General features: G+C 55.1%; 402 protein-coding genes, 9 tRNA genes, 3 rRNA genes, 1 other RNA gene, 11 pseudogenes and 1 other annotated feature (2 of these 427 cut by a window edge). Of the genes and pseudogenes, 149 read left to right on the forward strand and 277 right to left on the reverse strand.

All coding sequences use genetic code 11. The annotated features are described in order from the left end of the window. Positions 1-151, forward strand: partial view of a DeoR/GlpR family DNA-binding transcription regulator gene (locus IYV58_RS19015; protein WP_004122952.1) — the 3' end only. The gene continues 608 nt to the left of window position 1, outside the view; 151 of the gene's 759 nt are visible here — the last part of the coding sequence; its start codon lies beyond the left edge, outside the window; it ends in the stop codon at positions 149-151. Positions 152-201: 50 nt separating this feature from the next. Here the strand turns inward: IYV58_RS19015 and yejK are convergent, their stop codons facing one another. Next, positions 202-1,209 (reverse strand): nucleoid-associated protein YejK, encoded by a 1,008-nt coding sequence (gene yejK / locus IYV58_RS19020; protein ID WP_004122954.1) that lies wholly within the window; start codon positions 1,207-1,209, stop codon positions 202-204. A gap of 178 nt (positions 1,210-1,387) precedes the next feature. Between yejK and IYV58_RS19025 the strand changes: the two genes are divergently transcribed. The 4 genes from IYV58_RS19025 to IYV58_RS19040 all read left to right on the forward strand — a co-directional run bounded on the left by IYV58_RS19025 (position 1,388) and on the right by IYV58_RS19040 (position 4,834). Next, positions 1,388-1,615, forward strand: a complete 228-nt coding sequence (locus IYV58_RS19025) for a YejL family protein (RefSeq protein ID WP_195729196.1) — start codon at positions 1,388-1,390, stop codon at positions 1,613-1,615. Between the two features lie 19 nt (positions 1,616-1,634). Next, entirely contained in the window at positions 1,635-3,395 is a 1,761-nt protein-coding gene (gene yejM, locus IYV58_RS19030; protein WP_004122956.1) for an LPS biosynthesis-modulating metalloenzyme YejM, read from the forward strand. A 77-nt stretch (positions 3,396-3,472) separates the two neighbouring features. Continuing rightward, positions 3,473-3,549 (forward strand) — tRNA-Pro (locus tag IYV58_RS19035). A gap of 178 nt (positions 3,550-3,727) precedes the next feature. Beyond that, a complete protein-coding gene (locus IYV58_RS19040) occupies positions 3,728-4,834 on the forward strand; it encodes an AI-2E family transporter (RefSeq protein WP_004123009.1) in 1,107 nt (368 codons plus the stop codon). Positions 4,835-4,899: 65 nt separating this feature from the next. Here the strand turns inward: IYV58_RS19040 and IYV58_RS19045 are convergent, their stop codons facing one another. Continuing rightward, positions 4,900-5,322 (reverse strand): hypothetical protein, encoded by a 423-nt coding sequence (locus IYV58_RS19045; RefSeq protein WP_004123010.1) that lies wholly within the window; start codon positions 5,320-5,322, stop codon positions 4,900-4,902. 336 nt (positions 5,323-5,658) lie between these two features. Here IYV58_RS19045 and eco point away from each other — a divergent pair, with 336 nt between their 5' ends. Continuing rightward, positions 5,659-6,150: a serine protease inhibitor ecotin gene (gene eco / locus IYV58_RS19050; RefSeq protein WP_004123012.1), complete on the forward strand. Its 492-nt coding sequence runs from the start codon at positions 5,659-5,661 to the stop codon at positions 6,148-6,150. A 42-nt stretch (positions 6,151-6,192) separates the two neighbouring features. On the opposite strand, the gene mqo is transcribed toward eco, so the two are convergent. Further along, positions 6,193-7,827, reverse strand: a complete 1,635-nt coding sequence (mqo, locus tag IYV58_RS19055) for a malate dehydrogenase (quinone) (protein WP_004123013.1) — start codon at positions 7,825-7,827, stop codon at positions 6,193-6,195. 279 nt (positions 7,828-8,106) lie between these two features. Here mqo and IYV58_RS19060 point away from each other — a divergent pair, with 279 nt between their 5' ends. Continuing rightward, positions 8,107-9,354 (forward strand): SulP family inorganic anion transporter, encoded by a 1,248-nt coding sequence (locus IYV58_RS19060; protein WP_112165608.1) that lies wholly within the window; start codon positions 8,107-8,109, stop codon positions 9,352-9,354. On the opposite strand, the gene mgtE is transcribed toward IYV58_RS19060, so the two are convergent. The 6 genes and pseudogenes from mgtE to IYV58_RS19090 all read right to left on the reverse strand — a co-directional run bounded on the left by mgtE (position 9,317) and on the right by IYV58_RS19090 (position 16,679). After that, positions 9,317-10,753, reverse strand: coding sequence for a magnesium transporter (mgtE, locus tag IYV58_RS19065; protein ID WP_004123017.1), 1,437 nt, complete (start codon positions 10,751-10,753; stop codon positions 9,317-9,319). The two genes, IYV58_RS19060 and mgtE, sit on opposite strands and share 38 nt — an antisense overlap. Positions 10,754-10,921: 168 nt before the next feature. After that, positions 10,922-12,565, reverse strand: a complete 1,644-nt coding sequence (locus IYV58_RS19070) for a multidrug ABC transporter permease/ATP-binding protein (RefSeq protein ID WP_142469352.1) — start codon at positions 12,563-12,565, stop codon at positions 10,922-10,924. A gap of 76 nt (positions 12,566-12,641) precedes the next feature. Continuing rightward, positions 12,642-13,293, reverse strand: a pseudogene (alkB, locus tag IYV58_RS19075) (DNA oxidative demethylase AlkB). After that, positions 13,293-14,357 carry a bifunctional DNA-binding transcriptional regulator/O6-methylguanine-DNA methyltransferase Ada gene (gene ada / locus IYV58_RS19080; protein WP_004123023.1) on the reverse strand — a complete coding sequence of 355 codons (1,065 nt, stop codon included), beginning with the start codon at positions 14,355-14,357 and terminating at the stop codon, positions 13,293-13,295. Before ada ends, alkB begins: the two are co-directional and overlap by 1 nt. Positions 14,358-14,429: 72 nt before the next feature. Further along, positions 14,430-15,482: an FAD:protein FMN transferase ApbE gene (gene apbE, locus IYV58_RS19085; RefSeq protein WP_195729197.1), complete on the reverse strand. Its 1,053-nt coding sequence runs from the start codon at positions 15,480-15,482 to the stop codon at positions 14,430-14,432. Between the two features lie 102 nt (positions 15,483-15,584). Next, positions 15,585-16,679: a porin OmpC gene (locus IYV58_RS19090; RefSeq protein ID WP_004123039.1), complete on the reverse strand. Its 1,095-nt coding sequence runs from the start codon at positions 16,677-16,679 to the stop codon at positions 15,585-15,587. A 770-nt stretch (positions 16,680-17,449) separates the two neighbouring features. Here IYV58_RS19090 and rcsD point away from each other — a divergent pair. Continuing rightward, positions 17,450-20,110 (forward strand): phosphotransferase RcsD, encoded by a 2,661-nt coding sequence (rcsD, locus tag IYV58_RS19095; protein WP_004123044.1) that lies wholly within the window; start codon positions 17,450-17,452, stop codon positions 20,108-20,110. Positions 20,111-20,126: 16 nt separating this feature from the next. Continuing rightward, a complete protein-coding gene (rcsB, locus tag IYV58_RS19100; RefSeq protein ID WP_004103995.1) occupies positions 20,127-20,777 on the forward strand; it encodes a response regulator transcription factor RcsB in 651 nt (216 codons plus the stop codon). 43 nt (positions 20,778-20,820) lie between these two features. Here rcsB and rcsC read toward each other — a convergent pair whose 3' ends face one another. Together rcsC and gyrA are read right to left on the reverse strand one after the other, a co-directional pair. Next, on the reverse strand, positions 20,821-23,667 hold the full coding sequence (gene rcsC / locus IYV58_RS19105; protein WP_004123047.1) for a two-component system sensor histidine kinase RcsC: 2,847 nt from the start codon (positions 23,665-23,667) through the stop codon (positions 20,821-20,823). Between the two features lie 131 nt (positions 23,668-23,798). Continuing rightward, entirely contained in the window at positions 23,799-26,432 is a 2,634-nt protein-coding gene (gene gyrA, locus IYV58_RS19110; protein WP_004123050.1) for a DNA topoisomerase (ATP-hydrolyzing) subunit A, read from the reverse strand. Positions 26,433-26,617: 185 nt separating this feature from the next. Between gyrA and ubiG the strand changes: the two genes are divergently transcribed. The 4 genes from ubiG (at position 26,618) to yfaE (ending at position 31,464) form a co-directional block, all read left to right on the forward strand. Beyond that, complete coding sequence (gene ubiG, locus IYV58_RS19115; protein ID WP_004123052.1) at positions 26,618-27,346, forward strand: bifunctional 2-polyprenyl-6-hydroxyphenol methylase/3-demethylubiquinol 3-O-methyltransferase UbiG; 729 nt, start codon at positions 26,618-26,620, stop codon at positions 27,344-27,346. 344 nt (positions 27,347-27,690) lie between these two features. Beyond that, entirely contained in the window at positions 27,691-29,976 is a 2,286-nt protein-coding gene (gene nrdA, locus IYV58_RS19120; RefSeq protein WP_195729198.1) for a class 1a ribonucleoside-diphosphate reductase subunit alpha, read from the forward strand. Positions 29,977-30,079: 103 nt separating this feature from the next. Continuing rightward, entirely contained in the window at positions 30,080-31,210 is a 1,131-nt protein-coding gene (nrdB, locus tag IYV58_RS19125; protein ID WP_004123058.1) for a class Ia ribonucleoside-diphosphate reductase subunit beta, read from the forward strand. Continuing rightward, on the forward strand, positions 31,210-31,464 hold the full coding sequence (yfaE, locus tag IYV58_RS19130; protein ID WP_004123060.1) for a class I ribonucleotide reductase maintenance protein YfaE: 255 nt from the start codon (positions 31,210-31,212) through the stop codon (positions 31,462-31,464). Before nrdB ends, yfaE begins: the two co-directional genes overlap by 1 nt. A gap of 71 nt (positions 31,465-31,535) precedes the next feature. Here yfaE and glpQ read toward each other — a convergent pair whose 3' ends face one another. Both glpQ and glpT read right to left on the reverse strand, forming a co-directional pair. After that, complete coding sequence (gene glpQ, locus IYV58_RS19135) at positions 31,536-32,606, reverse strand: glycerophosphodiester phosphodiesterase (RefSeq protein ID WP_112165599.1); 1,071 nt, start codon at positions 32,604-32,606, stop codon at positions 31,536-31,538. 9 nt (positions 32,607-32,615) lie between these two features. Further along, positions 32,616-33,962: a glycerol-3-phosphate transporter gene (glpT, locus tag IYV58_RS19140; RefSeq protein WP_004123062.1), complete on the reverse strand. Its 1,347-nt coding sequence runs from the start codon at positions 33,960-33,962 to the stop codon at positions 32,616-32,618. A gap of 271 nt (positions 33,963-34,233) precedes the next feature. Between glpT and glpA the strand changes: the two genes are divergently transcribed. The 3 genes from glpA to glpC are packed head-to-tail and all read left to right on the forward strand — an operon-like array spanning position 34,234 to position 38,280. Then, positions 34,234-35,856 (forward strand): anaerobic glycerol-3-phosphate dehydrogenase subunit A, encoded by a 1,623-nt coding sequence (glpA, locus tag IYV58_RS19145; RefSeq protein WP_195729199.1) that lies wholly within the window; start codon positions 34,234-34,236, stop codon positions 35,854-35,856. Further along, entirely contained in the window at positions 35,846-37,105 is a 1,260-nt protein-coding gene (glpB, locus tag IYV58_RS19150) for a glycerol-3-phosphate dehydrogenase subunit GlpB (protein ID WP_049115587.1), read from the forward strand. Before glpA ends, glpB begins: the two co-directional genes overlap by 11 nt. Then, positions 37,102-38,280, forward strand: a complete 1,179-nt coding sequence (gene glpC / locus IYV58_RS19155) for an anaerobic glycerol-3-phosphate dehydrogenase subunit GlpC (RefSeq protein ID WP_087829149.1) — start codon at positions 37,102-37,104, stop codon at positions 38,278-38,280. Before glpB ends, glpC begins: the two co-directional genes overlap by 4 nt. Before the next feature lie 23 nt (positions 38,281-38,303). On the opposite strand, the gene yfaU is transcribed toward glpC, so the two are convergent. The 6 genes from yfaU to IYV58_RS19185 form a co-directional block, all read right to left on the reverse strand. After that, the gene (gene yfaU / locus IYV58_RS19160) at positions 38,304-39,107 is read right to left on the reverse strand and encodes a 2-keto-3-deoxy-L-rhamnonate aldolase (protein WP_049115591.1); all 804 of its coding nucleotides are present in this window, start codon (positions 39,105-39,107) and stop codon (positions 38,304-38,306) included. Positions 39,108-39,121: 14 nt separating this feature from the next. Beyond that, the gene (locus IYV58_RS19165) at positions 39,122-40,411 is read right to left on the reverse strand and encodes an MFS transporter (protein ID WP_004123068.1); all 1,290 of its coding nucleotides are present in this window, start codon (positions 40,409-40,411) and stop codon (positions 39,122-39,124) included. Between the two features lie 52 nt (positions 40,412-40,463). Then, on the reverse strand, positions 40,464-41,669 hold the full coding sequence (gene rhmD / locus IYV58_RS19170) for an L-rhamnonate dehydratase (protein WP_004123070.1): 1,206 nt from the start codon (positions 41,667-41,669) through the stop codon (positions 40,464-40,466). Positions 41,670-41,682: 13 nt separating this feature from the next. After that, positions 41,683-42,465, reverse strand: a complete 783-nt coding sequence (locus IYV58_RS19175) for an IclR family transcriptional regulator (RefSeq protein ID WP_004123072.1) — start codon at positions 42,463-42,465, stop codon at positions 41,683-41,685. Positions 42,466-42,669: 204 nt separating this feature from the next. Continuing rightward, on the reverse strand, positions 42,670-43,866 hold the full coding sequence (locus IYV58_RS19180) for a nicotinamide mononucleotide deamidase-related protein YfaY (RefSeq protein WP_049115592.1): 1,197 nt from the start codon (positions 43,864-43,866) through the stop codon (positions 42,670-42,672). 96 nt (positions 43,867-43,962) lie between these two features. Further along, entirely contained in the window at positions 43,963-44,505 is a 543-nt protein-coding gene (locus tag IYV58_RS19185; protein ID WP_049115594.1) for a YfaZ family outer membrane protein, read from the reverse strand. A gap of 270 nt (positions 44,506-44,775) precedes the next feature. On the opposite strand from IYV58_RS19185, the gene IYV58_RS19190 reads away from it, so the two are divergent. Beyond that, the gene (locus tag IYV58_RS19190; RefSeq protein ID WP_049115595.1) at positions 44,776-46,224 is read left to right on the forward strand and encodes a catalase; all 1,449 of its coding nucleotides are present in this window, start codon (positions 44,776-44,778) and stop codon (positions 46,222-46,224) included. A gap of 184 nt (positions 46,225-46,408) precedes the next feature. Beyond that, entirely contained in the window at positions 46,409-46,834 is a 426-nt protein-coding gene (nudI, locus tag IYV58_RS19195; protein ID WP_049115596.1) for a nucleoside triphosphatase NudI, read from the forward strand. On the opposite strand, the gene IYV58_RS19200 is transcribed toward nudI, so the two are convergent. After that, positions 46,826-48,241 (reverse strand): sensor histidine kinase, encoded by a 1,416-nt coding sequence (locus IYV58_RS19200; protein WP_004123087.1) that lies wholly within the window; start codon positions 48,239-48,241, stop codon positions 46,826-46,828. The genes nudI and IYV58_RS19200 overlap by 9 nt on opposite strands. After that, positions 48,228-48,902, reverse strand: coding sequence for a transcriptional regulator TctD (gene tctD / locus IYV58_RS19205; RefSeq protein ID WP_004123089.1), 675 nt, complete (start codon positions 48,900-48,902; stop codon positions 48,228-48,230). The genes IYV58_RS19200 and tctD overlap by 14 nt, the downstream gene beginning before the upstream one ends. Before the next feature lie 140 nt (positions 48,903-49,042). Between tctD and IYV58_RS19210 the strand changes: the two genes are divergently transcribed. The 4 genes from IYV58_RS19210 (at position 49,043) to IYV58_RS19225 (ending at position 52,725) form a co-directional block, all read left to right on the forward strand. Beyond that, the gene (locus IYV58_RS19210; protein WP_369894088.1) at positions 49,043-50,017 is read left to right on the forward strand and encodes a Bug family tripartite tricarboxylate transporter substrate binding protein; all 975 of its coding nucleotides are present in this window, start codon (positions 49,043-49,045) and stop codon (positions 50,015-50,017) included. Between the two features lie 15 nt (positions 50,018-50,032). Then, on the forward strand, positions 50,033-50,464 hold the full coding sequence (locus IYV58_RS19215; RefSeq protein ID WP_004123092.1) for a tripartite tricarboxylate transporter TctB family protein: 432 nt from the start codon (positions 50,033-50,035) through the stop codon (positions 50,462-50,464). 11 nt (positions 50,465-50,475) lie between these two features. After that, positions 50,476-51,996, forward strand: coding sequence for a tripartite tricarboxylate transporter permease (locus IYV58_RS19220; protein ID WP_004123094.1), 1,521 nt, complete (start codon positions 50,476-50,478; stop codon positions 51,994-51,996). A gap of 105 nt (positions 51,997-52,101) precedes the next feature. Then, the gene (locus tag IYV58_RS19225) at positions 52,102-52,725 is read left to right on the forward strand and encodes a DUF2238 domain-containing protein (RefSeq protein WP_004123096.1); all 624 of its coding nucleotides are present in this window, start codon (positions 52,102-52,104) and stop codon (positions 52,723-52,725) included. On the opposite strand, the gene menE is transcribed toward IYV58_RS19225, so the two are convergent. The 7 genes from menE to IYV58_RS19260 all read right to left on the reverse strand — a co-directional run bounded on the left by menE (position 52,702) and on the right by IYV58_RS19260 (position 60,285). After that, positions 52,702-54,093: an o-succinylbenzoate--CoA ligase gene (menE, locus tag IYV58_RS19230; RefSeq protein WP_049114238.1), complete on the reverse strand. Its 1,392-nt coding sequence runs from the start codon at positions 54,091-54,093 to the stop codon at positions 52,702-52,704. The two genes, IYV58_RS19225 and menE, sit on opposite strands and share 24 nt — an antisense overlap. Then, positions 54,090-55,055 (reverse strand): o-succinylbenzoate synthase, encoded by a 966-nt coding sequence (gene menC / locus IYV58_RS19235; RefSeq protein WP_123829020.1) that lies wholly within the window; start codon positions 55,053-55,055, stop codon positions 54,090-54,092. Before menC ends, menE begins: the two co-directional genes overlap by 4 nt. Beyond that, positions 55,055-55,912, reverse strand: coding sequence for a 1,4-dihydroxy-2-naphthoyl-CoA synthase (gene menB / locus IYV58_RS19240; protein WP_004123101.1), 858 nt, complete (start codon positions 55,910-55,912; stop codon positions 55,055-55,057). Before menB ends, menC begins: the two co-directional genes overlap by 1 nt. Before the next feature lie 14 nt (positions 55,913-55,926). Continuing rightward, complete coding sequence (gene menH / locus IYV58_RS19245) at positions 55,927-56,685, reverse strand: 2-succinyl-6-hydroxy-2,4-cyclohexadiene-1-carboxylate synthase (RefSeq protein ID WP_004123103.1); 759 nt, start codon at positions 56,683-56,685, stop codon at positions 55,927-55,929. Further along, positions 56,682-58,352 (reverse strand): 2-succinyl-5-enolpyruvyl-6-hydroxy-3-cyclohexene-1-carboxylic-acid synthase, encoded by a 1,671-nt coding sequence (menD, locus tag IYV58_RS19250; protein ID WP_049114233.1) that lies wholly within the window; start codon positions 58,350-58,352, stop codon positions 56,682-56,684. Before menD ends, menH begins: the two co-directional genes overlap by 4 nt. Positions 58,353-58,429: 77 nt before the next feature. After that, positions 58,430-59,725 carry an isochorismate synthase MenF gene (gene menF, locus IYV58_RS19255; RefSeq protein WP_123829019.1) on the reverse strand — a complete coding sequence of 432 codons (1,296 nt, stop codon included), beginning with the start codon at positions 59,723-59,725 and terminating at the stop codon, positions 58,430-58,432. A 98-nt stretch (positions 59,726-59,823) separates the two neighbouring features. Next, entirely contained in the window at positions 59,824-60,285 is a 462-nt protein-coding gene (locus IYV58_RS19260) for a GNAT family N-acetyltransferase (protein WP_004123108.1), read from the reverse strand. 59 nt (positions 60,286-60,344) lie between these two features. Here IYV58_RS19260 and rnz point away from each other — a divergent pair, with 59 nt between their 5' ends. Next, a complete protein-coding gene (rnz, locus tag IYV58_RS19265) occupies positions 60,345-61,265 on the forward strand; it encodes a ribonuclease Z (RefSeq protein ID WP_004123109.1) in 921 nt (306 codons plus the stop codon). 48 nt (positions 61,266-61,313) lie between these two features. Here the strand turns inward: rnz and IYV58_RS19270 are convergent, their stop codons facing one another. The 21 genes from IYV58_RS19270 to IYV58_RS19370 form a co-directional block, all read right to left on the reverse strand. Next, positions 61,314-61,844, reverse strand: coding sequence for a tyrosine-type recombinase/integrase (locus IYV58_RS19270; protein ID WP_142445922.1), 531 nt, complete (start codon positions 61,842-61,844; stop codon positions 61,314-61,316). 34 nt (positions 61,845-61,878) lie between these two features. Further along, entirely contained in the window at positions 61,879-62,388 is a 510-nt protein-coding gene (locus IYV58_RS19275; protein ID WP_004123111.1) for a fimbrial protein, read from the reverse strand. A gap of 12 nt (positions 62,389-62,400) precedes the next feature. Beyond that, complete coding sequence (locus IYV58_RS19280; protein WP_004123112.1) at positions 62,401-63,441, reverse strand: fimbrial protein; 1,041 nt, start codon at positions 63,439-63,441, stop codon at positions 62,401-62,403. Between the two features lie 19 nt (positions 63,442-63,460). Continuing rightward, on the reverse strand, positions 63,461-66,010 hold the full coding sequence (locus IYV58_RS19285; protein ID WP_004123113.1) for a fimbria/pilus outer membrane usher protein: 2,550 nt from the start codon (positions 66,008-66,010) through the stop codon (positions 63,461-63,463). Between the two features lie 30 nt (positions 66,011-66,040). Further along, positions 66,041-66,703 (reverse strand): fimbrial biogenesis chaperone, encoded by a 663-nt coding sequence (locus IYV58_RS19290; RefSeq protein WP_004123115.1) that lies wholly within the window; start codon positions 66,701-66,703, stop codon positions 66,041-66,043. Positions 66,704-66,765: 62 nt separating this feature from the next. Beyond that, entirely contained in the window at positions 66,766-67,302 is a 537-nt protein-coding gene (locus IYV58_RS19295) for a fimbrial protein (RefSeq protein ID WP_004123117.1), read from the reverse strand. Between the two features lie 426 nt (positions 67,303-67,728). Next, entirely contained in the window at positions 67,729-68,280 is a 552-nt protein-coding gene (locus IYV58_RS19300) for a tyrosine-type DNA invertase (RefSeq protein WP_004123118.1), read from the reverse strand. Between the two features lie 202 nt (positions 68,281-68,482). After that, positions 68,483-69,940 (reverse strand): NADH-quinone oxidoreductase subunit NuoN, encoded by a 1,458-nt coding sequence (nuoN, locus tag IYV58_RS19305; RefSeq protein ID WP_004123120.1) that lies wholly within the window; start codon positions 69,938-69,940, stop codon positions 68,483-68,485. Between the two features lie 6 nt (positions 69,941-69,946). Then, positions 69,947-71,476 carry an NADH-quinone oxidoreductase subunit M gene (gene nuoM, locus IYV58_RS19310; RefSeq protein ID WP_004870953.1) on the reverse strand — a complete coding sequence of 510 codons (1,530 nt, stop codon included), beginning with the start codon at positions 71,474-71,476 and terminating at the stop codon, positions 69,947-69,949. A 313-nt stretch (positions 71,477-71,789) separates the two neighbouring features. Next, the gene (gene nuoL / locus IYV58_RS19315) at positions 71,790-73,631 is read right to left on the reverse strand and encodes an NADH-quinone oxidoreductase subunit L (protein ID WP_004123124.1); all 1,842 of its coding nucleotides are present in this window, start codon (positions 73,629-73,631) and stop codon (positions 71,790-71,792) included. Beyond that, positions 73,628-73,930, reverse strand: coding sequence for an NADH-quinone oxidoreductase subunit NuoK (nuoK, locus tag IYV58_RS19320; RefSeq protein WP_004104062.1), 303 nt, complete (start codon positions 73,928-73,930; stop codon positions 73,628-73,630). The genes nuoL and nuoK overlap by 4 nt, the downstream gene beginning before the upstream one ends. Beyond that, positions 73,927-74,481, reverse strand: a complete 555-nt coding sequence (nuoJ, locus tag IYV58_RS19325) for an NADH-quinone oxidoreductase subunit J (RefSeq protein WP_004123127.1) — start codon at positions 74,479-74,481, stop codon at positions 73,927-73,929. The genes nuoK and nuoJ overlap by 4 nt, the downstream gene beginning before the upstream one ends. Before the next feature lie 10 nt (positions 74,482-74,491). Further along, positions 74,492-75,034: an NADH-quinone oxidoreductase subunit NuoI gene (nuoI, locus tag IYV58_RS19330; RefSeq protein WP_004104066.1), complete on the reverse strand. Its 543-nt coding sequence runs from the start codon at positions 75,032-75,034 to the stop codon at positions 74,492-74,494. 14 nt (positions 75,035-75,048) lie between these two features. After that, a complete protein-coding gene (nuoH, locus tag IYV58_RS19335) occupies positions 75,049-76,026 on the reverse strand; it encodes an NADH-quinone oxidoreductase subunit NuoH (protein ID WP_004104068.1) in 978 nt (325 codons plus the stop codon). After that, a complete protein-coding gene (nuoG, locus tag IYV58_RS19340; RefSeq protein WP_004123129.1) occupies positions 76,023-78,749 on the reverse strand; it encodes an NADH-quinone oxidoreductase subunit NuoG in 2,727 nt (908 codons plus the stop codon). Before nuoG ends, nuoH begins: the two co-directional genes overlap by 4 nt. Before the next feature lie 87 nt (positions 78,750-78,836). Next, positions 78,837-80,174 carry an NADH-quinone oxidoreductase subunit NuoF gene (nuoF, locus tag IYV58_RS19345; protein ID WP_112165583.1) on the reverse strand — a complete coding sequence of 446 codons (1,338 nt, stop codon included), beginning with the start codon at positions 80,172-80,174 and terminating at the stop codon, positions 78,837-78,839. Continuing rightward, the gene (gene nuoE / locus IYV58_RS19350; RefSeq protein WP_004104075.1) at positions 80,171-80,671 is read right to left on the reverse strand and encodes an NADH-quinone oxidoreductase subunit NuoE; all 501 of its coding nucleotides are present in this window, start codon (positions 80,669-80,671) and stop codon (positions 80,171-80,173) included. The genes nuoF and nuoE overlap by 4 nt, the downstream gene beginning before the upstream one ends. Before the next feature lie 2 nt (positions 80,672-80,673). Then, positions 80,674-82,482 carry an NADH-quinone oxidoreductase subunit C/D gene (gene nuoC, locus IYV58_RS19355; protein WP_004123133.1) on the reverse strand — a complete coding sequence of 603 codons (1,809 nt, stop codon included), beginning with the start codon at positions 82,480-82,482 and terminating at the stop codon, positions 80,674-80,676. An 86-nt stretch (positions 82,483-82,568) separates the two neighbouring features. Then, positions 82,569-83,243 carry an NADH-quinone oxidoreductase subunit NuoB gene (nuoB, locus tag IYV58_RS19360; protein ID WP_002913178.1) on the reverse strand — a complete coding sequence of 225 codons (675 nt, stop codon included), beginning with the start codon at positions 83,241-83,243 and terminating at the stop codon, positions 82,569-82,571. Between the two features lie 15 nt (positions 83,244-83,258). Beyond that, positions 83,259-83,705 (reverse strand): NADH-quinone oxidoreductase subunit NuoA, encoded by a 447-nt coding sequence (nuoA, locus tag IYV58_RS19365; RefSeq protein WP_004123140.1) that lies wholly within the window; start codon positions 83,703-83,705, stop codon positions 83,259-83,261. A gap of 651 nt (positions 83,706-84,356) precedes the next feature. Continuing rightward, positions 84,357-85,283, reverse strand: a complete 927-nt coding sequence (locus IYV58_RS19370; RefSeq protein WP_004123142.1) for a LysR family transcriptional regulator — start codon at positions 85,281-85,283, stop codon at positions 84,357-84,359. An 889-nt stretch (positions 85,284-86,172) separates the two neighbouring features. On the opposite strand from IYV58_RS19370, the gene alaA reads away from it, so the two are divergent. Then, the gene (gene alaA, locus IYV58_RS19375) at positions 86,173-87,390 is read left to right on the forward strand and encodes an alanine transaminase AlaA (protein WP_004123143.1); all 1,218 of its coding nucleotides are present in this window, start codon (positions 86,173-86,175) and stop codon (positions 87,388-87,390) included. 88 nt (positions 87,391-87,478) lie between these two features. Next, positions 87,479-88,078, forward strand: coding sequence for a 5'-deoxynucleotidase (gene yfbR / locus IYV58_RS19380; protein WP_004123145.1), 600 nt, complete (start codon positions 87,479-87,481; stop codon positions 88,076-88,078). Positions 88,079-88,130: 52 nt separating this feature from the next. Here the strand turns inward: yfbR and IYV58_RS19385 are convergent, their stop codons facing one another. From IYV58_RS19385 to yfbV, 4 genes are all read right to left on the reverse strand, one after another. After that, positions 88,131-89,963: an SLC13 family permease gene (locus IYV58_RS19385; RefSeq protein WP_004123147.1), complete on the reverse strand. Its 1,833-nt coding sequence runs from the start codon at positions 89,961-89,963 to the stop codon at positions 88,131-88,133. A gap of 76 nt (positions 89,964-90,039) precedes the next feature. Next, positions 90,040-90,699, reverse strand: coding sequence for a sugar phosphatase (locus IYV58_RS19390; RefSeq protein ID WP_032742182.1), 660 nt, complete (start codon positions 90,697-90,699; stop codon positions 90,040-90,042). An 11-nt stretch (positions 90,700-90,710) separates the two neighbouring features. Beyond that, entirely contained in the window at positions 90,711-91,205 is a 495-nt protein-coding gene (locus tag IYV58_RS19395; protein ID WP_004123152.1) for a YfbU family protein, read from the reverse strand. A gap of 86 nt (positions 91,206-91,291) precedes the next feature. Beyond that, positions 91,292-91,747 (reverse strand): terminus macrodomain insulation protein YfbV, encoded by a 456-nt coding sequence (yfbV, locus tag IYV58_RS19400; RefSeq protein ID WP_195729200.1) that lies wholly within the window; start codon positions 91,745-91,747, stop codon positions 91,292-91,294. 335 nt (positions 91,748-92,082) lie between these two features. Here yfbV and ackA point away from each other — a divergent pair, with 335 nt between their 5' ends. After that, positions 92,083-93,285 carry an acetate kinase gene (ackA, locus tag IYV58_RS19405; protein WP_004123156.1) on the forward strand — a complete coding sequence of 401 codons (1,203 nt, stop codon included), beginning with the start codon at positions 92,083-92,085 and terminating at the stop codon, positions 93,283-93,285. A gap of 200 nt (positions 93,286-93,485) precedes the next feature. Further along, the gene (gene pta, locus IYV58_RS19410; protein WP_004123158.1) at positions 93,486-95,630 is read left to right on the forward strand and encodes a phosphate acetyltransferase; all 2,145 of its coding nucleotides are present in this window, start codon (positions 93,486-93,488) and stop codon (positions 95,628-95,630) included. Between the two features lie 46 nt (positions 95,631-95,676). Here the strand turns inward: pta (IYV58_RS19410) and IYV58_RS19415 are convergent, their stop codons facing one another. From IYV58_RS19415 to IYV58_RS19435, 5 genes are all read right to left on the reverse strand, one after another. After that, positions 95,677-96,630 carry a transketolase family protein gene (locus tag IYV58_RS19415; protein ID WP_087829164.1) on the reverse strand — a complete coding sequence of 318 codons (954 nt, stop codon included), beginning with the start codon at positions 96,628-96,630 and terminating at the stop codon, positions 95,677-95,679. After that, entirely contained in the window at positions 96,623-97,453 is an 831-nt protein-coding gene (locus tag IYV58_RS19420; RefSeq protein ID WP_123829012.1) for a transketolase, read from the reverse strand. Before IYV58_RS19420 ends, IYV58_RS19415 begins: the two co-directional genes overlap by 8 nt. After that, complete coding sequence (locus IYV58_RS19425) at positions 97,450-98,841, reverse strand: PTS ascorbate transporter subunit IIC (protein ID WP_004123164.1); 1,392 nt, start codon at positions 98,839-98,841, stop codon at positions 97,450-97,452. The genes IYV58_RS19420 and IYV58_RS19425 overlap by 4 nt, the downstream gene beginning before the upstream one ends. Before the next feature lie 20 nt (positions 98,842-98,861). Continuing rightward, positions 98,862-99,134, reverse strand: a complete 273-nt coding sequence (locus IYV58_RS19430; RefSeq protein ID WP_004123166.1) for a PTS sugar transporter subunit IIB — start codon at positions 99,132-99,134, stop codon at positions 98,862-98,864. Positions 99,135-99,213: 79 nt separating this feature from the next. Continuing rightward, positions 99,214-99,657: a PTS sugar transporter subunit IIA gene (locus tag IYV58_RS19435; RefSeq protein WP_004123168.1), complete on the reverse strand. Its 444-nt coding sequence runs from the start codon at positions 99,655-99,657 to the stop codon at positions 99,214-99,216. A gap of 236 nt (positions 99,658-99,893) precedes the next feature. Here IYV58_RS19435 and IYV58_RS19440 point away from each other — a divergent pair, with 236 nt between their 5' ends. Then, a complete protein-coding gene (locus tag IYV58_RS19440; RefSeq protein WP_004123170.1) occupies positions 99,894-100,913 on the forward strand; it encodes a LacI family DNA-binding transcriptional regulator in 1,020 nt (339 codons plus the stop codon). A 2-nt stretch (positions 100,914-100,915) separates the two neighbouring features. On the opposite strand, the gene yfcD is transcribed toward IYV58_RS19440, so the two are convergent. The 3 genes from yfcD to yfcF are packed head-to-tail and all read right to left on the reverse strand — an operon-like array spanning position 100,916 to position 102,781. Then, positions 100,916-101,470 (reverse strand): NUDIX hydrolase YfcD, encoded by a 555-nt coding sequence (gene yfcD / locus IYV58_RS19445; protein WP_004123172.1) that lies wholly within the window; start codon positions 101,468-101,470, stop codon positions 100,916-100,918. A gap of 58 nt (positions 101,471-101,528) precedes the next feature. Then, the gene (yfcE, locus tag IYV58_RS19450) at positions 101,529-102,080 is read right to left on the reverse strand and encodes a phosphodiesterase (RefSeq protein ID WP_004123174.1); all 552 of its coding nucleotides are present in this window, start codon (positions 102,078-102,080) and stop codon (positions 101,529-101,531) included. Positions 102,081-102,136: 56 nt separating this feature from the next. Next, positions 102,137-102,781 (reverse strand): glutathione transferase, encoded by a 645-nt coding sequence (gene yfcF / locus IYV58_RS19455; RefSeq protein ID WP_004123181.1) that lies wholly within the window; start codon positions 102,779-102,781, stop codon positions 102,137-102,139. A 208-nt stretch (positions 102,782-102,989) separates the two neighbouring features. Between yfcF and yfcG the strand changes: the two genes are divergently transcribed. The 6 genes and pseudogenes from yfcG to IYV58_RS19485 all read left to right on the forward strand — a co-directional run bounded on the left by yfcG (position 102,990) and on the right by IYV58_RS19485 (position 106,569). Then, entirely contained in the window at positions 102,990-103,619 is a 630-nt protein-coding gene (yfcG, locus tag IYV58_RS19460; RefSeq protein WP_142469340.1) for a GSH-dependent disulfide bond oxidoreductase, read from the forward strand. A gap of 65 nt (positions 103,620-103,684) precedes the next feature. Beyond that, the gene (gene folX / locus IYV58_RS19465) at positions 103,685-104,047 is read left to right on the forward strand and encodes a dihydroneopterin triphosphate 2'-epimerase (RefSeq protein ID WP_004104107.1); all 363 of its coding nucleotides are present in this window, start codon (positions 103,685-103,687) and stop codon (positions 104,045-104,047) included. A 23-nt stretch (positions 104,048-104,070) separates the two neighbouring features. Continuing rightward, the gene (locus tag IYV58_RS19470; protein WP_142468013.1) at positions 104,071-104,964 is read left to right on the forward strand and encodes a TIGR01777 family oxidoreductase; all 894 of its coding nucleotides are present in this window, start codon (positions 104,071-104,073) and stop codon (positions 104,962-104,964) included. A 215-nt stretch (positions 104,965-105,179) separates the two neighbouring features. Continuing rightward, the gene (locus IYV58_RS19475) at positions 105,180-105,434 is read left to right on the forward strand and encodes a hypothetical protein (RefSeq protein ID WP_004123187.1); all 255 of its coding nucleotides are present in this window, start codon (positions 105,180-105,182) and stop codon (positions 105,432-105,434) included. Between the two features lie 3 nt (positions 105,435-105,437). Then, positions 105,438-106,004, forward strand: coding sequence for a hypothetical protein (locus IYV58_RS19480; RefSeq protein ID WP_049114654.1), 567 nt, complete (start codon positions 105,438-105,440; stop codon positions 106,002-106,004). 67 nt (positions 106,005-106,071) lie between these two features. Continuing rightward, a pseudogene (locus IYV58_RS19485) lies at positions 106,072-106,569 on the forward strand (GNAT family N-acetyltransferase). 41 nt (positions 106,570-106,610) lie between these two features. Here IYV58_RS19485 and hisP read toward each other — a convergent pair. The 15 genes from hisP to pdxB all read right to left on the reverse strand — a co-directional run bounded on the left by hisP (position 106,611) and on the right by pdxB (position 120,757). Further along, on the reverse strand, positions 106,611-107,384 hold the full coding sequence (gene hisP, locus IYV58_RS19490; protein WP_004123193.1) for a histidine ABC transporter ATP-binding protein HisP: 774 nt from the start codon (positions 107,382-107,384) through the stop codon (positions 106,611-106,613). A 7-nt stretch (positions 107,385-107,391) separates the two neighbouring features. Beyond that, entirely contained in the window at positions 107,392-108,108 is a 717-nt protein-coding gene (hisM, locus tag IYV58_RS19495; protein WP_004123196.1) for a histidine ABC transporter permease HisM, read from the reverse strand. After that, on the reverse strand, positions 108,105-108,791 hold the full coding sequence (locus IYV58_RS19500; RefSeq protein WP_004123199.1) for a histidine ABC transporter permease HisQ: 687 nt from the start codon (positions 108,789-108,791) through the stop codon (positions 108,105-108,107). The genes hisM and IYV58_RS19500 overlap by 4 nt, the downstream gene beginning before the upstream one ends. Before the next feature lie 66 nt (positions 108,792-108,857). Beyond that, positions 108,858-109,640 (reverse strand): histidine ABC transporter substrate-binding protein HisJ, encoded by a 783-nt coding sequence (gene hisJ, locus IYV58_RS19505; RefSeq protein ID WP_004123203.1) that lies wholly within the window; start codon positions 109,638-109,640, stop codon positions 108,858-108,860. Between the two features lie 257 nt (positions 109,641-109,897). Continuing rightward, positions 109,898-110,680, reverse strand: coding sequence for a lysine/arginine/ornithine ABC transporter substrate-binding protein ArgT (gene argT / locus IYV58_RS19510; RefSeq protein ID WP_004123206.1), 783 nt, complete (start codon positions 110,678-110,680; stop codon positions 109,898-109,900). Between the two features lie 291 nt (positions 110,681-110,971). After that, the gene (locus tag IYV58_RS19515) at positions 110,972-111,541 is read right to left on the reverse strand and encodes a UbiX family flavin prenyltransferase (RefSeq protein WP_049114653.1); all 570 of its coding nucleotides are present in this window, start codon (positions 111,539-111,541) and stop codon (positions 110,972-110,974) included. A 136-nt stretch (positions 111,542-111,677) separates the two neighbouring features. Then, entirely contained in the window at positions 111,678-113,195 is a 1,518-nt protein-coding gene (purF, locus tag IYV58_RS19520; protein ID WP_004123211.1) for an amidophosphoribosyltransferase, read from the reverse strand. Positions 113,196-113,228: 33 nt separating this feature from the next. Continuing rightward, positions 113,229-113,717 (reverse strand): colicin V production protein, encoded by a 489-nt coding sequence (gene cvpA / locus IYV58_RS19525; protein ID WP_004104143.1) that lies wholly within the window; start codon positions 113,715-113,717, stop codon positions 113,229-113,231. A gap of 199 nt (positions 113,718-113,916) precedes the next feature. Then, positions 113,917-114,606, reverse strand: coding sequence for a cell division protein DedD (gene dedD, locus IYV58_RS19530; RefSeq protein WP_142446736.1), 690 nt, complete (start codon positions 114,604-114,606; stop codon positions 113,917-113,919). Then, positions 114,596-115,864 carry a bifunctional tetrahydrofolate synthase/dihydrofolate synthase gene (folC, locus tag IYV58_RS19535; protein WP_112165573.1) on the reverse strand — a complete coding sequence of 423 codons (1,269 nt, stop codon included), beginning with the start codon at positions 115,862-115,864 and terminating at the stop codon, positions 114,596-114,598. Before folC ends, dedD begins: the two co-directional genes overlap by 11 nt. A 72-nt stretch (positions 115,865-115,936) precedes the next feature. Further along, complete coding sequence (gene accD, locus IYV58_RS19540) at positions 115,937-116,851, reverse strand: acetyl-CoA carboxylase, carboxyltransferase subunit beta (protein WP_004870882.1); 915 nt, start codon at positions 116,849-116,851, stop codon at positions 115,937-115,939. Positions 116,852-117,045: 194 nt separating this feature from the next. Next, on the reverse strand, positions 117,046-117,705 hold the full coding sequence (locus IYV58_RS19545) for a DedA family protein (RefSeq protein WP_004123217.1): 660 nt from the start codon (positions 117,703-117,705) through the stop codon (positions 117,046-117,048). A 27-nt stretch (positions 117,706-117,732) separates the two neighbouring features. Continuing rightward, on the reverse strand, positions 117,733-118,545 hold the full coding sequence (gene truA / locus IYV58_RS19550) for a tRNA pseudouridine(38-40) synthase TruA (protein ID WP_004123224.1): 813 nt from the start codon (positions 118,543-118,545) through the stop codon (positions 117,733-117,735). Then, positions 118,545-119,558 (reverse strand): aspartate-semialdehyde dehydrogenase, encoded by a 1,014-nt coding sequence (locus IYV58_RS19555; RefSeq protein ID WP_004123225.1) that lies wholly within the window; start codon positions 119,556-119,558, stop codon positions 118,545-118,547. Before IYV58_RS19555 ends, truA begins: the two co-directional genes overlap by 1 nt. 62 nt (positions 119,559-119,620) lie before the next feature. Beyond that, positions 119,621-120,757 (reverse strand): 4-phosphoerythronate dehydrogenase PdxB, encoded by a 1,137-nt coding sequence (gene pdxB, locus IYV58_RS19560; protein ID WP_049114649.1) that lies wholly within the window; start codon positions 120,755-120,757, stop codon positions 119,621-119,623. Between the two features lie 110 nt (positions 120,758-120,867). On the opposite strand from pdxB, the gene flk reads away from it, so the two are divergent. Then, on the forward strand, positions 120,868-121,827 hold the full coding sequence (flk, locus tag IYV58_RS19565) for a flagella biosynthesis regulator Flk (protein WP_004123231.1): 960 nt from the start codon (positions 120,868-120,870) through the stop codon (positions 121,825-121,827). A 40-nt stretch (positions 121,828-121,867) separates the two neighbouring features. Here flk and IYV58_RS19570 read toward each other — a convergent pair whose 3' ends face one another. Together IYV58_RS19570 and fabB are read right to left on the reverse strand one after the other, a co-directional pair. After that, the gene (locus IYV58_RS19570; protein WP_195729201.1) at positions 121,868-123,043 is read right to left on the reverse strand and encodes an MFS transporter; all 1,176 of its coding nucleotides are present in this window, start codon (positions 123,041-123,043) and stop codon (positions 121,868-121,870) included. Between the two features lie 206 nt (positions 123,044-123,249). Then, a complete protein-coding gene (gene fabB, locus IYV58_RS19575) occupies positions 123,250-124,467 on the reverse strand; it encodes a beta-ketoacyl-ACP synthase I (protein WP_004123236.1) in 1,218 nt (405 codons plus the stop codon). 158 nt (positions 124,468-124,625) lie between these two features. Between fabB and mnmC the strand changes: the two genes are divergently transcribed. Next, positions 124,626-126,614, forward strand: a complete 1,989-nt coding sequence (gene mnmC, locus IYV58_RS19580) for a bifunctional tRNA (5-methylaminomethyl-2-thiouridine)(34)-methyltransferase MnmC2/FAD-dependent 5-carboxymethylaminomethyl-2-thiouridine(34) oxidoreductase MnmC1 (protein WP_142445918.1) — start codon at positions 124,626-124,628, stop codon at positions 126,612-126,614. 54 nt (positions 126,615-126,668) lie between these two features. Here mnmC and IYV58_RS19585 read toward each other — a convergent pair whose 3' ends face one another. The 6 genes from IYV58_RS19585 to prmB are packed head-to-tail and all read right to left on the reverse strand — an operon-like array spanning position 126,669 to position 131,219. Next, positions 126,669-126,947 (reverse strand): YfcL family protein, encoded by a 279-nt coding sequence (locus IYV58_RS19585; protein WP_004123241.1) that lies wholly within the window; start codon positions 126,945-126,947, stop codon positions 126,669-126,671. A 31-nt stretch (positions 126,948-126,978) separates the two neighbouring features. Further along, positions 126,979-127,527 (reverse strand): elongation factor P hydroxylase, encoded by a 549-nt coding sequence (locus tag IYV58_RS19590; RefSeq protein ID WP_004123243.1) that lies wholly within the window; start codon positions 127,525-127,527, stop codon positions 126,979-126,981. Continuing rightward, complete coding sequence (locus tag IYV58_RS19595) at positions 127,527-128,336, reverse strand: sulfite exporter TauE/SafE family protein (protein ID WP_004123247.1); 810 nt, start codon at positions 128,334-128,336, stop codon at positions 127,527-127,529. Before IYV58_RS19595 ends, IYV58_RS19590 begins: the two co-directional genes overlap by 1 nt. After that, on the reverse strand, positions 128,336-129,160 hold the full coding sequence (gene mepA / locus IYV58_RS19600) for a penicillin-insensitive murein endopeptidase (protein WP_004123249.1): 825 nt from the start codon (positions 129,158-129,160) through the stop codon (positions 128,336-128,338). The genes IYV58_RS19595 and mepA overlap by 1 nt, the downstream gene beginning before the upstream one ends. Positions 129,161-129,163: 3 nt before the next feature. Then, the gene (gene aroC, locus IYV58_RS19605; RefSeq protein ID WP_004123252.1) at positions 129,164-130,249 is read right to left on the reverse strand and encodes a chorismate synthase; all 1,086 of its coding nucleotides are present in this window, start codon (positions 130,247-130,249) and stop codon (positions 129,164-129,166) included. 37 nt (positions 130,250-130,286) lie between these two features. Beyond that, positions 130,287-131,219: a 50S ribosomal protein L3 N(5)-glutamine methyltransferase gene (gene prmB / locus IYV58_RS19610; RefSeq protein WP_009652591.1), complete on the reverse strand. Its 933-nt coding sequence runs from the start codon at positions 131,217-131,219 to the stop codon at positions 130,287-130,289. Positions 131,220-131,386: 167 nt separating this feature from the next. Between prmB and smrB the strand changes: the two genes are divergently transcribed. Next, positions 131,387-131,938, forward strand: coding sequence for an endonuclease SmrB (gene smrB / locus IYV58_RS19615; RefSeq protein ID WP_004123257.1), 552 nt, complete (start codon positions 131,387-131,389; stop codon positions 131,936-131,938). Between the two features lie 19 nt (positions 131,939-131,957). Here smrB and sixA read toward each other — a convergent pair whose 3' ends face one another. From sixA to IYV58_RS19635, 4 genes are all read right to left on the reverse strand, one after another. Then, on the reverse strand, positions 131,958-132,443 hold the full coding sequence (gene sixA, locus IYV58_RS19620) for a phosphohistidine phosphatase SixA (protein ID WP_032741921.1): 486 nt from the start codon (positions 132,441-132,443) through the stop codon (positions 131,958-131,960). A 209-nt stretch (positions 132,444-132,652) separates the two neighbouring features. Beyond that, the gene (gene fadJ / locus IYV58_RS19625; RefSeq protein ID WP_087829170.1) at positions 132,653-134,797 is read right to left on the reverse strand and encodes a fatty acid oxidation complex subunit alpha FadJ; all 2,145 of its coding nucleotides are present in this window, start codon (positions 134,795-134,797) and stop codon (positions 132,653-132,655) included. After that, positions 134,797-136,107, reverse strand: a complete 1,311-nt coding sequence (gene fadI / locus IYV58_RS19630) for an acetyl-CoA C-acyltransferase FadI (RefSeq protein WP_087829171.1) — start codon at positions 136,105-136,107, stop codon at positions 134,797-134,799. The genes fadJ and fadI overlap by 1 nt, the downstream gene beginning before the upstream one ends. 160 nt (positions 136,108-136,267) lie before the next feature. Next, positions 136,268-136,552, reverse strand: a complete 285-nt coding sequence (locus tag IYV58_RS19635; protein ID WP_004123267.1) for a YfcZ/YiiS family protein — start codon at positions 136,550-136,552, stop codon at positions 136,268-136,270. A gap of 372 nt (positions 136,553-136,924) precedes the next feature. Here IYV58_RS19635 and fadL point away from each other — a divergent pair, with 372 nt between their 5' ends. After that, positions 136,925-138,289, forward strand: coding sequence for a long-chain fatty acid transporter FadL (fadL, locus tag IYV58_RS19640; protein WP_075208544.1), 1,365 nt, complete (start codon positions 136,925-136,927; stop codon positions 138,287-138,289). Between the two features lie 62 nt (positions 138,290-138,351). Here fadL and mlaA read toward each other — a convergent pair whose 3' ends face one another. Beyond that, the gene (gene mlaA / locus IYV58_RS19645; RefSeq protein ID WP_004123272.1) at positions 138,352-139,113 is read right to left on the reverse strand and encodes a phospholipid-binding lipoprotein MlaA; all 762 of its coding nucleotides are present in this window, start codon (positions 139,111-139,113) and stop codon (positions 138,352-138,354) included. A 257-nt stretch (positions 139,114-139,370) separates the two neighbouring features. On the opposite strand from mlaA, the gene IYV58_RS19650 reads away from it, so the two are divergent. Both IYV58_RS19650 and IYV58_RS19655 read left to right on the forward strand, forming a co-directional pair. Continuing rightward, positions 139,371-140,267, forward strand: a complete 897-nt coding sequence (locus IYV58_RS19650; RefSeq protein WP_004123276.1) for a formate/nitrite transporter family protein — start codon at positions 139,371-139,373, stop codon at positions 140,265-140,267. Positions 140,268-140,341: 74 nt separating this feature from the next. After that, positions 140,342-140,413: transfer RNA gene (locus IYV58_RS19655), tRNA-Arg, on the forward strand. Positions 140,414-140,494: 81 nt separating this feature from the next. Here the strand turns inward: IYV58_RS19655 and IYV58_RS19660 are convergent. Then, positions 140,495-140,830 carry a lysozyme inhibitor LprI family protein gene (locus IYV58_RS19660; RefSeq protein ID WP_049114645.1) on the reverse strand — a complete coding sequence of 112 codons (336 nt, stop codon included), beginning with the start codon at positions 140,828-140,830 and terminating at the stop codon, positions 140,495-140,497. A 644-nt stretch (positions 140,831-141,474) separates the two neighbouring features. Here IYV58_RS19660 and IYV58_RS19665 point away from each other — a divergent pair. Together IYV58_RS19665 and IYV58_RS19670 are read left to right on the forward strand one after the other, a co-directional pair. Continuing rightward, positions 141,475-141,729, forward strand: coding sequence for a hypothetical protein (locus IYV58_RS19665; protein ID WP_032742184.1), 255 nt, complete (start codon positions 141,475-141,477; stop codon positions 141,727-141,729). Positions 141,730-142,279: 550 nt separating this feature from the next. Beyond that, complete coding sequence (locus IYV58_RS19670; RefSeq protein ID WP_004123282.1) at positions 142,280-143,143, forward strand: hypothetical protein; 864 nt, start codon at positions 142,280-142,282, stop codon at positions 143,141-143,143. Positions 143,144-143,346: 203 nt separating this feature from the next. Here IYV58_RS19670 and cynR read toward each other — a convergent pair whose 3' ends face one another. Next, positions 143,347-144,252 carry a transcriptional regulator CynR gene (cynR, locus tag IYV58_RS19675; RefSeq protein ID WP_049114644.1) on the reverse strand — a complete coding sequence of 302 codons (906 nt, stop codon included), beginning with the start codon at positions 144,250-144,252 and terminating at the stop codon, positions 143,347-143,349. A 166-nt stretch (positions 144,253-144,418) separates the two neighbouring features. On the opposite strand from cynR, the gene IYV58_RS19680 reads away from it, so the two are divergent. Both IYV58_RS19680 and ypdK read left to right on the forward strand, forming a co-directional pair. Continuing rightward, the gene (locus IYV58_RS19680) at positions 144,419-145,606 is read left to right on the forward strand and encodes a cyanate transporter (RefSeq protein WP_004123288.1); all 1,188 of its coding nucleotides are present in this window, start codon (positions 144,419-144,421) and stop codon (positions 145,604-145,606) included. Positions 145,607-145,970: 364 nt separating this feature from the next. Continuing rightward, positions 145,971-146,042, forward strand: a complete 72-nt coding sequence (gene ypdK / locus IYV58_RS19685; RefSeq protein ID WP_077777854.1) for a membrane protein YpdK — start codon at positions 145,971-145,973, stop codon at positions 146,040-146,042. A 40-nt stretch (positions 146,043-146,082) separates the two neighbouring features. Here ypdK and alaC read toward each other — a convergent pair whose 3' ends face one another. Continuing rightward, positions 146,083-147,321, reverse strand: a complete 1,239-nt coding sequence (gene alaC, locus IYV58_RS19690) for an alanine transaminase (protein WP_004123291.1) — start codon at positions 147,319-147,321, stop codon at positions 146,083-146,085. 379 nt (positions 147,322-147,700) lie between these two features. Here alaC and IYV58_RS19695 point away from each other — a divergent pair, with 379 nt between their 5' ends. Further along, the gene (locus IYV58_RS19695) at positions 147,701-149,398 is read left to right on the forward strand and encodes a sensor histidine kinase (RefSeq protein WP_195729202.1); all 1,698 of its coding nucleotides are present in this window, start codon (positions 147,701-147,703) and stop codon (positions 149,396-149,398) included. An 11-nt stretch (positions 149,399-149,409) separates the two neighbouring features. Further along, on the forward strand, positions 149,410-150,153 hold the full coding sequence (locus IYV58_RS19700) for a LytR/AlgR family response regulator transcription factor (RefSeq protein ID WP_172879421.1): 744 nt from the start codon (positions 149,410-149,412) through the stop codon (positions 150,151-150,153). 46 nt (positions 150,154-150,199) lie between these two features. On the opposite strand, the gene glk is transcribed toward IYV58_RS19700, so the two are convergent. After that, positions 150,200-151,165 (reverse strand): glucokinase, encoded by a 966-nt coding sequence (gene glk, locus IYV58_RS19705; RefSeq protein WP_004123300.1) that lies wholly within the window; start codon positions 151,163-151,165, stop codon positions 150,200-150,202. 254 nt (positions 151,166-151,419) lie between these two features. Here glk and IYV58_RS19710 point away from each other — a divergent pair, with 254 nt between their 5' ends. After that, positions 151,420-152,655 (forward strand): ion channel protein, encoded by a 1,236-nt coding sequence (locus IYV58_RS19710; RefSeq protein ID WP_195729203.1) that lies wholly within the window; start codon positions 151,420-151,422, stop codon positions 152,653-152,655. On the opposite strand, the gene IYV58_RS19715 is transcribed toward IYV58_RS19710, so the two are convergent. Beyond that, positions 152,652-154,313 (reverse strand): alpha-keto acid decarboxylase family protein, encoded by a 1,662-nt coding sequence (locus IYV58_RS19715; RefSeq protein WP_087829175.1) that lies wholly within the window; start codon positions 154,311-154,313, stop codon positions 152,652-152,654. The two genes, IYV58_RS19710 and IYV58_RS19715, sit on opposite strands and share 4 nt — an antisense overlap. A 176-nt stretch (positions 154,314-154,489) precedes the next feature. Here IYV58_RS19715 and mgrA point away from each other — a divergent pair, with 176 nt between their 5' ends. Both mgrA and IYV58_RS19725 read left to right on the forward strand, forming a co-directional pair. Further along, positions 154,490-155,482, forward strand: a complete 993-nt coding sequence (gene mgrA / locus IYV58_RS19720; protein WP_004123308.1) for an L-glyceraldehyde 3-phosphate reductase — start codon at positions 154,490-154,492, stop codon at positions 155,480-155,482. A 130-nt stretch (positions 155,483-155,612) separates the two neighbouring features. After that, positions 155,613-155,963, forward strand: a complete 351-nt coding sequence (locus IYV58_RS19725) for a DUF2502 domain-containing protein (RefSeq protein WP_004123311.1) — start codon at positions 155,613-155,615, stop codon at positions 155,961-155,963. A gap of 48 nt (positions 155,964-156,011) precedes the next feature. Here IYV58_RS19725 and IYV58_RS19730 read toward each other — a convergent pair whose 3' ends face one another. Beyond that, positions 156,012-157,247 (reverse strand): Nramp family divalent metal transporter, encoded by a 1,236-nt coding sequence (locus IYV58_RS19730; RefSeq protein WP_004123315.1) that lies wholly within the window; start codon positions 157,245-157,247, stop codon positions 156,012-156,014. Positions 157,248-157,594: 347 nt separating this feature from the next. Here IYV58_RS19730 and IYV58_RS19735 point away from each other — a divergent pair, with 347 nt between their 5' ends. Further along, positions 157,595-158,797: a NupC/NupG family nucleoside CNT transporter gene (locus IYV58_RS19735; protein ID WP_004104312.1), complete on the forward strand. Its 1,203-nt coding sequence runs from the start codon at positions 157,595-157,597 to the stop codon at positions 158,795-158,797. A 30-nt stretch (positions 158,798-158,827) separates the two neighbouring features. Here IYV58_RS19735 and IYV58_RS19740 read toward each other — a convergent pair whose 3' ends face one another. The 3 genes from IYV58_RS19740 to IYV58_RS19750 form a co-directional block, all read right to left on the reverse strand. Next, positions 158,828-161,008 carry an EAL domain-containing protein gene (locus IYV58_RS19740; RefSeq protein ID WP_049114640.1) on the reverse strand — a complete coding sequence of 727 codons (2,181 nt, stop codon included), beginning with the start codon at positions 161,006-161,008 and terminating at the stop codon, positions 158,828-158,830. Between the two features lie 205 nt (positions 161,009-161,213). Next, positions 161,214-161,289, reverse strand: a tRNA-Ala gene (locus IYV58_RS19745). A 41-nt stretch (positions 161,290-161,330) separates the two neighbouring features. Next, positions 161,331-161,406, reverse strand: a tRNA-Ala gene (locus tag IYV58_RS19750). A 219-nt stretch (positions 161,407-161,625) separates the two neighbouring features. Between IYV58_RS19750 and IYV58_RS19755 the strand changes: the two genes are divergently transcribed. Together IYV58_RS19755 and IYV58_RS19760 are read left to right on the forward strand one after the other, a co-directional pair. Then, entirely contained in the window at positions 161,626-161,979 is a 354-nt protein-coding gene (locus IYV58_RS19755) for a YfeC-like transcriptional regulator (protein WP_004123321.1), read from the forward strand. Positions 161,980-161,983: 4 nt separating this feature from the next. After that, positions 161,984-162,379, forward strand: a complete 396-nt coding sequence (locus tag IYV58_RS19760) for a YfeC-like transcriptional regulator (protein WP_004123323.1) — start codon at positions 161,984-161,986, stop codon at positions 162,377-162,379. Positions 162,380-162,441: 62 nt separating this feature from the next. Here IYV58_RS19760 and gltX read toward each other — a convergent pair whose 3' ends face one another. After that, positions 162,442-163,854: a glutamate--tRNA ligase gene (gene gltX, locus IYV58_RS19765; RefSeq protein ID WP_004123325.1), complete on the reverse strand. Its 1,413-nt coding sequence runs from the start codon at positions 163,852-163,854 to the stop codon at positions 162,442-162,444. Positions 163,855-164,113: 259 nt separating this feature from the next. On the opposite strand from gltX, the gene IYV58_RS19770 reads away from it, so the two are divergent. The 4 genes from IYV58_RS19770 to IYV58_RS19785 all read left to right on the forward strand — a co-directional run bounded on the left by IYV58_RS19770 (position 164,114) and on the right by IYV58_RS19785 (position 164,511). Further along, positions 164,114-164,189, forward strand: a tRNA-Val gene (locus IYV58_RS19770). A gap of 44 nt (positions 164,190-164,233) precedes the next feature. After that, a tRNA-Val gene (locus tag IYV58_RS19775) sits at positions 164,234-164,309 on the forward strand. 46 nt (positions 164,310-164,355) lie between these two features. Beyond that, positions 164,356-164,431, forward strand: a tRNA-Val gene (locus IYV58_RS19780). A 4-nt stretch (positions 164,432-164,435) separates the two neighbouring features. Next, positions 164,436-164,511: transfer RNA gene (locus IYV58_RS19785), tRNA-Lys, on the forward strand. 248 nt (positions 164,512-164,759) lie between these two features. Here the strand turns inward: IYV58_RS19785 and IYV58_RS19790 are convergent. The 4 genes from IYV58_RS19790 to IYV58_RS19805 form a co-directional block, all read right to left on the reverse strand. Continuing rightward, the gene (locus tag IYV58_RS19790) at positions 164,760-165,644 is read right to left on the reverse strand and encodes a LysR family transcriptional regulator (protein ID WP_004123327.1); all 885 of its coding nucleotides are present in this window, start codon (positions 165,642-165,644) and stop codon (positions 164,760-164,762) included. Positions 165,645-165,742: 98 nt separating this feature from the next. Then, positions 165,743-166,999, reverse strand: a complete 1,257-nt coding sequence (locus tag IYV58_RS19795; RefSeq protein WP_004123337.1) for a nucleoside permease — start codon at positions 166,997-166,999, stop codon at positions 165,743-165,745. 61 nt (positions 167,000-167,060) lie between these two features. After that, positions 167,061-167,894, reverse strand: a complete 834-nt coding sequence (gene xapA / locus IYV58_RS19800; protein WP_004123338.1) for a xanthosine phosphorylase — start codon at positions 167,892-167,894, stop codon at positions 167,061-167,063. Between the two features lie 122 nt (positions 167,895-168,016). Next, positions 168,017-168,943, reverse strand: a complete 927-nt coding sequence (locus tag IYV58_RS19805; RefSeq protein WP_195729204.1) for a LysR family transcriptional regulator — start codon at positions 168,941-168,943, stop codon at positions 168,017-168,019. Between the two features lie 89 nt (positions 168,944-169,032). On the opposite strand from IYV58_RS19805, the gene IYV58_RS19810 reads away from it, so the two are divergent. After that, on the forward strand, positions 169,033-170,031 hold the full coding sequence (locus IYV58_RS19810; RefSeq protein ID WP_004123343.1) for a bile acid:sodium symporter family protein: 999 nt from the start codon (positions 169,033-169,035) through the stop codon (positions 170,029-170,031). On the opposite strand, the gene IYV58_RS19815 is transcribed toward IYV58_RS19810, so the two are convergent. From IYV58_RS19815 to zipA, 3 genes are all read right to left on the reverse strand, one after another. After that, positions 170,028-170,246, reverse strand: a complete 219-nt coding sequence (locus IYV58_RS19815; protein ID WP_004123346.1) for a DUF3820 family protein — start codon at positions 170,244-170,246, stop codon at positions 170,028-170,030. The genes IYV58_RS19810 and IYV58_RS19815 overlap by 4 nt on opposite strands. Further along, complete coding sequence (gene ligA, locus IYV58_RS19820; protein WP_142473899.1) at positions 170,239-172,263, reverse strand: NAD-dependent DNA ligase LigA; 2,025 nt, start codon at positions 172,261-172,263, stop codon at positions 170,239-170,241. Before ligA ends, IYV58_RS19815 begins: the two co-directional genes overlap by 8 nt. A 74-nt stretch (positions 172,264-172,337) precedes the next feature. After that, positions 172,338-173,342 (reverse strand): cell division protein ZipA, encoded by a 1,005-nt coding sequence (gene zipA, locus IYV58_RS19825; protein WP_170100779.1) that lies wholly within the window; start codon positions 173,340-173,342, stop codon positions 172,338-172,340. Positions 173,343-173,572: 230 nt separating this feature from the next. Here zipA and cysZ point away from each other — a divergent pair, with 230 nt between their 5' ends. The 5 genes from cysZ (at position 173,573) to crr (ending at position 178,427) form a co-directional block, all read left to right on the forward strand. Continuing rightward, positions 173,573-174,334: a sulfate transporter CysZ gene (gene cysZ, locus IYV58_RS19830; RefSeq protein WP_004123354.1), complete on the forward strand. Its 762-nt coding sequence runs from the start codon at positions 173,573-173,575 to the stop codon at positions 174,332-174,334. 159 nt (positions 174,335-174,493) lie between these two features. Next, positions 174,494-175,465: a cysteine synthase A gene (gene cysK / locus IYV58_RS19835; RefSeq protein ID WP_004123356.1), complete on the forward strand. Its 972-nt coding sequence runs from the start codon at positions 174,494-174,496 to the stop codon at positions 175,463-175,465. A gap of 380 nt (positions 175,466-175,845) precedes the next feature. Next, positions 175,846-176,103, forward strand: a complete 258-nt coding sequence (gene ptsH / locus IYV58_RS19840) for a phosphocarrier protein Hpr (protein WP_002913505.1) — start codon at positions 175,846-175,848, stop codon at positions 176,101-176,103. Positions 176,104-176,147: 44 nt separating this feature from the next. Further along, positions 176,148-177,875 carry a phosphoenolpyruvate-protein phosphotransferase PtsI gene (gene ptsI, locus IYV58_RS19845; RefSeq protein ID WP_004123358.1) on the forward strand — a complete coding sequence of 576 codons (1,728 nt, stop codon included), beginning with the start codon at positions 176,148-176,150 and terminating at the stop codon, positions 177,873-177,875. 42 nt (positions 177,876-177,917) lie between these two features. Further along, positions 177,918-178,427, forward strand: coding sequence for a PTS glucose transporter subunit IIA (gene crr, locus IYV58_RS19850; protein ID WP_000522253.1), 510 nt, complete (start codon positions 177,918-177,920; stop codon positions 178,425-178,427). 40 nt (positions 178,428-178,467) lie between these two features. Here crr and IYV58_RS19855 read toward each other — a convergent pair whose 3' ends face one another. Next, positions 178,468-178,707: a hypothetical protein gene (locus IYV58_RS19855; protein WP_004123360.1), complete on the reverse strand. Its 240-nt coding sequence runs from the start codon at positions 178,705-178,707 to the stop codon at positions 178,468-178,470. Beyond that, complete coding sequence (gene pdxK / locus IYV58_RS19860) at positions 178,704-179,570, reverse strand: pyridoxine/pyridoxal/pyridoxamine kinase (RefSeq protein WP_195729205.1); 867 nt, start codon at positions 179,568-179,570, stop codon at positions 178,704-178,706. Before pdxK ends, IYV58_RS19855 begins: the two co-directional genes overlap by 4 nt. 82 nt (positions 179,571-179,652) lie before the next feature. Here pdxK and ptsJ point away from each other — a divergent pair, with 82 nt between their 5' ends. The 3 genes and pseudogenes from ptsJ to IYV58_RS19875 all read left to right on the forward strand — a co-directional run bounded on the left by ptsJ (position 179,653) and on the right by IYV58_RS19875 (position 182,123). After that, positions 179,653-180,951 (forward strand): MocR-like B6 salvage transcription factor PtsJ, encoded by a 1,299-nt coding sequence (ptsJ, locus tag IYV58_RS19865; protein ID WP_195729206.1) that lies wholly within the window; start codon positions 179,653-179,655, stop codon positions 180,949-180,951. A gap of 14 nt (positions 180,952-180,965) precedes the next feature. Continuing rightward, positions 180,966-181,673, forward strand: a pseudogene (locus IYV58_RS19870) (type 1 glutamine amidotransferase). A 45-nt stretch (positions 181,674-181,718) separates the two neighbouring features. Then, positions 181,719-182,123 carry a YybH family protein gene (locus tag IYV58_RS19875; RefSeq protein ID WP_004123370.1) on the forward strand — a complete coding sequence of 135 codons (405 nt, stop codon included), beginning with the start codon at positions 181,719-181,721 and terminating at the stop codon, positions 182,121-182,123. Here IYV58_RS19875 and cysM read toward each other — a convergent pair. From cysM to IYV58_RS19920, 9 genes are all read right to left on the reverse strand, one after another. Then, positions 182,120-183,031 (reverse strand): cysteine synthase CysM, encoded by a 912-nt coding sequence (cysM, locus tag IYV58_RS19880; RefSeq protein WP_004123372.1) that lies wholly within the window; start codon positions 183,029-183,031, stop codon positions 182,120-182,122. The two genes, IYV58_RS19875 and cysM, sit on opposite strands and share 4 nt — an antisense overlap. A 118-nt stretch (positions 183,032-183,149) precedes the next feature. Beyond that, the gene (cysA, locus tag IYV58_RS19885) at positions 183,150-184,244 is read right to left on the reverse strand and encodes a sulfate/thiosulfate ABC transporter ATP-binding protein CysA (RefSeq protein ID WP_004123374.1); all 1,095 of its coding nucleotides are present in this window, start codon (positions 184,242-184,244) and stop codon (positions 183,150-183,152) included. Then, the gene (cysW, locus tag IYV58_RS19890; protein WP_004123376.1) at positions 184,234-185,109 is read right to left on the reverse strand and encodes a sulfate/thiosulfate ABC transporter permease CysW; all 876 of its coding nucleotides are present in this window, start codon (positions 185,107-185,109) and stop codon (positions 184,234-184,236) included. The genes cysA and cysW overlap by 11 nt, the downstream gene beginning before the upstream one ends. Beyond that, positions 185,109-185,942 (reverse strand): sulfate/thiosulfate ABC transporter permease CysT, encoded by an 834-nt coding sequence (gene cysT, locus IYV58_RS19895; protein WP_004123378.1) that lies wholly within the window; start codon positions 185,940-185,942, stop codon positions 185,109-185,111. The genes cysW and cysT overlap by 1 nt, the downstream gene beginning before the upstream one ends. Then, on the reverse strand, positions 185,942-186,958 hold the full coding sequence (cysP, locus tag IYV58_RS19900) for a thiosulfate/sulfate ABC transporter substrate-binding protein CysP (protein ID WP_004123380.1): 1,017 nt from the start codon (positions 186,956-186,958) through the stop codon (positions 185,942-185,944). The genes cysT and cysP overlap by 1 nt, the downstream gene beginning before the upstream one ends. 219 nt (positions 186,959-187,177) lie before the next feature. Next, positions 187,178-188,077: a Dyp-type peroxidase gene (locus IYV58_RS19905; RefSeq protein WP_004123382.1), complete on the reverse strand. Its 900-nt coding sequence runs from the start codon at positions 188,075-188,077 to the stop codon at positions 187,178-187,180. Between the two features lie 96 nt (positions 188,078-188,173). Beyond that, on the reverse strand, positions 188,174-188,749 hold the full coding sequence (locus tag IYV58_RS19910) for an RpoE-regulated lipoprotein (RefSeq protein ID WP_004123384.1): 576 nt from the start codon (positions 188,747-188,749) through the stop codon (positions 188,174-188,176). Between the two features lie 63 nt (positions 188,750-188,812). Further along, positions 188,813-189,262 carry a DUF2919 domain-containing protein gene (locus IYV58_RS19915; protein ID WP_049113197.1) on the reverse strand — a complete coding sequence of 150 codons (450 nt, stop codon included), beginning with the start codon at positions 189,260-189,262 and terminating at the stop codon, positions 188,813-188,815. Next, a complete protein-coding gene (locus IYV58_RS19920; protein ID WP_004104360.1) occupies positions 189,249-189,674 on the reverse strand; it encodes a GNAT family acetyltransferase in 426 nt (141 codons plus the stop codon). Before IYV58_RS19920 ends, IYV58_RS19915 begins: the two co-directional genes overlap by 14 nt. Positions 189,675-189,885: 211 nt before the next feature. Between IYV58_RS19920 and amiA the strand changes: the two genes are divergently transcribed. Both amiA and hemF read left to right on the forward strand, forming a co-directional pair. Next, on the forward strand, positions 189,886-190,761 hold the full coding sequence (amiA, locus tag IYV58_RS19925; RefSeq protein ID WP_004870750.1) for an N-acetylmuramoyl-L-alanine amidase AmiA: 876 nt from the start codon (positions 189,886-189,888) through the stop codon (positions 190,759-190,761). Continuing rightward, complete coding sequence (hemF, locus tag IYV58_RS19930; RefSeq protein ID WP_087828511.1) at positions 190,761-191,660, forward strand: oxygen-dependent coproporphyrinogen oxidase; 900 nt, start codon at positions 190,761-190,763, stop codon at positions 191,658-191,660. Before amiA ends, hemF begins: the two co-directional genes overlap by 1 nt. A gap of 132 nt (positions 191,661-191,792) precedes the next feature. Here hemF and eutR read toward each other — a convergent pair whose 3' ends face one another. The 18 genes from eutR to maeB all read right to left on the reverse strand — a co-directional run bounded on the left by eutR (position 191,793) and on the right by maeB (position 209,074). Beyond that, positions 191,793-192,845 carry an HTH-type transcriptional regulator EutR gene (gene eutR / locus IYV58_RS19935; protein ID WP_004123391.1) on the reverse strand — a complete coding sequence of 351 codons (1,053 nt, stop codon included), beginning with the start codon at positions 192,843-192,845 and terminating at the stop codon, positions 191,793-191,795. Between the two features lie 48 nt (positions 192,846-192,893). After that, positions 192,894-193,385 carry an ethanolamine utilization microcompartment protein EutK gene (eutK, locus tag IYV58_RS19940; protein ID WP_004123393.1) on the reverse strand — a complete coding sequence of 164 codons (492 nt, stop codon included), beginning with the start codon at positions 193,383-193,385 and terminating at the stop codon, positions 192,894-192,896. A gap of 10 nt (positions 193,386-193,395) precedes the next feature. Then, positions 193,396-194,055, reverse strand: coding sequence for an ethanolamine utilization microcompartment protein EutL (gene eutL / locus IYV58_RS19945; RefSeq protein ID WP_004123400.1), 660 nt, complete (start codon positions 194,053-194,055; stop codon positions 193,396-193,398). A gap of 9 nt (positions 194,056-194,064) precedes the next feature. Further along, positions 194,065-194,958, reverse strand: a complete 894-nt coding sequence (eutC, locus tag IYV58_RS19950) for an ethanolamine ammonia-lyase subunit EutC (protein WP_032742185.1) — start codon at positions 194,956-194,958, stop codon at positions 194,065-194,067. A 20-nt stretch (positions 194,959-194,978) separates the two neighbouring features. After that, complete coding sequence (eutB, locus tag IYV58_RS19955; RefSeq protein ID WP_004123409.1) at positions 194,979-196,340, reverse strand: ethanolamine ammonia-lyase subunit alpha; 1,362 nt, start codon at positions 196,338-196,340, stop codon at positions 194,979-194,981. A gap of 11 nt (positions 196,341-196,351) precedes the next feature. Beyond that, complete coding sequence (eutA, locus tag IYV58_RS19960) at positions 196,352-197,755, reverse strand: ethanolamine ammonia-lyase reactivating factor EutA (protein WP_195729207.1); 1,404 nt, start codon at positions 197,753-197,755, stop codon at positions 196,352-196,354. Next, positions 197,752-198,984, reverse strand: coding sequence for an ethanolamine utilization protein EutH (gene eutH / locus IYV58_RS19965; RefSeq protein ID WP_195729208.1), 1,233 nt, complete (start codon positions 198,982-198,984; stop codon positions 197,752-197,754). Before eutH ends, eutA begins: the two co-directional genes overlap by 4 nt. A 170-nt stretch (positions 198,985-199,154) precedes the next feature. Further along, complete coding sequence (eutG, locus tag IYV58_RS19970; RefSeq protein WP_195729209.1) at positions 199,155-200,342, reverse strand: ethanolamine utilization ethanol dehydrogenase EutG; 1,188 nt, start codon at positions 200,340-200,342, stop codon at positions 199,155-199,157. Further along, positions 200,332-201,171, reverse strand: coding sequence for an ethanolamine utilization protein EutJ (gene eutJ, locus IYV58_RS19975; RefSeq protein WP_087828509.1), 840 nt, complete (start codon positions 201,169-201,171; stop codon positions 200,332-200,334). Before eutJ ends, eutG begins: the two co-directional genes overlap by 11 nt. A gap of 10 nt (positions 201,172-201,181) precedes the next feature. Then, positions 201,182-202,585, reverse strand: coding sequence for an aldehyde dehydrogenase family protein (locus IYV58_RS19980; RefSeq protein ID WP_195729210.1), 1,404 nt, complete (start codon positions 202,583-202,585; stop codon positions 201,182-201,184). A gap of 11 nt (positions 202,586-202,596) precedes the next feature. After that, a complete protein-coding gene (gene eutN / locus IYV58_RS19985) occupies positions 202,597-202,884 on the reverse strand; it encodes an ethanolamine utilization microcompartment protein EutN (RefSeq protein ID WP_004123418.1) in 288 nt (95 codons plus the stop codon). Positions 202,885-202,998: 114 nt separating this feature from the next. Continuing rightward, on the reverse strand, positions 202,999-203,289 hold the full coding sequence (eutM, locus tag IYV58_RS19990) for an ethanolamine utilization microcompartment protein EutM (RefSeq protein ID WP_000387720.1): 291 nt from the start codon (positions 203,287-203,289) through the stop codon (positions 202,999-203,001). A 36-nt stretch (positions 203,290-203,325) separates the two neighbouring features. Continuing rightward, a complete protein-coding gene (gene pta, locus IYV58_RS19995; protein ID WP_195729211.1) occupies positions 203,326-204,342 on the reverse strand; it encodes a phosphate acetyltransferase in 1,017 nt (338 codons plus the stop codon). Next, on the reverse strand, positions 204,339-205,142 hold the full coding sequence (gene eutT / locus IYV58_RS20000; protein ID WP_004123421.1) for an ethanolamine utilization cob(I)yrinic acid a,c-diamide adenosyltransferase EutT: 804 nt from the start codon (positions 205,140-205,142) through the stop codon (positions 204,339-204,341). Before eutT ends, pta (IYV58_RS19995) begins: the two co-directional genes overlap by 4 nt. Then, positions 205,139-205,831, reverse strand: coding sequence for an ethanolamine utilization acetate kinase EutQ (gene eutQ, locus IYV58_RS20005; protein WP_142445903.1), 693 nt, complete (start codon positions 205,829-205,831; stop codon positions 205,139-205,141). The genes eutT and eutQ overlap by 4 nt, the downstream gene beginning before the upstream one ends. Beyond that, entirely contained in the window at positions 205,809-206,288 is a 480-nt protein-coding gene (gene eutP / locus IYV58_RS20010; RefSeq protein WP_004123424.1) for an ethanolamine utilization acetate kinase EutP, read from the reverse strand. The genes eutQ and eutP overlap by 23 nt, the downstream gene beginning before the upstream one ends. A gap of 12 nt (positions 206,289-206,300) precedes the next feature. After that, positions 206,301-206,636: an ethanolamine utilization microcompartment protein EutS gene (eutS, locus tag IYV58_RS20015; RefSeq protein WP_004123425.1), complete on the reverse strand. Its 336-nt coding sequence runs from the start codon at positions 206,634-206,636 to the stop codon at positions 206,301-206,303. Between the two features lie 158 nt (positions 206,637-206,794). Then, positions 206,795-209,074 (reverse strand): NADP-dependent oxaloacetate-decarboxylating malate dehydrogenase, encoded by a 2,280-nt coding sequence (maeB, locus tag IYV58_RS20020; RefSeq protein WP_004123427.1) that lies wholly within the window; start codon positions 209,072-209,074, stop codon positions 206,795-206,797. Between the two features lie 290 nt (positions 209,075-209,364). On the opposite strand from maeB, the gene tkt reads away from it, so the two are divergent. Then, positions 209,365-211,359 (forward strand): transketolase, encoded by a 1,995-nt coding sequence (tkt, locus tag IYV58_RS20025; protein WP_139529060.1) that lies wholly within the window; start codon positions 209,365-209,367, stop codon positions 211,357-211,359. Here tkt and IYV58_RS20030 read toward each other — a convergent pair. The 3 genes and pseudogenes from IYV58_RS20030 to aegA all read right to left on the reverse strand — a co-directional run bounded on the left by IYV58_RS20030 (position 211,328) and on the right by aegA (position 215,081). Then, entirely contained in the window at positions 211,328-212,395 is a 1,068-nt protein-coding gene (locus tag IYV58_RS20030; protein ID WP_195729212.1) for a DUF1176 domain-containing protein, read from the reverse strand. The two genes, tkt and IYV58_RS20030, sit on opposite strands and share 32 nt — an antisense overlap. Before the next feature lie 65 nt (positions 212,396-212,460). Then, positions 212,461-213,058, reverse strand: a pseudogene (gene nudK, locus IYV58_RS20035) (GDP-mannose pyrophosphatase NudK). A gap of 58 nt (positions 213,059-213,116) precedes the next feature. Next, positions 213,117-215,081, reverse strand: coding sequence for a formate-dependent uric acid utilization protein AegA (gene aegA, locus IYV58_RS20040; protein WP_004123454.1), 1,965 nt, complete (start codon positions 215,079-215,081; stop codon positions 213,117-213,119). 381 nt (positions 215,082-215,462) lie between these two features. Here aegA and acrD point away from each other — a divergent pair, with 381 nt between their 5' ends. Next, positions 215,463-218,576, forward strand: a complete 3,114-nt coding sequence (gene acrD, locus IYV58_RS20045; protein WP_049115205.1) for a multidrug efflux RND transporter permease AcrD — start codon at positions 215,463-215,465, stop codon at positions 218,574-218,576. A 137-nt stretch (positions 218,577-218,713) separates the two neighbouring features. Here acrD and ypfM read toward each other — a convergent pair whose 3' ends face one another. Continuing rightward, positions 218,714-218,773 carry a protein YpfM gene (gene ypfM / locus IYV58_RS20050; protein ID WP_100181659.1) on the reverse strand — a complete coding sequence of 20 codons (60 nt, stop codon included), beginning with the start codon at positions 218,771-218,773 and terminating at the stop codon, positions 218,714-218,716. Positions 218,774-219,159: 386 nt separating this feature from the next. On the opposite strand from ypfM, the gene IYV58_RS20055 reads away from it, so the two are divergent. The 3 genes from IYV58_RS20055 to IYV58_RS20065 are packed head-to-tail and all read left to right on the forward strand — an operon-like array spanning position 219,160 to position 220,875. After that, entirely contained in the window at positions 219,160-219,513 is a 354-nt protein-coding gene (locus IYV58_RS20055; protein ID WP_004123458.1) for an ArsC family reductase, read from the forward strand. 3 nt (positions 219,514-219,516) lie between these two features. After that, on the forward strand, positions 219,517-220,644 hold the full coding sequence (gene dapE / locus IYV58_RS20060; RefSeq protein WP_004123461.1) for a succinyl-diaminopimelate desuccinylase: 1,128 nt from the start codon (positions 219,517-219,519) through the stop codon (positions 220,642-220,644). A 27-nt stretch (positions 220,645-220,671) separates the two neighbouring features. Further along, entirely contained in the window at positions 220,672-220,875 is a 204-nt protein-coding gene (locus IYV58_RS20065; RefSeq protein ID WP_004123464.1) for a YpfN family protein, read from the forward strand. 220 nt (positions 220,876-221,095) lie between these two features. Here IYV58_RS20065 and ypfH read toward each other — a convergent pair whose 3' ends face one another. From ypfH to dapA, 6 genes are all read right to left on the reverse strand, one after another. Beyond that, on the reverse strand, positions 221,096-221,794 hold the full coding sequence (ypfH, locus tag IYV58_RS20070; protein WP_004123469.1) for an esterase: 699 nt from the start codon (positions 221,792-221,794) through the stop codon (positions 221,096-221,098). A gap of 77 nt (positions 221,795-221,871) precedes the next feature. Continuing rightward, the gene (locus IYV58_RS20075; protein WP_195729213.1) at positions 221,872-223,872 is read right to left on the reverse strand and encodes a tRNA(Met) cytidine acetyltransferase TmcA; all 2,001 of its coding nucleotides are present in this window, start codon (positions 223,870-223,872) and stop codon (positions 221,872-221,874) included. Between the two features lie 12 nt (positions 223,873-223,884). Beyond that, the gene (locus IYV58_RS20080) at positions 223,885-224,754 is read right to left on the reverse strand and encodes a KPN_02809 family neutral zinc metallopeptidase (protein WP_004123474.1); all 870 of its coding nucleotides are present in this window, start codon (positions 224,752-224,754) and stop codon (positions 223,885-223,887) included. 120 nt (positions 224,755-224,874) lie between these two features. Further along, positions 224,875-225,588, reverse strand: a complete 714-nt coding sequence (purC, locus tag IYV58_RS20085; RefSeq protein WP_004104417.1) for a phosphoribosylaminoimidazolesuccinocarboxamide synthase — start codon at positions 225,586-225,588, stop codon at positions 224,875-224,877. A 108-nt stretch (positions 225,589-225,696) separates the two neighbouring features. Next, positions 225,697-226,731, reverse strand: a complete 1,035-nt coding sequence (gene bamC, locus IYV58_RS20090) for an outer membrane protein assembly factor BamC (RefSeq protein ID WP_004123476.1) — start codon at positions 226,729-226,731, stop codon at positions 225,697-225,699. 16 nt (positions 226,732-226,747) lie between these two features. After that, entirely contained in the window at positions 226,748-227,626 is an 879-nt protein-coding gene (dapA, locus tag IYV58_RS20095; protein ID WP_195729214.1) for a 4-hydroxy-tetrahydrodipicolinate synthase, read from the reverse strand. Between the two features lie 153 nt (positions 227,627-227,779). On the opposite strand from dapA, the gene IYV58_RS20100 reads away from it, so the two are divergent. Both IYV58_RS20100 and bcp read left to right on the forward strand, forming a co-directional pair. Then, positions 227,780-228,349, forward strand: coding sequence for a glycine cleavage system transcriptional repressor (locus IYV58_RS20100; protein ID WP_004123480.1), 570 nt, complete (start codon positions 227,780-227,782; stop codon positions 228,347-228,349). A gap of 3 nt (positions 228,350-228,352) precedes the next feature. Next, positions 228,353-228,823, forward strand: a complete 471-nt coding sequence (bcp, locus tag IYV58_RS20105; protein ID WP_004104423.1) for a thioredoxin-dependent thiol peroxidase — start codon at positions 228,353-228,355, stop codon at positions 228,821-228,823. 78 nt (positions 228,824-228,901) lie between these two features. Here the strand turns inward: bcp and IYV58_RS20110 are convergent, their stop codons facing one another. Beyond that, positions 228,902-229,969, reverse strand: coding sequence for an AI-2E family transporter (locus IYV58_RS20110; protein WP_004123481.1), 1,068 nt, complete (start codon positions 229,967-229,969; stop codon positions 228,902-228,904). Between the two features lie 229 nt (positions 229,970-230,198). Between IYV58_RS20110 and bepA the strand changes: the two genes are divergently transcribed. Further along, positions 230,199-231,662 carry a beta-barrel assembly-enhancing protease gene (gene bepA / locus IYV58_RS20115; RefSeq protein ID WP_004123486.1) on the forward strand — a complete coding sequence of 488 codons (1,464 nt, stop codon included), beginning with the start codon at positions 230,199-230,201 and terminating at the stop codon, positions 231,660-231,662. A gap of 9 nt (positions 231,663-231,671) precedes the next feature. Further along, positions 231,672-232,031 (forward strand): arsenate reductase (glutaredoxin), encoded by a 360-nt coding sequence (gene arsC, locus IYV58_RS20120; RefSeq protein ID WP_004123487.1) that lies wholly within the window; start codon positions 231,672-231,674, stop codon positions 232,029-232,031. Positions 232,032-232,059: 28 nt separating this feature from the next. Here the strand turns inward: arsC and IYV58_RS20125 are convergent, their stop codons facing one another. The 5 genes from IYV58_RS20125 to bglK form a co-directional block, all read right to left on the reverse strand. Then, on the reverse strand, positions 232,060-232,761 hold the full coding sequence (locus IYV58_RS20125; protein WP_211811628.1) for a DnaA inactivator Hda: 702 nt from the start codon (positions 232,759-232,761) through the stop codon (positions 232,060-232,062). A gap of 95 nt (positions 232,762-232,856) precedes the next feature. Then, the gene (uraA, locus tag IYV58_RS20130) at positions 232,857-234,146 is read right to left on the reverse strand and encodes a uracil permease (RefSeq protein ID WP_004123491.1); all 1,290 of its coding nucleotides are present in this window, start codon (positions 234,144-234,146) and stop codon (positions 232,857-232,859) included. Positions 234,147-234,241: 95 nt separating this feature from the next. Continuing rightward, positions 234,242-234,868, reverse strand: a complete 627-nt coding sequence (gene upp, locus IYV58_RS20135) for a uracil phosphoribosyltransferase (protein WP_004123492.1) — start codon at positions 234,866-234,868, stop codon at positions 234,242-234,244. 183 nt (positions 234,869-235,051) lie between these two features. Continuing rightward, positions 235,052-236,482 carry a 6-phospho-beta-glucosidase gene (locus IYV58_RS20140; protein ID WP_139529066.1) on the reverse strand — a complete coding sequence of 477 codons (1,431 nt, stop codon included), beginning with the start codon at positions 236,480-236,482 and terminating at the stop codon, positions 235,052-235,054. A gap of 9 nt (positions 236,483-236,491) precedes the next feature. Then, on the reverse strand, positions 236,492-237,385 hold the full coding sequence (bglK, locus tag IYV58_RS20145; protein WP_195729215.1) for a beta-glucoside kinase BglK: 894 nt from the start codon (positions 237,383-237,385) through the stop codon (positions 236,492-236,494). A 265-nt stretch (positions 237,386-237,650) separates the two neighbouring features. Here bglK and purM point away from each other — a divergent pair, with 265 nt between their 5' ends. The 4 genes from purM to ppx all read left to right on the forward strand — a co-directional run bounded on the left by purM (position 237,651) and on the right by ppx (position 243,111). Further along, complete coding sequence (gene purM / locus IYV58_RS20150) at positions 237,651-238,688, forward strand: phosphoribosylformylglycinamidine cyclo-ligase (protein ID WP_049114485.1); 1,038 nt, start codon at positions 237,651-237,653, stop codon at positions 238,686-238,688. Continuing rightward, the gene (gene purN / locus IYV58_RS20155; protein WP_004123497.1) at positions 238,685-239,326 is read left to right on the forward strand and encodes a phosphoribosylglycinamide formyltransferase; all 642 of its coding nucleotides are present in this window, start codon (positions 238,685-238,687) and stop codon (positions 239,324-239,326) included. Before purM ends, purN begins: the two co-directional genes overlap by 4 nt. Positions 239,327-239,505: 179 nt before the next feature. Continuing rightward, positions 239,506-241,566 carry a polyphosphate kinase 1 gene (ppk1, locus tag IYV58_RS20160; protein ID WP_004123499.1) on the forward strand — a complete coding sequence of 687 codons (2,061 nt, stop codon included), beginning with the start codon at positions 239,506-239,508 and terminating at the stop codon, positions 241,564-241,566. 3 nt (positions 241,567-241,569) lie between these two features. After that, positions 241,570-243,111, forward strand: a complete 1,542-nt coding sequence (ppx, locus tag IYV58_RS20165) for an exopolyphosphatase (protein ID WP_004123501.1) — start codon at positions 241,570-241,572, stop codon at positions 243,109-243,111. A gap of 37 nt (positions 243,112-243,148) precedes the next feature. Here ppx and IYV58_RS20170 read toward each other — a convergent pair whose 3' ends face one another. Continuing rightward, positions 243,149-245,371, reverse strand: coding sequence for an EAL domain-containing protein (locus IYV58_RS20170; RefSeq protein WP_004123503.1), 2,223 nt, complete (start codon positions 245,369-245,371; stop codon positions 243,149-243,151). Between the two features lie 370 nt (positions 245,372-245,741). Between IYV58_RS20170 and IYV58_RS20175 the strand changes: the two genes are divergently transcribed. Then, entirely contained in the window at positions 245,742-245,933 is a 192-nt protein-coding gene (locus IYV58_RS20175) for a YfgG family protein (protein ID WP_004123505.1), read from the forward strand. Positions 245,934-245,949: 16 nt separating this feature from the next. On the opposite strand, the gene IYV58_RS20180 is transcribed toward IYV58_RS20175, so the two are convergent. After that, positions 245,950-246,837 carry a LysR family transcriptional regulator gene (locus IYV58_RS20180; RefSeq protein WP_004123509.1) on the reverse strand — a complete coding sequence of 296 codons (888 nt, stop codon included), beginning with the start codon at positions 246,835-246,837 and terminating at the stop codon, positions 245,950-245,952. 98 nt (positions 246,838-246,935) lie between these two features. Between IYV58_RS20180 and IYV58_RS20185 the strand changes: the two genes are divergently transcribed. Then, the gene (locus IYV58_RS20185; protein ID WP_195729216.1) at positions 246,936-248,132 is read left to right on the forward strand and encodes an MFS transporter; all 1,197 of its coding nucleotides are present in this window, start codon (positions 246,936-246,938) and stop codon (positions 248,130-248,132) included. Positions 248,133-248,852: 720 nt separating this feature from the next. On the opposite strand, the pseudogene IYV58_RS20190 reads toward IYV58_RS20185, so the two are convergent. Next, positions 248,853-249,062, reverse strand: a pseudogene (locus tag IYV58_RS20190) (IS5/IS1182 family transposase); the annotation flags it as partial. 90 nt (positions 249,063-249,152) lie between these two features. After that, positions 249,153-250,058 carry a LysR family transcriptional regulator gene (locus tag IYV58_RS20195; protein WP_004123517.1) on the reverse strand — a complete coding sequence of 302 codons (906 nt, stop codon included), beginning with the start codon at positions 250,056-250,058 and terminating at the stop codon, positions 249,153-249,155. A gap of 119 nt (positions 250,059-250,177) precedes the next feature. Between IYV58_RS20195 and mdlC the strand changes: the two genes are divergently transcribed. The 5 genes from mdlC (at position 250,178) to IYV58_RS20220 (ending at position 255,983) form a co-directional block, all read left to right on the forward strand. Next, complete coding sequence (gene mdlC / locus IYV58_RS20200) at positions 250,178-251,767, forward strand: benzoylformate decarboxylase (RefSeq protein WP_004123521.1); 1,590 nt, start codon at positions 250,178-250,180, stop codon at positions 251,765-251,767. Positions 251,768-251,837: 70 nt separating this feature from the next. After that, positions 251,838-253,172: an MFS transporter gene (locus IYV58_RS20205; RefSeq protein WP_004123524.1), complete on the forward strand. Its 1,335-nt coding sequence runs from the start codon at positions 251,838-251,840 to the stop codon at positions 253,170-253,172. A gap of 34 nt (positions 253,173-253,206) precedes the next feature. Next, complete coding sequence (locus tag IYV58_RS20210; RefSeq protein WP_004123527.1) at positions 253,207-254,685, forward strand: aldehyde dehydrogenase family protein; 1,479 nt, start codon at positions 253,207-253,209, stop codon at positions 254,683-254,685. Between the two features lie 162 nt (positions 254,686-254,847). Continuing rightward, entirely contained in the window at positions 254,848-255,078 is a 231-nt protein-coding gene (locus IYV58_RS28615) for a hypothetical protein (RefSeq protein WP_413784947.1), read from the forward strand. After that, positions 255,075-255,983 (forward strand): ketopantoate reductase family protein, encoded by a 909-nt coding sequence (locus tag IYV58_RS20220; RefSeq protein WP_142480950.1) that lies wholly within the window; start codon positions 255,075-255,077, stop codon positions 255,981-255,983. The genes IYV58_RS28615 and IYV58_RS20220 overlap by 4 nt, the downstream gene beginning before the upstream one ends. Here IYV58_RS20220 and IYV58_RS20225 read toward each other — a convergent pair. From IYV58_RS20225 to guaB, 3 genes are all read right to left on the reverse strand, one after another. Further along, entirely contained in the window at positions 255,980-256,138 is a 159-nt protein-coding gene (locus tag IYV58_RS20225) for a helix-turn-helix domain-containing protein (RefSeq protein ID WP_049112977.1), read from the reverse strand. The two genes, IYV58_RS20220 and IYV58_RS20225, sit on opposite strands and share 4 nt — an antisense overlap. 331 nt (positions 256,139-256,469) lie before the next feature. Next, positions 256,470-258,047 (reverse strand): glutamine-hydrolyzing GMP synthase, encoded by a 1,578-nt coding sequence (gene guaA, locus IYV58_RS20230; RefSeq protein WP_004123537.1) that lies wholly within the window; start codon positions 258,045-258,047, stop codon positions 256,470-256,472. Positions 258,048-258,115: 68 nt separating this feature from the next. Further along, positions 258,116-259,582 (reverse strand): IMP dehydrogenase, encoded by a 1,467-nt coding sequence (gene guaB / locus IYV58_RS20235; protein WP_004123540.1) that lies wholly within the window; start codon positions 259,580-259,582, stop codon positions 258,116-258,118. 158 nt (positions 259,583-259,740) lie between these two features. On the opposite strand from guaB, the gene xseA reads away from it, so the two are divergent. The 3 genes from xseA (at position 259,741) to IYV58_RS20250 (ending at position 262,565) form a co-directional block, all read left to right on the forward strand. Then, complete coding sequence (gene xseA, locus IYV58_RS20240; RefSeq protein ID WP_004123541.1) at positions 259,741-261,114, forward strand: exodeoxyribonuclease VII large subunit; 1,374 nt, start codon at positions 259,741-259,743, stop codon at positions 261,112-261,114. Positions 261,115-261,195: 81 nt separating this feature from the next. After that, a complete protein-coding gene (locus tag IYV58_RS20245; RefSeq protein WP_004123543.1) occupies positions 261,196-262,224 on the forward strand; it encodes a M4 family metallopeptidase in 1,029 nt (342 codons plus the stop codon). Next, complete coding sequence (locus IYV58_RS20250) at positions 262,221-262,565, forward strand: protealysin inhibitor emfourin (RefSeq protein ID WP_082236876.1); 345 nt, start codon at positions 262,221-262,223, stop codon at positions 262,563-262,565. The genes IYV58_RS20245 and IYV58_RS20250 overlap by 4 nt, the downstream gene beginning before the upstream one ends. Here IYV58_RS20250 and IYV58_RS20255 read toward each other — a convergent pair. From IYV58_RS20255 to IYV58_RS20315, 13 genes are all read right to left on the reverse strand, one after another. Continuing rightward, entirely contained in the window at positions 262,562-262,777 is a 216-nt protein-coding gene (locus IYV58_RS20255; RefSeq protein WP_004123550.1) for a zinc ribbon domain-containing protein, read from the reverse strand. The two genes, IYV58_RS20250 and IYV58_RS20255, sit on opposite strands and share 4 nt — an antisense overlap. 118 nt (positions 262,778-262,895) lie before the next feature. Beyond that, a complete protein-coding gene (locus tag IYV58_RS20260) occupies positions 262,896-263,288 on the reverse strand; it encodes a cell envelope integrity TolA C-terminal domain-containing protein (RefSeq protein WP_004123572.1) in 393 nt (130 codons plus the stop codon). A 58-nt stretch (positions 263,289-263,346) separates the two neighbouring features. Further along, entirely contained in the window at positions 263,347-263,724 is a 378-nt protein-coding gene (locus IYV58_RS20265) for a TonB family protein (protein ID WP_004123575.1), read from the reverse strand. 158 nt (positions 263,725-263,882) lie between these two features. After that, the gene (gene der, locus IYV58_RS20270) at positions 263,883-265,361 is read right to left on the reverse strand and encodes a ribosome biogenesis GTPase Der (RefSeq protein WP_004123577.1); all 1,479 of its coding nucleotides are present in this window, start codon (positions 265,359-265,361) and stop codon (positions 263,883-263,885) included. Between the two features lie 114 nt (positions 265,362-265,475). Continuing rightward, positions 265,476-266,654: an outer membrane protein assembly factor BamB gene (gene bamB, locus IYV58_RS20275; RefSeq protein WP_004104478.1), complete on the reverse strand. Its 1,179-nt coding sequence runs from the start codon at positions 266,652-266,654 to the stop codon at positions 265,476-265,478. A 10-nt stretch (positions 266,655-266,664) separates the two neighbouring features. Next, entirely contained in the window at positions 266,665-267,285 is a 621-nt protein-coding gene (locus tag IYV58_RS20280; protein ID WP_004123578.1) for a YfgM family protein, read from the reverse strand. A gap of 34 nt (positions 267,286-267,319) precedes the next feature. Then, positions 267,320-268,594 carry a histidine--tRNA ligase gene (gene hisS / locus IYV58_RS20285; protein WP_004123579.1) on the reverse strand — a complete coding sequence of 425 codons (1,275 nt, stop codon included), beginning with the start codon at positions 268,592-268,594 and terminating at the stop codon, positions 267,320-267,322. A gap of 91 nt (positions 268,595-268,685) precedes the next feature. Continuing rightward, positions 268,686-269,807, reverse strand: coding sequence for a flavodoxin-dependent (E)-4-hydroxy-3-methylbut-2-enyl-diphosphate synthase (ispG, locus tag IYV58_RS20290; protein ID WP_004123581.1), 1,122 nt, complete (start codon positions 269,805-269,807; stop codon positions 268,686-268,688). Between the two features lie 26 nt (positions 269,808-269,833). Continuing rightward, the gene (gene rodZ, locus IYV58_RS20295) at positions 269,834-270,793 is read right to left on the reverse strand and encodes a cytoskeleton protein RodZ (RefSeq protein ID WP_087828493.1); all 960 of its coding nucleotides are present in this window, start codon (positions 270,791-270,793) and stop codon (positions 269,834-269,836) included. A 277-nt stretch (positions 270,794-271,070) separates the two neighbouring features. Beyond that, positions 271,071-272,237: a dual-specificity RNA methyltransferase RlmN gene (locus IYV58_RS20300; RefSeq protein ID WP_004123586.1), complete on the reverse strand. Its 1,167-nt coding sequence runs from the start codon at positions 272,235-272,237 to the stop codon at positions 271,071-271,073. Between the two features lie 409 nt (positions 272,238-272,646). After that, positions 272,647-273,078, reverse strand: coding sequence for a nucleoside-diphosphate kinase (gene ndk / locus IYV58_RS20305; protein ID WP_004114414.1), 432 nt, complete (start codon positions 273,076-273,078; stop codon positions 272,647-272,649). 162 nt (positions 273,079-273,240) lie between these two features. Then, the gene (gene pbpC / locus IYV58_RS20310) at positions 273,241-275,565 is read right to left on the reverse strand and encodes a peptidoglycan glycosyltransferase PbpC (RefSeq protein WP_195729217.1); all 2,325 of its coding nucleotides are present in this window, start codon (positions 275,563-275,565) and stop codon (positions 273,241-273,243) included. Next, positions 275,566-280,512 (reverse strand): alpha-2-macroglobulin family protein, encoded by a 4,947-nt coding sequence (locus IYV58_RS20315; RefSeq protein ID WP_195729218.1) that lies wholly within the window; start codon positions 280,510-280,512, stop codon positions 275,566-275,568. A 208-nt stretch (positions 280,513-280,720) separates the two neighbouring features. Between IYV58_RS20315 and sseA the strand changes: the two genes are divergently transcribed. The 3 genes and pseudogenes from sseA to IYV58_RS20335 all read left to right on the forward strand — a co-directional run bounded on the left by sseA (position 280,721) and on the right by IYV58_RS20335 (position 283,266). Continuing rightward, complete coding sequence (gene sseA, locus IYV58_RS20320; protein WP_087828490.1) at positions 280,721-281,566, forward strand: 3-mercaptopyruvate sulfurtransferase; 846 nt, start codon at positions 280,721-280,723, stop codon at positions 281,564-281,566. A gap of 160 nt (positions 281,567-281,726) precedes the next feature. Continuing rightward, positions 281,727-282,370: pseudogene (locus IYV58_RS20325) on the forward strand (DUF5066 family protein). A 68-nt stretch (positions 282,371-282,438) separates the two neighbouring features. Continuing rightward, on the forward strand, positions 282,439-283,266 hold the full coding sequence (locus IYV58_RS20335; protein ID WP_004123602.1) for a hypothetical protein: 828 nt from the start codon (positions 282,439-282,441) through the stop codon (positions 283,264-283,266). A 43-nt stretch (positions 283,267-283,309) separates the two neighbouring features. Here IYV58_RS20335 and sseB read toward each other — a convergent pair whose 3' ends face one another. The 11 genes from sseB to trmJ form a co-directional block, all read right to left on the reverse strand. Continuing rightward, a complete protein-coding gene (gene sseB, locus IYV58_RS20340) occupies positions 283,310-284,086 on the reverse strand; it encodes an enhanced serine sensitivity protein SseB (protein WP_004123604.1) in 777 nt (258 codons plus the stop codon). 96 nt (positions 284,087-284,182) lie between these two features. Next, positions 284,183-285,469 carry an aminopeptidase PepB gene (gene pepB / locus IYV58_RS20345; RefSeq protein ID WP_004123606.1) on the reverse strand — a complete coding sequence of 429 codons (1,287 nt, stop codon included), beginning with the start codon at positions 285,467-285,469 and terminating at the stop codon, positions 284,183-284,185. Between the two features lie 107 nt (positions 285,470-285,576). Then, the gene (gene iscX / locus IYV58_RS20350; RefSeq protein ID WP_004104502.1) at positions 285,577-285,777 is read right to left on the reverse strand and encodes a Fe-S cluster assembly protein IscX; all 201 of its coding nucleotides are present in this window, start codon (positions 285,775-285,777) and stop codon (positions 285,577-285,579) included. Position 285,778: 1 nt separating this feature from the next. Beyond that, positions 285,779-286,114, reverse strand: coding sequence for an ISC system 2Fe-2S type ferredoxin (gene fdx / locus IYV58_RS20355; protein WP_004104503.1), 336 nt, complete (start codon positions 286,112-286,114; stop codon positions 285,779-285,781). A gap of 1 nt (position 286,115) precedes the next feature. Then, positions 286,116-287,966, reverse strand: a complete 1,851-nt coding sequence (gene hscA, locus IYV58_RS20360) for a Fe-S protein assembly chaperone HscA (RefSeq protein ID WP_195729219.1) — start codon at positions 287,964-287,966, stop codon at positions 286,116-286,118. Positions 287,967-287,981: 15 nt separating this feature from the next. After that, positions 287,982-288,497, reverse strand: a complete 516-nt coding sequence (hscB, locus tag IYV58_RS20365) for a co-chaperone HscB (protein WP_004114426.1) — start codon at positions 288,495-288,497, stop codon at positions 287,982-287,984. 75 nt (positions 288,498-288,572) lie between these two features. Continuing rightward, entirely contained in the window at positions 288,573-288,896 is a 324-nt protein-coding gene (gene iscA, locus IYV58_RS20370) for an iron-sulfur cluster assembly protein IscA (RefSeq protein ID WP_002913979.1), read from the reverse strand. A gap of 19 nt (positions 288,897-288,915) precedes the next feature. After that, a complete protein-coding gene (gene iscU / locus IYV58_RS20375; RefSeq protein WP_002913991.1) occupies positions 288,916-289,302 on the reverse strand; it encodes a Fe-S cluster assembly scaffold IscU in 387 nt (128 codons plus the stop codon). Between the two features lie 26 nt (positions 289,303-289,328). Next, positions 289,329-290,543, reverse strand: coding sequence for a cysteine desulfurase (gene iscS / locus IYV58_RS20380; protein WP_004134936.1), 1,215 nt, complete (start codon positions 290,541-290,543; stop codon positions 289,329-289,331). A 177-nt stretch (positions 290,544-290,720) separates the two neighbouring features. Next, on the reverse strand, positions 290,721-291,212 hold the full coding sequence (gene iscR / locus IYV58_RS20385) for a Fe-S cluster assembly transcriptional regulator IscR (RefSeq protein WP_004104510.1): 492 nt from the start codon (positions 291,210-291,212) through the stop codon (positions 290,721-290,723). A gap of 232 nt (positions 291,213-291,444) precedes the next feature. Next, positions 291,445-292,176, reverse strand: a complete 732-nt coding sequence (gene trmJ / locus IYV58_RS20390; protein WP_004123616.1) for a tRNA (cytosine(32)/uridine(32)-2'-O)-methyltransferase TrmJ — start codon at positions 292,174-292,176, stop codon at positions 291,445-291,447. Positions 292,177-292,296: 120 nt separating this feature from the next. Here trmJ and suhB point away from each other — a divergent pair, with 120 nt between their 5' ends. Further along, on the forward strand, positions 292,297-293,100 hold the full coding sequence (gene suhB / locus IYV58_RS20395; RefSeq protein WP_004123618.1) for an inositol-1-monophosphatase: 804 nt from the start codon (positions 292,297-292,299) through the stop codon (positions 293,098-293,100). A gap of 45 nt (positions 293,101-293,145) precedes the next feature. Here the strand turns inward: suhB and IYV58_RS20400 are convergent, their stop codons facing one another. From IYV58_RS20400 to IYV58_RS20410, 3 genes are all read right to left on the reverse strand, one after another. Then, positions 293,146-293,973: a hypothetical protein gene (locus tag IYV58_RS20400; RefSeq protein WP_087828488.1), complete on the reverse strand. Its 828-nt coding sequence runs from the start codon at positions 293,971-293,973 to the stop codon at positions 293,146-293,148. Positions 293,974-294,079: 106 nt separating this feature from the next. Then, positions 294,080-295,060 (reverse strand): nickel/cobalt transporter, encoded by a 981-nt coding sequence (locus tag IYV58_RS20405; protein ID WP_049122992.1) that lies wholly within the window; start codon positions 295,058-295,060, stop codon positions 294,080-294,082. After that, positions 295,051-295,689, reverse strand: coding sequence for a DUF1007 family protein (locus IYV58_RS20410; protein ID WP_049115871.1), 639 nt, complete (start codon positions 295,687-295,689; stop codon positions 295,051-295,053). Before IYV58_RS20410 ends, IYV58_RS20405 begins: the two co-directional genes overlap by 10 nt. Before the next feature lie 124 nt (positions 295,690-295,813). On the opposite strand from IYV58_RS20410, the gene csiE reads away from it, so the two are divergent. Beyond that, positions 295,814-297,091 carry a stationary phase inducible protein CsiE gene (gene csiE / locus IYV58_RS20415; RefSeq protein WP_032741928.1) on the forward strand — a complete coding sequence of 426 codons (1,278 nt, stop codon included), beginning with the start codon at positions 295,814-295,816 and terminating at the stop codon, positions 297,089-297,091. On the opposite strand, the gene IYV58_RS20420 is transcribed toward csiE, so the two are convergent. The 7 genes from IYV58_RS20420 to IYV58_RS20450 all read right to left on the reverse strand — a co-directional run bounded on the left by IYV58_RS20420 (position 297,088) and on the right by IYV58_RS20450 (position 307,335). Next, positions 297,088-298,221 (reverse strand): 3-phenylpropionate MFS transporter, encoded by a 1,134-nt coding sequence (locus IYV58_RS20420; protein ID WP_049115870.1) that lies wholly within the window; start codon positions 298,219-298,221, stop codon positions 297,088-297,090. The genes csiE and IYV58_RS20420 overlap by 4 nt on opposite strands. Positions 298,222-298,311: 90 nt before the next feature. After that, positions 298,312-299,193, reverse strand: a complete 882-nt coding sequence (locus tag IYV58_RS20425; RefSeq protein WP_142481727.1) for an aldose 1-epimerase — start codon at positions 299,191-299,193, stop codon at positions 298,312-298,314. A gap of 9 nt (positions 299,194-299,202) precedes the next feature. Beyond that, positions 299,203-300,264, reverse strand: a complete 1,062-nt coding sequence (locus IYV58_RS20430; RefSeq protein WP_142481726.1) for a zinc-dependent alcohol dehydrogenase family protein — start codon at positions 300,262-300,264, stop codon at positions 299,203-299,205. Between the two features lie 91 nt (positions 300,265-300,355). Continuing rightward, the gene (locus tag IYV58_RS20435) at positions 300,356-301,354 is read right to left on the reverse strand and encodes an ABC transporter permease (RefSeq protein ID WP_195729220.1); all 999 of its coding nucleotides are present in this window, start codon (positions 301,352-301,354) and stop codon (positions 300,356-300,358) included. Positions 301,355-301,381: 27 nt separating this feature from the next. Next, the gene (locus tag IYV58_RS20440; protein WP_195729221.1) at positions 301,382-302,896 is read right to left on the reverse strand and encodes a sugar ABC transporter ATP-binding protein; all 1,515 of its coding nucleotides are present in this window, start codon (positions 302,894-302,896) and stop codon (positions 301,382-301,384) included. A gap of 33 nt (positions 302,897-302,929) precedes the next feature. Then, positions 302,930-303,913, reverse strand: a complete 984-nt coding sequence (locus IYV58_RS20445; protein ID WP_195729222.1) for a substrate-binding domain-containing protein — start codon at positions 303,911-303,913, stop codon at positions 302,930-302,932. A gap of 140 nt (positions 303,914-304,053) precedes the next feature. Next, on the reverse strand, positions 304,054-307,335 hold the full coding sequence (locus tag IYV58_RS20450) for a DUF5107 domain-containing protein (RefSeq protein WP_195729223.1): 3,282 nt from the start codon (positions 307,333-307,335) through the stop codon (positions 304,054-304,056). Between the two features lie 115 nt (positions 307,336-307,450). Here IYV58_RS20450 and IYV58_RS20455 point away from each other — a divergent pair, with 115 nt between their 5' ends. Next, positions 307,451-308,644: an ROK family transcriptional regulator gene (locus tag IYV58_RS20455; protein ID WP_049112990.1), complete on the forward strand. Its 1,194-nt coding sequence runs from the start codon at positions 307,451-307,453 to the stop codon at positions 308,642-308,644. 29 nt (positions 308,645-308,673) lie between these two features. Continuing rightward, positions 308,674-309,141 carry a DoxX family protein gene (locus IYV58_RS20460; RefSeq protein ID WP_227631508.1) on the forward strand — a complete coding sequence of 156 codons (468 nt, stop codon included), beginning with the start codon at positions 308,674-308,676 and terminating at the stop codon, positions 309,139-309,141. Between the two features lie 56 nt (positions 309,142-309,197). Here the strand turns inward: IYV58_RS20460 and glyA are convergent, their stop codons facing one another. Continuing rightward, on the reverse strand, positions 309,198-310,451 hold the full coding sequence (glyA, locus tag IYV58_RS20465; RefSeq protein ID WP_004134918.1) for a serine hydroxymethyltransferase: 1,254 nt from the start codon (positions 310,449-310,451) through the stop codon (positions 309,198-309,200). Positions 310,452-310,775: 324 nt separating this feature from the next. Here glyA and hmpA point away from each other — a divergent pair, with 324 nt between their 5' ends. Beyond that, positions 310,776-311,966 carry an NO-inducible flavohemoprotein gene (gene hmpA / locus IYV58_RS20470; protein ID WP_195729224.1) on the forward strand — a complete coding sequence of 397 codons (1,191 nt, stop codon included), beginning with the start codon at positions 310,776-310,778 and terminating at the stop codon, positions 311,964-311,966. Between the two features lie 93 nt (positions 311,967-312,059). Here hmpA and glnB read toward each other — a convergent pair whose 3' ends face one another. From glnB to purL, 5 genes are all read right to left on the reverse strand, one after another. Further along, positions 312,060-312,398, reverse strand: a complete 339-nt coding sequence (gene glnB / locus IYV58_RS20475; protein WP_002914032.1) for a nitrogen regulatory protein P-II — start codon at positions 312,396-312,398, stop codon at positions 312,060-312,062. Between the two features lie 65 nt (positions 312,399-312,463). Further along, a complete protein-coding gene (glrR, locus tag IYV58_RS20480; protein WP_004123653.1) occupies positions 312,464-313,801 on the reverse strand; it encodes a two-component system response regulator GlrR in 1,338 nt (445 codons plus the stop codon). Beyond that, positions 313,788-314,492: a two-component system QseEF-associated lipoprotein QseG gene (gene qseG / locus IYV58_RS20485; protein ID WP_049112993.1), complete on the reverse strand. Its 705-nt coding sequence runs from the start codon at positions 314,490-314,492 to the stop codon at positions 313,788-313,790. Before qseG ends, glrR begins: the two co-directional genes overlap by 14 nt. 20 nt (positions 314,493-314,512) lie before the next feature. Then, positions 314,513-315,943, reverse strand: a complete 1,431-nt coding sequence (locus IYV58_RS20490; protein WP_112165712.1) for a sensor histidine kinase — start codon at positions 315,941-315,943, stop codon at positions 314,513-314,515. A gap of 563 nt (positions 315,944-316,506) precedes the next feature. After that, positions 316,507-320,394: a phosphoribosylformylglycinamidine synthase gene (purL, locus tag IYV58_RS20495; protein WP_032742186.1), complete on the reverse strand. Its 3,888-nt coding sequence runs from the start codon at positions 320,392-320,394 to the stop codon at positions 316,507-316,509. A gap of 174 nt (positions 320,395-320,568) precedes the next feature. Between purL and mltF the strand changes: the two genes are divergently transcribed. Then, positions 320,569-322,185 carry a membrane-bound lytic murein transglycosylase MltF gene (mltF, locus tag IYV58_RS20500; RefSeq protein WP_142481721.1) on the forward strand — a complete coding sequence of 539 codons (1,617 nt, stop codon included), beginning with the start codon at positions 320,569-320,571 and terminating at the stop codon, positions 322,183-322,185. On the opposite strand, the gene tadA is transcribed toward mltF, so the two are convergent. Together tadA and yfhb are read right to left on the reverse strand one after the other, a co-directional pair. Continuing rightward, a complete protein-coding gene (gene tadA / locus IYV58_RS20505; protein WP_208431108.1) occupies positions 322,182-322,688 on the reverse strand; it encodes a tRNA adenosine(34) deaminase TadA in 507 nt (168 codons plus the stop codon). The two genes, mltF and tadA, sit on opposite strands and share 4 nt — an antisense overlap. A gap of 58 nt (positions 322,689-322,746) precedes the next feature. Further along, positions 322,747-323,382 (reverse strand): phosphatidylglycerophosphatase C, encoded by a 636-nt coding sequence (yfhb, locus tag IYV58_RS20510; RefSeq protein ID WP_004123671.1) that lies wholly within the window; start codon positions 323,380-323,382, stop codon positions 322,747-322,749. Positions 323,383-323,590: 208 nt separating this feature from the next. Between yfhb and IYV58_RS20515 the strand changes: the two genes are divergently transcribed. Next, a complete protein-coding gene (locus IYV58_RS20515; protein WP_004123673.1) occupies positions 323,591-324,439 on the forward strand; it encodes a MurR/RpiR family transcriptional regulator in 849 nt (282 codons plus the stop codon). Positions 324,440-324,601: 162 nt separating this feature from the next. Then, entirely contained in the window at positions 324,602-324,862 is a 261-nt protein-coding gene (locus IYV58_RS20520; RefSeq protein ID WP_004114478.1) for a YfhL family 4Fe-4S dicluster ferredoxin, read from the forward strand. Between the two features lie 28 nt (positions 324,863-324,890). On the opposite strand, the gene acpS is transcribed toward IYV58_RS20520, so the two are convergent. The 12 genes from acpS to rseD all read right to left on the reverse strand — a co-directional run bounded on the left by acpS (position 324,891) and on the right by rseD (position 334,559). Further along, positions 324,891-325,271, reverse strand: coding sequence for a holo-ACP synthase (gene acpS / locus IYV58_RS20525; protein WP_004123676.1), 381 nt, complete (start codon positions 325,269-325,271; stop codon positions 324,891-324,893). Beyond that, positions 325,271-326,002, reverse strand: a complete 732-nt coding sequence (gene pdxJ, locus IYV58_RS20530) for a pyridoxine 5'-phosphate synthase (RefSeq protein ID WP_004123677.1) — start codon at positions 326,000-326,002, stop codon at positions 325,271-325,273. Before pdxJ ends, acpS begins: the two co-directional genes overlap by 1 nt. A gap of 11 nt (positions 326,003-326,013) precedes the next feature. Beyond that, positions 326,014-326,751 carry a DNA repair protein RecO gene (gene recO, locus IYV58_RS20535; RefSeq protein WP_004134893.1) on the reverse strand — a complete coding sequence of 246 codons (738 nt, stop codon included), beginning with the start codon at positions 326,749-326,751 and terminating at the stop codon, positions 326,014-326,016. Between the two features lie 198 nt (positions 326,752-326,949). Continuing rightward, complete coding sequence (gene era, locus IYV58_RS20540; RefSeq protein WP_004123681.1) at positions 326,950-327,855, reverse strand: GTPase Era; 906 nt, start codon at positions 327,853-327,855, stop codon at positions 326,950-326,952. Then, positions 327,852-328,532 (reverse strand): ribonuclease III, encoded by a 681-nt coding sequence (rnc, locus tag IYV58_RS20545; protein WP_004104573.1) that lies wholly within the window; start codon positions 328,530-328,532, stop codon positions 327,852-327,854. Before rnc ends, era begins: the two co-directional genes overlap by 4 nt. A gap of 224 nt (positions 328,533-328,756) precedes the next feature. After that, positions 328,757-329,731: a signal peptidase I gene (gene lepB / locus IYV58_RS20550; RefSeq protein ID WP_004123684.1), complete on the reverse strand. Its 975-nt coding sequence runs from the start codon at positions 329,729-329,731 to the stop codon at positions 328,757-328,759. 14 nt (positions 329,732-329,745) lie between these two features. Next, entirely contained in the window at positions 329,746-331,545 is a 1,800-nt protein-coding gene (gene lepA / locus IYV58_RS20555) for a translation elongation factor 4 (protein ID WP_004123687.1), read from the reverse strand. Positions 331,546-331,730: 185 nt separating this feature from the next. Next, the gene (gene rseC, locus IYV58_RS20560) at positions 331,731-332,210 is read right to left on the reverse strand and encodes a SoxR-reducing system protein RseC (RefSeq protein WP_004123689.1); all 480 of its coding nucleotides are present in this window, start codon (positions 332,208-332,210) and stop codon (positions 331,731-331,733) included. Continuing rightward, entirely contained in the window at positions 332,207-333,163 is a 957-nt protein-coding gene (gene rseB / locus IYV58_RS20565; protein ID WP_004123691.1) for a sigma-E factor regulatory protein RseB, read from the reverse strand. The genes rseC and rseB overlap by 4 nt, the downstream gene beginning before the upstream one ends. Further along, positions 333,163-333,813, reverse strand: a complete 651-nt coding sequence (rseA, locus tag IYV58_RS20570) for an anti-sigma-E factor RseA (protein ID WP_004123700.1) — start codon at positions 333,811-333,813, stop codon at positions 333,163-333,165. The genes rseB and rseA overlap by 1 nt, the downstream gene beginning before the upstream one ends. Before the next feature lie 32 nt (positions 333,814-333,845). Continuing rightward, a complete protein-coding gene (gene rpoE, locus IYV58_RS20575) occupies positions 333,846-334,421 on the reverse strand; it encodes an RNA polymerase sigma factor RpoE (protein WP_004104583.1) in 576 nt (191 codons plus the stop codon). 39 nt (positions 334,422-334,460) lie between these two features. Next, positions 334,461-334,559: a rpoE leader peptide RseD gene (gene rseD / locus IYV58_RS28620; protein WP_157261965.1), complete on the reverse strand. Its 99-nt coding sequence runs from the start codon at positions 334,557-334,559 to the stop codon at positions 334,461-334,463. Positions 334,560-334,844: 285 nt separating this feature from the next. Between rseD and nadB the strand changes: the two genes are divergently transcribed. Then, positions 334,845-336,464, forward strand: coding sequence for an L-aspartate oxidase (gene nadB, locus IYV58_RS20585; RefSeq protein ID WP_195729225.1), 1,620 nt, complete (start codon positions 334,845-334,847; stop codon positions 336,462-336,464). Here nadB and trmN read toward each other — a convergent pair. Further along, positions 336,449-337,189: a tRNA(1)(Val) (adenine(37)-N(6))-methyltransferase TrmN gene (trmN, locus tag IYV58_RS20590; RefSeq protein WP_004123705.1), complete on the reverse strand. Its 741-nt coding sequence runs from the start codon at positions 337,187-337,189 to the stop codon at positions 336,449-336,451. The genes nadB and trmN overlap by 16 nt on opposite strands. A 132-nt stretch (positions 337,190-337,321) precedes the next feature. Here trmN and srmB point away from each other — a divergent pair, with 132 nt between their 5' ends. Both srmB and IYV58_RS20600 read left to right on the forward strand, forming a co-directional pair. Continuing rightward, positions 337,322-338,647: an ATP-dependent RNA helicase SrmB gene (gene srmB / locus IYV58_RS20595; RefSeq protein WP_004123707.1), complete on the forward strand. Its 1,326-nt coding sequence runs from the start codon at positions 337,322-337,324 to the stop codon at positions 338,645-338,647. 116 nt (positions 338,648-338,763) lie between these two features. After that, positions 338,764-339,483 carry a GntR family transcriptional regulator gene (locus tag IYV58_RS20600; protein WP_004123709.1) on the forward strand — a complete coding sequence of 240 codons (720 nt, stop codon included), beginning with the start codon at positions 338,764-338,766 and terminating at the stop codon, positions 339,481-339,483. On the opposite strand, the gene IYV58_RS20605 is transcribed toward IYV58_RS20600, so the two are convergent. Further along, on the reverse strand, positions 339,484-340,674 hold the full coding sequence (locus IYV58_RS20605) for an enolase C-terminal domain-like protein (protein ID WP_032742187.1): 1,191 nt from the start codon (positions 340,672-340,674) through the stop codon (positions 339,484-339,486). 284 nt (positions 340,675-340,958) lie between these two features. On the opposite strand from IYV58_RS20605, the gene IYV58_RS20610 reads away from it, so the two are divergent. After that, the gene (locus IYV58_RS20610) at positions 340,959-342,323 is read left to right on the forward strand and encodes a PTS transporter subunit EIIC (protein ID WP_004123714.1); all 1,365 of its coding nucleotides are present in this window, start codon (positions 340,959-340,961) and stop codon (positions 342,321-342,323) included. Between the two features lie 55 nt (positions 342,324-342,378). Here the strand turns inward: IYV58_RS20610 and grcA are convergent, their stop codons facing one another. Further along, entirely contained in the window at positions 342,379-342,762 is a 384-nt protein-coding gene (gene grcA, locus IYV58_RS20615) for an autonomous glycyl radical cofactor GrcA (RefSeq protein WP_004123715.1), read from the reverse strand. A 311-nt stretch (positions 342,763-343,073) separates the two neighbouring features. On the opposite strand from grcA, the gene ung reads away from it, so the two are divergent. Next, entirely contained in the window at positions 343,074-343,763 is a 690-nt protein-coding gene (gene ung / locus IYV58_RS20620; RefSeq protein ID WP_049113002.1) for a uracil-DNA glycosylase, read from the forward strand. Between the two features lie 55 nt (positions 343,764-343,818). On the opposite strand, the gene IYV58_RS20625 is transcribed toward ung, so the two are convergent. Then, positions 343,819-344,892, reverse strand: coding sequence for a tRNA/rRNA methyltransferase (locus IYV58_RS20625; protein ID WP_004123719.1), 1,074 nt, complete (start codon positions 344,890-344,892; stop codon positions 343,819-343,821). Positions 344,893-345,095: 203 nt separating this feature from the next. Between IYV58_RS20625 and trxC the strand changes: the two genes are divergently transcribed. The 5 genes from trxC to IYV58_RS20650 all read left to right on the forward strand — a co-directional run bounded on the left by trxC (position 345,096) and on the right by IYV58_RS20650 (position 350,819). Beyond that, positions 345,096-345,521: a thioredoxin TrxC gene (trxC, locus tag IYV58_RS20630; protein ID WP_004104599.1), complete on the forward strand. Its 426-nt coding sequence runs from the start codon at positions 345,096-345,098 to the stop codon at positions 345,519-345,521. A 69-nt stretch (positions 345,522-345,590) separates the two neighbouring features. Then, on the forward strand, positions 345,591-346,289 hold the full coding sequence (locus tag IYV58_RS20635; protein WP_112165490.1) for a tRNA-uridine aminocarboxypropyltransferase: 699 nt from the start codon (positions 345,591-345,593) through the stop codon (positions 346,287-346,289). A 35-nt stretch (positions 346,290-346,324) separates the two neighbouring features. Then, entirely contained in the window at positions 346,325-349,003 is a 2,679-nt protein-coding gene (locus IYV58_RS20640; protein WP_195729226.1) for a bifunctional acetate--CoA ligase family protein/GNAT family N-acetyltransferase, read from the forward strand. Positions 349,004-349,096: 93 nt separating this feature from the next. Further along, positions 349,097-350,452, forward strand: coding sequence for a CDP-diacylglycerol--serine O-phosphatidyltransferase (gene pssA, locus IYV58_RS20645; protein WP_004123725.1), 1,356 nt, complete (start codon positions 349,097-349,099; stop codon positions 350,450-350,452). Positions 350,453-350,492: 40 nt separating this feature from the next. After that, positions 350,493-350,819, forward strand: coding sequence for a YfiM family lipoprotein (locus IYV58_RS20650; protein WP_004123726.1), 327 nt, complete (start codon positions 350,493-350,495; stop codon positions 350,817-350,819). A 2-nt stretch (positions 350,820-350,821) separates the two neighbouring features. Here the strand turns inward: IYV58_RS20650 and IYV58_RS20655 are convergent, their stop codons facing one another. From IYV58_RS20655 to rluD, 8 genes are all read right to left on the reverse strand, one after another. Further along, positions 350,822-352,120: an MFS transporter gene (locus tag IYV58_RS20655; protein ID WP_004123728.1), complete on the reverse strand. Its 1,299-nt coding sequence runs from the start codon at positions 352,118-352,120 to the stop codon at positions 350,822-350,824. Positions 352,121-352,438: 318 nt separating this feature from the next. Then, a 5S ribosomal RNA gene (rrf, locus tag IYV58_RS20660) occupies positions 352,439-352,554 on the reverse strand. 201 nt (positions 352,555-352,755) lie between these two features. Continuing rightward, positions 352,756-355,662 (reverse strand): 23S ribosomal RNA (locus tag IYV58_RS20665). A 190-nt stretch (positions 355,663-355,852) separates the two neighbouring features. Then, positions 355,853-355,927 (reverse strand) — tRNA-Glu (locus IYV58_RS20670). Between the two features lie 87 nt (positions 355,928-356,014). After that, positions 356,015-357,554 (reverse strand): 16S ribosomal RNA (locus IYV58_RS20675). Together the 16S, 23S and 5S rRNA genes with 1 tRNA gene alongside form the textbook arrangement of a ribosomal RNA operon. A gap of 451 nt (positions 357,555-358,005) precedes the next feature. Further along, a complete protein-coding gene (clpB, locus tag IYV58_RS20680) occupies positions 358,006-360,579 on the reverse strand; it encodes an ATP-dependent chaperone ClpB (RefSeq protein ID WP_049115413.1) in 2,574 nt (857 codons plus the stop codon). A gap of 127 nt (positions 360,580-360,706) precedes the next feature. Then, positions 360,707-361,438, reverse strand: coding sequence for a purine nucleoside phosphorylase YfiH (gene yfiH / locus IYV58_RS20685; protein ID WP_004123735.1), 732 nt, complete (start codon positions 361,436-361,438; stop codon positions 360,707-360,709). Beyond that, on the reverse strand, positions 361,435-362,415 hold the full coding sequence (gene rluD / locus IYV58_RS20690; protein ID WP_004123738.1) for a 23S rRNA pseudouridine(1911/1915/1917) synthase RluD: 981 nt from the start codon (positions 362,413-362,415) through the stop codon (positions 361,435-361,437). The genes yfiH and rluD overlap by 4 nt, the downstream gene beginning before the upstream one ends. A gap of 132 nt (positions 362,416-362,547) precedes the next feature. Here rluD and bamD point away from each other — a divergent pair, with 132 nt between their 5' ends. From bamD to pheA, 4 genes are all read left to right on the forward strand, one after another. After that, the gene (gene bamD / locus IYV58_RS20695) at positions 362,548-363,285 is read left to right on the forward strand and encodes an outer membrane protein assembly factor BamD (RefSeq protein WP_004123741.1); all 738 of its coding nucleotides are present in this window, start codon (positions 362,548-362,550) and stop codon (positions 363,283-363,285) included. Positions 363,286-363,556: 271 nt separating this feature from the next. Continuing rightward, positions 363,557-363,892, forward strand: coding sequence for a ribosome-associated translation inhibitor RaiA (raiA, locus tag IYV58_RS20700; protein WP_004104616.1), 336 nt, complete (start codon positions 363,557-363,559; stop codon positions 363,890-363,892). A 106-nt stretch (positions 363,893-363,998) separates the two neighbouring features. Further along, positions 363,999-364,123, forward strand: a sequence feature (Phe leader region). Beyond that, entirely contained in the window at positions 364,000-364,047 is a 48-nt protein-coding gene (gene pheL / locus IYV58_RS20705; RefSeq protein ID WP_101706155.1) for a pheA operon leader peptide PheL, read from the forward strand. It overlaps the preceding feature by 48 nt. Before the next feature lie 30 nt (positions 364,124-364,153). Further along, positions 364,154-365,314 (forward strand): bifunctional chorismate mutase/prephenate dehydratase, encoded by a 1,161-nt coding sequence (pheA, locus tag IYV58_RS20710; protein WP_004123744.1) that lies wholly within the window; start codon positions 364,154-364,156, stop codon positions 365,312-365,314. Here pheA and IYV58_RS20715 read toward each other — a convergent pair. From IYV58_RS20715 to aroF, 3 genes are all read right to left on the reverse strand, one after another. After that, positions 365,311-366,183, reverse strand: a complete 873-nt coding sequence (locus IYV58_RS20715) for an SMP-30/gluconolactonase/LRE family protein (RefSeq protein ID WP_087829091.1) — start codon at positions 366,181-366,183, stop codon at positions 365,311-365,313. The two genes, pheA and IYV58_RS20715, sit on opposite strands and share 4 nt — an antisense overlap. A gap of 68 nt (positions 366,184-366,251) precedes the next feature. Continuing rightward, entirely contained in the window at positions 366,252-367,373 is a 1,122-nt protein-coding gene (gene tyrA, locus IYV58_RS20720; protein ID WP_004123751.1) for a bifunctional chorismate mutase/prephenate dehydrogenase, read from the reverse strand. A gap of 9 nt (positions 367,374-367,382) precedes the next feature. Beyond that, entirely contained in the window at positions 367,383-368,453 is a 1,071-nt protein-coding gene (gene aroF / locus IYV58_RS20725; protein WP_004123753.1) for a 3-deoxy-7-phosphoheptulonate synthase AroF, read from the reverse strand. Between the two features lie 344 nt (positions 368,454-368,797). Here aroF and IYV58_RS20730 point away from each other — a divergent pair, with 344 nt between their 5' ends. From IYV58_RS20730 to IYV58_RS20740, 3 genes are read left to right on the forward strand one after another with little or no spacing between them, the layout of a single operon-like run. After that, a complete protein-coding gene (locus tag IYV58_RS20730; protein WP_049250678.1) occupies positions 368,798-369,307 on the forward strand; it encodes a regulatory sequestration protein YfiR in 510 nt (169 codons plus the stop codon). After that, positions 369,300-370,523, forward strand: coding sequence for a diguanylate cyclase DgcN/YfiN (gene dgcN / locus IYV58_RS20735; RefSeq protein ID WP_195729227.1), 1,224 nt, complete (start codon positions 369,300-369,302; stop codon positions 370,521-370,523). Before IYV58_RS20730 ends, dgcN begins: the two co-directional genes overlap by 8 nt. A gap of 11 nt (positions 370,524-370,534) precedes the next feature. Beyond that, on the forward strand, positions 370,535-371,017 hold the full coding sequence (locus tag IYV58_RS20740) for an OmpA family protein (protein WP_004136929.1): 483 nt from the start codon (positions 370,535-370,537) through the stop codon (positions 371,015-371,017). Between the two features lie 5 nt (positions 371,018-371,022). On the opposite strand, the gene IYV58_RS20745 is transcribed toward IYV58_RS20740, so the two are convergent. The 7 genes from IYV58_RS20745 to ffh form a co-directional block, all read right to left on the reverse strand. Beyond that, entirely contained in the window at positions 371,023-372,396 is a 1,374-nt protein-coding gene (locus IYV58_RS20745) for a PepSY-associated TM helix domain-containing protein (RefSeq protein WP_123828924.1), read from the reverse strand. Positions 372,397-372,450: 54 nt separating this feature from the next. Beyond that, the gene (locus IYV58_RS20750) at positions 372,451-372,888 is read right to left on the reverse strand and encodes a DUF2946 domain-containing protein (protein ID WP_139529795.1); all 438 of its coding nucleotides are present in this window, start codon (positions 372,886-372,888) and stop codon (positions 372,451-372,453) included. 119 nt (positions 372,889-373,007) lie between these two features. Beyond that, positions 373,008-373,355 carry a 50S ribosomal protein L19 gene (gene rplS, locus IYV58_RS20755; RefSeq protein ID WP_004104634.1) on the reverse strand — a complete coding sequence of 116 codons (348 nt, stop codon included), beginning with the start codon at positions 373,353-373,355 and terminating at the stop codon, positions 373,008-373,010. A 39-nt stretch (positions 373,356-373,394) separates the two neighbouring features. Further along, positions 373,395-374,162 carry a tRNA (guanosine(37)-N1)-methyltransferase TrmD gene (gene trmD / locus IYV58_RS20760; protein WP_123828923.1) on the reverse strand — a complete coding sequence of 256 codons (768 nt, stop codon included), beginning with the start codon at positions 374,160-374,162 and terminating at the stop codon, positions 373,395-373,397. Positions 374,163-374,207: 45 nt separating this feature from the next. Beyond that, on the reverse strand, positions 374,208-374,756 hold the full coding sequence (gene rimM, locus IYV58_RS20765; RefSeq protein WP_004123774.1) for a ribosome maturation factor RimM: 549 nt from the start codon (positions 374,754-374,756) through the stop codon (positions 374,208-374,210). Positions 374,757-374,774: 18 nt separating this feature from the next. Continuing rightward, the gene (gene rpsP, locus IYV58_RS20770; protein WP_004123777.1) at positions 374,775-375,023 is read right to left on the reverse strand and encodes a 30S ribosomal protein S16; all 249 of its coding nucleotides are present in this window, start codon (positions 375,021-375,023) and stop codon (positions 374,775-374,777) included. A 215-nt stretch (positions 375,024-375,238) separates the two neighbouring features. Beyond that, positions 375,239-376,606 (reverse strand): signal recognition particle protein, encoded by a 1,368-nt coding sequence (ffh, locus tag IYV58_RS20775; RefSeq protein ID WP_004123779.1) that lies wholly within the window; start codon positions 376,604-376,606, stop codon positions 375,239-375,241. Positions 376,607-376,770: 164 nt separating this feature from the next. Between ffh and IYV58_RS20780 the strand changes: the two genes are divergently transcribed. Together IYV58_RS20780 and IYV58_RS20785 are read left to right on the forward strand one after the other, a co-directional pair. Continuing rightward, positions 376,771-377,562, forward strand: a complete 792-nt coding sequence (locus tag IYV58_RS20780) for a cytochrome C assembly family protein (RefSeq protein WP_087829087.1) — start codon at positions 376,771-376,773, stop codon at positions 377,560-377,562. A gap of 18 nt (positions 377,563-377,580) precedes the next feature. Beyond that, the gene (locus IYV58_RS20785) at positions 377,581-378,870 is read left to right on the forward strand and encodes an HlyC/CorC family transporter (protein ID WP_004123790.1); all 1,290 of its coding nucleotides are present in this window, start codon (positions 377,581-377,583) and stop codon (positions 378,868-378,870) included. Positions 378,871-378,934: 64 nt separating this feature from the next. Here the strand turns inward: IYV58_RS20785 and grpE are convergent, their stop codons facing one another. Continuing rightward, positions 378,935-379,525 carry a nucleotide exchange factor GrpE gene (grpE, locus tag IYV58_RS20790; protein WP_004123793.1) on the reverse strand — a complete coding sequence of 197 codons (591 nt, stop codon included), beginning with the start codon at positions 379,523-379,525 and terminating at the stop codon, positions 378,935-378,937. A 124-nt stretch (positions 379,526-379,649) separates the two neighbouring features. Between grpE and nadK the strand changes: the two genes are divergently transcribed. From nadK to bamE, 3 genes are all read left to right on the forward strand, one after another. Continuing rightward, entirely contained in the window at positions 379,650-380,528 is an 879-nt protein-coding gene (gene nadK / locus IYV58_RS20795; protein WP_004123797.1) for an NAD(+) kinase, read from the forward strand. A gap of 86 nt (positions 380,529-380,614) precedes the next feature. After that, positions 380,615-382,276 (forward strand): DNA repair protein RecN, encoded by a 1,662-nt coding sequence (recN, locus tag IYV58_RS20800; RefSeq protein ID WP_049114045.1) that lies wholly within the window; start codon positions 380,615-380,617, stop codon positions 382,274-382,276. A gap of 147 nt (positions 382,277-382,423) precedes the next feature. Continuing rightward, the gene (gene bamE / locus IYV58_RS20805; protein WP_004123807.1) at positions 382,424-382,765 is read left to right on the forward strand and encodes an outer membrane protein assembly factor BamE; all 342 of its coding nucleotides are present in this window, start codon (positions 382,424-382,426) and stop codon (positions 382,763-382,765) included. A 66-nt stretch (positions 382,766-382,831) separates the two neighbouring features. Here bamE and IYV58_RS20810 read toward each other — a convergent pair whose 3' ends face one another. Continuing rightward, positions 382,832-383,122: an RnfH family protein gene (locus IYV58_RS20810; protein WP_004123815.1), complete on the reverse strand. Its 291-nt coding sequence runs from the start codon at positions 383,120-383,122 to the stop codon at positions 382,832-382,834. Then, a complete protein-coding gene (locus IYV58_RS20815; RefSeq protein WP_004123817.1) occupies positions 383,112-383,549 on the reverse strand; it encodes a type II toxin-antitoxin system RatA family toxin in 438 nt (145 codons plus the stop codon). Before IYV58_RS20815 ends, IYV58_RS20810 begins: the two co-directional genes overlap by 11 nt. Positions 383,550-383,698: 149 nt before the next feature. Here IYV58_RS20815 and smpB point away from each other — a divergent pair, with 149 nt between their 5' ends. From smpB to IYV58_RS20840, 5 genes and pseudogenes are all read left to right on the forward strand, one after another. Beyond that, on the forward strand, positions 383,699-384,181 hold the full coding sequence (gene smpB / locus IYV58_RS20820) for an SsrA-binding protein SmpB (RefSeq protein WP_004104655.1): 483 nt from the start codon (positions 383,699-383,701) through the stop codon (positions 384,179-384,181). A gap of 144 nt (positions 384,182-384,325) precedes the next feature. After that, positions 384,326-384,689, forward strand: a transfer-messenger RNA (tmRNA) gene (gene ssrA, locus IYV58_RS20825). A gap of 166 nt (positions 384,690-384,855) precedes the next feature. Further along, positions 384,856-386,098, forward strand: a pseudogene (locus IYV58_RS20830) (integrase domain-containing protein). A gap of 1 nt (position 386,099) precedes the next feature. Next, on the forward strand, positions 386,100-386,741 hold the full coding sequence (locus IYV58_RS20835; protein ID WP_195729228.1) for a hypothetical protein: 642 nt from the start codon (positions 386,100-386,102) through the stop codon (positions 386,739-386,741). 345 nt (positions 386,742-387,086) lie between these two features. Then, complete coding sequence (locus IYV58_RS20840; RefSeq protein ID WP_195729229.1) at positions 387,087-387,674, forward strand: hypothetical protein; 588 nt, start codon at positions 387,087-387,089, stop codon at positions 387,672-387,674. A gap of 293 nt (positions 387,675-387,967) precedes the next feature. Here IYV58_RS20840 and IYV58_RS20845 read toward each other — a convergent pair whose 3' ends face one another. From IYV58_RS20845 to IYV58_RS20855, 3 genes are read right to left on the reverse strand one after another with little or no spacing between them, the layout of a single operon-like run. Continuing rightward, positions 387,968-390,322, reverse strand: a complete 2,355-nt coding sequence (locus IYV58_RS20845; RefSeq protein WP_195729230.1) for an AAA family ATPase — start codon at positions 390,320-390,322, stop codon at positions 387,968-387,970. Then, positions 390,306-391,010 (reverse strand): ABC-three component system middle component 1, encoded by a 705-nt coding sequence (locus IYV58_RS20850; RefSeq protein WP_142446794.1) that lies wholly within the window; start codon positions 391,008-391,010, stop codon positions 390,306-390,308. Before IYV58_RS20850 ends, IYV58_RS20845 begins: the two co-directional genes overlap by 17 nt. Next, positions 390,994-392,310, reverse strand: coding sequence for an ABC-three component system protein (locus IYV58_RS20855; RefSeq protein WP_142446795.1), 1,317 nt, complete (start codon positions 392,308-392,310; stop codon positions 390,994-390,996). Before IYV58_RS20855 ends, IYV58_RS20850 begins: the two co-directional genes overlap by 17 nt. A gap of 547 nt (positions 392,311-392,857) precedes the next feature. Between IYV58_RS20855 and IYV58_RS20860 the strand changes: the two genes are divergently transcribed. The 7 genes and pseudogenes from IYV58_RS20860 (at position 392,858) to IYV58_RS20885 (ending at position 400,405) form a co-directional block, all read left to right on the forward strand. Further along, on the forward strand, positions 392,858-393,073 hold the full coding sequence (locus IYV58_RS20860) for an AlpA family transcriptional regulator (protein WP_195729231.1): 216 nt from the start codon (positions 392,858-392,860) through the stop codon (positions 393,071-393,073). Between the two features lie 35 nt (positions 393,074-393,108). Next, positions 393,109-395,178 carry a DUF927 domain-containing protein gene (locus IYV58_RS20865; protein WP_195729232.1) on the forward strand — a complete coding sequence of 690 codons (2,070 nt, stop codon included), beginning with the start codon at positions 393,109-393,111 and terminating at the stop codon, positions 395,176-395,178. A 462-nt stretch (positions 395,179-395,640) separates the two neighbouring features. Further along, a pseudogene (locus tag IYV58_RS20870) lies at positions 395,641-397,872 on the forward strand (type VI secretion system Vgr family protein); the annotation flags it as partial. 564 nt (positions 397,873-398,436) lie between these two features. Continuing rightward, a pseudogene (locus tag IYV58_RS20875) lies at positions 398,437-399,234 on the forward strand (S-type pyocin domain-containing protein); the annotation flags it as partial. 8 nt (positions 399,235-399,242) lie between these two features. Beyond that, positions 399,243-399,539, forward strand: a complete 297-nt coding sequence (locus tag IYV58_RS20880; RefSeq protein ID WP_412917767.1) for a bacteriocin immunity protein — start codon at positions 399,243-399,245, stop codon at positions 399,537-399,539. Between the two features lie 30 nt (positions 399,540-399,569). Then, positions 399,570-399,784: pseudogene (locus tag IYV58_RS28625) on the forward strand (type VI secretion system tip protein VgrG); the annotation flags it as partial. A 444-nt stretch (positions 399,785-400,228) separates the two neighbouring features. Beyond that, positions 400,229-400,405, forward strand: coding sequence for a hypothetical protein (locus IYV58_RS20885; RefSeq protein WP_185927457.1), 177 nt, complete (start codon positions 400,229-400,231; stop codon positions 400,403-400,405). A 115-nt stretch (positions 400,406-400,520) separates the two neighbouring features. On the opposite strand, the gene hxlA is transcribed toward IYV58_RS20885, so the two are convergent. Genes hxlA through ptsG form a run of 4 tightly spaced genes read right to left on the reverse strand, consistent with a single transcriptional unit; the run spans position 400,521 to position 404,108 of the window. After that, positions 400,521-401,156 (reverse strand): 3-hexulose-6-phosphate synthase, encoded by a 636-nt coding sequence (gene hxlA / locus IYV58_RS20890; RefSeq protein WP_195729233.1) that lies wholly within the window; start codon positions 401,154-401,156, stop codon positions 400,521-400,523. A gap of 23 nt (positions 401,157-401,179) precedes the next feature. Next, on the reverse strand, positions 401,180-401,743 hold the full coding sequence (hxlB, locus tag IYV58_RS20895) for a 6-phospho-3-hexuloisomerase (protein ID WP_195729710.1): 564 nt from the start codon (positions 401,741-401,743) through the stop codon (positions 401,180-401,182). Further along, positions 401,743-402,585 (reverse strand): glucose-6-phosphate isomerase family protein, encoded by an 843-nt coding sequence (locus IYV58_RS20900; protein WP_195729234.1) that lies wholly within the window; start codon positions 402,583-402,585, stop codon positions 401,743-401,745. The genes hxlB and IYV58_RS20900 overlap by 1 nt, the downstream gene beginning before the upstream one ends. Next, a complete protein-coding gene (gene ptsG, locus IYV58_RS20905) occupies positions 402,582-404,108 on the reverse strand; it encodes a glucose-specific PTS transporter subunit IIBC (protein WP_195729235.1) in 1,527 nt (508 codons plus the stop codon). Before ptsG ends, IYV58_RS20900 begins: the two co-directional genes overlap by 4 nt. Before the next feature lie 222 nt (positions 404,109-404,330). Here ptsG and IYV58_RS20910 point away from each other — a divergent pair, with 222 nt between their 5' ends. Beyond that, a complete protein-coding gene (locus IYV58_RS20910) occupies positions 404,331-406,010 on the forward strand; it encodes an SgrR family transcriptional regulator (protein ID WP_195729236.1) in 1,680 nt (559 codons plus the stop codon). Between the two features lie 253 nt (positions 406,011-406,263). Here the strand turns inward: IYV58_RS20910 and IYV58_RS20915 are convergent, their stop codons facing one another. Both IYV58_RS20915 and IYV58_RS20920 read right to left on the reverse strand, forming a co-directional pair. After that, positions 406,264-408,129, reverse strand: coding sequence for a UvrD-helicase domain-containing protein (locus IYV58_RS20915; protein ID WP_195729237.1), 1,866 nt, complete (start codon positions 408,127-408,129; stop codon positions 406,264-406,266). Then, entirely contained in the window at positions 408,126-410,111 is a 1,986-nt protein-coding gene (locus tag IYV58_RS20920) for an ATP-dependent nuclease (RefSeq protein ID WP_195729238.1), read from the reverse strand. The genes IYV58_RS20915 and IYV58_RS20920 overlap by 4 nt, the downstream gene beginning before the upstream one ends. 996 nt (positions 410,112-411,107) lie before the next feature. Here IYV58_RS20920 and IYV58_RS20925 point away from each other — a divergent pair. Further along, a pseudogene (locus IYV58_RS20925) lies at positions 411,108-411,598 on the forward strand (integrase arm-type DNA-binding domain-containing protein); the annotation flags it as partial. A 65-nt stretch (positions 411,599-411,663) separates the two neighbouring features. Here the strand turns inward: IYV58_RS20925 and IYV58_RS20930 are convergent. The 7 genes from IYV58_RS20930 to evgA all read right to left on the reverse strand — a co-directional run bounded on the left by IYV58_RS20930 (position 411,664) and on the right by evgA (position 421,339). Continuing rightward, positions 411,664-412,677 carry a fimbrial protein gene (locus IYV58_RS20930; RefSeq protein ID WP_004123822.1) on the reverse strand — a complete coding sequence of 338 codons (1,014 nt, stop codon included), beginning with the start codon at positions 412,675-412,677 and terminating at the stop codon, positions 411,664-411,666. Between the two features lie 14 nt (positions 412,678-412,691). Next, positions 412,692-415,193, reverse strand: coding sequence for a fimbria/pilus outer membrane usher protein (locus tag IYV58_RS20935; protein WP_004123826.1), 2,502 nt, complete (start codon positions 415,191-415,193; stop codon positions 412,692-412,694). Positions 415,194-415,204: 11 nt separating this feature from the next. Beyond that, the gene (locus tag IYV58_RS20940) at positions 415,205-415,882 is read right to left on the reverse strand and encodes a fimbrial biogenesis chaperone (RefSeq protein WP_004123828.1); all 678 of its coding nucleotides are present in this window, start codon (positions 415,880-415,882) and stop codon (positions 415,205-415,207) included. 46 nt (positions 415,883-415,928) lie between these two features. Then, positions 415,929-416,447, reverse strand: a complete 519-nt coding sequence (locus tag IYV58_RS20945; protein ID WP_004123832.1) for a fimbrial protein — start codon at positions 416,445-416,447, stop codon at positions 415,929-415,931. 102 nt (positions 416,448-416,549) lie between these two features. Next, positions 416,550-417,068 carry a helix-turn-helix transcriptional regulator gene (locus tag IYV58_RS20950; protein ID WP_004123835.1) on the reverse strand — a complete coding sequence of 173 codons (519 nt, stop codon included), beginning with the start codon at positions 417,066-417,068 and terminating at the stop codon, positions 416,550-416,552. A 459-nt stretch (positions 417,069-417,527) separates the two neighbouring features. After that, entirely contained in the window at positions 417,528-420,707 is a 3,180-nt protein-coding gene (locus IYV58_RS20955; protein ID WP_004123838.1) for a response regulator, read from the reverse strand. Between the two features lie 2 nt (positions 420,708-420,709). Continuing rightward, positions 420,710-421,339, reverse strand: coding sequence for an acid-sensing system DNA-binding response regulator EvgA (gene evgA / locus IYV58_RS20960; protein ID WP_004123841.1), 630 nt, complete (start codon positions 421,337-421,339; stop codon positions 420,710-420,712). A 311-nt stretch (positions 421,340-421,650) separates the two neighbouring features. On the opposite strand from evgA, the gene IYV58_RS20965 reads away from it, so the two are divergent. The 4 genes from IYV58_RS20965 (at position 421,651) to IYV58_RS20980 (ending at position 426,404) form a co-directional block, all read left to right on the forward strand. Then, positions 421,651-423,195, forward strand: coding sequence for a PTS transporter subunit EIIC (locus IYV58_RS20965; RefSeq protein ID WP_004123842.1), 1,545 nt, complete (start codon positions 421,651-421,653; stop codon positions 423,193-423,195). A gap of 11 nt (positions 423,196-423,206) precedes the next feature. Then, positions 423,207-424,568: a 6-phospho-alpha-glucosidase gene (locus tag IYV58_RS20970; protein ID WP_004123845.1), complete on the forward strand. Its 1,362-nt coding sequence runs from the start codon at positions 423,207-423,209 to the stop codon at positions 424,566-424,568. Positions 424,569-424,761: 193 nt separating this feature from the next. Beyond that, positions 424,762-425,532 (forward strand): MurR/RpiR family transcriptional regulator, encoded by a 771-nt coding sequence (locus IYV58_RS20975; RefSeq protein ID WP_004123848.1) that lies wholly within the window; start codon positions 424,762-424,764, stop codon positions 425,530-425,532. A 113-nt stretch (positions 425,533-425,645) separates the two neighbouring features. Further along, complete coding sequence (locus IYV58_RS20980; RefSeq protein ID WP_004123850.1) at positions 425,646-426,404, forward strand: IclR family transcriptional regulator; 759 nt, start codon at positions 425,646-425,648, stop codon at positions 426,402-426,404. A 4-nt stretch (positions 426,405-426,408) separates the two neighbouring features. Here the strand turns inward: IYV58_RS20980 and IYV58_RS20985 are convergent, their stop codons facing one another. From IYV58_RS20985 to IYV58_RS21015, 7 genes are all read right to left on the reverse strand, one after another. Then, positions 426,409-428,028: a glycoside hydrolase family 43 protein gene (locus tag IYV58_RS20985; protein WP_004123853.1), complete on the reverse strand. Its 1,620-nt coding sequence runs from the start codon at positions 428,026-428,028 to the stop codon at positions 426,409-426,411. A 12-nt stretch (positions 428,029-428,040) separates the two neighbouring features. Next, positions 428,041-429,420: an MFS transporter gene (locus IYV58_RS20990; RefSeq protein WP_004123857.1), complete on the reverse strand. Its 1,380-nt coding sequence runs from the start codon at positions 429,418-429,420 to the stop codon at positions 428,041-428,043. Positions 429,421-429,708: 288 nt separating this feature from the next. Further along, on the reverse strand, positions 429,709-431,676 hold the full coding sequence (locus tag IYV58_RS20995) for a YjhG/YagF family D-xylonate dehydratase (RefSeq protein WP_195729239.1): 1,968 nt from the start codon (positions 431,674-431,676) through the stop codon (positions 429,709-429,711). 15 nt (positions 431,677-431,691) lie between these two features. Then, the gene (locus IYV58_RS21000; RefSeq protein WP_004123859.1) at positions 431,692-432,600 is read right to left on the reverse strand and encodes a dihydrodipicolinate synthase family protein; all 909 of its coding nucleotides are present in this window, start codon (positions 432,598-432,600) and stop codon (positions 431,692-431,694) included. A gap of 285 nt (positions 432,601-432,885) precedes the next feature. After that, positions 432,886-434,790 carry an FKBP-type peptidyl-prolyl cis-trans isomerase N-terminal domain-containing protein gene (locus IYV58_RS21005; protein WP_195729240.1) on the reverse strand — a complete coding sequence of 635 codons (1,905 nt, stop codon included), beginning with the start codon at positions 434,788-434,790 and terminating at the stop codon, positions 432,886-432,888. After that, positions 434,787-435,191, reverse strand: a complete 405-nt coding sequence (locus IYV58_RS21010; protein ID WP_004123864.1) for a hypothetical protein — start codon at positions 435,189-435,191, stop codon at positions 434,787-434,789. Before IYV58_RS21010 ends, IYV58_RS21005 begins: the two co-directional genes overlap by 4 nt. Before the next feature lie 296 nt (positions 435,192-435,487). Next, complete coding sequence (locus IYV58_RS21015; RefSeq protein ID WP_032742189.1) at positions 435,488-436,399, reverse strand: LysR family transcriptional regulator; 912 nt, start codon at positions 436,397-436,399, stop codon at positions 435,488-435,490. Between the two features lie 115 nt (positions 436,400-436,514). On the opposite strand from IYV58_RS21015, the gene speB reads away from it, so the two are divergent. Genes speB through IYV58_RS21050 form a run of 7 tightly spaced genes read left to right on the forward strand, consistent with a single transcriptional unit; the run spans position 436,515 to position 443,438 of the window. Beyond that, the gene (speB, locus tag IYV58_RS21020; RefSeq protein WP_004123871.1) at positions 436,515-437,465 is read left to right on the forward strand and encodes an agmatinase; all 951 of its coding nucleotides are present in this window, start codon (positions 436,515-436,517) and stop codon (positions 437,463-437,465) included. A gap of 10 nt (positions 437,466-437,475) precedes the next feature. Further along, the gene (locus IYV58_RS21025; protein WP_139528983.1) at positions 437,476-438,324 is read left to right on the forward strand and encodes a sugar phosphate isomerase/epimerase family protein; all 849 of its coding nucleotides are present in this window, start codon (positions 437,476-437,478) and stop codon (positions 438,322-438,324) included. Between the two features lie 12 nt (positions 438,325-438,336). Continuing rightward, positions 438,337-439,413: an isopenicillin N synthase family dioxygenase gene (locus IYV58_RS21030; protein WP_004123875.1), complete on the forward strand. Its 1,077-nt coding sequence runs from the start codon at positions 438,337-438,339 to the stop codon at positions 439,411-439,413. A 9-nt stretch (positions 439,414-439,422) separates the two neighbouring features. Next, entirely contained in the window at positions 439,423-440,226 is an 804-nt protein-coding gene (locus IYV58_RS21035) for an ABC transporter substrate-binding protein (protein ID WP_004123877.1), read from the forward strand. A gap of 24 nt (positions 440,227-440,250) precedes the next feature. Beyond that, positions 440,251-441,771 (forward strand): amino acid ABC transporter permease/ATP-binding protein, encoded by a 1,521-nt coding sequence (locus IYV58_RS21040; protein ID WP_087828908.1) that lies wholly within the window; start codon positions 440,251-440,253, stop codon positions 441,769-441,771. Next, positions 441,772-442,500 (forward strand): class II aldolase/adducin family protein, encoded by a 729-nt coding sequence (locus tag IYV58_RS21045; protein WP_004123879.1) that lies wholly within the window; start codon positions 441,772-441,774, stop codon positions 442,498-442,500. Between the two features lie 5 nt (positions 442,501-442,505). Then, entirely contained in the window at positions 442,506-443,438 is a 933-nt protein-coding gene (locus tag IYV58_RS21050) for a 2-hydroxyacid dehydrogenase (RefSeq protein ID WP_004123880.1), read from the forward strand. On the opposite strand, the gene IYV58_RS21055 is transcribed toward IYV58_RS21050, so the two are convergent. From IYV58_RS21055 to IYV58_RS21105, 11 genes are all read right to left on the reverse strand, one after another. After that, entirely contained in the window at positions 443,435-444,493 is a 1,059-nt protein-coding gene (locus tag IYV58_RS21055; protein WP_004123882.1) for a cytochrome c-type biogenesis protein CcmH, read from the reverse strand. The genes IYV58_RS21050 and IYV58_RS21055 overlap by 4 nt on opposite strands. Beyond that, entirely contained in the window at positions 444,490-445,047 is a 558-nt protein-coding gene (locus tag IYV58_RS21060) for a DsbE family thiol:disulfide interchange protein (protein ID WP_004123886.1), read from the reverse strand. Before IYV58_RS21060 ends, IYV58_RS21055 begins: the two co-directional genes overlap by 4 nt. Next, complete coding sequence (locus IYV58_RS21065) at positions 445,044-446,981, reverse strand: heme lyase CcmF/NrfE family subunit (RefSeq protein ID WP_004123889.1); 1,938 nt, start codon at positions 446,979-446,981, stop codon at positions 445,044-445,046. The genes IYV58_RS21060 and IYV58_RS21065 overlap by 4 nt, the downstream gene beginning before the upstream one ends. Next, positions 446,978-447,457 (reverse strand): cytochrome c maturation protein CcmE, encoded by a 480-nt coding sequence (ccmE, locus tag IYV58_RS21070; protein WP_004123890.1) that lies wholly within the window; start codon positions 447,455-447,457, stop codon positions 446,978-446,980. The genes IYV58_RS21065 and ccmE overlap by 4 nt, the downstream gene beginning before the upstream one ends. Then, a complete protein-coding gene (gene ccmD / locus IYV58_RS21075) occupies positions 447,454-447,657 on the reverse strand; it encodes a heme exporter protein CcmD (protein ID WP_004123891.1) in 204 nt (67 codons plus the stop codon). The genes ccmE and ccmD overlap by 4 nt, the downstream gene beginning before the upstream one ends. After that, positions 447,654-448,391, reverse strand: a complete 738-nt coding sequence (locus IYV58_RS21080) for a heme ABC transporter permease (RefSeq protein ID WP_004123892.1) — start codon at positions 448,389-448,391, stop codon at positions 447,654-447,656. Before IYV58_RS21080 ends, ccmD begins: the two co-directional genes overlap by 4 nt. A gap of 99 nt (positions 448,392-448,490) precedes the next feature. Further along, positions 448,491-449,147, reverse strand: a complete 657-nt coding sequence (ccmB, locus tag IYV58_RS21085) for a heme exporter protein CcmB (RefSeq protein ID WP_004123893.1) — start codon at positions 449,145-449,147, stop codon at positions 448,491-448,493. Then, complete coding sequence (gene ccmA, locus IYV58_RS21090) at positions 449,147-449,788, reverse strand: cytochrome c biogenesis heme-transporting ATPase CcmA (protein WP_032741933.1); 642 nt, start codon at positions 449,786-449,788, stop codon at positions 449,147-449,149. The genes ccmB and ccmA overlap by 1 nt, the downstream gene beginning before the upstream one ends. Positions 449,789-449,798: 10 nt before the next feature. Further along, positions 449,799-451,193 (reverse strand): cytochrome-c peroxidase, encoded by a 1,395-nt coding sequence (locus tag IYV58_RS21095; protein WP_004123895.1) that lies wholly within the window; start codon positions 451,191-451,193, stop codon positions 449,799-449,801. A gap of 388 nt (positions 451,194-451,581) precedes the next feature. Beyond that, positions 451,582-452,775, reverse strand: a complete 1,194-nt coding sequence (locus IYV58_RS21100) for an MFS transporter (protein WP_004123896.1) — start codon at positions 452,773-452,775, stop codon at positions 451,582-451,584. Between the two features lie 63 nt (positions 452,776-452,838). Further along, positions 452,839-453,615 carry an SDR family NAD(P)-dependent oxidoreductase gene (locus IYV58_RS21105; protein ID WP_004123898.1) on the reverse strand — a complete coding sequence of 259 codons (777 nt, stop codon included), beginning with the start codon at positions 453,613-453,615 and terminating at the stop codon, positions 452,839-452,841. Between the two features lie 144 nt (positions 453,616-453,759). Here IYV58_RS21105 and IYV58_RS21110 point away from each other — a divergent pair, with 144 nt between their 5' ends. Next, positions 453,760-454,680 carry a LysR substrate-binding domain-containing protein gene (locus IYV58_RS21110; protein ID WP_004123900.1) on the forward strand — a complete coding sequence of 307 codons (921 nt, stop codon included), beginning with the start codon at positions 453,760-453,762 and terminating at the stop codon, positions 454,678-454,680. Positions 454,681-454,719: 39 nt separating this feature from the next. On the opposite strand, the gene IYV58_RS21115 is transcribed toward IYV58_RS21110, so the two are convergent. The 6 genes from IYV58_RS21115 to IYV58_RS21140 all read right to left on the reverse strand — a co-directional run. Continuing rightward, positions 454,720-455,493, reverse strand: a complete 774-nt coding sequence (locus tag IYV58_RS21115) for a transporter substrate-binding domain-containing protein (RefSeq protein ID WP_195729241.1) — start codon at positions 455,491-455,493, stop codon at positions 454,720-454,722. A gap of 35 nt (positions 455,494-455,528) precedes the next feature. After that, the gene (locus tag IYV58_RS21120; protein ID WP_004123906.1) at positions 455,529-456,323 is read right to left on the reverse strand and encodes a CatB-related O-acetyltransferase; all 795 of its coding nucleotides are present in this window, start codon (positions 456,321-456,323) and stop codon (positions 455,529-455,531) included. Positions 456,324-456,458: 135 nt separating this feature from the next. Further along, positions 456,459-457,523 (reverse strand): fimbrial protein, encoded by a 1,065-nt coding sequence (locus IYV58_RS21125; protein ID WP_049114728.1) that lies wholly within the window; start codon positions 457,521-457,523, stop codon positions 456,459-456,461. A 48-nt stretch (positions 457,524-457,571) separates the two neighbouring features. After that, positions 457,572-460,106 carry a fimbria/pilus outer membrane usher protein gene (locus tag IYV58_RS21130; protein WP_004123911.1) on the reverse strand — a complete coding sequence of 845 codons (2,535 nt, stop codon included), beginning with the start codon at positions 460,104-460,106 and terminating at the stop codon, positions 457,572-457,574. A gap of 26 nt (positions 460,107-460,132) precedes the next feature. Then, complete coding sequence (locus IYV58_RS21135; RefSeq protein ID WP_004123915.1) at positions 460,133-460,792, reverse strand: fimbrial biogenesis chaperone; 660 nt, start codon at positions 460,790-460,792, stop codon at positions 460,133-460,135. Positions 460,793-460,940: 148 nt separating this feature from the next. Continuing rightward, positions 460,941-461,373, reverse strand: partial view of a fimbrial protein gene (locus IYV58_RS21140; protein ID WP_004123918.1) — the 3' portion only. Its footprint extends 164 nt past the window's final position; 433 of the gene's 597 nt are visible here — the last part of the coding sequence; its start codon lies beyond the right edge, outside the window; it ends in the stop codon at positions 460,941-460,943.

Consider the following 461,373-nt stretch of genomic DNA (forward strand, 5'->3'; position numbering starts at 1 on the left):
GATGGCGTCACAAGAGAAGCTGAACTCCGCGTCGGCCTTTGCTATCGGCGAGCTGGGTCTGGTCAGTACGCTGATCGTGGATACGACATTAGATGAGGCGCTGCGCCAGCAGTTAGCCATCGATGGCGTAGAGATCGTCTGCGCCGGATAGCTCAGGCCTAAGGCTAAAAAAATCCCGACTCGGCGTCGGGATTTCGCGTTTTAATTTCCGCCGGAGGTGCGGCGCTGCAGCTGATCGCGCAGGTTAGGCGGCGTGCCTTTAATGGTTAGGGTATCCGTGGCCGGATCCCAGAACACCCGCTCGCCCAGCAGCATCGCGTCAAAGTTGATGGTTAACCCGCCGCCGCTGCCGGCAAACTTGGTTAATTGACGCAAAGTGCTGCGATCCGCCGGGAAACTCTCTTCCAGCTCGTAGCCCTGTTCCGCGGTAAATTCCTGAAACGTCTTCTCGCTGACGCCCGCCAGCTCTTTTGATAGCGACTCCAGCTCGATTTCCTCACCGGCCTGCAGCTGTTCGTTGCAGTAGCTGTATACCTGCTGGCGCACGTTTTGACGCTCAGATTTATCCAGCTGCGCATCGGCGGCGAAATCATCCAGCGCCTGCAGCAGGCCGCGGTTCTGCGCTTTCGCGTTCAGCCCTTCGCTAGCGCCGAGGAAGTCCATAAAGAAATCCGCCACCTTGCGCCCTACCCGGCCTTTCAGGAAGGTCAGGTAGCGCGTTGACTCCGGGTTGGTTTCCCACTCGGTTAAATCAATACGGGCGACGATATCCGCGTGATTGATATCCAGATAATGGGTGGAGCTGATATCCAGCTCTTCATTAACGCGCATGCTGCTTAAGTTGTTCAGCACCGCCACCATCAGATATTCCACCGCCAGATAGCGATACTGGCAAAACAGCACGATTCCGCCTTCAGCAAAGGGATATTTTGCCAGTTCGTCGCGCAGGCGACCGGTAGCGGCGCGGCTAAACGGCAGGAACGCTTCTTCGCCCTTACGCTGCCCGCGCAGCGCCTGCGCCAGCTCGCTCTCTTCATTAAACAGGCCGTAGGCTTTATTTTTCGCGCTGTAGACACGATGCAGTTCGGCCATCATCTCCACCACCGTCGCCGTCGGCTCCAGCAGTGACTCGCGCAGCACCAGCTCCAGATTTTGTTCATCACGTTTGATTAACTGATGCAGGGCAATCTGGTCGATATCCAGACTCATGTTAAACTCTCCTTTTAGACCGGGCGGTATTCAACCACCGGCGGGGCGACGACGCAACCGCCGCGTGACTCTTTGCGAGCGAAGCCGCGCGCTTTTGCGTCGCGGCGAAAAAATGCGGAAAAAAAGCTGCTGCTACGGTAATATGTTGCCCTTTCACGAACAAACAGATTTTGAGTTTATGCCGCAATTATCCCGCTATAGCGATGAACACGTCGAACAGCTGCTCAGCGAGCTGACGAGCGTTCTGGAAACACATAAAGCGCCCGTTGACCTGTCACTGATGGTACTGGGCAATATGGTGACTAACCTGATCAATAGTAGCGTCGCGCCGGCGCAGCGTCAGGTCATCGCCCGTTCTTTTGCCCAGGCGCTGCAGTCATCTATCAACGACGATCCGGCGCACTAAGGATAACGAACAACAGTATATGGTGACTCTTCGTCAGCCCTACCGAGAAAAAGTCTCCCAGATGGTCAGTTGGGGGCACTGGTTCGCCCTTTTCAACATGTTGTTGGCTATGGTGCTCGGCAGTCGCTATCTGTTTGTCGCCGACTGGCCAACGACGCTTGCCGGACGCCTCTTTTCGTACGTCAGTCTCGTTGGTCACTTCAGCTTCCTGGTCTTTACCAGCTACGTGCTGATTCTTTTCCCGCTGACTTTTATCGTCGTCTCTCAGCGCTTAATGCGCTTTATCTCGGTTGTTCTGGCGACCGTGGGCATGACGCTGCTGCTGATCGATAGCGAAGTTTTCACCCGTTTTCACCTGCATCTTAATCCCTTTGTCTGGGAACTGGTGATTAACCCTGACCAGAACGAGATGGCGCGCGACTGGCAGCTGATGTTTATCAGCGTGCCGATCATTTTCCTGCTGGAGATGCTGTTTGCGACCTGGAGCTGGCAGAAGCTGCGCAGCCTGACGCGTCGCCGCCACTATGCGCGTCCCGTTGCCTGGTTCTTCTTTATTTCTTTTATCAGTAGCCACCTGGTCTATATCTGGGCGGACGCCAATTTCTATCGCCCGATAACCATGCAGCGGGCCAACCTGCCGCTTTCCTATCCGATGACGGCGCGCCGTTTCCTCGAAAAACACGGTCTGCTCGACGCGCAGGACTACCAGCGCCGCCTGGTGGAACAAGGCGCGCCGGAAGCCGTCTCGGTGCAATACCCGCTGAGCGATCTGCGTTATCGCGATCTCGGTACCGGCTATAATGTGCTGCTGATTACCGTTGATAATCTTAATTATTCACGCTTTGAGAAAAACATGCCGGCGCTGGCCGGGTTCGCGAAAGAGAACGTTAACTTTACCCAGCATATGAGCTCCGGCAACACCGCTGACAGCGGCATGTTTGGCCTGTTCTACGGTATTTCGCCGAGCTATATGGACGGCGTCCTCTCAGCGCGTATTCCCGCAGCGCTGATTACTTCGCTGAACCAACAGGGCTACCAGCTGGGCCTGTTCTCGTCCGACGGTTTTAGCAGCCCGCTCTACCGCCAGGCGCTGCTGTCCGATTTTTCACTGCCAGCCGCGAAAGCGCAAAGCGATGAGCAGACGGCTAACCAGTGGATTAACTGGCTGGACCGCTACGCCCAGGATGAAAACCGCTGGTTCTCATGGGTTTCGCTCAACGGCACCACCCTTGACGACGGTCAGCAGCAAAACTTTGTCCGTCGCTACAGCAGCGCTGCCGGTGCGGTCGATACGCAAATTGGTCGCGTGCTGAACGCGCTGCGCGAAGCGGGCAAGCTCGACAACACGGTGGTGATCGTGACGGCGGGCCGCGGAATGCCGCTGAACCCGCAGCATGAGCAGTTTGGCTGGTCGCGTGAGCAGCTGCAGGTTCCCTTAGTGATCCATTGGCCAGGTACGCCGGCTCAGGAAATCGCGACACTGACGGATAACAAAGACGTGATGACGACGCTGATGCAGCGTTTGCTCCACGTTTCGACCCCGGCAAACGAGTATTCGCAAGGCGAAGACCTGTTTAGCGCCGCCCGTCGCCGTGCCTGGGTCACCGCAGCGAATAGCGATACGCTGGCCATTACCACGCCGAAGGTCACCGTCGTGCTTAATCACAACGGTACTTACCGAACATGGAACAGCGACGGCGAGAAAATTAACGATCAAAAACCGCAGCTCAGCCTGTTGCTGCAGGTGCTGACCGATGAAAAACGCTTTATCGCTAACTGATTGATTATTTATAAATCAATCAGTCATTTCCCGGCTTGCATTCGCTTGGGGAACGGGTAATATTGTTCCCCACGAATCGGCACGTAGCGCAGCCTGGTAGCGCACCGTCATGGGGTGTCGGGGGTCGGAGGTTCAAATCCTCTCGTGCCGACCAAATTATTCACCGATTAAATCGGTAACCCCTTAAGAACCCGCACTCTTACAAAGACTGCGGGTTTTTTAATGTCATATATCCTCCCTGTTCTCAGCAAACTGCACCAGCCACTTTGATTGTAAATCATGGAAAAGCTTCTATTATTTGATGGTACACGTCATTTTTATGAAGGATTCACATGAGAGTTAATGGACTTACGAAGGGATTTTTCATCCTGATCGTGCTGATCGTCACCCTTGCTTTTTTCGACGTTCTCTCCCCCTATTATTCAGCTATTTTATGGGCAGCAATTCTGGCGGTAATCTTCCACCCGGTGAAGAACAAACTGCGCGATCGGATTGGCGAGCGCAACGGCCTGGCGGCGTTTCTGACGATAGTGATTATCTGTCTGATCGTGTTTACCCCTCTGGCGATCATACTCTCGTCGCTGGCCTTCGAGCTAAACGTGGTTTACACCAAACTGCAGCATAACGATACCCAGTTCCCGACTGTGGTAGCCAGCCTCTTTGCGCACCTGCCAGAATGGGCAAGGAGCTTCCTCTCAGAGCATAACCTTGATAGCGCGGAACAAATTCAGCGCCAGCTTTCGGACGTTGCGCTTAAAGGAGGCCAGTACCTGGCCGGTAGCGCATTCTTGATTGGTAAAGGCACGTTCGGTTTTACCATCAGCTTTGGCATCATGCTTTACCTGCTGTTTTTCCTGCTAAAAGATGGTCCGTACCTGGTCAGGCTGATCCTTGAATCCCTGCCGCTATCAAATCACGTGAAGCAGCATCTTTTCGCCAAATTTGCCGCCGTCTCCAGAGCAACCGTCAAAGGTACCGTGGCGGTCGCCCTCGCGCAGGGCGCGCTTGGCGGACTGGCGTTCTGGATCGTGGGTCTTGATGGCAGCATCCTGTGGGGCGCGCTGATGGCGTTTCTGTCGCTCATTCCGGCGGTGGGCTCGGCGATCATCTGGGTTCCTGCGGCGGTCTATCTCTTCGCGACCGGTCAGCTATGGCAGGGGGCGTTTATCGTTGGCTTTTTTGTGATCATCGTCGGCCTGGTCGATAACATTCTCCGCCCTTTACTGGTTGGCAAAGATACCAAAATGCCGGACTACCTGATCCTGATCACCACCATCGGCGGCATGGAAATCTACGGCATCAACGGCTTTGTTATCGGCCCGCTGATCGCCGCCCTGTTTATCGCTTGCTGGAACCTGCTGTCCGGACGCGATCACGCCGGAAATATCGACGAGCTTGATGAGGATTTCTTAGAAGAGGGTAAAAATCACGAGGAATAGCGCGTTCCTTTTGGACCGCCGCAGCGCAGGCATACAGGGGGAGCATATCCCCCCGATCGGCGCTTTTATTTGGCGTAGCCTTTAAACACGCCGTCCTGAGTGACGGCAATTTTACCGTTGGCGTAAACGATAAAGTTGTAAAGCCCCTGCTGGTAAACGGTCGCGTCTTTATTTTTCTCAATCACCGCCGCCGCTTTACCATCAATACTTAAGCCGGTACTGGTGCCTTTAATCTCCATGCCGTTAAAATGCCGGGTTTTCACCTTCGCGCTCTGACTATGCTGAACGGCAGCAGCGGCGTTTTCTAAGGCCTGCTTCTCATAAGCTGCATTCATCGAGGCCTGACGATTTTGCTCCGCTAAGTAGCAGGTATCGCGGGAAATCCCCTTGGCCTCGCAGTTCGCCAAACGCTGTGACTCGGAAGTACACCCTGCCAATAGCGAAAAAACCGCCAGCGACGCAACCAGTAAAACCTTTTTCACTTTCATCTACCATCACTCATATCAATTATTTAAATGAACAATTCCCTTTCAATTAATTTCCCTTATAAAACATTCTAAATGACGAAAGATAAATATAACGAATGAAATAATTTCATATGTAAATTAATTCTTTTGTTGATCATAATCATTTTAAAATTCACATTACCAATAATTGGCTGCAAGGGGAAACCGCGGACTGCCGTAGGGGATGAACAACTGCCTCCACCACACCAGCAGAACTTATAACTAGAAACTATGAAAACTTTGGTAAACACCACTACCCATAACGCTAACCAATGCTAACATTGTGCTGTTTATGATTGATAAAAAAGGATTACTCTCGTGAAAAAAATCACTACGTTTGCCGCCTCCCTGCTGGCCATCGCCTGCGTTTCCGCGAGCGCCGTTGCTGCTGAGCAGCCGCTGGAAAAAATCGCTCCGTATCCTAAGGCGGAACAAGGGATGAAGCGTCAGGTGATTCAGCTGCCGCAGCAGCAGGATGAGTCCGCATTAAAAGTAGAGCTGTTAATTGGCCAGACGCTGGAAGTCGACTGCAATCGCCACCGCCTTGGCGGCCAGCTGGAAAGCAGAACCCTGGAAGGCTGGGGCTACGACTACTACGTGTTTGATAAAGTGACGTCACCCGTCTCAACCATGATGGCCTGCCCGGACGGTAAAAAAGAGAAACAGTTTGTGATGGCTGGCCTGGGCGATGCGGGAATGCTGCGTTACAACAGCAGGTTACCTATTGTGGTTTACACCCCGGCTAATATCGACGTGAAATATCGTATCTGGCGAGCGGACGAAACCATCGGCACTGCCGTTGAGCGTTAATGGTTAAGTCAGATTCCGGCGGCCTGAGCCGCCGGAAAGCATTTACAGCGCGATATCCGCGATAGGTTTGCCTTCAGGCAGCGGTTTCAGCGTCGCCTGCGGCACATCGTCAGCAGCGGTAAGCGGCTCATAGTGCAATTCCAGCACTTCGCTGGTCCACGCCAACGCCCTTTCAATTTCCGCCGCGTTGCCATCCAGACGCGTACCGTAGCTCGGTATGATCGCTTTCAGTTTCGCCTGCCAGTCCGCGGAGTTAATCTTCTCTTTGAACACTTTCTCCATCAGTTGCAGCATGATTGGCGCCGCAGTGGAAGCCCCCGGCGAGGCGCCCAGCAGCGCGGCAACGGTACCTTCATCATCGCTGACGACTTCGGTACCCAGACGCAGAACGCCGCCCTTCTTCTCATCACGCTTGATAATCTGCACGCGCTGGCCGGCCTGCCATAAGCGCCAGTCTTCTTTGCGCGCTTCCGGGTAATACTCGCACAGCGCCGCGTGACGATCTTTGTCCTTTTGCAGCACCTGACTAATCAGGTATTTGACCAGATCGAAGTTATCCAGCCCGACGTTGAGCATCGGCATGATGTTCGACGTGTTGGTGGAAGCCAGCAGATCCCAAAGCGAACCATTTTTCAGGAAGCGGGTTGAGAAGGTCGCGAACGGCCCAAACAGCACCACGCGTTTGCCGTCGATAATACGAGTGTCGATGTGCGGAACCGACATCGGCGGCGCGCCCACTTCCGCTTGGCCATAGACTTTAGCCAGATGATGGTTAACCACTTCCGGGTTCTCACAGACCAGGAACTGTCCACCGACCGGGAAGCCCGCGTACTCCTTCGCCTGCGGAATACCGGTTTCCTGCAGTAGGGTCAGCGCGGCGCCGCCGGCGCCGATAAAGATAAATTTAGCCCTGATAACCCGTTTCTGGTGGCGATTGTTCGCATCCGCCAGCGTGACGCTCCAGCTATTGTCGGCGTTGCGCTTAAAGCGACGTACCACGGTACCCAGCTGAAGCGAGAAATTGTCATGGGTTTGCAGCCCGGCGATCAGCTGACGGGTGATTTCACCGTAGTTCACGTCGGTGCCGACTTCCGAGCGGGTTGCGGCCACCTTCTGCTGCGGATCGCGTCCTTCCATCACCAGCGGAGCCCACTCTTTAATTTGTTGATGATCTTCGGAGTAGCGGATACCGCGGAACAGCTCGCTTTGTTGTAACGCCGCATAGCGGGCGCGCAGGAAGTTAACGTTGTCTTCGCCCCAGACGAAGCTCATGTGCGGCACGCTGTTAATAAAGGATTTAGGCTTTTTCAGAATGCCCCGGGTCACCTGGTGGGCCCAAAACTGACGAGAAATCTGGAAAGATTCGTTGATATCGACCGCTTTATCGATATTGATACCGTTAGCGGTTTGCGGCGTATAGTTCAATTCCATCAGCGCCGCGTGGCCGGTGCCCGCGTTGTTCCATCCGTTCGAGCTCTCTTCCGCGACGCTGGACATCTGCTCGACCATGGTAATAGACCAGTCCGGCTCCAGTTCCTGCAGCCAGGTTCCCAACGTGGCGCTCATGATGCCGCCGCCAATCAACAATACATCCGTCTCTTGCTCATGGCGGGTGTTGGTCCGAGTGTTATTGGAACCAACCGCCTGTGAGCTGGGTACGGCCATCTTTTTCTTCATCGGATTTGAGCCTTACTTTACTCGCTTTTTTATTTAGCGCAGGTGAAACGATTCTCGGCTTCAAAGGTAACACTGAAGAAAAAAAATTTAAATATTGTTTAAATTTTAAGTTGAGTTTTGAGATCTGTTATAAAAATGTTTAATAAATGTGTATCGCAAATCACATTTTGTACTGGTGTCAGCGACGCTTACGCGCTATTATCCTCGGTTTTGTGACCGACCGCACGTAAGCAGCGATCGATCCTGCCGCCAAATTTTTAAAATCTGCGAACTTTTTTTATGCCTCCAGTTTCTGATCCCGCTACCTCCGCTGACGCTGGCGCATTAGGCCAGATACTGCGTTCGCCCGCGCTGCTGACGCGTGAAACGTTGGCTGGCGTGCTCACCGCACTGGCGCTCATCCCTGAGGTCATCTCCTTCTCGGTTATCGCTGGCGTTGACCCGAAAGTTAGCCTGATTGCCTCCGTGGTGCTGTGTATGGCGATGTCGCTCCTGGGCGGACGGCCAGCCATGGTCACCGCGGCCGCCGGATCGGTGGCGCTGGTTATTGGTCCAATGGTGCATCAATACGGCGTCGGCTACATTCTGCCAGCGGTCGTGATGGCAGGCGTTATTCAAATTTTGTTTGGCATTTGCGGCATGGCGCGGCTGATGCGCTTTATCCCGCAGCCGGTGATGACCGGTTTTGTTAACGCGCTGGGTATTCTCATCTTTTTTGCTCAGGTACCGCATTTCTGGAGCAAGCAGCCGCTGATTATCGGCCTGTTCGTGTTAACGCTGCTGATTGTGCTGTGGGCGCCGCGCTTTATTAAGGCAGTCCCTTCTCCGCTGATTGCTATCGTTCTGTTGACCCTGTTTACCGTTTTCAGCGGCCAGCTGCTGCCGACCGTCGGCGACGAAGGCTCCATGAACGGCGGACTGCCGGGATTAACCAGCCTGATGGTGCCTCTGGACTTAACCACGCTGAGCATTATCTGGCCCTGCGCGCTGAGCATCGCTTTTGTCGGCCTGATGGAGTCACTTCTGACGGCGAAGCTGGTCGATGATTTGACCCATACCCCTTCCAGTAAGGCGCGCGAGAGCGCCGGTCTGGGCATCGCCAATATCCTCGCCGGGTTTTATGGCGGCATCGCCGGATGCGCAATGATCGGCCAGACCATCGTTAACGTTGAAATGGGTAAAGCGCGCAGCCGCGTCTCGACCATTGTCGCAGGCCTGGTGCTCCTCCTGCTGGTGACCGCGCTCAGCGAAGTGATGGCGAAAATCCCGATGGCCGTTCTCGCCGGCGTGATGGTGATTGTGGCGGTAAAAACCTTTAGCTGGCACAGCGTTCGTCCGGCGGAGCTGGCGCGCAACCCGTGGCCGGAAACGCTGGTGATGCTGGTAACCGTCGGCGCGACCGTCGGCACCAGCAATCTGGCAATTGGCGTCCTGGCAGGCCTGGTTTCGATGGTGCTGATCCCCCGTCGCCTGCGTAATCAAGCGCGGTCTACATCAGAAAAATCGTCGCCAGCCCAAGAAAAATAAAGAATCCGCCGGTGTCGGTAATCGCGGTAATCATCACGCTGGAGCCGACCGCCGGATCGCGACCTAGCTTAACCATCACCATCGGGATAATCACGCCCATCATCGCCGCCATTAGCAGGTTGAGCATCATCGCCAGAGTCATCACGGCGCCAAGCTGCGGATCGTCATACAGCCACCAGGTAATGGCCCCCATGATCCCGCCCCAGACGATCCCATTGATCAGCGCAACACCCATCTCACGCAGGATCAGAAACGAAAAGCTTCCCGGCTGAATATGCTGTAACGCCATTGCCCGTACGATCATGGTGATCGTCTGATTGCCGGTGTTGCCGCCGATCCCGGCGACAATCGGCATCAGTGAGGCCAGCGCCACCAGCTGGGAGATGGTGTGTTCGAAACCGTCGATAACGCGGGAGGCGATAAATGCGGTGCATAGATTCACCGCCAGCCAGGCCCAGCGGGTCTTCACCGCCTTACTGACCGGGGCAAAAACGTCGTCGTCGTTGCTCAGGCCGCCCATCCGGCGTAAATCGTTGTCCGTCTCTTCATAGACCACATCAACGATCTCATCGATAGTTAAACGCCCCATCAGCTTGCCGTCGGCATCAATCACCGCGGCGCTGAGTAAGTCATCACGTTCAAAAGTACGCGCCACTTTTTCCGCATCCTCGTGCGGCTGGAAGGTGACGGGATCGCCTTCCATCACTTCCCCTACCCGCTTCTGCGCATCGTTAAGCAGAATGGTTTGCAGCTCGAGTTCGCCGAGCAGCAGCTTATTGCGGGTGGTCACAAACAGTTTGTCGGTGTTCTCCGGCATTTTCCCTAATCGCCGCAGATAGCGCTGTACCGCCGCAAGGGTGGCTTCCGGACGAACGGTAATGACCTCAAACTCCATGATCGCGCCGACGGTATTGTCGGCGTAGCGCATCATCTGGCGAATACGCGCGCGCTTATCCGCGGGCAGCGTTGCCAGCAAACGTCCGGTCAGATCGCGCGGCAGGTGCTGCAGCAGGTAGACCTGTTCATCAATATCGAGATTTTGCAGCGCGAACAGCAGGTCGTGATCGCTCATTTCCTCAATGAGGTCGCCCCAGACGCTTTCCGATGCCTCCAGCAGCACTTCACCGCGCTTATCGTCAGCGACCAGCCGCCAGAGCGCGTTGCGCGCATCATAAGGCAGAGCCTCAAGCGCATCGGCAAGGTCCGGGGGCGGCAGGTGGGAAACCAGCATCTCCACTTCCGCCAGATCGTCGGCAAGCGTACTGTCATCGTAACGTTCAGCGAGGGTTAATTTACCCAGCAGCGAAGATGTGACGGCTTTATCGGTGCTCAGCAGCCAAATGAGGCGGGCGCGCTCTTCGTCACGCAATCTGGCGCTTTTTTTATGCAAAACGGACATCGGTCAGGCAATCCTTGTAAAAATATCTGTCAGACCAGCAGGCCGGAAGCCTTAAGCATAGCGCGAGGAGGCGGAAATAATAACCGCTATGAATTCAGTCGACGGAAAAAACAGCAGCCTGCGGGAAGCCCGGAGGTCGGCTGGCGCCTCCGGGACGGAATAAAGCGATCAGGCGGTACGGGCGACCGCGTCGCGCGTCGCCAGCTCGCGCTCATTTCCGGTCAGCTCAGACAACTGGCCGCCGCGCATTTCCAGCAGCCTGTCGGCGTGCTGAAAGTAGTGATCGTCATGGCTAATAGCAAAGAGGGTTTTACCCATCTCCTTCATCAGCGGCAGCAGCACCTGGTAGAATTCACGGCGGAAATGGGGGTCCTGATCCGCCGCCCATTCATCAAGCATAATGATATCTCTGTCTTCCGCTAACGCCAGCAGCAGCGCCACGCGCTTTTTCTGCCCTTTTGACAGCTTCAGGTCGAGGATTTTGCCATCGTCGAGCCGTAGCTTATGGTTCATCTGCAGATAACCCAGCCACTTCTCCACCAGCGCCGGGTCAGCCGCCTTTCCTTCCGGCCCCAGCAGTCTGTCAAACAGCCAGACGTCGGTAAACACCGCCGAGAACAGCTTGCGATAATCTTCCGGCTTATCCGCCGCCATCGGCTGCCCGTCGACCAGGATCTGCCCGGAAAGGGGCTGATACAAACCGGTCAACAACATAGCCAACGTCGATTTCCCGCTACCGTTGCCGCCAATCAGAAAGACCAGTTCGCCGCGCTTGAGGGTCATATTAATCGGCCCAACCGCAAAGCTGTTGTCAGCATAATGGAAGGTGATGTCGCGCAGCTCGAGCGTCTGCCAGTGGGGATGCGCCTGCGGCTGCGGAAATTCAGCGCGGTACGGCGCGAGCGAAAACTTATTCAGCTTGTTGAATGCCACCTGCGCGCTGAGCAGAGTGGGCAGCGCGCCTACCGCCGAGAGCAGCGGCGTGCGCAGGAATAATAGGGTCAACGAGTAGGTCGCCGCCACCGCCGTATCGGCCCAGCCCAGGCTGTTGGCCATCCAGAAGACCAGGCCAATCGCGCCCAGCATCATAATATTCGACCAGTTAACCGCGCTCAGATGGAAGGTATCGGCGCGAACAATATGGTGCCGGTATTCTCGCGCATCCGGCAGATAGAGCTGATTAAACACATATTCGGCGCGCTCGCGGTTGAGAGTGAGTTCTTTGCGACCTTCGAGCACCGTCTGGTAGTCGTGATATAGCTTATCTTCGCTTTCGCGCAGCGACGCCATATGCTTATAAACCCGCGATACCAGCATAAATCCGCCCCAGATGGTCAACGCCAGCCACAGGGCGGTAACCAGCATCATTTTTCCCGACAGCCAGGCCAGATAGGCGGCGGAACCGAAGGTGAGAATAATCCCCTGCACCAGCTCCGGCAGGCGCACGAAGGCAATGGTGATATTACGGATATCGCTGGTTAACCCGGCCAGCAGAGACGCGCTGCCGATTTTCTCGATCTTCTCGATTTGCGTATCCAGAATGCGCTTAATAAATTCGCCGCGCAGGCGGTAGACGAAATGGTGGCCAAGCGTGGTCAGCGCCAGCTGCGAGCCGAGGGTGACCGCCATCAATAGCAGTAGCAGCCCGAGGAACTCCGGCAGGACCGTCAGGGAGGTATCGACAAGGGTTATCAGGCGCAGGTTAATGAAGGCGATAAGCCCAATACCCAGCGCCGCGCTCAGCAGGCTCAAGGCAATGACGGAGATAAACGGCCAGCGATATTGACGCCAGACAAGAAGAAGAAGTTCCATAACGCATAATCCGGGCAAGCAAAAACAGCCAGCAGTTTAAACTGCTCGACGATGACAGCAAGAATAATTCTTATTTTTATTCTTTATTACCCGCCAGGCGGAAAGTGAGATTGTAACGACAGGCGCCGGTCTCCGGGTGGATGCCCTCTTTGAGCGGCTGAATACCGTGGTAAAACAGCCGCGATTCGCCGCCCCAGACCACCACATCGCCGTGCTCCAGCAGCACACGCTGTAGCGGATCGTTACGCCGCAGCCCGCCGAACTGAAATATTGCCGGCAGCCCCAGCGAGACGGAGACAATCGGCGCTCGCAGGTTATGCTCGTCTTTATCCTGATGCAGCGACAGCTTCGCGCCGGGCTGGTAGCGGTTGATAAGACAAGCATCCGGGGTAAAGCGCGCATAGCCAGCCGCCGCCGCGGCCTCTGCGGCCAGCTCGCGGAAAGGCGGCGGCATCTGCGGCCAGCGCTTGCCGGTCAGCGGATCGTCCGCAGCATAAAGATAGCCATACTGGTTCGTCGTCCAGCCCAGCTCGCCGCAGTTGGTCATCGCCACCGACATCGTATAACCGCCGGGGGTGACCATCTGGCGAAAAGGCGAACGATCGGCAATCCCGGCGATTGCCTGCAACAGCGCCGGGGCGCGCTCTCGGGCGTAGCGGCGCAAAATTATCGCCCCCGGAGCCAGCGGCTCCTTGCCAGGGCGGCGTATCGGCAAAAAGATCGAACATTATTTCTCCTCGGATGACGCTTCTCGCGCCAGCAACAGCGCCTTGCGCGCCGTTCCCCAACGATAGCCGGATAGCGCCCCATCTTGGCGAACGACCCGATGGCAGGGAATAACCAGCGCCAGCTTATTAGCGGCGCAGGCGCTTGCCACCGCTCTCACCGCGCGGGGGCGGCCGATACTTTGCGCGACTTGGCGATAGCTGCGGGTCTCTCCCGCCGGGATCTGACGCAGCGCCTGCCAGACCTGAAGCTGAAAAGCCGTGCCGCGCAAATCCAACGGCAGGGAAAACGGCTGCCGGTGGTCATCAAGATGGGAAAATACCTGCGCCACCCGCTGACGAAAAGCATCATCGCCCGGATGCAGCCGCGCATTGGGAAACAGGCTGGCTAATTCAGCGTAGAGCAAAGCATCGCTCTCTCCCGGCAGCACGGCGCACACGCCCCGCTTACTCTCAGCCACCAGACAGCGTCCCAGCGGACCATCGCCGCATACCCAGGTAATATCGAGATCCTCGCCGCCGCGGCGAAACTGGCGGGCGGTCATCCCCAGCGCGGCATCTGCCTGCTGATAGTAGCTGCTATTGTCCGGGAAGCCGGCCGACAGCGCCGCATCGGTAATTTTCTCCCCCTGCCCCAGCGCTTCGCGTAAACGGCGAGCGCGCCAGGCCTGTTGCCAGGCTTTAGGGGTCATTCCGGTGACGGATTTAAAGAGGCGGTGAAAATGAAAGGGGCTGAGCGCGGCCTGACGCGCCAGCGCCTCCAGCGTCACCGGCATTTCCTGCTCCAGCAGACGGCACGCGGCGGCCACTTTCTCTACCTTCTGCTGCTGCGGGTCGGTTTTTTCCGGCTGGCAGCGTTTGCAGGGGCGAAAGCCTTCCGCCTGCGCGGTTGCAACGTCAGGGTAAAAGCGAACATTTTCCCGCAGCGCGCGACGCGAACGACAGGACGGACGGCAGCAAACGCCGGTGGTCAGCACGGCAAAAACAAACTGACCATCGGCGCGGGCATCACGTTCGCATACCGCCTGCCAGCGGCGCTCATCGGTATCAATCATTATCGGTTTCATCACGGACTCCTGCTGTAAGTGTATCTGCAGTGTGGCCCGAAGTCCGTTAACAAAAACCCGAAATCTTGCGCTTTAATTTTTCTCGCCGACGAGGAACGCGCGGAACTGCGGCGACATCCAGGTTTTAAACCCGTCACCCTCTTTGACAATCATATATATCGCCAGCCCCTGTTCGCGAACCACGTCCTGCGCTTTTTCCGGCCCCAGCACCATCAGCCCGGTATCCCAGCCGTCGGCCTCCAGCGCCGTCGGGGCGATAACGGTCACCGAAACCAGTTTATGATCGATAGGCCGCCCGGTTTGCGGATCGATAACGTGCGAGATGCGCTTACCGTCCAGCTCATAGTAGTTGCGGTAGCTGCCGGAGGTGCTGATGCCGTGGCCGTTGATATCAACGATCGCCTGCACCGCGTTTTCGCGATCGGTTGGCTTCTGGATCGCCACCCGCCAGGGCTGCCCTTCCGCATTCATACCCCGGCTCACCAGCGCGCCGCCCACCGAGACCAGATAGCGCGAGATCCCCTCCTGCTCCATCAGGCGCGCCAGATGATCGGCGGCGTAGCCTTCACCCACGGTAGAGAGATCGACGAACAGATCCGGAATGTCTTTTTGCAGATACTGTTGGCCGGCCTGGTTGATCACCGTCAGATGCTGTAATCCGCTGCGCGCTTTCGCCGCAGCAATCTGCTGCGCATCCGGCGTTTTTACCGGCTGTTTATCCGGACCAAAGCCCCATAAATTGACCAGCGGCCCGACGGTGATATCCATGGCGCCATGGGTTTTCGCGCCAATGCGCAGCGACATCGTCACGATATCTGCCATCGCCTCGCTGACCGGCCACGGCGACGTTCCCGGTGAATGGTTAAAGCGCATCAACGCTGAATCGTTCTTCCAGGTAGAAAGTAGACGGTCGTCGGCATCGAGCTGAGCCTGCACTTTCTGGCGCAGCGCCTCGGCCTTCGCCTCATCAAGGTTGATGACGCTGACCCGCCAGAATGTGCCCATGGTTTTGCCATCCAGCACGGTGGCGGCGGATTTTGGCGTCTGGGGAGAGGTGGCTGAATCACAGCCTGAAAGTAATACGCAGGCGCCGAACAGGGCGGCGCGGAAAAAAGTGATATCCATAAAATTGGCTTCCTCTGGCTAAGGCGCAAAGAGTACACCAGTAAGGTTAAACCGGGCATAAAAAAAGGCGCCATCGGCGCCTTTTTTCAAACTTCTGCGTACTTAGAACTGGTAAACCAGGCCCAGAGCAACGATGTCGTCGGTAGACACATTGGCAGCACGGGTGAAGCGGTTGTCGTCCAGCAGGTTGATTTTGTAGTCAACGTAGGTGGACATGTTTTTGTTGAAGTAGTAGGTCGCGCCTACATCAACATATTTCAGCAGATCCTGATCGCCGTAACCTTCCAGATCCTTACCTTTGGACTGCAGGTAAGCCACGGACGGACGCAGACCGAAGTCGAACTGGTACTGTGCAACCACTTCGAAGTTCTGAGCTTTGTTAGCAAAGCCCTGGTTGCCAGCGCGAGTTGCGTTGTAGGTCTGGGTGTACTGAGTCGCCAGGTAGATGTTGTTGGCGTCATATTTCAGACCACCGGTGTAGGTTTCAGCGTTGTCGCCGCGGCCCAGAGCAGGAACAGTGTTCTGCTGGCTGGTACGTTTAGAGTGAGAGTACGCGAAACCAGCGCTGATACCGTCGTAGATATCATAGGTCACAGCAGTGCCGTAACCGTCGCCGTTCTGTTTGTTCCAGTCACGACCGTTGTTGGTCGAACCTTCACCGCTTACGCTGCCGTTTTTACCCTGATACTGCAGAGCAAAGTTCAGGCCGTCAACCAGACCGAAGAAGTCAGAGTTACGGTAGGTTGCCACGCCGTTAGCGCGAGACTGCAGGAAGTTGTCAGAACCGTAGGTGTCGCCGCCGAATTCCGGCAGAACGTCGGTCCAGGAAGTTACGTCGTAAACAACGCCGTAGTTACGACCGTAGTCGAAAGAGCCCGCGTCGCCGAATTTCAGACCTGCAAACGCCAGACGAGTCCACGCCTGATCGCTGGAGCTTTCGGTGTTGTTAGCCTGGACGTTGTATTCCCACTGGCCGTAACCGGTCAGCTGATCATTGATCTGGGTTTCGCCTTTGATGCCCAGACGCATGTAGGTCTGGTCGCCATCTTGACCTTTGTCGTCAGAGAAATAGTGCAGACCGTCGATTTTACCGTACAGGTCTAATTTGTTGCCATCTTTGTTATAGACTTCAGCCGCATTCGCTGCGCCCGCTACCAGCAGTGCCGGTACCAGGAGGGACAGTACTTTAACTTTCATGTTATTAACCCTCTGTTTGTTATATGCCTTTTATTATTGCCACTGCTTACTGATTACCCTTCTAATCAGTCGGCTATTTCATTGTGCTGCAAAATGCAGAATAATCCAACAAGAATATGATACTAAAACTTCTAAGATGTTTCAAAATACCCACAAGATGTTTCAAATTGTAAATGTAAGGGAACTTTTTTTCTGCACAAAAAGCCCATAAAAATAAGCACTAATAATCAAAAAATAAAAATTATCAATCAATGTCAAAGAGTTACACAGTTACACACCTATAGCACTGAATGGTAAAACAAAATTCTCATCTGGGACTAAAATTAATCCCGCTATCATCATTAACTTTATTTATTACCGTCATTCAGTTCTGAATGTCTGTTTACCCCTATTTCAACCGGATGCCTCGCATCCGGTTTTTTTTACCCTTCTTTACACATCTTTAATTATTCCCTGCTAACCGCGAAAAAAATAACGGTTATTAATCAAACAACTTACGGCTAAAATCGGAGTAATTTATATAATTTCTTGTTATTTAGTGCTATTTACATTATCGAATCCGTAAATAATTGTACAAAAATAACCGGGACGTACATCTTTGTACGCCCCGCTGGTTTGGCATAAATCTCAAGGCAAAAAGTCATTGTAGGATATTCAGATGTATGGATTTTGGACGTTAACCCTTATACTGTTCGTAGCATCTGCGCTGCCCCCGGTTAACTTGGTGCAACAGTCCGTTTACACACAATGATGAGTCGTATTCTCACACGATGACCCCGAAAAAATTTTCCCTGATACCCGGCAACATTACTCGCTTCTTTATTCTCATGGTCATCGTCCTACTGGCGACGATGGGGGTCATGATCCAAAGCGCCGTTAACACCTGGCTTAAAGACAAAAGCTACCAGGTGGTCGATGTCAGCTACGACTTACATAAACGCATCGATACCTGGCGCTACGCCACCTGGCAGATTTATGACAATATCGCTGCGACCTCGTCCAGTTCAGTCTCAGAGACAGGGCTCCAGGAAACGCGTTTAAAACAGGATGTTTACTACCTGGAGAAACCCCGGCGCAAAACAGAAGCGCTGATTTTTGGCTCGCATGACGGCTCAACGCTGGAAATGACGCAAAAAATCTCCAACTATCTCGATATCCTGTGGGGCGCCGAGACGATCCCCTGGTCGATGTATTACCTGAACGGGCTTGATAACAGCCTGATTCTGGTTTCAACGCTGCCCTTAAAAGACCTCTCTTCCAGCTTCAAAGAGTCGACCATCAGCAGCGTCGTCGAATCACGACGGGCAGAAATGCTGCTTCAGGCCAACACCTTAGATGAACGCGAGACCTTTTCGTCGCTGCGCCACCTTGCCTGGCAAAACGGCTACTACTTTACTTTACGCACGACATTCAACCAGCCCGGTCACCTGGCGACCGTTGTCGCCTTCGATCTGCCCATTAACGATCTCATTCCTCCTAGTATGTCGCTGGAGAGCTTCCGGCTGGAGCCCGATCCGTCGCAAAGCGTCAACAGCAACCCGGATAAAGAAGCCGCCGACATCGTTAGCATTAACTTTAACGGCCCGCAGATTGAAATTCTCACCACCATTAATACCACCGGTATGCGTCTGGTCTGGATGGTGCCCTTTAGCGAGCTGATTCTGGAGTCCTTGCAGAGTATCTTACTGCCGCTGTTGCTGAATATTGGTCTGCTGGCGCTGGCGCTGTTCGGATTTACGACCTTTCGCCACTACAGCGGCCGTAAAAGCATCGTGGGAACGGCGGTCTCTTCGGCAGCCAATAATGAGCTGCGCGCCCAGCGCGCCATTCACGAAGAGATTGTTTCCCTGCTGCCGCTAGGGCTTCTGGTGCACGATCTGGACGCTAACCGTACGGTGATTAGCAATCCGATTGCCGATCATCTGCTGCCGCATCTGAACCTGCAAAACATCATTAACATGGCCGATCAGCATCAGGGCGTGATTCAGGCGACGGTGAACAATGAACTGTATGAAATCCGTCAGTTCCGCAGCCAGGTTTCGCCGCGTACGCAAATCTTTATTATTCGCGATCAGGACCGTGAAGTGCTGGTGAATAAGAAGCTCAAGCAGGCCCAGCGCCTGTATGAGAAAAACCAGCAGGGCCGCACTGCTTTTATGCAGCATATCGGTATGGCGCTGAAGCAGCCAGCGCAAACGCTGGCGGAAGAAGCCGCGGCGCTCGGCATAGCTGAAAGCCGCAAGCTGGCCCAGCATGCAGATGAACTGGTCCAACTGGTCGATGAAATACAGCTGGCAAACCTGCTGGAGACCGATAGCTGGAAGAGCGCGCAGGGTCTGTTCTCCATTCAGGAATTGATAGATGAAGTGGTGCCTGAAGTCCTGCCCATCATCAAACGTAAAGGTCTTCAGCTGCTGATTAACAACTCGCTGCCGGCCAATGAGCAACGCTACGGCGATCGCGACGCCCTGCGCCGCACACTTTTACTGCTCATCCAATATTCGGTTACCACCACGCCTATCGGCAAAATCACCCTGGAAGTGAGTAAAGATGAATCAGCTGACGACCGCCTGACCTTCCGTATTCTGGATACCGGCAACGGCGTTTCGGCGAATGAAATCGACAATATGCACTTCCCGTTCCTCAACGAGACGCAGGCAGACCTTTACGGCAAAGCCAACGCCCTCACCTTCTGGCTCTGCGATCGCCTGACCCGCAAGCTAGGCGGGCAGCTCAATATCAAAGCGCGCGAGTCGCTGGGCACCCGCTACTCCCTGCATCTAAAAATGGCCGCCAGCGCAGAGGAGAGTGATTCAGGGGAACATCTGTTGGATGAGGTCGTAATACTGCTTGATGTAACGGCCCATGAAGTCCGCCGTATCGTCACCCGCCAGCTTGAAAGCTGGGGGGCCACCTGCATCACGCCGGATGACAGAATCACAAGTCAACAATATGATCTCTTTTTAACGGATAATCCGTCTAATCTTACTGCTTCGGGCTTGCTTTTAAGCGATGATGAAGTCCGGGTTCATAAGATTGGTCCTGGTCAGCTCCGCGTAAACTTTAATATCAGCGCTGCGATGCAGGAAGCTATCCTCCAGCTGATTGAGCAGCAGCTTGCTGAGGAAGAGGAGCCCCCTTCCTCAGCCGGTAGCGAAAGTAACGCCGAACTGCATGCCAGCGGCTATTACACGCTGTTTGCAGACACGGTACCAGATGATGTTAAGAGGCTGTATAATGAACGGGCAACAGGCGATTTCGCCGCGCTGGCGCAGACCGCTCACCGCCTCAAAGGGGCGTTTGCTATGCTAAATCTGGTACCCGGCAAGCAGTTATGTGAAACGCTTGAGCATCTGATTCGAGAAAAAGATGCGCAAGGCATAGAAAAATATATCAGCGACATTGACGACTACGTCAAGAGCTTGCTGTAGCAAGGTAGCCTAATACATGAACAATATGAACGTAATTATTGCCGATGACCATCCGATCGTACTGTTCGGTATTCGTAAGTCACTTGAACAAATTGAGTGGGTGAACGTTGTCGGCGAGTTTGAAGACTCCACCGCATTAATCAACAATCTGCCAAAGCTGGACGCACACGTCCTGATTACCGATTTATCCATGCCCGGTGATAAATACGGCGATGGCATTACGCTTATCAAATACATCAAGCGTCATTTCCCGGATCTGTCCATCATTGTCCTGACAATGAATAACAACCCGGCGATCCTGAGCGCGGTGCTGGATCTGGACATCGAAGGGATCGTCCTGAAACAGGGTGCGCCAACCGATCTGCCTAAAGCGCTGGCCGCGCTGCAAAAGGGCAAAAAATTCACCCCGGAAAGCGTTTCGCGCCTGCTGGAAAAAATCAGCGCCGGCGGTTACGGCGACAAACGTTTGTCGCCTAAAGAGAGTGAGGTATTGCGTCTGTTCGCCGAAGGCTTCCTGGTCACAGAGATTGCCAAAAAGCTCAACCGCAGTATCAAAACCATCAGTAGCCAGAAAAAATCGGCAATGATGAAGCTCGGTGTGGAAAACGACATTGCCCTGCTTAACTACCTCTCTTCCGTTTCCCTGAGCTCCACGGATAAAGACTAACGTCTCCCTTCCCGGATAGCGCAGCGCTATCCGGGAAACTGCCTTACTCCCTTCCCTTACGTACCCGTGCTGCGTAGACCGTCAGGGTCTGCTTGATAATATCCAGAGTCACCGGCTTAGAAAGGCAGCTGTCCATACCCGACTCCAGGCAGCGCTGCTTCTCTTCCGCCAGGGCGTTGGCGGTGACCCCGATCACCGGCAGCGTGAGTCCCAGCTGGCGTATGCGCTGGGTCAGGCGATAGCCGTCCATATTCGGCATGTTGACGTCGCTAAGCACGATATCAATATGCTGCTTGCTCAGAACATTCAGCGCATCGACCCCATCATTTGCCGTCACGCACTGATAGCCCAGCGATCCCAGCTGATCGGCCAGCAGACGTCGGTTAATAGGATGATCGTCTACCACCAGGATCATCATGTCATCATTGCTGGTGGTTTCCGCATCCGCCGCGGATAGCGCGGGCCCGTTTTCCGCGCTGGCCACGGCGATATGGAAGATGCGTCCCAGAAGCGGCAGCAGTTCATGGGGCGTGGCCACGCTATGCAGCCATTCGCCGGGCGCCCGCTCCTGCGGAATACCGATATGCCGACGAGAGAAGATCACCATTGCGCAGCCGGTCCAGGCTTCATACGTCTCGCTATCGGTTAACAGAATATCTTCCGCTCCCGGCGTTTGCCCGTCAAAACGACGGACCGGGACGCCGTGAAATGTCAGCAACTGCTCGACGAACACCGCCAGCGAGCTGTTATCAATCGCCAACCAGCAGCATTTTTCAGCCAGGCCGTCAATCAGTAGCGGCGGCGTATTTTGTACGCCATAAAGCGGGATACGAATGGTGAACCGGCTGCCCATGCCGGGCTCGGTTTCGACGGCAATATCGCCATCCATCATGCTGATAAGCTTTTCACAGATCGCCAGACCGAGTCCCGTCCCCTGGAAGTTGCGCTGCACCCCGGTTCCGACCTGGAAGAATGGATCGAACAGGCGTACCACCTCTTTCGCCGGGATCCCTTCGCCGGTGTCGCGTACGCTGATGCGCAGATAATCATCCGCCCGCTCTACGTGCAGGACAATACAGCCGGTATCGGTAAACTTAATCGCATTACTTAGCAGGTTGGAAATAACCTGTTGCAGGCGCATGGGATCGCCGGACATCAGCTGCGGTACGTCGGGCTCAATAAAACAGTACAGCCCCAGGTGCTTACGCACCACCAGCGGCAGATAGTTGGCGGAAATATGGTTCATGACCTCGCGCGGCGAAAACTCCCGCGGCTCAATTTTTAGCTGCTCGGACTCAATTTTTGAGAAGTCGAGGATATCGCTAATAATTTTCAGCAGCAGGCTGGAAGAGTTGTTCATCGCCGTCACCAGGCGATCGACGCCCTTCGGCAGCTCTTTGGTCTGCAATAAATCAAGGTTACCGATAATCCCGTACAGCGGCGTGCGCAGTTCGTGGCTGACGGTGGCGAGGAACATTGATTTCGACTGGCTGGCCTGCTCGGCAGCCTGGGCCATCTCCTGCAGCGACTCCTCCATTTTGACGCGCGCCGAGACATCCACCAACACGCAAATCGCCACATTCTCATTACGGTAGCGCGAGTGGACAAAGCTGATTTGCAGGTTAGTGTTATTGCTGGTCAGCACATCGACAAAGTTCACCTGCTGGCCGCAGATAATTTGCGTCAGCCGCTGCCTGTCCTCGTGGGTTAGCATGTTGAGATAGTTATGCGCCAGCTCGTTACTCAGGATGTTGGTGCCGTCGAGCGTACGTAAAATACAGATCCCCACCGGCGCGGAGGCAACGATTTTTCGGTTGAACTGCTCATGCTCTTCCAGCCGCTGGGCGTCATTTTCCGCCGGAATAAAAATCCGCCGTTCATACATTCGGGCGAGGACAAAGAGGAGCACGCCGGTGAGCAGATTGAGCACCACAGCGTTCAGTATCAGCATCCGGATGCGTTCCAGCACCTGATCCACCGGCACCGAATAGACAATACTCAGGGATGATGGCGGCAGGTTTTTTTTCATCGCCAGCTCGCGAAAACCGGCGGTATAGCCGAACCACAGACGCTCCTGCATCCACTTCGCATCCGCTTTAATATTACTGTCCGACCCGGCAAGCGAAATCAGCGACTGACCGTTATCGTCGAGGATAGTGACGTTCATCGGCAGACTACCAGGAGTAAAGAAGCTTTCCATACGGATGGTTTGCTCTACGCCGAGCATCGCCTGCAGGCGATTCGCTACATAGATTGGGGTCAACGCATAGAAATAACCAACGCCCGGACGCACGCCCTGGCTTATCCAGAACAGATTATTACCGCGCTCGTTTTGCGGCGCGTCGCGATACTGCTCAATGCGCTGATGCAGCACTTTTAACGCCTGGTCCCGCTCCAGCGGAATATCGCGCAGACCGAAGTTGGCCATACACAGATTGTCGCTGCCAATCAAAAAAATACGATTGAGGTCGTAGGCCGTTGAGAAATTGTCACGCCAGTAGCGCATAAACCACGCCAGTGACTGTAGCGAATTACGCCAGGTCGTACTCATCAGCGCGCAGTCGGAGTCCGGGTAGAGCGGTTCAAAATTAGGTATCGCGATATCGCCGCGCTGAACCGGCGTATCACCGCCTTCGCCGCCGTCCATCGGCCGGTTGCCCGCAACGTACTTCAGCTCTTTGATCACATCGGCGGTACGCTGGATGTAGCGCTGCGCCTGATCGGCATTGAGATTAAATTCCTGGCGAATTTCCGATTCGCGATCGTGCAAAGCATTGACGATGTAAAACACCGACACAAAAGCGACCAGCACCCACAGTAGTACCGCCAGCGCTCTGAATAGATAGCGTGAAACCTTTAACGTGTTATGGAAAGAAGCTAGATATTTCAATGTGGCGATGCTCGGCCGTCAGGGGCTCAACAGAATGGCGTTAAGGTAACGATAAAACAACGGTCCCGCAACGGGAAAACAAAAAGGGTCGGGGATAGCCCCGACCCTTTCAGAACAATCACCGCAGAGAATTACTCTTCGTCTTCGGCAATATCATCGTCAGTATCCGCTTCCGGCGCGATATCCTCATCGCCTTCCGCCGCGCTGCCGTCGATGGCATCCAGCTCTTCGTCATCAACCGGCTCAGCTACGCGCTGCAGGCCAACCACGTTTTCATCTTCCGCGGTGCGGATCAGAATCACGCCCTGAGTGTTACGACCCACAATGCTCACTTCAGAAACGCGGGTTCGTACCAGCGTGCCCGCATCGGTGATCATCATAATCTGGTCGCAGTCATCTACCTGCACCGCGCCCACAACGGAACCATTGCGTTCGGTGACTTTGATAGAGATAACGCCCTGGGTCGCACGCGACTTGGTTGGATACTCTTCAGCCGCGGTACGTTTACCGTAGCCGTTCTGCGTGACGGTCAGGATGGCGCCTTCGCCGCGCGGAACGATCAGCGAGACCACCTTGTCCTCGCCGGCCAGCTTGATGCCGCGCACGCCGGTGGCGGTACGGCCCATCGCGCGGACGGCGTCCTCTTTAAAGCGCACCACTTTACCGGCGGCTGAGAACAGCATGACTTCGTCCTGACCGGAAGTCAGATCGACGCCAATCAGTTCGTCGCCTTCGTTAAGGTTAACCGCGATAATACCGGCGGAACGCGGACGGCTGAATTCGGTCAGCGCCGTTTTCTTCACGGTACCGCTGGCGGTCGCCATAAAGACGTTCACGCCCTCTTCGTATTCGCGGACCGGCAGGATCGCGGTGATGCGCTCGTTGGCTTCCAGCGGCAGCAGGTTGACGATCGGACGACCGCGCGCGCCGCGGCTGGCTTCCGGCAACTGATAAACTTTCATCCAGTAGAGACGACCGCGGCTGGAGAAGCAGAGGATCGTGTCGTGGGTGTTGGCCACCAGCAGACGGTCGATAAAGTCTTCTTCTTTGATACGCGCCGCAGATTTGCCTTTGCCGCCGCGACGCTGCGCTTCGTAGTCGGTTAACGGCTGATACTTCACGTAGCCCTGATGCGAAAGGGTCACGACAACATCTTCCTGGTTGATCAGGTCTTCGATGTTGATATCGGCGCTGTTAGCGGTGATCTCGGTACGGCGCGCGTCGCCGAACTGTTCACGGACCAGCTCCAGCTCTTCGCGGATAACTTCCATCAGGCGATCGGCGCTGCCCAGAATGTGCAGCAATTCCGCAATCTGTTCCAACAGCTCTTTGTATTCGTCGAGCAGTTTTTCATGCTCAAGGCCGGTCAGTTTCTGCAAACGCAGATCCAGAATCGCCTGTGCCTGCTGTTCGGTCAGGTAGTACTGGCCGTCGCGCACGCCGAATTCAGGTTCCAGCCATTCCGGACGCGCGGCGTCATCGCCTGCACGTTCCAGCATCGCGGAAACATTGCCCAGATCCCATGAACGGGCGATTAAGCCAGCTTTCGCTTCCGCCGGCGTCGGCGCGCGGCGAATCAGCTCAATAATCGGATCGATGTTGGCCAGGGCAATCGCCAGCGCTTCGAGGATGTGCGCGCGATCGCGGGCTTTACGCAGTTCAAAAATCGTACGGCGGGTCACCACTTCGCGGCGGTGGCGCACGAACGCGGCAATAATTTCTTTCAGGTTCATGATCTTCGGCTGACCATGGTGCAGGGCAACCATGTTGATACCGAAGGAGACCTGGAGCTGAGTCTGCGAATAAAGGTTGTTAAGAACCACCTCACCCACCGCATCGCGCTTCACTTCTATCACGATACGCATGCCGTCTTTATCAGACTCGTCGCGCAGCGCGCTGATGCCTTCGACGCGTTTGTCTTTGACCAGCTCAGCGATTTTCTCAATCAGGCGCGCTTTGTTCACCTGATACGGAATTTCATGCACGATGATGGTTTCGCGACCGGTTTTCGCGTCAGCTTCCACTTCCGCGCGCGCGCGAATGTACACTTTACCGCGACCGGTACGATAGGCCTCTTCAATGCCGCGGCGACCGTTGATGATCGCGGCGGTCGGGAAGTCCGGACCCGGAATATGTTCCATCAGCCCTTCAATGCTGATGTCTTCGTTTTCAACGTAGGCCAGACAGCCGTTGATCACTTCGGTCAGGTTATGCGGCGGAATGTTGGTCGCCATACCTACCGCGATACCGGACGAACCGTTGACTAACAGGTTCGGGATTTTGGTCGGCATAACGTCAGGGATCTTTTCCGTGCCGTCATAGTTATCGACGAAATCCACCGTCTCTTTTTCCAGGTCGGCCATCAGTTCATGAGCGATCTTCGACATACGGATTTCCGTATAACGCATCGCTGCGGCGGAGTCGCCGTCGACAGAACCGAAGTTACCCTGGCCATCTACCAGCATGTAACGCAGGGAGAATGGCTGCGCCATACGTACAATGGTATCGTATACGGCAGTATCACCATGAGGGTGGTATTTACCGATTACGTCACCAACGACACGGGCAGATTTTTTATAGGCTTTGTTCCAGTCATTGCCCAATACGTTCATGGCGTATAGTACGCGACGGTGTACCGGCTTCAGGCCATCTCGGACATCCGGCAGCGCACGGCCAACAATGACCGACATCGCATAATCCAGATACGAGCTCTTCAGCTCTTCCTCAATGTTGACCGGTGTAATTTCTCTCGCAAGGTCGCTCATCTAACCGCTATCCCTCTACTGTATCCCGGATTCAAAGGTCGCAAATTATAACACACCCGTAGTGATACGGGTAAACCTATACCCAATGATTTTCGCGCGGCGGAAGGCGACAGGGATAGACGGTTTATTCATCCCTGAGGCCTGATATACTCGCGGGTCTGAACTGAACAGGAGTAAAAGCGCCCATGAATGCCGAAAAACCGTCGGTGGCCCACAATGTTGATCATAATGAAATCGCTAAATTTGAAGCCGTCGCCTCGCGCTGGTGGGATTTAGAAGGCGAATTCAAGCCGTTACATCGCATCAACCCTCTACGTCTTGGCTATATCGCGGAGCGCGCCGGAGGCCTGTTTGGCAAAAAAGTGCTCGATGTCGGCTGCGGCGGCGGCATCCTGGCTGAAAGCATGGCTCGGGAAGGCGCGACGGTGACCGGTCTGGATATGGGTTTCGAACCGTTACAGGTGGCCAGGCTGCACGCCCTGGAGAGCGGTATTCAGGTCGAATACGTCCAGGAAACCGTTGAAGAGCACGCGGCGAAGCATGCCCAGCAGTATGACGTCGTGACCTGCATGGAGATGCTGGAGCACGTCCCGGACCCGCAGTCGGTGGTCCACGCCTGCGCGCGGCTGGTCAAACCCGGCGGCCAGGTCTTCTTCTCGACCATTAACCGTAACGGTAAAGCGTGGCTGATGGCGGTCGTGGGCGCCGAATACGTGATGAAGATGGTGCCAAAAGGTACCCATGACGTGAAGAAATTTATTAAACCAGCGGAGCTGATCGGCTGGGTTGATGAGACTATTCTGAAAGAGCAGCATATTACCGGTCTTCACTACAATCCGTTGACCAATACCTTCAAGCTGGCGCCGGGCGTTGATGTTAACTATATGTTGCATACAACGGCGACGAAGGCATAGAGTCAGCTGTTTTTCCTATGATGATTGCGCGGCATCAAGCCGCGTGATTTTTTCTTCCGATGAAGAAATCAGCACTCGATCAAATTTTCATTTTTTTTTCTGTTTTATTGACATCTTCTCCAGGCCTTATGTGGCGTGGATTTCGCAATCATTACCCTTCCGCAACCTCAATTTAACCTCAAAATCAACTCTTGTACTCAAAAGAATCCTTACTAGAATACTCACCATATAGCGTTTCTTTTATCGACAACCCCCTACATATAGTATTTATCCACAGAGTTAGTCACAACGGCGATCTGTGGATAAGTGGGGGATATTTTCTTTCACGGACAGGTATAATCCACATGAATCAGAGTCTGCTGGTGACAAAGCGCGACGGTAGCACCGAGCGCATCAATCTCGATAAAATCCACCGCGTGCTGGATTGGGCGGCAGAAGGGCTGAATAACGTATCCATCTCCCAGGTAGAACTGCGTTCCCACATTCAGTTCTATGACGGCATCAAAACCGCCGACATTCACGAAACCATTATCAAAGCCGCCGCGGACCTTATTTCCCGCGATGCCCCGGATTACCAGTATCTCGCCGCCCGCCTGGCGATTTTCCACCTGCGTAAAAAAGCCTACGGCCAGTTTGAGCCGCCAGCGCTGTTCGACCACGTGTCGAAAATGGTGAAAAACGGCAAATACGATACTCATCTGCTGGAAGACTACACGGAAGAAGAGTTCAAGCAGATGGATTCGTTCATCGAGCACGATCGCGATATGACCTTCTCCTACGCGGCGGTTAAGCAGCTCGAAGGTAAATATCTGGTGCAGAACCGCGTCACCGGCGAGATCTACGAAAGCGCCCAGTTCCTGTACATTCTGGTTGCCGCCTGCCTGTTCTCCAACTACCCGCGCGAGACGCGTCTGGACTACATCAAGCGTTTCTATGACGCGGTGTCGACGTTTAAAATCTCCCTACCCACGCCGATCATGTCCGGCGTGCGCACCCCAACCCGCCAGTTCAGCTCCTGCGTGCTGATCGAGTGCGGCGACAGCCTGGATTCGATTAACGCCACCTCCAGCGCCATTGTTAAATACGTCTCTCAGCGCGCCGGTATCGGCATCAACGCTGGCCGCATCCGCGCGCTGGGTAGCCCGATTCGCGGCGGTGAAGCGTTCCACACCGGCTGTATCCCGTTCTATAAGCACTTCCAGACCGCGGTAAAATCCTGTTCCCAGGGTGGCGTGCGCGGCGGTGCGGCGACCCTCTTCTACCCGATGTGGCATCTGGAAGTCGAAAGCCTGCTGGTGCTGAAAAATAACCGTGGCACCGACGCCAACCGCGTTCGTCACATGGACTACGGCGTACAGATCAACAAGCTGATGTATACCCGCCTGCTGAAAGGCGGCGATATCACCCTGTTCAGCCCATCAGACGTCCCGGGCCTGTATGATGCGTTCTTTGCCGATCAGGACGAGTTCGAGCGTCTGTACACAAAATATGAGCAGGACGACACCATTCGCAAGCAGCGCATCAAAGCGGTAGAGCTGTTCTCGCTGATGATGCAGGAGCGCGCCTCCACCGGCCGTATCTACATCCAGAACGTCGACCACTGCAACACCCACAGCCCGTTTGACCCGGTTGTCGCGCCGGTGCGCCAGTCCAACCTGTGCCTGGAAATCGCCCTGCCGACCAAGCCGCTGGAAGATGTGAACGACGAAAACGGTGAAATTGCGCTGTGCACCCTCTCCGCTTTCAACCTCGGCGTTATCGATAGCCTTGATGAGTTGGAAGAGCTGGCGGTACTGGCGGTTCGCGCGCTGGATGCCCTGCTGGATTATCAGGACTACCCGATCCCGGCAGCCAAACGCGGCGCCATGGGCCGTCGTACGCTGGGTATTGGCGTGATCAACTTTGCCTACTATCTGGCGAAGCACGGTAAACGCTACTCCGACGGCAGCGCCAACAACCTGACGCATAAAACGTTCGAAGCGATTCAGTACTACCTGCTGAAAGCCTCTAACGAACTGGCTATCGAGCAGGGCGCGTGCCCGTGGTTCAACGAAACCACCTACGCCAAAGGCATTCTGCCGATCGATACCTATAAAAAAGACCTGGATGCGATCGTCAATGAATCCCTGCATTACAACTGGGAAGCGTTGCGCGAATCGATCAAAACGCACGGCCTGCGTAACTCCACGCTCTCCGCGCTGATGCCGTCCGAGACCTCTTCGCAGATCTCCAATGCCACCAACGGCATTGAGCCGCCGCGCGGCCACGTCAGCATCAAAGCATCGAAAGACGGGATCCTGCGCCAGGTGGTGCCGGATTACGAAAAACTTCAGAACGGCTACGAGCTGCTGTGGGAAATGCCGAACAACGATGGTTACTTGCAGCTGGTCGGTATTATGCAGAAGTTTATCGACCAGTCGATTTCTGCCAACACCAACTACGATCCGACTCGCTTCCCGTCAGGTAAAGTGCCGATGCAGCAATTGCTGAAAGACTTGCTCAATGCCTATAAGTTCGGCGTCAAAACGCTGTACTATCACAACACTCGCGATGGCGCGGAAGATGCTCAGGATGATCTGGCGCCGTCCATCCAGGACGACGGCTGCGAAAGCGGCGCATGTAAGATTTGATAATATTGCCCGGCGGCGCGTTGCTTGCCGGGCCTACGGTATATTGTAGGCCGGGTTAGCGAAGTGCCACCCGGCTTGTAATTCCAGGACAGGATCCTCACTCATGGCATATACCACTTTTTCTCAGACCAAAAACGATCAGCTGCTTGAGCCGATGTTTTTTGGTCAGCCGGTGAACGTCGCCCGCTACGATCAGCAAAAATATGACATCTTCGAAAAGCTGATTGAAAAACAGCTCTCCTTCTTCTGGCGTCCGGAAGAAGTTGACGTTTCCCGCGACCGCATCGACTACCAGGCGCTGCCGGAACACGAAAAGCACATTTTTATCAGCAACCTGAAATATCAGACGCTGCTCGACTCGATCCAGGGACGCAGCCCGAACGTCGCCCTGCTGCCGCTGATTTCGATTCCGGAGCTGGAAACCTGGGTTGAAACCTGGGCGTTCTCAGAGACCATTCATTCGCGCTCCTACACCCACATCATCCGCAATATCGTTAACGATCCGGCGATGGTGTTTGACGATATCGTCACCAACGAGCAGATCCAGAAACGCGCGGAAGGGATTTCCAGCTATTACGATGAATTGATTGAGCTAACCAGCTACTGGCATCTGCTGGGCGAAGGCACCCACAGCGTGAACGGTAAAACTATCACCGTGAACCTGCGCGAGCTGAAAAAGAAACTCTACCTGTGCCTGATGAGCGTGAACGCGCTGGAAGCCATCCGTTTTTACGTCAGCTTTGCCTGCTCCTTCGCCTTTGCCGAGCGCAAGCTGATGGAAGGTAACGCCAAGATTATCCGTCTGATCGCCCGCGACGAAGCGCTGCACCTGACCGGTACTCAGCATATGCTGAACCTGCTGCGTTCAGGCGTCGACGATCCGGAGATGGCTTCAATCGCCGAAGAGTGCAAACAGGCGTGCTACGACCTGTTCGTGCAGGCGGCGCAGCAGGAAAAAGAGTGGGCGGATTATCTGTTCCGCGACGGCTCGATGATCGGCCTGAACAAAGATATTCTCTGCCAGTACGTTGAGTACATTACCAACATCCGCATGCAGGCGGTGGGTCTCGATCTGCCGTTCCAGACCCGCTCCAACCCGATCCCGTGGATCAACACCTGGCTGGTGTCCGATAACGTGCAGGTTGCGCCGCAGGAAGTGGAAGTCAGTTCCTATCTCGTCGGGCAGATCGATTCCGAAGTCGACGCCGACGATCTGAGCAACTTCCAGCTCTGATGAAACGCATTTTTTTGAAGATTTCTGACACTCGTCTTGAGTGTCAGGATGAACATCCCTCTCTGCTGGCGGCTCTGGAATCGCACAATATCGACGTGGAGTATCAATGCCGCGAAGGCTACTGCGGCTCCTGCCGTCTACGGCTGGTTTCGGGCCAGGTTGACTGGCTCACCGAGCCGCTGGCGTTTGTCCAGCCGGGTGAGATTTTGCCCTGCTGCTGCCGGGCGCAAGGCGATATTGAAATCGAGATGTAATCTTTATCGGGTGGCGCTGCGCTTACCCGACCTATGAAACTGCCGTTCACAGGCCGGGTAAACCCGGCTTTTTACTGCTTCGCGTTCAGAAACTGCACCGCTTTATCCGGGAAATCGGTAAACAGGCCGTCAACGTCCGCCTGGCGATACAGCACGTTATAGAGCTGATTGACGTCGGTTGCGTACTCCGGCAACTGATCGGCGCGGACCGTATACGGATGGACCTGCATATGGCTGGCGTGAGCTTCTTTCACCATGGCCGTCAGCTTCACCTCACCTGGCTTCGAACCTTCGGCCACCAGCATGTGGTAGTCCGGACCAATGCCGTCAGCGTACTGTGCTATCTGCGCCATTGCCCCTGGTTTGAACATCCAGTCATAGCTGTAGTTCACCCACTTGCCGTCGGCCTGCCGCTGCTGGGTCTCATTCCAGTCGGTATAGGCGATAAGCTGTACCAGATTAAGATCCATCCCCATCTTCGGCTCCAGCTCGTGTTTAATACGTTTGAGCTCGTCCGCGTCAAAACACTGCAGATAGACCTTATCCTGCTTGCGGGTATAACCATACTCTTTCAGCACCTTCAGCGTACTGGCGGCAATATCCTTGCCTTCCTGATGGTGGAACCACGGTGCTTTGATTTCCGGGTAGATGCCGATGTTTTTGCCGGTCGAATGGTTCAACCCCTGCACAAACTCAATCTCCTCTTCAAAAGTATGAATACGGAAATCAGATTTCCCCATCGGGAAACGGCCCGGATAAGTTTGCACGTTCTTGCCATCTTTCGGCTCAAACCCTTCGGTAAACTTCAGCGACTTTATCTCGGCGAGCGTAAAGTCGATGGCGTAGAAGCGGCCATCCTTACGCGCCCGCTGCGGGAAACGCTGCGCCACGTCGGTCACCCGGTCCAGATAGTGGTCATGCAGTACCACCAGCCGGTCGTCTTTAGTCATCACCAGGTCTTGCTCAAGGTAATCGGCCCCCTGAGCATACGCCATCGCTTTCGCCGGCAGGGTATGTTCCGGCAGATAGCCGCTGGCGCCGCGGTGGGCGATAACGATTTTCTCCCCCGCGACGGCGCTGAAAGAGAGCGCGGTAGCGGCCAGCAGCATTCCGCTCATCAGGGCGGTTAATTGACTTTTCATCGCAGCTCCTTAGCCTTGTTTCATCTGCTGGTGATGACGTCGTTCACCCAGCATCACGATAATCAACAGCAGGACAGCCAGCACGCTGCCGCCGATCATTACCATAAAGCCGCCGTCCCAGCCGAAGAAATCGACGGTATAGCCAACGATAGCGCTCGCGGCTACCGAGCCGCCGAGATAGCCGAACAGGCCGGTGAAGCCCGCGGCGGTGCCGGCGGCTTTTTTCGGCGCCAGCTCCAGCGCGTGCAGACCAATCAGCATCACCGGACCATAAATAAGGAAGCCGATGATGATCATGCAGGCCATATCCACGCCCGGATTACCCGGCGGGTTCAGCCAGTAAACGACGGTGGCGATGGTGACCAGGGTCATAAAGAAGACGCCGGTCGCGCCGCGGTTGCCTTTAAACACTTTATCCGACATCCAGCCGCACAGCAGCGTGCCCGGGATCCCCGCGTATTCATAAAGGAAGTAGGCCCAGGATGATTTATCCAGCGCGAAGTGCTTAACTTCCTTCAGATAGGTCGGCGACCAGTCAAGAATGCCGTAACGCAGCAGATAGACAAATACGTTAGCGACGGCGATGTACCACAGCAGCTTGTTCGGCAGGATGTACTGCATAAAGATCTGCTTTGCGGTCAGCTCTTCTTCATGCTTCTCGCTGTAGTCGTCAGGATAATCGTTTTTGTACTCTTCGATAGGGGGCAGGCCGCAGGACTGCGGGGTATCGCGCATCATCGCGAAGGCGAAAATCGCCAGCAGGATCGCGCCGAAAGCCGGCATATACAGCGCCGCGTGCCAGTCGTTAAACCACGCCATTCCCAGCAGAAACAGCAGCGGCGGGATCCCGCCGCCGACGTTATGCGCGCAGTTCCATACCGACACAATACCGCCACGCTCTTTTTGCGACCACCAGTGCACCATCGTGCGCCCGCACGGCGGCCAGCCCATCCCCTGGAACCAGCCGCACAGGAACAGCAGCACGAACATCACCATAATGCTGGAGGTCGCCCAGGGGACGAAGCCCATGACCAGCATCACCAGCGCGGCCAGGATCAGCCCTGCCGGTAAAAAAATGCGCGGATTCGAACGGTCTGAGACCGAGCCCATGATGAATTTCGAAAATCCGTAGGCGATGGAGATACCGGAAAGCGCAAAGCCGAGATCGCCACGGGAGAATCCTTGTTCGATAAGATAGGGCATCGCCAAAGCAAAGTTCTTACGAACCAGATAGTAAGCGGCATATCCGAAGAAGATACCGATAAAGATCTGCCAACGTAATCGACGATATAAGGGGTCGATTTCCGCCGTTGGCAAACGCGCCTTATGCGCTGCGGGTTTAAATATACTTAACATATCAGCCTCCGTGGCCATTGCTGTTCTTCTGACGTCGACGCAAAAAAACGTAATTTATTCACTGACTTCTGATTTGGTCGCGATAGTAGGCAAAGCGTAAATCTAATACTGTGAAATGTCGCACACTTTGTTACAGAAATATGACAGCGCTTTCTAATATGCGCACAAAGTCACAACAAATGCTCGAATTACGCGCAAATATGCTCGAAATCAAACATTAAACGCTATTGATGTGGCTAAATGATGTAAAACGAAAACAGAGGACAGGGAGATGGCCGATAGTCGTGAATATGACGTCATTATTATTGGCGGCGGCGCAACCGGCGCCGGGATCGCGCGCGACTGCGCGCTGCGCGGACTGAAGGCGGCGCTGGTTGAGCGCTACGATATCGCTACCGGCGCGACCGGGCGTAACCACGGCCTGCTGCACAGCGGCGCGCGCTATGCGGTAACCGATAGCGAATCGGCGCGCGAGTGCATCAGCGAAAACCGCATCTTACGTCGCATCGCCCGCCACTGCATTGAGCCCACCAGCGGACTCTTTATTACCCTGCCGGAAGACGATCCGGCGTATCAACACACCTTTATCAACGCCTGCCAGCAGGCGGGTATTGAAGCCCAGCCTCTGACGCCCGCCGAGACGCTGCGCCTGGAGCCTGCCGTGAACCCCGCGCTGCTTGGCGCGGTGCAGGTACCGGACGGCACCGTCGATCCGTTCCGCCTCACCGCCGCGAATATGCTCGATGCCCGCGAACATGGCGCCACTATCCTCACCGGCTGCGAAGTCACCGGCCTGCTGCGCGAGGGCGATCGCGTCCAGGGGGTAGCGCTCTACGATCGTCAGCGCCGTGAACCGCTCAACCTGCGCGCTCAGGTGGTGGTCAACGCCGCCGGTATCTGGGGGCAGCGCATCGCAGAGTATGCCGACCTGCGCATCGCGATGTTTCCGGCAAAAGGATCGCTGCTGATCCTCGACCACCGCATTAACCGTCAGGTTATTAACCGCTGCCGCAAACCGGCTGACGCCGATATCCTGGTACCCGGCGATACCATTTCGCTGATTGGCACCACCTCGATGCACATTCCCTATGATGAAGTTGACGACAACCGGGTGACGGCCGGGGAAGTCGATACGCTACTGCGCGAGGGGGAAAAGCTGGCGCCGATCATGGGGCGGACCCGGATACTGCGCGCCTACTCCGGCGTACGTCCGCTGGTCGCCAGCGATGACGATCCCAGTGGACGCAGCGTCAGCCGCGGCATCGTGCTGCTCGACCACGCCCGGCGCGACGGCATGGAAGGTTTTATCACTATCACCGGCGGTAAGCTGATGACCTACCGCCTGATGGCGGAGTGGGCTACGGATGCGGTATGCCGGAAGCTCGGCAATACCGCCCCCTGTACAACCGCTGATGCGCCGCTTCCCGGCTCGCAGGAGCCGACGGAAACCACGCTACGCAAAATCATCTCTTTACCGGCATCGCTGCGCGGGTCGGCCATTTACCGCCACGGCGATCGTACCCCCGTCTGGCTTGGCGATAGCCGCCAGCACCGCAGCCTGGTCTGCGAATGCGAAGCGGTCACCGCCGGCGAGGTTCAGTACGCGGTCGAAAACCTGGCGGTGAAAAACCTGCTCGACCTGCGCCGGCGCACCCGCGTCGGCATGGGCACCTGTCAGGGCGAACTGTGCGCCTGCCGGGCCGCCGGGCTGCTCGCGCGTTTTAACGTCACCACCTCCGCGCGCTCCCTTACCCAGCTGTCTGAATTTCTGAACGAACGCTGGAAAGGCGTCCAGCCGGTGGCCTGGGGAGACGCGCTGCGTGAAAGCGAGTTCACCCGCTGGGTCTATCTCGGCCTGTGCGGATTACAAAAGGAGCATCAGGATGAAGTTTGATTGCGCCATTATCGGCGGCGGTCTCGCCGGACTACTCTGCGGGCTGGCGCTTAATCGGCGCGGCCTGCGCAGCGTGATTATTAGCCGCGGTCAAAGCGCCCTGCACTTCTCTTCCGCCTCGCTGGATCTGCTCTCGACGCTGCCAAATGGCGAAACCGTCACCGATGTTGCTCACGGCATCAGCCAGCTGGCCCGCCAGCTTCCCGAGCATCCCTATGCCAGGCTCGGCGCCGAACGGGTAATGGATTACGCCAGCCAGGCACAGGCCCTGTTTGCCGACTGCGGTATCGCCATGCAGGGAGAGGCCAGCCAGCCTCATCTGCGCGTGACGCCGCTGGGAACCTTACGCGCGGCCTGGCTTTCGCCACAGGAGATTGCCACCGCTCCGCTGCCCGCCAAGGGCGTCTGCGTGGTCGGCATCAGCGGATTCGGCGACTTCCAGCCGCATCTTGCCGCCGCCTCGCTGAACCAGTACGGCGTTAACGCCGAAGCGCAGGAGATAGATTTACCGCTCCTTGATGTTCTGCGCGATAGCCCATCCGAATTTCGCGCCGCCAATATCGCCCGCCGTCTGGATGATGAAACGCAGTGGCCGGCGCTGCTGGCGGCGCTGCGCCCGCTGGCGCAGCGGCACAGTTTCATTATCATGCCCGCCTGCTTCGGCCTCGCCGACGATCGCCTGTACCAGTGGCTACAGCAGCGTCTTCCCTGCCCGCTGCGCCTGCTGCCTACGCTGCCGCCGTCGGTGCCGGGGATGCGCCTGCACGCCCAGCTCCAGCGGCATTTTATCCGCGGCGGCGGTACCTGGCTTACCGGGGACGAAGTCATCAATATCAGCCAGCAGAACGGTATCGTTAATGCTATCTGGACGCGCAACCACGGTGATATCCCGCTGCGCCCGCGCTTCGCGGTGCTGGCCAGCGGCAGCTTTTTCAGCAATGGTCTGGTCGCCGAACGCAGCGGCGTGCGCGAGCCGATTCTTGGCCTTGACCTACAGCAGACGCTGCCGCGGGAGAGCTGGTATCAGCAGGACTTTTTTGCTTCCCAGCCCTGGCAGCGTTTCGGCCTGAAAACCGATACGGCTCTGCGTCCGCAGCTTCAGGGACAGACGCTGGAGAATCTGTTCGCCGTAGGTTCCATTCTCGGCGGTTTTGATGCCATCGCGCTGGGATGCGGCGGCGGCGTCTGCGCGGTCACCGCGCTGCACGCCGCAAGGCTAATCGGCGAGCTTGCCGGAGGTGAGTCATGAACGACACGCGTTTTGAACACTGCATTAAATGCACCGTTTGCACCACCGCCTGCCCGGTCAGCCGGGTTAACCCGCGCTATCCTGGGCCAAAACAGGCCGGGCCGGACGGCGAGCGCCTGCGCCTGAAAGACGGCACGCTCTACGACGAGGCGTTAAAATACTGCATCAACTGCAAACGCTGCGAAGTCGCCTGCCCTTCAGACGTCAAAATCGGCGATATTATCCAGCGGGCGCGCATGGAGTACAGCCGACAAAAGCCCACGCTGCGCGATACGATCCTCAGCCACACCGACCTGATGGGCACCCTCTCCACGCCATTTGCCCCGCTGGTGAACGCCACCACCGGGCTGAAGCCGGTACGGCGACTCCTCGATGCCGCGCTTAAAATCGATCACCGCCGCACGCTGCCGAAATATGGTTTTGGCACCTTTCGCCGCGCGTATCGTCAGCTGTCTGCTCAGCAGGCGCAGTACGCCGAACAGGTGGCGTTTTTTCACGGCTGCTATGTCAACTACAACCACCCACAGCTGGGCAAAGATCTTATCCGGGTGCTGAACGCCATGGGCATCGGCGTGCAGTTATTAAGTAAGGAGAAGTGCTGCGGCGTGCCGCTGATTGCCAACGGTTTCTTTGCCAGGGCGCGCAAACAGGCGCAGAGCAACGTCACCGCAATGCGGGAAAATAGCCTCCCCATTATTGCCACCTCATCAACCTGCACCTTTACCCTACGCGATGAATACCCGCACGTACTCGATATTGAGAACCGCGACGTTCGCGATCGCATTGAGCTGGCTACCCGCTGGATCTGGCGTCAGTTGGATGATGGGCGGCCTCTGCAGCTAAAACCGCTGCCGCTGAAGGTGGTCTACCACACCCCCTGTCATATGGAGAAAATGGGCTGGTCGCTGTATACCCTTGAGCTATTGCGGCTGATCCCCGGTTTGCAGCTGGAGGTACTCGACTCTCAATGCTGCGGCATTGCCGGCACCTACGGGTTTAAGTCGGAGAACTACGACTCATCGCAGGCCATTGGCGCGCCGCTGTTCCGGCAAATTGAGGAGAGCGGCGCTGACCTGGTGGTGACCGATTGTGAAACCTGCAAATGGCAGATTGAGATGTCCACCAGCAAACGCTGCGAACATCCCATCTCTCTGCTGGCGCAGGCGCTGGCCTGATACCAGCACCGGCTGCGGGGGGACTAATAGCTCCCCTTTCCCTCCGCCTGTTCGGCTATCGGCTTGAACATCGCCAGCCGTTTATCCAGCGCGCTGGTATACAAGTTGGTATCAACGCCCACGGCGACAAAATTGGCCCCCCACGCCAGCGCTTTGTGCGCCATCTCCGGGTCAACGGCCAGGAATCCAGCGGCTTTTCCCGCTTCGCGAATGCGGCGGATGCTCTGCTCAATGATCCGCTGCACCTCCGGGTGACCGGCGTTATCCGGAAACCCCAGCGAGGCCGATAGGTCAGCCGGGCCGATAAAGACGCCGTCAATCCCTTCCACTTCGAGGATCGCATCCAGATTATCAAGCGCCGTTTTGCTCTCCACCTGAATCAGCAGGCACAGTTCATCGTTGGCCTGCGCCATATAGTTCGCCACCCGCCCCCAGCGCGCGGCGCGGGCCACCCCGGCCCCGACGCCGCGGGTGCCCACCGGCGGATAGCGGGTAGCCGAGACGATCTCCCGCGCCTGTTCAGCGGTATCGACCATCGGGATCAGCAGCGTTCTGGCGCCGATATCCAGCACCTGTTTAATCAGGCTACGATTGCCCTCCACCGGGCGAATAACCGGCTGGCTGGCGTAGGGCGCGATGGCCTGCAGCTGATGATACAGGTCCTGAATGGTATTGGGCGCATGTTCACCGTCGATCAGCAGCCAGTCGTAACCCGAGGTGGCGGCAATCTCAGCCATATACGAAGAGGTTGAGCTCAGCCACAGGCCGATTTGCGCTTCCCCTTGCAACAATCCCGCTTTAAATGAGTTCGATAAAATTGCGTTCATAGTTCTCCCTTACATTAATGCTGTACGCTGCCAGCCTGCGGTACCGTGCGATTGACGCGCAGCGAAAAGATAATAACAACTCCGACAATCGCCACGCAGGCGAGCGTCACTAATCCGGCAGAATCACTCGCGAACATTGTTTCAGCCTGGACGCGGATAATCGGGGCCAGAAAACCGCCGATGGCACCAAACAGGTTGACGAAACCGATGCCCGCGGCCAGCGCCGTGCCGGACAACAGCTGCGTCGGCATGGTCCAGAACACTGGCTGTACGGCAATGACGCCCACGGCGGCAACGCACAGCGCGATAATCGCCAGCACCGGTGAAACCAGGCCAGAGACCGCGATGCCGATTGCTGCTGCCAGCAGGGTAAATGCCGCCACATTACGCCGCTCGCCGGTACGATCGGAATAACGGGGAATCAGCCAGGTACCGAACAGCGCGGCCACCCACGGGATCGCGGTCACCACCGACGCCACGAACCCCACCTTGGTGCCGAGCAGCGCGGCAACCTGGGTTGGCAGGAAGAAGATCAGGCCGTAAACCGCCACCTGAATGGTGAGATAGATAATCGCCAGCTGCCAGACGCGGCCGTTGCGCAACGCATCGGACAAACGCGAGGTCACCTTTTTCTGCTCTTCGCTGGCCAGCTCGCTGATTAACGCCTGTTTTTCGGCAGCGCTCAGGAAACGCGCCTTCTGCGGCGTATCGTCAAGCCAGAAGAAGGTAAAGAACCCGGCGCCGACCGCCAGCAGCCCCTCAATGATAAACATCCAGAACCAGCCGGGATGCCCCATAAAGCCGTGCATTTCCAGCAGCGCGCCGGAGAGCGGCGACCCGAGGGTCAGCGCCAGCGGCGCGCCCATATAAAACAGCCCCATAATGCTGGCGCGGTTCTGCTGCGGGAACCACTGGGAAGTCAGGTAGATCATACCCGGGAAGAAGCCCGCTTCCGCGGCGCCCAGTAGGGTGCGCACCAGCAGAAACTTCGCTTCGGTATCCGCCCACGCCATCGCCGCGGAGAGAAGCCCCCACAGCAAGGTGGTGCAGCCGATCCATTTTCTTGCGCCGAATTTGCGCATCAGCAGGTTGGCAGGCACCCCGAGAAAGGCGTACACCACAAAGAAAATCCCCGCCCCCAGCGCATAGGCCTCATTGCTCAGGCCGGTATCCAGCTGGTAAGTCTCTTTGGCAAAGCCGATATTCGAACGGTCAAGAAACGCCAGCACGTACAGCGCCAGCATAAAAGGGATCAAACGGGCGCGGTTTTTCTTCACCACGCTCTCAAGCAAGGTGTTGCTCATCGTAATATCCTCAACAATGGGCCGCACATCTGCGCTGTGCGGTACGACGGGATCAGTGGTTATAAGGACGTTTCAGGTTGCAGTCGCGATTCAGCTCGACGCCGAAGCCCGGTTTATCCAGCACGCTTTTATGAATGCGCCCGTTTACCGGCACCGGCTCGTCAACCAGAATCGGGTCAAACTGTGGACGCATCGTTGAGCAGTCCGGACTGGTCATCAGAAACTCGCTGAACGGCGTGTTGGTAAAGGTAATAACTGCGTGGTGCGAATAGACCGACGAGCCGTGCGGCACCACCAGTTGGCCGCGCGATTTGGCGATCGCCGCAATCTCCACCAGCGTGGTCAGACCGCCGCACCAGCCCACGTCAGGCTGCATAATATCGATGCCGGTTTCCGACAGCGTGCGGAAAGATTGCAGCGTGCCGTGGTGCTCGCCGCTGGTGACCATCATGCCGGCTGGCGCATTGCGTTTCAGCTCGCGGTAGCCTTCGTACTGCTGCGGCGGCAGGCACTCTTCGATCCACTTAAGGTTAGACGGCGCGCAGGCGTGGGCCAGTTTAGTGGCGTAGTTAACGTCCTGGCTCATCCAGCAGTCCAGCATCAGCCAGAAGTCCGGTCCGCATTTTTCGCGCATATCGGCCACCATCGCGGCATCTTTGCGGATCCCCGCGTCGCCATCGTGCGGCCCCCAGTGGGTCGGCATTTTGCCGCCAATAAAGCCCATCTCTTTTGCCAGGTCCGGACGTGCCCCGGTGGCGTAGAACTGAATTTCATCGCGCACCGCGCCGCCCAGCAGTTTGTAAACCGGCAGCCCAACCACTTTGCCGAATAGATCCCACAGCGCCAGGTCAACGCAGGAGATGGTATTCATCACCAGGCCGCCAGATCCGGAGTAGTACAGGGTGGCGTTAAGCATCTGGTCATGAATCAGTTTGATATCGCTGACGCACTTACCTTCGATAAAGCGGTTCAGATGTTTTTCCACGATAAAGCAGCCCATCTCGCCCGCGGTCGACACCGCAAAACCGGTCTGCCCGTTTTCGGCTTCCACTTCAACGATCAGCGTGCCGAGAACGTTGATGCCAAACGACTGGCGAGACTGTTCATACTGTTTATATTTGCTCATCGGCGTGGCGATATGATCGTCAATCCAGTGATTTGCCCCCTGGTCATGATAATCGCCGCCGCCAGCGCCTTTCTCTGCGGTAGCACCGCCGATAAACCAGGCGCGGACGTGTTTAATTTTCGGTAGGGTCATGATCTTCTCCTTATTATGAGGCTTGTTGTTCGAAGGGGCTCTTCCACCCCAGCAGACGGGAAATATCTTTGGCGCAGGCAATCGCCCTACCGGCGAGGTAATCGCGATTGTCTTCATTGATTTGCAGACGAGTACCCACCACGGAAATGGCGGCGGTCAGCTCGTTATTGGCGTTAAACACCGGCGCGGCCACGCAACGAACGTCGGGATAGTCTTCGCCGTTATCGAAGCTCCAGCCGCGGGCGCGAATACGCCCCAGCTCATCACGAAGCTGCTGGGCGCTGGTGATAGTGGTTGGCGTCGCCCGTTCCCACCGCAGCTCGCTGATAATCGACTCCTGAACCCGCTCGGGCTGCCAGGCCAGCAGGCATTTACCGATACCGGAGCGATACAGCGACAGGCTCTTACCCTCATGCGAGCGCACGCTGATGGTGGCCGGGGACTCAATCTTCAGAATGTAGTAGGCGTTGCCGCTGTCGATAATGCCCAGGTGGCAGAGCAGCCCGCACTGATCCATCAGTTGCGTCAGGCGTGGACGCGCCAGCTCGCGCAGGTCCATTTTGCTCAGCGCCTGCCCGGCCAGCTCAACCAGCTTGGTCCACAGGCAGTAGTTATCCTGATTATCCATGCTGAGGAAGCGCTGTTTTTTCAGCTCTCCCAGCAGCAGATAGGCGGTACTTTTCGGAATACCCAGTTCGTCAATAATGGTCGCCGCGCTGCAGGGACCGATGCGGGCGATCAAATTGAGAATATCAATGGCGCGGGTCAGCGCCGGGACTTTGCTTGATTCCAACATACTGGACTCCAATCCTGAATACTGGAATCAGTGTTGCGGTTGTCAGGCGGATAAATTGTGAGCGGCTTCAAATGACGACGCTATTCCAGCAGGGTGGACGTTCGGAGGGATAAAAATGCGAGGTAGTGCACAGAATATTTAAAAGCAAGTACAGCTGGCTGGACTCAGCCCGCGTCGGGAAGGACTCCCGACGCGGAGGCTTTTTTACACCGAGAGAGATTCAACGACGTTAATCCAGCCGTGCTCGCCAGCCACCGGCTGGCCGTTTAGCCAACGGCGCAGCATGTTCAGGGCCATCATCGCGCATACCTCCTGACGCACCTGGACGCTGTGGCGGCTGGTGGTGAATTTCACCCGCAGCGCGTGGGTGCCGTCCGGCGTGGAAAGCGCAAAATTCAGGTGATCGCTCTCCTGGCCGCTGACCGCCAGCGCCAGGCCGGCAAAATGTTTCTCGCGCCGCTCCGCCGCCCAGCGCGCGGACTGCGCCAGGGTCTCTTCCTGCGAAGGAATGACTTCGCTGGCCAACAGCGGCGCATTGACGCGTGAAAGCTGTAACGCCAGCAGGCCGCCGGTAAACTGCTCGCTCAGCGTCAGGCTTAGCTGACGCTCCTGCAGACGACGGGCGATCTGCGCGGGCAGGCCTTCGGTGCCTTCGAAAATCATGCTCTCTCCGGCCACTTTCTGCACTTCCGGCCACAGCGCCAGCATCGCCTCGCGCTGTTCAGCGGGCCCGGTCAGCTTCAGTTCAATAATCGGCATCGAGGAGCGATACCCCATCACCACGCCCGGCGGCAGCTGCAGATGATCGAGGCTCTGCGCCAGTTCGCTTTCGGAACGGCCGAAGGTGGTCAAACGCAGACACAGCGGCGCAGCAGGCAGCGGGAAACGTTCGCGCAGGCGCGGTAAAATTTCCTGCTCGACCATCACCTTAAATTCAGAAGGCACGCCGGGGGTAAAAAACATCAGGCAGCGGTTTAGCTGCACGGCAAAACCGCAGGCGGTTCCAACCGGGTTATCGATCATCTCGGCGCTTTGCGGAATTTCCGCCTGTTTACGATTGCTGGCGGCCATGGGCCTTCCACGCTCAGCAAAGAAACGGGTCATGGTTTCCAGCCACGCTTCGTGCAAAATCAACCCTTCGCCTTTGGCCGTCGCGGCGGCCAGCGCGCTCAGGTCGTCGCTGGTCGGCCCCAGACCGCCGTTGACGATCAGCACATCGGCATGCTCGCTACGCTCGCGTAAAATCGCCACCAGGGAGTCGAGATCGTCACCAACGGTATGGCGACGCTTTAAGGGTAATCCTTGATTAAAAAAGAAATCCGCCAGCCACGCGGCATTGGTATCGATGATTTGCCCATGCAGCACTTCATCGCCGGTGGACAGCATTTCCACGTTTAACATTGTGAACTCCAGCCTGATAAGTAGAAATACTATATCGCAAAGCGGCTGGCGAAAAAGCCTGAAAATCAGGCGCGGCGGAATACCGCGCCGAAGAGATTAGAAGCTGGCGTTGACGCCGACGTACGGACCGTCCGCGACTGCGTTATCGCGGTTGCCGTCTTTACCCGCCAGGTTGAGGTAGCGGTAGCCGGCTTCGATGCTCAGAGGACGCATAATGGTAAAGCGCGCGCCGGCATTGGCTTCCTGATAGCTGTCGATGCCGCTGGAGAGTGAATCCGGAGAGTAATAGTATTCGCCGAACAGACGGAAGCTGTCGCCGATTTTCCACTGCAGACCGCCGCCAACCGCCGCCGCGTAGCCCTCATCGCCGTTGTTTGGATTGGTGTAAACGCCTTTGCCGCCCACGGTGGCCAGGAATGGCCCGAGGGGGATGTTCAGGCCCAATCCCAGACCCGCCGCATCGCCGTCGTCATCATTGTGCAGCCAGTTGCCGGTTAACGCCAGACCGGTCGATTCGGTGCCGAATCCAACGCCAAGATTGGTGTAGTGCTCACCGGCCTGCCCGCTGACGCTGATCGCATTTGCCGCCGTCGAGACGAACATCATGCCAGCGAGGGCCATAAATATGCTTTTTTTCATTTTTATCTATCCAGAAAAATAATAATAAGAAAATCCCAAAAAACCGCGAAATTGTACTGCCGAATGCTAAGGAATCAATGAACTAAAGCGACGTTTGCCATTGTGATTGTAACCAGTTGCTACCGGGATTTTGCCAACGGCTCCGGGTATCAATTCGATAGCCAGAGCCAGATTGTCCGTGCTGGCTATTTATTCTACAAAGTGTGCTCAGCTTATTTCTTTCCTTCAGGGAGATGAATAAGTTACATAAAACTTTGTCAGGAGATAAAGATGAGCAAGAAAGGACTAACCACCGGCGCCGGCGCGCCGGTCGTCGATAATAATAATGTCGTCACTGCAGGTCCTCGCGGCCCGATGCTGCTGCAGGATGTCTGGTTTTTGGAAAAACTGGCCCACTTTGACCGTGAGGTAATCCCGGAACGCCGAATGCACGCTAAAGGCTCCGGCGCTTACGGTAAACTGACTATCACCCACGATATCACCCGCTATACGCGCGCAAGACTGTTCGCCGAAATAGGTAAAACCACCGATCTGTTCCTGCGCTTCTCAACCGTCGCCGGAGAACGCGGTGCCGCTGACGCCGAGCGCGATATCCGCGGCTTCTCTATCAAGTTCTATACCGAAGAGGGCAACTGGGATCTGGTGGGCAACAATACGCCCATTTTTTACCTTCGCGACCCGCTGAAATTTCCCGACCTTAACCACGTTGTCAAACGCGACCCGCGGACCAACCTGCGTAATCCGACCTGGAAATGGGATTTTTTCTCCCTGCTTCCCGAAACGCTGCACCAGTTAACCATCGACTTTAGCGACCGCGGCATCCCGCGCTCATATCGCCATATGCACGGTTTCGGCAGCCACACGTTCAGCTTTATCAACGCTGAAAATGAACGTTTTTGGGTGAAATTCCACTTCAAATCCCAGCAGGGGATCGCCAACCTGATGGATGATGAAGCGAAACGCCTGGTGGCAGAAGATCGCGAGAGTTCGCAGCGCGATCTCTATGAGTCGATTGAGAGAGGCGATTTCCCGCGCTGGACCTTCTACGTGCAGATAATGCCGGAAGCAGAAGCCAGCCGGGTCCCTTACAACCCCTTCGATCTGACCAAAATCTGGCCGCACGGCGATTATCCGCTGATTGAAGTCGGGGTACTGGAACTTAACCGCAACCCGGATAACTACTTCGCTGAGGTTGAGCAGGTCGCGATGAATCCAGCGAACGTGGTGCCTGGCGTGGGCTTCTCTCCGGACCGGATGCTACAGGGACGGCTGTTTTCCTACGGCGATACCCAGCGCTATCGTCTGGGCATTAACCATCATCAAATTCCGGTCAATGCGCCGCGCTGCCCGTTCCATAACTATCACCGCGACGGCGCGATGCGCGTTGATGGCAATAGCGGCAACGGTGTCACCTATGAGCCCAACAGTTTTGGCGTGTTTCAGGAACAACCGGACTTTAGCGAGCCGCCTTTAAGCCTTGAAGGCGCGGCGGCGCACTGGGATCACCGGGAAGATAGCGACTACTTTAGCCAGCCGCGCAGGCTGTTTGAGCTATTAAGCGAAGATGAGCATCAGCGTATGTTTCAGCGTATCGCCAATGATATGCGGGATATCCCTGACTTTATTCAGCAGCGACAAATTGGCCTGTTCAGCGAAGTCCACCCCGACTACGGCGCAGGTGTTGCAGCGGCATTGCAGCTCTTAAAGCACGGAGAATAAGTACTGATGGCAGCCCTTAAGGCTGCCATTTTGCGCTATCTGTTCCATGATGGCCCCTGACCCAATACCCTGCGCTTACCCTAACACCGCTCATCTTCGCCGCGTGTTTTCGCTTGCGGTTTGCCGAGGCGGCTCGCAAACTGGGCCTTCCCGTTAGTATCCCTGTCATCATTAAGGAGAAATCATGCGTCAAAGGACTATCGTCTGTCCGCTCATTCAACATGAAGGCCACTACCTGCTGTGCAAAATGGCCGACGATCGTGGCGTATTTCCCGGCCAGTGGGCGATCTCCGGCGGCGGCGTCGAGCCGGGCGAACGCATTGAAGAGGCGCTGCGGCGAGAAATTCGTGAAGAGCTGGGCGAAAAACTGCAGCTGACCGACATCACTCCGTGGACCTTTAGCGACGACGTCCGGGTTAAAACTTACGCCGATGGCCACCGGGAAGAGATTTATATGATTTACCTGATCTTCGACTGCATCAGCGCCAATCGCGACGTGACAATCAACGAAGAGTTCCAGGACTACGCCTGGGTGAAAGCCGAAGATCTTCCCCACTATGATTTGAACGTGGCGACCCGCAGGACCCTCACCCTGAAAGGCTTACTCTGAAAAAGCGCGCAAAAAGCGCAGCCTGACCTTCAGCCCGCCCAGCGTTTCGCTGCGCAGCAGCTGCGGATGGCTGCGGTGCAGGCGCGCAATATCGCTGACCAGCGCCAGGCCAAGCCCGGCGCCGGGGTTATCACCCACGTTTTCCAGACGATGGAACGGCATGAGTGCCTGCTGAATCTGCGCATCATCGATACCCGGCCCGCTGTCTTCGACGTCCAGCAATACCGCCTCTCCGTCACGATGCAGGCTGACGGTGACGATACCGCCCTGCGGCGTATAGCGAATCGCGTTATCCAGCAGATTCGCGCACAGCTCGCTCAACAGCACGCCATCGCCGGCGATGGTCACCGTCGAGGGTTCGCCCTCATAGCCGAGATCGATAGCCTTGCTCCGCGCCTGCTGAAGACGAGAAAAGCAGCTATTGTGGACAATCTCATACAGGTCCACCGGCGGAAACGCGTGTTCGCCCTGCTCTTTACGTTTGATGGTGGCCAGCTGCAGCAGGCGTTCAGTGAGCAGAATCGTACTGTCAAGCGTGCCGCTCATCGCCTCCAGGCTCTCTCGCCACAGCCGGGGATCGCCGCTCGCCAGCGCCACTGAGGCCTGCGTTTTCAACACCGCTAACGGCGTTTTGAGCTGATGAGACGCGTCGGCGCTAAACCGTTCCTGGCGGGAGATCATCACCCGTAACCGGTCGATATAGCGGTTAAAGGCCACGATCAGCAGACGAGTTTCCGACCACGGCAGCAGCTCCGGCAGCGGCGTCAGCAGGCCGGGTTCACGCCGCACCATCAGCGCCGAAAGCCGACGCATTGGCCGTAGCACGCGGCGCAGCAACCAGCCAGCGAGCACCAGCGTCAATAGCACTAATAGCCCCTGCGAGATCCATGATGAAAACAGCAGCTGCCCCGCCAGCCATCGCCGCGACTGCAGCGTTTCGGCGATATAGATTTCCGCCATTCCGACAACGCCGCCTTCGTTAACTGGCTGCAGCAGCCGCGCCACGCGGATGGCCTGACCGCGATACTCGGTATGATAAAACCACGCCAGCGCCGGATAGAGCTCGGTACGAGAGGTTGAGGGCGGCATCGATGGTAGGTCGTCAAAACCGGAAATCACCCGTCTCTCGGGATCGAGAACTTTATAGTACAGGCGATCGTTCATATTGAGCTCGAAGCTATCGAGCACCACCCAGGGAACATTCACTTCCAGCCTGCCGTGGCGTACCACCAGGCGCTCCGCCACCGTGCGGGCAGAGGAGAGCAGCGTACGATCGTAAGCCTGGGTCGCCGCCTGCAGGGCGCTGACGTAGCTATTAAACGCCGACAGCCCCCACAGCAAAACCAGCGGCAGGCCGAGAAACAGCAGCAGCTGGGAGAACAACGACTGCGGTTTACCCCATCTCATGAGCGAGCTCCAGCACGTAGCCCAGGCCGCGCAGGGTCACGATACGCACGTTGCTCTCCTGAAGTTTCTTACGCAGACGATGGATATATAGCTCGATGCTTTCCGGGCTGACATCATCGTTCAGGCTGAAAACCTGTTCAAATAGCTGCTGGCGCGACACCGGCCGCGTACGGCGAAACATTAGCACCGTCAGCAGCGCCTGCTCGCGCGGCGTCAATGACAGCGTTTGTCCGCAGAGTAAAAAATAGCCTTCATCACGATATTCCAGAGAACCGATCTGTTGCACCTCATGCACCTGGCCTTCGCTACGCCGCAGCAGCGCGCGCAGCCTGGCATCCAGCTCTTCGAGCTCAAAAGGTTTTGGTAAATAGTCATCGGCGCCGACGTTCAGCCCTTTAACCCGGTCCGCCACCGCGCTGCGGGCGGTTAACAGCAGGACGGGAAGGGTCTGCCCGCGCTTTCGCAAGCGCTGCACCACCTCCAGGCCGTCGAGTCCCGGCATGCCGATATCCAGCACCGCCAGCGCATATTTTTCGCTTTGCAGCAGATGATCGGCCGCCCGGCCATCAAATACGCAGTCCACGGCAAACCCGCCCTGCACCAGCGCTTTCTCCAGCCAGTGAGCCAGCTCACGGTTATCTTCTGCCAGTAAGAGACGCATATCACATCCTGAAAAGTTGCTGCTGCATTGAAAGGGAAATGAAAGGTAATTGTTTTAACAATCACGCAACCGAATAGCCACATGCCGGTTCACATAATTAAAAAAACGTCCCCTGTATCTGACTGAGGAAGCTTATGAATATGCCATTCCTGCGCCGTGCTAGCGCCATTGCATTATGCCTTTTAACCGCCTCTGCCCTGGCCGCCGAGGCGCCTTCCCGTACCGAATGTATCGCGCCCGCCAAGCCCGGCGGCGGCTTCGATCTCACCTGCAAGCTGATCCAGGTCAGCCTGATGGAAACCGGCGCCATCGAAAAACCGATGCGCGTCACCTACATGCCCGGCGGCGTAGGGGCAGTGGCCTACAACGCGATCGTCGCCCAGCGCCCCGGCGAACCCGGTACCGTAGTCGCTTTCTCCGGCGGCTCGCTGCTCAACCTGGCGCAGGGTAAGTTTGGCCGCTACGGCGTGGATGATGTGCGCTGGCTGGCCAGCGTCGGCACCGATTACGGCATGATCGCCGTCCGCGCCGACTCGCCGTGGAAAGACCTGCCGTCGTTTATGGCGGCGATGGAAAAAAATCCCGCCAGTATCGTCATCGGCGCTGGCGCCTCAATCGGTAGCCAGGACTGGATGAAAGCGGCGCTGCTGGCGCAAAAAGCGAACGTCGATCCACACAAAATGCGCTACGTGGCCTTTGAGGGCGGCGGCGAACCGGTCACCGCGCTGCTGGGCAATCACGTGCAGGCGGTTTCCGGCGATCTCAGCGAAATGGTGCCTTATCTCCAGGGCAATAAAATCCGCGTGCTGGCGGTGTTCGCTAACGAAAGGCTACCGGGCGCGCTCGCCGATGTCCCCACCGCCAAAGAGCAGGGCTACGACCTGGTCTGGCCGATTATTCGCGGCTTCTTCGTGGGTCCGAAAGTCAGCGACGCCGACTATCAGTGGTGGGTGGATGAGTTCACGAAATTGCAGCAGACCGACGCGTTCAAAAAGCAGCGCGAGCTGCGCGGCCTGTTTGAATTCAACATGAACGGTAAGGAACTGGACGCCTATGTCAAAAAACAGGTGGAAGCGTATCGCCTGCAGGCGAAATCCTTTGGCCTGGCCAAATAATTTGCGGAGGTTGCGATGAGCGATCGTATTTTTGCCGGAGTGTGGCTGCTGCTCTGCGCGGGTGGAATGTTTATCGCCTGGCAAATTCACAGCGAATACGCCTATGAGCCTGTCGGCCCACGTCCTTTCCCGGTCGGCATTATCGGCCTGATGCTGGTGTGCTCTGTCTTGCTGCTTCTGCGTCGGCCCGACGCTATCACGTGGCCCGGGCGCCGGGTTTTACAACGTCTATTAACTATGGTGGTGGCGCTGGGGATCTATGCGTGGGGTTTTGAATGGCTGGGTTTTCCTCTGGCCACCGCGCTGCTGACCGCCGTGTTTGGCCTGCTGTTTGGCGCCACGCTGCCCGCTGCCGGGGTAGCCGGCGTCGCGATGGGCATCGCGCTGTGGTACGTCTTTGACGCCCTGCTTGATGTCACCCTGCCGCTCGGCATCTGGTTGAGTTAACGGAGAAGGTTATGGATATCTGGATTTATTTATCACAGGGCTTCGCCGTTGCCATGACGCCGGGCAACCTGACCATCGCGCTAATTGGCTGCTTTGTGGGCACTATCGTCGGTCTCCTGCCGGGTCTGGGCCCGATTAACGGTGTCGCGATCTTACTGCCGCTGGCCTTTGCTCTGCACCTGCCCGCGGAATCAGCGTTAATCCTGCTGGCTACGGTCTATATTGGTTGTGAATACGGCGGACGCATTTCGTCTATCCTGCTTAACGTCCCCGGTGATGCCGCCGCCATTATGACCGCTCTCGACGGTTATCCGATGGCGCAGCAGGGACGTGGCGGCGTAGCGCTGTCGATCTCTGCCGTGAGCTCCTTTGTTGGTTCAATGATCGCTATCGGCGGGATCATCCTGTTCGCGCCGGTGCTGGCGCAGTGGTCGCTGGCGTTCGGTCCGGCAGAATATTTCGCCCTGATGATTTTTGCCATCGCCTGCCTTGGTAGCATGATGGCGGAAAATCCGCTGAAGTCGTTTCTCGCCGCGTTAATCGGTTTGGGGCTGGCGACGGTAGGCGTTGATGCCAATACCGGCGTGTACCGCTTCACTTTCGACAGCGTTCATCTTTCCGATGGCGTGCAGTTTATCGTGGTGGTGATCGGGCTCTTTTCGGTTTCGGAGATTTTGCTGATGCTGGAAAGCACCAGCGGCGGGCAGAAGCTGGTACGGAAAACCGGACGCATGCTGTTTAACGCCAAAGAGGCGGGCCAGTGCGTGGGCGCGACCCTGCGCTCATCGGTGGTGGGTTTCTTTGTCGGCATTCTGCCGGGCGCAGGGGCGACCATTGCCAGCGCTATCACCTATATGACCGAGAAAAAGCTCAGCGGCAATAGCGACACCTTCGGGAAGGGCGATATTCGCGGCGTCGCGGCGCCGGAAGCAGCGAACAACGCCTCCGCCTGCGGCTCGTTTATTCCGATGCTCACGCTCGGCGTTCCCGGCTCCGGGACCACCGCGGTGATGATGGGCGCCCTGACCCTCTACAACATCACGCCGGGACCGGCGATGTTTACCGAACAGCCGGATATCGTCTGGGGGTTAATTGCCGCGCTGCTGATCGCCAACGTGATGCTGCTGATTATGAACATTCCGCTGATCGGCCTGTTCACCCGCATGCTGACGATACCGCTATGGTTTCTGGCCCCGGCTATCGCCGCCGTGTCCGCGGTCGGCGTCTACGCCGTACACAGCACCACCTTCGACCTGCTGTTGATGGTTGGGCTGGGCGTGCTGGGCTACATTATGCGTAAGATGCACTTCCCGATGTCGCCGCTGATCTTAGGGTTTGTGCTGGGAGAGATGCTGGAGCAGAACCTGCGCCGCGCGCTGTCCATCAGCAATGGCAACGTGGCGATTCTGTGGCAAAGCGGCGTGACGAAAACGCTTCTGTTTCTGGCCATCGCGGTGATTGTTGTCCCCCCGCTGCTGCGGTACTGGCGCAAACGTCAGCTTAATACGCAGGGCGATCTGCCCTCCTCCTGATGCTCAACGTCATTGGCGGTCGCTCAGCGCCGCCAATGACGGTATACGTTGAATTTCCACCACATCTGCCTGATAGTTATCGTTTTAACTTTCTGGTGATCCGTTATGACCGTCGCCGCATCCCGTTCGGGGTTAACATTCGCCGCGCTGGCGCTGGCCCTGATTCTTGTTTACACCGGTATCAGCGCGGGGGATAAGCTTACCTGGCTGATGGAAGTCACGCCGGTGATCATCATCGTTCCGCTTTTGCTGGCCACGCGCTCGCGCTATCCGCTGACGCCGCTGCTTTACACGCTGATTTTCTTCCATGCCATCATTTTGATGGTCGGCGGCATGTACACCTATGCGAAAGTGCCCATCGGTTTTGACGTACAGGCATGGCTGGGACTGAGCCGTAACCCCTATGACAAGCTGGGGCACTTTTTCCAGGGACTGGTGCCGGCGCTGGCGGCGCGGGAGATTCTGCTGCGCGGTGGCTACGTTCACGGGCGGAAAATGCTCGGTTTCTTGGTCTGCTGTATTGCGCTGGCGATTAGCGCCGTCTATGAACTGATCGAATGGTGGGCGGCGCTGGCGCTGGGACAGGGCGCAGAGGAGTTTCTCGGCACCCAGGGCGATCCCTGGGATACCCAGTCGGATATGTTTTGCGCCCTGCTCGGCGCGCTGACCACCGTTTTTGCGCTGGGCCGCTGGCATACGAAGCAGCTACTGAACGTCCAGCGCGTCTGAGCCGGGTATGGCCTGCTGGTTGACCCAGTCACGTAGCGCCCGGCGGGAAATTTTAATGCCGCCGGTTTTCAGCGATTCAGGCAACCGCAGCCAGCGCACCGGCAGCTGAAAGCGAGCCAGCTTATCGGCGCACCAGCACGCCAGCGCGGACGGGTCGTAATGCTCGCCGCACTCCACCACCGCCACCGGCCGCTGGCCAAACTCCGCGTCATCCTGCGGCACGATAAAAATCTGCTGGATCCAAGGGTGAGCGCCAATGACCCGCTCCACCTCTTCCGGTTGAATGCCCTCCCCGCCGCTGAAAAAGAGATTATCCATTCTTCCGAGAATGGTCAGATTGCCGTTATCAAGCCTGCCGCGATCGCGGGTAGCAAACCAGCCGTGTTCATTAACCAGTGGAACTATTTGCTCATCGCGCCAGTAGCCTTCAGCCATGCTGTCCGAGCGCAGCCAGACCTCACCGTCGACAATCCGCAGTTCGCGCCCCGGCAGTGGCCGCCCGACGTCCGCCAGGCCGTCCGCCTCCTTGGCGCATACCGTCGAGGCAAACTCGGTTAGCCCGTAGCCGCACCAGCAGCGGATACCGCGCTGACCGGCCTGCTCGGTTAGCGCCACCGGAATCGCCGCGCCGCCGAGCAGAACCGCTTTTAACGACACCCTGGCGTCGCCGTTAAGCAGACGCCAAAGCTGAGTCGGTACCAGGGAGGCGTGGGTACAACCGCGTAAAGCGTGTTCCAGCGGCTGCTTGTCGCGTACCGTCAGGCCTGCGCCAGCAAACAGCCAGCGCCAGAGAATACCCTGGCCGGAAACGTGAAACAGCGGCAGCGACAGCAGCCAGTCGTCCTGCTGCGCAAAGGGTATCATCGCCAGCACGCCTTCTGCGCTGGCAAGATGGGCGCGAAAAGCGTGCACCGCCGCTTTCGGTAGTCCCGTCGACCCCGAGGTTAGCGTCATGGACGCGATACGATCTTCTCGCCAGTCGACCGCGTGGACGCCGTCGCCGGCGTGCAACGCTAATGGATTAAGCGCCGCCGGAAGGTCGCCGCCGTTTAGCACCAGCGCGTGACGCAGACCCAAAGACGGCAGCAGTTCCGCCAGCTGAGGAGCCGGCAACTGAGGATTCAGCGGCAGGACGCGCGCGCCGCACTGCAGGAGGGCCAGCCACGCCAGCAGAGCATCGGGCTGGTTGTAAGCACGAAGCAGCACGCCATCGCCGTCGCGAACGCCCCGGGCGTGAAATCCCGCCGCCAGCGCATCAATTTGCGCGCACAGCTCCCGCCAGCTTAGCCGCCGCTCGTTCAGGCGCAGCGCCTGAGCCTCTTCCCGCAGCCGCCGCCAGTGGCGCCAGGGCCAGTCGCTAAAGGTCACAGCAGCGGCTCCAGGTCATCAACGTTCAGACACGGCAGATCGCTTTCCGGCCAACGGCGCACCAGTTGGGCACGCATCAGGCTCAGGGTGTCCAGACCGGGTATCGTGTTTGGGGTCAGCCAGGCGGCGATTCGCGCCAGTTGCGTCAGGCCAAGGCTCGACTCAATGGATGAGCTGATGACCGCCGTCAGCCCCAGCGCATGCGCCTGCGCCACCTGCTGCCGCACTTTTTGCAGGCTGCCGGTCAACGTCGGTTTAATCACTACCGCCCGCAGCCCCGGCTCGGCGGCAAAGCTAAAGTCCGCCTCGCGCAGGCTCTCATCCCAGGCAATAGCGATACCCGTTTCTTTCGCAAAAGCGCGTGAATCGTCGCGGTTTTTACAGGGTTCTTCGAGAAAGGCGATGCGGCTGCGATAGTGCGGATTAACATATTTAGCGAACTGCTGCGCTTTCAGCGGCGTCCAGGCGCGGTTAGCGTCGAGGCGCAGCGTCAGATCGGGAATCGCCTCCAGCAGTAGATTGACCACCATGCCGTCGCGCACCGCCTCATACAGGCCGACTTTGACCTTGGCGACCTTCTCGCCGGGCATCAGCGAAAGCCTGGCGAACAGCTCGTCCGGGTCGCCGGAACAGAGCGGCGCCGCGCGATAATCCGCCGTCTGCGGCAGCTCGCCGCACAGTTCCGCCAACGCGCAGCTCGCGCCGAAAGCCGCTGACGGCAGGGTCGGCAGCGCGCCGCCCTCGCCATCGCGCCAGGCGCTTGCCCACGCCAACAGCACCGTCTGCGCCTCATCCAGCGTTTCCAGGCTGAATCCGGGCAGGGGAGAAATTTCCCCCCAGCCTTCACGCTCGCCGTCGCGCAGGTGCAGAAGCAAACCATCGCGGGTTTTTAACCGCCGTTCACGCAGCACCACTCCCGCATCCATCGGTAGCTGCCAGCGGTAGACCTGCGCCTGCCGCATTACGGATTCCGTTTAAATTTGCTGAAGTCCGGCTGACGCTTCTGATTGAAAGCGTTGCGCCCTTCCTGACCCTCTTCGGTCATGTAAAACAGCATGGTGGCGTTACCCGCCAGCTCCTGCAGTCCCGCCTGACCGTCGCAGTCGGCGTTCAGCGCCGCCTTCAGGCAGCGCAGCGCCATCGGGCTGTTTTGCAGCATTTCCCGGCACCAGCGCACGGTCTCTTTTTCCAGATCCGCCAGCGGCACCACGGTATTGACCAGACCCATATCCAGCGCCTGCTGCGCGTCGTACTGGCGGCACAGGAACCAGATCTCACGGGCTTTTTTCTGCCCGACGATGCGCGCCATATAGGAGGCGCCCCAGCCGCCGTCGAAAGAGCCGACTTTTGGGCCGGTCTGGCCAAAGATAGCGTTTTCCGCCGCGATGGTCAGATCGCACATCATATGCAGGACGTGGCCACCGCCGATGGAATAACCCGCAACCATCGCCACCACCGGTTTCGGGCAGGTGCGGATCTGACGCTGGAAATCGAGAACGTTGAGGTGATGAACGCCGGAATCATCCTGATAGCCGCCGTAGTCGCCGCGGACCTTCTGATCGCCGCCGGCGCAAAACGCTTTATCGCCTTCACCGGTCAGCACGATGACGCCGATATTGTCGTCATAGCGGGCATCTGCCAGCGCCTGAATCATCTCTTTGACGGTCAGCGGACGAAATGCGTTGCGTACCTGTGGGCGGTTGATGGTGATTTTGGCAATCCCGTCCGCCGATTTTTGGTAACGAATGTCGGTGTAGCCTTCGGAGCAGTCCTGCCATTCAATCGGGGCGTAAAGCATTGCTTCATCAAGAGAGATCATAAAGTGTCCTTCAGTTAACTCGCTAAAAACTGTGCCAGACAAGCTACGACTGCACCGGGGTTTTCCCGATGCGCGTTGTGTCCGGCATGATTAATCACGTGCGTGGTGGCCGATAGCTCATCGGCGATGGCGCGAAACTTGCTGTCGCGTTCGCCGCAAAGGTAGTGAAAAGGGAACTCGCGCGCCCGTAACGCCTCGCGCAGATCGGGCTGTTCAGCCAGCGAACTGGCCTGCAGCATTGCCGCCAGCGTACCGCCGTTATTGCGGCTGCGTAGCGCAATCAGCGCCGCTCGCTGCGCTGCATCAAGGGAAGCAAAGACCGGCTGCTGATACCAGTCGGCAAACACCTGGGTCAGCGGCTCGCGGCGAAAGCGTTCCGCCCAGGCGGCATCGTTGCGACGGCGCAACAAGCGCTGGTTTTCATCCGCTAACCCCGGATGCCCTCCCTCAACAACCAGCCCGCAGAGCCCTTCGCGCGGCTGGCAGGCAAAGTACATTGCCACCCGTCCGCCGAGGGAGTAACCCACCAGCCAGTACTTAAGTATGTTGTAACTATTAAGCGTTTTCTCAATAAGATGACTAACCTCGGCCAGGCTGTTTGCCGCAATTTTCGCTGAACCGCCGTGGCCCGGCAGGTCAATATAGAGACGCGAATACGCGCCGAACGCCTGCCCGACCGTCAGCCATTCGCGACAATCGCCAGAAAAACCGTGCAAAAAGACCAGCCAGGGATGGCCCGGCTGGCCGCGTTCGGCCAGCGCGTGGAGGATCATAGCTGACTCACCTGGGCCAGCAGCCGCTGCAAAGTTTGCGTACCGTCGGTTTCGTTGACCACCAGCTCAATCAGCGTCGCGCCGGGGGCTCGCCAGGCAACGTCCAGCGCCTGTTCCAGTTCATTCCAGTCCGCAGGGCGATGATAAGTCAGATCGAACATCGCCGCCGCGTGCGCGAAATGGATATTCTGCGGCATCAGATAGAACTGGCTTCGCTGCTCCTGCGGCGTGGGCAGCAGGGAAAAAATCTGCCCGCCGTTATTGTTGACGACAATCAGCACCATCGGCGCTGAAGCCTGACGCAGTAGCGCCAGCGAGTTGAGATCGTAAAGCGCCGACAGATCGCCGACGATAGCCAGCGTAGGGCGCGCGCTGGCGCGCTGCACCCCGGCCGCCGTCGCCAGTAGGCCGTCGATTCCGCTGGCCCCGCGATTGCTGTAGACCGGGTAACCTGCCGGTAGCTGCGACAGCGCGTCAATTAAACGTACCGCCAGGCTGTTGCCGACAAACAGCTGGCCCTGATCCGGCAGATAGCGCCGGATTCGCTGCGCCAGCTGGGCCTCGCCGAACGCCTCGCTGCTGGCGACCGCCGCCTGCCAGGCCTGGCGCGCCAGTTCAGGAATAATGACGGCCCACGGCTGGCGTTTTTCCGCCGGGTGCTGCTCAAGCCAGCGGTCGATGGCGCAGACCAGGCGACGACCACGATGCTGGGCAGGATCCAGACGCCCCGGTAGGTTGTCCACCAGCCAGTATTCTTCGGGTTCGCAGGTGGCCTGCCACTGCAAAACGCGCTTGCTGGTCAGGCTGCTGCCCAGTTGGACAATGATTTGCGCCTGCGCCAGTTCGCTGACCGCGTTTCCGTTGCCGAGCCACAGATCGGCGCAGGGAAGCGGCTGCCCGGTTTGCGAGAGCACATCGCCAATCAGCGGCCAGCCGAGCGTTTTCGCCCACTCGGCAACCTTTACGCCCTCTTCCGCGCTCATCCGCCCGGCGACCACTACGCCGCGTTTTTGGCGCCAGAAAAACCAGTCGCGCTGCTTTTCGCTTGAGGTCTGCAGAGACTGGCGCAGCCAGGGCTTATCGCTCTGCCACCAGTCGCCAAGCTGCCGCTGCCACTCGGCGCCGTTGTCGTCCATATCGCCGTACAGCGGTTCAGCAAACGGACAGTTAATATGAACGGCGCCGCCATGCAGCGCGCCGAGCGCCTGGTCGAGGGTCGAGACCAGCCAGCGGGAGGAGATATCCTGCGACGGGCGCGGAAGGGATATTGTGTGCGACGGATGCGAGGCGAACATGCCCGGCTGGCGTATGGCCTGATTCGCCCCGCAGTCGATCAGCTCCGGCGGCCGGTCGGCGGTCAGCAAAATGAGTTTTTCGCCGGTCAGCCCGGCTTCAATCAGCGCCGGATAGAGGTTGGCCGTCGCGGTACCGGAGGTCACAATCACCGCCACCGGCTGGCCGCTGGCTTTCGCCAGTCCTAGCGCCAGATGGCCAAGACCGCGTTCGTCAAAGTGGGTATGGTGAATAAACGCGCGGTTTTCCGCCGCCGCCAGGGTTAAAGGCGTCGAGCGCGATCCGGGCGCAATGCAGATGTGCTGCACGCCGTGGCGCGTCAAAGCTTCAAGGATCACCGCCGCCCAGCGTCGGTTAAATGCGCTTACTGACATGAATTTGTCCAGTATCAAATATTGAGGCTAAGTATAGATAAAGCAGACTGTTGCCGTTTTGATATGCATCGTTTTATCTATGTTTCTGTAAGCAGTAACGAACGCAATCCTGCGGCTTTATTTTCAATTTCCTGCCACTCCTGCTCAGGGTCGGAGCCGCTGACGATCCCCGCCCCGGCGTACAGTCTGAGCGTATGGTTTTCGACTTTCGCCGAACGCAGAGAGACGCAAAATTCGCTTTGCGCCAGCGACAGATAGCCGGCTGAGCCTGCATACCAGCCGCGGGTAAAAAGCTCATGACGGGTGATAAAATTCAGCGCCACCTGGCGCGGCAAACCCGCGACCGCCGCCGTGGGCTGGAGCAGATGAAGACAGCGGGCATCATCGGGGTTGTCCAGCTCGGCCCATATGCAGCGCCGCAGATGCTGAACTTTACGCAAACGGACAATCTGCGGCGGCAGCACTTCCAGCGCGCGCGTCTCACCTTGCATCCGCTGACAGATATCCTCTACCACCAGCATATTTTCGCGCTGATTCTTATCGTCGCCCATCAGCCAGTTGCCCAAACGCTGGGCCTGCCGATCGTCCGCATCGCCGGCGACGGTTCCCGCCAGCGCTTCGGTACGCAATAGCGCGCCGCGCCGCCGCCACAGCCGTTCCGGCGTTGAACCCACGAATGCCTCTCTCGGGTTGAAGGCCATCAGGAAGTGGAAGCAGTTGAGGTTACTGCGGCGGCTGGCGGCCATAATCGATCCGGCGTTTAACGGCGCGGCGAAATGCAAATCGGTGGCGCGAGCCAGGACCACTTTGTCCATTTCCCCCGCCGCTATCGCCTGCGTCGCCTGCGTAATCAACGCTCGCCACTGCGGATAAGCCGGGAAATGCTGTTCGCTAAGCAGAGAGGGCACCGCAGTAGGTTGCGCCTGTTTCGCCACCAGAGAATCGAGAAATTCACGCGCCGCGCGGGCATCGTCGCAAAGCGACGTCTCGCTGGATAGCGCCAGACGCAGCGTGGCGCTGCCGCCCAGGCGACGCCACTCCAGCCTCGGCAATAGCAGCAAACCCCGCTGAGGATGAAAGGCGTTAAGGCCGCAAATTCGCAGGTCATCACGCCCCTGCTGGCGCAAAAAAGCGTGCGCCAGCGTCAGGGAAGCAAAGGTTTTTACCGCCCCCAGCGCCGCCAGCTCTTCATCGCCGCTGCGCTGCTGCCAGTAGAACTGCGGCCACTGTCGCTGATGACCGCACCACAGCAGCGGATCAAAAGCGTCATTCAGCGCAAAGGGAACATCGAAAATTCGCGTGCCGGGCGATGGCGGGAACGCTTCATCCAGGCAGCGGTATAGGCTTTCCAGCGCGGTGGAAACAGACAGCACGCGAACCTCCACGGAGTAAAAACCCCACATTATACGGGGTACTACTGAGGAATAGCAGTACCCACGATGAGGGAGCGGGTTTTTAATTCGCGCGACGGTCAGTGGGTGGCGATTTCGTACGCCATGCCGATATGGTCGATGCCGTCCTCGTCGTAAACCTCGGTCACCGGCACAAAACCGAAGCTGGCGTAGAATTTTTGCAGGTGCGCCTGGGCGCCAAGATAGATGGCCTTTTGCGGCCAGTGTTGACGGCAGCTGGCCAACGCCTGTTCCATCAACTGATAACCCAGCTTCTCGCCGCGCGCCGCCGGGCTGACAATCACCCGGCCAATCACTACCGGTTCAAACTCGTCATCGCTCTTGAGAATGCGCGCGTAGGCCACCAGTTCATCGCCGCGCCAGCCGAGAAGATGGCGATTCTCTCCCACCAGATCATCGCCGTCGACGTCCTGATAGACGCAGGATTGTTCGACAACAAACACCGCACAGCGTAATTTCAGCACAGCATATAGCTGGGGGACGGTCAGTTCGGCGTGGTGAAGATCCTGCCATGTCATCATCTGCGGTTCCTTAGTTGGTATACTTTACTTTTTGACCCACGCCCTGAGGATACTGGACGATGGAATTACTTTTTTTGGGGACATCCGCTGGCGTGCCGACCCGTACGCGTAATATGACGTCGATAGTGCTGAATTTGCAACAGCCAACAATGGCGGAGATGTGGCTGTTCGACTGCGGAGAGGGAACTCAGCATCAGTTTCTGCGCACCGCCTGTCACCCCGGCAAACTGAACAAGATTTTTATCACCCACTTACATGGCGATCACCTTTTCGGCCTCCCCGGCCTGCTGTGCAGCCGCTCGATGCAGGGCAATACTCTGCCGCTGACGCTGTACGGGCCAAAGGGGCTTAAAGAGTTTGTGGAAACCGCGCTGCGCCTGAGCGGTTCCTGGACCGATTACCCGTTGGCTATCGTCGAAGTCGAGCCAGGGCTGGTGCTTGATGAAGCTGGCTTTCGGGTTACCGCCTGGCCGTTAAACCATCCGGTCGAATGCTACGGCTATCGTATCGAACAGCATGATAAGCCGGGTACCCTTGATGCCGCTCAGCTTATCGCCGAAGGCGTGCCCCCCGGTCCGTTGTTCCAGCGCTTAAAACAGGGGTTGACGGTTGAGCTGGAAGATGGACGTGTGATTGACGGTAGACGCTATCTCGGCCCTACGACGCCGGGTAAGAAGCTGGCAATTTTCGGCGATACCGCCCCCTGCCCGGCGGCGCTGGAGCTGGCCCGCGGCGTGGATGTTATGGTCCATGAGGTGACGCTCGAACAGGCGATGGCGGAAAAAGCGAACAGCCGCGGGCATTCGACCAGCCAGCAAACCGCCGCGCTGGCGCACGACGCTGGCGTCGGTACCCTTATCGCCACGCATTTTAGTTCTCGCTATGACGCTGAAGGCTGCCAGCGTCTGCTGGCAGAATGCCAAGAGATATTCCCGTCTACCGTGCTGGCGGAAGATTTCATGGTCTATACCGTAGAATAAAAAAGAGGCGTAACGCGGCAGATAAAAAAGCCGCGAATGCGCCGCCAGCTACTCTTCAACGTAGCTGTTATAACGCAGGATAGATTTCAAATTTCGATAACCCAGGTAATCCTGGATAGAGTCGTCATCAATACCTTTTTTCCCCAGTTCATAGCCGCAGGCATGGCGCAGCATCCGCGGGTGAATATTTTGCTTTAGCTTCGCCAGCTCGCAGCACTCACGAATAATTTGATAGAAACGCTGGCGAGTCATCTGGTTTCCCCGGGAGGAGATAAACAGCAAATCATTATGAGCAGGATAACACTCTCTGGCCAGCAGCCAGCGCTCTAACGAGACAACCTCTTTTGGCTGTAAAGGGTGATAACCTGAGATACCGTGACGCGCTCGGCGGATATAAACCCTTTTCCGCGGTAGATCGATATCCTGCAAAGTCAGAGCGGTAATTTCATTAATTCGGCAACCGTGCAAAAAGCACATTTGGATCATGCAGCTATTTCTTTCCGGGTGAGCACAATAATGTGCGGCAAGTACCAGACGCTCAACATCCTTTACGCTCAGATATTCCGTATCTTCCTGCATACGCCATTCCTTTTCATCCATTTAGCTTATAAGGTTACTGATAGGTAAACGTCAGCTGTACGACAGACTCAAATTTACCCACCTTTGCACCACCCCGGGTTGAATATAAACGGGCAGCCAGCGGGAAAATACCTTTTCCGGTGCTTCCGTTGATAGCAATGCTCATCTGATCCTGATTTTTATAGGTTGTAGAATGATCGCTGCTGGTTATTTGCAGCGCGATATACTGCGCCGCGTCGCTGGCGGCCATATTGGCGAAATGTGTGGCATCGTCGCCGTCCGTCACACCATCAAATTTTACCGTGGCTTTCGTTGTCCCGGCCGGACAATTTTCGACATTCAGGTAAAAAGTTTTCCACTCAGAAGCGTTGCCGGGCGTTTGAAAGTCGATATTTGGAAGTGGGCCGAAATTCACCTCTTGATATTGCGTATCGGTACTTACGTCACAGGGGAGGTAATAAATATTGCCCTTAACATTCAAAGGGACCCCGCCCGAAGATGAAAAAACGGGTAGCAATAAAACCAGCCATAGCGCCTTTTTCATTATTCACTCCTGCTATTCAATTTCTGCCTGAATGGTCGCCGTAGCGGTAAATCCACCTCCGCCGGGTAAATGCCCCGTGGTATTAATCGGATAGATTTTCATGGTCGTGTCCCCACTCTGGCTCGGGTAATTAAAATTGACCGGCAGCATCCCTGAAATAACGGGTATTTTGACGCCGGTAATATTTTCAATGCGCACCGCAATATCGCTATTGGTAGTCGCCAGCGCAGTGCTGTCGTGGGTATCGGCCGCGCCCTGGAATGAGAGCGCTATTTTTACCCCGGCGGAAATGTTGGTGCACGCCACCGTCATATTTACCGTGTGCGGGGTGAATCCTGTGGGCATCTGATTTATTGTTTTAAAGTGGTTGGCGGCAATATCGCCAAAATCAATGTTAATCGGTTGACCGGTATTTATCTCACACGATTGCGGAACCGTAACCGAACCGTTCATGGTGATTTGGGTCATCGGAGTAGCGCTATAGCTCCCTTTCTTTCGCGTCCCATAAACATTGAGGATTATCGTCGGGGGGATTGTCACCCGGCCAACGAACGGCCGGGTAAAATAGAGTGAAATATACCCTTTCGAACCGGTGTCAAAAATTGTACCCGTGGTATTACATGGGAATGAGTTAATGTAATTGTTACTCTTATCCAGTACCGGCGTCGGCACAAACTGGTTTAATTTTCCGGCGATATATAGCTCACTAGCGATTTCCAGGTATGGATTCAGACGATAATAATTTAAGCCATTTCGCGTTTGCGTTGCAGCAAGGCCAGGTATTGTCGTTTTAAAAAAAGTCGATGTATTAAGCGTGGTCGCATCACATTCACACCTCGCCTGATACGTTCCCCCGGTATTCCATTCATATATACGAAGAAACTCCATCCCTGCCTGGTTTTGCGAGGGATTAGTAAATGTTTCAGTAAAAGAAAAACTGTCCTGAAAAGCACTCCCGCTATTCGTCTGACACCACCCAGATGCCGCCATCGCCTGCGGCGATATCGCCAGCGCCGTCAGGCCCGCTACTATTCCCCATGAAAATCGTTTCATTGTCTCTGCATCCTTTCGATTAACGGCAAAGCGCCTGGGCTACAATGATGCCGGTAAGTTGTTTTGCTGACGGCAGCGTATAGTGGATCTGGCAGCGTTCCTGCGTCCCGGCGCCCCACTTCGCGTTAAGAATGCCGTTAGATTCCAGCCCGGTCAGGTAGACCTGTCCGCCATCTCCAACGATAAAAGCCTGCTCAGATGACGCCGTCCCTGGGACGCTGACCATGGCGCCGAAAGGGAGAAGCTGTCCACTCTCCTGACGCACCGTCATCAGCACCCGATTACCCACGCTGGTGGCATAATTTGCGCGAACCACCGCCCCACGGGTAGGCACAACGGTCTGAGTCGCCAATTCGAGGTCGACATCATCCGGCATCGTCGTGGTATCGAGCGTCAGGATATTCTTACGATACGGCGAGGCGTAAGGTACAACGGTGTAGCCCCGCCAGTCGGTTCTGACCCCGGTCTGGCTATTCACGCCGACGCCCGCGGCGCCGGGCGCCTTGATTAACGCAACGGTTTCGCCGAAAGGCTGCCCCAGCGTCAGGCCGTTTTCATGCACCAGCGCTCCGCCGCGCAGGGCGTAGTTCAGACGATGGCTGTATTTATCATGGCTGTAGCCGCCGGTAATCTCAGCGTAGGTCGCCCGCCAGTCTGCGTTGAGGCTACCGCTCTCCCCTCTTCCCTGGCTGGTATAGCCTTCCTGTACGCTCCAGCTCAGGTTGTTACGCTCCAGCAAGGTGCCGGAGAGACCCAGGTTATTGCTGGTTGAGCCATTTTTGCTGCTGTTCAGGGAGTAGTTGGCATAAACCGGCTTCGGCAGCCATTCCCCCAGCGGCACGCTGATGCTCAGGGCGAAAAGGTGGTCTTCGTCATTACGCTTACCGGTGTTCTGGTCGGTAGTGTTGCGGTTATAGCTGTAGTTCATGCTATAGCTGATGCCGTGCCAGCTGTTGTTATATCCAACGCCAACGGACTCCATGGTGCGACCGCTGTTCCAGTAGTCTTCGCGGATATAGCTCAGCGACAGCGATCCCAACTCTTCGCCCAGGCTCTGGCTGACCGTGACCTCTCCCCGATTGCGCCGCCGTTCAATAGAAGGCGTGTAGGTGTCATCCCGATAGGTATCCAGCACTTCCTGCATATCCCAGAAACCGCTGGTCGCATAGCGATACCCTGCCAGACTCACGTTGGTTCCCAAACCAGGAAGGTCTTTGCTGTAACGGACACGTACCGACTGCCCGCTCTCTTTCTCTTTATCCTGTCTTGTCGACCAGGCCTGGATGATATCGGTCGAGACGGCGCCCAGTTCACCGAGGTTTTTCCCCATACCCAACGCCACCGACTGGTATTTGCTGCTAAACTGGCCGCCGCCGTAAAGGGTTAACCCCCAGGGCAAGCCGTAAATCGCCGTCGCCTGGCTGAGAGGCGTTTCGTCAATGCTGTTGTCGTAGGCGCGATATACGCCAGAGGTGACGCTATATTTCAGGCGCCCTTCGCGCTGCAGGACCGGGAGCGAAGCGTAAGGGACGATCAGATTCTGCTCGCTGCCATCCGCTTCTTTGATGGTGACGGCTAAATCACCGGAACCGCCGGTCGGGTACATATCGGTGATTTCAAAAGCGCCAGGCGCAACGTAGGTCTGGTAAATCTCATAGCCGTTCTGGCGAATAATGACCTGAGCATTAGTACGCGCAATCCCGCGAACGACGGGCGCATAGCCGCGCAGGCTTTCCGGCAGCATATCGTCATCGGAAGCCAGCATCGCCCCACGGAAGGGAACGCCCTCAAAAACATCGGCATCCGTGCTGCTATCGCCCAGCGTCATCACCCCCTGTAGCGCATTGATGCTGCGCTGCGCATAGGTATATACCGTGTCCCAACTATTATTGGATTCTCCACCGCTGCTGCTGCGCGCCCAGGTCGTGTAGTTCCGCAGACGCCACGGCCCGATGTTGATTCCGGGACGCAGGTTAACGTATTGGTTATCGCTGTCCGGCGTATCGTTCTGGCGTGACCAGTTATTTGCCCCGCTAAACGAGTAATTGAGCAGCAGCGCCGTCACTCCGTCATCCCACTGTTTCGGATCTACCCAGCCTCGGGCTGCGCTGGACACCGCCGCCTGAGGAAAGCTTAGTAGCAGGCGCTGCTGGCTGAAGCGAAAATCGGCTTTTGCCTGCGGTATAACGCTAATATCCGCGCAGTGGGGTGACTTGTGCCCTAATTCAGGAAATTGGACGACGCGCACGCCCCATGCGGCAAGCTCTTCTACCGTCAGGCAAGGCTGCAATTCCGTAGCTCCCGGGCCTTTGCTCTGCTGAAAAGCCACATCGCGGGTATCCATAAAAACGTTGTTAAGATAAATATCTACCCGATAGGTGCCCGGCAGCTGCCCGCCCGCCTGCTCATAAGCGGATAAATCCCTGACGCCCGTATGGGGGCCATCCATTTCCAACAGTGCCGGGTTAAAAACATCCCGCGCCAGAACCTCATCACTCAGCGGTAGCAGCGCAACGGCCAGAGCGCCGGCTATCCGGTTAAGCCGCCATTTATTATGATTATTCTTCATTTTCTCTGGAACTCCCTGGCCTGAAAGCCTCTACAAACTCGCGCGGTGCAGCGCGCCGATACCGCCGTAATCGTTAATCAGTTTCCACTGCAAAGCGCCGGCGCTGACGTTCGGCAATTGAAAACGCGCCGTTTCCCCCGGCCCCACCCAGTTCGCGTCTTTGACTTCGGCGCCGCCAACTTTGACTTCGGCAAAATTCATATAAAAGGCGGTGGGATTAGTGACCTGTAAGGTATTACCGCTACGCGTCCAGCGAAGCTGCTCCGTCACCATTTCCGGTGTTCCTTCGACGGATTTGGGGCGATAAATCAATTTGATACGCGTTTTGATAGCGATCTGTAAGGTATTGGCGCCGGCTTTAGCCTGCGAGGAGGGAATCGCTTTAATGTTCATCCAGAACATGCTTTCTTTATTTTCCGCTAAACCGCCGCTGTAAATGACCCGCAGTCGGGTTTGCTGTTCGCCCTCAAGGCGAAATAAAGGCGGCGTTAACAGAAAAGGGGCAGCACCTTTATTACTCTCAACCCAGCTTTGAATGAGATAAGGCGTAGCGTCATTATTGGTTACGCTCAGTGAGGACTCTTTTTTACCGCCGGGATAGATCAGGCGAGTACCGCCGGTAACCACTCCCGCATGCGCCGCGGCACCGACCAACAGCCATCCAGCTATTAGCACTTTCAGGTATTTTTGCATCTCCAGCTCCCTGGAAAAGCGAGCCACATAGGGCTCGCTAACACTGTCATATAGACGGAAAATTAGTTATAGCTGATGGTGAAGTTGGCTGTACCGTCAGCCTTACCGGCAACGATGGAGGTCTCAGTCTGGATATAACGGACGCGGAACGGCAGATCGATATTGCCGGTAGCCGGGATGGACAGGCTGGCAGAACGAGTATAAAGCGGCAGCGTCGAGTTGCTGCTAGCATCAACCAGCTGCAGGGCCACGCCGGTCGCCACGTCCGGATCGACGCCCGCGCCGGTCAGCTGCAGTTTATCATTATCCCCGTTGACGTTGGCGCCGGAGAACAGTACCGATGCTTTAGCGACGGTAGTCGGGCAGTTTTCCAGTTTAATCGCGAAATTCTGTTCAGCCGCAGTAGACCCGGTACCGCTAAACGCGGTCTTGGCAATCTGCCCCATCTGAACTTCCAGCGGGTTGGACAGGTCGTTCACCACGTCGCAGCCAGCATCAATGATATCGCCGATAAACTTCACCTGACCGTCATCCGCCAGCGCAGCACCAGAGAACGCCGCGCAACCAGCGACAACAGCAGCAAGTAATGTTTTTTTCATGATTTATCCTTTTCAATGCAGTCAATGCATTCACTTATAAGCGCAATACCCTGCGCATCCTTTTATTTACGTTTGATACTAATAACGCAACAAAACATTGACCCATGAAATGGATATAATATTACGAAGTGGTCATTATGTATCAATTTGACCACTTCAATTAATTGAAATATATATCGCCAGGGAAGGCATTTTTTATTTCATATTTACCAGGGAAAAGCCTAATAAACACGATAAAAAACTAAAGAGTGGGAAGAGGCACAAACCATACATGAAGCCAATTAAAGAAACCAAAAAAATAAATGACACCTATATTTAATATAACCACATGAAAATAATAATAAAAAATATTGTTAATCATAAATTGACATTGTTACCACCTGTGGATAGCATAGGAGTCAGTTTGATACAAAATGACTATTCCATTTACCAAACCTCTCTAAATCTTGCATCATTACTTGCCGTATAGATAACCGTATGCTGAATATTCCGGTGTCCAAGGAAATCCTGGATTAATCGTGTATCCACCCCGTTATTCGCCAGCGCGAAACCGCACGCGTGGCGCAACATATGCGGATGCGCATTGATTTCCAACTGAGCAACAAGGCTCAGATTTTTCATCATCTGATATATTCTCTGGCGGGATAAAGGCTGGCCATTTCGTGATAAAAAGAGCCAGCCGGAATTATTCCCGGGGTAATTATTACGCACGCGCAGCCACTCGTTGAGTACCTTTACCTCTTGTTTATAAATAGGATGCGTGGTTGAAAAGCCATTTTTCAGCCGACGAATATAAATGACCCCACTTTGAATATCGATATCAGAGAGCTTCCAGTGGCGAATTTCGCTCACCCGACACCCATGATTAAAACACATCCACAGTAAACAGACATCGCGTTCCGGGTTAGCCCCCCGCCTGGCGGCTTCAACCAAACGCTGAACCTCCCCGACGGTCAAATGCTTACGCCTTGTTTTCATTCATTTTCTCCATCTACAAAACACAACATTGTGCGTAGTAATAATAGTACGGAAAATAAGAGGATGAGTGGAAATGTAAAGTGAGCTTAATATGATAAAAAGCATGAATATTACAAAAAATATTAAAGAGTAGAGCCCACCGTTTTCGCGCAGATAAAAAAAGGATCGCCGAAGCGATCCTTTTTACCCACGACCAATATCATTACATCAGCGGCATAGCCAACTGTACGATACTGATTAACGGCTGCGGCCATACGCCCAGCACCAGCACCAACAGCGCGGAGATCAGCACCACGATGCCCCCGGCGCTGTACTGCCAGTTAGACGGCGCATCGCGATTCAGTTTCTCCGGCGCGCTCAGATAGAGGCTCACCGCCACGCGCAGGTAGTAGTAGAGGCCAATCGCTGAACCCAGCACTACCGCCCCGACCAGCCACCACAGGTGCGCATGCACACCTACCGCCAGCACGTAGAATTTACCGATAAAGCCTAGCGTCATCGGGATACCGGCAAGAGACAGCATCATCACCGTCATCACCGCCGACAGAATCGGACGATGCCAGAACAGGCCGCGGTAGGAGTAGAGCGAATCGGCATCCGGGCCGCGGTACGGGCTGGACATCAGGCTCACCACGCCGAACGCGCCGAGGCTGCTGAACAGGTAACCGGCCAGGTAAACCCCCACCGCTTCCATCGACATGTCGCCGCTCTGCAGGGCAATCAGCGCCACCAGCAGGTAGCCAAGATGGGAAATGGATGAGTAGCCGAGCAGACGTTTGATATTGGTCTGGCTCAGCGCCATCAGGTTACCGAAGATAATCGACGCAAAGGCGATCAGGCCCAGCACCACGCGTACCGCCTCGCTGCCGCCAACCGGCATATAGAGGAACAGACGCATCACCACGCCGAAGATGGCGATCTTACTGGCGGTCGCCAGGAAGGTGGAGACCGGCGCAGGCGCACCCTGGTAAACGTCCGGCGTCCACAGGTGGAAAGGCACTAGCGACAGCTTAAAGCCAAGGCCGACAATCATCAGACCAAGACCGGCTAGCAGCAGCGGCTCGTGCAGCATGCCATCCGTCAGGCTCTTACCGAGCGCCAGGAACGAAAGGTTACCGGAATTGGCATATACCAGCGCCATACCGAACAGCAGGAACGAAGAGGCAACCGCGGACAGAATCGTGTACTTGATGCTGGCTTCCAGCGAGCGTTTCTGGCGGAAGGCGTAGCCGACCAGGCCGAACAGCGGCAGCGAAATCAGTTCGATGCCGAGGAACAGCGCCGCCAGATGGTTAGCGCCCGCCAGCAGAATGCCGCCCAGCGCGGCAATCAGCACCAGCAGATAGAACTCTTCTTTATTGTCCTTGTAACCCTCAAGCCATGGGTAGGCGAAAGTACAGGTGGCGAGGCTCGCCAGCAGCACCAGCCCGGTGTAGAGCATCGAGTAGCCATCTACGCGAATCAACGGCGTGACGTCCATCGCTCCGTTCTGACCCACGAACCAGAGTGATATCAGCGCGGCGTTCAGGCCGAGAACCGACAGCGTGGCATTGAGGAAATGATTGCGTCGCCACGCAATGGAGAGCATCACAACCACCACCGTCAAGCCGACGATCAGCAGCGGTAGCAGTGCGATCAGTTGTTGTGGAGTTATTGTCATGGCGAATTACGGCCTTGTAGTAGAAACAGAATTAACAAACCACTGCTGAATGTTGCTCATCGCAGAGTGCGAGGTGTCCAGAATCGGCTGTGGGAAGAAGCCCAGCAGCACCAGCAGAACAACCAGCAGCAGGATGATCGACAGTTCACGCAGGGACATTCCCGGCAACGCTTTCGCGGCGATTTCGCTTTTTGCTTTACCAAAGTACGCGCGATGCAGCATCGACAGCGAGTACACGGAAGCGAACACCAGACCGAAGGTAGAAATAATAGTAATCACCGGTACGGTTTTATAGCTGCCGAACAGAATCATAAATTCGCCGACGAAGTTACCGGTACCCGGCATCCCGAGGGTCGCGACCGCAAAGAACATCGACAGCGCCGGCAGCCACTTAATTTTGCTCCACAGGCCGCCCATCTGACGCATATCGCGCGTATGCAGGCGCTCGTACAGCTGGCCGCAAAGAATAAACAGGCCAGCAGCGGACAGGCCGTGGGCAATCATCTGAATCACCGCGCCCTGGTAAGCCAGCTGGCTGCCGGTGTAGATAGCAATCAGCACGAAGCCCATATGGGAAACAGAGGTGTAAGCAATCAGACGCTTGATATCGTACTGGCTGAAGGCCATCCACGCGCCGTAGAAAATACCGATGACGCCCAGCCACATGGCGATAGGGGCAAATTCGGCGGAAGCGTTCGGGAACAGCGGCAACGCAAAACGCAGCAGGCCGTAGGCCGCGGTTTTCAACAAGATCCCCGCGAGGTCAACAGAACCGGCGGTCGGCGCCTGAGAGTGCGCATCCGGCAGCCAGCCGTGCAGCGGAACCACCGGCATTTTTACCGCGAAAGCGATAAAGAAGCCCAGCATCAGCATGTATTCCACGCCGTGGGACATCGGTGTTTTCAGCAGTTCTTCATAGTTGAAGGTCCACACGCCGGTAGCGTTGAAGTGGACAAACGCCAGCGCCAGGATGGCAATCAGCATCACCAGCCCGCTCGCCTGGGTATAAATGAAGAACTTGGTTGCCGCCGTGATACGCGTTTTACCGTCGGAGGCCTTATGGCCCCACAGCGCGATCAGGAAGTACATCGGCACCAGCATCATTTCCCAGAAGAAAAAGAACAGGAACAGGTCGATAGCCAGGAATACGCCGATCACGCCGCCGAGGATCCACATCAGGTTAAGATGGAAAAAGCCCTGATATTTTTCAATTTCGCGCCATGAACAGAGCACCGCCAGCACGCCGAGCAGCCCGGTCAGCACCACCATCAGCAGCGACAGACCGTCGATAGCCAGATGAATGCTAATACCGAATCGCGGGATCCACGGCATCACGAATTCCGACTGCCACTGCGGAATACCAGTAGATTGCGTGAGAGAATAGCCGCCCTGCATCCACAACTGCAGGCCAAGCAGAAACGTCAATCCCATAGTGATCAGCGCGATCCAGCGCGGCATCTTCACGCCAAAGCGTTCAGTCTGCCAGCACAGGAAGCCGCCGATGAAGGGAATTAGTATTAACCAGGGTAATAACATAGCTAAGTATGTCCCTTATATTTTACTCCTGCTCAGGCTATCTCGCTCGCCAGCCCGAATCCTGCCAGTGCTCACACAAAACGCAGCGCGTTTCGAACGTCCGTAAGGACGGCCCCGTAGGGCTGAGCTTCGCGAATCATCCTCACGTACTCAAGTACGCTCCGGTCGATCTGCGCTGGCGGTCTCCGATCTGACTTCGCCGATGACGCCTGTACTTCAGGAACAGATTTTAAACGAATTCTAAAAATAATTTTGGGTTTGTAGGCCGGATAAACACAGCGCCATCCGGCAATCGTTCAACCAGCCAACAAACTCAACGCAATACCATCAGCAGCGCCAGCACCACGACCGCGCCGATGCCCATAGAAGCAACATACCAGCGCAGATAGCCATTCTCGCTCACCACCAGGCCTTTGCCTGCGAAGCGGGAAAGGATCGCCGGAATGTTCATCAGGGCATTCAGCGGATCGCTCTTCAGCAGCCACGCCACGCCGAGGAACGGCTTAACGAACACTTTGTCATACAGCCAGTCAAAGCCCCAGGCGTTGTACCACCAGGTACCGAGCAGACGACCCGGCGCGCTGTTGGCAATCGACGTCACTAGCGTGCGTTTACCCAGCCACAGCCAGGCGGCAATCAGAATGCCGGCAATGGCAATCACCCCGGAGGCGATTTCCAGCGTCATGACGCGTCCGTGTTCAAGCTCGGTGGTCTGCGGCAGCACGCCTTCCAGCGGCGGCACAATCAGCGCGCCAACAAAGGTCGAGAGCACCAGCAGCACAATCAGCGGCAGATGATGGGTAATCCCCTTCCCTGCATGAGCGTGAATTTGTTCTTTACCGTGGAACACGATGAAAATCATACGGAAGGTGTACAGGGAGGTCATAAACGCCCCGACCAGACCGGCGACCATCAGATTAAGATGACCATTCGCCATCGCGCCCGCCAGAATCTCATCCTTACTGAAGAAGCCGGCAGTCACCAGCGGCAGCGCGGACAGCGCGGCGCCCCCTACCAGGAAGCAGACGTATACCAGCGGAATTGACTTACGCAGGCCGCCCATCTTGAAGATATTCTGTTCGTGATGGCAGGCGAGAATCACCGAACCGGAAGACAGGAACAGCAGCGCTTTAAAGAACGCATGGGTCATCAGATGGAAAATTGCCGCATCCCATGCCTGCACGCCAAGCGCGAGGAACATGTAGCCAATCTGGCTCATGGTGGAATACGCGAGTACGCGTTTGATATCGGTCTGCACCAGGGCGGCAAAACCTGCCAGTACCAGCGTCACCGCCCCGACAATCCCCACCAGATGCAGTACTTCCGGGGTCATCAGGAACAGGCCGTGAGTACGAGCAATCAGATAAACACCGGCGGTGACCATGGTCGCGGCGTGGATCAGCGCGGAGACAGGGGTTGGACCCGCCATCGCGTCCGCCAGCCAGGTCTGCAACGGCAGCTGGGCAGATTTACCCACCGCGCCGCCCAGCAGCATCAGGGTTGCCCACATCAGCATGTTATTACCTGCTTCGAAGTGCGCAGGCGCCAGTTCGACCATTTCGCGGAAGTTCAGGGTGCCCAGCTCGTTGTAGAGAATGAACAGCGCGAACGCCAGGAATACGTCGCCGACGCGGGTCACCACAAACGCTTTCATCGCTGCCGCGCCGTTCTTCGGATCGGTGTAGTAGAAGCCGATCAGCAGATAGGAGCACAGGCCCACGCCTTCCCAGCCGAGGTACATCAGCAGCAGGTTATCCGCAAGCACCAGAACGACCATGCTGGCGATAAACAGGTTGGTATAGGCGAAGAAGCGGGAGTAACCCTCTTCACCGCGCATATACCAGGAGGCGAACATGTGGATCAGGAAGCCGACGCCGGTGACCACGGACAGCATAGTCAGAGAGAGGCCGTCCAGCACCAGATTGAAGCCGATGTTGAAGTCGCCGACCGACATCCAGGTCCACAGCGGTACGCTGACCGCCTGTTTGCCGTTGGCGAAGAAGTCAACGCCGACAAACGCCGTGACCAGCGCCGCCAGGCCTACCGAGCCCACACCCACGGTGGCGGATAAATTTTCCGACCAGCGGCCACGGGAGAAGGCCAGCAAAACAAAGCCAATCAATGGCAAAAGAATGGTTAAGGCAAGCATGTTCATCCGCGCAACTCACTTACTGAATCGATGTTCAGGTTCTGGCGACGACGATGGAGCTGCAGCAGCAGCGCCAGGCCGATACTCGCTTCCGCGGCGGCGAGCGTGATGGCGAGGATATACATTATCTGGCCATCGGTCTGGCCCCAGTAGCTCCCTGCAACCACGAAAGCCAGCGCGGCGGCATTGATCATGATCTCCAGGCTAATCAGCATAAACAGCAGATTGCGGCGGATAACCAGCCCCGTCAGGCCGAGGACAAACAGGACAGAGGCGAGGATCAGTCCATGTGTTAAGGGGATCATGCGTGTTCCTCCGTTTTTCTTTTATCGCTGTCGTTCGGACGGTTGCTCAGCACTTCCCCGGCGCGTTCTTCACGGCCGATATGGAAGGCGACAACCAGGCCCGCAAGCAGAAGCATGGAGGCCAGCTCCACCGCCAGTACGTACGGCCCAAACAGCGCGATACCCACCTCTTTGGCGTTAATCGCCGCGCCGTCGATACCCTGATCGTTAACGCCGAGAATGGCGTAAACGATCACCACCAGCAGCACCGCGGAAAGAATGGCTGGACCAATCCAGATCCCGGGTTTCAGCCACTGACGCTCCTGTTCGATTTCGCTGCCGCCCAAATTGAGCATCATCACCACGAACACGAACAGCACCATAATGGCCCCGGCGTAGACAATAATTTCCAGCGCACCGGCAAAGTAGGCCCCTAACGAGAAGAACACCCCGGCAATCGCCAACAGCGAAATAATCAGGTACAGCAGCGCGTGCACCGGATTGGTGTGGGTGATCACCCGCAGGGTTGCGAGGATGGCTATCAGGCCACAGATATAAAAAGCGAATTCCATTGCCCTCTCCTTACGGTAACAGGCTCTTGACGTCGATAGGCTTAGCTTCGTTCTCTGCTTCGCCCTTATCTTTGCCGTCGATTGCCATACCCGCCATCCGGTAGAAGTTATATTCCGGATATTTACCCGGACCGGAAATCAGCAGATCCTCTTTTTCGTACACCAGATCCTGACGTTTGTATTCGCCCAGCTCAAAGTCCGGGGTCAACTGAATCGCCGTGGTCGGGCACGCTTCTTCGCACAGGCCGCAAAAAATACAGCGCGAGAAGTTGATGCGGAAAAACTCCGGGTACCAGCGACCGTCTTTGGTCTCCGCTTTTTGCAGAGAGATACAGCCTACCGGACAGGCTACCGCACACAGGTTACAGGCAACGCAGCGCTCTTCGCCGTCCGGATCGCGCGTCAGCACGATGCGGCCACGGTAGCGCGGCGGCAGATATACCGGCTCTTCCGGGTACATCCGAGTTTCTCGTTTGGCAAAGGCGTGCATCCCGATCATGCAGATACTGCGGACCTGGGTGCCAAACCCTACCAATAATTCTTTTAAGGTCATGGTCAATTCACCCCTTATTGCGCCTGCCAGAGAATGACAGCCGCCGTTACCAACAGGTTGATCAGCGTTAACGGCAGGCATACCTTCCAGCCAAAGGACATTACCTGGTCATAACGCGGACGCGGTAATGATGCGCGGATCAAAATGAACATCATCATAAAGAACGCGGTTTTCAGCGCGAACCAGATGAAAGGAGGTAACCATGGGCCATTCCAGCCGCCGAAGAACAGCGTCACAATCAGCGCCGATACGGTGACAATCCCGATATATTCACCGACGAAGAACAGACCGAACTTCATGCCGGAGTATTCGATATGGTAACCGTCGGCCAGCTCCTGTTCCGCTTCCGGTTGGTCAAACGGATGACGGTGACATACCGCTACGCCCGCAATCGCAAAGGTCACGAAGCCAAAGAACTGAGGGATGACGTTCCACAGATGCGCCTGGTTGTTGACGATATCGGTCATGTTGAATGAACCGGCCTGCGCCACCACGCCCATCAGGGAAAGCCCGAGGAACACTTCGTAGCTCAGGGTCTGGGCAGAAGCACGCATCGCGCCAAGCAGCGAGTATTTGTTGTTGCTCGACCAGCCGGCGAACAGTACCGCATAGACCGCCAGGCCTGCCATCATCAGGAAGAACAGAATGCCGATGTTCAGATCGGCCACCACCCACGTCGGGCTGACCGGCACGATGGCGAAGGCCAGCAGCAGCGAAGTAAAGGCGATCACCGGCGCCAGAGTAAAGATCACGCGATCCGAGAAGCGCGGAACCCAGTCCTCTTTAAAGAACATCTTGATCATGTCGGCGACGAGCTGCAGCGAACCGCCCCAGCCCACGCGGTTAGGTCCGTAACGGTTCTGGAACAGGCCCAACAGACGACGTTCGCCGAAGCTCATAAACGCGCCGCAGGTGACCACCACCAGTAGAATCACTACCGCTTTAAGGATGCCTAACAGAATGTCGATGAGATCGGGAGTTAACCAACTCATGCTTTCGCCTCCTGCAGAGTATCAATACGCGCTCCGGTCAGCACCGGCGCAATCCCTGGCATGCCCATCGGTAAGCCAACCTGTCCTGCCGTCAGCCCCGCCGAGATTACCAGCGGCAGGCTAAGCGCCTGGCCATCAACGCTAAAAGAGACCATTGCACCTTCGTTCACCCCAAGCTTCGCGGCATCTGCCGGGTTCAGCTTAACGTACGGCTGCGGCATGCGGCTCTGGAATACCGGAGAACGCTGCGACAGCTCGTCGCTGCCGAACAGATGGTAGTAAGGCGCGATACGCCATTTCCCGTCTTCTGCCTGGAAACTTGCTGGTACCGCGGTAAAGTACTCAAGACCGCTGGCGGAAGCTTCAATCAAACGCACGCCCGGATCGCCGTGGCGCAGTTTACCGCCCACTTCATCCTGGAACTTGTTCCACGCCTGCGGTGAGTTCCAGCCCGGAGCCCAGGCAAACGGAATTTGCGAGCGCGGCGCGGACGGCTGGTTGTTCCCTTCCATGGAGAAGGCGAACATGGTGTCTTTATCCTGCGGCTGACGGGGTTCATGCACGCTGATGTTGGCGCGCATGGCCGTACGACCGCTGTAGCGGTGCGGTTCACGGGCCAGCTTCTGGCCGCGAATGCGGAAGGTCGCATCCGGCGCGGCGTCTTTGATCCCGGCCAGCTGCGGCAGGGCGGCAATGGCGGCGTCAATCACGTGGTCCAGCTGGGTCCAGTCAACCTGACGGTTGTTCACGGTGCTGTGCAATGAGTGCAGCCAGCGCCAGCTCTCCAGCATTACGGTTTTCGCGTCGTAGTAGGCCGGGTCGTAAACCTGGAAGAAGCGCTGGGCGCGACCTTCGTTGTTGACCACGGTACCGTCGCTTTCCGCAAAGCTTGCCGCGGAGAGCACCAGATGCGCTTTTTCCATAATCGCCGTACGCTGATGGTCAACCACCATCACCAGGGGCGCTTTCGCCAGCGCCGCATCAACGCGGGCGGCTGAAGCGTGGCGGTGCAGGTCGTTTTCCAGCACGATAACCGCATCGGCAGAGCCGGTTTCCAGTTCGCTCAGCGCTTCTTCAAGCGAGCCGCCGCCGATCATGCCGAGGCCAACGCTGTTGACCGCGCGGGCGACCATCGTCACGCCGACATCGGCGCCGCGACCTTTCAGGGCTTTCGCCACGTTGGCCGCCGCCTGAATAACTTCAATGCTGCCGGCGTTGGTTCCGGAGACAATCAGCGGTTTTTTCGCTCCGGCTAACGCCTGAACGATCACGTCAATTTTGCCTTTCAGCTCGCCGCTCAGCCCTTCTACCGCCGGGGCGCTTTCGTCCAGCGCATGGGCGATGGCAAAACCGAGGCGCGCCTGATCTTCCACCGGCGCGCGGTAGGTCCATGCGGCGATGTCATCGAGGCGGGTGTCATCAATATTGGTGACAAACAGCGGATGCTTCGCGCGCTGGCCGATGTTAAGGATCGCGGCGATCTGCCAGTCGGCGACTTTCTGCGCCGCCGCCATTTCACGCGCTTTGCCTTTCACCGCCTGACGCACCGCCAGCGCGATACGCGCGCCGGTCTGGGTGATGTCTTCGCCGAGGATCAGCACCGCATCGTAGGATTCGATCTCGCGCAGCGCCGGGGTATGAATACCGCCATCGCGCAGCACTTTCAGCATCATCTGCAGGCGTTCTTGTTCACCTTTAGCAATGCCGGTATAGAAGTTCCCGGCGCCGACCAGTTCGCGCAGCGCGAAGTTGCTTTCGAGGCTGGCGCGCGGAGAGCCGATACCGATTACTTTCTTCGACTGACGCAGAATATCCGCCGCACCCTGCATCGCCTGCTCGGCGTTAAGGGTAATCAGATCGTCGCCGCGGCGTTGAACCGGCTGACGCGGACGGTCTTTGAGATTCACATAGCCGTAGCCGAAACGACCGCGGTCGCAGAGGAAGTAGCGGTTAACGGTACCGTTATAGCGGTTTTCGATACGACGCAGTTCGCCATAGCGTTCGCCGGGGCTGATGTTACAGCCGACGGAACACTGCTGGCAGATGCTTGGCGCAAACTGCATGTCCCATTTACGGTTATAACGCTCGGAGTGCGTTTTATCGGTAAACACGCCGGTCGGACAGACTTCCACCAGGTTGCCGGAGAACTCGCTTTCCAGCGTCCCGTCTTCCGGGCGTCCGAAGTAGACGTTGTCGTGAGCGCCATAAACGCCAAGATCGGTGCCGTCTGCATAATCTTTGTAATAGCGAACGCAGCGGTAGCAGGCGATACAGCGGTTCATTTCGTGAGAGATGAACGGCCCAAGATCCTGGTTGCGGTGAGTACGCTTGGTAAAGCGGTAGCGACGGAAGCTATGACCGGTCATTACGGTCATATCCTGCAAGTGGCAGTTGCCGCCCTCTTCGCACACCGGACAGTCGTGCGGGTGGTTGGTCATCAGCCACTCAACTACGCTTTCGCGGAACTGCTTCGCTTCTGCGTCGTCGATGGAAATAAAAGTGCCGTCGGATGCCGGTGTCATACAGGACATCACCAGGCGGCCACGCGTGTCTTCCGCGTTCTGATATTGCTTCACCGCACACTGGCGGCAAGCACCGACGCTCCCTAGCGCCGGATGCCAGCAAAAGTATGGAATATCCAGGCCCAAAGAGAGACAAGCTTCTAGCAGGTTGTCCGCTCCGTTGACCTCGTACTCTTTGCCGTCTACATGAATCGTAGCCATTAGCGTGCTTCCAAAGTAAAAAAATCTTTTCCACTTATTCATTCAGGCAGCCAACGTAGAGGCAACCTGAATGATTTTGTGGATACATTACCAGCGCGTCTTAAGCAGGTTCGGCTGAATCCCGTTGATTGCATGGGTATTGCTGAACTGCTGTTTAATGCCAGCTTCGAATTCTTCGCGGAAATATTTAATCGCGCTCTGTAGCGGCTCAACCGCACCCGGCGCGTGCGCGCAGAAGGTTTTACCCGGACCGAGGAATCGACACAGCTGCTCAAGCGTCTCGATATCCCCCGGCTGGCCTTCGCCACGCTCGAGAGCGCGCAGAATTTTCACGCTCCACGGCAGGCCGTCACGGCAGGGCGTACACCAGCCGCAGGACTCTCGGGCGAAAAACTCTTCAAGGTTGCGCACCAGCGATACCATGCCGATTTCGTGGTCAACCGCCATCGCCAGCGCGGTGCCCAGACGGCTACCCGCTTTACCGATGCTTTCGAATTCCATCGGCAGGTCGAGATGCGCTTCGGTCAGGAAGTCAGTGCCCGCGCCGCCCGGCTGCCAGGCTTTAAACTTCAGACCATCGCGCATGCCGCCCGCGTAATCTTCCAGAATTTCGCGCGCGGTGGTGCCGAACGGCAGCTCCCAGACGCCCGGGTTCTTCACTCGGCCAGAGAAGCCCATCAGCTTGGTGCCGGCGTCTTTACTGGTAGAGATGTTCTGATACCACTCGACGCCGTTGGCCAGAATCGCCGGAACGTTGCACAGGGTTTCAACGTTGTTTACGCAGGTCGGTTTCCCCCAGACGCCAGAGCTGGCCGGGAACGGCGGCTTCGAACGTGGGTTGGCGCGGCGGCCTTCGAGTGAGTTGATCAGCGCGGTTTCTTCGCCGCAGATATAGCGCCCTGCCCCGGTGTGCACAAACAGTTCGAAGTCAAAACCGGTGCCAAGGATATTTTTACCCAACAGACCCGCTTCGGTCGCTTCGGCAATGGCCCGGCGCAGGTGCTGCGCCGCTTCGATATATTCGCCGCGCAGGAAGATATAGCCGCGGTAGGCTTTCAGCGCGAACGCGGAGATCAGCATGCCCTCCACCAGGAGGTGCGGCAGCTGTTCCATCAGTAGGCGATCTTTATAGGTGCCCGGTTCCATTTCATCGGCGTTACACAGTAGGTAACGGATGTTCATGGACTCGTCTTTCGGCATCAGGCTCCACTTCAGACCGGTGGAAAAGCCCGCGCCGCCGCGCCCTTTCAGGCCGGCGTCTTTTACCGCAGTGACGATTTCATCCGGCGCCATGCCGGAGAGCGCTTTACGCGCCCCGGCGTAGCCGTTTTTACTCTGGTATTCATCCAGCCATACCGGCTGTTTGTCGTCGCGCAGACGCCAGGTTAACGGATGGGTTTCGGCAGTACGAATAATGGTTTTCATTTATACCGCTCCAGGAGGTCAGGAATCGCTTCCGGCGTCAGATAACTGTGAGTGTCCTCATCAATCATCATGGTCGGCCCCTTGTCGCAGTTGCCCAGGCAGCAGGTCGGCAGCAGAGTGAAGCGGCCATCAAAGGTAGTTTGACCCGGTTTGATATCCAGCTTCTTCTCGATCGCCGACTGAATGCCCTGGAACCCGGTGATATGGCACACCACGCTGTCGCAGTAGCGAATCACGTGACGGCCTACCGGCTGGCGGAATATTTGGCTATAGAAGGTCGCCACGCCTTCTACGTCGCTGGCCGGGATCCCCAGCACATCGGCGATAGCGTAGATTGCGCCGTCCGGCACCCAACCGCGCTGCTTCTGAACGATCTTCAGCGCTTCAATGGACGCCGCACGCGGGTCTTCGTAGTGGTGCTTTTCGTGCTCAATCGCCTCACGCTCTGCCGCACTCAGCTCAAAAGCCTCGGTTTGTGGTTGTTGATTCTCGTGCATAATTAGCGGTCCACGTCTGACATAACAAAATCGATACTACCCAGATAGACAATCAGGTCGGAGACCAGACTGCCGCGAATAGCGGCCGGGATCTGCTGCAGGTGTGCGAAGCTTGGCGTGCGCACGCGGGTACGGTAGCTCATGGTGCTGCCGTCGCTGGTCAGGTAGTAACTGTTAATACCCTTGGTCGCTTCAATCATCTGGAAGGATTCTTGCGCCGGCATGACCGGGCCCCAGGAAACCTGCAGGAAGTGCGTAATCAGGGTTTCGATATGCTGCAGCGTACGCTCTTTCGGCGGCGGCGTCGTCAGCGGGTGATCCGCCTTGAACGGGCCTTCCGGCATGTTATCGAGGCACTGCTGAAGAATGCGCAGGCTCTGGCGCAGCTCTTCCACTTTCAGCATCACGCGGGTGTAGCAGTCGGAGACGCCACCGCCGGTCGGGATTTCAAAGTCGAAGTTTTCATAGCCAGAATAAGGACGCCATTTACGCACGTCGAAGCCGATGCCGGTCGCGCGCAGGCCCGCGCCGGTGGTGCCCCACTCCAGCGCTTCTTTGGCGTTGTAGGCGGCAACCCCTTTCGAACGACCGATCAGGATGGAGTTGCGCAGCGCGGCCTTTTCATAGGAATCCAGACGCTTCGGCATCCACTCGAGGAATTCGCGCAGCAGGCGATCCCAACCGCGGGGCAGGTCGTGCGCGACGCCGCCGATACGGAACCAGGCCGGGTGCATACGGAAGCCGGTAATCGCTTCCACCAGATCGTAGATCTTTTGGCGGTCGGTAAAGGCAAAGAACACCGGCGTCATCGCCCCGACGTCCTGGATAAAGGTGGAGATGTACAGCAGATGGCTGTTGATACGGAACAGCTCGGAAAGCATTACGCGGATGACGTTGACGCGATCCGGCACGGTTATTCCCGCCAGTTTCTCCACCGCCAGCACGTACGGCATCTCATTAACGCAGCCGCCGAGGTACTCAATACGGTCGGTATACGGAATGTAGCTGTGCCAGGACTGGCGCTCACCCATCTTCTCAGCGCCGCGGTGGTGGTAGCCGATATCCGGAACGCAGTCGATGATCTCTTCGCCATCAAGCTGCAAAATAATACGGAACGCACCGTGCGCGGAGGGGTGGTTCGGGCCGAGGTTAAGGAACATAAAGTCCTCGTTTTCGGTCCCGCGCTTCATGCCCCACTCTTCCGGTTTGAAAGTCAGCGCTTCCATTTCCAGATCCTGTTTGGCTTTGGTCAGCTCAAACGGGTCAAATTCGGTTGCACGCGCCGGGTAGTCTTTACGCAGCGGGTGGCCTTCCCAGGTCGGCGGCATCATGATGCGGCGCAGATTCGGGTGACCATCGAAGGTGACGCCAAACATCTCCCAGGTTTCACGCTCATACCAGTTGGCGTTCGGATACAGTTTGGTGAAGGTCGGCAGATGCAGATCGTTTTCAGACAATGCAACCTTGAGCATGATGTCGCGATTGCGGTCGATTGAAATCAGGTGATAGAAAACGGAAAAATCCGCGGCGGGTAAACCATCGCGGTGCGTGCGCAGACGTTCGTCCATGCCATGCAGGTCAAACAGCATCACGTAAGGCTTCGGCAACTTCTTCAGGAAATCACCCACCTCAAGCAGCTGTTCGCGCTTCACCCAAACCACCGGAACGCCGGTGCGGGTGGGCTGAACGGTAAAGGCATCCGGCCCAAAACGGTTGCGCAGTTCGCCGATCACCGGGTCATCAAGGTGATCGCGGGTTTGCCAGGCTGGTGCGGCGTCATGCGCGGTTAAATCGGTCATATTGTTCACCATTGCAAAAGGTCCGTGGTGACTGCCGGCGAGACTTCGCGCTGTAGTAGATTGATTTGCGAAGTTTTCATCCCGCCCGCAGGCGCAAGTTAAATCTCGTCCGGAGTCCGCAGATTGGTCACTGCAATACGTTCGCCGCGTTTACGCTCGCGTTCCGACTGCATATTGGCGCGATAAACGCCCTGATCGCCTACCACCCAAGAGAGCGGACGACGTTCTTTACCAATGGATTCCTGCAGCAGCATCAGCGCCTGCATATACGCTTCCGGACGCGGCGGGCAGCCCGGGATGTAAACATCGACCGGAATAAACTTATCCACGCCCTGCACGACAGAGTAAATATCGTACATTCCGCCGGAGTTGGCGCATGCGCCCATCGAGATAACCCACTTCGGCTCCAGCATCTGGTCATAAAGACGCTGAATGACCGGCGCCATTTTGGTAAAGCAGGTGCCGGCGACCACCATCAGGTCAGCCTGACGCGGGGAGGCACGTAATACTTCTGCACCAAAGCGCGCAACGTCATGCACCGCGGTGAATGACGTCACCATTTCCACGTAGCAGCAAGAAAGGCCGAAGTTGTAAGGCCAGATTGAGTTCTTACGGCCCCAGTTAACCATGTCATGTAAGGCGTGTTCGAGTTTCCCCATATACACGCTTTTGTTGACTTCTTGCTCCAGGGGGTCGGTTACGATCTCCTGTTTTTGCAGGGGGTAACGGTCGTTCTCACCGTTAGGATCGATGCGGGTGAGCGTATAATCCATCTTATTGCCTCGCTTTTACTGCGTATGACGGTTAGTGGGACTGTCTGTTTCCGGGTTAACCAGCGTGCGACGGGAGCGCGCAGGCGTCCAGTCCAGAGCGCCAATACGAACGAGGTAAACCAGACCAGCCAGTAGCACTAAAATGAAAATTGCGGCTTCCACAAAGCCGACCCAACCGCTTTCACGGATAGAGGTCGACCATGCGTAGAGATACAGGGCTTCCACGTCAAAGATAACGAAGAACATGGCAACCAGATAAAACTTCGCAGAAAGACGTAAGCGAGCCGAACCGACGGAGTCGATCCCGGATTCAAACGGCGTGTTCTTGCTTCGCGCGCGCGCGCGTCCGCCAAGGTACCAGCCGCCGACGAGCATCAGGCAGCACAGGCCGATAGCGATGATGAGAAATATAGCGAATGCCCAATGATGAGCGATGACTTCAGTGGATGTTGACATACGCATTGCTTAACCAAAAAAGTGTAGCGCTAAAACCCTCTGCTCTTACTGGCAGATGAACGCCACAGCGTTTCACGGGGAGGAATAAAAAAATAGCCGTGCAAAAAAGCGTCCCTGGGTGATGTGGAAGGCCAGTTGCGGTGGCTTTTTACTCCTTTCATTAACCTTTTGTCAACTTTAACAAAAGTTTTCACAACATTAATTTACATTGGATTTTTTTCATTAACATTAAATGCCCTTTCATGCGGAATAACCTTGCATACTGTTCGGCTTTAGTGTTGTTGAATCGTGTCCGTTTCCGCCGTAAATCAAAATGACCCGCCTATTTTGACAGGATTCAGACACGATTCCTCCCCCTAAGGAGGGGTATTTTCTTGATCTGCGACACGCTTTTGTTAATTCAACCAAGAAAACAGCAACAAACCAGATGGTTTTTTAACATTAGCAGGAAGTATTGAAAGTGCAGAGAAAAGTCGAGAAATGAGAGGAGGAGCAGTTCTAACTTACTGATTTAGCTCAAAAGATATCAACAAAACTTTCTATTAATCAATAAAATTTGAAAAAAACGAACCGCAGCGGCGATTTCACACGTCTGGGGTTCGTTTTTACACTTACATTTTGTTACCAGTTTTTGTGATGTTTGTTAGCTTTTCCCGCTCAGGAAATAAGGGAATTATCTCCCCCTTCAGGGGTATAAACGCGTGGCGTGGACCACGGCTGGTACTCTGCGCTCAGCGACTGAAAAATGGCCTGCGTCAGCTCGCTTGCCTTCTGCGGATTGCAGTTCAGCATGTAGCGGGTATCCGGCAGCACGGGTAAACCATCACTCCGGCCCGGTACGCGAAATTCGGGGCTCATCATCTCTACCGGTTGCGCGGTTACGCCAAGCCCGGCTTTCACCGCCGCCTTCACCCCCGCCATTGAGCTTGCCGCATGGGAAAGATGCCACATAATGCCGGCGGCGTTGAGTACCTCTACGATCTCTTCCCGAAACGGATCCGGGGCATCCAGCAAAACAAGCGGGACAGACTCGCCCTGAGGGAGGACATAATCCGCTGCGCAGTACCACAGCGTTGGCGACGTGCGCAGCGTCAGCATGTCAGACCCCTGGGTTTGTCGGGTGGTCAGCGCAAGATCGATTGCCCCACTCTTCAACATATCGACGATATCAAGGTGTTTGAGGACTTTGATTTCCAGCGTCAGCCTGGGATAAAAACTACCAATCCGGTTTAACAGGCACGGTAAAATGGTATCTGCTGTCTCATCAGAGGCTCCCACTGTCAGCGTTCCCTGCAGGCTGCCAAACATTAGCGACATACAGGCTTCATCATTAAAACGCAGAATCTTCCGCGCATAGCCCAACAGCTGAATGCCCTGCTCGGTCAGAAGCTTATTGCGCCCGTGGCGAGCAAAAAGTTCTTTGCCAACCAGTTGCTCCAGCCGCTGCATCTGCTGGCTTACCGCTGACTGAGTCCGGCATACCGCTACGGCAGCAGCGGCAAATGTATTGAGATCGGCGACGGCAACAAAGGTTCTCAAGAGGTCGAGGTCTAAATTTAGTATCGAACGATTTTCATTTATCATATTTGCTTCACATTCAGGCGGCTAATGCTGACCTGCCTTGTTGATGCTGTGCTCCAGGCTTCCGGCTAATCCTTAAGCTTCGCGTTACCCGCCACAGACAGACGGATGAACAACTGGACGAACGTTATTGCATTAGAAAGCACTCATCAGCAGCAAATGCGCGGAATTTCAGAGTAATATTTTGCTCGTATGCCTGAGCGCTTTTAATTACGGCGCATTGTTTTTTGTGATGAGACGCAAAAAATAGCCGTCAATGACCATTGCCTGCATCTGCACCAGCGACAAACTTTGCCATAGCGCTCAGGAAGATAACAAAAACCTGCAATAACAATGTATTAATAAAGAAACAGGCTACCTGGCATAGTCATATATCAGTATTAACGATGTTATTCTAACCGAAAACCACAATATTTATAAGCGTTAATCAGTATTATCTCAGGCAATTTTAAATGCTGACCAGCGCTTTAATTAAATTACAAACCTAAGAATATTCCTTGCATAAAATAAAACCCATTTATCAATTAAATGCTTTTCATTAAAAATACCTGGTAAAGTTGTTAACACATTCTGTGTATTGTGAATTAAACGTACATAAGAAAGTGACGCGGCTTTTGCGCAAGAAATAAGCACGCATTCCCGTCAAATCAACAAACCAGATAAACGTTTATAGAATTAGAAAAGAACACAATTTATGACCACCAATGAAAGCATTGAAGGTTTATTGTATAAACAAAACACTACCCCACCAGAGAAATCAATTAATCCCAAAAAATATGAATAGCAAAATCTTCTCCTGTTAACCCTTCAAAACAGCGGGGATGCGGAGTACATTATTCCGTGCTGACTTCCACGGCAGGGAGTGGCGATAACAGCTAAAAGGTCAAGGTTCATGTCCCCCATCGAAAAATCCAGCAAGTTAGATAACGTCTGTTACGACATCCGCGGCCCGGTTCTGAAAGAGGCAAAACGCCTTGAAGAAGAAGGCAACAAAGTCCTGAAGCTGAACATCGGCAACCCAGCGCCGTTTGGCTTTGACGCGCCTGACGAAATCCTCGTTGACGTCATCCGCAATCTCCCGACTTCCCAGGGCTATAGCGATTCAAAGGGCCTCTATTCCGCACGTAAGGCCATCATGCAGCATTACCAGGCTCGCGGCATGCGCGATGTGACGGTCGAAGATATTTATATCGGCAATGGCGTTTCCGAACTTATCGTTCAGGCCATGCAGGCGCTGCTGAACAGCGGCGATGAAATGCTGGTTCCGGCGCCGGATTATCCGCTCTGGACCGCCGCGGTCGCGCTTTCCAGCGGTAAAGCGGTGCATTATCTCTGCGATGAGTCATCCGACTGGTTCCCGGACCTCGACGATATCCGCGCGAAAATCACCCCGCGTACCCGCGGTATCGTGATTATCAACCCGAATAACCCAACCGGCGCGGTCTACTCAAAAGAGCTGCTGATGGAGATCGTCGAGATCGCCCGCCAGCATAATCTGATTATTTTCGCCGATGAGATCTACGATAAGATCCTCTATGATGAGGCGCAGCACCACTCAATTGCGCCGCTGGCCCCGGACCTGCTCACCGTGACCTTTAACGGCCTGTCAAAAACCTACCGCGTTGCCGGCTTTCGCCAGGGCTGGATGGTGCTTAACGGGCCGAAGAAACACGCAAAAGGCTATATCGAAGGCCTGGAAATGCTGTCCTCTATGCGCCTGTGCGCCAACGTCCCGGCCCAGCATGCGATCCAAACCGCTCTCGGTGGCTATCAGAGCATCAGCGAATTTATTGTTCCAGGCGGGCGTTTATATGAACAGCGCAATCGCGCCTGGGAGCTGATTAACGACATTCCAGGCGTATCGTGCACCAAGCCGAAAGGCGCGCTGTATATGTTCCCGAAAATCGACGCTAAGCGCTTTAATATTCACGATGACCAAAAAATGGTGCTCGATTTTCTGCTACAGGAAAAAGTCCTGCTGGTTCAGGGTACCGCCTTTAACTGGCCGTGGCCGGACCACGTGCGTATTGTGACCCTTCCGCGCGAAGACGATCTTGAAATGGCAATTACCCGTTTCGGCCGTTTCCTTTCCGGCTACCACCAGCTCTGATTGCATCTACCCAGCCGCCGGGATTTGCATCCGGCGGCAATCCCTGCGCACAATGTCACCCGACGTCGTAACTGATTAAGGGTTCCTAATGAGTCAGAGTCATTTCTTTGCCCACCTCTCCCGCCTGAAACTGATCAACCGCTGGCCGCTGATGCGTAATGTGCGCACCGAAAACGTCTCCGAACACAGCTTACAGGTCGCGATGGTGGCCCATGCGCTGGCGGCGATCAAAAATCGTAAATTTGGCGGTCAGGTTAACGCCGAGCGCATTGCCTTGCTGGCGATGTATCACGATGCCTCGGAAGTCCTGACCGGCGACCTGCCGACGCCGGTAAAATATTTCAACTCGCAGATCGCGCAAGAATACAAAGCCATCGAGAAAATCGCCCAGCAGAAGCTGGTCGATATGGTTCCTGATGAACTGCGCGATATTTTTGAGCCGCTCATCGACGAACAGCACTACAGCGAAGAGGAAAAATCCCTTGTTAAGCAGGCCGATGCGCTTTGTGCCTACCTGAAGTGTCTGGAAGAACTATCGGCGGGGAATAATGAATTTCTGCTGGCCAAAGGCCGCCTTGAGAAAACGCTGGAATCGCGCCGCAGCGCTGAGATGGACTACTTTATGCATGTTTTCGTGCCGAGCTTCCACCTTTCGCTCGATGAAATCAGCCAGGATTCGCCTTTATAAAATAATCACTCCCCGGCCAGCCTCAGCCTGACCGGGGAAGAACGTTGCTGAATCAGAACGGAAACAGCATCGGGATCAGCAGAACGCACACCACCATCACCAGGATAGTAAACGGCACGCCGATTTTGACAAAATCGCTGAATGAATATTTACCCGGCCCCAGTACCAGGGTATTCACCGGCGACGATACCGGCGTCATAAACGCCGCCGAGGCCGCCATGGCGACCACCATCGCAAAAGGATAAGGCGAAACGCCCATCGACTTTGCCGCGGCCAGCGCAATGGGCGCCATCAGCACCGCGGTGGCGGTATTGGATATAAACAGGCCGATAGCCGCGCACATCACAAACAGACAGCCAAGCATCAGGTACGGTCCTTTACTTCCCGCCACGTCCATTAATCCCTGTACCACCAGATCAACGCCGCCGGTTTTCTGCAGCGCCAGAGCAAAAGGCATCATCCCGACGATCAAAATAATGCTCGGCCAGTGAATGGCTTTATAGGCACTTTCGGCGTTAATACAGCGGAATTTACCCATCAGCAGACAGGCCACGATCGCCGCTATGGGGTTCGGAATTTCGTCAGTCAGCATCAGCGCGACCATCAGCACCAGACAGAAAATCGCATGCGGCGCCTGGCTGTGCGCCGGCGAGGCGTCATTGACCTCAATGGGCATATTCAGCACCACAAAGTCACGACCTCGCTTGGCCAGCAGGGCTATCTGCCGCCAGTTCCCCACCACCAGCATGATATCGCCAAGCTGCAAAGCTTCATCGGTGACCGCGCCGTCAAGAGCTTTGCCATCGCGTTTCAGACCCACAATGTTCAAATCGAAACGGGTACGAAAGGCGATTTCGCGCACCGTCTTGCCAATCAGTTCGGAATCCGGGATCAGAGAGACTTCCGCCATCCCTACGTCAAGCGCCTGATCGGAAAAGTATTCGCCGCGCAGTACCATGGGCTCCAGCATTTGCTCGCCACAGAACTGGCGTAAATCCACATCGGAGGCCGACATGTCGATCAGCAAAACGTCGCGGGCGCGGAACTCCGATACGCCGTTAACGTTAACGATAACCCGCCGGAAGCGCCGCCAGCGCTCAACGCCGATAACGTTCGCCCCATAGCGTTCGCGTAGCTTCAGGTCGTCCAGGCGCTGGCCAATCATCGGCGAGCCGGGGCGAATGGCCAGGCGACGCGCGCGCCCCGTGAGATGATAATCTTTGATAAGATCGCGGAAGGTGCTTCGCTTACGGCCATCGCGGACCTGTTCGCCTTCGTCCCCCTTTAGCATGAAGCGCATCACCAGCATATAGAAAACGCCCAGAACCAGCACCACCAGGCCTATAGGCGTGACGCTAAAAAAGCTGAATCCTTGCAGCCCTTCGCGTAACAGCTCGCTGTTGACGACCAGGTTGGGCGGTGTTGCCACCAAAGTCATCATCCCGCTAATAAGTCCGGCAAAACTGAGCGGCATCATCAACCGCGAAGGTGACGTGTTCATGCGCATTGACACGCTGAGCACCACGGGAATAAAAATGGCCACCACGCCGGTCGAGCTCATAAAAGCGCCTAATCCGGCAACGGTTAGCATTAAATAGACCAGCATTTTGGTTTCGCTATTACCGGCAACCTTTACCAGCCAGGAGCCCATTTTGGTGGCAACCCCGGTACGCACCAGCCCATCGCCAATAATGAAAAGCGCGGCGATAAGGATAACGTTGGGATCGCTAAATCCCGAGAAGGCCTCGCTGAGCGTTAAAGTGCCGCTAAGGACAAAAGCGACAATCACCAGCAACGCGATAGCGTCCATGCGCACTTTTCCGGTGGCAAAGAGTACGACGGCTACGGCAAGAAGAGATAACACCCAAATCAGTTCACCGTTCACAACTTATCCTTGTCAGAAGATGGAGTTGGAAGTTTGGCATAAAAAAGCCCCGCCGGCGCGGGGCTAAATCATGAGATTAATCTTTAAGGCTAACATTCACATTGCCGTCAGGCAGGCGCTCAACCAGCAGATTTTCAAGCGTCGTTAACACCAAATCAGCTTCATCAAGACGCGGCGCATCGGCGGGCACATTGACCGCGATAGTCCGACAACCGGCATTCAGCCCAGAGAGCAGCCCGGCAGGGGCATCCTCCACCACGGCGCAATCTCCCGGCGCCAGCCCTAACAGCTCGGCCCCCAGCAGATAGGCGTCCGGAGCGGGTTTCCCGTGCTTTACGCGCTCGGCGGTGACGAAAACCTCAGCCTCAGGCAGCCCCGCAGCGCGGTGACGAGCATGGGCGACGGGAATCGAACCTGACGTCACTATCGCCCACGGAATCCCCACGTCATCAAGTGTCCTCAGCAACGCCACCGCTCCCGGCAGCGCCGTTACGCCATCCGTATCCGTTGCTTCGACCTTTTCCAGCCAGACGAACTCGGACTGAATCTCTTCTTCGCTGCGGCCGGGAAGAAAATGACGTAATGAGGTTATCGCCTGTTTGCCATGAATGAAGTTCAACACCTCATCATGAGGGATACTGAATCGATCCGCCCATTTGCACCACGAACGCTCCACAACCGGCAACGAATCGACCAATGTCCCGTCAAGATCAAACAGGAAACCTTTACACTGCACGGGAACCTCCATCAGGCGTTGATAATCTGGTTAATTTCGTTACTGCTTAAATGGTACTGACGCGGGCAGGAGTGCCAGGTGCTCAGCATGCGCTGGTATTTTTCCCACATCGGGGTCTGGGAGTTAAAGCCGTGAGTACCGGCGTCAAAGTGGCTGTAGCGCCCTTCAACGTTAACCATAAAGCGGACATAACCGAGATAGCGGGCTTCGGTCGCCACGTCGAAGCCGAGGAAGGTGACCCGTCGCTCGTCAATCCCGCTGGCGTCCTTCAGGTTTGTCCAGGAGACATGCAGCGCGTGATACATCTCCATGATATCAATGATAGTACGACACGTTTCCTCGGTAAGCTGGCCAAACTCGCGGTCCAGCTCGCGCATCTGCAGCCCGTATCCACGCTCAATGATGGTCTGCAGGCGGCGGTAGCGTTCAGCGTTGTCCGGATCGAGCATCGTCATCATTTTGTATTGATTCGACAGAATCAGACGCTGCGCATTGGTCATTTCCATTTTTGACTCCTGTTGCACTTTTACGGCGTGAAAAAAGAAGGCGCATGAATTATGCGCCTTCTTTTATATGCGTTTTCCCGATGAAATTACAAATCATCAAGGAAAGTTTTATCCAGTTGTTTGAAGGCGCGCTTAAGCGTGTCAGCTAAAGCCTGATAATCGGGCTTGCCATCTACCGGCGTTAACGCCTGCCCGGCCTCCTGCAGTTTACCGCGCACTTCATAAAACCAGTTCAGTATCGACGGCGGCAGCGGCGTCACTGAACGCTTACCCAACCACCATAAACCCTGCATCGGCAGGCTCAGCGCAAACAGCGCGGTGGCGACGGCCGGGCCCAACTGGCCGCCGAGGGCGATTTGCCAGCACAGCGTGAAAATCGCCACCGGCGGCATGATACGAATCGCATAACGCGTGGCGCGAATAATACGGTTTTCAATAAACACCGGGGCAAGGCGCTTATCCAGAGGCCAGGTCTTTGCATAGTGCTGCCCGTGGCGAAACAAGCCAAAAAAACTCACAGAGCGATTCTGGGGACCGGACATGGCTTACCTCAACTTTACATATAAAACTTAAAAAATTTGTGCAAAACACCAACTGTGCATGACAACGTTCAAAAGATTTTGGCAATGACGCACTCAATCAGGTATTCTGTGCGCACCTGAGGGGCGGTTAGACCCTTTTACCAGGTTAGTCAAATTATCGCATATTCTGCCACTGGCTGAAAATTATGCAAAATGACATAAAATCAAATGTACTTCTCTCATCGTGCCGAAAACAGTACAAGGCATGATGTTAATCATAAATGTCGATGTCATCCTGCGCTACGCTTTGTGACACACTGACGTTTTTTTAGCCACGTATCATAAAAGGTACTTCCATGTCGAGTAAGTTAGTACTGGTTCTGAACTGCGGTAGCTCCTCTCTGAAATTCGCTATCCTTGATGCCGTCAACGGTGATGAATACCTGTCTGGTTTAGCAGAATGTTTCCATCTTCCTGAAGCCCGTATCAAATGGAAAATGGACGGCAGCAAGCAAGAAGCCGAATTAGGCGCTGGCGCTGCTCACAGTGAAGCGCTGAACTTTATCGTTAACACTATTCTGGCACAAAAACCAGAACTGTCTGCTCAGCTGACCGCAATCGGCCACCGTATCGTTCACGGTGGTGAAAAATACACCAGCTCCGTCGTTATCGATGACTCGGTTATTCAGGGAATTAAAGACTCCGCCTCTTTCGCCCCGCTGCACAACCCGGCGCACCTGATCGGTATCGCAGAAGCCCTGAAATCCTTCCCTAATCTGAAAGACAAGAACGTTGCCGTGTTCGACACCGCGTTCCATCAGACCATGCCGGAAGAATCTTACCTCTATGCCCTGCCGTACAGCCTGTACAAAGAACACGGCGTACGTCGCTACGGCGCGCACGGCACCAGCCACTTCTATGTGACTCAGGAAGCCGCGAAAGTTCTGAACAAACCGGTTGAAGAGCTGAACATCATCACCTGCCATCTGGGCAACGGTGGTTCCGTTTCCGCTATCCGCAACGGTAAATGCGTTGACACTTCCATGGGTCTGACTCCGCTGGAAGGTCTGGTGATGGGTACGCGTTCTGGCGATATCGACCCGGCAATCATTTTCCATCTGCACGATGCCCTGGGCATGAGCGTAGACGCCATCAACAAAATGCTGACCAAAGAGTCCGGCCTGCTCGGTTTGACCGAAGTGACCAGCGACTGCCGCTACGTTGAAGACAACTACCAGGAAAAAGCTGACGCTAAACGTGCCATGGACGTTTACTGCCACCGCCTGGCAAAATATATCGGCTCCTACACCGCGCTGATGGATGGTCGTCTGGACGCCGTCGTATTCACCGGTGGTATCGGTGAGAACGCCGCGATGGTTCGCGAACTGTCTCTGGGTAAACTGGGCGTACTGGGCTTTGAAGTTGATCACGAGCGTAACCTGGCTGCCCGTTTCGGTAAGTCTGGCTTCATCAACAAAGAAGGCACTCGCCCGGCTATCGTCATTCCGACCAACGAAGAGTTGGTCATCGCGCAGGACGCCAACCGTCTGACCGCCTGATTCCACACCGCCAGCCATAACCCTAAATAATTCGAGTTGCAGGAAGGCGGCGACGCAGAGAATCCCCAGGAGCGTACGAGTAGTACGTAACTGGGGTGAGCGAGTAAAGCCAACGCACATGCAACTTGAAGTATGACGGGAAGCTGGTGGTGCAGTTTTGTATCCCGCCTGATACTGGCGGTAACGAAAGAGGATATATCGTGTCCCGTACAATCATGCTGATCCCTACCGGAACCAGCGTAGGCCTGACCAGCGTCAGCCTCGGTGTTATCCGTGCTATGGAACGTAAAGGCGTTCGCCTGAGCGTCTTTAAACCTATCGCTCAACCGCGTGCCGGTGGCGATGCGCCAGACCAGACTACCACCATCATTCGCGCGAACTCCGACCTTCCGGCCGCAGAACCGTTGAAAATGAGCCACGTTGAGTCGCTGCTCTCCAGCAACCAGAAAGACGTGCTGATGGAAGAGATCATCGCCAACTACCACGCCAACGCGCAGGATGCGGAAGTGGTGCTGGTTGAAGGTCTGGTCCCGACCCGCAAACATCAGTTTGCCCAGTCTCTGAACTACGAAATCGCGAAAACGCTTAACGCTGAAATCGTCTTTGTGATGTCCCAGGGTACCGATACTCCGGAACAGCTGAAAGAGCGCATTGAGCTGACTCGCAGCAGCTTCGGCGGCGCGAAAAACACCAGCATCACCGGCGTCATCGTCAACAAGCTGAATGCACCGGTTGACGAACAGGGCCGTACTCGCCCGGACCTGTCGGAAATCTTTGACGACTCTTCCAAAGCAAAAGTCGTGAAGATCGATCCGGCTCAGTTGCAGAGCGGTAGCCCATTACCGGTTCTGGGCGCGGTGCCGTGGAGCTTCGATCTGATCGCCACTCGTGCGATTGATATGGCGCATCACCTGAACGCCACCATCATCAACGAAGGCGACATCAATACCCGCCGCGTGAAGTCCGTCACCTTCTGTGCGCGTAGCATTCCGCACATGCTGGAACACTTCCGCGCAGGCTCTCTGCTGGTTACTTCCGCAGACCGTCCTGACGTACTGGTCGCCGCCTGCCTGGCCGCGATGAACGGCGTGGAAATCGGCGCTATCCTGCTGACCGGGGCCTATGAAATGGACCCGCGCGTAAGCAAGCTGTGCGAACGCGCGTTTGCTACCGGCCTGCCGGTATTCATGGTTAACACCAACACCTGGCAGACCTCTCTGAGCCTGCAGAGCTTCAACCTGGAAGTGCCGGTTGACGATCACGAGCGTATTGAGAAAGTTCAGGAATACGTGGCTAACTATATCAACGCCGACTGGATTGAATCCCTGACCGCGACTTCCGAGCGCAGCCGTCGTCTCTCTCCGCCAGCCTTCCGCTATCAGCTCACCGAGCTGGCGCGTAAAGCAGGCAAGCGTGTTGTTCTGCCGGAAGGCAACGAACCGCGTACCGTTAAAGCCGCGGCTATCTGCGCCGAGCGCGGTATCGCGACCTGCGTACTGCTGGGTAACCCGGATGAAATCACCCGCGTTGCCGCTTCTCAGGGCGTAGAGCTGGGCGCCGGTATTGAAATCGTTGACCCGGAAGTGGTTCGCGAAAGCTACGTTGCTCGCCTGGTCGAGCTGCGTAAGAGCAAAGGCATGACCGAAGCGGTTGCCCGCGAGCAGCTGGAAGACAACGTGGTTCTCGGCACCCTGATGCTGGAACAAGACGAAGTCGACGGCCTGGTATCCGGTGCGGTTCACACCACCGCCAACACCATCCGTCCGCCGCTGCAGCTGATCAAAACTGCGCCGGGTAGCTCTCTGGTCTCCTCCGTATTCTTCATGCTGCTGCCGGAACAGGTTTACGTTTACGGCGACTGCGCGATCAACCCGGATCCGACCGCTGAACAGCTGGCTGAAATCGCTATCCAGTCCGCAGACTCCGCGATTGCCTTCGGCATCGAACCGCGCGTAGCCATGCTCTCCTACTCCACCGGTACCTCTGGCGCCGGCAGCGATGTTGAGAAAGTACGCGAAGCGACTCGTCTGGCGCAGGAAAAACGTCCTGACCTGATGATCGACGGCCCGCTGCAGTACGATGCTGCGGTTATGGCTGACGTAGCGAAATCCAAAGCGCCGAACTCTCCGGTTGCTGGCCGCGCTACCGTGTTCATCTTCCCGGACCTGAACACCGGTAACACCACTTACAAAGCCGTACAGCGTTCTGCCGACCTGATCTCTATCGGGCCGATGCTGCAGGGGATGCGTAAGCCGGTGAACGACCTGTCCCGTGGCGCGCTGGTTGACGATATCGTCTATACCATCGCCCTGACCGCGATTCAGTCGTCCCAGCAGCAAGCATAATCTGCCCGCTGCATGAAAAAAGGCGACCTCAGGGTCGCCTTTTTATTTACAGCAGCTCTCGCGCCGCCGAGACAATATCATGCGCCGTCAGGCCATACTCCTTCTGCAAGAAGTCCTGCGTTCCCACCTGGCCATAACGCTCCTTCACCCCCACACGACGCATCGGAACCGGGCAGGTCTCCACCAGGACTTCCGCCACCGCCGATCCCAGTCCGTTATGAATACTGTGGTTTTCACAGGTCACGATACGCCCGGTTTTTTCGGCGTAATTTTTCACCAGCATACGGTCGATAGGCTTCAGGGTAAACATATCAATCACCGCCGCGCTGACCCCTTCCTGCTCAAGTTGACGTGCTGCCTCAAGGGCTTCCGCCACCATGATCCCGTTGGCAATCAAGGTGATGTCTTCACCTTCGCGCAGCACATTACCTTTGCCAATCGTAAACGTCGAACCCGGCGCGTAGACGCTCGGCGCCTGTTTGCGGATCGTGCGTACCCAGTAAAAACCGTCGAGATCGATAAGCTGCCGCAGGATATCCTCAAACATCACCGCATCGGTCACTTCCAGCACCACCGAATGCGCGAGGCCGCGCACAATACCCATATCCTCAAACGACATATGGGTTCCGCCGTTATGGCAGGCGGTCACCCCGGCGTCAGAAGCGATCACCTTGACGTTGTTCCGCTGATAGTCCAGCGCCATAAACAACTGGTCGAAGCAGCGGCGGCTGGCGAAAGCGGTAAAGGTATGGACAAACGGCTTACGCCCGGTCAACGATAGTCCGGCGGCGGTACCGATCACGTTCGCTTCCATAATGCCGCAGTTGATGACGTGCTGCGGATGCTGCCTCGCGACGCCATCCATCGCCATAGAGCTCATCAGATCCGCTTCCAGGGCGATAATCGGGCTATGGGCTTCAATCTGCTGCGCGACAAACCCGGCATAGACTTTGCGCATCTCTATGGCATCTTTTTGTCCTGCAGGTGCAACTTTAATCATGTTCGGCCTCCAGCTGGCGAATCGTCTCGTTTAGCGTCTCTTTCATCTCGTCCGTCAGGCGCAAGTGATGGTTGTTACTGAGATTCTCGAGATACGGCACGCCCTGGCCTTTCACGCTATCGAGAATAACGACCCGCGGGCGCGCATCGGCGGGAGGAACGGGCTGAACCGCCGCCAGCAGTCCGGGGATGTCATCGCCTTTGACGGTAACAACATCAAAACCAAAGGCGCGGAATTTATCTTCCAGATTAAAAGCGCGAATGATCTCATCCAGCCTGCCGTCAAGCTGTAGCTTGTTCCAGTCAACAAACACGGTCAGATTATTCAGGCGATGATGGGCAATAAACTGGAACGCTTCCCAGCACTGGCCTTCATTCAACTCACCGTCGCCAACGATGCAGAATACCCGATTCGCCCGTCCCGCCAGCTTATGCGACAGCGCCATTCCGCCGGCGATGGAAATCCCCTGCCCCAGAGAGCCGGTAGTGGCATCCACCCCGCGCGTTTTCAACCGATCCGGGTGGCTTGGCAGCCGCGTACCGTTCTGGTTTAGCGTACTCAGCTCCTCCAGCGGAAAATATCCCTTAATCGCTAATGTGCTGTACAGCGCGGGGCCGGCATGACCTTTTGATAACACAAAGTAGTCGCGCTCTGGCCAGTCCGGGTCCGCGGGGTCAATTTTCATCACCGCGCCGTACAGTACCGCCAGCGTCTCCACGACCGACATACTGCCGCCGTAATGGCCGAAACCAAGATCCGTCAGTGATTTAAGGGTGGCGACGCGAATGTCCCGCGCCAGTTGGGTTACTTCTTTCACATTCATGATTTAGCTCCGCTGTTCTCCTGCGCGCCGCCGCCCGCAGATCTCTTTTTCGCAAAAACGTTGTACACCACCAGCAGTACGAACAACGCCACCACAAGGCCGGTAATAGCAAACGGCGACAGATAGCGGGCCAGGTTGCCCAGCACGATACCGACGGCGCCGAAATCCGCATCCGAGAAAGTGGTGTTGGCAAAGCCAATCGCGCCCAGCACCGGCAGCAGCAGTATCGGCAGGAAGGTGATCAGCAGGCCGTTGGCAAACGCCCCTATCATCGCCCCGCGCCGTCCGCCGGTGGCGTTACCAAACACGCCGGCGGTCGCGCCGGTAAAGAAATGCGGCACCACGCCGGGCAGGATCAGCACCCACTTGAACTGCCCGCAGAGGAACAGCCCGACCAGGCCGCCCAGGAAGCTGAACAGAAAGCCAATCAGTACCGCATTGGGCGCATAGGGATAGACTACCGGGCAGTCCAGCGCCGGACGGGCATTAGGCACCAGCTTCTCCGAAAATCCGGTAAAGGCCGGTACGATTTCCGCCAGGATTAGACGTACCCCTTGCAAGATGATGAACACCCCGGCGGCGAAGGTAATCGCCATAATGATGGCGTATACCAGGTAGTTCTGGCCGCCGCTGAAAGTGCTTTCAACATATTCACGCCCCGCGCTCACCGCCATAATCAAATAGATAATCATCATGGTCAGCGAAATGGAGATGGAGCTGTCACGCAGGAAACTCAGGTTTTTCGGTAGGTTCATCTCTTCGGTTGAACGCGAGCCTTTACCGCAGACGCTACCGATCCATCCCGAAAGGACATAGCCCAAGGTGCCGAAGTGGCCGAAAGCGATGTCATCCGTACCGGTAATACGCTTCATATAGCGCTGGGCCAGCGCCGGGAAGAATGCCATCACCAGGCCGAGGATCAGGGAACCGGTAAAGACCAGCCCGATACCTTCAAAACCCGCCACGGTAAGAATCACGCCGATCATACAGGCCATGTAGAAGGTGTGGTGGCCGGTCAGGAAGATATACTTCAGACGCGTAAATCGGGCGACTACAATATTCGCTACCATCCCGAACGCCATAATCAGCGCGGTTGAAGCGCCGTATTTTTCCAGCGCAATAGAAACAATCGCCTCGTTATTAGGAATAATACCCTGAATATTAAAAGCATGCTCAAACATGCCCCCCAGTGGATTCAGCGAACCGACTAATACCGTCGCGCCGCCGCCGAGAACAATAAAACCCAGAATAGTTTTAATGGTTCCCTTGACGACATCGGAGAAAGATTTCTTTTGCGCTACCAGGCCAATTAACGCAATTAAACCGACCAGCACCGAGGGTACTTTTAGAATATCAACAACAAAATTCAGCGTTTCAAGGATAAACATATCCACCTCGCTATAAATAGTTATTGTCTGGCGAACCACGCACGCAGCTGCGCTTCGAGTTCGTTAATATCGATGATGTTGGTAATCACCACCAGCTGGCTTTCCGGGACGCTGGCGCTGGCGGCAATATCCTTAGCCATGACGAATAAATCTGCCGCACCGGGGATTGCCGAGGACAGATCGGAATGTTCCACCTCGGCTTCAATTTCGAGTTTTTTGAGCACTTTTTTAATATTCATCTCAACCATAAAACTGCTGCCCAGGCCGGAACCGCAAATTGCCATAATTTTCATTGTTATCACCTTTTTTGGGTAGAGTAGGTCCGCATCACGCAGGTGCGTAATGGGTTATAAGTCGGATAATAAAATTAAATCAGAAACGCGTGATGATAGTTTTTATCTCCTCCAGGGTGGTGGCCTGATGTAATTTATTCATATCTTCATCGCTGGAAAATAATTCCGCCAGCGCAGAGATCGTTTCAATGTGACTGTGCTTATCCGGCGCCGCCAGCATAATAATAATATCGACCGGGTCGAAGTCTTTAGAGCCAAAGGAAATGCCCTGTTCGAGTTTGAGCAGCGAGAGACCTAAACCTTTCGCCCCCTCTTCCGGCCGCGCATGCGGCATTGCCAGGCCCGGAGCCAACACATAGTAAGGCCCTAGCTTACGGTGCTGCTCAATGATCGCCGCTACATATTCAGGTTCTATAACTCCGGCTTCAAGCAGCGGTCTGGCACAGATGTCCAGTGCCTGCTGCCAGCTTTCTACCTTCTGCCGTAACGTGATGGTGGTATCAGAGAGCCATGTCTTAAGCATTTTACCCCTCGTCTTTTAACAAAAGATGGGCAAACTTTATGCAAGCAGGCAATAGTTATCTGAGATTAAGATCACAAAGATAGCGCTACCAACGTTGAACATTCAGATTTGTGATAGCGCTATCAATTCGCAATCATCCCATCAAAACGCAGCAAAAAGTCCCGTTTAAGGCGTATACTCCCTGACACGTGAAGTAATGGATGATAATAAAAAGCGTCTGTTTAGCAGGAATATGTATGTCTCTAACCCGAAAACGGCGTAGCACCGGAAAGGTGACCATCGCCGATGTTGCTCAGTTGGCTGGAGTGGGTACCATGACCGTGTCCCGCGCCCTTCGTACGCCGGAACAAGTTTCCGATAAGCTTCGCGAAAAAATCGAAGCGGCGGTGCAAGAACTGGGATATATGCCTAACCTCGCCGCTAGCGCACTGGCTTCCGCGTCCTCAAGAACCATAGCGATGGTCGTGCCGAATCTGACGGAGGCGGGCTGCTCGGCAATGTTCGCCGGACTTCAGCAAATATTACAGCCAGCAGGTTATCAAATCATGCTGGCGGAATCGCAGCATCGTCTGGAGCAGGAAGAGAAACTACTGGAAACGCTGCTGGCTTCTAACATCGCCGCCGCCATTCTACTGAGCGTTGAGCACAGCGATACCGTACGCCACTGGCTGCAGAACGCCTCGATTCCGGTGGTGGAGATGGGCGCGATGCGCGCCGATCCTATCGACATGAATATCGGCATCGATAACGTGGCGGCGATGTTCGAGCTGACGGAAATGCTTATCCACCGCGGCTATCAGAATATCGGTCTACTGTGCGCCAATCAGGAACAGTGGATTTTTCAGCAGCATTTGCAGGGGTGGTATAAAGCCATGCTGCGCCATCATATGTCGCCTAACCGGGTAATTAACGCCGCGCTGCCCGCCAACTTTTCCACCGGCGCTTCGCAGCTGCCGGAGTTTTTGCTCGCATGGCCGGAACTGGATGCGCTGGTTTGCGTTTCCGATGAGCTGGCATGCGGAGCGCTGTATGAATGTCAGCGTCGGCGCATCAAAGTTCCTGATGATTTAGCCGTTGTCGGCTTTGGGGATAGCGACGTAAGTCGGGTCTGCCAGCCGCCGTTAACGACGATGGCGGTACCGCACCATAAGATTGGCATCGAAGCCGGCCGTGCACTACTGGAGCGACTTAGCGAGGGAAACTGGAGCGACAGAAGGCCCATCGCATCCAGTTTATGCATGAGGGATAGCTGTTAAAACTACTCGGCCTCTTCCTGCTTTTCAGCTTTTGCTGACTCATTATTGGCATTGCGGGTCATCCACAGCGCCAGCGCTTTTAATGAATCCGGAGTGAACTCGTCGCAGCGGGCGGTGATCTCTTCCGGCGTCAGCCAGCACACTTCGCTCACCTCTTCCTCCTGTAAAGCAAAAGGCCCGTGTGACACGCAGCTGAACAGACCGCCCCAGACGCGGCAATGTTTATCCTCATAGTAGAACTGGCCGTGGTCAGCGAAAGGCACGCCGGCAATGCCGAGCTCCTCTTCCGCTTCGCGGCGCGCGGACTCCAGCATTTGCTCGTCAGCCTGCACCACGCCGCCGGCGGTAGCGTCCAGCATTCCCGGCTGAAAATCTTTCGTTTCGGTACGACGCTGTACCAGGATTTTGCCCATCCCATCATGAACAACAATGTAGGTCGCCCGATGACGCAAACACTCCGCGCGCATTTGTTCGCGGCTGGATTGTGCTATCACCTCATTGTTTTCATTAACAATATCGACCCATTCTGTGCTTGCCAAATGATTCTGTTCCGCCATCAGGAAACCTTACTTTTTAAAGCGCTCTTACGGCGCGTCTATACGGTTGAGGGGTAAATTACGGGTAAATTGCGACCTCTGCAATAACCTGATTATCATCGAGTGCTAAAACCTGCAATTGCCCCTCGTTCAGCAGACCGTAGCTGGCGGTAAATCCCCCTTTAGGGATGCTGACCGAGCCGGGATTGAAGAGGAAAATCTCACCGCGTTTCTCGGCAACCGGAATATGAGTATGACCATAAGCCAGCACATCGCCAGCGGCGAGGGGAGGCAAATTATCGGGGCTATACAGATGTCCGTGGGTCAGAAAAAGGCGGGTTCGCTCGCTCAAAACCTGCTGCCAGGGGGCGGTAATGGGGAAATGAAGCAACATCTGATCGACTTCGCTGTCGCAGTTGCCGCGTACGGCAATCACCCGCTCCGCCACGCTATTAAGCGCCTCCGCAACCTGGGCTGGGGCATAGCCTTCGGGAAGCGCGTTACGCGGCCCGTGATTAAGCACATCGCCGAGGATAACCAGCCACTGCGCCCCACTGCGCGCGAACAGCTCAAGCACGCGTTCAGCGGCAGGCAGAGAGCCGTGGATATCCGAGGCAAACATCAGCTTCATACTATTTATCTCCACGCATGACGATGCGTCTATGATAACGGAACCGCTGAAGCTTATCAGCCCGCGCGTTTGGCTGAGAGTGCGACGTAGCGCTGGACCGACGCCCGCTGCCACTGGAAGACGGCGTAATCCGCCAGCGCGGCGGGGACCTCATCGCCGTTAAGGACCAGTCGATTGAGCATCAGCGCCAGGTCGGTATCGGCAATGGACCACTCGCCAAATAGATTCTGCCCGCCGTGGGACAACAGTAAGCCAGCCGTTTCAAACAGCTTCGCGGCGCTTTTTCGCCCGGCGTCGCTGAGCGGAGGCTTCTTTGCTCCGCCAAAGACCACGTCCGTGGAACGCTCTTCACGGATCGGCATTAAATCGCTGCGCAGCCAGGCCTGTACCTGACGCGCCCGCGCGCGCTTTTGCAGATCATGCGGGTAAAGCCGCTCCCATTCCGGGGGCGCAAAGCGCTCATCCAGATATTCGGTAATCGCAGAGGATTCGCTCAGAAAAAACTCGCCGATCTCCAGCAGCGGTACGCGTCGCGTTGCGCTGTAGCCTTTCCAGCCGCTTTGCAGATGCTCGCCGCTGTCAAGGTTGACGGTTTTTAGGGTAAAAGGCAGGCTCTTTTCCTGCAGGGCAACGTATACGGACATCACATATGGCGAGAAAAAATCGGCGTCGGACCACAGGGTAATCGCGGGCTGGCTCATAGCATCCTCAATGGCTAATGTAATGGGGCGATACGCCAACATATCCTGTCTTTCAGAGGATGTCACTGACCGCTACCCTCAGGATCTTACATACTTCTCTGAGGTGTACGCGCTCGGCGAAAGTCATCCAGAATGAGGTAAACCTGCCGGATGACGCCAGTTCACCTATACTCGAAAAGTTTGCGACCTGTGACGGCGAGGGACTCTCATGATCGATCTTTACTATGCACCCACCCCTAATGGCCACAAAATCACGCTATTTCTTGAAGAAGCGCAGCTGCCTTACCGCCTGATCCGGGTGGATATCAGTAAAGGGGAGCAGTTTAAACCGCCGTTTCCGGCGATCTCACCGAACAACAAGATCCCGGCGATCGTTGACGATACTCCCGCCGACGGCGGCGCCCCGTTAAGCCTGTTTGAGTCCGGAGAAATCCTGCTTTATCTGGCTGAAAAAACTGGCAAATTACTGAGCGGCGAACTCCGCGAACGCCACGTTACGCTACAGTGGTTATTCTGGCAAGTCGGTGGGTTAGGGCCGATGCTCGGGCAAAATCATCATTTCAACCACTTTGCTCCGCAGGCGGTGCCCTACGCCATTGAACGCTTTCAGGTGGAAACGCAGCGTCTGTATGGCGTGCTCAATCGGCGCCTTGGCGAGAGCCCCTGGCTTGGCGGCAACCACTACAGCATCGCCGATATCGCCTGCTGGCCGTGGGTGAATGCCCATCAGCGCCAGCGTATCGACCTCGCCAGTTTTCCGGCGGTGCATAACTGGTTTGAGCGCATTCGCCAGCGCCCGGCCACCGTTGAAGCGCTGCTGAAAACAGAAGCTCATTAACCCCCTGCTCGCCCGGGAAGCTTTGATGTATGATGGCGGAAATTACTACACGGAGGAAGCCTGCCATGTCTCAACCAGACGCCATTATTCGAATTAAGAACCTGCGCCTGCGTACTTTTATCGGAATTAAAGAGGAAGAGATCGCCAACCGCCAGGACGTGGTGGTTAACGTCGCTATCCACTATCCGGCGGAGAAATCACGCAACAGCGAAGACATTAACGATGCGCTGAACTATCGCACCATCACCAAGCGCATTATTAGCCATATTGAGAATAACCGCTTCTCTCTGCTGGAAAAATTAACTCAGGATGTGCTCGATATCGCACGCGAACATCACTGGGTCACTTATGCTGAAGTAGAGATCGATAAACTGCACGCGCTGCGCTACGCCGATTCGGTATCCATGACGATGAGCTGGCGGCGTTAGACGCATCACCTTAGGGAGGCGCTATGAACGTTCTGCTTACTGGCGGTACCGGCCTGATTGGCCGACATCTGATTCCCCGGCTGCTGGAGCTGGGGCATCACATAACGGTTTCAACGCGCAGCCCTGAAAAGGCCAAAAGCCGCCTCGATTCGCGCGTCACCCTGTGGCGCGATTTCGAGCATCAGGCGAACCTCAACGGCATTGATGCCGTCATTAACCTGGCAGGCGAGCCGATCGCCGATAAACGCTGGACGGCGGAGCAGAAACAGCGTCTCTGCCACAGCCGCTGGGATATCACGCAAAAGCTGGTCAAGCTCTTCAACGCCAGCGATACGCCACCCGCGGTGCTGATAAGCGGTTCCGCCACCGGTTACTACGGCGACCTCGGTGAAGTCGTGGTTACCGAAGAAGAGCCGCCGCATAACGAGTTTACCCATAAGCTTTGCGCCCGCTGGGAGCAAATCGCCTGTGAAGCGCAGAGCGATCGCACCCGCGTTTGCCTGCTGCGTACCGGCGTGGTGCTGGCGCCGCGCGGCGGCATTCTGGCCAAAATGACGCCAGCTTTTAAACTGGGCCTCGGCGGCCCTATCGGTAGCGGAAGGCAATATCTGGCGTGGATCCATATCGACGACATGGTCAACGGTATACTCTGGCTGCTGGATAATGACCTGCGGGGGCCGTTTAATATGGTTTCCCCTTACCCGGTGCGCAACGAGCAGTTCTCCCACGCGCTGGGTCATGCGTTGAATCGGCCCGCCATTTTCCGCGTCCCGGCGGCGGCGATTCGCCTGCTGATGGGAGAATCTTCCGTTCTGGTACTCGGCGGCCAGCGCGCGCTGCCAAAACGCCTGGAAGCAGCCGGATTTGTCTTTCGTTGGTACGATTTGGAACAAGCCCTGGCCGATGTGCTGAAATAGTTCAGGGCCTTCAGGGAGATCCCGGCGATCTCCCTGATCTGTTATTCGTGGAACCCTCCTCGCAGCGCGCAAAAACCACCACGCTTGTCGCGTCTTAACTGTGAATCTCATTCCAGCGATCTCCCCTTCACTCTGTCATAACCCCTGCGTGTGATTTTACCTTACCCGGCGTTGACATTCGTCAACATCATATTCAATATTAGCAGGACACATTGATGAAGGAACATCTGGATAAACATATCAGAGCCGCAATTGACTACGCGCTGGCGCGCGGCTGGATTCTTCTCTCTGGCGGCAAAAGCGCGCACTGTTTTGGACGACTAATGTGCGGAACAGCCCGCCATCGGGAACACATGATGAGCATCTGGTCAACGCCGGCGGTGCCCATTCACCATGCCAGGCAAATCATCCGCATGGTCGATCGCTGTCTGATACCCGTATCGGGTCAGATTAACCACAAGAAGGATTAAACCATGGCGCTGTATAACTTTACGCTCACACTCTCCGGCGTCACCGCGCATACCGTGGGGCTGGAGGATGCGCTGCATGCGGCAGGCTGCGCTGATGCCCTGGTCTGCTTTTACGGAACGGCAGTCTATGTGGAGTTCGACCGCGAATGCGCCTCTCTCGAACAGGCCATTTTGTCAGCGATTGCCGATATCGAATCCGCTCCGGCCCTGAATGCGCGGGTCGAATCCGTCGATTCCGCGCTGGTAGGATTAAGCGATATTGCTGAACTCACCGGCCTGACGCGACAGGCCATCGCCTTATTGAAAGATGGCGCACGAGGCTCGGGGCAGTTTCCAGGGCCGGTACAACGCGTGAAAGGCAATTCGCCGCTGTGGCGCTGGAAAACCGTCGTCGGCTGGCTGGTGATGGAGGGACGGCTTGCCGGGGATTCGCCGCTGGTCGCCCACGCCGAGGTGCTGGACAACCTCAACCTGGCGCTGCAGTTGAGGGCGACACAAGAGAGCAACACTGTGCTGCGCTATCTCCGCGGGCTCGAAAATCAGCACCGGGCTTCACCGACGCTTGCTTAGACGCGTAAACATTCCGGCGCTTTATGGTGTTAAGGTGGCGGAATAATCCACCTCTATGGACTGCATGATGATAATACTGACTACACCGCGCCTGCGCCTCTCGCCGTTTCACGCATCCGACTGGCCATTTTTCCTGCGCTTACGGCGAGACCCGGAAGTGATGCGCTATATGGGCGAGGTTCTTGAAGAACCAGCGCTGCGGACGCTGTTTGAATCCCGCTGCGCTGACCCTGGCGTATTCGTATAGCGCGACGGCAGCGGCGAGGCGGTTGGCGATATTGGCCTGCGCATCAGTGGTAAAAATCCGCACGAAGCGGATGTCGGATACGCTCTTATGCCCGATGCACAGGGAAAGGGCTATGCCAGCGAAGCGTTAAAAGCGATTTGCGACTACGGCTTTAACCAACTCGGCGTTCACGCGATAAATGCCTGGGTGCTGGGCAATAACGCTGGCTCTTCCCGCCTGCTGGAAAAACACGGTTTTATCCGCATTCAGGTGCTCGAAAAAGCGTATCATTTGAACGGAATGGATTTCGATGACTGGGTGTATCGGCTGGAGCGCTAGCCGTCCCGGCGGAGGGGATTCCGCCGGAGGCATAGACAGTACTACTTTAACGAGCCCTTCAGGAACTGCTGCAGGCGCGGGCTTTTCGGATTGCCGAAAACATCGTCAGGGTGCCCTTCTTCTTCAATCTTGCCCTGATGCAGGAAAATCACGTGCGAAGAGACATGGCGCGCAAAGCCCATTTCATGCGTTACCACGACCATGGTTTTTCCCTCTTCCGCCAGCTGCTGCATAATGCGCAGCACTTCGCCTACCAGTTCAGGGTCAAGCGCCGATGTCGGTTCATCAAACAGCAGTACGTCGGGCTCCATCGCCAGCGCGCGGGCAATGGAAACGCGCTGCTGCTGGCCGCCGGAGAGGTGCACCGGATATTTAATCTGCTGGCGTTCGTCAATACCGACTTTTGCCAGATATTTGACCGCCCGATCGCGGGCTTCCTGTTTGCTCAGACCCAGTACCTGAATCGGCGCTTCCATCACGTTTTCCAGCACCGTCATATGGCTCCACAGGTTAAAATGCTGGAATACCATCGTCAGGCGAGTACGTAGCAGGCGTAGCTGGTTTTTATCAGAAACCTTTAACTGACCGTCTTTATCGCGAACCAGGCCAATGTTTTGCCCGTTAACAACAATCGTCCCTTCGCTGGGCTTTTCAAGAAAGTTAATGCAGCGCAAAAAGGTACTTTTACCGGAGCCGGATGAACCAATAATACTGATCACGTCTCCGGCTTTCGCCCGCAGTGAGACGCCTTTCAGTACCTCATGCTCACCGTAACGTTTATGCAGATCGATTACATTTAATTTATTGTCGGACATGGCGTTCTCAGTGCGTCGAAGAAGGTTTGATGTGCTGGAGCCAGCGCTTTTCCGCTCTGCGGAACAGGCTAATCAGCACATACGAGATAATTAAATACAGTACTGCGGCAATACCAAAGGCGGTAAACGGCTGGTAGGTTGCCGAGTTAATATCGCGGGCAATTTTCAGCAGATCCGGCACCGTGGCGGTAAAAGCCAGCGCGGTGGAATGCAGCATCAGAATCACTTCGTTGCTGTACGCAGGCAGAGCGATACGCAGCGCGGAAGGGAGGATAATGCAGCGATACATTTTAACCGAGGAAAAACCATACGCCCGAGCGGCCTCTATCTCGCCTGCCGGCACTGAACGAATCGCCCCGGCGAAAATCTCCGTAGTATAGGCGCAGGTATTCAGCGTCAGCGCCAGCACCGTACAGTTCAGCCCGCTGCGAAAGAAGGCGTTCAGTAGTTCAGTGCCTTTGACGATTTCCAGCGTATACATCCCGGAATAGAACACCAGCAGCTGAACGTACAGCGGCGTGCCGCGAAAGATATAGGTGAATAGCCAGATGGGGAACCGGATAAATTTGTTGCTCGACACGCGGCCTATCGCGAGGAAAATGGCCAGGATGCCGCCCATCACCACGGAAGAGATCAGCAGCCAGAGCGTAATCGCGACGCCGGTAAAGCGGTAGCCGTCGGTCCACAGCAGGGATTTCCAGTACTCCTGAATAATGTCAATCACAGGTCAGCCCTCTTCACGCCCACAGAGTAACGGCGTTCGAGCATCAGCAGCACACCATTGGAAACCGTTGTAAATACAAGATAAATCAGGCCGCAGACGATAGCGAAGTAGAACGGCTCCCAGGTGCTTTTACCCGCCAGCTGGGTTGCCTTGACCACATCCTCCAGCCCCAGCAGCGAGACCAGCGCGGTCGCTTTGAGGATCACCTGCCAGTTGTTGCCTATTCCAGGCAGCGCATAGCGCATCATTGCCGGGAACAGAATGCGACGAAAGGTTTGCCCGCCGCTAAAGCCGAAGGCCGTCGCCGCTTCAATATGCCCCGTCGGCACAGCCAGGAAAGCGCCGCGAAAAGTTTCGGTAAAGTAGGCGCCGTAAATAAAGCCCAGCGTGATGATACCCGCCACCATTGGGTCAATATCAAACTGCGCCAGACCAAGCGCATCGGTCACGCTGTTGAGCGCAATCTGCAGCCCGTAGAAAATCAGCAGCATCAGCACCAGATCGGGTACGCCGCGGATTAAAGTGGTATAGCCTTCAAAAATCAGCGCTAATGGACGATTATTGGAAAGTTTCGCCCCAGCGCCCGCCAGGCCGATAAGCACCGCCAGAACGACCGAGCTTAACGCCAGCTCAAGGGTGACCAGCGCGCCCTGAAATATAACCTGTGAAAACCCGTACAGCATGCTGTCTGCCCTGTCTGTCATCAACCATCACGCGTGAAATCACGCGCGATGGGGTACGCGGGATGATTAGTCGCCGTACACGTTAAAATCGAAATATTTCTTCGCCAGCTTGTCGTAGGTGCCATCCTGGCGCATCTCGGCAAAGGCTTTATTCAATGCTTCACGCAGTTCGTTGTCTTCTTTACGTAGCCCCATACCGGTGCCGACGCCGAACAGCTTCTCGTCTTTAATCGACGGGCCGCCGAACTGATAATCCTTACCGATAGGCTGCTTGAGGAAACCTTCGCTGGCGGCGACTTCATCCTGGAACGCAGCATCGATACGTCCAGCGGTCAGGTCAGAATAAATATTGTCCTGCCCCTGGTAGGAAACAATTTCAATTCCCTTCGGTGCCCAGTGCTCGTTACCGTAGGTTTCCTGAGTGGTGCCCTGCAGAACGCCAACGCGTTTGCCTTTCAGCTTCGCGAGGTCTGGCGTAATATCGCTGCCTTTTTTCACGACCAGGCGCGAATCCGCCGCGTAAAGCTTGTCGGTGAAGGCAATTTCCTGTTGACGTTTTTCGGTGATTGAAAGCGAAGACATAATGGCATCGATTTTCTTCGCTTTTAAAGACGGGATCAGCGCGTCCAGCGGGTTCTCAATAAAGGTACATTGCGTATTGATGCGCTTACAGAGTTCTTTTGCCAGATCGATGTCAAAACCAACCAATTCACCCTGTGCATTCTTGGATTCGAACGGGGCATAAGTAGGATCGGTGCCGATGCGGACTTTTTGCGGAATGGCTGCGAATACAGTGGAAACGCTGGAAAGGGCCAGCGCTAAAGAGAGAGACAACGCCAGTTTTTTCATAACTATCCTCAACAGACTGTCATTCTAACGGATTTATTAGAAGTACTTACGGCAGTTATCGTGCCATTATTCGCCCCGGTAAGGCAAAACATTCCGCGCCGGGAAGCAAATTTTTTCGCACCAGAAACGCTTAACTATGCATTTTTTTAACATCCCGCGTGGAATTTTTTGCACCAAAAAGATCCACAAAAGCGTGAGCGCACCAATAAGGGGCAGAAATAGATGCGCGTGGCCCGGCGTCCGGGCCAGCGGACGTCTTAGTCACCGTAAACGTTGAAGTCGAAGTACTTCTTCGCCATTTTGTCGTAGGTGCCGTCTTTACGCATGTCAGCCAACGCTTTATCAAACGCGGCCTTCAGCTCGCTATCGTCCTTACGCAGGCCGATGCCGGTACCATCACCGAAGAATTTTTTGTCTTTAACGGAAGGACCGGCAAACGCAAAATCTTTACCGGCGGGTTGTTTGAGGAAACCTTCACTCGCGGCCACTTCATCCTGCAATGCGGCGTCAAGACGGCCAGCGGAGAGGTCTGAGTAGATCAAATCCTGGTTCTGATAAGCCACAACATCGACGCCGTGGCTGCGCCAGCGTTCATTACCATAGGCCTCCTGGGTAGAGCCCTGAAGCACGCCGACATGCTTGCCTTTCAGCGATTCCAGCGTCGGCTGAATCGGCGAGCCTTTCGCGGCAATCAGGCGCGAGTCGGCGGCGTAGAGCTTGTCAGAAAACGCAATTTCCTGCTGGCGTTTTTCAGTAATCGACAACGAAGAGATGATGGCGTCGATTTTCTTGGCCTTCAGCGACGGGATCAGGGAGTCGAAATCGCTGCCAACCCAGGTACATTTTACTTTGATACGCGAACAGAGCTCATTGCCCAAATCAATGTCAAAACCCACGAAATCCCCTTTCGCATCCTTAGAAGAGAAAGGCGCGTAGGTGGCATCGGTGCCAATGCGAATACTCTGCGGCAGCGCAGCGAATGCGCTGGAGGCGCTGCAAATGCCCATCATTAAAGAGAGAGCCAGAACCGTCTTCTTCATAGGTTACCCTTAAGTGTCGTGATGTTGTTATGCGATGCGTTATTTTGTTATTTGTGCTGCCGATAAAATCTTGCACGTTTTATGCCATTTTCTCAGTGCGTGCTGCAAATGGCGTTAAATTTGTTAAATAAAGGTTGCGAGTTTGTCTTAAAAGGGAAGATACCAGCAATAACGGATAAACCGCAGTGCCGCAGCGCAAAAAAACAAATTAAATGTTGAGGATTTGATCGAGGCTACAAAATTGCACTGCGGCAATGCAGATGTGAATAAAGCGCACTATCTTAGTGCGCTTTACGCTCCCTGCCAGCGGGTAAAGAGGTCTTCAGGAAGAGAAATATCAAACTGATCGATAACGCGGTTGACCGTCTGGTTTATCACGTCATCAAGGGTCTTTGGCCGATGATAAAACGCGGGAACCGGCGGCATAATCACCGCGCCCATTTCCGCCGCCTGGACCAGCAGACGCAGGTGACCAAGGTGGAACGGCGTTTCCCGTACGCACAGCACCAGCGGGCGGCGCTCTTTAAGCACCACGTCCGCCGCCCTGGTCAGCAGACCATCGGTATAGCTATGAACAATGCCGGAGAGGGTCTTCATCGAACACGGCAAAATCACCATTCCGGCGGTCTTAAAAGAGCCGGAAGAGATGCTGGCAGCGATATCGCGGGCATCGTGCACCACATCGGCTAACGCCTGCACCTCGCGCAGGGAGAAATCTGTCTCCAGCGCCAGCGTCTGCCGCGCGGCCTGGCTTAGAATAAGATGGGTTTCGACATCAGAAACCTCGCGCAAGACCTGGAGCAAACGCACGCCGTAGATTGCGCCGCTGGCGCCAGAAATGCCGATAATGAGTCGCTTCACGTTGATTGCCCTTTTCCCACAATGGCGCAGACTTTGCCGGATTATAGCCCCTGACGCAACCGCGGACCCGCAATTGGTGCGAGAAAATAAAAAAGCCCGCGGCCATCGGACCACGGGCTTTCGGCAAATCAAAGGATTACCCTTCGTTATGCATCTCTAAGTTTTCGACTTCGTTCTGCAGCTGAACCGCTTTCGCATCGTCGTTACGCAGGGAATCGAGATAGTCCAGATACTGCTGATCGACATCTTTAGTGACGTAGATACCGTTGAACACCGAGCATTCAAACTGCTGAATATCCGGATTCTCTGCGCGCACCGCGTCAATCAGATCGTCCAGATCCTGGAAAATCAGGCCATCGGCGCCGATGATCTGGCGAATCTCGTCCACCTCACGCCCGTGCGCGATCAGCTCATTGGCGGTCGGCATATCGATGCCATACACGTTCGGGAAGCGAATTTCCGGCGCAGCGGAGGCCAGATACACCTTCTTAGCCCCTGCTTCGCGCGCCATCTCGATAATCTGCTCTGAGGTGGTGCCGCGCACGATGGAGTCATCCACCAGCAGCACGTTCTTATCGCGGAATTCGGCGCGGTTGGCGTTAAGCTTACGGCGCACGGACTTACGGCGCAGCTGCTGCCCCGGCATGATAAAGGTACGGCCAACGTAGCGGTTTTTAACAAAGCCCTGGCGGTAAGGTTTGTCGAGAATACGGGCAATTTCCAGCGCGATATCGCAGGAGGTTTCCGGGATAGGAATGACCACGTCGATATCCAGATCTTCCCACTCACGGGCAATTTTCTCACCCAGCTTAGTCCCCATATTAACGCGGGCGCTGTAGACGGAGATTTTGTCGATGAAGGAGTCCGGACGCGCAAAGTAAACGTATTCGAACAGGCACGGGTTGCTGACCGGGTTCTCCGCGCATTGACGAGTGAACAGCTGGCCTTTTTCGGTGATATACACCGCTTCGCCAGGCGCCACGTCGCGCAGGAACTCAAAGCCTAGCGTATCCAGCGCTACGCTTTCCGAAGCGACCATATATTCGGTGCGGCCATCGCCAATATCGCGTTTACCCAGCACCAGCGGACGGATGCCGTTCGGGTCGCGGAAGGCGACCATACCGTGGCCGATAATCATCGCCACGCAGGCGTAAGCGCCGCGAATCTGGCGGTTGGTGGCAGCGATCGCCGCAAAAATGTTGTCTGCTTCCAGCGGGTAGTGGCGGAAATTGTCCAGCTCGCTGGCGAAGATGTTGAGCAGAATTTCGGAATCAGAGGTGGTGTTGATGTGGCGGCGTTTTTCTTCAAACAGCTTTTTACGCAGCTCGTGAGCGTTAGTCAGGTTACCGTTGTGCGCCAACGTAATGCCATACGGCGAGTTGACGTAGAAAGGCTGTGCCTCGGAGGCGCTGGAACTGCCAGCCGTCGGGTAACGAACGTGACCAATACCCATATTGCCCTGCATACGCTGCATATGGCGAGCTTCAAAAACGTCGCTCACCAGTCCGTTCGCCTTACGCAAACGGAAACAGTTGTTCGCATCAATGGTGATGATGCCTGCGGCATCCTGGCCACGATGCTGAAGCACCGTTAACGCGTCATAAATGGACTGGTTTACCGGCATAACACCGGCGATACCGACAATACCGCACATACGTCTTTTCCTCGTTAAGCTACATCCCAACGCTTATGCTTTGGGCAAGAAACTTGACGAGCTCTGCAGATAGTCAAAGAACCATCTGATAACGAAACTGAACTGAGGGATAAGCTCAGACTTTTGCCAGTCTTCGCTTTTCGCCATACCGGTGAAGCTATCGAGAAAGAACAGAATCGCTGAGACGATTAACACCCCGCGCAGGGCGCCAAAGCAGATCCCTAACACCCTGTCGGTTCCCGACAGGCCGGTTTTTTCCACCAGCTGACCTATCACAAAGTTAACGATAGCGCCGACGATAAGCGTTGCGATAAACAGTATCGCGATAGCAATCCCATTTCGGACCAGTTCGTCTTCAAAGCCCGTGAACCAGACAGCCAGGTAAGTGTAGTAATGACTGGCAACAAAGAAAGCGCATCCCCAGGTTACCAGCGATAAAGCTTCACGAACAAAGCCGCGGATCAGGCTGACCAAAGAGGAAAAACCAATCACCGCTATTATGGCGTAATCAATCCAGACCATATACGTCCCACGATTTTACGCCCTGTCGTCCGGTTCGGGGCGCATTCTAACAGAAAAAGAAAACGTTTGCGTAGGGATTTCCGTGCCCTACAGAAATAAAAATGGCGCTGAAAAAACATTCAACGCCATACTGTCTTTCGCCTCTTCAGGGCGCGTCAGACAGGGGTTCCGGCCCTCTACTCCTTTAAAAAAGAGAGAGTTAGTTCGGGCTGTAGCCCATGACCACGCCGCTAAGTCCTGAAATCTGCTTCAGCTCACCTAGCTGGCCTTTCAGCTTATCCTTCGAAGTATCCGGCCCCACGAGAATACGGGTGATTTTACCCTGCACCGGCGTCGAAGGCGACGTGTAAACTTTAAAGCCAGAAGCACGCAGCTTACCAACAATCTCGTTAACCTTATCGGCGTTCTTCAGCGCGCCCAGTTGCACAACATACGCTTTGCCGGTCGGCGCCGGGATTTCAGCCTGCTGCTGCGGTTTAGGCGGCGGCGTCTGCGCCGCAACCTGCTGCGCCTGTGGTTTCTCTACCGGCTTAGGCTGAGGCTTCGGCTGAGGTTTGGGCTGTGGCTTAGGCGTCACAACCGGCTCCTGCACCACATCAAAGCTGTTGTTGTTCACCGGTATACGCGACGGATCCAGCGATGGCGCAGCGGCATCGCCTGCTCGCACCTCTTCCGCCGCCCCTTCCGGAGGCTGCGAAGGCAGCGCCTGAGTCGCTGCAGGCAGCATATCCGGCTCATCGCGATCCCCCGGCTTTGGCACCAGCGGGATCGCGGCAAACTCATCCTGATAATGTTTTTTCTGACCATCCAACAGCCCTGGCAGGATAATCACCCCCAGCGCCACTATCACAATCGTCCCGACTAAACGGTTCTGAAACTTACTCGCCACCGATTCTCCCCGCGTCTATTTCTTCCATTACATGCGCCACCGTGTGGAATGAACCACATACCAGCACCGTATCTTCAGGCCTGGCGTCCGCCATCGCGGCATGCCACGCCTGCGCGACGCTAATATAGACTTTGCCTGTGCGCAAATGTTCCAGCAGCTGCTCCGCCGTGGCTCCACGCGGCCCTTCCAGCGGCGCGCAGTACCAGTCGTCAACTTCCGTCTGCAGATTTGCCAGCGTACCTGCAATATCCTTGTCATGCAGCATACCAATAACCGCCAGCACGCGCCCCGTTTTCGATAAGGTTCTGAGACGCCCCGCGAGATATGCCGCCGCGTGCGGATTATGGGCAACATCAAGGATCGTCCGGGGAGCCTCGCTAATTATCTGGAATCGCCCCGGTAGCATCGCGCGTTGTACGCCATCACGAATCGCCTGCTCGCTAACCTTAAGCCCGCTGGCGCGCAGGGCCGCAATCGCCGTAGCCGCATTCGGCATCGGAACCTGCGGCAGCGGCAGATCGGTCAATGCCCCCAGCCGATCGTAGAAAGACCAGCCTTGTTCCCCGGCCTCGTACCGCCAGTCAGCGTCACGGCGCTGGAGCCGCGCCCCTTTTTCATCCGCCACCTGAGCAATGGTCAACGGCATGTCGGGTTCACCGACGATGGCCGCTTTTCCGGCGCGGAAAATACCCGCCTTTTCGCGGCCGATGCTTTCGCGATCTGGCCCCAGCCAGTCGATATGGTCGAGGGCAATACTGGTCACCACCGCCACGTCGGCATCGACGATATTGGTCGCATCCAGGCGGCCGCCAAGACCCACCTCAAGAATCACCACATCCAACCGCGCCTGCTGAAACAGCCACAGCGCGGAAAGCGTGCCGAACTCAAAATAGCTCAGGGAAATCTCACCGCGCGCGGCTTCAATTTCGGCAAAAGAGGTGGTATGCGCCAGCTCCGTCAACTCCTCGCCCTGCACGCGCACCCGCTCGGTGTAGCGCACCAGATGCGGCGAACTGTAAACCCCAACCTTGTAACCCGCCGCCATCAGCGCCGACTCCAGGGTACGGCAAGTAGTGCCTTTACCGTTGGTCCCCGCCACCGTGAAGACAAACGGCGCCGGTTTTAATACCGCCATCCGCTGCGCGACCTCGCTGACGCGCGCCAGCCCGAGATCGATAGTTTTGCTGTGCAGATGCTCCAGATAAGAAAGCCACGTAGCCAGGGGCGACGTGGCCTGAGGAATAGGTTGTTTTTCCATGATGTCCGGCAAGAGTTAAGATCGCTACGCGTATAAAAAAGGGCAGCGCCGTCAGGCCTGCCCTCTCCATTATCAGGCCTCTGGTTCCTGATCCGGTACCGGCGGCACCACCTCGCCTTCGTGAGCGGGTTCCGGATTTGGCGCCGGAAGGTTCATCAGCTTCGCCAGGATACTGGCCAGCTTCAGACGCATTTCCGGACGGCGTACGATCATGTCGATCGCCCCTTTCTCAATCAGGAACTCGCTGCGCTGGAACCCCGGCGGCAGCTTCTCGCGAACGGTCTGCTCAATAACGCGAGGGCCGGCAAAGCCGATCAGCGCTTTTGGCTCAGCGATGTTGAGATCGCCCAGCATTGCAAAGCTCGCCGAGACACCGCCCATGGTTGGGTCGGTCAGCACGGAGATATACGGCAAGCCGCGCTCCTGCATTTTCGCCAGCGCAGCGGAGGTTTTCGCCATCTGCATCAGCGACATCAGCGCTTCCTGCATACGCGCGCCGCCGGATGCGGAGAAGCAAATCAGCGGGCAGTTGTCTTCCAGCGCCTGCTCAACCGCGCGAACAAAGCGCGCGCCGACCACTGAGCCCATTGACCCGCCCATAAAGGAGAATTCGAAAGCGGCGGCAACAACCGGCATATCGTGCAGGGTGCCTTTCATAACCACCAGCGCGTCTTTTTCGCCAGTCTCTTTCTGGGCGGACGCCAGACGGTCTTTATACTTTTTCGAATCGCGGAACTTCAGCACATCTTTCGGCTCGAGCTCGCTTCCCAGCTCCACCAGAGAACCTTCGTCCAGCAGGCTATGCAGGCGGTTGCGCGCCGACATGCGCATGTGGTGATCGCACTTAGGGCAAACCTCCAGGTTGCGCTCCAGCTCTGCGCGGTACAATACCTGTCCGCAGCTGTCGCACTTGGTCCATACACCTTCAGGGATACTTGCCTTACGGGTGGGGGTTATATTGCTTTTAATTCGTTCAATCCAGCTCATTGATAACCTTTCTACCTGAACCTGGTCGATGCCAGTTTTGTCGCAAGGGGCGCATAATGCCATTTTTGCCCCTCACAGACCATGAATGTTGCACATTAAATCATAACATCCCGTAACATGGGATAAAAAAGTGGTCGAACCGCTCACACTTCACTCTTCGGACGGCGGCATACCGCCCGAAGAACGTCGCCGCGTTATTTCGCCTGTTTCGCCGCCGCCCGCTTGTGGCGGATGACTTCAATCACGCCAGGCAATACGGAGAGGACGATAATCGCCACAATCAGCAGCTTAAGGTTTTCCTGTACGATCGGCAAATCGCCGAACAGATAACCTGCATAGGTAAACAACAGTACCCACAGCAGCGCGCCAACAACGTTATACATCGCAAAATGACGATAGGACATATGCCCCATTCCTGCCACAAACGGCGCAAACGTTCGGACAATTGGCACGAAACGGGCCAGGATGATGGTTTTACCGCCGTGTCGTTCGTAGAAGCTATGGGTCTTATCCAGGTAGCTGCGACGGAAAATTTTCGAATTGGGATTGCTGAAAAGCTTTTCACCAAACAGCCGGCCAATTGTGTAGTTCAAGGCATCGCCAACAATCGCGGCAATGACCATCAGCAGCACCATTAAATGCACGTTGAGATCGTTGGTCGGCAGCGCGGAGAGCGCGCCAGCCACAAACAGCAGCGAATCCCCCGGCAGGAACGGCGTGACCACCAGGCCGGTTTCGCAGAACAGAATCAAGAATAAAATCGCGTATACCCAAATGCCGTACTCCGCGACCAGCTCAGCCAGATGCACATCAATATGCAGGATAAAATCAATTAAAAAGTGAATCAGGTCCATAGTTTGCGTTAGCCCTTAATAATCCGGTTAGTCCGCCAGAAACAGCGGGCCCATCGGCATGACCGGGAGGTCGTAGCGGGCCGGGTAGTCCACCGACACCAGATACAATCCTTCCGCTTTTGCCGTTGCGGCGGCAAGCGTCCTGTCTTTTGCCGCCAGAAGATCTGCAATCCAGCTCTCTGGCTGGTTACCGGCACCTACTTCCATCAGACTGCCGACAATGTTCCTTACCATATGATGTACAAAGGCATTCGCTTTGATGTCCACCACCACATATGCACCATAACGGGTGACGTTGATGTGCATCACGTTGCGCCACGGCGTGCGCGACTGGCACTGTACCGCACGAAACGAGGTGAAATCATTCTCTCCCAGCAGACACTGAGCGGCGCGCTGCATCCGCTCCGCATCCAGCGGGAGATAATAATGGGTTACGCCGCGGCTCAATACCGCCGGTCGCAGACGATGATTATAGATAACATAACGATAGCGACGCGCCGTGGCGCTAAAGCGAGCGTGAAAGTCTTGCGGAACCGGCTTTACCCAGCGAACCGCGATGTCGCCGGGTAAATTGGCATTAACGCCCAGCGTCCATGCGGCATCCTGACGCTGCGCGCGCGTTTCAAAATGCACCACCTGACCGGTGCCGTGAACGCCGGCGTCCGTACGGCCGGCGCAAAAAACGTTAATAGGCTCATTCGCCACCTGCGAAAGCGCTTTTTCCAGCTTCTCCTGCACGCTGCGAACTTCATTCTGCCGCTGCCAGCCGTAGTACTTGCTGCCATCATATTCGATGCCCAGCGCAATTTTGTAGACCACCGGCTGCTCCATCTCAGACATCAGTACAGATACTCCTGAACCAGCTTCTCAGCGATTTTCACCGCCATCAGCGCGCCGCCAAAACGGACGTTATCGGCGACGGACCAGAACTGCACCTGCTCCGGCATCCCGTAATCGTTATGCACGCAGCCGACGGAAAGGCGGGCATTACCGGAAGCATCGCCGACCTGCGTCGGGAACTCGCCCTCTTCTGACAGCTCGATATCTTCGCCGCGGCTAAGGGCATCGCGCGCCTCTTCCGCCGCCAGCGGGCGCTGCGCTTCAAAGCTGACCATCTGCGCATGACCGTAGAATACCGGTGACTGAACGACGCTTGCGGAGATCATCAGGCCATCATCCTGCAGAATTTTGCGGACTTCATCGACGATACGACGCTCTTCGCGCACGCTTCCTTCCCGATCGGGCAGCAGCGGCAGCATATTGAACGCCAGCTGGCGGCCGAAGAAGTCGTCCTCATCGATCGGAATACCGTTGAGCAGTTTGGCGCTCTGCCCTGCCAGCGCATCCACCGCTTTTTTACCGTGGGCGGAGGCGGACAGCAGGTTGGTCACGCTGATGCGCGACAGGCCGCCCTGATCGATCAGCGGTTTTAACGCCGACAGCAGCTGGCTGGTCAGGCTATTCGGTACCGCAATAACGTTACGATTGCGATAATCCGCCAGCACGAACGGGTTGACATCCGGCACCACCAGCGGCACGTCCGGCTCCAGCGCAAACAGACCGCTTAAATCAATCACCAGACAGCCCGCATTTGTGGCGTCTTCGATATACGCCGCGGTCGCTTCGACACCGGCGGCAAAAAAGGCCAGTTGGACCTGAGTCCAGTCGAATTCGGCCGCATCCTGTACGACTACCGATTTGCCCGAAAAACGCAGATGTTCCCCGGCGCTATCGCTACGCGCCAGGGCATAAATATCCCCCACCGGGAACTGACGATCGGCAAGCGTTTCGAACAGGGCTTCGCCTACGGCGCCCGTTGCGCCCAGTACGGCAATATTCCAGCCTTCAGACATGGTGGTGTACTCCAGAAAAAAGCAGCCCTGCCGGATTATCCAGCAGGAGCATTAAGATGATATTAACGAACAGGATGATGTACGGCGTTGAAGCCCAGTTGGCGCAACAGCGTCGCCGCCTGCGCATCGCTGCACTGCACGTATAGCGAAGACCATTCACGGCGTTCCTGATAATTTTTGCGCAGTTTGTCGAACTCGCCCACAACGCCCGCGACTTTTCGCAGCGGCGCATCATCGCGGCGCACATCATACACCAAATGCGCCAGCCGTTTTAGCGTTGCCTGATCGAGCGGCCCGTGCAACGTAATGCGGCCAAACTCCGGCGCCGGCAGCAACGTGTCCAGCGCCACCTGCTGTGGATGACCAATAAACGCGCTGTAGGCCTCAAAAACCTGCGTCGTACCGCGCGCTTTTCCTTCAAGGGTATAACCGGCAATATGCGGCGTACCAATATCCACCCGCTTGAGCAATTCGGTATTCAGGTCCGGCTCCGGCTCCCAGACATCCAGTACCACGCTTAAGGACTGATTGGCCTGCAGCCGCTGCAGCAGCGCGCCGTTATCCACCACCGGCCCACGGCAGGCGTTGATTAAAATCGTCCCCGGCTTCAGGCGGCGAATCAGCGCTTCATCCGCCAGGTGCAGCGTTTTGTACTGCCCTTCCTTATAGAGCGGCGTGTGGAAAGTCAGAATGTCCGCTTCCTGCACCAGCTCGTCGAGGGTGCGAAAATCGCCCTCATCGCCACGATCGGCGCGCGGCGGATCGCAAAGCAGAGTTTTTATTCCCAGCGCCTCAAGGCGCTTTTGCAGGCGCCCGCCCACGTTGCCGACGCCCACGATCCCGACGGTACGGTCGCTAAGCGCAAAACCATCGCGTTCGGCCAGTATTAATAGCGCGGAAAAAACATATTCCACCACCGCGATAGCGTTGCAGCCCGGGGCCGCGGAAAAGCCGATTCCCGCCTGATGCAGCCACGCCTGATCGACATGATCGGTACCCGCCGTCGCGGTGCCAACAAATTTGATCGCCTTGCCGGAAAGCAGCGCTTCGTTAACTTTGGTGACGGATCGCACCATCAGCGCATCGGCGTCATTCAACGCATCGACCGGGACAGGGCGGCCAGCAACGGCCTTGACTTCCCCCAGGCGGCTAAAAAGCTCGCGCGCATAGGGCATATTTTCATCAACGAGGATTTTCACGGTTCAGTACCTGTCTGAGAGCGAGAGTAAACCGGGGAAGTGTGCCATAATCTGGCCGCCAGGAACATCATCACCCGGCCCTTAGTACAGCAATACGCAAAGGATTAATCATGACGCAACCCGTTTCAGGTATGTCCGAACGCCCTCCGGGATCGGGCGAACCTCCGCTCACCACTCAGCAGCGCACCGCGCTTGAGCGGCTCATTACGCGCCTGGTGGCCTTAACCTCGCAGCAAAATGCGGAAGTGTGGGCCTGCGTAAAACACGATCTTAGCCTGAAAAACGACGCGCCGCTGCTGGCAAGCCATTTTGCCGCCGCCGAGAACAGCCTGAACCAGCGCTTAATCCTCGCCCAGCAAAATCATCACCGTCGGCAAATCCTGGCGCAGCTGAGCGAACTGCTGAACCAGGGCAACAATCGCCAGGCGGTCAGCGATTATATTCGTCAGCATGACGGTCAAACCGCGCTGCATGCCTTGACCCAGCCGCAGCTGGAGAATGTTCTGCAACTCCTGCAAAGCGGCCAGCTCTCGATTCCTCAGCCGCAGCAGCGCCCGCCAACGCATCGTCCGCTGCTGCCAGCAGAACACAACACGCTCAATCAGCAGGTGACTAAACTCGCCGCGGCCACCGGCGAGTCCAGCAAGCTTATCTGGCAATCCATGCTGGAGCTAAGCGGCGTCAAGAGCGGAGAGCTGATCCCGGCGACCCACTTTACGCCCCTCTCGTACTGGCTCCACGCGCGGCAAACGCTCAGTTCGCAGGCTGCGCCGACGTTGACCTCGCTGCAGGCCGCATTAAAACAGCCGCTTGAAGCCGCAGAATGGCAAAGAGTGATGGATTTTGCCCAAACCCACTGGCACGCGACGGCGCAAACGCCGCTCAGCGCAGCGCAGCTGTTGACGCTGCTTAACAAAATTTTTGTGCTCAGGGTAGCCAGAGCCCAGGAGACGCTGGCGATCCCGCCGGTTCAGGCGCCTCCCGCCTCAACGCGGCTGGCATTGAAAAAACCGTGGGTTATCGCGCTGGCAGTTATCGTGGTGCTTGCCCTGTTGTGGTTGGTGATTTAAGGACATATCATTCGGCCCGCATGCCGGGCCGAATGAAGCGCTACTTACGCAGCGACACCAGGGTAACCAGGATCCCCAGCACGGCGCATATCGCCGCAGCCAGGAAGACCGAAGAGTAGCCCAACGAAGTCGCGAGCAGCCCGGTAAGCGGGCCGGTGACGCCGTAAGAGATATCCTGAAACGCGGCATAGCCGCCAAGCGCCGTTCCCCGTACCTGCGGTGGTACCCGCTTCACGACCTCGACGCCCAGCGCCGGGAAGATAAGCGAGCATCCGCAGCCGGTTAGCGCCGCGCCCGCCAGCGCGATCCAGGCATTGGGCGCCTGCCAAAGCAGCGCCAGGCCTATCGCTTCAATCAGCAGCGAAACGATGGCCACTTTTACCCCGCCGAAGCGATCCGGCATCCAGCCAAACAGCACGCGCATCAGCACGAATGCCCCGCCAAACGCGGTCAGCGTAAAGCCGGCCATCGCCCAGCCATTGCTGACGAAATACAAAGAGACAAAGGTACCAATTACCGCGAAGCCAACGCCCTGAAGACCAAGACCGATACCGGGCCGCCAGATCATTCCGACCACGCTCCACAGCGACGGGCGGTCGCCGCCGTGAGCAGGAATTTTACGCACCGTGCCGTTAATCGCCCAGGCCACTAACGGCAGTACCATGGTGACGCAGGCCAGCGCCGCGACGCCGTAATGGCTGTAAATTAGCAGCCCCAGCGGGGCCCCGGCCGCCAGCGAGCCGTAGATCGCCATGCCGTTCCACGACATGACTATACCGGATCGCATGGGACCCACCAGCCCCATCCCCCAGCTTAAATTCCCGGTGAGCAGCTGGCTTTCCCCAAACCCCAGAATCAGGCGGCCAAGCACCAGCAGGCCAAACTTCGCCATGACCGGCACCGGCAGCAGCGCCGCGCACAGCCAGGCGCCACCCGCCAGCGCGCAGGCCAGCATCCCCTGAAGTACAGAGCGTTTGGCGCCGTACTGGTCGGCAAGGCGGCCGGCATAGCCTCGAGTTAATACGGTCGCCAGAAATTGAATACCGACAGCGATGCCAACCATGGTGTTGCCGAATCCCAGTTCCTGATGGACAAACAAGGGGATAACCGGTAGCGGCAGGCCGACGGTCATATAGGTCAGAAAAACGGCAAAAGTGATGCGAAACAGCGAACCATTCGCTGAAGGGTTATGTTTTGTTTCAGTGACTGCGGACATGCTTTACTCCAGTTCGCAGAGTAAGGCGAGGTGATAGCCACGCCCTCTCCACCTGATTATCAGGGTTAAGGCGCGTTGGATGACGTTAAACGCTTACGCATTATCTGAGAGACTAATGTTGTGGCAGGAGTTTGCCTTTTCGCGCAGGGGTCTGTCAAGAATACAAAAAAGGGGAGCCAACGGGCTCCCCTTGTAAAGTGTGCTCGTTATGCGCTGTATTTGCGCATCACCAGCGTAGCGTTAGTCCCGCCAAAGCCGAAACTGTTAGACATCACGGTCTTCAGCGCGCGTTCAGTCGGCTCGGTCACGATATTCAGGCCAGCCGCCTGCTCGTCCATCTCTTCAATGTTGATGCTCGGCGCAATAAAGCCGTGTTCCAGCATCAGCAGGGAGTAGATAGCTTCCTGTACGCCAGCGGCGCCCAGGGAGTGACCGGTCATCGCTTTGGTCGCGGAGATAGCCGGGCTGTTATCGCCAAAGACTTCACGAATCGCCCCCAGCTCCTTCACATCGCCTACCGGGGTAGAAGTGCCGTGGGAGTTCAGATAGTCAATCGGCGTATCAACACCGTCCATCGCCATCTTCATGCAGCGAACCGCACCTTCACCGGACGGGGCAACCATGTCTGCGCCATCGGACGTTGCGCCGTAACCAACGATTTCAGCATAGATGTGCGCGCCGCGCGCCAGGGCATGTTCCAGCTCTTCAACCACAACCATACCGCCGCCGCCCGCGATAACAAAACCATCACGGTGGGTATCATAGGTACGGGACGCTTTTTCCGGCGTTTCGTTGTATTTGGTGGACAGCGCGCCCATCGCATCGAATTCGCACGCCATTTCCCAGCACAGCTCTTCGCCGCCGCCAGCAAACACGATATCCTGTTTGCCCAGCTGGATTTGTTCAACAGCGTTACCGATGCAGTGTGCGGAAGTCGCGCAAGCGGAGCTGATGGAGTAGTTCACACCGTAGATTTTGAACGGTGTTGCAAGGCAAGCGGACACCGCGGACGCCATCGCTTTGGTCACCACGTAAGGGCCAACCGCTTTCAGGCCGCGCGGGCTGCGCATTGCGTCAGCGCCGAAAACCTGAGATTTAGAAGAACCGCCGGAACCGGCAATCAGACCCACGCGCGGGTTTTGCTGATAGACTTCATCTTTCAGGCCAGCATCTTCAATAGCCTGCTGCATAGAGAGATAGGAATAGATAGAGGCATCGTTCATGAAACGAACCACTTTACGGTCGATCAAGCCGGTGGTGTCCAGTTTGACGTTGCCCCATACGTGGCTGCGCATTCCCGAATCTTTAAACTCTTCAGAGAAAGTGATCCCGGAGCGTCCTTCACGCAGAGATGCCAGGACTTCCTGCTGGTTATTACCAATACTGGAAACGATGCCCAGGCCAGTAATCACTGCACGTTTCATTCAATACCTCTGTAAGTCGCACTATAGTAAGTTTCGAGTCGCACAATAGCGTACACTTGTACGCCGAACAAGTCCGATCAGCCAATTTGTGTATAAATTTGCGCCCTCAGGCACACATCGTTAAGATCGTTCTACGCCTTGTGATTCGAGTAACTTACGTGAAACAAAACGCCATACAACCTGCCAACCTGGAATTCAACGCTGAGGGTACACCTGTTTCCCGAGATTTTGACGATGTGTACTTTTCCAATGACAACGGTCTGGAAGAGACGCGCTACGTCTTCCTCGGCGGCAATCGGCTCAATGAACGTTTTCCAGGACATCCCCGCCCGTTTTTTGTGGTTGCCGAAAGCGGGTTCGGTACCGGCCTCAATTTCCTCACGCTGTGGCAGGCGTTTGACGTTTTTCACCGTGAGAATCCACAAGCTACCCTGCAAAGATTACATTTCATCAGTTTCGAAAAATTTCCGCTGAAAGCGGACGACCTACGCCTTGCTCACCAGCGCTGGCCGGAACTTGCAACCTGGGCCGAGCAGCTGCAGGCGCAGTGGCCTCTGCCCATCGCGGGCTGCCATCGTCTGCTGCTGGACGAGGGTCGGGTCACGCTGGACTTGTGGTTCGGCGATATTAATCAGCTGACCAACGAGCTCGATGATTCGCTTAATCGGCAGGTAGATGCCTGGTTTCTCGACGGCTTTGCCCCCGCAAAAAACCCGGACATGTGGACAGCGGAGCTGTTTGCGGCGATGGCCCGACTGGCCAGACCCGGCGGCACCCTGGCGACCTTCACCTCCGCCGGTTTTGTGCGTCGCGGGCTGCAGGAAGCCGGCTTCAGCATGCAGAAGCGCAAAGGTTTTGGCCGCAAGCGCGAAATGCTCACCGGTGAAATGCTTCAGACGCTGGAGATCCCCGCGCGCGCGCCGTGGTTTGCCCGCAGCGGTACGGAACATCGCGATGCCGCGATTATCGGCGGGGGGATCGCCAGCGCCCTGCTCGCGCTGGCGCTGCTGCGCCGCGGATGGCAGGTGACGTTATACTGCGCCGACAGCGCGCCGGCCGAAGGCGCCTCCGGAAACCGCCAGGGTGCGCTCTATCCGCTGCTCAGCCAGCACGATCCCGCCCTTGCCCGCTTCTTCCCAGCGGCGTTTACTTTCGCCCGCCGCCTGTACGACACGCTGCCGGTGATGTTCGATCATGAATGGTGCGGCGTGACGCAGCTGGGCTGGGATGCAAAAAGCGCGCAGAAAATCGCTCAGATGATTGAGCTTAATCTTCCGCCAGAAATCGCCGTCGCCGTGAACGCCGAGGCCGCAGAGCAACAAACCGGTGTCGAAACCGGCTGCGGCGGCATCGCCTATCCGGCAGGCGGCTGGCTTTGTCCGCAGCAGTTAACCGCTGAGCTGCTGGCTCTCGCCGCGACTCGCGGACTCCTCGTTCACTATGATTACCCGGTAAAGGCTCTCAGCGCAGACAATGGCGGCTGGCAGTTAAACCAACGGCAGTACCACGAGGTCGTGATACTGGCCAACGGCCATCAGTTGACCCACTTCAGCCAGACGGAGCATCTTCCCATGTACCCGGTTGCCGGTCAGGTTAGCCATATTCCGACGACGCCAGGGCTATCGAAATTGCGCCAGGTCCTGTGCTACAACGGCTACCTGACGCCGCAAAACCCGCATAATAAGCAACACTGCATTGGCGCAAGCTACCACCGAGGGCAAGCAGAAGCCGCATTTAGCGCCGACGATCAGCAGCAGAATCGGCAACGCCTGATTGACTGCTTCCCGCAGGCGGAATGGACGCGGGAGGTAGACGTGAGCGCAAATCAGTCACGCAGCGGCGTGCGTTGTGCAACCCGCGATCATTTGCCGATGGTCGGCAACGTACCTGATTATGACGCTACCTTAAGCGCATATGCCTCGTTAGCTGAACATCAGGAGCAGGCCGGAGAAGCGCCGGTTTACCGCAACCTGTATATGCTGGGCGCGCTGGGTTCACGCGGCCTGTGCTCCGCGCCGCTGGCGGCTGAAATTCTGGCGTCGCAAATGAGCCATGAGCCACTCCCCATGGATAAAGAAACGCTGGCGGCGCTGAACCCTAACCGGCTGTGGGTCAGAAAGCTGCTGAAAGGGAAAGCGGTGAAATAATCGAGGGAAAACGGGCCCGGCGGAGCGATCGCCGGGCTTTGGCGAAGAGCAGAACTATTTCTGCATCGCCTTCTGATACAGACTGTTCCACATTTCCTGCACCAGAATCTGATCCGGCGGCGACAGTTCGCCCGCGCTGATGGCTTTTTCCAGGCTCTGGGCTACTTTGTCATGCACCGCTTGCGCAGTATGCTCGTCCTCTCCTTCCAGCTCGGCCACCGCCAGCGTCAGGTGGCCGCGCAGATAACCGCCGGCAAACAGTTCGTCATCACTGGCGTGGTCGACCATATTATCTATTAACGCCAGAATGCGTGATTCAAACTCCGCGATCATCTTCTTTCCTCATAGTATGTAAAGCGTGGCCTTAGTGCAGGTCTTCCGGCCACGGGAACTGTTCTGCCGTCAAGGGCGGCGTTTGGTAATATTCTTGCAGCGCCTGAATGAAACGCGCGGGACGCTCGGGGATCCCCTGCTCCAGATAGGTCATCACCTGGGCATGCACGCGCCGCTGAAAAGCGATGCGGTCAGGCTCAAAATCCCCTTCCAGGTTGTCGCAGCTGACGTTAAAGGGATATCCCGCCGCCACGCAAAACAGCCAGTCAAACGCCTGAGGCTTCACCTCGACGTCTTCAAATTTAGACTGGGTCATCGCGTCGCGGCCGTCCGGGCAGTACCAGTAACCGAAATCAACCTGCTCACGGCGCGCCTTTCCGGCAATACACCAGTGCGATATCTCGTGCAGTCCGCTGGCGTAAAAGCCGTGGGCAAAGACGATGCGGTTGTACGGCACATCATCATCTGCCGGAAGATAGATCGGTTCGTCATCGCCTTTAATCAGACGGGTATTAAAATCGTCAGCAAAACAGCCGTCGAAGATTTCGATCAGCTGTTCATATTTATGCGTGCTGTTCATTAGTTCATCCCCAGCCAGTGGAGGATCTCCTGTCCATGGCTGTCATAAAGCAGTTTTGCACTCATCACCGCCGACACCACGACGATCATCGGTCGAATCAGTGACTGTCCTTTGCTCAGCACCAGCCGCGATCCCGCGCGAGCGCCGATAAATTGCCCGGCCATCATCACAAAGCCGGTAGCCCAAATGACCTTACCGCCGATGATAAACAGCAGCAGGCCGCCAACGTTAGAGGTCGCATTCAGCAATTTTGCATGCGCGGTCGATTTCGCCAGGTTGAACCCGGCCAGCGTGACGAACGCCAGCGCGTAAAAAGATCCGGCGCCCGGGCCAAAGAAACCGTCGTAAAAGCCAACGCAGCCGCCGGCAATCAGGGCAAACGGCAGGCCATACAGACGGCGCTGCCGGTCCTCTTCACCGAGCTTCGGCATCAGCAGAAAATAGAGGCCGATACCGATAACCAGAATGGGCAGTATTTGCTTAAGAACGTCGGACTGAACGTGCTGAACCAGCAGCGCGCCGCCGGTCGAGCCGAGAAAGGTCATCAGAATATTGAGCTTCTGATCGGCCAGATTCACCACCTTGCGGCGAATGAAATACAGCGAAGCGGAAAGCGACCCGCCGCAGGCCTGCAGCTTGTTGGTGGCCAGCGCCTGCGCAGGGGGAAGACCCGCCGCCATCAGGGCCGGCACGGTCAATAACCCGCCGCCGCCCGCCAGAGAATCGATGAAACCCGCCAGAATGGCCACGAAGAACAGTACGACCAGTACCGTCGGTGACACCATAAAAACGTCGAGAAAACTATCCATTAAAGAATATGCTCATCCAGTAGCGCCTGGCAGGAAGGCGGCAGCGGAGGCGGCGTCTTCTTCACAGGAGGGGTTGATCCCGGCTTAGGGGGTTCAAACCAGCTTTGCAATTCCGCGCCGCAGCCGTCGCCGGCCGGAGGCGGGGTCTGGTCTTCACACTCGAGGCTGCCTGCCGGGCAGCGCAGGCGCACGTGCATATGCGCGCGGTGCTGGAACCACGGGCGGACCTTGCGTAGCCAGTCGCGATCGTTACCGGCATCAAGGCACAGCTGCTGCTTAATCGCCGGGTTGACGAAAATACGCGTGACTTCGCTATCTTCCGCCGCCATCTTAATCAGCTGGCTGATTTGCGGGCTCCACAACGACGGCACCACGCGCTTGCCGTCGCGGGCCACCAGATCCAGAGCCTGCGGCTTCAGCAGCTGAGCTGAACTCCAGCGCGCCTGCGGCAGCTGAAGAAAAATATCGACGTCCAGCCCGGACTGATGGCTGGCGTGGCCGCCGTTAAAGCGTCCCCCGGCTGGCATACCCATGTCGCCAATCAGCACCGTTCCCATGCCTTTATTGTGCGCCTGATTGCTCAGACGCTGAATAAACTGCACGAGGTCCGGATGGCCGAAGTAGCGGTTTTGATCGGTACGCATCACCTGATAGCCGGTGGCGTTTAACGGCAGCGCCTGCGCGCCAACGATACAGCCATTGGCAAACGCGCCAATGGACTGCGGGCTGCCGCTAACGGGCTGCGTGATTTTCTGCCACGGCGTTGCCGCCAGGCTGGTACCGCTGGCGAGAAGCGCCAGCAGTGCGATAACGGTTTTTTTCATCTATTACCAGCGTGGAATTGATGTCGTCACGTCGCCGTTTTGCGCGCGCTGACGCATAAAGTGATCCATTAACACGATCGCCAGCATCGCTTCGGCAATAGGTACCGCGCGAATACCGACGCAAGGATCGTGACGCCCTTTGGTGATCATCTCAACTTCTTCGCCTAAGCGATTGATCGTGTGTCCAGGTACGGTAATGCTGGAGGTCGGCTTCAGCGCGATATTCGCCACGATCTGCTGACCGCTGCTGATGCCGCCGAGAATGCCGCCCGCGTGGTTGCTCTGGAAGCCCGCTTTGGTAATTTCATCGCGGTTTTCGCTGCCGCGCAGTTTCACCACCTCAAAACCATCGCCAATTTCTACGCCCTTCACCGCATTAATGCTCATCAGCGCGTGCGCGATATCGGCATCCAGACGGTCAAACACCGGTTCGCCCAGCCCCGGCGGTACGCCATCGGCCACCACCGTGACTTTCGCCCCGATGGAGTCGCCCTCTTTTTTCAGGCCGCGCATCAGTTCATCAAGCGCTTCGATTTTGTCCGGATCCGGGCAGAAGAACGGGTTCTGCTCTACCTGATCCCACGCTTTTATCGCCAGCGGGATATCGCCCATCTGGGTCAGGCAACCGCGAATCACAATACCGAATTTCGCGGCAAGGAATTTCTTGGCAATCGCCCCGGCGGCCACGCGCATAGCGGTTTCACGCGCGGAGGAACGACCGCCGCCGCGATAGTCGCGCAGACCATATTTCTGCTCGTAGGTGTAGTCTGCGTGTCCCGGACGGAAAACGTCCTTAATGGCACCGTAGTCCTGAGAACGCTGGTCGGTATTCTCAATCAGCAGGCCAATGCTGGTCCCGGTGGTTACGCCCTCGAATACGCCGGAGAGGATCTTCACCTGGTCCGGCTCGCGGCGCTGGGTGGTATAGCGCGAGGTTCCCGGACGACGACGATCGAGATCGTGCTGGAGATCGGCTTCGGTTAGCGGAATGCCTGGCGGCACGCCGTCAACAATGCAGCCCAGCGCCAGGCCATGCGACTCGCCGAACGTCGTGACGCGAAAGAGTTGTCCAATTGTGTTTCCTGCCATCACGGCTCCGTTTTTGTCGTTATGTTTGCGTGTTGTTTTAGTCTTTATAAATACCGAAATGCGCGCGCGCGGCAATCAGCTGCGGTTTAGTCAGCATAAAGACGCCATCGCCGCCGTTTTCAAACTCCAGCCAGGTAAACGGCACGTCAGGATATTGCTCCATCAGATGTACCATGCTGTTACCGACTTCACAAATCAGGATACCGTCATCGCTGAGATAATCCGGCGCGCAGGCCAGGATCCGGCGGGTCAATTTCAGGCCATCGCTACCGGAGGCCAGTCCCAGAACCGGTTCATGGCGATATTCGCCCGGCAGGTCGGACATATCTTCTTCATCGACGTACGGCGGATTGGTCACGATCAGATCGTATTGTACCTTCGGCAGATCGCGGAATAGATCGGAGCGAATCGGCGTCACGTTATGAATTAAGCCGTGATCTTCCACGTTCTGCTCGGTCACGGCCAGCGCGTCAGGAGAAATATCCACCGCATCGACTTCCGCTTCCGGGAAAGCGTATGCGCAGGCGATAGCGATACAACCGCTGCCGGTGCACATATCGAGGATGTGCTGCGGATAGTGGTCAATCAGGCCGGAAAAATGGTTGTTAATGAGTTCGCCAATCGGCGAACGCGGCACCAGCACGCGCTCATCAACGTAAAACTCATGGCCGCAGAACCAGGCTTTATTGGTCAGATAAGCGACCGGAATGCGCTCGTTAATACGGCGAATGACGCGCTCAACGATGCGATGTTTTTCGCTTGAAGTCAGACGCGCCGTACGCATATCTTCCGGAATATCAAGCGGCAGATACAGTGACGGCATCACCAGTTGTACGGCTTCATCCCACGGGTTATCGGTGCCGTGTCCGTACCAGATATTTGCGGCGCTAAAGCGGCTTACCGCCCAACGCAGCATGTCCTGAATGGTATGAAGCTCATTAACGGCTTCATCAACAAAAATTTTATCCACGCTATCCCCCAGGGCACGCTCTGCTATAAATTCGGCGGCTAGTTTGCCACGAAGACGGGGATAAATCAGCATTCTTACGTCAGGCGGAGGGGGAAAAATAGGTTTTCCTTGCCTGGATGCGTGGCGAGTCGGGTAAACTACCGACAAAGAAAAAATGAGATCAGGTAATGAAAAAGAAAACATCGCTAAGCGAGGAGGATCAGGCATTGTTCCGGCAGTTGATGACCGGCACGCGTCAGATTAAGCAAGACACCATCGTTCATCGCCCGCAGCGTAAAAAAATCGCTGAAGTACCGCCCAAGCGGCTGCTCCAGGAGCAAGCGGATAACAGCCACTATTTTTCCGATGAGTTTCAGCCACTACTGAATACCGAAGGGTCGGTTAAATATGTGCGCTCAGACGTCAGCCATTTTGAGCTGAAAAAGCTGCGTCGGGGTGATTATTCGCCGGAGCTGTTTCTCGACCTGCACGGTTTAACCCAGCAGCAGGCCAAGCAGGAACTGGGAGCCTTGATTGCCGCCTGCCGTCGCGAGCACGTATTCTGCGCCTGCGTAATGCACGGGCATGGGAAGCATATTCTCAAACAGCAAACGCCGCTGTGGCTGGCTCAGCACCCACATATTATGGCGTTTCATCAGGCACCAAAAGAGTACGGCGGAGACGCCGCACTGCTGGTACTGATTGAAGTTGAAGAGTGGCAACCGCCGGAGCTTCCGTAAACGTCAGCCCCGGAGGGAATCAGATAGCCTTAGCCATCTTCAAATTGCAGGGGCTCATTTGCCAGTTGAACTCGCCTTTGCCGCTGGAATCAAGCGTGACGCAGGCAATCGCCGAAGTGGTGAACATCGGGGGAGTTTCCCCCGGGCACAGCTCTGAGACAAGATACCCCACCAGAGGGAGGTGAGACACGACCAGCGCCGTCGCCACACCTTCATTTGCCAGCGCCTGCAAATAAGCGCTAACCATGCCAACGTCGCCGCACGGCGTGAGTTCCGGCATCACGTCGACATCTTTTGGCAGATTCATGCACTCCCCAACAATTTCCAGCGTCTGTTCAGCACGCAGGTAGGGACTCACAAGAACCCGCTCAATATCCACTTTTTGACCTTTCAGCCAGGTAGCCATCTGACGAGACTCATCGCAACCGCAGACGGTTAATGGACGAACCGAGTCACTGGCTGCATCGAGGGCAGCGTCGCCGTGACGCATGATAAAAACTTGCATATTGCACCGCTTTTGTTAACCAGAAGCACCGCGGTCTTACCCACGTAGACGATACGCAGGTGACCCGGTGGCCGGGCATTGTGCCTGATCCATTCAACGAATGAAACGCTGTTTTTTACCTCAATGGCGTAAGTATAGTCAACTATTGCTTACAAAATCGCCAAAGCTCAGCGCCGTTCATTGCCGGATTTACCTTCTTTGACCACAACTTAGGTCGTACGTTCCTCAGCGGGCCAAAAGGTCGCCCCCTGCTCGGCCATGTGTAACAAAGTGTCACATGGTGTAAAACGCGGGCCGTATTGAGCGGCCAGGCGCTGCAGTATCGCCGCCACCTCCCCCGCTCCCAGGGTATCCATATAGCGGAACGGGCCGCCAAGAAACGGCGGAAAACCAATGCCAAACACGGCGCCGATGTCACCATCGCGGGCGCTGCGAACCACTCGCTCATCGAAGCAGCGCGCCGCTTCGTTAAGCATCATCATCACGCAACGTTCCGCCACCTGCTGCGCGGACAAGCGCGCCTGTGGAGAGGAAATACCCAGTAAAGCGTAGATCGCAGGATCGGGCCGTTTTTTGCTTTTACGCCCTTTTGCCGCATAAAGATAGAAACCCCGGTTATTTTTTCTCCCTTTGCGATCGTCATTCAGAATCGAGCTAATGATGTTTGCAGGCGGGCTAAAACGTTCTCCCCATGCGGCCTCCAGCACTGGGATAATTTTGGTGCCGGTATCGATCCCCACTTCATCAAGGAGCTGAATCGGGCCAACCGGAAAACCGAATTTAACCAAAGCGTTATCAATATGCTCTATCGGCTCGCCTTCCATCAACAGGCGCATGGCTTCATTGATGTAGGGGGCCAGAATGCGGTTAACATAAAAGCCCGCTTTATCGGCGACGACAATCGGCGTTTTACCCTGCAGTTTAGCCAGCTTAACCGCCGTCGCAATTGTCTGCCGATCCGTACCACTATGTGGAATCACCTCCACCAGCGGCATTTTGTCTACCGGGCTAAAGAAATGAAGCCCGATGACCCGCTGCGGCCTGCTTGCATGCGCCGCGATCTCGCCGATCGGTAAAGACGACGTGTTAGAAGCAAAGATCGTCTCCGGACGACAATGCTGTTCAACTTCGCTGACCATTTTTTGCTTGAGCGCAAGATCTTCAAACACCGCTTCAATCACCACATCGCGATGTGCGAATCCCTGGTAATCCAGCGAACCGGATATTAACCCCATCTGGCGATCGCGCTCGCTGGCGCGCAGATAGCGGCGGCGCACCTGTTTATCGAGCAGATCCCAGCTATACTTCAGCGCGTGATTTATCCCACGCGGCTGGATGTCCTTAATGCGTACCGGTAATCCGCCTTTGCAGGCGGTGACGTAAGCGATACCGCCCCCCATGAGTCCTCCGCCCAGAATACCCACGCTGCGCAGCGCGACAGGTTCAGCATCCGCGCCGCGATCTTTTTTCAGATCGGTGCTGGCGAAAAAAATCGACCGTAGCGCCTGCGATTGCGGCGTCATCGCCAGCTCGCCAAAAGCGCGGGCCTCCTCGGCGTATCCGCTGCTGCAGCCCTGCGCCAGTCCGGTTTCCATCACCTGCAAAATGCGCTCTGTAGCCGGGTAGTTCCCCCGGGTTTTGTGATGCGTCTTTTTCGCCACCAGACGAAACAGCAGGCTGCGGCCAAGCGGGCCTGCGAGAATACGTTCACGCGCCGGAACAGCGCGGCTTGCCGGGCGGCCCTTGAGCGCCAGTTCAACCGCGGTTCGCAGCAGGATAGTCTGCGGCACCACCTCATCGACCAACCCCGCCTTCAGGGCCTGTCGCGGGCGAAGCTGCTTACCGGTGAGGATCATCTCCAGCGCGCCGCTGACGCCAATTAATCGCGGTAGACGCTGAGTTCCTCCGGAGCCGGGCAGCAGCCCCAGCTGTACTTCCGGGAGGCCAAGCCGGGTTTTATCGTCATCGCTGCATACCCGCCCGTGGCAGGCCAGCGCCAGCTCAAGCCCGCCGCCCAGGCATGCGCCGTGGATAGCGGCAATCACCGGAATCGGCAGCCCGTGGATCTCGGCCATGATTTGCTGACCCTGACGGGCAAGCGCCTCCGCCTCCTGCGCGGAATGGCAGCGGGCAATCATATTGATATCCGCCCCGGCGATAAAATTATCCGGTTTTGCCGAGATAAACACCGCGCCGCGCAGTTCCTTGTTGTCACGGATCTGACGGATGATCCCCCGTACCTCGCTGGCAAACTCAGCTTTCAGGGTATTCATTTTTTCGCCGGGCGCGTCAATGGTGATGACGGCGATATTGTCCGGGCGAACCTCAAGCGTAAATGCCGATACGGTTTCCATTATTCAGCCTCCAGAACCATCGCTGAACCCAATCCCCCCGCCGCGCAGGCGGTGACCAGCCCAAAACCTCCGCCGCGACGCCGCAGCTCATGCAGCGTTTGGGTGATCATCCGCGCGCCGGTGGCGGCAAACGGATGACCGTAGGCAATCGAGCCGCCCAGCACGTTAAATTTACTCTCGTCCACTTCCCCGATAGCCTGAGAGCGGCCAAGCACTTCGCGGGCAAAGCGATCGCTGGCCATACAGTGCAGGTTGGCCAGCGTTTGCGCGGCAAAAGCTTCGTGCATGTCTATTAAGGTCAAATCAGCCAGCGTCAGCCCCGCTCTTTCCAGCGCCAGCGGCGTCGACCAGGCCGGGCCCAGAAGCATATCCTGGCGAACATCAATCGCGGTGAAAGCGTAGCTTCGCAGATAGCCCAGCGGGACAAGACCCAGCTCTTTCGCCCGGGACTCGGTCATCAGGATCACCGCCGCCGCCCCATCGGTTAGCGGCGTACTGTTAGCGGCGGTCACGCTCCCGTGTTGACGATCGAAAGCCGGGCGTAACTTTTGGTAATCCGCCAGGGTTGAATTTTTACGAATATTATTGTCCTGCTCCAGCGGCTCACGGAACGGCGGCGTGTATGCCGTCATCACTTCTGCCGATAGCTTCCCTTCCTCCCAGGCTTTGGCGGCAAGCTGGTGCGAACGAAGCGCCAGCGCATCCTGCCGTTCGCGAGTGATACCCCAGGTTTTCGCCATTTGTTCGGCGGTATCCCCCATTCGCAGCCCGGTTGAGTATTCGGCAACGGCTGGCGGTACGGGCAGAAGGTCGCGAAAACGCAGACGGGAAAATAGCTTAAGGCGCTGCCCCAGGGTACGGGCTTTATTGGCGTCAACCAGCGTTCGGGCAAGTTTTTTGCTGACGCCAATGGGTAATACGGAAGAGGAGTCGGCCCCGCCGGCGATACCCGCGCTAATAGTGCCTGCCATCAGGCTTTCCGCGACGTTGGCCACCGCCTGAAAGCTGGTCGCGCAGGCGCGGCTGACACTATAGGCGTCAGTATGCACACTCATGCCGGTCCCCAGTACAATTTCCCGGGCGATATTCGGCGCTTCCGGCATTTGCACCACCTGACCAAATACCAGCTGCTCTATTATGTCCGCGGGGATAGTACTGCGAGCCAGCATTTCGCCGACCACCAGTTTACCTAAATCAACGGCCGGCACGCCGTGGAAAGCCGTCGCCTGTCGGGCAAACGGAGTACGTAGACCGCTGACTATCGCGATACGATCGCCCTGGCGGGTGACTAGCGGTAATGCCTGACTCATAACGCTCCCCTGTTAACCGATAAAACAAAGTGGTCTGACCTGATAACAGTTTTAACTAATATTTTACATTAAGCCAATCGGGGAAGCGAAAAAGTGGGAGCCAAAACACATTGATTAGAAAAGGTAACGCCCCTGACATGAGGGGCGTCCGGGGGAAGGATTAGCGTAGGCCGAGCTGGAAAATCAGAGTTTCAGCTTCACAGCTGAACACGAAATCGATATCCAGCTTCACGCCGCCATTAACGTCTGTAAAGTTCGGGGTGATTTTGCACGGCTCAGATTCAACGTTACGCGCTCTTTCGCTTAATGCGGCGAGCGTTTCTTCTGCTTCGGCACGGTTCGCAAACACGCGGCTATAGGATGCGGTGCAATCGGTGTTGTCCATAATGGTGCCAACATCCATACAGCAGCAAACCGGGGTTTCATCAGCACTGCATTTACTCATCGTAGATTTCCTCTGTATATGCACTCAAAGTGCCAGACAAACAATGTGCTTATTTTACGCCCGGGGCATGCCAGCCTCCAGTCGTTAATGGCGACAAACGGGATAAGTGACCGAAATCACACTTAAAAATGATCCAAAACAAAAACCGCCCACTTTGGGTATCAGCTGCCTCGGCAAAATTGCCAACTGGATCGCGTTTCTTAGATCACAATTGAAAAAACTTATAAACAAACTTGCAACATATCATCTGGTCAGACCTATACTCAGCGCACTGGTCTGATTTCTCTGTCGTAAAGCAGACCCTACACTTCGCGCTCCTGTTACAGCATGTAACATTGTTTAAATAAAAAATAACTCTATGAGGTTATGGGCATGAGCCAGAAAACCCGCCTTACCCAATCTGCCCTTGCAGTGGCTGTAGCAATGGTTTCAACCCAGGCCTGGTCAGCAGGCTTCCAGCTAAACGAATTCTCTTCATCGGGCCTTGGTCGCGCCTATTCAGGTGAAGGCGCTATTGCTGATGATGCGGGCAACGCCAGCCGTAACCCGGCGTTAATCATGATGTTCGACCGCCCAACCTTCTCGGGCGGCGCCATTTTCGTCGATCCTGATGTCAACGTCACCGGCAGTTCAGTTATCGGTAATGACGCCAGCCAGGACAATATCGCGCCAACCGCATGGGTGCCGAATCTGCACTTCGTGGCGCCGATTAACGACCAGTTCGGTTGGGGAGCTTCCCTTACATCGAACTATGGTTTAGCCACCGAGTTCAACAACGATTTTGCCGCAGGCTCGATGGGCGGTACGACCGATCTCGAAACGCTCAACCTGAACCTGAGCGGCGCATATCGCCTCAACGACCACTGGAGTTTTGGTTTGGGTTTTGACGCCGTCTACGCGCGGGCGAAATTAGAGCGCTATGCGGGCGATTTACCGGAAATCATCGGCGCTCAGCTACCGGGAATGGTGAAAGCAGGCAAACTCTCCCCGGCTCAGGCGGCGGCAATTGGTCAACAGGCCGGCGGTATCAGCCGCGACACCCAAATTGCTCGCCTGAAGGGTGATGAATGGGGCTTTGGCTGGAATGCCGGTATTTTATATGAAGTCGATAAAAACAACCGCTACGGTTTGACCTATCGCTCTGAAATTAAAGTTGATTTTGATGGGGATTATAAGAGCAGCCTGCCGTCTTCCCTCAACCCCATCAACTCTGCTCTGGGCCTGGGCCTGCCGTACGGCACCGGCGGCTCCACGATTGGCGGTTCTCTAACGTTGAATCTGCCAGAAATGTGGGAAATTTCAGGGTATAACCGCGTGGCGCCAAAATGGGCCGTTCACTACAGCCTGGCATACACCAGCTGGAGCCAGTTCCAGGAGCTGAAAGCAACCAAAACCAGCGGTGGCGAAACGCTGTTCTATAAAGACGAAGGTTTTAAAGATTCCTATCGTATCGCGCTGGGTACCACCTATTATTATGACGATAACTGGACCTTCCGTACCGGTATCGCCTTTGATGATAGCCCGGTCCCGGCTTCCAATCGCTCTATCTCTATTCCGGACCAGGATCGCCTGTGGCTCAGCGCCGGTACGACTTACGCCTTTAATAAAGATGCCTCAGTCGACGTCGGTGTGTCTTATATGCACGGTCAGCACGTTGAATTTACAGAAGGGCCGTATACCTTTAAATCAGAAGGTAAAGCCTGGCTGTACGGCGCGAACTTCAACTACCGTTTCTGATCCTCAGCAGCAACAAAAAAGGGTGAACATCATGTTCACCCTTTTTACTTTCAACCCGTCGGTTACTGTGAATCGATATCTTTAAGATCGCCTTCAATCGCCTGCGCGTTGGGGTTCTCATTCGGAGAAAGTTTACCGCCGTTGGCGATAAAGTCGTGACGCTGGAAGTAGGCTTCACGCATTAAGATATACGGATCGGAGGACTGACGAAGCAAGCCGTCTGAATCCAGCAGCTGCGCGCGTGTTTCAACGCCCTCAACCATCCATTTACCAATAGACATCGGCCATGTCAGCCAGGAAAGAACCGGATACAAGTCATCAGCCATATCCCCCCCTTCATCACGCAGGGTGAAGCTGCCGTAGAAAGGCAGTTGCACATATGGACCATAGCCGACGCCATAGTGACCCAGCGTGCTACCGAAGCGTGCAGGCTCAACGCGCTGCAGTTTCGGATTCGCCATCCCGGCCACATCAACCAGGCCCCCCATCCCAAGGATGGTGTTCAAGAAGAAACGCGTAAAGTGCACCATTCCTTTATAGGGATCGCCTTTCAGGAAGGAGTTCACCATTACCGCTGGCTCTTCAAGGTTGCTGGTAAAATTACTCAGACCATTACGCGCAGGCTGCGGAACATAATCACGCCACGCCACCGCGACCGGGCGAAGAACATAGGGATCGACAACATTAAAGTTGAAGTTGAACATGGTACGGTTAAAGCCTTCAAGCGGATCTGAACGCCCCTGTGGTTGATCGCCAGAATTAGAACTGGCGCACCCCACCAGCAATGTGGCGCCAAGCGCAAGCGCCGACAGGCGAAAATTCATAGGTGTCTCCCTGTTAAATTTAGCTATCGCTGGGGGTTATCGGGGGACAGCTGCCTCCATTAAGATATCGCCCGTAAGCATGTGCCTGCTTTCAGCATAGCCTTTTTTAGCATCATTGTTGATGTCCCGATTCTATACACATTTTGCAATTTCCGTATTGCTAATCTTGTCATTGCGAAGAATTTAGGAGCTTATCCGACCCAAACAGCCGAAACCGCTCTACGATTATAATAAAGACCCGTCGTTGAGGAAAAGTGATGAAGCCGCAAACTCACCATGATAGTGAAGATGTTGAGGTAGAAAGTGATGAAAAACAGAATGGTGAAGAAATTGAGGTTGATGAAGAACGGCTGCCTTCACAAGCAATGGCCACCCATGAAGTGATTCGTCAGGAGGGTGAGAAAGAGCTTGAGCGCGATGCTATGGCGCTACTCTGGTCAGCGATTGCCGCCGGGCTTTCAATGGGGGCTTCGCTGGTCGCCAAAGGTATCTTCCATGTTCATCTTAGCGAACTTCCCGGCGGTTTTTTGCTGGAAAATCTCGGCTACACCTTTGGTTTTGTAATCGTCATCCTCGCTCGCCAACAGCTGTTTACCGAGAACACCGTCACCGCCGTCCTGCCGATTATGCACAAGCCCACGCTCGGCAATATTGGCCTGCTGCTGCGTCTATGGGGAGTCGTGCTGGCCGGTAACCTGATCGGGACTGCGATCGCAGCATGGGCGTTTGATGTGATGCCTGTTTTTGATGAGCCCACTCGCGAGGCTTTTCTCAAAATTAGCCTGAAGGTGATGCAAAATCCCCCGCTGGAGATGTTTGCCAATGCGATTATTTCCGGCTGGCTGGTCGCAACAATGGTGTGGATGTTCCCTGCCGCAGGTTCCGCAAAGATTGTCGTCATCATTCTGATGACCTGGCTTATCGCACTGGCGGACACCACGCATATTGTGGTTGGCAGCGTCGAGATTTTCTACCTGGTATTTAACGGAACGCTGCCGTGGCAGGAATTTATCTGGCCTTTTGCTCTGCCAACACTTGCCGGCAACATATGCGGCGGGACCTTTATTTTCGCTTTATTAAGCCATGCGCAGATCCGCAATGACATGAGTCACGAGAAGAAGGCTCGTGCAGCCGAAGAGGCAAAAAAGCGCTAAGTGGCTATAGATTAAGCAGTTGGCCCGCGCAAGCTTAACGTGCGCCGAAAATAACGCTATAATCCCGGCGCTTTGTCCCCTTAGTTAAATGGATATAACGAGCCCCTCCTAAGGGCTAGTTGCAGGTTCGATTCCTGCAGGGGACACTTTTGAGTCGTTCGGCTCAGTTCGCAAAATCCCTTGAGTATCACTACCGCAGAAAAAACGTTAAGATCGAATCATCTGAATCACAGAGGTTTATCAATCCCGGCATAGATCTCATCAAGTTGCTGTAATCGGCCTTCATATAATTTTGTCAAACAGCTGATATCGCTACCACACTTCTGCCGGCTATGGAGCCATGCTTTTTGTGCATCCATCATCCTACCGCGCGTCCCCATTGGAAAAAGCCCCCGCAGGAACTGATACTTCGTTGCCATCGCAACATCCATATCGTTCAGGCTCCGGTCAGCACAGATAGCCTTCTCATCCGCCTGCATCGCTTTCTGACAATCAAAACTGGCTGAGTACCCCGCTAACGGATACAGCACAGCAATAGCCATCAGCACTTCTCTTATCTTCATATACGCTCCATTTCCGCACTCCCGCCATTTGTACACCCCGTTTATGACGAGTGCCCTTGCTATAAGCCCAACGTATGCTTTTGACACACTGACGCTCTGAACTATCCGTGCTGTCAGTGAATAAACTTAATCTATCTTACGGCTCCGATCGGATAAGTCGCCCTCCTTTTTATCCCGATGATGAAGCGGCCTACAGCATGACTGAATTAGCAGTCTGGATGACATCAACACTGCTTACCGGGGAGGGTGAATATTTTGTTACCGTAACCTTCTTCAGAATCATCCCGCGCAACAGGTCCCATCTTTAAATTTTATTCCATTAAAATCAAAAAGATAAATAAAACCCTATCATTCACAGTAGTTATCATTGTTTATTGTTTCCTGCCGTTACGATTCGCAAAACAATCCCAGTAGATAAATCTTTAGCGTCACGTATTCTTCGCGCTGCCGGATGCGCTGAACCGCGATCGTTTCAGCATCAGCGCTGCTTAAAAGCAGCGCGTCCGGCGGTTTATGGCGGATGAGAAGTTACCCTCTCAGCGATCCGCGACTTCACGGGGCAGGATGTCTGCAACATGAATAGGGTTCTATGCAGGACTTGCGGACAGCCTTTTGCCCTCCCTGATTTGATTATTTGGATAGATATGATGAAAAAAATCGCAATGGCGCTGGGCATCTGTGCACTTATGGCTTGTGGCGCTGCGAGCGCGGCAAACGGTCAGGTCGTTTCAAAGGCTAAATCAGCCTGCCAGGACAACCCAACGCAGTGCGCCCAGGCAAAGTCAACGGCAAAAGCCGATGCGCAGAAAGAAGCAAAAGCAGCCAAAGACGCTTGTGCAAAAAACCAGGCTGCCTGCGATAACGCAAAAAGTGCTGCCAAAAGTGCAGTGAAAAAATAAAAACAGTACGGTGGGTATACCCACCGTATTTTCATTGGTATGATCACCGGCAATACCGCAATTTAATTCCTGCAGAAGGCATTCAGCCTGCTTTGATAGCAGGATCTTTAACCTACGAGCCCGAGCTAAAACAGATGATTACGTGATACCAGCCATCACATCGGCTAACAGAAACGTTTAATAAGATGTTCCGCATTCAAGATAGCTCGTTTAGTAATTAAGCATCAGTCGCATGTATTATCAAAAACCTCACATAACAACCATGAATTTAATTCACAAACAAAATAATAAAGAACAATTAATTCCCTATAGTAATAGCAAGCAATTATAATTTTTTTTACTAGCGATACGTTTAATTATTACAGGGAAGCTGATAAGATGCGTGAAAGATAGTACCCTGACCAGATTCAACATTGATACTCAGACGCAATAATTGATATACGCTATCGGTTCTGATAAATATTCAGTGTGAATAGAAATCATCGCAACGCCGATAGAGGTCAACTTTAGATATCCCAACCAACCTATTTTTCATAAGATAATAGCGATCATGGAAAGAAAAGAAAGAAACATATGGAAACTAAACAATCTTCCTCCTCTGGAATATTGTTCAATCTCTCGCGCTAAAAAATTGTTGAATTGTGAAATAGAAGATTTGCTTCATTGGCATGATATTGGTGCTATAACCCTTTGCACAAAATTGGGTAGAACCAACGGTACACTAAAGGGCGCGTTCCAGCATGACCAGGGCGGCAACAATCTCTATTTTCTCAATGCACCAAATATTGATGAATTGAGCATTAGCGAAAGATCCTGGTCACGCCATTCAAAAATAAACAAAATTTTCAAGTTCAATGACAGTGAACCAAAACAGGAAGCGCAATATGGCATGCCTGTTACCCAGCTGAAGCTCCGGGTTTCCGTCTCTGGCTTATGGTACTGCGACACCAGAAATTTAACCGAGGTACTGGAAACGGCCGATGGCACCATTACTGAGCAGAGGATTAGCATTATATCCCCTGCAACAAATGTCCTCTTTTGCCACTTCATACCTGATAAGGATGAGAGGCCAACCATCACGCTCAATAAGCTGTATATCACGTGTCAGGCGATTGAGAAAATTTACGAACATACCATCAGCAGCCGCCCTCTCGAACTTGCTGAAAAAACCTTAAACGTGCCTGACGATCAAGATATGGCCCCCTCCTCAAGTATCATGCAAAATAAATTACTCATCGAATTTATCAATCATATAATTCAATCCAATCCACATTTTGGCGATAACATTCTTAACGCCACGGAAAACAGGAAAAATAAAATTTTTAATATTGCCATGGATAAACTCAGGTCTGAAGGTGTGGTTTCAAGCTACGGCAGCATTAATCTTCCGGCATCAGAATACACGTTCAAATGACAAGTACTTAATATAATGATTTCAGGATGAAACATTTTAGCGCCATGGGGACGGTGGCGCATAATTTATTCTCAATATGTTAAACGCACTTCAATATGAATTCATATGTGAATTCACCTCATAATAACACTATCCTATATGAAGGTGCTTCATGTTTATGAATTACTTTCTAAACAGCACATCAACGTAACGTTAAATATCTCTTATTCGAGTTCTGAAAGCCCAGCGCTCAGTTCTGTTGCAGCCTGATGCGCCATTAGCCTAAATTGGCGGGCTGCGGCGCTTTGCCAGGCCCCCTTGCGCTGTAGCAAACACGCGGTTCTTTCCAGCAACGATGGGGCGAGTTCAATCGCGGTTAAATCATCGCGCCCCAGAACAATGGCAGCCGGAAGTAGGGTTGCCAGCGACGTGCGTTCAACAACGGCCAGCACTGCGCTAATCGAGTTTGCCTCCATCTGTACTTTCGGTTGAATCTCACGCTGGCGGCAGTAGCGATCGATTTGTTCACGGGTGGCGAAAGCGCTACTCAGTAGAATCAGCGACTCATCATTGAGCGCGGTCAGCTCTATGCAGCGAGCCGCCGCCAGGGGATGATAGCGTCCTACCACCAGCGCCAGGGTTTCCGAGAACAACGGCTGAGATACAATATCCCGCGAATTGCTGCCTTCAAAAGCAATACCGACATCCAGTTCGTCATTTAGCAGAAGGGTCTCCATCCGATCCTGCGCTAACTCTTGTATATCCAGCGTAATATTCGGGTAACGCTGATAAAAGGCAGCCGCTAGCGGCCCCATAAAATACGTGGTAAAGGTCGGCATCATCGCGACACGTAGCGTGCCACGCTGCAGATCTTCAACGTCATTTAGCGCACGCTGCCCTTCAGCCAACCCCTGTAAAACCCGACGCGCGTAAATTAACCACACCTTACCTGAATCCGTCAGGCGGGTATTGCGCCCGCTGCGATCAAAAAGCTGTACGCCCAGAGTTTCTTCCAGTTGTCGAATCTGTTGCGACAAAGCCGGTTGCGAAACGTGCAACATGGCTGCCGCTCGCGTAAAACCGCCTTGTTCAGCGACGGCAATGAAGTAATTGAGGTGGCGCAGCAACATGAATTCATCCATAAGCAATTCAAATGAACTCAATCATAATTAAGTCTTTTAACTTATGAAATAAGTTACGTACTCTGTTCGCGCTTCTTGACCAAACGCCACAGGAGATTGGCATGAGTTGCCTCCATTCTTACCACAGCACGAAACTCACCGCGGCGACTCAGCGATGCATCTGACGCAGCGCAATAGCGCCATGCTGCTGGTGCTGGTGCTTATTGGTATAAATATGCGTCCGCTGCTGACCTCTGTTGGCCCTCTCCTACCGCAGCTCCTACAGGTAAGCGGAATGAGCTTCACGCTCGCTTCCCTGCTCACCGCGCTGCCGGTAATGGCCATGGGTCTGCTGGCGCTCGCCGGCGGCTGGATTAATGCTCAATTTAGCGAGCGGCAAAGTATCGCTCTCGGCCTGTTAACGATAATCGCCGGGACTTTGCTTCGTGAGCTGGCGCCGCAGAGCATGCTACTCCTCAGCAGCGCGCTCCTTGGCGGCATCGGCATTGGTGTGATTCAGGCGCTCATTCCCGCGGTGATAAAGCGTCTTTTTCATCGTCGGACGCCGCAGGTGATGGGACTCTGGTCAGCGGCGCTGATGGGTGGCGGCGGCCTGGGGGCCGCATTCACACCGTGGTTGGCGCAGCATAGCGCTATCTGGTATCACGCGCTTGCGTGGTGGGCCTTACCCGCCGCCGCCGCGCTCCTCTGCTGGTGGCCGCTAAGCCGTACATTACCCGCTCAGCCGCCATCAGGGCTCCCGGAGACTCTTTTTCGCCATCGTCGGGCATGGGCGCTCAGCCTCTATTTTGGTTTGATCAACGGCGGTTATGCCAGCCTGATAGCCTGGCTGCCCCCATACTATATGCAATCGGGATACAGCGCACAGTTCAGCGGCACCCTGCTGGCGTTGATGACCGTCGGCCAGACTGGTGGAGCGCTTCTGCTGCCCATTCTGGCCAGACAGGAAGATCGACGTAAGCTGCTGATGGCGGCGTTGTCATTACAGCTCATCGGCTTCTGCGGCTTTATCTGGCTACCGCAGCAGATACCCTTTGTCTGGGCTATCAGCTGCGGTATTGGCTTAGGCGGCGCGTTTCCGCTGTGCCTGGTACTGGCGCTCGATCACGCCAGTCACCCTGCCATTGCTGGCCGACTGGTGGCTTTTATGCAAGGAGTGGGCTTTATTGTTGCAGGACTTTCTCCGTGGTTATCAGGGCTGTTGCGAAGTTTAAGCGGCAACTACCAGCTCGACTGGATGCTGCACGCCGTTTGTATCTTAGCCTTGATGGTCATCACGCTGCGTTTTGCCCCCTCGCGCTATCCGCAAGAGTGGCAGCGTTCGCATTCAGCCATTCGCTAAACCCGTTTTTCACCGCGCGGGGCGTTTGTCCCGCCCCGCTTTCCAGAAGAAAAAAGCCCAAAATCAAACGACTATATCGGTAGACAAAATTATCGCTGACGACCGTCGCCGGAAAAAATTTAATACCGAATGAAATTAATGTGTCGCCGAATCACGACACTCGTAAGTAACTAAAAATTAATAAAAAAATGGATCTTGTTTCCCTCATTTTTTAGGCGTACATTAGCGCCATCTGGAGCCGTTTGAGCTCAGAATTTACAGCTATCGCCATCGGAAAAAGAGAATTTTTGTGAGCGATAGTTGAACAGACAATGAAGAGCAAATTCATTTAAGGCGTCTCGCCGAGATCGCGGAGTGATGAGTCGTGAAATATTTTTTAATGGGCATTTCTTTTATGGTCATCGTTTGGGCCGGTACTTTCGCCCTGATGATCTAGCTGTAACGGTGTTAAAAAAGGAGCCTCTCGGCTCCTTTTTTTATTCGTTGCTTTCGCTGGTTAACTTCGTCGAGGCGGGCAGCAGCCCGTCTGCACGAAACATGGATTTAATGCCGCGCACCGCCTGGCGGATACGATCGCGGTTTTCAATTAAAGCGAAGCGTACGTGCGTATCGCCGTAGTCCCCGAAGCCAATGCCCGGCGAAACGCAGACTTTAGCATCCTGCAGCAGCTTTTTAGCGAACTCCAGTGAGCCCATCGCCGCATACTGTTCAGGGATCTTCGCCCATACATACATTGACGCCTTCGGACATTCCACCATCCATCCGGCCTCATGCAGTCCTTTCACCAGCACATCGCGACGGCGCTTATACTGCTCGGCAATGTCACGAACGCACTGCTGATCGCCTTCAAGCGCCGCAATAGCCGCAACCTGTAGAGGGGTGAAGGTGCCGTAGTCGTGGTAGCTTTTAATACGCGCCAGCGCATTAACCAACGTTTTGTTGCCAACCATAAAGCCGATACGCCAGCCCGCCATATTGTAGCTTTTCGATAGCGTAAAGAATTCGACGGCAACATCGCGCGCGCCGGGAACCTGCATAATAGAGGGCGCTTTCCAGCCATCATAAACAATATCGGCGTAGGCCAAATCGTGCACAACCAGTACGTCATAACGCTTCGCCAACGCCACGACTTTCTCAAAGAACTCCAGTTCGACGCACTGCGCGGTCGGGTTGGAAGGGAAACCGAGGATCATCATTTTCGGCTTCGGGTAACTCTCGCGAATGGCGCGCTCGAGCTCATTGAAAAAATCCACGCCTTCAACGAGAGGTACTGAACGCACCTGGGCTCCGGCGATTACCGCCCCATAAATGTGAATAGGATAGCTGGGATTCGGCACCAGTACGGTATCGCCATGGTCAAGCGTCGCCAGCATCAGATGCGCCAGTCCCTCTTTTGAACCAATGGTTACTATCGCTTCTGATTCCGGATCGATCTCAACGTTATAGCGCTCTTGATACCAACGAGAAATCGCCCGGCGCAGACGCGGAATACCGCGAGAGGTGGAATAGCCGTGCGTATCGGGACGCTGGGCAACGGTGCATAGCTTCTCAACGATATGCGGCGGGGTCGCGCCATCGGGGTTACCCATGCTGAAATCAATAATATCTTCGCCGCGGCGTCGCGCAGCCATTTTCAGCTCAGCAGTGATATTAAAAACGTACGGGGGGAGACGATCGATACGCGTAAAACGGCGTTCAGGACTGAATTCAGCCATAGATTCCTCGGATTAACGTTAGCGCCCGGACCGTCCGAGCGACGCTGCTGCATGTGCAGCACGTTTAGAAAATAACCCGAAAAAATTCCCGCTGTCGAGGGGAAAGGCAAAAAAAATTTCTGGCGGTAAAAACGGGCATCAGTTCAGCAAAATAGGGCAGCAACGTTCTTCCCCCATCTCGCCTGGCTCATTAAAATTAACATATTGATATCTATAATTTAACCTGAATCGTTTTTCATCAGTAGACGCTATTGAATCTCAGGTCTTTATCATTAATCCCCTTTTATTTGTAATACTTTTCCCTATTCATGCCTTCAGCTGGCCTTCTGCCGCGAGGTTTTCTATCATGTTGCTTTCTCGCGATTAACACGGCGCACACATGCACGAAATATTTACTATGCTGCTGGCGGTTTTTGACCGTGCGGCATTAATGCTGATTTGCCTCTTTTTCCTCATTCGTCTGCGCCTGTTTCGTGAACTTCTACATAAATCCGCGCATACGCCAAAAGAGCTGCTGGCCGTTACCGCGATCTTCTCTCTCTTTGCCCTGTTCAGTACCTGGTCAGGCGTACCGGTCGAAGGATCGTTGGTCAACGTGCGTATTATCGCGGTCATGTCCGGCGGGATCCTGTTCGGCCCCTGGGTTGGGGCGATTGTCGGCGCGATCGCCGGGGTACATCGCTACCTGATCGATATTGATGGCGTCACCGCCGTCCCCTGTTTTATTACCAGCATCGTCGCCGGTCTGCTCTCCGGTCTTATCAGTCGTAAAGTGCCTAAAGCGCAGCGCTGGAAAGCGGGGATCCTCGCCGGCATGCTATGCGAAACGTTAACCATGATCCTCGTGGTCGTATGGGCGCCTTCGTTGGCGCTGGGGATCGATATCGTGTCAAAAATCGGTATTCCGATGATCCTCGGCAGCGTATGTATCGGCTTTATCGTTTTACTGGTGCAGAGTGTTGAGGGCGAAAAGGAAGCCAGCGCCGCCCGCCAGGCAAAACTGGCGCTCGACATCGCCAACAAAACGCTACCGCTGTTTCGCCACGTCAACAGCGAGTCCCTGCGTCAGGTCTGCGATATTATCCGCCGCGACATTAATGCCGATGCCGTCGCCATTACCAATACCCAGCACGTCATGGCCTACGTCGGGGTTGGTGAAATCAACTACCGCAACAACGACGACTTTATTAGCCCAACGACGCAACAGGCGATCCGCTATGGAAAAATCATTATTAAAAACAATGATGAAGCTCACCGGACGCCGGAAATACACTCCATGCTGGTCATTCCGCTATGGGAAAAAGGCGTCGTCACCGGTACGCTAAAAATCTATTACTGCCACGCGCACCGCATCACCTCTTCATTGCAGGAAATGGCGATTGGCCTGTCGCAAATCATCTCCACGCAGCTGGAGGTCTCCCGCGCTGAACAGCTGCGTGAAATGGCCAATAAAGCTGAACTGCGCGCGCTGCAGAGTAAAATTAATCCCCATTTCTTATTTAATGCCCTGAACGCCATTTCGTCGTCGATTCGCATGAATCCAGACACCGCGCGCCAGTTAATTTTTAATTTGTCGCGCTATTTACGCTACAACATTGAATTAAAAGATGATGAACAAATAGATATCAAAAGGGAGCTGTATCAAATCAAGGATTATATCGCGATTGAACAGGCCCGCTTCGGCGACAAGCTGACGGTGATTTATGATATTGATGATGAAGTCAGCTTTATGATCCCCAGTCTGCTTATTCAGCCGCTGGTGGAGAATGCCATCGTCCACGGAATTCAGCCCTGCAAAGGGAAAGGCGTGGTGACCATCGGCATTAATGAGTGCGGGAATCGAGTACGGATTAGCGTTCGCGATACGGGGAACGGTATCGACCCGGCGGTGGTAGCGAGGGTAGAGGCTGACGAAATGCCGGGAAATAAAATCGGTTTACTCAACGTTCATCATCGGGTCAAGCTACTGTACGGAGAAGGCCTGCATATCCGACGCCTGACGCCGGGGACCGAAATCGCTTTCTATGTGCCAACCCACTACGCGCCCCAGGTGGCTACGGAGTCGCTGCTGTCATGAGCGGAGATAAAATGAAAGTCATCATTGTGGAAGATGAGTTCCTCGCGCAGCAAGAGCTCACCTGGTTGATTAATACCCATAGCGAAATGGAGATTGTCGGTACCTTTGACGACGGACTCGATGTGCTGAAGTTTTTACAGCACAACAAAGTCGACGCTATTTTTCTCGATATCAACATCCCGTCGCTGGATGGCGTACTGCTGGCGCAAAACATCAGCCAGTTCGCGCACAAGCCCTTTATCGTTTTTATTACCGCGTGGAAGGAGCATGCGGTGGAAGCCTTTGAGCTGGAGGCGTTCGATTACATCCTTAAACCCTACCAGGAATCACGCATTGTCAACATGCTGCAAAAGCTGAACAGCGCCTGGCTGCAACAGCAGCAGTCTAGCATCGCTACCGGGGCAGCGCCCAATCCAACCCGGGAAAACGACACGATTAATCTGATTAAAGATGAGCGCATTATTGTCACCAGCATCCACGATATTTACTACGCGGAAGCGCATGAAAAGATGACATTTGTTTATACGCGGAAGGAGTCGTTCGTGATGCCAATGAATATCACGGAGTTCTGCAACAAGCTGCCGCCGGCGCACTTTTTCCGCTGCCACCGCTCGTACTGCGTCAACCTGAACAAAATTCGCGAAATCGAACCCTGGTTCAACAACACCTATATTCTGCGGCTTCGCGATCTTGAGTTTCAGGTTCCGGTGAGCCGCAGCAAGGTGAAAGAGTTTCGTCAGCTCATGCATCTGTAGAGGATTTACCCGAATAATGATTTTATTCGGGTAAGAGAGACAGAGCTTACAGAACCTGCCCGAGCGTCTGACGCAGGTGCGCGCCGGAGCCCAGCAGTCCCGGATTGTCGTGAACGATCAGATACACCGGAATATCCTGGACGAAAGCTTTAAACCGGCCTTTATCTTCAAAACCGCCGCGAAAGCCGGAAGCTTTAAAGAATTCGAGAAAGCGCGGAACAATGCCGCCAGCAATATACACGCCGCCAAAGGTGCCGAGCGTTAGCGCCAGGTTACCGCCAAATCGCCCCATAATGACGCAAAACAGCGACAGGGCGCGACGGCAATCGATGCAGGTATCAGCCAACGCGCGTTCGGTGACATCCTTAGGCTGCAGGTTTTCCGGCAGACGCCCATCAGACTTAACGATCGCACGATAAAGATTGACTAACCCAGGTCCAGATAATACGCGTTCGGCGGAGACGTGCCCCAGCTCGGTACGCAGTTCTTCCAGAATAATGCCTTCTTCTTCGCTATTGGGCGCGAAATCCACATGGCCGCCCTCGCCCGGCAGACTCACCCAGCGTTTATCAACGTGTACCAGATGAGCGACGCCCAGCCCGGTACCAGCACCATAAACGGCAATCGGCTTGCCTTCCACCGGCTTCGCGCCGCCAAACTGAATCAGATGTTCAGCTTTCAGCATGGGGATTGCCATCGATACCGCAGTAAAATCGTTAATGATTTCCAGATGTGAGAACCCCAGGTTCTTCTTCATCTCAGCGATAGAAAATGCCCAAGTGTGGTTGGTCATCGCCACCCAGTCGCCGGTAATCGGACAGGCGATGGCAATACAGCCATCTTCTACCTTGACGTTATGCTCTTCCAGATAGACCTGAACAACGGCTTCAAGACTGGGATAATCGAGCCCGGAATAGGTCTTGGCTCGGGATATTTCTCCGCTTGCAAGATCGCATAACGCCAGACGGGCATTCGTTCCGCCAACGTCCCCTACTAAAGCAAATTTTGTCATTCCGTTACGGCTCCGCTAAAGTCAAAATGATTCTTTGGCACACTCTAAATTCATGACGACCTAACAACAACGACCAACGTATAAGCGCCCTTTGTTTAGCGACCTACATCACAGTTAGGCTGTAATTTATGAAAATATTGTGCGGCACGATCGCCAGGCTACCTCGTTACTTTATCGTTTCAGCACCATTTGCGCCAACGCCCTAAACGCGTCCGGGCAAAGTAGTGCTTCGAAATTTTCAGAAGGATATTTTCATGCTGCACCCGCGCGCCAGAACGATGCTGTTGTTATCGATACCCGCAATCGTGATCGGTATTGCTGCCAGCCTGGTATTAATTGTGGCGATGAAAACGGCAGCCATGTTGCAGAATATTCTCTGGAGTAGCCTACCCGGAGCCCTGGGCATGAACGCCAGCGGCCCTGTCTGGACGATTGCTATCCTCACCTGCACCGGCATTGCCGTGGGTCTGGTCGTACGTTTTAGCCCTGGGCACGCCGGCCCCGATCCGGCCACCGAGTCGCTTATTGGCGCCCCGGTGAACCCCAGCGCGCTGCCCGGCCTGCTCGCGGCGCTGATAATCGGCCTGGCAGGCGGCGTTAGCCTGGGGCCGGAACATCCTATTATGGTGATAAATATCGCTCTGACGGTGGCGCTTGGCTCGCGCCTTTTCCCCCGAGTCAGCGCGCTCGACTGGACGATACTCGCCTCTTCCGGCACCATCGGAGCACTATTCGGTACGCCTGTTGCTGCGGCGCTGATCTTTTCGCAAACGCTGAACAGCAGTAACGATGTCCCGCTTTGGGACCGGCTCTTCGCACCAATGCTTGCCGCGGCAGCGGGCTCTTTGACCACTGGGCTTTTTTTCCACCCCAATTTTTCGCTACCTATCGCGCACTACAATCAGTGGCGGCTTGTCGATATCTTTAGCGGGGCTATCGTTACGCTTATTGCTATTGCGGTCGGCATGGTTGGCGTTTGGTGCCTGCCGCGTTTACACGCGCTGATGCAACGACTGAAAAATCCGATCTTAACCCTCGGTATCGGCGGATTTTTATTGGGGATCCTCGGCGTCATCGGCGGGCATATCACCCTTTTCAAAGGCCTTGAAGAAATGCAGCAATTAGCCTTTAGCCAGACGTTGACCGCCAGCGATTTCATGCTTATTGCTCTGGTGAAGCTGGCGGCGCTGGTGCTGGCCGCCGCCTGCGGTTTTCGCGGCGGGCGGATTTTCCCGGCAGTGTTCGTCGGCGTCGCGCTCGGACTGATGCTTCATGCGCACGTGGATGCCGTCCCGGCAGCGATCACCGTTTCCTGTGCGATCCTCGGACTGACGCTGGTGGTGACGCGCGATGGCTGGTTGAGCCTGTTTATGGCAGCGGTCGTGGTGCCAGATTCCACGTTACTTCCGCTGCTGTGCATCGTTATGCTTCCCGCCTGGCTATTACTTGCCGGGAAACCGCTGATGATCGCCAAACGCCCCAACGATTAAACGCGGCTGTTTCTCTCCTCCAGTGCCTGAGTGACCGTACGCAGAAAATCGGGGATATCCATTTTTGGCAGCATCACCTCCACCAGCGTCAGCCTGTCTGAGGCGACGCTGCTATTCATCGCTTCCTGCAGCTCCTGCGTGCGCGTCACTCGCCAGCAGCGGGAAGGGACGTCGGGAGCGAAAGCGTCAGGCAGACGATTCCAGTCCCAGAGCGCAATATCGTTGTAGCGTTGTTCGGGGCCGTGAATGGCGCGCTCGACCGTATAGCCTTCGTTGTTGAGCAACAAAATCAGCGGACGCTGCTTATCTCTGAGCATCGATCCCAGTTCCTGAATAGTTAACTGCGCTGCACCATCACCAACAATTAGCACCACCCTTCTCTCCGCTGCCGCGATTTGCGCCCCGTAGGCCGCTGGAAGGGTAAAGCCTATCGATCCCCATAACGGCTGGACGATCAGCGTCGCGTCGACCGGAAGCTTAAGCGCAGCGGCGCCAAAAGCGGCGGTACCTTGATCGGCAAGGATAATGTCTCCAGGGCGAAGCTGTTTCTGCACCGTATTCCAGAAATTTTTCTGCGTCAGGTTCCCCTCTGGCGCGCCGCTCACGCCGGGCGCCTGAAAATTCGGCGAAACCCATTCTGCCGCCAGGCTGGCAGAGAGCTCGATTAAAATGGCGAGCGCCTTTTCCATGGGCACCCGGCTGAACCAGCGATCGCCAACCCGGACGGCAAAGGGCTGTATTTCTATCGTTTTTTCCAGCGGAAGGTGCTGGGTGAAGCCGGCAGTAATGGTGTCGGTAAAACGCGTGCCGATGCAGATAATGGTATCCGCGTTTTCGATAGCATCGCGAGTTTCCTCCGCGCTGGCTATCCCGCTGTAAGTCCCGACAAAACCGCTCTGCTGTTCATCAAAAAGGCCTTTGCCCATGAGCATCGTGGCGTAAGCAACGGGGACCCTCGCCACCCACTCTCGAAGCGCGTTTTGTAGCCCATAGCGCTGGGCGAGAAAATCGGCCAGCAACGATACGCGACGGCTGCTTCTTAGCATCCGTTCGGCGTGCTCGCGGAAACCCGCCAGCTGGTTCTCATCGGCGGGCAGCCCCTGAATACGCAAACGATGAGCAGGCGGGGTGGTCTTTGCCTTCGCCACATCGGCCGGCAGCATCAGATAACCGGGGCGATGGTGGGTTAGCATTTCGCTCAGAACCCGGTCTATTTCATGGCAGGCATTTCCCGCCGCCAGCACCGCTTGTGAGCAGGTAATTTGTTCACTCATACGCGAAAAGTGGCTGAAATCGCCATCGCCAAGCGTATGGTGCAGCAGCTCGCCGCGCTGCTGTGCGCCGGTACAGGGAGCGCCAACGATATGCAGGACCGGTACATGTTCGGCGTAGCTCCCGGCGATGCCGTTCAGCGCGCTCAGCTCGCCGACGCCATAAGTAGTCAACAGCGCGCCTGCGCCCTTGATACGCGCATAGCCATCAGCGGCATAAGCCGCATTTAGCTCGTTTGCACAACCTACCCACCCTAGATTCCGATGCGCAATAACGCTGTCGAGGAACTGTAAATTGTAATCACCAGGTACGCCAAACAAGCGGTCTATACCGCAGTCTACGAGACGATCCAGCAGATAATCGCCAATGGTGTAAGTCGGTTGCATATCCTTACTCTCCTCTCATACAGATAAGTTGAGTATTGAATAAGCAGTTGCGCTGTCCACATTGCACCCAACAAATGCGGTGGCAAGTAAAATTTACGCGTTCAGGGAGTATACTCGGTGCCAAACATTCTTTAGTGTAAACGTATACACAACCCTGTTTTATCTGCGGAGGAAGTATGGTTTACCAGGCAAACGCCACGCGATATCAAACGATGGAATACCGCCGCTGCGGTCATAGCGGACTAAAGCTACCGGCAATTTCTCTGGGGCTTTGGCATAATTTTGGCGATGAAACGCGGGTGGAAACCAGCCGTCAGCTTCTGCGTCACGCATTCGATCTCGGCATAACCCATTTCGATTTAGCCAATAACTACGGGCCACCGCCGGGATCGGCGGAGAGCAATTTTGGCCGTATTCTGAAAGAGGATTTTTTGCCCTATCGCGATGAGCTGATCATCTCCAGCAAAGCCGGTTACACCATGTGGGACGGCCCCTATGGCGACTGGGGATCGCGCAAGTACCTGATCGCCAGCCTCGATCAAAGCCTTAAACGAATGGGCCTGGACTATGTCGACATTTTCTACCACCACCGCCCTGACCCCGAAACGCCGCTGCTGGAAACCATGCGCGCGCTGGACCACATCGTCCGCCAGGGCAAGGCGCTGTACGTCGGCTTGTCCAACTATCCGCTCGAACAGGCCCGGCAAGCCGTCAACATCCTTAACGATCTCGGCACGCCGTGCCTGATTCATCAGCCAAAATATTCGATGTTTGAACGCTGGGTCGAAGAGGGATTACTGGATTTCCTGCACACCGCTGGGGTGGGAAGTATAGCGTTTTCACCGCTGGCGGGCGGCCAGTTAACTAACCGTTACCTGCACGGCATACCGACTGACTCCCGCGCCGCCAGCGGCAGCCGGTTCCTGCAACCGGATCAGCTTACTGAAAGCAAACTGGAAAAAGTTCGCCAACTGGACGCGCTGGCCGAATCCCGCGGGCAGAAGCTTTCGCAGATGGCGCTTGCCTGGGTGCTGCGCGATGAGAAAGTCACTTCAGCACTGATTGGCGCCAGTAAAACCTCGCAGCTCGACGATGCGGTTGGCATGCTGGAAAACCGCCATTTCAGCGCCGAAGAGCGGGCAACCATCGACGCGATCCTTGCGGTGTAAATTCATTGTTACTTTAGCAAAAAGTGCTCTCACTGGCGATTTAGGAGTTCCTCCGATACGACGGGGCTTTACCGCCCCGTAATATCAGGTTAACAGGCCGACAACGGCCCCGATCGTGAAGGAGAAGAGTATGTTCAGGTCACTGATTTTGGCTGCAGTGCTTCTGGCTTCAGCGCCATTGGTCGCTAATGCTGGTGAAATCACCCTGTTGCCATCAATAAAATTACAAATTGGCGATCGCGACAATTATGGTAACTACTGGGACGGTGGCGGCTGGCGCGACCGTGATTATTGGCGTCGACACTATGAATGGCGCGATAACCGCTGGCGTCGTCACGATAACGGCTGGCATCGCGGCTGGGATAAACGTAAAGCCTACGAGCGCGGCTATCGTGAAGGCTGGAATGACCGTGATGACCGACGCGGCGGTTGGGGTCGTGGACCAGGCGGCGGTCGCGGACATGGCCACGGCCACCATTAATATTCATCATAAAAGGGAGCCATCCGGCTCCCTTTTTCATTATCGCGCTTAACTGAATATCGTCCCAACAATCAACCAGCCGTTCAGCGCTACAACGACGGCGACAATCGCCCACCCCAGCAGTTTTACCCACCGGGAATTGACCAGATCGCCCATCAAGCGGGAGTCGCTGGTGAATATCAGCAGCGGCACCAGCGCAAGGGCAATACCGAAACTCAGCAATACCTGGCTCATCACCAGAATACGCGTGGGATCCAGCCCCATTAAAATCACGATAAACGACGGCAGCATGGTGATCGCCCGACGAAACCACAGCGGGATATGAAAGCGGATAAAGCCCTGCATCACCACCTGCCCCGCCAGGGTACCAACAACCGTAGAAGATAAACCCGCCGCAATCAGACTCAGGCCAAAGATGGTGGCTGCCGCGTGGCTCAGCAAGGGTTCAAGCGTCAGATAGGCCTGATCAAGGTCGGCAACGCCGGTGTGACCATTGAAGTGGAAGGCCGCAGCGGCGGTTGCCATCATTGCCAGATTAACAAAGCCCGCGATCGTCATGGCAATCGCCACATCCCAGCGCGTGGCGTTATAGCGCTCTTTCCGCGTGCCACCGTGCAGGTGCTGAGTCAGGGATGAATGTAGATAGATCACATGCGGCATGATGGTCGCCCCCAGCACCCCGGCGGCAAGAAATACCGCCTCGCTAGTCGGCAGAGACGGAACAAGCATCCCTTTCGCCAACGGCGCCAGCGCGGGCTGGGAGAAGATAAGCTCTACGACATACGCCGCGGCGACGAACAGCAGCAGTCCGCCGATCGCTTTTTCCAGCGGCTTTTGACCGCGACGCTGCAGCATCAGAATCAGGAACGTCGCAATCCCCGTCAGCACCGCGCCCTGTAGCAATGACACGCCGAGCACCAGCTTAAATCCGATAGCCGCGCCAATGAATTCGGCAAGGTCGGTCGCCATCGCGATGATTTCGGCCTGCACCCAGTAAAACCACACCACAGGACGCGGGTAGTGGTCGCGAATTTGTTCTGCCAGATTTTTTCCGGTGGCAATGCCCAGCTTCGCCGACATCACCTGAATCAGCATCGCCATCAGGTTAGCCCATACCACCACCCATAGCAGCTGATAGCCAAAACTGGCGCCGGCCTGGATGTTGGTGGCGAAGTTACCCGGATCGATATAGCCAATGGCAGCAATGAACGCCGGCCCCATCAGGGCGAGCTTAATCTTGCGCGCTGCGCGACCGCTGCTATTCTCAACGCGACTGTTTGTCATTTTCTGCCTCTGGAAATATAGCCTTTGCTATGTTTCATGCTATCAAAATGCGAATGATTATCAAGTTCATTTGAAATGGTGATAATGATTGCTGTGATAGGAGGGAACGATAGCGGGTCGGCAACTGATAAACCGGGGAACTGATAAACGCTTTTAATTAATCACCAGAATAGTACAAGAGAGCAACTTTTAAAACCTTTACGTAACATAACAAAAATGCATGGTTGATCACTATTTTTGCCATTAGTCACATATCCTTGCAATAGTGTGTGCCAGCTCTCGTTTTCTTTGCGCTTGTTACATAGAATGTGCAAAGAAATTTAACCTGCCTCATGTTTGGAGCAAATATGGACCGCGTCCTGCACTTTATTCTCGCGATCGTAGTGGTGGCCATTCTGGCCCTGTTGGTCAGCCACAACCGTAAGCAGATTCGTATTCGTTATGTCATTCAGCTGCTGGTCATTGAAGTGCTGCTGGCCTGGTTCTTCCTGAACTCTGACATTGGTCTGGGTTTTGTGAAGGGCTTCTCCGAGATGTTTGAAAAACTCCTCGGTTTCGCTAATGAAGGGACAAACTTCGTCTTCGGCAACATGAACGACAAAGGTCTGGCGTTCTTCTTCCTGAAAGTTTTGTGCCCGATCGTCTTTATTTCTGCGCTGATCGGTATTTTGCAGCATATTCGCATTCTACCTATCGTCATTCGCGCTATCGGTACCGTACTGTCCAAAATCAACGGCATGGGCAAGCTGGAATCCTTTAACGCTGTCAGCTCCCTGATTCTGGGCCAGTCTGAAAACTTCATCGCTTATAAAGATATTCTTGGCAAGATGTCCCGCAACCGCATGTACACCATGGCGGCGACCGCGATGTCTACCGTCTCCATGTCTATCGTGGGCGCGTACATGACCATGCTGCAGCCAAAATATGTGGTCGCGGCGCTGGTACTGAACATGTTCAGCACCTTTATCGTTCTGTCGCTGATTAACCCGTACCGCGTCGACGAAAGCGAAGAAAATCTGCAGATGTCCAACCTGCATGAAGGCCAAAGTTTCTTCGAGATGCTGGGTGAATACATTCTGGCGGGCTTTAAAGTGGCGATTATCGTTGCCGCCATGCTGATTGGCTTCATCGCGCTGATTTCCGCGTTGAACGCCCTGTTCGCCACCGTCACCGGCTGGTTCGGCTATAGTATCTCCTTCCAGGGGATCCTCGGCTATATCTTCTATCCGGTAGCGTGGGTAATGGGCGTACCGGCGGGTGAAGCGCTGCAGGTAGGGAGTATTATGGCCACCAAACTGGTTTCTAATGAATTCGTCGCCATGATGGATCTGCAGAAAGTTGCCGCCACGCTCTCTCCGCGTGCGGAAGGTATCATCTCTATCTTCCTGGTCTCCTTCGCTAACTTCTCCTCTATCGGTATTATCGCCGGGGCAATTAAAGGATTGAATGAAGAGCAAGGTAACGTAGTTTCCCGCTTTGGCCTGAAGCTGGTGTACGGTTCTACGCTGGTGAGCGTGCTCTCTGCATCTATCGCCGCGCTGGTTCTGTAATTAGCGAAAGCCGGGCAAGTCCCGGCTTTTTCATGCCTGCAGTTCGCTCAACGGCAGCGGCTTACCGATCAGATACCCCTGTAGATAATCAACACCTAACTCAAGAAGCTTTTCCCGCTGCTCAGGCGTTTCAACGTATTCCGCCACCACCTTCATTTTCTTAACCTTAGCCATTTCAATAATGGATTTGACCATAATGGCATCCAGCGGATCGGTCTCGATATCACGCACGAAGCAGCCGTCAATTTTCAGGATATCGGCCTGCAGGCTTTTCAGGCGCTCGTAGTTAGCGTAGCCGGTACCAAAGTCATCAATCGCGATGCCACAGCCGAAATCTCGCAGCAGCTGGATGTTATGCATGCTGGTCTCAACATCGGAAAACACCTGCTCCTCGGTAACTTCAATCGTTATCGCCTCTGCCGACAGGTTATAGCGTTTAAACAGAGCGATGATTTGCGCCGCGCTATCCTTTTGCATCAGCGTATAGGGCAGCAGGTTAACGGAGAAATGCCGACCGTGGTGGTGTTTGAGCGAACTAAACAGCGTTTCCAGTACCTGCATATCAAAACGCTGGCTCAGGTTAAATTGCGCAATCAGTGGAATAAACCTATCGGGTGTAATGATGGTATTACCGCAGCGCATACGACTAAGTATCTCATAGTACCCTTCTCCGCAGGCATTGCGGATCGGCTGAGCGTATAACACTACTCCGCGCTCACTAAGCGCCTGTTTAATTTTCGCCAGCAGCCGTACCTGTTCGCTCGTTTGATCGGATATCTGCTCCTGCGCCGCGTCCAACGCTAATACGCGCCGCCCTGCCCCAGCCTGCTCCGATAACCAGCTAAGCTGACCAAGCATCGGGTGAAGCTCAGATTCTATGCCGCTGTAGCCGCCCCATGATGCGCCAAATTCCAGATCCAACGCCTGGTTGTTCCAACTAAACTTTTTATGGTTAAGCGTGGAAACAATATGATTTAAACGCGCCTCTGGCTCCGGGCCATTGAGTACCAGCAACAGCTCGCTGCCGGGGAGCTGATATATGCGTTCTCCCTGAGCCAATAGCGGCTGTAGTTTGCGGGCAATCTGCCTTTTGCTCTCCACTCTCATCATCATGCCGTAATGGCGGCTCAGAAAATCCAGATTCTGAATACGCAGGCTGCTGATGGCAACAGCAGGGTTTTGCCGTAGGTGACTCTCCAGCGCGCGTAGATTCGGTAAACCGGTTAGCGGATCTTCTTCCGCCTGATCCCGCCATCTGAACTTCATTCTTTCACTGCGTGCATAGATATCCGCCATATAAAACAAGCAGATAGTGAAACAAATTAATACTGAAAGAACAAACGATAGTGAATATTCAGTTTGTACCCCATGTAAAAAATTCTCGTTATACGCTACGAGTAAAAAGGCGGAAATGGACCATGAAATGCGAATCAGCGCATGTCCCAGGCGGCTAATACCAATAAAGTATAAAATGAAAATAAGCGGGACTAAATAACCGGCAATAAAAACAGAGTCATAAGGCGTACACAGCACCAGTAATATTGCCGTCAGGGCCACAAACCAATACAACGTAAATACCCGCTGCTCGCGCTTCCGCCACGCGTGACAAAGATTGCGGTAGAATGCTCGCGCATAACGCGGACTGATAATCATCCGCAACGGATAATAAAAGAATGTCGTAAAAATTAATGCGGCGCTAATCAGGCTTTGTATATCGATAATGGTGTAAATAACTGACATATTGCCGAAATAGCTTGAGATCGCCAGCGGAAACGAAAAAAAGCGCCCCGCCAGATACATCGTGACCTTCAACAGGAGTGGGGCGAAAAAGCCTCCCCAAAAAATCCTCGCGCCCATATGTTTTGCCGTCAGCCCGGCGCGCCAGCGCCTTCCAAGCTGAAAGCGGATAATAGCGCAGGAGACAAAAACCGAGAAGAGCTGGCAGAATAGCAGGATCAGCGCCTGGGCTAGCGTCAAATCGATTATCCAGGCATTGGTGATCGCAAACGCGATAATCAATGGTGCAACAGCGTAGCGACCAAAAATAAAAAGCACGGAATACATTAAGCTCAGCGGTAACCATGCCAGATAAATTTGATTTCCGTCAATAATGGTTTGTGGGGAAATAAATCGGGACAGCGGAATTGCGATAAGGCAGACCAGAAGTGCCAGCAGAGTTTTTTTGATCTTAATGTTAAGATGATCAATCATTATTGTTAATTAAAACTCCAGCTGCAATAAATATATTTAGGCAACAGATATTATGTTGCTTAATAAAGGCAGGCAAGATTTTAAATAGTGAAAAAATCTGAAATTACTTAACGCAGAGGTTTGCTGACTTATTCAAAGAATGCTTTACATTTCCTCGGTCCGTCAGACAAACAAAAAACCCCCGCCGTAGCGAGGGTTCCGAATTTGGTGGAGCTAAGCGGGATCGAACCGCTGACCTCTTGCATGCCATGCAAGCGCTCTCCCAGCTGAGCTATAGCCCCACAGGACCTCTTTACGAACCAAACCTGATGGGTGCAGGTTTTGGTGGAGCTAAGCGGGATCGAACCGCTGACCTCTTGCATGCCATGCAAGCGCTCTCCCAGCTGAGCTATAGCCCCGTAACGTAAAGCGTGTCGTGTTGACGGGCGGCATAATATGAATTCCTTCGCCAGGTGTCAACGGCAAAATCAATCCCAGCTATTTGATCGCTGAAAAAGCAGGCAAACGGCTGACATTGCGAGCCTTATCGCAGCCAGAAGCTAAACATGTCACGCTTTCCTTTAAAAGGATGCTATAACATGTGCAACTAATTCCCACATATTTACTCAGGAAATAGTATGCTCAAGGAACGAATGACACCTGAAGAAATAGCGCATCTGACTGGCTTCAGCCGGCAAACGATTAACAAATGGGTACGCAAAGAGGGGTGGCAAACTTCCCCGCGTCCCGGCGTGCAGGGCGGTAAAGCGCGCCTCGTACATGTTAATGAGCAGGTTCGCGAGTTTATCCGCAGCGCACAGCGCGTAGCCGAAAACCCCGTTCCCTATTCCGCAACCGATAACGATCTGGAATCTTTGCTGCTTACGCTATGTAAAGAGATGACGCCGGGAGAGCAAAAGCTGTTTATGTCGCTGCTGCTGCGTGAAGGGATCACCGGGCTACTCAACCGACTGGGTATCCGCGATCGGTGAAAGCATGATGAAACTTAAAGATAAAATGACCCCAGCGGAGCTCGCCGAGTGCCTTAACCTCGCCCGGCAAACCATTAACCGTTGGGCCAGAGAGCAAAATTGGCGGACGGAAGCCATACCCGGAGTGAAAGGCGGGCGCGCTCGCCTGATTGTCATCGACAAAGCAGTAATCGATTTCCTGGCAAATATCCCGGCGCTGCGGCATTTGACCATTGATAACCAGCTGGCGGAACCAGTCGTCAAATACTTTGTGAATGATGCTGATACGATCTGGCGCCAGATTGTCGAGACCATGCGCCTGATGACCCCCGCAGAGCAGTTGCACCTGCGCGATCTTCTTGCCCGCGAAGGGATTAGCGGTTTTCTATCCCGGCTAGGGATTGCTGATGCTAAAAAATAGGCAAAAAAACGGCGGGGTTAGCTTGCCCCACCGTTTTAAAACTCCCGATATTACTATCAGGATTATTGACTTTCCCGTTCAGCAATAAAAGCCAGCGCTTTATTGATTCGTTCTACGCTACGTGACTTACCGATTGCATGCACGGTTACATCAAGCGCCGGAGACTGGCCTGCGCCGGTCACCGCGACGCGCAGCGGCATCCCCACTTTTCCCATCCCCACTTCCAGCTCATCGGCCGTTGCCTGAATAGCATGATGGACATTTTCCGCCGTCCAGTCACTAATGGCGGCTAATTTGTCGCGCACCACTTCCAGCGGCTGACGGGCAACAGGACGCAGATGTTTTTTCGCCGCATCGGCATCAAACTCAGCAAAATCTTCATAGAAATAGCGGCAGCTCGCCGCCATCTCTTTAAGCGTTTTGCAGCGCTCACCCAGCAGCTTCACCAGCTCAGCCAGTTGAGGCCCGTTACGGGTGTCGATATTTTCCTGCTCAATGTGCCACTGTAAATGCGTTGCCACATATTCCGGGGCCAGTGAATTGATATAGTGGTGATTCAACCACTGCAGCTTTTCCGTGTTGAACGCGCTGGCAGACTTGCTCACCGCGCCCAGACTGAACAGTTTAATCATCTCTTCGCGAGAGAAAATCTCCTGATCGCCGCTGGACCATCCCAGACGCACCAGATAGTTCAGCAGCGCTTCTGGCAGGTAGCCGTCGTCGCGATACTGCATAACGCTGACCGCTCCGTGACGCTTGGAGAGTTTTTTACCATCATCGCCGTTAATCATCGAAACGTGGGCGTAAACCGGCACCGGCGCATTCAGCGCTTTCAGGATGTTAATCTGCCGCGGGGTGTTGTTAATATGGTCTTCGCCACGGATAACGTGGGTGATCTCCATATCCCAGTCGTCAACAACTACGCAGAAGTTGTAGGTCGGGGAACCGTCGGTACGACGGATAATCAGATCGTCCAGCTCCTGGTTGCTGAATTCGATCGGACCGCGGATCTGATCGTCAAAAACAACAGAACCCTCTTCCGGGTTGGCAAAACGGACCACGCAAGGTTCGTCGTCAGTATGATGCTCGTGGCCATGACGGCAGCGGCCGTCATAGCGCGGCTTTTCACCTTTCGCCATCTGTTCTTCACGAAGCGCTTCCAGACGCTCTTTGGAGCAGTAGCATTTATAGGCCGTGCCCGCCTGCAGCATTTCATCAATGACGGCGTTATAGCGATCAAAACGCTTGGTCTGGAAGTACGGACCCTCATCCCATTCCAGGCTCAGCCAGTTCATACCATCCATGATGGCTTCAATGGCCTCCGGCGTGGAGCGCTCAAGATCGGTATCTTCAATACGCAGCACAAACTCACCGCCGTGGTTACGTGCAAAAAGCCAGGAATAGAGAGCAGTACGCGCGCCGCCAACGTGCAGATAGCCTGTCGGGCTGGGCGCGAAGCGAGTTTTGATTTTCATGAAGTGGCCTTACGTTTGATAAAGGTGCCGACATGCGGCAGTGTACGTTGGATTTTATGGGGGAATATTCTAACACCGTGGGCTGATTCCTCAATGTTGTTACCGTTTCAACGTCACGCTTTACCCTTTTTGTTTATAAATCATGCGCCACAGATGACATTGCGATCGTTTTGTTTAATTTTACGACGAACAAACAAATTATTTAGAAAAGGCGTTGACTCATTTTCAACTCTCCCTATAATGCGACTCCACACAGCGGGGGTGATTAGCTCAGCTGGGAGAGCACCTCCCTTACAAGGAGGGGGTCGGCGGTTCGAACCCGTCATCACCCACCAACTACTTTACGTAGTCTCCGCCGTGTAGCAAGAAATTGAGAAGTGGGTGATTAGCTCAGCTGGGAGAGCACCTCCCTTACAAGGAGGGGGTCGGCGGTTCGATCCCGTCATCACCCACCACTTTCTCGCCAGCTGGATTTCTTGTCGTAAAATGAAGTACCGAAGTGGGTGATTAGCTCAGCTGGGAGAGCACCTCCCTTACAAGGAGGGGGTCGGCGGTTCGATCCCGTCATCACCCACCACTTCGGGTCGTTAGCTCAGTTGGTAGAGCAGTTGACTTTTAATCAATTGGTCGCAGGTTCGAATCCTGCACGACCCACCAATGTAAAAAAGCGCCCTAAAGGCGCTTTTTTGCTATCTGCAATATGTAAGATTCGAACCTGCCGCAGGTTCGAGTCGACAAAATTGTTGGGAACAATTTTGCACAACGCGTAGCGTTGCCCGAAGGGCGAGCGAAGCGAGTCATCCTGCACGACCCACCAATGTAAAAAGCGCCCTAAAGGCGCTTTTTTGCTATCTGCGATACACAAAGCCGGAGCAGGCTTTTACTTTACCATTCGCCAATAACGCTTAGTTCACTAGCGTCGCAACCAGTTTCTCCAGCGCGGGCGTCGCCTGCTGCTGGTCATAGACGATATATAAATCAGCGGGTATGCGCTCTTCCAGCGGACGAAACACAACCCCCGGCCACATCATTTGCGCATAGCTGTCGGCGATGAGCGTAATACCGATCCCCATACTGACCATCGCCAGCACCGTTTGCGGCTCCATTACCTCACGGATAATCATCGGCGAGAATCCGGCGCTCTGGCAAACGCGTTGTAAAAACGTCCAGTCGGTATGTATTGAGGGCATAGTGACAAAATATTCGTTACGCAACGCCGCAAGCGGGATCGCCTTACGCGCGGCAAGGGGGTGCTCTTCCGGTACGGCCACCAGAAAAGAGGACTCATGCAAGCGCAGGCTGGTAAATCCTGGGGAAGGCGCCGTCGCCATTCGCCAGATGCCGGCATCCAGCTCGCGTCGTTCTAGCATCGCCATCTGCATCGCGGGCATATTCTCTCTGAAAAGCACTTCCACGTTAGGATGCTCTTTCAAAAAACGACGCATCACCGGGCGCATTTTTCCCCACATTGCGGTGCCTATCACGCCCAACTCTACCCGCCCGGCCTCGCCCCGCCCAATCTGCTCCACTCGCGCCAGCGCCTGATGCGCGCTGGAAAGCAGACGACGGGACTCCTCCATGAGGATTCTTCCTGCGTGGGTCAAGGCCACGCTGCGGGAGTGACGAACAAACAATAGCGTGCCGAGCTGCTGCTCCAGATCTTTAATGTGAATGCTGAGCGGGGGTTGCGACATGTTCAGACGGGCCGCCGCACGACCAAAATGCAGCTCTTCTGCAACAGCCAGAAAATAGCGCAATAACTTCAGATCAATACGATGCGTGCGTTCCATGGCTCATGCGCTCCTGGGGCATAAAGATAATGCGCAAAGTTACCACACTGCATCAGAAAAAATGAAACGGCGGAACATGTGCCCGCCGCAGAAGAGGATTAATGGGCCAACTCTTTCTTCATTAGCTCCTCAGGTTCATGTTTATATTTGAAAAAAACGGCAAAAATAGCCGCCAGCAGCAATGAATAGGCCGCGAACACCAGCCAGATGGTCTGCCACTCTTTTACGCCATCAATAGAGAAGTAATCCACGGCCATGCCGCTGAGAATCGAACCTACCCATGCGCCAACACCGTTCACCATGGTCATAAACAACCCTTGCGCGCTGGCGCGAATATGTGCCCCCGCCTGTTGCTCAACGAACACCGACCCTGAAATATTAAAGAAGTCGAATGCGCAGCCGTAGACAATCATCGACATCAGCAGCAGAACAAAACCGAACGGAGACGGATCGCCAAAGGCAAAAAAGCCAAAGCGTAGCGTCCACGCCAGCATACTCATCAGCATGACCGTTTTAATGCCAAAGCGTTTCAGAAAGAAAGGAATGGTGAGAATAAAGGCGACTTCCGCCATCTGCGAAACTGAAAGCAAAATAGAGGGATAGCGCACAACAAAGCTGTCAGCAAACGCCGGGTTACGGGCGAAATCATGCAGAAAGGGGTTACCGAAGACGTTAGTTATTTGCAGTACCGCCCCGAGCATCATCGCGAAGAAAAAGAAAATGGCCATCCGCGGATTTTTAAACAATACGAATGCATCCAGTCCCATCCTCGCGGACAATGTGGTGCCAGGTTTCTTCTCGATCACAGGAATTTTCGGTAGCGTAAGCGCATAAATCGCCAGTAATAACGACGCGGCAGAGGCGATATACAACTGCGCGCTGCTCAGCTCCAGTCCCATCAGGCTCACCGTCCACATGGCGACAATAAAACCAAGAGTGCCAAATACGCGAACAGGAGGAAACGCGGTCGCCGGATCCTGGCCGGACTGCGCCAGGCAGGAGTAGGAAACGCTGTTAGACAAGGAGATGGTCGGCATGTAGGCCATCGCGTTAATCAGCATCACCCAGAACATGGTATCCGGGTCGGTTACGGTCGTCGCATAAAGGAGCACTGCTGCGCAGACCAGGTGGCAGAGCATATATGCCCGTTCCGCACGTAGCCATTTATCGGCAATAATCCCCATAACGCCGGGCATGATAATAGCCGCCAGCCCTTTGGAGCTATAGACCATACCGACGTTTGCGCCGGTGAAATGCAACGTGTTTATCATGTAAGAACCCAGGGTGACCAGCCAGCTTCCCCAGATGAAATATTGCAAAAACGACATGAGCTTTAAGCGAGAGGCGATACTCATTTTTTTCCGTTCCTTGCCATTAAAGTAAGACCCCGCAAGCGGGGTCATATTTATTATTCTTTCAGGCCAGTTTGCGTAAGAAGCCGCAGATCAGGTTGATAAAGTTCTGTCGGGAGAGCTCGGCCGCCGCCAGGGTTTGCGCGTGAGATAATGTCACATCGCCCAGCCCCTCAGCCAGATTGGTAATGGCTGAGACTGCTACCACTTTTAATCCGCAATGACGGGCGGTAATCACTTCCGGCACAACGGACATCCCCACCACATCGCCGCCAATAATCTGCATCATGCGAATCTCTGCTGCCGTTTCAAAATTCGGCCCGGGATAGGAAACAAATACACCTTCGGTCAGCGGAAACCCTTCCTCCGCCGCCACGCTCTGCAGAACGGCGCGATAATCCGCATCATAGGCGTTGGCCAGAGAAAAAAAACGCTCGCCAAAACGTTCATCATTCAGGCCTACCATTGGCGTGCCCGGCATCGTGTTAATATGATCGCTGAGCGCCACCAGGCTTCCCGGCCCGACTTCCGGACGTAAAGAGCCGGCCGCGTTAGTACAAAACAGTAGTTCACACCCCAGCAGCTTTAGCGTGCGGATAGCATCGGTCATCACCGTCATACCCCGCCCTTCATAGAAGTGCCCACGCCCTTTCATACAGGCAACGGGAACGCCGGCCAGATTTCCCAACACCAGTTCACCGGCATGGCCGTGGACCGTACTCACCGGGAAGCCGGGCAGCTTCTCGTAGGAAATCGCCACCGCATCTTCAATTTGTTCCGCCAGCGCCCCAAGACCCGACCCCAGGATAAAGGCCACCCGCGGCGTAAAATCCGGCTTATATCCGCGAATAATATCGGCGCTATACCAGGGGTTCTGTGAGAAAAGCGTGTCGCTCATAAGCTGTCCTTAAAAACTGAAGAATGGATAAAATGATTGGCTACCATCTTGTTATAACGATGCGACGCAATCGATTACCAATACAGTTTTCCCGGAAGTTTGATATCAAAAAGCTATTGATTTCATTTCTGATACAAGGGGTTGTTCTCGCGTAAGGCAGTAAGCCGGGCCGCCTGCAGCCGCACCACCTCCCACAGCGCTTCCGCGGCAGTCGACAGCGAGCGATTTTTGCGCCGCGCCAGCATCAACTGGCGTTCCACTACCGGAGTCAGCCGCTTCACTTGCAAACGGCTTCCCTGCGGGAGCGGCAGCGCTAATGCGGGTAATATGCTGATACCTATCCCCGACTCAACCATCGGAAATAGCGTGGCCGGATGCCCAATCTCCTGCACGATGTTCGCGGTTACAGCAAATCCTGAGAGCGCGGCATCAATCAGCGGACGGCTGCCAGAAGCATAATCCTGCAAAACCAGCCGCTGGGGCTGTAGTTCCTGCCAGCTCACCGCGTCCCGTCCGGCAAAAGGGTGATCGCTGCGACAAAGCAGCAAGAATGGTTCAGCGAGAACCGTCTCGCACTGTAAATCGGTAGCGGCGCCGGGATCGATAACGATACCAAAATCCACTTCTCCCTGGCGGATGCTCTCCAGCACCCACTGCTGAGGACGATCGTGCAGAACGAAATCTATCTCCGGATAGCGCCGGTTACTGTAGGCAATACACTGTGGGATCAGATGGGCGGAAATGGTCTGGCTGGCCGCCACCCGGACGGTACCCATCAGCTGTTGCCCGACGCGACCGGCCTCACGCAGCGTGCTATTGAGTTCATCCAGCAAGCGCTCAAGCCGGGCCGCCAGCTGCTGTCCGGCCTCCGTGAGCACCACTTCACGCGTCGTTCGGTCAAGCAGGCGTACGCCGGTCTGATGCTCCAGCTCTTTTACGCTATGGCTTACCGCAGACTGGCTAAGACCAATACTCTCCCCTGCCCGACTAAAGCTTTTAACGCGAGCAACGGTCACAAAAACTTTTAACTGACGCAGCGAATAATTCATCTCTTTTTTTCATGAATAGATGCAATAAATCGATTTTATTTCTCAAACTAAAGAAAGCACAATAGCGGCATCGATTTTCAGGAGCGTTTATGAAATTTTTCCGCATTCTTGATCCATTCACCCTGACGTTAGTCACCGTCGTACTGCTGGCCTCTTTTTTCCCTGCTCGCGGTGGATTTGTCCCTTTCTTCGAACATTTAACGACCGCCGCGATCGCGCTGCTGTTCTTTATGCACGGCGCCAAACTCTCGCGTGAGGCGATTGTTGCCGGGGGCAGCCACTGGCGTTTACATCTCTGGGTCATGTGCAGCACGTTTATCGTCTTTCCGGTTCTTGGCGTGCTGTTCGCCTGGTGGGCGCCCGTTAACGTCGATCCGGCGCTCTACACCGGGTTTATTTACCTCTGTATTCTTCCTGCCACCGTCCAGTCGGCCATTGCGTTTACTTCTCTGGCGGGCGGCAACGTTGCGGCTGCAGTATGTTCGGCTTCGGCCTCAAGCCTGCTCGGGATCTTCATTTCGCCATTGCTGGTCGGCCTGTTGATGAATCTGCACGGCGCGGGCGGAAGTCTGGAGCAGGTCGGCAAGATTATGCTGCAATTGCTGCTGCCGTTTGTGCTGGGGCACCTCTCTCGCCCGTGGATAGGCAACTGGGTGGCAAAACATAAAAAATGGATCTCGAAAACCGACCAGACCTCCATCCTGCTGGTGGTCTATTCGGCGTTCAGCGAGGCGGTGGTTAACGGTATCTGGCACAAAGTCGGCATTGGATCGCTACTGTTTATCGTTATTGTCAGCATCGTGCTGCTGGCGATTGTAATTGCTATCAACGTGTTTGTGGCGCGCAGGTGCGGGTTTAATAAAGCGGATGAAATTACGATTGTCTTCTGCGGGTCGAAGAAGAGCCTGGCGAACGGCATTCCGATGGCCAATATTCTCTTCCCGACCTCTATCCTGGGGATAATGGTGCTGCCGCTGATGATCTTCCATCAGATTCAGCTTATGGTCTGCGCGGTGCTGGCGCGGCGCTATAAGCGCCAGGCCGAAGCGTTACAGGCGCAGGAGAAAAGCCGCGCCTCCGAAGCCTAACGCGGGCGCTTAAGGGGCTCGACCAGGCTGGTCAGCCCTTCAGTTTTAATCAATAGCGTTAACGCCATCAGCTCGCCAAGATGCCCGGCGGGAAATTGATCCTTACGGGCAAACCACAGCAAATACTCTTCCGGCACATCGATTAAACGCCGCCCTTTGTATTTACCAAACGGCATTTCCGTATTGGCAATCTCAATAAGCTGATCTTTATCCACGCGACTCTCCGAGCAGACGCAGCATTTCGTTTTCATCGATCACCGCAATTCCCAACTCCTGCGCTTTGGCAAGCTTAGAGCCCGCCGCCTCCCCGGCGATGACCAGGTCGGTCTTCTTCGACACGCTGCCCGCCACCTTCGCGCCCAGCGCAACCAGCTGGGCTTTCGCCTCATCACGGGAGAGCTGGCTCAGGCTACCGGTCAGAACCACCGTTTTCCCGGCAAATGGGCTATCAATCTCTTCAGCATTGACCACCACCGGCGCCGGCCAGCGGACGCCTTCTTTACGCAACTGAGCAATCACTTCGCGGTTGCTCTCTTCGGCAAAGAAATTACGCACGTGCGTGGCGACCACAATCCCGACATCAGGCACTTTTTGCAGATCGCCAATCGATGCCTGCTCCAGCGCCTCAATGGTGCCAAAGTGGGCCGCTAAACCGGCTGCCGTCGCCTCTCCGACTTCACGGATCCCCAGCGCGTAAAGGAAACGGGCAAAGGTGGTCTCTTTTGACTTCTCCAGCGCATCCACCACGTTCTGCGCTGATTTTGGCCCCATGCGATCGAGCCCGGTAAGCTTACCCGGCGTCAGTTGAAAAAGATCGGCAGGCGTATGCACATACTCTTTTTCGACCAGCTGATCGATGATTTTATCGCCCATCCCCTCCACATCCAGGGCGCGACGGGAGACAAAGTGCTTGAGTGCTTCTTTACGCTGGGCGCCGCAGATCAGGCCGCCGGTACAGCGCGTCACCACTTCGCCTTCTACGCGTTCAACGTCGGAATGACATACCGGGCAATGCGTGGGAAACACGATTTCACGCGTCTCCTCCGGGCGTTCTGAGAGGACGACGTTCACGACCTGAGGGATAACATCCCCGGCGCGGCGAATAACCACCTTATCGCCGATGCGCAGCCCCAGGCGTTCTATTTCATCAGCATTATGCAGCGTTGCGTTGCTAACCAGAACTCCGGCGACCTGTACTGGCTCCAGACGCGCTACCGGCGTGATGGCGCCAGTACGGCCAACCTGAAACTCGACGTCGCGCACGAAAGTCATTTGCTCCTGGGCCGGAAACTTAAACGCCACTGCCCAGCGCGGCGCGCGGGCCACGAAACCAAGCTGCTCCTGGAGATCAAGCGAATCCACTTTGATAACCACACCGTCGATATCAAACCCCAGATTCGGCCGATCTTCTTCAACTTTGCGATAGTAAGTAAGCACTTCCTCTGGCGAATGGCAGAGCTTTACACGCTCGCTAACCGGCAGCCCCCAGAACTTAAACTGCTGCAAGCGCGCTGAGTGGCTACGCGGCAGCTCGCCGCCTTCCAGTACGCCCACGCCGTAGCAAAAGAAAGTGAGTGGACGCTTCGCGGTAATCCGCGGGTCGAGCTGGCGTAAAGACCCCGCCGCCGCGTTACGCGGGTTAGCAAAGACTTTACCGCCGGTTCGCCGCGCCTCTTCATTAATTTTTTCAAACCCTGCCTGCGGCAGGAAAACCTCTCCGCGAACCTCAAGCCGCTGCGGAATATTGTCACCGTGTAGCTTCAGAGGGATAGCGCGAATGGTGCGTACGTTGGAGGTGATATCTTCACCGGTCGTTCCATCGCCGCGGGTCGCCGCCTGTACCAGTACGCCGTTTTCATACAGGATACTGACCGCCAGGCCATCGAGTTTAAGCTCACAGCAGTAGGTCAGGTCATCGGTATTTTTCAGACGATCCTGAACGCGTTTGTTAAACGCAAGGAAGCTCTCTTCATCGAAAACGTTATCCAACGACAGCATCGGCACTTCATGGCGAATCTGGCTGAACGCGGCTAGCGGTGCGGCGCCGACGCGCTGGGTAGGTGAATCGGGCGTAATCAATTCAGGATGTTGAGCTTCCAGTTCACGTAGTTCACGCATCAACCGATCGTATTCAGCATCAGGAATTTCCGGCGTATCCATGACGTGGTACAGGTATTCATGATGGCGAAGCGTGGTTCGCAGTTCAGTCAGTTTTTGTTCGTTCGATTCCATATCACACCATCAATGATAAAAAACCCCCGACGGGCGGGGGTTCAGGATAAGTAGATGAAACGCAAGAAGATGAATCAGGCGTTAGCCTCTTTCACTTCACGAATTCGATCTTGATATTCACGCAGTTTTTGCGGCGTCATCATCCGACGCTGATCGTCCAGTACTACGCCGCCGACTTCATCGGCAATGTACTGCGCGGACTGCAGCATCAGCTTAAAGTTTTGCAGTTCATCGCCAAAGGATGGAACCTGCATAAAGATAGTGACCCCTGGCGTCATCATATCCGCCATACTGTCCGGATTGAAGGTGCCGGGCTTAACCATATTGGCCAGGCTGAAGAGCACCTGACCGCTGCCGTCCGGGCTGAGATGGCGATGAAAGATATTCATATCGCCAAATTTGAAACCCGCCTGCTGGATGCTATTGATTAACAGCTCGCCATTGAGCTGTGAACCATGGTGCGCGGCGACGTTCATCACGATGACCGTCTCCTTACGCTCTTTAGGCTGCGGGGCGGCCTGCTGCGATGCAGGGGCCTGAGGTTCTGGCGCCGGCTGAGGCTCTGGAGCGACGGCAGGTTGTTGAACCGGCTGCTGCACATGCTGAACAGGTTGCTGTGGCTGCGGCGGCTGGACCTGCTGCGGCGGCTGCATCACCGGCTGTTGAGGCGGCACGGCGTGATGCGGTTGCTGAACCGGGGCCTGGGGGTGAACAGGCTGTTGTTGCGGCGGCTGCGCTGCACGGACAGGCTCTTCCGGGCGCACAGGTGGCTGCTGCGCCTGACGCTCATAAGGAGGCTGATACTGGTGCTGCGGCTGACGAGGTGCTTCATGCTCCCCATGAACGCCATTCGGCGCATGACTGGCCCGATGAACCCGGACTTCACCAACGCCTTCAACATCGTCATTAAAGTCGTCGCCTTCCGACTCTTCATCGTCGCGTGACTTCATACGTTTCAGTGGGCGATCGCGAAACATCGAGGAGCGCTCTTTACGGCTGGTCCAAAAACCGTGCACCAGTAAAGCGATTATGGCGATCGCGCCAACAATGATTAATATCAGACGCAAATCCTGCATCATTATATTCTCTGTTGTTCTAACACCTTGCCACCACGGCAAACATTTACTCACTAAGAGTATTTGCCGATTACATCAAGTGCAAGTGCGTGTGGGGCTTTCACTACATAAAGATGAACTAAATCGTGCTTTTTGCTGTTTTTTCGAACATTTCCTAACTGGTTATTGTCTGCTAACCCGATAAAATAGCCCGGCATTCAGCCTGGATGTCAAAAAAGGAGCATTACCTGACTATGGTTTCATCATCCGTAACGACCCCGCGCAGTGGCGTCTACTACTTTTCGCAGGGTTGGAAGCTGATCGGGCTGCCGGGGATACGTCGATACGTATTCCTCCCTTTGCTCGTCAACATTATTCTGATGGGCGGCGCATTCTGGTGGTTGTTCACCCGTCTCGACAGCTGGATCCCCTCTTTGATGAGCCATGTTCCTGAATGGCTGCAATGGCTTAACTATCTGCTGTGGCCCATGGTGGTCATTTCGATTCTGCTTGTCTTCGGCTACTTCTTCTCGACAATCGCCAACTGGATTGCCGCTCCCTTCAGCGGCCTGCTGGCCGAGCAGCTTGAAGCGCGCCTGACGGGTGCGACGCCGCCGGACGTCGGGGTTTTCGGCATTCTGAAAGATGTGCCGCGCATCATGAAGCGCGAGTGGCAGAAGTTCGCCTGGTATCTCCCGCGGGCCATCGTTTTGCTGATCCTCTACTTTATTCCCGGTATCGGCCAGACCATAGCTCCTGTGCTGTGGTTCCTGTTCAGCGCCTGGATGCTGGCAATTCAGTACTGCGACTATCCTTTTGATAACCATAAGGTACCGTTTAAAACGATGCGTCAGGCGCTGCGCACGCGTAAAGTGACCAATATGCAGTTTGGCGCCCTGACCAGCCTGTTTACCATGATCCCGGTGCTGAACCTGGTCATCCTGCCCGTCGCGATTTGCGGCGCGACGGCAATGTGGGTTGATTGCTACCGCGACAAACACGCGATGTGGAAGTAGCGCTATCGCTTTCGGAGCGGCTTATGCCGCTCCTTATTACTTCTGGCTTGTCATTATTTCTCTTCCGAATATAGATATGCTAAATCCTTACTTCCGCATATTCTTTAAGCGGGTATGCTGAAGCCGTACTCCCAAATTTCATACAGTTAAGGACGGGCCATGAGTAAGATTTTTGAAGACAACTCCCTGACTATCGGCCATACGCCGCTGGTACGACTGAACCGCATCGGTAACGGGCGCATCCTGGCAAAGGTAGAATCTCGTAACCCGAGCTTTAGCGTAAAATGCCGTATCGGTGCCAATATGATTTGGGATGCCGAAAAACGCGGCGTGCTGAAACCCGGCGTTGAGCTGGTGGAACCGACCAGCGGTAATACCGGTATCGCTCTGGCCTACGTGGCTGCGGCGCGCGGCTATAAGCTGACGCTGACCATGCCGGAGACCATGAGCATCGAACGCCGCAAGCTGCTGAAGGCCCTGGGCGCCAATCTGGTGCTGACCGAAGGCGCTAAAGGCATGAAAGGCGCCATCCAGAAAGCCGAAGAGATTGTCGCCAGCAATCCGGAAAAATTCCTCCTGCTGCAGCAGTTCAGCAATCCGGCGAACCCGGAAATTCATGAAAAAACCACCGGCCCGGAAATCTGGGAAGATACCGATGGTCAGGTTGACGTATTTATCTCCGGCGTCGGTACTGGCGGTACACTGACCGGCGTGAGCCGTTATATCAAAGGCACCAAAGGTAAAAAAGATCTAATTACCGTTGCCGTTGAACCCACCGATTCCCCGGTTATCGCCCAGGCGCTGGCGGGCGAAGAGCTTAAGCCCGGACCGCATAAAATTCAGGGTATTGGCGCAGGCTTTATCCCAGGCAACCTGGATTTGAAACTGGTGGATAAAGTGATTGCGATCACCAATGAAGAAGCCATTTCCACCGCGCGCCGCCTGATGGAAGAGGAAGGCATTCTGGCCGGGATCTCTTCCGGCGCCGCCGTTGCCGCTGCGCTGAAGCTGCAGCAGGATGAATCCTTTACCAATAAGAATATTGTGGTTATCCTACCTTCTTCAGGTGAGCGCTATTTAAGCACCGCATTGTTTGCCGATCTCTTCACTGAGAAAGAACTGCAACAGTAATGCCAGCTTGTTAATATCGTGTAAAAAAGCACCTTTTCAGGTGCTTTTTTGTGGCACACGTCAAACTTTTACCCCTCCTGGCATTGATTCACTTCGTTGGGTCTGGTATTTAACCAGCACATTTATTTCGATGCGCGAAATTATTCCGATTTGGATTTCCATAAGCTGAATCGATTTTATGATTTGGTTCAAGTCTTCCTTTAGCGGCATAATGTTTAATGACGTGGTAGACGTTAACGGCCGAAGGTTTCCACAGCGATTCACCGCTGCTGGTGCCGGAGCCGGATACGTGATGCCGGCGCTAACGATACAGGCTAAAGTTTGGCCGTTAGGCTAAACTTTAGGTCCACAACACTAAACCTATAAGTTGGGGAAATATAATGTTCCAGCAAGAAGTTACTATTACCGCTCCGAACGGTCTGCACACCCGCCCTGCTGCTCAGTTTGTTAAAGAAGCAAAAGGCTTCACTTCTGAGATCACTGTAACCTCCAACGGCAAAAGCGCCAGCGCCAAAAGCCTGTTCAAACTGCAGACTCTGGGCCTGACCCAGGGTACCGTTGTGACTCTCTCTGCCGAAGGCGAAGATGAGCAGAAAGCAGTTGAGCATCTGGTTAAACTGATGGCTGAACTCGAGTAAGTTCACGGGTTCTTTTTAATATCAGTCACAAGTAAGGTAGGGTTATGATTTCAGGCATTTTAGCATCCCCGGGTATCGCTTTCGGCAAAGCTCTTCTGCTGAAAGAAGATGAAATTGTCATCGACCGGAAGAAAATTTCTGCCGATAAGGTTGATCAGGAAGTTGAACGTTTTCTGAACGGCCGCTCCAAGGCCTCCGCCCAGCTGGAGGTCATCAAAACCAAAGCTGGTGAAACTTTCGGTGAAGAAAAAGAAGCCATCTTCGAAGGGCACATCATGCTGCTGGAAGATGAGGAGCTTGAGCAGGAAATCATAGCCCTGATTAAAGATAAGCATATGACTGCCGATGCGGCAGCCAATGAAGTTATCGAAGGTCAGGCTACTGCCCTGGAAGAACTGGATGACGAATACCTGAAAGAGCGTGCAGCTGACGTACGCGACATCGGTAAGCGCCTGCTGCGCAACATCCTCGGTCTGGCCATCATCGATCTGAGCGCGATTCAGGATGAAGTTATTCTGGTTGCCGCTGACCTCACTCCGTCTGAAACCGCGCAGCTGAACCTGAACAAGGTACTGGGTTTCATTACCGACGCAGGCGGCCGTACTTCCCACACCTCCATCATGGCGCGTTCCCTTGAACTGCCGGCCATCGTGGGCACCGGCAGCGTGACCAGCCAGGTGAAAAACGGCGACTATCTGGTTCTCGACGCGGTGAATAATCAGGTTCTGGTTAACCCGAACGACCAACAAATCGAAGAACTGCGCAACCTGCAGGCTCAGGTCGCTGAAGAAAAAGCGGAACTGGCTAAGCTGAAAGACCTGCCGGCAATCACGCTGGACGGCCATCAGGTTGAAGTCTGCGCAAACATCGGTACCGTACGCGACGTTGAAGGTGCCGAGCGTAACGGCGCAGAAGGCGTTGGCTTATATCGTACAGAATTCCTGTTCATGGACCGCGACTCGCTGCCAACTGAAGAAGAACAGTTCGCCGCTTACAAAGCCGTTGCCGAAGCGTGTGGCTCGCAGGCGGTTATCGTTCGCACCATGGACATCGGCGGCGACAAAGAGCTGCCGTATATGAACTTCCCGAAAGAAGAGAACCCGTTCCTCGGCTGGCGCGCGGTGCGCATCGCCATGGATCGCAAAGAGATTCTGCGCGACCAGGTTCGTGCAATCCTGCGTGCTTCCGCTTTCGGTAAACTGCGCATCATGTTCCCGATGATCATCTCTGTTGAAGAAGTGCGTGCACTGAAGAAAGAGATCGAAATCTACAAACAGGAACTGCGCGACGAAGGTAAAGCTTTTGATGAGTCCATTGAGATTGGCGTGATGGTGGAAACCCCAGCCGCTGCGACAATTGCTCGTCACTTAGCCAAAGAAGTTGATTTCTTTAGTATCGGTACCAATGATTTAACGCAGTATACTCTGGCAGTTGACCGTGGTAATGATATGATTTCACATCTTTACCAGCCAATGTCCCCGTCCGTGCTGACGCTGATTAAGCAAGTTATTGATGCTTCTCATGCTGAAGGCAAATGGACTGGCATGTGCGGTGAGCTTGCGGGCGATGAACGTGCTACACTTCTGTTGCTGGGTATGGGTCTGGACGAGTTCTCTATGAGCGCCATTTCCATCCCGCGCATCAAGAAGATTATCCGTAACACGAACTTCGAAGATGCGAAAGTATTAGCAGAGCAGGCTCTTGCTCAACCGACAACGGACGAGTTAATGACGCTGGTTAACAAGTTCATTGAAGAAAAAACAATCTGCTAATTCACGAGATGCGCGGCCCAAATTACTGCTTAGGAGAAGATCATGGGTTTGTTCGATAAATTGAAATCTCTGGTTTCTGATGACAAAAAAGACACCGGAACTATTGAGATTGTTGCCCCGCTCTCTGGCGAGATCGTCAACATTGAAGACGTGCCGGATGTAGTTTTCGCGGAAAAAATTGTGGGTGATGGCATTGCTATCAAACCTACTGGCAACAAAATGGTTGCGCCGGTAGATGGTACCATCGGTAAAATTTTTGAAACCAACCATGCTTTTTCAATCGAATCTGATAGCGGCATTGAACTGTTCGTTCACTTCGGTATTGATACCGTTGAACTGAAAGGCGAAGGCTTCAAACGTATCGCTGAAGAAGGCCAGCGCGTGAAAGTCGGCGACCCGGTTATCGAATTCGATCTGCCGCTGCTGGAAGAGAAAGCCAAGTCTACCCTGACTCCGGTTGTTATCTCCAACATGGACGAGATCAAAGAGCTGATCAAACTGTCCGGTAGCGTAACCGTGGGTGAAACTCCGGTTATCCGCATCAAGAAGTAATTCTTGCCGCAGAAGAATGGCGCCTCTCGGCGCCATTTTTTTATATCGCCGCTTTAAACGGCCGGTAGCGCTTCTCTCGCGAAAGTATTTTCATCCCTTCTGGACTGCTTTCCAGAATCCGCTTCTCGCTATCAGAAACCAGCAAATCACACTGATATCCACCCACGGCGCCAAAGAGCGAACCAATTTCGCAGATATCTTCCAGCGCTTCGCTGCCGGTCGTTTCAAAATGACCGACGACTCTTCCCTGCTGACGCACCACTAAGCGATAGCTCTTCATACTCCTTCCCCTCTCGGCGGCAGAATGAGCTCATCGCAGCCCTGTTCATCGGTCCACGTCATAACCGCCAGCACCCGCTGCGCGGCGACTTTAGCGGCGTCGCCCAGCGGCATTCCGCCCACCAGGCCGCAGGCCAGTTCGGCGCAAAAAAGATCGCCCGTTCCCTTAAGGTCGGTTTCTACACGCGGATGTTCGATCACCTCGACCGACTCTGCGCTAACCACCAGCACGTTGATCGTGGCGCTATCCGCTCCCGGTGCGCTGGTAATAACGACCCATTTCAGTGAATCAGAGAGCAGACTACGGGCGGCAATAATCGCCTCCTGCTGATTATGACAAGGCAGGCAGCTTAGCGTCTCCAGCTCAAACAAATTGGGCGTGATCACCTGAGCCAGCGGGAGCAAATGCGCACGGTAGGCTTCAGGGATCTCGGCCTTGACGTAGATGCCGCTATCCACATCGCCAATGACGGGATCAACGATAATACACAGTTCAGGATGGTGCTCGCGAATGCGCAGCAGCCATTGCGCCAGACGCTTAATCTGCACGGCGCTGCCCATATAGCCGGTCGTTACCGACCGCAGCTCGCGGAGCGCGTCACGCTCCTCCAGCGCCTTTAAATAGCCGGCAAACCACTCTTCCGGGATAACGCCGCCATAATAAGTATCATAGTGCGGCGTATTGCTGAACAGCACCGTCGGCACCGCGATGACCCGCAGGCCATGCTGCTTTATCGCCGGTATCGCAATACTGTTGCCTACGCTGCCGTAGACCACCTGCGACTGCACGGCCACAATATCGACCTGCAGCGCCCGGCTTTTATCGTTAAAGAGCACCGATTGTATTTCATCTTGCTGATCCATCCTTTCTCCTCCCGCTGGACAGCGAGTCAGACTCTGATTATCATTCGTCCTATGCTAAAATTCATTTTGTCATAGGTCAATAATGATCGTTGGAAAAACTGCCAGTGAGATCTTCGATAACATCCGCCATCTGGTACAAAGCGGCGCGCTCAAGCCTGGCGATATTTTGCCGCCGGTCCGCGAGCTGGCTGGCAAGCTGGCGGTTAATCGCAATACCGTCGCTGCCGCCTATAAGCGCCTGGTAACCTCCGGTCTGGCCATCAGTCAAGGGCGTAATGGCACCGCCATTAAAACGCATAATACTCTTCCCGCCATTGAAGGGGGCGATCCCTCTTCGCCGCTGAAGGATATTTCCAGCGGTAATCCCGATCCCGCTCGCCTGGCGGACCTCAAGCACTCCCTCGGTGCGATTGCTTTAACGCCCCGTCTGTACGGCGATGCGGCGGTTGAGCCCCGGCTGGCCGCGTGGGCCAGCCGCTGGGTTAACCCGGATCTGGAGATGGACGCCGAGATTAACCTCGCCAGCGGCGCCGTCGATGCGCTTGAGCGCCTGCTATGCGCCCTGCTGCTGCCCGGCGATAGCGTGGCCATTGAAGATCCCTGCTTTCTCAGCAGCATCAATATGCTGCGCTATGCCGGTTTTCACCCTTCCCCGGTGCCGGTCGACGGGGAAGGCATGCAACCTGAGTCCCTTGAAGAGGCGCTGCGCAACGGCGCCCGGGCGGTCATTATCACCCCGCGCGCGCACAATCCGACCGGCTGTAGCCTCAGCGATTCCCGCGCCCGGGCAATACGCCAAATACTGGCCCGCTATCCGCAGGTTCTGGTAATTGTTGACGATCATTTCGCGCTGCTCTCCGCCACGCCCTGGTACTCCCCTATCGCCGTGGAAAGCCAGCGTTGGGCGCTGGTACGCTCCCTGTCAAAAACCCTGGGGCCGGATATGCGTCTGGCCATCGTCGCCAGCGACGCCGACACGTCGGCGGCGCTGCGACTGAGGCTTAATTCCGGTAGCCAATGGGTCAGCCATCTGTTGCAGGATCTGGTCATCGCCTGCCTTAACGACAACGCCTTTATGGCCTCTCTGGCGGAAACCCGGCGCCACTATCGTCAGCAGCATGAAAAGCTGATTGCCGCCCTCGCCAGCCGCGGAATCACCCACCTGACGCCAGGAGACGGGCTTAATTTTTGGTTCCCGCTGCAGGAGCCGAGCCAGCCGGTGGCGCTCCGTCTGGCGCACGCCGGCTGGCTGGTTCGCGAAGGCGAAACGTTCGGCATTCGCGCCCCAGCGCACGGGCTGCGGTTGTCGCTTGCAGCGCTTAACGATAATGAAATTAATAAGCTCGCCAATGACTTATACCAGGTATTACAACAACAGTGACGGGAGTTAACGCTATGCAGATCCACTTTATCGTCCATGAAGTCTTTGAAGCGCCGGGGGCTTACCTGCGCTGGGCGCAGGCGCGCGGCTACGGTACCAGCTGGTCGCGGGTATATGCGGGAGATGCGCTCCCGGAAAACGCCGATGCTTTTGATATGCTGGTTGTGCTCGGCGGCCCACAATCTCCGCGCACAACATTAACTGAGTGCCCCTGGTTTGATAGCCACGCCGAGCAGCGTTTGATTGCACAGGCCATTGCCGCCGGGCGGATCGTGGTGGGGATTTGTCTCGGCTCGCAGCTTATCGGTGAAGCGCTGGGCGCGCCGGTTATGCAGAGTCCAGAAAAAGAGGTCGGCCACTATCCTATCACGCTCACCACCGCAGGTCTGCAGGATGACAAACTGGCCCATTTTGGCCCCTCGCTGGTCGTCGGCCACTGGCATAACGATATGCCTGGCCTGACGCCAGAGGCGGAAGTGATGGCCTCCAGCGAAGGCTGCCCGCGGCAAATTGTGAAATACAGCGACCGGGTCTATGGCTTCCAGTGCCACATGGAGTTTGATGCTGAGGTCATCGAGCTGCTGATCTCTCATTCACAGCTGGAGCTCAGCGCCGCCAGAGGCAGGCGTTTCATTCGCAGTGAATAGGAGATGCGCGCCTGGGATTATCGCGAAATGAATGAGAAGCTATGGGTGTTCCTTGATAAGCTGACGGCAAAGTAAGCAAAACGCTTTTATTCAAGCCCGACAATGCGAGGATCGCCAGAAATGCACAATCCCAACCCGCAACTTAAAGCCGCCATCGAAGCCTGCGATCGCGCTATCTCCCAGGAAGATTACGCAACACTGATGGAATATTACGCTGAAGACGCCGCGCTTGTCGTCAAACCAGGCATGGTGGTCAGAGGCAAAGAAAATATTCGCAACGCGTTTATCGCCATTGCCGACTATTTCCAGCACCGGCTGGTGGTGACGCAGGGAAAAATGGAGATCATCGAAGGCGGCGATAATGCGCTGGTGATTATGGAGACCCGACTGGATATCCCGACAGAAGCCGGGATAACACAGGTCACGCGGCGCGCAACCTATGTCTTTCGTCAGCAGGGCGAACGCTGGCTCTGCACCGTGGACAACTCCTACGGAACCGACCTGCTCGACATGCCCGAAGTTTAAATTCCCGCGCCCTGGGTAAAGTGCTCTTCGCCAAATACACCGGTAGAAAGGTAGCGATCGCCGCGATCGCAAACGATCGCCACCACTACCGCGCCGGGATTTTCGCGGGCAACGCGCAACGCGCCCGCCACCGCGCCGCCGGAACTGACGCCGCAGAAAATCCCTTCCTTCACCGCCAGCATCCGCATGGTGTTTTCGGCATCCTGTTGATGGATATCGAGCACCACGTCCACCAGCTGCGCGTTAAAAATACCCGGCATATATTCGGCAGGCCAGCGGCGAATTCCGGGAATACTGCTCCCCTCTTCCGGCTGCAGTCCGACGATGCTCACCGCTTTATCCTGCTCGCGCAGAAAACGCGATACGCCGGTAATGGTGCCGGTGGTGCCCATACTGGAGACAAAATGGGTGATCCGCCCGTCGGTCTGCCGCCAGATTTCCGGCCCGGTGGTGGTGTAGTGCGCGTACGGGTTGTCCGGGTTGTTGAACTGATCGAGCAGCTTGCCTTCGCCGCGCTGTGCCATTTCTAACGCTAAGTCACGCGCACCTTCCATTCCCTGCTCTTTCGTCACCAGAATTAGCTCCGCGCCGTAGGCGCGCATGGCGGCACGGCGCTCCTGGCTCATGTTGTCCGGCATCAGCAGCTTCATCTGATAGCCTTTAAGCGCGGCGATCATCGCCAGCGCAATGCCGGTGTTGCCGCTGGTCGCTTCAATCAGCACATCACCGGGCTTAATTTCTCCGCGCTTCTCAGCCTCGACAATCATCGACAGCGCCGCTCTGTCTTTCACCGAGCCCGCGGGATTGTTGCCTTCGAGTTTGACCCATATTTCGCTGCCGTTGTCCGGCCCCATGCGCTGCAGTTTGACCAGAGGAGTGTTGCCGATGGTGTGTTCGAGTGTATTCACGATTTCTACTCAATAAAAAAGCCGGGTGGCGCTTCGCTTACCCGGCCTACAAGACGTAGTGATAACTGTAGGCCCGATAGGCGAAGCGCCACCGGGCGATAAACTATGCAATAAGCTATCAGGCCGATTCAGCCAGAGCAAGCTCCTCGCGCGGCTCAATACGTTCATTGCCGTTGTACAGACGCGCGTTCTGCAGGCCAACAAACAGGCGTTCCCCGCGGTGCGGCGCATCTTCACCCTGATGCACCACGGTTAGCGGTTCGTCATACCACCCGAGAGGCTGCACAACTAATTGGGTGTAGTGGCCTTTCGGGCTCGCTTCCAGCACCTGTACCGGCAGCGGCGAATCCAGGCTGGTACGACGGCTGATATCCACTTCCCACGGACGCAAGAACAGATCGACCGGCCCCTGGTACGCCGGGGTATAGCCCAACGGCCAGCGATGCGCGCCGACGTGGAACTGACCGCCGCGAAGGGTTCCCTTCAGGCGGTTAACTTCGCCCATGAACTCCAGCACAAAACGAGTGGCCGGCTCGCGCCATACCCGATCGGGCGCATCGGCCTGTTCGATATTGCCCTGGCTCATGACCACCACGCGATCGGCAACTTCGGTCGCCTCTTCCTGATCGTGCGTGACAAATACGCTGGTAAACTTCAGCTCTTCGTGCAGCTGACGCAGCCAGCGTCTCAATTCTTTACGTACCTGGGCGTCCAGCGCGCCAAAAGGTTCATCCAGCAGCAGAATCTGCGGTTCAACCGCCAGCGCGCGCGCTAACGCGACGCGCTGCTTCTGCCCGCCGGAAAGCTGGGCCGGATAGCGATCCGCCAGATGCGCCAGCTGGACCATCTCCAGCAGTTTGGTGACTTTTGCCTTGATGCCGGCAGCATTTGGTCGTTCACGACGCGGCAGTACCGTCAGGCCAAAGGCGATATTGTCGAACACCGTCATATGGCGAAACAGCGCGTAGTGCTGGAACACGAAGCCGACTTTACGGTCGCGTGCATGCACGCGGCTGACGTCGGTACCGTGAAAACGGATATGGCCGCTGGACTGATTTTCCAGCCCGGCGATGATACGCAGCAGCGTGGTTTTCCCGGAGCCTGACGGCCCCAGCAGCGCGACCATCTGTCCGGAGGGGATATCCAGCGAGATATCATTCAGCACCTGCGTGCGACCAAAAGACTTCTTAATATTGGCAATCTCAATGCTCATGATTTCCCTCCAGTTGCGCGCGTTTTTCCTGATTGGCCAAACGCCATTGCACCATACTCTTCAAAAATAGGGTCAAAATAGCCATTAACGTCAGCAGGGCGGCGGCGGTAAAGGAACCGACGGAATTGTAATCCTGCTCCAGTAGTTCAATTTGTAGCGGCAGCGATAAGGTTTCGCCGCGAATTGAGCCGGAAACCACCGACACGGCGCCGAATTCACCAATCGCGCGGGCGTTAGTCAGCACCACGCCGTAGAGCAGCGCCCAGCGAATGTTGGGCAGCGTAACCCGGCGGAACATCTGCCAGCCCGAAGCGCCGAGCAGAATCGCCGCCTCATCTTCATTACTGCCCTGGCTCATCATCACTGGCACCAGTTCGCGGACCACAAACGGACAGGTCACAAAAATGGTCGCCAGGACCATACCCGGCCAGGCAAACATAATCTGTAGGTTATGCTCATCGAGCCAGCCGCCCAGCGGACCGTTAGAACCGTAAAACAGCAGATAAACCAGACCCGCCACCACCGGCGAGACGGCAAAAGGTATATCCAGCAGCGTCAACAGCAGCTGACGGCCTGGAAAGGTAAAGCGCGTCACCAGCCACGCCAGCAGCGTACCGAAAACCAGGTTTACCGGTACGGTAATCAAGGCAATCATGACCGTTAGCCAGATGGCGTGCAGCATGTCCGGGTCTGCAAGATTTTGCAGCACCGGCATCAGGCCTTTGCTAAAGGCCTGCACGAAGATATAGACCATCGGCACAATCAGGATGAAGGCAGAAACCAGCACGCCCGCACCTATCAGAAACCATTTACCCCAGTTGATGCGGGGCGCATCGTATCGCTTCAATTGCGTAACTTCCGCCATCAGTGACCTACCACACGTCGACCAAAGCGACTTTGCAGAGTGTTAATCGAGTACAGCAGCAGCAGCGAGGCAGCGAGGATCACCGAAGCGATCGCGCTCGCCGCCGGGTAATCGAACTCCTGCAAACGGATAAAAATCATCAGCGAGGTCACTTCCGTTTTCCACGCAATGTTGCCGGCGATAAAAATCACCGCGCCGAACTCCCCGAGGCTGCGGGTAAAGGACAGCGCAACGCCGGCCATCAGCGCCGGGGAAAGCTCCGGCAGCACCACCTTGCGAAAGCTCTGCCAGCGCGTGGCGCCCAGGGTTTCCGCCGCTTCTTCATATTCCGGGCCCAGCTCTTCCAGCACCGGCTGCACGGTACGCACCACAAACGGGATGCTGGTAAAGGCCATGGCCACCGCGATACCGAGCCACGTATAGGTGACTTTAATATCAAATTTCGCCAGCCACTCGCCGTACAACCCGTTCACGGAGAAGAGCGACGCGAGGGTTAAGCCGGCAACGGCCGTCGGCAGCGCAAACGGCAAATCCATCAGAGCATCAAGCAGCGTGCGGCCCGGGAAGCGGTAGCGGGTTAAGATCCACGCCATCAGCAGACCGAACACGCCGTTAAAAATCGACGCCACAAACGCCGAGAGCAGCGTCACTTTATAGGCCGCTACCACCTGCGGGTTGGTGACCACATCCCAGTACTGCGCCCAGCTCATCTGGGCAAGCTGCATCACCAGCGCGCTGAGCGGTAACAATAGGATCAGGCAGACGAACAGCAGGCTGGTCCCGAGGCTTAAGGTAAAGCCCGGCAGCACGCGTTTAGTCGATACTGCAAACATTACTTACGCCCCGCCGCCAGCAGTTTGTCCAGCTCACCGCCGCTGGCAAAATGGGTTTTCATCACTTCCGGCCAGGAACCAAATTTATCTTCCACGCGGAACAGCTCGGTCTGCGGGAATTTCTCTTTCAGGGAATCCATCACTTTCGGGTTGTTCACGCGATAGTAATAGTCCGTGATGACCGTCTGCGCCTGCGGGCTATAGAGCCAGTTCAGGTAGGCTTTCGCCGCTTTCTCCGTTCCGTTGGCCTGCACGTTTTTATCCACCCAGGCAACCGGGAATTCAGCGAGGATATTGGTTTTAGGAATGACCACCTCAAAGCCCTGATCTTCGTACTGTTTACGAATGTTATTCACTTCAGACTCGAAGCTAATCAGCACATCGCCAAGCCCACGCTCGGCAAAGGTGGTAGTTGCGCCGCGCCCGCCGGTATCAAACACCTCGACGTTTTTCAGAAACTGAGTCATAAACTGCTCGGTTTTCGCTTTATCGCCGCCGTCAGCTTTGTCCGCGGCCCCCCAGGCAGCCAGGTAGGTGTAACGGGCATTGCCGGAGGTCTTCGGGTTCGGGAAAATCAGCTTCACGTCGGAACGCACTAAGTCATTCCAGTCGTGGATATTTTTCGGGTTGCCTTTACGCACCAGGAATCCCATCGTCGAGTAAAACGGCGAGCTGTTATTCGGCAGACGGCTTTGCCAGTCCGCCGGGATCAGTTTGCCTTTATCGTGCAGAATCTGGACGTCGGTCACCTGATTGTAGGTCACCACGTCGGCCTTAAGCCCTTGCAGAATCGCCAGCGCCTGTTTTGATGACCCGGCATGAGATTGTTTAATCGTCAGCTTATCGCCGCCGTTATCTTTCGCCCACTGCTGTTCAAACTGCGGGTTAAGGGCGGCAAACAGCTCGCGGGAAACATCGTAGGAACTGTTCAGCAGTTCCGTCGCCTGCGCCTGCGCAACCAGCAGCACAGAAGCAGCCAGCGCCAGATATCCTTTTGTTAATGATTTAACGGCCATTGCGCACCCTTATCAATATGATGATTTTCTGCTGATCATCATATTTATAACGGCTATGAAAGGAGTAACGGTTTTATATACCGTTTGGCGATTTGGAAGTCGAAAAGAGAATAAGGAAATGGCAAAGCTTATCTGAATCACGCATTCAGAACCGGAAACCGTTCGACGCTTGCCTGCGGTGCCGAACGGTTTCCTCCCCTTGTGGGGAGAGGGGAAATCTTACAGCGCCAGCAGTCTATCCAGCGAAGGCGCGAAGTAGTATCCGCCGGTCACCGGTTTGGTAAAACGCAGCATCGCATCACGCTTACCGTCAGTATCGCCGAACATGCTCAGCAGCTGCTGCTCAATGTTGTACAGACGGGCGCAGTAAGCGCAAAAGTAGAGGCCGTGGGTACCGCTGGCGGTGCCGTACGGCAGGCTCTGACGGACAATCTTCAGCCCTTTTCCCTCTTCTTTCAGATCCACGCGGCTCAGGTGAGAGGTGTCCGGACGATCGTCGCCGTCAATCTCTTCGTTGGCTTCTTTGGTGCGGCCGATCATCATCTCCTGGTCAGGGACGCTCATGCGATTAAGCTGCTTGAGGTTGTGCTCCCAGCGCTGCACGAATACGTAGCTGCCGCCCGCATCGACGCCATCCTGAATCACCGCCACTTCACGGCGCGTCTCTTCGCCGGCCGGGTTTTCAGTACCGTCGACAAAGCCGCTCAGATCGCGCTCTTCAATCCAGCGAAAGCCATGAATCTCTTCTTTAACATCAACTGCTGCGCCAAAAGCAGACATGGCCGCCTGCGCCACAGAGAAGTTCAGCTCATGCTGCGCGGAGAGAATGTGGATCAGCACATCGTACTGGGTCGACGGCGCCAGACCTTTGCCGTAGGCCGGAAAGTCTTTTAGCTCTTCGGCCCCAACGCCGCCGCTCAGCTGGCGCCAGACGTTATGGCCAAAAGCCACCACCGCCCCCAGCTTCGCTTGCGGGTATTTCGCCTGAAAGGTGGCTAACTTATCGGCAAACACTTTGCTGGCTTCACGCAGGGCGTCAACATCGCCTTTGACATTTGCTTCAATCCAAATCGCCGCACGGCAATGTTCCGGCAAAATGCCGCTCTGAACCTGAGACATCGCTCCTCCTGAAAAATAGGACAGCCACAACGCTGTGGCTTTTTTAAGGCGTTATTGTACCCGCTTTTTCAGGACCTCGAATCACTTCAGATCAAATTAGCGGCGCCAGATAATCTTGCTCACCTTCCAGTTCTTCAGCGTGTCGTCGGAGGGCATTAACTCTTCAGGACCGCTCCAGTTGCCGGTGAAAGCATAGCTAATATGCTGGCTGCCCTCGGCCTTGCATTCCACCACGGCACCGTTGTCGTTGCTGCCTTTCTGGCAGTTGCCAAACGCCTTGCTGTAGATATCGCTGAACGGGGTACCAATTTTCACGCCGCTGGCGGCTTTGATATTGCTATCGCGCACGTCGATGCGGCTGATAGTCCCGCTCTCGCCGTTAATGGTCAGCGCGACCTTGCCATCTTTTAACGCTTCGAAATAGCGCACAATATTACCGTTAGCCGTTTTCATGCCGCTGCGCAGGCGGTAGCTGCTGCCGAGCGCATCACCGATCGCCTGTTCGTTCAGCGGCGTTGACGCCGTCAGGTTGCCTACGCCCTGTTCGGTCACTTCCGTGGAGGAACCAAACCAGTTCCACGGATAGGCCGCCGACCAGTTAACCGAGCTCATCGTCGAGCAGCCGGTTAAAGCCAGCGGTAATGCGCAGAGAAATAAACGTAGCGATTTCATGACTGAGTGTCCTTTCTGATTTATTCAACGCATGTTGGAGTGCGCGATCGGCAAAAAGTGCCGTTAAACCTGTTCTTCGCGAAAACAGGCCTGCAGCCGACGGCTGCTTAACAGCCACCAGAGCGCATAAAGATCCGCCGCCAGCAGGCCGATGGTCAGCGCCGAGGGCGATTCGCCGCTCATCCACAGCAGTGGTTGCCAGACCAACAGCAATAGCTGGGAAAGCGCCAGCAACCAGCGCATCAGGGGCCAGAGCCGGGGAAAGCGCTGACGATGCCCGCTAATAATAAACGCCAGCACCGCCGGGATGCCGGGAAGCAATCCCAGCCAAAAATTATCGTGGTCCGGATAAAACAGATTCAGCAGCGCGTCGCCCTGCTGCCGTGACGCGCCGGCCATCAGAAACAGCACCCATGTTCGCGCCTGGAGCAGCAGTACGCACCAAAAAAGAAACGGCAAACGCAGGCGGCCGTGGGTATCAAAATCGGCGGGGATAAACTCAGTATTCTTCATCTTCAATTAGGCGCTTGCCGAGGCACAGTACATCTGAATGCTCATAGCCAAGGCGTTCGTACATCCCCTGCACCACGTCATTATCTTCGCGTATCATAATGTTTATTTTCGGGCAGCCGCGGGCAATCAGCTTTTTCTCCAGCCGGTTAAGCAGCGCGTTAGCAATACCGCGTCCGCGATATTCAGGATGCACGCCAAGATAATAGGCAGACCCGCGATGACCGTCATAACCGCCCATCACCGTGCCGACCACTTCCCCGTTAACCTCGGCGACCAGAAACAGGCTGGCATCGTGGTTCAGCTTACGTTCAATGTCCATTTCCGGATCGTTCCATGGTCGCAGGAGATCGCAACGCTCCCACAGGGTAATGACCTCTTCGAAATCTTGCTGGCGAAAAACGCGTATCTCCATGGTATTCCCCACCATTGACGGTTAAAAACAGAGATTATGGCGCGATTGTGCCCGATAGCCAATATCAGGCGCAATGAGCCGCAAAAAATGGCATAATATGACTTTGTCATGTATTGAAATGAAAAGTAAAACAATTCTTATTTTGAATGGTCGTATCAGAAAACACGATACGATATAACATTGGTTACCACTTGTTTGCAATTCAGGCCGAATGAGCACTTTTAAACCTTTAAAAATACTTGCTTCGCGCCGCCAGGTGCTGAAAGCCGGGCTGGCAGCAATCACGCTTTCAGGGATCGCCTCACAGGCCAGCGCGAAAGAACAACAGCCATTGAAAACATCCAATGGGCACAGCAAACCCGCAGCGAAGAAAAAAGGCGCCAAACGCGTCGTGATGCTCGACCCGGGCCATGGCGGTATTGACACTGGCGCTATCGGCCATAACGGTTCAAAAGAGAAGCACGTAGTGCTGGCGATCGCTAAAAACGTGCGCAGCATCCTGCGTAGCAACGGTATCGATGCGCGCCTGACGCGCAGCGGCGACACCTTTATTCCGCTCTATGACCGCGTGGAGATCGCCCACCAGCACGGCGCCGATCTGTTTATGTCAATTCACGCTGACGGCTTCACCAACCCGAGCGCGGCCGGCGCCTCCGTTTTCGCCCTCTCCAACCGCGGCGCCAGTAGCGCCATGGCGAAATATCTCTCGGACCGTGAAAACCGGGCGGATGAAGTGGCCGGCAAGAAAACGACGGATAAAGACCACCTATTGCAGCAAGTGCTGTTCGACCTGGTACAAACTGATACCATCAAAAACAGCCTGACGCTCGGCTCGCATATCCTGAAAAAGATTAAGCCAGTGCATAAGCTGCACAGCCGCAATACCGAACAGGCGGCGTTCGTGGTGCTGAAATCGCCATCGATTCCGTCGGTACTGGTAGAGACGTCGTTTATTACCAATCCGAACGAAGAAAAACTGCTCGGCACCACTGCCTTCCGGCAGAAAATCGCCACAGCGATTGCCAACGGCATTATCAGCTATTTCCACTGGTTCGATAACCAGAAAGCCCATTCGAAGAGACGTTAATGAGACCCGACGCGCACCAGGTAAAAGCCTTCCTCCTTCAGCTCCAGGATGCTATCTGCCAAAAGCTCAGCGCCGTTGACGGCGACGAATTTGTCGAAGATAGCTGGCGACGGGAAGGCGGCGGCGGCGGGCGCAGCCGGGTGCTGCGCGATGGCGGGATCTTTGAGCAGGCTGGGGTTAACTTTTCGCACGTGCACGGCGATGCGATGCCGGCTTCCGCTACTGCTCACCGTCCTGAGCTGGCTGGCCGCAGCTTTGAAGCGATGGGCGTCTCGCTGGTCGTGCATCCGCGCAGCCCCTATATCCCCACCAGCCATGCCAACGTGCGCTTCTTTATCGCGGAAAAACCGGGCGCCGATCCTGTATGGTGGTTCGGCGGCGGCTTCGATTTAACCCCCTACTACGGCTTTGAAGAAGATGCCGTGCACTGGCATCGTACCGCCCGCGATCTGTGCCAGCCCTTCGGCGAAGACGTTTATCCGCGTTATAAAAAGTGGTGCGATGACTATTTCTTTCTCAAACACCGTAACGAGCAGCGCGGCATCGGCGGCCTGTTTTTCGATGATTTGAATACCCCCAGCTTCGATCATTGCTTTGACTTTATGCAGGCGGTGGGTAACGGCTATACCGAGGCGTATTTGCCGATTGTCGAGCGACGCAGGGAAATAGCATGGGGTGAACGCGAGCGGGATTTTCAGCTCTACCGTCGCGGGCGCTACGTGGAGTTTAACCTGGTATGGGATCGCGGCACCCTGTTCGGCCTGCAAACCGGCGGCCGCACCGAGTCCATCCTGATGTCAATGCCGCCGCTGGTACGCTGGGAATATAACTACCAGCCGGCAGCGGATAGCCCGGAAGCGGCGCTAGGCAAGTTCATTCAGGTGCGCGACTGGGTATAAAATTGCCTGATGGCGCGGTTCGTAGGCCGGATAAGGCGTTTACGCCGCCATCCGGCGCTGCTTTGCCCGATGGCGCTACGCTTACAGGCCTACGATAACGGCATGAAACACCATCCGGTAAATCAATCGCCATCACGCCCACTGCCGCATCCGCTGATGCAGCGTCAGCGACGGTTTCTCGGCGAACAGCTGCTGATAATCGGTGGCGAACTGGCCCAGATGCCAGAATCCCCACTGCATTGCGGCATCCTTAACCGTGGCGCTCTGCGACCACGGGCTGATCAGCTCCCGGCGCACCGCGTTTAAGCGTATACGCTTCAGCCACGCGTTCGGTCCTATTCCGAGAATTGCGTGAAAGGCGTTTTGCAGCGTACGGCGGCTGACGTGCAGCTGATTGCACAGGTCGAGAACGGTCAGCGGCTCCGACATATTCTCCAGTACATACTCCCGCGCCCGGGACAGCAGCCGCCGGTAACTCTGATGGCTGATGCTCTCGGCGGTGACGATCGGTTGCGCCTCCTCCAGCATCGCCCCCATCGCCAGTAGCAGATTATCGCCCAACACTTTGCGCACAGCGGGCTGATGCAGGTTTTCCGGGTTCTCGCTGAACGTCGCCAGCGCCTGCTGCACGAAGCCCCACAGCGCCGCTTTATGCTGCTCTTTGACTTCCAGCGCCGACTGGTTACGCAACATATGCAGCACTCTTTCCGGGTGATGCAGGAAGCCCGCGTGGCGGGTAATCACGTCCTCTGAAATAACAACCCCAAGAATGGTGTAATCGTCCGGCGTACTGAGTTCGAACTCCGTGCCGCCGGGCCGGGTGGCGATTTCGGCGCTGCCGAGACACTGTGAGCCAATAAATCCCTGCTCGCCGCGAGTGGCCGGAATACCGAACCAGAACGAGTTAGGCCACACCAGGCAAGACTGGCGCAGGGCCAGACCGGTATATTCACGAAAGACCTGAATATCATCGAGCAGGATTTCGGTAAATTCACCGTGGAATTTCCCCGGATGAAGCTGATCGTAAATCTGCTGCCAGGCGGTAATCGTCAGGGCATGTTCATAGACATCGGTGGTTCGCCGCTGGTGGACATTGTCCACCTCGACCATCGGCGTTAGCTTAACGTCTTCGGGTAATGCTTCATGATAAAGATGGTGCAGGTTGGCCGGTGTTTTCTTTTTCATGATCTTTTAAACCGGGAGCGTTTTCACGATCCCGGCACCTCCGACAGGTTAATTTTTTAAGCGATAGCGGCTACTGCGTTTACGCAACGCTCCGGTAGAAAACAGCTGCTCCAGCGCCTTCCTGGCTTCCTCAAGCGACCAGCCGAAATGTGCGGCCACTTCCCCGGCCGTCATTCCCTGACGCGCCGACGCCAGCAGCGTCAGTAAGGGCGCGGAGGATTCCGCTTCCTCGGACCGCTCAGGCGGCTCGGGCGCTTTCGGCGGCCGTTGAAAGCCGCCGATCAGCCACTGGGTATCCTCTTCAGGACGACCGATCTCCCGACGACTAATAACGCGCCCCGTACGCTGCGCCGCAGCGCTGCCGGCATCCAACGCCGCCCGGCATGCCGCCAGGTCGCCTTCCACCACCAGCGTCAGCCTGCCGGGGTCGAGGACCTCATGGCTGAGCAGCCGCACGTTGGCCGCCTTCAGCATCGCATCCGCCGCGTCAACGGCGGCGACCATACCGTCCACTTCCAGTAATCCCAGGGCGTTGATCATCGCTTCCCCCTTACGCGCGCTGAATTGGATGACGGGCAATATCCAGAACGGCATCGGTAAAGGCATTGCAGGCGGCTTTACAGGCGGCCTGGCTACCCGTCAAAAACGCGGCGGAATAGTTGGTTTCCGACGGCGGCGGCACGTAGGTCACCAGCTGAACGTCGGCCGATTTCATTGCCGCATCGATGCCGAAGGTCGCCTCCAGCGGCGGCGCTACCAGGTAAGCGATCGGATCGCCCAATGCGATACCGGAGGTAGACGAGAGATAAGAGCCAGTTCGTGACACCACGTGCGCCAGAAACGCCGTATCTTCGGCATCGTTGGCCCACTGGAACGCGGCCCCATTTTCGATATGCGCCACCATCGCATCCAGACCGGCGCGAACTTCCGCCGGATTCGGGCCACCCAGCATAATCAGCACTTCACCTGCGGTTGGCGACGGACCGTGAGCCGCGCCGGCGTAGAGAGAGCGGCCATACACCACTTCGACCATCGCCTGTTTTGTCGCTTCGTCAGCGGCAATATAAGTCACATCATCTGAATCCGCCGTGATGAGTCCGAGGCTACGTATATGTGGCGGTAATTTCAGCTCGCGGGCAAAGCCGTCATTCACTGAAGCAATCACGCGCATGGCCGTCACCGAAGGGCGAATTAAATCTAATGCAGGCATGATGCCTCCTTACCGAGTCATGTTGATGCCGGAAGCCTTCTGCTCCAGCATGCGTTTGGCCAAATCGACGATCACCGCGGCGGCTTCTACCGGCGGCGTGCCGCCCTGGTGAATATTTGAAATACAGGTCCGGTCCGCTTCGACGGTGGTCGCTACGCGCGGCGAATAAACGGCGTAACAGGAGAGGCTTTCCGACTGCCCTAGCCCCGGGCGTTCACCCACCAGCAAAATCACCACCTTCGCGCCGAGGATTTCGCCAATCTGATCTTCAATTTTGACCCGCCCGTAGCGGACGAAGAATGGCGTACCGACCTTCAGCCCGGCCTGCTTCAGGCCCGACAGCAGCGGTGGTAGGATCTCTTCATAGTTGACGGTGATCGCGTCGGTAGAGAGGCCATCGGACACCACCACCTGAACGTCAGGATTCGCCACGCACTGCGCCTTCAGCGCCTCAATCGCCTCCGGACTCAGCCGACGGCCCATATCCGGGCGCGTCAGGTAGAGGTTCTTGTCGCTAATCTCGGAGCGAACCTCCAGTAGGCCCTGGGTTTTCACCCACTCCTCCGGCACCTCTTTCAGCACCGTATCCTTGGAACGGGAGTGGTCGGCGAGGAAGCGAAGCAGCGCAAGGGTGCGCGGACGCGGACCGGCGCGACCGGTACACACGCGCGCCGCGGTGCTGCGTTTCAGTTCGGTCAGCACTTCCGCGCGATGCGGCTGCTGCACGCCAATCCAGCCTTTCGCCTCTGGCGAACCTAAATCCAACGCGCAGCTCTCCGCCGCGACCTCGCACCGGCTGGCGCATTTCGCCACCTCCGCCTCAGGCGCTTGCGCAGCCGTTTGCGGTTGTCCCATTGACGCCATCACGCTGCGTACAATTTCTTCAATCTGCTTTTGATCCATCATGTGTCATCCCCGCGTCATCAAAAGAACAGTGACGGATCGCCCGCCCGTTTGGTCAGACGACCGTTTGCCATAATGCCCATGGTTTCCAGCCAGCGTTCGAACTCCGGCGACGGCCGTAAATTCAGCAGCTGACGGACGGTGGCGGTATCGTGAAATGCGGTGGTCTGATAGTTGAGCATGATGTCGTCGCCGAGCGGCATGCCCATGATGTAGTTGCAGCCGGCGGTGGCGAGCAGAATCATCAGGTTTTCATTGAGGTTCTGGTCGGCGTCGGCATGGTTGGTGTAGCAGCAGTCGCAGCCCATCGAGATGCCGCTCAGCTTGCCCATAAAGTGATCTTCGAGACCGGCGCGAATAATCTGCCGATCGTTATAGAGATACTCCGGCCCGATAAAGCCCACCACGGTATTGACGAGGAACGGATCGTAGTGCCGTGCCAGGCCGTAGTTACGCGCCTCCATCGTCACCTGATCGGCGCCGAAGTTAGCGCCAGCCGACAGCGCCGAGCCCTGCCCAGTTTCAAAGTACAGGCAGTTCTCCCCGGCGATGCGGTTAAACTCGGCCCCCACTGCGCGCGCTTCGTCGAGCATCGCCAGCTCCACGCCAAACTCTTTTAGCCCCTTTTCGCTGCCACAGATGCTCTGGAAGATCAAGCCGCCCGGGGCGCCGCGGCGAATCGCTTCAATCTGGGTGGTGACGTGCGCCAGCACGCAGCCCTGGGTCGGGATATTGAATTTATCGATAACGCCGTAGACGGTATCAAGGACGCGGGTCAGGTTCTCCACATCATCGGTCACCGGGTTGACGCCGATCACCGCATCGCCCGCGCCGAAAGAGAGCCCTTCGTAGATTTGCGCAGCAATGCTCTGCACGTCATCGCGGGTATCGTTCGGCTGCAGGCGGCAGCTAAAGGTGCCCGGCAAGCCGATGGTGGTGTTGGCTTTTTTAATCACCGGCATTTTCTTCGCGCCGTAGATCAGGTCGGCGTTGGAGCAGACCTTCGCCACCGCCGCCACCACTTCCGAGGTCAGCCCTTTACGCACAAACGCAATATCGTCGCTACTGACTTCATCGTTCAGCACGTATTCGCGCAGGTCGCTGATGGTCCAGTTTTTAATCCGTTGATAAGCGGTTTCGTTGACGTCGTCCTGGATCAGGCGCGTCACGCAATCCTCTTCATACGGAATCACCGGGTTGTTACGAATATCGGCGACCGTCATATCGGAGAGCACCTGCTTCGCCGCCACACGCTGCTGCGAACTTTCCGCCGCCACGCCCGCCAGCACATCCCCCGAACGCAGTTCGTTGGCTTTAGCCAGCACCTCTTTTACATCCTTAAACTGATAAACATTGCCGAACAATGTGGTCTTTAGTTTCATAAGTCGTTCCCTCAGGAAGGAAATGCGAGTGATTTCACCGTCACCGGCACAACCGATCCGCCAAAAAGAGGCGTACCAATGTCGATATAGTCCCCCGCCCGTACGCTCACCTCATCGATGACCGCCAGCGGGAGTTGTTGCAGCTGAGGACGCAGCAGCATGCCCAGCGCTTTGCCAAAGTCCTGCTCCGCCACCACCAGCAGTGGATGCGGGTTGGGAAAGCGCGCGACAAAAGCCAATAGCGCGTCAATCACCACCAGCAGGGTGGCGTAGCGCACCGGTAGCGATGCGGGAAGCGCCAGCACGTAAGCATCCGTTTTAGGATCCAGATCGATCTGCATCAGCGCCTGCTGCCAGGCGCTCAGCAGATCGGCGTCATCAGGCGGGATCGCCACCGGCAGGTTGCGCAGCGGTAGCTGAACTCCCTCCAGCCAGATGGTGCTGCCAGAGAGCGAAAGCGTGTGCGCGCCGGCGCCAATCACCGTGGCGCGCACGGTTTGCGCCGGGAACTGCACGTTCATCTCACGCAGGCGCGGATGCTCATGCAGCGCCGTAGCCAGCAGCGGCCCGATATCCGCAAAGCAGAACGGGTCGGCGGGCTGGTTGCGATAGCACTCGCCCACTCCGCCGGAAAGGGTAATTACCTCGGGTATCGCCCCTGCGGGCAGCAGGCTGGTTTGCATCAGCCGTTGCGCCAGCGGAGAGAGCGCGCCGTCGATGACTTCGACGATCAGCTCCGCCATCCGCCGCGCCACCTGGGCCAGCTGCCCGGCGGTCAGCGAGCGGGCGCAGGTTCCAGGACCGAAAACCGCATCGACAATCATCTGTCCAGGCTGATGCGCATGGACCACGCGCCCCTGGCTGTCGGTCTCCAGCAGGCGACCGCCGACGTTGAGGCAGGCGGTGCCGCTGACTTTGCCGGCGTCAAACAGGGCATAGTTTGACGTGCCACCACCGATATCAATGTTGAGAACCCGGCACAGGCGCTGTGCCGACAAGGCTTGCGCCCCGGCGCCGTGACCGGCAATCACCGACTCCAGGTGCGGCCCGGCGCTGGCCACCACGAAATCGCCGAGCGACTGCGAGAGCGCCATCACCGCCGGCCGGGCGTTGCGGGTTTTCGCGCTTTCGCCGGTAATAATGATCGCCCCGGAGTCCACCGATTCGGGGGCAATGCCGGCGGCCTGATACTGGGCCAGGATCAGCGCCTTGAGCTCGGCCTCCTCTAGACCGCCCTGCTTATCGACAGGGGTGAAGAAGACCGGGCTTTGCCAGCTAATTTCGCGTTTGATAAATTCGTAGCGCGGCACCTGCGACACCGCCGCACGGTTAACCAGTTCAAGGCGGGAGAAGATCACCTGAGTGGTAGTGGTGCCGATATCGATACCAACGCTCAGCAGCTGGCGAGTTTTCACGATTGCGCCTCCGCTTCGGTTTTCGCTGCCGCGGGTACATTTTCCTCTTTTGGCACCAGCAGCATCGCCACGCCGATAGCGGTGACGCCGCCGATCAGCTTGCCGACGATCATCGGGAAAATCATGGCGTTCATGTTGGCGGCGGCGAAGCCCAGGTGGTCGCCCAGCGCGAAAGCGGCAGACACGGAGAACGCGCAGTTGATCACTTTGCCGCGGGTATCCATCTGCTTCATCATGCCGAACATTGGGATGTTGTTAGCCAGCGTCGCCACCATGCCGCCGGCGGCCATATTATTGATTTTCAGCAGATTACCGACGCGCATCAGCGGCTTTTCAAACCAGCGGGTCAACAGCAGTACCATCGGGTAAGCGCCGAGCAGCACGCAGGAGATCGAACCAATAACTTCGATAGCGCGCATCACCTCGCCGGGCTGGTCGCCGGGAGCCATAAAAATCGGGTCGAGTCCTGGGATCAGATCCCAGCCAAGCAGAAACTTGATGACCGCCGCCGCCAGGCCGATAGTGATCAGCGCCACCAGAAATTTGGCGAAGATCTGGAAGCCGTTGATCATTTTTTCCGGAATAAACTTCAGCCCCAGCGCTACCAGCACCGCGACAATAAGCACCGGGATCATATTCATCAGGATCAGCGCGAAGGTGAACTCTACCGGCTGTCCGTTAATCTCCACGCCGGAGTACATGGCCACCAGGCCGCCGGCGATACAGCCGATCGGAATCGTGACGATCCCGGCCAGTACGCCCAGCGCCAGGTAGCGGCGGTCGGAGGGCTCGATAATGCCGAGCGCGACCGGAATGGAGAACACCAGCGTCGGCCCCATCATCGCCCCGAGGATCAGGCCGGAATAGAGCCATGCCGCCACGTCGCCGCCCGCCAGCTCTTTGGCGAGGAAGAAGCCGCCCATATCGCAGGCCAGCAGCGTTCCGGCGAACATCGACGGGTTGGCGCCGAGCATTTCATACAGCGGAATAATCACCGGCCCGAGCAGATGCGCCAATACCGGCGCCAGCGCGGTCATCCCGACCATCGCCAGGCCCAGCGCGCCCATCGCCATAAAGCCCTCTTCGAACTGGCCGCCGGATCCTTCAATACTTTTGCCAAACTTGCCGAGAAAGCGCGCCGAACCGCCAAACTGCGACAGGATCCTGTCCACGGCGGCAATCAGCATAAAGAACATCATGATGTACATGATGATTTCGTTAATTCCCATAGCCTTTACTCCCTGTCATTTATGATTTGTATTAACACTCTGCGGCCTTCCCCCGGGGGCGGCGCAAAGCGCCTTGCCCGGGCTACCGGTTCAGCGCGGCTTGCCAGGCTTGTAGCCCGGACAGATGCGCAGCATCGCCTCCGGGAAAATTCGCCGGTGTTAAGGCCGCATCAGTGCGCCGCCGCGTACAGCTCGATAATCTGCTCCCGGATGGCGGTGCGTGGATTGGTGCGCAGACAAATGTCCTCCTGCGCCGCCTGCGCCCACGCGCTGAAATGCTCGAGCTTTGCGCCGGCATCTGAGAGTCGTTGACTCAGGCCCACTTCGGCGATCAGCGCCTCTACGGCGGCAATTGCCTCGTGGTCATCGGTTTTTTTAGTGGTGAGCGCCCGGCCGATTTGGCTGAACCGCTCGCGGCATACCATGCGGTTAAACGCCATCACCGTTGGCAGCAGCATGGCGTTGGCCTGGCCGTGGGGAATATGCAGCGCCGCGCCGGGCTGATGCGCCATCGCATGGCATAAGCCCAGGCCGGCGCTGGAAAAAGCCATTCCCGCCATGCAGGAAGCCAGCAGCATACTTTCGCGGGCGGCAAGATCGTGACCGTAGCCCACGGCCTTAGGCAGCGCCTGGCCAATCATCGCTATCGCGCCAAGCGCCAGACTATCGGTAAAGGGCGTCGCGTTGAGCGCGCTGTATGCCTCTACGGCGTGGGTCAGCGCGTCTATCCCGGTCATCGCCGTCACCTGGGGCGGAACGCCTTCGGTCAGGGCGGCGTCGAGAATCGCCACGTCCGGCATGAGCGAGGCGTGGGCCAGCACCTGCTTGCGCCCGCTGACCGCATCGATAATCACCGTCACGTTGGTGGTTTCTGAGCCGGTTCCGGCGGTCGTCGGCACCGCAATCAGCGGCAGACGCGGGCGCAGTATGCTGCTTTCCGTCATCTCACTTAGCGTTTGCTCCGGGTTGGTGACCAACAGCGCCACCGCTTTCGCCGCGTCCAGCACCGAACCGCCGCCAAAGGCCACCACGCCGTCGCACTTCGCTTCGCGCAGCTGCGCCACCGCCGCGCAGACGTCGGTAACGCACGGCTCCCCTGGCGGACAGGGCCAGACGGTCATCGCCACGCCTTTCACCGCCAGGCTGCGCGCAAGCCCGGCAGTCATTCCCGCCTGATGCAGGAAGCTGTCGACCATCACAAACAGATGCTTTACGCCTCGCGCTTGCGCTTCCTGGCCGCAGGCGCTGAGCGCGCCGAGGCCGCACAGCGTCACCGGCGGCACGCTGAAGGTTTTCACCCGCTGCAAATTCAAGGTGTCGAATGCCTGAAAAAGCGCCGTCTGCAGTTCAGCTTGCATTGATTCCCTCCGCTTTCTCTCTTCCACTGTTGGCTATCGCCAGCGGGGTCATAAACAGGCTGTGCTGCGGTAAATGCACCTGTAATTCCGGGAAGCGCTTACGAAACAGCGCATCCACGCCCGGCTGCATGCAGGAGCCGCCCGCCAGCCACAAATCGGCAATTTCCTGACCGTCAATATGACGAGCGACGATCTCCGCCATCTTTTCGTACACCGGCTTCACCACCGGCCAAATCTCCTGCGCGTTGCTGCGCTTGAACTGCTCCGCCTCTTCCAGCGGAATGCGGCGGTTACCAGCGAGAGTCAGGGAGATATGGTGGCCACCGGTCGCTTCATCGGCGGAGTAGGTCACTTTGCCGCGCTTCACGATGGCGATCCCTGTGGTGCCGCCGCCGATATCCACCACGCCGGCGTTATCGAGCTGCAGCAGGTCCGCCACCGCGGTCGGTTCATCGAGTACGTGACTCACCTCTAACCCTGCGGACTCCAGCACGTTGATCGAAATACGCGGATCGGTACCCGGAGGAAATGAGGTCGCCGCATGAGTGAAGCGGCAGCCAAGCTGCCGTTCCAGCGCGTCGAGATGGCGGCGCACGATGGTAACGGCGCCGAAGAAATCCCAGACGATGCCGTCGCGCACCACGTCCGCCCAGTCGAGGCACACCGCAACCGGCTGCCCGTCACCGTCGACCACCATCGACACCACATCGCAGGTGCCTAAATCCACACCCAGCCACAGCGGCGAACCGCTGAGCGCAGGCGTCTGGTTACACAGGGTTGCCGCTTTTTGCAGCCGGGGCGTGAGCCAACGTTGTTCGTCGTGTGCCATCGGTCGCCCCTTATACAATTCGGAAGGCGTCTACCAGCACGCAGCGGCGCAGGCGGACAAAGGTGCGCGCGCTGGTCACCCCCTCCCCGGTTGGCGTGGTGATAGTCATGGTGGTCCAGCCTTCCCCGCCCAGGCCGAGCCCGGCGATGCACGGCCCGTTTTTGACGAAAATGCTGGTATCAATGGCGTTCGCCATCTGGTTCATGTTGTCGATATTGCGCGAGTGCATCGCCGCCGTATGGTGGCAGCCGCCTTCCAGCTGAACCGCCAGCGCGATGGCTTCGTCGACGTTGGCAACCCGTACCACCGGGAGCACCGGCATCATCAGTTCGGTGACGGCAAACGGATGGCTGGCCGGGGTTTCAACGAACAGCAGGCGCGTCTGCTGCGGAACGTTCAGGCCGATGGCTGCGGCAATCTTGCCGGCGTCGCGGCCAACCCAGTCGCGGCTGACGGTGCCTTTGCCGCGCTCATCGATATTTTTAAGCAGCACCGGCTGAAGCTGCTCGGCCTGAGCGATGCTGAGCTTCACCGCCTGCTGGCCTTCCATCAGGCGCATCAGTTCGTCGGCAACGCTATCGACCACGATCAGCACCTTTTCGTCGGCGCAGATGATGTTGTTATCAAACGAGGCGCCTTTGACAATGGACTGCGCGGCGCGCGCCAGGTCGGCGGTTTCGTCGACCACTACCGGCGGGTTACCGGCCCCAGCGGCGATCAAACGTTTATTGGTATGTTTACGCGCGGATTCCACCACCGCTTCCCCGCCGGTGACCACCAGCAGACCAATGCCGGGGTACTTAAACAGCCGCTGGGCCGTTTCGATATCCGGGTTCGCCACGGTGACCAGCAGATTGGCCGGACCACCCGCGGCAATCACCGCCTGGTTGAGCAGCATAATCGCCCGCTGAGAGACCTTTTTCGCCGCCGGATGCGGGGCGAACACCACGCTGTTGCCCGCGGCAATCAGGCTGATGGCGTTATTAATCACCGTCGCCGCCGGGTTGGTGGATGGGGTGACCGAGGCCACCACGCCCCACGGCGCGTTTTCAATCAGCGTCAGGCCGTTATCGCCGGTCAGCACCTGTGGAGAGAGGCACTCCACGCCCGGCGTGCCGCGCGCCTGCGCCACGTTTTTGGCAAATTTATCCTCCACGCGGCCCATGCCGGTTTCGCTAACCGCCAGCTCCGCTAATTCCCTGGCGTGCTTTTCGCCCGCCTCGCGAATGGCGTGAATCGCCAACTGACGCATCGCCACGCTTTTCAGTCCCTGCTGAGCCACTTTTGCTGCCGCGACGGCGTCATCAAGGGAGGCGAAGACGCCCATCTCATGAACGGTACTGTCCGGCTTGCTGCTGTCCGTCATTTTCAGCAGTACCGCTTTCACCACCTGTTCAATATCCTGTTGATTCATGATGTTCAGTCCTATTTATGGAAAATCACCTGACCGCCGGCCACCGCTTCATCGACGATACCGATGACGCACAAATCGACAGGAGACGCCTCGCTGCGGTGCGCCTGTCGCGCCGAGCTTCCACTCACCAGCAGAACCCATTCCCCGGCTCCCGCGCCGATGCTATCGGTGGCGACGGCGCACTGCCCGTCAGGCTTCCCTGCGGCATCAATCATCTCCACCATCAGCAGCTTGTCGTGCGCCAGCCCCTGATGGCGGACGGTGCAGACAATGTGTCCCGTGACGACTGCCAGTTTCATACCCGCCTCCCTGGATTACGTGGTGAGTCGTAGGCCTGATAAGCGCAGCGCCATCAGGCAATAGCGCGCGTTAATGCCGGATAGCGGCGCTTGCGCGGCTTATCCGGCCATGAGTCAAATATTGCTGTCGCCTTTGAAACTGATGGGGAATACCTCTTCCAGATCGCCATGCGGGCGCGGAATAACGTGCACAGAGACCAGCTCGCCAATGCGCTGCGCCGCCGCAGCACCCGCATCGGTGGCCGCTTTGCACGCCGCCACGTCGCCGCGCACCATCGCGGTCACCAGACCGCCGCCAATCTGCTTCACGCCAACCAGCTTCACGCGCGCGGCTTTTACCATCGCGTCAGAGGCCTCAATCAGCGCAACCAGGCCCCGGGTTTCAATCATTCCTAATGCTTCCATTGTGTTTTCCTCTCATGGGGTCCAGAACGGGACCGTTTATACAACCAGTGTTTGCGAGTGGTTTACCCGGCTCGCGTCAGTCTGGCGCGGCACGGCTGCCACTAACGCCAGTTCGATAATTTCCTGCACGCTACAGCCTCGAGAGAGGTCGTGAAGCGGTGCGGCAAGTCCTTGAATCAGCGGCCCGACCGCGCGGTAGCCGCCCAGGCGCTGGGCGATTTTGTAGCCAATATTGCCCGCCTCCAGCGAGGGAAAAACCATCACGTTGGCCCGGCCCTGTAGCGGACTGGCGGGCGCTTTTTGCACGGCGACCTCCGGTACGAAGGCGGCGTCAAACTGCAGTTCGCCATCAACCATCAGCTGCGGGGCGCGCTGGCGTACGATCCCGGTGGCCTGCTGTACGTTGGCGACGTTGGGATGACGGGCACTGCCGTTGCTGGAAAACGACAACATCGCCACCCGCGGCTCTTCGCCGGTGATGGCCTGCCATGTCTCCGCGCTGGCGATGGCGATATCCGCCAGCTGCGCCGCCGTCGGCTGCGGCACTACGCTGCAGTCGGCGAACCCTAATGCCGGTCCGGCGTACTGCGGAAGCATCAGAAAAATCGACGACAGCGTTTTACAGCCAGGCTGAAGGCCAATAATGCGTAATCCGGCGCGCAGCACATTCGCCGTCGAGGAGAGATTGCCGGCAATACATACGTCGGCCTGACCGGCGCCGACCATGGCGGCGGCGAACATCAGCGGGTCGTTGAGTTTTTCCTCGGCGTCCGGCGGCGTTTTTTGCCCGGCGCGGTCCAGCCAGCGCCGGGCAAACGCTGCGCGTATTTGCCGGTTGCTGAACGGGTCGACGATCTGCATACCGTCCATCGGCAGGCGGTGGCTTAGGGCGAACTGGCGCAGGGCGAAAGGGCTGGCGATCAAAATCGGCTTTGCCAGCCCCTGCTGCTGGAGGTAGTGCGCCGCTTTGAGGACGCGAATATCCAGCGCGTCCGGAAACACCACCCGGGCGGGCGAACGAAAAGCGAGCTGACGGGCGCGTTCAATAATCATTGCTCCCCTCCCAGACGCTGTTGGATTTGGCTGACGGTCAGCGGATGCCTGGCAACGCTTAAAATCATCATCACGTAGACGGTGCTGGAGAGGCGGTTCAGCGCCTGCAGAAGGTCCGGGCGCAATACCTCAAAACTGCGGGTAATAAAGACCTGCGCGGCGACCGTTTCCGTTTCACGAATTTTGCAGCGCAGCAGATTGAGCAGCGCGGCATCGCGGCCGTGACTGGCTTCCGGCACCAGATGATCGTGGTCGAGATAGCGCAGCGGCTGGTGGGAAAGCTGATGCAGTTCATCCTCGTTCAGCCCGACGATGGACTGTGCCGCCAGCGGTTCGTCCAGGGCGTCGGCGCGCATAATGTTGCCGAGGCGCGAACGGATATCCGCCAGCCACGGCTGCCAGGGCTCCGCCAGTTCAATTTGCAGCCATACTGCCAGGGCGATGCTGGCGTCGAGGGCGGCGCGAAAACCCAGCCGCGGGTCGCTTTTGGCGACCATTTTGTCGGCCGTCAGATGGGTCAGGGTGTCCGGCTTTTTCTTCACCGGCTGACGGCACAGTTCGCAACAGGCCTGCGGGTGCGTGTCGCTGCTGGTCAAACCGTGCACCGGCTGCGGCTGCTGCGCTTCGTCATCAACGAACAGGCTGCCCTGCTCGTCGATAAACTTGATGCGCAAACGGCGGCTTTCCAGCAACTCCCGGGCCGATGGCGTCAGGCGGGCGTCGGCGGGCAGATGAATTTCTGCCCCTTCGCTGAGCGTATGATTCGCTCTGAGCCAGGCTTCGGTGATGAAATCTTTCATAGCGATTGCCAGTTCGCAGGCCAGGCGACGTACAGAAAACGCACCGTCGACGGCGTACCGAATTCAATGCTGGAGCCTTTCGGGATAAACATCACGTCCCCGGCCCTGGCCACCATGGTTTCGCCTTCATGGCGCACGTGGAGTTCGCCCTCCAGCACCATATCGACCTCGTCATAGTTCAGCGTCCACGGGAAAAAAGCGTTTTCCCACTGCATAAACCCGGCGGCCATGCTGCTGCCGTCCTGCTCGGTAATTAAATCCGTCAGGCCGACCCGGTGCGGCTCCGCGCCATCGAAGCGGCCGAACTTCACGCTGCCGCCGTCAATAACTTTTACACCGCCTTTACCGGTGACCGCCTTAAAGCTGGGCTGCATCGCGTCCATCCCCAGCGACTGCTTCTCCTTCATCACTTTTTCCATCAGCTGCGCCACCAGGCTTTCGGTAAACTGCCCTTCCGGCAGCTGCGCGATAATGGTTTCGCGAATGCGCTGGCTTTCGGTTTTATCCTCTGCCGCCGGTGCCGCAGGCTCTGGCGCAGATTCATCGCACTCCTGGATGGCGACGCCCAGCAGCTCCGCGACTTCGCGGGCTTCCGGGGTGATGATGCTGGCGCGCAGCACAACCGATATTTCCGCTTCGCCTCGTGCGTGGGCCGCACGAATATCGTTAGCTGTGATAAGTTTCTTCACCTGCCCCTTCCTCCTTTTGGCTGAGCTCACTCAGGTAATTCACCAGATGCTTTACGCTTTGCGGGTCGTGACCGTTGAGTTCGAAAATCGGTTCCTGAAACCCCATCTCGTACAGCAGTTGCCGCACCGCGGCGACGTCGGCGTCCGGCACATCCGTTTTACTAATCGCGGCGATATGTCGTTTATTCGCGCCAATATCCAGTAGCCCGGCGGGTAAGCGACTTTCGGTATCGTTGGCCGCGTGGACATAAATCAGCGTATCGACATCCTGCAGCGTGGTAATTAATGCGTGGTACCAGCGCGGATGGCTGAAATATTCTCCCGGGGTGTCGATGTCACCATCTTCATTAAATTCCACGGCCTGCGTTTTTCTCGCGAGGGAATATTTTCCCTGCAGCGCATTAAAAAGCGTTGTTTTTCCCGCGCCCACCGTACCGACAAATGCAATACGTTTCATCGCCGCCTCTAATTAGCTTTTGGTTAACTCGCAGAGGGTGTAATTTAATAATCGACCGAGCCCGCTTACCGTCTGCAGCAGCGCCTCTTCAACCGCGCCAACCGAGCCGTAGATCACCAGCGCGCCGCTAAACCGGTCGAGAAAACCGATATGCACATCGGCGGCCTTCATCGCTAAATCACCGGCGATCATGGCAGTTTCTCCAGGGGTTAAGGTCATAATGCCGATAGCGCCGGATTCGGGAACGCCGATCTTTTTCGCCAGTTCCGCCCCCGGATGCGCAATCAGATGCGCCAGCGTAACCTGCTTGCCGGGTACAAATTCCTGAATGATGCGTTCTTTATCCATGGCTCACCGCTCCGCTAAAACTTGCGCTTATCGTGACAAGTTTCCGCTGGAGTAAATAACAAAATTCGGCAAGTTGATTTGAAAGGTGAGATAGATCACTTATAAACAGAAATAAAAAAGCGCGGGAGAATTCCCGCGCCTGAAATAATTAAATTAAATTACAGCGGCTGAGTTTGCGCTTCAACAACCGCCAGCGCGACCATATTCACGATACGTCGTACCGAAGCAATTGGCGTCAGGATATGCACCGGCTTCGCGACGCCCATCAGCACCGGTCCGACGGTGACGCCTTCGGAGCTGGAAACGCGAAGTAAGTTGTAACTAATACGCGCGGCTTCCATATTCGGCATCACCAGAATATTGGCCGAACCTTTCAGCGGGCTGTCCGGCATCCGCTCATTACGAATGCTTTCCACCAGCGCGGCATCACCGTGCATTTCGCCATCGATCATCAGCTCCGGCGCCTGCGCCTTCACCAGCTCCAGCGCATGGCGCATTTTGCTGGCGGACGGGCAGTCCGAGGAGCCGAAGTTCGAGTGCGACAGCAGCGCCACCCGCGGTTCAATACCGAAACGACGAACCGTTTCCGCCGCCATCAGGGTGATTTCGGCAATTTGCTCCGGCGACGGATCGTGATTGACATAAGTGTCGGCGATAAAGGTGTTGCCGCTCGGCAGCAGCAGCGCGTTCATCGCCCCGGCCGCATGGACCCCATCGCGGTAGCCGAACAGCGGCTGTATGACGCTGTAGTGCTCGTGATAGTCGCCGATGGTGCCGCAGATCATCGCATCGGCTTCGCCGCGCTGCACCATGATCGCGCCGATCACCGTGGTGTTGCTGATCACCGCCCGCTGCGCCTGCTCCTGAGTGATCCCGCGGCGCTTCATCAGGCTGTAATATTCGTTCCAGTATTCTTTAAAGCGCGGGTCGGATTCGTTATTCACAATCTCAAAATCAATCCCGGCTTTAATCTGCAGCCCCAGCTTCTGGATTCGCATCTCAATCACGCCCGGGCGGCCGATCAGGATCGGTTTCGCCAGCCCAAGAGAGACCAGCTCCTGAGTCGCGTGCAGGACGCGGGTATCTTCGCCTTCCGCCAGTACCACCCGCTTCGGCTCTTTGCGCGCCTGGGAGAAAATCGGCTTCATAAACAGGTTCGTTTTGTAGACGAACTCGCTGAGCTTCTCAATGTAGGCATCAAAATCGGCGATCGGGCGAGTCGCCACGCCGGAGTCCATCGCCGCTTTCGCCACCGCTGGGGCGATCTTGACGATCAGCCGCGGGTCGAACGGTTTCGGAATGATATATTCCGCGCCGAAGCTCAGATCCTGATCGCCGTAGGCGGAGGCCACCACTTCGCTCTGTTCGGCGTGCGCCAGCTCGGCAATCGCGTGTACCGCCGCCAGCTTCATCTCTTCGTTAATCGCCGTTGCGCCGACGTCCAGCGCCCCGCGGAAGATGAACGGGAAACACAGAACGTTGTTTACCTGGTTCGGATAGTCAGAGCGGCCGGTACAGATAATCGCATCGGAGCGTACCTCTTTCGCCAGCGGCGGCAGAATTTCCGGCTCCGGGTTGGCCAGCGCCAGAATCATCGGCGCGCGGGCCATTTTCTTCACCATCTCCTGAGTCAGCACTTTCGGACCGGAGCAGCCGAGGAAAATGTCCGCCCCGTCAATCACGTCATCCAGCGTGCGTTTGCCGCTGTCTTCTACCGCATAGGCCGCTTTGGTTTCCGCCATATTCGGCTCACGGCCCTTATAGATAACGCCTTTCGAGTCGCAGACCACGATGTTGTGTTTCTGCATTCCCAGTGCCACCAGCAGGTTCATACAGGCGATCGCCGCTGCGCCCGCGCCGGAGACCACCATCCGCACGTCGGAAATGTTTTTCTCCACCACCCGCAGTCCGTTGAGAATCGCCGCGGTACTGATAATCGCCGTCCCGTGCTGATCGTCATGGAAGACCGGAATATTCATGCGCTCGCGCAGCTTTTGCTCGATGTAGAAGCACTCCGGCGCTTTGATATCTTCGAGGTTAATACCGCCGAAGGTCGGTTCCAGCGCCGCGACGACGTTGATAAATTTGTCCGGGTCCAGCTCATCGACTTCAATATCGAACACATCGATGCCGGCGAACTTTTTAAACAGAACGCCTTTGCCTTCCATCACCGGCTTACCGGCCAGCGCGCCGATGTTGCCCAGCCCCAGTACGGCCGTGCCGTTGGAGACCACCGCCACAAGGTTGCCGCGCGCGGTATATTTATAGGCTGCCAGCGGGTCCTTCTCGATTTCCAGACAGGGCGCGGCGACGCCCGGCGAGTAGGCCAGGGCCAGATCGCGTTGGGTTGCCAGCGGTTTTGTCGGGGAGACCTGGATTTTTCCGGGGACCGGGAATTCGTGGAAATCAAGGGCGCTTTGTTTTAACTGCTCATCCATTTTATCGTTCCTTTCACGTATCGATCGTAGGGGGGTGAAGCGTAATGGCCTACCTGGTGTTCACCCTAAAGGGTCACCTAGTATCTCGCCTGACGGCTTCGTAAACTTTGAACACCGCCAAACTCTCGCCATAACAAAGTTATATTTGTTATCGATTTATAATGTTTATGTAACTTAGTTTCAGAAGCAATGATAGCCCCGTCTGCTATGCTTTTTAGTTATGCAACTCATCATCCTCTCTATCCTAAACCAATAAAAACTCATGCAACCTATTGTTTCAGGAGCACATTATGTCCCGTAGAGAACTCGCTAACGCCATCCGCGCCCTGAGTATGGATGCAGTCCAGAAAGCCAACTCCGGCCACCCCGGCGCGCCGATGGGCATGGCCGATATCGCAGAGGTGCTGTGGAACGATTTCCTTAAGCACAATCCTGAAAACCCGCAATGGTACGATCGCGACCGCTTTATTCTCTCCAACGGCCACGCGTCGATGCTGCTCTACAGCCTGCTGCATCTGACGGGCTATGACTTGCCCATCGAAGAGATAAAAAACTTCCGTCAGTTGCATTCCAAAACGCCGGGGCACCCGGAAATCGGCTATACCCCGGGGGTTGAAACCACCACCGGGCCGCTGGGGCAAGGGCTGGCGAACGCGGTGGGGCTGGCTATCGCCGAGCGTACGCTGGCGGCGCAGTTTAATCAGCCAGACCATGAGATCGTCGATCACTTTACCTACGTGTTTATGGGCGATGGCTGTCTGATGGAGGGGATTTCTCACGAAGTCTGCTCTCTGGCGGGTACGTTAGGACTGGGTAAGCTCATCGGCTTCTACGACCACAACGGTATTTCCATTGATGGCGAAACCAAAGGCTGGTTTACCGATGACACGGCAAAACGCTTCGAGGCCTATCACTGGCATGTGGTTCATGAAATTGACGGCCACGATCCCGAAGCCGTGAAGAAAGCGATTCTGGAAGCCCAGAGCGTGAAGGATAAACCTTCGCTGATTATCTGCCGTACGGTAATAGGTTTTGGTTCACCGAATAAAGCCGGGAAAGAAGAGGCCCACGGCGCCGCGCTGGGCGAACAGGAAGTGGCGCTGGCGCGCCAGCAGCTGGGCTGGCATCATCCGGCGTTTGAGATCCCAAAAGAGATCTACCGCGCCTGGGACGCGCGTGAAAAGGGACAAAAAGCGCAGAAAAGCTGGGAGGAGAAGTTTGCCGCCTATCAGCAGGTCCATCCTCAGCTGGCAGCTGAGTTTACGCGGCGCATGAGCGGCGGACTGCCTGAGTCGTGGGATGAAACAACGCGGAAATATATCGCTGAGCTGCAGGCCAACCCGGCGAAAATCGCCACGCGTAAGGCTTCGCAAAACGCCCTTGATGCCTACGGCCCGCATCTACCAGAACTGTTGGGCGGCTCCGCTGACCTCGCACCAAGTAACCTGACTATCTGGAAAGGTTCGACTTCGCTGAAAGAAGATCCGGCGGGCAACTATATTCACTACGGCGTACGTGAATTCGGGATGACGGCCATCGCCAACGGCATCGCCCACCACGGCGGGTTTGTACCTTATACTGCCACCTTCCTGATGTTCGTCGAATATGCCCGCAACGCGGCGCGTATGGCGGCGTTGATGAAAGCGCGGCAAATCATGGTCTATACCCACGACTCCATCGGTCTCGGCGAAGATGGTCCGACGCACCAGGCGGTAGAACAGCTGGCCAGCCTGCGCCTGACGCCAAACTTCAGCACCTGGCGACCATGCGATCAGGTCGAGGCCGCGGTGGCGTGGAAACTGGCGGTAGAGCGTCATAGCGGGCCGACGGCGCTAATCCTCTCAAGGCAAAATCTGGCACAAATGGCGCGCACGCCGGAACAGGTACAGAATATCGCCCGCGGCGGCTACGTACTGAAGGACGCCGGCGGCAAGCCGGACCTGATCCTGATAGCCACCGGTTCAGAGGTCGAGATCACCGTACTGGCCGCAGAAAAGCTGCTGGCCAAAGGGGTGAACGTGCGCGTGGTCTCCCTGCCATCGACCGACGTATTTGATGCCCAGGATGAAGCCTATCGGGAGTCCGTACTGCCATCAGACGTCAGCGCCCGCGTTGCCGTGGAGGCCGGGATCGCCGACTACTGGTATAAATATGTGGGACTCAAAGGAAAAATTGTCGGTATGACCGGCTACGGTGAATCGGCCCCGGCCGATAAACTTTTCCCTTACTTCGGCTTCACCGTTGAGCATATCGTCAGCGTAGGGGACGAGGTACAGAACGGGTAACCCATAGCGTGGGCCAGGCGTCTGGCCCCTGCCAGTTATCGCACTGCGGCTGCTGCGCGTAGCGTACCAGGCTAAAGCGCTGGCCGTCATAGCGCCAGCGCGTTTGCGTCCCGCAGTCGCCGGGCGCGCGCCCTTTATCCAGCGTCACCAGCTCCTGGCGTCGATCGTCGTAGCGGGCGTTCACCAGCTCTACGTCACGCGGCACATCGCCGGGCGGCTGGAAAGGCAGCGTAAGCCGTAGCGGGTGAGCAATATACGGTCGCTGACGCGACACCAGCCAGGCCAGCCAAATGGTGTTGTAGGCGCCCGCTTCGCAGCTGGTCATTAGCAAAACCTTATCGTCGGTTAGCGCGGCAACCCGAACCTCGCGGCGAAACGGATCCAGCGAACAGGCGCTGCTGTTCATGCGCTCGTTGCCGTAATCCATGAGATCGTTAAGTTCATCGCGGCTAAGGGGCGATTGCGCGACGTCGATTCTCGCTACCGACCGCAGCGCAGGCGCTGGTGGAACGCTGAGCGGCGGCTCTTCCCCCTTTCCCACCCACGCGGTTTCGCTACCCACGCGCTTCTGCCGGTTATCGATAAACAGCAGAGCGGCTTTCAGCCCCTGTAACGAGATACTCTGTAGGCCATTTTCAAGCGTCATCGTCTGCGCGTCCTGCACCCGCTGCAGGAAAGCATCAATGGTGACGCTATCGTCGGTTTTAAGCAGTTTGTCGGAGATCTGCCAATGTTTATCGCCCAAAGACAGGGGTTTACCATCGAGGCGAAGGCGCGGCGCAATGGGCGCCAGCGCCGCGACCGGGTTGCCCACGCCGCCGAGCTCAATACGCAGGCTGGCGCTGGTGGCCGCCCCGGCGCTGCGGGTGAGGGTCATGACCAGGCCGTGATGCAGCCCGACGTTGCGGGCCACGCAGAAATTCTGATTGTTGCAGGTTACCTGCCAGTCATTGAAGAGCTGTTGCGCCGGCGCCGCCCGCACCAGCGATGTCGGCAGTAAACCGAAAAGCAGAAATAAAATAACCCGATGCAACATGAGCGGCACAACCCCGGAGAAAACGCCATACACAGCGGCTATGTTCACCAGCGGCGAGGTTTTACTCAATCGGATTTATCAGAGATCCCCGTTCATCAGCCCGGAGGTTTGCAAATATTGCAGCAGGATCACCGCTTTGCCATCGCGGATCTCCCCGTTCGCCATCATCTCCAGCGCCCGGTTATAAGGAAGCTCCAGCACCTCAATATCTTCATCATCAACGCCGCCACCACCGTTGGCCCGCTGAGTATCATTATATTCGGCAATAAAGAAATGGATAAGCTCGGTGACGCCGCCGGGCGACATAAACAGTTCAAACAGTTTGCGCACTTCACCGACTTCGAAGCCGGTCTCTTCAATGGCTTCTTTGCGCACGCACGCCTCCGGCTCGTCGCTGTCCAGCAGCCCGGCGCAGGTTTCGATCAACATCCCGTCTTCGTTGCCGTTAACCCAGGTCGCGATGCGGAACTGGCGAACCAGCACGACGGTCTGCTTATGGCGGTTATACAGCAAGATGGTAGCGCCGTTGCCGCGATCGTAGACTTCACGTTTATGGCGAACCACGCTTCCATCGCTGCGCGTCAGCTCATAGGTCATGTTGCGCAAAACGAACCAGTTTTCGGAGAGGATTTTATCTTTGATAACGTTGATATTGAGTGACATACGGGCCCCACAGCGTGAAATAACGATGTCATATTACGCTGCGGAACCCGCTTTGTCGTCAGTGAAGCGGAATCGATTTAACCTCGAGGAAGTCCATGATCCCCTGCGCCGCGTGGCGGCCTTCTGCCATGGCGGTCACTACCAGATCGGCGCCACGCACCGCATCGCCGCCGGCAAATACTTTGCGATGGGTGGTCTGATAGCGGTAGCGGCTTTCCACATTGGCCTTAATTCGGCCGCGACTGTCGAGCTTAACGCCGACGGATTCCAGCCACGGCATACCGTGCGGATGGAAACCAAAGGCCATGATCACCGCGTCGGCGGGCATGACAAACTCGCTTCCGGGGATCGGCGACGGGCTGCGGCGCCCCTGAGCGTCAGGCGCGCCAAGCCGGGTGCGCAGAAAGCGTACGCCGTTGACATGCCCCTCTTCGTTCAGCTCCAGGGTCACCGGCTGGACGTTAAATTCAAATAATGCCCCCTCTTCGCGCGCGTTTTTCACCTCTTTCTTCGAACCGGGCATGTTGGCTTCATCGCGACGATAGGCGCAGGTCACCTGCTTCGCGCCATGGCGCAGCGCGGTACGCACGCAGTCCATCGCCGTATCGCCGCCGCCGAGCACCACGACGTTCAGCCCTTCGGTGTTGACGTAAGGCTCTTCCGGCAGCTCAAGCAGCCCCATCACCTGTTTGGTGTTGGCGATCAGGAACGGCAGCGCGTCATATACGCCGGGCGCGTCTTCGTTCGGTAGATCCGCTTTCATCGAGCGATAGGTTCCGGCGCCAATAAATACCGCGTCATAGTCATCAAGCAGCGTCGTCAGCGGGATATCTTTGCCTATCTCACAGTTCAGCTCAAAGCGCACGCCCATCTGGGTAAAGATTTCCCGCCGCCGGGCCAGCAGAGATTTATCCAGCTTAAAGGCCGGAATACCAAAGGTCAGCAGGCCGCCGATTTCCGGATGGCGATCAAAGACCACCGGACTCACGCCGTTGCGCACCAGCCGGTCGGCGCAGGCAAGCCCGGCAGGACCCGCGCCGATAATCGCTACCCGCTTGCCGCTTTCAACGACCTGCGAAAGATTCGGCCGCCAGCCGTTGGCCAGCGCCTGGTCGGAGATATAGCGTTCAATATTGCCGATGGTCACCGAACCGTGCTCATCGCGCAGCGTGCAGGCCCCTTCGCACAAGCGATCCTGCGGGCAGACTCGGCCGGTTATTTCCGGCAGGCAGTTGGTCTGATGAGAAAGCTCAACGGCGGCGGCGATATCCCCCTCTTTCACCCGCTCAATCCACTGTGGAATGTGGTTGTGCAGCGGGCAGGTCCATTCACAAATGCTGTGTTCGCCGCACTTCAGGCAGCGTTCCGCCTCGCGATTAGCCTGTCCGGCAGTGAACGGCAGATAAATTTCGGCAAAATTGGCCTTACGCGCTTCGGCAGTTAGTTTGTCGGGCTCGCCGCGCGGCGGCGTCGCGGCCATCTGCGCGACTTTTCCGGCGGAACACGCCAATACCGCCGCGCCGGGATGACCCAAACGCGCCGCGCGCTGACGCCGCTGTTTCGCCAGATTCATCAGCGTACTGTCCGTCGCCAGCTCCAGCGCCCCGGCCGGGCAGTTTTGCACGCAGGCGGGCCCCTCTTCGCGACCATCGCACAAATCACATTTGTGCGCCGTCGCTTTGACTCTGCCCTCCTCTACCGGCGTCAGGACGATCTGCATCACGCCAAACGGGCAGGCAACCATACAGGATTTACAGCCGATGCATTTCTCCTGATTCACCTGGACGCTGCCGTTAAGCTGGCTGATGGCGTCATTTGGACAACTGCGGGCGCACGGCGCCCCTTCACAATGGTGGCAGGTTACGGCGTTACGTTTTTGCTCGCGCTTGATAACGGTAATACGCGGCAGAAAACGCTGCGGGGTCAATACATGCTGCTCATCGTTATGCGCCATGACGCAGGCAACTTCACAAGCCTTGCATCCGATGCACTTATGACTATCGCTTAAAATAAAGTGGTTCATGACATCCTTCAGTCTTCGTGGTGAATAACCCCTCAATTCGCATGACTATCTATTACCCGACAAAACGGTGCAGGAACAATGTGCATTTGCACAGGTTGCCGATTTTTTGGTAATAACCCGAGGTGGATCAATTTTTTTGACTTAAATGAAATCACGTTTTATTTAGCTAAGTAATAATGCGCTACGTTTGCGCCACCGCGGCGGCGCGCCGAAAGGAAGGAGCAGATAGAGGAAGAAAGAGAATTCTTTACGCTGCCATAAAAGGCACACGATAAATTACACTATCTCCTTATTTTCTCCACGATTGCCTGAGGGCTTGCCGCTAGAGTGTCACAGGCTGTGCAATAACAAAAAAATGTGCAAAATGAGGTCCTAATTCTGATGGCGAATTTTTTTATCGATCGCCCCATTTTTGCGTGGGTTCTGGCAATCCTTTTATGCCTGACCGGTACCCTCGCAATTTTGTCGCTTCCCGTTGAGCAATATCCCGAACTTGCCCCACCCAACGTGCGGATCACAGCGAACTATCCCGGCGCTTCGGCACAGACGCTGGAAAATACGGTCACTCAGGTTATCGAGCAGAATATGACCGGCCTCGACAACCTGATGTATATGTCATCCCAGAGCAGCGGCACCGGGCAGGCCACCGTGACGCTGAGCTTTACCGCCGGGACCGATCCGGATGAAGCCGTCCAGCAGGTGCAGAATCAGCTGCAATCGGCGATGCGTAAACTGCCGCAGGCCGTCCAGAACCAGGGCGTAACGGTGCGTAAAACCGGGGATACCAATATCCTGACGATCGCCTTCGTCTCTACCGACGGCAGTATGGATAAACAGGATATAGCCGATTACGTTGCCAGTAATATTCAGGACCCGCTCAGCCGGGTCAACGGCGTAGGCGATATTGACGCCTATGGTTCGCAGTATTCGATGCGCATCTGGCTCGATCCGGCCAAACTCAACAGCTTTCAGATGACAGCAAAAGACGTCACTGATGCTATCTCTTCGCAAAACGCGCAGATCGCCGTCGGCCAGCTGGGCGGCACGCCGTCGGTGGATAAACAGGCACTCAACGCGACGATTAATTCACAATCGCTGTTACAAACGCCGGAACAGTTCCGTGATATTACCCTGCGGGTTAATCAGGACGGTTCGGAGGTCACCCTTGGCGATGTCGCCACCGTCGAGATGGGGGCGGAAAAATACGATTACCTCAGCCGCTACAACCGCCAGGCGGCATCCGGACTGGGGATAAAACTGGCGTCCGGCGCGAACGAAATGGCGACCGCCGAACGCGTGATCGACCGCCTGAACGAACTCTCCCAGTACTTCCCGCACGGCCTGGAATATAAAGTCGCTTACGAAACCACCTCATTCGTGAAGGCGTCGATTACCGACGTGGTGAAAACGCTGCTTGAGGCCATCGCGCTGGTGTTCCTCGTGATGTATCTGTTCCTGCAAAATTTTCGCGCCACGCTGATTCCCACGATCGCCGTTCCGGTAGTGCTGATGGGGACCTTTGCCGTCCTCTACGCCTGCGGCTACAGCATTAACACTTTAACCATGTTCGCAGTAGTGCTGGCGATAGGCCTGCTGGTGGACGATGCCATCGTGGTGGTGGAGAACGTCGAGCGTATCATGAGTGAGGAGGGCCTCTCGCCGCGTGAAGCGACGCGAAAATCAATGGGCCAGATCCAGGGCGCGCTGGTCGGTATCGCCATGGTGCTATCGGCGGTATTTGTGCCGATGGCCTTCTTCGGCGGCACCACCGGCGCGATCTATCGTCAGTTCTCTATTACCATTGTCTCGGCGATGGTGCTGTCGGTTCTGGTAGCGATGATCCTGACGCCAGCGCTGTGCGCCACGCTGTTAAAACCGGTTCACAAAGGCGAAACCCACGGACAACGGGGCTTCTTCGGCTGGTTTAACCGCACCTTTAACCGTAACGCCAGCCGCTACGAAACCGCAGTCGGCAAAATTCTTCATCGCTCGCTGCGCTGGATAATGATCTACGTCCTGCTGCTGGGCGGAATGGTCTTTTTGTTCCTGCATCTGCCTACGTCGTTCCTGCCGCTGGAAGACCGCGGCATGTTTACCACCTCGGTGCAGCTACCAAGCGGTTCAACCCAGCAGCAAACCCTGAAGGTGGTGCAGCAGGCGGAAGACTACTTCCTGAAAAATGAGAAACAAAACGTTGAATCGGTGTTTGCGACCATCGGTTCCGGCCCCGGCGGCAACGGCCAGAACGTGGCGCGTATGTTCGTACGCCTGAAGGACTGGGACCAACGCGATCCCACCACCGGCTCCTCTTTCGCCATCATCGAGCGTGCAACCAAAGCGTTTAACAAAATTAAAGAAGCCCGCGTTTTTGCCAGCAGCCCGCCTGCCATCAGCGGTCTGGGCAGCTCCGCCGGTTTCGATATGGAACTGGAAGATCACGCGGGCAACGGGCACGAAGCGCTGATGGCCGCCCGCGATACCCTGCTGGAGCTGGCCGCTAAAAATAACCAGCTCACCCGCGTGCGCCACAACGGCCTCGACGATAGCCCGCAGCTGCAGGTGGATATCGATCAGCGTAAAGCGCAGGCGCTGGGCGTCTCTATTGACGATATCAACGACACGCTGCAGACCGCGTGGGGGTCAAGCTACGTCAACGATTTTATGGACCGCGGCCGCGTGAAGAAGGTCTACGTTCAGGCGGCGGCGCCGTATCGCATGCTGCCGGACGATATCAATCTGTGGTACGTACGCAACAGCAGCGGCACGATGGTGCCCTTCTCCGCCTTCGCCACCTCACGCTGGGAGACCGGTTCGCCGCGTCTGGAGCGCTATAACGGCTACTCGGCGGTAGAAATCGTCGGTGAAGCCGCGCCGGGCGTCAGTACCGGTACCGCCATGACGATTATGGAAGAGCTGGCCCAGCAGTTGCCGAACGGCTTTGGTCTCGAATGGACGGCGATGTCCTATCAGGAACGCCTCTCCGGGGCACAGGCGCCAGCGCTGTACGCCATTTCGCTGCTGGTGGTGTTCCTGTGCCTGGCGGCGCTGTACGAAAGCTGGTCGGTGCCGTTCTCGGTGATGCTGGTGGTGCCGCTGGGGGTTATCGGCGCACTGCTGGCGACCTGGATGCGCGGGCTGGAAAACGATGTCTATTTCCAGGTGGGCCTGTTGACGGTGATCGGTCTGTCGGCGAAAAACGCCATTCTTATTGTCGAATTTGCCAATGAGCTGAATCAGAAAGGCGAAGATTTGCTTACCGCCACCCTCTCCGCCTGCCGCCAGCGTCTGCGGCCGATCCTGATGACCTCGCTGGCGTTTATCTTCGGCGTACTGCCGATGGCCACCAGTACCGGGGCGGGCTCCGGCAGCCAGCATGCCGTCGGCACCGGGGTGATGGGCGGTATGATTTCCGCTACGGTGCTGGCTATCTTCTTCGTGCCGCTGTTCTTCGTGCTGGTGCGCCGCCGCTTCCCGCTCAAGGAACGGCCGCAATAATCGTGACGCGCCCTGACGATATTTTCGCCGGGGCTAAATAACAGAAAAGGCGACCGGACAGGTCGCCTTTTTCATGTGGTCGCTTCAACTGCATTATTATTCTGCCTGTGGAATCGCCATGCTTTTATTGCGGAAAACTATTTACGAAGCATGCCTTCGATAAAGTCTTTCCAGTTCCCCAGTTCATGTTCAATCATAATAGCCTCTCTTATTATTATGGGTGATTTTATGCAAATTCATTGATGGTTTAAAGATGGTTTGCGCTATCGCTCTGATGACTATCATTACCTCCCTGCTGAATACCCCTTTCATTCGTAAGTACTATGAGCCCAATTCGTGCAATTTAATGTGACCAACAGCAACATTTAGCAACATTCGTCCATTAGCCTATCGCGCCAGGATCCGCCCTGCCGCTAGCAGTAGCCGCCGTTCGGCGCGCAAAAAACGTTCAGAGTGTAACCCTGGATATATATCAGGGGGAAAAAACGATATTTATTAAAACAATTCACGTATTATTTATTAAAGGCTTATATATTCGGAAGAATCTTAGCCAATCATTTAATTCAACGGAAAAGGTTTAATCATGCTCACCATGTACGGGATAAAAAACTGCGACACCATAAAAAAGGCCCGCCGCTGGCTGGAAGCCCATCAAATAGAATATCGTTTTCATGATTATCGTGTCGACGGTCTGGATCGCAGTTTATTAGACACCTTTATCGCTGAACTCGGCTGGGAAGCGCTGCTTAACACCCGAGGGACGACGTGGCGCAAGCTGGATGAAACGGTCCGCGCCAGCATCAATAACGCCGACGCTGCGGCGAAACTGATGCTGGAAATGCCGGCAATCATTAAACGCCCATTGCTCTGCGCGCCCGGTCAGCCTATGCTGCTGGGTTTCAGTGAATCAAGTTATCAGCAGTTTAACGAGGTGTAGTCTATGTCTTGCCCGGTCATTGAGCTGGCTCAGCAGCTTATTCGCCGCCCTTCCCTCAGCCCCGATGATGCGGGATGCCAGGCGTTAATGATTGAACGTCTGCGTGCGATTGGCTTTACCGTTGAACCGATGGATTTCGGGGATACCCAAAACTTCTGGGCCTGGCGCGGGCGCGGGGAAACGCTGGCGTTCGCCGGTCATACCGATGTCGTTCCATCGGGCGACGCCGATCGCTGGATTAATCCCCCTTTTGAGCCCACTATTCGCGACGGCATGCTGTTTGGCCGCGGCGCGGCCGATATGAAAGGCTCGCTTGCGGCGATGGTGGTTGCCGCCGAACGCTTTGTCGCCCAGTATCCGGACCATAAGGGCCGTCTGGCCTTTCTAATCACCTCGGATGAAGAGGCCAGCGCCAAAAACGGTACCGTTAAGGTTGTGGAAGCGCTGATGGCGCGCAACGAGCGCCTGGACTACTGTCTGGTCGGTGAACCCTCGAGCACCGAAGTCGTCGGCGATGTGGTGAAAAACGGCCGTCGCGGCTCGCTGACATGCAACCTGACCATTCACGGCGTGCAAGGGCACGTGGCCTATCCGCACCTCGCCGATAACCCGGTTCACCGCGCCGCGCCGATGCTGGCGGAGCTGGTGAATATTGAGTGGGATAAGGGCAACGAATTCTTTCCGCCGACCAGTATGCAAATCGCCAACGTGCAGTCCGGGACCGGCAGCAACAACGTGATTCCCGGCGATATGTTCGTCCAGTTCAACTTCCGCTTTAGTACCGAGCTGACCGACGAAATGATTAAAGCGCGCGTCGTGGCCCTGCTCGAGAAATACTCGCTGCGCTACAGCGTCGACTGGTGGCTCTCGGGCCAGCCGTTCCTGACCAGCCGCGGTAAGCTGGTTGATGCGGTGGTTAACGCCATTGAGCACTATAATGAAATCAAACCGCAGCTGCTGACCAACGGCGGCACCTCCGACGGGCGCTTCATCGCGCGTATGGGCGCGCAGGTGGTTGAACTGGGGCCAGTGAACGCCACCATTCATAAAATAAACGAGTGTGTGAATGCCGCCGACCTCCAGCTGCTGGCGCGGATGTACCAACGCATCATGGAACAGCTGGTCGCCTGATGGCATCAATAGAGAAGAGGTAAGCGCATGGATTGGCTAACGAAATACTGGTGGGTTCTGGTGTTGGTATTTTTGGTGGGCGTAATGATCAACGTGATTAAAGATCTTACCCGCGTTGACCACAAAAAATTTCTCAACAATAAGCCGGATCTGCCGCCGCATCGCGACTTCAACGACAAGTGGGACGATGACGACGACTGGCCGAAGAACGACCCGTCGAAGAAGAAGTAAGCATTTTATTTGAGATTGCAGCAAAGAAATCGCCCGGCTTGTACGACGCGGGTCAAGTAACCCGGACAGATGCGCAGTATCGGCTCCGGGAAAATATCCCACTCTGCGCTCTTTTCCCGGGGGCGGCGCTTAACGCGCCTTGCCCGGGCTACCGGTTTCCAGCTCGTTTGCAGGTCCGGTTGCCCGGACAGGCGCATCGCGCCGCCTCCGGGTTTATTATTCACAGCAGCTCAATAATATCGCTATCTTTCGGTGTGCTGCCGCTGAGGGCCTCGTCGAAATAGTGCTTCGGTACGGTAAAGCGCAGATGATCGAGGGCAAACTGCATGCTACGATCGTCAATCGCGTGCCCCAAATCCTCAACAATATCCAGCGTCACGTCACCGCCGGCCTGCTGTAGCGCTTCCTGCCCCGCTACCGCCCACGCCAGATCGATAACCCGATCTTCGCCGCCGTGGATCAGGTGAACGGTGGTCGCGGTCGTCGCCGTCTCCGGCAGCGTCGCATATCGGCCGTTAAAGGCGATCACCCGCGATGCCAGACCCGGCTCGGCTTTAATGCTCTCCAGCGACATAATCGCCCCCTGCGAGAAGCCGATCAGCGCCGTCGCCTGCGGGCTGACGCCGCTCTGCTGCTGCCAGTAGCGCACCGTTTCAATGAAGGTCGGCATGATCGCATCCACGCGCTGCTGGCGGTTTTCTTCGCTGACACCCTGCACGGAAAACCACTGGCGCCCCGGAGGCGGGCCGCACGGCTCCGCGCCACCGATGCTGACGATCAGCGCCTCGGGAAAGAGCGGCGCAAACCAGCTACCGATTTGCCCCATTGCCACCGGGTTATCGCCGACGCCATGAAACAGCAGCAGCAGTTGCTGTGCAGGTGTCGCGGGGCTTTGAACAATAAAATGATCGTGTTTCATGGCTGTCTCCTTAATGTCTGCAAGGAAGTTTACGCCGCAGGCAAAATATGACCATGCCATTTAACTGAAGGAGTTAGTTAAAAAAATTGCAGCATGTGAACCTGCTGGCGCAGGTCGTTGGCGCGGTTTTCATCCAGGCTGAGCAGCGCCTGCGCCGCTTCTTCGCGCAGCCTGGCCAGCAGCGCTTTCCGTCCGGATAAATCTAACGTTCGGCAAAGCGCGGTCTCATCCTGCTGCTGCAGGCGGCCCCGTAGCGCCGGAAGCGGCAGCTCCACCAGCATAAGCAAGCGATTGAGGCTACCCGCCGAGGTCAGTAGCGAACGATGGGCAAAAGCAAAACCCGCCACCTCCAGCCAGTCTTCTTCAGTAAGAATAGTCGCTTTCAGCGCCGTCAGCGGCACAGGCTCATCTCGCCAGTCGCGCAGCCAGTACTCATCGCGCTGCAGCCGTCGAGCTTCTTCGCTTGCCAGGCGCTGGCCCGCTTCGCTGAGAGGATAGAGCGCCATCGCGGTATAACAGCCGCTGCTGGCTTCCCGATGCGTGCCCAATCGCACCAGCGTAAAACCGCAGCGTTGCCAGAAGCGCCACAGCTCAGGCGTGTAGCCAAAACTCACCGACAGATAATCCCGGCCCGCAGCCTGCGACGTCGCCTGCTCCACCAGCCGCTGCCCCACCCCCTCGCGTTGGCGAGCCGGATGCACGGCAATACGGCTGATGCGCAGCCCTGTCAGCGTGGCCGCCAGCGGGCTGCCGCCGTGCGCCGCCAGCGACTGCGCCACCAGATTGCCGCGCGGACGGCGGTAGCCGGCCCACACCGCCTGGCTAAGGGATGGCTCCAGACCGCCCTCTTCGACCAACCACAGCGCCCCGGCGATGCGGTTGCCGCTGCGGGCGCAGGTAAAATGCTGCCCCGGCGCATCCATCATGCGCCGGAGGTCAAGCGGCGACGTGCGATAGTGGGCCCCGGAAAGCAGTTGATACATCGCTTCCGGTAACGCAGGCTGTCGCCACCAGCTCTCCTGGCTGACGCTTTCCAGGGCGATATCGCCGCCTGGCGCGTGCTGAAAGGTCTCATCGCTAAACAGCAGCAGCTGCGCGATCGCCGCCTCCAGCGGACAGCCGCTCGCCCAACGAATGGGCGCCGTCAGGCTAAACTGCCGTAAGTGCGCAAAGCTGGCGCAAAACTTAAGCAAAAAGCCGCGCCCGGTCCCTTCGTACCCCTGCACGGTGGTGGTCAATAGCGTCTTCGGGAAGCGGGAGACAAGCTGGCGCAACAGCGGCCCGGGGATGGCCGCTGCCTCATCGACAATCAGCCATCCGGCGCTACAACCGGAAGCCAGCAATGCGTCGGGGGCCATAAAGCGCAAGTTTTCGCCAGCGAAAGCCGCCATGACCTCCGTCGCTCCCCGCGCCGGCGCCGTGACGATGGCATCTCCCCCCAGATGGCGAATAAGCATTCCCGCGAGCGCGGACTTTCCTCGCCCGCGCTCGGCGGTTAGCGCCGCAATGCCGGGAGGGAAACGGGCCAGTTCGGCAAGCACGGCGGCCTGCTCCGCCTGCGGATGACCATCGGCGGGACGCCATCGCGGTCGCGCGGCAAATGCCGGCACCATGCATTCCTCGCCCTGCCGCCAGAGAATGGACGCGTTATTCGCACTAATCTGTTGGCAAAAACGATAAACAAAATTCGGCGTAGAGATGGGGTCGGGAGCGTCGCTCCAGCGCAGGGAATCCGCATCAGGACGAGCCGGCCATTGCACGAAGTCGGGCACGAGCAATACCAGCCAGCTCCCGGCGCGCAGCGTACCGGCTAACGCGGCAAACGCCGCGACGTCAAAACCCTCGCGGGCATCGAAAAAGGCGTGCTGGAATTCGCGGCCCAGCAGCGATTTCAGGGCGGTAGACGAGACGTACGGCTCGGGCATCGGACGCGGACCAACCCACAGCCCGTCTCCGGACAGCGCGGTACGTACTGTTTGCGCCTGGCGCAGGGTCCAGGCATCGTCGCCGCTGAGAACCAGCAGACGACGAATGCCTTCGCGCGCCATCTGCGCCGTCAGGTGACGCAGTTCATCCATGACAAAAAAGCATTACAGCGCGTTGCCGAAGGTGTTGCACTGCGCCGGGTCGCCGCTATCGAAGCCGCGTTTAAACCAGGTATAACGCTGCTGGGACGTTCCGTGGGTAAAACTGTCCGGCACGACGCGCCCCTGGCTCTGCTGCTGCAAGCGATCGTCGCCAATCGCCTCTGCGGCGTTCAGCGCTTCCTGCAGATCGCCGGTCTCCATGTAATCTTGCTTCTGCATGTTGTAGCCCCAAACGCCGGCAAAGCAGTCCGCCTGTAGCTCCATTTTTACCGACAGACGATTCGCTTCCGCCTGCGAAGCATTTTGCTGCAGCTGGCGCACTTTCGGTTCAATACCCAACAGCTTTTGTACGTGATGGCCAACCTCGTGGGCAATAACGTAGCCCTGCGCGAAATCGCCGCCGGCGCCAAGCTTGTTTCTCATCTCATCGTAGAATGACAGGTCGATATACACCGTGCTGTCCGCAGGGCAGTAAAAAGGCCCCATCACCGATTGGCCGGTGCCGCAGGCGGTCCGCGTCGCGCCGCGATACATCACCAGCTTCGGCTGCGCGTACTGGCGGCCCATATCTTTAAAAATCGCGCCCCAGGTATCTTCCGTGTCCGCCAGAATCACCTTCGTGAATTTCGCGGCCTCTTCATCCTGCGGGCTGATGGAGCGTTGAGTGGTGGTTTGCTGTTGTGATACCGGTTCGCCGGTCAGCATGCCGGTTAAATCTACGCCGTAATAGCCCGCCACCAGGACAATAATCAGCAGCACGATGCCGCCTTTGCCGCTGGGGAGACGAAAACCGCCTCCGCCGCCCATCGGTGAACCAGATTGACCACGACGATCTTCCACATTGTCGCTTTCGCGACGTCCTTGCCAGCGCATAAGCACCTCAATTCATCATATTAACCAATGAATAAGATCGTAGGCGGTTCAGCGGAGGATTACCACAGGAAACAGCAAGAAGAGCGCCAGAAGAAGAAAACTTCTTCTGGCGTCGGGGGATTAGTCGAGTTTCACGCCCAGGCGATGAGCGACTTCTTCGTAGGCTTCAATCAGGCCGCCGAGGCTCTGGCGGAAGCGGTCTTTATCCATTTTATCCATGGTTTTTTTATCCCACAGACGGCTGCCGTCCGGAGAGAATTCATCTCCCAGCACCACTTCGCCTTTGAACAGACCGAACTCCAGTTTGAAGTCCACGAGGATCAGACCCGCGTCGTCAAATAGCTTTTTCAGCACATCGTTAGCTTTGTAGGTCAGCTCCTGCATCCGCGCCAGGTTCTCTTTGCTCACCCAACCAAAGGTTTCGCAATAAGATTCATTGACCATCGGATCGTGCATGGCGTCGTTCTTCAGGAACAGATCGAACAGCGGCGGGTTCAGCTCAATGCCTTCTTCAATGCCTAAGCGTTTCACCAGCGACCCGGCGGCGCGGTTGCGCACCACGCACTCCACCGGCACCATATCCAGCTTTTTAACCAGACACTCGGTATCGGACAACAGCGCTTCCATCTGGGTCGGGATACCCGCTTCCGCCAGCTTGCTCATAATGAAATGGTTAAACTTGTTGTTCACCATGCCTTTACGATCGAACTGCTCAATGCGAGCGCCGTCCCCTGCTGACGTATCGTTACGGAATTCGAGTATCAACAGATCCGGGTTTTCGGTGCTGTATACCGTCTTCGCTTTACCACGATACAACTCAGCTTGCTTTTGCATCTTTGTCACTCCAGTGATGATTAACGATAAAAATTTGTGCTTTTCTGCCGACGCACACGTTTGCGTCACTATACATTAAAAAGGGCCGGATTGCTCCAGCCCTGTTAATTACTTACTTAATGCGGCCTGGAATACGGCAACCAGGGCATCATTTTGCGACTGCGTCAGCGTATGGCCTTTCGGGTCGATGAACTGCAGGCTGCTGCGGTTATCGAGGTCCCCGACCTGCAGTTTATAATCGCCGGATACCAGCTGCGGGTCGCGAGCGCCCAGATCGGTCCAGCCGCTGTCGGAAAGCGGTTTATAGGTGACTGAGAAGCTACCCTGAGAACGAGAGCTATCGGTGACCTTCATACCCACTTTTTCCAGCGCGCCCGGCAGGCGTTGCCACACCAGGTTAAACGGCGCGCGAACGATCAGCATCGGCAGGCCGGTATCATCAGCGCCGCTCTGCACGTCGAAGGTCGCCCCGGCGTTTTTCTGCGCCGCGTTCTGCGCGCTAGTGGCGTTCAGATCCAGACCTTCGGAAATGACGTTCAGCATGGCGGTACTGTAGCGCTGCAGCGAAGCCGGATCGGCAACAGGTTTACCCGCCTGCTCCAGATTCACCAGCTTCACGATCACCGCCTGCTGATAGCCTTGCTGCTTAACTGAGATTTGATAGCGACCACGGTACTGCTGATCTTCATCGAGGCGATTCCACTCGACCCAGTCGGTATTCAGCGTCTGGCTAGCATCGTCGCGTTTAGCGATAGTGTAGTTTTTCGACTGCACGATGCTTGCCACCTGCGCCCACAGCGAACCGCTGCGACCGTTTTCCACCATCAGCGTCGCGGTATCGCCGCTGAACTGCGTACGCGCGCCGCTGACCAGCGCCAGAGGCTGGGCTGGCGGACGAATGTCCAGGGCTTTGCCTGTGTTACCGGTGCTGGTTGCAACCGGAATATTATAATCACCCACCTGAACCGGCAGGATCATCCCTGCTGGCGCGTGAAGTTCACTAAGCGGCGTTGCCTGCAAATAGGCCTCGTCGCCGCTCACCTGACGCTTATAGCGCGAGTCAGAACTACAGGCCGCGAGGAGTAGAACCAGCGAAACACCCGCAACCTTCGCCAGGCGCGACTTCTGTACTGAGTAAGCCATCAAATCTCCCTAAACTTTACAGCAAACCGGCATGCTTCAGCGCTGCGGTAACGACCTTAGTACCGTTTTCGGTAATCGGGGTCATCGGCAGGCGTAACGTATCGGTCGCCACAAGACCCAACGCCTTACAGGCCCATTTGACCGGGATAGGGTTGGGTTCGACAAATAATTTGGTATGCAATGGCATCAGACGCTGGTTAATCGCACGAGCTTCGGCAAATTGACCTGCTAGCGCCAGTCGGGACATCTCGGCCATTTCACGCGCCGCAACGTTTGTCGTTACGGAAATCACGCCATGACCGCCAAGCTGCATAAAGTCCATTCCGGTCGCGTCATCGCCGCTCAGCAGAATAAAGTCATCTGAAACCAGCTCTTTGATCTGATGAACGCGGCTTAAGTTCCCCGTCGCTTCCTTAATACCGATAATATTTTTAATTTCCGCCAGACGGCCAACGGTGTCAGGCAGCATATCGCAACCGGTACGGGACGGCACATTATACAGGATTTGCGGCAGGTCAGTATGCTCTGCGATAGCTTTAAAGTGTTGGAACAGCCCTTCCTGGGTCGGGCGGTTGTAATACGGCGTTACCGTCAGGCAGCCAACCACGCCGCTATCGTTGAATCGTTTGGTCAGGCTAATCGCCTCTGCGGTTGCATTTGCACCGGTGCCGGCAATAACCGGAATACGCCCGTCGGCCAGTTCCAGCGTCTGCATGACCACATCACCATGCTCTTCATGGCTCAATGTTGCGGACTCTCCGGTAGTTCCTACCGAAACGATCGCCGAGGTTCCGCTGGCGACATGATAATCAATCAGTTTTTTCAGGCTTGACCGGCAGACGTTGCCGTTTTCATCCATCGGCGTGACAAGCGCTACAATACTTCCCGTAAACATGGGCCATCCTCAGAGCATAAGTGGGACAAGATTCTCAATGTTACGTTTGGAGTCGCAATAAAAGCAAGAGACCCGATGCCATCAGGGATGTTGTATGCCGGTTTTTTTTATGCTTTCCTAACGTTACCTCACCTTTTTAAAGGAAGAACAGGTTTGACAGCCTCATTACAACACTATCTGGTTATTACCGCGTTGGGTGCTGACCGCCCAGGCATCGTGAATACGATCACTCGTCACGTCAGCAGCTGCGGCTGTAATATTGAAGACAGTCGGCTGGCCATGCTTGGCGATGAGTTTACGTTTATCATGCTGCTTTCCGGCTCGTGGAATGCAATTAACCTGATTGAGTCAACTCTGCCGCTGAAAGGCGCCGAGCTGGATCTGCTTATCGTGATGAAGCGTACAACCGCGAGGCCGCCTCAGGCGATGCAGAACACCGTCTGGGTTCAGGTTGAGGTGCCGGATTCACCGCATATCATTGAGCGATTTACGGCGCTGTGCGATACGTGGAAAATGAACATTGCCGAGCTGGTTTCCCGCACTCAGCCCGGTGCGAACGACGAGTCAGCGCAGCTTTTTATCCAGATCACCGCACACAGCCCGACTACGCAAAATGCATCAAATATCGAACAAGCGTTCAAAGCCCTATGTACAGAACTGAATGCACAAGGCAGTATTAACATTGTTAATTATTCACAGCATGATGAACAGGATGGAGTTTGAGTGATGAACCCACTGAAAGCCGGTGATATTGCACCGAAATTTAGCTTACCGGACCAGGACGGCGAGGAAGTAAATTTGACCGACTTCCAGGGACAGCGTGTTCTGGTTTATTTTTATCCGAAAGCCATGACCCCGGGCTGCACCGTACAGGCGTGCGGTTTACGCGATAATATGGACGACCTGAAAAAAGCAGGCGTTGAAGTACTGGGTATCAGTACGGATAAACCAGAAAAACTCTCCCGTTTCGCCGAAAAAGAGCTGCTGAACTTCACTCTCCTGTCTGATGAAGATCATCAGGTATGCGAGCAGTTTGGTATCTGGGGTGAAAAAACCTTTATGGGGAAAACCTACGACGGTATCCATCGTATTAGCTTCCTCATCGACGCCAACGGCAAAATCGAACATGTGTTTGATGATTTCAAAACCAGCAATCACCACGACGTGGTGCTGAACTGGCTGAAAGAAAACGCCTGACGCTAAGACAAACGCAAGACGCCGGGTCGTTCTCAACCACCCGGCGTCTTTTTTTAGGGCATTTCTTGCGGCTTCGCGCTAATGCTCGTCTTCCACTATCAGGCCATCCGGCCAGGCGTGCACCACCGCTTTGATGAGCGTCGCCAGCGGAATCGCGAAGAACACGCCCCAGAATCCCCACAGACCGCCAAAAATCACCACCGACAGAATAATCACCAGCGGATGCAGATTAACGGCTTCCGAGAAGAGTACCGGCACCAGCAGGTTGCCATCCAGCGCCTGAATAATCAGGTACACCGCAAACAGGCTCCAGAACTCGGTTCCCGCGCCAAACTGGAACAGCGCCACGCCCACCACCGGAATGGTGACCACAAACGCGCCGATATAGGGGATTAATACCGAGAACCCCACCAGCACCGCCAGCAGCAGCGAATAGTTGAGGCCAAAAAGGATAAAGCCAATCCATGTCGCCACGCCGACGACAATCATCTCCAGCACCTTACCGCGAATATAGTTGGTAATTTGCTGGTTCATCTCTTTCCATACCTGCCCGGCCAGGCCGCGGTTGCGCGGCAGCACACGGCGTACGGCGTTAAGCATCTGCTCTTTATCCTTCAGCAGAAAGAAAACCATCAGCGGCACCAGCACCAGATAGACCGCCAGGGTCAGCAGCCCGACCAACGAAGCCAGCGAATACTTCACCACCGAGTCGCCGACGGTTAACATGCGGCTGCGCATGTTCTCCGCCATCGCGTCGATAATGCCGGCATCCATTAAGGCCGGATAACGGCGCGGCACCGTCGCGGCAAAATCGGAAAGTTTATTCAACATCCCCGGCATATCGCGGATCAGATAAATACCCTGCTGCCAGGCAACCGGCATCACCACAAACGCCATCAGCAGCAGAATGCCGACGAACAGAATCAGAACGACCGAGGTGGCCCAGGTACGTGAAAACCCGATACGCTCCAGTCTGACGGTGGGCCACTCCAGCAGATAGGCCAGAACAATCGACACTAATAAAGGTGCCAGCAGGCCGCTGAAGAAAAACATAATGCCGAACCCAGCCAGCAAAATGACCAGCAGCGCTATCGCCTCCGGATCGCTGAACCGACGACGGTACCACTGCATTAACATCTGGAGCATAAAACCCTTCCCTGAAGAGCGGAGCTGTAACAATCTCAGGAATTGTATCGAAATGTCACAAAAAAGACTTCGCTTTTTATGGGTAAAACCACAAACATTAACGGTCGGGTGAATATCATATTTGCAACGCCGCAAACGACGGCTAAACTCGCTGGACCTGCTTGCGGTCAGGGAACATTACGCCGCACAATCGGTCAAACTGGCACACCTACATTACAGGACAGAGGTTATGTTCAGGCAGTTGAAGAAAACGCTGGTGGCGACCGTCATAGCGTCGCTGACGCTGGGTTCAATATTACCTGCTTTTGCCGATACCGCAGACACTCTGCCGGACATGGGCACCTCCGCAGGAAGCACGCTCTCCATTGGCCAGGAAATGCAGATGGGAGATTACTACGTGCGCCAGCTGCGCGGCAGCGCGCCGTTAATTAACGATCCGCTGCTGGTGCAATATATCAACGGTTTAGGCATGCGCCTGGTGTCGCACGCCAATTCGGTGCGCACTCCGTTCCACTTTTATCTGATTAATAACGATCAAATAAACGCCTTTGCTTTCTTCGGCGGTAACGTCGTACTGCACTCGGCGCTGTTCCGCTACTCGGATAATGAAAGCGAGCTGGCGTCGGTAATGGCGCACGAAATTTCTCACGTCACCCAGCGCCACCTTGCCCGCGCGATGGAAGACCAAAAGCGTAACGCTCCGCTGACCTGGGTTGGCGCTTTGGGGTCGATTCTGCTGGCGATGGCCAGCCCACAGGCCGGTATGGCCGCGCTGACCGGCACCCTGGCGGGCAGCCAGCAGGGGCTGATCAGCTTTACCCGCCAAAACGAGGAAGAGGCAGACCGCATTGGTATTCAGGTCCTTCAACGTTCAGGTTTCGATCCGCAGGCGATGCCGGCGTTTATGGGCAAGCTGCTTGACGAGTCGCGCTACTCGACCCGGCCGCCGGAAATGCTGCTAACCCACCCCTTGCCGGAAAGCCGTCTCGCCGACGCCCGCAACCGTGCGAACCAGATGCGCCCGGTGGTCGTGCAATCCTCGGCTGACTTCTACCTGGCAAAAGCCAGAACGCTGGGAATGTACACCTCCGGCGACAATAAGCTAGGCAACGACCTGCTGAGCAGCTGGGAAAAAGGCAATATTCGCGAACAGCACGCCGCCCAGTACGGCCGCGCGCTGCTGGCGATGGGCAGCAACAATTACGATCTGGCGCGCAAAACGCTACAGCCGCTGCTGAGCGCCGAACCGCAAAATGCCTGGTACCTTGACCTGGCGACCGATATCGATCTTGGACAAAAGCGAGCCACTGACGCGATTAACCGCCTGAAGGGCGCCCGCGAACTGCGTACTAACCCGGTACTACAGCTCAACCTCGCCAACGCCCTGCTGGAAGGCGGGCAGCCGGGGGAAGCGGCGACGATCCTTAACCGCTATACCTTTAACAATAAAGATGACGTCAATGGTTGGGATTTGCTGGCGCAAGCAGAAGCTAAGCTGGGAAATCGCGATCAGGAGCTGGCAGCGCGCGCGGAGGGCATGGCGCTGGTTGGCCGACTCGATCAGGCCATTACCCTACTCAGCAGCGCCAGTTCACAGGTCAAATTAGGCAGTCTGCAGCAGGCCCGCTATGATGCGCGTATCGATCAGCTGCGTCAGCTGCAGGAACGCTTCAAACCGTACCAGAAAATGTAAGGAGATCTCATGTCCGATACGGTCAAAATCTATCACAACCCGCGCTGCTCCAAGAGTCGCGACACCCTGAGCCTGCTGAAGGCTAACGGTATCGATCCTGAAGTGGTGCTCTACCTGGAGACGCCGCCGGATACCGCAACGCTGCGCCAGCTGCTGAAGATGCTGGGAATGGCCAGCGCGCGCGAGTTAATGCGCCAGAAAGAAGATCTCTATAAATCACTCGATCTCGCGAATCCGCAGCTCAGCGAAGAAGCGCTGATCCAGGCAATGATTGATAATCCAAAGCTGATTGAGCGGCCTATCGTCGTCAGCCACGGCGAGGCCCGCATCGGTCGTCCGCCGGAACAGGTTCTGGACATCGTTAACTAAACGATCGGGTCCTCAAGCCACGGCTCCGCTAAAGCTTGAGGATCTCTTTCACGAAAGGAATGGTTAGCTTGCGCTGGGCGGTAATTGAAGCGCGATCGAGCTGATCGAGCGTCATAAACAGCGAACGCATTTCGCGATCCAGCCGCTTAAGCAGGAAGCGGCAGACATCTTCCGGCATTTCGAAACCACGCAGCCTCGCGCGCAGTTGAAGCGCCTGGAGCTTGTCTTCATCCGACAGCGGCTGCAGCTTGTAGATTTGCCCCCAGTCAAGACGCGAAGCCAGATCCGGCAGGCCCAGCTTGAGCTGGCGCGGCGGTCGGTCGCCGGTAATCAACAGCCGGGTTTTACCGGACTCGAGAATGCGGTTATAGAGGTCGAAAATCGCCATTTCCCACAGTTCATCGCCCGCCACACACTCAATATTATCGATGCAAACCAGCGAGAGCTGCTCCATTCCATCCAGCACTTCAGGAACGAACCACGTCCGTTTATCCAGAGGAACGTAACCCACCGCATCGCCGCGCTGGGAGAGCTCCGCGCAGGCCGCGTGCAGGAGATGGCTGCGCCCCGCCCCTTCCCGTGACCAGATATAGATGTATCCGCTATGATCCTGCCGCAGCACGTTCTGAAGGGCGGCAAGAAGAGAAGGGTTATCGCCCGGCCAGAAACTCGCGAAAGTTTCATCATCGGGAAGATACAGTGGCAAAGAGAGCTGTGCCGGTGCGTTCAGATGGACCTCAACATAGGCTTGCAGAAAAACGCGGAGAGTTTAGCACAGAAATAGGCAAGGAGAGAACCGGGCGGGATCGCCGCCCGGTATAGGGATCAATGTTTCGCTTCTTCGCTATCCGCAGCGTCGAGGACCACCTCTTCCGGACGCAGCACGCTTATCAGCTTGAAGATCAGGCTCAGACCGATGCCAACAATGGTCGCCAGCGCCATGCCTTTCAGCTCAGCGGCGCCGATATGTACTTTCGCCCCGCTGACGCCGATGATCAGGATAACGGAGGTCAGAATCAGGTTCTGCGCCTTGTTGTAATCGACTTTAGATTCGATCAGCACGCGAATACCCGAAGCGCCGATGACCCCGTACAGCAGCAGCGAGACGCCGCCCATTACCGGCAGCGGGATAATCTGGATCGCCGCCGCCAGCTTGCCGACGCAGGAGAGCAGAATCGCGATGATCGCCGCGCCACCGATAACCCAGGTGCTGTAGACGCGGGTGATCGCCATCACGCCAATGTTCTCGCCGTAGGTAGTGTTTGGCGTTGAGCCAAAGAAGCCGGAGATCACCGTAGACAGGCCGTTGGCAAACATTGAACGATGCAGGCCCGGATCGCGGATCAGATCTTTCTTGACGATATTGGCCGTTACTACCAGATGTCCAACGTGCTCGGCGATCACCACCAGCGCGGCGGGCAGAATGGTGAAAATCGCAAACCATTCAAAGCGCGGGGTGTAAAAGGTCGGCAGCGCAAACCAGTGGGCCTCGGCGATTGGCGTGGTATCGACGACGCCCATCACGAAGGAGAGCGCGTAGCCGACCAGGACGCCGATTAAAATCGGGATAATCGCCAGGAAACCGCGGAACAGCACCGAACCGAAAACCGTCACCGCCAGCGTCACCATCGAAATAATAATGGTTTTGCTGTCCGGCGATTGTCCGTCAGCGGGCAGCAGACCGGCCATATTCGCCGCCACGCCCGCCAGCTCCAGGCCGATAACCGCGACAATCGCGCCCATCGCCGCCGGCGGGAACATCACGTCCAGCCAGCCGGTTCCTGCTTTTTTGACGATAAAGGAGACGATGCAAAACAGCACGCCGCACATGATGAATCCGCCGAGAGCGACTTCGTAACCCAGCGGCAGCAAAAGCAGTACCGGGGAGATAAACGCAAAGCTCGATCCAAGATAAGCCGGGATTTTGCCTTTGCAGATGAAAAGATATAACAGCGTTCCGATGCCGTTAAACAGCAGTACCGTGGCCGGGTTGATATGGAACAGAACGGGCACCAGTACCGTTGCGCCAAACATGGCGAACAGATGTTGCAAACTAAGCGGGATTGTCTGTAAAAGCGGCGGTCTTTCACTCACCCCGATAGCACGGCGCGTCATAGCATTTTCCTCTGAGAGTCGTTTGTTGATTGCTGTTGGTGTGTTTTATTCAAAAAAAAGCCGACTCTCAAAGTCGGCTTTTTCTACTTCATCAATTATTTCGTACCAAAAATCTTATCGCCGGCGTCGCCGAGCCCCGGAATAATGTATCCGTGCTCGTTCAGGCCCTGGTCAATGGACGCGGTGTACAACTCAACGTCCGGATGCGCTTTCTCCAGCGCGGCGATGCCTTCCGGCGCCGCCACCAGAACCAGCACCTTAATGCTGCTGCAGCCCGCTTTTTTCAGCAGGTCGATGGTGGCGATCATTGAACCGCCGGTTGCCAGCATCGGGTCAACCACCAGCGCCATGCGTTCGTCAATATTGGATACCAGCTTCTGGAAGTAAGGAACCGGCTCAAGCGTCTCTTCGTTACGGTAGATGCCCACCACGCTGATGCGTGCGCTAGGTACGTGCTCAAGCACGCCTTCCATCATTCCCAGACCCGCGCGCAGAATCGGCACAACGGTAATTTTCTTGCCTTTGATCTGCTCAATTTCAACCGGGCCGTTCCAGCCTTCAATGGTGACTTTTTCAGTCGCCAGATCGGAAGTTGCTTCATAAGTCAGTAAGCTGCCAACTTCTGAGGCGAGTTCACGGAAGCGTTTGGTGCTGATGTCGTGCTCACGCATCAGGCCCAGCTTGTGTTTGACGAGTGGGTGTTTCACTTCCACGATCTTCATTCTCTTTCTCCTCTGAGGGGCAGCCACAAAAAAAATCGCCGGATTATACCGCCTTTTACCTTTTACGCCATAGCCGATATGTTTGACCGGGATCAACCAAAATGCTTTACGCTGCCTGAGCCAGTATAAGACAAAATAAAAAAACCCCGCGAAGGCGGGGCTGAATGGGGCTTTACGGCAGTTTTATAGCTTTTCGCCGTTGCTGCCGATCACCTGCTGATACCAGGTAAAAGATTTCTTACGGCTACGCGCCAGCGTGCCGTTGCCCTCATTATCTTTATCCACGTAGATAAAGCCGTAGCGTTTTTTCATCTCACCGGTTCCCGCGGAAACCAGATCGATACAGCCCCACGGGGTATAGCCCATCAGGTCGACGCCATCCTCAACTACCGCTTTTTTCATCTCGGCGATATGGGCGGAAAGGTAGTCAATACGATACTGATCGTCTACCGATCCGTCCGCTTCGCGCACGTCGATGGCGCCGAAGCCGTTCTCAACGATAAACAGCGGCAGCTGGTAATGGTCCCAGAACCAGTTCAGGGAGTAGCGCAGCCCGACCGGATCAATCTGCCAGCCCCAGTCTGACTTCTGCACGTACGGGTTGGAAACCAGGCTCTTGCTTTCATCATAATCCAGCTGCGGATTATCATCCGTTGCTTTCGTGGCAAACGACATATAGTAGCTAAAGCCGATATAGTCGACGCAGCCCTGAGTCAGCGCTACGCGGTCTTCTTCGGTGATGTCCAGCGCAAAACCGCGACGCTCGAAGTAGTTCAACAGGTGCTGCGGATAACGGCCACGCACGTGAACGTCGGTAAACCAGTAGCGGCGATGCATGGCGTTCATCGCCATCATCATGTCGTTGGGCGCGCAGCTCAGCGGGTAAATCGGACACATGGCGATCATGCAGCCAATCTGCAATGACGGGTTAATTTCGCGGGCGGCTTTAACCGCCAGCGCGCTGGCGACCAGCTCATAGTGCGCCGCCTGAAACATGACCGGCTCGCGGTCCTCACCCGGCAGATATTTCAGTCCGGAGTTGGTGAACGGCGCAAAATCTTCGTGGAAGTTGGCCTGGTTATTGATCTCATTGAAGGTCATCCAGTACTTCACTTTATGCTGGTAGCGGGCAAACACCACCCGGGCAAAGCGGACGAAGAAATCAATCAGTTTACGGTTACGCCAGCCGCCATACTCCGTCACCAGATGGTACGGCATTTCGAAGTGGGAGAGCGTAATTACCGGCTCAATACCGTGCTTCAGGCACTCATCGAACAGGTCGTCGTAAAACTGCAGCCCGGCTTCGTTAGGTTCTTGCTCATCGCCCAGCGGGAAGATGCGCGTCCAGGCAATGGAGGTGCGGAAGCATTTGAAGCCCATTTCGGCAAACAGCTTAATGTCGTCTTTATAGCGATGATAAAAATCAATCGCTTCGTGGTTGGGGTAGTTTTTCCCCGGCTGCACGCCATCGGTGATTTCGCGCGGTACGCCGTGCGCGCCTGCGGTCATCACGTCGGCGACGCTCACCCCTTTACCGCCCTCTTTCCAGCCGCCTTCCAGCTGATGCGCCGCCACCGCGCCGCCCCACAGAAAACCTTCTTTAAATCCGGACATGTTCTCTCCCTATGCGCAGTCGCCGCTATGCGACCGGTATTGCTGATTGAAATGGTAAACCGCGCCTACCAGCCCGGCATCGTTGCCGTGGCTAACGGTGTCGATATATTCCGCAATGCCAAACCAGGCCAGATGTTCTCGCAGCAGCGACAGAAAACCCGGCCGTTCCACAATCCCGCCGCCGATCAAAATCGTTTGCGGATCGAATAAGTTGACGAGGTTATATAGCCCGGTGCCCAGGCCGTTAAAGAATTCCGCGACCAGACGTCGACAGGTGGCGTCGCCCGCATCGTAGCGGTCAAAAATCTCTTCGCCGGTCACCTCTTCCAGCGCCTTACCGATATGCTCAGCGTAGCGATGGCGCAGCACGCGCAGCGTGCAGTTTTCATTCATCGAATAGCGCCGTACATCGCGGGTACCCGGACGCGCGGTTTGCATATAGCCGAACTCCCCGGCGCGGAAACGCGCGCCGTGGACCAGTTGGTTATTACAGAAAATAGCCCCGCCGATGCCGGTACCGATGGTCAGGACCAGAAAGTTGCTCATATCGGCAGCTTTACCCCGCCAGCGCTCGGCCAGCAGCACGCAGTTAGCATCGTTCTCAATGGCCACGGGCAGGCGCAGCTGCTGCTCAAGCCAGCTCTTGATGGCGAAGTTATCGAATTTACGGATGGCGCCGCCCATTTCGATAAAGCCGGTATGCGGGTTAACGTAGCCGGGCGCGCTGATGACCACCCCTTCGCACGCCGGATGCGCGGCGATCCACGCCAGCATTGCCTGCAGGATCTGGTCGCCGTCGCTGTCGATGATGGCCTGCTTTCCTTTCTCCAGCAGCGTGCCTTCGCGCGTCATTACCCCCATTTTTAACGCCGTGCCACCGATATCAAATGCGGCAATTTTCATCCTCAGCTTTCCTCCAGAATCCATCAAATTCGCGGTTTCTCTCTGCTTGCAGCACAAAAGAAACCGGTTTCATTGGCATGATGATTATTCCCAGCAACGCTGGCAAGCAGAAGAATGTACCCGGTTTCATTTTCGTGAACAGTATCAAATTTGCGCACTTAACGGCCGTTTAACGTCGACTGCAAAGCAGGCTCGCAAACGTTTGCTATCCCTGTTAGAATTGCGCCGTTTTTTATTGCTACCGCAAACGCGTGGAGACTTCGCAGTGACCGATAAAACCTCTCTCAGCTATAAAGATGCCGGCGTGGATATTGATGCAGGCAACGCTCTCGTCGACCGTATTAAGGGCGTGGTGAAGAAAACCCGCCGCCCGGAAGTGATGGGTGGACTGGGCGGATTCGGCGCGCTGTGCGCGCTGCCGCAGAAATATCGCGAACCGGTTCTGGTCTCCGGCACCGACGGCGTCGGCACCAAGCTGCGTCTGGCGATGGACCTGAAGCGTCACGACACTATCGGTATCGACCTGGTCGCTATGTGCGTAAACGACCTCGTGGTTCAGGGCGCAGAGCCGCTGTTCTTCCTTGATTACTACGCGACCGGCAAACTGGATGTCGATACTGCGGCGAGCGTAATCAGCGGCATTGCCGAAGGTTGCCTGCAGTCAGGCTGCGCGCTGGTGGGCGGCGAGACGGCGGAAATGCCGGGCATGTACCACGGCGAAGATTATGACGTGGCCGGTTTCTGCGTTGGGGTGGTAGAAAAATCAGAAATTATCGACGGTAGCAAAGTGGCCGATGGCGACGTGCTGGTGGCGCTGGCTTCCAGCGGCCCGCACTCTAACGGCTACTCTTTGGTGCGCAAAATTATCGAAGTCAGCGGCGTTGACCCGCAAACCACCGATCTCAACGGTAAGCCGCTGGCCGACCATCTGCTGGCGCCGACCCGAATTTATGTGAAATCCGTACTCGACCTGATTGCCAACGTCGACGTGCACGCCATCGCCCACCTGACCGGCGGCGGCTTCTGGGAAAACATTCCGCGCGTGCTGCCGGACAACACTCAGGCAGTCATCGATGAATCCTCCTGGCAGTGGCCGGACGTATTCAACTGGCTGCAAACCGCCGGTAACGTCAGCAGCCACGAAATGTATCGCACCTTTAACTGCGGCGTCGGCATGGTTATCGCGCTGCCGGCGGAAGCAGCGGATAAAGCCATTGCCTTCCTGAACGACAAAGGTGAAAGCGCATGGAAAATAGGGTATATCAAAGCCTCTGATTCCGAACAGCGTGTGGTTATTGAATGAAAAACATCGTGGTGCTGATTTCCGGTAACGGTAGCAACCTTCAGGCGATTATTGACGCCTGCGCCCGGAAAAAAATCAACGGCACCCTGCGTGCAGTCTTCAGCAACAAGGCCGACGCATTCGGCCTTGAGCGCGCCCGCGCGGCCAATATTCCGGCACACGCGCTCGCCGCCAGCCAGTTTGCCAACCGGGAAGCTTTCGACCGCGAGCTGATGCACGAGATCGACGCTTACGCGCCGGATCTGGTGGTTCTCGCCGGCTACATGCGGATTCTTAGCCCGGCGTTTGTCGCCCACTATCAGGGGCGTATGCTGAATATCCACCCTTCCCTGCTGCCAAAATATCCGGGGCTGCACACCCATCGCCAGGCGCTGGAAAATGGCGATGAGGAGCACGGGACGTCGGTGCATTTTGTGACCGATGAGCTGGACGGAGGCCCGGTGGTTCTGCAGGCTAAGGTACCGGTGTTCGCTGAAGATACCGAAGACGACATTACCGCCCGAGTACAAGCTCAGGAACACGATATCTATCCCCTGGCAATCAGCTGGTTTGTCGATGGCCGCCTGCGCGCGGAAGGAAACGAAGCCTGGCTTGATGAAATAAAGCTACCGCCGCAAGGCTACGCCGCCGAAGAGTAACCCATCGCCCTGCGTTTTATCCACGCGGGGCTTTTTTTTGATTAAAATCGTTTAACAATCAATCATATTGAAGAAATAGTTCTTCTTACTGTCATATAGTTGTGACAGAGTGAATCGCTATGCGGAAAATTTCGTCATAATAGTCTATGTCCTGTGAGTAAAACGGAGTGTGAGCTGTAATGGGCCAGGAAAAGCTATACATCGAAAAAGAACTCAGTTGGTTGTCCTTTAACGAACGCGTACTTCAGGAAGCGGCGGACAAAAGCAATCCGCTGATCGAGCGCATGCGCTTTTTGGGGATTTACTCCAATAACCTCGATGAATTTTATAAAGTGCGGTTCGCCGAGCTTAAGCGCCGCATCATCATTAGCGAAGAACAAGGCAGTACCGCCCACTCACGTCACCTGCTAGGCAAAATCCAGGCTCGCGTGCTCAAGGCCGATCAGGAGTTTGACGGTTTATACAACGAGCTGCTGCTGGAAATGGCGCGTAACCAGATTTTCCTGATCAACGAACGCCAGCTCTCCGTCAACCAGCAGTCCTGGCTGCGTAACTACTTCAAGCTGTATCTTCGTCAGCACATCACGCCAATCCTGATTAACCGCGAAACGGATTTAGTGCAGTTTCTGAAGGATGATTACACCTACCTGGCCGTCGAAATTATCCGCGGAGATACCATTAATTACGCGCTGCTTGAGATTCCGTCTGACAAGGTGCCGCGTTTTGTTAACCTGCCGCCGGAAGCGCCTCGCCGGCGCAAACCGATGATTTTACTAGATAACATCCTGCGCTACTGCCTGGATGATATCTTCAAGGGCTTTTTCGATTACGACGCGCTGAACGCCTACTCGATGAAAATGACCCGTGACGCCGAATACGATCTGGTGCACGAGATGGAATCGAGCCTGATGGAGCTGATGTCCTCCAGCCTGAAACAGCGTCTGACCGCCGAGCCGGTGCGCTTCGTTTATCAGCGCGATATGCCCGACGCAATGGTCGAAATGCTGCGCGATAAGCTCTCCATCTCCAACTACGATTCGATGCTGCCGGGCGGTCGTTACCACAACTTTAAAGACTTTATCGGCTTCCCCAACGTGGGCAAAGCGAATCTGGTCAACAAACCGATGCCGCGTCTGCGTCATCTGTGGTTCGATAAATTCCGCAACGGCTTTGACGCAATCCGCGAACGCGACGTGCTGCTTTACTACCCGTACCATACGTTCGAACACGTCCTTGAGCTGCTGCGCCAGGCCTCTTTCGACCCAAGCGTGCTGGCTATCAAAATCAACATCTACCGCGTCGCGAAAGATTCACGTATTATCGATTCGATGATTCATGCCGCCCACAACGGTAAGAAAGTGACGGTGGTCGTTGAGCTGCAGGCGCGTTTCGATGAAGAAGCCAATATTCATTGGGCTAAGCGCCTGACCGAAGCCGGCGTGCACGTTATCTTCTCCGCGCCGGGCCTCAAGATCCACGCCAAGCTGTTCCTGGTTTCGCGAAAAGAGGGCGATGAAGTCGTGCGCTATGCGCATATCGGCACCGGCAACTTCAACGAAAAAACCGCGCGGCTTTATACCGACTACTCGCTGCTGACCGCCGATGCGCGCATCACCAATGAAGTCCGCCGGGTATTTAACTTTATTGAAAACCCCTACCGCCCGGTCAGCTTCGATTATCTGCTAGTGTCGCCGCAAAACTCACGTCGTCTGCTTTATGAGATGATCGATCGTGAAATCGCCAACGCGCAAAATGGTCAGCCGTCGGGCATCATGCTGAAGCTGAACAACCTGGTCGATAAAGGTCTGGTAGATCGTCTCTACGCCGCTTCAAGCTCCGGCGTGCCGGTTAATTTGCTTATTCGTGGTATGTGTTCGCTGATCCCCGGTCTGGAAGGAATCAGCGAAAATATTCGCGTGACCAGCATTGTTGACCGTTTCCTTGAGCATGACCGCGTTTATTGCTTTGAAAACGGCGGCGATAAACAGGTTTGGCTATCGTCCGCGGACTGGATGACGCGCAATATTGACTATCGTATCGAAGTGGCCGCGCCGCTGCTGGATCCGCGCCTGAAGCAGCGGGTGCTGGATATTTTCGATCTCCTCTTCAACGATACAGTGAAAGCGCGCTATCTTGATAAAGAACTGAGCAATCGCTACGTGCCGCGCGGCAATCGCCGCAAAGTCCGTGCACAGATGGCGATATACGACTACCTCAAATCACTTGAACAGCCCGACTAACCTATGCCAATAAACGAAAATGCCCCTCGGCCGCAGGAGTTCGCTGCGGTCGACCTCGGTTCGAACAGTTTTCATATGGTGATCGCCCGTGTCGTTGACGGGGCTATGCAGATCATCGGTCGTCTGAAACAGCGGGTACATCTGGCCGATGGTCTGGATGAAAACTCTGTACTGAGCGAAGAGGCTATGACGCGCGGGCTGAACTGCCTGTCGCTGTTCGCCGAGCGCCTGCAGGGTTTTGACCCGTCAAGCGTCTGCATCGTCGGCACGCACACGCTGCGCCAGGCGACAAACGCCGCAGAGTTCCTTAAGCGCGCGGAGCAGGTCATCCCCTACCCCATTGAAATCATCCCCGGCAACGAGGAAGCGCGTCTGATTTTTATGGGCGTGGAGCATACGCAGCCGGAGCGAGGGCGTAAGCTGGTCATCGATATCGGCGGCGGCTCTACCGAACTGGTGATCGGCGAGGATTTCGAGCCTCGTCTGGTGGAAAGCCGCCGTATGGGCTGCGTGAGCTTCTCTCAGGCCTACTTTGCTGGCGGCGTCATCAACAAAGAGAATTTCCAGCGCGCGCGTCTGTCGGCCGTGCAAAAGCTGGAAACCCTGGCCTGGCAGTTCCGCATCCAGGGGTGGAACGTCGCCCTCGGCGCATCGGGCACCATTAAAGCCGCTCACGAAGTGCTGGTGGCCATGGGTGAGAAAGACGGCTTTATCACCCCAGAGCGCCTTGAGATGCTGGTCGAAGAACTACTGAAGTATAAAAACTTCGACTCGCTGAGCCTGCCTGGACTCTCGGAAGATCGTAAAGCCGTTTTTGCTCCCGGCCTGGCGATTCTTTGCGGGGTGTTTGACGCGCTGGCGATTAAAGAGCTGCGCTTATCCGACGGCGCGCTGCGCGAAGGCGTACTGTACGAGATGGAAGGACGTTTCCGTCACCAGGATATCCGTAGCCGCACCGCACAAAGTCTGGCGAACCAGTACAATATCGACCGCGAGCAGGCGCGTCGGGTACTGGAGACCACCACGCATATTTTTGAGCAATGGCAGGAGCAGAATCCCAAGCTTGCGAACCCTCATCTGGCGGCGCTGCTGAAATGGGCGACCATGCTGCATGAAGTCGGCTTAAATATTAACCACAGCGGCATGCACCGCCATTCGGCTTACATCCTGCAAAACAGCGATCTGCCGGGCTTTAATCAGGAACAGCAGATGCTGATGGCCACCTTAGTTCGCTATCACCGTAAAGCGATTAAGCTGGATGATTTACCGCGTTTTACGCTGTTTAAGAAAAAGCAGTTTCTGCCGTTAATACAGCTGCTGCGCCTTGGGGTGCTGCTGAATAACCAGCGACAGGCGACGACCACGCCGCCAACCCTTACGCTGAAAACCGAGGCGAACCACTGGACGCTGACCTTCCCGCATGACTGGTTTAGCCAGAATGCGCTGGTATTGCTCGATCTGGAAAAAGAGCAGGAGTACTGGGAAGGCGTACCTGACTGGTGGCTGAAAATCAGCGAAGAAGAGAAGCCTGACGCGGCAAGCTAGCTTCACTCATATGGGCCGGAAAATCCGGCCCATTCGCTTATTCATCCTCAACCAACGCCTCAAGCGGGGCCGGCTTGCCGATATCATAGCCCTGCATATAATCGATCCCCAGTGAAACCACGGCCTGACGAATCTCTGGCGTTTCGACATATTCAGCCACCACCTGCATATTTTTCATCCTCGCCAGAAGGCAAATAGAGGCAACGGCCTGATAGTCCAGACTGCTGGTCACCAGATTACGAATAAAACTGCCGTCAATTTTCAACAAATCCGCATTCAGCGTTTTCAGCCGCGCATAGCTGGCATAGCCGGTGCCAAAATCATCAATCGCGACCCGACAGCCCAGGTCCTGAAGCTGCGCCAGGGTTTTCCGTGCCTGCTCGGGATTGGTAAGCGAATGGTTCTCCGTCAGCTCAAAAATAATCTGCCAGGGTTCGATGTCATAATGCTCCAGCAGCGTTTTTACCTGCTGATGGAAATGGCTGTTACTCACAGAAAAAGGTGAAATATTTATCGCCAGACGCATTCCAGGAAGCTTTTTGCGCCGCTTGTCCATAAAGATCAGCGTATGTTCGAGGACCCAACTGTCGATGCGCGCCGACAGTCCAAACTCGTGCGCCACCGGTAAGAAGACATCAGGCATGATGATTTCATCGTTGTCATTCAGCATTCTCAGCAGAACTTCATGATAGCTATCCCCCCGGATGCCGACTATCTGTTGTGCCATCAGAATAAAGCGATCGTGCTCCAGCGCCTTTACCAGCTGATTCATTATCGTGACTTTGTCTTTCAGCTCCTGCTGCGTATTAATGGCGCCACGGCGCTGTAAATTTTCAGGACTTCCGGTCGCCAGGGAAAGGTCAGCCACGCCGCTGAGTTCTCCAAGCAGTAAATGCAGATGCGTCACCGGAGAGCGAACGTTACAATAGCTGAGTCCCACGGGCGGCTGCAGCGGCATACCATTCCAGACAAAGCGAAACTTTTTGAGGTGGTCAAACAGCAGGGGGATTCGCTGCTGATGGTCTTCACTGTGCAGATGGATAACCAGCTCGTGCCCGGCCATCTGATAGATATCCTCACCAGGCTGCAATAGCTCGCTGAGCGACTCGGCCAGCAGTTGTTTGTACTGAATACGCAACAGAACGCCGTAATGGCGGCCCAATATTTCCAGCTCGGGAATGCGTAAGAAGCACACCACTGACCAGGAGAATTTATTTAACGCCCGACTTAGCGCCCGGATATTGGGCAAGCGTACAACCGGATCCATAAAGGCCATCCTGTGCATGCGCGCATAAAAAATTCTCTGCTGCGTCGCCAGCATCGCCATATAGGCGATAATAAATGAAAACACCAGATAGCTTGAGGAGATAATAGCTAGCTGATTACTGTAAATCGGTGAATGCGGGAGATATTGATAATGAAAGTGGATAATAACAATCAATATAGGGGACCAAACCAATGAAATGAAGCGATAGCCAAAACGCATCGCCCCCCACAGCATCACGGGCATAACCAAGGACAAGGTATAATTCGTGCTAAAAATAGTGCTCGTACTATTCAACGGCATTAATAGCAGCACCAATAAAAAGATCAGCACTGCCACCCATAAAATAAATTCTAAGCGCTTTATTCTTGGATCGATCTGCAGGCGAATCTGAGAAACAAAACCCCGAATATAGAGCGGGTTGCGGATAATTCGAATCAGAAAGTAGCATAGCGGCACGCCGGTCAAACATCCGGCCATCAGGGCCTGAAAGGTGATAAGCGAACGCAAACTTAAGGGGTTGACCCCAATCAAACCGGTTGCGCGCGGATGGATCCCCAAATACTCGGCGAGTTGGGAAAGGATAAGAAAGATCAGTGATGGTAGCAGCATCTGCCAGAATAAACGTTGAGGCATCAGTCGCACATTACCGTGCGAGATTTGCTGCCTGCGCGGGACAAAAACGCGATACCCGCCCCAGCAAAGAACCGTCGGAATAAGAAAATGAAAAATCACGCCGATGGAATCTTCCAGCGTCATGCCGCGCGTAATGGTAAGTAACAAACCGAGAACGATGCCCGGCAAAGCGGCCCAGCCGAAAAACAGCATCAGGCTCAGTACTAACGCCAGGGGTAAATAGTAAAGATAAACTTCATTACCATTGAGTAATGCATCGGTGTTAGCCCATCTTGCCAGAGGGAGTAAAAGAATGGGCAAGATCAGCGGCAACGCCCACCATTTATCCCGATATTGTCTGTATAGTTTAATTATTTTCATAGATGCTCTACGGATAACCCTAAATCCTGCAGGGTATATTCAGGCAGGCATCCAACCAACCATCATAATCGCGCAAGGAATAACAACGCGTAACTTGCTGATGATTTTAGATGTCGAAAAAAATAGACGATTGATATAAATCAAGAAATCTCGAGGCTAATATTAATAATGCTTTTTTTTTAACATCAATCTGCGATAAGCAGAAAGCATGTAAATACGAGGATTATCTTATATAACATTTATTAATGTTTTAGCCTTGGGATTTTTACATTCTCATCAATTGACCCTTCCGCTTTACTGTGCCTTAATACGCACATCGCCCATCCTTTGGGTATACTTTAAGGAACCTTTTGTGAGTCAGGCACCCAGTATGCGTAAACGACATCGATTTAACCGTCGCATGACCCGTATCGTACTGCTTATCAGCTTTATCTTCTTCTTTGGACGCTTTGTCTACTCCTCCATCGGCGCCTGGTATCATCATCAGGATAAGAAGCAGTCGCAGCAATCCACCATTACTGTTGAACCTGCCGACTCGCTGAAAACGCCCGTACAAAAATAAGCGCTGCGTACCGCGTTCAGCAACCGATTTGAGGTAGCAAACGCAGCAATTCAGCAATGCCTTTGCTGATGATTTTATCCTGGCGCATAACGACGCCTAGCTGACGATACAGCAGCGGAGTCAACGATTGCACCTTCAGGCCGATGCTATCCTGCGGATGCTCTACCGCCATACGCGGCACAATGCTGTATCCCAGTCCCGCGCGCACCATGCGCTTAATCGCCTCAATGCTGCCTAACTGCATGACGGGCACGACCATTAGTCCATTATGGCGAAACCAGCCGTCAATCAGATCCCGGGTTCCGCTACCCGCTTCAAAAGCAATTAGCGGCAATGATTGCAGAATCTCTGGCGTCAGCGGCGAGGACAGCTCGTCTTGCCCATCGCTGAAGATACAGACAAACTCTTCATTTAATACCGGCGTTACCGCCAGGCTGCGTCCGTTCGCCGGTAGCGTACAAAGCCCAAGATCGAGCCGATTCTCTTCGATAGCCCGAACGACCTCCAGCGTATTGCCAACCGTGACCCTGACCGTCAGCAGAGGATGATCCTGATGCAGCTTCTGCAACAGCGGAGGTAATAGATGGATACAGGCGGTTGCCCCGGTACCCAGCGTCACCGAACCGCTAATTTCACGGTTGAATTCGCTAACCGATTGCACCGCCGCGCTCACCGTCTGCTCAATCCGATCGCTATGCGCCAGCAAAGCGATTCCCGCCGCCGTCGCCTTAATGCCTCGCCCGGTGCGCTCAAGCAGTCTGGTCTGCAGAAATTGTTCCAGCTGACGTACCTGCAGGCTTACCGCGGGCTGCGACAACCCCAGCAGGTCAGCTGCGGCTGAGAAGCTTCCGCGCTGTACCACCAGGCGGAACGTCGCCAGATTTCCCAGATTGAGCGTCGTCATCACAAAGTTTCTCTTATAAGGGTCATAAATGGACCGGCCTGCCTCCACAATAGCGTGCAGGGTATGCTGCCGACAACAGCGTAACAAAATGGACGATCATGAAAACACCTGCAAAATCACTCTCCGCGCCGGGCTTTGTCACCCTTGCCGCCGGGTGCAACCAGTTGATTAACTGGGGAATATCGTTTTATATGCCCGGCACTTTCGCCAGAGCTATCGCCCAAGAGACCGGCTGGGCCGCAACGGAAATCTACTTCGGCCTGACTATCGCCATGCTCATGATGGCAATGCTCTCCCCATTTGTCGCCCGGCTACTGGCCCACTTTGGCGGCCAACGGATAGTGGTCACAGGTACGCTGATGATTTCAGCAGGCTGCCTGATCATGGCTTACGTCCATAGCCTGTCGGCCTGGTTCGCCGCCTGGGCCCTGACCGGGTTCGGCATGCGCCTGGCGCTCTATGACGCGCTGTTTGCCGCGCTGGTCAATATCTATGGGCAAAGCGCCAGACTCATCATCTCGCGCGTGACGCTGGCCGGAGGGCTGGCTTCGGCTCTGTTCTGGCCGCTCGGCGCAGGGTTGCTGACGCAGATGGACTGGCGGCATGCGCTGCTGATCTATGCCCTGTTCGGCCTGCTTAGCGCTATGCTGCTGTGGAAAATGCCAAATAATAAATTGCCGCCACCCCAGCTGGCGATTAAACGCCAGCGGCTATCTGGCCGCGATAAGCGCTCCGCCCTGCTCTACGCGTCGCTGATTGCGCTGGTGACCTTCGTTTCCAACGGTACCTCGACGCATCTTCCGGAGTTTATCGCCAGCGTTGGGCTGCCTGTCGCAGTGGGAATGCTGTGGGGGATTGGGCAAACCGGCGCGCGCTTTCTCGAAGTCGCGTCCGGTTCCGCCCTTACGCCGTTAAGGCTAACGATATTGACCACCCTGGCGATGCCGCTCTGCTTTGCGCTCGGTCTGAGCGGGTCATATCTCTCCTGGGGGGCTGGTGGATTTGTTCTGGGTTACGGCGCGATCAACGGCCTGACGACCGTATTTAAAGCCACCCTGCCGCTGCAGCTTTTCGCCACGGAGGATTATGCCCGGCGAACCGGCATTTTGTTGATTCCCGCGCAGCTGCTGGCCGCCGCCTCGCCGTTTGCCTACGCGTGGCTGAATCATCATCTTGGGATGAGAGGCAGTTTAGCGATTTCCGCCGCGCTGGCGCTGGTGGTTTTCGGCCTGGCGATGTCAATTGCATGGTATCAACGTGAGAGTTCGCCCGCGGCGATTGAAGAACGGGGCTGACAGTATGACCCCTGTGACTTTTGATTTCTCGGTAAGACAAACCGTATTTATCGTCTCAGGGAATGCCGTAATCCGGCGATATTGTTATGAAAAATGCCATTAATGACGTCAATCACTAATGGCATTATTTTTTATTCAATTAACGCAAAGAATACAATTTATTCCCACTCAATTATCAATAGCCCCGCACAGACCAGTAAATCCGAAGCCTACAAGGCACGAAAAACTTTAAAACCATGACAAATACCATAAAGGATCAACATCACTTTTGAGAGCCTGTCTGAACTGCCAACAGCGCTTGACGCTGCATCCAGTCTCTACGTAGTACGGCTGTGAGGACTGGGTATTGCATCTCACAAAACTTGACGACCTTGATCCGCTCGTCTCGGAATACCCTAAAGTCTTCACGCATTTCACACCATGCGATCACCACTTGCGCTCCTGTGACATAAGCCCATCATGAACGGCCAGACGGTACGCTGCGTCTCGATACCGTTTCTATCCTGGTAAACGATAACGATCTTGCGACTTTCACGGCACCAGTACCTAAGCCGCTGGTAATCAATATTGCTGCGGTATGCTTGGTGGCAGGGCAAAGTAACGACAGCAGGGTCATCGACTAAGCACTTTAAATCTTGCGATATTACGACTGCTACCTTTGCCAGAACGGAGAGAGCTACGCGGGACAAATCCCTGTCTCCATTAGCGATCGCCCACTTAGCAGTAGCCAATGACCAGCATCCGCATCATCAACTCTGGGTCGATCGAGGGGCGTCCGATGGAGCTGTAGAAATCCGCAAGGTAGCTGAGTAGATCACGCAGATCCAGACACTGGTCGATACTGCGCAGGAGGTGTTGGACTGGGATATGGTCTTCCAGATTGAACGAGTAGGACAGGCGCAGCCGTCCACCCGGTAGCGGTCCCATCATGCTGTTCGTCCCCGCGTTCACCGACAGAGTGATTCTGCCGTCGGCACGGAGAGGTCGCTACTTTTTCAACAGAATCTGCCGGTAGCGGTCTTAAGGCTCACCAAGTGCAGCCTCAATCTGCTCGCAGAACCACTTCAGCGAAGTGGATTTTTCACTTCGCGAATGCCAGTGCAGGGTCACTTCGAAAGATGGTACCTCGAAAGGTAGATCGACGACTTTCAATGGCTTATCTCCTGGAAATTCGCAAAAGCTCCAGGCAATGCGATAGGGCAAGATAGTGATCATCTCAGTCCCGGGGATGATCTTTGGCAGTACCGAAAAATGTGGGATGCGTAGCCGCACTCGGCGCTCGACGGCCATTTTTTTCAGGACGTCTTCTACCATGCCATGGCCGGATGTTCGGGTGACAATTGCATGGGGTTCGGCGAGAAATTGCTGCATGTTCATCTGCGTGCCAATACGTGGATGAGCGTCATCGACCAGGCAACAGTATTGCTCGCTCATCAGCCTTTGGTGGGTAATGCCGGCCCCCGGCAATATCTGACTACAGATAGCCGCGTCGATATGCCCATCGTTCAGCCATGTTGCGACCTGGTCGATCTCAAGCGGCACGATGTCAAGCTCGATACTCGGCGCCATCTGGTTGAGACGGTCGAGCACTCTTGGCAGCAAAGCAATTTCCCCCAAATCCGACAAGGCAAGGCGAAAACGTCGCTTTGAGGTTGATGGGGAAAATTTGCGTGCCTCGGAAACGGCATCATTGATGCTACGGCTGGCTTCCTTGAATCCCTCATAGAGCTGAGTAGCCAGCCGCGTAGGTTGCATGCCTTGTTGGTTACGTACGAATAAGGCGTCATCGAACTGTTCCCTGAGTTTGGCCAATGCATAGCTCACTGATGGCTGAGTCACGCAGAGTCGCTCAGCAGCCACGGTGACACTCTGGGTTTCATAGAGCGTGACGAAAGTCGTGATCAGGTTGAGGTCGAAACCGGCCATTGGCTAATCTCCCGTTGTATATAGATAGTGTTTATGCGCTGAAGTCAAAGTATTTATTTGATCGATTTTAGTCATCTCTCTACAGTTGAACTACATGACATTTACTAAATATTAACTTTATGAAAACAATTCACTCCGCTGCATATGCGCTACTGCGCCGCCACGGCATGACCACCATCTTTGGCAACCCCGGCTCCAACGAACTGCCGTTCCTGAAGAGCTTCCCGGAAGACTTTCAGTACGTACTCGGCCTTCACGAAGGTGCGGTGGTGGGCATGGCCGACGGTTATGCGCTGGCCAGCGGCAAGCCGGCGTTCGTCAACCTGCATGCTGCGGCAGGCACGGGGAACGGTATGGGCGCGCTGACCAACTCCTGGTACTCGCACAGCCCCCTGGTGATCACCGCGGGTCAGCAAGTGCGACCGATGATCGGGGTAGAGGCCATGCTGGCCAACGTAGATGCTACGCAACTGCCCAAGCCGTTGGTGAAGTGGAGCTACGAACCAGCCAACGCCCAGGACGTACCGCGTGCCCTGAGCCAGGCGATCCAGTATGCGAACACCACGCCGAAAGCACCGGTGTACCTGTCGATTCCTTACGATGACTGGGATCAGCCTTCGGGACCCGGCGTCGAGCACCTGATCGAGCGCGACGTGCAGACGGCAGGTACGCCAGACGCTCGGCAACTGCAGGTGCTGGTCCAGCAAGTGCAAGACGCACGCAATCCGGTGCTGGTACTGGGCCCCGATGTCGATGCGACGCTGTCCAACGACCACGCAGTGGCCCTGGCTGACAAGCTGCGCATGCCCGTCTGGATCGCCCCGTCGGCGTCGCGCTGCCCGTTCCCTACCCGTCACCCCAGCTTCCGGGGCGTGCTGCCAGCGGCTATCGCTGGCATCAGCAAGACCCTGCAAGGCCATGACCTGATCATCGTGGTGGGTGCGCCGGTGTTCCGTTATCACCAGTTTGCCCCCGGTGATTACCTGCCGGTCGGGGCGCAACTGCTGCACATCACCTCCGATCCGCTAGAGGCTGCACGAGCACCCATGGGCCATGCGCTGGTCGGCGACATCAAGGAAACCCTGCGCGTGCTGGCCGAAGAAGTCGTCCAGCAGTCCCGGCCGTATCCAGAAGCACTCGCTGCGCCTGAGTGTGTCACCGACGAGCCGCACCACCTGCACCCGGAAACGCTGTTCGATGTACTCGATGCAGTCGCCCCGCACGATGCCATCTATGTCAAGGAATCAACCTCGACAACCACGGCATTCTGGCAGCGCATGAACCTGCGTCATCCAGGCAGCTATTACTTCCCGGCAGCGGGTGGCCTGGGCTTCGGCCTGCCGGCCGCCGTTGGCGTGCAGCTCGCCCAACCGCAGCGCCGAGTTGTCGCACTGATCGGTGATGGCTCTGCCAACTACGGCATCACCGCGCTCTGGACGGCCGCGCAATACCGGGTACCCGTGGTGTTCATCATCCTCAAGAACGGCACCTACGGTGCCCTGCGCTGGTTTGCCGGGGTGCTCAAGGCCGAGGACTCCCCTGGCCTTGACGTTCCCGGCCTGGACTTCTGTGCCATTGCCAAAGGCTATGGGGTCAAGGCCGTACACACCGATACCCGGGACAGCTTCAAGGCGGCACTACGAACTGCGCTGGACGCCAATGAACCCACCGTCATCGAGGTGCCGACCCTGACCATCCAGCCTCACTGACCTCATGTGAACGTGGTCGCCGCCGGCGCCTCGCTCACTAATCTCGATAACAACAATAAGAGATACAACAATGACTCAACGACGTGCCTTGGATGTCGCGGGCTCCGCTCCGCTTGGAAAACTCCACTATACCCTACTTTTCTGGTGTTCCTTCATCATGCTGTTCGATGGCTATGACCTGGTCATCTACGGCTCTGTCGTGCCGCAATTGATGGAGCATTGGGCATTGACTCCGGTCATTGCCGGCTGGATGGGCAGTGCCGCGCTGTTCGGCATGATGTTCGGCGCTGTCGTCATCGGCCCGCTGGCTGATCGCCTGGGACGGCGCAAAGTTATTCTCAGCGCCATGACGCTGGCCAGTGTTTGCACGCTGGGTACCGCGTGGGCCTGGGATGCGGAGAGTTTCGCAACTCTGCGTTTCGTCACCGGCGTCGGGCTGGGGGGGGCGATCCCCAACATCGTCGCGTTGATGAATGATCTGACACCGAAAGCACGTCGCAGCCGAATGACCACTATCATGCTCAGCTTCTACTCGATCGGGGCAATTTTTTCTGCTCTGGTAGCCATGTTTATCATTCCTCGCTTTGGATGGGAGGCAACGTTTCTGGTGGGCGGCATCCCGCTGCTGTTCCTGCCGTGGATGTACCGCCAGCTGCCCGAGTCGCTGAACTTCCTGCTGAAAAAGGACAAGGCCGCGGCCAGTGCGCTGCTCAAACGCATCGATCCCGCCGTCGACGCTGACCAGGTACGTTTCGATGCGCCCGTACGCACTTCGAGCGCGGCACCGTTGTCGCGTCTGTTCACCGAAGGACGTGGCGTGGGTACGATGTTCCTGTGGCTGGGGTTTGGCATGTGCATGCTGATGGTCTATGGGCTCAATACTTGGCTACCGAAGATCATGGTCGCCGGTGGCTTCCCGCTGGGTTCGAGCCTGATGTTCCTGGTGACCTTGAACATTGGCGCCACCTTCGGCGCCCTGGGTGGTGGCTGGCTCGCCGATCGCTGGGGCTGCAAGCCCACGTTGATACTGTTCTTTCTGCTGGCGGTGATCTCACTCTGCACGCTGGGTATCAAGCCTGGCCCGCTGTTGCTCAACGCTATGTTGCTGATCGCCGGTGCCACCACCATCGGCACCCTGGCCGTCATCCACGCCTTCGCTGCACAGCAGTACCCGAGCGAGATCCGTGCGACGGGCGTGAGTTGGTGTTCGGCAATTGGCCGTTTCGGGGCCGTGGCTGGCCCGGCAATGGGCGGCCTGATGCTGAGCATAAACCTGCCACTGCAGATCAATTTCATTCTCTGCGCGGTCCCCGGATTGGTGGCGATTTTCGCCATTGCCATGATCAAAAGAAGGGCCGTTGCCAGCGTGGGCTTGAATGCCCAGCCGGCAGACACCCATCACTGAACAACGTGCCCAATGCTGATAAAGGAGATATTCCGTGAGTCAAGTCAATCACACGCCGTATCGCGATCTTCACCTGCTGCCGATTGCCGGCGCATGGCGTGAAGGCAGTGCGCCGCAATCACTGCAGGTCAGCGATCCGTACAACGGAGAAACCCTGCTGCAGATCAAGCAGGCTACCCGCGATGACCTGGACGAAGCCTATCAGGCCGCGCAGCGCGCCCAGGTCGAGTGGGCGATGATAGGACCGGGGCAGCGCTCGGCCATCCTGCACCGTGCGGTGCAGATCTTCGATGAGCGTCGCGAGGAGATCATCGGCTGGATCATCCGCGAGTCGGGCAGTACCCGCATCAAGGCGCAAATTGAGTGGGGCGCTGCGCGCAGCATCACCCTGGAGTCAGCCTCTTTTCCGGCGCGGGTGCACGGGCGCATTCTGCCGTCCAACGTCCCAGGCAAGGAAAATCGCGTTTACCGAGAGCCTCTGGGTGTGGTGGGGGTGATCAGCCCATGGAACTTCCCGCTCCACCTCACCCAGCGTTCGGTGGCACCGGCATTGGCCCTGGGCAATGCCGTGGTGATCAAGCCCGCGAGCGATACCCCCGTGACGGGCGGCCTGCTGGCCGCGCGCATCTTCGAGGAAGCCGGCGTTCCGGCAGGCGTGATTAGCGTGCTGGTCGGCTCTGGTGCCGAGATTGGTGATGCGTTCGTCGAGCATCCGGTACCCAAATTCATCTCCTTCACGGGCTCGACCCCTGTGGGCGCCAACATTGGCCGTATCGCCAGCGGTGGCAAGCACCTCAAGCACGTGGCACTGGAGCTGGGCGGCAACAGCCCGTTCGTGGTGCTGGCCGATGCCGACCTGGAGCAGGCGGTAGCAGCGGCGGTGATGGGCAAGTTCCTGCACCAGGGGCAGATCTGCATGGCGATCAACCGCATCATCGTCGAGGACGCACTGTATGACCGCTTCGTCGAGCGCTATGCCGAAAGGGTCAAGGCGTTGAAGGTGGGCGACCCCAGCGAGCCGGATACCGTAGTCGGGCCTATCATCAACCGCAAGCAACTGGACACGTTGCTGAGCAAGGTAGCGCGGGCCAGGGAGGAGGGTGCCCGTCCAGTCGTCGAAGGTGACGTGCGTGGGCAACTGCTGCCGCCTCACGTGTTCGCCGATGTGACGGAAGAAATGGAGATCACCCGCGAGGAAATTTTCGGCCCGCTGGTCGGCATTCAGCGCGCGCGAGATGAGGCCCACGCGCTGGCGCTTGCGAACGACAGCGAGTTCGGGCTATCTAGCGCCGTGTTCACCGCCGACCTGGAGCGCGGCGCGCGTTTCGCGCGTCGAATCAAGGCTGGCATGACCCATGTGAACGACATTCCGGTCAACGACGAGGCACACGCTCCCTTTGGCGGTGAGAAGAACTCGGGGCTGGGGCGTTTCAACGGTGAGTGGGCAATCGAGGAATTCACCACCGATCACTGGATCAGCGTGCAGATGACACCACGCAAATACCCGTTCTAGCATACTGGCGCAGGTTCCTTTCGGCTTGCGCCTGGTCCTGCGAATCCACTGACGCCGTGATTCTTCTGTTTTCTACGGCCAGATCGAGGACATTTATCAGCAGCATTACCTGGACTTGTCCAACCGTCCGTCTTGTCGACCGGCTACTCGCTGCAGACCGAGTTGCGCCACTCCCAGAACCGTGAAGACGGCAAAGCATTGTATGGCGATATCGACAACAAGAGTTACGGCGCCATGACCACCCTGACAATCGGCGGGCATGGCGTGGGTCAGCGGTGGTGCAATGCCTTAGGACATAGACGGCATTTATGTTTTGCCGGGTACGCATTTATTTGTGAGACAGAAAATGGCTTCCTGAAGTGGCCATTCATTTACTCGAAGGAGCAGCAATGAAAATTGCAATAGTGGGCGCAGGGGCGATGGGCGGACTGTTTGGTGCGCGCCTGGCCTTGTCTGGACAGGACGTGTCTTTCGTGGAGGCGTCGGAGACGACCATCGAGGTCATCTCTCGCCAGGGCTTGCGCCTGGAGACGCCTGACGTACAGGAAAGCGTCAGGGTGCCGATCTCTCGTGCACACCAAGTGACAGGCCACTTCGACCTGCTGGTGATCTTTACCAAGGGGTTTCATACCGCCGCCGCCATCGAGTCAGTGCGCCACCTGGTGGGGCCACAGACTTGGGCGCTTTCGGTGCAGAACGGGCTGGGCAATGCCGAGCTCATCGCCCGCGTGGTTCCGGCCGAGCGCATCATCGTCGGCATGACCAACTTGCCGGCAGACCTTGTCGCGCCTGGCGTGGTGCACAGCCACGGCGAAGGGCACATCAATATCTGGACAGGCAATGGTAAGGACAGCCCGACCGTGCACGAAATCGCGGCGAATTTTAGCCAGGCCGGTTTGCCGTGCAAGGCCGATCCGCAGGTGCAGGTGTCGATCTGGGAGAAGGTGGCGTTCAACGCAGCGCTCAATTCGGTTTGCGCGGTGACCCGCCGGACCGTGGGCGCGGTCGGCCACGCTGAAGAGGGACGGCAGGTGACCTCCCGCATCGTCAGCGAAACCGTGGCGGTTGCACAGGCTGCTGGCGTTGATGCTGATCAGCTGCGGGTTATCGCTGCTGTCGACTATGCCTTTCGCAATCACCAGCAGCACAAACCGTCGATGCTGCAGGATGTCGAGGCAGGTCGCAAAACCGAGATCGATTTCATCAATGGCGCGGTGGTCGAGCGTGGCAAGCGCCTGGGCGTCGCCACGCCAGTGCTGGAGATGCTGTTCAGCCTGGTGAAGTTGAGCGAAGGCTAGATTTCCCGGCGCTGAAGGCGAAACGCCTTCAGGGTCAGGTCCGTTGTGCGCTTGAAGAACCGTGAGAAGTAAGCCTGCTCGACGAACCCCAGGCTGTCGGCGACCTGGCCAACCGTCATCGAGGTGTAGATAAGATTGCGCTTGGCTTCGGTCATGATGCGCTGGGGCTCCCTGAAGTACTTTCGATCAGCAGCGTCAGGTTTTCCAGATACTGCAGGCCGCGCTCCCTGGGCTTGGCGGCCAACTGGTAGCACTCTCGTGAGCGCTGTGAAATCCACACCAGCAAGGTGACCCTGGTACTGTTTTCAGGGAGGAGATCAAAATTCAAAACCAGAGAGTACCATCAAAAATTCCATTGAAAAAACCGTGCTTCCCGTTGCTAACAGCTGCCAGAAAGTGCCAGACACAAAAACAAAAAAGCCCGCTGTTACACGGGCTTACAGGTACTTTACTGCTTTTACGTGCAGGCTGTTGCCAGACGTGAAATCATTCCCACTCAATGGTCGCCGGCGGCTTACCGCTGATGTCATACACCACGCGGGAAATACCGTTGACTTCATTGATGATGCGGTTGGACACGCGGCCGAGGAAATCGTACGGCAGATGCGCCCAGTGCGCGGTCATAAAGTCGATGGTTTCGACAGCACGCAGGGAAACCACCCAGTCGTACTTACGGCCATCGCCCATGACGCCAACGGAGCGAACTGGCAGGAATACGGTGAATGCCTGGCTCACTTTGTTGTACAGATCGGCTTTGTGCAGCTCTTCGATGAAAATGGCATCAGCGCGACGCAGCAGGTCGCAGTACTCTTTCTTCACTTCGCCCAGCACGCGCACGCCGAGGCCCGGTCCCGGGAACGGGTGGCGATACAGCATGTCGTACGGCAGACCCAGCTCGAGGCCAATCTTACGCACTTCATCTTTGAACAGCTCGCGCAGGGGCTCAACGAGGCCCATCTTCATCTCTTTCGGCAGACCACCCACGTTGTGGTGAGATTTGATAACGTGCGCTTTGCCGGTTGCGGAAGCCGCAGACTCGATCACGTCAGGGTAGATAGTCCCCTGCGCCAGCCATTTCACATCTTCCAGCTTCAGCGCTTCTTCGTCGAAAACCTCAACGAATACACGGCCGATGATTTTACGCTTCGCTTCCGGATCGTTTTCCCCCGCCAACGCGGTCAGGAAACGCGCCTCGCCTTCAACGTGAACAATGTTCAGGCCGAAACGGTCGCCAAACATGTCCATAACCTGCTGGGCTTCATTCAGACGTAGCAGACCGTTATCCACGAAGACGCAGGTCAGGTTTTTGCCGATGGCGCGGTGCAGCAGCATAGCGGTAACGGAGGAATCCACGCCGCCGGAGAGGCCGAGAATCACTTTATCGTCGCCAACCTGCTGACGAATGCGTTCGATGGCATCGTCGATAATTTTGGCCGGCGTCCACAGCGCCTCACACTGGCAGATATCGCGTACGAAACGCTCAAGCATGCGCAGACCCTGACGGGTGTGGGTCACTTCCGGATGGAACTGCACGCCGTAAAAGCGCTTCTCTTCGTTAGCCATAATGGCGAACGGGCAGGTTTCGGTGCTGGCGACGGTGACGAAGTCAGACGGGATGGCGGTAACTTTGTCGCCGTGGCTCATCCAGACGTCCAGCATCGGCTTACCATCCGCGCTCAGCGCATCTTCAATACCGTGGATCAGGGCGCTATCGGTCTGAACTTCAACCTGCGCATAGCCAAACTCACGCTCATTAGACGCTTCAACGTGTCCGCCCAACTGCATCGCCATGGTCTGCATGCCGTAGCATACGCCGAATACCGGCACGCCGGCTTCGAAGACATACTGGGGCGCGCGCGGGCTGTTATCTTCGGTGGTGCTTTCCGGGCCGCCGGAAAGAATAATGCCGTTAGGATTAAACTCACGAATTTGAGCTTCAGTCACGTCCCATGCCCACAGTTCGCAATAGACACCTAATTCACGAACGCGACGCGCAACCAGCTGGGTGTACTGAGAACCGAAGTCCAGGATAAGAATACGATGTTTATGAATGTTATCCGTCATTGACGATAATTCCGAGGCAAGTGATACAGGTTAAATAAATCGCCCGGCGCGTGGCCGGGCGATGAAAATCAGGAGCCCATGCGGTAGTTCGGGGATTCCTTAGTGATGGTCACGTCGTGAACGTGGCTCTCCTGGATACCCGCGCCGCTGATGCGCACGAATTCCGCTTTGGTCCGTAGGGTGTCGATGGTACCACAACCGGTCAGACCCATACAGGAGCGCAGGCCGCCCATCTGCTGGTGAATAATCTCTTTCAGACGGCCTTTATAGGCGACGCGACCTTCGATACCTTCCGGCACCAGTTTGTCGGCGGCGTTATCGGTCTGGAAGTAGCGATCGGAGGAACCTTTAGACATCGCGCCCAGGGAACCCATACCGCGGTAGGATTTGTAAGAACGGCCCTGGTAGAGTTCGATTTCACCCGGGGATTCTTCGGTACCGGCCAGCATTGAGCCAACCATGACTGCGGCTGCGCCTGCGGCAATCGCTTTCGCGATATCGCCGGAGAATCGGATACCGCCGTCGGCAATAACCGGGATACCGGTGCCTTCCAGCGCTTCAACCGCGTCAGAAACGGCGGTGATCTGCGGAACACCCACGCCGGTCACGATACGAGTCGTACAGATGGAGCCAGGACCGATACCCACTTTCACCGCGCTGCAGCCGGCTTCCGCCAGCGCCCGAGCACCCGCGCCGGTCGCCACGTTACCGCCGATGATTTGCAGGTCAGGATATTTAGCGCGAGTATCACGGATACGCTGCAGTACGCCTTCAGAGTGGCCGTGCGAAGAGTCGATCAACAGAATATCTACGCCCGCGGCAACCAGCGCATCAACGCGCTCTTCGTTGCCCGCGCCCGCGCCAACCGCTGCGCCAACGCGCAGGCGACCTTGCTCATCTTTACAGGCGTTCGGTTTACGCTCCGCTTTCTGGAAATCTTTAACGGTGATCATGCCGAGAAGATGAAAGCTGTCATCCACAACCAGCGCTTTCTCAACGCGTTTTTCATGCATTTTGGCAAAAACCACTTCGCGGCTTTCACCTTCACGAACGGTAACCAGACGCTCTTTCGGCGTCATATATACGCTAACCGGCTGGTTCAGGTCGGTGACGAAACGCACATCGCGGCCGGTAATGATGCCGACCAGCTCGTTGTCTTCGGTGACCACCGGATAGCCAGCAAAACCGTTGCGTTCGGTCAGCACTTTAACTTCGCGCAGGGTAGTGGTTGGCAGGACGGTCTGCGGGTCGGTCACCACGCCGGATTCATGCTTTTTCACGCGCCTTACTTCTTCCGCCTGGCGTTCAATGGACATGTTTTTATGAATAAAGCCGATGCCGCCTTCCTGTGCCAGGGCAATTGCCAGACGCGCTTCAGTCACGGTATCCATTGCAGCGGAAAGCATAGGAATATTCAGACGGATGGTTTTCGTCAGCTGAGTGCTGAGATCGGCGGTATTTGGCAGAACGGTTGAGTGAGCGGGAACGAGGAGGACGTCGTCAAACGTCAGGGCTTCTTTAGCGATACGTAGCATGGGCAATATCTCGACCAGGGTGGATAAATATTGCCGTGGCATTATACAGAGCGTAACCGATTGCATCTACCCTTTTTTGCAAATAATACTTGCGATCCCCTCCCAGCAGGTTACTATCGACTGAATAACCTGCTGATTTAAAATTTGATCTTGCTCACATGTTGCCATCTCAATCCCCCTCAATTTACACGGTTAGCCGCCTCAATCAGTCGGTTCGGCTGCTGCTGGAACGTGAAATGGGGCAGGTGTGGATTAGCGGCGAGATTTCAAACTTCAGCCAGCCATCTTCTGGTCACTGGTACTTCACCTTAAAGGACGATAACGCCCAGGTGCGCTGCGCGATGTTCCGCAACAGCAACCGCCGCGTGACGTTCCGTCCGCAGCACGGGCAGCAGGTGCTGGTCCGCGCCAACATCACACTGTACGAGCCGCGCGGCGATTATCAGATCATCGTGGAAAGCATGCAGCCTGCGGGCGAAGGTCTGCTGCAGCAGAAATATGAACAGCTTAAGGCAGCGCTGGCGGCGGAAGGCTTGTTCGATCAGCAGCATAAAAAAACGCTCCCCTCCCCCGCGCACTGCGTCGGCGTCATCACCTCTAAAACCGGCGCTGCGCTGCATGATATTTTACACGTGCTCAAGCGCCGCGATCCTTCCCTGCCGGTCGTTATCTACCCGACCGCCGTACAGGGTGAAGATGCGCCGGGGCAGATCGTTCGCGCCATTGAACTGGCCAACGCGCGCCATGAGTGCGATGTGCTGATTGTCGGGCGCGGCGGCGGTTCGCTGGAAGATCTATGGAGCTTTAACGACGAGCGGGTGGCGCGGGCGATTTTCTCCAGCCCTATTCCCATCGTCAGCGCCGTAGGCCATGAGACCGACGTCACTATCGCCGATTTTGTTGCCGACCTGCGCGCGCCAACGCCCTCCGCTGCGGCGGAAATTGTCAGCCGCAACCAGCAAGAGCTGCTGCGTCAGCTCCAGTCCGGGCAGCAGCGTCTTGAAATGGCGATGGACTACTTCCTTGCCAACCGCCATCGCCGCTTTACCCAGATTTTTCACCGCCTGCAGCAGCAGCACCCCCAGCTGCGGCTGGCCCGTCAGCAAACGGAACTGGAAAGATTGCGCCAACGCATGCGTTTCGCTCTTGAGACGCAGATGAAGCGCGCCGACCAGCGCCAGCAGCGCGCCGCGCAGCGCCTGAATCAACAAAATCCGCAGCCGCGCATTCACCGCGTCCAGAGCCGTATTCAACAGCTGGAATACCGGCTGGCGGAAAACATTCGCGCGCGTCTTGGCGAACAACGTGAACGCTTCGGTAATATGGTCACGCATCTGGAAGCCGTCAGCCCGCTGGCGACGCTCGCCCGCGGCTATAGCGTCACTTCCGCCAGCGACGGCAAAGTGCTGAAACAAACGACGCAGGTGCGCGAAGGTGACCTCCTCACGACCCGCCTGAACGACGGCTGGGTAGAGAGCGAAGTGAAGAACATCACGCCGGTGAAGAAAACCCGTACTCGCAAAAAAGCCTGATTATCCTGCCTTTTCGGCAGGGGATAACTATACTGCTGTCATGCCCTTTTAAAACGGTTTTATCCGGCTAAGGAGCGTGATATGCCAGAAGCTTATCCCCGTTATGTGATTCCGCCCTACATCTTACGTCGTATTGTCGATCGTGGTTCTCTTCAGCAACAGCGCTGCGCGCGGAACACCCTCAGCCATGTTCAGACCCTGATGGCGCACGTTCCGGGCCGCCCCGCCGCGGCCCACGTGACGACGCCGGGCCTGCTTGAGCGCGACATTTATGATGCCGGGCAGACCCAGGATCTGCCGGGTACCCAGGTTCGTTTTGAGGGACAGCCCTCCAACGGCGACGTAGCCGTTGATGAAGCCTATGACTATCTCGGCATCACCCATGATTTTTTCTGGAAGAGCTACCAGCGAGATTCGCTGGATAACCGCGGGTTGAAGCTTACCGGCAGCGTCCACTATGGTCACGAATATCAAAACGCGTTCTGGAACGGCCAGCAAATGGTATTTGGCGACGGGGATGGCGAGATTTTTAATCGTTTTACTATCGCTATTGACGTGGTGGCGCACGAGCTAAGCCACGGCGTGACGGAGAGCGAAGCCGGTCTCATCTATTTCGAACAATCCGGCGCGCTCAACGAATCACTATCAGATGTCTTTGGATCGCTGGTCAAACAGTATCAGCGCCAGCAGACGGCAGACAAAGCGGACTGGATCATTGGCGAGGGGCTACTCGCGAAAGGCATCCACGGTAAAGGTCTGCGCTCTATGTCGCAGCCTGGCACCGCTTATGATGACCCTATCCTTGGCAAAGACCCGCAACCCGCGCATATGAAAGACTTTGTTCATACCCAGCAGGATAACGGCGGCGTTCATATTAACTCCGGTATTCCTAATCACGCCTTTTATCTCGCCGCCAGCGCAATCGGTGGTTTTGCATGGGAAAAAGCGGGATATGCCTGGTACGACGCGGTGTGCGATCAATCTCTGGCAAAAGACGCCGACTTCTCGGCCTTTGCCAGACTGACGATTCACCATGGCGAGAAACGCTCTGGCAAAGAGGCCGCTGATGCGATTACTCAGGCCTGGGAGCGGGTCGGAGTCGCGCTATGAATCTCCCCGATCTCAGCGATGACGCGGTCATTGAGCTGGCGCGCGAGGGCGGTGTCGCCTGGATCCCAGCGCTCAGCGGGATGCGTAAGATTGTCGTTGCCCGGCTTAACGAGCAACAAAGGCAGCGGATCGCGACAATTCTCCAACAGTCGCTACCGCTGGGCAAGCCGCCAGGTCAGCCAGACTCGCCGGGGAGCGGCGACCAGCGTTTCTTCCGCATTCAGATAATTAGCGAACAGCATTATCACAGCCTGATTATCCTCATTCCCGAGGAGCGTGCGCCAAATTCACTGATTGAGCTCTGGCGCGACGGTGAAGGCTGCGTCAGCGATAAAGATTAAATCGGCACAAACTCGACGCGTTTTTTTGAAATCAGCCCGTGACCGTGCTGGCAGAAATAATCCACCGCGCCGCAGGCTTTTAAAACTTCTAGCGGCTTGTGGCAATCCGGGCAGCGGGCTTCAACAACATAATCTTTCGCACAATGCTCGCAATGGGCGCTATTGCCCTGCACAGCAAGCTGCGCATGGCATACGGGGCAATCAAATTCCATGGTGACTCCTGACGACGGGTATATCGCTTTATTTTATCACGGTTGCACAATCTGTGGCTGCTGCCAGTCATTAGCCTCCAGCAGGTTATTCGCCCCCTGCGGTCCGTCGCCTTTAATTTTATTCACCCTGCATACTGAATCGGGACTGAGCAAAAGCATCATAGACCTGCTTATCGGTAAACGGCGGAAAAGTGGCCCGTTTAGCGGCATCTACCAGCGCGGCACAATAGGCTTTATGACCTTCACTCGTTGTCACGCTATTCAGTTTCCCCTCATCGCTAAAACTCAGATGTATCGTGCATTTTTTACCCGTCCAGCCGTAGCGATTGGATAACTGGGAATCAATAGACTCTTTTATCGCTCGCGCCTGTTTGCCATATTTATCGTTATCACTGAAGCGTCCGGAGCTACAGCTCCCAAGCGCTGATGTTTTATGACAGTCAGAAGGATGAAACGGCGTACAGCTGCTGGTTAAAATAACCAAACCGACCATCACTATTGTTTTTTTCATATCCCTGCCCCCATCGTTTGATACGATTCTCCCTACGTTCATTTACGTGCGTTCTACTTTAGCGAAAAGGAACGCCCCTGCTTTGAATACTGCCGGGCTGGTTTGGCGCTGGCACCTCTACGCAAGACGGCCCCGGCGTGAAATAAATGGTAATGATGTTATTGCTGGAAGGCTTCCCTTTGACGTATCGCCATTTTTCCATTGCGGCCCTGACTTCATTATCAAACATTCCGGAAGGATCGGAGTTTAATAACTGAACGTTAGTCACCCGCCCATTCTCATCAACGTCAAATTGCGCTTTAACCTGACCCGGTATCCCTTTTTTTTCGGCTTTCGCGGGATAAGCAGGCTTAACGCGTGGTTCAATCGGTTGTGATTCAGCGGCACAGGCTATAGGAATAAGAAACAGCATCAGGAGAGTTAAAAGGGTTTTCATTCTGACCTCATTGTCACAAAAATATTTATCCTCCTTGGTTTTTCTCACATTTATAACCCGGCCTCAAGCGAGTTTATTATTATTCTGCGCATGTACAATGGCGATAATAAAAAAGCCCGACGGGTGCGGGCTTTAGGTTTTTGATGCTAGCGGATAGCTTATTTACTTTTCTTGATGTGCTTAATCAAGCGCTTACGCTTACGCATCTGGTTCGGCGTCAGGGTATTACGTTTGTTGGCAAACGGGTTTTCCCCTTCCTTGAACTGAATACGAATCGGCGTGCCCATCACTTCCAGAGATTTACGGAAGTAGTTCATCAGATAGCGTTTGTACGAATCCGGCAGGTCTTTAACCTGGTTACCGTGAATAACCACGATCGGCGGGTTATAACCACCGGCGTGGGCATATTTCAGCTTCACGCGACGGCCGCGCACCAGCGGCGGCTGATGGTCTTCGGCAGCCATAGTCATAATGCGGGTCAGCATAGCGGTGCCCACACGACGGGTGGCGCTGTCGTACGCTTCGCGCACGGATTCAAACAGGTTGCCTACGCCGCTGCCGTGCAGCGCGGAGATAAAGTGCACGCGGGCAAAGTCAATAAAGCCCAGACGGAAGTCGAGGGTCTCTTTCACCTGCTCTTTAACTTCCTGGCTCAGGCCGTCCCATTTATTGACGACAATCACCAGCGAGCGGCCGCTGTTGAGGATAAAGCCCAGCAGGGAGAGGTCCTGATCGGAAATCCCTTCGCGCGCATCAATGACCAATAGCACCACGTTGGCATCTTCAATCGCCTGCAGCGTTTTGATCACCGAGAATTTTTCGACGACGTCAGTGATTTTGCCGCGCTTGCGCACGCCTGCGGTATCGATAAGGACGTATTCACGCTCATCGCGCTGCATCGGGATGTAGATGCTGTCGCGAGTGGTTCCCGGCATATCGTAAACCACCACACGATCTTCGCCCAGAATACGGTTAGTGAGCGTTGACTTACCCACATTTGGGCGGCCCACAATCGCCAGCTTAATCGGCAGATCCTGCGGGTTAAAATCATCTTCCGGCTCTTCAACTGCTTCGCCGTTCTGCTCCGCTTCAAACTGCGCCCAGTATGCCGCGTCCTCGTCCACTTCTTCCGGCGGGTTCACCTCGTCAACCCACGGTAACAGCACGTGCTCAAGCAGGCTGGTGACGCCGCGGCCGTGTGAAGCGGCGATCGGGTAAATCTCGCCTAACCCTAGCGACCAAAAATCGGCAATCGCCTGATCGGCATCGATGCCGTCAGTTTTGTTTGCCACCAGGAAGGTCGGTTTTTCACGAGAGCGCAGATGTTTAGCGATTGCCGAATCCGCCGGCATCAGGCCCGCACGCGCGTCGACCATGAACAGCACCACGTCCGCTTCTTCGATTGCCAGCAGCGACTGTTCCGCCATCCGCGTTTCTACGCCATCTTCGGTACCGTCAATCCCGCCGGTATCGATACAGATAAATTCGCGGCCTTCCACTTCAGCACGACCGTACTTACGGTCACGAGTCAGCCCCGGGAAATCCGCGACCAACGCATCGCGAGTGCGCGTTAAGCGGTTAAAAAGCGTGGATTTTCCAACGTTAGGGCGCCCGACAAGCGCGACCACAGGTATCATGTTAAATGCCTCATACTAAAATCGATACAACGCCATTTTCATGGCGTTTTTAAAAAAGCCAAAACGGCCCCTGTCTGTCAGGGGCCGTTTCTCAAAAATAGACTACCGCTGTTGTTAACGCGTAATCGCGTACAGCGTCCCGTCTTTCGCCTGAATCAGCAGTTTGCCGTCAGCAACAACCGGATCGGTCAGGAAGCCTGAGCTGTCTACCTTCTGCTGAGCCACAAAGTGACCATCTTCCGGGTTGACCCAGTGCATATAGCCTTCGCTATCGCCAACAACCAGGTTGCCATTATACAGCACAGGCGCCGTCAACAGGCGGTGCAGCAGATCGCTTTGCGTCCACAGCGTCACGCCACCGTCGGTGGTGAGCGCCAGCAGACGGTCGTTTTGATCAACCAGGTAAATACGGTTGCCGTCGACGATGAAATCGTTCACTGAACCCAGCTCGCGTTTCCACATAATCTGGCCGCTGCGCAGATCCAGCGCCGTCAGGTTACCGTTGTAGGCCAGCGCATAAATCACACCGTTCACGATAACCGGCGTCGTATCGACGTCGTTAAGACGGTCGATTTCAGTCGGGCCGGTGGCGGTAGAGATACGCTGCTGCCAAATCATCTGGCCCTGCTGCATCAGCACCGCGCTGACGCGACCGTTATCGCCACCCACAATCGCTGCGCCGTACGCGGTAGCCGGTGCGGATTCGCCGCGCAGAGAGAGCGCTGGCATATCCAGGTTAACGGTCCATTTCACCGCGCCGTCAGCTTCGTTCAGCGCCTGCAGCTGACCGTTAGTAGTATGAATAAGCACCATACCGTCGCTGACGACCGGACGGGAAATCGCTTCACCCGCCACGCTCGCTTCCCATGCGACGGTACCGTCGCTGGTGTTCAGCGCGTAAACTTTCGCTTTTTCGCTACCGATATAAACATGGCCGCCGGAGACGGTCACGCCGCCGGAGAGCAGCGCAGGCGCGCGGGAGAACCAGCCGTCTTTCTCGGCCAGGTTAACCGACCACACCTCTTTGCCGTCGCCTGAATTCAGGGCTTTAACGGTGCCTTTACGATCGGCGGCATATACAACGCCATCAGCAAAAGCCGGGTGCAGGTTAGAGTAGAATTCGCCAATACCGCCGCCAACGGAGGTGCTCCAGGACGTGGACGGCGTAAACTGGTTTTCCACCGTCGGCAGTGGCGACATTTTCACCACATCTTCTTCGCTGTTAAACAGCGAACAACCGCTCAATAAGGTAACGGAAAGCAGCCCTGGCAAAAGTAATTTACGCAATTGCATCGAGTCCCTCTCAGATGGACAAATTATTTATTTTCATACGCATCATTTCGCTGAGCGCCGGTGAAGCATCGCTTTTCGCGCCCGCTTCCCATGCCGCTTTCGCCCCTTGCTTATCGCCTTTGCTCAGCAGGATCTCGCCGCGCAGGTCGGCGACAATCGCGGTCCAGCCTTCGCCTTTCACGGCATCCAGGGTTTTCAGCGCGGCATCAGGCTGCTTAAGCTGCAGCTGTACGCGAGCAAGACGCATATTGATAACCGATTTTAGGTTATCATCAGAAGCGGCTGCCAACCCCTGCTGAAGCTGCTTTTCAGCGTTCTGCAGGTCGTTTTTATCGACAAACTGCTGCGCCAGCTCAAGAGACGCAAACGCACCATAGGTGTTTTTGCTATCGGCGGCAAATTTCTGCGCAGCGTTCAGCGCTTCTGGTTTATCCGATTTGAGCGCGGAAATCGCATTTTCATAAGCCAGAGACGAGCCCCTGGCGGTGTCCAGTTGATGGGAGGTCCAGTAGCGCCAGCCAACCAGCGCGCCAACGCCCAAAATCACCCCGACGGCCAGCGCCTTGCCATTTTCAGCAAAGAAACGCTTTAACGCATCGACCTGATCGTTTTCGTTATTGTAAAGTTCCACGCAGTCCTTCTCCTGACTAATGATTCCCGGGAGATTAACCCAGAAGTGTGCGCAAATGCGCGGCAACGCTATCCTGCGTTACGGTAGTTTGCTCACCTGAGCGTAAATCTTTCACTACCACGTTTCCGTCGGCGATTTCTGACTCGCCCAGCACCAGCGCAACGCGAGCGCCCCATTTATCAGCGCGCGCAAACTGCTTCTTAAAGTTGCCGCCGCCGTGGTTGGTCATCAGCTTAACGCCGGGTAACGCATCGCGTACCTGTTCAGCCAGACGCATTGCTGCGGACTGGGTGTCAGTTCCGGAGGCTACCAGGTATATATCGACAACAGGATCGGCTTTAAATTCCGGATTCACTGCCTGAACCAGTAAAACAAGACGTTCCAGCCCCATCGCAAAGCCGACGCCAGGGGTAGCGCGACCGCCAAGCTGCTCAACCAGACCATCGTAACGGCCGCCGGCGCAGACGGTGCCCTGGGAACCGAGGCTGGTGGTGACCCACTCAAACACGGTGCGGTTGTAGTAGTCGAGACCGCGCACCAGACGCTGATTCACGGTATAGCGAATACCCGCATCATCCAGCAGCGCGCACAGCCCGGCAAAATGCGTTTTGGACTCTTCATCAAGATAGTCGCCCAGCGTCGGGGCGTCGTTCAGCAGCGCCTGGACGTCCGGGTTTTTAGAATCCAGCACGCGCAGCGGGTTGGTGTACATGCGGCGTTTGCAGTCTTCGTCCAGCTTATCTTTAAACTGCTCAAGATAGGCCACCAGCGCGTCGCGATAGTTGGCACGAGCCTCCAGCGAACCGATAGAGTTCAGCTCCAGAGCAACGTGGCTGGAGATGCCCAGCTCGCGCCACCAGCGGGCGGTCAGCATAATCAGCTCTGCATCAATATCCGGCCCCTGCAGACCGAACGCTTCGGCGCCAATCTGGTGGAACTGGCGATAACGCCCTTTTTGCGGTCGTTCGTGGCGGAACATCGGTCCGATATACCACAGGCGCTGTTCTTGATTGTACAGGAGACCATGTTCGATGCCGGCGCGTACGCAGCCAGCGGTACCTTCCGGACGCAGAGTCAGGCTATCGCCGTTACGGTCCTCAAAGGTGTACATCTCTTTTTCAACCACGTCGGTCACTTCGCCGATAGCGCGTTTGAATAACGGGGTCTGCTCTACAATCGGCAAACGGATTTCGCTGTAACCGTAGCTACCAAGCACCTGCTTCAGTGAGCCTTCAATGCGCTGCCAGAGAGCGGTTTCGCCCGGCAGATAATCGTTCATGCCACGGATGGCTTGAATGTTCTTTGCCACGTTTATTCTCTTTATATATACAAAAATGAACCCCGGCGCCTCGCGCCCGCAGGTTCAATCATACACGGGAAGCGTATCGCTTCCCAACACGTTATTTCGCTTCAACCTGCTGAATATCGATGCGACGCGCCTCATCCAGCATCGATGCTTTAGCGCGAATACGCGCTTCCAGCTGATCGATCATATCGTCGTTATCCAGCCTGTCTTTACGTACGCCGTCTTCGTACAGGCCGCTTTTCTTGTTGCCGCCGGTTACGCCGAGGGTGGAAACCAGCGCCTCGCCGGGACCGTTTACCACGCAACCAATGATCGAAACATCCATCGGCGTAATAATATCTTCCAGGCGCTGCTCCAGCGCGTTAACAGTACCGATAACGTCAAACTCCTGACGTGAACAGGTCGGGCAGGCAATAAAGTTGATCCCGCGAGAGCGAATACGTAGCGACTTGAGAATATCGAAACCCACTTTGATCTCTTCAACCGGATCCGCCGCCAGAGAGACGCGCAGCGTATCGCCGATCCCTTCAGATAGCAGCAAGCCGAGTCCGATCGCGGACTTCACCGCGCCGCTGCGCGCACCGCCCGCTTCGGTGATCCCGAGGTGCAAAGGCTGATCGATCTGTTTCGCCAACAGGCGGTAGGATTCAACCGCGAGGAACACATCGGAGGCTTTTACGCTGACTTTAAACTGATCGAAGTTGAGACGATCGAGATGATCGACATGGCGCATTGCCGATTCCAGTAGCGCCTGCGGGGTCGGTTCGCCGTATTTTTCCTGGAGATCTTTTTCCAGAGAACCTGCGTTTACCCCGATACGAATAGGAATGTTTTTATCGCGAGCGCAGTCCACCACCATGCGGATACGCTCTTCGTTGCCGATGTTGCCAGGGTTAATACGCAGGCAATCAACGCCGTATTCCGCTACCTTCAGCGCAATGCGGTAATCGAAGTGAATATCGGCAACCAGCGGGACGTTAACCTGCTGTTTGATAAGTTTGAACGCTTCCGCCGCATCCATCGTCGGCACCGAAACGCGAACGATATCCGCGCCAACGCGCTCAAGGGCTTTAATTTGATTTACCGTCGCCGCAACATCGGTGGTGCGCGTGTTTGTCATCGACTGTACGGCGATGGGGGCGCCATCGCCAATCGGCACATTCCCAACGTAAATTCGTTTTGATTTTCTACGTTGAATCGGAGCCTGGTTATGCATGAAAAATCTCCCGCGTTACCCGTCTGTTACTGCGCCGGTGATTGTTCGGCATTAAGGGTCAGACGTGCAACCTGGTTAGTTCTGATAAAACGACTTAAATCGACAGGTTTACCCAAATACTGGATCTGTACCGCTGCCGGGGCGCCGATTTTCAGTTTATAAGGTGCCTGGCCGCTCAGGTTGAGGTTGCCGCCTTTACGCTGCAAACCGCTGAACAGCTTTTTACCGGTCGCATCACTCACTTCCAGCCAGCAGTCGGCGGTGAAGTTCAGCACCAGATCCTGCGCGGAGGCCGCCGCAGCGGTCACGTTTGCCTGATCGGTCGGTAACGGCGAAGTTGCCGCCGTATCAACGTTTGCCTGCGAAGGCGCAACCACGGCGTTATTCTCGACCGGAGCCGGAGTCGGGGCCGTAGTCGGCGCCGGAGAAGTCTCGACAGGCGCGCTATTGGCAGCGGTATCCGGTGCGGAATTCGCCGATTGATTATCCAGCGGGATGCTTTGGCTGTTGCTATCGCCAGAATTCAGCTCAGCAGAGGATTGATCGGCCATCGTGGAGATCTCGTCCTGCTGTGCTTTGTGGTCCTGCCACCACCAGGCGCCGCTGAGGCCGATCACCACGAACAGCACCAGCCAGGTAAAACTCATCAGCCAGCCATCGCGCTTTTTGCGACGTTTACCCAGCGAGAAGGTCTGCATGGGGGCAACTTTCGCCGCCCGAATCGGAGCCTGCTTGGCCATCATCGGCAGCAGCTCTTCTTCCGGAATGTGCACAAGGCGGGCATAAGAGCGGATATAGCCGCGCAGGAAGGTTGAAGCAAGATCGGCGGGTGCCTTATCGTCTTCAATATCACGAACCGTGGAAACCTTCAGGCATAAGCGTTCAGCCACCGCCTGCTGGCTGAGCCCGAGTTGTTCGCGGGCATTACGCAGACGCGCGCCCGTGGTATTTGCTTCTTGATGGTCTTGAGTGGCTTCAGTATTCATTCGCTACAACTACTGGTACGTGAAATTTAAAATTCAGCGCCGGTTACCCCGCGCCGCGAGACATCTGCTCAACGTCAGACAAACAGTATAAGTCCGTATGACCTGGTATCACAGAGACTTATCAAAATTGAATGCTAAGCGGTTGTTGTACCGCTACATACTGCCTCAAAGTCGACAAAAACGCACCGTAATTATTAACCACAACAGCGTATTTCGCCCGGCGATTCCACATAAATATGCAACGCACCGCATAGGCTGCGCGCTGCATCATTTATTATCAGACCGCCTTCACGTCGATCGCTTCGCCCTGCATACGTTTACGCAGCGTACGCTTGGTACGGTCGATAACGTCGCCGGCCAGCTGACCGCAGGCGGCGTCGATATCGTCGCCGCGGGTTTTACGCACGATCGTGGTGAAACCATACTCCATTAACACTTTGGAGAAACGGTCGATACGGCTGTTGGAGCTACGGCCATATGGCGCGCCAGGGAAGGGGTTCCATGGGATCAGGTTGATCTTGCACGGCGTATCTTTCAGCAGCGCGGCCAGCTCGTGCGCATGCTCGGTGCCGTCGTTGACGTGATCCAGCATGACGTATTCGATAGTGACGCGGCCCTGGTTGGCGTTGGACTTCGAAATATAGCCGCGCACCGAGTTCAGGAAGGTCTCGATGTTGTATTTCTTGTTGATCGGCACGATTTCGTCGCGAATGGTATCGTTCGGCGCGTGCAGAGAGATGGCCAGCGCGACGTCAATCATATCGCCAAGCTTATCAAGCGCCGGCACCACGCCGGAGGTGGAGAGCGTGACGCGACGCTTAGAAAGACCAAAGCCGAAATCGTCAAGCATGATTTCCATGGCCGGAACCACATTAGTCAGGTTCAGCAGCGGCTCGCCCATCCCCATCATCACCACGTTGGTAATTGGACGTACGCCGGTGGTCTTCACCGCGCCGACGATTTTCGCCGCGCGCCAGACCTGGCCGATAATTTCCGAAACCCGCAGATTGCGGTTAAAACCCTGCTGGGCCGTAGAACAGAATTTACACTCCAGCGCGCAGCCCACCTGGGATGAAACGCACAGGGTGGCGCGATCGTCTTCCGGAATATACACGGTTTCGACGCGCTGATCGCCAACGGCAATGGCCCACTTGATGGTGCCGTCGCTCGAGCGCTGCTCTTCCACGACTTCCGGCGCGCGGATCTCCGCGACTTCCTTTAATTTGCCGCGCAGAACCTTGTTGATGTCGGTCATCTCATCAAAGTTGTCGCAGCAGTAGTGATACATCCATTTCATCACCTGATCGGCGCGGAAAGGCTTTTCGCCCATGTTTTTGAAAAACTCGCGCAGCTGCTGACGGTTCAAATCCAGCAGGTTGATTTTGGCATCTTTGTTCGGCACCGTCAGAGCGGCGCTATCAGGCGTGACTATTTGTTCAGACATAATTGATTCCGGCCTCGTTATTACACGTTATGGCCCCTGGAGGGTTGAAAAAAGAAACGCCCCGGGAGCGACTGCTCATCCGGGGCGCTGTATTCTACAAATTCTGGCCCATCAATACCACGTTTGCACGCTGCAATGATGAAAAAATCTGTAACTGCCAATCCTCTAAGGATTTTCGTTTGTCGCAAGGCGGCAAGCAAGTGAAGCCCCGGCAGCATAGATAAGCGACCGGGCTGAACGCGCGCAGCCAACACCGCGATAGTCGAAAAGACGACGAGGATGGGTATCTCCACAGTATTTTACGTCACGGCGAGGCGGCGAGTTCGCAAATCCCCGGGAGCATAGATAACTATGTGACCGGGGTGCGCGAGTGAAGCCAACAAAGCGGTGGCGTGAAAGACGCGGGAGATTAGCGGGTGCGCGGGCAAACCTCGCCTTCAGCAAAGAAAAACGCGATTTCGCGCGCGGCGGATTCAACAGAATCGGAACCGTGGGTGCCGTTCTCGGTGAAGCTGTCAGCGTAGTCTGCGCGCAGGGTACCCGCCAGCGCGTTTGCCGGGTTGGTTGCGCCCAGCAGATCGCGGTGACGCTGGACCGCATTTTCGCCTTCCAGCACGGAAACCACGATCGGACCGGAAGTCATAAATTCAACCAGACCGTCAAAGAACGGGCGACCTTCGTGCTCAGCATAGAAGCCGCGAGCCTGCTCAACGGTCAGGTGCAGCATTTTGGTGCCAACAATTTTGAACCCTGCAGCTTCAAAGCGAGAAAAGATGCCGCCAATAACGTTTTTTGCCACCGCGTTTGGTTTGATGATGGAAAAAGTACGTTCAATAGCCATGATAACCTCTTTATATATGTTGTTCTGTTTCGCAGATGAGACCGATAAATACGGCGCGAATTATAATCATCATCTAAGGCGGTTGCCTATGTGTTTAGGTAACATTTTTTTAAAAAAAAGCGACCTTAAACAACAAATCCGGCCAATTCAGGTAAGTTTTGTTTATTGCACGGTGAAGCTGGCGGCAACAACCTGCCCCGCCTCATCCATCACCACCAGTTGATAACTATCGGGGCGCTCAAGGTTAAGGGTGGCGCTGGCGCCTTCCGCGATCAGCGGTTCGCCGTTCAGAAACCACCAGCGCCGCCCTTCCCCACCGGTCGTTTGCAGCGGCAGAATCACCTTCAGCTCGCCGGGCAGACGTTTAACCACCGCGCCTTCACGGATGCCGGATAGCGCCAGCGGGGCGGCATCGGCGGTTTGCGCCGGCGGGCAGTCCGCCGAAACCGCCGGCAGCCTTGCGCGACGCCGTTCGCCCGCGGGCAGCCAGGGTTCAAGCGGCAGCGGCCAGACGTCGAGGATTTTCGCCACCGCGCCGGGGCAATCTGCCGCCACCCGCTCCCCTTTCTCATTCAGCCATACCGGAAAACGAATTCCACGAATACCCTCCTGACCAGGCAGCAGCAGGGTCGGCGGCTGGCTCTCGTCGAGCAGCCAGGTTGCCAGCCGTCGGCGGCAGTTCACGTCGCCCGCCGGTAAATTCTGCCCTCCGGGCCAGCACACGGTCCCGGCACTGACCGACGACGGGCGAGGATCGGCCGGTAATCCGCCGCGGCTGATGGTTGGTCGCGCCAGCAGCAGATTATTGACCTGATTCAGCAATGGCACCGCGCTGACGAAACCAAACTGCCCAACAACCGGCGTACCGTCGGGTCGTCCGGTCCAGATACCAATCAGATAGCGGGCATTCACGCCGATCGCCCATGCGTCGCGATAACCGTAGCTGGTGCCGGTTTTCCACGCCAGCGGCACCACCTGCACCAACGACGCATCGGGAACCGGCTGCGCTTCGCCAGCCATGATACGTCGCACAATCCACGCCGCCCCCGGCGACAGCAGCGCCCTCTCAACCAGCGGCGAGTCCGGCGTGATGCGCAATTGTCCCGCCTTGCCGTGGCGGGCAAACGCGCTGTAAGCCGCCACGATATCCGCCAGACGCGCGCCGGCGCCGCCGAGGATCAGCGACAGATTCGGCTCCGCGCCGGCGGGCAGCATTAGCGGCAATCCGGCATTGCGTAGCCTGGCGGCAAAACGCTTCGGCCCGTAGGCCTCCAGCACCTGCACTGCCGGAAGGTTCAGCGAGCGAACCAGAGCGTCGCTGGCGCTCACCGGCCCGTGAAATCCGCTATCAAAGTTGCCCGGGCGGTAGTCGCTAAAGCGTCGCGGCACGTCCTGCAGTAAAGAGGCCGGATGGATCAGCGCTTCATCCAGCGCCATACCATAGACAAACGGCTTCAGTACCGAGCCAGGGGAGCGGATCGCCGAGACCATATCAATATGACCAAAGCGGCTATCATCGCCAATATCCACCGATCCTAGCCAGCCGCGAACCTTCATATTGGTATGGTCGACCACGATCATCGCTAAAGAGCTGCGCGGCGGCAGGCGCGATTTCCAGTTCAGCGCCAGATCTTCCAGCTGCCGCTGTAGCCCGGCATCCAGCGTCGTGACCACCTTCTCTGCGCGGCTGCTCGCCAGCGCGCGGCGGGCAAAAAGCGGCGCCAGCTGCGGCATCTGCCGCGGAAACAGCCAGACGGGCTCTTCGAGAGCTTCTCGCACCGGCTGCGACGGCCACACGCCCTGGCTTTCCATTCGCAGCAGGACTTTATCGCGTGCCGCCTGCGCCCGCTCGGGCCAGCGGTCGGGGCGTAAGCGGCTCGGCGCCTGCGGCAATACCGCCAGCAGCGCCGCTTCACCGTAGCTGAGCTGCGCGGGGGATTTACCCAGATAGGCCCAGCTGGCCGCGCCGATCCCCTGCAGCGTACCGCCGAAGGGCGCCCGGTTGAGATAGAGCGTGAGGATCTCGTTTTTTGACAGATGCCACTCCAGCTGCAGCGCTCGCCATAGCTGCCGCAGCTTGCCGCCAAAGGTGCGAGGATGAGGATCGAGTAGGCGAGCTACCTGCATGGTGAGGGTGCTGCCCCCGGAGATCACTCTTCCGGAAGTGAGATCCTGCCAGGCGGCGCGAGCGATCGAGAGCGGATTGACGCCGGGATGATCCCAGAACCAACGATCTTCATAGTGGATCAGCGCCTGTAAATAGCGCGGCGAAACGTCAGCCAGCGTCACCGGATAGCGCCAGACGCCCTGCGCATCGGCGAAACGCCACAGCGGCGTGCCGTCTTCCGCCACCACCACTCTGGCAGGCGTAACCTCATGCAGCGGCAGCGGCCACAGCCGATCGGCCGCCAGCAACAATAGCCACAGCAAAAAAATAAACGCCGCCAGCCAGCGCCAGCGGCGTTTTATACGCTTCAATACCCGCATTTAGGGCGCAACGGTTAGCGGTCCGCTGGCCGCGCCGGTTGCCCGCCACTGCGGCACGTACATTGACTCGACCTGCGGCTGCGGTACCAGATAAGTACCTGGCGTCACCGCGCGCGCCAGATAAACCAGCGTCACCGGCTGGCCTTCATTGATAGCCACCGCGGCGACGAAGCGATCGTCGCGAAACTCAATGTGCTGGATATCCGCCTGCTGCATCTGGTTAAGCAGGTTCTGCACCGCTTCGCCATTCTCCTGCAGGCTGGCGCTGCTGTTAGCCAAATTCTGGTTTTCCAGCTCCAGCCCGGCCGGAAGTAAATCTACTACCAGCGCGTCCGGCACGTTGCGTTTGGCCGTCACTTCCAGCTTCACCAGCACCAGTTCGCCGCTGCGCAGCGATGCGAGCGATTTCTGCTGGCCCTGAGTATCGAAAATTTGCCGTTCGATTCCCAGCACGTTGCCTCCCGGCTGCGGAGCGCTTTGCGGATACCCACTGCTGTCGAGGCGAAGCCACAGCGGCTGCTGGCCGGTGTTGGTGACCTGCAGCGCCGCCAGCTGGTCGCCGGTCAGGTTGCGGGTTTGCGCTTTATCGCCGGAGAGCGGTTCGGCCTGCACGGAGGTTTGCGCCTGCCAACTGCCAGGAAGGTCCTGCAACGTACGCCCGGCCAGGAACAGGGCGTTACTCTCCTGCGTCGAAAGCCAGCGCTGGCCGTATGCCTCTTCCGCCAGATTGCTGAGTAGCGTATTTTGCGCTTCCGGCAGCAGTTTGTTCTCCTCCAGCAGCGCCAGCTTCAGCGCATCGTCGCGCAGTTCGCTGCCGTAATCGCCGAGCCAGCGGTTCGCATCCTGACGCGGCGTGGCCATCGCCAGCTTCAGGGCCTCGTCGCCGCGCGGCGCATCGCCCATCAATTTCAAGGCTACGCCCAGCTGCAGCAGCGGCAGACCGGAACGCGCCTGGTCGTGACGACTCCAGATCTCGCGCAGCGCGCCGAGCGGCGCTTTCTGCTGCCGGGCCAACACCAGCGCGGCGTAGGCCTGAGCGGCAAAGCGGCTGGCCTGGGCATCATCGCTATAGCGGACGGTCATCAGCCCCGGTTCCTGTAAATAACGCAGCAGACGCTGGTTACCGCTGTTGACGGCGTTAGTCGGGACGCTGTAGCCCTGCTCCCCTGCCCGGACGAGGAAGTCCATCGCGTAGGCCGTTAGCCAGTACTCCTCCGGCCCCTCTTTATCCCACAGGGCGAAACCGCCATCATCGCGCTGCATCTGCAGCAGGCGAGAAATGCCGATATCCACCGCCGCGCGTCGTTTTTCATCGCTATCGCCGCTGATGCCCAACGCTTTAAGCTGGACGGCGTTGGTATAGAGCGACGGGAACAGCCCGCTGGTGGTCTGCTCCAGGCAGCCATAGGGATAGGCTTTCAGGTCGCGAATATAGCGCGCCAGGTTCAGCGGCGGCTTGCCGCTTAACACCAGCTGTCCCTGCAGCGTCGCCGGCGAGAAGCCCTCGCTTTGCGTCGCCGGAGCCTGCCAGCTTTCACCCGGCTGGAGAACGGCGCCGGAATTCACGGTTTGCGCCGGGAAAGCCGGACGCACGCCGAGCTTCCACTGCTTCTGCATCGGCGCGAAGGTTTCACCTGGCAGGTTCAGGCCGCTGATAGTGGCATTCACCTGACCATCGCCGAAACCTTCATGCGCGCGGACGGGTATAAACAGGGTGCTGCGCGCGCCGGGCGCCAGCTGCACCGGCGGTATTTCTCCCCCTACAAGCTGCAGCAGACCGCTGGCGGTCAGCGCAACGTTGAGGGTTTGCGGCTTATCGGTCAGGTTACTGAGATCCAGCGCCAGACGAGTGGTATCCCCGCTGGCAAGGAATCGCGGCATGTTCAGCTCGGCAATGACCGGCGCAGCTACGATCGTTTTCCCTTCGCTGCTGCCAAAATCGTCAGCGGTCCACGCCTGGGCCATCACCCGCAGTTCGCCGTTAAAGTCGCCAATCGGCAGAGTCACCGTTCCTTCGCCTTTCTCATCCAGCACCACAGGCTGCGCCTGCTGGGCGATAATCGTTACGTGGTTAACCGGCGGTTTGCCGCCGCGCTTAAGTTCATCGCCGTCGCCGCCGAAGCGCAGGCTGGCGAGTCTCCCCTGCCCTTCAATCACCTGGCCATAGATATCGTAAATATCGGCCCCGTAGCGTTTCTGGCCGAAGAAAGCGTTCCACGGGTCCGGCGTCGCGTAGTCGGTAATATTCAGTACGCCGCTATCCACGGCGGAGAGCAGAACGTTAACCTGTTTCGGCGTCTCGCCTTCTTTGACGCTGGCCTTAACCTTCACCGTCAGCGGCTGGTTCGGACGCATTTTAGCCGGCGCCTCCAGCGCCAGATTCAGACGACGGTTTTCGTCGCCGAGCGGCAGGTGCAGCAGCCCCACCGCCCGTTTTGGCGTCGCGGAGCGGGATTTATCCCCCGGACGAATGACCAGCGCGCTGAGGTACAGGTCGTGACGATTCCACGCTTTATCCACCGGGATCGATAAGTCCATCCCGTCCGCCGGGACGTCAATCTCCTGCCACCACAGCGGCCCTTCGCTTGATTCCACCAGCGCATAGCCTTTACCGGCTGCCGGAGCGGCGATATGCAGCTTGATGGTATCGCCCGGTTTATAGGCCGGTTTATCCAGCTTCATGGTGACGCGGTCCGGACGCGCCGCCCCCTGGCCGTCGCTGTTATCCTGCCAGCTGTATCCGGCCCAGAAGCGCACGCTGCTGACCACATCATCCGGCCCTTTGACTTCCAGGCGATAAGAACCCCACTCGACCGGGAAGCTCACTTTCGCCGTTTGTCCGGCTGAAATATCCAGCGTCTCCTCGCCTTCCTGAAGATCTTTTTGATCGAACTGCGACTGCCAGCCTTCACTATCGGACCAGTTCCAGTAATAGTCGCGGCGTTCGCGAATTAACCGCACCTGTAGCCCGGAGACCGCCTTCTTCTCACCTTTCGCATCGGCATACACAATCTCAAACGCGGCGGCGCCGTTTTCATCCACCACCGGCTGCTTGACGGTGCTGTCGGTGCGGTAGTCGTAAACCTCTTTCAGGGCAAATTCTGGCCGGATACCCGGCAGCGTATCGGCAGGCCAGATTGGCTGTCTGACGGTGCGCGTAACCGGACGTCCGCCGGACTCCAGCAGGCTGGCCTGCAGGATCACCTGCAGCGGAGAGCGACTCTCCTGCCACTGGCTGGCGGCGGTGACTTCCGCATGGCCTCGATCGTCCAGAGTGGTCTGTACTTCATCCAGGCTGCGGGAAAGGTTCTCTTCGGCAATGTCGCCAAACTGGAAGCCCGGCAGCGCAGGCACGGCGTCGCGCAGCGGACGCAGGAACAGTTTGCCCTGCAGCGGGTTGCCGCTGGCCGGCGCACCGTACAGATAAGCGCCGGTCACGGCAAAGCTAACATCCGCTGCCGGAGAGACGGGCGCATTTTGCGGCGTGAGATTTAGCGCCATGCGCTCAGGCATAAAATCTTCAACGTGAAAATCCCACTCGCGCGGCCGGTTGTCGCCGGTGCTGGCGCGAATGTGCCACATTCCGGTCGCCGCGCCGCTATCAAGGGGATAAGTAAACTGGTACAGGCCGTTAACCGGTTTGCTGACCGTCGAACGAATGACCTGCCCGTCCGGCTGTACCACTTCCAGCTTCACCGGCTGCTCGGGGAGCGGTTTACCGTCGCTATCGCGCAGTAAAGCGTTGAGGATTACCGTTTCGCCCGGACGATAGAGATCCCGTGGACCAAACATAAATAGCTGCTTGCTGAAGCCCGGCGCGCCGGCGATGGCAAATTCAGCCAGGTCCAGCGCCGGGAGTTTGAGATCCAGCAAGGCGGTTTGCCCGTCCTTACGCGCCAGCAGCAGCGCCGCTTCTTTGTCCGTTTGCAGCGTCACATGGCCCTGGCCGTCGCTCTTCGCCTGCGCAAGCATCTGCCCTTTGGCGTTCAAGAGCTGAACATCGATATCGGACTGCGCCGCGCCGTTTTCCAGACTTTGGGTAAAGACATCCAGCCGGTTATGGTAACGGTGCGCGGATACGCCGATATCGCTGAGGGTGAACAGCGTCGCGGCGTTGCTATAACTGTAGCGGCCCGCCTGGTTCATCACCGCAATATACACGCCCGGCTCCTGCAGCGGTTTGATATCCGCCAGCGGCAGCAGCAGTTTTTCACGCGTATTACGCGCGGGGTTGAGGTCAAAACGGCCGGTATAGACCAGATCGGCCATCTTCAGCAGCTCATCCGACTCCCAGTTACTCAATGAATTACGGTATTCCCATTGGCTGACGAAGGCCGAAAGTGATTCTGGTTTAATACGGAAAAAATTGACGTCGACGTTATCGACATTCAGCGCCATCACCGGCAATCCGGCCACCACTTTCCCTGGCAGCAGCGAACCCCGGCTGGCAAAGCCGATGCTCGGGGCAATATCGCGGGTGGTAATAGTTTTTTCAAAGCTGCTGTCAAAGGTCGCTTTATTCAGCGCCGCCAGGGTTGGATCTACCGATACAATCAACTCCCGTTTTGGCTCAAGATGGCGAAGCCGCAGCTCTTTCAGGTTAGGCGCCAGCTCCCAGGCCCCATCAACTTTGCCGCTTTTTTTATCGACCAAATGTACGCTACGGGAGAAGTCCTGATCCGGCTGCAGAGGGATTGAGAAGGTCAGCACCAGCGTCGACGCACCGTCGAGCTGTACTTCCGAGGCATCCAGCAGCGTTAGCGCTTTGCCTTTACTTTTGTCCGCCAGCGCCGCCAGTTGGCTGGCATCCGGCTTCGCGCTAGCTTTATCCGTCGCCGTAGACGCCGCGGGCGCAGCCGCCTGCGGTTTGCCGCTGTCGTCGCAGCCGGTCAACGATAGCGCGGTGAGTAGCGCCAGAGATAGTGCCGCCAAACGAAATGGTTTCATCCTTCTAACCCCTCGGCCCGCAGGCCAGATACATTAAGTGAACACATTATTATGCGTTAACAATATCATTACCAACAGCGACGAGAATAGAATCAAACTCCCGAGAGTCAATCATCCGTGATACGGTCGCCACTCTGGGATCCATAACTTGTCACTCTCCCGGAAAACGTCGACAATTCATTCTTGAACAATAAAAAAGGAGACGCCGATGTCTACCTCGTTTTTTGTCGCTGCCGACTGGCTGGCGGAACATATTGATGACCCGGAAATCCAGATTATTGACGCCCGTATGGCTCCGCCGGGACAGGAACAGCGCGATCTGAACGCTGAGTATCAGGCTGGGCATATTCCCGGCGCCGTTTTTTTCGATATCGAAGCCCTCTCCGACCATACCAGCCCGCTGCCGCACATGATGCCGCGCGCCGAGGCATTTGCCGTCGCCATGCGCGAACTGGGCGTAAGCAGCGATAAGCATCTGGTGGTATACGATGAAGGCAATCTCTTCTCCGCGCCGCGCGCCTGGTGGATGCTGCGCACCTTCGGTGTCGAAAGAGTTTCGATTGTAGCCGGTGGACTGGAAGGCTGGCGTCGTGATGAGCTGCCGCTGGAGCAAGGTCTACCGGAGCTGCCGGAAGGCGAGTTTGACGTTAATTTCGATCCTCAAGTGATCAAACGGTTAACCGACGTTCTGCTGGTAAGCCATGAAGGATCGGCGCAGATCGTCGATGCTCGCCCGGCCGGGCGCTTTAATGGTCTGGTGGCCGAGCCGCGCCCGGGTTTGCGCAGCGGGCATATTCCCGGCGCGCTAAACGTTCCCTGGAACGAACTGGTGATTAACGGCGAACTCAAAACCACCGATGAACTGAACGAGATTTTCGCTCGCCAGGGCATCGACTTTGAGCGGCCGATTATTGCCAGCTGCGGATCCGGCGTGACGGCGGCGGTCGTAGTACTAGCGCTCACCACATTAGGCGTTAATGGCGTTAGTCTGTATGACGGCTCCTGGAGCGAATGGGGGGCACGAACGGATTTGCCGATTGAACCCGCGCAGTAAAACGGTTTGATGATAATTATTGCGGAGCTATATGTTCCGCAATAATTTAATAAATTTTCTTTTTCCTATCATTTAGCCAGGATATCATCTCATGCACTCCTCCGCCATTTTACAGGCAAATGAATTTTTATTATCAATAATTATTTAATATGAAAATACAATGGAAGATTCAATGAAAGACTTAATGGAATTAGTCATAAAAAATAATCGTAATAAATCCCCTGACCCGATGCCTGTTGATGAAATCTCTCACCTGCGCGTCAGAAAATACCGTGCCCCGCAAAATGAAGAAACCGTTGAGCTACCGGAAAGTTTAAAAGCCTTACTGGCTTACGATCGACAGCTTATTAGCCCACATGATCAGCCGGTCATTGAATGGTTGCAAAAAAACATTGATGTTAATGGTATTCTGCACTCTGAAAATCTGGATGAGGACGTGTACTACCGCAACGGTCTGGATATGACCGGAAAATCAAGTGAGGAGCTAAGTCCTCGGTGGAATAACGATCCAGTCTTCCGGCTTTGATTCCCATCAACCATATTGGTGACCAGGGCGTCTTTATTTATATCACTGAACGTGATGAGAACGGTGAATATCCGATTGCCCGTGTGGACGATCAGGAGCTATGGCTTTCAGAATCCTCGCTGATTGAGTATTAACATGGGATATTTTCAACGCAAAGAGAAACGAGGTCGGAATGAGAGGCCCGTAAAAAAACCAACGAAATACGTGATGGCGCACTGCTGGAGCTAGAATTTATACACAACGATCTCTACAGAAAATTTGAGGGTTGCGCTGAGTAAATTATTGAATCACGGTACTGAAATCCTTATGGCTAATTTTCAGGAATGTATGACTACAAGGAGTAATAATGGCGATTGTATCAGGAAATAATAGCGCTGATAGAAAAGGTATCCCTTGGTTCGGGGGGATTGTTGGCCTGGCGGTCGGTTTGACGATGCTCTATTACTGGTCAGAGTGGACTCACTGGTGGCCGGGCAACCTCCCTGAGGAGATGTCGCCGTATATGCTGGTCAAGGGGATTGATTTGGGGGAAGTTCCGCTCCATGCATACGGCAAGCTGCTCCTGTTCGGCTTTCTTCTGGTATTCCTTTTTCCCGGCTACGGCAAGCTTCCCATTGCCGCATGGATGCTCCATAACCAGCCATCGGGCGGAACGTTTTTTAACTGGATACTGCGCGCCTGGGGGGTCAAATGCGGTGTTCTGGTCCTTGTCTTCTGCAATCTGTTCTTTTTGCGCTATGTCCCTTCCACAGCGCTAAGTTTATATAGTTTTATTCTTCAACACGTGAGTATCCTGGCATCTGTTGTATTAGGAGGGCTGCTGGTAGGCGATGCCTGCCGACTGGCGCGATCTGCTGATGCGCCATTGAGCGATCTGCGCCTGCTGATGGTACTGATATTAGGGTTTCAGCTCCACTGGCCCATGCAAATTACCTTACTTAACGCTCGTAATTTCGACTCTCTGCCTGCGGGATGGGCTTTCACCGCCGCGCTGATGATCGGCGTTTTGCTGGCTTTTTTACTGACTGCCATACTGGCATGGGGGGTGTGCAGGATGTTGGGCGATGAAAATTGCCGGGCCTGGCGTGGGCAGTTCGCACTGTTTAATGGAATGATTATTTTGTGCGTAACGGGGAAAGGGGTGTTTGGCCTGGTGTCGTATTACCTGAAATAAAGCCAGACCAATAATCAGACGGGGGCATAAGCCCCCGTTGTGTTTAGATAATTCGCTTCTGCTTAAAGTCGCGCAGGAAGCTGCCCCAGCGCTTTTCATAGAATGGCGTAATGTGGGCAATCATAAAGTGGCTAATTCCCCTTTCACCCTCCACCACCTGGCAGATATCAATCGGCTCATCGCCCACAAGCGTGTCGGTCGCGACGCTGCCGGTGGCCTGAATTATCTCTTCAATATCGCCTTCGGCTTCAATACCGATCAGCAGGTTGGCCGGGGCATCGGCGCTGTCTTTAATAGAGCATAAAAACGCGCGCTTCACCGTTTTCAGCGTCTTGAACAGCGTGGTCAGCGAGTCCACCATCTGCGCGGGCGGTTCGGCAACCTCAGACAGCAGCAGCGACTCGCCGCCCTCAAGCACGGTCTGGGTACTGAGCGGGCTGCCCTCTTCCCCCAGCAGATGGCTAATTTCACGCGGCGCAAACTCTTTGCCGGTGGGGAGTTTGGCATTGAGGTAGAGCGTTTCGCCGAGGGTCATAGCGAACAGCGTGCGCACCGGCATTACCACGAAAGACTGTTCGTCCTCAACGGCCTGCTGTAGCGCTTCCAGCGAGGTGAAAAAAGGAATAACCGATGTGCCGTCATCTTTTTCCCAGTGCTGTAGGTCCAGTACGCTGTCTTCCACAACCTGCTCGCCCCGGGCAGCGGCCCCCGGCACCCAAACGGTGGCTTCCAGCAAAGTACGGAAAAACGCCGGACGGTGGCCTGGCTCGGTAGCCGCCTTCTCCAGCAGGGTTTCTAACTCATTTTTAGTTTCGGACATAGTTTCGCTACTTCAAAATCGCCCGGCGGCGCTGCGCTCGCACGGGCCCACGAGTTTTGTCGGCCGGGTAAGCGCAGCGCCACCCGGCAAGATCCATTACTCTGCCGTCAGCAGGTTGGCAATGGTGCGCACGCCAAGACCGGTCGCGCCTGCCGACCACTGCTCAACGGCAGATTTACGGTAGGTCGCCGAACAGTCGATATGCAGCCAGCCCTGGTGATAGTTCTCCACGAAGTGGGACAGGAAACCCGCTGCGGTGCTGGCGCCCGCCGGATAGGCCGCGCTGCCGGTATTGTTCAGCTCGGCGAAGTTCGACGGCAGCTGGCCGCGGTGGAATTCCGCCAGCGGCAGACGCCAGAAGGCCTCGTTTTCAGCCTGCGCGCTCGCCAGCAGGCGATTTGCCAGACCATCGTCAAAGCTGAACAGCGCGTGATAATCATTGCCCAACGCGGTTTTCGCGGCGCCGGTCAGCGTGGCGGCATCAATAATCAGCTCAGGCTTTTGCGCAGAAGCATCAATCAGGCCGTCAGCCAGCACCAGGCGACCTTCCGCATCGGTATTCATGATTTCCACGGTTTTACCGTTGCGATAGTGAATAATATCGCCAAGTTTAAAGGCGTTGCCGCTAATCAGGTTATCGGCGCAGCACAGATACAGCTTCACGCGCTTATTGAGGCCGCGAGTGATGGCAAACGCCAGCGCGCCGGTCACCGTTGCCGCGCCGCCCATGTCGGACTTCATTGAGTCCATAAAGGCGCTCTGTTTGATGCTGTATCCGCCGGAGTCAAAGGTGATGCCTTTACCGACCAGACAGGCGTACACCGGGGCTTCTTTATCGCCGGTTGGGTTATAGTCCAGCGCCAGCAGGACCGGTGGGCGCTCGGAACCGCGACCAACCGTGTGCAGGCCCAGATAGTTCTGCTCGCGCAGGTCTTCACCCTTGGTGATACGATAAGAGACGTTATCGCAGGCCACGCTGCACAGCAGGTCTACCGCACGCTGCGCCAGCTGTTCAGGCCCCAGCTCTTCCGCCGGGGCGTTAATGGTGTCACGGACCCAGTCAATAATGGTCAGGCGGTTATCCAGTTCGCTTTTCTGCGCATCGTCGAGGGCCGGCCACTCAACTTTGCGGCTGCCTTTCGGCCCCTTATAACCCGCCCAGAACGCCCATGCGCGGTCGGTGTCCCAGCCTTCGCCATCAAGCGCAACGTGTTTGATGCCCATGCCGTCAATTTTCCGCGCCGCGCGCTGAATCAAGCCCAGGTCGTCTTTGCCGTTCAGGTGCAGGGCGATGCCGTCGTTATTAATGCTGTAAGACGCTTTTTCTCCCCAGCGCGCATCGGCTGGCTGAGCGGTAAGCGTAATTTTCATAGCTTCGGTCATTATCATTATCCTTCTTAGCAAACGGGCCGCCGTATGGCAGCCCGTAAAGTTCTTTCGCCTGTTGATTTATCCGGCTGATAACCACCGGGTAAATCATAACGCGAAAATTATTCGGCTTCGTCTAACCAGACTAGCAGAATCGCCTCAAGAATTTTTTCATTGGATGCGTTTGGATCGTCATCAAACTCTTCCAGGTCGCATATCCACTGATGCAGATCGGTGAAGCGAACGGTTTTCGGGTCGAGATCCGGGAAGGCGTCGTACAGCGCTTCGCCGATTTCGCGACTGTCGGTCCATTTCAGTCCCATATTAATGCTCGCGTGCGTGGTTGATAGTGTAACGCGGAATTTCGATGACCAAATCTTCGTCAGTCACCCGCGCCTGGCAGCTCAGACGGCTGTCGGGCTCAAGCCCCCAGGCCTTATCCAGCATGTCGTCTTCATCTTCGGTACTTTCCGCCAGCGAGTCAAAACCTTCACGCACGATGCAGTGGCAGGTGGTACAGGCACAGGATTTTTCGCAGGCGTGCTCAATCTCAATACCGCTACGCAGCGCAGCATCAAGAATGGTTTCACCGGTCTCAGCTTCCACAACTACGCCATCCGGACATAGGTCCTGGTGGGGCAGAAAAACAATTTTTGGCATTTTAAACCTCGTCCACGGATTGGCCTTTCAGCGCGATACGGACCGATTGATCCATACGACGTGCGGCGAATTCCTGGGTTTGTGTGTCGATATTTTTAATCGCTTCTTTGATTGCATCGGCATCATCGCCTGCCGCAGCGGCGCGCACTTGCTCCGCGGCGTCATCGATAGCCTGACGCTCTGCGGTGCTTAACAGCGCGGCGTCGGCGGCCAGCGCGCTGACCAGACTTTCCAGTACGCGCGCGGCTTCAACTTTTTGCTCGGCCAGCATACGCGCCTGGACGTCCTGTTCGGCGTAGCTCATCGAATCTTTAATCATGCTGGCGATCTCGCCATCGGTCAGACCGTAGGACGGTTTCACCTGGATAGAGGCCTCGACGCCGGTCGATTTCTCCATCGCCGTCACGCTCAGCAGGCCGTCGGCATCCACCTGGAAGGTGACGCGAATATGCGCCCCGCCCGCCGGTAATGCCGGAATGCCGCGCAGCGCAAAACGCGCCAGGGAGCGGCAGTCCTGTACCAGCTCGCGCTCGCCCTGCATAACGTGAATAGACATCGCCGTCTGGCCATCTTTGAAAGTGGTGAACTCCTGCGCGCGCGCCACCGGAATGGTGGTGTTGCGCGGGATAACCTTCTCCACCAGACCGCCCATGGTTTCCAGCCCCAGGGAGAGCGGGATCACATCGAGCAGCAGTAGTTCGCTATCCGGCTTGTTGCCTACCAGAATGTCCGCCTGAATCGCCGCGCCGATGGCGACGACTTTATCCGGATCGATTGAGGTCAGCGGCGTACGGCCAAAGAACTCACCGACGCGCTCGCGCACCAGCGGCACGCGGGTCGAGCCGCCCACCATCACCACTTCCAGCACCTCTTGCGCCTCAACGCCGGCGTCTTTCAGCGCGCGACGACAGGCCAGCAGAGTGCGTTTTACCAGCGGCGCGATCAGCGCATTAAACTGGCTGCGGGTTATTTCCCCCTGCCAGCCGCCGACGTTCACCCATGCCGTTTCGGCATCGCTGAGGGCGATTTTCGCCGCGATCGCCGCGTCGAGCAGCTCGCGCTGCAGGCGGTTGTCGCTGCGATCGCTCAGGCCAGCCTGCTCGCGCAGATAATCGGCCAGCAGGTGATCGAAATCGTCGCCGCCGAGCGCGGAATCGCCGCCGGTAGCCAGGACTTCAAACACGCCGCGGCTTAAGCGCAGCACGGAGATATCAAAGGTGCCGCCGCCGAGATCGTAAACCGCGATGACCCCTTCCTGGCCGGAGTCCAGGCCGTAGGCAATCGCCGCCGCGGTGGGTTCGTTCAGCAGACGCAGCACGTGCAGGCCCGCCAGACGCGCCGCGTCTTTGGTTCCCTGACGCTGAGCATCATCGAAGTAGGCCGGCACGGTAATCACCACGCCGTCGAGCTCGCCCGACAGCGCTTCGGTGGCGCGTTCGGCCAGCGCTTTTAGAATGTCGGCAGACACGCGGATCGGATTGAGCAAACCACCCGTAGTCTGAATCATCGGCAGGCCATTTTCGCTTGCCTGCAGCTGATAAGGCAGATGCGGGTAGCGGGCCTCGATATCGGCCAGAGAGCGCCCCATCATGCGTTTGACGGAGCTGATGGTGTTGACCGGATCCTGAGCGGCGTTTTGCCGCGCGTCATAGCCCACCGTCAAACCCGAAGCCTGATAGTTCACCACCGACGGCAGCAAATAGCGCCCTTGATGGTCGGGCAGAGTTTCGGCCTGGCCGCTACGTACGGTAGCCACCAGTGAATTGGTGGTGCCCAGATCGATACCCGCCGCCAGACGTCGCTGGTGCGGCGCGGCGCTCAGCCCGGGCTCACTAATTTGTAATAAGGCCATAATTGCTTCCGAAAATTAAAAATCGAGCAGTTTTTCTTCGAGTTGTTCCGCACTGCTTCGCAGTTTATCGAGAAAACGCAGCTTGCGCACGGTATCCGCCGCCGCCTCCCACGTCTCGTTATTCAGTTGTTCAACCATCAGCTGATGCCGGATATCAAATTGCGCTTTGACCCGCTTGATAAAGCTTTCCAGCCGCGCTTCATCTTTCGCCTTGCCTATCTCATCGAGCTCTTCGCGCAGTTCCAGCTGTTCCATCAGGAACGCGGTATCGCGCACGGTGTGCTGCTCGCTGGCGAGATCGAAACCATGAAGCGAAAGGAGATATTCGGCGCGGGTCAGCGGGTGGCGAAGGGTTTGCCACGCCTGATTAATGGTGGCGGACTGCTGCACCGCGGCGAGCTGTTCGGCCGCGCTGCCGCTGGCGAACTTATCGGGGTGATACTGGCGCTGTAGTTCCTGGTACCGGGCAGCCAGGGGTTCTAACGAAAGGGTATAGCTGGCCGGTAACCCGAAGAGGGTAAAATAGTCCATAGCAACCTCAGGGTTAACGAGATAAAGCAAACCCCACTTACGGGCGTCCGCAGTGGGGTTTAGATTACATTGCAATTACACGTTAAAGCTTTCGCCGCAGCCGCACTCGTCCTTCACGTTCGGGTTGGTGAACTTAAACCCTTCGTTAAGACCTTCTTTGACGAAGTCCAGCTGCGTACCGTCGAGGAACTGCAAACTTTTGCCGTCGATCACGACTTTCACGCCTTTGTCTTCAAACACGGTGTCTTCTGCCGCTGGTTCGTCAACAAACTCCAGTACATAAGCCATACCTGAACAGCCGGAAGTTCTGACTCCCAGGCGCAGGCCAAACCCTTTACCGCGGTTGGCCAGAAAGGCGTTGACTCGCGCTGCTGCACTGTCGCTTAAAGTAATCGACATAACAAACCTCAACTCTTAATTATTTTGCTTCACGTTTGCTTTTGTAATCCGCAATCGCGGCTTTAATCGCGTCTTCCGCCAGAATAGAGCAGTGAATTTTCACCGGCGGCAGCTCGAGCTCGTCTGCGATATCGGTGTTTTTAATCGCCTGAGCTTCGTCCAGCGATTTCCCTTTTACCCATTCGGTCACCAGGGAGCTGGAAGCAATAGCGGAGCCGCAGCCGTAGGTCTTGAAACGCGCGTCTTCAATGATACCTTCATTGTTGACTTTAATCTGCAACTTCATCACGTCGCCGCACGCCGGTGCGCCAACCATACCGCTGCCGACGTTTTCGTCGCTATTGTCGAAAGAGCCGACGTTGCGCGGATTCTCGTAATGATCGATAACTTTTTCGCTGTAAGCCATGATGAATTCTCCTTATTGGTGCCGAATTAGTGATGTGACCATTCAATGCTGTTCAGATCCACGCCCTGCTTGAACATTTCCCACAGCGGAGAGAGTTCGCGCAGACGACCGATTGAATTGCGGACCAGATTGATGGTGTAGTCAATCTCTTCTTCGGTAGTAAAACGACCTAAAGAGAAACGAATAGAGCTATGCGCCAGCTCGTCGGTCATCCCCAGCGCGCGCAGCACGTAGGACGGCTCGAGGCTTGCGGAAGTACAGGCTGAACCGGAAGAGACCGCCAGGTCTTTCAGCGCCATAATCAGCGACTCGCCTTCAACGTAGTTAAAGCTGACGTTGAGGATATTCGGCGCGCCCTGCTCAAGGTCACCGTTGAGATAAACCTCTTCCATATCTTTCACGCCGTCCCACAGACGGTTACGCAGGCCGCGCAGGCGGGCCATTTCGCTTTCCATCTCTTCTTTCGCGATACGGTAAGCTTCACCCATACCGACGATCTGGTGGACAGGCAGCGTACCGGAACGCATGCCGCGCTCGTGACCGCCGCCGTGCATCTGCGCTTCGATACGAATACGCGGTTTACGACGCACGTACAGCGCGCCGATGCCTTTCGGGCCATAGATTTTGTGGCCGGAGAAGGACATCAGGTCAACTTTCAGCTGGCTCAGGTCGATAGGCAGTTTGCCCACGCTCTGGGTCGCGTCAACGTGGTAAATGATACCGCGGGCGCGGCACATCTCGCCGATGGTAGCGATATCCTGCACCACGCCGATTTCGTTATTCACGTGCATAATGGAAACAAGGATGGTGTCATCACGCATCGCGGCTTCCAGTTCTTTTAAATCGATAATGCCGTTACGCTGCGGGGCGAGGTAGGTGACTTCAAACCCTTCGCGCTCCAGCTGACGGCAGGTGTCCAGCACGGCTTTGTGTTCGGTTTTGCTGGTGATGATGTGCTTGCCTTTTTTCTGATAAAAGTTGGCTGCACCTTTAATCGCCAGGTTATCGGATTCCGTCGCGCCGGAGGTAAAGACGATTTCGCGCGGGTCGGCACCGACCAGCTCGGCAATCTGATTACGGGCGATATCTACCGCCTCTTCAGCCTGCCAGCCAAAACGGTGGGAACGGGAGGCCGGGTTACCAAAGGTCCCGTCCAGAGTCAGGAACTGCATCATTTTCTCGGCAACACGCGGGTCCACCGGCGTGGTTGCGGAGTAATCGAGATAGATCGGTAATTTCATTGCTCTATAAACTCCGTACATCGCTTCAATGCAAGGAATCAGGCAACCGGCTGGATGTACGACCGAGTACACAGGATGGCGGAGCATCCCGGCCTGATTCGAAAATCTTTTTTATCTTTTTGGCTCAGCTCGTTTCATCTTGCAGCCAAATAGCTGCAAGATGAAATTGAACGAGAACTACGCGCGCAGTTTAACGTCGATAGCGTCCTGAGCGCGGGTATTACGCTGGGATTCATGGTTGTGCTGACGACCGGAGACATCAAGGATTTCCTGGTTATTCACCAGTTCGCCCAGCGTGATGTTATTCAGAAAACCGGTCAGTCGCTCGCTCAGATCGCGCCACAGCGCGTGAGTAAGGCACTTATCGCCGCCCTGGCAGCCGCCTTTGCCCTGACAACGGGTGGCGTCAACGGATTCGTCTACTGCGCTGATAACTTCGCCAACCGCGATGCTACCCGCTTCTTTACCTAACAGATAACCGCCGCCTGGACCACGTACGCTGGAAACCAGCCCATTTTTGCGCAGGCGAGAGAACAGCTGTTCCAGATAGGAAAGCGAAATTCCCTGACGCTCTGAAATATCAGCCAACGGAACCGGACCCGATTCAGAGTTGAGCGCAACGTCAAGCATCGCGGTCACGGCATAACGCCCTTTAGATGTCAGTCTCATGTCTTACTTAACCTCAAACTCGCCCCTGCCCGGGCTTTTTATTAATATGGGTATTGCATAGCAAGGCAAGTCTGACATTCCCGAGTAAATTGGTCAACTATTTACTTGACTGTTTTAGTCAGGTATTTGGCTTTCCGTGCCGTTTTACTTAAGCGCGATCTGATGCCCTCTCCCATAGGGGAGGCGATCGCTAGGCCGGGTAAGCGCAGCGCCACCCGGCAAACAGACGGTACTACTCTTTATTCTTCTGCTCAATTGACGCCAGCATACCGCGCAGGATGTTCAGCTCCTGGCTTTCCGGGCGGGCGCGGGTAAACAAACGGCGCAGTTTGTTCATCACCTGGCCCGGATGACTGGCGCGGATAAAGCCGGTTGCCAGCAGCGTCTGCTCCAGATGGCCGTAGAAACGCTCTAAATCATCCACCAGCGGATACGGGGTTTCTTCATGCTCGACGACGGGCTCATTTTGCTCCTGCGCCGCCAGCCATGCCATACGCACTTCATAGGCGATGACCTGCACCGCCATCGCCAGGTTCAGCGAGCTGTATTCCGGGTTAGCGGCAATCGCCACGTGATAGTGACACTTCTGCAGCTCTTCGTTAGTCAGGCCGACGCGTTCACGGCCAAATACCAGCGCAACCGGCGCATGCTGCGCTTCGGCAACGCTTTTCAGGCCGCATTCGCGCGGATCGAGCATCGGCCACGGCAGCGTGCGGGAGCGCGCGCTGGTCCCCACGACGAGGCTACAGCCCGCTAGCGCTTCATCAAGGGTATCAACGATGTGGGCATTGCCAATGACGTCGCTGGCCCCGGCCGCCAGAGCGATGGCCTGAGAATCGGGTTTGACCAGAGGATTGACCAGCCACAGGTTGGTTAATCCCATGGTTTTCATTGCGCGGGCGACGGAGCCCATATTGCCGGTGTGTGAGGTTTCTACCAGTACGATTCGAATATTTTGCAGCATTATGGTTCTTCGGCTAAAGATTATTCGTGCATGCTATCATAAAACGGAGACATGGGCAGATTTCACTGTTACTATATGCGCCGTTTTTTCCCGTTCTTTAACATCCAGTGAGAGAGACCGATGCATCCGATGCTGAACATCGCCGTGCGCGCAGCGCGCAAGGCGGGTAATTTAATTGCCAAGCACTACGAAACCCCTGATTCCGTAGAAACCAGCCAGAAAGGCAGCAATGATTTCGTGACCAACGTCGATAAAGCCGCTGAAGCGATTATTATCGAAACCATTCGCAAATCTTACCCGCAGCACACCATCATCACCGAAGAAAGCGGTGAACATGAGGGTGAAGATCAGGATGTTCAATGGGTTATCGATCCACTGGATGGCACCACCAACTTCGTAAAACGTCTGCCGCACTTCTCCGTCTCCATCGCCGTACGCATTAAAGGCCGTACTGAAGTTGCCGTGGTTTACGATCCAATGCGTAACGAGCTGTTTACCGCAACCCGCGGTCAGGGCGCGCAGCTGAACGGCTACCGCCTGCGCGGCAGCAGCGCTCGCGATCTGGATGGCACGATCATCGCCACCGGCTTCCCGTTCAAAGCAAAACAGCACGCGACCTCTTACATGAATATCCTCGGCAACATGTATACCGAATGCGCGGATTTCCGCCGCACCGGTTCCGCTGCCCTGGATCTGGCCTACGTTGCCGCTGGCCGCGTTGACGGCTACTTTGAAATCGCGCTGAAACCGTGGGATTTCGCGGCAGGCGAGCTGATCGCTCGTGAAGCAGGCGCTATCGTCTGCGACTTTACCGGCGGCCATAACTACCTGCTGACCGGCAACATCGTTGCAGGCAACCCGCGCGTTGTAAAAGCCATGCTGGCGAATATGCGCGAGCAGCTGAGCGAAGCGCTGAAGCGTTAATTTTATCGTTGAGTAAAAAGGGAAGCCTTGCGCTTCCCTTTTTTATTATTTCATCAGATTCACTACAATCCGCACGGTGGTATTTATCGCCATGCACAATATTGCTGCGCCGTTAAACAGGGCAGAATGCGCGCGCCATTTCGGACAATCCGCGTCGCCTATCAGATGATGAATGAAACAAGCGATACCGCCGGTCACTAGCCTGGACAACAGAATCCCGAGCATCGCCGGTGCAAACAGTAACCATCCCAACTGCACAAAGTCGTTTTCGCGTGCGCCGTGCAGCAATAAAACGATTTGAAACGGTAAATAGAACCCTAGCGCGAAAATGAGCGGCAGTCGCAGATTGCTCACCGGGATTTCTGGCGTTTTCACCAGCCGCCAGGCATCGCGAACCAGCGTCAGCCCCAGTACCAGCGTGGCAAAATAGCAGATGTAATTGAAAACTGAGACGAAACGCAGCAGCGTATCGCCCTGGAGATAACGCATCAACCCGACTTGCCAGAACAGAGTCATCAGGAAACCGCACTGCAGGATCCAGCTACGAACTATCCAGCTGAAGAAATCTCTGCGCGACGGCTGGTTATGCAACATCCACGCGACAATGGGCATCTTACTGTACCCGGGGTGCAAAAAAGCCAGTACAAAACCGGCAATCAGCAGCTGGCCGTAAACAGCAACCGGAACGCTTTCTACACTCGTTTGTCCCAGCCCAATAAGATTATACAGAGCCGTATATATGCGGGGGAGCTCGGCAGGCCACCAGCTCGCCAGCTCGGGCCAAAAGAAGATGATTGATAAGCCGACCAGCAGCCCTGCCGCTGCGGATAGAACCAGTGTGTACCCTGAGGTTGGGGATTGATTAACGGTCATTATGACTCCTTGTCACGACCAGGAAAGAAAACTGAAAGCTAAAGCATTGGAGGATAAGCCACAAACAGCCGCCAACACTTTAAGATTTCAGCCCGGTCCAAAGGTATTAAAACGGCCTTAATCCCCCGCCGCTCGGCACTGCACTGCTCCACATAACCACCGCCGCCGCCAGCAAAATCACGCCACCGGCCAGCGCCAGGGTTGCCCAGCCCACCCGCTTCCATAGCACCGGCGCCTGTCTGGCGCTCAGCCTGACCGCCAGCTGGCGAAAACCGTGAACCAGCAGCGCCAGCGCGCTAATGGTAAGCGAGGTTCCCGCCGCCATCGCCATCGCGGCCGCCATCCCCCAGCCAAATACGCCGATAACCTTACTGAACAACAGAACCATAATAGCCCCGGAACAGGGGCGCATTCCCATCGACAGCACGATAGCCAGCCGGGCCCGCCAGTCGTCGCCGCTTTGCAGCCGTTCCGGCGCCGGCAGATGCTGGTGCCCGCAGCCGCAGCTGGCGTGATGAACGTGATGCGCGGTGAAGGCAGTGAATTTAGGCCGGCGCAGCAGTATGCGCAGCTTTTTTAGCGCCCGCCAGCACAGCAAAAGGCCCAGCGCGCCGACCAGCAGATAGCTTCCCTTTTCCAGCCAGAAGCTGCTCAGGTGCAACTGTCTTGCCGGAAGCTGTAGCAGCGTCAGTACCACTACCACTAAAGCGATGGCCACCAGCCCCTGCAGCAACGAGGCGGCCAGGGTCAGGCCAATGCTGGATTTCAGCTTTGACGGATGGGTCGCCAGCCAGGTTGTTATAACCACCTTACCGTGCCCCGGCCCCAGCGCGTGCAGGACGCCGTAGGCAAAGCTAAAGCCCAGCAGCGACAGCCCGGCGGCGGAAGGATTCTCCGCTACCGCCTGCAGAAGCCGACTCAGTTCGACATTCAGCGCGCGCTGCCAGACCGCGCTTTGCAGCAGCACCTGCGGCCAGGCCTGCCATAGCCAGAAGCCAGCCCCTGCCGACAGCAGCAAAAAGAGCGCCAGCGGCCAAAGCTGACGCCAGCGCGGCGAACGGCTGTTTTGAGTAAAAATCAGCGACATTGCAGCGTCACCTTTTGCGCGAAATAATTCCCCAGTTCCATATCCTCCGGCGGCGCATCCGCTTTATCCAGCGACTGCGCATAGGACAACATTTTTTCATTCGGTTTCGGCGTCATCACGTTTGCCGTGCAGCTCGTTTTCATCGCCGCCGGCAGAGCAAAATCAGCGTCTTTGTCATAATACATATCAACATAATAGGTCGGGTCGTAGGTTGAAAAAGTGAAGGTTTGCCCGGCCAGAGGCTGCGGCTTCGCCAGCGGCAGAGTAAAAGTGAGCACCGCCTGGTGGCCGCTGCGCTCCAGGCCATAGCCGTCGGGTCGATTATCAAACTTTACCCGCTGGCCGTTATGCCATAGCTCGCTGAAATAGTGCTGGCCCAGCACGTTCGCCATCACTTCCGCCGCCAGCTTTTTCCAGATTTCGCTACCGGGTTTGGCGCTGCCCGCATCATAGAGCAGATCGGCGGAGGTGATTTCATCCATCGTCCAGCGCATTTTAAAGCCGGTGAGCAGGCCATTTTCCGCCACAGCCTCCGTTTGCAAGCTGATGAAACTGTGCGGATGTGCCGCCGCGGTTAGCGATAAAAACATGAAAAACGCTACGCTGACGCATTGTTTCACTCTCTTCATCTGTTCCTCACGTGAAAAATTCTGTGAACCGCGCCAGCAATCCTGATGTAAAGACGCGGGAGTGCCCTGCTCACCCTGAATACATTAACTACGCTTAACGAAAACCCTAACTGGAACTAACCGGATGATGACAGTGATTGAACCACCATCTGTGCTTTCCAGTCCACAGCGCCGTAGCCAGGTGCTCCTGATGTTTTATCTGCCCGGGCAATCCGTGACGCCCGAATGGCTGGGTAGCCTCACTCAGGTTGATGAGGATACCGCCAGGCAGGACATCGCGGAGACGGGACGCGAAATTCAGCGTTATCACCGCTTAACCCTGACTTCACAAGCGGACGGCAGCTATCGGATGGAAGGCGCTGCGCTCGATCAACGCTTGTGCTTGCTGCACGCTCTGCGCCGCGGGCTGCGCCTGTGCCCGCATTTTGTCAGCCACCATTTTACCCCGGCGTTAAAAACGCAGCTTAAACAGCAGGGTATCGCACGCACGCTATATGACGACACCAATCTCCAGGCCCTGGTGAACCGGTGCGCCCGAACTCTGAACCGGCAGTTTGACTGCCGCGACGTGCATTTTCTGCGTCTTTATTTACAGTATTGTTTACTGCAGCACCACCTTGGGCAGAGCCCCTCTTTCACCCACGAGCAGCAGCGCTGGGCGCAAGCCGCCGCCGAGTTTACCCTCGCGGAGGAGATTGTTCGCCACTGGCAGCGTCGGGTGGCGGCGACGCCCCATGCCGGAGAACAGCTGTTTCTGACCCTGCTATTTATGCTGCTGAAAACCCCCGATCCCATCCGCGACGGGCACCAGCATGACCGGCGCCTGCATCTGGCCATCTCCAGACTGATTCACCGCTTTCAGAACCTGGCGGGGCGGCCGTTCAGCGATGAGCAGGGGCTTAGCGATCAGCTCTATATACACCTCTCACAGGCGCTACACCGCAGCGTCTTCGCTATCGGTATCGATAACGCGCTGCCGGAGGAGATTGGACGTCTGTATCCCCGTTTGATGCGCACCACGCAGGCGGCGCTGGAGGAGTTCGAAGCCAGCTGGCAGGTTCGCTTTAGCCAGGAGGAAGTCAGTTTAATCGCGGTGATTTTCGGCGCGTGGCTGATGCAAAAAAGCGATCTGCAAGAGAAACAGGTGGTTTTGCTTACCGATGATAATCCAGACCTTGAGCAGTCGCTGGAGCAGCAGTTGCGCGAGCTAACCCTGCTACCGCTCAATATTAAGTATTTGAGCGTAAGCACTTTCCAGAAAGAGGGCGCGCCGAAGGAAGTGACGCTGATCGTCACCCCCTATACCACGGCGCTACCGCTGTTTTCACCGCCGCTGTTTCATGCCGACGAGACGTTCAGCGATCACCAGCAGCAGCAGATTTGCAAGATGCTCGAGGCCTAAGCCACCGCTTTTGGCCGTACCACCAGCGCCGGTAAGGCCACCAGCGCCATCACCCAGAAAACGCCCTGGTGCAGATGCTGGTAGAGGAAGCCGGCAAATACCGTCATTACCGCAATGCTGCCGCCCATCGCTACCGCGGAGTAGACCGCCTGCAAGCGGATGACTTCGCTTCCCTGGCGAGCCGCGATATAGCGCATCGCCGCCAGATGGCAGACCGTAAAGGTGCCACAGTGGAGGATCTGCGCGACGATAAGCCAGGGTAGCGCCGTCGTCCAGCCCATCAGCGTCCAGCGAATCACTCCGCACACCGCGGAAAGCAGCAGCAGATCGCGGGCGCTGAAGCGGCGGAAGACCTTTTTGCTCAGCGCGAAAATCACCACTTCCGCCACCACGCCAAGCGACCACAAATAGCCCACGGCGGAGGCGGAATACCCCGCCTCCTGCCAGTAGATTGCGCTGAACCCATAGTAGGCGGCGTGCGCCCCCTGCAGCAAACAGACACAGGCAAGGAAGCGCCAGCTTTGCCGCACCAGAGTGACCCAGGCCGACAGCCCGGCCGCTTCCTGCTGGCGGGATTCTCCCTGCGGCTGCACCGACGGCTTCAACAGCATCCCGAGCAGCATGGAGGCTATACCGACGCTGAGCATCACCAGTATCATCCGGTAGTCATACAGGCTGACCAGCTTCCCAGTCAGCGCCGAGCCAATGACGAAAGCTATCGACCCCCACAGGCGCACGCGCCCGTAGTCCATGGTGATCTGCTTTTGCCAGGTATTCGCCAGCGCGTCGGTCAGCGGCACCAGCGGCGAGAAAAAAAGGTTAAAGCCGACGATAATCACCATCAGCCAGACAACCTGGTGGCCGATCCAAAATGCGAGCGCAAAGAGCAGCGTCAGCAGCGCCAGAATGCGTAGAGAAGAGATAAGACGGGACGGGTCGCTGACCCGCGGCGCAATCAGCAAGCTGCCAAGAAAGCGCGACACCAGCCCGGCGCCGAGCAGCATGCCGATGGTTTCCGGCGTCAGGCCAAGTCCGGAAAGCCAGACGCTCCAGAAAGGCAGGAAGATACCGTAGCTAAAAAAGTAAGTGAAGTAACTAAGCGCCAGCCAGCGCGTGGAGTGCAAGACCATGATTCCCTCCCGAATGGAGGCGACAGTCTGGCGATAAAGCGGAGAAGGTGCAAGATGAAGTTATCCTGCCCGTTTCCGGGCAGGTCAGGCTTAACAAGAATGAATCTTCAGTATCATTTTTTGCCGCATGCTTTCACCCTGTGACAGCATAGTCAACTGACCAAAACCCGGTCGATGGTGATCGTCAGGCGCATGGCTCATTGGTTCAAAGCAGAAGAAATCAAACGCATACCCCTTATCAAACGCCGGGTCGGAAACAAAGACGAAATAGCAAGGCGCAGGCGGCTCGGTAGTCATCAAAAGCTGATACCCCGAATCTGGCTGCTGGATTACCGCCGCGCCATCCCATCCGGAAAAACCATTGTTTACCCAATGCGCGGGCAGCGGGGCTGGCTGATTGAAATCCAGTTCCTGCGGCAAGCTTTCCTGGTGCTCTCCGGTTAGCCAGTGCTCTTTTTCAAGCCAGTATCCGGTGGTATACGCCTGCACGCGGGTTTCCGGCGACAACGGGAAATAGGGATGCCAGCCGAGGCCAAATGGCAGCGAATCGCCATCATTAGTGACAACCAACTCAACCTCAATACCGCCTTCGTTGAGAGTAAAAATCTGCTGCGCCGTGTAGTGATACACGCCCTGACGATGAACATACTCTAACTTAAGCTGCCCGGGGGATTGTTCAGCACAGCACCAGCGATTCAGCCAGCCATCGCCATGAAGGTAATGGCTATCCCATTCAACGTTGGGCCGCAGTTGATGCTCTCCCGTCGGTGAGCAAAAGCGATTCCCACTGACGCGGTTACCGAACGGCACGAGAGGGAAACAAGAAGATTCCACCGCAATGCCGCTTTTCCGTCCCGGGCGCAGTACGGGGATCGATTTTCCCTGGTGCAGCCACCATAGTCCTTCGATCGCGCCGCCCTGCTCCGCAACCTGCAGCCGCAGCGTTCCATTTTCCAGCGTATAAAGCGTCATCTGGCCTCCTTAATCCGGGAAGTTAATTACCACTTTGCCGCATTTACCGCTCGCCATCAGCGCATAGGCCTCTCCCGCCTGCTCAAGAGAAAAACGATGCGTAATAGCGCTATGCGGCCAAAGCTTCCAGTCGGTCAGGTCGCGGGCGCATTTTTCCATATGGAACAGGCTGGTCACCCAGGAGCCAATAATTCGCCGCTGGTGGTGCATCAGATCAGCGCTGACTTCAAACTCAACTTTCCCGGTTTCACCGATATAGACCACCCTTCCCCAGTCCGCGGTCGACTGCAGCGCCAGCAGGCGTCCGGCGGCATTACCGGAACAATCGAGCGCCACATCCGCCCCGCCGCGCGTCAGTTCGGCAATCAGCGCCGGAAGGTTTTCCGTCGTCGCCAGGAATCCGTTGTCCATCACGCCAAGCTGCTTTGCCGTCGCCAGACGATCCGGCAGCATATCAACGCCGATAACGCGCTTCGCGCCGCGCCCTTTCGCCAGCATCATGGCCATCATGCCGACAGGTCCCAGGCCAACAACCAGAACGTTGTCGCTGCCGGAGACTTCGCCGCGCAAAATACCTTCGTAGGCAGTCCCGACGCCGCAGCTAATAAACGCTCCATCTTCATAGCTCAGGGTATCCGGGAGATGAATCAAGTCTTTCTCTTCCGCCAGTAAATACTCTGCATGTCCGCCATCGCGCTGCCAGCCATAGGCCGCTTTCCCCTCCCCGGTACAAGAAATAGGGAAGCCGCGACGGCAGTTAGAGCAGAATCCGCAGCCGGAAATATGGTAAACCAGTACCCGATCGCCCGCTTTAAAGTGGCGGCATCCCGCTCCCGTCTCAACTATTTGCCCGCAGGGCTCATGACCGTTAATAAATCCCTGATACAACGGTTTGTCCGGCGCAGCTGCGGTGCCACGGTGCTGATGATAAATATAATGCACATCGCTACCGCAAATTCCTGATGATTTCATTTTAATCAGGACCTGATTAATTCCTGGGGTTGGTACAGGGACTTCTCTAAGCTCAACGGTGGAATTCCCGGGTAAAAAAGCAGCTAGCATTGTTTTCATAATTCCCTCTATACAAATTAATATACCCTTCATACTTCAAGTTGCTTGTGCGTTGGCTTTCCTGCAACTCGAATTATTTTGGGTACAAACATTAATGTTTGAGTTTATTATTGCGTTGGGTCAGCAATATATTCGCCAGCACCGCCACCACAATAATTAATCCGCGAACAACCTGCTGGAAGAAAGAGTTAATCCCCAGCAGCACCAGTCCATTGCCAATAAGGGTGATGACCAGTACGCCTAATAAGGTGCCAAACAGCGAACCGCGACCGCCCGACAGAGCGGTACCGCCAACCACCACTGCGGCAATAACGTCAAACTCCAGACCGTTTGCCGCCCCCGCATTACCCGAACCAAGCCTGGCGGCCAGCAAAATTCCGGTAATCGCGGCCAGCAGGCCGGAAAGGGTAAAAATCAAAATACGCACCCGCTTGACGTTGATCCCGCAAAGCTGGGCCGCGGTAGCATTGCCGCCGGTCGCGAAAACGGAGCGACCAAACGCGGTCTTGCGGCTGATAAAGACAAAGATGATAAACAGAATCAGCATAATTAATGCCGATACCGGAATACCAAAAAGCTGTCCGCCGAGCCAGTCCAGTACCTCATTTTCATCGATGGGCACCGGTAGCGCATTGGTCATAAACAGTCCCATACCGCGTAATGCGCTCCACAAACCCAATGTAGCCACGAAACTGGGAACGCTGAAAACGCCGCGTAGCACCCCGGCCAGGGTGCCCAACGCGGCTCCCAGCAATAAAACCAGCAGGCAAGCTACGCTAAGCGGTATCTGGAACTGCAGCAGATAGGCGAGGCAGACGGAGATAAACGCCACCATGGGCCCGACGCTGACATCTATCTCGCCGGAAATAATAATCAGCGTCATCGCCCATGCCGCAATCCCGATCGTTGCGGCATCGCGCAGCACGTTCATTTGGTTATTTAAAGAAATAAATCCCGGCGCGTTAAATGAAAAAACCAGATACAAAATAGCAATGACCACCAGCAGGCCAATATCATTAATATGACGGCTGATAAACTGCTTCGGTGTGGTACTTTTGCCTTGCGGCAGCGTTAATGATGAGGCGGACATCGGTGAGTTCCTCAATAAACGTAATGGCTAATGCGTGGATAAAATTGCCGACATTAATTCATCGACGTTGACAGGGGCTACAAGCTCGCGGCTAAACCCGCCGTTTTGCAGCAGCAAAATACGGTCGCAAACTAACGGCAGCTCTTCTATTTCGCTGGAAATGAAGATGACGCTTTTACCTTCAGCGGCCAGTTCCCGCACGATACGATATATCTGCTGCTTGGCTTCGATATCGACTCCGCGCGTCGGCTCGTCAAGGAGCAATATTTCGCTTCCGGCGTAAACCCAGCGCCCAATCACCACTTTTTGCTGATTGCCGCCCGATAAGGTCCCGATTGCCGTTTGCGTATTTGCCGCTTTAACCGTCATTCGGCGCATCACAGCCGCCGTCAACTCCTGGATCCGTTGCCAGTTCAATACCCCACGTTGACTCACCTTATGCCGGTTCGTCATCACCGTATTTTCATCCACACCCAGTAGCGGAATAATCCCCGCCTCTTTACGGTTTTCCGGGGTATAGCCGACGCCGCTTTTTAGCATTGTGGTATATTCCGGCCGCGCAATGGTTACGCCATTCAGCGTAATTTTGCCGCTGGAGAGCGGTTCTAATCCAATGATTGCCTTGAGTAATTCGCTACGGCCTGACCCCAGCAGCCCGGCAATACCCAACACCTCTCCGCGGTGTAACGTAAAGTTAATATTTTGCAGCTTAGGCGGATGGCATAGCCGATCAACCTGCAGAACCGGGGTCGTGAGCGCGATATCAGACTTCACCACCGGGAGATCGATATGCTCTCTGCCCAGCATCAGCGAGACGATTTCCTGAGTTGTCGTGCTCTCCAGAGTGACATCGCCTGCAACCTGACCGTCGCGCATGATGGTTGCGCAGGAGGCGATTCGGCGGATTTCCTCCATACGATGGCTAACATAAATCACCGCCACGCCCAGTGCCGACATCCGTTTTACCGCGTTGATCACCAGCTCAACTTCCGCATTAGCCAGCGAGCTGGTCGGCTCATCAAGGATAACCACCTGCGGCTGGCCTTTCATTACGCGGGCAATCTCCACCAGCTGCTTTTGTGCCGGGCTAAGCGTGTCGACCAGCGCATCTGGCGGGACGTCCACTCCGAGAGCGGCCAGCGCTTCAGCGGCCTGGTGGCCCATAAGAGTCTGGTCAACCATGCCGTTACGCCGCGGCCACTGGCCCAGGCAAAGATTTTCCGCCACCGTTAAGCCTTCAACCAGGCTTAGCTCCTGGTATACGGCTCTGACTCCCAGCTCCGCCGCACGCCGCGTCAGCGTTGCATCGTTACCTTCAAGACGGGTTCCACCCAACCAGATTTCGCCGCTATCAGGACTTTCGCTACCGGTCAGCATGCGAATAAGCGTGGATTTTCCGGCGCCATTTTTCCCCAACAGCGCGCGAACCTCACCCTTTGAGAGGGTAAAATCAACGTTATCCAGCGCGACAACGCCGGGATAACGCTTATTGCCTCCGATGATTTCCGCGACCGGCGCCGAACTATTCTCTATTTCCGTCATAACATCGCTACCTCTGTTAGCTGACTGGAGTCATCAAGGCAGGCCATCGACATGCGTTGCCAACCACTGCTTTCCATCTTCAGATTTAACGTAGGTATCGATATCCACAGGGATAATTTTATTTTCCGCCGGGGTTTTATTAATCACGTTCATGGTTTGCGTGAAGACGGCGTTGCCCATTTTCTTACCGGAAATATCCACCACGGCCTTCAGTACCTGATAATTTTGTAACTCCTGAGCGATTTCCGTTGTCATATCAGAACCAAATACGGCAATTTTCCCCACTTTCCCCTGATTACGCACCGCCTTAACCGCGCCCAGCGTCGCACCGCCGGATTCCCCCATAATGGCGTCCAGGTCAGTTGTTGAGATAATCAGCTTTTCGCCCACAGAAATAGCTTTATCGAGGACGGTCCCTTCCTGATTCGCGACTATTTGCATGCCCGGAACGCGAGCTTTTAGCGCAGCTTCGAAGCCTTTACGCCGCTGAACGCACACCTCGAACGCTTCACAGTTAATGACCGCGATTTTTGGCGCGCTGATATTGTTGGCAATAAAATAATCGGCGGCGGCATCACCCAGCTCTTTTCCGAACTCAAGCGGGTCGCCAACCAGATAGGCGGAGACATATTTATCCACGCCCTTCTCATTAATGCAGGTGTTGTAGCAAATAACCGGAATGCCGGCTTCATTGGCCCGGCGAACCGCGCGGCTGCTGCCGTTCTCTGAGACGGCGGAAAGAATGATGGCGTCAACGTTACGCGCAACCAGCGTATCGATAAACGAACTCTCTTTGGAAATATCTCCCTGAGCGTTGGTTTCAATCAGCTGAATTTTGGCCTGGTTCTCTTTGGCTGCATCCTGCACGCCCTGGCGAACGCCGGCATAATAACCCTGTGTATCAAGATAGATAGCCCCGACGGTAACCTCTTTCTCTGCGCTCAAACCCGGCAATGAAATACTCAACAACGTTAACAGTAAACATGAAAAAAATGAGACTGCTTTGTTTTTAGACATACGTGCCTCCTGTAGGGTCAGGCATTTATTGTTGTTTGGTTCCGGCGGCAAACGGGCATGCCGCCGAACGATTTCACATATTCTAAACATCTCGGGAAAAGCGGCGGGTCAGGCCGCTCAAAAATTACAGTAAACGCTCTTTAGTTAATGAGGTGCAGTACAAACGGTATTGTCTCCCGAAATAGTGCCGCCTTCGCCCAGGCTGGATTTAGCGCTTCCAGGCCGGACAGCGCCTGCTGGTATCGCTCCCCCCCGCCCAGTCCAGCTGTCGCCAGGGTGCGCACGAACAAACATTTCTCCTGATGCTGCTTTTGAATATCGGCATAGAGCGCGAGCAGATCCGGCTGAGATACCGCAAAGAAGTCTGCCTCCACCTGTTCCACCTCCATATGTTGCGACCACTGCAACATATCGCTGAAAAGTTGGTTGCTGGCCAGGTGTTCGCCAATCATCCGCAAGGCAATACCTTGCCAGAAGAGGTAATCCACTGGCTGATCGTTGTAGTAGCTGTGAATATTGATGGTCCTGTCACCCAACGCGGCCTTCTGAAAGCACTCAACGGCGCGCTCTTCCCTGCCCTGCTGCCTGGCGCATATACCCAGCCAAAACCAGATATCGTTATCGGTTTGCCCCGGTAGCCGCCCTTCGCTAAGGTTATCCGGATAGTGCAGCGCACAGAGCAGCAGCTCCTCGGCCTGCTGCGGCCGCTGCTGCTGAATATGCTGCCAGGCCCGCAATAAGTGATTGATAATAAACTGGCTGGTGATTTTTCCTTCACCACCTTCCCACGGGTGAAATTTACGCGAAGAAAGGACATCAGCCGCTTGCTCACTCTTCCCGGCAAGATGCCAAAGATGCAGGAGCTCCGCGGTTAAATCATCGCGCTTCAAAGCCGTAGCGAGATGAGCTTCCAGGCGGTTAAGGCGTTTTTCTGGCTCTACGCCAGTGAGCTTATCCAACAGGTCGCGTTCAAACAGGAGTCGCGCATCTTCCGGCTGTTGTTCGCAAGCTTTATCGAGGCAGGTGGCTGCCAGCTCCGCATCAGCGTGTTTATTCCATGCATGAATCGCCAGCCCTCGCCAGGCGTCAGCAAAATCAGGCGCCATTTCAACGCAGCGCTGCCACAGGCGTATCGCTTTCTCATAGTTACGGCGGCTGTAGTGGAAACAGGCGAGCAGGTGCTGAGCAAAATAGCACTCGGACACATTCTCCAGCGCCGCGACTTCTACCAGCAGATTGGGGAAGCGTACGAAGTCAGGAAATACCTCGCGGGCGCGGTTTATTAGCGCTATGCGTTCATTCCCCTGGCCCAGACTGGCTTGTAAATAGAGCGGCAGCGTTTTCTGGCAGTTGAGCTTCGCCAGCACATCCTTCGCCCGATCGGCCATTCCCCAGCTCAGCAATAATCCAGCGGTTTGCAGGGCATTAATATCCCGCGACTGGCATACGCCAACCCATTGCGCGTAATCCGGCTCCGCTTCTGAGAGCGTCGCCTTTATCCACCAGAGGGTAGGATTCAGAGGATAGTCACGCAGCAGTTTTGCAATCTGCTCCTGCGCCTCGGCGGGACGGCCGGTGAAATGCAGTAACAACGCTTCCAGAGAAAGCACATCCTGATTGGTCTGGCATGCCAGCAAACTTTGCCGACAAAAATTCAGTGCATCGTCATAACGCTCGTTTCGTGTAGCCAGCCTGGCAAGCCCATAATACCCTCCCGCCTTGCTGTTGCCGCTCCATACCGCGCGCCAAAAATCCTCCTGCGCATCATGCCACTGCTGTAACCGTTCTCTGGCGCTGGCGCGGATCATACTGGCCTGACCGCACTGCGGGTTTTTATTTAAACGATGCGCACGCACAAGCGCCTGGGTCGCGTAATCGATCGCTCGCGGATAGTCGGCACGATTATATTCCAGCATCGCCAGCGCCAGGTTGCAGCGGTAATCCTGTGGATCCAGCTCAATACCGCGCAGGTAATAGTCGAAAGGTGAACGGCTGGCATGGTTATACTGCTCCAGATGCTGGCCGATAAACCATGCTTCATCCACGCTGACAATCTTATCCGCGCTTAACGGGGCTTTCGCCACTTCCGGCAACGGAATTTCCTGCGGCTGATGTTCCTGATAGCGCAAAACGCACTTACCCTGGCTATCAAGCAATTCCATCGTCAGGCGAGCAGCAGCGATACCGGCAAGCGTTCCCTGAACGGCGGCGCATGGCGTCAGCTCAATCATTTCATCCAGCAGAGGCTGCGGGTTACCCTCTTCGCGAACGGTAAGACGATACGCGGTAAGAGGGGCAATGGCATAGACGCCCCAGGCAATGCCGTTATTTTCGCGTTGTAGCTTAATCACCGCATCGCGCGAAGCGTTCTGCACCATGCCCAGTGAGTGATAAGGCAGGAAATATTGCTCAAAACGTTTTTCTTCAAACGGATCGAGCCAGGTAAAATCCGGCTGGTTATCGGCAAAAATACCGGTCATCAGTTCGATATACGGCCCGTTCTCATCGGTCAGATTTTTATCCCATGCCCGGCCAAATTCGCTATAGCCCCAGCTCCACTGCTTTTTCCCCGGCGCGATATGATGATCCGCAACGTGCAGCAGCCCGCCATTTTCATCATGGCACCAGGCGCCGACAAAATCGTACTCTGACTTTTCCGCCATGTAGGAGGTCGGCACAGGGACGTTCTTATAGCGCGAGATATCGACGCCCGCCGAGTAGTCCACCTTGTAATAAGTGCCAGTGGCGATGGGGAAGGCTGAAACCGCGCGTTTGCCGTGATCGAATACCGCATTGACGTCCGGCGGGAATACGCTTTGATGCCCGTCGCCGCCTTTCACCGCCGGATTCGCCCACCATAAGAAATGACGTGGGGTCGCGTTGCTGTTGTAGACCCGGCTGCCAATCTCCAGCGCCGCACGCTCCGGGCGCAGCGTAAATCCGGTCATCACCTGGAGTCCGTGCATCGGCTCGGTCTCGCCAACCCAAACGGTTTTTGAACCATCTTCATTTTCGCTAATGGTAAAGTCCACCGGCATATAGGTCGTCGGGCGATGGTGCTGCGGCCAGTTGAACTCTATTCCCCCGGAAATCCATGGGCCAAGCAGTCCCACCAGAGCAGGCTTGATGACATCATTGTGATAAACGAAATCACGCTGTCTGACCTTATCCCACGCGCGATGTACGCGCCCCCCTAGCTGGGGCAGGATCATGACCTTGATATAATCGTTTTCCAGCCATACTGCCTGCCAGGCTTTTAGCGTTTTATCCTCGCTCAGCGTATCCGTCACGCCATAGGGATACACGGCCCCGGAAGACCCCTGATAAACCCGATTTTCCAGAAACATGGGGTGAATATCCTGCGTCCCCGTTTCATAGGTCGGAATATGTACCGTTTCCTGCCAAACGTTTACTGAACTCATAATGCCCTCAAAGTTAACAAGACATACTGAAGTGAAATAATGAGAGCAGTTTAATAGACAGAATCAGCGTATTTACGCACAATAATCACGCAATTTAGTTAACAAGGTTTAGTTTATGAAAGCCTGCATTAACAATCAGCAAATTCGTCATTACAACAAGGGCGTGCTTCTGGAGTATCTGTACCGCAAGAAGCGAGCCAGTAAATCGACGCTTGCAAGACTGGCGCAAATCTCTATTCCCGCGATCAGCAATATTCTCCAGGAGTTGGAGGAGGAAGGACGGGTCGTAAACGTACAGGACGATCGCATTTCACGCGGCCATAGCAGCGGAGCCTGGCTTATCGCCCCCGATGGAGAATGGACGTTATGCATGAATATCACGCCAACCAGTATTGAGTGCCAGCTTGGTAACGCCTGCCTGAGTCCGAAAGGCGATGTGGAATACCATGCGATTGATGCCCCTAATCCCCAGGCATTACTTACCGCCATTGAAAAATGCTGGCATCAGTACCGTAAGAACTGGCCCAATCGCAAAATCAATCTGGCGCTGGCGGTTCATGGCCAGGTTGATGCGGGAACCGGCGTATCGCAGACCATGCCGCAGGCGCCCTGGAAACAGCCGGTAGAGATGAAATATCTACTGGAAGAAAAGCTCAACGTCCGCGTTATGGTCGATAACGACTGCGTGATGCTGGCGCTGGCTGAGAAATGGCAAAATGATGGTCAGTATCGCGACTTCTGCGTGATCAATGTCGATTACGGGATTGGCTCTTCGTTCGTTATCAACGATCAGGTATGGCGCGGCAGTCTCTATGGTAGCGGACAAATCGGTCACACGATTATCAATCCTGACGGCGTAGCCTGCGATTGCGGACGCTACGGTTGCCTTGAAACCATCGCCTCTCTCAGCGCACTAAAAAAACAGGCTAGGGTATGGTTAAAGACCCGTCCCGAGCTCGCCGATAATCCTGAAGAACTCACCATTGATGCATTAATAGAGAAATGGCGACAGGGAGATCCCCGCCTTCGTACCTGGGTTGAAGATTCGGCAAACGCCATCGGACTGAGTCTCTACAACTTTCTGAATATATTGAATATAAATAACATCCTGCTTTATGGTCGTAGCTGCAGCTTTGGGGAAGAGTGGCTAAATATCATTATTAGACAGACGGGGTTTAATCCCTTCGATCATCGCGACGCGACACGTACAAGGGCCACCCAAATCGGCTTTGGCAAGCTAACCCGCGCGCAGCAGCTGATGGGTATCGGTTATCTCTACGTTGAGGAGCAACTACAGACGCTGCGTTAATCATCAGGGGGACGTGGCGGAGCGCAAATTTGTGTATTACGTTTAAATCACACGTCTCTCATAACGAGCTGATTATGAACACACTACGCTATTTTGATTTTGGCTCTTCCCGCTCCCTGCTGCTATTGATCGCCCGTATCGCGGTGGTGGTGCTGTTTATTCTTTTCGGCTATCCCAAGCTGCTCGGCTTTAGCGGCACGGTGCAGTACATGGCCTCCTCCGGCGCGCCAATGCCGACGCTTGCGGCCATTATTGCCATCATTATGGAAGTGCCTGCGGCTATTTTGATTGTGCTGGGCTTTTTCACCCGACCGCTGGCGGTGATCTTTATTTTTTATACTCTGGGTACCGCAGTTATTGGGCATCACTACTGGGATATGTCCGGCGATGCAGTGCTGCCGAACATGATTAACTTCTGGAAAAACGTCAGCATTGCCGGCGCCTTCCTGCTGTTAGCAATAACCGGGCCCGGCGCCATTTCGCTCGATCGACGCTAATCTTCAGACGCAAAAAAGGCCGCAATTGCGGCCTTTTTAATTTCAACGGCTAACGATTATGCATAAACCGGGAAGCGGGAGCAGATGTCCAGCACTTTGCCCTTCACGCGCTCAATGACCGCTTCATCATTGATGTTGTCCAGTACGTCGCACATCCAGCCAGCCAGCTCTTTCACTTCCGCTTCTTTAAAGCCGCGACGGGTGACCGCCGGAGAACCGATGCGGATACCGGAGGTCACAAACGGGCTCTTCGGATCGTTCGGTACGCTGTTTTTGTTCACGGTGATGTTAGCGCGACCCAGTGCAGCATCAGCTTCTTTACCGGTCAGATTTTTATCGACCAGATCCAGCAGGAACAGGTGGTTTTCAGTGCCGCCGGAAACCACTTTGTAGCCGCGGTTCAGGAACACTTCGACCATCGCTTTGGCGTTTTTCGCTACCTGCTGCTGGTAAACTTTGAACTCTGGCTCCATCGCTTCTTTCAGCGCAACCGCTTTCGCCGCGATAACGTGCATCAGCGGGCCGCCCTGGGCGCTCGGGAATACGGCAGAGTTCAGTTTTTTGTACAGTTCTTCGCTACCGCCTTTCGCCAGGATCAGGCCGCCGCGCGGACCCGCCAGGGTTTTATGGGTGGTGGTGGTCACCACGTGCGCATGCGGAACCGGGTTTGGGTACACGCCTGCGGCAATCAGGCCGGCAACGTGGGCCATGTCGACGAACAGGTATGCGCCAATGCTGTCAGCGATTTCGCGCATTTTCGCCCAGTCAACGATACCGGAGTAGGCAGAGAAACCACCGATAATCATCTTCGGTTTGTGTTCCTGAGCCTGCTTCGCCATATCTTCGTAGTCAATTTTACCGGACTCATCAATGCCGTAAGGAATGATGTTATACAGTTTGCCGGAGAAGTTGACCGGGGAGCCGTGAGTCAGGTGGCCGCCTTGCGCCAGGTTCATACCCAGCACGGTGTCACCCGGCTGCAGCAGAGCGGTATAGACCGCGAAGTTAGCCTGAGAGCCGGAGTGCGGCTGCACGTTAGCGTAGTCAGCGCCAAACAGCTCTTTCGCGCGATCGATAGCCAGCTGCTCTACGATATCGACGTATTCACAGCCGCCGTAGTAGCGCTTACCCGGATAGCCTTCAGCGTATTTGTTAGTCAGCTGAGAGCCCTGCGCCTGCATAACGCGTGGGCTGGTGTAGTTTTCGGAGGCGATCAGTTCGATGTGCTCTTCCTGACGTACTTTTTCTTGCTCCATAGCCTGCCACAGTTCGGCATCATAATCGGCAATGTTCATTTCACGCTTTAACATCCGCATCTCCTGACTCAGCTAACAATAGAATTTCGGCCTTAAAAGGCGGTCCGATTGGACAACGGCCCACAGTATAACTGAATCATTCTGTGATAACAGGTCTTGACAAAGGATTTTACGCAAACGATTGGCTCCGCATAACACAAGGCTTTGAGCAATAAAGCTCCTGCAATTATCAACGGATTTGTTTTCAGGTTTGTGATGCAAATAATTCATGTTGCCACTGCCGTAGGGCAAAGCGTTAAAGAACCATTTACAAAGCAGGGGTATTTTTATAAGATGCATTTAAAATACATCATTAAGATAACATACAAGGAAGCTGCTATGCTCGACGCGCAAACCATCGCTACGGTGAAAGCCACCATCCCCCTGCTGGTTGAAACCGGTCCGAAACTGACCGCCCATTTTTACGACCGCATGTTTGCTCATAATCCCGAACTCAAAGAAATCTTTAATATGAGTAATCAGCGCAACGGCGACCAGCGCGAGGCGCTGTTCAACGCCATTGCCGCCTATGCCAGCAATCTTGAGAACCTGCCCGCCCTGCTGCCGGCGGTGGAAAAAATCGCCCAGAAGCACACCAGCTTTCAGATCCAGCCTGAGCAGTACAATATTGTCGGTACCCACCTGCTGGCCACCCTTGACGAGATGTTCAGCCCCGGCCAGGAAGTGCTGGATGCCTGGGGCAAGGCCTACGACGTACTGTCCAACGTCTTTATTAACCGTGAAGCGCAAATCTACCGCGAAAGCGCCAGCAAAGCCGGCGGCTGGGAAGGCACCCGCGCCTTCCGTATTGTCAGAAAAACGCCGCGCAGCGCGCTGATTACCAGCTTTGAGTTTGAGCCGATCGACGGCGGCGCGGTCGCTGAATACCATCCGGGCCAGTACCTGGCGGTCTGGCTGAAGCCGGAAGGTTTCCCGCATCAGGAGATTCGTCAATACTCCCTGACCCGTAAATCCGATGGTAGAGGCTATCGTATCGCGGTTAAACGCGAAAAGGGCGGGCAGGTTTCAAACTGGCTGCATGGTTCCGCGCAAGAAGGCGACGTGATTTATCTGGCCGCGCCGGCCGGCGATTTCTTCCTCAACGTGGCGCCGGAAACGCCGGTCACGCTGCTCTCCGGCGGCGTCGGTCAGACGCCGATGCTGGCGATGCTGGACACGCTGGCAAAAGCACAGCATCCGGCGCAGGTGAACTGGTTCCACGCGGCAGAGAACGGCGACGTGCACGCCTTCGCGGACGAAGTGAAAGCTCTGGGTGAAACCCTGCCGAGGTTTACGTCTCACGTCTGGTACCGCAGTCCGAGCGAAGGGGACCGTGAAGCCGGCGCGTTTGATAGCGAAGGTTTGATGGATTTATCGGCCCTGGCCGACAGGATTGGCGACCCGCAGATGCAGTTCTATCTCTGTGGCCCGGTGGCGTTTATGCAGTTTGCCGCACAGCAGCTGGTTGAACTGGGCGTCAATAAGGACAACATCCATTACGAATGTTTCGGGCCGCATAAGGTGCTGTAACCCAGCATAATAACCCCGGTAGCGGTGCGCTTACCGGGGCTACAAATCTGGATGGAATTGAACTTCTTAAGCCATCATCCGTTTTTTTTAAGCTTAAATCGCCGCGTCGTCTTCTTCGCCGGTGCGGATACGAATCACGCGCGCGACATCGAAGACAAAGATCTTACCGTCGCCGATTTTGCCGGTCTGCGCCGTACGGATAATGGTATCCACGCAGGTGTCGACGATATCATCGGTGACAACGATTTCGATTTTTACTTTCGGCAGAAAATCCACCATATACTCCGCGCCGCGATACAGCTCGGTATGCCCCTTCTGGCGGCCAAAGCCTTTCACTTCCGTTACCGTCATCCCAGTGATGCCGACTTCGGCCAGCGCTTCGCGCACGTCATCCAGTTTGAAAGGTTTAATAATCGCATCAATCTTTTTCATGGTGTTCCTGTCTTTGTCGCGTAACCGGTTGCTAACCGTATCATAACTTGCGTCATCCTACGGAGCTACTCTTTAAAGTCGTTAGCGTCGAGCTCGTGGCGCGACAGCAGTTTATAGAATTCGGTGCGGTTGCGCCCCGCCATCCGCGCCGCATGCGTGACGTTGCCTTTGGTAATTTGCAGCAGCTTGCGCAGGTAATTGAGCTCAAACTGGTTCCGCGCCTCGACAAACGTCGGCAGCGCGGTGTTTTCCCCTTCCAGCGCCTGCTCCACCAGGGCGTCGCTAATGACCGGCGAAGAGGTCAGCGCCACGCACTGCTCAATCACGTTCACCAGTTGGCGCACGTTGCCCGGCCACTTAGCGGCCATCAGCCGCTTCATCGCATCCGTGGAGAACGCGCGCACAAAGGGTTTGTGGCGATCGGCAGACTGGCGCAGCAGATGGTTAGCCAGCAGCGGAATATCTTCCGTACGCTCGGCCAGCGGCGGGATTTTCAGGTTCACCACGTTCAGGCGGTAAAACAGATCTTCGCGAAACTCGCCGCGCGCCATCGCCTTTGGCAGGTCGCGATGGGTCGCAGAAATAATCCGCACATCAATGTCGATGTCGCGATTGCTGCCCAGCGGGCGCACTTTACGCTCTTGTAAAACGCGCAGCAGTTTTACCTGTAACGCAACCGGCATATCGCCGATCTCATCCAGAAACAGCGTACCGCCTTCTGCGGCCTGAAATAGCCCCTCCCGGTTGCTGACCGCACCGGTAAAGGCGCCGCGCGCGTGGCCGAATAGCTCCGACTCCAGCAGCTGTTCGGGGAGCGCGCCGCAGTTAATGGCGACAAAAGGTTTGTCCCGGCGCGGGCTGGCGTTATGGATGGCCTGGGCGATAATCTCCTTGCCGGTACCGCTCTGGCCGTTAATCAGCACGCTCACGTCCGACTGCGCCACCATCCCGGCCTGCTCCAGCAGGCGTTCCATCAGCGGGCTGCGGGTCACAATCGCCTGGCGCCAGCGCTCATCGGTCGTCGGCGCGCTCTGCTCCAGCGCGTCATCAATGGCTTTATACAGAGCGTCTTTATCCACCGGCTTGGTGAGAAAGCTAAACACGCCCTGCTGGGTGGCGGCGACGGCGTCCGGAATGGAACCGTGCGCGGTGAGAATAATCACCGGCATTCCCGGCTGCACCTTCTGGATTTCGCTGAACAGCTGAAGGCCGTCCATCTCGTCCATCCGCAGGTCGCTGACCACCAGATCCACTTTGTCACGGCCCAGCGTGCGCAGCGCCTCCGGCCCGCTCTCGGCGGTCAGCACGCTGTATCCTTCGCTGACAAGACGCATGCCCAGCAGCTTCAGCAGGCCCGGATCGTCGTCCACCAACAGCAGGCGGGCGGGTTTACGGATCGTCATGAATCACCTCCGGGACTTTATCGCTGCCGTGCCCGGCGTCTGAGCTAAAGTTCCCGCCGGGTTTACGGCTGGAGAGCTGGCGCTCAATGTCGGTGAGATTCTCCAGCTTGCGGGTCGTCAGTTCGAGCTGATTGCGTAATTCAATTTCCTGCTGACGCAGCGTCTCCAGCTCCGCATCGCTTGATTGCTGCAGTTTGGCGTAGCGGGAGCGCTCGTCAATCAGCTGAAGCTGCCGGCCCTGGGCATCGCGCCAGAGCTGATAGAGCGGGCGAACCTGGGCGGCGATTTGCGGGCTGAAGGTATCCAGGCTAGCCACCAGATCGCGACGCTCATTGGGCGTAATCTTGGCATCTGCCAGCAAAATGCCGCGCTTAAAGGCATCCTGCCAGCTGTTGTCATCGTGCAGCCGGGCTTCAGCCCGCGCCTGTACCGGAGCAAGGCGATCCGCGCAGTCAATTCCCCGCAGCCAGTAAAGCGGGTTTTTATCGCTGGCCTCACTCTGCAGGGTCCAGATGTCGGCACACTCTACCGAAAGAAAATCGGCGACCTGATGCTGCGGCAGCGCAGAGAGCGTTTTGCCATCCGCGGCGTGTGGTGATGTAGAGGCGGAACATCCCGCCAGCGCCAGGCACGAAATGCCTGACAGCAGCCATCCCCTGAGGGGACGGACAAGTGCGAAGAAGTGGGACATATTCACCCGATAGTTATACGTTATTTTTTTCCAGACTCGGCGACGGGGAGCGTGATACGAAAACAGATAAGCCCGGATTTATCATCAACCAGGCTCAGCTCGCCCTGCATTTGCCGTACGCAGTCGCGGGCAATGCTCAGCCCCAGACCGCTGCCTTTTACCGCCCCTTTACGCTGGTGACTTCCCTGATAAAAAGGCTCAAAAATCATGTTTCTCTCTGCGGGCGGGATCGGCTCGCCGTTGTTAATAACGTCAATGCAAACCTGCTCGCCGTGCCGATAGCTATGGATTCGAATGTTACCGGATTCAGCACCATAGTGCACCGCATTGGAGTAGAGATTATCCAGTACGCTCACCAGCAGAGCAGGCTCCGCTTCGCAAAAACGCTCGCTGAGCACCAGATCGGTATGCATCATTTTAGCTCTTGCCGGCAGGCTGTGGGCGGAAACCACATTTTCCACCAGCTCGGCCAGATTCACCGTCTCACGCGCAATCGGACCATCGGCCTGTTTACGGTTGTAGTCCAGCAGCTGCTCAATCAGCTTTTGCAGGTTGCGGCTGCTGTTATCCAGAATCTCAACGATCTCCTGCTGCTCGGGCGTCAGCGGCCCGGCCACCCTGTCGGCAAGCAGCTCCGTCCCTTCGCGCATGCTGGCCAGCGGCGTTTTCAGCTCATGGGAAAGATGGCGCAGGAACTGATGCCGCTGGGATTCCAGCCAGGCAAGGCGTTCGCTCAGCCAGATAATGCGTTTGCCGACGGAGCGCAGCTCGCGCGGACCGGTAAACAGCGCGGCGTCATCCAACGATTTCCCCTCGCCCAGTCGGTTGATCATTCTCTCAATGCCCTTCACCGGGCCGATAATCATACGGGTAAAAAGCAGAACCAGCGCCAGGCTGAGCAGAAACAGCACCAGCGCCTGCCAGCCGAAGAACTGACCGCGCTCAGCGATTTCCTGCTGCAGCTGCTGCCCGCGCGAATAGACCACCGTTCGGGTCGCCTGAACCATGTCGCTATTGGCGGAGGCAAACGCTTCCAGGCTGGCGGCAGACTTCGCCGCCGGACCGCTATTTTTACACTGCAGCTCGGCCAGATCGTCGAGATCCTGCCGCAGCGCCCGCCAAATTTTCTCATCAGGCAGGACGCCCGCGTGAGCATCGAGCATTTCACTGTAGCGTTGGCGCTGATTCTGATAGACCCGCGCCAGCGTCGGATCGTCCAGCACGCAGTACTGACGGTAGCTACGTTCCATCTCCAGCGATGCGTTAATCATCGCTTCGCTGCGGCGGGCGTCGATAAGAGTGGTACGGTTGATATGCGCCGCCTGCGCGCTCAGCGCGTTGAGGCTTTGCCACGCCTGCCATGCCAGCACCAGCAGCGGCAGCAGGATCAGCACGAAGGATAACGTGACCAGCTGGCGCAGCGAACGGGGGAAAAGGGAGAGTCGCTTCACGGATAGGGTCTCAATCATTAGCTCATGACGATGCTAACCGAGGACGCAATAAACATCTACGCCGGAAATAATAAAGCCAGGCTACGGGAGCCTGGCTTTATTAAGGAATGAGGCGGTGCCTTACTCGACGTTTCGCCCGATGACTGATAAAGCAGAGCTGTTATCAGGAGTTGGACGGCAGGCACCTGTTTGTGCGTCATTCGAAGTTTATGTAGCGCGTCCCGAAGGGGCTGACATAAGAAGGTGAATGAGCCACTGGTTATAATTATGCACGAACTATGCCACATCTCAAAACATTTTATTAACACAATGAAATATAATACTTTTTTACTATTCATGGACATGAATGATGATGGTCGGTTTTCACGCAAAGTGTCGCTGATTAGCAACACCGGATGAATGATTTAGCAATGCTATTATAAATCAATAGGTTAAGTGTCACCTTTTGACGACACTGCTATGGCGCGTTTGTCGGCGATCCCCGACACCTACTCTCGATATGCCTCACCAATAAAAAAGCCCCCTGCGCGGGCAGGAGGCTTAATGCGATTTGTGAGCGATTTTTAGCCCAGCTGCTTACGCGCGTTGCGGAAAATACGCATCCACGGGCTGTCTTCGCCCCAGTTTTCCGGGTGCCATGAGTTCGACACGGTGCGGAACACGCGCTCCGGGTGCGGCATCATGATGGTCGCGCGCCCGCTTTCGCTGGTCACTGCGGTGATGCCGTTCGGCGACCCGTTCGGGTTAGCCGGATAGTTTTCCGTCACCTTACCGACGTTGTCGACGAAGCGCAGCGCCACCAGGCCTTTGCTTTCCAGCTGCGCCAGATGCGCGCCATCGCGGACTTCCACCTGCCCTTCACCGTGAGATACGGCAATTGGCATCATGGACCCCACCATTCCCTGCATCAGCAGCGACGGGCTCTGCGTCACCTCAACCAGGCTGAAGCGCGCTTCAAAGCGGTCGGACTGGTTACGTACAAAGCGCGGCCACAGGTCGCTGCCCGGGATCAGCTCGCGCAGGTTAGACATCATCTGGCAGCCATTGCACACGCCCAGCGCCAGGGTCTGAGGACGATGGAAGAAAGTGGCAAATTCGTCGCGAACGCGTTCATTGAACAGGATTGATTTCGCCCAGCCCTCACCGGCGCCTAAAACGTCACCGTAGGAGAAGCCGCCGCAGGCCACCAGCGCCTGGAAGTCAGCAAGACCGGTACGGCCCGCCAGCAGGTCGCTCATATGCACGTCAATGGCATCGAAGCCCGCACGATGGAACGCTGCCGCCATTTCAACGTGAGAGTTCACGCCCTGCTCGCGCAGCACCGCAACCTTCGGACGCGCGCCGGTGGCAATATAAGGCGCAGCAATATCCTCATTAATATCGAAGGAGAGCTTCACGTTGAGGCCCGGATCGGCATCGTTGGCTTTCGCCTCGTGCTCCTGGTCGGCGCACTCCGGGTTATCGCGCAGACGCTGCATTTGCCAGGTGGTTTCTGCCCACCACATACGCAGCGTTGTGCGGCTTTCGCTGAATACCGGGTGACCGTCGGCCTCGATGACAAAGCGATCGCCCGTCGTGGCCTGGCCAAGATAGTGAACGCAATCCGCCAGACCATGAGCGGCCAGCAGCGCTTCGACTGCCTGGCGGTCAGCGGCACGAACCTGAATCACGCCGCCAAGCTCTTCGTTAAACAGCGCGGCCAGACGATCCTCGCCGAGCGCGGCGATATCAACCTTGACGCCGCAGTGGCCGGTAAAGGCCATTTCGGCCAGCGTGACTAGCAGGCCGCCGTCAGACCGGTCGTGCCACGCCAGCAGCTTACCTTCAGCTACCAGCGCCTGCATTGCGTCCCAGAAGCCTTTCAGCTGCGCGACATCGCGAACGTCGGCAGTCACATCGCCAAGCTGACGATAAACCTGCGCCAGCGCGGTCGCGCCCAGCGCATTGTTCCCCTTGCCTAAATCAATCAGCAGCAGGGCGTTGTCAACGGTTGCGAGCTGCGGAGTGACGGTACGGCGTACGTCTTCCACGCGGGCAAAAGCGGAAATCACCAGCGACAGCGGGGAGGTCATCTCGCGCTGTTCGGTACCTTCCTGCCAGCGGGTTTTCATCGACATGGAGTCTTTACCCACCGGAATCGTCAGTCCCAGGGCCGGACAAAGTTCTTCGCCAATCGCTTTTACCGCTTCATATAAACCGGCGTCTTCGCCTGGGTGACCGGCTGCAGCCATCCAGTTTGCCGACAGCTTCACGCGATTGAGCGCGCCAATCTGCGTCGCAGCAATGTTGGTCAGCGCCTCGCCGACCGCCAGACGGGCAGAAGCGGCAAAGTCCAGCAGTGCAACCGGCGCGCGCTCGCCAATAGACATGGCTTCGCCGTAATAGCTGTCAAGGCTGGCGGTTGTCACCGCGCAGTTAGCCACCGGGATCTGCCACGGCCCCACCATCTGATCGCGCGCCACCATACCGGTGACGGTGCGGTCACCGATGGTAACGAGGAAGGTTTTCTCCGCCACGGTCGGCAGGTGCAGCACGCGATTCACCGCGTCGGCAATAGTGATGCCCTGGCGTTCCAGACTCTGGCCCTGGGCTTTGAGGGTCTGCACGTCGCGGGTCATTTTCGGCGTTTTACCCAGCAGCACGTCAAGCGGCAGGTCGATCGGGCGATCGTCAAAGTGACTATCATCGAGGCTCAAATGCAGCGCTTCGGTGGCTTCGCCAATGACCGCGTACGGCGCGCGTTCGCGGCGGCACAGCTCATCAAACAGCGGCAGCTGCTCAGGCGCGACCGCCAGAACATAACGTTCCTGAGATTCGTTACACCAGATTTCCAGCGGGCTCATACCCGGCTCATCGCTGAGGATATCGCGCAGCTGGAATTTACCGCCGCGTCCGCCGTCGCTCACCAGTTCCGGCATCGCATTAGACAAACCGCCGGCGCCGACGTCGTGGATAAACAGAATCGGGTTGGCGTCGCCCAGCTGCCAGCAGCGGTCGATAACTTCCTGGCAGCGACGCTCCATCTCCGGGTTGTCGCGCTGTACGGAGGCAAAATCCAGATCGGCATCAGACTGGCCGGAGGCCATTGAAGAGGCCGCACCGCCGCCGAGGCCGATGTTCATCGCCGGGCCGCCGAGAACAATCAGCTTCGCGCCGACGACAATCTCGCCCTTCTGCACGTGTTCGCCGCGAATGTTGCCGATACCGCCCGCCAGCATAATGGGCTTGTGATAGCCGCGCAGCTCTTCGCCGTTGTGGCTGGTAACCTTCTCTTCATAGGTACGGAAGTAGCCATTGAGCGCCGGACGACCGAATTCGTTGTTAAACGCCGCGCCGCCCAGCGGGCCTTCAGTCATGATATCCAGCGCGGTGACGATGCGATCCGGCTTGCCGAAATCCTCTTCCCACGGCTGTTCAAAACCGGGTATACGCAGGTTGGAAACCGAGAAGCCCACCAGACCCGCCTTCGGTTTCGCCCCGCGTCCGGTGGCGCCTTCATCGCGAATTTCACCGCCGGAACCGGTCGCCGCGCCCGGCCACGGAGAAATCGCCGTCGGGTGGTTATGGGTTTCGACCTTCATCAGAATATGCGCGTCTTCCTGGTGGAAGTTGTAGCGGCCGGTTTCGTGGTCGGCGAAGTAGCGACCCACGGCTGAACCTTCCATTACCGCGGCGTTGTCTTTATAGGCAGACAGCACGTAGTCCGGGGTTTTCTCGAAGGTGTTTTTAATCATTTTGAACAGCGACTTCGGCTGCTTTTCGCCATCAATGACCCAGTCGGCGTTAAAAATCTTGTGTCGGCAGTGCTCGGAGTTAGCCTGCGCGAACATATAGAGTTCGATATCGTTCGGGTTGCGACCCAACTTCTGGAAAGCATCCTGCAGATAGTCGATTTCATCCTCCGCCAGCGCCAGCCCCAGACGGAGGTTGGCATCAATCAGCGCCTGACGGCCAAGACCCAGCAGATCAACGCTGGTGACCGGAGTTGGCTGATGGTGGGCGAAGAGTTTTTCACCCTCTTCCAGCGCCGTGAAGACGCTTTCCATCATGCGGTCATGCAGTTCGGCCGCCACCAGCGACCACTGTTGGTCATTCAGGCTGCCCGCTTCGACGTAATACGCCACGCCGCGTTCCAGGCGCACCACCTGAGACAGGCCGCAGTTATGGGCGATGTCGGTAGCTTTAGAAGACCAGGGAGAGATGGTGCCAGGACGGGGAGTAACGAGCAGTAGCTTGCCGGTTGGGGTATGGCTGCTTAAGTTCGGGCCATATTTGAGCAACCTTGCCAGACTCTCGCGATCGTCGCCGCTGAGCGGGGCGCTAAGGTCGGCAAAATGAACGTACTCGGCATATATCGTGCTGACCGGAAGGTTGGCCGCCTGGAAACGTGCCAGCAGTTTATTGATACGGAATGCCGACAGTGCAGGTGAACCACGCAAAATTTCCATCATAAGTCTCTCGTCTTCGAAGCTTTCATGGTGAGCCAGGGGGGAAACGGGCGCCATTATAGTGAATCCTGCGCCCCGACGAAACCGTTTGCGTAGAAATAAAATGATTGCCGGGGTTTATCAATTAATGTGACTCATCTCGCGAATAAGTTGCCAACTGACGCATTCTTAAGCAAAATGCCGCTCATTCTAAGACAACCTTTTACTTTTTCTGGTCATAATCTGCTGAGGAACCCAAAGCTGCAGAAGATTAACTATCTGAAAAAACTAAAGATTAATTATCTGCTCATCGGCATTGTGACCCTCCTGCTGGCGGCCGCCCTGTGGCCGTCTCTCCCGTGGATGGGTAAACCAGAAAACCGCGTGGCGGGGATCATTGCGCGCGGAGAATTGCGCATCAGCACCATTAATTCGCCGATGACCTTCGCGACCCTCAATGATAAATCCTACGGTTTTGATTATGAGCTGGCGCAGCAGTTTGCCGACTACCTCGGCGTCGAGCTCAAAGTCACCGTCAGGCAGAATATCAGCCAGCTCTTCGACGATCTCGATGAAGGCAAAGCCGACATGCTGGCTGCCGGTCTGGTCTACAACTCCGAACGGGTGAAAAACTATCAGGTCGGGCCGACCTACTATTCCGTTTCGCAACAGCTGGTGTATCGCAAAGGCAACCTGCGCCCGCGCACCCTGGCAAATCTTACCGCGGCGCAGCTGGCGATCGCTCCCGGGCACGTGGCGATTAACGATCTCCAGGGGCTGAAAGAGCAAAAATATCCCGACCTCGACTGGCGCGTGGACGATAAGCGCGGGACGACGGCGCTAATGCAGGCGGTCATCGATGGCAAGCTCGACTATACCGTGGCGGATTCGGTCGCCGTCAGCCTGTTCCAGCGCGTTCACCCGGAGCTGGCCGTCGCCCTCGATATCAGCGACGAGCAGCCGGTCACCTGGTTTAGCGAAAAAGGCGAAGATAATTCCCTGTCGGCGGCAATGCTCGATTTCTTCAATAATATTAATGAAGACGGCACCCTGGCGAGGCTGGAGGAGAAATACCTCGGCCACGGCAACGATTTTGATTACGTTGATACCCGCACCTTCCTGCGCGCCGTGGAAAGCGTTCTCCCGGGCCTGCAGCCAATGTTTGAAAAATATGCCCGGCAGATAGACTGGCGGCTGCTGGCGGCCATCTCGTGGCAGGAATCGCACTGGGATCCGCAGGCCACCTCCCCTACTGGCGTGCGCGGAATAATGATGCTGACCCGCAATACGGCCCAAAGCCTGGGGTTGACGGATCGCACCGACGCCGAACAAAGCATCGACGGCGGTATGCGTTATTTGCAGGATATGATGAATAAAGTGCCGGAGTCGGTGCCGCAGGACGAACGCATCTGGTTTGCGCTGGCGGCTTACAATATGGGCTACGCGCACATGCTTGACGCGATGGCGCTGACGAAAAAGCAGAAAGGCGACCCGAATAGCTGGGCCGATGTAAAACAGCGTCTGCCGCTGTTAAGCCAGAAAAACTACTATAGCCGCCTGAAGTACGGCTTTGCGCGCGGGCACGAAGCCTACGCCTACGTTGAAAACATCCGCAAATATCATATTAGCCTTGTGGGCTATCTCTCTGAAAAAGAGAGAAAAGACGCGCAGATGGCGGCCCTGGGTGAACACTACCCAGCGGTCATGCCGGATGAGTTGGATAAACCGGAACAGTATGCCTCGTCCTTTTTCAACTTTCGCGCCGAAACGCTGGTTGATAACGCAAAATTAAAAATTCCCGGCGCCGGGCATTAATCCTGGGCCTGCTGGCCAGCTCGCTTCAGCGCTTTTTTCTCTTCGCGCCGCCAGCGAAAGAAATCGCTCAGCATGCCGGAACAGGCCTCCGTCATAATTCCTTCCGTTATTTCTACCCGATGATTCATGCCCGGATGATGCAGCACATCCATCAGCGACCCGGCGGCGCCGGTTTTCGCATCCCTGGCGCCAAATACCAGCCGGGAAATACGGCTGTGCACCATCGCTCCGGCGCACATCACGCAGGGCTCAAGGGTAACGTACAGCGTTGCGTCAATCAGGCGATAGTTTTGCAGCACCAGTCCGCCCTGACGCAGGGCCATAATCTCGGCGTGCGCGGTCGGATCGTGGCGGCCGATTGGCCGGTTCCAGCCCTCGCCGATGACCTGATGATTATGCACCAGCACGGCGCCGACCGGCACTTCGCCCTCTTCCCAGGCGCGTTTGGCCAGCGTCAGGGCGTGACGCATCCAGTATTCATCATTTAATTCATGGTCAGACAAAACGAGCACTCCTGCAGAAAAGCGGGGCGCATTATACATGGGCGCTATGTATTGCACACTATTCTAACTGCTGAAGATCGCCCTGCGGCGTCACCCGCCAGCGATGCTGGCAAAAATTGAGCAGCGGGTTGTCCTGCTCGCTGTCGCTGTAGCCGCTATACAATCGCAGCGGAGCGCCTATTTTCTGTTCCAGCTGCGCCACCTTTTCGTTGCCGAGGCAGCGAAGGGTTAAGCCCCAGCCGCCGCAGCGCCGCTCCATCCGGCTGGCAATCAGATTGACCCGCGGTAGCCAGGCGGTATCAAAATAGACTTGCTCAACCAGCGACTGCGGCGAACCGGTAATCAGCCAGACGTCGGCGTCCGTGCTGGACAGATAATGGCTAAGCCGCGCCTGAACAACCGGGAATGCCGTAACGTGCTGGCGAAACCAGCGAACAAAACTCGCCTCCAGCCGTTTAAGGTGACGCTCGCTGCGTCCGAAGGTTGAAGCCCACAGCAGCAGGCTCATCGGCCAGCGCGCGGCGCGACCGTACAACATCAGCCCGGCGGCAATAACAGGCAATAAAGGAAGCACCAGCAGCGCATTCAGCGGCTGATGGCGCAGGACAAAGCGCAAAAAGCTGCCGAACATATCCTGCTGATGCAAGGTTCCATCCAGATCAAAAAAAACCACTCTCCGCGTGCTGCTATTCAAAACCTACTCCCATGTACGATCGCCCGATAACCAGTAGCTTAACAGCCTTACGTCGCGAATAGCGAAAACATACGCTGTCGTTGAATCCGGATTAAGAAAACGCGCTTGCAGAGAAATCTTAGGATAGAATTTTTAATTCGCGATAATCCTCTTATAATCGAATACAAAATTCTTTCAGCCGAGGGTGAAGCTGTCCTCCGGAGCCGCTATGAACTGTTTGACCCGTATTCGCCAGCGCTACCCTACGTTGGCCGCAAGCGATAAAAAACTGGCCGATTTCATTCTGGCTCAACCGGATCAAACCCGCCACCTCAGCTCACAGCAGCTGGCGGGCGAAGCCGGCGTCAGTCAGTCAAGCGTAGTGAAATTTGCGCAGAAGATGGGATTCAAAGGCTTCCCGGCGTTAAAGCTGGCGCTGAGCGAAGCCCTGGCAAGCGCCCCTACGCCGCAGTCCGTACCGGTACATAATCAGATTCGCGGCGACGATCCTCTTCGGCTGGTTGGCGAAAAGCTGATTAAGGATAACATCGCGGCTATGCACGCCTCGCTGGACGTCAACACCGAAGAGAAGCTGCTGGAAGCCGTCACGCTGCTGCGCCACGCCCGACGGGTGATCATTACCGGTATCGGCGCATCGGGCCTGGTGGCGAGAAACTTTAGCTGGAAGCTGATGAAAATCGGTATTAACGCCGTCTCTGAACAGGATATGCACGCGCTGCTGGCAACGGTACAGGCGATGTCCCCGGACGATCTGCTGCTGGCCATTTCCTACTCCGGTGAACGACGCGAGATCAATATGGCGGCGGGTGAAGCGTTACGGGTAGGAAGCCAGATCCTGGCGATCACCGGTTTTAACCCCAACGCGCTTCAGCAGCAGGCTACGTTGTGCCTGTACACCATTGCGGAGGAGCAGGCCACGCGCAGCGCCGCGATCTCCTCCACCAGCGCGCAGATGATGCTGACCGATCTCCTGTTTATGGGGTTGGTGCAGCAGGATCTTGAGCACGCTCCGGAGCGGATTCGCCACAGCGAAGCGCTGGTGAAAAAGCTGGTGTAACTCCGAGTGTCCTGCCCACTGGCAGAAGCTCTCTCTTATTGGCTCAAGCCGGACAAAATTTCTCCGCTACGGATGGTCGCCCCGCGGTTGAAAAGAGCTGGTCCGGGCAGAAAATAGGCGTATAATGCCCGCCCTGTTTGTGTTGTTTCTGAGAATTTCCTGATGGCGCTGTTAATCACCAAAAAATGTATCAACTGCGATATGTGCGAGCCTGAGTGCCCGAATGAGGCGATATCCATGGGTGATAGCATTTATGAAATTAACAGCGACCGCTGCACCGAATGCGTTGGCCACTATGATACGCCGACCTGCCAGAAGGTGTGTCCGATCCCAAATACCATCCTGAAAGATCCGGCCCATAACGAAAATGAAGAGCAGCTGTGGGATAAGTTTGTCCTGCTGCACCACGCGGACAAACTGTGATATTGCCGGATGGAGTTATCCGGCCAGTCTAGCTTTCGATAATCACCGTAGCGCAGGCATAGTGACGTTCGTCGGCCAACGTCACGTGAATGCTGCTGACGCCCAGTCGCTCAGCCAGACTCTTCGCTTCGCCCCACAACCGTAGCTTTGGCTTACCCAGCTCGTCGTTGTAAACCTCAAACTGGTTAAATGCCAGGCCATTGCGGATGCCGGTGCCAAGCGCCTTGGCCGCCGCTTCTTTAACGGCGAAACGCTTAGCCAGAAAACGGACCGGCTGCTGATGCTGCTGCCATATCGCCCACTCGTGATCGCTCAGTACGCGACGAGCCAGACGGTCACCGCTGCGGGCAATCACCGCTTCAATACGGGCGATTTCAACGATATCAGTACCCAGTCCGAGAATAGCCATCAGGCGCGAGCTTCCAGCATCAGGCGCTTCATTTCCGCAACCGCCTCTTTAAGGCCGCTCATCACCGCACGGCCAATAATCGCGTGGCCGATGTTCAGCTCGTGCATTTCCGGCAGCGCCGCAATGGCTTTTACATTATGGTAGGTCAGGCCGTGACCGGCATTGACCTTCAGCCCCAGGCTGGCGGCATAGGTCGCCGCTTTGGCAATACGCTCCAGCTCTTTTGCCTGCTCGGCGTCGGTTTGCGCATCGGCGTAGCAGCCGGTGTGAATTTCGATATAGGGTGCGCCCACGTCCGCTGCCGCCTTAATTTGCGCGTTGTCCGCATCAATAAACAGCGAAACCAGGATGCCGGCGTCGGCAAGACGCTTACAGGCATCGCGCATTTTATCGAGTTGGCCCGCCACGTCCAGCCCGCCTTCGGTGGTCACTTCCTGGCGCTTTTCCGGCACCAGACAGCAGAAATGAGGTTGAGTCTCACAAGCGATATTCAGCATCTCTTCCGTCACCGCCATCTCAAGGTTCATGCGGGTATCCAGCGTCTGGCGCAAAATACGGACATCGCGGTCGGTAATATGGCGACGATCTTCGCGAAGGTGGACGGTAATACCGTCGGCGCCGGCCTGTTCGGCGATAAATGCCGCCTGTACCGGATCAGGATAAGCGGTACCGCGGGCGTTGCGTAATGTCGCAATGTGGTCAATGTTGACCCCTAACAGTAATTCAGCCATGACAATCCTCGTTAATCGTTATTTGTTTTATCGGCTCGCGCTGCCCGCGCGGGCAAAAACTGACGAAAAAGCTCGCGACTTTTTAGCGGCTTCCCGCCCAGATAGGGCTTCAGGGCGATACGTGTGAAACGTTTTGCCGCGCGCAGCGCATCGCTGTCCGGAAATTCACGGCTCGCCAACGCCTTAAGATGGTGCCCGGTAAAGGTGCTGTTATCAATAACCACGCTGGCGATAAAGCCTTTTTCTTCACGGTAGCGATAGGTCATCGCATCGTCAACCGCTTCTCCGCTGCCGGCGCAATGCAGGAAATCCACGCCATACCCCAGGTGCCCAAGCAGCGCCAGTTCAAAACGCCGTAGCGCCGGTTCCGGCGAGCCGCTTGCGCCAGCCAGAGACTGGATACAGTGTAAATAATCGAAAAAGAGTTCGGAGAAGCGCGTTTCATGCTCAAGCACGCGAGAGAGCAGTTCGTTGACGTAAAGGCCGCTGTAGAGCGTGATACCGCTGAGAGGGAGGGCCAGCGAGACGGCTTCCGCGCTGCGCAGCGTTTTGACTTCGCCGCGCCCGCCAAAGCGAAGCAGCAAGGGAGTAAAGGGCTGAAGCGCGCCTTTGAGGTTGGAACGTTTGGAACGTGCGCCTTTAGCCACAAGGCGCACGCGGCCGGATTCTTCCGTGAAGACGTCCAGCATCAGGCTGGTTTCGCTCCAGGGACGACTATGCAGTACGAAAGCGCGTTGCCAGCCTTCCATCATACTCGTCGTCTTTCAAGCCGCAGGTGCGCTGGCTGCGCCCACTCCCCCCAGTCACTTACTGAAGTAAGCTCCCGGGTACTCGCGGTCTTGCCGCGTGACTCAGCCTCCGGCCTCGCTCCTTCGGAGCCAGCGCAAGCGCTGTTCAAAACACTTTGTGTTTTGGCCTGCACCTCGAAAGCCATAGAGTATCCAAACTTAGAGATCGTCGCCGTAACCGAGACTGCGCAGCGCGCGTTCGTCATCAGCCCAGCCGGATTTCACTTTCACCCACAGTTCGAGGTGAACCGGCGCTTCAAACATATCCTGCATGTCTTTACGCGCTTCGATACCGATAGTTTTGATTTTGGCCCCTTTATTGCCAATCACCATCTTCTTCTGGCCTTCACGCTCAACCAGGATCAGACCGTTGATATCGTAACCGCCGCGTTCATTGGTCACAAAACGTTCGATTTCAACGGTGACGGAATAGGGCAGTTCAGCGCCGAGGAAACGCATCAGCTTTTCGCGAATGATCTCGGAAGCCATAAAGCGCTGAGAACGGTCGGTAATGTAATCTTCCGGGAAGTGATGAATCGCTTCCGGCAGATGCTTACGCACGATACCGGCGATAGTATCAACGTTCAGCCCGGTTTCCGCGGAAATCGGCACAATATCGAGAAAGTTCATCTGGCTGCCGAGGAACTGCAGATGCGGCAGTAGATCCCCTTTTTCCTGTACGTTATCGACTTTGTTGACCGCCAGAATCACCGGCGCTTTGCCGTCGCGCAGCTTGTTGAGCACCATCTCGTCGTCCGGCGTCCAGCGGGTACCTTCAACGACGAAAATAACCAGCTCTACGTCGCCAATGGAGCTGCTTGCCGCTTTGTTCATCAGGCGGTTTATCGCGCGTTTTTCTTCCATATGCAGACCCGGGGTATCGACGTAGATCGCCTGGTACGGGCCTTCAGTATGAATACCGACGATGCGGTGACGCGTCGTCTGTGCTTTTCGGGAAGTAATAGAGATCTTCTGCCCGAGCAACTTGTTCAGCAATGTGGATTTGCCCACGTTTGGACGACCAACGATGGCAATAAATCCGCAGTAGTTTTTTTCTTCGCTCATTCCAGCTCCAGCTTTTTCAGCGCCTGTTCGGCGGCAGCCTGCTCCGCCTTGCGACGGCTAGAACCCGTGCCAACCACCGGTTCACTCAGGCCGCTAACCTGGCAGTGGATAGTAAATTCCTGATCGTGCGCTTCACCGCGAACCTGTACCACCAGGTACGACGGCAGCGGCAGATGACGCCCCTGCAGATATTCCTGCAAGCGGGTCTTCGGATCCTTTTGCTTGTCACCAGGGCTGATTTCATCCAGACGACTCTGGTACCAGGAGAGAATAAGACGCTCAACGTTCTGAATATCGCTGTCGAGGAAAATCCCGCCGATTAGAGCTTCAACGGTGTCCGCCAGTATCGATTCACGGCGAAAGCCCCCGCTTTTCAATTCACCCGGCCCAAGACGCAGACATTCGCCTAATTCGAACTCACGGGCAATTTCTGCCAGCGTGTTGCCTCGCACCAGCGTCGCGCGCATGCGGCTCATATCACCTTCGTCTACCCGAGGGAAACGATGATAGAGCGCGTTTGCGATCACAAAGCTCAATATTGAGTCACCTAAAAATTCCAGGCGCTCATTATGTTTGCTGCTGGCACTGCGATGAGTTAATGCCTGTTGCAACAGCTCCTGATGATGAAAAGTGTAGCCCAGCTTCCGTTGAAGCCGATTAATTACGATGGGGTTCATGCGTTACCAATAGATGAATGCGTCAAAAATGCAGCACACGAAACCGACCTGAGTAAAAACCAACGCGGTTTCGTGTGCTGTGTCAATCTTACGAGAGACAACCTAAAACTTCGGGGGGATATTCTATACGCAACGACAAGGGATGTCGTTAGTTTGAATAGATTTAAATCTTAAATAATTCACGCTGCCGTTATTGCGGCGGCAGCGTGAATAAGGCAGGAAAATTACTGGATACCGCCGATACGCGATAAACGTACACCGGTAGGCCATTCGCCTTCCTGTTTTTCGAAACTCATCCAGATTGCGGTCGCTTTACCCACCAGATTCGCCTCCGGCACAAAGCCCCAATAACGGCTGTCGGCGCTGTTATCGCGGTTGTCACCCATCATGAAATACTGGCCCGGCGGAACAATCCAGGTCGCCAGCGGCAAGCCGGACTGGTGGTAATACATCCCCACCTGATCCTGAGCAATCGGTACGGTCAGAATACGGTGCGTCACTTCGCCCAGCGTTTCTTTACGTTCGGTCAGGCGGATACCATCGGCTTTGGTTTCGCCTTTCGGCAGTTGCCAGAAACCACTGGTCGCTTCCCCGCCGTTGCTACGGGAGAAGGTCTGAACGAAATCGCTCGGCTCAACGTTGGAGTAAGTGACCGGCAGCGCGTTGCCGCAGGCCTGGCCAGAACTACAGCCCGGCTGGATAGTGACCTGTTTAGCAATGGGATCGTAGGTCACTTTATCGCCCGGCAAACCGACCGCGCGCTTGATATAATCCAGGCGCGGATCTTGCGGATATTTAAAGACCACAATATCGCCGCGTTTCGGATGCCCGGTTTCGATCAGCGTTTTCTGGTAAATCGGATCTTTAATGCCGTAGGCAAACTTCTCAACCAGAATAAAATCGCCGATCAGCAGCGTCGGCATCATCGACCCGGATGGGATCTGGAAGGGCTCATAAATAAATGAGCGAACCACCAGCACAATCGCCAGAACCGGGAATACCGAAGCGCCGGTTTCCAGCCAGCCCGGTTTCGGGCCAACTTTTTTCAGCGTTTTCTTGTCTAACTGGTCGCCGGTCGCCGCCTGGGCAGCAGCCTGACTTTCGCGACGTTTTGGCGCAAAGATAAACTTATCCAGGCACCACAACAGACCCGTCACCAAAGTCGCGATGACCAGGATCAGGGCAAACATGTTCGCCATGCCAACTCCTTAGGTTATTTGCCGTCTTTACCAACGTGCAGAATGGCGAGGAACGCTTCCTGCGGGAGCTCAACGTTGCCGACCTGCTTCATGCGTTTCTTACCGTCTTTCTGCTTCTGCAGCAGCTTTTTCTTACGGCTGACGTCGCCGCCATAGCATTTCGCGAGGACGTTTTTACGCAGCTGCTTCACGGTAGAACGGGCAATAATGTGGTTACCGATGGCAGCCTGGATAGCGATATCGAACTGCTGACGCGGGATCAGCTCTTTCATCTTCTCTACCAGTTCGCGGCCGCGGTACGGCGCATTGTCGTTGTGCGTGATCAGCGCCAGCGCATCCACGCGCTCGCCGTTAATCAACACATCTACACGCACCATGTTGGAAGCCTGGAAGCGCTTGAAGTTGTAATCCAGCGACGCATAGCCGCGGGAGGTGGACTTCAGACGGTCGAAGAAGTCGAGCACCACTTCCGCCATCGGAATTTCATAGGTCAGCGCCACCTGATTGCCGTGGTAGACCATGTTGGTCTGCACACCGCGTTTTTCGATACACAGGGTGATGACGTTGCCCAAAAACTCCTGCGGCAGCAGCATGTGACACTCAGCGATCGGCTCGCGCAGCTCCTGGATATTGTTCAGCGGCGGCAGCTTCGACGGGCTATCGACGTAGATAACCTCTTTCGAGGTGGTTTCGACTTCATAGACTACCGTCGGCGCCGTGGTGATCAGATCCAGGTCATATTCACGCTCCAGACGCTCCTGGATGATCTCCATATGCAGAAGACCGAGGAAGCCGCAGCGGAAACCGAAGCCCAGCGCGGTAGAACTCTCCGGCTCGTAGAATAGTGAAGCATCGTTGAGGCTCAGTTTGCCCAGCGCGTCGCGGAAGTTCTCATAATCATCTGAGCTTACCGGGAACAGGCCGGCATACACCTGCGGTTTCACCTTTTTGAAGCCAGGTAGCGCTTTCTCTGCCGGGTTGCGCGCAAGCGTCAGCGTATCGCCGACCGGCGCGCCGAGGATGTCTTTAATGGCGCAAACCAGCCAGCCTACCTCGCCGCATTTCAGCTCGGTACGGTCAACCTGTTTCGGCGTGAAAATCCCCAGACGGTCGGCGTTATACACCTGCCCGGTGCTCATCACCTTAATTTTATCGCCTTTGCGCATAGTGCCGTTTTTGATACGCACCAGAGAAACGACGCCGAGGTAGTTATCAAACCAGGAGTCGATGATCAGCGCCTGCAGCGGCGCCTCCGGATCGCCTTCCGGAGGCGGAATATCGCGCACCAGGCGTTCCAGCACATCTGGGACGCCAACGCCGGTCTTCGCTGAACAGCGTACCGCATCGGTGGCATCAATACCGACAATGTCTTCAATCTCTTCCGCCACGCGTTCCGGATCGGCCGCGGGCAGGTCAATTTTGTTCAGGACCGGAACCACTTCCAGGTCCATTTCCATCGCCGTATAGCAGTTAGCTAGCGTCTGGGCTTCTACACCCTGGCCAGCATCAACCACCAGCAGAGCGCCTTCACAGGCGGCAAGCGAACGAGAAACTTCATAAGAGAAGTCGACGTGGCCGGGGGTGTCGATAAAGTTCAGCTGATAGGTTTCGCCATCGGCCGCTTTGTAATCCAGGGTGACGCTCTGCGCCTTGATAGTGATACCGCGCTCACGTTCAAGATCCATGGAGTCCAGAACCTGGGCTGCCATTTCACGATCGGAAAGGCCACCGCAAATCTGGATAATACGGTCAGACAATGTCGACTTACCGTGGTCGATGTGAGCGATGATTGAAAAGTTACGTATATTCTTCATATTTAGAGTTAATTATGCCTTACGCGAATCATGAGGCCGCTGTTCTGTGCCTGACGTTTTTTAATCCGAAAACGCCGCATTCTACACTACATCCACGAAACCAGGAAATGCTCTTACCGCTAGCATAACCGGAGTAAATGATGAGTTCTTGCGGGAGTTGTAAATAAAGATAAGGGCCAGTGAAATCACTGACCCAGTTGGGAGGAAGGCGTCTCGATGCGGACTAAATCTGGCGGCAAGCCGACGCTGATAATAACCGGCTGCCACGACTGCCGGGAGGCTAGACCCGGCGAAAGACCGCGTGCGACCAGAAACCCGCCCACGCCGCCCAGAATTGCCCCGCATAGCGAGGCAAAGTCGTTGGCAAACAGCACCTGGAATATCGATGCCATCACGAACAATCCGACTAACGGCGCCATATATACCAGTACTGCCGACCCAAGCAGACTACTCTCAGCAATGCCCAGTTCCACTTTTTGCCCGACCGACAGCGGCTGCTCGCAGGGAACGCTAATGGTATGGCTGGTTTGCGGCCCAAGCTTATTCAGCACCCGGCTTCCGCAGCCTGCGCGGGAAGCACAGCTGCTGCAGGAGGCTTTCACATCGCAATGAACCAGCGCAACGCCATTATCCCAGGAAACAACCGTCGCCCACTCTTTAATCATTGGACTGCCCTGAATTTAATACTGTCGGAAATACGCTTCGCCGTTTGCGGCGGTAGCTCGCCAACAATGGTTATCTCTGCATTATCACGCACGGTAGTCGCCACGGTACGACGTCCGGTACGCAGCAGCTGATCGCTGCTATTCGCGGTGGCGCGATTAATATTGATAGAGAAACTAAACAGCCCATCGGAATACAAACGGGACTCAACCGGACCATCGAAGGTGGGTAGACGACGCTGGCTGCTGGACACTTCGGCAACCCCCTGCGGCAGCCATGTTGGCGCCCAGTTGAAGTTGGCCTTATTGCCCCCCTCCGGCACCGACAGCTGCGGAGGCAGATTCGCTTTAGACAGGGTTTCCATGCTGGCGCTCACGTTATCCCCCACGTTGAACGAGACGACCCGGAACTGCTCAAGCGTTTCGCCGTCGCGGTCAAGCAGATCAACGCGCAGAGGCAGCTTAGTTTCAGCGTCTAACCATGCGATATAGCTATAGCGGGTGCCATCGCGAGCCACGACGCGCACGACATCGCATAAACGATCGGCAATACGCGTCCGCCCTACGGAAATGAAGTCGTAATAGGACGACAGACGTTTAAAGTCGGAATAGACCAACGATGGCAGCGAATCAACGATATAGTCGCCGTTCAGGGTAAAAGGATCGAGCCCGGGTTCAAAGTAGCTGATTTCCGTTCCGCGCAGCACTACTTCGCGACGAGGTCCGTCAAGCTGCAGGAGCTGAGCCAGGGTGCGATTATCCAGTTTAGCGTGTCGATACCGCAGCGACTCAACGCCCTGCTTGTTGATGCTGACGAAAGAGAGTTCGTAATTGAGGGACTGGCTGGCCAGGTTCATCTGCTGCAACAACGCCCCGGACGATGTATCAGCCGAGGCGTTGACGGAGAAGAACAGGCTGCCTGCCATGAGCGACATGGCACACCAAAGTTGCTTCATTACTGCGATTGCGTTCCTAAAGTTTGATAGCCCGGTACCTGAACGGCGGCTTGCTGAGTCTGGGCCTGACCAAACTGGAGCTGTTCCGCATGCAGGCGACGCTGCAATTCATAGTCCTGCAGCATAGCATTAATTCTGCGGCGCTGTTCCTGCACCTGAGCCTGCTGACCGCTACCCGCTGAAGCCTCAGCCGGTACGCCCAAGCTAACCGGGCTGGCCTTGCCCATCATCGGCATAGTGTTAAACACCGGCGCCTCCGGCTGCTGAGATGAATCAGAATGGCCATTATACTGCTGGACGCCGACAATCACAGCGAGGGATACGCACGCGGCAACGCCCATCTGGGTGAGCGAGCTGGCCCATGGGCGTACTTTTTGCCAGAAAGGCATCTGTCGCCACTGGTGCGGCGCGGGCTGAGATTCAGGAATAAGAGGAACCGTCTGACGAACGGGCTCGTTTTCAATGGCGGCCATGACGCGAGCTGAGATATCAAAATGGAGCACCTCACTCGTATCGCCTCGCAGCGTATCGCGGATGAGATGGTAGCTCTCCCAGGTTTTTTGCATTTCAGATGAACGCTCCAGCTCGTTGAGCAGTTCGTTATCCAGCGTTTCACCATCCATTAAGGCCGAAAGTTTTTCTTTCTGCATGCCTGATACCCTTTTCCAGTATTCCGCTATCGTCAACGCCTGATTAGCGGTTGAACTTTATTATCAATAGCTTCTCGCGCCCGGAAGATGCGCGAACGCACTGTGCCCACCGGACAATCCATGATGGCGGCTATTTCTTCATAGCTCATGCCATCCAGCTCCCGCAAGGTGATTGCCATGCGTAAATCTTCCGGGAGCGATTCAATGGTACGAAAAACTATTTGTCTCAGCTCTTCTGACAACATTAAGTTCTCAGGGTTCGAAATTTCTTTCAATGCCCCGCCACTTTCGAAGTTTTCAGCATCATTTGCGTCAACATCGCTGGATGGCGGACGGCGGCCCTGAGCAACCAGATAATTCTTCGCCGTGTTGACGGCGATGCGATATAACCAGGTGTAAAAAGCGCTATCCCCCCGGAAAGAATCCAGCGCACGCCATGCTTTGACGAACGATTCCTGAACAACGTCAGCGATATCGCCCGGCGGCACGTAGCGGGAGACCAGGCTTGCAACCTTATGCTGATAGCGCACCACCAGCAGGTTAAATGCTTTCTGATCTCCTTTCTGGACCCGTTCAACGAGGACCTGATCCGTTAACTGCTCGCTCATCCGAGGTAATGTCTCCCCAAACCCAATTCCCATGCGTATTCAAAAACACCACCCAATTACTGCATAAATGAGCAAGCAGAGGGTTGGAGTGTCTGAAAACAATAAAGTTCCGTTACGCCTTAGTTTTTCGTCCGGCACCGGCTGACGGATTGTTATCTCTCATTATATGTCCCGGTAGCTAAACGATATGTAAGATAATAAGAAAAAGCGCAAGACCCGCCAGAAGGGTAACGTAACCCGGCTTTTATTTCACTATAAAATCTGAAGCTAACGAGCCGCTTCGCAAAACCTTTTTTCGCTTCCCCGCCCGTATCATTAAGCCGTTATGTTTAGCCCTCACAACAATGAGTAAAAAAAATGTACGATTTCTCGCGGGCTGGTGCTATTGTTCGCTTATTGTGTTTAGTAAATTAAACAAAGGCTATGAAAACAACTTCCGATTCCTCCTGTGATGTGCTGATTATTGGCAGCGGCGCTGCCGGATTATCCCTTGCCTTACGCCTGGCGGAGCGCTGCACGGTTACGGTTCTCAGCAAAGGCCCTATCAGTGAAGGTTCTACTTTCTACGCGCAGGGCGGAATTGCCGCCGTGTTTGATGAAACCGACAGCGTAGAATCCCACATTGAGGATACGTTGATCGCCGGGGCAGGTCTTTGCGATCGCCATGCGGTGTCGTTTGTGGCGAGCAACGCCAAACCCTGCGTTCAGTGGCTGATCGATCAGGGCGTCTTGTTCGATACCCAGGTTCAGGCGAACGGCGAGGAGAGCTACCATCTGACCCGCGAGGGGGGGCACAGTCACCGCAGAATCCTTCATGCCGCCGATGCGACCGGTAAAGCCGTTGAAACCACCCTGGTGAGCCAGGCGCTGGCCCACCCCAACATCCGCGTGCTGGAGCGCAGCAACGCCGTTGACCTGATTATCTCCGATAAAATCGGTCTGCCCGGAACGCGCCGCGTGGTGGGCGCGTGGATCTGGAATCGTAATAAAGAAGCGGTTGAAACCTGTAGCGCAAAAGCCGTCGTGCTGGCAACCGGCGGCGCGGCGAAAGTTTACCAGTATACAACGAATCCTGACGTCTCTTCCGGCGATGGTATCGCGATGGCCTGGCGTGCCGGCTGTCGGGTCGCCAATCTCGAATTTAATCAGTTTCACCCTACCGCGCTGTACCATCCGCAAGCGCGCAACTTCCTGCTGACGGAAGCGCTGCGCGGCGAGGGCGCCCTATTGAAACGCCCGGACGGCACGCGGTTTATGCCGGACTTTGACGAACGCGGCGAGCTGGCCCCGCGCGATATCGTCGCCAGAGCCATCGATCATGAGATGAAGCGCCTGGGCGCTGACTGCATGTATCTTGATATCAGCCATAAACCCGCAGGATTTATTCGCCACCACTTCCCGATGATCTACGAGAAGCTACTGGGGCTGGGCATCGATCTGACCAAAGAGCCGGTGCCCGTCGTGCCTGCAGCGCACTACACCTGCGGCGGCGTCATGGTTGATGATAATGGGCGTACAGACGTGGATGGACTGTATGCCATCGGCGAAGTGAGCTATACCGGATTACACGGCGCGAACCGCATGGCATCAAACTCGCTGCTTGAGTGCCTTGTCTACGGATGGTCCGCCGCCGAGGATATTGTCAAGCGCATGCCTTTCGCGCAGGCGGTCAACGAACTGCCATCGTGGGACGAAAGTAAGGTCGAAATACCGGATGAACTGGTCGTGATTCAGCACAACTGGCATGAGCTGCGTTTGCTGATGTGGGATTATGTCGGCATCGTGCGCACCACCCGCCGCCTCGAGCGCGCCCTGCGCCGCATTAATATGCTGCAGCAGGAGCTGGACGAATACTACGCCCGCTTTCGCGTCTCCAATAATTTACTGGAGCTGCGTAACCTGGTGCAGGTTGCCGAGCTGATTGTGCGCTGCGCCATGCTACGTAAAGAGAGCCGAGGGCTGCACTATACACTCGACTATCCGGAACAGCTGCCGGATAGCGGGCCATCTGTGCTCTCGCCGCTGGCTTACATAAAAAGATAAAAATCCTGGGTCAAAGCGGTAAAACCTTCGGAATACTGCTGCTCCGGCCCACGGATAATCAATCTGTCGCTAAAGCACTCGTCTCCCGCCGTTGGAGAAAAAGCCAACAGAACCCGATGCGGCGGACGCATTTCCGTTTCCGCTACATCGGTACGTAGACGCAGATGCCAGCCCATATTCTGCGCCCGTTGCACAAAGGCGTTGCCAATGTCGACCGGAAGCACGACGCAGAAAAATCCCTCCTCCGTAATCAACTCGGCGGCGCAGGTTAATAATGTCGAATGATCGAGTGAGGAAGTATAACGAGCCTGCTCGCGCTGCGAGGTTGCGCAAGGTACGCCGTCGGCAAAAAAGGGAGGATTGCTGACAATCAGCTCATAGCGCCGGGTTTGCGGCGGCTGCCATTGCTGAATATCCGCCTGATGAATGTGCAGACGCCCGGCCCATGGAGAATCCTCAGCGTTTTCTTGCGCCTGCGCTGCCGCCTCTTCATCCAGCTCCACGGCATCAACGATCACCGTCTCCCCAGTTCGCTGCGCGAGCATCAGCGCTAACAGACCACTGCCGGCGCCGATATCCAGCACGCGTTTAACCTGAGCGATCGGCGCCCATGCGCCAAGTAAAATACCGTCGGTACCCACTTTCATCGCACAGCGATCGTGGGCGACAAAAAACTGCTTAAACGTAAAACCATTGCGCGGCAGCGCGAACTTCGACTGGGACATCCTCGATAACCTTGCGGGCAAAAAACTCCTGAGCTTAAGGCTATGCACAATACCGGAGAACAGATAGCCTTACAAACAGATGAACATTGCGTCCGTAACGTCTATAATCGGCGGTCCACTCAGAGGTAGATCATGACTGTAACGACTTTTTCCGAACTTGAACTCGACGAAAACCTGCTGGACGCCCTCCAGGATAAAGGTTTCACACGCCCGACAGCCATTCAGGCCGCCGCTATTCCGCCTGCGCTTGATGGCCGTGATATTCTCGGTTCAGCCCCGACCGGCACCGGTAAAACGGCGGCGTATCTCCTGCCAGCGTTGCAGCATCTGCTCGATTTTCCGCGCAAGAAGTCTGGTCCGCCGCGTATCCTTATCCTGACCCCTACTCGCGAACTGGCGATGCAGGTTGCCGACCATGCGCGTGAACTGGCAAAACACACTCATCTGGATATCGCCACGATCACCGGCGGTGTCGCCTATATGAACCATGCCGAAGTGTTCAGCGAGAACCAGGATATCGTGGTCGCCACCACCGGTCGCCTGCTGCAATATATTAAAGAAGAAAACTTTGATTGCCGCGCCGTTGAAACGCTGATCCTTGATGAAGCTGACCGCATGCTGGACATGGGCTTCGCGCAGGATATCGAACATATCGCCGGCGAAACCCGCTGGCGTAAGCAGACCATGCTGTTCTCCGCAACCCTCGAAGGCGACGCCATTAAAGATTTTGCCGAGCGTCTGCTGGAAGAGCCGGCGGAAGTTTCGGCGACGCCTTCCACTCGCGAACGTAAAAAGATCCATCAGTGGTATTACCGCGCGGATGACATCAAGCATAAAACCGCCCTCCTCGTGCATCTTCTGAAGCAGCCGGAAGCGACGCGTTCTATCGTCTTCGTACGTAAGCGCGAGCGCGTGCATGAACTGGCAGGCTGGCTGCGTGAAGCGGGTATCAACACCTGCTGGCTGGAAGGCGAGATGGTGCAGGCGAAACGTAATGAAGCGATCAGCCGTCTCACCGATGGCCGTATTAATGTATTAATCGCTACCGACGTTGCCGCCCGCGGTATTGATATTGCGGATGTGAGTCACGTTTTCAATTTCGATTTGCCGCGCACGGCGGATATCTACCTGCACCGTATCGGTCGTACCGGGCGCGCGGGTAAAAAAGGAACCGCCATTTCTCTGGTTGAAGCCCACGACCATCTGCTGCTGGGTAAAATTGGTCGCTATATTGAAGAGCCGTTAAAAGCCCGCGTCATCGATGAACTGCGCCCGACCACTCGCGCCCCCAGCGAGAAGCAAACCGGTAAACCTTCCAAGAAGGTTTTAGCCAAGCGTGCAGAGAAAAAAGAGAAAGAAAAAGAGAAACCGCGCGTGAAAAAACGCCATCGCGATGCTAAAAATGTCGGCAAGCGTCGTAAGCCGAGCGGCAGCGATACGCCGCAGCAGTCGAGCTAAGAGTAAAAGAGCGCCGGGATATTCCGGCGTTTTTGCATTTACGCCTGCGGAAACAGTGCCGCGGGGGGTGGTATCGGGCGCGCTCCTTTGGGCCGGTGAGTCAGGAAGTCATCATTATGAAAAAAAAAGATTTCGTCACCCAGGATCTACTCAGCAAAATCTACCAGCACAATGACCCCGGCCCCCGCAAGCTCCCGCCTGAACGTCGTCTGGCGGAGGAGTATGGCGTCTCGCGGTTTACTATCCGCCAGGCGCTGGAAAAACTCGCCGACATCGGCGTCATACGCATCGTGCAGGGCTCGGGGATCTGGATAAACGAGCGGATGAGCAACAATCCGCTGGTCTATAACTCCATCACCGAAAAGCGCTTCGATCGGATGTGCTATCGGACAATCAGCCTGCATAAAAAGCGCCCCGACCGCGAGGAGCAGCAGATTTTCGGTATTACGGATGAGGATTTTATCTGGCAATTTTGCCGCCTGCGCTTCGTCGATAACGTGGCGCTGCAGATTGAGATATCGCGTATGCCGGCCGCCGCCTTTGCCGATCTTAGCCGGGAGGTTATTGAGAAATCCCTGCAGCAGTATGTGCTGGCCAAGGGCTATCAAATTTCACATTTACTCACCACCTATCAGGCGGTGAGCGTCAGCCGGGAGCAGGCTGCCCTGCTGGGTTGCAAAAAGGGTATCCCGGCCATGCATATTAACAATCGGGGGATTCTCAACGGCGGGCAGGTGTATGAAATCAGCGATATCATCGATATCAACTACTCCTGTACCTACGTTATACCGCATAACCGCGACAACTTAATCTTCCGCCAGGCGCCCTCGGACTAGCTATGGCGTATGGATCGTGCCGTCAGGCAGGCGGCTCTGCGTCCATTCATGCGGACGATAGACCACCGGATATGCCTGCGCCATCTGCTGATTAAAGCCGACGCCAATCCCCGCCGCCTTAGGGGGATAGATAAACCCGTTTTTGACAACCGGCGCGCCGGGGAATACCGTATCGGTCGCGCCAGAACGCGGTATAAACTCCTGGATTGCGGCATTGCTGAGGTAGATATTCAGGTGGGTATTGACCGCAACCCCAATAGGCGTCATATCGCCTGGCCCGTGCCACGCCACGCGCACGCCGAAGGCCTGACAGAGAACCGCCAGCTTCAGGGCTGGCGTAATCCCGCCAATCTGGGAAACGTGGCAGCGAATAAAATCGATCTGTCGCTTAACAATCAGGTCATGCCATTCAGCCGGATTATTAAACAGCTCCCCCATTGCGAGCGGGATCGCGCTTTGCTGGCGGATCTGCGCCAGCCATGCGCTCTGCTGCGGCGCTAAAATATCCTCAATAAACCACGGCTGATAGGGCTCGAGCTGCTTCGCCAACTGCAGCGCCTGCTGCGGGAAGAGCCTTTCGTGGACGTCATGGAGGATATGGAAACGGTGTCCGTAGCGCGCTCGCAGCAGCCGGAACATCTCTACCGTATTCCTGATGTACTCATCCTGATCGTAATAAGCTCCCGGCGTCGGGTTTTCCGGCGTGTGCATCTCCTGCGCCGTTCCGCCGTAAAAACCGAGCTGGCAGCGGATATGGCGATAGCCCTCTTCCAGCAGACGTTCAACGGCGATAAACAGCGCTTCCGGCGTCTCGCCGCTGGCATGGGTATACGCCGGAATAGCGTCACGTGATTTACCACCAAAGAGCTGATACAGCGGCATTCCCGCCAACTGGGCTTTGATATCCCATAGCGCCATATCAACGCCGGCGATCGCGTTATTCATTACCGGCCCGTTTCGCCAGTAGGCGTTGACGTTCATCATCTGCCAGAGGTCTTCGATATTGTTGGCATCACGACCAAGCAGCAGCGGCTGAAGATATTCATCAACCATCGTTTTGACCGCCAGCGGACGCTGTTGGAAAGTCGCGCAGCCGTGGCCCACGGTGCCTTTGTCGGTGGTAACGCGTACCGTGACCAGGTTATGACGATCGGGGCGGGTGATAAAACACTCAATATCAGTAATTAGCATAGCGTTCACGGCAAGGCTCCCTGCGGCAAAATAATAAAAGATGATGCCAATTATCTTCGCCCTATTTATTAGACAAGGTAAACCTTTTTATTTAATAAAATTTTGGTCCGAAAAACGAATTTAATTTCATTAAAAACCGTACCAATTTAGACATAAACCGCCAACAACCACCATAACCAATGCAATTTGTGACTGAAATCATATTTTATTGGTTTGTTTTTATAGTTTGGCTTATTTACCATTTCACGACGCAAGCAGCACCACACATTAATCCAGGAGCCGGTATGGAGACGCAAGATGCAATCAGCAGAATTATTTTTCTGATTGGCGGAAAAGAAAATATTAATAACGTCTGGCACTGTATGACCCGATTACGCTTTGATTTAATTGATGATAACAAAGTAGAAAAAGAAGAGATTAAGAAACTACCCGGCGTGCTCGGCGCGCAGCTGCAGAGCGATCAGTTCCAAATCATCATCGGGCCGAAAGTCAGTAGCTGGTATGAACGCCTGCTCGCGGTATTAGGTCCCGTCGGCGAAGAGGCTGCGGAAAAACCCCACCAGCGTAAGGGGCTGGTATCGCTGTTTATGGATACCGTATCGGGCGTTTTTGGCCCGATCGTGCCGGCCATTGCCGGAGCCGGGATGATAAAAGGCCTGCTGGCCGGACTGATCGCGCTGAAAGCGGTACCGCAAAATAGCGATACCGTGATGATAATCGACCTTATCGCCAGCGGCGTATTCTATTTCCTGCCCTTTTTCCTTGCCGTCTCGGCGGCAAAGATTTTTAAGACCAACGAGTATCTGGCCGTCGCCGTTGCCGCCTGCCTGATGTACCCGACGCTGATTGACGCCGCGAAGGCGCTGGCGGCCCATCATGATGGAGCGGTTTCCGCGCTGTGGCTTCTAAACGCCGTCCCGATCCCCGTATTCAACTACGCCTCCAGCGTAATCCCGGTTATTTTCTCCGTGCTGGCGCTGAAATATATCTATGCCTGGGTCGATCGCATTATGCCCGAGGTGCTGAAAACCGTTTTCACGCCGACGCTGGCGCTGTTTATCGGCGCGCTGGCGGCGCTGGTGATTATTGGTCCGGTTGGCATTTGGCTTGGCAAAGCGCTGGCGTGGTTTATTGAAGGTCTGTTCGGCATCTCCGCGAGTTTTGCCGGACTGGTGGTGGGTGCTATTCGCCCGGTCGCGATCCTGACCGGAATGCATCACGCCATGACGCCCATTGCCCTGCAAAACTTCAGCGATCGCGGTTACGACATGCTGATGCCGATGATGTTTATGGCCAACATGTCGATAGCGGGCGCGACCTTTGCTATCTGGCGCGTGAGTAAAAACCGCCAGCAGCGCACGGTTACGCTGTCTGCGGCAATTTCCGCGCTGCTAGGGATCACCGAGCCCGCGCTGTTTGGCGTCTTAACGCGCTATAAAAAAGCGTTCGTCGCGGCCACTGTTGCCAGCTCGCTGGCCTCAGCCTTTATCGCTTTCTTCGGCGTACGACTGTATGGCTACATTCTGTCGAGCATTTTTAGCCTGCCGGCTTACATCGGCCCCTACTTTATCTTTGCGCTGTCGGGCGTGGCGATCGCCATCGTATTGTCGTTCACCCTCACCACGCTGTTGGTAAGGCAGGAGCGCTAGCCTGAGATAATAAAAAAACCCCCGGCTCGATTGAACCGGGGGTTTTTGCTAACGCTTACAGACTTTCAGTGAAAGTACGTGCAATAACGTCGCGCTGCTGTTCCGGAGTCAGAGAGTTAAAGCGTACCGCATAGCCAGACACGCGAATGGTCAGCTGCGGGTATTTTTCCGGATTTTCAACCGCGTCCAGCAGAGTTTCGCGACGCAGCACGTTAACATTCAGATGCTGACCGCCTTCAACGCGGACTTCAGGCTTCACGTCTACCGGAATTTCACGGTATTCGATCTCGCCCAGATTGCTCACAGCAACCACATCATCTTCAGCAAAACCGGCCTTTGCGCACAGGCAGCGGGCTTCGCCTTTTTCGCTATCCAGCAACCAGAAAGAGTTCAGCAGGTCGTCGTTTGCAGCTTTAGTAATTTGGATACCAGTAATCATTTTTTGCCTCCCAGGCAGGGTTTGTTCGATTATTGGCCTTCGCGGCCAATTGGTAAAACCATTGTTCTATGAGTGTATATATATCAGCCGGGCACCCGGCATTCTTTGATTTAAATCAACAAAAACCACATCACAAAAGTGGTCATAGATGGATATTATTGTTTTACATCAAGTTACGCCGTGCCAAACACCAAATAAATTTGTAAATTTTCAATTTTTTTTGCATGGGGAGCGCCAATCGCGCGGAGCAAATTTTGTGATGTTGAAAGATGCAGTTAAGCTATGTCGATGACACTTTGCAGGAGAGCAAAATGACCACCTCATTAACCTGGCATGACGTGCTGGCAGAAGAGAAGCAGCAACCCTATTTTGTTAATACCCTTAAAATCGTAGCTGAAGAACGCCAGTCGGGAGTCACTATCTATCCCCCGCAAAAAGATGTCTTTAACGCGTTTCGTTATACCGAGCTAAGCGACGTCAAAGTGGTGATTCTCGGCCAGGATCCCTATCATGGACCCGGACAGGCGCACGGACTGGCCTTCTCGGTTCTGCCAGGTATTCAGATACCGCCGTCGCTGCTGAATATGTACAAGGAGCTGGAAGGGACAATACCGGGCTTTCAGCGCCCGACTCACGGCTATCTCGAAAGCTGGGCACGTCAGGGAGTTTTGCTGCTCAATACCGTATTAACGGTTCGTGCCGGGCAAGCGCACTCGCACGCTAGCCTCGGATGGGAAACCTTTACCGATAAAGTGATTTCATTGATTAACCAGCATCGGGAAGGCGTGGTATTTCTGCTATGGGGTTCGCATGCGCAGAAGAAAGGCGCGATAATCGATCGCCAACGCCACTGCGTGCTCAAAGCCCCGCACCCGTCGCCGCTCTCCGCCCACCGGGGGTTCTTTGGCAGTAATCATTTCGTGCAGGCGAATCAGTGGCTGGCCGAACGCGGCGAAGCGCCGATTGACTGGGTCCCCAGGCTGCCGGCTGAAAGCGAATAGCTCTGAAAATGAAAATGCCAGCATCACGCTGGCATTTTGACTCTGAAACAAGGTGTTACGCCTTGTTTTGACGCCACCATTCAGCCAGCAGCACGCCGGTTGCTACGGACACGTTCAGGCTTTCAACGTTGCCGGTGCCTTCAATCGCGATGTTCAGATCGGCGCTGGAAATAGCGGCGTCGGAAAGACCGTCACTCTCCTGGCCTAACACCAGTACCATTTTCTTCGGCAGCTCAGCTTTAAACAGCGGAGTCCCGTTATGGCTGGAAGTAGAAACAATCGCGTAGCCCGCTTTACGGAAGCGCTCAAGCGTGTCGATAAAGCTGTCGCCCGTAATCGGTTCAACGTGCTCCGCGCCGCCTTCCGCAGTACGAATCGCGGCGCCGGACTCCATAACGCCGGCATCCTGCACAATCACGCCCTTGACGCCAAAGTGCGCGCAGCTGCGCATAATCGCGCCGAGGTTATGCGGGTTACCGACATCTTCCAGCGCCAGGACACAATCTTCAGCGTCGGCTTTAGCTACCCACTGCTCAACGGAAGTGCCATGGCGCTTTTTAATCAGGAAGCAAACCCCGCCATGGTGTTCAGTGCCGGACGCTTTCGCCAGCTCTGCTTCATCGACCACGTGATAGGCTTTACGATTCGCCGCCATCCAGCGCAGAGCTTCTTTGAAGCGCGGGGTCACGCTCTGAATAAACCAGGCGCGAACGATAGCGTCCGGACGGCTCTGGAAGAGCGCCTGGCAAGCGTTTTCACCATAGACGCGGGTTTCTTCCGCGCGCTGGCGACGCAGCACTTCAGGATCGATAAAGCTTTTTCCGCTGATCCCGCCGTGATCCGCTTTCACCGGCGCCTCATCACCCGGCGCGCGGGATACGGTACGCCACGGAGAGGAACCCTCACCGCCAAAGCCTTCACGCTTGCGATCGTCACGTTTCCGATCGCCACCGCGGCTCTCTTTTTCATCGCGCGCAGGGCGGTTACGACCGTCAACACGAGACTTTCCTGGACGTCCCCCGCCCTTCCCGGTACGCGGGTTATGGGTACGTCGGTCAGAATCATCATCACTGCGGACATACATCACTTTGACCTTGCCGCTTTTATTTTTCAGTTCGTCGTCGCTCATTCATTTTCTCCACCTGCGCTGCGCGAAGCGCGCAGATTACCCGATGTGTCACCAGTTAGCCATTATTTCATTTAAAAGCCTGAGTCTATCGTATTCATTGAATAAAACTCATTGTCCTTTATTAGCTGTGCATCGATAATATGTAACATTACAGAAACAAATCGGCCACGTGCCGCGCTGCAACCCATAACCAGAGGTTAGTTATGAATACCGTTTGTGCCAGTTGTCAGGCTCTGAACCGCATCCCCGACGATCGTAGCGCCGATGGCGCGAAATGCGGGCGCTGCGGTCACGATCTTTTTGATGGCGATGTGATCAACGCGACCGGGGCAACTCTGGATAAACTGCTGAAGGACGATCTGCCCGTTGTTGTTGATTTCTGGGCGCCTTGGTGCGGCCCCTGCCGTAACTTTGCGCCAATCTTTGAAGACGTGGCTGAAGAACGCAGCGGCGAAATGCGTTTCGTGAAAGTGAATACCGAAATGGAACGCGAACTGAGCGCTCGCTTCCGCATTCGCAGCATCCCGACCATTATGATGTTTAAAAATGGCGAAGTTATCGACATGCTCAATGGCGCCGTCCCCAAAGCGCCTTTCGATAGCTGGCTAAACGAAGCAGGCCAGCAGTAAACCTCACGGGGCACGACTTGTGCCCCGTTTTCTCCTCTGCGACAATGGCGTTTTTTCTTAGCGATCATCATGACTGATAACGCCGTCCTCCGCCTTCGAGCCGAACGCCTCGCGCGCGCCACCCGGCCTTTTCTTGCTCGCGGCAACCGTATCCACCGCTGCCAGCGCTGCTTGCTGCCGTTGAAACAGTGCCTCTGCGCCACCCTCAACCCGGTTGCTGCTACCAGCCGTTTTTGCCTGGTGATGTTCGATACCGAGCCAATGAAGCCCAGCAATACTGGACGCCTGATTGCCGATACCCTGCCGGATACCGAAGCCTTTCAGTGGTCACGAACCGAACCGCCGCAGGCGCTGCTGGATTTAGTCGCCGACCCGCAATACCAGCCGATGGTGGTTTTTCCTGCGTCTTATGCCGACGCAGAGCGTCAGGTTCTTGATTCCCCGCTCCCGGGTAAACCACCGCTGTTTATCATGCTCGACGGCACCTGGCCCGAAGCGCGAAAAATGTTCCGCAAAAGCCCCTGGCTTGACGCGCTGCCGATGATTTCCGTCGATTTGTCGCGCATCTCCGCTTATCACCTGCGGGAAGCGCACGCAGAGGGTCAATACTGTACCGCCGAAGTCGCGATTGCGCTGCTGGATCTGGCGGGGGATAAAACCGCGGCCGCGGCTCTTGGCAATCACTTCAGCCTATTCAGAACGCGCTACCTGGCAGGAAAAACCCAGCATAAGGACAGTATCACAGCACAACTGAGAGAAAACGTTTAAAATCATTCGGTCACTGGGGATCAAAGGAGACCGGTATGAGCCAACGAGGCCTGGAAGCATTGCTGCGGCCAAAGTCGATCGCCGTTATTGGCGCATCAATGAAACCACAGCGCGCCGGTTATCTGATGATGCGCAACTTGCTGGCTGGCGGGTTTAACGGCCCCGTCCTCCCCGTTACGCCAGCGTGGAAAGCGGTTCAGGGCGTACTGGCCTGGCCTGACGTCGATAGCCTGCCCTTCACGCCCGATCTCGCCGTGCTTTGCACCAACGCCCGCAGAAACCTTGAGCTGCTGGAAGCGCTGGGGCAAAAAGGGTGCAAAACCTGCATCATCCTCTCTTCTATACCCGAACAGTATCCCGCTCTGCTGGAATGTGCCGCCCGCTATCAGATGCGGCTGCTCGGCCCAAATAGTCTGGGCCTGCTTGCGCCGTGGCAGGGTCTTAACGCCAGCTTTTCGCCGGTGCCTATACATCGAGGTAAACTGGCGTTTATTTCGCAATCGGCGGCGGTCTCCAATACCATCCTGGACTGGGCTCAGCAGCGTGAAATGGGTTTTTCTTACTTTATTGCGCTGGGCGATAGCCTGGACATTGACGTTGATGACCTGCTTGACTTCCTCGCTCGCGACAGTAAAACCAGCGCTATTTTGCTCTATCTCGAACACCTCAGTGATGCCCGCCGCTTTGTCTCGGCGGCCCGTAGCGCATCGCGTAATAAGCCAATCCTGGTGATTAAAAGCGGACGCAGTCCGGCTGCGCAGAAGCTCCTGCACGTCAATTCCGGTATGGATCCGGCATGGGACGCCGCTATTCAGCGCGCAGGCTTATTGCGGGTACAGGATACGCACGAGCTGTTCTCTGCGGTCGAAACCCTTAGCCACATGCGCCCGCTGCGCGGCGAGAAACTGATGATTATCAGCAACGGTGCCGCTCCGGCAGCGCTGGCGCTGGATGAACTTTGGCTGCGTAACGGCAAACTCGCCGCGCTCAGCGAAGAGACCAGCAGCGCTCTCCGTCAGGCTTTACCGGAAGCCATCGATATCACCAACCCGCTGGATCTCCGCGATGACGCCAGCAGCGAACATTACCTCAAAGCGCTGAATGTACTGCTGGATAGCCATGACTACGATGCGCTGCTGGTGATCCATTCCCCCAGCGCTGCCGCGCCGGGGACAGAAAGCGCGCTGGCGCTGATTGACGCCCTGAAGCGCCATCCGCGCGGCAAATACGTTACGGTTCTCACCAACTGGTGCGGTGAGTTCTCTTCACAAGAAGCGCGGCGCCTGTTTAGCGATGCGGGGCTGCCGACCTATCGAACGCCTGAAGGAACCATTACCGCTTTTATGCACATGGTGGAGTACCGGCGTAACCAGAAACAGCTCAGGGAAACCCCGGTCCTGTCAGATTCGTTAACCACTAACACTGCCGAAGCGCACAGCCTGCTGCAACGCGCAATGAATGAAGGCACAACGTCGCTGGATACCCATGAAGTGAGCCCTGTTCTGCGCGCTTACGGTATTCATACCCTGCCGACGTGGATTGCCGCCGATAGCGCCGAAGCTGTACATATTGCCGAGCAGATTGGCTACCCCGTCGCTCTGAAGCTGCGCTCGCCTGATATTCCGCATAAGTCAGAAGTTCAGGGGGTTATGCTTTATCTGCGTACGGCTACCGAGGTACAGCAGGCTGCGGACGCGATTATCGATCGCGTCAAAATGACCTGGCCTCAGGCGCGTATTCACGGACTGCTGGTGCAAAGCATGGCTAATCGCGCCGGGGCGCAGGAACTGCGGGTTGTCGTTGAGCACGATCCGGTTTTTGGGCCGCTGATCATGCTGGGAGAAGGCGGCGTCGAATGGCGGGCTGAGGATCAGGCCGCCGTCGCGCTCCCGCCGCTGAATATGAACCTTGCGCGCTACCTGGTTATCCAGGCCGTCAAAAGTAAAAAAGTGCGCGGCCGCAGCGCGTTACGCCCTCTGGATATTCCCGGCCTGAGCCAGCTGTTGGTACAGGTATCGAATTTGATCGTCGACTGCCCGGAAATACAGCGCCTGGATATTCACCCTCTTCTGGCTTCCGGCCACGAGTTCACCGCGCTTGACGTAACATTAACGCTCGCCCCCTTCACCGGCGACAGCGAAAGCCGCCTCGCCATACGCCCTTATCCACAACAACAGGAAGAGTGGGTGGTGATGAAGAATGGCGAACGCTGCCTTTTCCGTCCCATACTCCCGGAAGATGAGCCGCAGCTGATGGCCTTTATCGCTCAGGTCACAAAGGAAGATCTCTACTATCGTTACTTCAGCGAAATCAACGAATTTACCCATGATGATTTAGCCAATATGACGCAGATCGACTACGATCGAGAAATGGCCTTTGTTGCTGTACGCACCACGGTCGAAGGGAATGAGATCCTCGGCGTGACGCGGGCGATCTCCGACCCTGATAATATCGATGCCGAGTTTGCCGTCCTGGTGCGCTCCGACCTGAAAGGTATGGGTTTAGGCCGCAAGCTTCTGGAAAAGCTGATTGCCTATACGCAAAACCACGGCCTGCAGCGGCTGAATGGCATTACCATGCCGAATAATAAAGGCATGATCGGCCTTGCCAGAAAGCTAGGATTCTCGGTTGATATTCAGCTTGAAGATGGGATTGTCAGTTTGTCTCTACAGCTTGTACATGAGCAATTACAAACGGCTGGCCGCAATTGTTGACTACTTTAACGGGCAGTAATGGTATTATTGCCCGCTTACGTCGTCTGCATGGTACAGAAGACCCTTCAATAAACAGAGAAGAAACGCACTGTGATGTTGTCAAAATTTAAACGCAATAAACATCAACAACACCTTGCCCAACTCCCTAAGCTTTCTCAGTCAGTTGATGATATCGAGTTCTTTTACGCGCCGGCAGATTTTCGGCAAGCGTTACTGGCCAGGATAGCTCAAGCCACCCAGCGTATTTGCATCATTGCGCTTTATCTGGAACAGGATGATGGCGGCAAAGGAATTTTGCAGGCGCTATACGACGCTAAGCGTCAGCGTCCAGAATTAGATGTGCAGGTGCTGGTCGACTGGCATCGCGCCCAGCGCGGACGTATTGGCGCCGCGGCGTCAAACACCAATGCCGACTGGTACTGCCGCATGGCTCAGGAAAACCCCGGTGTCGACATCCCGGTTTATGGCGTTCCGGTCAATACCCGGGAAGCGCTCGGCGTTCTCCATTTCAAAGGCTTTATCATTGATGACAGCGTGCTCTACAGCGGCGCCAGTCTGAATGACGTTTACCTGCATCAGCACGATAAATATCGTTATGACCGCTACCAGTGCATTCGCAACGGTAAAATGGCCGATGTGATGTTCGACTGGGTTGAGAATAACCTGGTGCAAGGGCGTGGAGTTAACCGCCTTGACAGGGCCGATCGGCCAAAAAGTCCGGAAATTAAAAATGACATCCGTCAGTATCGCCAGGAGCTCCGCGATAGCGGCTATCATTTTCTCGGCAATGCTGATGAAGAGCAGCTGTCGGTTACCCCTTTAGTTGGTCTGGGGAAGACCAGCCTGCTGAATAAAACCATTTTCCATCTGATGCCCTGCGCTGAGCATAAGCTGACTATCTGCACCCCTTATTTCAACCTGCCCGCTCTGCTGGTCCGTAATATCATTCAGCTGCTACGCAGCGGGAAGAAAGTTGAAATTATCGTTGGTGATAAAACCGCTAATGATTTCTATATTCCGGAAGATCAGCCGTTTAAAATTATCGGCGCGCTGCCCTACCTTTATGAAATCAATCTGCGGCGTTTTCTGAGCCGGCTGCAGTATTATGTCAACACCGATCAGCTAATTGTCCGTTTATGGAAGGATGACGATAACAGCTACCACCTGAAAGGCATGTGGGTTGATGACGAATGGATGCTGCTGACCGGCAATAACCTGAACCCGCGCGCATGGCGACTGGATTTGGAGAACGCGATTCTTATCCACGACCCGAAACATCAGCTTGGCGCAATGCGCGAAAAAGAGCTCAATCTCATCCGCAAACATACTACGATCGTTCAGCACTATCGCGATCTACAGAGTATTGCCGATTACCCGATAAAAGTACGCAAACTGATCAGGCGCCTGCGACGTATTCGAATCGATCGCCTTATCAGCCGTATTCTCTGAATTCCCGCCCCGCTCAGCGGGGCTTTTTTCTGGAATTAGTATGCGCATCATCATGCTTATCGCCCCACTATTATTACTGACCGGCTGCAGCCATATGGCTAATGATGCATGGAGTGGCCAGGATAAAGCCCAACACTTCCTCGCTTCAGCCATGCTCTCTGCCGCAGGCAACGAATACGCCCAGCATCAGGGCTATAGCCGCGACCGTAGTGCCGCCATTGGCTTTATGTTTTCCGTGAGTTTAGGGGCATCGAAGGAGCTATGGGACAGCCGCCCGTCCGGGAGCGGCTGGAGCTGGAAGGACTTCGCATGGGATGTGGCAGGTGCCACTACCGGCTATGCGGTATGGCAGCTGGCACATCAGTAAGCCTACAAACGTAGACCCTTACCTTTACGATGTAGCGTTAGGGACACCAGGAATGCGATTGCTCCCATTACGGTCACGTACCAGTAAAAAGCGTGCTCAATTCCTGCCGATTTTAACGACAGCGCGACGTACTCAGCCGAGCCGCCAAATAGCGCATTCGCCACCGCATAAGATAGCCCAACCCCCAGGGCGCGTACCTGTGCCGGAAACATTTCAGCCTTCAGAATTCCGCTAATTGAGGTATAAAAGCTCACTATCAGCAGGGCACATATCACTAAAGCAAATGCCGCATACGGCGAACTCACGTTCTGTAATGCATTGAGAATTGGAACAGTAAAAACGGTAACAAGTACGCCAAAACAGAGCATTGAGGTCCGGCGGCCAATCTTATCCGAGAGCGCGCCAAAAAGTGGCTGAACCAGCATATAAACAAATAAAGCCGCGGTCATAATCATGCTGGCGGTACCCGCCGTCATGCCAGCGGTGTTGACCAGATATTTCTGCATATAGGTTGTAAAGGTATAAAAGCTTAATGAGCCGGCGGCCGTAAACCCCAACACCATAATGAATGCTTTGCGGTTACGCCATAATCCTTTAAACGATCCCGCTTCTTTTAATGCGCGAGTTTCCTGTTTTGAAGTTTCATCCAACTGCCGACGCAGCCACAGGGCAACGATGGCTAATACTGCGCCGAGAGCGAAGGGGATCCGCCATCCCCAGGCATGCAGCTCCTCATCGCTGAGGATCTGTTGTAACGCAACAACAACAAGTACAGCCAGAAGTTGGCCGCCAATCAGCGTGACGTACTGAAATGAGGCATAGAAACCTTTTTTACCTTCTACCGCAACTTCGCTCATATAGGTCGCGCTGGTACCGTATTCTCCGCCAACGGACAGACCCTGAAATAAACGAGCCAGCAATAGCAGAGCCGGAGCCCAGGTACCTATCGTTGCATAACCCGGCAGGCAGGCAATCACCAGTGAACCAAAACACATCATGCATACGGAGATAAGCATAGAGGTTTTACGTCCGCGGCGGTCAGCAATGCGCCCGAATATCCAGCCTCCGATCGGACGCATCAGAAAACCAGCAGCAAATACCCCAGCAGTTTGTAATAATTGAGTTGTGGTATTACCTGAAGGAAAGAAGATGTGCGCAAAGTAGAGTGAGCAAAATGAATAGACGTAGAAATCAAACCATTCAACTAAATTCCCTGACGATGCCCCTACGATTGCCCATATACGGCGCCGGGTATCACCGTGATCCTGGGATTCACGTTCGCTAATACTGCTTTCTGTCATTGTAATTCTGCTCCAGCAAAGACTGCAATCTGCTGTGTTGGATGACCCAACTCACTCAGACAAATTAATTAGTGAACCAAATGTTATATAGTTGTTATCATTTTATATGTGATAAATATCACATTTTATTTCTTACTGTGGCTATTCAAGATTAACGTGGACGGACAGGCTGGGATGAAGTGAAATATGAGGGTAAGTGCATCTGAACAGGCTTTTATATTACAAGGAAGGAGGGGAATGCATGGCTGGACAGAACGATTTTGCTTATCTGAAACGCAAAAAGCCCATCCGTCAGGATGGGCTCTTCACGTGTTTGATGCCTGGCAGTTCCCTACTCTCACATGGGGAGACCCCACACTACCATCGGCGCTACGGCGTTTCACTTCTGAGTTCGGCATGGGGTCAGGTGGGACCACCGCGCTATCGCCGCCAGGCAAATTCTGTTGTCAGAAACGAATCTTTTACACCGATGCTGCGTTGGCTGCATTCGTAAAGTCAGTCACATACCTCAGTATGCTCCTTCCTTTACTTCATTTGCCGCCTTGCCTCAGCGTAAAATCTTTCGTTCCCGAAAATCTGTAATCAATGCTGAAATTGTTGTCTTCTCAAATCCGCCAAAACATCTTCGGCGTTGTAAGGTTAAGCCTCACGGTTCATTAGTACCGGTTAGCTCAACGCATCGCTGCGCTTACACACCCGGCCTATCAACGTCGTCGTCTTCAACGTTCCTTCAGGACCCTTAAAGGGTCAGGGAGAACTCATCTCGGGGCAAGTTTCGTACTTAGATGCTTTCAGCACTTATCTCTTCCGCATTTAGCTACCGGGCAATGCCATTGGCATGACAACCCGAACACCAGTGATGCGTCCACTCCGGTCCTCTCGTACTAGGAGCAGCCCCCCTCAATTCTCCAGCGCCCACGGCAGATAGGGACCGAACTGTCTCACGACGTTCTAAACCCAGCTCGCGTACCACTTTAAATGGCGAACAGCCATACCCTTGGGACCTACTTCAGCCCCAGGATGTGATGAGCCGACATCGAGGTGCCAAACACCGCCGTCGATATGAACTCTTGGGCGGTATCAGCCTGTTATCCCCGGAGTACCTTTTATCCGTTGAGCGATGGCCCTTCCATTCAGAACCACCGGATCACTATGACCTGCTTTCGCACCTGCTCGCGCCGTCACGCTCGCAGTCAAGCCAGCTTATGCCATTGCACTAACCTCCTGATGTCCGACCAGGATTAGCTGACCTTCGTGCTCCTCCGTTACTCTTTAGGAGGAGACCGCCCCAGTCAAACTACCCACCAGACACTGTCCGCAACCCCGATTAGGGGCCCACGTTAGAACACCAGCCATTAAAGGGTGGTATTTCAAGGATGGCTCCACGCAGACTGGCGTCCACGCTTCAAAGCCTCCCACCTATCCTACACATCAAGGACCAGTGTTCAGTGTCAAGCTATAGTAAAGGTTCACGGGGTCTTTCCGTCTTGCCGCGGGTACACTGCATCTTCACAGCGAGTTCAATTTCACTGAGTCTCGGGTGGAGACAGCCTGGCCATCATTACGCCATTCGTGCAGGTCGGAACTTACCCGACAAGGAATTTCGCTACCTTAGGACCGTTATAGTTACGGCCGCCGTTTACCGGGGCTTCGATCAAGAGCTTCTCCTTACGGATAACCCCATCAATTAACCTTCCGGCACCGGGCAGGCGTCACACCGTATACGTCCACTTTCGTGTTTGCACAGTGCTGTGTTTTTAATAAACAGTTGCAGCCAGCTGGTATCTTCGACTGATTTCAGCTCCATGGGTAAACCACTTCACCTACGTATCAGCGTGCCTTCTCCCGAAGTTACGGCACCATTTTGCCTAGTTCCTTCACCCGAGTTCTCTCAAGCGCCTTGGTATTCTCTACCTGACCACCTGTGTCGGTTTGGGGTACGATTTGATGTTACCTGATGCTTAGAGGCTTTTCCTGGAAGCAGGGCATTTGTCACTTCAGCACCGTAGTGCCTCGTCATCACACCTCAGCGTTAATAACGTTCCGGATTTACCTGGAACATCCGCCTACATGCTTAAACCGGGACAACCGTCGCCCGGCCAACATAGCCTTCTCCGTCCCCCCTTCGCAGTAACACCAAGTACAGGAATATTAACCTGTTTCCCATCGACTACGCCTTTCGGCCTCGCCTTAGGGGTCGACTCACCCTGCCCCGATTAACGTTGGACAGGAACCCTTGGTCTTCCGGCGTGCGGGTTTTTCACGCGCATTATCGTTACTTATGTCAGCATTCGCACTTCTGATACCTCCAGCAACCCTCACAGGCCACCTTCAACGGCTTACAGAACGCTCCCCTACCCAACAACACATAGTGTCGCTGCCGCAGCTTCGGTGCATGGTTTAGCCCCGTTACATCTTCCGCGCAGGCCGACTCGACCAGTGAGCTATTACGCTTTCTTTAAATGATGGCTGCTTCTAAGCCAACATCCTGGCTGTCTGGGCCTTCCCACATCGTTTCCCACTTAACCATGACTTTGGGACCTTAGCTGGCGGTCTGGGTTGTTTCCCTCTTCACGACGGACGTTAGCACCCGCCGTGTGTCTCCCGTGATAACATTCTTCGGTATTCGTAGTTTGCATCGGGTTGGTAAGTCGGGATGACCCCCTAGCCGAAACAGTGCTCTACCCCCGAAGATGAGTTCACGAGGCGCTACCTAAATAGCTTTCGGGGAGAACCAGCTATCTCCCGGTTTGATTGGCCTTTCACCCCCAGCCACAAGTCATCCGCTAATTTTTCAACATTAGTCGGTTCGGTCCTCCAGTTAGTGTTACCCAACCTTCAACCTGCCCATGGCTAGATCACCGGGTTTCGGGTCTATACCCTGCAACTTAACGCCCAGTTAAGACTCGGTTTCCCTGCGGCTCCCCTATACGGTTAACCTTGCTACAGAATATAAGTCGCTGACCCATTATACAAAAGGTACGCAGTCACCCAACAAGTGGGCTCCTACTGCTTGTACGTACACGGTTTCAGGTTCTTTTTCACTCCCCTCGCCGGGGTTCTTTTCGCCTTTCCCTCACGGTACTGGTTCACTATCGGTCAGTCAGGAGTATTTAGCCTTGGAGGATGGTCCCCCCATATTCAGACAGGATACCACGTGTCCCGCCCTACTCTTCGAGTTCACAGCCTGTGCGTTTTAGTGTACGGGAGTATCACCCTGTACCCTGCGACTTTCCAGACGCTTCCACTAACACACAAGCTGATTCAGACTCCGGGCTGCTCCCCGTTCGCTCGCCGCTACTGGGGGAATCTCGGTTGATTTCTTTTCCTCGGGGTACTTAGATGTTTCAGTTCCCCCGGTTCGCCTCGTTTGACTATGTATTCATCAAACGATAGTGCAACGAATTGCACTGGGTTTCCCCATTCGGACATCGCCGGCTGTAACGGTTCATATCACCTTACCGACGCTTTTCGCAGATTAGCACGTCCTTCATCGCCTCTGACTGCCAGGGCATCCACCGTGTACGCTTAGTCGCTTAACCTCACAACCCGAAGATGTTTCGTAAAACATCATCGTGTCGCGAAAATTTGAGAGACTCGAACACACCTAACATGTGTGTCGTTTCAATTTTCAGCTTGATCCAGATTTTTAAAGAGCAAATATCTCAAACGTCACCCGAAGATGAGTTTTGAGATATCGGTTGGTTGTGCCTTTCACTCACAGCCAGCAAGTGGCGTCCCCTAGGGGATTCGAACCCCTGTTGCCGCCGTGAAAGGGCGGAGTCCTAACCGCTAGACGAAGGGGACACGAGGTGTCGCGACTTCGCAGCCGTCTTGCTTCTTTACATCTATCAGACAATCTGTGTGAGCACTACAAAGGCAGGTTCTTTAAGGTAAGGAGGTGATCCAACCGCAGGTTCCCCTACGGTTACCTTGTTACGACTTCACCCCAGTCATGAATCACAAAGTGGTAAGCGCCCTCCCGAAGGTTAAGCTACCTACTTCTTTTGCAACCCACTCCCATGGTGTGACGGGCGGTGTGTACAAGGCCCGGGAACGTATTCACCGTGGCATTCTGATCCACGATTACTAGCGATTCCGACTTCATGGAGTCGAGTTGCAGACTCCAATCCGGACTACGACATACTTTATGAGGTCCGCTTGCTCTCGCGAGGTCGCTTCTCTTTGTATATGCCATTGTAGCACGTGTGTAGCCCTACTCGTAAGGGCCATGATGACTTGACGTCATCCCCACCTTCCTCCAGTTTATCACTGGCAGTCTCCTTTGAGTTCCCGACCGAATCGCTGGCAACAAAGGATAAGGGTTGCGCTCGTTGCGGGACTTAACCCAACATTTCACAACACGAGCTGACGACAGCCATGCAGCACCTGTCTCAGAGTTCCCGAAGGCACCAAAGCATCTCTGCTAAGTTCTCTGGATGTCAAGAGTAGGTAAGGTTCTTCGCGTTGCATCGAATTAAACCACATGCTCCACCGCTTGTGCGGGCCCCCGTCAATTCATTTGAGTTTTAACCTTGCGGCCGTACTCCCCAGGCGGTCGACTTAACGCGTTAGCTCCGGAAGCCACTCCTCAAGGGAACAACCTCCAAGTCGACATCGTTTACAGCGTGGACTACCAGGGTATCTAATCCTGTTTGCTCCCCACGCTTTCGCACCTGAGCGTCAGTCTTTGTCCAGGGGGCCGCCTTCGCCACCGGTATTCCTCCAGATCTCTACGCATTTCACCGCTACACCTGGAATTCTACCCCCCTCTACAAGACTCCAGCCTGCCAGTTTCGAATGCAGTTCCCAGGTTGAGCCCGGGGATTTCACATCCGACTTGACAGACCGCCTGCGTGCGCTTTACGCCCAGTAATTCCGATTAACGCTTGCACCCTCCGTATTACCGCGGCTGCTGGCACGGAGTTAGCCGGTGCTTCTTCTGCGGGTAACGTCAATCGACAAGGTTATTAACCTTATCGCCTTCCTCCCCGCTGAAAGTACTTTACAACCCGAAGGCCTTCTTCATACACGCGGCATGGCTGCATCAGGCTTGCGCCCATTGTGCAATATTCCCCACTGCTGCCTCCCGTAGGAGTCTGGACCGTGTCTCAGTTCCAGTGTGGCTGGTCATCCTCTCAGACCAGCTAGGGATCGTCGCCTAGGTGAGCCGTTACCCCACCTACTAGCTAATCCCATCTGGGCACATCTGATGGCAAGAGGCCCGAAGGTCCCCCTCTTTGGTCTTGCGACGTTATGCGGTATTAGCTACCGTTTCCAGTAGTTATCCCCCTCCATCAGGCAGTTTCCCAGACATTACTCACCCGTCCGCCACTCGTCACCCGAGAGCAAGCTCTCTGTGCTACCGTTCGACTTGCATGTGTTAGGCCTGCCGCCAGCGTTCAATCTGAGCCATGATCAAACTCTTCAATTTAAGTTTGATGCTCGTGAATTAAACTTCGTAATGAATTACGTGTTCACTCAGAGACTTGGTATTCATTTTTCGTCTTGCGACGTTAAGAATCCATGTCACTTTGAGTGCCCACACAGATTGTCTGATAAATTGTTAAAGAGCAGTGCAACGCGGCTTTCGCTCACCGTTGCGAGGTCCCGTATAATACGTTTTCCTCATTCAGAGTCAAGCGTTTAATTTCGCTTTTCTCTGCCGGTATTCATCACTGAATCCCGCTGACCCGGCGGCTTGCGTGCCGTTGTTCCGTGTCAGTGGAGGCGCATTATAGGGAGTAATTCTGAAGTGGCAAGGGGAATTTTAAAAAAAAATCTCACCCGCTCAATTTTCAGCCAAAACATCGACTGAGATTAAATTATTGCCTGGTTTTTAAACAAAAACGAGCCGAGTTGGCCCGTTTTTGCTGTTTTGTGATTTACTGCACTGCCACTATCCGGTCATTTTTCACGACCAGCCGTACTTCTTTACCCGGAATCAGCTCACCGGAAAGAATCTGCTGTGCCAGCGGGTTTTCGATCTGCTGCTGGATAGCACGTTTTAGAGGACGTGCGCCATAAACCGGATCGTAGCCGTTTTCGCTAAGCAGCTTCAGCGCCTCATCAGAGAGGTGGACTTCGTAGCCGCGCTCCTCCAGTCGTTTATACAACCGCTGCAGCTGAATCTGCGCAATAGAAGCAATATGTTTTTCACCTAACGGGTGGAAGACAACCACTTCATCAATACGGTTGATAAATTCCGGGCGGAAGCTTTGACTAACCACGCCCAGCACCAGATCTTTCATGTGACTATAATCCAGGGCACCAAAACGTTCCTGAATGAGATCCGAACCGAGGTTGGAGGTCATGATGACCACCGTATTGCGGAAGTCGACCGTTCTCCCCTGCCCGTCAGTTAAACGTCCATCGTCCAGTACCTGCAGCAGAATGTTAAAGACATCCGGATGCGCTTTTTCCACTTCATCCAGCAGGATGACGGAATAAGGGCGACGGCGGACCGCCTCAGTGAGATAACCGCCTTCTTCATAACCGACGTATCCCGGAGGTGCCCCAACCAGACGTGAAACGGAATGTTTCTCCATAAACTCTGACATGTCGATACGTACCATCGCATCGTCGCTATCAAACATAAAGTTAGCCAGCGCTTTACAGAGTTCTGTCTTACCTACCCCGGTAGGGCCAAGGAACAGGAACGAGCCAATCGGACGGTTAGGGTCGGATAACCCGGCACGACTACGGCGGATCGCGTTCGATACCGCTTCAACCGCTTCGTTCTGACCAATAACGCGGCTATGCAGCTCCTGCTCCATACGCAGCAGCTTCTCACGTTCGCCTTCGAGCATTCTCGCAACCGGAATCCCCGTCCAACGAGCCAGCACTTCCGCGATTTCCGCATCCGTGACTTTATTACGCAGCAGACGCATGGTCTTGCCTTCAGACTGCGTTGCCGCCGCCAGCTGCTTTTCCAGTTCCGGGATCTTACCGTACTGCAGCTCGGACATCCGCGCCAGATCGCCGACGCGACGCGCCTGCTCAATCGCGATTTTAGCCTGTTCCAGCTCGGCCTTAATCGTCTGGGTACCAGAGAGCGACGCTTTTTCAGCCTTCCACTCTTCTTCTAAGACTGAATATTGACGTTCTTTATCCGCCAGTTCCTCATTCAGCATATCCAACCGCTTAATGCTGGCTTCGTCAGACTCTTTCTTCAACGCCTGCTGTTCCAGCTTGAGTTGAATGATGCGTCGATCGAGTCTGTCCAGCTCTTCCGGTTTTGAGTCAATCTGCATGCGGATGCTGGACGCAGCTTCATCGATCAAGTCGATAGCTTTATCCGGCAGCTGTCGGTCGGCGATATAACGGTGAGACAGCGTAGCCGCCGCTACAATCGCCGGGTCAGTGATCTGCACGTGGTGGTGCAGTTCATAACGCTCTTTCAGACCACGCAAAATCGCAATGGTATCTTCAACTGTCGGTTCCGCAACGAACACTTTCTGGAAACGACGCTCCAGCGCGGCGTCTTTCTCAATGTACTGGCGATACTCATCCAGTGTCGTGGCGCCCACGCAGTGCAGCTCACCACGCGCCAGCGCCGGTTTCAGCATATTCCCGGCGTCCATAGCACCGTCTGCTTTACCTGCGCCCACCATCGTGTGCAGCTCATCGATAAAGAGGATGACGTTGCCTTCCTGCTTGGCGAGATCGTTTAGCACGCCTTTTAAACGTTCTTCAAACTCACCGCGATACTTGGCACCCGCCACCAGCGCGCCCATATCAAGCGCCAGGACTCGACGCCCCTTCAACCCTTCCGGTACTTCACCGTTGACGATCCGCTGCGCCAGCCCTTCAACAATGGCCGTTTTACCTACGCCGGGTTCACCAATCAGCACCGGGTTATTTTTGGTACGACGCTGCAGAACCTGAATCGTTCGACGAATTTCTTCATCACGGCCAATTACCGGGTCAAGCTTGCCCTGCTCGGCACGTTCGGTCAGATCGACGGTAAATTTTTTCAAAGCCTGACGTTGGTCTTCGGCTCCCTGATCGTTCACGCTTTCACCTCCGCGCATTTGTTCAATCGCCTGACTCACGTTAGCGGTTGTGGCTCCGGCGGATTTTAAAAGGTCGGTCAGAGTGCCGCGTGATTCAAGCGCAGCCAGAACGAACAGTTCTGACGAAATAAAGTTGTCCTTTCTCTTTTGCGCCAGCTTGTCGCAAAGGTTAAGGATACGCACTAAATCCTGAGAAGGTTGAACATCGCCACCGGTACCTTCCACCTGCGGCAATCGGCTCAACGCCTGTTCAATATTGGTGCGTAACTCTCCGGCGTTGATGCCAGCCGAAGTTAATAAAGGACGTACCGATCCCCCTTCCTGATTCAGCAAGGCGCTCATTAGATGAAGAGGTTCGATGAATTGGTTGTCGTGCCCAAGCGCAAGAGACTGGGCATCGGCAAGAGCAAGCTGGAATTTATTGGTAAGACGATCCAGACGCATAACTCCTCCCATAACAGGTCAAATTTGCTACTGGAGATTAAATGAGGTCATCCCTCAATTATTCAAGGTTAAAGACCTGAACTATGCAAAAATAAGTTTGCCTTCTGGATCGTCTTAGTTCGGCAGGTTATATCAGCCAGATGAAACTTGCCATACGACCCGTCGTCTTGTCGCGACGATAAGAGAAAAAATCATCTTTTTCGCTGAGGGTACAGCGGTCTCCGCCAAAAATCTGCTCAACGCCAACGCTCGACAGACGCTGACGGGCAAGCTGATAGATATCAGCAAAATACTTCTCACCCGCAGGGCGAAATGCGCGCTCCGCCTGGGTATCTTTTGCCATAAAGGCCTCACGCACCTCCGGGCCAACCTCAAACGCGTCCGGCCCGATAGCGGGGCCAAGCCAGGCCATAATATTTTCCGGACTATCGGCAAAACAGGCAACGGTTTCTTCCAGCACGCCTTCGCAAAGACCTCGCCAGCCGGCATGAGCAGCCGCAACCTCCGTACCCGCGCGGTTACAAAAAAGCACCGGCAGGCAATCAGCGGTCATCACCGCGCATACCGTACCCGGCACATTACAGTATGACGCATCCGCACGCTTTGACTCGTACGGCCCGCCGTCGAGTTTTAACACTGCCGTACCGTGAACCTGTTCCAGCCACACCGGGTATGACGGCAGACCGCCAGCGGCAAACATGCGCCGACGGTTCTCTTCTACGTGCTGCAGATTGTCTCCGCAATGAGCGCCGAGGTTAAGTGAATCGTATGGCGATAAACTTACCCCGCCAACGCGCGTGGAACTACAGGCAGCAACGCCTTCCGGCATCGGCCATTGCGGTACAATCACTTTAGTCATAACCAGTCGATATCGTCTTTATGAGTTTCAAAATCAGCGCGCATGGCATCGATCAAATCAACCATATCCTGCGGAATTGGCGCATGCCATTCCATTTCAATACCGCTGATCGGATGGTATAAGCGCAGCATCGTGGCATGAAGAGCCTGGCGGTCGAACTTACGCAGAGCAGTGATGAACTCTTCCGACGCACCTTTAGGCGGACGTGGGCGCCCTCCATAAACCTGATCGCCCACCAGCGGATGGGTGATGTGCGCCATGTGCACGCGAATCTGGTGCGTACGACCGGTCTCGAGGCGCAAACGCAAACGAGTATGAATGCGAAAATGCTCCATGATCCGATAGTGCGTCACCGCCGGTTTCCCCATGGGATGTACCGCCATATGCGTACGCTTGGTCGGGTGACGGCTAATCGGTTCTTCAACCGTTCCGCCAGCCGTCATATGACCAATCGCTACCGCTTCATATTCACGGGTAATTTCACGCAGCTGCAGGGATTCCACCAGTCGGGTTTGCGCCGGGATAGTCTTTGCTACCACCATTAAACCAGTGGTGTCTTTATCAAGACGGTGCACGATCCCCGCCCGCGGCACGTCAGCAATGGCGGGATAGTAGTGCAACAGCGCATTCAGCACAGTACCGTCAGGGTTGCCCGCGCCGGGGTGCACAACTAAATCGCGCGGTTTATTAATTACGAGGATGTCATCATCTTCATAAACGATATTGAGCGGAATATCCTGCGGTTGGAAACGGACTTCTTCTTCGATTTCAACATCGATAGCAATCGTCTCTCCCCCCAGCACTTTTTCTTTCGGCTTGTCGCTGACGCAGCCGTTTACCAGCACTCTCTGGTCAAGGATCCATTCTTTTATGCGCGAACGCGAATAATCCGGGAACAATTCGGCCAAAGCCTGATCTAAGCGTTGTCCGAGTTGATTTTCGGACACCGTTGCGTTGAGTTGTACTCGTTGTGCCATATACAGCTTCTTCGTTTTAACGTTGGGTTTTACGGCTTTGCCGTTTAATATAGTGTGCTATTGTAGCTGGTCTTAATCGGGAGCAGGAACAGAGATTCTCCCGCATAAACATTTTGAGGAAGTCAAAACGTCATGACGCGCATGAAATACCTGGTGGCAGCAGCCACACTGAGCCTGGCTTTGGTGGGTTGCTCTGGCTCAAAGGAGGAGGTGCCCGATAATCCGCCGAATGAGATCTACGCGACCGCTCAGCAAAAGCTGCAGGACGGTAACTGGAAACAGGCAATAACGCAACTGGAAGCGTTGGATAACCGTTATCCCTTTGGACCTTATTCCCAACAGGTACAGTTGGACCTGATTTATGCGTACTACAAAAACGCCGATCTACCGCTGGCTCAGGCCGCCATCGATCGCTTTGTGCGCCTGAACCCGACTCATCCTAACATTGATTACGTTATTTATATGCGTGGTCTGACAAATATGGCGTTGGATGACAGTGCGCTGCAGGGCTTCTTCGGCGTCGACCGTTCTGACCGCGACCCACAACACGCGCGCGATGCCTTTAACGACTTCTCCAAACTGGTTCGTGGCTATCCCAACAGCCAGTACTCTACTGACGCCTATAAACGTATGGTGTTCCTGAAGGATCGTCTGGCGAAGTACGAGCTGTCGGTTGTGGATTACTACACCGATCGTGGCGCATGGGTTGCGGTAGTTAACCGCGTAGACGGCATGCTGCGTAACTATCCGGATACGCAGGCCACCCGCGATGCGCTGCCGAAGATGGAAAACGCCTACCGTCAGATGCAGATGAACGCGCAGGCTGACAAAGTTGCGAAAATCATTGCAGCCAATAGCAAGAACACCTGATAGCCCTTAGATAAGCAAAACGGCAGCCAGATGGCTGCCGTTTTTTTATTCGTTAAATTGCTTAGCTGAAGCGGTTTAGCGCCGAGTTAACTCATCAAATATGGCTCCCTTTCTTCCTTTCCACAAGCAAAATCTCACCTGTTCCTGTCCTGTCTCACAAAACAGATTTGTTGACAAAAAGTGACAATAAAATGTGATTTAAATCACGCATTTTGACATTGGGCGAGGTATGCTGAGTTCACCAAGACGGGAAAGACAAGAGGTAAAATTTATGACAATGAACATTACCAGTAAACAAATGGAAATTACTCCGGCAATCCGCCAGCACGTCGCAGACCGTCTCGCCAAACTGGATAAATGGCAAACCCACTTAATTAACCCGCACATCATCCTCTCTAAGGAGCCGCAGGGTTTTGTCGCTGACGCCACCATCAATACGCCAAACGGACACCTGGTTGCCAGCGCGCGGCACGAAGACATGTATGCCGCAATCAACGAATTGATCAACAAGCTGGAACGGCAGCTCAATAAAGTGCAACACAAAGGGGAAGCCCGCCGCGCCGCGACATCGGTGAAAGAGGCAGGCTTTGTGGAAGAAGAAGAGTAATCCTTAACTTAAGCTTGTGTCATGCCACGCGCCTCCGGGCGCGTTTTTTATTGACAGAGTGAAAACAGTACAGGTACTGTAATCCCCACTAACTCAAGGAATTCATCGTGAAACTGATCCCGTTCTTCTTCGCATTCTTTTTTACCTTCCCCTGAATGGGAGGCAATTCGTCGTGTGATAAAGAATGCGAAGACGAACAACAAGGCCTCCCAAACGGGAGGCCTTTTTTATTGATAATCAATAACAAGAAAGGCAACACATATGACCGAGGAAAACCCATTACTGGCGCTACGCGATAAGATCAGCGCTCTGGATGAGAAGCTGCTGGCGCTGCTGGCAGAGCGCCGCGGCCTGGCCGTAGAGGTAGGAAAAGCCAAGCTGGCCTCGCACCGTCCGGTGCGGGATATCGACCGCGAGCGGGACTTACTGGAACGCTTGATGACGTTGGGGAAAAAACATCATCTCGATGCCCACTACATCACGCGCCTGTTCCAGCTGATCATTGAAGACTCGGTCCTTACCCAACAAACGCTACTGCAGCAGCACCTCAATAAAATCAATCCGCACTCCGCGCGCGTGGCGTTTCTCGGACCGAAAGGTTCATATTCGCATCTTGCGGCCCGCCAGTATGCCGCCCGCCACTTTGAACAGTTTATCGAAAGCGGCTGTGCGAAATTCGCCGATATCTTTGAGCAAGTGGAGACGGGCCAGGCCGACTATGCCGTCGTCCCCATTGAAAATACAAGCTCCGGCGGCATCAATGATGTTTACGATCTTCTGCAGCACACCAGCTTATCTATCGTCGGCGAGCTGACTCTGCCTATCGATCACTGCGTGCTGGTCTCAACATCCACCGACGCGCAACAGATTACGACGGTCTACAGCCATCCACAGCCGTTCCAGCAGTGCAGCCAGTACCTCAGCCGCTATCCGCACTGGAATATTGAATATACCGATAGCACCTCCTCAGCGATGGAAAAAGTCGCTCAGGCTAAATCGCCGACCGTTGCCGCGCTGGGCAGCGAAGCAGGCGGGGCGCTGCACGGTTTGCAGGTACTGGAACATTGTCAGGCTAACCAAACGCAAAATATCACCCGCTTCCTGGTTCTGGCGCGTAAAGCGGTGGAAGTCTCCGATCAGGTCCCCGCGAAAACCACGCTGTTGATGGCCACCGGCCAGCAAGCCGGGGCCCTGGTAGAAGCACTGCTGGTACTGCGAAACCATAACCTGATTATGACCAAGCTGGAGTCGCGTCCCATTCACGGTAATCCGTGGGAAGAGATGTTTTATCTGGATATCCAGGCCAACCTGGAATCACTGCCCATGCGTAAAGCTTTAAAAGAGCTGGCCGAGATAACACGTTCAATGAAGGTGCTGGGCTGTTATGCCAGCGAAAACGTGGTACCGGTCGAGCCGGTTTAACGCTCTATAAACGGCAATTTCTTCATCCCTGCCACGCTAACAGGCAGGGTGAAGATGGCGCCAGAAAGCGGATATTTCGCCACTTCCTCAGCATCCATATTCTCCCGCGTGGTGGTAATGTAGAGCGTCTTCATATCCGCTCCGCCAAAACAGACCATCGTCGGGCAACGCACCGGTAGACGATGCTCCTCCAGCTGCTCGCCCGTCGGCGAGAAGCGCGCAATACGCCAGCCGTCAAACATCGCGCTCCAGTAGCAACCTTCGGCATCGATGGCCGCGCCGTCTGGAATCCCCTCTCCCGGCTGAAAGCGCAGGAAGACCTCGCGTTTACCCGCCTCGCCCCGCTCATCGAGAGGTGTTCGATAGATAACGGCATTTGGCGTATCCGAGGTATACATCCAACGCTTGTCTTCGCTAAACGCCAGACCGTTAGCGCCGTGAATATCGCACTGGATAACCTGCGGGGAGAGATCGTTATCGATGCGCACTAAGAGCGCGCCGTTAAAATCTCCCGGTCCCCAGAAAGTCCCGGCATAAAAGCGGCCGTCGCGATCGGTTCCACCATCATTAAAGCGCGCTAATTGCGGATTGCTGGGGTTATCGCAGACTTTTCGCTGTAGAAGACCATGCGCATCAGTGAGCCAGATACCGCTGCGTAAAGCGACGATAAAACCGCCCTTTTCGCGCAGAGCAAAACAGCCGGGCTCCTCGGGAAATTGCAGAACCTGATGTTCACCCGTCTGCACGTCGTAGCGATGAATTTCGCATTCCATAATATCGGCCCAGTACAATGCCTGTTCGGCTTCGCTCCAGGTCGGACATTCCGGTAAATGCCCGGTGTAATCAAACAGCGGTTGTGGTTCAGCCATCGTTTTCATCCCTATAAAAAAAGCCAGCGGGTCACCCCTCTGGCTTTATTGTATACGTGTTTTACGCCTTACTGCCGATTATCATTCGCCTGGCGCAGCAACGTTCGGCTTTCGCTCTGGAAGCGCTGGGCATAGTCACCGAACCAGTGTTCAACCTTACGGAAGCTATCGATGAACGCCTGTTTATCTCCCTGCTCCAGCAGGCCGATAGCTTCACCGAAACGCTGGTAGTATCGCTTAATCAGCGCCAGGTTATTTTCCGAGGACATAATAATGTCAGCGTAGAGCTGCGGATCCTGGGCAAACAGTCGACCAACCATCGCCAGCTCCAGACGATAAATTGGCGACGAGAGCGCTAAAAGTTGCTCAAGACGCACGTTCTCTTCGGCCAGATGCAGACCATAAGCGAAGGTAGCAAAGTGGCGCAACGCCTGAATAAAGGCCATGTTCTGATCGTGTTCGATGGCGCTGATGCGATGCAGCCGAGCGCCCCAGACCTGAATTTGCTCCAGGAACCACTGATACGCCTCAGGCTGGCGGCCATCGCAGTACACCACTACCTGCTTCGCCAGACTGCCGCTATCAGGACCAAACATAGGATGCAGACCCAATACCGGACCTGTATGCGCAGCCAGCATCGCCTGCAGCGGTTCCGCTTTCACCGAAGCCAAATCGACCAGGATGCAGTCCGCCGGCAGCGGAGGCAACTGAGCAATCGTCGCCGCCGTGATATGAATCGGCACGCTGACGATAACCATGCCGGCATCGGCGACAATCTCGTCCGCCCGCGACCAGTCGTCTTTCTCCAGAATACGAACCTGATATCCGGAAAGCGTCAGCATTTTCTCAAACAGACGCCCCATTTGCCCGCCGCCGCCGACAATAACGACCGGACGCAGGTTCGGATAAAGCGTTTTAAAACCTTTATCGTTTTCGCTGGAATAAGACTCACGCATGACGCGACGCAAGACATCTTCGATAAGATCCGGCGGAACCCCAAGCGCAGCTGCCTCCTCACGGCGGGAGGCCAGCATCGCCGACTCGCGCTCAGGGACGTAAATCGGCAGGCCATATTGGCTTTTAACCTCTCCGACTTGCGCTACCAGCTCCAGGCGCTTAGCCAGCAGCTCCAGCAGCGCTTTATCGACTTCATCAATTTGATCGCGTAACGCGGTCAGTTCAGCAACCATATCATCCTCTTACGCCAGACGAGCCGCCAGATGGCCTCGCAGATCCTTATCAAGTTCGCGGAGCAGCGCATCGGTGGTTTCCCAACTAATGCAGGCATCGGTCACCGAGACGCCGTATTTCATATCGCAACGCGGCTGCTCAGAGGATTGATTACCTTCGTGGATATTGCTCTCAATCATCAGACCAATAATGGAACGGTTACCATCTTTGATCTGCGCGACCACGGATTCCGCAACCGCGGGCTGACGGCGGTAGTCTTTATTAGAATTCCCATGGCTGCAATCTACCATCAGAGAAGGTTTCAGTCCCGCCTGAGTCATCTCTTTTTCGCACTTCGCAACATCTTCCGGGCCGTAGTTTGGCGCTTTTCCACCACGCAGAATGACGTGACCGTTCGGATTGCCCTGCGTTTGCAGCAGGCACACCTGCCCGGCCTGGTTGATGCCGACGAAACGGTGCGGCATTGCGGCGGCGCGCATCGCGTTAATGGCGGTGGCAAGGCTACCGTCGGTGCCGTTTTTAAACCCAACCGGCATCGACAGGCCTGAAGCCATTTCGCGGTGAGTCTGGGATTCCGTCGTACGCGCGCCGATAGCGGACCAGCTAAACAGATCGCCGAGGTACTGAGGACTGTTTGGATCCAACGCTTCCGTCGCCAACGGCAGCCCCATATTGACCAGTTCAACCAGCAGACGACGCGCAATCTTCAGGCCGCCTTCCACATCAAACGAACCATCCATATGCGGATCGTTAATCAGCCCTTTCCAACCAACTGTGGTACGGGGTTTTTCAAAATAGACGCGCATGACCAGATAGAGGCTATCGCTGACCTCTGCGGCAAGAGCTTTAAAACGACGAGCGTACTCAATGGCGGTTTCAGGATCGTGAATCGAGCAAGGACCACACACCACCAGCAAGCGCGGATCGCGACCGGCGATGATGTCAGAGATAGTCTGTCGAGAGTGCGCGATCTGCGCTTCCTGCTCAACGCTCAAAGGGAATTCAGTTTTCAACTGATCCGGAGTGATCAAAACCTGTTCATCAGTAATATGTACGTTGTTCAGCGCGTCTTTTTGCATGATTGCGATCCTGTATAGCTCGTTTGCGATAGTTATTGCCTCAGCGAGGATGACGTAACGATACCACACAAAGTAAAGATTTCAATCCATATTACGTAAATTTTACTTTACACCAAGAAATTAAATCGCGCTACATTCCATTTTTATTGTACATTATTGTTTACACAAAGCGATTTAACGCCCATGACTCCCCTTTTGAAAGCCATTCTTTTACGAAAAATCCTGGTGAGAATTATCTTAAAGCGGCGAGGCTGGCTAATGACGCTTTTCATCAATAATGCTATTCTTCGCCCGGGTTTCAGCAATCTGCATCCCCCACGCTATGACAACCTGACGGAACCGTAATGACTGTTCTTCACCGTCTCTTTTTGACTTTAGTACTATCACTCGTGGGTATCTCTGCTGTTGCCTCCGGGCCGTCTGAAAATGTTCGGACGATCGTTTCGGGGATCGTGACTTATACACGCTGGCCGCAATTATCAGGTCCTCCAAGGCTATGTATTTTTTCGACATCACGTTATATCCATAGCCTGGCCGAAGAGGCACCGGAAATATTGCCTTACAAACCCGTGATTGTTCGTAATACAGAAGAAGCCTTACAGACGACCTGCGATGGTTTTTATTTTGGCAGTGAATCACCGATCCAACAGTCTGAATTTACGGCCAAATATGGAAACCGGCCCCTATTACTTATTGCGGAACAAAACACCGATTGCTCTATTGGCAGCGCTTTTTGCCTGCTTATAAACAATGAGAGAGTCAGATTTTCCGTAAATCTGGATGTACTGACGCACAGCGGCGTTCGGGTTAATCCCGAGGTGCTGATGCTTGCCCGGAAAACATCACATGAATAAGGATTTTTCTCAGGCCCGGCGCCCCACATTTAAAAGAGCGCTGCGCCGTATCAGCATGATAAGCGTGGTGATCTCTATGACACTGGTCTGGCTGTTACTCTGCGCCGCTTCCATATTCACACTTAAGCAGTACGCACAAAAAAACCTGGAGCTTACCGCCGCTACCATGGGTCGCAGCCTGGAAGCCACGCTTGTTTTCGGCGATAGCGCAGCGGCTGAAGATACGCTGGCCACGCTGGGAAGACAGGGGCAATTCTCCAAAGCCATTCTGGTCGATGGCCGACAAAAACCCTTCGCCTCATGGCATAACGAACGTCTGGTCAGGCAGGATAAAATCAGCGACATTATCAGCAAATGGTTATTTCCTGAACCCACGGTACAACCTATCTGGCACCAGGGGAAAATCATCGGTGAACTCCGTCTGACCGCGCTGGACCGGCTGATAAGCTATTTTCTTGGCATCTCAATTATTGTGCTCACCGGCAGCATTTTTCTTGCTTCCTGCATCGCTTTGCTCCTGACCCACTCGCTGCACCGCGGCATTGTGGCTGCATTACAGAGCATTACCGAAGTGGTACATGACATTCGCGAAAATCGCCATTTTTCTCGCCGGGTCCCCGAAGAGCGCATTGAAGAATTCCACCTTTTTGCCCAGGACTTTAATAGCCTGTTGGGCGAAATGGAGGACTGGCAGCGACAGCTTCAGGCTAAAAATGCTCAGCTCCTGCGCAGTTCATTGCACGATCCGTTGACCGGTCTGGCTAACAGAGCGGCTTTCCGTAATGTCATTAATGAGCTGATGAAAGACGAAACCGTCCACAGTAGTTCCGCGCTGTTATTTCTTGATGGCGATAACTTCAAGCTTATTAACGATAACTGGGGCCACGCAGCTGGCGATAAAGTGTTAATTGAAGTCGCGAGCCGCCTGATGGCCTTTGTCGGCAAACAGCATCAGGCATGGCGTCTCGGCGGCGATGAATTTGCCATTCTGCTACGCGATGTTCATTCAGAGGCCGAAGTTCAGGCCCTGTGCCGTGCGTTGTCCGAACAGTTTATCCCGCCGTTTAATCTCCACAATGGCCACACCGCCAGTCTGTCATTGAGTATTGGATACGCTTTAACCTGGGAACATGCCTCCGCGGAAAATCTGCAAGAGCTTGCCGATCAAAATATGTATCGGATGAAACACCAGCGCTTGCAGCAAACGCAAAAATAAAAGGAATCACCATGATTGGGAAATATTTTGCACCTGCTTTACTTGCCGCAATTTTTCTTAGCGGCTGCCAGGCCCCGCAAGGAAAATTCTCTGCAGAACAAATTGCAGCAATGAAGTCATACGGCTTTACTGAAACCAACGGCGACTGGTCATTAGGAATATCTGATACCATCTTATTTGATAAAAATGACTACCACCTGCGTGCCGATAGTAAGCAGCAAATCCGCACAATGGCTTCACGGCTGGCCACCACCGGTATTACCCACAGCCGTCTCGAAGGCCATACTGATAATTACGGCGAAGACGGCTACAACGAAATGTTATCGCTTAAGCGCGCCAACAGCGTTGCGGATGCCTGGGCCGAAGGGGCGAATATTCCACGCGCCAATTTGACCACTCGCGGACTTGGGAAAAAGTATCCGATAGCCAGTAACGATACCGCGAAAGGACGTGCTGAAAACCGCCGCGTCACGGTGGTTATCAGCACGCCTTAGACAACCTATTCGACTGGTTTAGCCTCTAACATCGCCGTTGCTGCACGCCAGCGCAGATAATCAACGGCGAGACATAGCGCGAGGCTGCCCCCCATTAGCGGCAGCGCAACCCCCAACAACAGTGCAATGACGGCAGTCAGCAGACGAGCGGGCCATGCTAATCCAAACCACGCCTGTATCAACGTATTGGCCGGGTTAAACGCCGCGCGCGCCGGGCGGCGGATCCACCACAAGCGATATCCCACTACTATCATCACGCAGAGTGCGGTTCCGAACGCGATAAGCAATAGCTGATTAACAAGGCCGAACAAAATTCCCATATGGAAATCAACACCCCAGCGGGTCAGCTTGGCCATGAGCGGAAAGTCGGAAAAATGCGTACGGTCCACGATCCGCATCGTTGACCCCTCGATCGCGACAGCATCAACCTGTGTTGGCCAGCTTCTGTCGATTTCATTTACCGTCCACGCGCGCCCGGAACCCGACGGCGGTCGAATCTCCAGCTTGCCGGCATCCAGCCCCGCCGCGCGTGCGGCCAGCAGAACCTTGTCAAACTCCTCTACGCGCAGCGGCGATGCTGCCGCCTCGCCCATCATCCTGCTTCCCATATGATGTTCCGCATGCGGATCGTGAACTGCCGGAACGGCGCTTTGCAGCTGCGTATTTACCTGTGGCGTCAGCCAACCAAAGGCGGCGCGCATCTTATCGACGTTACCACCGGCCCATTGTGACCACGTTAAACCGGTCGCAGAGAAGATGAGCATACCGACCAGCAATGCCCATCCGAGAGACACATGCAGGCGGCGGCTATTCTGCATCTTATTGTTAATGCGACGACGCGGGCGGGTCATCGACCACAGCGCGATCCCACCGAGAGCGGCAACCCACATCCAGGACGCAGCAAGCTCGCTGTACAGGCGACCAACACTTCCCAGGAGCAATGAGCGGTGGGCATAATCAATCCACTGACGCAGCGGCAAAATACCGCTGGTACCGTAAACCGGCAGATCTCCTTTTACCCTTAAAGTCACCGGATCGACAAAAATTGCCCGTGTTTCCGACTCGCCAAGGCTCGGGTCAATAAACATCACTCGGGTAGTATCGCCAGCCAGTATCCCCGGACGTACCGCATGCAGGCGCAGGTTTCCCTGAATAGCCTCTGTTGCTACGGTAATTTGCGCGCTGAGCGGCTGTTTTTCTCCACTGAGGGTACCGCGAAGCGCATCCTGATAGAGCCAGCTTTCCAGCTGCGGACTGGCGACATATAGCGTGCCGGTCAGAGCCGCCACAAAAATAAACGGTCCGATAAACAGTCCGATATAGAAATGAAGACGACGCAGCAGGTTCAGCCATGCTGCGCGCGAGGTGCAGGTAGTCATACTTTTCCTTTTTAAAAGCAAAAGAGAACGTTGCGCAGTGCGCAGGTTGTTTTTTTATCTAAGGGGGAAAGCAGACGGAAGAGGCGGCGCTCGGGTAAGGGGATAAAGCCAGGGAAAGTAATGCCAGTGTTTGTTCACCGGTCGGCTAACAGGCACTCGCTGGCGTCGAAGCACCATAGCAAGCAACAACACCAGCGCGAAGATAAAGCCTGGCACGTGAGCTAAGAGCACGCAGTAGCCGCAGGCTTCAGCATGATCGAGCGGCACGCCGTGCGAGCGTTGCGGCGTCGAAGCGTCGGTGTGCATCATCGTCATCTGATGTGATGGCGCATCTTCCGCCATCGTCATCATTGCGTGGTGCATTCCGCTCATCGGATCTTTTTGCAAAGCGACTGAGATCAACGGCGCCACCACGATCAGCGCGATCGCAAACAGCGCCAGCCATGCGGCTCGCCGTTGAGATGCTGATTGATGAAGAATATTGCTGACCACCGCCCCTCCAAATGAGGGCCGTATTGTAAATGATTCACAATAAAATGGTTAAAATAAAGATAAAAAAGGGCCAGCCCATCAGGCCAGCCCTCTCATTCAGGATGTCGCGAAAGCGAATCTTAGTTAAGACGCTCTTTGATACGAGCAGACTTACCGGTACGCTCACGCAGGTAGTACAGTTTAGCTTTACGTACAGCACCACGACGTTTGACAGAAATGCTGTCAACTACCGGAGAGTGAGTCTGGAAGACACGCTCAACGCCTTCGCCGTTGGAAATTTTACGAACAGTGAATGCAGAGTGCAGACCGCGGTTACGAATAGCGATAACCACGCCCTCGAATGCCTGCAGACGTTTTTTGGAACCTTCAACAACCCATACTTTCACTTCCACGGTATCACCCGGACGGAAGGAAGGTACGTCCTGCTTCATCTGTTCTTGTTCAAGTTGCTTAATAATGTTGCTCATAATTTAATCTCTTATCCTGGGTAAACTGATATTGGGGGCTTACGCTATCCCATCATGTTTATGCTGCTGTTGCGCGAGTTCCTTTTTGAACTCCGCCAGCAACCTTGCTTGCTCTTCAGTCAGAGCCAGGTTTTCCAAAAGTTCAGGTCTTCTAAGCCAGGTCCGGCCCAGCGACTGCTTCAGACGCCAGCGACGTATCTCAGCGTGGTTTCCCGACAGCAATACTGGCGGTACTTCCATACCTTCTAACACTTCAGGGCGCGTATAGTGAGGGCAATCCAGCAATCCTTCAGCAAAAGAGTCCTCGATTGCTGAAGCTTCATGACCCAGAACCCCCGGAATAAACCGGGAAACGGAATCAATCAGCGTCATTGCCGGTAGCTCGCCACCGCTGAGAACATAATCGCCGATTGACCATTCTTCATCAATCTCGGTCTGAATTACGCGCTCATCTACGCCTTCGTAACGACCGCACACCAAAATCAGCTTCTGATTGGTTGCCAGTTCGCTGACGCCCGCTTGATCAAGCTTGCGTCCCTGAGGTGAAAGATAAATCACCTTTGCGCCTTCACCTGCCGCGGCTTTTGCTGCATGAATGGCATCCCGTAAAGGTTGTACCATCATTAACATCCCCGGTCCGCCGCCGTAAGGACGATCGTCCACGGTACGGTGCCGGTCATGAGCGAAATCACGAGGACTCCAGCTCTGGATGCTCAGCAGGCCATTTTTTACTGCCCGGCCAGTTACCCCGTAATCGGTAATTGCGCGGAACATTTCAGGAAACAGGCTAACGATACCTATAAACACAAGCCAATCCCCATAGTGCCGTTTTTTACCGTTTATCCGGAGAATTTAAAAACCAGGATCCCAATCTACTTCGATAGTACGAGTAGCGAGATCGACTTTCTTGATAACCTGCCCATCGAGGAACGGAACCAACCGCTCCTTGATACCAAATGCATCTTTCAGGTTTGCCTTGATGACGAGAACGTCATTAGATCCAGTTTCCATCATGTCGATGACTTTACCGAGACCATAGCCTTCAGTGGTCACTACCTGGCAGCCCATCAGGTCTTTCCAGTAATAGTCACCCTCTTCAAGCGCAGGCAGCTGCGATGAATCCACGACAATTTCGCAATTAGTCAAAAGATTCGCTGCATCGCGATCGTCAATGCCTTTCAGCTTAATGACGATATCCTGATTGTGGTGGCGCCAGCTTTCCAGCTCAACAACCTGCCACTGACCCGCCTTCTGGATAAACCAGGGCTGATAGTCAAAAATGCTTTCGGCGTCTTCGGTGGAGGAAAACACTCTGAGCCAACCACGGATACCGTAGGAAGAACCCATCTTGCCCAATACAATCGGTTCAACAGGTGCTTGTGCGGTGTGTTGCTTGCTCATCATGACCACCGTGACAGATTAAGCTGCTTTGTTAGCGGCTTTGATCAGCGCAGCTACGCGATCGGAAACAGTAGCGCCCAGGCCAACCCAGTGAGCGATACGATCCAGATCCAGACGAGTTCCTTCTTCGGTCGCAGAAGCGATCGGGTTGAAGAAACCAACGCGCTCGATGAAGCGACCGTTGCGTGCATTACGGCTGTCGGTAACAACAACCTGGTAGAACGGACGCTTTTTCGCGCCGTGACGTGCTAAACGAATAGTAACCATAACATCCTCTTGTGTGAATAAAACACCGGGCCCCATCGAGGAACGGAGCCCGGTGTCATATTAAAAGCCCGAAAATTTTACTGATTTCTGGGGAAATTGCAATCAGCAGTTATAAACTCTGCCGTGGAAGGCCCCCTAAATGGGGTAACTGAGCCAGAGCGCGCCAACAATGGGTAAAAAAAGAAGCGCGCCCCGACAGCAAAATAGCGACGATATTATCGCCCGCCGGGGAACCCAGGCGGCATCATACCTTTCATTCCGCGCATCATCTTCATCATGCCGCCTTTCGACTTCATCTTCTTCATCATGCGCTGCATATCATCAAACTGTTTGAGCAGACGGTTCACATCCTGCACCTGCATTCCGCAGCCTGCGGCGATGCGGCGCTTACGCGAACCTTTAATAATTTCCGGTTTGGCGCGCTCTTTCAGCGTCATCGAGTTGATGATGGCTTCCATACGCACCAGCACTTTATCGTCCATCTGCGATTTAACGTTGTCCGGTATCTGTCCCATGCCCGGCAGCTTGCCCATCAGGCTGGCCATACCGCCCATGTTTTTCATCTGCCGCAGCTGTTCAAGGAAATCGGTGAGATCAAAACCGTCGCCTTTTTTCAGTTTGGAAGCCAGCTTTTCAGCCTGCGCGCGGTCAACCTTACTTTCGATATCTTCGATCAGCGACAGAACGTCGCCCATGCCGAGAATACGGGAGGCGATACGGTCCGGATGGAACGGCTCCAGCGCTTCGGTTTTCTCGCCAACGCCAAGGAATTTAATCGGCTTACCGGTGATATGACGAATCGACAGCGCCGCACCGCCGCGGGCGTCGCCGTCCACTTTGGTCAGCACCACCCCGGTCAACGGCAGAGCCTCGTTAAACGCTTTCGCCGTGTTCGCCGCATCCTGGCCGGTCATCGCATCGACAACAAAGAGGGTTTCTACTGGATTGAGAGACGCATGGACCTGCTTAATCTCATCCATCATCGCTTCATCAACGTGCAGACGACCGGCAGTATCCACCAGCAGCACGTCGTAGAATTTGAGCTTCGCTTCCTTCAGCGCGGCATTCACGATATCAACCGGCTTCTGACCTACGTCAGACGGGAAGAAATCAACGCTAACCTGCTCGGCCAGCGTTTCCAGCTGCTTGATCGCCGCAGGGCGATAGACGTCAGCGGAAACCACCAGGACTTTCTTCTTGTGCTTTTCACGCAGGAACTTACCCAGCTTAGCGACGCTGGTGGTTTTACCCGCCCCCTGCAAACCGGCCATCAGCACCACGGCTGGCGGCTGCGCGGCTAAATCCAGCGCCTGGTTCTCCTCGCCCATCGCGGCAACCAGTTCGTTGCGCACAATTTTGACGAACTCCTGGCCCGGGGTCAGGCTTTTGTTGACTTCATGACCTACCGCGCTTTCTTTTACGCGGTTGATGAAGTCACGTACCACAGGCAGAGCAACGTCCGCCTCCAGCAGCGCCATACGCACTTCGCGCAGGGTATCTTTAATGTTGTCTTCAGTAAGGCGTCCGCGGCCGCTAATGTTGCGCAGCGTACGCGACAAACGATCGGTTAAATTATCAAACATTGTCTCTCGCCTGAGGTGGAAACGGTCGGTCGCCGCAGCGACACAAAAACGGAATGGGCGCAGTATAACACGACATAAACGCGAATGTGCTGCAACGGTTGGAGCCAGAGTCGCGTGACGCTATACTGCTTCTCTTTACTATTTAGTCAACAGTCGACGCCCATATGCCTGTTTTTGCTCTACTCGCTCTTGTCGCGTACTCCATCAGCCTCGCGCTGATCGTCCCTGGTCTGCTGCAAAAAAACAGCAGTTGGCGGCGGATGGCGATTCTTTCCGCAACTATTGCGTTGATTTGTCACGCCTTCGCGCTGGAGTCACGCATTTTTCCCGGCGGCGAAAGCGGGCAAAACCTCAGTCTATTAAACGTGGGATCGCTGGTCAGCCTGATGATCTGTACGGTGATGACCATCGTCGCATCGCGTAATCGCGGCTGGCTATTGCTGCCCATTGTCTACACCTTCGCCTTAATCAACCTCGCGTTCGCGACCTTTATGCCGAACGAGTACATCACGCATCTGGAAACCACGCCGGGGATGTTGGTCCATATCGGCCTGTCGCTCTTTTCTTATGCTACGCTGATTATCGCTGCGCTTTACGCTCTGCAGCTGGCGTGGATTGACTATCAGCTGAAGAATAAAAAGTTGACCTTCAGTAGCGAAATGCCGCCGCTGATGAGCATTGAACGTAAAATGTTCCATATCACCCAGATAGGCGTGGTGCTGTTAACCCTGACGCTGTGCACCGGGTTGTTTTATATGCACAACCTATTTAGCGCGGAAAACATTGATAAAGCAGTACTGTCTATTATTGCGTGGTTTGTTTATATCGTCCTGCTTTGGGGCCACTATCATGAAGGGTGGCGCGGACGCCGGGTCGTCTGGTTTAACGTGACTGGCGCAGGACTGTTGACGCTGGCCTACTTTGGTAGCCGCGTATTGCAACAGTTAATGAGCTAAGTCTTTAAGGAATCCCAAGTGGAACATATCTCCACCACCACGCTGATCGTGACGCTGATCGTCATGGTGGTTATCTCCGCCTATTTCTCCGGTTCAGAAACCGGCATGATGACGCTAAACCGCTATCGCCTGCGTCATTTGGCCAAGCAGGGCAATCGTCAGGCAAAACGCGTCGAAAAGCTCCTGCGCAAGCCTGACCGTCTCATTAGCCTGGTTCTCATTGGTAATAACCTCGTCAACATTCTTGCCTCGGCGTTGGGTACCATTGTAGGTATGCGCCTGTACGGCGATGCCGGCGTCGCCATTGCCACCGGCGTCCTGACGTTTGTGGTGCTGGTGTTTGCCGAAGTGCTGCCAAAAACCATCGCGGCGCTCTATCCAGAAAAGGTGGCCTATCCCAGCAGCCTCCTGCTCGCGCCGCTGCAAATACTGATGATGCCGCTGGTGTGGTTGCTCAACACGATTACCCGCATTCTGATGCGCATGATGGGCATTAAAACCGACATCGTGATTAGCGGGGCATTAAGCAAAGATGAGCTGCGCACTATCGTTAATGAATCACGTTCGCAAATCTCCCGGCGCAATCAGGACATGCTGCTCTCCGTCCTGGACCTCGAGAAAGTCAGCGTTGACGACATCATGGTTCCGCGCAACGATATTGTCGGTATCAATATTAACGACGACTGGAAATCCATCGTCCGCCAGCTGACCCACTCTCCACACGGGCGCATCGTGCTGTACCGCGACACGCTGGACGATGCCATCAGCATGCTGCGGGTACGCGAAGCTTATCGCCTGATGACCGAGAAAAAAGAGTTCACAAAAGAAGTCATGCTGCGCGCCGCCGATGAAATTTACTTCGTGCCGGAAGGAACGCCGCTCAGTACGCAGCTGGTGAAATTCCAGCGTAATAAAAAGAAAGTGGGTCTGGTCGTTGATGAATATGGCGACATTCAGGGGCTGGTCACGGTTGAGGATATCCTCGAAGAGATCGTCGGCGATTTTACGACTTCAATGTCGCCTACGCTTGCTGAAGAGGTGACGCCGCTTAATGATGGCTCAGTGATTATCGATGGAACCGCCAACGTACGGGAAATCAACAAGGCATTTAACTGGCATCTCCCGGAAGATGAAGCGCGAACCATTAACGGTATCATCCTGGAAGCACTCGAAGAGATCCCCGCTCCGGGTACCCGCGTACGCATCGAACAGTATGATATCGATATTCTTGATGTTCAGGAGAATATGATCAAACGGGTGAAGGTGATGCCGGTTAAACCCATTCGCGAGAGCGTGGCTGAGTCATAGCCCCCCTGCGGGCTGGCAGAAGGAAATAGAAAAACGGCCACCTCACGGTAGCCGTTTCGCTTATTTACTTCGCTTTCGCGACGGTGACCATCGCCGCGCGAATAGTACGACCGTTCAGGGTATAACCCTTTTGCATAACGCCCAGCACGTTGCCTGGCGCGACGTCTTCGGACTCAACCATCGCAATGGCCTGATGGACGTTCGGATCCAGCGGCACGTTCGTATCGCCAATCACTTCCACGCCGAACTTACGTACCACGTCGAGCATGGACTTCAGCGTCAGTTCGATGCCTTCAACCATCGGCGCCATATCCGGGTTAGCTTTATCAGCGACTTCCAGCGCGCGATCCAGGCTGTCGATGACCGGCAGCAGCTCGTTGACGAATTTTTCCAGCGCAAACTTATGCGCTTTTTCGATATCCAGCTCGGTACGGCGGCGCAGGTTATCTTCATCGGCTTTCGCACGTAGCAATACTTCACGTTCGCGCTTCTGCGCTTCAGCAAGCTGAGCTTCCAGATTCGCAATTTTTTCATCGCGCGGATCCACCTGCTCAGCCGAAACCTCAGGCTCTACCGCCTCAACGTCGTCGTGCTGCTCCGTGATAATTTCTTCCGGGGCTTGCCCCTCAGGCGTTTTCTGTTCTTTACTACTCATGAATTTCTCCGCGTTTTTTTCGCATTCATCTCGCTAACTTCGCTTATTATGGGGATCAGTTTCCTGGTTTCAAGGGAACGCGGCCAGATTGTCACTATTCATTTAACGCAAGGACATCCAGATCATGAAGAACCACTTCAAGTGTATAGGCATTGTGGGACACCCTCGTCACCCAACCGCGCTGACCACACATGAAATGCTCTGGCGCTGGCTGTCCGGCAAAGGTTATGAAGTGCTGGTTGAGCAGCAAATAGCGCATGAACTTCAGCTCAGCAATGTCAAGACCGGGACGTTGGCCGAAATTGGCCAACAGGCAGATCTGGCCGTCGTGGTTGGCGGCGATGGCAATATGCTCGGCGCAGCCCGTACGCTGGCGCGCTACGACATTAACGTTATTGGGATTAACCGCGGCAACCTCGGTTTTCTGACCGATCTCGACCCGGATAACGCGCTACAGCAGCTTGCCGATGTGCTTGAAGGCCACTATATCGCCGAAAAACGCTTTCTGCTGGAAGCTCAGGTGTGTCAGCAGGATTGTCAGAAGCGCATCAGCACGGCAATTAATGAAGTTGTCCTGCACCCCGGCAAAGTGGCGCATATGATTGAGTTTGAAGTTTACATTGATGAGGTATTTGCTTTCTCTCAGCGCTCCGATGGCCTGATTATCTCCACGCCCACCGGCTCCACGGCTTATTCACTCTCTGCTGGAGGGCCGATCCTCACGCCTTCACTGGATGCGATCACCCTGGTCCCCATGTTCCCGCATACGCTCTCGGCACGCCCGCTGGTGATCAATGGCGACAGCACCATTCGCCTGCGCTTTTCTCAACGCTGTAGCGACCTTGAAATTAGCTGCGATAGCCAGATAGCGCTTCCAATTCAGGATGGTGAAGATGTGCTGATTCGCCGCTGTGATTATCACCTCAATCTCATCCACCCAAAAGATTACAGCTATTTCAACACATTAAGCACCAAGCTTGGCTGGTCGAAAAAATTGTTCTGATTTTATAGCCAGCCCCTTTACTGGATAAAAAACCAGATTATACTGTACGAAAACACAGTAATGGTTTTTCATACAGGAAGGCAGCTATGTTGGCACAACTCACTATTAGTAATTTTGCTATTGTTCGTGAGCTTGAAATCGATTTTCACAGCGGTATGACCGCCATTACCGGCGAGACCGGCGCCGGTAAATCGATCGCTATCGACGCGCTGGGGCTGTGCCTCGGTGGTCGGGCGGAAGCCGATATGGTGCGCAGAGGCGCCAACCGGGCTGATTTATGCGCCCGCTTCTCCCTGAAAGACACACCTGCCGCTCAGCGCTGGCTGGAACAGAACCAGTTGGAAAGCGGGCGTGAGTGTTTACTTCGCCGCGTCATCAGCGCTGACGGCCGCTCTCGCGGTTTTATTAACGGCACGGCAGTCCCTTTATCCCAGCTTCGCGATCTGGGTCAACTGCTTATCCAGATCCACGGCCAGCACGCCCACCAGTTGCTGACTAAACCCGAACACCAGAAGACGCTGCTTGATGGCTATACTGGTGAGTATGCGCTTACTCAGCTAATGGCAGAGCGCTATCGTCAGTGGCATAAAAGCTGTCGCGATCTGGCGCAGCATCAGCAGCAAAGTCAGGAGCGCGCAGCCCGTGCGGACCTGCTGCAATATCAATTAAAAGAGCTAAACGAGTTCAACCCGCAGTCGGGCGAATTCGAACAAATTGATGAAGAATACAAACGTCTGGCTAACAGCGGTCAGCTGCTGACGACCTGCCAGCATGCGCTGACGGTACTGGCAGACGGCGAAGAATCCAACCTGCAGAGTCAACTGTACGCCGCGAAGCAGCTGGTCAGCGAGCTGGCAGGTATGGACAGTAACCTCTCCGGGGTACTCGATATGCTTGAAGAGGCGTCTATCCAGCTTAGCGAAGCAACGGACGAACTGCGCCATTATCACGATCGCCTCGATCTCGATCCGAACCGCCTGTTCGAGCTGGAGCAGCGTATATCCCGACAGATCGCCCTCGCGCGGAAGCACCAAATCACGCCCGAAGAGCTTCCTGACCTTTACCAATCCCTACTGGAAGAGCAGCGTATGCTGGATGATAGCGCCGGTTCTCTGGAATCTCTTAGCCAACTGGTCGTTGAGCATCATCAGCTGGCGCTGGATACGGCAAAGCAGCTGCATGCCCTGCGCCAAAATAGCGCCGATGAATTGACTCAGCTCATTACGGAGAGTATGCACTCACTCTCGATGCCGCACGGTGTGTTCGCCATTGATGTCGCGTTTGATGAGCGCCACCTTACGGCTGAAGGCGCGGACCATATCGAATTCCGCGTCACCACTAACCCGGGTCAGCCGCTGCAGCCGATTGCTAAAGTTGCCTCCGGAGGCGAGCTGTCACGTATTGCGCTGGCGATTCAGGTCATCACCGCACGTAAGATGGAAACTCCGGCGCTGATTTTCGATGAAGTGGATGTCGGCATCAGCGGCCCTACGGCGGCAGTCGTCGGTAAACTACTGCGTCAATTAGGCGAATCAACCCAGGTAATGTGCGTTACCCACTTACCGCAGGTTGCCGGTTGTGGACATCACCATTTCTTCGTCTGCAAGGAAACGGACGGTGAAATGACCGAGACGCATATGCACCCTCTGGATAAACGCGCTCGTTTGCAGGAACTGGCCCGCCTGCTGGGCGGTAGTGAAGTCACTCGTAATACCCTGGCAAACGCGAAAGAGTTGCTTGCCGCCTAAACTTTTTGATTTTCACAGAGTCATAGTGAACAGCAAATTGCCGATAGACCTGCAGCCGAAGGTTCCCAACCGGGCAAAGGTCTATTATCATCGGCATATTACAGATGAGCCACGTACTGCTCGGGCCCAAAAAGGAATCAAATCACTATGCGCTGTAAAATGCTGACTGCTGCCGCAGCGGTTCTTCTTATGTTGACCGCAGGCTGTTCCACTCTGGAACGAGTGGTTTACCGTCCTGACATCAACCAGGGAAACTATCTGGCACCAACCGATGTAGCAAAAATTCGTGTCGGCATGACGCAACAACAGGTTGCCTATGCTCTTGGTACCCCGATGATGTCAGATCCGTTTGGCACCAATACCTGGTTCTACGTTTTCCGTCAGCAGCCTGGGCATGAAAAAGTTACCCAACAGACGCTTACCCTGACCTTCAACAGCAGCGGTGTGCTGACCAACATTGATAACAAACCTGCCCTGACGGCGGAGTAAGGCTATCAATATGCAAAAAGCGCTCAATGAGCGCTTTTTTTTATCTCTGAGCTTTGTGCGAAACGGTTACTTTCCCGCGCTTTTCTCAGCCCGCTGGCGACGCAGCTCTTTAGGGTCTGCAATCAGCGGCCGATAGATCTCTACTCGATCGCCATCGTGGACCCGATCCTGAAGCTTCGCCGGGCGGCTATAAATACCCACTTTGTTCTTCGCCAGATCGATATCATCACGTAACGCCAGAAGACCGCTGGCCACGATCGCCTGCTCGACCGTCGCGCCCTCTTCCAGCTTAACGCGTTGCAGATACTGCTTTTCCGGCAAGGCGTAGGCAACTTCAACGATGATGTTAGCCGACACTGTAAACCTCTTTTGCCCGCGTCGTAAACGCTTGCACCATATTCATGGCCAGCTCTTTGAAGATACGACCAAACGCCATTTCAATCAGCTTATTGGTGAATTCAAAATCGAGATGAAACTCAATTTTGCACGCTTCCGGGCTTAAGGGGATAAACTTCCAGCCGCCAATCAGCTTCTTAAACGGACCATCGACCAGACTCATGAGAATACTCTGGTTACTGGTCAGCGTATTTCGCGTTGTGAAGGTCTTGCTGATACCTGCTTTGGAGACGTCAACCGCCGCGGTCATTTGCGTCGGACCGAGCTCCAGAACCCGGCTACCGGTGCAGCCCGGCAGAAAATCAGGGTAGGACTTCACATCATTTACCAGTTGGTACATCTGTTCCGCACTGAACGGCACGAGGGCGGTACGGCTAATCTGAGGCATAGCAGGTTCCACATATAAACACGGTGTAAATAATATCATTTATCTGCTGCTAAAAAAAACGCTGTACCGCAACTCGTGCTAAGATAGCCCATTACGCCTCGCGGGAAGATTGAGGTACGACTGTTTTAAGACGATGACTTCAGGATACTATGACTAAGAAAAAAGCCCACAAACCTGGATCAGCCACCATTGCGCTGAATAAACGCGCCCGTCATGAATACTTTATTGAAGATGAATACGAGGCTGGTCTTGCTCTGCAGGGATGGGAGGTAAAATCTCTCCGTGCTGGTAAAGCCAATATTGGTGATAGCTATGTCATTTTGAAAGATGGCGAAGCCTATCTGTTTGGCGCCAACTTTACGCCAATGGCTGTTGCTTCCACTCACTACGTCTGCGACCCGACGCGTACCCGTAAGCTTCTGCTCAACCAGCGTGAACTGGATACCCTGTACGGGCGTATCAACCGCGAAGGTTACACTGTGGTCGCTCTTTCTCTGTACTGGAAAAATGCCTGGTGCAAAGTCAAAATCGGCGTAGCAAAAGGTAAAAAACAGCACGACAAGCGTACCGATATCAAAGACCGCGAATGGGCAGTAGATAAAGCCCGAATTATGAAGCACGCGGGTCGTTAACACCCCATCCCATCAGGGTCAGTTTTGCTGACCCTGGCGCTATATTGTTGTTGATGCTGATTTTTCACCCAACCTGACGCCTTAATCCTCGAAACGAGGGCTGGTAAGCGCATTCATAAATCTGTTATACTCAACGTACACATTGGGGCTGATTCTGGATTCGACGGGATTTGCGAAACCCAAGGTGCATGCCGAGGGGCGGTTGGCCTCGTAAAAAGCCGCAAAAAAATAGTCGCAAACGACGAAAACTACGCTTTAGCAGCTTAATAACCTGCTCTGAGCCCTCTCTCCCTAGCTTCCGCTCTTAAGACGGGGATCAAAGAGAGGTCAAACCCAAAAGAGATCGCGTGGAGGCCCTGCCTGGGGTTGAAACGTTAAAACTAATCAGGCTAGTCTGGTAGTGGCGTGTCTGTCCGCAGGTGCCAGGCGAATGTAAAGACTGACTAAGCATGTAGTACCGAGGATGTAGGAATTTCGGACGCGGGTTCAACTCCCGCCAGCTCCACCAAACATTCATTCATGATGCATCATGAACCTTAAAAAAGCCTGTAACTTCAACGAGTTGCAGGCTTTTTTGTTGCATGTGTGGCCATGATCTCTGTATGAATCTTGAGCATTATGTATCTTGTTTTGCACCGCGTTGCCAGAACGCTAAAAAAACAAGGTGCAAAAACATGCCTAAGGTATTGAAATCCCTAACCAATACCGAGATCGCTGCCGCCAAGCCGCAGAAGACCGAGTATATGCTGCGCGATGGCGACGGACTGGCGTTGTTGATTAAGCCATCCAGCAGAAAGATCTGGTACTTCGAATACACTCCCCCGGCGCTGAAAAAACGGACCAAAATCAGCATTGGCCCCTACCCGGTAGTCACCCTCGCCATGGCGCGAGATTTCAGGTTGCAATACCGGCGTTTACTGGTGCAGGGCATTGACCCGCAGGCCCATCTGGAGCAGGTTGCAGAGGAGCAACGACTCCAGAATGAATGCACACTGGAAAAAGTTGCGGAGCAGTGGCTCAAAGAGAAGAAGCGGACCAGCGATCTTAGCGAACGCCAAAGATGTCTGGCGTTCGCTGGAGATGCACGTCTTCCCTTCTCTGGGTAATACGCCCGTCACTGAGATCCGCCCGAAGATGCTTAAGGAACACCTCACACCGCTGGAAGAACAAGGCATCCTCGAAACGCTGCGCCGGGTTATCTCACGGCTCAATGAAATCTTCCGCTTCGCCATCTCTGAAGAGCTCATCGAGTTCAATCCAGCTGACAACCTGGTCGCCCGCTTCAAGAAACCGAAAAAGCAGAACATGCCCGCCCTTCACCCCAGTGAACTGGGCAGACTAATGCTGGCGCTACAGAACGCCTCTATCCGCAAGGAAACACGCTGCCTTATCGAATGGGAGCTACTGACCTGGGTTCGCCCCGGCGAAGCCGTCAGCGCCCGCTGGTGCGACATCGACATGAAAAAAGCGGAATGGCGCATCCCCGATACCTTTATGAAGATGAATCGTTCGCACACGGTGCCTCTCAGCAAACAGGCGCTGCGCGTTCTTCAGATCATGGAGCCCGTCAGCCGCCATCGTCCGTGGGTGTTCCCCAGCATCCGCAAACCACTGGAGCATATGCACCAGCAGACCGCGAACGCCGCGCTTATCCGTATGGGGTTTGGCGGTGAACTGGTCGCCCACGGCATGCGCAGCATCGCCAGAACGGCGGGCGCAGGTCATTTTCCCCGTGAAGTCCTGGAGTCTGCGCTGGCGCACCAGAAAGAAGACGAGATCGAAGCGGCCTACAACCGCAGCGACTATCTGGAACAAAGGCGACCGCTGATGCAGTGGTGGGGAAACTACGTTGATGCCGCCAGACGGCAGGCGCTGCTCGGTGCAGAAGAACCGCTGCAAATCGTGGAAGGAGAATAATGTGACCAGTCCCATTCGTCAGAATCTGTTTGAACGGGAATGTGATATGCCGCTGCTGGAAGCGCGGCATCTCGCCCTTCTGCTTCTCGGCCTCGATGCTTCCCAACCGGCAAACGCCCTGCCGGAAGAACATCAGGAGAATTACCATATCCTGCACGACGCCATCAGCCGCACCATCAAAGCTACAGGCATGGTCAGCGCCCCGGCGAATAAACGTATGTTCTATGCCGATGAAATGTTCGCGCTGGCCTGGCGGCTTATTGATGACGAACTTACGCCGCCAGAAATTAAGGCCCGCAGCCTGAAGGCGGTGATGAAACTGTCACGCAACAGCCGTGGCCGCAAGTGGCTGAAGACGCTTGGTGATGATGCGCTGCCTGATCTCACTGCTTCCACACAACCTTCTCAGCGTGGGATGCATAAGCGCGACAAGGCGCGGGAGAATACTGCCAGGCTCTGTTGGTTACTGGTTCAACTTCTGGTTGAGGAGACTGACGGACGGTATGGCACGTCTGATAAACCGGCTTCGGATCGGATACTTCGTAAGCTGAAGACGCTGGCTCAGGAGCGGGAATTGCCGTCTGATGGGCTTGGGCGGGGGACGTTTTATGAGGTGTTGAAGATGGGGAAAAATAAAGAGTAGGCTGGCTCCTTAATTGATTTTTATACGGATAAGTATCGATACTACGGCTAAAAAGCTAAAAACGGCGTATAAGAGAAACGCTCTCTAACTCATCTTTTTTGTGTCCTAGATTCTTTTGCTTGTTTCCGCTAATCTCTTGAAAATATGTATTAACACACGTTAACTGACTATACTGACTTTGCTCTTGTACATAAAGAATTGCAGTCGGCCTGATACGAAAATAAGGTGACGATGACATAACATGTATGCTATGTATAAGAAACATAAGTCAATTTTTATTTACATTAAAAATGGACATATTCAATTGGCAAAGCTGAATATGTAAAGAGAATCATGGGGAAAAAGATGAATGATAACGATCTAAACATTCCAGAAATAACTATAGGTGATCACTTACATACCTCTGTAAAAGTGGTTCTTGGTACGGTTCCGTATGCAGGAGGAGCTTTAGCCGAGGTCTTTTCTTCTTTTATAGAATCACCATTCCAGAAAAGGAAAAATGAATGGATGAATAAAGTTGTAAAAGCAATTGAAAAATTACAAAACACTGGCATTCAAATAGAGACATTAAAAGAAAATAAAGCTTTCATATCTGCTGTGTTTTATGCTTCACATTTAGCCATGAAAACACATCACGAAGAAAAATTAAAGTCTTTAAAAAATGCTATCGAAAATGTGGCATTAGAAACTGAGCCAGATGAAGTGCTACAGCAAATATTTTTTAACTATATTGATACTTTCACAGTATTACATATTAAATTACTACAATTTGGTTCAAACCCTAATCCTCCATCAAATATGATGATGGGGTCATTAGATAATATATTTGACAATCAAAATAGAGATCTAAAATATAGCAGATTGTTTATCAATCAGATATGGAAAGAACTATACAATTATGGCCTATTAAATATTGAATCAATGAATACATAGTCATCCTTCGGAGGATTGAAAGAGTCGCACTTAACGGATTTAGGGAAAAGATTTTTAAACTTCATCACCGAAAAAGAATAAATTTATAATTACCTTATTGATTCGAGCATGTCGCCAAATACTATTTTTGAAAAACATAATCTCTATCAGCAACCACTATATTTATTTTAGGGGGAGAAATACTCTCTAAAAATCTGCCAAAGAAGAGCAAGTGTGCAGATAACCATGTTAGCTGTTTAACTACCATTGAGGACTTGAAAGGAACACCGCCTTCTTAGAAGGCGGTGTTCCTCCTATTGCCTGTCAATAACTAAGCGGGCCTGCTCCATGAAGTTGATCCTAGCTGCTGACATACCGAACTTTTTGTATTTATAACGGAAGTAAGCTGACATCCGGTCTTCATGTGTTGACATTATTATCTGTCGGTCTCGGAATTCTGTGCGTAACAAATCAATAAAACCAACAACATTGATTTCATCCAATGTCTGGACTGGATCATCTATAAGCAACAGTGTATGTTTAGCATACCGCTGGTTCAGGGCTAGTGTAAATGAAAGCACTAAAGCTGAAAGTTGGCCTGAGCTCATGGAGAAAACAGCATCATGCTCATGTCCTGGCGTTTCATTGAAAGCGATAGAATTACCATCATTTTCAATGAAAATGCCTAATCCCTGTTGGTAACTTTGCATTAAACGCCCAGAATAGATATGAAAGAGAATTTCAATCTCTTTAACAATAGATTCTAAATATAACCGCTTCTCATCTTCATATATTTTCTTGAGCTTCCTTAGATAATCCCTTTGTCTAGTAGCTTTATTAATAACTAAAGCTGCTTTGTTATACTCCAGTTCGCATTGTGCAATGTAATTAGAAGATGCAAAAGAATGTTGCTGCCTCAAATACGCCTTTTTTAACTCAAATTGGTCAATAGTAATTTGCTTGACAGCATCTACGCTGTTATTGAAGATTTCACTATAAATCTCTTCAAAGTCATCATGAATGCAACTATCATCTACAGTTTTGAACCTTTCACGGACCCGCAATTCAAGTTCATCTAATGTTTTCTGTGTTATAGGTTGAAAATTATCAGATAAAAGGTCCTGAAGGTTAACGCCAGCCATTAATAATTGTTGATAATATTTTTCTATCCACTTGATCTGATCATCTGATAAACTTACCAATTGGCGCTTATACTCAATATTTTCTTTCATTTCATACACAAAAGACTGGAGTGCAGATTCAATTGGTTTCTGATAATTATCCCTGAAATCGGCTAATGTTTGGGAAAAGTAATTATTTTGCTGCGTCGCTAAATTTTCAAGAGATACACGTTGACTTTCAATTCTCTCCAACAATACCTCTTCAGTTGGCCAAGAATATCCACATGTAGGGCAAATATTAGTTGAATCACTATGGGCCTGATACTCTTGAAATGCAATCACTAATTGCTCACGAGTTTGCATCAATTCTACGAGGCATTCCTGAACTTTATCAGTGGTAGCCAACTGTTGTTTAAGTACATCGACCTGTCGCTGAAAATCCTCCTGAGAAATATTTTTTGGGAGAATATCTGCCAATAAAGCAGTGATCACTAGTCGATTATTCCTAATTGACTGTATTACATCTTTAAAGGCATCGCTTAATAACATCGCAGCATCAAAATATGCGAGGTCTACATTCCATTTTTCTCTTTCTTTCAGAGGGAGAATAAACATCAATAATCGTTGCTGCAGTTCTTTTTTAGGGAGAAGTGTATTGACTAACTTAATATTGAGAAGATGATTATTAAAATGCTCAAAATTTTCGATAAAACGGCCTATTCGAAATAATACGTCTTCTGGGGACAACCATTTTTGGAATTGCTGTACATCAAATTCTATTATATCACGATCCCAAGGCTGATCTGTCACCTCTATCATCCTCTTATATGTAACAGAAGAACACTCAGGTATAATCTGCTGTTTCGCCTTTTCCCATTTATCCTTAAGTTGTCGCAGTTCGGAATGTTTCTGTGGATTACATATTTTCCCGATTTTGGTTACTGCCAGCGAGATATTATCAATTTTATTCTGAATATCTCCGATTTCAAACAAATGCGCAATCTGTCCCTGTCTGTCCCTTTCCTTTTGTTTTAATAACCTAGTATTTTCTTCCTGTTCAACATAATGGAACAATTCAAAATCACGTTGATATTGTTCCCCAAGTAAGGTAGAAAGATAAGTATCCTCATTTTGTATCGCTTCATCTCGCTCCGCCTGAAAACTTGCCAACTCATAGAGTGGAAGCCTTAAATCAGCAACACCTCTATGCTGATCCAACTCAGTTTTGCTAGCGGCTCTCTCAAGGAAGCTGCTATCCCCATTTACAACAATTTCTGCACGAATTGAAAGCCAGTCTCCTTCTCTAGCTTGTTTGAACAGCCATGGGCAACCACTCTTCATGCTACGTCGATCCACCGTTAATTCTTCAAGTTCAATATAACGACGGATTTTGCCTGTGAGTAGCAATTCCAAAGCATCAAAGAAAGAGGATTTGCCAAAACCATTAGGACCATCCAGAACAACAAGATGTTCACTTTCAATTTTTAATTCAAGCTTTTCGAAAACTTTAAAATTTCGAACTTCCAAGCGTTTAATGATCATTTTCATAGCCAGCCTCAGACAATTTCTCATCAATCAAAGCCAGCAACTCTTCTGGCAGTATCTCCGGTGACTCAATCTTGTTAACCAAGGAATCAATGGCCAATTCAGTTGCTACAAGTACACCGGGATTATCGGTACGCAGTATTTTTTCTCGAATATTACGTTCTAGGCTAGCTAAATCGGAGCTACCAGAGCTATTAACCTCAATAAAAGGTAGCTTTATTGCTAGCCTGTATAACAAACTTTGCCATCCCCCCTCTAAATAATGTGATTTGTATTCAGTAAAAGTGCTAGGGGTAGTGATTAATTGACGAAAAACAGTCTCAAAACCTTGAGTGACGATTTGTTGTTGAAGTGAATCCAGTTCTTCGGAGGTATAAGGCAGTACATGTTTTTTGAAAAAGTAGCAATCTTCTTCTGCGTGATGAACTAATTTACTTGAGAGTACGTTATTTCTATCAGTGTTCCATGCTATTAATAAGTTTATATTTTTTTCAAGGGCAGGATCAGCTGTGACATTCTTGCACTCATTAAGCCATTTAGCTTGGAATTTAGGTGTTATTACTGGTTCACAATGCATCACCAGCCAGTAATTTTTCTTTCCCGCATTAGAATATTCATACAAAGCTAAGTCAGTATCGGTTTTACGCGTCATACCTTCTGACGCAAACAATTGCTCAATCAAGTTCTGCATCTTTTAGGCTCCTTGGTACATTGTTTAAAGAAACCATTGCAACTCTCTTATAGTTTCCGATACGGTTTTCCCTCAGTAATTCATGGTCTGCGATATCAATACCTTCAGTAGCATCTACTCCTACAATCACATCTGAGATAGATGATCTATCTATAGAGCTAGTGATAAGTGCTCCGCGCTCGAAAAGACATTCAATATCTTCACTAAGTGCCTGTTGCATAATGTCATGACAGATACTTTCCTGATGTTCTACTCCTTGATGTATCCCTGTCGGATAATAGAAACGACCATTATCTAGCCAAGAAAATATAGTACCAGATCCTTCGTTACATGTTGTCTGCACTAATTTCCAAAAAATATTAAACATACCAAGGCGCATTGAATCACGATCAAATGATTCATCCTTAAACTCACTAAGAGTGCTAAAACGACCTTTTTTATGCGGCATCGTGGCGCGTAGGAAAGTTTTCATCCCTTCGATATCTAGCGCTGCGATAGCCGCAAGATAATCGTCTAACTTATTACATGCAGCCTGTGAAAGATCATCATGAAGTTCGCAAAAATCATGGTAGTATGTGCCAATATCAATCTGTAGACGGCTTAAATAAAATGCTTCGTTGTCGTAGGGACCATAATCAGTCGCTTCTATTACTTCATACAATACTGAAAAATCGATAAATTCTGTAGCCGCAATTTCGGTCTGATGGCGAACTGATTGATGAATTTGACTGTGAATCATAATGACTTTTGAATTCACTATTGCTTCAAGTGTATTCTGAATTATTGCGACAAGACTTACTTTCCAAGAGGGTAATCCTGCGACGCGAGAAAACAAGCTGACAAGTTTGTTTCGAATAAACCTGTCCACTTCATCTAATGGACAAAAAGATTGTGTAACATTCCCGTTTACATCAGGAGGAATAGTATAAGTATAAAATCTCACCGGATTATAGTCTGTCGCAAACGTTGGAGGGATATCAGTCACAGCTCGTGCGACATGAAAGTAAGCACATGTCGCTCCTCTTTGCCTTGCATTGTCTCTTTGAGTCGTGATTCCTTCACGATAGGCAGTAAATCGTGTCTCCTTATATGCTTTGACCTGATGCATTGACAAACACTGCTGGCTTCGAAAAATCGCAAAATCATCTTGACTTTCCAGTTGTAATTTCAGATCCCGGTTCACCTCATAATCCAAGGACATCATCTCAAGGCAATGGTACAAAGCTAATTTTCCCTGATAGACAAATCCGCTCCAAGTTGAAATAGCTGTGTGCGGGAAAACCGGAGAAGTTACAGTCATGGGGGTCCCTTAATCACCTAAAACTCACATTAACTGGGACGCACTTTCAAGGACACATCCCTCCCGTTGGCGAGGTCATAAGTATATAACTTATTGGCAAACATAATAATTAGGTATCTGAGCTTACATTGATCTACTTCCTAGATTTACATTTTAATGAAAACCAACCAGCCCTAATACTGAGGTGCAGCATACTTAGCCAGCACCGTAAAGCAATGACCCATATAATTAATTGATTTTAAAACACTATTTTAATTTTTTATCTTTCTCCTCTCATCTAACCGCCTTATGTCAAAAATATTGGGAGTGTTTGTAGTCGTGCGTTGCCATTCGTTAACCTCAGCAGTAAGGGCCAGTTTAAGTAAAAGAAAAATAAAACTGTTTACTTTCATATAATTGTTGAAAGACCATCAGTTCTGGCAGCAAATAAAATATTCCCGGACTCATTACTTTCAATCCGGACTTAACTTTTTCCCCCGGACCTATACCTCCCCTTCCCGTTCCGCGCTATAACCGCTCCGACACTCTGTTCCCGTGAGGTGCAATCATGAAATCCCGTGCTGACAGTAACGATGCTTTTCCCGAAAGCGGCAACGTGCGTATGCGGCAGGTAGTTCAGTTTCTGGCGATGAGCGAATCATCCGTTTACCGACTGATTAAAAACACAGACTTTCCCCGCCCCGTCCACCTCTCTTCCCGACTGGTGGTCTTCGATGCCGCTGAAATCCGTCAGTGGCAACAGCGCCGCACCGCCATCCGTTAATCCACGCTCAGGGATGAGCCGACTGATACCTCATCATGAAACGCGCCCCTTTTCTCTGTAAGCAGTCTCCGGACCGCACGCTCGAGGTGGTGATCCTGGCCGGAAGCCTGGCATGGGAGACTTCACGCGTGTGGCGAAAAGATCCCGACCGGGAAGATGATGTTCCTCCGGTGGTACTCGGATCAGATGAACTGGCCGATCTAGACAACCTGACCATTATCAGGCCCGACACACTCTACGCCCGGGTACTTCGCACAGGCGATATCCGCGAAGAGGAGTTGCTGAAAATCGCCGTAAAACTGGCACATGCGGATGTGCAGATGGCCCGGCTGATGACCCCTGACGGTGAGTTACTGGAGAACTGGACCGGTCAGCTTGAACGCCTGCGACAGGAAAGGCCTTCCGACATTCTGCCGGAGCACTTCCGCCTCGATGAAGAGGCACTGTGGTTTGACAAGCTCACCGAACGCCGGGACGGTGAAAGCGACGTTCAGCCCCAGCGCATCTGTTCCCCGCTGCGCGTCACCGCTATCACCTGCGACAGCCATGACGGCAGCTATGGCCGCCTGCTGGAATGGCACACAACCACCGGGCAGCTGCGGCGCTGGGCCATGCCGATGGCAATGCTCAGCGGCAACGGCGAGGAGCTGAGGCGCATTCTGCTGGAGAACGGCCTGACCTACATCTCCACCCGCCCCGCCCTGCGCAGCCTGCTGTGCGAGTACATCTCGCGGTCACTCCCCGGACGCCGGGTCACCTGCGTGGAGAAAACCGGCTGGCACAACGGCGTGTACGTGCTGCCGGATGAGGTTATCGGTCCCGGTGGCGACAACGTCATTCTCCAGGGCAGCCACTATCTGACCGGCGGCTTTGCGCAGGGCGGCACACTGGCGGAGTGGCAGGAGCAGGTCGCCGCACTCTGTGCAGGCAATTCACGACTGGTCTTTGCCGTCTGCTGTGCGCTGGCCGCCCCGCTGCTGCGCCTGACCGGAACGGGCGGCGGGGGTTTTCACTTGCGCGGAGAGTCCACTGACGGTAAAACCACGGTGATGAAGGTGGCTGCTTCCGTCTGTGGCGGCACGGATTACTGGCACTCCTGGCGGGCCACCGGGAATGCGCTGGAAGGAATTGCCAGCCGACACAACGATGCCCTGCTGCCGCTCGATGAACTGCGCGAAGTGGACCCGCGTGAGGCCGGAATGATTGCCTATATGCTGGCGAACGGCCAGGGCAAGGGGCGCGCCCGCACCGACGGCGAAGTACGCAACCGCAGGCACTGGACGCTGCTGCTGTTCTCCACCGGGGAACTGTCGCTGGCGGAACATACCGAACGCGCCGGAGAACGCCTCTACGCCGGAATGGATGTGCGCATGGTACAAATCCCCAGCGACACCGGGCAGCATGGCGCGTTTGAGCAGCTACACGGCTTTGCCAGCGGCCAGCAATTTGCCGATGCCCTCTGCGACCAGGTCGCCCGCTTCCACGGCACCGCCTTTCGTGCCTGGCTGGCCTTCCTCACCAGTGACCAGGACGCCAGCACCACCCTGGCGAGAGAGTTACTTCGCCGCTACCAGACCGCCCTGATGCCGGACAACGCCGGAAACCAGGTGCAGCGCATCGTGGCCCGTTTTGCCCTGCTGGCGGTGGCCGGAGAGATGGCGACGCTGCACGGCATTACGGGCTGGCAGGAAGGCACGGCGTATGAGGCGGTGCAGATCTGCCTGCACGCCTGGCTGAACGAACGCGGCCATATTGCCAACCAGGAGGATGAAGGCGTACTGGCACAGATCAAGCGGTTCATCACCGCGCACCAGTACAGCCGTTTTGCCTCGTGGGATGGCCCCGACCGCCCGCTGAATATGGCAGGCTTTCGCCGGGTGGAAAAAGATCCGCTGACGGGTGAAGAGCACACACTGTTTCACATCCTGCCGGAGGGCTGGCGGGAAATGTGCCGGGGATTCAGTCCCGCCAGAGCGGCGAGATTATGCCAGGAAGCAGAATGCCTGCTACCCGGCAGCGACGGGAAATACCAGTCGCAGGTTCGCCTGCCGGAGATCGGCAAAGCCAGGGTCTACCGCCTTACCTCCCGCATCCTCAGTATCTGAGTGCAGTCTCGCGTGTCTTAAAAAAAGGTGGTACAGGGTGGGACAGCCGTTGCTGAATCTGTCCCACTTTTCAGGCTGGCATTTTTCAGGTGATACAGCGCAAAGCCACGGCTGCCGCGGTTGTACCACCTGTCCCACCTGTACCACCTCAAAAACATAAGGAATGAAAATGGCGAAAAGGGACTGCAAAGGCTAAGGCTGAAAGGAAGGGGGAATAAGGGGGAACGGGCCTGCCCTTTAAGGATAAAAATCTGGGCGGCGCCAGCCAGTATGCCGAATGTTAAACCAGTGCAGTCTGGTAAAGGATAAAAACAGAATAACTCACTGAGTAATACAGTTAGCCTCCCCTTTAACACCGTCTTCTCACTTCACATTTTTTGTCCATAAAAGGCATTTACAGCCCCCATTTTCTCATGTGATTATCGCTCGAGAAATTCCCCCTGGATTACATAAGGTCTTGTTATGGATAACTGGTCAGCGCTTTTTGACGGACAGACCCGATACTTTCTGGAGATTAATGACAGTCCGGTGAAACCGGATGTCCTGCGCTTTTACGGCAGGGAAGCCCTGAGCGAACCGTTTAAATGGGATATTGAGTTCACCACGCCGCAGGCGAACATTCCCCCGGAACAGGTGCTGATGAAATATGCCTCGTTGCAGATGCGTGGCGGTAAAAATGTTCACGGCATTATCACCCGCCTGGAATGGCTGTCCACCTCCGCAGATCAGTCCCGTTACCGGCTCACGCTCAGCTCCCGCCTGGCGCTCCTGGGATACACCCGGCAGTGCGCCGTATTTCAGAACCAGTCCGTCCCGGAGGTGGTGGAGCAGGTGCTGCGCAGACACGGGCTGGAGGGACCTGATTTTGAATTCAGGCTGGAGCACACCTACCCGCCGCGTGAAATTATCACCCAGTGGCGGGAAACGGATTTGCAGTTCATTCAGCGTATTCTGTCTGAGGTGGGGATTTACTGGCGTACGGAGATGGACGACGTGCGCGGTCTGGATACTTACATCCTGGCCGACAGCCAGCTTAACTACCGGTTTGACGTGCGCCTGCCGTACCGCGAGCCATCGGGGCTGTTTGACGGTGCGGCAGAATCGGTCTGGGATGTGCGAACCTGGCACAGGGTTGTCACCGGGACCGTCACCATGCGTGATTACAACTACCGGACTGCCAGCACGCCGATGGATGCGACGGTCAGCGTGCGTCATGATGCGGTCACCACCGGGGAGCATTACCGCTACGCCGCGCCTTACCGTGACGCGGGTAATGACAGCGACCCGGAGCCGGAAACCGAATCCGGCGCGTTTTACGCCCGGCTTCATCACGAGCGGGAACTCAATAAATCAGCCCGTATCCACCTGTTCAGCAACGCCTTACACCTCGCGCCCGGCCAGGTGCTGGAGCCGCAGGGCGATGTCATTACGGCCCTGAAAGAGGGTGTGCTCCTCACGCTGGTGACCTGCCGGGGGGCCCGTGATTCCCGCCTGCACGTGTCGGTCTGGGGAATGCCCTACACCGAGCGTTACTGTTTCCGCCCGGTGGACATCCCGCGCCCGGAAATTCACGGCACGCTTCCGGCCCGGATTGAGAGCCGGGAGAAGAACGACATTTACGCCCATCTGGATGAGCACGGACGCTACCGAGTCAGGCTGGACTTCGACCGGGAAGAGAGCGAACCGGGCTACGCATATCTGTGGCTGCGGATGGCGAAGCCGTACTCTGGTGATACATATGGCTGGCACACGCCGCTTACCGACGGGACGGAAGTGGCGATTGCGTACAGCAACGGCGATATCGACCTGCCGTATATCTCCCACACCCTGCACGATTCTGAACATCCCGACATCGTTAATCGCGACAACCGCAGCCAGAACATTCTGCGCACCGCCGCTGAAAATGAGCTGCGGATGGAGGACCGCCGCGGTGAGGAGCATATCGCGCTGAGCACGCCATATGGCGCAACGCAGTTGAATACCGGGCATCTGGTGGATGCGCAGGACAAACCGCGCGGCACCGGTACGGAACTGCGCACCGATGAGCACGGCGTTATCCGCGCCGGAAAGGGGCTGTTTGTCAGCGCGGATGCGCAGGCGAAAGCGCAGGGTGACGCACTGGATATGAGCGCTGCGCTGAAGGAAATCGACCGGCTCAACCAGCAGCTGCAGCAGCTGGAGATAGCGGCAGAACAGGTGCAGGCGCTGAAGGCGGACGTGGACAGCCAGATAGCGATATTTGAGCAACGGCTGAAGCCGCTCAATGAGGCGCTGCTGATGTCCGCCCCGGAAGGGATGGCGCTGATCAGCGGCGAACATCTGCAACTGGCCGCCGGCAAAAACGTCGCCATCAGTGCGGGCGGGGACATCAGCACCGGCGTCATGGGTAACATGACCGCCCTCGCCGGAGACAGGCTCGGTCTGTTTGCCCGCACCGGACAGCTGAGCCTGAAATCCGGGGAAGGCCCTGTGGAGGCGCAGGCGCAGAACGGCAATATGAGGCTGTTTGCAGAGAAGAAGCTGACGATGAGTTCAGCGAGTGACATCTCGTTTGCCGGAAAGAAACGCATCACGCTGATTGGCGGCGGGAGCTACCTGCGGCTGGAGGCAGGGAAGATTGAGTATGGCACGACAGCGACGTATATGCGCAGAGTGAAAAGGACGATGGCTGCTGCACGAAGCGCTTTACCTCTGGATACCTCCCCGCTCCCTCCTCCGGCTACCATGCGGGAATTTAACTCCGAAACGCTGACTCCCTGGGTGACGCCGGTCTATGCGAAATCCTGCCTGAAAGAGAAAGGCTGCACCGATGCCGGTACCACCGACGAGCCTGTAGAAAACTTCGGCCAGATGACGATTTTTGCCCAACCGGTTGAAGATGACTGCTGTGGGTACGGTCATCAGCATGCTCATGAAGAAGATGAAGACGTCGTTCAGCATGCCCAGTCAGCCAAAAAACGCAAACCCGATGCCGGGAGCGAAAAAGCCCCGGCAGAGGCATCCGCCGCACCGCTTGCACTGGGGGCGGTAACTGGCGTCATGACGCAGGTGTGGGGAGAATGGTCCTTAACCGGCGTACTGGGAGCCGCCCGCGGTATTCCGTATGTGGGGGCGATGATGTCCGCGCTGTATGTCCCGTCTGCGGGTGAAGGCAGCGCCAGTGTTCCAGGGCGAGATGAATTCTGGTACGAGGAAGAGCTGCGGCAGAAAGCGCTGACCGGAGCAAAAGCCACGACCCGGGTGAGGTTCTTCTGGCGGCAGGATGAACAGGGTAACATGCGGGTCTACGGTGTTCATACGGGTGAAGGTACGCCGTATGAAGGTGTGCGCACGGCTGAAATGAAGTGGGTTGAAAAAAATAACCGCTATGAGTTCACCCCCTCTCACGGTGTTGATGGCCCGTTGATAACCTGGACGCCGGAAAAGCCGGAAAACGGCGACATTCCATCGCATACGGGCAGCGATATCAGGCCTATTGACCAGGCGACGATACTGGTCACGCCAATACCAGACGGTAAAGATGAATACACGACGCCACCATTCCCGGTGCCGGAAGAGCGGGATCTCAACGATTACATACTGGTGTTCCCTGCCGATTCCGGGATTATGCCGATTTATGTGTATCTGAAAGATGATTCACGAAATCAACCCGGAACAGCTACTGGCAACGGTGTAAAACTATCCGGAGATAAACCTTGGCTAGATTTATCTGTTACAAACTCGGGAGATGGAGCTTCAATACCATCTCTGGTAGCAGATACTCTACGAGGTAAGAAGTTCAGCTCTTTTGATGATTTCCGTGAAGCTGTCTGGAATGAAGTCGGTAAGCACCCAGAATTAACTAAAGACCTCACAACAGTAAACAAAGACAGGGTTGCAGATGGTCTTTCGCCATGGGTTCCCAAAGAGGGTCAATACATAGGACCAAACACTATTGTTAAAAAATTCGAGATTCATCATGTAATTCCCATAAAAGATGGGGGAGGCGTCTATGATATGGATAACTTACGTATAGTTACGCCTAAACTACATGATGAAATACATTACAGGAGATAGGTGACATTATGAATATGCCAGTTTTGAAAGATAGACTTGAGGATTACACTGAAAACGAGTTTCTAGATATCCTGTATGAGTTTAGAAAAAGCACCAGAAAAGAGAAAGAATTAAAAGGAAAAAAACTGGATGAATATTTGGACATGCTCATGGATAATTTTATCAAAGTTACAAATCACCCTAAAGGCAGCGATTTAATCGTATTTCCAGATAAAGATGAGGATGGAGAACCCTCTAAAGTTCTAGAAATAGTCAAAAGCTGGCGTAAATCGCAAGGACTCCCATTGTTCAAAGACTCACAGTAATGATGAAAATATTAAGGGTATCCACTATTCATGACTCAACGGAAGAAAACAGATTTACAGTTACTTCAATGTATTCTGCCAGAAATGGGGTTTATTGACGAACGGAGATTGATAACATCCGCAAACTGGATGTGTACATCTTCGCCGACAGCCCGCTTCACTATTATTTTGATGTACGCCTGCCGTACCGTGAGCCGTCGGGTCTGTTCGACGGCACGTCAGAATCGGTCTGGGATGTGCGGACCTAGTATAATGTTATCACAGGTAGTGTTGCTACACAGGATAACATTCTGGTTTTCCCTGCCGATACCGGGTTTAAGCCGATTTATGTCCCTCTCAAAACGGCTCGGGATGAATGGGGGGACAATGATGTATGTCACATAGCTCATGTTCTGGCATTCATCCAGAATCCACCAGACAGCAGCAATCGACGACGCACTGTAACCCAATGCTGTCGCAATCTGAGCACACCTGTAGAACCAGAAACCCCGGCCTAAACCGTCCCCCATTTTCCTCCGAGGATATATGAATCATTCTGTATCAATAAACCATGAACCTTGCTGATCGTTTTTTGCACTACCACACAATATCAAAACCAAATAAATGAATAGTATGAATCGGGATTGCTAAGAGCCACACCAAAGTTAAAAGAACCAATTTACAGAAAGTCACAATATAAGGATTAAATAATGGAAGCTAAACATGAAGTTATCACTATTGAATTAACCATTGAAAATGGTGTTGTTACCTATGTACGCAAAGTTCAAAAGGGAGAAATTACAGCCTCCCTCGATACTTTTTTCTGGTTAGCAAAGCAGGCCGATTACAAAATTATCCCCCCACAAGAAAACACTCAAGAATCATAAGATATTCTAACTTTCGCAGAAGGCGATTAAATGAATATATTTCCCGAAATGGTTAAAATCTAATGGGTCGATATGGTCAAAAAAACAGGCGCAGAGTTCCCCCTGCGCCTTCACCTCAATGATGCTGCAACAACACCTGCGAAATCTTCCTCGCTTCATCAGCAGGATCCGCTGCATGCGTGATCGCTGATCCCACAATCACCACATCCGGGCCTAACAGTGCGTAGTCCTTCACAGTCTGACTGCTTATACCGCCTGCCACGGCAATCCGCGCTTTCCGGCGCGCCTTCAGCATCGTTATCAAATCATCAATCGGCTTGCGTCCCGCCGCCTGCTGGTCGGTGCCGGTGTGAACTGCAAGCATATCCGCCCCCGCCTCCTCCAGCAGACGAACCCGTGCGGGCAGATCGTCGACGCAGATCATATCCACCACTACCTGCTTTCCAGCCTCTTTTGCCGTGCGGATGCAGGACTGGATCGTCAGCACGTCGGTCACGCCTAACACCGTGACATAGTCTGCCCCAGCGTCGAAAAGCAGCTGCGACTCAAAATGGCCGCCATCCATAATTTTCGCATCCGCCAGCACTTCCTTATGCGGGTATTTCTCTTTAATGGCTTTAATCGCGTTCACACCTTCCCGAATAAGAAAGGGGGTTCCCACCTCAATAATATCAACGTCGTCAACCACCTTATCGATAAATACCAGCGCTTCAGGCAGGGTTAACTCATCCAGGGCAAGCTGTAATTTCATGTTGGTTTCCTTGTGTCGAATGACTATTCGAGGTTGGCGTGCAGCGCAAAACCTTTGGTTAAGCGATATCCCGTCGACTGCGCCAGATTCACTATCATGGCGTCGGCCAGCACCATAACTGCTTCTTCAAACAGGCTGCCACCGGGCAGAATGCCTTTCACGTTATCGGGTCCATCCGGCAGTTTGTCGGTATAGGCCGGGATCCTGACCACCACCTCCGCCAGATTCCCCAGCGTGGACTCGGGGAAAATGGTCAGCAGGGCCACTGTGCCACCCAGTTGCTTCGCTTTCGTAGCCACATTCACCAGCGAAGCCGTTTCGCCCGATGCGCTGGCCAGCAGCAGCAGGTCGCCTTTTTGCAGCGCAGGCGTGACCACATCGCCAACCACATGCACCTTCAGGCCGATATGCATCAGGCGCATCGCAAAAGCTTTCAGCATTAACAGCGAACGCCCTGCGCCAAAAACAAACACCGTGTTCGCTTCAGCGATGGTCTGCTCCAGACGCACCAGCGCAGCGCCATCAATCCGCGCCATCGCCTGATGCAGGTCAGTACAGGCAACGCCTGCAACAGATTGCGTTTCCATCATGCGTCCTCCTGACAGAGCGGGAATAAATCATCCTCATACTGGAGCATCCCCATGATTTCCCGGACATAGTTATCGACATGTCCCAGAAAGTGAAAACGTTCCGGCGCGGCGCGATAGCGCTGGTAAAGCGGCGTATCAAAGGTGATGCCAAGGTGCGGGTTCTCTTTGACGGTGGCGAATTTGATGTGCGGAATATGCGAGTAGTAGCGATTCTTGCGCACGCAGAGCTGCCCGTTCTCTTCAACGATGTAGCAGGCCATACCGTGGTAAAACTGCACCGTGTCGTAGTGAACCGCGCAGGGTTTATACGCCAGGTTGCTGAATACCAGTGGCCCGTCGCCGATATTAATGGAGCAGTGACCGTAATTCGGCGGCACGATAATGCTCTGCCCCTCCTTCACCACCGCCACGATAAGATCGTCCACCAGCAGATCTTTTGGCGCGACGGCAAAATCCGGCGACTTTTGCAGGATATATGCCGCCGTGCCCTTAATCACCTCATACACTTCCGGATGGGTGTTGCGCCGCGTGTCGTTATAGCCGTGATAATGGCCGCTGGTTTTCTTGCGCTCCTTGCCGATCGTTCCCGGCATGATGATGGTAATGTCGTACTGGTACTGGTCGGCAGCAAGCCGTTCCTGATCCTCCGCAAAGCTGAGCCCGCGATAGACATCGTAAGCCGGTTCATCACGCTGTGCTTCAGTGAACTCCGGTAAGACCACCGCCATCTGCCCGGCGCTTTTGCGGCCAAAGCCGAGATAGTTTAGCGGCGGTTTCAGCGCCATTACGCCATCATCATCGAGATACAGCGGCAGGCCGCTGTGGTGTAGCTGTTTCATTTTGCCTCCTGTGTATACGCGTTAGCTGCGCGGATCGCCTCTTTCAGCCGATCGGATTTCATGCCGAAGACGCTCTGAATGTTGTTCCCGACCTCGACGACGCCCGCCGCGCCAAGCTGTTTCAGCACCGCCTTGTCCACCAGCGTCTTATCCGTCACGTCAATGCGCAGACGTGACATGCACGCTTCGATGCTGGTCATATTCCCCAGCCCGCCATAGGCCAGAATGATGCCGCTCACCAGGTCGTTCTGTTCGTTTTCCTGCGCCACAGTGTTTTCTTCGACTTCACGCCCCGGCGTCAGCAAATTCCAGCGACGAATGGCAAAGGTAAACAGGACGTAGTACAACGCTCCCATCACCAGCCCGACCGGGAACACCATGTACCAGTGAGGCGCGCGCGGCAGAACGCCAAAGAAGAGATAGTCGATAAGCCCGCCGGAGAAAGAGAGCCCGATGTGTACGCTGAACCACTCCATCAGCAGGAACACCAGCCCCGCCAGGACGGCGTGAATGCCATACAGCACGGGCGCAACAAACAGGAAGGAAAACTCAATCGGCTCGGTGATGCCGCAAACAATGGAGGTGATCGCGCCAGAGAGCATAATGCCCTTCACCCGCGCTTTGTTTTCCGGGCTGGCGCAGCGGTAGATCGCCAGCGCAATCGCCGGAATGCAGAACATCTTGATCGGCGTCAGCCCGGCCATAAAGGTTCCGGCGGAAATCGGCACCTGATCTTTCAACTGGGCAAAGAAGATAAGCTGGTCGCCATGCACCACCTGCCCGGCTTTGTTCACGTACTCGCCAAACTGCAGCCAGAACGTCGGCCACCAGACATGGTTAAGACCAAACGGGATCAGCAGCCGCTCGACAAAACCGAACAGGAAGGCGGACACGCCCGGCCCCTGCACCGTCATGGTGTTCGACAGGCCATTGATCAGATGCTGAACCGGCGGCCAGACCACCGCCATCACCAGCCCGACAAACAGCGCGGCGAAGGAGGTGACTATCGGCACGAAGCGCTTGCCGGAAAAGAACTCCAGCCACGAAGGAAGCTGGATGCGGTAATAACGTTTATACAGCCAAGCGGCGATAATCCCGATAATGATGCCGCCAAACACGCCGGTCTGGAGCGAAGGGATGCCCAGCACCATCGTGTAGTCACGCACCTGCGTCACCGATTCGGGCGTGATCCCAAGAAACTGGCCGATGGTGACGTTCATAATCAGAAAACCGGCGATCGCCGACAACCCGGCAATCCCCTGATCGTCACTAAGCCCTACCGCCACGCCGACCGCAAACAGCAGCGGCAGGTTAGCGAAAATCGCACTACCCGCTTCCGCCATCAGCTTCAGCACGTGAACCAGCCAGTCAGCGCCGAGAAACGGCAGGCTGGCGACAATATTGGGATCCTGAAAGCTGACGCCGAAGGCCAGCAAAATACCGGCGGCAGGCAGCATGGCAATGGGGATCATGAGCGATCGCCCGATGCTTTGTAACATTTGCAGAAGGTTGAATCTTTTCATCTCGATCTCCTGAGCGCGTCTTTATGACAGGGATTCGCACAACAGCAGGTTCTGCTCCGAACACCTTCAGTATCCGAACCAGGGATGATTAAAAAAACAGCAACCGAAGACGAAAGTTATTTCCGGTTTTCGCTTAAAACCGGAAAATTTATGAGGGCAATCACGCCAGAAGCCATCAGAAAGGGATAAAAGGGGAAATCGCGTTCGGCGGGAGGCCATCATATGAGTATCTTCGAGGCACATTTTCGCAGGCTGCACGCCCGCTACGGCGCAGGCCAGACGCACGAATTACAGATGCAGGAGATCGCCGCCATCTTCGGCTGTTCAGTGCGTAACTGCCGTATTGCGCTGAAAAAAATGCATCAGGAAAAATGGCTCGACTGGCAGCCCCAGCGCGGACGCGGCAAGCGCTCACGGCTCCATCTGTTAACCTCGCCGGAAAAACTGTTCAGCCAGAACGTCAATAAGCTGCTGGAGAAGCAGGATTACGGCAACGTGCTGCGGTTTATTGGCAACGACAAGTATCTGCTGGATCGCCTGAGCCTGTGGCGCTTTGGGGTACAGGATAAAAGCAGCGAAACGCGGGTGCGCATCCCCTACTATCGCAATCTGGATCCGCTTAACCCGCTCGTCCCCCTGCGGCGGACCGAACGCCACCTCTTGCGCCAGTGTCTGAGCGGGCTGACGCGCTATGACGCCGTTCAGGGCAGGATCGTCCCCGATATTGCCCACTACTGGACCCACAACGAGGACTTTACCCGCTGGGAGTTCTGGCTGAAATCTACCGCCCGCTTTGCCGATGGCAGCGAACTGGATGCCTGCGCCGTTCAGCGCTGCCTGCTTGCCGCCAGCCAGAGCCCGCAATTCGCCCCGCTTTTCAGCCCAATCAAAACCATCACCGCTGACGCCCCCTGGCATCTGGTGATTGAAACGCATCATCCGGTCAAGCGTCTCGACTGCCTGCTCGCCACCCAGCCGACGATGCTGTTCGATTACCAGCACGGACACATCCGCTGTACCGGCGCTTTCCACCTGCAGGAGCACAGCGACAACTTTATGGTTTTGCGGCGCAATCAACACTGGCATCAGGCGCGCCCCGGACTGGATGAGATCACCATTTTCACCTGGGCTCCGGAGCATATCAGCATGAGCTTTATTCCCCTGCTGCGGGGTGAGGAGGCGCAGGATGACCGCCCGCTCAACGAGCGTAGTCTGGAGCAGGGGTGCTGCTTTGTGCTGCTGGACAGTGACGGAGCCTTTGCGGATGAGGCCGGAAGACGGTTTATCAATTACCTGCTGCAGCCTGTCGAACTCCTTAGTCAGACGCAGCTTCCCGACGAATACGCACGCATCCTCTCCGTTGCTCAGGGTATGCTGCCGCAATGGAACCACCGCCCGGTGGATTTTGGCGGGGTCACCGCGCCGTTTAACCTGCGTCAGCCGGTTATCATCAGCACCTTTCAGCAGCCGGAACTGGTGGAGCTTGCCGGAGCGATTCGCCGCCAGCTTGAGCGCTGGCATATTCGCGCCGAAATACGGATCGACGCATTTGACAACTTTAACAGCCAGCCGCGCCCTCCTGCGGATATCTGGCTCAGCAACTTTATGCTCGATACCCTTTCGGTTCCGGCGTTTCTGGAATGGCTGGCGACCACCGCGTTGTTTACGCGCTTGCCTGAAGCCCAGCGACGCAACCTGAACGCCCTGCTACCGACCATTCTGAACAGTGACGATGAAAAGGCGTTCGCCACCATTGCCGCCTTTTTCCATGAGATGACCCACCAGCGATATGTCATTCCTTTGCTGCATCACTGGATGGAATTTGCGACCGAGAAGTCATTTACCTGGCGCGATTTAAATACGCTGGGATGGCCGGATTTTAGCCAACTTTGGCTCGAATAATGCACGCCCGCAAAAGCTCGCTAAAGGGCCTTTAAAGGTAAGGGAGGGAAGTGCGGCATTTATACATTTGTGCTGGCAATTCCCTCAGCGCTTATTGAGGTATTAATCCAAGGCTCCCTTTCAGTTACCTGTTCCCATCACTGCAATGCCGTTTTGATAAAGAGGCTACTGCGGGAGCTATTTTCACAAGTGATCTTTTTTAACATATGAACATTCAACTATATGGACTAAGAGAGCATTCCTTTTACTAAGCTTAGGTGGCACTGAGTATGGTCGTGCCATCTACGGTATCAACCCCCACCGGGGCCAGTAATTGCTGTATCCAACCAATAGCATTCCCCCTTTCAACGCATTGGGAGAAGAATGCACGCTGTTTTGCTCGGGTAAAGGCAACAAAAAATGTATTTAGCTCTTCACTACGTTGGGGAGTAAGACTCCACCAAGTCTGATTATCGAGCCCATAAAAAATCATGGTATGGAACTCAAGCCCCTTGCTTTTATGTACGGTCATCAGAGCGACTTGACCAATGCCTTCAAACTCATCCAAAGTCTCGATCCAGCTACTGCTATGTTCAGCACATTCTTGCAGGAGTGTGATAAAACCACTCCAGACTCTCGCAAAGTCTCTTTCACGCTGGTAAGAGGGAAAAGTTTGCCTTAACGCAGGGAGACTAACAAATTCAAGAAGCAACTCAGCAATTGCTTCCGCCGAATCCGAATCAGGTGGCCGATACGCTAATTCTAACCTTAATTTGCGTACAAATGCTTCAAGCTTCACCAGCAACCGCTCCTGAGTGAGAACATTATCCGGATCGGCAGCCTCTAAAAACAAAGTATTTTGCTGAGCCAACTCCCAATTTTGCGGACTTCGGTCCGTAGCTCCCAAGCGAAGCAAAGGAATGAAAATACCAGTCAGTTCTTCTCCTAGCAGATCCTGTATCTGAATTTCACCAACTGACCTAGCTGCATTTCTAATCCGGAGACCTCGTGCCGCAAAAGCAGGTGCTATCTCCGCCTCCACCTGATCAGCCCGCATCCTGATCAGAATCGCAACATCATGTGGCTTGACACGACCTGACCGCACCTCACCATTCACCCAGTCAGCCAGATAATTGTTCTCGTCATCTGTGTTCTGAAATTGCCAGATAGCAGAAACATCACCTTCGATTTCACGAGTCCCTTGTGCCTGTACCACTTCCACATCGCCGTCTATACGACGCGCTATCTCATGCTGAATACGAACCAGATCCTCATGCGATCGCCAGTTTGAAAGCAAAGATATGCGCCTAGCATGGAAGTCGTTTTCAAATTGTCCGAAAGCATCATCCATAGCCCCCGCCCATCCCATTATACGCTGCTTATCATCACCTACAGCTGTGAAAGCAGCATCGCTACCATCGAATGCCGTTAGCAGCATGTCGTATTGGGCAAAGGTAGTATCCTGATACTCATCGAGAAAAACAATTGGATATGTTGCCTGTAAGGCACGACGGATATAAGCATTTTCCTGCAATAGAAATTTTACAAGCCTGTTTATCATGGGGAAAGACAGAGCAATCTCATCCCCCCCGAAAAATTGGTCATTCCAGTAATCTGCTAGTGCACGACATAACTCAGAACCATTTGATTGATCAACTGGCAGATCTGTCAGAGGTATGCTTCTCTCAATTTGCTGGGCACTCACACCGTGATAGCCATGACGCTCAATAAAATCGACATAATCTCTACGATACGGCGTAACGATCTGATATGTACCGCGAGCATTGAACGGCTCCGGTATAGCAGGACGGAATCGATCCAAAAGTCCCTTGGTAAATGCATCGAAAGTCATTGAATCAAAGCGCCGCGCCTGCTCTCTCGGACATCGTTTTGCAACCCTTTCAGCAAGATTTCGAGCGGCATCCTTTTTAAAGCTAATGGCCAGAATACGTTTAGAAGGCGGGCAAATCCCAGTTTGAAGAAGATAGGTCGCCTTTTGTGCCAAAAACTCTGTTTTTCCGGCGCCAGCACCAGCGGTCACGAGTACACTACTATCAATTTCACGTAAAGCTTCCCACGCTCGGCTTTCAAGGCCATCAACCCCCTGAGGTACCCAATCTTCACTGTTTATACGGCTCATTCATTCTCCCCCAACAGATCTAGCTTATGCGTAACGTACTCAATGAGTGCCCTAAGCTCGGCAGGAGCAGACGCAGATACCTCGCCATCAGGGATACGGGAAAACGCCGCCAAGTGGGTTTCAGGCTTGCTACGACTTAAGAACAGGTAGGGATACCATTTAAAAGCATCATCATATTGCGCAGAATACAAGGCAGGATTACCACCTGTTTTCAGTGTGCTGACCTTTTTGGCCTGAATAGCATCGGCACTACTCTGAGGTCCACGGCCACCTGGATTGGGAACCTGATAAGCAGTTGGAAATGAAAGCAACATGGAAAAATCGAGGTCAATAGGATAAGAAAAGAAAACACCTTCCTCCTGGAACGCCTGAAGCCAACTATTTCGTACGTTTCCACTTAGAAGCTGCTGGTCGGTAAGCTGATCAGCTTCATCAGGGTCGACACCACCGCGCAGATATTGAGTGTTATTCTGAAAGTTATTCCCTATATCGGCTAGATTTTGAAGGCAACTTCTCATAGCACTTGCTCCACCATGCCTGCGCCCCAGATCTAGATCGAGCAATGTGGCATGGGGGATATCAAGATCGTTAAGCAGCCGCCAGAAATGTGCTACAAACCGCCCGCCGAGAGGGACGACGGGAACGAATGACGGATCAAGGGAAACTCCCATTTCTTCAGCGATTTTAGGAATGACAACACGCTCTGAATCCCCCTCCCCCAAGATAACAAATCGCGCAAAGTAAAGCTCGGGATAAGCTTTGACGGCCAACCTGATATAAACGCTTGCCTCAACATCATCTTCTGGCAATGTCAGTTCGCGGATCGATGAATGCCGGACACGCCGATCCATACGAAAATATCTCACTTCCTCCGGTTCTATTCGACTCAGGATCGCCGGTGAATGGCTGGATATCAGGACCTGAGCAGAGGGTAATTCTCCTATCTCTCTCGCTTGCCTGATGATACGAGACAAAAAGAACGGTGACAGGCTGTTTTCAGGCTCTTCGATGGCGAGGATGGTAAGGTGAACACGACGTAACTTATCCTGTTCAAACAAGCTCTCATCGGCAGGTAATGCAAAAGCTTCCCACTCGGTCTCGAGCGTTGCTGCTGTAAGGGCAATATGAAAGAGAGAGCGCTGCCCATCACTCAGTTCATATAATCGACGCTCCTGAGCTCCTTGATCAGGCGTAAAAGTAAACTCGGCTTTACGAACAAGCTCCTCAAAACGGTTTTCGATAAGCCTTAAACGCGGGTTACTATCTGTATCAGCCTCATGGACCTGTTTCCACCGGTTCGAAAGACGCTCCAGTAGAAACCTTGATGGCTCTTCCTGCTCGAAACGACTCTGGATCTGACCGGCATTCTCAGAACTCGTATCCCTGAATGCTGTCGACCATTTAGCAGCCTGCCATAACCGCCCTTTAAGAAGAGATGTCACCTGCGTCGTCGCATCACGGTTTGCCGGTAAGTAAATAAACTGAATGGAAGAGCGCTCTACCGCTTGGACCTTAGAACAGTTATCCCATTCAAAATTATCATCCAAAGCTCTTATCCAGCGTATATCCTCTTCAATTGTACCTTCTGGGGTACCGTCATCCATCCATGTTGCTTGTAGTCGTATCCGAGCTTTAAGAGGCTCCCCCTCACCGGATGCAGCCATTTGATTGAAAAATTCCGGAACTGCATCAAGAGAAGAGCCGTCTCGAGCGGCCAGCTCAGGGAAGGCAAGTATTGCTTCAACAAACAGGCTTTCCCCAGACTGTACCTCATGCTGGTCAAGAGGTATGTGAAAATCCCGACGTTGTACCGACCGCTGAACTGGCGATGTACCAAACAAACGGGACACAGCCTGCAGCACTGCTGTCTTTCCGGAACCATTCCCGCCAATAAACGTTGTCAGCCCTTCTTCGAAATTGAGCTCGACCACTTCACGCCCAAAGCAACGAAAATTATGTAGTCTTATAGTCTCGATTTTCATCCCTAAATGCCTTTTATATTTTTAAATTATCGATGTCAAAGTCGGACCTAATTCTTAGTGACGTTATTTGTATTTATGCAACATCAAGATAGTTTAGGTCAGTCTGTGTTTATAACAATTCTAAGCATACATCGAGAACCAGCAGGTTATAACCCAATTTATTTGACAAATTGGCTTCCATCAAAACAGTTGTAGGAACGAGCTAGCTAGGTATATGGCACTTTCTGAAAAACTACTCCATAGAAGGCGGAAGATGAAGAAAGCCCCCAAGTACAAAGCTTTTGTGTTAGCACAACTGCGCCTCCCCTACAACAGGACAGTTTACAACTGTGGTATTGAAAGAAGTCATGTCGGCAGAACTCTTCTTTAACTACGTAATCTGATTAAAAGGATTAATAAACAGTGCATAATCCAGGCAATAATTCAGCACTAATCTGCAAAAGAGCATTTTGCCGTGACAGTGGAAAACCGGGGCGATCAATGTGCAAGTAGCCCATCGAAGCGGGTCATGAGCTTGAGATATCTGACGTATCTTAACATTCGCCTATCTGCATCAAGGCGCAAAGCATTCTAAGGAAAGTTAGCCGACTATATTATGCGCTAGAAGTCAATATCCTCTATCGAAACACGCAAAACCCGGCCCCAATAATAATCATAAAAATCAACACGCTAAAAAAACTCCTTCCATATCAACACCATCGCCACTCATTTCGCGCCTTCCCTTCCCCGCAAAAAATCAAAATCCCCAACAAACTCAACCACCTCCCCCACCAATTACAAGGACGCCAGCCCAAAATTCTCCATCGGTGATTACCAGAGTCATCCGATGAAGTCCTAAGAGCCCGCACGGCGCAAGCCCTGCGGGCTTTTTTGTGCCCTCAAATTGTCCCGCGAAGTCCGAAGAGAACTAATTAAATCCGAACCTTTTAGGCCCATTGATAGGTCCAACGAAAAACTCTATTGTTTTCGTTGGCCCTAAAAGCATGGAGACGACTCATGGCACGACGAACCAAGCCGTTAACGGATACGGAAATCAAAACCGCCAAACCTAAAGATACCGATTACCAGCTATACGATGGTGATGGGTTGACGCTGCTTATCAAATCCAGTGGAAGCAAACTCTGGCAGTTCCGTTATCATCGCCCCTTAACAAAGCAGAGAACCAAGCAAAGCTTCGGCGCCTACCCTGCTGTCTCACTTTCCGATGCGCGTAAACTCAGAGCTGAATCTCGTGCATTACTGGTAAAAGAGATCGATCCTCAGGAACACCAGAAAGAACTGGCAAGGAATACCTGGAAGCAAAGACCAACACGTTCAAACTTGTCGCTGAACGTTGGTGGAACGTCAAGAAAACCAGCGTTACAGAAGACTACGCCGAAGATATCTGGCGTTCACTGGAAAGAGATGTTTTTCCTGCAATTGGCAATATAGGCGTCACCGATATCAAAGCCCATGTATTGGTTCAGGCGGTACAACCGGTACAGGCCAGTTTTCTAATGAAATCGCTCCCAGCAATCCACCTTACATAGACATGCATGAAGCGGCAATCTCGTTATTGATAAGTCATCGTAAATGACAGCACGCCGTTCGCGGTACCGGTAGTGATCTTATCCCCAGTCTGATAATAACGCGCCTTTAGAGGTACGCTGAATCCACCGCTTGCCGAGGAAGTCCCCACGCCGACATCCGAACCCAGCGCCATCGGCTGATTATTATAAAGCAACTGAATGCCCACGCCCGTGGCAGCATTATTGCCGCTGGTCGTATTGATCACTCCTCTTGTTGCATCAAAAATATTCCCCTCCATTTTGACGCTAACCCGGGTTCCAGCGTTGCAGGTGAGCGGGAGATTGAACGACTGGGTATAGGCGTCACCAGGAGTAGAACCTTTGCCGCTGAAGGCGCGTTTATCGACCTCTCTCATATCAACAGGTATCGCTGCCGTCGCCAGCTTACAGGCCGGAGTTGTCACCGTGAAGGCGTTGATATTGACCTCCGCCTCAGGGGATTGCCAAAGCAGCGAATTATTCAGTAAAACCAGCGCACCTACGGATTTCGCGGTTATCGTGCCGGATCCGGTTTCGGTTGCCGTTTTATAAAACGTCACCGTTACGGTGCCATTTAACGTCGGGCTAATCATTCCGCTGGTGTTCTCACAAAGTTTAGCGGTATTGATATCGCCCCGGATCGTATTGCTGCCGGTAACCGCCGCACTGCCACCGGCGCATTTTGTCGTTGAACCCGAGATGGCATAGCCAATACCGGCAACGTTGGTTTTATACACGCGCCGACCGTTCACCATCGAATCAAATGTGCCGTTCGCAATCACGCCTAAGGTCTGATTGGAGATTACGCCATCAGCAGAGTTGTAACAGCTGAACGCATTGATGGTTGGCGTCACAAGCTGAGTGCCGATAACTGCACCAATAGGGAGATCGCGCGATATCGTAATATTCTGCGGCGAGACGGTGGTTGAAGGCGTTGGGGTCGTGCAATCCCAGGCCAGAGCAGCTTGAGAAAATATCCCCAGAGCAGCAAAAATCAGGGTGATGACAATCGGTTTCATTTTTTCTCTCCTGCTTAATGGCATGGTGCAGTAACGTAATGCGTGGTGTCTGAAAACGAGGTTATCTGATATGTTGCGCGGCAGCTTTCACCCGCCCAGTTCACCTCCACGGTCCCCTTCTCCGGTGCGCCGTTTAGCCAGACCCGCTGGCGCTCGTCAACGATGCCATCCGTCAGGTTATCGCGATTTTTTATGCTGGCCGTCGCCCCAAACGGGATCTCTTTTCTGGACAGCTGTAGCATGATTTTGTATCCCGTTACGGTGGGGTAATCTGCCAGCGCTAAAGCACCTTTCGTGGGCACTACCGTACGAGTATCATTGAGAACATCCGTGTTGTTATTCAACGTGGCGGTATCCAGCGATAGACTGTTCTGCCGATAGGGCGTCACATATGGCACCACGGCAAAACCTTTACTGTCGGTATAAATCCCACCATTGTTTGCCACTTTTACTCCAGCGGCGTTATCCGCTTTTACCAGCGCCATGGTCTCGCCGAGCGGCTGAGTCGCGGCGATACCGTATGGATGCACCACCAACCCGCCCATCGCGCCTGCTGAAAGCTGGCGGCTATCACGAGAATAGCTGTAGCCAAGCTGATACTCTCCATGGCGCCCTTTATAGTTGACGGAAGCGCTGCCCATCGTATCGGAGCCTTTGCTGTTATAGCCCTGCTGCACGTTCCAGCTCAGGTTTTTATCTTCCAATGCAGAGCCGGATAATCCCATCTGCGAAACGCTATCACCTTTCTTATTGCTGCTAGCAGAGAGCGTCATCCAACTGTCCGACAAGAAACGTGACAGCGGGATCTGCATCGTAAAAGCGACAATATGATCGTTGTCATTGCGCCATGGCCCCTTCGAATAGCTATAGTTCAGGCCATAATTGATATTGTTAACGCTGGTGTTGTATCCCACATTCACACTGCGCTCGCTATCACCTCCCCAGTAATCCTGCTGCCAGGCGGAAAGATTTACGTTACCCCAGTCACCGAGCCTTTGATTCAGCGTGACCTGAGCTTTACTGCGTTTATTACGTTGATAGCGCCAGTTGTCATCAAGCCGCGTTTCATCACTTACCATGCGGAACGGATTCACATCGCCGTTTGCTTCCTGAAAGTCACGAAAGCCCGATGAGGAGTAGCGGTAGCCCATCAAACTCAGAGAGGTTCCGGTTGTCGCAAAATCCTTGGCATACTGCGCGCGTAACGAAACCCCCTCCTGGGTCTTCTCGGGTAATTGCGAATGGGCAAATGTGGTATCAAAAGAGAGCGAACCAAGATCGCCAAATCCTTTCCCTATTCCTAATGCGCCAGCCCAATAATCTGCTGAAGTCAGCATTCCGCCGTAAACCGTGGTATCCCAGGGCAAACCATAGCTCAGAGTCGTTTGCAAAAACGTTGGTTCCTTATCCTGATCATTTGCCGCCCGATACTGCCCCACAGCCAGCGCATATTTAAACTGGCCTTCCCGCTGCATTACCGGTACCGCGGAAAAGGGCTGGATAAACTGATGTACCGAGCCATCCGCTTCACGTACCGCCACGTCAAGATCGCCGCTGGCGGCAGTGGGATATAGGTCGTCAATCACAAAAGGGCCTGGTGGAACATACGACTGCCAGATAATGTTGCCACCCTGACGTATGGTTACCTGGGCGTTACTTTGTGCGATACCGCGCACCACGGGAGCAAACCCGCGTACGCTTTCTGGCAGCATTGAGTCATCCGAATAGAGCTGAACACCACGAAAATTTACGCTGTCGAAGACCCCGGACTGGGTATAACCATCACCCGCGCTAAACTGGCTCTTCAGCGTTTTTATATCCCGCTCAAGGGAGGTAGCAATGGTGTTCCAGCGACTCATTCCGTTGTTGTTGTTATAGGTTGAATAATTACGCAGCCGCCAGGGTCCGACATTAATGCCGCTACGCAGGTTTAAATAACTATCGTTTTGCGATTCAGTGCCGCCATGGTTATTGGCGGCGGAAACGTTATAGTTCAAAAACAGCATATTTAGTCCATCGTCCCACTGAGCCGGTGATACCGAACCCTGAGGATCCCGTCTCAGATACTCCTGGGGAACAGAGAGCTCAAGCCGCATTCCATTAAACTGAAAATGAAGCTGACTACCGGGCAGTAGGTTGCTGATATTTTCAACCGTCGCTGATTCATCCAACGCCATCCAGTTGGGCTGCGCATTTGGCTTCACGCCCCATTGCGTAAAATCTGCACGGGTCAGCACTGGCATTAAATCGCTTTCATGACTGACAAATACGATGTCGCGCGAGTCGACGTAATTTCCGTTGAGATAAACATCGACATGATACACGCCGGGCATCTGCCCGTCGGCTTTGCTAAAACGGGAGATATCAACATCACGAGGAAGATTTCCGCGAGTTTCAATAAAATCCGGGGCAAAATAATCCTCAGCCAGTAGCGCTGGGACATAAATGCATAAAAAAATAAGCGCAGCTAACTGAGTTAATTTTGCACAACCTGACATCGCATTAAACTGGAGCATGAATAATTAACCTAAATTTTAAATTTATGTTGAGCCGTAATGCCTCCAAAGTCATTTATCGCACGCCACGATACTTCACCACTCGCTACTGTTGTCTGAGGTAGCGATAGCGTCTGGAATGGTAAAACCATTGGAGGTTTTGCTAATTCTTTACCATTAACTTTTACATCATAAAGCGACACGCTATAAGGAGTCGGATTATGCACACTGAGTTTTCCACCCGCGGCGGAAAAGGTTAATTGCTGATAAGCTAATGAAGGGTCGCCTTTTAATCCTGCGGGGCGATAAAAAACTTTCATTTTACTTTTTACAGCAATCAACAACTCATTCTTCGCCTCCGCCGACGAAGAAGGTATTGATTTAATATTCAACCAATACACGCTTTCGCGGTCTTGAGGTACAGCGTTACCGGCTAACATCACACGTACAGAATTCTGCGTATGTGGATTTAATTTAAATAGCGGTGGCGTAGTGACAAAAAGGCTATCACCATCATCACTGTTCTCATTTTTACTGACCCATGACTGAATTAAATAGGGTGTATTATCTGGGTTACTTACGCTGATCGCCGCTTGATGACCAGTGCCATTATAAATTAATCGGGTGCCACCAATTTCCACACCACTGATGGCGCTTGTTGAGATAAGTAACAAACTCACAGCGATTTTTTTTAATACTTTCCGAAACATGAAGAGATCCTGAGAGACTAAATCAGGGCCACAAAGGGCCCTGCGGTTACTGATAAGTTACTGTAAATGACGTAGAGGAATTTGCTGTTCCTGCACCAACTGCGCCCGTCGCCATATATTTAGCGAAGTAGGTCAGGGTATTATTCACATCTTCCAGCAAAGTCACGCTTGCCGAGGTGGAGCCTACTGGAATAAGCGTCGTGCTATCCTGCTCATAAAGGGCCACGCCAACATTCGATGCAGTTTGCCCGTTGCTAAGAGCCAGAATAGAAGGATTCGCGGCACTGGTGGTACCATCAAAACGAATGCTGGCGCTGGAAACGCTGGCAGGGCAGGATTTCAGCACAATGTTAAAGCGCTTCGCCGCCGCCGTAGCACCATTACCACCGGTAAATGCCGTGGTAGAGATAGTGCCGAGATCAACAGGTTGAGAAATAGCGGAAGTATCAACCACGCAGGCTGTCCCCGTAATGTTTCCGGTAAAATTGATAACTCCGTCAGCGGCATTTGCAGCCTGAAATACGGACAGAGACATAAGTGCAGAAATCAGTGCAATCTTTTTCATATATAAGTTCCAGATAATTAATTGAATTTTTGAAAATAAATAAGTAATCCTAAAAAATCTTTGTAGCTTTCACCTCCATAATTTTTTAACGAGTGATACCACTCAGTTATATTCGCAAGTGCTTAACTTATAGGATTCGCTGCGCACAATATTTTGATACAGCGAAACGCGATTGTTCTGCTGAAGCTTAAATATCAGACTGCGCCGATGGGTATAAAACGTTTTCATCGTCATCCCTAGCTCAATACCAATTTCTTTAGCATCCAGGCCTTTCTGCATACAAGAGAGCACTTCTTTCTCACGACGAGAAAGTGAATATTTCACTCTATAGTTATATCTTGAATTCTTAACCAGTAAACATGAGGGGATCTCATTCAATCGACATTTTTTATCAATAAAAATGAAATCCGGCAGATGCATTAATGCATAATAGTCAAGATCATTGGTAATAAACGCAATAACTTTCCTGCCGGGAAATATGTGCTTTCGCACCTCTGACAGGTTTATCGTTTCAATGTCTATAATATAGTAGTTTTCATCAATCAACTCCGGCGTTAACAACGCACAGATGCCGACGATAAAAAAGTAATCATCAGAAAAAATGGCGTCTGACAAATCCATAAAGCTTACCTTTCCGACATAATCCTCTTTGTTATTTAGCGTCTGTAATCCCTTTCGTGTTTCGATGTAAAATTTACAGAAAATATTTTTTTATGACAGCATAAAAGTAATGGTTTTCACTTATTAAGTTAAAAACGATCGTTTCTACTATCTTTTCATCTTTCATGGATTATTAATCCATGAAGAGCGCTAATGGCCAAACCAAAAAACCAATAATAAATAAAAACATGGAATTTAAAACTAGTACAATGCATAGGTGCAACTTAATGATCTATTAGTCTTTGATAGCCAGAACCTGTAATAACCATGATTTTAGATTTTTCTTAGACAATATTCCCTTAACAGTTAACGAAATATATTGCGTCGGAACAGGGCTAATTTTACCTGGTTAACCGCAGGGTAACATCAGCGAACGCTGATAATTCTGTCAGGAAGGGCCTACAGATGTAGGACAAGAGATTATGACTGGAAACATTCGATGGACTGTTCCAGCTTATTAAGCGAACTTTCTATTTGGTCCAAAACGTTGATAAGTTCTGTCGTCGAAATAGCATCGGGCAGCCGATCTTCAAGCCGTTGGGCAATATTGACCAATTCATTAGCCCCCAGAAGCTGGGCAGTACCGTTGAGGCGATGAATATGATGTTTCACAGATGGATAGTTCTCCTCGCGAGCGGCCACTCGGGCGGCCTCCAGATCGCGTCGATTTTCCCGCTGCGCATCGCGCAGAGCCGTGAGCATCAGCGACCGATTGCCTTGCGCCAGCACCGCCAGCCGCTTCTCATCAAACGCAGCCCGGCTCGTCTCGCTCACTTCGGCTAACAGTCGAGAAATTTGCGCAAGCGTAATCGGTTTAAAAAGACATCCCGTCATTCCCGCCGCAAGACAGCGTTCACGTTCATGCTGCTGTGCCGTCGCAGTCAGTCCCCAGATAGGCAGCTTGCTATCAAATCCTCGCACCTGCCGGGTCAAGGTGATTCCATCCATCACCGGCATATTGAGATCGGTAATAACCAGGTCGTAATGGTCCTGCTGGAGATAGCGTAACGCCTCTTCACCATTTCCGGCTTCATCGGCAGCAATACCCAGGTTGGCGAGCTGGCGTTTGAGTAGAAGACGGCTGGAGGGGTGATCGTCAGCGATTAATACTCGCAGCGCTCTGTCAATGACCGACGATGAAGGCTCGGTTGCAACGGATTCAGGAATGGCATCATATGACGTTTGCACTGGCAGGCTTAGCACCACGCGGGTCCCCCGATTAAGCTCACTGTGCAGATCAATTGTTCCTCCCATTTGCTGCATCAGCGCTCTCGAAATCGCTAGCCCCAGGCCAGAACCACGATGAAGTTCCCCCACATTCCCCTGGCTGAAGGGCATAAACAGGGACTTTTGTTCTTCGCTTCCGATCCCTGGCCCTGTGTCACTCACCGAGATCGTCAGCGTGCGATCGCGCTTTCTCGCCGACACCTGAACGCGCCCATCACGGGTGAACTTCACCGCATTACCAATCACGTTGGTCAGCACCTGTCCCAACAACTGAGGATCAAGCTGCATGGCTTCTTTGGGTTCCAGATGCGATTCATAGCACAGCGCTATTCCCTTTTGCGCGGCAAGTGCAGTAAAGAGCAATATTTTTTCTCTTATCAGGGCATCCGTATGCACCCACTTCACAACCACCTCTTGTAACCCGGACTCTATCTTTTCGAGGTCAAGAATCTCACCAATCAGTTTTAGCAATGAGCGTGAAGCCATCGCGGCATGCTCGACCGACGCTTTATCGGCAGGCGTGAGGTGGGTAGTAGACTGCTGCAGAAGTTCCAGAAATCCGACAATCGCACTTACCGGCGTGCGGATCTCGTGGCTCATGTAAGAAAGGAATTCACGCTTCTCTTCATTTGCCTTCTGGGCTTTGTTTTTTTCCATCTCGAGTAAACGCTGGGACGCCTTTCTTCTGCGAACTTGCAGTGCCAGGTAGGCCACCCAGAGTAAAGCACTTACCACCAGCAAAGCTGCGAGAGCAGCCACCAGATAAAAAGGCCGGTTATATAGCTCCCAGGTATCTATTCGGACGTCCGGCAGGCGTATCCACTTACTGACAATCTGCAAAACTTCTTTCTGCGGAATATCATCAAGCGCTTTATCAAGAATCTGCCTTAATTCAGGCTCAGAACGAGGAACACCAAAACTGATTGCCGCTGGCTGTGCTTCCGCTAGCGGAAGCCACGCTAGCTGGTCAGGATAATAGTGCTCGCTAAGGTAGCGAGCGGTCAGCTGATTGGAAATCGCGGCATCAACCTTCCCTGTTGCAACAAGATTTAATGCTACGCTGGAGTTCTCGACTTCCTCCCAGTGGATATTCGGATGACGGGTTTTCATTTTCATCAGTAGAGTGTGATCGGCGCTGATTGCCACCCGGGTCCCCGGCTGAAGCGCGGTTTCCTGTGCATCCTCCTTTCTGACCACGATGACAAACTGGGTGGTAATAAAAGGATGGGTAAAGGAGAGATCGTTTTCGCGGCTCAAATCATAGGTTGCAGCCTGTACAATATGCCAGTTGCCCTTTTTCATCTCAGAAATCATATCTTCATTCGATTTGACGACAACCGTTTCAAACTGCATTCCCGTTTGCAGACCGATCAGATTAAGAATATCCCCTATCACCCCACGTATTTCCTGATTACTATCCGCCATGGTATACGGCGCAAACCATGGATTAATAATCACCCGCAGCGTCTTGTGACTCTTTAACCACTGCTTTTCACGCGAGGTGAGATTGAGCGGTTCAAGCAGAAAAGAGAGATTGCCTTTATCAATCGTCGACTGCGCAATTTGCCCGTGGAGATTTTCATCTATCGCGCTGATGGTGCTGTTAATAATCTTCCGCAAACGCGCCTGCGCTGGTAAAAATAAAAAGTGGCTCGTTTTCTGCGGCGAAGACCAGAATTTAACCGTACTCAACGCCAGGCTGAACTCCTGCGACAGCCAGGTACTGGTGGTCAGCGAGTCCCCCATAAACCACGCATTTTGCCCGTAGGCAACAGAGCTCAGCGCTTCCTGATAATTGGCGTAATTGGCAATCTCGGCATTCGGAAACGCCTGATGAATAAAATCAGCATCAGGGTAACCTTCAACAACCGCCACGCGCGTACTCTGCGGGCTGTGTAAGGGGGCCATGACGTTTACCAGAGAAGTCACCAGCCCCGGCCAGGAATGGACCAGTGAAGCAGAAAGCTGGATCCCCTCTTCCACAGAGGGCCGGGTATCAAGGCCGGTCAGCACCGTATCAATTTCACCCGCCCTAAGTGCGCGAATCGCATCGGCGCGATTTTGATACCCCAGCACGGTAATGCGGATATTCAGCGAGTAGTGGATTAGCGTCAAATAATCCGCATTCATTCCCCGGTAGCGTCCGGTAAGCGTGGTTTGCACCAGCGGAGGCTGTCCCGGTAGATAAACCCCCACGCGTAGCGCTCTTTTCTGCTGCAGCCACCGCCTGTCATCCTCGCTCAAATAAACCGGAACCGGCGTGATGTAGCTGTAGCCAGACAGCTCCAGTTCAACCGGAGACTCGCCCTGCGCATGAACGCCATGAGCGCTAACTATCCAGATAATAAGGAGTATTGCGCGCCACGCTTTCATCGTCAGGTCAGCTTATTTTGATGGGCAAAGGAGAGGAGTTCGACCAACGATTTACAGCCTAACTTTTCCATCAGCCGCGTTTTATAAGTACTCACCGTTTTAGCGCTAATAAACATGGCTGCGCCAATCTGCGAATTGTCTAAGCCGCTTAGCATATAACTCATCACCTTCATTTCCTGCGCCGAGAGTGATTCCAGACGTTGGCTATCCGTTAGCGCAACCGTCGGTTCTTCGAGGAAAAAAGGAAAATAGCTATAACCATTATGCGCTGCATTAATCGCCGCCAGAATATTATCCATATCCTGTCTTTTACTAATAAAAGCGTTCGCCCCCGCCTGAGCGCAGCGTTTACTGTAATAACGATCGTTTTTTGCTGACACCACAATTAATATCCCGGTAAAACCCTGTGCTCTGAGTTTTTCCACCAGCTCAACGCCATTAATACCGGGGATTTCAACGTCCACAACGACGATATCCACCACCGTTTTTGCCAACGCCTTTAGGGCCGCAGCCCCGTCTTCATACTCGTTGATAATGGTAATGCGCTGCTTTTCCAGCACGCCACGAATGGCCATGCGCGCCAGGGGATGATCATCCACAATGATTGCACTACAAGATAGACACTCGCTCATATGCCCACCCGAAAGAATTTCTTCTTAAGAAACACCCTATTTACGATAATAGCCTGGCGGCACCACCGGACTGATTTATAAATGAATATTTGTTGTTCCCACGCACGTTATTCACGCAATTTTGTGCCTCTACTAATCTAAGCTACTCATTACCTTAGACACTGTTACCGCCTTCACACCCCGGAAGGTTACATGTTACTTTCCGCGTCATTTGTTTTTAAAACAATAAGATAAATAGATTCACGCCCCCTGCTCCTGCTAATTTTATGCCTGAAACGCACCCTGTGCGCAGTTCTAAAAGAGAGATAAACATGAAACGAGCTGTGAACGCCCTACAAAACTTTGGAAAATCACTGTATGGACCGGTACTTATCTTGCCGATAGTGGGTCTGTTTATCGCTTTTGGCAACGTGCTCGGTAACGGTAACCTTGCTGAATACCTGCCTTTCCTCGGCCATCCTTTCATACAGAATATCGGCCAGCTAATCGCCAAATCTGCGGTATCGGTACTGGTGAATCTGGCGCTAATCTTCGCCGTGGGTATTCCTGTTGGCCTGGCCACGCGCGATAAAGGCTACGCGGCGCTCATCGGCCTCGTGACATTTATCGTCTTTATCAACGCTATGAACATCACGCTTCAGCTACAGGATAAGCTCGCGGCACCCGAGCAAATGAAAGCGGCGGGTCAGAGCATGGTTCTGGGCGTTCAGGTACTCGAGATGGGGGTCTTCGCCGGGATCCTTACCGGTGCGCTTTCAGGCTATCTCTACAATAAATACTCTCCCGTACAGTTCTCCGGGGCTATGGCAATCTACTCTGGCCACTGCTTCGTTGCCATCATCATGCTGCCGGTCTCAATGCTGCTTGGCGTGCTGATGAGCGAAGTGTGGCCGTTCGTTCAGCACGGTATCAGCGCGATGGCCCTGGCGATTAAAGGCTCCGGCCCCTTCGGTGTAGCGATTTACGGGTTTCTTGAGCGCATTTTGGTGCCGACAGGACTGCATCATCTGGTCTATACCCCCTTCCTTTATACCGAACTGGGCGGAACGCAGGAGGTATGCGGCACGGTTTATCAGGGCGCACGTAATATTTACTTCGCCGAAATGGCCTGCCCGCAGGTCAAACAGCTCAGCAGCACGGTGGTCTGGGATGCTCGCGGCATCAGCAAAATGTTCGGCCTGCCTGCCGCCGCGCTGGCGATGTACCTGACCGCAAAGCCAGAGCGTAAAGCCGCAGCAAAAGCAATACTAATCCCGGCAGCGTTGACCTCCCTGCTGGTCGGCGTGACCGAGCCTATTGAGTTTTCTTTCCTGTTCGTTGCCCCGCTGCTGTTTGTTGCCCATGCCGTGCTGACCGGCCTCGGCATGATGCTCTTTTCGCTGTTTGGCGTTCATGCGATCGGCGCGAATGGCATTATCGATTTCATTCTTTATAACCTCCCGCTGGGCACCGAGAAGTCAAACTGGCCGATGTATATCGGCGTCGGTCTCATTATGTTCGCGCTCTATTTTGTCGTATTCCGCTTCCTGATCCTTCAATTCAATATGAAGACGCCGGGCCGTGAGGATGATCAACAGGAGACGCGGCTGTATAGCAAACAAGAGTATCAGGCCAAAGGAAAAAACGACGGACTGGGCGAATCAATTATCGCTGGTCTTGGCGGGCGTCAAAATATTGACGTCGTTGATAACTGCTACACCCGTTTACGCGTCACCGTGAAAGATGTCGACATCATTGATGAACCCGCGCTCAAGGCAACAGGCGCGAAAGGCATCATCAAGCAAGGTAATAACGTCCAGGTGGTCTACGGACTGCACGTCAAGAAAATGCGAGAAGCCGTTGAGACGTTTCTCTGAAGGAGATAATCATGTTTAAACCCCCGTTCATTTTGACCATTGCCGGAGGCGGCAGTACCTATACTCCAGGCATCGTAAAAAGCCTGATGGTGCGGCTGAGCGAGTTTCCGCTGGCGGAAATCCGCCTCTATGATATTGATGAAAAGCGGCAAAATACCATCGCGCCGGTTGTTGAGAAAGTGATACGAGACCATAGCGCAACCATCCGCTTTAGCGTGACAACCGATCCCGAGGCCGCCTTCAGCGGCGCACATTTCATCTTCGCTCAAATGCGCGTGGGCCAGTATAAAATGCGCGAGCAGGATGAAAAAATCCCGCTGCGTCACGGCGTTGTCGGCCAGGAAACCTGCGGGCCGGGCGGGTTAGCTTATGGTTTGCGTACCATCCTGCCGATGGTTGAGCTGATTGATTTTGTGACCCGCTATGCGCATGAAAAAGCCTGGATTGTTAACTACTCCAATCCGGCGGCCATCGTAGCCGAAGGCGTACGCCGACTGCGACCGAATGCGCGAGTGCTCAACATCTGCGATATGCCGGTCGCGGCGATGCGAAATATGGGCGCGATCCTTGGCGTCGATCGCCATAAGCTAGAAGTCGATTACTTCGGTCTGAACCATTTTGGTTGGTTTACCCGCGTTCTGGTCGATGGCGAAGATAAACTGCCGGAGCTACGTCGCCATATCGCTAAATTCGGTTTATTAACTGAAGATGCCGCGAAAACTGACCCTCAGCACTCCGACCCGTCGTGGGTGAAAACATGGCGAAATATCCAGCCAATTATGGATAATTTCCCAGACTATTTGCCAAACCCCTATTTACAGTACTACCTGATGCCAAACCAGATTGTCGAACATCAGGATCCTGACTACACCCGTGCGAATGAAGTAATGAACGGCCGGGAGAAAAAACTGTTTGCCGCCGCCGAAGAGTATCAGCGCACCGGTGTCCTATCGGATGCGTTTCATGTCGGAGTACACGGCGAATTCATTGTTGACGTTGCCCGCTCGCTGGCGTTCAACCTGCATCAACGACATCTGGTGATGGTCGAAAACCGGGGCGCAATAAGCAACCTGCCCTACGATGCGGTAGTTGAGATCCCGGCCTACATCACCTCAGAAGGTCCGGAACCTATCCGTGTGGGCCAGGTGCCGCTATTTCATCAAACCTTACTTCAGCAGCAGTTGGCATCAGAACAGCTGCTGGTGGAAGCGACAATTGAAGGCAGCTACGAAAAAGCGCTGCAAGCCTTTACGCTCAATCGCACCGTCCCGACAATGGCGCATGCGAAAGCAATCCTTGACGAGATGATCGACGCCAACCGCGAGTATTGGCCTGCCCTGCATAAAGCCTGGCGCGAGGGTGAAGCGATATAAAAGCGGCTTTTAACGCGGCTCAGTCCTGAGCCGCTTGTCGGCAGCGCAAAAAAAAACGACAATCTTTGCGCAGGCTAACGTCACCCCCGCGTTTATGAAGGGCAGTTAACGCTATTTCGAAAGCCGGGTCTCGGGTAACCCTTTAATCTCCAGAGGTGATCTTGCTTTTCATCCCCACCATTCAGGTTGTGAAATGAGTAACCGGCTGGCGACGCTTTTAACGCGCGGTAACGCCCTGACCCGCGCGGAATATCGGGTGTTGTCGTACCTTACTGAACATCCCCTGCTGATCGGCAATATCACCGTTCGCCAGTTGGCAAAGGCCACTTTCGTCTCTACCGCTACCATTATGCGTTTGTGTCAGAAACTGGGTTTTAGCGGCTACAGCGAATTTATCTGGCACTGCAAGCAGTTGCTCTCTGAAACGCCTCACATTGCTCCTCAAACACAAATCGCCGCGGATTTGCCCGGTCTTTTCAACCAATTTATCGCTAACTATCAGCAAACTTTTCACTGGGTCACCGCGGACAAACGTGATGGCTTTTGCTCGTTGCTGCGCGAAAAGGAGAGTTTTTTTCTCTATGGCGCCGGATTTTCTTATCTTTTTGCGGAGTATCTGACAAAGAAGCTTCAGGTGTTGGGCAAAACGGCGTTTATCTCCGGACCCGGCGATAGCCGCAATATTTTCTTAAGCAATGCCGCACGGTATCAGGTGTTTATCGCGGTATCGCGCAGCGGCGAAACAGAACAGGTACTTGATAAAGCGCGGATAGCAAAAAATATCGGCATGACGGTGGTCGCGTTTACCCGTGCATCAGCCAACACCCTTGCCGGCATCGCCGATCTGCACTTTGCGCTGTATGATGAAGCGGTACATTTTGCTGCGGAGGCCTCAGGCGTCACCTCCTTTGAGTCAAACCTGGTCCTGCTGATGGATTTACTGCTGCTGGAAGCGACCGGTTAAAAACGCCGTTTCCAAAATCACTCTTCCCCAGGCCAAAGTGCCGCGCTCTGGATTGATTTTTAACGATCAAACGGGTACGTTGCCTCATAAATCCAGGGAGATGGTTGTAAATCATGCCAATTATTCAATCTGTTGAACGCGCGTTACAGATCCTGAATCTGTTCAATGAACAGACGACAGAGCTAAAAATCACCGACATCAGCAAACAAATGGGGTTGAGTAAAAGTACCCTTCACTCTCTGCTCAAAACGCTACAGCTGCATGGATATATCGATCAAAACCCTGAAAATGGTAAATACCGGCTTGGCATGAAGCTGGTTGAACGGGGTTACTTTGTCGTGGGTACCATGGATATTCGCCAGAAAGCGAAAGGCTGGCTGACTGAGCTCTCTTCACGCACCGGCCAGACCACTCACCTCGGCATCCTTGATGGACGCGAGGGTGTTTATATTGAAAAAATCGAAGGCAAGCTAGCTGCCATCGCTTACTCCCGTATTGGCCGTCGCCTACCAGTCCACGCAACGGCAATAGGCAAAGTTCTGGTGGCATGGCTTAGCAAAGAGGAACTGGAGACGCTGCTGATCGATTATTGCTTCACCGCCTACACTCCCGCCACCATTACCTCCGCAGAAGCCCTACGAAAAACGCTGGCACTGACCCGCGAGCAAGGTTACGCGTTTGATAACGAAGAAAATGAACAGGGCGTCCGCTGCGTGGCAGTCCCTGTCTGGAACCATGAATCGCGCGTCATTGCGGCATTAAGCCTCTCTACGCTGACCTCGCGGGTGAACGATGAAGAGCTGGCGAGTTTTCGCCAGCAGCTTCAGGAAGCCGGGCTCCAGCTTTCGCGCGCGCTGGGTTACCCGGGCTAAATGCCTACTTTATCGTCGGCTGGTAGGTAAAATAGTCGAAATCAGCGTAGCAACCATCACCGCTGATATCTTCGCAATGCAGGCCCACAAAGGCGCCGGTAAAGAAACCACGTCCGCCGACATAATCATCCGAAAGTTTCCACGCCTCATAGGTTACCGGTACCGTATGCCACTGCTTGCCATCAAAAGAATACGCATAGCGATATACCAGCTTGTCCACATCGACCCGTAACCAGATACTTTCTACGTGTTCCGGTACCACAATGGGATCGTCATGCAGCGGCCAAGAAGGAACATTATGGTCGAGCTGTAAAACCTTCAGCGTTCTGCCTCTCCCCTCTTCAAAATCCACAAAGCAATAGCTCCAGTTTTTACTGTTGTAGTAGCACGTCAGCCCTGCGCTCTGCTGAAAGTGAACGGGCGAAAACTGCATCCGCGTTTCGGCGCGGAATGTGAAGTGCTGCCAGCGGCGAGCAACCGTAGCCTGCGTAAAAGTTGAATTCAAAGAGTCATGCCCATAAAGACGTAAAAAACCGGGACGCGCGCTCAGAGAGCCTAACGTCTCGTCAAAGGGAATACGTAAGGTTTGCCACTCAGGATCCAGCGCACCATGCGTAAAGTCATCGCGCCAGTCGCCATTGTTCACGGTCGCACATTCCGTCATTTTCGGCCCGGGAACCGTTAATGGCGCGTGTTTACCGCCTTCGACATACGGCCAGCCGTCACGCCAGCCGACGCGAGCGATGCCCGTTTCGCGTCCCAGCGGGCAATATCCACGTCCGCCAGAAGCAAGAAGCGGCACGCCGGGTAAGCGCAAAGGGCGGCTGGTCAGCCAGGCCATATACCATTCGCCGGTATGCGTTTCCAGCATCGAACCATGACCGCTTTTTTGCAGCGGGTTTTCCGGTGTATGCCAGCTGGTCATCATCGTCACTTCTGGGTGAAGTTCATATGGGCCGTCAATCTGCCTGGACCGCAGGATAACCACCGCATGTTCGTAACTGGTGCCCCCTTCCGCCACCATCAAATAGTACCAACCGTCTTTATAGTAGAGGTGAGCGCCTTCGGTATAACCCAGCGCGGTCCCGGTAAACAACGTTTTGCGCTGTTTTGCAAGCTCCCCGGTCGCCGGAAAATACTCTTGCAGCACAATAGTATTGTGCGGATTACTGTGATGACGCGGCCCCCATGGACGATAGATATAGTATTTACGCCCATCGCGGTCGTGAAACAGTGAAGGATCAAAGCCGCCGTTACCCATCGAGATAGGCTCACTCCATGGCCCCTCAATCGAAGGTGCCGTAACCAGATAGTTACGGCCATTCTTCCACGGTGAATCAACGATTTTCACATCGGTATACAGCAGCCAGAACATTCCGTCGCTATAGCTCAGACAGGGAGCCCAAATACCGCCCGAATCTGGATTTCCTTTCATATCCAGCATCGATACGCGATTGAGAGGAGTGCTCACCAGCGTCCAGTTTTTTAGATCGCGCGAGTGGTAGATACGTACGCCCGGAAACCACTCGAACGTTGAGGTGGCGATGTAATAATCCTCACCCTGGCGGCAGATCGAAGGGTCCGGATTGAAACCTGTCAGAATCGGGTTGGTGATAGTGTACATGGTAACCTCCTGTTAATGGGATATAGCTGTGGCGGCGGCAGGGAGTTCCTCACTCTGCGTGGCCCGGCGTTTAATAAGCTGCTGGCTTATCGCCTCCACTCGCGCATCGGACAGCTTGTAGAGCGACAACATGATGAACATGCCAACGTAGAGAACCACAGGCACAACGCAGAAAAGAATTTTTATCGTGCTCAGTACCTCATCCGGCTGCACGCTGTTACTGGCGGAATAGTTAACGAACGCCAGGATCCAGCCAACGACCGCTCCGCCGATAGCCAGACCAATTTTCAGGCTGAAGAGATAGGTTGAGAACACCAGTCCGTCCAGACGACGCCCACTGCGGCTCTCTTCATAATCGACAACATCAGAAGCCATCAGCCATTGCAGCGGCGTGGTGGTGTTGAACACGAATAAGAACAGGATGTTGAGAGCAAAAATAAGTGCAATATGCTGGGCTGGTGTCACAAAAATCAGCAGGCTGATCAGCGAATAAGCCACGATGATCCATTTGAACGACTTAACACGATCGAAACGGCCTAAAAGACGTGAAGAGCATAGCGAGCCAAACATGGTTGCAAGGCTACCGTAGAGTAAAAACTGCGTCGCCAGCTCCGGGTGATCCATCACGTACTTCACGAAGTACAGCGTTGCTCCGCCGCGTACTACATTTGAGCAGGTTGCCATCATTTTAAATGCGCACATGATTCGCCACTGCCCGTTACCCAGCAGCAGCTTCAGATCCTTCGCCACCGAAGCCCCCGGCTGGACCGCAAAGGTATAGCGCTCCTTTGTGGTGCAGAAACACACAAACAACAGCACCACTCCGCTCAGGCCCAGTACACACATGGCGCCAAAATAGCCTGTCTGCTCATTCCCCTGGCCAATAATGCCCACCAACGGTAAAGCAATACCGCTTATCGCCAGCGATCCCGCCGCCGCGAGGAAAAAACGCCAGGATTGTAGAGCATGGCGCTCTTTCGGATCGGCGGTAATCACCCCAGGCATTGCGCAGTAAGGTACGTTAACGAAGGTATAGACCAGAGTGAGCAGGATGTAGGTTACGCAGGCGTATATAATTTTGCCATTTGCCGAAAAATCAGGCGTATAGAACGTTAACATACAGACAATACCGAACGGGATAGCTCCCCAGAGCAGGAACGGGCGGAACTGACCATAGCGGGTGCGGGTACGATCCACCAGCAGGCCCATTAGCGGGTCGGTTACCGCATCAAGCACCCGGGAGACCAGAAACAGCGTTCCCATAATACCTGCTGACAAACCAAATACGTCAGTATAGAAATAGGCCAGCAGGAACATCGTCGCCTGCCAGACAAAGCCACAGGCGGTATCACCCAACCCGTAGCCGATTTTATCCTTCATCGTTAATTGCATTCTTGAATCCCCCAACGCCAGTAGATGATACAAAGCAAACGAGGGACCTGGATGAGCGCTAGCGCATCAGGAATACACCCTTATATCGTGTGCCAATATAACAATTTATATATATAGATATTACTGATGAGTATATTTTAGAGGCAATGGTCATATCTTATTTATGAATTATGATATTTTGCTTTTGTGATGAGCATCTTTATAGGAACAAGTGAAAATAATAATAAATAACGGGTAAGGAAAATCCGTCCGCGAAATAAATCCCGCAGACGGATAATTATGATTCAGCTACAGTCCGAGCGCTTTTTTACCGGCGTTAATGACGTCGATAATTTTATCGGTATCGTAAATACAACCTCGCCAGGTTCCACCGCTAACAGACTGTAACGCCGCCCACAGGCGGGTATCATCAGGTAAAAACGCATGGGCACGCAGTTCAGGATACGCGGAGCGCATCGCCAGTTCATACGCCCCCTCCTCGGGCGTCAGCGGCCGATCGGTCGTGCCTATAAAATTAACGCTTCCGGTTAATTCATTACGATCGACGATAATTTCAATAATATCGTTATCACGTAATTTACCAATAGGCCCTCCAGCTAGCGCTTCCGGTGCAACATGGCCAAAACAAGCTCCGGTTGAGACGCCGGAAAAGCGTGCATCAGTAATTAGCGAAACTGTTTTTCCCCAGGAAATATGCTTTAACGCCGAGGTCAGTTGATAGGTTTCTTCCATGCCAGTGCCCGAAGGACCTCCGCCAATCACCACCATAATATCGCCCTGCTCAATCTCCCCCTTCTTGATAGCGCCGATGGCCCGCGCTTCTGAGACAAATACCCGCGCTCTTCCCGTATGGCGATAAATGCCATCGCTATCTACAACCGACGCGTCAATAGCCGTTGCCTTAATTACCGAGCCTTCAGGAGCAATATTTCCGACCGGGAAACACACCGTTGATGTTAATCCACGGGACTTCGCCAGCGCAGGAGGAAGAATAACATCATCCGGATCTACACCATCCCGATCCCGCAAACACTGACGGAACTTCTCTCGCCGTTCCGAAGATTGCCACCAGTCCAGGTTTTCACCAACCGTCTGGCCCGTCACCGTCATAGCGTCTTCATGCAGCAGACCAAGTTGGCGTAAATGCAGCATCACTTCAGGTACGCCGCCAGCAAGGAAAGCGCGCACCGTCGGGTGATAATCGGGACCATTTGGCAGTACGCTTACCAGACGCGGCACCTTGCGGTTAATGCGCGTCCAGTGTTCAACATCAGGAATCGTGCATCCTGCCGCATAGGCGATCGCCGGTATATGCAGCAACAGGTTCGTTGAGCCGCCAAACGCAGCATGAATAACCATCGCATTTTCAATCGCCTTATCGGTCAAAATTTCGCGGGTGGTAATCCCCCTATGATCAAGATCGATCACGGCTCTCGCCGACTGACGGGCGCTCTCCAGCCAGACATCTTGCCCGGATGGCGCCAGGGCCGAATGCGGCAGAGCCAGTCCCAGCGCTTCCGCCACCACCTGCGACGTTCCGGCTGTTCCCAGAAACTGGCACCCACCTCCCGGCGAAGCGCAGGCACGGCAGCCCAGTTCAGACGCTTCCTGCAACGACAATTCATGATTGGCGTAACGCGCGCCGATAGTCTGTACTTTGCCGGCGTCTTCGCCAACGGTCGGCGGCAGAGTTGCGCCTCCGGGTACCAGAATCGTTGGCAGGTCATGCATTGACGCCAGAGCGATCATGGTCGCTGGTAACCCCTTGTCGCAGGTGGCCACGCCAATGACCGCACGACGCGTCGGTAAAGAGCGAATCAGGCGGCGAAAAACCATAGCCGCATCATTACGATAGGGTAAAGAATCAAACATACCGTGCGTCCCCTGTGAACGACCGTCGCATGGATCGCTGACATAAGCCGCAAATGGGATACCGTCATTGCGCGTAATTTCCTTCGCCGCCGCCTGCATTTGCAGACCAATCTCCCAGTGCCCGGTATGGTACCCCAGTGCGACTGGCCGCCCGTCCCCGGCACGGATCCCACCTTGAGTCCCGATAATCAAGACTTCTTTACCCGTCAGTTTGTTCGCATCCCAACCCATACCCGCGTTCTGCGTCATACCGAACAGATTGCCGCTTGGCGACTCCATCAGCATTTGCGGCGTTAATGGCAGCGCCCCCTGAGGGCCAGCAGCATGGGTGGTAACGGCGTAAAAACGCTCATTTTGCGGCGTGAAGATGTTATCAATAGCCATAGTTATCCTTGCGTGCTAGCAGAGTTGAAGTCGTTGAAGCAGAGTGGCTAACTGCGCTTTTTTCTCTGTATTAAGCGGTGCAGCGGGTGGGAGAACATAGGTTGAAATCGGCTGACCGCAAAGCGCCATAGCCTCTTTGATAACATTCACAAATGGTGTATCAAGCTGATATATCTGCGGAATTTGCAGTAAGGTCTGGTTCAGTTTTGACGCCTGCGCCAGATCCCCGTCGCGAAAAGCCTGCAATAAACCAACTGAAAGCTGAGGCGCAAAGTTGCCGCTCGCAGAAATAGCGCCATCGCCGCCCAACAGCAGGGTATTGAAGAGATGGTCATCATATCCGCTAAGTACGGAGAAGCGCGGATGCTCTGCCTTCACGAGGCTAATCATACTGCGCAAATGGGCGATAGAGTCGATGGTGTCTTTGATACCGACGATATTCGCACGTGAATCCGCCAGTTTTTTCACCAACGGCGGCGTCAGATCCTGGCCGGTCAGGGCCGGGAAGTTATACAAAATCACCGGTAACGTGACGCTATCAGCCACCTGCTGAAAATAGTGGATTAGGTTCGCTTCAGAGACTTTCCAGTAGTAGGGATTGATAACGACAATCCCATCCGCACCGTTTTGCTGCGCATGCTGGCTGAGCGCGATCGTCTCGCGAGCATTCGTTCCGCCGGTACCAATCAGCACCGGAACACGCCCATTCACATGCGCGATGGCGAAAGCGGCAATGTTTTTTCGTTCCTCTACGTTGAGCTGAGAAAACTCCCCGCCGCTGCCGAGAAAAAACAGTCCATCAACGCCCGCCACGATCAGGTTGTCAATTAGCGCCCCGGTGCCTTGTCGATCAAAATCGCCTTCAGGCGTAAAAATAGTTGAGACAGGAGGGATAATCCCCGCGAAATGGGCACTATGCTGCATATCCTTTCCCCTTAGTTTATGCTTGTTCTACATTATAGAACATCGTTCATTAATTTAACGTTTATACTATGACGCCTTGAAGGGAAAGGTAAACGTGGTTACGCGCAAGAGTCTGGTTTTTATTATCTGGATCACAGAAAGAGTGAAAACCATCGAGTGGTTTGTATTGTCTTTGCCACCCGCGCCAGCTGAACGATAAGGTATTGACCAAAGTACCGCGATTGTATGGAGGTATAGCCCTGGTAGGGCGTCGCGGCTTTCTTACGCAGCGCCCGTTTGGTTCGGCTATGGAAGTAATTCGAAGGTAATTGAGATCAGCGTGTCCGGGTTAATCTCATCGGGGGTGCTGCTATAGAGCGAACCGGCCTGACCATAGAGCGTAACCGTTCCGCCTTTAAAACCCGATGATAATACCTTCGCCATCAGAGGATCGGTTTGTTTATCGTACACCATCGTTGAATTCATCGTATTAAGTATCGGCGTACCATCAAGCTTTTTCTCCAGAATATTCAAGGATAAAGTCTCATTCTGCTTGTACGGAGCCTTCCCTTTTTTATCAATCACAAAATAGACGCCATTAGGCAAAACCTCATATTTCTTGTTTTTGATTTTAGCCATGATTCTTTTTTCAATATCAACGTACTTAGACGATAGTTTTTCGTTAAGCATATTGACGATACTTTCTATTTCATTTTCTTTAATTTTAAGTTTTTTATTATAAGCGTCGTTAAACCCGGAAACCAACGCTGAAGGCGCTAGCTTGACATTATTGTCGGCCATTTTATTTACATCGGATAGCGCCTGAGTCAGGTAGAACACGCCGAGCGCATAGGCATTTTTGTTGCTTTTATCCGCCAGGTTTACATCGCTTTGCTTGATGGCCAGGCTATCGAGCGTAGACTGTAATTCTTTATTTTTATCATTCAAAGCAGCGACTGAAGCATCATATTTTTTCTGCGCCGTTTCAGCCGCCGCGATGAGCTCAGCGTTCTTTTTCGACAGCGCGTCGAGAGCGGTTTTCTGCTGGCTTTCGCCCTGCGTATTCTCATTTTTCAGAGCGGCGATCTTCGCCGACAGCACGCGGGTGGTCTCATCCAGCTTTTTCTGCGTCGCTGCTGCTGCTGCGCGAAGTTCCAGATTCTTTCCTGTCAGCGTATCGATGGTGGTTTTTTGCTGGCTCTCTCCCTGCTCCTTCTGGGTTTGCAGCGCGGCGATTTGCACCGACATCGTGCGGGTCGTGTCATCCAGTTTTTTTTGCGCCGTATCGGCGGCGGCGGTCAGCTCGGCATTCTTTTTCGTTAGCGCATCAAGCGCGGTTTTCTGCCCGCTTTCGCGCTGCGCATTCTGAGCCTTCAATGCGCTAATCTGCGCCGACAGGTCGCGGGTCGTGTCATCCAGCTTTTTTTGCGCCGTATCGGCGGCGGCGGTCAGCTCGGCGTTCTTTTTCGTTAGCGCATCCAGCGCGGTTTTCTGCCCGCTTTCGCGCTGCGCATTCTGAGCCTTCAATGCGCTAATCTGCGCCGACAGGTCGCGGGTCGTGTCATCCAGCTTTTTTTGCGCCGTATCGGCGGCGGCGGTCAGCTCGGCGTTCTTTTTCGTTAGCGCATCCAGCGCGGTTTTCTGCCCGCTTTCGCGCTGCGCATTCTGAGCCTTCAATGCGCTAATCTGCGCCGACAGGTCGCGGGTCGTGTCATCCAGCTTTTTTTGCGCCGTATCAGCGGCGGCGGTCAGCTCGGCGTTCTTCTTCATTAGCGCGCTAACGGCGGCAGGATCGCCGCTCTCTTGCTGCCCACGCTGTGCTTTCAGCGCGGCAATCTGCGCCGACAGCTGGCGCGTCGTTTCATCGAGCTTTTTCTCTGCCGCTTTGGCCGCAGCGGTCAGTTCCGCATTCTGTTTCCGCAAAGCGTTAAGCGTACTTTCAGTTTTCGTCTGATTCACTTTCTTTCTGACGACGTCCTGCTTCTGCGGTGCTTTTTTATCACGGCTATCGTTATGTTGATTAGCCGACGCCGAACCTCCACTGGCGGCGTCTGAGGCCGGCGGATTTTTTATTTCGAGTTTCGATATATTATCAAGGAAGTCTCCCCTCTCAGCACGAGCGGGAAACATCACAATAAGGGTAAAGAGAGACAATAAAATCGCAAAACCGCGAAGATTATATATATTCAATTTCCCCTTATGGTACATCATCTGGCCAGCCCATCCTTAAGCTCGGCTTTTCTTGCCCGGCTTTCGAACTCTTTAATTAATTTCTGCGAAATACTATTACACTTATCATTTATCTTGTATTCAAAAAGTGGAGTAATCGTTGACTTTACGCTGGCCGACGTTTGGCTTGAAACAGAAGCATAAAACTTAGCGTCGTTGATTAAACCATACAGCTCGTTTGAATCCTGCTGAAACTTTTTATCGAGCTTAACCAAAGCGTCAGCATCCTGGATACACTGTTGTAGGGCAGGAATCTGAGCTGGCTGTTCATTTTGAATCACATCTTTTTTTATTAGTGCGCTCTGTGGTTTTTTAACATTAGTACACCCCTGTAATAAACCTACAGAAATACACACCAATGCTAATAAGCTATTTCTTATCATTTTCCCATCCATTAGAAAAAAAGTTCAAAAAATATATTTGTCGATTCCAGCAGAAAAAATTTTAACAAACAACGCCAGGCGTTAGATTTGCCATTAATTCAGAAAAAACACACAAAAAGGCTATTTTTTAACCAATTGATAGATGGGAATTATCCTGGTGCAAAGCGATATTTTTATCTGAGATTTTACTCAAATTCATATTTTTAATAGCAAACTGCAGTTTATATGCCTGATATTCAACGGGCGTTTGCCAAATCAAATCAGGCATAAGTTTTTTCTAAATCCAGACCAAAAGATCACTCACTCCACTTCGGTCTGGCCACCGTATTCTTCTTCAGAAGATTGCGAAACTCCTTCAGGTAAGGTTCATTGCTGCGCCCGCGTTTGCATATCGCTGAGAAAGGAGATTGAAAGCCAAACTCATTGGGTAACAGCACGCGCAGGCGATTCTCCTTAATCCACGGCCAGGCGTAGTGCTCGGGAAGGTAGCCGATATATTTCCCGGACAGGATCAGCAGCAGCTGCGCATCGACGGTTTCAACGGTCGCGCTGCCTTTGCTGAAGCCACGCCGCCGCAGATCGCTGGTATTCCAGTAGCTGCGCGTCACCAGCGGACACTGGCTGATCAGATCCTTATCAAGGTGTCGGCTAAAGAACATAGGATGCAGGTCGCTACAGTAGAGCCAGTGCTGCTCGCGATAGAGTGGTTCACTGATGATGTTGTGCACCCGCGAGTTATAGCTGCCGATAGCGAGATCGATATGGTTATTCAGTACGCCGTTTAGCTGTTCCGCCGGGGTACGAATAATCAGCTTGATATGCACATTGGGAAACTTATCGCTAAAGCTGCGCAGCACCACCGGCAGCGACAGCGCGGTTTCCGTTTCGATGGAATCGAGCGTTGAGATACAAATCGTACCGCTATGCTCGCCTTTCAGCAGCGCCGACTGACGCTCCAGCTCGTTCAGTTCACTCAGCACGCGGATCGCCTGCTGTAAAAAATGCTGCCCTTTTTCGGTCAGCGCAAAACCGCCGCGCCCTCGCTGGCACAGGCTAAAGCCAAGCTGGCCTTCCAGTTGCGACATCGCATTGCTGATTGCGGAAACGGAAATCCCCAGCTCCTGCTGGGCCCGGCCATAGCTCTCTAGACGGGCCACCGCCTCAAAAACCTGGAGCTGTCGAATGTTGAGCGTCGCGTCGTTAAGCATGGCGTTTAGTTCACGAATAAATGAACTAAGTATTTGCGGCAGACGATTTAAAGTCCAGCACATCTTTCGCACTATCCCAGTTGTTGAGTTTTGTTGGTCAGATTCAGGAGCTGAAATGGATAACGTCTTTCATCAACCGCAGGGTGGCAACGAGATGCCGCGTTTTGGTGGCCGCGCCACAATGATGCGCCTGCCATTTATTGATAATTTACAGGGACTTGACGCAGCATTTGTCGGCATCCCGCTGGATATCGGAACCTCACAGCGTTCCGGAACGCGCTACGGCCCGCGCTACATTCGCACCGAATCGGTGATGATTCGTCCGTACAACATGGCCACCGGCGCCGCGCCTTTTGATTCCCTGTCGGTAGCGGATATCGGCGACGTACCGATTAACACCTACAATCTGCTCAAATCGGTGCAAATTATCGAAGATTACTACACCGGTTTAAATAGTTTTCCGCTTATCCCCCTGACTCTCGGGGGCGATCACACCATTACCCTGCCCATACTGCGCGCGCTGACCAAAAAGCACGGTCCGGTTGGGCTGATTCACGTCGATGCCCACACCGATACCAACGATGAGATGTTCGGCGAAAAGATCGCCCACGGCACCACCTTCCGCCGCGCCGTCGAAGAGGGGCTGCTGGATCTCAAACGCGTCGTCCAGATAGGCCAACGCGCGCAGGGCTACGCCGCCGGCGACTTCCAGTGGGGCGTCGATCGCGGCTTTCGTCTGGTCCAGGCGGAGCAGTGCTGGCACAAATCCCTGGCCCCACTGATGGCCGAGGTTCGCCAGCAGATGGGAGATGGCCCGGTTTATCTCAGCTTTGATATCGATAGCCTCGACCCCATCTGGGCACCCGGTACCGGCACTCCGGAAGTCGGCGGCCTGACGTCGATTCAGGCGCTGGAAATCGTGCGCGGCTGCCGCGGCCTGAACCTCATAGGTTGCGACCTGGTCGAGGTCTCGCCTCCCTACGATGTCAGCGGCAACACATCCCAACTGGCCGCCAACCTGCTGTATGAAATGCTCTGCGTTCTCCCCGGCGTGAAATACCCATAGAGGAAAAACCATGCAGCTTAATGTCTTTCGTACGCTGTGGGGCGTCACCACCCCGTGGCAGCAAACGGTCAACGAACTCAAAAACGTCGGCTGCTGCGGCATTGAAGCGCGGGTTCCGCTGACGGTGGAAGAGCAGCGGGCGCTGGCCCAACGCATCGAAGCGTCCGCGCTGGAGTATATCGCCATTGTCTTCAGCGGCGGCGGCGTCATTCCGGCCCAGAGCGAAACGCCCGCGCAGCACCTGGAGCGCTTAAAAGAACGTTTTGCGGCGGCAAAAGCGCTTAATCCGCGCTTCGTCAACCTGCTGGCCGGTAACGACCGCTGGCCGCTGGCGCAGCAGGTGGATTTTCTCGGCAGGGCGCATGAGCTCGCCGCCGAATATGAGCTGTTCTGCAGCTTTGAAACCCATCGCGCCACGTCGCTGTATAGCCCGTGGCTAACGCTGGAGATCGTTCAACAGCTGCCGCAGCTACGATTTACCGCCGATATCAGCCACTGGATCGTGGTAAGCGAACGCCTGCTGGATGACCCCTGCGATGACTTCAGCGCCTTTATCGAACGGGTTCACCATATTCAGGCCCGCGTCGGCTACGACCAGGGACCGCAGGTGCCGCACCCCGCCGCGCCGGAATATCAGTCGGCCCTGCAGTTTCAACAGCGCTTCTGGGAACAGATCTGGCAATCGCAGCGCCGGCGCGGCTACCAGCAAACCACGCTTACGCCGGAGTTTGGCCCCGATGGCTACCTGCATCACCTGCCGTTTACCAACGTTCCGGTCGCCGACCTGTGGTCGCTGAATGCCTGGATGGCCCAGCGTGAACAGCGGCATTTTGTTGAATTCACCTCGCTAACTGAATAAGGAACTGGAGAAATGACCGCTGCAAAAAGTTCTTTTACTGAATTACCGACCATCGATATCAGCGACCTGAACTGCGACGATCTCGCCCGACGCCAGGCGGTGGCCGACGCTATCGGCCAGGCGGCCCGCGAAGTCGGCTTTTTCTACATTACCGGCCACGGCATCGCGCCTGAACTGATTGCTGGGGTCCGCGCGGCGGCCAAAGAGATTTTCGCCCTGCCGATGGAACGCAAGATGGCGTACTACATCGGGCAGTCGAAAAGCCATAAAGGCTACGTTCCGGAAGGCGAAGAGATTTACGGTTCCGGCAAGCCGGATCACAAAGAAGCGTTCGATATCGGCTTTCAGGCCGCTGACGACCACCCGTACGTCATGGCGAAAACGCCGCTGATTGGCGCCAACGAGTGGCCGGACGTGCCGGCGTTTAAATCCCGGGTGCTGGCCTACTATGAGGCGGTTTTCGCCCTTGGACATCGCCTGTTTGATGCCTTCGCTCTCGCCCTTGGCCTGCCGGAAGGCTATTTCAAGTCGATGGTCACCTGCCCACCATCGAAGCTGCGCCTGATCCACTACCCCTTTGACGCCAGCGCCGAAGACGTTCCCGGTATTGGTGCACATACCGACTATGAGTGCTTCACCCTGCTGCTCGCCGACCAGCCGGGTCTTGAAGTGCTGAATGAGGATAGCGACTGGATCGACGCCCCGCCGCTGAAGAACGCGACCGGAGAAGAGGCTTTCGTGATTAATATCGGCGACATGCTCGAAGTCCTGAGCGCTGGCACATTTGTTGCAACTGCACACCGCGTACGCAAGGTGCCGCAGGAACGCTACTCCTTCCCGCTGTTTTTCGCCTGCGACTACCACACGCTGATTCGCCCGCTGCCGGGCTTCCTTGAGGCAGGCGAAGCCAGCGAGTATCAAGAACTGAGCATTGGTGAGCATATGTGGAGCCAGGCGTTACAGACCTATCGCTACCTGCGCGAGAAAGTCACCCGAGGCGAGCTCCAGCTCCCCGAACGCGCCCGCGGCACTAACACCTTTGGCCATCTGAAAAAACAAGCACAGCAAAAAACCGTAAATAACCCGTGAGGATAAATGATGAACAAAACGCTAAAAAAACTCTCGCGCCGTGTGGCTTTATCCATCGCCGTCACCGCTTGTTTTTCACCGCTGGCTCAGGCCGCGGAGCTGCTGACCGAGGGCGTCTTTAAAGTGGGGATGGAGGTGACCTATCCGCCCTTTGAGTCCTACGACAGCAACAACAATATTGTCGGTATCGACCCGGAGTTCGCGGCGCTGATCGCCGAACATCTGAAGGCCAAACCGCAGCTTATCGACACGAAATTCACCAGTCTGATCTTAGGCATCGGTAAAAAATACGATGCGGTGATCTCCGGTATGTACGTGACGCCCGAGCGTCAGAAGCAGGCGGACGCTATCCCTTATGCCCTGTCCGGCGCGTCAATCATTGCGCTGAAAAGCAGCGCTATTCAGCCAAAAACGGAAGACGAACTGTGCGGCGTGAAGGTAGGTCTGCAGGCGGGCACCGCCTGGGTTTCGAGCCTGAAAACGCACTCCGACGAGTACTGTCTGAAAAACGGCAAACCGGCCATTAGTATTCAGGAATTCCCGACCGCGCCGGAAGCGTCCCAGGCCCTGCTGTCGAAAAATATCAACGCCCAGTTAGAAATCGCCCCGGCGGCGCAAATTATCGTCGAGAAAAGCCGCGGTCGCCTGGCCATTAGCTCGAGCCGCCTGGTCTATCCGCTGCCTCTGGGAATCTACGTCGCCAAAGGCAACACCGAGCTGGCCGAGGCCATTAAATCAACGTTAGCCACCCTTAAAGCCAACGGCAAATATGACGCCATCATCAAGAAATACAACTTAGAAAGCATCAATTAATACAATAATGAAACGGGAGTCGGTATGGAGTTCGATTGGGGATACTTTTTCTCATTATTTAGCGTTGGGGCATTCTGGCAGGCATGTGTCACCGTCGTTGTCGTCAGTTCATTGTCCTGGTTTATTGGCCTGATATTAGGTTTTCTTTTAGCCTGCGCCAAGCTCTCCGGCCCGCGCTGGCTGAAGGTTCCCGTCGAACTCTATATTTGGTTTTTCCGCAGCGTGCCGCTGATGGTCCTGCTGGTCTTTGTCTATAACCTACCGCAGCTGTTTCCGGCCACCCAACCGCTGCTCGGCATTCCGTTTATTGCCGGGCTGGTATCGATGACGGTGACCGAAGCGGCCTATATGGCGGAAATCCATCGCGGCGGACTGCTTTCTGTCGCCAAAGGGCAAAGCGAAGCTGGCCATGCCTTAAGCTTTAGTTTTATCGGCGTTCAGCGCTTAATTATTATCCCGCAGGCGTTTCGTATTTCCCTGCCTACCCTGATTAACGAATACATCACCATCATCAAACTCAGCTCAATTCTGTCGGTTATTTCGCTGCCGGAACTGCTGCTGACCGGCCAGCGCCTGTATGCGCAGAATTTCCTCGTCATGGAGACGCTGCTGGCGGTCGCCGTCTATTACGTCATGGTAGTGACGGTGTTTACCTGGCTGTTCAGGGGGCTGGAAAACCTGCTGGATATTCAGCGTAAGCGTCCGCAAACGCTCAATGAGAGTGAATGCGCAACCCTGCGCCAGAACCTGAAGCCGCCGGTACAGGCGCAAAAAGCGCAGGCCGCCAGCGGCAACCCACCGGCGCTGGATCTGCACGCCATCGAAAAATCCTGGGGCCAGCACCACGTGCTGAAAGGCATCGACCTCAAAGTGGAAAACGGCGAGGTAATCAGCATCATCGGCCCGTCCGGCTCCGGCAAGACTACCCTGATCCGTACGATTAACGCCCTTGAGAGCATCGACGGCGGCGAGATCATTCTTTACGGCGAGGATTATCTGAAAGGCGCATCCATTGTCGATAAACAGCAAATGCGCGCCGGCGTACGCCGTATCGGCATGGTGTTCCAGGGCTTCAACCTGTTTCCCCACCGTACGGTGCTGGATAACGTGATGCTCGCCCCGCTCTATCACAAGCTGCTTGACCGCGCCGCCGCCAGGGAGCAAGCGCTGTGGCTGCTGGATCGCGTCGGTCTGCTGGCGCACGCCGAAAAGTACCCATACCAGCTCTCCGGCGGCCAGCAGCAGCGCGTAGCCATCGCCCGCGCCCTGGCGCTGAAACCGGACATCATGCTGTTTGATGAACCCACGTCGGCGCTGGACCCCGAACTGGTTGGCGAAGTGCTGAAGGTCATTCAGTCCCTCGCCCGCGAAGGCATGACGATGATTATCGTGACCCACGAGATGGACTTCGCCTTATCAATTTCTGACCGGGTGGTGATGATGGAAAACGGCGTCGTGCAGAGCGATATGCCGCCGCAGCGCATTCGCGGCGATGTCGCCGATCCGTCCCTGACCCGCATTCGTGAATTTATGGGAGTACAATAAATGGCAACTGAACGGGAACTACGCCAGCAGCTGGCCGCCGCCTATCGTCTGGCGGCGCTCTTCGGCTGGGAAGACACGCTGTATACCCACTTCTCCGTACGCCTGCCCGGCGACGGCGAGCCGCGGTTTTTGATTAACCCCTTCGGCATGATGTTTGACGAAGTTACCGCCAGCAACTTAATCGTGGTCGATATGCAGGGGAAGGTCGTCGAAGGCAGCGCTCCGGCGAACTCGGCGGGCTTTACGATTCATAGCGCGGTCCATATGGCCCGCGAAGACGCCCACTGCGTGATCCACACCCATACGCTGCCGGGGATGGCAGTTGCCGCCTGCGCAGACGGGCTGCTGCAGCTTAACCAAATCAGCACCGAATTTTATCAACGCGTCGGCTACCATCCTTATGAAGGCGTGGCGTTCGATCTCGATGAACGCGTGCGGATCCAGCGCTCGCTCGGCGAGAACATCGCCATGATCCTGCAAAGCCACGGGCTGCTGTCGGTCGGCCGCACCGTCGCCGATGCGTTTTACATCATGTACTACCTGAACCGCGCCTGCGAGATTCAGATGGCCGCCGCGCAGCTGGCGCCGCTCGGCCCCATCCATACGATACCCGAGCCGCTGAGCCGGCACGCCTGCGAGCAGTTGATGGGGGTTGAACATGAACGCCAGCTGGTGTGGCAGGCGTGGCTGCGCCGCCTCGACCGTCTTGATACTTCTTATAAGAGCTAATGCCTATGACTCAGTTCACCCTCGTCGTGGATTGTAACGATCCTCAGTATACCCGGGAGATTTGCGCCGCGTTCGCGCTATTCCCGGAAGTGAAAGCGGTTCTGCCAGAGGACCCCGCCGCCCGCGAGGCGCAATATGCCTGCTGCTGGTTTCCCGACCCGCAACTGCTGGTGCGCTCGCCTCAACTGAAGCTGATCCAGGCCGCGTCTGCCGGCGTCGACCATTTACCCGCCAGCGTTTTCGCCAGCGATGTTCCGCTCTGTCGGGTGGTGGATGAAGATTTTCGTCACGGTATGTTTGAATACGCGCTGTGGGGCGTGCTGTGGTTTCAGCGGCGCTTTGACCGGGCGCTGGCTCACCAGCGCGAGCGCGTCTGGAAAATGTATCCGCAGCGAGCGGCGGCCGATTATCACGTTGGGGTCATGGGCCTCGGCGAAATTGGCGGCTATATCGCCGCGCAGCTTGCCGGATTGGGATATAAGGTTTCCGGCTGGGCGCGCAGTGAAAAATCCCTTGCTGGCGTGCGTTGTTATCACGGAGATGCTCAGGCTGGCGAATTTCTTGGCCAACTGGATGCGCTGATCAACGTCCTGCCGTTAACGGATCAGACGCGAGGCATCCTTGCCCACCCTTTACTGGAGCAACTACCTGACGGTGCAGCGCTAATTAACTGCGGACGCGGCGAGCATATGGTGAATCTGGACGTGCTCGAGGCGCTGGATAGCGGCAAGCTCTCCGGCGCGCTGCTGGACGTGTTCCCCGTCGAACCGCTGCCCCAGGAAGACCCGCTGTGGCAGCATCCGCAGGTGGTTATCACTCCGCATATGGCCTCCATCGCGCAGACGGAGGTGATTGCCCGCCAGCTGCTGGATAACATCCAGCGGCAGCGGCAGGCGCTGCCGCTGAAAAACCTGGTGAATAAACAGAGCGGTTATTAACCCGGCGCTTCGGCGGCGGGATCGCCATGGGTTAACCGTTGCTCCGTCTGGTTAATGTGACGCTCAATGACCGCTCGACGCGCATCGTCAGGCGGTAATAGGTTCAGCAGCGTCTTCCACGCCGTCAGCGCCTCGCTAAAATGCGCCTGTTCTAACGCACTAAGCGCATACAGATTAAGCAGGCGGGCGTTAACGCGCTGGTGCGCCATCAGCTGGCGCACCAGCGCGTCACCCCGTGGGTCCGATACCCGCAGCAGCGCCTCCGCATAGCTAAATGCCGCCCGATCGTTCTCTGGCGCCAGCGCGTAAGCGCGAGCATAAGCCTGAGTCACCATACCGGCGTTGTCCAGGATCCTGCCAATCCGCCCGAGCATAAGCCACTCCTCAACGTTGGCGTCCGGGTTTTGCCACAGTCTGGTGCGTAACCCGAGGGCCAGACGCCGCAAATCGTCTTCATCAAGCGGCAACGCCTTTGGTTCCTGTACCCGCGCCAGCAGGGCCGGCGTCTGGTCCACCGCCTGCTGCCAGATTCTCACCTGCTGATAGTGGCCGGTATGGCAATAGCTGGCCGCGCCTACCGCCAACGCAATGACCGCGCCGGGTATATAAACCCACGGCCCGGCGGGTTTGCTCTCAGGCGCCCGGCCGGCAGAAAACGCCTCCAGTCCGATCCTGACGCGGCGGCGCGAACGGGCCACTATCGCCCAACCGCCGATGGCGATCGCGGTGGCCGGCAGTACCCACAGCAGAATAGTCAGCGGGGTTAATGGCGGATCGTAGGTGACGAAGTTGCCGTAGCGCGCCACCATGTAGTCCACGATATCATCGTTACTTTTCCCTTCCTGCATGAGCGCAAAAACTTTCTGCCGCAGATCTGCCGCGATCGCGGAACTGGAATCAGCAATGCTATTGTTCTGGCATTTCGGGCAGCGAAGCTGCTCCGTAAGCAGGCGAAACCGCTGTTCCTGCTCCTCATCTTTAAACGGCATGACATCAATAGCGGCCAGCGCGTGCGCGCAAAGCAGCAGCATCAGCGCACTCAGTAGAAATCTCATGGCGCGGCCTCCCTACTGTACTTCTCCCACAGCGGCCTGAATTCACGTTCCCACACCCGATCGTTAAGATCGCCCGCGTGGCGGTAGCGAATAATCCCCTGCCCATCGATCAAAAACGTCTCCGGCGCGCCGTAGACTCCGAGATCCAGGCCAAGCATTCCGTCACCGTCAAACAGGCTCAGCGCATAGGGATTGCCCAGCGTTTTCAGCCAGTCTATCGCTTTCAGCCGATCGTCTTTGTAGTTCAGACCAACCACGCGGATCCCCTGCGCGGAAAGCTGATTTAAATACCGATGCTCTGCGCGACACGTCGGGCACCAGGTTGCCCAGACGTTAAGCAGCAGCGGTTCGCCCTGACTCAGCACATCCGCCTGAAAATGCTGCTTGCTATCCTCCAACGCCTCAAGGCGAAAAAGCGGCACCGGCTGGCCAATCAGCGTCGACTCCAGGCTGGCGGGATCGTCCCCTTGCGCATTACGCGCCAGCTGCCATACCAGCAGCAGCATAATGGCCATAAAAATGACCAGCGGGATCACCATCATACCGCGCTTCATCCGACCTCCGCGGTAGGGTGTCCACGACGCCGGCGGTAGCGTGGATCGCTCAGGCACAATACTCCGCCCAACGCCATCAGCACTCCTCCCGCCCAAATCCAGCGCACGAACGGTTTATAATAGAGGCGCACGGCCCAGGCGCCGTTGCCCAGATCCTCACCCAGCGCGGCATAGAGATCGCGGGTAAATCCGCCGTCAACCGCCGCTTCGGTCATCATGGCGTTGCTACTGGCGTAAAACCGTTTTTCCGCATTCAGTATCGCCTGCGGTTCGCCGTTTCGCGTGACGCCAATGACCGCGACGGCAGCACGATAGTTTGGGCCGAGAATCTCTTTGACCTCCTGGAAGGAAAAGCGGTATTCATGGATGTCGACGCTGTCGCCCGTGCGCATACGCACATCGCGCTCCACGCTGTAATTTTGGCTAAAAGCGATGCCCACAATGGTGACCGCCAGCCCGAGGTGGCCTGCGACCATTCCCCAGTAGCTGAGTGTCTTTCTGGCGCCGCGTGAAACCCGCCAGGCGATCTCCACCATCGCCAGCGTAAAGACCCAACAGGCCATCGCCAGCCCGACCACCGTCATGGCGACAATCTTATCGCCAAACCACCATGGCAACAGAAGCGCCAGCGCCAACGTGCTTGCGCTGGCGATAACCAGCAGCCGCCTGAGCCTGCGGGGGCGATCTCGCCCCCATCGCACCAGCGGGCCGATGCCCAGCAGCAGCGCAAACGGCGCCGTCAGCCCGCTGAACATCGTGTTAAAGAACGGCGCGCCAATCGAAATGCTGCCGAGGCCCAGCTGTTTATGCGCCAGCGGCAGCAGCGTACCCAGCAGCACCGCGAGCATCGCGGTAATCAGCAGAACGTTGTTGCCAAGCAGCAGTGACTCGCGCGACCAGAGCGCATTATTTACCCGCGAGCGCACCTTATAGCCACGCGCGGCGAACAGCAGCAAAGCGCCGCCAACCACCAGCACCATAAAGGCAAGAATAAACATGCCGCGCGCCGGATCGGAGGTAAAAGCATGAACCGAGACCAGCACGCCGGAACGCACCAGAAAGGTCCCCAGCAGACAGAGTGAAAATGCGCAGATGGCGAGCAGAAGCGTCCACGCCTTGAAGCTGGCGCGCTGTTCAGTAACCGCCAGCGAATGCAGCAGCGCGGTGCCGGCCAGCCATGGCATCAGTGACGCGTTTTCCACCGGATCCCAGAACCACCAGCCGCCCCAGCCCAGCTCGTAGTACGCCCATGCGGAGCCCAGCACAATACCGAGCGTCAGGAAGACCCACGCTGCCAGCGTCCACGGGCGTGAAAAGCGCGCGAAGGCGCTATCCAACCGTCCGCTCAACAGCGAGGCTATCGCCAGGGAAAAGGCGACCGAAAATCCAACATAGCCCATATACAGCAGCGGTGGATGGAAGATAAGCCCGGGGTCCTGCAACAGCGGATTCAGGTCGCGCCCTTCAATGGCGAATTCCGGCAGCGTACGGGCAAACGGGTTGGAGGTGAACAGAATAAACAGCAGAAAGCCGACGCTTATCATTCCCATCACCGCCAGCACTCGGGCAACGATATCGAGCGGCATCCGCCTGCTGAGCAGCGCTACCGCTAGCGTCCAGCCGCTCATCAGCAGCACCCACAGCAGCAGCGAACCTTCATGAGCGCCCCAGGCCGCGGCCACGCGGTACCAGACCGGCAGCTGAGTATTGGCGTTGTTGACCACATAGTTCAGCGTAAAGTCGTTCGTAATCAAGGCGTTAATCAGCACCATAAAGGCGCCCATTACGAGGATAAACAGCAGCCCGGCAAATATCCGGGAAGAGGCCATCATTCGCCTATCGCCCCGCGCCGCGCCCCACAGCGGATAGACGGAAAGTAGTAGCGCAACGCCAAGCGCCAGACACAGCAGCCCGTTGCCGACTTCAGGCATCATGAGGAGGCATCCCTGTAGGCGCTATCCGGCCGGCGATGGTTTCTCTCCATCGCTTTTTCCACTTCCGGCGGGGTATAGCTCTCATCGTGTTTGGCGAGCACCTCTTTCGCCTGTACCCGGCGTTGTTCATCAAGCTCGCCCTGCACCACCACGCCCTGCCCTTCACGAAACAGGTCCGGCAGAATGCCGTCGTAGCTGACATCCACCGAACCTTCGGCGTCATAGATGCTAAAGCTCACCCGCAGCGAGTTCGGATCCCGCTTCACGCTGCCGGGCATGACCATCCCGCCGACGCGCAGACGCTGACCGGGCTCGGGCCGTTGCTGCGTTTCGCGCTTGCCATAGAGGATTTCGCCGGGCGTATAGAACAGGTCGATACTCGAGCGCAGCGCGTAGAGCACCAGCGCGGTGGTCAACGTGAGCCCGGCGAGGATCGTGAGGGCGACCCACAGCCGATTTTTGCGGCGAAGATTCATCTTGCCTCCTGCGCCGCGCGCATCCGGGCTTCACGAGCGCGCTGCTGTACGATGCCGCGCAGGATGATCCGATGCTGTATAACGCTGTGCGCGACCAGCGCCATTAGCGGGATAACGGTCAATGCCGCCGCCAGCCAGACGTAAAAGGCATAGCCGCCCATGGCCAGGAAATCGCTCCAGTTTGCAAATGCGCAGTTCATCGACGGCCCCTTTTTAAAATCAGCTCGCTTACCCACGGACGACGTTTTTCCATGAGCAAAATGAGATTCCGCATGCGCATTAGCGCCAGCGTGATAAACAGTAGCAGGTAGCCGATAATCGCCAGCCGCAGCGGCGTGCGCATCGCCGGGTCGATGCTTTGCTGCATATTCGTCGAACCCTGATGCAGGGTGTTCCACCACTCCACCGAGTAGTGAACGATCGGTAAATTCACCACGCCAATAAGCACCACAATACCCGCCGCGCGACCGGCCAGACGGCGGTCGTCAAAAGCGTGCCACAGCGCAATCGCGCCGACGTAAAGAAATAGCAGCACCAGCTCAGAGGTTAATCTGGCATCCCAAACCCACCAGGTGCCCCACATAGGTTTCCCCCACGCGGCTCCGGTCACCAGCGCCACAAAAGTAAATACCGCCCCCACGGGCGCCATTGCCGCCAGCGCCAGATTCGCCATCTTCATCTGCCAGACCACGCCAATAAATGCCGCCACCGCCATCAGGGCATAAATGCCCATAGACCACATGGCCGCCGGCACGTGCAGATAGATAATGCGATAGCTGTCGCCCTGCTGATAATCCGCGGGCGCAAAGCCAAATCCCCAGACCCAGCCCGCGAGTAGCACCAGCGCGCTGACGCCGCCCAGCCACGGCGCAACCCTGCCGCAGAGCTGATAAAGCCGCGGCGGATGCGTTAGTCGAATCCCTGTTTTCCTCATATTTCAGTCACCAGAAATAAAGATGAATCTATTGATAAGCGCGGGCCTGAAAACCACCCGCCGTCGCAAACCTGATAAGCGCCATCAGGGAGACAGGCGCTACTGCATGCTGACGCGAAGCGCCGCCGCCGTCGCAAAAGGGCTTAACGTTGCGCTGCCCGCCAGCAGCGCGCCCAGGATCGCCATATACCCCTCAACGGGCAGATGCATGGCCGCCGCATCCATCGCGGCGGCGGCAAAAATGAGTAACGGAATCGTCAGCGGCAGAACCAGCACGCTTAACAGCACGCCGCCGCGCTTAAGCCCGACGGTGAGCCCCACGCCCGGCGCGCCGAGGAATCCCAGCGTTGGCGTCCCTAACAGCAGGGTCAGCGCCATAATTTTCCAGCCATAGACGTCCATGCCCAGCAGCAGCGCCGCCAGCGGCGACAGGATCAGCAGGGGCAGACCGGTCACCGCCCAGTGAGCCATCACCTTAGCCAGCACCACTGCCGGCAACGGCAAAGGCAGCAGCATCAGCTGTTCGAGGCTGCCGTCCTGAAAGTCGTCGCGAAACAAGCGCTCCAGCGCCAGCAGCGAGGAGAGCAGCGCAGCGACCCAAATAATGCCGGGCGTCAGCCGCGCCAGAAGCTGCGGATCCGGACCAATAGCCAGCGGGAACAGGGTGATGACCATCAGAAAAAACCACAGCGGATTGGCGATTTCCGCGCGATGGCGAAACGCGACCCGCAGTTCAAGACAAAAAATCCGCCACATCACCGTTCCGTCCCCTCGCCGCTCAGCGCAATGCGCCGTATCCTGCCGGACGCCGCGGTAATGGGTTGATGGGTGGTGAAGATAACGATGCCGCCTTGTTCCGTGTGCTGCGCCATGCGCTGAATCAGGCGCTCGACGCCTGCCGTGTCGACAGCTGTAAAAGGTTCGTCGAGGATCCACAGCCGGGCGCGGGTCAGCCAGAGACGCGACAGCGCCACGCGCTGCTGCTGACCGGCGGAGAGCTGGTTAACGGGAGTATCGTCGTAGCCGGCAAGCCCCGCCTGTTCCAGGGCCTCCCGGCATTGAGCGATATCGTCGTGTTGATAAAGAAAGCGTAGATTTTCCAGGGCAGTCAGACGGGCTTTGATTCCCGGCTTATGGCCAATCCACAGCAGGTTTTGCTGGTAGCCGTCGCGTACGCGATGCAGGGGTTGGCCTTGCCAGTAGATTTCACCGGCATCCGCGCGAGCCAGTCCGGCGAGCAGGCGCAGGAGGGTCGTTTTCCCCGCACCGTTGCCTCCGGCGATCTGCACCCAATCGCCCGGCGAAACGCTGAATGAAAAATCCTTCATCAGCGTCCGACCATCGCATTCGCGGTACAGTTTAATGGCCCTCAGCCAACTCCGGGAACGTTCGCTCATCGTCATACCGTTATTGCCCAGGCTGATATGGCGTATAGACACCGGTCAGGCTATGCAGAAAAGCGACAATATCATCGATATCTTTTTGTGCTAATTCAGTACCGACCTGATAGCGCAGCATAAGTTTTACCGCGCCATCAAGCGTCGGAACATCACCGCGATGGAAATAGGGGGCGGTGAGAGCCACATTACGCAGACCCGGCACTTTTTGGCGTAATTTATCACGAACTTGTTTAGTCACATTCATTCGGCCAATATCAGCAGCCGTTATTTCGCCAAAATCAAAATCACGCTTCAGCCCCAGAGGTTCAAAAGAGCGGCCGCCGAGAATAATACCGCCGTGACAGGTAGCACATTTATTATCCTTAAATAGCTGATAGCCATGTTTTTGTTGGGCGGTCAGAGCGCCTTCATCACCGCGCAGCCAATTATCAAATGGCGCATCGGGGGTAATTAATGTTTTTTCAAATTCAGCGATAGCATCAGTAATGCGTTCACCGCTAAAACCTTGCGGGTAAACGGCTAAAAAATCCTTTTTCAATACAGGATCTTTATCCAGTTTATTAATAATATCTCCCCAGGATTTTGATGCCATCTCAATGGGGTTTAACGGCGGGCCACCGGCCTGTTCCTGCAGCGTTGACGCCCGACCGTCCCAGAATTGATCAATATTAAAGACAGCGTTAAATACCGTTGGCGCATTAATTGGCCCAATAGCCCCCCCTACGCCAATGGACGTTTTTCTGCCATCTACCCCGCCCGCGTTTAAGGCGTGACAGTGTGCGCAAGATATTGTGCTGTCGCCCGATATTCGCGCGTCATGATAAAGACGAAAACCCAGCGCAACCTTCTGCTCATCGACGGGCAGTTTTTTAGGGATCGGCTGGAGAGGTTCATTACGATGCTCCGCGGCGGTATCCGCGCTGGCGTAGTAGCGCTCGCGCTGGTGCTTTATCCAGTTGAGTATCTCAATACGTTCGCTGTCGCTCACTCTGCCGGCCCAGTGCAGCGCGACGTAACGCGTGGGCGGCATCGTTTGATGCTGCATAACCCACTCAATCTTGTTTAATTCACTTTGTGAAACGGGTTTATCGTCAATCAGGGAGGTACGCACGGATTGCAGGCTAAAGGATTTGTATCCCAGCCGCACATCATAATCCATCAACTGTTTGGCTACGGGAAAAGAGGCGTAAAAGGGCAACGCCGCCGCTGGCGTATGGCAGTAGTCGCAACCTTTTTCACTAAAAAAAGAGAGAACTTTATTATTTTCGTCAACCGCCGAGAGTTGCTGCTCGTTTTTTTTAATACGCTGATTGTCGTAATACCAGATATAGCCTGACAACCCTAAATAACATAACAAGCCTGCGGTAATGACAGAGGCCGTAATGGTCGCAATTTTCTTCATAAGATCATTCCTTTGAGGCATTGCAGCTGAGATAATGACGTCTTATACTTATAATTTCACGTAACATAATAGCGGTGAAAGCACTGCGTATATTGATTAACGTCAAAACCCACGACAGGCAGGACCTATAGATATAATAAGCCAGCCCTATCATCTAAATATTATCCCGCACCTCACTCCGGGGATAAAAACTCACCCACACATATTTCCTTTTATCTTATAAAGGTTCATAAGCGGATGTGAGGGATCGCATTAACGAGATCCATCACCTGAAAAAATGAGATATGAATTCTATTTCATGCAACCAATTCACATTTGAAAAATGCTGTCGTGACAAAAAATAAAGAGCGGAAAAATACTTCCGCTCGCGTTTAAAAAGCGAAGCGGCTTATCCTCTTAATGTTGGACGCCTGCCGAACAATAATGCGATCAGCGCAACCACAACCGGCACCAGTGACCCCCACAGCACGGCATTCCAGCCGAAGAGATTCATCAATGCGCCGGAGGAAAACGAGCCAATCATCATGACCCCGAAGACAATAAAATCGTTCAGCGATTGCACCTGGGTTTTCTCTTCCGGGCGGTGGAAATCCATAATCTGCGCCGACGCGCCGGTAAAGCCGAAGTTCCAGCCAATGCCGAGCAGAATAAGCGACAGCCAGTAGTGCATAATGTCGATACCGGCGAGGCCAACCATCACCGACAGCACCAGTAGAATCAACCCTGCAGCGTTAATACGCCGGGCGCCGAAGCGATTAATCAACTTGCCGGTAAAAAATCCTGGGCCGTACATGGCGATCACGTGCCACTGAATGCCCAGATTCGATGCCTGCTGCGAGATACCGTGCATGTGCATGGAAAGCGGCGCGGCGGTCATCAAAAAATTCATCACCATATAGGAGATTGCGCCGCTGAATACCGTCCGGGAAAACCCCGGCTGGCGTACGATTTCGCCCAGCGGACGCCCGCCAGATTGGGTCTGCGCCACCGGCGCGGCGGTTTTTACCCCCAGTAAAACCAGCGCCGATAGCGCCGCCACCAGTCCCTGAGCGATAAAGGTCATTGCGAAGGTGTGTGGTGGCCACAGATTCATGGTGCCGGTCACCAGCATCGGGCCGATAACCCCCGCCGCCACGCCGCCCCCCATAACCAGGGAGAGCGCCCGGGCGCGCCGCTCGCCGCTGACGCCATCAGTGGCGGCAAAGCGGAAAGAAACCGCCACCGCCGCATAGGCGCCGCCGAAAAAGGCCGCGATACAGAATAGCCAGAACGAACCGAGCACCACCGCCAGCGCCGCCAGCATTCCCGTCAACACACCGGCCCCGGTGCCGGTCATAAAGACCGTCTTGCGTCCGCGCCGTCTGGCCAGTTCGCCAAACGGCAGTATGCAGGCCGCCATACCCAGCACAAAAATGGTGACAGGCAGCGTTGCCAGCGTCGGTAGCGGCGCGATGGCGTTGCCAACAATCGCCCCTGTGGCGTAAAACACCACCGAGTTTGCTCCCGCCAGCGCCTGTGCCGTCGCCAGGCGAATAATATTCTGGTTTTGCTGCCCGACGGGCAGCGTTATCTCAGCGCTCATGGACTCTTTTATCCTGAATTCGTTTTCGTTATGCCAATACCCTGACTGACATAATGAACGTAATCAGACATTCCGACCAGCCATCACGCCGCCATCAATATCCCAAACCGCACCGGTCACCCAGCGGGTGCTCTCGCTGAGGAGAAAAGTGACGGTCTGCGCGATATCATCAGGCGTGCCGACGCGGCCAACGGGATGGAAGCCGTCGAAGCTATTCATCACAGCCTTCACATCCTCTTCAGGAATAAAGTTTTCATAGATTGGCGTATGCACCACCGCCGGAGATACCGCATTGACCCGAATACCGCTACCGCCCAGCTCAATCGCCAGGTTTTTCGTCAGCGCATGCAGCCCCGCCTTCGCCATGGAGTATGCCGAGGACGGCGTCGCGCCGATGGCCTGCTGCGCCCACATCGACCCGATATTCACAATCGAGCCTTTGATGCCGTTGACCAGCATATTGCGCACCACCTCACGGGTGATAAAAAACGTCGCGCGGTTGAGATTCATATACCGATCGTAATCGGCCATTTCATGTTCGATAAACGGCTTCGGGAAGAAGACGCCGGCAGCGTTGACCAGCAGGCTGATATCCTGATGCTCTGCATTGATGTTCGCCATGACCTGCTGCATACCGGCCTCGCTCATCAGGTCGGCCACGAGAATATCCACCTTACCGTATGTCGCCAGCGCCTGACGCGCCTGTTCGGCCTTTTCCCGACGATTGCCCACCAACACCACGCTGCCGCCATTCTCCACCACCCGTTTGGCCGTCGCCAGCCCCATACCGCTGGTCCCGCCAATCACGAGCAGTTTTTTTCCCATAAACGTCGTATTCATCATTCACCTCTTCACGGTTGCTTGTATGGCCTCAGCATGCCTGTCCTGAACCGCGCTGACGAATGAGAAGAAATAGTCCTGCAGCAAAGAAAATCTATCTTGATGGCCTATACTGAGGCGAAATTTGACTGAGGGATATCCAGCATGCGATCGCTTAACCGACTGAAATGGCTTCACGCTTTTGAAGCCACCGCCCGCCACGGCAGCTTTACCGGCGCGGCGCGCGAGCTGGGGGTGACCCCCGCCGCCGTCGGGCAGCTGGTCAGGGCGCTGGAAGAGTGGGTCGGCCATCCGCTGCTGCACCGCACCCGTGCCGGTAAAGCGCGTCTGACCCTGGTGAGCGAGGCCCAGGAAGCGCTGCAGGATATTACTCAGGGACTGGATAAGCTGGAGAGCGGGCTGAATAAGCTTCGCGGCCGCCGGGCGCGTTCGGTGGTGGTGATCACCGCCTCGCAGGTGCTGATGATGAACTGGCTGATGGAGCGCTTAAATCGCTTCTCCGCCGCCCATGAAAATATCGACCTGCGCCTCAACGTTACGGAAAAGCTGATGGATGTGGCCCACGGCGAAGCGGATTTAGGTATTCGCTGCGGCCGCGGTGACTGGCCCGGGGTCGATAAAACCTGGCTGATGGATGAAGAGGCGTTGCTGGTGTGCAGCCCACTTATCGTCCCGGCAGACAAAACCACCTGCGGCGAGTGGCTGGCGGCGCAAAAGCTGATTCATGATGATACGCCGCATCCCGGTGCCAGCTTTCCCTCATGGGAGGATGTGCTGGCCGCGGCTCAGGCCCCGACGGCGCGCGATAGCGGGATGCATATCGACTCAACGTCGGCGGTTATCCTTGCCGCCCTCAGCGGGCGCGGCGTCGCCCTCGTCCGCCGGGCGTTGGTAAGGCAGCACCTCGCCACGGGGCAACTCGTCCAGCTACAGGCCGCCCGCCGCTGGCCGCTAACCTGGTCCTACTACATCGTGACGCCGCAGCATGCGATCATGCGTCCGGAAGTGAAGGTGTTTTATGACTGGCTGCTTCACGATGTGCTGGCGGAAAACCCGATGCGCTGATTATCTTCCGCCAGACCCGCATAGAAAACCTTTATTGCTTTATGGTTTTACCTGGTCATGAATGCGCCACTTCTGCTTAAGCACATTTTTATCCTGGCTATCCAGCCACTGGTTTACTTTCTCCAGCAGCTGCGGGTTCTCTTTATTCATCATATAGACTTTAAAGCTCGCGGTTCCCGGGAACGGCGTCTCGTTAGCCACGCAGAATACGCCCGGTTCATTGCTCTGGTAATAGACGCCTTCGATCAGGTCGGTCACCATCATATCCGCCGTTTTCTGCCGCAGCGCTTCAAGGTTATCGATATTGTTTTTCACCCGGATAATTTGCGCATGCTTGATATGTTCATCAACAAAGCTTTGGTTGGTTCCCCCCGGATTCACCACCACCTTCACGTTCGGCTGGTCGATTTTTTCCAGGCTACCGAGGGCCGGCGCTGCCGCGCAGTTAGCCAGCGCAATTTTGCCGTTCGGCACCACCGGCTGGCTTAACGCGAAATCTTTCGCCCGCGCCGCGGTTTCCGTCACCCCGCCCATGGCGATATCAAACTTATCGGCCTTCAGATCGGCGGAGAGAGTTGGCCAACTGGTCGGCACGAAGCGCACCTTCAGGCCAAGGCGCTTGCCGAGATCTTTCGCCATATCCACATCGTAGCCCAGCAGCTCTCCGGCTTTATTGTGAAACGCCAGCGGCGCGTAGTCTCCCGGCACGCCGACTTTAAGTTCGCCGCTTTGTTGGATGCTGTTCATGTCGCGCGCCTGAGCGCCAAAGGCGATGGCGGCAATGATGAAAGCAATACCTGACTTCAACTTCATCTTTTTATCCTTGTCCAAATGTGAACCGTTTCTGATTACACCGCGCTGCGCGGCGGATGCTGTTTATTCGCCATAAAATCTTTAATCATGGTCGCCGTCAATACCGGCGGCGAAAAAGCGGACAGCGTCCCTTCGGCGACGCGCCCGGCGAGCAGCTCGCAAAAGCGTTCAACCTGATTAACCGGACAAGCGGCAATATCCTGGGCAGAGTAACGCCACCAGCGTAGCGCCAGCAGTTGCTCGATAATCGCCTCGCTAAAGCGCATGCGGATGACCTTCGCCGGATGACCACCGACGATGGCGTACGGCGCGACGTCTTTGACCACCAGCGCGTTGGCGGCAATCACTGCCCCATCGCCAATCGTGATGCCCTGCGCCAGGGTGACATTCTGACCAATCCACACATCGTTGCCGATGGTTATTGGCCGGGGCGTTTTCTCAAAAGGGTAAAACTGGTTGGGCCTGCCGCTGTCGGCTGCCAGCGTCGCCATCACGCCAGAGTGATGAGCATAAAAAACCGGGCTGGCGCTGGCCCACTCCAACGGATGCCGGTCGCCCAGCACCTGTAGCCGATCGGCAATCGAGGTGTAGCGCCCTACCCTGATGAGCGCTGGCAGCAGGGTTCGCGTATAGCTAAAAGCACCCAGTGAGGCCAGCCGTTCACCGCAGCGCCCCCAGTAGGTGGTATAGGCCTCGGTGGCCAGGTTTTCCGGTACATCGATCGGCAGGTCATCACGGTAAAAGGCGTGGGCGCAGACCAGTTTCTGCCCGCCGACAAAAACGCGCTGCGCCTGCAAAAGAGGCTTAAGCTCACCAAAGGCGATTTTCATTTTCGATTTTCCCGCACATAAGTACTCCCGGTCAGCCGCTTAATCTCTCGATCATTGATAGCGTACCGATCCGCTCACTGTGCGAAAAATCGTTATGACATCTCTTTTTTGTGAGCCGCAGCGCGAAAGCGACGGTCAGTTATACTCCAGCGCAAACGTCACCATGCTATTGGCGGTACCGGCGGTTACCGCGTCATCCGTCTGTATGTACTGGGCGTTGAAGTTGATATTTTCCGCCGCGCCGGCGCTGCTGGCGGTAATTCGCTTGAGCACAGGTAAGTTGCTGGCTTCGTTGATTTTGACGCCGGTTCCGACTGCTGGCGCCGGGGCGCTGTTATTGCCGTAGGTCAGCCTGACGCCCACCCCGCTCGCGGAGGCATTGTCTTTGCTGAGCGCCAGGGTATCCGTCCCCCCGGTTTGCGTCGTCACGCCAAAAAAACCAATACGGATATCGGTCGGCGTGGAACAGAAGACCGGAATGGAGAAGCTCCTGGCGCTGCCGCCGACGGTGTTTTTGCCTTTAAACTCCGCTTTATTTACCGCGCCGAGGCTGACGTGAATATTCGCGGTTGAGACCTGACAACTGCCGCTGCTGCCGATATCGACGTTCAGCGCGGCCATATCGAGAGTGACCGGCGGGCTGGCGACAAAAGCGGCGCTGCTATCGGCCTGCTGCTGAATAGTCAGTTCGCCAATCTGCGGCTGCGCCGGAACGTTAGCGTGGTTACCGCTGGCCAGAGCGACCTCGCCGGTCTTATAAAACGTCACGAAGACTTTCACCACAATCTGCTGCTGCGTCAGCAGGTTAGCTATTTCATTGCTGTCGCAAACCGTCACGGACTCCGCGCTACCGGCCGCATGGCTGCCATCAATCACGCGAATGGCGCCGCCGCTGCACTGAAAGCCCAACGTGTAGCCCATGCCGTCCAGCGCGGAGGGAAAAACGTGCTGGCCGCCGATCGACAGGGGCGATGAGGCGGTTTTAAGCTGCCGATACACCAGACGTTTAGCCGCCGCTTTCGGCAGTTGAAGATCGCAGGTGAAATGAATCCCGCTGCCGTTATCCGCCATCACGCTGGTCATCTGCGTATTCAGCGGCAGCGTAGGCAGATACTTAATATTCTGGACGTTAACGGTCATCTGACCGATATCCCCTTTACAGGTTTCCGCCCACCCGCCGTGGCTATAAATCCCGGCCATCAGTAGCAATAAAAACGATACTATGCGCAAAATCACCTCAGTGCTGACCTACTGGCAAACGCCAGAGACGGTTTTTACCGGACTCTGTCCCTGCTGTACGGTATCGGTAAGATGGAAATGCAGCGCGCATTTCCGCGAGATATTGTCGGCGTTCCAGGCAACATCAAGCGTCCCTTCTTGCGGGATACCGCTCAGATAGACCTGCCCGCCATCAGCCACCATGCCGCCCGGAACCGCGCCTTGCTCGTCTTCAGCCTTACGCAGGCGAACGCTGGCGCCAAACGGCAGCGGACCGCGGCTATCGCTGAGCGTAAACAGTACTCGGTTGCCGATATGGGTCTGATAGTTTGCCTGCACCACCGCCCCGCCGCCGGGGATCACCGTCTGTCCTTCAAGTTCAACATCGGCATCGTCGGCCAGCGATTCGGTATCGAGCGTAATGGTGTTTTTGCGATACGCCGTCAGCGAGGGCACCACCGCATAACCCCGCCAGTCGGTATGCACGTTGCTGCCGTTTTGAATCGCCACATCGGCGGCTCCCGGCGCGCGTACGATGGCAAAGCTATCGCCGACGGTCTGCCCCAGCGTCACGCCATGAGGATGGGCGACGATGGAGCCCGCAGCGCCCCAGGTCAGCTGATGGCTTCCGCTATCCTGGCGATAGCCGAGCTGCGCGGTTCCGTAGCCGCCATGGTAATCCAGCGATGCGCTGCTGTTACTGCCCTGTCCGCCGTTAGCGTAGCCCTGCTGAAGGGAATAATAGAGATGGGGATTACGCGGAATCGAACCGTACAGCGACGCCTGCTGCGAGGTGCGTCCGTTATTGTCGGAAGTGGTGCTGTAGCTAATCGCGCTCTCGGCAAGCGGGCCGCCAAGCGGAATGCTCAGGTTGAAGGACCATGAGCGATCGGCTTTTTGGCGATCGGAAGACTGGGTGTAGTAATAACCCACGCCCCACGAAACGCCTCGCCAGGCGCTGTAAAATCCGAGATGGATTGTTTCATCACGGCTTTGGCGGTGCCAGTACTCCTGTGACCAGGCGGAAATCGCCAGGCTACTCATACCGCCAAACGCCTGCGATACGGAGATTTCCTCCCGGCTGCGCTTGTTGTCCACAAGGCCATTGCGGCTTTCAAGCGCGTTGGCCTCGCTAAAGTCGTAATAACCGCCAGAGGAGTAACGATAGCTGGCGAGGCTAAATGAGGTGCCGGTTCCGGCAAAATCCTTCTGGTACTGCACGCGCAGCGAGTGGCCCGCCGAGCGCTTTCCCGATGGCGTTTTGGTATTCGCCCATGTCGCATCGCCCCCAAGCGAGCCCAGCTCGCCAAAACCACGTCCGACGCCGAGCGCCCAGGACTGGTAATCCTGCGCCAGCTGGCTACCGCCGTAGAGCGTGAACTCGGCCGGCAGCCCATAAAATAGCGTCCCCTGCAAAAATGTCGGCGATGGCGTCTGGCTCTGCCCCGAATGGTAGCGCCCGGCGCTCAGGCTAAATTTCACTCGTCCTTCGCGCAGCATAAACGGTACGGCTGAAAAGGGCTGGGTAAAGGTCCGCACCGAACCGTCGCTCTCTTTAACCTGGACTTCGAGGTCGCCGCTTTGCGCCGTCGGATAGAGATCGTTAATGGCGAACGCTCCCGGCGAGACAAACGTTTCATAGATAACGTAGCCATGCTGGGAGATGGTGACTTTCGCATTGCTGTGCGCCATACCGCGGATCGTCGGGGCAAAGCCGCGCTGGCTATCCGGCAGCATTTCATCATCCGACATCAGCTGAACGCCGCGAAACTGCACGCTGTCGAAAACGTCGCCGCTCGTAAAAGTATCGCCCATCCGCAGCAGGCTTTTGAGTGACTTCAGGTCGCGCTGCAGCCAGGTGCTCTGTGAATTCCAGCGCCGGGTCCGGTCATACTCCATCGACGAGACGTTACGCAGTCGCCAGGCGCCAAAGTTCACTCCGCTGCGTAAATTCAGGTAGCTGGAGCGGCTGTTGTCATCCGACTGCCGGGTTTGCGACCCGGTCAGGTTATAGTTAACAAATGCCGCCGGAATCCCCTCATCCCAGCGCGCCGGATCGACGTACCCGCGGCTTTGCACGTTCATTGCCGCCTGGGGAATGCTTAAGTTCAGGCGCTGAGTGGCGAAGTCAAAACGGCTGCTGGCATCAGGGATATAACGCTCGATGCGGGTGAACGGCTCTCCCTCATGCAGGGTATTAAACGCCGGGAAAGCGCTGACGTTGACGCCATATTCCGCCAGCTGCGCCGGGGTTAACTGCGGCTGCAGCGCGCCGTTGCTGTCGACAAATGTCACCTCGCTCTGGGCTATTTCCTGGTTATTTACCCAGATGCTGACTGGATATGTCCCGGGCTGCTGGCCGCCTGTTTTAGCAAAATAGTGTAAATCAGCGGTCTTTTGCTGCGGATTGGCAAATTCTAATGCCGCCGGATCAAAGTAGTCCTCCGCCCGCGCGATACCGCTTTGGCATAGTAAAATAAGCGCCGTCGGCAATAATAAAATCCCACCGGTTGGCGCAGCGATCGCCGAATAAACGGAAGTCATACCCGAGGTTGTATTTTTCACAATATCCTGACCAGGCCAAACAAAAATTACTGTTGCGCGTAATCCGTAATACCACCGAAGTCATTAATGGCGCGCCATTTGACTGCCCCGGAATGAGTAATTGGCCACTCTTTATGGTCAAGGGGGCCAATCATACCGGGTTCGGGAATTTCTGTCGCGCCAACCGAAATAACAAAAAAGGAGACAAAATAGGGCGTCGGATTTTGGGCAACCAGTCTGGAACCTTCAATTTTAAACGTCAGCTTGCGCCATGCATCGGCAGGCTCCCCCGGGAGACCATTCGGACGATAGAAAATCTTAAACTTTGATTTAATATTAACCTGAAGCTTATTCGCTTCATCTTTTTTCGTGGGCGCAATGCTTTTTACGTTGAGCCAAAAAACGGATTCGCGATCGGTGGGCAGCGTTCCGCCAATATAGTTAATACGCAATACGTTCTGCTGTTCGGGATCGAGACGGAAAAGCGGCGGCGTCACAATAAAAGGCACGCGGCTTTTATTGTTTTCCGCATAGTTTTCCACCCACGATTGCACCAGATAAGGTGAATGAGTATCAGCGTTGGTGACCGATATTGCGGCTTCACGCTTCCCTTCCTGATAAATAACACGGGTTCCTCCCATGACAATACCGGCCTGTGCCGCAGTTGATAGCAATAAAAAGGCTATCGCGGCGATCGTTCGTTTCATAATGACTACCGTCCGGGAATAATAAAAGCGGGTATCGCTACCTGAAGCTGATAAAAAGTCTGCAGAAATGATGCATCCGTATTTCAGCCAGGCAGCGGCCCAGCATGGGAAGCCATAAATAACCGCAGCTTTACCCGCTTTTAGGGTATTAGTTGTAAATCATATTGAAGTTGGCCGTACCGTTGGCAGAACCGGCGGAAACCGCGCTGGTTGAGACATAGTCGGCAAAGAATTCCAGATCGGCGGTACCTGTTGCCGCCCCGCTCGCGCCAGCGGTAACGCTGTGGCCACGTGATACGGCGCCGAGATCAACCGGTGTTGACTTATCGTCTTCGTAAAGCTTTATCGCCACCCCGCTTGCGGTACCGTTAATCGCCAGCAGATCGCTATTGTTGGTATCACGGGTACCGTCAAACAGTACCGAGACGGTGGTGACGGTGGAAGGACAATCTTTTACTTTGATATGGAAGGCGGTTTTCGTCGTTTCAGAACCTGCTCCGGTAAAATAGCTGCTCGCCCATTTTCCCAGATCGACGCTTTGGTTCGCACTGGTGCTATCGACATTACAAGAGGAGTCAGTA

The organism is Klebsiella sp. BDA134-6, assembly GCF_015601345.1.
Classification (GTDB): domain Bacteria; phylum Pseudomonadota; class Gammaproteobacteria; order Enterobacterales; family Enterobacteriaceae; genus Klebsiella; species Klebsiella grimontii.

Excerpts from the sequence above, each read along its gene's own strand:
- rcsB (WP_004103995.1), top strand. The coding sequence starts at position 20,127 with ATGAACAATATGAACGTAATTATTGCCGATGACCATCCGATCGTACTG.
- IYV58_RS21000 (WP_004123859.1), bottom strand. The coding sequence starts at position 432,600 with ATGCAGCATAGTGCCCATTTCGCGGGGATTATCCCTCCTGTCTCAACT.
- IYV58_RS20250 (WP_082236876.1), top strand. The coding sequence starts at position 262,221 with ATGAATCTCCCCGATCTCAGCGATGACGCGGTCATTGAGCTGGCGCGC.
- accD (WP_004870882.1), bottom strand. The coding sequence starts at position 116,851 with ATGAGCTGGATTGAACGAATTAAAAGCAATATAACCCCCACCCGTAAG.
- IYV58_RS20400 (WP_087828488.1), bottom strand. The coding sequence starts at position 293,973 with ATGACCGTTAATCAATCCCCAACCTCAGGGTACACACTGGTTCTATCC.
- IYV58_RS20995 (WP_195729239.1), bottom strand. The coding sequence starts at position 431,676 with ATGGCTATTGATAACATCTTCACGCCGCAAAATGAGCGTTTTTACGCC.
- purC (WP_004104417.1), bottom strand. The coding sequence starts at position 225,588 with ATGCAAAAGCAAGCTGAGTTGTATCGTGGTAAAGCGAAGACGGTATAC.
- sseA (WP_087828490.1), top strand. The coding sequence starts at position 280,721 with ATGTCTACCTCGTTTTTTGTCGCTGCCGACTGGCTGGCGGAACATATT.
- folX (WP_004104107.1), top strand. The coding sequence starts at position 103,685 with ATGTCTCAACCAGACGCCATTATTCGAATTAAGAACCTGCGCCTGCGT.
- acpS (WP_004123676.1), bottom strand. The coding sequence starts at position 325,271 with ATGGCTATTCTCGGACTGGGTACTGATATCGTTGAAATCGCCCGTATT.
- IYV58_RS20140 (WP_139529066.1), bottom strand. The coding sequence starts at position 236,482 with ATGTCCGGATTTAAAGAAGGTTTTCTGTGGGGCGGCGCGGTGGCGGCG.
- IYV58_RS20300 (WP_004123586.1), bottom strand. The coding sequence starts at position 272,237 with ATGTCTGAACAAATAGTCACGCCTGATAGCGCCGCTCTGACGGTGCCG.
- bamC (WP_004123476.1), bottom strand. The coding sequence starts at position 226,731 with ATGGCTTACTCAGTACAGAAGTCGCGCCTGGCGAAGGTTGCGGGTGTT.
- IYV58_RS20910 (WP_195729236.1), top strand. The coding sequence starts at position 404,331 with ATGAGTATCTTCGAGGCACATTTTCGCAGGCTGCACGCCCGCTACGGC.
- trmJ (WP_004123616.1), bottom strand. The coding sequence starts at position 292,176 with ATGCTGCAAAATATTCGAATCGTACTGGTAGAAACCTCACACACCGGC.
- IYV58_RS20990 (WP_004123857.1), bottom strand. The coding sequence starts at position 429,420 with ATGCAATTAACGATGAAGGATAAAATCGGCTACGGGTTGGGTGATACC.
- IYV58_RS20730 (WP_049250678.1), top strand. The coding sequence starts at position 368,798 with ATGACTGTTCTTCACCGTCTCTTTTTGACTTTAGTACTATCACTCGTG.
- hxlB (WP_195729710.1), bottom strand. The coding sequence starts at position 401,743 with ATGGAAACGCAATCTGTTGCAGGCGTTGCCTGTACTGACCTGCATCAG.
- hxlA (WP_195729233.1), bottom strand. The coding sequence starts at position 401,156 with ATGAAATTACAGCTTGCCCTGGATGAGTTAACCCTGCCTGAAGCGCTG.
- IYV58_RS20110 (WP_004123481.1), bottom strand. The coding sequence starts at position 229,969 with ATGCTCCAGATGTTAATGCAGTGGTACCGTCGTCGGTTCAGCGATCCG.
- pdxJ (WP_004123677.1), bottom strand. The coding sequence starts at position 326,002 with ATGGCTGAATTACTGTTAGGGGTCAACATTGACCACATTGCGACATTA.
- yejK (WP_004122954.1), bottom strand. The coding sequence starts at position 1,209 with ATGAGTCTGGATATCGACCAGATTGCCCTGCATCAGTTAATCAAACGT.
- IYV58_RS20745 (WP_123828924.1), bottom strand. The coding sequence starts at position 372,396 with ATGACTACCTGCACCTCGCGCGCAGCATGGCTGAACCTGCTGCGTCGT.
- amiA (WP_004870750.1), top strand. The coding sequence starts at position 189,886 with ATGAGCACTTTTAAACCTTTAAAAATACTTGCTTCGCGCCGCCAGGTG.
- ptsH (WP_002913505.1), top strand. The coding sequence starts at position 175,846 with ATGTTCCAGCAAGAAGTTACTATTACCGCTCCGAACGGTCTGCACACC.
- IYV58_RS20640 (WP_195729226.1), top strand. The coding sequence starts at position 346,325 with ATGAGCCAACGAGGCCTGGAAGCATTGCTGCGGCCAAAGTCGATCGCC.
- IYV58_RS19665 (WP_032742184.1), top strand. The coding sequence starts at position 141,475 with ATGATGAAAAAAATCGCAATGGCGCTGGGCATCTGTGCACTTATGGCT.
- IYV58_RS19275 (WP_004123111.1), bottom strand. The coding sequence starts at position 62,388 with ATGAAAAAGGCGCTATGGCTGGTTTTATTGCTACCCGTTTTTTCATCT.
- iscS (WP_004134936.1), bottom strand. The coding sequence starts at position 290,543 with ATGAAATTACCGATCTATCTCGATTACTCCGCAACCACGCCGGTGGAC.
- nadB (WP_195729225.1), top strand. The coding sequence starts at position 334,845 with ATGAAAACAACTTCCGATTCCTCCTGTGATGTGCTGATTATTGGCAGC.
- yfaU (WP_049115591.1), bottom strand. The coding sequence starts at position 39,107 with ATGAACGCAATTTTATCGAACTCATTTAAAGCGGGATTGTTGCAAGGG.
- IYV58_RS20970 (WP_004123845.1), top strand. The coding sequence starts at position 423,207 with ATGTTTAAACCCCCGTTCATTTTGACCATTGCCGGAGGCGGCAGTACC.
- hemF (WP_087828511.1), top strand. The coding sequence starts at position 190,761 with ATGAGACCCGACGCGCACCAGGTAAAAGCCTTCCTCCTTCAGCTCCAG.
- IYV58_RS19875 (WP_004123370.1), top strand. The coding sequence starts at position 181,719 with ATGCACAATCCCAACCCGCAACTTAAAGCCGCCATCGAAGCCTGCGAT.
- IYV58_RS19425 (WP_004123164.1), bottom strand. The coding sequence starts at position 98,841 with ATGTTTATCCTTGAAACGCTGAATTTTGTTGTTGATATTCTAAAAGTA.
- fabB (WP_004123236.1), bottom strand. The coding sequence starts at position 124,467 with ATGAAACGTGCAGTGATTACTGGCCTGGGCATCGTTTCCAGTATTGGT.
- IYV58_RS20880 (WP_412917767.1), top strand. The coding sequence starts at position 399,243 with ATGAATATGCCAGTTTTGAAAGATAGACTTGAGGATTACACTGAAAAC.
- folC (WP_112165573.1), bottom strand. The coding sequence starts at position 115,864 with ATGGAAAAACAACCTATTCCTCAGGCCACGTCGCCCCTGGCTACGTGG.
- IYV58_RS19415 (WP_087829164.1), bottom strand. The coding sequence starts at position 96,630 with ATGATTAAAGTTGCACCTGCAGGACAAAAAGATGCCATAGAGATGCGC.
- IYV58_RS20860 (WP_195729231.1), top strand. The coding sequence starts at position 392,858 with ATGAAATCCCGTGCTGACAGTAACGATGCTTTTCCCGAAAGCGGCAAC.
- IYV58_RS19980 (WP_195729210.1), bottom strand. The coding sequence starts at position 202,585 with ATGAATCAACAGGATATTGAACAGGTGGTGAAAGCGGTACTGCTGAAA.
- IYV58_RS20315 (WP_195729218.1), bottom strand. The coding sequence starts at position 280,512 with ATGAAACCATTTCGTTTGGCGGCACTATCTCTGGCGCTACTCACCGCG.
- cysP (WP_004123380.1), bottom strand. The coding sequence starts at position 186,958 with ATGGCCGTTAAATCATTAACAAAAGGATATCTGGCGCTGGCTGCTTCT.
- pssA (WP_004123725.1), top strand. The coding sequence starts at position 349,097 with ATGTTGTCAAAATTTAAACGCAATAAACATCAACAACACCTTGCCCAA.
- bcp (WP_004104423.1), top strand. The coding sequence starts at position 228,353 with ATGAACCCACTGAAAGCCGGTGATATTGCACCGAAATTTAGCTTACCG.
- IYV58_RS20605 (WP_032742187.1), bottom strand. The coding sequence starts at position 340,674 with ATGCTAATTACTGATATTGAGTGTTTTATCACCCGCCCCGATCGTCAT.
- IYV58_RS20865 (WP_195729232.1), top strand. The coding sequence starts at position 393,109 with ATGAAACGCGCCCCTTTTCTCTGTAAGCAGTCTCCGGACCGCACGCTC.
- ispG (WP_004123581.1), bottom strand. The coding sequence starts at position 269,807 with ATGCATAACCAGGCTCCGATTCAACGTAGAAAATCAAAACGAATTTAC.
- IYV58_RS20080 (WP_004123474.1), bottom strand. The coding sequence starts at position 224,754 with ATGCGCTGGCAAGGACGTCGCGAAAGCGACAATGTGGAAGATCGTCGT.
- IYV58_RS20885 (WP_185927457.1), top strand. The coding sequence starts at position 400,229 with ATGGAAGCTAAACATGAAGTTATCACTATTGAATTAACCATTGAAAAT.
- glpA (WP_195729199.1), top strand. The coding sequence starts at position 34,234 with ATGGCCGATAGTCGTGAATATGACGTCATTATTATTGGCGGCGGCGCA.
- acrD (WP_049115205.1), top strand. The coding sequence starts at position 215,463 with ATGGCGAATTTTTTTATCGATCGCCCCATTTTTGCGTGGGTTCTGGCA.
- mltF (WP_142481721.1), top strand. The coding sequence starts at position 320,569 with ATGCCGCTCATTCTAAGACAACCTTTTACTTTTTCTGGTCATAATCTG.
- IYV58_RS20715 (WP_087829091.1), bottom strand. The coding sequence starts at position 366,183 with ATGGCTGAACCACAACCGCTGTTTGATTACACCGGGCATTTACCGGAA.
- ppx (WP_004123501.1), top strand. The coding sequence starts at position 241,570 with ATGCCAATAAACGAAAATGCCCCTCGGCCGCAGGAGTTCGCTGCGGTC.
- gltX (WP_004123325.1), bottom strand. The coding sequence starts at position 163,854 with ATGAAAATCAAAACTCGCTTCGCGCCCAGCCCGACAGGCTATCTGCAC.
- IYV58_RS19025 (WP_195729196.1), top strand. The coding sequence starts at position 1,388 with ATGCCGCAATTATCCCGCTATAGCGATGAACACGTCGAACAGCTGCTC.
- dapA (WP_195729214.1), bottom strand. The coding sequence starts at position 227,626 with ATGTTTACGGGAAGTATTGTAGCGCTTGTCACGCCGATGGATGAAAAC.
- iscU (WP_002913991.1), bottom strand. The coding sequence starts at position 289,302 with ATGGCTTACAGCGAAAAAGTTATCGATCATTACGAGAATCCGCGCAAC.
- nudI (WP_049115596.1), top strand. The coding sequence starts at position 46,409 with ATGCGTCAAAGGACTATCGTCTGTCCGCTCATTCAACATGAAGGCCAC.
- IYV58_RS19200 (WP_004123087.1), bottom strand. The coding sequence starts at position 48,241 with ATGAGATGGGGTAAACCGCAGTCGTTGTTCTCCCAGCTGCTGCTGTTT.
- nuoI (WP_004104066.1), bottom strand. The coding sequence starts at position 75,034 with ATGACCTTAAAAGAATTATTGGTAGGGTTTGGCACCCAGGTCCGCAGT.
- mlaA (WP_004123272.1), bottom strand. The coding sequence starts at position 139,113 with ATGAATTTTCGCCTGTCGGCGCTTGCGCTTGGCGCCACATTGCTGGTG.
- IYV58_RS20075 (WP_195729213.1), bottom strand. The coding sequence starts at position 223,872 with ATGGATGAACTGCGTCACCTGACGGCGCAGATGGCGCGCGAAGGCATT.
- ptsG (WP_195729235.1), bottom strand. The coding sequence starts at position 404,108 with ATGAAAAGATTCAACCTTCTGCAAATGTTACAAAGCATCGGGCGATCG.
- pepB (WP_004123606.1), bottom strand. The coding sequence starts at position 285,469 with ATGACCGAAGCTATGAAAATTACGCTTACCGCTCAGCCAGCCGATGCG.
- IYV58_RS20180 (WP_004123509.1), bottom strand. The coding sequence starts at position 246,837 with ATGACGACGCTCAATCTGGGAAATCTGGCGACGTTCCGCCTGGTGGTA.
- IYV58_RS19440 (WP_004123170.1), top strand. The coding sequence starts at position 99,894 with ATGTCTCTAACCCGAAAACGGCGTAGCACCGGAAAGGTGACCATCGCC.
- IYV58_RS20405 (WP_049122992.1), bottom strand. The coding sequence starts at position 295,060 with ATGTCGCTGATTTTTACTCAAAACAGCCGTTCGCCGCGCTGGCGTCAG.
- nuoM (WP_004870953.1), bottom strand. The coding sequence starts at position 71,476 with ATGTTATTACCCTGGTTAATACTAATTCCCTTCATCGGCGGCTTCCTG.
- IYV58_RS20740 (WP_004136929.1), top strand. The coding sequence starts at position 370,535 with ATGATTGGGAAATATTTTGCACCTGCTTTACTTGCCGCAATTTTTCTT.
- yfcD (WP_004123172.1), bottom strand. The coding sequence starts at position 101,470 with ATGGCGGAACAGAATCATTTGGCAAGCACAGAATGGGTCGATATTGTT.
- yfbR (WP_004123145.1), top strand. The coding sequence starts at position 87,479 with ATGAGTCAGAGTCATTTCTTTGCCCACCTCTCCCGCCTGAAACTGATC.
- nuoG (WP_004123129.1), bottom strand. The coding sequence starts at position 78,749 with ATGGCTACGATTCATGTAGACGGCAAAGAGTACGAGGTCAACGGAGCG.
- IYV58_RS20840 (WP_195729229.1), top strand. The coding sequence starts at position 387,087 with ATGAATGATAACGATCTAAACATTCCAGAAATAACTATAGGTGATCAC.
- rpoE (WP_004104583.1), bottom strand. The coding sequence starts at position 334,421 with ATGAGCGAGCAGTTAACGGATCAGGTCCTCGTTGAACGGGTCCAGAAA.
- alaC (WP_004123291.1), bottom strand. The coding sequence starts at position 147,321 with ATGGCTGAATTCAGTCCTGAACGCCGTTTTACGCGTATCGATCGTCTC.
- IYV58_RS19070 (WP_142469352.1), bottom strand. The coding sequence starts at position 12,565 with ATGGAACTTCTTCTTCTTGTCTGGCGTCAATATCGCTGGCCGTTTATC.
- IYV58_RS19760 (WP_004123323.1), top strand. The coding sequence starts at position 161,984 with ATGATGAAACTTAAAGATAAAATGACCCCAGCGGAGCTCGCCGAGTGC.
- glnB (WP_002914032.1), bottom strand. The coding sequence starts at position 312,398 with ATGAAAAAGATTGATGCGATTATTAAACCTTTCAAACTGGATGACGTG.
- zipA (WP_170100779.1), bottom strand. The coding sequence starts at position 173,342 with ATGATGCAGGATTTGCGTCTGATATTAATCATTGTTGGCGCGATCGCC.
- yfcG (WP_142469340.1), top strand. The coding sequence starts at position 102,990 with ATGATCGATCTTTACTATGCACCCACCCCTAATGGCCACAAAATCACG.
- uraA (WP_004123491.1), bottom strand. The coding sequence starts at position 234,146 with ATGACGCGCCGTGCTATCGGGGTGAGTGAAAGACCGCCGCTTTTACAG.
- IYV58_RS21040 (WP_087828908.1), top strand. The coding sequence starts at position 440,251 with ATGGAGTTCGATTGGGGATACTTTTTCTCATTATTTAGCGTTGGGGCA.
- nuoC (WP_004123133.1), bottom strand. The coding sequence starts at position 82,482 with ATGGTGAACAATATGACCGATTTAACCGCGCATGACGCCGCACCAGCC.
- IYV58_RS20425 (WP_142481727.1), bottom strand. The coding sequence starts at position 299,193 with ATGACGCTTTATACGCTGGAAAATGGAACGCTGCGGCTGCAGGTTGCG.
- rnz (WP_004123109.1), top strand. The coding sequence starts at position 60,345 with ATGGAATTACTTTTTTTGGGGACATCCGCTGGCGTGCCGACCCGTACG.
- eutB (WP_004123409.1), bottom strand. The coding sequence starts at position 196,340 with ATGAAACTAAAGACCACATTGTTCGGCAATGTTTATCAGTTTAAGGAT.
- IYV58_RS20260 (WP_004123572.1), bottom strand. The coding sequence starts at position 263,288 with ATGAAAAAAACAATAGTGATGGTCGGTTTGGTTATTTTAACCAGCAGC.
- IYV58_RS20515 (WP_004123673.1), top strand. The coding sequence starts at position 323,591 with ATGAACTGTTTGACCCGTATTCGCCAGCGCTACCCTACGTTGGCCGCA.
- IYV58_RS20175 (WP_004123505.1), top strand. The coding sequence starts at position 245,742 with ATGCGTAAACGACATCGATTTAACCGTCGCATGACCCGTATCGTACTG.
- nuoJ (WP_004123127.1), bottom strand. The coding sequence starts at position 74,481 with ATGGAATTCGCTTTTTATATCTGTGGCCTGATAGCCATCCTCGCAACC.
- rnc (WP_004104573.1), bottom strand. The coding sequence starts at position 328,532 with ATGAACCCCATCGTAATTAATCGGCTTCAACGGAAGCTGGGCTACACT.
- rodZ (WP_087828493.1), bottom strand. The coding sequence starts at position 270,793 with ATGAATACTGAAGCCACTCAAGACCATCAAGAAGCAAATACCACGGGC.
- eutP (WP_004123424.1), bottom strand. The coding sequence starts at position 206,288 with ATGAAACGTATTGCATTTGTCGGTACGGTGGGCGCGGGAAAAACAACG.
- IYV58_RS19660 (WP_049114645.1), bottom strand. The coding sequence starts at position 140,830 with ATGAAGATAAGAGAAGTGCTGATGGCTATTGCTGTGCTGTATCCGTTA.
- menH (WP_004123103.1), bottom strand. The coding sequence starts at position 56,685 with ATGATCCTCCACGCGCTGGCCGAACGCGGCCAGCCGGGCCATCCCTGG.
- eutC (WP_032742185.1), bottom strand. The coding sequence starts at position 194,958 with ATGGATCAAAAGCAGATTGAAGAAATTGTACGCAGCGTGATGGCGTCA.
- ptsI (WP_004123358.1), top strand. The coding sequence starts at position 176,148 with ATGATTTCAGGCATTTTAGCATCCCCGGGTATCGCTTTCGGCAAAGCT.
- IYV58_RS20955 (WP_004123838.1), bottom strand. The coding sequence starts at position 420,707 with ATGAAAGCGTGGCGCGCAATACTCCTTATTATCTGGATAGTTAGCGCT.
- IYV58_RS20935 (WP_004123826.1), bottom strand. The coding sequence starts at position 415,193 with ATGCTCCAGTTTAATGCGATGTCAGGTTGTGCAAAATTAACTCAGTTA.
- IYV58_RS20635 (WP_112165490.1), top strand. The coding sequence starts at position 345,591 with ATGACTGATAACGCCGTCCTCCGCCTTCGAGCCGAACGCCTCGCGCGC.
- IYV58_RS20055 (WP_004123458.1), top strand. The coding sequence starts at position 219,160 with ATGCTCACCATGTACGGGATAAAAAACTGCGACACCATAAAAAAGGCC.
- truA (WP_004123224.1), bottom strand. The coding sequence starts at position 118,545 with ATGTCTGAGATGGAGCAGCCGGTGGTCTACAAAATTGCGCTGGGCATC.
- IYV58_RS19730 (WP_004123315.1), bottom strand. The coding sequence starts at position 157,247 with ATGACAAACAGTCGCGTTGAGAATAGCAGCGGTCGCGCAGCGCGCAAG.
- hisJ (WP_004123203.1), bottom strand. The coding sequence starts at position 109,640 with ATGAAAAAACTGGCGTTGTCTCTCTCTTTAGCGCTGGCCCTTTCCAGC.
- mdlC (WP_004123521.1), top strand. The coding sequence starts at position 250,178 with ATGAAAACAATTCACTCCGCTGCATATGCGCTACTGCGCCGCCACGGC.
- hscA (WP_195729219.1), bottom strand. The coding sequence starts at position 287,966 with ATGGCCTTATTACAAATTAGTGAGCCCGGGCTGAGCGCCGCGCCGCAC.
- IYV58_RS19725 (WP_004123311.1), top strand. The coding sequence starts at position 155,613 with ATGTTCAGGTCACTGATTTTGGCTGCAGTGCTTCTGGCTTCAGCGCCA.
- IYV58_RS19225 (WP_004123096.1), top strand. The coding sequence starts at position 52,102 with ATGACCGTCGCCGCATCCCGTTCGGGGTTAACATTCGCCGCGCTGGCG.
- fdx (WP_004104503.1), bottom strand. The coding sequence starts at position 286,114 with ATGCCAAAAATTGTTTTTCTGCCCCACCAGGACCTATGTCCGGATGGC.
- IYV58_RS19710 (WP_195729203.1), top strand. The coding sequence starts at position 151,420 with ATGCTGCACCCGCGCGCCAGAACGATGCTGTTGTTATCGATACCCGCA.
- guaB (WP_004123540.1), bottom strand. The coding sequence starts at position 259,582 with ATGCTACGTATCGCTAAAGAAGCCCTGACGTTTGACGACGTCCTCCTC.
- IYV58_RS19435 (WP_004123168.1), bottom strand. The coding sequence starts at position 99,657 with ATGCTTAAGACATGGCTCTCTGATACCACCATCACGTTACGGCAGAAG.
- IYV58_RS20930 (WP_004123822.1), bottom strand. The coding sequence starts at position 412,677 with ATGAAACCGATTGTCATCACCCTGATTTTTGCTGCTCTGGGGATATTT.
- IYV58_RS20520 (WP_004114478.1), top strand. The coding sequence starts at position 324,602 with ATGGCGCTGTTAATCACCAAAAAATGTATCAACTGCGATATGTGCGAG.
- IYV58_RS20455 (WP_049112990.1), top strand. The coding sequence starts at position 307,451 with ATGAAAGCCTGCATTAACAATCAGCAAATTCGTCATTACAACAAGGGC.
- yfaE (WP_004123060.1), top strand. The coding sequence starts at position 31,210 with ATGAAACGCATTTTTTTGAAGATTTCTGACACTCGTCTTGAGTGTCAG.
- nuoF (WP_112165583.1), bottom strand. The coding sequence starts at position 80,174 with ATGAAAACCATTATTCGTACTGCCGAAACCCATCCGTTAACCTGGCGT.
- IYV58_RS19695 (WP_195729202.1), top strand. The coding sequence starts at position 147,701 with ATGCACGAAATATTTACTATGCTGCTGGCGGTTTTTGACCGTGCGGCA.
- IYV58_RS20435 (WP_195729220.1), bottom strand. The coding sequence starts at position 301,354 with ATGTCCGCCTCATCATTAACGCTGCCGCAAGGCAAAAGTACCACACCG.
- yfcF (WP_004123181.1), bottom strand. The coding sequence starts at position 102,781 with ATGAGCCAGCCCGCGATTACCCTGTGGTCCGACGCCGATTTTTTCTCG.
- lepB (WP_004123684.1), bottom strand. The coding sequence starts at position 329,731 with ATGGCGAACATGTTTGCCCTGATCCTGGTCATCGCGACTTTGGTGACG.
- IYV58_RS19260 (WP_004123108.1), bottom strand. The coding sequence starts at position 60,285 with ATGATGACATGGCAGGATCTTCACCACGCCGAACTGACCGTCCCCCAG.
- nuoE (WP_004104075.1), bottom strand. The coding sequence starts at position 80,671 with ATGCACGAGAATCAACAACCACAAACCGAGGCTTTTGAGCTGAGTGCG.
- srmB (WP_004123707.1), top strand. The coding sequence starts at position 337,322 with ATGACTGTAACGACTTTTTCCGAACTTGAACTCGACGAAAACCTGCTG.
- rseB (WP_004123691.1), bottom strand. The coding sequence starts at position 333,163 with ATGAAGCAACTTTGGTGTGCCATGTCGCTCATGGCAGGCAGCCTGTTC.
- IYV58_RS20030 (WP_195729212.1), bottom strand. The coding sequence starts at position 212,395 with ATGTTGCATCGGGTTATTTTATTTCTGCTTTTCGGTTTACTGCCGACA.
- nuoA (WP_004123140.1), bottom strand. The coding sequence starts at position 83,705 with ATGCGTATGTCAACATCCACTGAAGTCATCGCTCATCATTGGGCATTC.
- IYV58_RS19210 (WP_369894088.1), top strand. The coding sequence starts at position 49,043 with ATGCCATTCCTGCGCCGTGCTAGCGCCATTGCATTATGCCTTTTAACC.
- suhB (WP_004123618.1), top strand. The coding sequence starts at position 292,297 with ATGCATCCGATGCTGAACATCGCCGTGCGCGCAGCGCGCAAGGCGGGT.
- IYV58_RS19165 (WP_004123068.1), bottom strand. The coding sequence starts at position 40,411 with ATGAGCAACACCTTGCTTGAGAGCGTGGTGAAGAAAAACCGCGCCCGT.
- eutK (WP_004123393.1), bottom strand. The coding sequence starts at position 193,385 with ATGATCAACGCCCTGGGATTACTGGAAGTGGACGGTATGGTCGCCGCC.
- cysT (WP_004123378.1), bottom strand. The coding sequence starts at position 185,942 with ATGTTTGCAGTATCGACTAAACGCGTGCTGCCGGGCTTTACCTTAAGC.
- purN (WP_004123497.1), top strand. The coding sequence starts at position 238,685 with ATGAAAAACATCGTGGTGCTGATTTCCGGTAACGGTAGCAACCTTCAG.
- arsC (WP_004123487.1), top strand. The coding sequence starts at position 231,672 with ATGTCCGATACGGTCAAAATCTATCACAACCCGCGCTGCTCCAAGAGT.
- eutG (WP_195729209.1), bottom strand. The coding sequence starts at position 200,342 with ATGCAAGCTGAACTGCAGACGGCGCTTTTTCAGGCATTCGACACCTTG.
- IYV58_RS20650 (WP_004123726.1), top strand. The coding sequence starts at position 350,493 with ATGCGCATCATCATGCTTATCGCCCCACTATTATTACTGACCGGCTGC.
- IYV58_RS19285 (WP_004123113.1), bottom strand. The coding sequence starts at position 66,010 with ATGAAGAATAATCATAATAAATGGCGGCTTAACCGGATAGCCGGCGCT.
- IYV58_RS19480 (WP_049114654.1), top strand. The coding sequence starts at position 105,438 with ATGGCGCTGTATAACTTTACGCTCACACTCTCCGGCGTCACCGCGCAT.
- grpE (WP_004123793.1), bottom strand. The coding sequence starts at position 379,525 with ATGAGTAGTAAAGAACAGAAAACGCCTGAGGGGCAAGCCCCGGAAGAA.
- aroF (WP_004123753.1), bottom strand. The coding sequence starts at position 368,453 with ATGCAAAAAGACGCGCTGAACAACGTACATATTACTGATGAACAGGTT.
- IYV58_RS20185 (WP_195729216.1), top strand. The coding sequence starts at position 246,936 with ATGAAAACACCTGCAAAATCACTCTCCGCGCCGGGCTTTGTCACCCTT.
- IYV58_RS20265 (WP_004123575.1), bottom strand. The coding sequence starts at position 263,724 with ATGAAAACCCTTTTAACTCTCCTGATGCTGTTTCTTATTCCTATAGCC.
- guaA (WP_004123537.1), bottom strand. The coding sequence starts at position 258,047 with ATGACGGATAACATTCATAAACATCGTATTCTTATCCTGGACTTCGGT.
- rcsD (WP_004123044.1), top strand. The coding sequence starts at position 17,450 with ATGACCCCGAAAAAATTTTCCCTGATACCCGGCAACATTACTCGCTTC.
- hisP (WP_004123193.1), bottom strand. The coding sequence starts at position 107,384 with ATGTCCGACAATAAATTAAATGTAATCGATCTGCATAAACGTTACGGT.
- menC (WP_123829020.1), bottom strand. The coding sequence starts at position 55,055 with ATGCGGCAGGCGCAGGTCTACCGCTGGCAGCTACCGATGGATGCGGGA.
- IYV58_RS20655 (WP_004123728.1), bottom strand. The coding sequence starts at position 352,120 with ATGACAGAAAGCAGTATTAGCGAACGTGAATCCCAGGATCACGGTGAT.
- IYV58_RS19175 (WP_004123072.1), bottom strand. The coding sequence starts at position 42,465 with ATGTTGGAATCAAGCAAAGTCCCGGCGCTGACCCGCGCCATTGATATT.
- IYV58_RS19500 (WP_004123199.1), bottom strand. The coding sequence starts at position 108,791 with ATGCTGTACGGGTTTTCACAGGTTATATTTCAGGGCGCGCTGGTCACC.
- IYV58_RS20950 (WP_004123835.1), bottom strand. The coding sequence starts at position 417,068 with ATGGATTTGTCAGACGCCATTTTTTCTGATGATTACTTTTTTATCGTC.
- eutJ (WP_087828509.1), bottom strand. The coding sequence starts at position 201,171 with ATGGCACACGACGAACAACGTTGGCTCACGCCCCGGCTGCAAAAAGCG.
- IYV58_RS21055 (WP_004123882.1), bottom strand. The coding sequence starts at position 444,493 with ATGAGATTTCTACTGAGTGCGCTGATGCTGCTGCTTTGCGCGCACGCG.
- IYV58_RS20915 (WP_195729237.1), bottom strand. The coding sequence starts at position 408,129 with ATGAGCCGTATAAACAGTGAAGATTGGGTACCTCAGGGGGTTGATGGC.
- IYV58_RS20195 (WP_004123517.1), bottom strand. The coding sequence starts at position 250,058 with ATGGCCGGTTTCGACCTCAACCTGATCACGACTTTCGTCACGCTCTAT.
- dgcN (WP_195729227.1), top strand. The coding sequence starts at position 369,300 with ATGAATAAGGATTTTTCTCAGGCCCGGCGCCCCACATTTAAAAGAGCG.
- purF (WP_004123211.1), bottom strand. The coding sequence starts at position 113,195 with ATGTGCGGTATTGTCGGTATCGCCGGTGTTATGCCGGTAAACCAGTCC.
- ypfH (WP_004123469.1), bottom strand. The coding sequence starts at position 221,794 with ATGAAACACGATCATTTTATTGTTCAAAGCCCCGCGACACCTGCACAG.
- der (WP_004123577.1), bottom strand. The coding sequence starts at position 265,361 with ATGATACCTGTGGTCGCGCTTGTCGGGCGCCCTAACGTTGGAAAATCC.
- cysK (WP_004123356.1), top strand. The coding sequence starts at position 174,494 with ATGAGTAAGATTTTTGAAGACAACTCCCTGACTATCGGCCATACGCCG.
- IYV58_RS21025 (WP_139528983.1), top strand. The coding sequence starts at position 437,476 with ATGCAGCTTAATGTCTTTCGTACGCTGTGGGGCGTCACCACCCCGTGG.
- IYV58_RS21065 (WP_004123889.1), bottom strand. The coding sequence starts at position 446,981 with ATGATGCCTGAAGTCGGCAACGGGCTGCTGTGTCTGGCGCTTGGCGTT.
- ada (WP_004123023.1), bottom strand. The coding sequence starts at position 14,357 with ATGAAACCGATAATGATTGATACCGATGAGCGCCGCTGGCAGGCGGTA.
- IYV58_RS19180 (WP_049115592.1), bottom strand. The coding sequence starts at position 43,866 with ATGTTAAACGTGGAAATGCTGTCCACCGGCGATGAAGTGCTGCATGGG.
- ndk (WP_004114414.1), bottom strand. The coding sequence starts at position 273,078 with ATGGCTATTGAACGTACTTTTTCCATCATCAAACCAAACGCGGTGGCA.
- eutS (WP_004123425.1), bottom strand. The coding sequence starts at position 206,636 with ATGGATAAAGAACGCATCATTCAGGAATTTGTACCCGGCAAGCAGGTT.
- ubiG (WP_004123052.1), top strand. The coding sequence starts at position 26,618 with ATGAATGCCGAAAAACCGTCGGTGGCCCACAATGTTGATCATAATGAA.
- rpsP (WP_004123777.1), bottom strand. The coding sequence starts at position 375,023 with ATGGTTACTATTCGTTTAGCACGTCACGGCGCGAAAAAGCGTCCGTTC.
- rhmD (WP_004123070.1), bottom strand. The coding sequence starts at position 41,669 with ATGACCCTACCGAAAATTAAACACGTCCGCGCCTGGTTTATCGGCGGT.
- IYV58_RS19220 (WP_004123094.1), top strand. The coding sequence starts at position 50,476 with ATGGATATCTGGATTTATTTATCACAGGGCTTCGCCGTTGCCATGACG.
- IYV58_RS19270 (WP_142445922.1), bottom strand. The coding sequence starts at position 61,844 with ATGCAGGAAGATACGGAATATCTGAGCGTAAAGGATGTTGAGCGTCTG.
- IYV58_RS20420 (WP_049115870.1), bottom strand. The coding sequence starts at position 298,221 with ATGGTCTTGCACTCCACGCGCTGGCTGGCGCTTAGTTACTTCACTTAC.
- trmN (WP_004123705.1), bottom strand. The coding sequence starts at position 337,189 with ATGTCCCAGTCGAAGTTCGCGCTGCCGCGCAATGGTTTTACGTTTAAG.
- IYV58_RS21105 (WP_004123898.1), bottom strand. The coding sequence starts at position 453,615 with ATGAATACGACGTTTATGGGAAAAAAACTGCTCGTGATTGGCGGGACC.
- IYV58_RS20170 (WP_004123503.1), bottom strand. The coding sequence starts at position 245,371 with ATGAAAATAATTAAACTATACAGACAATATCGGGATAAATGGTGGGCG.
- IYV58_RS19290 (WP_004123115.1), bottom strand. The coding sequence starts at position 66,703 with ATGCAAAAATACCTGAAAGTGCTAATAGCTGGATGGCTGTTGGTCGGT.
- iscX (WP_004104502.1), bottom strand. The coding sequence starts at position 285,777 with ATGGGACTGAAATGGACCGACAGTCGCGAAATCGGCGAAGCGCTGTAC.
- IYV58_RS19700 (WP_172879421.1), top strand. The coding sequence starts at position 149,410 with ATGAAAGTCATCATTGTGGAAGATGAGTTCCTCGCGCAGCAAGAGCTC.
- IYV58_RS19090 (WP_004123039.1), bottom strand. The coding sequence starts at position 16,679 with ATGAAAGTTAAAGTACTGTCCCTCCTGGTACCGGCACTGCTGGTAGCG.
- IYV58_RS19475 (WP_004123187.1), top strand. The coding sequence starts at position 105,180 with ATGAAGGAACATCTGGATAAACATATCAGAGCCGCAATTGACTACGCG.
- xseA (WP_004123541.1), top strand. The coding sequence starts at position 259,741 with ATGTTGCCATCTCAATCCCCCTCAATTTACACGGTTAGCCGCCTCAAT.
- speB (WP_004123871.1), top strand. The coding sequence starts at position 436,515 with ATGGATAACGTCTTTCATCAACCGCAGGGTGGCAACGAGATGCCGCGT.
- mqo (WP_004123013.1), bottom strand. The coding sequence starts at position 7,827 with ATGAAGAAAAAGATGGCCGTACCCAGCTCACAGGCGGTTGGTTCCAAT.
- yfcE (WP_004123174.1), bottom strand. The coding sequence starts at position 102,080 with ATGAAGCTGATGTTTGCCTCGGATATCCACGGCTCTCTGCCTGCCGCT.
- IYV58_RS19650 (WP_004123276.1), top strand. The coding sequence starts at position 139,371 with ATGAAGCCGCAAACTCACCATGATAGTGAAGATGTTGAGGTAGAAAGT.
- csiE (WP_032741928.1), top strand. The coding sequence starts at position 295,814 with ATGATGACAGTGATTGAACCACCATCTGTGCTTTCCAGTCCACAGCGC.
- IYV58_RS21005 (WP_195729240.1), bottom strand. The coding sequence starts at position 434,790 with ATGATGTACCATAAGGGGAAATTGAATATATATAATCTTCGCGGTTTT.
- IYV58_RS20780 (WP_087829087.1), top strand. The coding sequence starts at position 376,771 with ATGCCTGTTTTTGCTCTACTCGCTCTTGTCGCGTACTCCATCAGCCTC.
- IYV58_RS20900 (WP_195729234.1), bottom strand. The coding sequence starts at position 402,585 with ATGAAACAGCTACACCACAGCGGCCTGCCGCTGTATCTCGATGATGAT.
- ptsJ (WP_195729206.1), top strand. The coding sequence starts at position 179,653 with ATGATCGTTGGAAAAACTGCCAGTGAGATCTTCGATAACATCCGCCAT.
- IYV58_RS19670 (WP_004123282.1), top strand. The coding sequence starts at position 142,280 with ATGGAAAGAAAAGAAAGAAACATATGGAAACTAAACAATCTTCCTCCT.
- IYV58_RS20920 (WP_195729238.1), bottom strand. The coding sequence starts at position 410,111 with ATGAAAATCGAGACTATAAGACTACATAATTTTCGTTGCTTTGGGCGT.
- qseG (WP_049112993.1), bottom strand. The coding sequence starts at position 314,492 with ATGTCCCACTTCTTCGCACTTGTCCGTCCCCTCAGGGGATGGCTGCTG.
- IYV58_RS21015 (WP_032742189.1), bottom strand. The coding sequence starts at position 436,399 with ATGCTTAACGACGCGACGCTCAACATTCGACAGCTCCAGGTTTTTGAG.
- glrR (WP_004123653.1), bottom strand. The coding sequence starts at position 313,801 with ATGACGATCCGTAAACCCGCCCGCCTGCTGTTGGTGGACGACGATCCG.
- IYV58_RS19790 (WP_004123327.1), bottom strand. The coding sequence starts at position 165,644 with ATGGAACGCACGCATCGTATTGATCTGAAGTTATTGCGCTATTTTCTG.
- evgA (WP_004123841.1), bottom strand. The coding sequence starts at position 421,339 with ATGAGCGAGTGTCTATCTTGTAGTGCAATCATTGTGGATGATCATCCC.
- ung (WP_049113002.1), top strand. The coding sequence starts at position 343,074 with ATGACCACCTCATTAACCTGGCATGACGTGCTGGCAGAAGAGAAGCAG.
- IYV58_RS19430 (WP_004123166.1), bottom strand. The coding sequence starts at position 99,134 with ATGAAAATTATGGCAATTTGCGGTTCCGGCCTGGGCAGCAGTTTTATG.
- IYV58_RS20255 (WP_004123550.1), bottom strand. The coding sequence starts at position 262,777 with ATGGAATTTGATTGCCCCGTATGCCATGCGCAGCTTGCTGTGCAGGGC.
- eutM (WP_000387720.1), bottom strand. The coding sequence starts at position 203,289 with ATGGAAGCATTAGGAATGATTGAAACCCGGGGCCTGGTTGCGCTGATT.
- IYV58_RS19045 (WP_004123010.1), bottom strand. The coding sequence starts at position 5,322 with ATGAAAGTGAAAAAGGTTTTACTGGTTGCGTCGCTGGCGGTTTTTTCG.
- smrB (WP_004123257.1), top strand. The coding sequence starts at position 131,387 with ATGAAAAAGAAAACATCGCTAAGCGAGGAGGATCAGGCATTGTTCCGG.
- ffh (WP_004123779.1), bottom strand. The coding sequence starts at position 376,606 with ATGTTTGATAATTTAACCGATCGTTTGTCGCGTACGCTGCGCAACATT.
- IYV58_RS21010 (WP_004123864.1), bottom strand. The coding sequence starts at position 435,191 with ATGATAAGAAATAGCTTATTAGCATTGGTGTGTATTTCTGTAGGTTTA.
- IYV58_RS20975 (WP_004123848.1), top strand. The coding sequence starts at position 424,762 with ATGAGTAACCGGCTGGCGACGCTTTTAACGCGCGGTAACGCCCTGACC.
- dapE (WP_004123461.1), top strand. The coding sequence starts at position 219,517 with ATGTCTTGCCCGGTCATTGAGCTGGCTCAGCAGCTTATTCGCCGCCCT.
- IYV58_RS20855 (WP_142446795.1), bottom strand. The coding sequence starts at position 392,310 with ATGACTGTAACTTCTCCGGTTTTCCCGCACACAGCTATTTCAACTTGG.
- IYV58_RS20815 (WP_004123817.1), bottom strand. The coding sequence starts at position 383,549 with ATGCCTCAGATTAGCCGTACCGCCCTCGTGCCGTTCAGTGCGGAACAG.
- mepA (WP_004123249.1), bottom strand. The coding sequence starts at position 129,160 with ATGAAAAAAACCGTTATCGCACTGCTGGCGCTTCTCGCCAGCGGTACC.
- cysZ (WP_004123354.1), top strand. The coding sequence starts at position 173,573 with ATGGTTTCATCATCCGTAACGACCCCGCGCAGTGGCGTCTACTACTTT.
- maeB (WP_004123427.1), bottom strand. The coding sequence starts at position 209,074 with ATGGATGAGCAGTTAAAACAAAGCGCCCTTGATTTCCACGAATTCCCG.
- ccmB (WP_004123893.1), bottom strand. The coding sequence starts at position 449,147 with ATGTGGCGGATTTTTTGTCTTGAACTGCGGGTCGCGTTTCGCCATCGC.
- IYV58_RS20845 (WP_195729230.1), bottom strand. The coding sequence starts at position 390,322 with ATGAAAATGATCATTAAACGCTTGGAAGTTCGAAATTTTAAAGTTTTC.
- IYV58_RS21045 (WP_004123879.1), top strand. The coding sequence starts at position 441,772 with ATGGCAACTGAACGGGAACTACGCCAGCAGCTGGCCGCCGCCTATCGT.
- IYV58_RS21095 (WP_004123895.1), bottom strand. The coding sequence starts at position 451,193 with ATGAAGAAAATTGCGACCATTACGGCCTCTGTCATTACCGCAGGCTTG.
- IYV58_RS20065 (WP_004123464.1), top strand. The coding sequence starts at position 220,672 with ATGGATTGGCTAACGAAATACTGGTGGGTTCTGGTGTTGGTATTTTTG.
- IYV58_RS19190 (WP_049115595.1), top strand. The coding sequence starts at position 44,776 with ATGAGCAAGAAAGGACTAACCACCGGCGCCGGCGCGCCGGTCGTCGAT.
- IYV58_RS20945 (WP_004123832.1), bottom strand. The coding sequence starts at position 416,447 with ATGAAAAAGATTGCACTGATTTCTGCACTTATGTCTCTGTCCGTATTT.
- IYV58_RS20335 (WP_004123602.1), top strand. The coding sequence starts at position 282,439 with ATGGCGATTGTATCAGGAAATAATAGCGCTGATAGAAAAGGTATCCCT.
- menB (WP_004123101.1), bottom strand. The coding sequence starts at position 55,912 with ATGATCTCTCTTGATGAAGCAATGCTTTACGCCCCGATTGAATGGCAG.
- gyrA (WP_004123050.1), bottom strand. The coding sequence starts at position 26,432 with ATGAGCGACCTTGCGAGAGAAATTACACCGGTCAACATTGAGGAAGAG.
- IYV58_RS19855 (WP_004123360.1), bottom strand. The coding sequence starts at position 178,707 with ATGAAGAGCTATCGCTTAGTGGTGCGTCAGCAGGGAAGAGTCGTCGGT.
- IYV58_RS20980 (WP_004123850.1), top strand. The coding sequence starts at position 425,646 with ATGCCAATTATTCAATCTGTTGAACGCGCGTTACAGATCCTGAATCTG.
- cvpA (WP_004104143.1), bottom strand. The coding sequence starts at position 113,717 with ATGGTCTGGATTGATTACGCCATAATAGCGGTGATTGGTTTTTCCTCT.
- IYV58_RS19545 (WP_004123217.1), bottom strand. The coding sequence starts at position 117,705 with ATGGACCTGATTCACTTTTTAATTGATTTTATCCTGCATATTGATGTG.
- pbpC (WP_195729217.1), bottom strand. The coding sequence starts at position 275,565 with ATGCGGGTATTGAAGCGTATAAAACGCCGCTGGCGCTGGCTGGCGGCG.
- mgtE (WP_004123017.1), bottom strand. The coding sequence starts at position 10,753 with ATGTCCGTTTTGCATAAAAAAAGCGCCAGATTGCGTGACGAAGAGCGC.
- ppk1 (WP_004123499.1), top strand. The coding sequence starts at position 239,506 with ATGGGCCAGGAAAAGCTATACATCGAAAAAGAACTCAGTTGGTTGTCC.
- glpT (WP_004123062.1), bottom strand. The coding sequence starts at position 33,962 with ATGTTAAGTATATTTAAACCCGCAGCGCATAAGGCGCGTTTGCCAACG.
- tkt (WP_139529060.1), top strand. The coding sequence starts at position 209,365 with ATGTCCCGTAGAGAACTCGCTAACGCCATCCGCGCCCTGAGTATGGAT.
- cynR (WP_049114644.1), bottom strand. The coding sequence starts at position 144,252 with ATGTTGCTGCGCCACCTCAATTACTTCATTGCCGTCGCTGAACAAGGC.
- IYV58_RS21030 (WP_004123875.1), top strand. The coding sequence starts at position 438,337 with ATGACCGCTGCAAAAAGTTCTTTTACTGAATTACCGACCATCGATATC.
- aegA (WP_004123454.1), bottom strand. The coding sequence starts at position 215,081 with ATGAACCACTTTATTTTAAGCGATAGTCATAAGTGCATCGGATGCAAG.
- IYV58_RS20410 (WP_049115871.1), bottom strand. The coding sequence starts at position 295,689 with ATGAAGAGAGTGAAACAATGCGTCAGCGTAGCGTTTTTCATGTTTTTA.
- IYV58_RS20940 (WP_004123828.1), bottom strand. The coding sequence starts at position 415,882 with ATGTTTCGGAAAGTATTAAAAAAAATCGCTGTGAGTTTGTTACTTATC.
- IYV58_RS20220 (WP_142480950.1), top strand. The coding sequence starts at position 255,075 with ATGAAAATTGCAATAGTGGGCGCAGGGGCGATGGGCGGACTGTTTGGT.
- nrdB (WP_004123058.1), top strand. The coding sequence starts at position 30,080 with ATGGCATATACCACTTTTTCTCAGACCAAAAACGATCAGCTGCTTGAG.
- IYV58_RS20225 (WP_049112977.1), bottom strand. The coding sequence starts at position 256,138 with ATGACCGAAGCCAAGCGCAATCTTATCTACACCTCGATGACGGTTGGC.
- IYV58_RS21125 (WP_049114728.1), bottom strand. The coding sequence starts at position 457,523 with ATGGCCGGGATTTATAGCCACGGCGGGTGGGCGGAAACCTGTAAAGGG.
- glpQ (WP_112165599.1), bottom strand. The coding sequence starts at position 32,606 with ATGAAAAGTCAATTAACCGCCCTGATGAGCGGAATGCTGCTGGCCGCT.
- IYV58_RS19060 (WP_112165608.1), top strand. The coding sequence starts at position 8,107 with ATGCCTCCAGTTTCTGATCCCGCTACCTCCGCTGACGCTGGCGCATTA.
- era (WP_004123681.1), bottom strand. The coding sequence starts at position 327,855 with ATGAGCGAAGAAAAAAACTACTGCGGATTTATTGCCATCGTTGGTCGT.
- IYV58_RS19215 (WP_004123092.1), top strand. The coding sequence starts at position 50,033 with ATGAGCGATCGTATTTTTGCCGGAGTGTGGCTGCTGCTCTGCGCGGGT.
- IYV58_RS20965 (WP_004123842.1), top strand. The coding sequence starts at position 421,651 with ATGAAACGAGCTGTGAACGCCCTACAAAACTTTGGAAAATCACTGTAT.
- eutN (WP_004123418.1), bottom strand. The coding sequence starts at position 202,884 with ATGAAACTGGCAGTCGTCACGGGACACATTGTCTGCACCGTCCGCCAT.
- IYV58_RS19555 (WP_004123225.1), bottom strand. The coding sequence starts at position 119,558 with ATGTCTGAAGGCTGGAATATTGCCGTACTGGGCGCAACGGGCGCCGTA.
- rseA (WP_004123700.1), bottom strand. The coding sequence starts at position 333,813 with ATGCAGAAAGAAAAACTTTCGGCCTTAATGGATGGTGAAACGCTGGAT.
- bglK (WP_195729215.1), bottom strand. The coding sequence starts at position 237,385 with ATGAAAATTGCCGCATTTGATATCGGTGGCACGGCGTTAAAAATGGGG.
- xapA (WP_004123338.1), bottom strand. The coding sequence starts at position 167,894 with ATGAGCGACACGCTTTTCTCACAGAACCCCTGGTATAGCGCCGATATT.
- upp (WP_004123492.1), bottom strand. The coding sequence starts at position 234,868 with ATGAAGATCGTGGAAGTGAAACACCCACTCGTCAAACACAAGCTGGGC.
- ccmE (WP_004123890.1), bottom strand. The coding sequence starts at position 447,457 with ATGAATCTTCGCCGCAAAAATCGGCTGTGGGTCGCCCTCACGATCCTC.
- IYV58_RS20450 (WP_195729223.1), bottom strand. The coding sequence starts at position 307,335 with ATGAGTTCAGTAAACGTTTGGCAGGAAACGGTACATATTCCGACCTAT.
- rseC (WP_004123689.1), bottom strand. The coding sequence starts at position 332,210 with ATGATTAAAGAGTGGGCGACGGTTGTTTCCTGGGATAATGGCGTTGCG.
- eutR (WP_004123391.1), bottom strand. The coding sequence starts at position 192,845 with ATGAAAAAGAAAACACCGGCCAACCTGCACCATCTTTATCATGAAGCA.
- IYV58_RS19585 (WP_004123241.1), bottom strand. The coding sequence starts at position 126,947 with ATGATCGCGGAGTTTGAATCACGCATTCTGGCGTTAATAGATAATATG.
- glpC (WP_087829149.1), top strand. The coding sequence starts at position 37,102 with ATGAACGACACGCGTTTTGAACACTGCATTAAATGCACCGTTTGCACC.
- menD (WP_049114233.1), bottom strand. The coding sequence starts at position 58,352 with ATGTCAGTAAGCGCATTTAACCGACGCTGGGCGGCGGTGATCCTTGAA.
- IYV58_RS19805 (WP_195729204.1), bottom strand. The coding sequence starts at position 168,943 with ATGAATTATTCGCTGCGTCAGTTAAAAGTTTTTGTGACCGTTGCTCGC.
- eutH (WP_195729208.1), bottom strand. The coding sequence starts at position 198,984 with ATGGGAATTAACGAAATCATCATGTACATCATGATGTTCTTTATGCTG.
- lepA (WP_004123687.1), bottom strand. The coding sequence starts at position 331,545 with ATGAAGAATATACGTAACTTTTCAATCATCGCTCACATCGACCACGGT.
- nuoK (WP_004104062.1), bottom strand. The coding sequence starts at position 73,930 with ATGATCCCCTTAACACATGGACTGATCCTCGCCTCTGTCCTGTTTGTC.
- IYV58_RS19395 (WP_004123152.1), bottom strand. The coding sequence starts at position 91,205 with ATGGAAATGACCAATGCGCAGCGTCTGATTCTGTCGAATCAATACAAA.
- flk (WP_004123231.1), top strand. The coding sequence starts at position 120,868 with ATGACGCAACCCGTTTCAGGTATGTCCGAACGCCCTCCGGGATCGGGC.
- IYV58_RS19905 (WP_004123382.1), bottom strand. The coding sequence starts at position 188,077 with ATGTCTCAGGTTCAGAGCGGCATTTTGCCGGAACATTGCCGTGCGGCG.
- IYV58_RS19590 (WP_004123243.1), bottom strand. The coding sequence starts at position 127,527 with ATGAACAGCACGCATAAATATGAACAGCTGATCGAAATCTTCGACGGC.
- raiA (WP_004104616.1), top strand. The coding sequence starts at position 363,557 with ATGACAATGAACATTACCAGTAAACAAATGGAAATTACTCCGGCAATC.
- IYV58_RS19920 (WP_004104360.1), bottom strand. The coding sequence starts at position 189,674 with ATGGAGATACGCGTTTTTCGCCAGCAAGATTTCGAAGAGGTCATTACC.
- IYV58_RS21110 (WP_004123900.1), top strand. The coding sequence starts at position 453,760 with ATGCGATCGCTTAACCGACTGAAATGGCTTCACGCTTTTGAAGCCACC.
- IYV58_RS21135 (WP_004123915.1), bottom strand. The coding sequence starts at position 460,792 with ATGAAACGAACGATCGCCGCGATAGCCTTTTTATTGCTATCAACTGCG.
- sixA (WP_032741921.1), bottom strand. The coding sequence starts at position 132,443 with ATGCAAGTTTTTATCATGCGTCACGGCGACGCTGCCCTCGATGCAGCC.
- IYV58_RS21080 (WP_004123892.1), bottom strand. The coding sequence starts at position 448,391 with ATGAGGAAAACAGGGATTCGACTAACGCATCCGCCGCGGCTTTATCAG.
- eutT (WP_004123421.1), bottom strand. The coding sequence starts at position 205,142 with ATGAAAGATTTCATCACCGAAGCCTGGCTCAGAGCGAATCATACGCTC.
- pta (WP_195729211.1), bottom strand. The coding sequence starts at position 204,342 with ATGATTATTGAACGCGCCCGTCAGCTCGCTTTTCGTTCGCCCGCCCGG.
- IYV58_RS19735 (WP_004104312.1), top strand. The coding sequence starts at position 157,595 with ATGGACCGCGTCCTGCACTTTATTCTCGCGATCGTAGTGGTGGCCATT.
- iscR (WP_004104510.1), bottom strand. The coding sequence starts at position 291,212 with ATGAGACTGACATCTAAAGGGCGTTATGCCGTGACCGCGATGCTTGAC.
- tctD (WP_004123089.1), bottom strand. The coding sequence starts at position 48,902 with ATGCGTCTCTTACTGGCAGAAGATAACCGTGAGCTGGCTCACTGGCTG.
- bamE (WP_004123807.1), top strand. The coding sequence starts at position 382,424 with ATGCGCTGTAAAATGCTGACTGCTGCCGCAGCGGTTCTTCTTATGTTG.
- IYV58_RS20445 (WP_195729222.1), bottom strand. The coding sequence starts at position 303,913 with ATGTCTAAAAACAAAGCAGTCTCATTTTTTTCATGTTTACTGTTAACG.
- hmpA (WP_195729224.1), top strand. The coding sequence starts at position 310,776 with ATGCTCGACGCGCAAACCATCGCTACGGTGAAAGCCACCATCCCCCTG.
- pheA (WP_004123744.1), top strand. The coding sequence starts at position 364,154 with ATGACCGAGGAAAACCCATTACTGGCGCTACGCGATAAGATCAGCGCT.
- purL (WP_032742186.1), bottom strand. The coding sequence starts at position 320,394 with ATGATGGAAATTTTGCGTGGTTCACCTGCACTGTCGGCATTCCGTATC.
- bamD (WP_004123741.1), top strand. The coding sequence starts at position 362,548 with ATGACGCGCATGAAATACCTGGTGGCAGCAGCCACACTGAGCCTGGCT.
- fadI (WP_087829171.1), bottom strand. The coding sequence starts at position 136,107 with ATGAGTCAGGCATTACCGCTAGTCACCCGCCAGGGCGATCGTATCGCG.
- IYV58_RS19680 (WP_004123288.1), top strand. The coding sequence starts at position 144,419 with ATGCATCTGACGCAGCGCAATAGCGCCATGCTGCTGGTGCTGGTGCTT.
- trxC (WP_004104599.1), top strand. The coding sequence starts at position 345,096 with ATGAATACCGTTTGTGCCAGTTGTCAGGCTCTGAACCGCATCCCCGAC.
- IYV58_RS19910 (WP_004123384.1), bottom strand. The coding sequence starts at position 188,749 with ATGAAATCGCTACGTTTATTTCTCTGCGCATTACCGCTGGCTTTAACC.
- IYV58_RS19715 (WP_087829175.1), bottom strand. The coding sequence starts at position 154,313 with ATGCAACCGACTTACACCATTGGCGATTATCTGCTGGATCGTCTCGTA.
- IYV58_RS20985 (WP_004123853.1), bottom strand. The coding sequence starts at position 428,028 with ATGTACACTATCACCAACCCGATTCTGACAGGTTTCAATCCGGACCCT.
- IYV58_RS19420 (WP_123829012.1), bottom strand. The coding sequence starts at position 97,453 with ATGAATGTGAAAGAAGTAACCCAACTGGCGCGGGACATTCGCGTCGCC.
- nrdA (WP_195729198.1), top strand. The coding sequence starts at position 27,691 with ATGAATCAGAGTCTGCTGGTGACAAAGCGCGACGGTAGCACCGAGCGC.
- IYV58_RS19280 (WP_004123112.1), bottom strand. The coding sequence starts at position 63,441 with ATGAAACGATTTTCATGGGGAATAGTAGCGGGCCTGACGGCGCTGGCG.
- IYV58_RS20430 (WP_142481726.1), bottom strand. The coding sequence starts at position 300,264 with ATGAAAACAATGCTAGCTGCTTTTTTACCCGGGAATTCCACCGTTGAG.
- IYV58_RS21035 (WP_004123877.1), top strand. The coding sequence starts at position 439,423 with ATGAACAAAACGCTAAAAAAACTCTCGCGCCGTGTGGCTTTATCCATC.
- IYV58_RS21060 (WP_004123886.1), bottom strand. The coding sequence starts at position 445,047 with ATGAAGCGCGGTATGATGGTGATCCCGCTGGTCATTTTTATGGCCATT.
- ligA (WP_142473899.1), bottom strand. The coding sequence starts at position 172,263 with ATGGAATCGAACGAACAAAAACTGACTGAACTGCGAACCACGCTTCGC.
- IYV58_RS19755 (WP_004123321.1), top strand. The coding sequence starts at position 161,626 with ATGCTCAAGGAACGAATGACACCTGAAGAAATAGCGCATCTGACTGGC.
- yfbV (WP_195729200.1), bottom strand. The coding sequence starts at position 91,747 with ATGTCCGGTCCCCAGAATCGCTCTGTGAGTTTTTTTGGCTTGTTTCGC.
- glpB (WP_049115587.1), top strand. The coding sequence starts at position 35,846 with ATGAAGTTTGATTGCGCCATTATCGGCGGCGGTCTCGCCGGACTACTC.
- cysA (WP_004123374.1), bottom strand. The coding sequence starts at position 184,244 with ATGAGCATTGAGATTGCCAATATTAAGAAGTCTTTTGGTCGCACGCAG.
- nuoL (WP_004123124.1), bottom strand. The coding sequence starts at position 73,631 with ATGAACATGCTTGCCTTAACCATTCTTTTGCCATTGATTGGCTTTGTT.
- rplS (WP_004104634.1), bottom strand. The coding sequence starts at position 373,355 with ATGAGCAACATTATTAAGCAACTTGAACAAGAACAGATGAAGCAGGAC.
- mgrA (WP_004123308.1), top strand. The coding sequence starts at position 154,490 with ATGGTTTACCAGGCAAACGCCACGCGATATCAAACGATGGAATACCGC.
- IYV58_RS20205 (WP_004123524.1), top strand. The coding sequence starts at position 251,838 with ATGACTCAACGACGTGCCTTGGATGTCGCGGGCTCCGCTCCGCTTGGA.
- tyrA (WP_004123751.1), bottom strand. The coding sequence starts at position 367,373 with ATGGTTGCTGAACTGACCGCGTTACGCGATCAAATTGATGAAGTCGAT.
- nuoB (WP_002913178.1), bottom strand. The coding sequence starts at position 83,243 with ATGGATTATACGCTCACCCGCATCGATCCTAACGGTGAGAACGACCGT.
- IYV58_RS20625 (WP_004123719.1), bottom strand. The coding sequence starts at position 344,892 with ATGAGCGACGACGAACTGAAAAATAAAAGCGGCAAGGTCAAAGTGATG.
- IYV58_RS20610 (WP_004123714.1), top strand. The coding sequence starts at position 340,959 with ATGGAGACGCAAGATGCAATCAGCAGAATTATTTTTCTGATTGGCGGA.
- IYV58_RS19595 (WP_004123247.1), bottom strand. The coding sequence starts at position 128,336 with ATGGATAGTTTTCTCGACGTTTTTATGGTGTCACCGACGGTACTGGTC.
- bepA (WP_004123486.1), top strand. The coding sequence starts at position 230,199 with ATGTTCAGGCAGTTGAAGAAAACGCTGGTGGCGACCGTCATAGCGTCG.
- rluD (WP_004123738.1), bottom strand. The coding sequence starts at position 362,415 with ATGGCACAACGAGTACAACTCAACGCAACGGTGTCCGAAAATCAACTC.
- yejM (WP_004122956.1), top strand. The coding sequence starts at position 1,635 with ATGGTGACTCTTCGTCAGCCCTACCGAGAAAAAGTCTCCCAGATGGTC.
- IYV58_RS19810 (WP_004123343.1), top strand. The coding sequence starts at position 169,033 with ATGAAATTTTTCCGCATTCTTGATCCATTCACCCTGACGTTAGTCACC.
- IYV58_RS19295 (WP_004123117.1), bottom strand. The coding sequence starts at position 67,302 with ATGAAAAAAACATTACTTGCTGCTGTTGTCGCTGGTTGCGCGGCGTTC.
- nuoH (WP_004104068.1), bottom strand. The coding sequence starts at position 76,026 with ATGAGTTGGTTAACTCCCGATCTCATCGACATTCTGTTAGGCATCCTT.
- iscA (WP_002913979.1), bottom strand. The coding sequence starts at position 288,896 with ATGTCGATTACTTTAAGCGACAGTGCAGCAGCGCGAGTCAACGCCTTT.
- apbE (WP_195729197.1), bottom strand. The coding sequence starts at position 15,482 with ATGGATATCACTTTTTTCCGCGCCGCCCTGTTCGGCGCCTGCGTATTA.
- nadK (WP_004123797.1), top strand. The coding sequence starts at position 379,650 with ATGAAGAACCACTTCAAGTGTATAGGCATTGTGGGACACCCTCGTCAC.
- bamB (WP_004104478.1), bottom strand. The coding sequence starts at position 266,654 with ATGCAATTGCGTAAATTACTTTTGCCAGGGCTGCTTTCCGTTACCTTA.
- fadL (WP_075208544.1), top strand. The coding sequence starts at position 136,925 with ATGAGCCAGAAAACCCGCCTTACCCAATCTGCCCTTGCAGTGGCTGTA.
- IYV58_RS21100 (WP_004123896.1), bottom strand. The coding sequence starts at position 452,775 with ATGAGCGCTGAGATAACGCTGCCCGTCGGGCAGCAAAACCAGAATATT.
- IYV58_RS19795 (WP_004123337.1), bottom strand. The coding sequence starts at position 166,999 with ATGAGTATCGCCTCTCGCTTAAAGCTCATGTCGTTTTTGCAATATTTC.
- sseB (WP_004123604.1), bottom strand. The coding sequence starts at position 284,086 with ATGTCCGAAACTAAAAATGAGTTAGAAACCCTGCTGGAGAAGGCGGCT.
- aroC (WP_004123252.1), bottom strand. The coding sequence starts at position 130,249 with ATGGCAGGAAACACAATTGGACAACTCTTTCGCGTCACGACGTTCGGC.
- IYV58_RS20850 (WP_142446794.1), bottom strand. The coding sequence starts at position 391,010 with ATGCAGAACTTGATTGAGCAATTGTTTGCGTCAGAAGGTATGACGCGT.
- ackA (WP_004123156.1), top strand. The coding sequence starts at position 92,083 with ATGTCGAGTAAGTTAGTACTGGTTCTGAACTGCGGTAGCTCCTCTCTG.
- nuoN (WP_004123120.1), bottom strand. The coding sequence starts at position 69,940 with ATGACAATAACTCCACAACAACTGATCGCACTGCTACCGCTGCTGATC.
- argT (WP_004123206.1), bottom strand. The coding sequence starts at position 110,680 with ATGAAGAAGACGGTTCTGGCTCTCTCTTTAATGATGGGCATTTGCAGC.
- recO (WP_004134893.1), bottom strand. The coding sequence starts at position 326,751 with ATGGAAGGCTGGCAACGCGCTTTCGTACTGCATAGTCGTCCCTGGAGC.
- IYV58_RS21120 (WP_004123906.1), bottom strand. The coding sequence starts at position 456,323 with ATGAAAATCGCCTTTGGTGAGCTTAAGCCTCTTTTGCAGGCGCAGCGC.
- clpB (WP_049115413.1), bottom strand. The coding sequence starts at position 360,579 with ATGCGTCTGGATCGTCTTACCAATAAATTCCAGCTTGCTCTTGCCGAT.
- glk (WP_004123300.1), bottom strand. The coding sequence starts at position 151,165 with ATGACAAAATTTGCTTTAGTAGGGGACGTTGGCGGAACGAATGCCCGT.
- cysW (WP_004123376.1), bottom strand. The coding sequence starts at position 185,109 with ATGGCGGAAGTTACGCAATTGAAGCGATACGATGCGCCCCGCATCAAC.
- eutL (WP_004123400.1), bottom strand. The coding sequence starts at position 194,055 with ATGCCTGCATTAGATTTAATTCGCCCTTCGGTGACGGCCATGCGCGTG.
- alaA (WP_004123143.1), top strand. The coding sequence starts at position 86,173 with ATGTCCCCCATCGAAAAATCCAGCAAGTTAGATAACGTCTGTTACGAC.
- IYV58_RS19570 (WP_195729201.1), bottom strand. The coding sequence starts at position 123,043 with ATGTCCGCAGTCACTGAAACAAAACATAACCCTTCAGCGAATGGTTCG.
- IYV58_RS20600 (WP_004123709.1), top strand. The coding sequence starts at position 338,764 with ATGAAAAAAAAAGATTTCGTCACCCAGGATCTACTCAGCAAAATCTAC.
- IYV58_RS19635 (WP_004123267.1), bottom strand. The coding sequence starts at position 136,552 with ATGAGTAAATGCAGTGCTGATGAAACCCCGGTTTGCTGCTGTATGGAT.
- rimM (WP_004123774.1), bottom strand. The coding sequence starts at position 374,756 with ATGAGCAAGCAACACACCGCACAAGCACCTGTTGAACCGATTGTATTG.
- IYV58_RS19740 (WP_049114640.1), bottom strand. The coding sequence starts at position 161,008 with ATGATTGATCATCTTAACATTAAGATCAAAAAAACTCTGCTGGCACTT.
- IYV58_RS19915 (WP_049113197.1), bottom strand. The coding sequence starts at position 189,262 with ATGAAGAATACTGAGTTTATCCCCGCCGATTTTGATACCCACGGCCGC.
- glyA (WP_004134918.1), bottom strand. The coding sequence starts at position 310,451 with ATGTTAAAGCGTGAAATGAACATTGCCGATTATGATGCCGAACTGTGG.
- IYV58_RS19370 (WP_004123142.1), bottom strand. The coding sequence starts at position 85,283 with ATGATAAATGAAAATCGTTCGATACTAAATTTAGACCTCGACCTCTTG.
- fadJ (WP_087829170.1), bottom strand. The coding sequence starts at position 134,797 with ATGGAAACCGTATCGGCATTTACGCTTGAGGTTCGCCCGGACAATATC.
- crr (WP_000522253.1), top strand. The coding sequence starts at position 177,918 with ATGGGTTTGTTCGATAAATTGAAATCTCTGGTTTCTGATGACAAAAAA.
- pdxK (WP_195729205.1), bottom strand. The coding sequence starts at position 179,570 with ATGGATCAGCAAGATGAAATACAATCGGTGCTCTTTAACGATAAAAGC.
- grcA (WP_004123715.1), bottom strand. The coding sequence starts at position 342,762 with ATGATTACTGGTATCCAAATTACTAAAGCTGCAAACGACGACCTGCTG.
- IYV58_RS19185 (WP_049115594.1), bottom strand. The coding sequence starts at position 44,505 with ATGAAAAAAAGCATATTTATGGCCCTCGCTGGCATGATGTTCGTCTCG.
- IYV58_RS19300 (WP_004123118.1), bottom strand. The coding sequence starts at position 68,280 with ATGAAAACAAGGCGTAAGCATTTGACCGTCGGGGAGGTTCAGCGTTTG.
- IYV58_RS19470 (WP_142468013.1), top strand. The coding sequence starts at position 104,071 with ATGAACGTTCTGCTTACTGGCGGTACCGGCCTGATTGGCCGACATCTG.
- IYV58_RS19040 (WP_004123009.1), top strand. The coding sequence starts at position 3,728 with ATGAGAGTTAATGGACTTACGAAGGGATTTTTCATCCTGATCGTGCTG.
- ccmA (WP_032741933.1), bottom strand. The coding sequence starts at position 449,788 with ATGAGCGAACGTTCCCGGAGTTGGCTGAGGGCCATTAAACTGTACCGC.
- IYV58_RS20245 (WP_004123543.1), top strand. The coding sequence starts at position 261,196 with ATGCCAGAAGCTTATCCCCGTTATGTGATTCCGCCCTACATCTTACGT.
- yfiH (WP_004123735.1), bottom strand. The coding sequence starts at position 361,438 with ATGACTAAAGTGATTGTACCGCAATGGCCGATGCCGGAAGGCGTTGCT.
- ccmD (WP_004123891.1), bottom strand. The coding sequence starts at position 447,657 with ATGAACTGCGCATTTGCAAACTGGAGCGATTTCCTGGCCATGGGCGGC.
- IYV58_RS21115 (WP_195729241.1), bottom strand. The coding sequence starts at position 455,493 with ATGAAGTTGAAGTCAGGTATTGCTTTCATCATTGCCGCCATCGCCTTT.
- IYV58_RS21050 (WP_004123880.1), top strand. The coding sequence starts at position 442,506 with ATGACTCAGTTCACCCTCGTCGTGGATTGTAACGATCCTCAGTATACC.
- hscB (WP_004114426.1), bottom strand. The coding sequence starts at position 288,497 with ATGGACTATTTTACCCTCTTCGGGTTACCGGCCAGCTATACCCTTTCG.
- smpB (WP_004104655.1), top strand. The coding sequence starts at position 383,699 with ATGACTAAGAAAAAAGCCCACAAACCTGGATCAGCCACCATTGCGCTG.
- recN (WP_049114045.1), top strand. The coding sequence starts at position 380,615 with ATGTTGGCACAACTCACTATTAGTAATTTTGCTATTGTTCGTGAGCTT.
- IYV58_RS20440 (WP_195729221.1), bottom strand. The coding sequence starts at position 302,896 with ATGACGGAAATAGAGAATAGTTCGGCGCCGGTCGCGGAAATCATCGGA.